At 40.8% G+C, this 435,735-nt stretch carries 398 protein-coding genes, 22 tRNA genes, 3 rRNA genes, 13 pseudogenes, 2 riboswitches and 3 other annotated features (2 of these 441 running past the window's edge); of the genes and pseudogenes, 357 read left to right on the top strand and 79 right to left on the bottom strand.

Annotated features, from left to right (window positions below):
- The 7 genes from thrC to pcp form a co-directional block, all read left to right on the top strand.
- A protein-coding gene (thrC, locus tag D7D53_RS07940) for a threonine synthase (RefSeq protein ID WP_120770645.1) crosses the window boundary here: on the top strand, window positions 1-1,484 show its 3' portion. It extends 1 nt beyond the left edge of the window; 1,484 of the gene's 1,485 nt are visible here — the last part of the coding sequence; the start codon is cut by the window's left edge — 2 of its three bases fall inside, at window positions 1-2; it ends in the stop codon at window positions 1,482-1,484.
- A gap of 60 nt (window positions 1,485-1,544) precedes the next feature.
- Window positions 1,545-2,825 (top strand): MATE family efflux transporter, encoded by a 1,281-nt coding sequence (locus D7D53_RS07935; RefSeq protein ID WP_120770644.1) that lies wholly within the window; start codon window positions 1,545-1,547, stop codon window positions 2,823-2,825.
- Between the two features lie 3 nt (window positions 2,826-2,828).
- Window positions 2,829-3,452, top strand: coding sequence for an HAD family hydrolase (locus D7D53_RS07930; RefSeq protein WP_120770643.1), 624 nt, complete (start codon window positions 2,829-2,831; stop codon window positions 3,450-3,452).
- Between the two features lie 162 nt (window positions 3,453-3,614).
- Window positions 3,615-4,820: a LysM peptidoglycan-binding domain-containing protein gene (locus D7D53_RS07925; protein WP_120770642.1), complete on the top strand. Its 1,206-nt coding sequence runs from the start codon at window positions 3,615-3,617 to the stop codon at window positions 4,818-4,820.
- 306 nt (window positions 4,821-5,126) lie between these two features.
- A complete protein-coding gene (locus D7D53_RS07920; protein WP_162927892.1) occupies window positions 5,127-5,552 on the top strand; it encodes a MarR family winged helix-turn-helix transcriptional regulator in 426 nt (141 codons plus the stop codon).
- Between the two features lie 10 nt (window positions 5,553-5,562).
- A complete protein-coding gene (locus tag D7D53_RS07915) occupies window positions 5,563-5,925 on the top strand; it encodes a DUF1304 domain-containing protein (RefSeq protein ID WP_120770641.1) in 363 nt (120 codons plus the stop codon).
- A gap of 112 nt (window positions 5,926-6,037) precedes the next feature.
- Window positions 6,038-6,682, top strand: a complete 645-nt coding sequence (gene pcp / locus D7D53_RS07910; protein WP_120770640.1) for a pyroglutamyl-peptidase I — start codon at window positions 6,038-6,040, stop codon at window positions 6,680-6,682.
- Between the two features lie 26 nt (window positions 6,683-6,708).
- Here the strand turns inward: pcp and D7D53_RS07905 are convergent, their stop codons facing one another.
- A complete protein-coding gene (locus tag D7D53_RS07905; protein ID WP_120770639.1) occupies window positions 6,709-7,566 on the bottom strand; it encodes a DUF975 family protein in 858 nt (285 codons plus the stop codon).
- Window positions 7,567-7,682: 116 nt separating this feature from the next.
- On the opposite strand from D7D53_RS07905, the gene tgt reads away from it, so the two are divergent.
- The 9 genes from tgt (at window position 7,683) to pepC (ending at window position 20,879) form a co-directional block, all read left to right on the top strand.
- The gene (tgt, locus tag D7D53_RS07900; protein ID WP_001285237.1) at window positions 7,683-8,825 is read left to right on the top strand and encodes a tRNA guanosine(34) transglycosylase Tgt; all 1,143 of its coding nucleotides are present in this window, start codon (window positions 7,683-7,685) and stop codon (window positions 8,823-8,825) included.
- A gap of 100 nt (window positions 8,826-8,925) precedes the next feature.
- Window positions 8,926-10,743, top strand: coding sequence for an acyltransferase family protein (locus tag D7D53_RS07895; RefSeq protein WP_120770638.1), 1,818 nt, complete (start codon window positions 8,926-8,928; stop codon window positions 10,741-10,743).
- 151 nt (window positions 10,744-10,894) lie between these two features.
- Window positions 10,895-12,046 (top strand): N-acetylglucosamine-6-phosphate deacetylase, encoded by a 1,152-nt coding sequence (gene nagA / locus D7D53_RS07890; protein ID WP_120770637.1) that lies wholly within the window; start codon window positions 10,895-10,897, stop codon window positions 12,044-12,046.
- Between the two features lie 330 nt (window positions 12,047-12,376).
- The gene (locus tag D7D53_RS07885; protein ID WP_120770636.1) at window positions 12,377-16,768 is read left to right on the top strand and encodes a PolC-type DNA polymerase III; all 4,392 of its coding nucleotides are present in this window, start codon (window positions 12,377-12,379) and stop codon (window positions 16,766-16,768) included.
- An 18-nt stretch (window positions 16,769-16,786) separates the two neighbouring features.
- Window positions 16,787-16,939 (top strand): hypothetical protein, encoded by a 153-nt coding sequence (locus D7D53_RS07880; RefSeq protein WP_000776626.1) that lies wholly within the window; start codon window positions 16,787-16,789, stop codon window positions 16,937-16,939.
- A 21-nt stretch (window positions 16,940-16,960) separates the two neighbouring features.
- Entirely contained in the window at window positions 16,961-18,202 is a 1,242-nt protein-coding gene (locus D7D53_RS07875) for an aminopeptidase (protein ID WP_033681189.1), read from the top strand.
- 9 nt (window positions 18,203-18,211) lie between these two features.
- The gene (locus tag D7D53_RS07870; RefSeq protein WP_000901572.1) at window positions 18,212-18,442 is read left to right on the top strand and encodes a GlsB/YeaQ/YmgE family stress response membrane protein; all 231 of its coding nucleotides are present in this window, start codon (window positions 18,212-18,214) and stop codon (window positions 18,440-18,442) included.
- Window positions 18,443-18,710: 268 nt separating this feature from the next.
- On the top strand, window positions 18,711-19,433 hold the full coding sequence (locus D7D53_RS07860) for a pseudouridine synthase (RefSeq protein WP_033681192.1): 723 nt from the start codon (window positions 18,711-18,713) through the stop codon (window positions 19,431-19,433).
- A 111-nt stretch (window positions 19,434-19,544) separates the two neighbouring features.
- Window positions 19,545-20,879, top strand: a complete 1,335-nt coding sequence (gene pepC, locus D7D53_RS07850) for an aminopeptidase C (protein WP_120770635.1) — start codon at window positions 19,545-19,547, stop codon at window positions 20,877-20,879.
- Between the two features lie 53 nt (window positions 20,880-20,932).
- Here pepC and D7D53_RS07845 read toward each other — a convergent pair whose 3' ends face one another.
- The 5 genes from D7D53_RS07845 to D7D53_RS07825 all read right to left on the bottom strand — a co-directional run bounded on the left by D7D53_RS07845 (window position 20,933) and on the right by D7D53_RS07825 (window position 26,040).
- Window positions 20,933-21,844: a PTS system mannose/fructose/sorbose family transporter subunit IID gene (locus D7D53_RS07845; protein WP_000136857.1), complete on the bottom strand. Its 912-nt coding sequence runs from the start codon at window positions 21,842-21,844 to the stop codon at window positions 20,933-20,935.
- Window positions 21,845-21,858: 14 nt separating this feature from the next.
- Window positions 21,859-22,671: a PTS mannose/fructose/sorbose transporter subunit IIC gene (locus D7D53_RS07840; RefSeq protein ID WP_033681196.1), complete on the bottom strand. Its 813-nt coding sequence runs from the start codon at window positions 22,669-22,671 to the stop codon at window positions 21,859-21,861.
- Window positions 22,672-22,747: 76 nt separating this feature from the next.
- Window positions 22,748-23,737 carry a PTS sugar transporter subunit IIB gene (locus tag D7D53_RS07835; protein WP_033683014.1) on the bottom strand — a complete coding sequence of 330 codons (990 nt, stop codon included), beginning with the start codon at window positions 23,735-23,737 and terminating at the stop codon, window positions 22,748-22,750.
- 246 nt (window positions 23,738-23,983) lie between these two features.
- Complete coding sequence (gene adhP, locus D7D53_RS07830) at window positions 23,984-25,003, bottom strand: alcohol dehydrogenase AdhP (RefSeq protein WP_020901964.1); 1,020 nt, start codon at window positions 25,001-25,003, stop codon at window positions 23,984-23,986.
- A 224-nt stretch (window positions 25,004-25,227) separates the two neighbouring features.
- The gene (locus tag D7D53_RS07825; RefSeq protein WP_020901965.1) at window positions 25,228-26,040 is read right to left on the bottom strand and encodes a Cof-type HAD-IIB family hydrolase; all 813 of its coding nucleotides are present in this window, start codon (window positions 26,038-26,040) and stop codon (window positions 25,228-25,230) included.
- 189 nt (window positions 26,041-26,229) lie between these two features.
- Here D7D53_RS07825 and D7D53_RS07820 point away from each other — a divergent pair, with 189 nt between their 5' ends.
- From D7D53_RS07820 to folB, 6 genes are all read left to right on the top strand, one after another.
- On the top strand, window positions 26,230-27,648 hold the full coding sequence (locus tag D7D53_RS07820; protein WP_020901966.1) for an NCS2 family permease: 1,419 nt from the start codon (window positions 26,230-26,232) through the stop codon (window positions 27,646-27,648).
- A gap of 52 nt (window positions 27,649-27,700) precedes the next feature.
- Window positions 27,701-28,408 (top strand): CPBP family intramembrane glutamic endopeptidase, encoded by a 708-nt coding sequence (locus tag D7D53_RS07815; protein WP_162496606.1) that lies wholly within the window; start codon window positions 27,701-27,703, stop codon window positions 28,406-28,408.
- Window positions 28,409-28,501: 93 nt separating this feature from the next.
- Complete coding sequence (gene folP, locus D7D53_RS07810; RefSeq protein ID WP_162927891.1) at window positions 28,502-29,476, top strand: dihydropteroate synthase; 975 nt, start codon at window positions 28,502-28,504, stop codon at window positions 29,474-29,476.
- Window position 29,477: 1 nt separating this feature from the next.
- Entirely contained in the window at window positions 29,478-30,800 is a 1,323-nt protein-coding gene (locus D7D53_RS07805) for a bifunctional folylpolyglutamate synthase/dihydrofolate synthase (RefSeq protein WP_120719132.1), read from the top strand.
- Window positions 30,781-31,335: a GTP cyclohydrolase I FolE gene (gene folE / locus D7D53_RS07800; RefSeq protein WP_000380916.1), complete on the top strand. Its 555-nt coding sequence runs from the start codon at window positions 30,781-30,783 to the stop codon at window positions 31,333-31,335. Before D7D53_RS07805 ends, folE begins: the two co-directional genes overlap by 20 nt.
- Before the next feature lie 42 nt (window positions 31,336-31,377).
- Window positions 31,378-32,190, top strand: a complete 813-nt coding sequence (gene folB / locus D7D53_RS07795) for a dihydroneopterin aldolase (protein WP_020901969.1) — start codon at window positions 31,378-31,380, stop codon at window positions 32,188-32,190.
- Window positions 32,191-32,234: 44 nt separating this feature from the next.
- On the opposite strand, the gene D7D53_RS07790 is transcribed toward folB, so the two are convergent.
- Complete coding sequence (locus tag D7D53_RS07790) at window positions 32,235-32,552, bottom strand: DUF960 domain-containing protein (protein ID WP_033681210.1); 318 nt, start codon at window positions 32,550-32,552, stop codon at window positions 32,235-32,237.
- A gap of 238 nt (window positions 32,553-32,790) precedes the next feature.
- Here D7D53_RS07790 and ccpA point away from each other — a divergent pair, with 238 nt between their 5' ends.
- Window positions 32,791-33,801 (top strand): catabolite control protein A, encoded by a 1,011-nt coding sequence (gene ccpA, locus D7D53_RS07785; protein ID WP_020900851.1) that lies wholly within the window; start codon window positions 32,791-32,793, stop codon window positions 33,799-33,801.
- Between the two features lie 53 nt (window positions 33,802-33,854).
- Here the strand turns inward: ccpA and D7D53_RS07780 are convergent, their stop codons facing one another.
- Complete coding sequence (locus tag D7D53_RS07780) at window positions 33,855-34,817, bottom strand: asparaginase (RefSeq protein WP_020901970.1); 963 nt, start codon at window positions 34,815-34,817, stop codon at window positions 33,855-33,857.
- 65 nt (window positions 34,818-34,882) lie between these two features.
- Here D7D53_RS07780 and D7D53_RS07775 point away from each other — a divergent pair, with 65 nt between their 5' ends.
- Window positions 34,883-36,271, top strand: coding sequence for a Cof-type HAD-IIB family hydrolase (locus tag D7D53_RS07775; RefSeq protein ID WP_120770634.1), 1,389 nt, complete (start codon window positions 34,883-34,885; stop codon window positions 36,269-36,271).
- 34 nt (window positions 36,272-36,305) lie between these two features.
- Here the strand turns inward: D7D53_RS07775 and D7D53_RS07770 are convergent, their stop codons facing one another.
- The gene (locus tag D7D53_RS07770; RefSeq protein ID WP_120770633.1) at window positions 36,306-36,758 is read right to left on the bottom strand and encodes a universal stress protein; all 453 of its coding nucleotides are present in this window, start codon (window positions 36,756-36,758) and stop codon (window positions 36,306-36,308) included.
- A 164-nt stretch (window positions 36,759-36,922) separates the two neighbouring features.
- Here D7D53_RS07770 and D7D53_RS07765 point away from each other — a divergent pair, with 164 nt between their 5' ends.
- The 6 genes from D7D53_RS07765 (at window position 36,923) to D7D53_RS07730 (ending at window position 43,480) form a co-directional block, all read left to right on the top strand.
- Window positions 36,923-37,222 (top strand): hypothetical protein, encoded by a 300-nt coding sequence (locus D7D53_RS07765; RefSeq protein WP_120770873.1) that lies wholly within the window; start codon window positions 36,923-36,925, stop codon window positions 37,220-37,222.
- A gap of 156 nt (window positions 37,223-37,378) precedes the next feature.
- On the top strand, window positions 37,379-38,593 hold the full coding sequence (locus D7D53_RS07760; RefSeq protein WP_120770632.1) for a pyridoxal phosphate-dependent aminotransferase: 1,215 nt from the start codon (window positions 37,379-37,381) through the stop codon (window positions 38,591-38,593).
- Window positions 38,594-38,737: 144 nt separating this feature from the next.
- Window positions 38,738-38,872, top strand: a complete 135-nt coding sequence (gene rpmH / locus D7D53_RS07755; protein WP_000831905.1) for a 50S ribosomal protein L34 — start codon at window positions 38,738-38,740, stop codon at window positions 38,870-38,872.
- A 138-nt stretch (window positions 38,873-39,010) separates the two neighbouring features.
- On the top strand, window positions 39,011-40,975 hold the full coding sequence (locus D7D53_RS07750) for a peptide ABC transporter substrate-binding protein (RefSeq protein WP_120770631.1): 1,965 nt from the start codon (window positions 39,011-39,013) through the stop codon (window positions 40,973-40,975).
- Between the two features lie 956 nt (window positions 40,976-41,931).
- Window positions 41,932-42,303, top strand: coding sequence for a hypothetical protein (locus D7D53_RS07735; RefSeq protein WP_120770630.1), 372 nt, complete (start codon window positions 41,932-41,934; stop codon window positions 42,301-42,303).
- Entirely contained in the window at window positions 42,296-43,480 is a 1,185-nt protein-coding gene (locus D7D53_RS07730) for a hypothetical protein (protein WP_120770629.1), read from the top strand. The genes D7D53_RS07735 and D7D53_RS07730 overlap by 8 nt, the downstream gene beginning before the upstream one ends.
- 77 nt (window positions 43,481-43,557) lie before the next feature.
- On the opposite strand, the gene D7D53_RS07725 is transcribed toward D7D53_RS07730, so the two are convergent.
- Window positions 43,558-43,890 carry a helix-turn-helix domain-containing protein gene (locus D7D53_RS07725; RefSeq protein WP_120770628.1) on the bottom strand — a complete coding sequence of 111 codons (333 nt, stop codon included), beginning with the start codon at window positions 43,888-43,890 and terminating at the stop codon, window positions 43,558-43,560.
- Between the two features lie 146 nt (window positions 43,891-44,036).
- Here D7D53_RS07725 and D7D53_RS07720 point away from each other — a divergent pair, with 146 nt between their 5' ends.
- From D7D53_RS07720 to pflA, 21 genes are all read left to right on the top strand, one after another.
- Window positions 44,037-44,432 carry a hypothetical protein gene (locus tag D7D53_RS07720; RefSeq protein ID WP_049509646.1) on the top strand — a complete coding sequence of 132 codons (396 nt, stop codon included), beginning with the start codon at window positions 44,037-44,039 and terminating at the stop codon, window positions 44,430-44,432.
- A 16-nt stretch (window positions 44,433-44,448) separates the two neighbouring features.
- Window positions 44,449-45,177: a hypothetical protein gene (locus D7D53_RS07715; protein WP_000006496.1), complete on the top strand. Its 729-nt coding sequence runs from the start codon at window positions 44,449-44,451 to the stop codon at window positions 45,175-45,177.
- A 3-nt stretch (window positions 45,178-45,180) separates the two neighbouring features.
- Complete coding sequence (locus D7D53_RS07710) at window positions 45,181-45,711, top strand: hypothetical protein (protein ID WP_000096318.1); 531 nt, start codon at window positions 45,181-45,183, stop codon at window positions 45,709-45,711.
- Between the two features lie 257 nt (window positions 45,712-45,968).
- The gene (locus D7D53_RS07705; protein WP_245941791.1) at window positions 45,969-46,400 is read left to right on the top strand and encodes a sigma-70 family RNA polymerase sigma factor; all 432 of its coding nucleotides are present in this window, start codon (window positions 45,969-45,971) and stop codon (window positions 46,398-46,400) included.
- Between the two features lie 120 nt (window positions 46,401-46,520).
- Window positions 46,521-46,886 carry a hypothetical protein gene (locus tag D7D53_RS07700; RefSeq protein ID WP_120770626.1) on the top strand — a complete coding sequence of 122 codons (366 nt, stop codon included), beginning with the start codon at window positions 46,521-46,523 and terminating at the stop codon, window positions 46,884-46,886.
- 11 nt (window positions 46,887-46,897) lie between these two features.
- Window positions 46,898-47,464 (top strand): hypothetical protein, encoded by a 567-nt coding sequence (locus D7D53_RS07695; RefSeq protein WP_120770625.1) that lies wholly within the window; start codon window positions 46,898-46,900, stop codon window positions 47,462-47,464.
- Window positions 47,465-47,692: 228 nt separating this feature from the next.
- The gene (locus D7D53_RS07690) at window positions 47,693-48,544 is read left to right on the top strand and encodes a rolling circle replication-associated protein (RefSeq protein ID WP_120770624.1); all 852 of its coding nucleotides are present in this window, start codon (window positions 47,693-47,695) and stop codon (window positions 48,542-48,544) included.
- 51 nt (window positions 48,545-48,595) lie between these two features.
- On the top strand, window positions 48,596-48,805 hold the full coding sequence (locus D7D53_RS07685; protein ID WP_000526935.1) for a hypothetical protein: 210 nt from the start codon (window positions 48,596-48,598) through the stop codon (window positions 48,803-48,805).
- A 62-nt stretch (window positions 48,806-48,867) separates the two neighbouring features.
- Window positions 48,868-50,007, top strand: a complete 1,140-nt coding sequence (locus D7D53_RS07680) for a tyrosine-type recombinase/integrase (RefSeq protein ID WP_120770623.1) — start codon at window positions 48,868-48,870, stop codon at window positions 50,005-50,007.
- A 133-nt stretch (window positions 50,008-50,140) separates the two neighbouring features.
- Window positions 50,141-50,917: a TatD family hydrolase gene (locus D7D53_RS07675; protein WP_120770622.1), complete on the top strand. Its 777-nt coding sequence runs from the start codon at window positions 50,141-50,143 to the stop codon at window positions 50,915-50,917.
- Entirely contained in the window at window positions 50,917-51,483 is a 567-nt protein-coding gene (gene rnmV / locus D7D53_RS07670; RefSeq protein WP_120770621.1) for a ribonuclease M5, read from the top strand. Before D7D53_RS07675 ends, rnmV begins: the two co-directional genes overlap by 1 nt.
- Before the next feature lie 107 nt (window positions 51,484-51,590).
- Window positions 51,591-51,890, top strand: a complete 300-nt coding sequence (locus D7D53_RS07665; protein ID WP_120770620.1) for a hypothetical protein — start codon at window positions 51,591-51,593, stop codon at window positions 51,888-51,890.
- Window positions 51,891-51,902: 12 nt separating this feature from the next.
- A complete protein-coding gene (gene rsmA, locus D7D53_RS07660) occupies window positions 51,903-52,775 on the top strand; it encodes a 16S rRNA (adenine(1518)-N(6)/adenine(1519)-N(6))-dimethyltransferase RsmA (RefSeq protein WP_120770619.1) in 873 nt (290 codons plus the stop codon).
- Window position 52,776: 1 nt separating this feature from the next.
- Window positions 52,777-53,655 carry a ribosome small subunit-dependent GTPase A gene (rsgA, locus tag D7D53_RS07655; protein ID WP_120770618.1) on the top strand — a complete coding sequence of 293 codons (879 nt, stop codon included), beginning with the start codon at window positions 52,777-52,779 and terminating at the stop codon, window positions 53,653-53,655.
- Window positions 53,656-53,665: 10 nt separating this feature from the next.
- The gene (rpe, locus tag D7D53_RS07650; protein ID WP_023947063.1) at window positions 53,666-54,322 is read left to right on the top strand and encodes a ribulose-phosphate 3-epimerase; all 657 of its coding nucleotides are present in this window, start codon (window positions 53,666-53,668) and stop codon (window positions 54,320-54,322) included.
- Window positions 54,285-54,947, top strand: a complete 663-nt coding sequence (locus D7D53_RS07645) for a thiamine diphosphokinase (RefSeq protein ID WP_031237001.1) — start codon at window positions 54,285-54,287, stop codon at window positions 54,945-54,947. Before rpe ends, D7D53_RS07645 begins: the two co-directional genes overlap by 38 nt.
- Before the next feature lies 1 nt (window position 54,948).
- Entirely contained in the window at window positions 54,949-56,205 is a 1,257-nt protein-coding gene (locus D7D53_RS07640; RefSeq protein ID WP_000444776.1) for a DNA recombination protein RmuC, read from the top strand.
- A complete protein-coding gene (locus D7D53_RS07635; RefSeq protein WP_020903082.1) occupies window positions 56,195-57,136 on the top strand; it encodes a 3'-5' exoribonuclease YhaM family protein in 942 nt (313 codons plus the stop codon). Before D7D53_RS07640 ends, D7D53_RS07635 begins: the two co-directional genes overlap by 11 nt.
- Window positions 57,137-57,241: 105 nt before the next feature.
- Complete coding sequence (gene purR / locus D7D53_RS07630) at window positions 57,242-58,069, top strand: pur operon repressor (protein ID WP_120770617.1); 828 nt, start codon at window positions 57,242-57,244, stop codon at window positions 58,067-58,069.
- Between the two features lie 66 nt (window positions 58,070-58,135).
- A complete protein-coding gene (locus D7D53_RS07625; RefSeq protein ID WP_120770616.1) occupies window positions 58,136-59,386 on the top strand; it encodes a diaminopimelate decarboxylase in 1,251 nt (416 codons plus the stop codon).
- Between the two features lie 125 nt (window positions 59,387-59,511).
- The gene (gene pflA, locus D7D53_RS07620; RefSeq protein ID WP_001288288.1) at window positions 59,512-60,306 is read left to right on the top strand and encodes a pyruvate formate-lyase-activating protein; all 795 of its coding nucleotides are present in this window, start codon (window positions 59,512-59,514) and stop codon (window positions 60,304-60,306) included.
- A 74-nt stretch (window positions 60,307-60,380) separates the two neighbouring features.
- On the opposite strand, the gene yidC is transcribed toward pflA, so the two are convergent.
- Both yidC and D7D53_RS07610 read right to left on the bottom strand, forming a co-directional pair.
- Window positions 60,381-61,307 (bottom strand): membrane protein insertase YidC, encoded by a 927-nt coding sequence (yidC, locus tag D7D53_RS07615; RefSeq protein ID WP_020901995.1) that lies wholly within the window; start codon window positions 61,305-61,307, stop codon window positions 60,381-60,383.
- A gap of 77 nt (window positions 61,308-61,384) precedes the next feature.
- Window positions 61,385-61,663 carry an acylphosphatase gene (locus tag D7D53_RS07610; protein WP_033681252.1) on the bottom strand — a complete coding sequence of 93 codons (279 nt, stop codon included), beginning with the start codon at window positions 61,661-61,663 and terminating at the stop codon, window positions 61,385-61,387.
- Between the two features lie 33 nt (window positions 61,664-61,696).
- On the opposite strand from D7D53_RS07610, the gene D7D53_RS07605 reads away from it, so the two are divergent.
- The 12 genes from D7D53_RS07605 (at window position 61,697) to D7D53_RS07545 (ending at window position 71,713) form a co-directional block, all read left to right on the top strand.
- Window positions 61,697-62,437, top strand: a complete 741-nt coding sequence (locus tag D7D53_RS07605; protein WP_120770615.1) for a TrmH family RNA methyltransferase — start codon at window positions 61,697-61,699, stop codon at window positions 62,435-62,437.
- Window positions 62,438-62,491: 54 nt separating this feature from the next.
- A complete protein-coding gene (locus tag D7D53_RS07600) occupies window positions 62,492-63,175 on the top strand; it encodes a Bax inhibitor-1/YccA family protein (protein WP_120770614.1) in 684 nt (227 codons plus the stop codon).
- 111 nt (window positions 63,176-63,286) lie between these two features.
- Window positions 63,287-64,279, top strand: a complete 993-nt coding sequence (gene asnA / locus D7D53_RS07590; protein WP_049551838.1) for an aspartate--ammonia ligase — start codon at window positions 63,287-63,289, stop codon at window positions 64,277-64,279.
- Between the two features lie 64 nt (window positions 64,280-64,343).
- Window positions 64,344-64,883: a 16S rRNA (guanine(966)-N(2))-methyltransferase RsmD gene (rsmD, locus tag D7D53_RS07585; RefSeq protein ID WP_120770613.1), complete on the top strand. Its 540-nt coding sequence runs from the start codon at window positions 64,344-64,346 to the stop codon at window positions 64,881-64,883.
- On the top strand, window positions 64,873-65,361 hold the full coding sequence (gene coaD / locus D7D53_RS07580; protein WP_120770612.1) for a pantetheine-phosphate adenylyltransferase: 489 nt from the start codon (window positions 64,873-64,875) through the stop codon (window positions 65,359-65,361). Before rsmD ends, coaD begins: the two co-directional genes overlap by 11 nt.
- On the top strand, window positions 65,345-66,382 hold the full coding sequence (locus D7D53_RS07575) for a SepM family pheromone-processing serine protease (protein ID WP_120770611.1): 1,038 nt from the start codon (window positions 65,345-65,347) through the stop codon (window positions 66,380-66,382). The genes coaD and D7D53_RS07575 overlap by 17 nt, the downstream gene beginning before the upstream one ends.
- 57 nt (window positions 66,383-66,439) lie before the next feature.
- Window positions 66,440-66,670: a DUF1146 family protein gene (locus D7D53_RS07570; RefSeq protein ID WP_004260552.1), complete on the top strand. Its 231-nt coding sequence runs from the start codon at window positions 66,440-66,442 to the stop codon at window positions 66,668-66,670.
- A 61-nt stretch (window positions 66,671-66,731) separates the two neighbouring features.
- Complete coding sequence (locus D7D53_RS07565; RefSeq protein WP_004260556.1) at window positions 66,732-67,775, top strand: acyltransferase family protein; 1,044 nt, start codon at window positions 66,732-66,734, stop codon at window positions 67,773-67,775.
- Between the two features lie 11 nt (window positions 67,776-67,786).
- The gene (murA, locus tag D7D53_RS07560; protein ID WP_120770610.1) at window positions 67,787-69,070 is read left to right on the top strand and encodes a UDP-N-acetylglucosamine 1-carboxyvinyltransferase; all 1,284 of its coding nucleotides are present in this window, start codon (window positions 67,787-67,789) and stop codon (window positions 69,068-69,070) included.
- On the top strand, window positions 69,063-69,251 hold the full coding sequence (locus D7D53_RS07555; RefSeq protein WP_004241151.1) for a DNA-directed RNA polymerase subunit beta: 189 nt from the start codon (window positions 69,063-69,065) through the stop codon (window positions 69,249-69,251). The genes murA and D7D53_RS07555 overlap by 8 nt, the downstream gene beginning before the upstream one ends.
- A 38-nt stretch (window positions 69,252-69,289) precedes the next feature.
- On the top strand, window positions 69,290-70,114 hold the full coding sequence (gene endA / locus D7D53_RS07550) for a DNA-entry nuclease EndA (protein WP_120770609.1): 825 nt from the start codon (window positions 69,290-69,292) through the stop codon (window positions 70,112-70,114).
- A gap of 267 nt (window positions 70,115-70,381) precedes the next feature.
- Window positions 70,382-71,713: a hemolysin family protein gene (locus D7D53_RS07545; RefSeq protein ID WP_042750034.1), complete on the top strand. Its 1,332-nt coding sequence runs from the start codon at window positions 70,382-70,384 to the stop codon at window positions 71,711-71,713.
- A 299-nt stretch (window positions 71,714-72,012) separates the two neighbouring features.
- On the opposite strand, the gene D7D53_RS07535 is transcribed toward D7D53_RS07545, so the two are convergent.
- Window positions 72,013-72,083, bottom strand: a tRNA-Cys gene (locus D7D53_RS07535).
- Between the two features lie 161 nt (window positions 72,084-72,244).
- Here D7D53_RS07535 and D7D53_RS07530 point away from each other — a divergent pair.
- From D7D53_RS07530 to D7D53_RS07495, 8 genes are all read left to right on the top strand, one after another.
- Window positions 72,245-74,233, top strand: coding sequence for a peptide ABC transporter substrate-binding protein (locus tag D7D53_RS07530; RefSeq protein ID WP_120770608.1), 1,989 nt, complete (start codon window positions 72,245-72,247; stop codon window positions 74,231-74,233).
- A 66-nt stretch (window positions 74,234-74,299) separates the two neighbouring features.
- A complete protein-coding gene (locus tag D7D53_RS07525; RefSeq protein WP_000759916.1) occupies window positions 74,300-75,796 on the top strand; it encodes an ABC transporter permease in 1,497 nt (498 codons plus the stop codon).
- Window positions 75,796-76,722 carry an oligopeptide ABC transporter permease OppC gene (oppC, locus tag D7D53_RS07520; protein WP_000103691.1) on the top strand — a complete coding sequence of 309 codons (927 nt, stop codon included), beginning with the start codon at window positions 75,796-75,798 and terminating at the stop codon, window positions 76,720-76,722. Before D7D53_RS07525 ends, oppC begins: the two co-directional genes overlap by 1 nt.
- Window positions 76,723-76,730: 8 nt before the next feature.
- Entirely contained in the window at window positions 76,731-77,798 is a 1,068-nt protein-coding gene (locus D7D53_RS07515) for an ABC transporter ATP-binding protein (protein WP_000159550.1), read from the top strand.
- A 10-nt stretch (window positions 77,799-77,808) separates the two neighbouring features.
- Window positions 77,809-78,735 (top strand): ATP-binding cassette domain-containing protein, encoded by a 927-nt coding sequence (locus D7D53_RS07510; RefSeq protein WP_001291285.1) that lies wholly within the window; start codon window positions 77,809-77,811, stop codon window positions 78,733-78,735.
- 452 nt (window positions 78,736-79,187) lie between these two features.
- The gene (locus D7D53_RS07505) at window positions 79,188-80,165 is read left to right on the top strand and encodes an ABC transporter substrate-binding protein (RefSeq protein ID WP_120770607.1); all 978 of its coding nucleotides are present in this window, start codon (window positions 79,188-79,190) and stop codon (window positions 80,163-80,165) included.
- Between the two features lie 11 nt (window positions 80,166-80,176).
- Entirely contained in the window at window positions 80,177-81,070 is an 894-nt protein-coding gene (locus D7D53_RS07500; RefSeq protein ID WP_120770606.1) for an ABC transporter permease, read from the top strand.
- 12 nt (window positions 81,071-81,082) lie between these two features.
- Window positions 81,083-81,886: an ABC transporter ATP-binding protein gene (locus tag D7D53_RS07495; RefSeq protein WP_115259382.1), complete on the top strand. Its 804-nt coding sequence runs from the start codon at window positions 81,083-81,085 to the stop codon at window positions 81,884-81,886.
- A gap of 43 nt (window positions 81,887-81,929) precedes the next feature.
- Here D7D53_RS07495 and D7D53_RS07490 read toward each other — a convergent pair whose 3' ends face one another.
- Window positions 81,930-83,369, bottom strand: a complete 1,440-nt coding sequence (locus tag D7D53_RS07490; RefSeq protein WP_120770605.1) for a TrkH family potassium uptake protein — start codon at window positions 83,367-83,369, stop codon at window positions 81,930-81,932.
- Between the two features lie 3 nt (window positions 83,370-83,372).
- Window positions 83,373-84,722, bottom strand: coding sequence for a Trk system potassium transporter TrkA (trkA, locus tag D7D53_RS07485; protein ID WP_070482190.1), 1,350 nt, complete (start codon window positions 84,720-84,722; stop codon window positions 83,373-83,375).
- Between the two features lie 119 nt (window positions 84,723-84,841).
- Here trkA and D7D53_RS07480 point away from each other — a divergent pair.
- The 13 genes and pseudogenes from D7D53_RS07480 to rpsI form a co-directional block, all read left to right on the top strand.
- Window positions 84,842-85,327: pseudogene (locus tag D7D53_RS07480) on the top strand (energy-coupling factor transporter transmembrane component T family protein); the annotation flags it as partial.
- Window positions 85,328-85,519: 192 nt separating this feature from the next.
- Window positions 85,520-86,023 carry a tRNA (cytidine(34)-2'-O)-methyltransferase gene (locus D7D53_RS07475; protein ID WP_000181388.1) on the top strand — a complete coding sequence of 168 codons (504 nt, stop codon included), beginning with the start codon at window positions 85,520-85,522 and terminating at the stop codon, window positions 86,021-86,023.
- Window positions 86,024-86,082: 59 nt separating this feature from the next.
- A riboswitch (FMN riboswitch) is annotated at window positions 86,083-86,317 on the top strand.
- Window positions 86,318-86,480: 163 nt separating this feature from the next.
- The gene (locus D7D53_RS07470) at window positions 86,481-87,044 is read left to right on the top strand and encodes an ECF transporter S component (RefSeq protein WP_000185823.1); all 564 of its coding nucleotides are present in this window, start codon (window positions 86,481-86,483) and stop codon (window positions 87,042-87,044) included.
- A complete protein-coding gene (locus tag D7D53_RS07465; RefSeq protein WP_120770604.1) occupies window positions 87,034-87,684 on the top strand; it encodes a phosphatase PAP2 family protein in 651 nt (216 codons plus the stop codon). The genes D7D53_RS07470 and D7D53_RS07465 overlap by 11 nt, the downstream gene beginning before the upstream one ends.
- A gap of 27 nt (window positions 87,685-87,711) precedes the next feature.
- A complete protein-coding gene (locus tag D7D53_RS07460; RefSeq protein ID WP_120770603.1) occupies window positions 87,712-88,131 on the top strand; it encodes a chromosome partitioning protein ParB in 420 nt (139 codons plus the stop codon).
- Window positions 88,132-88,135: 4 nt separating this feature from the next.
- Entirely contained in the window at window positions 88,136-88,585 is a 450-nt protein-coding gene (locus D7D53_RS07455; RefSeq protein WP_162927918.1) for a GNAT family N-acetyltransferase, read from the top strand.
- Window positions 88,586-88,855: 270 nt separating this feature from the next.
- Window positions 88,856-89,902 carry a phenylalanine--tRNA ligase subunit alpha gene (pheS, locus tag D7D53_RS07450; protein ID WP_000103743.1) on the top strand — a complete coding sequence of 349 codons (1,047 nt, stop codon included), beginning with the start codon at window positions 88,856-88,858 and terminating at the stop codon, window positions 89,900-89,902.
- Window positions 89,902-90,411: a GNAT family N-acetyltransferase gene (locus tag D7D53_RS07445; protein ID WP_094753033.1), complete on the top strand. Its 510-nt coding sequence runs from the start codon at window positions 89,902-89,904 to the stop codon at window positions 90,409-90,411. The genes pheS and D7D53_RS07445 overlap by 1 nt, the downstream gene beginning before the upstream one ends.
- A gap of 76 nt (window positions 90,412-90,487) precedes the next feature.
- Complete coding sequence (gene pheT / locus D7D53_RS07440; RefSeq protein WP_120770601.1) at window positions 90,488-92,893, top strand: phenylalanine--tRNA ligase subunit beta; 2,406 nt, start codon at window positions 90,488-90,490, stop codon at window positions 92,891-92,893.
- A 235-nt stretch (window positions 92,894-93,128) separates the two neighbouring features.
- Entirely contained in the window at window positions 93,129-94,022 is an 894-nt protein-coding gene (locus D7D53_RS07435) for an ABC transporter ATP-binding protein (RefSeq protein WP_120770600.1), read from the top strand.
- Window positions 94,019-95,218, top strand: a complete 1,200-nt coding sequence (locus tag D7D53_RS07430; protein WP_120770599.1) for an ABC transporter permease — start codon at window positions 94,019-94,021, stop codon at window positions 95,216-95,218. Before D7D53_RS07435 ends, D7D53_RS07430 begins: the two co-directional genes overlap by 4 nt.
- Window positions 95,219-95,433: 215 nt before the next feature.
- Window positions 95,434-95,880 (top strand): 50S ribosomal protein L13, encoded by a 447-nt coding sequence (gene rplM / locus D7D53_RS07425; RefSeq protein WP_001044624.1) that lies wholly within the window; start codon window positions 95,434-95,436, stop codon window positions 95,878-95,880.
- A gap of 18 nt (window positions 95,881-95,898) precedes the next feature.
- Window positions 95,899-96,291 (top strand): 30S ribosomal protein S9, encoded by a 393-nt coding sequence (rpsI, locus tag D7D53_RS07420; protein WP_000075964.1) that lies wholly within the window; start codon window positions 95,899-95,901, stop codon window positions 96,289-96,291.
- Between the two features lie 249 nt (window positions 96,292-96,540).
- Here the strand turns inward: rpsI and D7D53_RS07415 are convergent.
- Window positions 96,541-96,775: pseudogene (locus D7D53_RS07415) on the bottom strand (transposase); the annotation flags it as partial.
- Window positions 96,776-97,098: 323 nt separating this feature from the next.
- On the opposite strand from D7D53_RS07415, the gene D7D53_RS07410 reads away from it, so the two are divergent.
- From D7D53_RS07410 to D7D53_RS07370, 9 genes and pseudogenes are all read left to right on the top strand, one after another.
- The gene (locus D7D53_RS07410) at window positions 97,099-97,440 is read left to right on the top strand and encodes a helix-turn-helix domain-containing protein (RefSeq protein WP_120770598.1); all 342 of its coding nucleotides are present in this window, start codon (window positions 97,099-97,101) and stop codon (window positions 97,438-97,440) included.
- Between the two features lie 156 nt (window positions 97,441-97,596).
- The gene (locus D7D53_RS07405) at window positions 97,597-98,832 is read left to right on the top strand and encodes a hypothetical protein (protein ID WP_120770597.1); all 1,236 of its coding nucleotides are present in this window, start codon (window positions 97,597-97,599) and stop codon (window positions 98,830-98,832) included.
- 93 nt (window positions 98,833-98,925) lie between these two features.
- Window positions 98,926-99,785, top strand: a pseudogene (locus D7D53_RS07400) (ImmA/IrrE family metallo-endopeptidase).
- A 10-nt stretch (window positions 99,786-99,795) separates the two neighbouring features.
- Window positions 99,796-100,482, top strand: coding sequence for an XRE family transcriptional regulator (locus D7D53_RS07395; RefSeq protein ID WP_120770595.1), 687 nt, complete (start codon window positions 99,796-99,798; stop codon window positions 100,480-100,482).
- 1 nt (window position 100,483) lies between these two features.
- Window positions 100,484-100,693 (top strand): hypothetical protein, encoded by a 210-nt coding sequence (locus tag D7D53_RS07390; protein WP_120770594.1) that lies wholly within the window; start codon window positions 100,484-100,486, stop codon window positions 100,691-100,693.
- Window positions 100,694-100,745: 52 nt separating this feature from the next.
- A complete protein-coding gene (locus D7D53_RS10215; protein ID WP_245941814.1) occupies window positions 100,746-100,979 on the top strand; it encodes a DUF5960 family protein in 234 nt (77 codons plus the stop codon).
- Between the two features lie 143 nt (window positions 100,980-101,122).
- A complete protein-coding gene (locus D7D53_RS07380) occupies window positions 101,123-102,187 on the top strand; it encodes a DNA cytosine methyltransferase (RefSeq protein WP_162927889.1) in 1,065 nt (354 codons plus the stop codon).
- Complete coding sequence (locus D7D53_RS07375; protein ID WP_218961674.1) at window positions 102,184-103,275, top strand: DNA cytosine methyltransferase; 1,092 nt, start codon at window positions 102,184-102,186, stop codon at window positions 103,273-103,275. Before D7D53_RS07380 ends, D7D53_RS07375 begins: the two co-directional genes overlap by 4 nt.
- Window positions 103,262-104,722, top strand: coding sequence for a hypothetical protein (locus D7D53_RS07370; protein WP_120770592.1), 1,461 nt, complete (start codon window positions 103,262-103,264; stop codon window positions 104,720-104,722). The genes D7D53_RS07375 and D7D53_RS07370 overlap by 14 nt, the downstream gene beginning before the upstream one ends.
- A gap of 179 nt (window positions 104,723-104,901) precedes the next feature.
- On the opposite strand, the pseudogene D7D53_RS07365 reads toward D7D53_RS07370, so the two are convergent.
- The 4 genes and pseudogenes from D7D53_RS07365 to D7D53_RS10075 form a co-directional block, all read right to left on the bottom strand.
- A pseudogene (locus tag D7D53_RS07365) lies at window positions 104,902-105,368 on the bottom strand (DUF1643 domain-containing protein).
- A gap of 923 nt (window positions 105,369-106,291) precedes the next feature.
- Window positions 106,292-106,960 (bottom strand): beta/alpha barrel domain-containing protein, encoded by a 669-nt coding sequence (locus D7D53_RS07355; protein ID WP_120770591.1) that lies wholly within the window; start codon window positions 106,958-106,960, stop codon window positions 106,292-106,294.
- Window positions 106,961-107,013: 53 nt separating this feature from the next.
- The gene (locus D7D53_RS10080) at window positions 107,014-107,850 is read right to left on the bottom strand and encodes a VanW family protein (RefSeq protein ID WP_042750122.1); all 837 of its coding nucleotides are present in this window, start codon (window positions 107,848-107,850) and stop codon (window positions 107,014-107,016) included.
- Window positions 107,834-108,370 carry a YqeG family HAD IIIA-type phosphatase gene (locus D7D53_RS10075; protein ID WP_235228610.1) on the bottom strand — a complete coding sequence of 179 codons (537 nt, stop codon included), beginning with the start codon at window positions 108,368-108,370 and terminating at the stop codon, window positions 107,834-107,836. Before D7D53_RS10075 ends, D7D53_RS10080 begins: the two co-directional genes overlap by 17 nt.
- Before the next feature lie 249 nt (window positions 108,371-108,619).
- Here D7D53_RS10075 and D7D53_RS07340 point away from each other — a divergent pair, with 249 nt between their 5' ends.
- Genes D7D53_RS07340 through D7D53_RS07325 form a run of 4 tightly spaced genes read left to right on the top strand, consistent with a single transcriptional unit; the run spans window position 108,620 to window position 111,385 of the window.
- A complete protein-coding gene (locus D7D53_RS07340) occupies window positions 108,620-109,306 on the top strand; it encodes an XRE family transcriptional regulator (RefSeq protein ID WP_004269891.1) in 687 nt (228 codons plus the stop codon).
- Window positions 109,307-109,309: 3 nt separating this feature from the next.
- Window positions 109,310-110,725 carry a Y-family DNA polymerase gene (locus tag D7D53_RS07335; RefSeq protein ID WP_120770590.1) on the top strand — a complete coding sequence of 472 codons (1,416 nt, stop codon included), beginning with the start codon at window positions 109,310-109,312 and terminating at the stop codon, window positions 110,723-110,725.
- The gene (locus tag D7D53_RS07330) at window positions 110,722-111,084 is read left to right on the top strand and encodes a hypothetical protein (RefSeq protein WP_115904606.1); all 363 of its coding nucleotides are present in this window, start codon (window positions 110,722-110,724) and stop codon (window positions 111,082-111,084) included. The genes D7D53_RS07335 and D7D53_RS07330 overlap by 4 nt, the downstream gene beginning before the upstream one ends.
- A complete protein-coding gene (locus D7D53_RS07325; protein ID WP_049552606.1) occupies window positions 111,077-111,385 on the top strand; it encodes a DUF5960 family protein in 309 nt (102 codons plus the stop codon). The genes D7D53_RS07330 and D7D53_RS07325 overlap by 8 nt, the downstream gene beginning before the upstream one ends.
- Window positions 111,386-111,678: 293 nt before the next feature.
- On the opposite strand, the gene D7D53_RS07320 is transcribed toward D7D53_RS07325, so the two are convergent.
- From D7D53_RS07320 to D7D53_RS07295, 6 genes are all read right to left on the bottom strand, one after another.
- Window positions 111,679-118,098, bottom strand: coding sequence for an alpha-L-fucosidase (locus tag D7D53_RS07320; protein ID WP_120770589.1), 6,420 nt, complete (start codon window positions 118,096-118,098; stop codon window positions 111,679-111,681).
- A 339-nt stretch (window positions 118,099-118,437) separates the two neighbouring features.
- Window positions 118,438-118,914, bottom strand: a complete 477-nt coding sequence (locus D7D53_RS07315) for a glutathione peroxidase (RefSeq protein ID WP_070482169.1) — start codon at window positions 118,912-118,914, stop codon at window positions 118,438-118,440.
- Window positions 118,911-119,489: a DUF3278 domain-containing protein gene (locus D7D53_RS07310; protein ID WP_120770588.1), complete on the bottom strand. Its 579-nt coding sequence runs from the start codon at window positions 119,487-119,489 to the stop codon at window positions 118,911-118,913. The genes D7D53_RS07315 and D7D53_RS07310 overlap by 4 nt, the downstream gene beginning before the upstream one ends.
- Window positions 119,490-119,515: 26 nt before the next feature.
- Entirely contained in the window at window positions 119,516-119,842 is a 327-nt protein-coding gene (locus tag D7D53_RS10210) for a hypothetical protein (protein WP_120770871.1), read from the bottom strand.
- A 10-nt stretch (window positions 119,843-119,852) separates the two neighbouring features.
- Window positions 119,853-120,395 (bottom strand): DUF3278 domain-containing protein, encoded by a 543-nt coding sequence (locus D7D53_RS07300; protein ID WP_120770587.1) that lies wholly within the window; start codon window positions 120,393-120,395, stop codon window positions 119,853-119,855.
- A 15-nt stretch (window positions 120,396-120,410) separates the two neighbouring features.
- A complete protein-coding gene (locus tag D7D53_RS07295) occupies window positions 120,411-120,605 on the bottom strand; it encodes a helix-turn-helix transcriptional regulator (RefSeq protein WP_001082472.1) in 195 nt (64 codons plus the stop codon).
- A gap of 166 nt (window positions 120,606-120,771) precedes the next feature.
- On the opposite strand from D7D53_RS07295, the gene rsmH reads away from it, so the two are divergent.
- From rsmH to mraY, 4 genes are read left to right on the top strand one after another with little or no spacing between them, the layout of a single operon-like run.
- On the top strand, window positions 120,772-121,722 hold the full coding sequence (gene rsmH / locus D7D53_RS07290) for a 16S rRNA (cytosine(1402)-N(4))-methyltransferase RsmH (protein WP_049500347.1): 951 nt from the start codon (window positions 120,772-120,774) through the stop codon (window positions 121,720-121,722).
- A gap of 9 nt (window positions 121,723-121,731) precedes the next feature.
- A complete protein-coding gene (ftsL, locus tag D7D53_RS07285; RefSeq protein ID WP_120770586.1) occupies window positions 121,732-122,049 on the top strand; it encodes a cell division protein FtsL in 318 nt (105 codons plus the stop codon).
- A gap of 3 nt (window positions 122,050-122,052) precedes the next feature.
- The gene (gene pbp2x / locus D7D53_RS07280) at window positions 122,053-124,305 is read left to right on the top strand and encodes a penicillin-binding protein PBP2X (RefSeq protein WP_120770585.1); all 2,253 of its coding nucleotides are present in this window, start codon (window positions 122,053-122,055) and stop codon (window positions 124,303-124,305) included.
- 1 nt (window position 124,306) lies between these two features.
- Window positions 124,307-125,287: a phospho-N-acetylmuramoyl-pentapeptide-transferase gene (gene mraY / locus D7D53_RS07275; RefSeq protein WP_120770584.1), complete on the top strand. Its 981-nt coding sequence runs from the start codon at window positions 124,307-124,309 to the stop codon at window positions 125,285-125,287.
- 53 nt (window positions 125,288-125,340) lie between these two features.
- Here mraY and D7D53_RS07270 read toward each other — a convergent pair whose 3' ends face one another.
- Complete coding sequence (locus tag D7D53_RS07270; RefSeq protein WP_120770583.1) at window positions 125,341-130,614, bottom strand: SIALI-17 repeat-containing surface protein; 5,274 nt, start codon at window positions 130,612-130,614, stop codon at window positions 125,341-125,343.
- Window positions 130,615-130,917: 303 nt separating this feature from the next.
- Here D7D53_RS07270 and D7D53_RS07265 point away from each other — a divergent pair, with 303 nt between their 5' ends.
- From D7D53_RS07265 to yidD, 10 genes are all read left to right on the top strand, one after another.
- Entirely contained in the window at window positions 130,918-131,166 is a 249-nt protein-coding gene (locus tag D7D53_RS07265) for a YneF family protein (protein WP_000364990.1), read from the top strand.
- A 199-nt stretch (window positions 131,167-131,365) separates the two neighbouring features.
- Window positions 131,366-132,160: a glutamate racemase gene (gene racE / locus D7D53_RS07260; RefSeq protein ID WP_033684754.1), complete on the top strand. Its 795-nt coding sequence runs from the start codon at window positions 131,366-131,368 to the stop codon at window positions 132,158-132,160.
- Window positions 132,157-133,128 (top strand): nucleoside-triphosphate diphosphatase, encoded by a 972-nt coding sequence (locus tag D7D53_RS07255; protein ID WP_120770582.1) that lies wholly within the window; start codon window positions 132,157-132,159, stop codon window positions 133,126-133,128. The genes racE and D7D53_RS07255 overlap by 4 nt, the downstream gene beginning before the upstream one ends.
- A complete protein-coding gene (locus D7D53_RS07250; RefSeq protein ID WP_061864530.1) occupies window positions 133,104-133,625 on the top strand; it encodes a metallophosphoesterase in 522 nt (173 codons plus the stop codon). Before D7D53_RS07255 ends, D7D53_RS07250 begins: the two co-directional genes overlap by 25 nt.
- The gene (cbpB, locus tag D7D53_RS07245) at window positions 133,622-134,083 is read left to right on the top strand and encodes a cyclic-di-AMP-binding protein CbpB (protein WP_120770581.1); all 462 of its coding nucleotides are present in this window, start codon (window positions 133,622-133,624) and stop codon (window positions 134,081-134,083) included. Before D7D53_RS07250 ends, cbpB begins: the two co-directional genes overlap by 4 nt.
- Complete coding sequence (gene xerD, locus D7D53_RS07240; protein WP_281268598.1) at window positions 134,080-134,814, top strand: site-specific tyrosine recombinase XerD; 735 nt, start codon at window positions 134,080-134,082, stop codon at window positions 134,812-134,814. Before cbpB ends, xerD begins: the two co-directional genes overlap by 4 nt.
- A complete protein-coding gene (locus tag D7D53_RS07235; protein WP_049551789.1) occupies window positions 134,814-135,542 on the top strand; it encodes a segregation/condensation protein A in 729 nt (242 codons plus the stop codon). The genes xerD and D7D53_RS07235 overlap by 1 nt, the downstream gene beginning before the upstream one ends.
- 18 nt (window positions 135,543-135,560) lie before the next feature.
- On the top strand, window positions 135,561-136,130 hold the full coding sequence (gene scpB / locus D7D53_RS07230) for an SMC-Scp complex subunit ScpB (RefSeq protein ID WP_120770579.1): 570 nt from the start codon (window positions 135,561-135,563) through the stop codon (window positions 136,128-136,130).
- The gene (locus tag D7D53_RS07225; protein WP_120770578.1) at window positions 136,117-136,839 is read left to right on the top strand and encodes a pseudouridine synthase; all 723 of its coding nucleotides are present in this window, start codon (window positions 136,117-136,119) and stop codon (window positions 136,837-136,839) included. Before scpB ends, D7D53_RS07225 begins: the two co-directional genes overlap by 14 nt.
- Window positions 136,839-137,081, top strand: a complete 243-nt coding sequence (yidD, locus tag D7D53_RS07220; protein ID WP_000821624.1) for a membrane protein insertion efficiency factor YidD — start codon at window positions 136,839-136,841, stop codon at window positions 137,079-137,081. The genes D7D53_RS07225 and yidD overlap by 1 nt, the downstream gene beginning before the upstream one ends.
- 111 nt (window positions 137,082-137,192) lie before the next feature.
- On the opposite strand, the gene D7D53_RS07215 is transcribed toward yidD, so the two are convergent.
- The 4 genes from D7D53_RS07215 to D7D53_RS07200 form a co-directional block, all read right to left on the bottom strand.
- Window positions 137,193-138,164, bottom strand: a complete 972-nt coding sequence (locus D7D53_RS07215) for a siderophore ABC transporter substrate-binding protein (RefSeq protein ID WP_120770577.1) — start codon at window positions 138,162-138,164, stop codon at window positions 137,193-137,195.
- 95 nt (window positions 138,165-138,259) lie between these two features.
- On the bottom strand, window positions 138,260-139,012 hold the full coding sequence (locus D7D53_RS07210) for an iron ABC transporter ATP-binding protein (protein WP_120770576.1): 753 nt from the start codon (window positions 139,010-139,012) through the stop codon (window positions 138,260-138,262).
- Window positions 139,009-139,965: an iron chelate uptake ABC transporter family permease subunit gene (locus D7D53_RS07205; RefSeq protein WP_120770575.1), complete on the bottom strand. Its 957-nt coding sequence runs from the start codon at window positions 139,963-139,965 to the stop codon at window positions 139,009-139,011. Before D7D53_RS07205 ends, D7D53_RS07210 begins: the two co-directional genes overlap by 4 nt.
- On the bottom strand, window positions 139,955-140,914 hold the full coding sequence (locus tag D7D53_RS07200; RefSeq protein WP_162927888.1) for an ABC transporter permease: 960 nt from the start codon (window positions 140,912-140,914) through the stop codon (window positions 139,955-139,957). The genes D7D53_RS07205 and D7D53_RS07200 overlap by 11 nt, the downstream gene beginning before the upstream one ends.
- A gap of 237 nt (window positions 140,915-141,151) precedes the next feature.
- On the opposite strand from D7D53_RS07200, the gene pepA reads away from it, so the two are divergent.
- Both pepA and D7D53_RS07190 read left to right on the top strand, forming a co-directional pair.
- A complete protein-coding gene (pepA, locus tag D7D53_RS07195) occupies window positions 141,152-142,216 on the top strand; it encodes a glutamyl aminopeptidase (RefSeq protein WP_120770573.1) in 1,065 nt (354 codons plus the stop codon).
- A 19-nt stretch (window positions 142,217-142,235) separates the two neighbouring features.
- Window positions 142,236-142,532, top strand: coding sequence for a bacteriocin immunity family protein (locus D7D53_RS07190; protein WP_120770572.1), 297 nt, complete (start codon window positions 142,236-142,238; stop codon window positions 142,530-142,532).
- 97 nt (window positions 142,533-142,629) lie between these two features.
- Here D7D53_RS07190 and D7D53_RS07185 read toward each other — a convergent pair whose 3' ends face one another.
- Window positions 142,630-144,261 (bottom strand): Na/Pi cotransporter family protein, encoded by a 1,632-nt coding sequence (locus D7D53_RS07185; protein WP_120770571.1) that lies wholly within the window; start codon window positions 144,259-144,261, stop codon window positions 142,630-142,632.
- 303 nt (window positions 144,262-144,564) lie between these two features.
- Between D7D53_RS07185 and D7D53_RS07180 the strand changes: the two genes are divergently transcribed.
- From D7D53_RS07180 to dnaJ, 13 genes are all read left to right on the top strand, one after another.
- On the top strand, window positions 144,565-149,916 hold the full coding sequence (locus D7D53_RS07180; RefSeq protein WP_120770570.1) for an endo-beta-N-acetylglucosaminidase: 5,352 nt from the start codon (window positions 144,565-144,567) through the stop codon (window positions 149,914-149,916).
- 89 nt (window positions 149,917-150,005) lie between these two features.
- Window positions 150,006-151,202, top strand: coding sequence for a phosphoglycerate kinase (locus D7D53_RS07175; protein ID WP_120770569.1), 1,197 nt, complete (start codon window positions 150,006-150,008; stop codon window positions 151,200-151,202).
- A gap of 135 nt (window positions 151,203-151,337) precedes the next feature.
- Window positions 151,338-151,865 (top strand): FUSC family protein, encoded by a 528-nt coding sequence (locus tag D7D53_RS07170; RefSeq protein WP_120770568.1) that lies wholly within the window; start codon window positions 151,338-151,340, stop codon window positions 151,863-151,865.
- A gap of 76 nt (window positions 151,866-151,941) precedes the next feature.
- Window positions 151,942-152,298: a transcriptional repressor GlnR gene (glnR, locus tag D7D53_RS07165; RefSeq protein ID WP_000659548.1), complete on the top strand. Its 357-nt coding sequence runs from the start codon at window positions 151,942-151,944 to the stop codon at window positions 152,296-152,298.
- A 36-nt stretch (window positions 152,299-152,334) separates the two neighbouring features.
- Window positions 152,335-153,681 carry a type I glutamate--ammonia ligase gene (glnA, locus tag D7D53_RS07160; protein WP_049515973.1) on the top strand — a complete coding sequence of 449 codons (1,347 nt, stop codon included), beginning with the start codon at window positions 152,335-152,337 and terminating at the stop codon, window positions 153,679-153,681.
- Window positions 153,682-153,796: 115 nt separating this feature from the next.
- Window positions 153,797-154,117 (top strand): PadR family transcriptional regulator, encoded by a 321-nt coding sequence (locus tag D7D53_RS07155; RefSeq protein ID WP_120770567.1) that lies wholly within the window; start codon window positions 153,797-153,799, stop codon window positions 154,115-154,117.
- Complete coding sequence (locus tag D7D53_RS07150; protein ID WP_033684764.1) at window positions 154,117-154,692, top strand: DUF2812 domain-containing protein; 576 nt, start codon at window positions 154,117-154,119, stop codon at window positions 154,690-154,692. Before D7D53_RS07155 ends, D7D53_RS07150 begins: the two co-directional genes overlap by 1 nt.
- 34 nt (window positions 154,693-154,726) lie before the next feature.
- Window positions 154,727-155,239, top strand: coding sequence for a DUF2812 domain-containing protein (locus D7D53_RS07145; protein ID WP_120770870.1), 513 nt, complete (start codon window positions 154,727-154,729; stop codon window positions 155,237-155,239).
- Window positions 155,240-155,399: 160 nt separating this feature from the next.
- Window positions 155,400-156,434 carry a heat-inducible transcriptional repressor HrcA gene (gene hrcA / locus D7D53_RS07140; protein ID WP_004261010.1) on the top strand — a complete coding sequence of 345 codons (1,035 nt, stop codon included), beginning with the start codon at window positions 155,400-155,402 and terminating at the stop codon, window positions 156,432-156,434.
- A gap of 26 nt (window positions 156,435-156,460) precedes the next feature.
- Window positions 156,461-156,985, top strand: coding sequence for a nucleotide exchange factor GrpE (gene grpE / locus D7D53_RS07135; RefSeq protein WP_000046029.1), 525 nt, complete (start codon window positions 156,461-156,463; stop codon window positions 156,983-156,985).
- Between the two features lie 385 nt (window positions 156,986-157,370).
- The gene (gene dnaK, locus D7D53_RS07130) at window positions 157,371-159,194 is read left to right on the top strand and encodes a molecular chaperone DnaK (RefSeq protein WP_000034661.1); all 1,824 of its coding nucleotides are present in this window, start codon (window positions 157,371-157,373) and stop codon (window positions 159,192-159,194) included.
- A gap of 52 nt (window positions 159,195-159,246) precedes the next feature.
- A complete protein-coding gene (locus tag D7D53_RS07125) occupies window positions 159,247-159,561 on the top strand; it encodes a hypothetical protein (protein ID WP_120770566.1) in 315 nt (104 codons plus the stop codon).
- A 324-nt stretch (window positions 159,562-159,885) separates the two neighbouring features.
- Window positions 159,886-161,022, top strand: coding sequence for a molecular chaperone DnaJ (gene dnaJ, locus D7D53_RS07120; RefSeq protein WP_120770565.1), 1,137 nt, complete (start codon window positions 159,886-159,888; stop codon window positions 161,020-161,022).
- Between the two features lie 25 nt (window positions 161,023-161,047).
- Here dnaJ and D7D53_RS07115 read toward each other — a convergent pair whose 3' ends face one another.
- Window positions 161,048-161,335, bottom strand: coding sequence for a hypothetical protein (locus D7D53_RS07115; protein WP_120770564.1), 288 nt, complete (start codon window positions 161,333-161,335; stop codon window positions 161,048-161,050).
- Between the two features lie 9 nt (window positions 161,336-161,344).
- The gene (locus D7D53_RS07110; RefSeq protein WP_120770563.1) at window positions 161,345-161,755 is read right to left on the bottom strand and encodes an HIT family protein; all 411 of its coding nucleotides are present in this window, start codon (window positions 161,753-161,755) and stop codon (window positions 161,345-161,347) included.
- 67 nt (window positions 161,756-161,822) lie between these two features.
- Here D7D53_RS07110 and D7D53_RS07105 point away from each other — a divergent pair, with 67 nt between their 5' ends.
- Both D7D53_RS07105 and D7D53_RS07100 read left to right on the top strand, forming a co-directional pair.
- Window positions 161,823-162,554 carry an ABC transporter ATP-binding protein gene (locus tag D7D53_RS07105; RefSeq protein ID WP_120770562.1) on the top strand — a complete coding sequence of 244 codons (732 nt, stop codon included), beginning with the start codon at window positions 161,823-161,825 and terminating at the stop codon, window positions 162,552-162,554.
- Complete coding sequence (locus tag D7D53_RS07100; RefSeq protein ID WP_120770561.1) at window positions 162,551-163,600, top strand: ABC transporter permease; 1,050 nt, start codon at window positions 162,551-162,553, stop codon at window positions 163,598-163,600. Before D7D53_RS07105 ends, D7D53_RS07100 begins: the two co-directional genes overlap by 4 nt.
- A 62-nt stretch (window positions 163,601-163,662) precedes the next feature.
- Here the strand turns inward: D7D53_RS07100 and D7D53_RS07095 are convergent, their stop codons facing one another.
- A complete protein-coding gene (locus D7D53_RS07095) occupies window positions 163,663-163,992 on the bottom strand; it encodes a hypothetical protein (protein WP_049510125.1) in 330 nt (109 codons plus the stop codon).
- Window positions 163,993-164,268: 276 nt separating this feature from the next.
- Between D7D53_RS07095 and D7D53_RS07090 the strand changes: the two genes are divergently transcribed.
- The 3 genes from D7D53_RS07090 to D7D53_RS07080 are packed head-to-tail and all read left to right on the top strand — an operon-like array spanning window position 164,269 to window position 166,703.
- Window positions 164,269-164,607 (top strand): LytTR family DNA-binding domain-containing protein, encoded by a 339-nt coding sequence (locus tag D7D53_RS07090; RefSeq protein WP_120770560.1) that lies wholly within the window; start codon window positions 164,269-164,271, stop codon window positions 164,605-164,607.
- 4 nt (window positions 164,608-164,611) lie between these two features.
- The gene (locus D7D53_RS07085) at window positions 164,612-165,349 is read left to right on the top strand and encodes a response regulator transcription factor (RefSeq protein WP_120770559.1); all 738 of its coding nucleotides are present in this window, start codon (window positions 164,612-164,614) and stop codon (window positions 165,347-165,349) included.
- Between the two features lie 13 nt (window positions 165,350-165,362).
- A complete protein-coding gene (locus D7D53_RS07080) occupies window positions 165,363-166,703 on the top strand; it encodes a sensor histidine kinase (protein ID WP_120770558.1) in 1,341 nt (446 codons plus the stop codon).
- A gap of 42 nt (window positions 166,704-166,745) precedes the next feature.
- Here D7D53_RS07080 and blpC read toward each other — a convergent pair whose 3' ends face one another.
- From blpC to blpA, 3 genes are read right to left on the bottom strand one after another with little or no spacing between them, the layout of a single operon-like run.
- Complete coding sequence (gene blpC, locus D7D53_RS07075) at window positions 166,746-166,901, bottom strand: quorum-sensing system pheromone BlpC (RefSeq protein WP_050390357.1); 156 nt, start codon at window positions 166,899-166,901, stop codon at window positions 166,746-166,748.
- A 56-nt stretch (window positions 166,902-166,957) separates the two neighbouring features.
- Window positions 166,958-168,319, bottom strand: a complete 1,362-nt coding sequence (gene blpB, locus D7D53_RS07070; RefSeq protein WP_120770557.1) for a peptide export ABC transport accessory protein BlpB — start codon at window positions 168,317-168,319, stop codon at window positions 166,958-166,960.
- Window positions 168,320-168,329: 10 nt separating this feature from the next.
- The gene (gene blpA / locus D7D53_RS07065; RefSeq protein ID WP_120770556.1) at window positions 168,330-170,483 is read right to left on the bottom strand and encodes a peptide cleavage/export ABC transporter BlpA; all 2,154 of its coding nucleotides are present in this window, start codon (window positions 170,481-170,483) and stop codon (window positions 168,330-168,332) included.
- A gap of 283 nt (window positions 170,484-170,766) precedes the next feature.
- On the opposite strand from blpA, the gene D7D53_RS10285 reads away from it, so the two are divergent.
- The 49 genes and pseudogenes from D7D53_RS10285 to D7D53_RS06820 all read left to right on the top strand — a co-directional run bounded on the left by D7D53_RS10285 (window position 170,767) and on the right by D7D53_RS06820 (window position 207,342).
- Window positions 170,767-170,946, top strand: coding sequence for a bacteriocin class II family protein (locus D7D53_RS10285; protein ID WP_281268597.1), 180 nt, complete (start codon window positions 170,767-170,769; stop codon window positions 170,944-170,946).
- Window positions 170,947-170,958: 12 nt separating this feature from the next.
- Complete coding sequence (locus tag D7D53_RS10010) at window positions 170,959-171,126, top strand: hypothetical protein (RefSeq protein WP_162927887.1); 168 nt, start codon at window positions 170,959-170,961, stop codon at window positions 171,124-171,126.
- 33 nt (window positions 171,127-171,159) lie between these two features.
- Window positions 171,160-171,828 (top strand): CPBP family intramembrane glutamic endopeptidase, encoded by a 669-nt coding sequence (locus D7D53_RS07055; RefSeq protein ID WP_120770555.1) that lies wholly within the window; start codon window positions 171,160-171,162, stop codon window positions 171,826-171,828.
- Window positions 171,829-171,888: 60 nt separating this feature from the next.
- Window positions 171,889-171,968, top strand: a pseudogene (locus D7D53_RS10365) (immunity protein); the annotation flags it as partial.
- 215 nt (window positions 171,969-172,183) lie between these two features.
- The gene (locus D7D53_RS07050; protein ID WP_120770554.1) at window positions 172,184-173,221 is read left to right on the top strand and encodes a DUF6568 family protein; all 1,038 of its coding nucleotides are present in this window, start codon (window positions 172,184-172,186) and stop codon (window positions 173,219-173,221) included.
- A gap of 245 nt (window positions 173,222-173,466) precedes the next feature.
- Window positions 173,467-173,715, top strand: coding sequence for a Blp family class II bacteriocin (locus D7D53_RS07045; protein WP_120770553.1), 249 nt, complete (start codon window positions 173,467-173,469; stop codon window positions 173,713-173,715).
- A gap of 15 nt (window positions 173,716-173,730) precedes the next feature.
- Window positions 173,731-173,940 carry a Blp family class II bacteriocin gene (locus D7D53_RS07040; RefSeq protein ID WP_033684778.1) on the top strand — a complete coding sequence of 70 codons (210 nt, stop codon included), beginning with the start codon at window positions 173,731-173,733 and terminating at the stop codon, window positions 173,938-173,940.
- Between the two features lie 596 nt (window positions 173,941-174,536).
- Complete coding sequence (locus tag D7D53_RS07030) at window positions 174,537-174,836, top strand: hypothetical protein (protein ID WP_120770551.1); 300 nt, start codon at window positions 174,537-174,539, stop codon at window positions 174,834-174,836.
- Between the two features lie 480 nt (window positions 174,837-175,316).
- Window positions 175,317-175,508 carry a hypothetical protein gene (locus D7D53_RS10360; RefSeq protein WP_419965911.1) on the top strand — a complete coding sequence of 64 codons (192 nt, stop codon included), beginning with the start codon at window positions 175,317-175,319 and terminating at the stop codon, window positions 175,506-175,508.
- A 288-nt stretch (window positions 175,509-175,796) separates the two neighbouring features.
- A complete protein-coding gene (locus D7D53_RS07020) occupies window positions 175,797-175,916 on the top strand; it encodes a PncF family bacteriocin immunity protein (protein ID WP_004257541.1) in 120 nt (39 codons plus the stop codon).
- A 442-nt stretch (window positions 175,917-176,358) separates the two neighbouring features.
- Window positions 176,359-176,763, top strand: coding sequence for an immunity protein (locus tag D7D53_RS07010; RefSeq protein WP_120770549.1), 405 nt, complete (start codon window positions 176,359-176,361; stop codon window positions 176,761-176,763).
- A gap of 20 nt (window positions 176,764-176,783) precedes the next feature.
- Window positions 176,784-177,010 (top strand): annotated as a pseudogene (locus tag D7D53_RS10280) (Blp family class II bacteriocin).
- A gap of 14 nt (window positions 177,011-177,024) precedes the next feature.
- Window positions 177,025-177,345, top strand: a complete 321-nt coding sequence (locus tag D7D53_RS07000) for a hypothetical protein (RefSeq protein ID WP_000645118.1) — start codon at window positions 177,025-177,027, stop codon at window positions 177,343-177,345.
- 28 nt (window positions 177,346-177,373) lie between these two features.
- The gene (locus tag D7D53_RS06995; protein ID WP_120770547.1) at window positions 177,374-177,778 is read left to right on the top strand and encodes an immunity protein; all 405 of its coding nucleotides are present in this window, start codon (window positions 177,374-177,376) and stop codon (window positions 177,776-177,778) included.
- Between the two features lie 58 nt (window positions 177,779-177,836).
- Entirely contained in the window at window positions 177,837-178,085 is a 249-nt protein-coding gene (gene blpZ, locus D7D53_RS06990) for an immunity protein BlpZ (RefSeq protein WP_024057408.1), read from the top strand.
- Between the two features lie 29 nt (window positions 178,086-178,114).
- Window positions 178,115-178,726 (top strand): CPBP family intramembrane glutamic endopeptidase, encoded by a 612-nt coding sequence (locus D7D53_RS06985; RefSeq protein WP_084949965.1) that lies wholly within the window; start codon window positions 178,115-178,117, stop codon window positions 178,724-178,726.
- Between the two features lie 162 nt (window positions 178,727-178,888).
- Window positions 178,889-179,683 (top strand): cell cycle regulator CcrZ, encoded by a 795-nt coding sequence (gene ccrZ, locus D7D53_RS06980; RefSeq protein ID WP_000363005.1) that lies wholly within the window; start codon window positions 178,889-178,891, stop codon window positions 179,681-179,683.
- The gene (gene trmB / locus D7D53_RS06975) at window positions 179,680-180,315 is read left to right on the top strand and encodes a tRNA (guanosine(46)-N7)-methyltransferase TrmB (protein WP_001266095.1); all 636 of its coding nucleotides are present in this window, start codon (window positions 179,680-179,682) and stop codon (window positions 180,313-180,315) included. The genes ccrZ and trmB overlap by 4 nt, the downstream gene beginning before the upstream one ends.
- A gap of 170 nt (window positions 180,316-180,485) precedes the next feature.
- Window positions 180,486-181,655: a glycoside hydrolase family 3 protein gene (locus tag D7D53_RS06970; RefSeq protein WP_120770546.1), complete on the top strand. Its 1,170-nt coding sequence runs from the start codon at window positions 180,486-180,488 to the stop codon at window positions 181,653-181,655.
- Window positions 181,656-181,782: 127 nt separating this feature from the next.
- A complete protein-coding gene (rimP, locus tag D7D53_RS06965; RefSeq protein ID WP_000338691.1) occupies window positions 181,783-182,262 on the top strand; it encodes a ribosome maturation factor RimP in 480 nt (159 codons plus the stop codon).
- Window positions 182,263-182,305: 43 nt separating this feature from the next.
- The gene (gene nusA / locus D7D53_RS06960; RefSeq protein ID WP_120770545.1) at window positions 182,306-183,442 is read left to right on the top strand and encodes a transcription termination factor NusA; all 1,137 of its coding nucleotides are present in this window, start codon (window positions 182,306-182,308) and stop codon (window positions 183,440-183,442) included.
- A 21-nt stretch (window positions 183,443-183,463) separates the two neighbouring features.
- The gene (gene rnpM, locus D7D53_RS06955) at window positions 183,464-183,757 is read left to right on the top strand and encodes an RNase P modulator RnpM (RefSeq protein WP_120770544.1); all 294 of its coding nucleotides are present in this window, start codon (window positions 183,464-183,466) and stop codon (window positions 183,755-183,757) included.
- Window positions 183,750-184,049: a YlxQ-related RNA-binding protein gene (locus D7D53_RS06950; protein ID WP_001041390.1), complete on the top strand. Its 300-nt coding sequence runs from the start codon at window positions 183,750-183,752 to the stop codon at window positions 184,047-184,049. Before rnpM ends, D7D53_RS06950 begins: the two co-directional genes overlap by 8 nt.
- Before the next feature lie 16 nt (window positions 184,050-184,065).
- Window positions 184,066-186,858, top strand: a complete 2,793-nt coding sequence (infB, locus tag D7D53_RS06945; protein ID WP_120770543.1) for a translation initiation factor IF-2 — start codon at window positions 184,066-184,068, stop codon at window positions 186,856-186,858.
- Between the two features lie 255 nt (window positions 186,859-187,113).
- Entirely contained in the window at window positions 187,114-187,464 is a 351-nt protein-coding gene (rbfA, locus tag D7D53_RS06940; protein WP_001273601.1) for a 30S ribosome-binding factor RbfA, read from the top strand.
- Window positions 187,465-187,638: 174 nt separating this feature from the next.
- On the top strand, window positions 187,639-188,142 hold the full coding sequence (locus tag D7D53_RS06935) for a hypothetical protein (protein WP_120770542.1): 504 nt from the start codon (window positions 187,639-187,641) through the stop codon (window positions 188,140-188,142).
- Window positions 188,143-188,162: 20 nt separating this feature from the next.
- Window positions 188,163-188,720: a C1 domain-containing protein gene (locus D7D53_RS06930; RefSeq protein WP_053090677.1), complete on the top strand. Its 558-nt coding sequence runs from the start codon at window positions 188,163-188,165 to the stop codon at window positions 188,718-188,720.
- A gap of 12 nt (window positions 188,721-188,732) precedes the next feature.
- Window positions 188,733-189,842, top strand: a complete 1,110-nt coding sequence (locus D7D53_RS06925; RefSeq protein WP_120770541.1) for an SPFH domain-containing protein — start codon at window positions 188,733-188,735, stop codon at window positions 189,840-189,842.
- 261 nt (window positions 189,843-190,103) lie between these two features.
- The gene (locus D7D53_RS06920) at window positions 190,104-190,883 is read left to right on the top strand and encodes a hypothetical protein (RefSeq protein ID WP_120770540.1); all 780 of its coding nucleotides are present in this window, start codon (window positions 190,104-190,106) and stop codon (window positions 190,881-190,883) included.
- Between the two features lies 1 nt (window position 190,884).
- On the top strand, window positions 190,885-191,067 hold the full coding sequence (locus tag D7D53_RS06915; RefSeq protein ID WP_120770539.1) for a hypothetical protein: 183 nt from the start codon (window positions 190,885-190,887) through the stop codon (window positions 191,065-191,067).
- A 263-nt stretch (window positions 191,068-191,330) separates the two neighbouring features.
- Window positions 191,331-191,564, top strand: a complete 234-nt coding sequence (locus tag D7D53_RS06910; protein ID WP_000368739.1) for a DUF1858 domain-containing protein — start codon at window positions 191,331-191,333, stop codon at window positions 191,562-191,564.
- Window positions 191,564-192,898, top strand: a complete 1,335-nt coding sequence (locus D7D53_RS06905) for a DUF438 domain-containing protein (RefSeq protein ID WP_120770538.1) — start codon at window positions 191,564-191,566, stop codon at window positions 192,896-192,898. Before D7D53_RS06910 ends, D7D53_RS06905 begins: the two co-directional genes overlap by 1 nt.
- Before the next feature lie 9 nt (window positions 192,899-192,907).
- Entirely contained in the window at window positions 192,908-193,162 is a 255-nt protein-coding gene (locus D7D53_RS06900) for a DUF1912 family protein (RefSeq protein WP_000119707.1), read from the top strand.
- Window positions 193,163-193,257: 95 nt separating this feature from the next.
- A complete protein-coding gene (locus D7D53_RS06895) occupies window positions 193,258-193,653 on the top strand; it encodes a helix-hairpin-helix domain-containing protein (RefSeq protein WP_000038635.1) in 396 nt (131 codons plus the stop codon).
- A 282-nt stretch (window positions 193,654-193,935) separates the two neighbouring features.
- Window positions 193,936-194,514 carry a flavin reductase family protein gene (locus D7D53_RS06890; RefSeq protein WP_120770537.1) on the top strand — a complete coding sequence of 193 codons (579 nt, stop codon included), beginning with the start codon at window positions 193,936-193,938 and terminating at the stop codon, window positions 194,512-194,514.
- Complete coding sequence (locus D7D53_RS06885; RefSeq protein WP_120770536.1) at window positions 194,501-195,061, top strand: GNAT family N-acetyltransferase; 561 nt, start codon at window positions 194,501-194,503, stop codon at window positions 195,059-195,061. The genes D7D53_RS06890 and D7D53_RS06885 overlap by 14 nt, the downstream gene beginning before the upstream one ends.
- A complete protein-coding gene (locus D7D53_RS06880) occupies window positions 195,061-195,639 on the top strand; it encodes an AAA family ATPase (protein WP_120770535.1) in 579 nt (192 codons plus the stop codon). The genes D7D53_RS06885 and D7D53_RS06880 overlap by 1 nt, the downstream gene beginning before the upstream one ends.
- Window positions 195,632-198,283: a valine--tRNA ligase gene (locus D7D53_RS06875; protein ID WP_120770534.1), complete on the top strand. Its 2,652-nt coding sequence runs from the start codon at window positions 195,632-195,634 to the stop codon at window positions 198,281-198,283. The genes D7D53_RS06880 and D7D53_RS06875 overlap by 8 nt, the downstream gene beginning before the upstream one ends.
- A gap of 69 nt (window positions 198,284-198,352) precedes the next feature.
- Complete coding sequence (locus tag D7D53_RS06870) at window positions 198,353-199,108, top strand: protein NO VEIN domain-containing protein (RefSeq protein ID WP_162927886.1); 756 nt, start codon at window positions 198,353-198,355, stop codon at window positions 199,106-199,108.
- 115 nt (window positions 199,109-199,223) lie between these two features.
- Window positions 199,224-199,811, top strand: a complete 588-nt coding sequence (gene rpoE / locus D7D53_RS06865) for a DNA-directed RNA polymerase subunit delta (protein ID WP_033687659.1) — start codon at window positions 199,224-199,226, stop codon at window positions 199,809-199,811.
- A 236-nt stretch (window positions 199,812-200,047) separates the two neighbouring features.
- Window positions 200,048-201,655, top strand: a complete 1,608-nt coding sequence (locus D7D53_RS06860; RefSeq protein WP_120770532.1) for a CTP synthase — start codon at window positions 200,048-200,050, stop codon at window positions 201,653-201,655.
- A 173-nt stretch (window positions 201,656-201,828) separates the two neighbouring features.
- Complete coding sequence (locus D7D53_RS06855) at window positions 201,829-202,128, top strand: DUF4651 domain-containing protein (RefSeq protein ID WP_120770531.1); 300 nt, start codon at window positions 201,829-201,831, stop codon at window positions 202,126-202,128.
- Window positions 202,125-202,442 (top strand): thioredoxin family protein, encoded by a 318-nt coding sequence (locus D7D53_RS06850; protein ID WP_120770530.1) that lies wholly within the window; start codon window positions 202,125-202,127, stop codon window positions 202,440-202,442. Before D7D53_RS06855 ends, D7D53_RS06850 begins: the two co-directional genes overlap by 4 nt.
- A 15-nt stretch (window positions 202,443-202,457) precedes the next feature.
- Window positions 202,458-203,084 (top strand): YtpR family tRNA-binding protein, encoded by a 627-nt coding sequence (ytpR, locus tag D7D53_RS06845; RefSeq protein ID WP_120770529.1) that lies wholly within the window; start codon window positions 202,458-202,460, stop codon window positions 203,082-203,084.
- Window positions 203,085-203,125: 41 nt separating this feature from the next.
- On the top strand, window positions 203,126-203,887 hold the full coding sequence (locus tag D7D53_RS06840) for an SDR family NAD(P)-dependent oxidoreductase (RefSeq protein WP_120770528.1): 762 nt from the start codon (window positions 203,126-203,128) through the stop codon (window positions 203,885-203,887).
- A 77-nt stretch (window positions 203,888-203,964) separates the two neighbouring features.
- Window positions 203,965-204,360: a single-stranded DNA-binding protein gene (locus D7D53_RS06835; protein WP_120770527.1), complete on the top strand. Its 396-nt coding sequence runs from the start codon at window positions 203,965-203,967 to the stop codon at window positions 204,358-204,360.
- Between the two features lie 155 nt (window positions 204,361-204,515).
- Window positions 204,516-204,800, top strand: coding sequence for a co-chaperone GroES (gene groES / locus D7D53_RS06830; RefSeq protein WP_000917328.1), 285 nt, complete (start codon window positions 204,516-204,518; stop codon window positions 204,798-204,800).
- Window positions 204,801-204,815: 15 nt separating this feature from the next.
- Window positions 204,816-206,438: a chaperonin GroEL gene (gene groL, locus D7D53_RS06825; protein ID WP_120770526.1), complete on the top strand. Its 1,623-nt coding sequence runs from the start codon at window positions 204,816-204,818 to the stop codon at window positions 206,436-206,438.
- Between the two features lie 136 nt (window positions 206,439-206,574).
- On the top strand, window positions 206,575-207,342 hold the full coding sequence (locus D7D53_RS06820; RefSeq protein WP_000567567.1) for an epoxyqueuosine reductase QueH: 768 nt from the start codon (window positions 206,575-206,577) through the stop codon (window positions 207,340-207,342).
- Between the two features lie 70 nt (window positions 207,343-207,412).
- On the opposite strand, the gene ntdP is transcribed toward D7D53_RS06820, so the two are convergent.
- Window positions 207,413-207,946: a nucleoside tri-diphosphate phosphatase gene (gene ntdP / locus D7D53_RS06815; RefSeq protein ID WP_120770525.1), complete on the bottom strand. Its 534-nt coding sequence runs from the start codon at window positions 207,944-207,946 to the stop codon at window positions 207,413-207,415.
- Between the two features lie 88 nt (window positions 207,947-208,034).
- A complete protein-coding gene (gene recX, locus D7D53_RS06810) occupies window positions 208,035-208,811 on the bottom strand; it encodes a recombination regulator RecX (protein ID WP_120770524.1) in 777 nt (258 codons plus the stop codon).
- Window positions 208,812-208,848: 37 nt separating this feature from the next.
- Between recX and rlmD the strand changes: the two genes are divergently transcribed.
- The 23 genes from rlmD (at window position 208,849) to D7D53_RS06695 (ending at window position 216,977) form a co-directional block, all read left to right on the top strand.
- Window positions 208,849-210,204 carry a 23S rRNA (uracil(1939)-C(5))-methyltransferase RlmD gene (rlmD, locus tag D7D53_RS06805; protein WP_120770523.1) on the top strand — a complete coding sequence of 452 codons (1,356 nt, stop codon included), beginning with the start codon at window positions 208,849-208,851 and terminating at the stop codon, window positions 210,202-210,204.
- A gap of 61 nt (window positions 210,205-210,265) precedes the next feature.
- A tRNA-Glu gene (locus D7D53_RS06800) sits at window positions 210,266-210,337 on the top strand.
- 241 nt (window positions 210,338-210,578) lie between these two features.
- Window positions 210,579-212,124: ribosomal RNA gene (locus tag D7D53_RS06795) — 16S ribosomal RNA — on the top strand.
- Between the two features lie 51 nt (window positions 212,125-212,175).
- Window positions 212,176-212,248, top strand: a tRNA-Ala gene (locus tag D7D53_RS06790).
- A gap of 126 nt (window positions 212,249-212,374) precedes the next feature.
- Window positions 212,375-215,276 (top strand): 23S ribosomal RNA (locus D7D53_RS06785).
- A 76-nt stretch (window positions 215,277-215,352) separates the two neighbouring features.
- A 5S ribosomal RNA gene (gene rrf / locus D7D53_RS06780) occupies window positions 215,353-215,468 on the top strand.
- Together the 16S, 23S and 5S rRNA genes with 19 tRNA genes alongside form the textbook arrangement of a ribosomal RNA operon.
- 4 nt (window positions 215,469-215,472) lie before the next feature.
- A tRNA-Val gene (locus tag D7D53_RS06775) sits at window positions 215,473-215,545 on the top strand.
- A gap of 2 nt (window positions 215,546-215,547) precedes the next feature.
- Window positions 215,548-215,620: transfer RNA gene (locus tag D7D53_RS06770), tRNA-Asp, on the top strand.
- Window positions 215,621-215,644: 24 nt separating this feature from the next.
- Window positions 215,645-215,717: transfer RNA gene (locus tag D7D53_RS06765), tRNA-Lys, on the top strand.
- A gap of 5 nt (window positions 215,718-215,722) precedes the next feature.
- A tRNA-Leu gene (locus D7D53_RS06760) sits at window positions 215,723-215,804 on the top strand.
- A gap of 18 nt (window positions 215,805-215,822) precedes the next feature.
- Window positions 215,823-215,895, top strand: a tRNA-Thr gene (locus tag D7D53_RS06755).
- Window positions 215,896-215,917: 22 nt separating this feature from the next.
- Window positions 215,918-215,989 (top strand) — tRNA-Gly (locus D7D53_RS06750).
- Between the two features lie 7 nt (window positions 215,990-215,996).
- Window positions 215,997-216,082: transfer RNA gene (locus D7D53_RS06745), tRNA-Leu, on the top strand.
- Between the two features lie 11 nt (window positions 216,083-216,093).
- Window positions 216,094-216,167: transfer RNA gene (locus D7D53_RS06740), tRNA-Arg, on the top strand.
- Between the two features lie 15 nt (window positions 216,168-216,182).
- A tRNA-Pro gene (locus D7D53_RS06735) sits at window positions 216,183-216,256 on the top strand.
- A gap of 5 nt (window positions 216,257-216,261) precedes the next feature.
- A tRNA-Met gene (locus D7D53_RS06730) sits at window positions 216,262-216,335 on the top strand.
- A 13-nt stretch (window positions 216,336-216,348) separates the two neighbouring features.
- Window positions 216,349-216,422, top strand: a tRNA-Ile gene (locus D7D53_RS06725).
- Between the two features lie 12 nt (window positions 216,423-216,434).
- A tRNA-Ser gene (locus D7D53_RS06720) sits at window positions 216,435-216,524 on the top strand.
- Window positions 216,525-216,534: 10 nt separating this feature from the next.
- Window positions 216,535-216,608, top strand: a tRNA-Met gene (locus D7D53_RS06715).
- Between the two features lie 3 nt (window positions 216,609-216,611).
- Window positions 216,612-216,684, top strand: a tRNA-Phe gene (locus D7D53_RS06710).
- 20 nt (window positions 216,685-216,704) lie between these two features.
- Window positions 216,705-216,775 (top strand) — tRNA-Gly (locus D7D53_RS06705).
- Between the two features lie 34 nt (window positions 216,776-216,809).
- A tRNA-Ile gene (locus D7D53_RS06700) sits at window positions 216,810-216,883 on the top strand.
- 6 nt (window positions 216,884-216,889) lie between these two features.
- Window positions 216,890-216,977 (top strand) — tRNA-Ser (locus tag D7D53_RS06695).
- A gap of 185 nt (window positions 216,978-217,162) precedes the next feature.
- Here D7D53_RS06695 and birA read toward each other — a convergent pair.
- Window positions 217,163-218,098 (bottom strand): bifunctional biotin--[acetyl-CoA-carboxylase] ligase/biotin operon repressor BirA, encoded by a 936-nt coding sequence (gene birA / locus D7D53_RS06690; protein WP_120770522.1) that lies wholly within the window; start codon window positions 218,096-218,098, stop codon window positions 217,163-217,165.
- 282 nt (window positions 218,099-218,380) lie between these two features.
- Here birA and D7D53_RS06685 point away from each other — a divergent pair, with 282 nt between their 5' ends.
- From D7D53_RS06685 to pnuC, 10 genes and pseudogenes are all read left to right on the top strand, one after another.
- Complete coding sequence (locus tag D7D53_RS06685) at window positions 218,381-219,574, top strand: O-antigen ligase family protein (protein WP_120770521.1); 1,194 nt, start codon at window positions 218,381-218,383, stop codon at window positions 219,572-219,574.
- A 144-nt stretch (window positions 219,575-219,718) separates the two neighbouring features.
- Window positions 219,719-220,162, top strand: coding sequence for a MarR family winged helix-turn-helix transcriptional regulator (locus tag D7D53_RS06680; protein ID WP_049491343.1), 444 nt, complete (start codon window positions 219,719-219,721; stop codon window positions 220,160-220,162).
- 34 nt (window positions 220,163-220,196) lie between these two features.
- Window positions 220,197-220,388, top strand: a pseudogene (locus D7D53_RS06675) (nuclear transport factor 2 family protein); the annotation flags it as partial.
- 14 nt (window positions 220,389-220,402) lie between these two features.
- The gene (locus tag D7D53_RS06670) at window positions 220,403-221,131 is read left to right on the top strand and encodes an ATP-binding cassette domain-containing protein (protein ID WP_120770520.1); all 729 of its coding nucleotides are present in this window, start codon (window positions 220,403-220,405) and stop codon (window positions 221,129-221,131) included.
- Window positions 221,124-222,644 (top strand): ABC transporter permease/substrate-binding protein, encoded by a 1,521-nt coding sequence (locus tag D7D53_RS06665; RefSeq protein WP_120770519.1) that lies wholly within the window; start codon window positions 221,124-221,126, stop codon window positions 222,642-222,644. Before D7D53_RS06670 ends, D7D53_RS06665 begins: the two co-directional genes overlap by 8 nt.
- A 331-nt stretch (window positions 222,645-222,975) precedes the next feature.
- Window positions 222,976-223,578, top strand: coding sequence for a hypothetical protein (locus tag D7D53_RS06660; RefSeq protein ID WP_033679755.1), 603 nt, complete (start codon window positions 222,976-222,978; stop codon window positions 223,576-223,578).
- A complete protein-coding gene (locus D7D53_RS06655; RefSeq protein WP_174705274.1) occupies window positions 223,578-224,369 on the top strand; it encodes an energy-coupling factor transporter transmembrane component T in 792 nt (263 codons plus the stop codon). The genes D7D53_RS06660 and D7D53_RS06655 overlap by 1 nt, the downstream gene beginning before the upstream one ends.
- Complete coding sequence (locus tag D7D53_RS06650) at window positions 224,345-225,181, top strand: ABC transporter ATP-binding protein (protein WP_120770517.1); 837 nt, start codon at window positions 224,345-224,347, stop codon at window positions 225,179-225,181. The genes D7D53_RS06655 and D7D53_RS06650 overlap by 25 nt, the downstream gene beginning before the upstream one ends.
- The gene (locus D7D53_RS06645; RefSeq protein ID WP_000103848.1) at window positions 225,168-225,968 is read left to right on the top strand and encodes an energy-coupling factor ABC transporter ATP-binding protein; all 801 of its coding nucleotides are present in this window, start codon (window positions 225,168-225,170) and stop codon (window positions 225,966-225,968) included. The genes D7D53_RS06650 and D7D53_RS06645 overlap by 14 nt, the downstream gene beginning before the upstream one ends.
- Before the next feature lie 320 nt (window positions 225,969-226,288).
- Window positions 226,289-226,492: pseudogene (gene pnuC, locus D7D53_RS06635) on the top strand (nicotinamide riboside transporter PnuC); the annotation flags it as partial.
- Window positions 226,493-226,645: 153 nt separating this feature from the next.
- Here pnuC and D7D53_RS06630 read toward each other — a convergent pair.
- On the bottom strand, window positions 226,646-227,182 hold the full coding sequence (locus tag D7D53_RS06630; RefSeq protein WP_120770868.1) for a TetR/AcrR family transcriptional regulator: 537 nt from the start codon (window positions 227,180-227,182) through the stop codon (window positions 226,646-226,648).
- 132 nt (window positions 227,183-227,314) lie between these two features.
- Between D7D53_RS06630 and D7D53_RS06625 the strand changes: the two genes are divergently transcribed.
- Window positions 227,315-228,205, top strand: coding sequence for a cation diffusion facilitator family transporter (locus D7D53_RS06625; protein WP_120770515.1), 891 nt, complete (start codon window positions 227,315-227,317; stop codon window positions 228,203-228,205).
- Between the two features lie 123 nt (window positions 228,206-228,328).
- On the opposite strand, the gene galR is transcribed toward D7D53_RS06625, so the two are convergent.
- Window positions 228,329-229,348, bottom strand: coding sequence for a DNA-binding transcriptional regulator GalR (gene galR, locus D7D53_RS06620; RefSeq protein WP_120770514.1), 1,020 nt, complete (start codon window positions 229,346-229,348; stop codon window positions 228,329-228,331).
- 163 nt (window positions 229,349-229,511) lie between these two features.
- On the opposite strand from galR, the gene D7D53_RS06615 reads away from it, so the two are divergent.
- The 5 genes and pseudogenes from D7D53_RS06615 to D7D53_RS10200 all read left to right on the top strand — a co-directional run bounded on the left by D7D53_RS06615 (window position 229,512) and on the right by D7D53_RS10200 (window position 234,064).
- On the top strand, window positions 229,512-230,690 hold the full coding sequence (locus D7D53_RS06615) for a galactokinase (protein ID WP_120770513.1): 1,179 nt from the start codon (window positions 229,512-229,514) through the stop codon (window positions 230,688-230,690).
- A gap of 18 nt (window positions 230,691-230,708) precedes the next feature.
- Window positions 230,709-232,190 carry a UDP-glucose--hexose-1-phosphate uridylyltransferase gene (locus tag D7D53_RS06610; RefSeq protein ID WP_120770512.1) on the top strand — a complete coding sequence of 494 codons (1,482 nt, stop codon included), beginning with the start codon at window positions 230,709-230,711 and terminating at the stop codon, window positions 232,188-232,190.
- Window positions 232,191-232,259: 69 nt separating this feature from the next.
- Window positions 232,260-232,664, top strand: coding sequence for a PaaI family thioesterase (locus D7D53_RS06605; protein WP_120770511.1), 405 nt, complete (start codon window positions 232,260-232,262; stop codon window positions 232,662-232,664).
- Between the two features lie 179 nt (window positions 232,665-232,843).
- A pseudogene (locus tag D7D53_RS06600) lies at window positions 232,844-233,607 on the top strand (DpnI domain-containing protein).
- A pseudogene (locus tag D7D53_RS10200) lies at window positions 233,604-234,064 on the top strand (DpnD/PcfM family protein). The pseudogenes D7D53_RS06600 and D7D53_RS10200 overlap by 4 nt, the downstream one beginning before the upstream one ends.
- Before the next feature lie 50 nt (window positions 234,065-234,114).
- On the opposite strand, the gene D7D53_RS06585 reads toward D7D53_RS10200, so the two are convergent.
- The 4 genes from D7D53_RS06585 to D7D53_RS06570 all read right to left on the bottom strand — a co-directional run bounded on the left by D7D53_RS06585 (window position 234,115) and on the right by D7D53_RS06570 (window position 237,643).
- Window positions 234,115-235,377, bottom strand: a complete 1,263-nt coding sequence (locus D7D53_RS06585) for a nucleobase:cation symporter-2 family protein (RefSeq protein ID WP_120770508.1) — start codon at window positions 235,375-235,377, stop codon at window positions 234,115-234,117.
- On the bottom strand, window positions 235,377-235,958 hold the full coding sequence (locus tag D7D53_RS06580) for a xanthine phosphoribosyltransferase (RefSeq protein WP_120770507.1): 582 nt from the start codon (window positions 235,956-235,958) through the stop codon (window positions 235,377-235,379). Before D7D53_RS06580 ends, D7D53_RS06585 begins: the two co-directional genes overlap by 1 nt.
- A gap of 130 nt (window positions 235,959-236,088) precedes the next feature.
- A riboswitch (purine riboswitch) is annotated at window positions 236,089-236,184 on the bottom strand.
- A gap of 233 nt (window positions 236,185-236,417) precedes the next feature.
- Window positions 236,418-236,804 (bottom strand): bleomycin resistance protein, encoded by a 387-nt coding sequence (locus D7D53_RS06575; RefSeq protein ID WP_120770506.1) that lies wholly within the window; start codon window positions 236,802-236,804, stop codon window positions 236,418-236,420.
- A gap of 11 nt (window positions 236,805-236,815) precedes the next feature.
- A complete protein-coding gene (locus tag D7D53_RS06570; RefSeq protein ID WP_120770505.1) occupies window positions 236,816-237,643 on the bottom strand; it encodes an exodeoxyribonuclease III in 828 nt (275 codons plus the stop codon).
- A gap of 133 nt (window positions 237,644-237,776) precedes the next feature.
- Between D7D53_RS06570 and D7D53_RS06565 the strand changes: the two genes are divergently transcribed.
- The 14 genes from D7D53_RS06565 to trpA all read left to right on the top strand — a co-directional run bounded on the left by D7D53_RS06565 (window position 237,777) and on the right by trpA (window position 252,671).
- Complete coding sequence (locus tag D7D53_RS06565) at window positions 237,777-238,232, top strand: DUF3290 family protein (RefSeq protein ID WP_120770504.1); 456 nt, start codon at window positions 237,777-237,779, stop codon at window positions 238,230-238,232.
- The gene (locus D7D53_RS06560) at window positions 238,229-238,864 is read left to right on the top strand and encodes a DUF421 domain-containing protein (RefSeq protein WP_120770503.1); all 636 of its coding nucleotides are present in this window, start codon (window positions 238,229-238,231) and stop codon (window positions 238,862-238,864) included. Before D7D53_RS06565 ends, D7D53_RS06560 begins: the two co-directional genes overlap by 4 nt.
- A 160-nt stretch (window positions 238,865-239,024) precedes the next feature.
- A complete protein-coding gene (locus D7D53_RS06555) occupies window positions 239,025-240,770 on the top strand; it encodes an ABC transporter ATP-binding protein (protein WP_120770502.1) in 1,746 nt (581 codons plus the stop codon).
- On the top strand, window positions 240,760-242,502 hold the full coding sequence (locus tag D7D53_RS06550) for an ABC transporter ATP-binding protein (protein WP_120770501.1): 1,743 nt from the start codon (window positions 240,760-240,762) through the stop codon (window positions 242,500-242,502). Before D7D53_RS06555 ends, D7D53_RS06550 begins: the two co-directional genes overlap by 11 nt.
- A 130-nt stretch (window positions 242,503-242,632) precedes the next feature.
- Complete coding sequence (locus D7D53_RS06540) at window positions 242,633-243,325, top strand: sugar transferase (protein ID WP_120770500.1); 693 nt, start codon at window positions 242,633-242,635, stop codon at window positions 243,323-243,325.
- Window positions 243,326-243,367: 42 nt separating this feature from the next.
- Window positions 243,368-244,597 (top strand): DegT/DnrJ/EryC1/StrS family aminotransferase, encoded by a 1,230-nt coding sequence (locus tag D7D53_RS06535; protein WP_120770499.1) that lies wholly within the window; start codon window positions 243,368-243,370, stop codon window positions 244,595-244,597.
- 40 nt (window positions 244,598-244,637) lie between these two features.
- Window positions 244,638-244,861: a binding site (T-box leader), on the top strand.
- Window positions 244,862-244,927: 66 nt separating this feature from the next.
- The gene (gene trpB, locus D7D53_RS06530; protein WP_033676443.1) at window positions 244,928-246,106 is read left to right on the top strand and encodes a tryptophan synthase subunit beta; all 1,179 of its coding nucleotides are present in this window, start codon (window positions 244,928-244,930) and stop codon (window positions 246,104-246,106) included.
- Window positions 246,103-246,328: a binding site (T-box leader), on the top strand. Its footprint overlaps the gene before it by 4 nt.
- A 71-nt stretch (window positions 246,329-246,399) precedes the next feature.
- Entirely contained in the window at window positions 246,400-247,761 is a 1,362-nt protein-coding gene (trpE, locus tag D7D53_RS06525) for an anthranilate synthase component I (RefSeq protein ID WP_120770498.1), read from the top strand.
- Window positions 247,758-248,324 carry an aminodeoxychorismate/anthranilate synthase component II gene (locus tag D7D53_RS06520; protein WP_042900462.1) on the top strand — a complete coding sequence of 189 codons (567 nt, stop codon included), beginning with the start codon at window positions 247,758-247,760 and terminating at the stop codon, window positions 248,322-248,324. Before trpE ends, D7D53_RS06520 begins: the two co-directional genes overlap by 4 nt.
- Before the next feature lie 10 nt (window positions 248,325-248,334).
- Complete coding sequence (trpD, locus tag D7D53_RS06515; RefSeq protein WP_120770497.1) at window positions 248,335-249,339, top strand: anthranilate phosphoribosyltransferase; 1,005 nt, start codon at window positions 248,335-248,337, stop codon at window positions 249,337-249,339.
- Window positions 249,336-250,103 carry an indole-3-glycerol phosphate synthase TrpC gene (gene trpC / locus D7D53_RS06510; RefSeq protein WP_120770496.1) on the top strand — a complete coding sequence of 256 codons (768 nt, stop codon included), beginning with the start codon at window positions 249,336-249,338 and terminating at the stop codon, window positions 250,101-250,103. Before trpD ends, trpC begins: the two co-directional genes overlap by 4 nt.
- Window positions 250,090-250,689 (top strand): phosphoribosylanthranilate isomerase, encoded by a 600-nt coding sequence (locus tag D7D53_RS06505; protein WP_162927885.1) that lies wholly within the window; start codon window positions 250,090-250,092, stop codon window positions 250,687-250,689. The genes trpC and D7D53_RS06505 overlap by 14 nt, the downstream gene beginning before the upstream one ends.
- On the top strand, window positions 250,667-251,890 hold the full coding sequence (gene trpB, locus D7D53_RS06500; protein ID WP_000331265.1) for a tryptophan synthase subunit beta: 1,224 nt from the start codon (window positions 250,667-250,669) through the stop codon (window positions 251,888-251,890). Before D7D53_RS06505 ends, trpB (D7D53_RS06500) begins: the two co-directional genes overlap by 23 nt.
- Window positions 251,883-252,671 (top strand): tryptophan synthase subunit alpha, encoded by a 789-nt coding sequence (trpA, locus tag D7D53_RS06495; RefSeq protein ID WP_120770494.1) that lies wholly within the window; start codon window positions 251,883-251,885, stop codon window positions 252,669-252,671. Before trpB (D7D53_RS06500) ends, trpA begins: the two co-directional genes overlap by 8 nt.
- Here trpA and D7D53_RS06490 read toward each other — a convergent pair.
- Entirely contained in the window at window positions 252,631-253,290 is a 660-nt protein-coding gene (locus D7D53_RS06490) for a prepilin peptidase (RefSeq protein ID WP_120770493.1), read from the bottom strand. The two genes, trpA and D7D53_RS06490, sit on opposite strands and share 41 nt — an antisense overlap.
- A gap of 69 nt (window positions 253,291-253,359) precedes the next feature.
- On the opposite strand from D7D53_RS06490, the gene D7D53_RS06485 reads away from it, so the two are divergent.
- On the top strand, window positions 253,360-253,815 hold the full coding sequence (locus D7D53_RS06485; protein WP_120770492.1) for a GNAT family N-acetyltransferase: 456 nt from the start codon (window positions 253,360-253,362) through the stop codon (window positions 253,813-253,815).
- Between the two features lie 15 nt (window positions 253,816-253,830).
- Window positions 253,831-254,127 (top strand): annotated as a pseudogene (locus D7D53_RS10355) (transposase); the annotation flags it as partial.
- 109 nt (window positions 254,128-254,236) lie between these two features.
- Here D7D53_RS10355 and D7D53_RS06475 read toward each other — a convergent pair.
- From D7D53_RS06475 to D7D53_RS06455, 5 genes are all read right to left on the bottom strand, one after another.
- Window positions 254,237-254,440, bottom strand: coding sequence for a CsbD family protein (locus tag D7D53_RS06475; protein ID WP_000109960.1), 204 nt, complete (start codon window positions 254,438-254,440; stop codon window positions 254,237-254,239).
- Between the two features lie 30 nt (window positions 254,441-254,470).
- Window positions 254,471-255,067 (bottom strand): Asp23/Gls24 family envelope stress response protein, encoded by a 597-nt coding sequence (locus tag D7D53_RS06470; RefSeq protein ID WP_120770491.1) that lies wholly within the window; start codon window positions 255,065-255,067, stop codon window positions 254,471-254,473.
- Between the two features lie 39 nt (window positions 255,068-255,106).
- On the bottom strand, window positions 255,107-255,277 hold the full coding sequence (locus D7D53_RS06465) for a DUF2273 domain-containing protein (protein WP_000455064.1): 171 nt from the start codon (window positions 255,275-255,277) through the stop codon (window positions 255,107-255,109).
- Between the two features lie 11 nt (window positions 255,278-255,288).
- A complete protein-coding gene (amaP, locus tag D7D53_RS06460; protein ID WP_020901648.1) occupies window positions 255,289-255,861 on the bottom strand; it encodes an alkaline shock response membrane anchor protein AmaP in 573 nt (190 codons plus the stop codon).
- Window positions 255,862-255,944: 83 nt separating this feature from the next.
- A complete protein-coding gene (locus D7D53_RS06455) occupies window positions 255,945-256,181 on the bottom strand; it encodes a GlsB/YeaQ/YmgE family stress response membrane protein (RefSeq protein ID WP_120770490.1) in 237 nt (78 codons plus the stop codon).
- Between the two features lie 375 nt (window positions 256,182-256,556).
- Between D7D53_RS06455 and mgaSpn the strand changes: the two genes are divergently transcribed.
- Window positions 256,557-258,035 carry a virulence factor transcriptional regulator MgaSpn gene (gene mgaSpn / locus D7D53_RS06450; protein WP_120770489.1) on the top strand — a complete coding sequence of 493 codons (1,479 nt, stop codon included), beginning with the start codon at window positions 256,557-256,559 and terminating at the stop codon, window positions 258,033-258,035.
- Window positions 258,036-258,549: 514 nt separating this feature from the next.
- Here the strand turns inward: mgaSpn and D7D53_RS06445 are convergent.
- Entirely contained in the window at window positions 258,550-259,695 is a 1,146-nt protein-coding gene (locus D7D53_RS06445) for a low temperature requirement protein A (RefSeq protein ID WP_120770488.1), read from the bottom strand.
- An 802-nt stretch (window positions 259,696-260,497) separates the two neighbouring features.
- Between D7D53_RS06445 and D7D53_RS06435 the strand changes: the two genes are divergently transcribed.
- Both D7D53_RS06435 and D7D53_RS06430 read left to right on the top strand, forming a co-directional pair.
- Window positions 260,498-261,787: a DUF308 domain-containing protein gene (locus tag D7D53_RS06435; protein WP_120770487.1), complete on the top strand. Its 1,290-nt coding sequence runs from the start codon at window positions 260,498-260,500 to the stop codon at window positions 261,785-261,787.
- A 9-nt stretch (window positions 261,788-261,796) separates the two neighbouring features.
- Window positions 261,797-262,885 (top strand): AI-2E family transporter, encoded by a 1,089-nt coding sequence (locus D7D53_RS06430; RefSeq protein WP_042750600.1) that lies wholly within the window; start codon window positions 261,797-261,799, stop codon window positions 262,883-262,885.
- Window positions 262,886-263,025: 140 nt separating this feature from the next.
- On the opposite strand, the gene D7D53_RS06425 is transcribed toward D7D53_RS06430, so the two are convergent.
- From D7D53_RS06425 to D7D53_RS06410, 4 genes are all read right to left on the bottom strand, one after another.
- A tRNA-Lys gene (locus tag D7D53_RS06425) sits at window positions 263,026-263,098 on the bottom strand.
- A 62-nt stretch (window positions 263,099-263,160) separates the two neighbouring features.
- On the bottom strand, window positions 263,161-263,676 hold the full coding sequence (locus tag D7D53_RS06420; RefSeq protein ID WP_033681462.1) for a DUF308 domain-containing protein: 516 nt from the start codon (window positions 263,674-263,676) through the stop codon (window positions 263,161-263,163).
- A 353-nt stretch (window positions 263,677-264,029) separates the two neighbouring features.
- Window positions 264,030-264,102 (bottom strand) — tRNA-Lys (locus D7D53_RS06415).
- 264 nt (window positions 264,103-264,366) lie between these two features.
- Window positions 264,367-265,638 carry a replication-associated recombination protein A gene (locus D7D53_RS06410; protein ID WP_120770486.1) on the bottom strand — a complete coding sequence of 424 codons (1,272 nt, stop codon included), beginning with the start codon at window positions 265,636-265,638 and terminating at the stop codon, window positions 264,367-264,369.
- 115 nt (window positions 265,639-265,753) lie between these two features.
- On the opposite strand from D7D53_RS06410, the gene D7D53_RS06405 reads away from it, so the two are divergent.
- The 9 genes and pseudogenes from D7D53_RS06405 (at window position 265,754) to D7D53_RS06365 (ending at window position 275,945) form a co-directional block, all read left to right on the top strand.
- Window positions 265,754-266,224 (top strand): DUF3013 family protein, encoded by a 471-nt coding sequence (locus tag D7D53_RS06405; protein ID WP_000257122.1) that lies wholly within the window; start codon window positions 265,754-265,756, stop codon window positions 266,222-266,224.
- An 18-nt stretch (window positions 266,225-266,242) separates the two neighbouring features.
- A complete protein-coding gene (locus D7D53_RS06400) occupies window positions 266,243-267,310 on the top strand; it encodes a M50 family metallopeptidase (RefSeq protein WP_162927884.1) in 1,068 nt (355 codons plus the stop codon).
- A 1-nt stretch (window position 267,311) separates the two neighbouring features.
- Complete coding sequence (locus D7D53_RS06395; protein WP_120770484.1) at window positions 267,312-267,740, top strand: NUDIX hydrolase; 429 nt, start codon at window positions 267,312-267,314, stop codon at window positions 267,738-267,740.
- On the top strand, window positions 267,741-268,637 hold the full coding sequence (locus D7D53_RS06390) for a GIY-YIG nuclease family protein (protein WP_001129470.1): 897 nt from the start codon (window positions 267,741-267,743) through the stop codon (window positions 268,635-268,637). It begins immediately after the preceding gene.
- Between the two features lie 14 nt (window positions 268,638-268,651).
- Entirely contained in the window at window positions 268,652-269,602 is a 951-nt protein-coding gene (gene prmA, locus D7D53_RS06385; RefSeq protein WP_120770483.1) for a 50S ribosomal protein L11 methyltransferase, read from the top strand.
- 1 nt (window position 269,603) lies between these two features.
- Window positions 269,604-270,347: a 16S rRNA (uracil(1498)-N(3))-methyltransferase gene (locus D7D53_RS06380; protein ID WP_120770482.1), complete on the top strand. Its 744-nt coding sequence runs from the start codon at window positions 269,604-269,606 to the stop codon at window positions 270,345-270,347.
- Window positions 270,348-270,357: 10 nt separating this feature from the next.
- Window positions 270,358-272,154: an oligoendopeptidase F gene (pepF, locus tag D7D53_RS06375; RefSeq protein WP_120770481.1), complete on the top strand. Its 1,797-nt coding sequence runs from the start codon at window positions 270,358-270,360 to the stop codon at window positions 272,152-272,154.
- Window positions 272,155-274,705: 2,551 nt separating this feature from the next.
- Window positions 274,706-275,056, top strand: a pseudogene (locus tag D7D53_RS10350) (N-acetylmuramoyl-L-alanine amidase family protein); the annotation flags it as partial.
- A gap of 220 nt (window positions 275,057-275,276) precedes the next feature.
- On the top strand, window positions 275,277-275,945 hold the full coding sequence (locus D7D53_RS06365; RefSeq protein ID WP_120770480.1) for an MIP/aquaporin family protein: 669 nt from the start codon (window positions 275,277-275,279) through the stop codon (window positions 275,943-275,945).
- Window positions 275,946-276,108: 163 nt separating this feature from the next.
- On the opposite strand, the gene queF is transcribed toward D7D53_RS06365, so the two are convergent.
- The 7 genes from queF to D7D53_RS06330 all read right to left on the bottom strand — a co-directional run bounded on the left by queF (window position 276,109) and on the right by D7D53_RS06330 (window position 279,657).
- Complete coding sequence (queF, locus tag D7D53_RS06360) at window positions 276,109-276,600, bottom strand: preQ(1) synthase (RefSeq protein WP_000082575.1); 492 nt, start codon at window positions 276,598-276,600, stop codon at window positions 276,109-276,111.
- A gap of 18 nt (window positions 276,601-276,618) precedes the next feature.
- Window positions 276,619-277,335 carry a 7-carboxy-7-deazaguanine synthase QueE gene (gene queE / locus D7D53_RS06355; protein WP_120770479.1) on the bottom strand — a complete coding sequence of 239 codons (717 nt, stop codon included), beginning with the start codon at window positions 277,333-277,335 and terminating at the stop codon, window positions 276,619-276,621.
- Entirely contained in the window at window positions 277,328-277,771 is a 444-nt protein-coding gene (queD, locus tag D7D53_RS06350) for a 6-carboxytetrahydropterin synthase QueD (RefSeq protein ID WP_000464575.1), read from the bottom strand. Before queD ends, queE begins: the two co-directional genes overlap by 8 nt.
- Window positions 277,771-278,424 (bottom strand): 7-cyano-7-deazaguanine synthase QueC, encoded by a 654-nt coding sequence (gene queC / locus D7D53_RS06345; RefSeq protein WP_120770478.1) that lies wholly within the window; start codon window positions 278,422-278,424, stop codon window positions 277,771-277,773. Before queC ends, queD begins: the two co-directional genes overlap by 1 nt.
- A gap of 201 nt (window positions 278,425-278,625) precedes the next feature.
- Entirely contained in the window at window positions 278,626-278,940 is a 315-nt protein-coding gene (trxA, locus tag D7D53_RS06340; RefSeq protein ID WP_001029581.1) for a thioredoxin, read from the bottom strand.
- A gap of 15 nt (window positions 278,941-278,955) precedes the next feature.
- Window positions 278,956-279,177 carry a DUF4649 family protein gene (locus D7D53_RS06335; protein WP_000570256.1) on the bottom strand — a complete coding sequence of 74 codons (222 nt, stop codon included), beginning with the start codon at window positions 279,175-279,177 and terminating at the stop codon, window positions 278,956-278,958.
- A gap of 99 nt (window positions 279,178-279,276) precedes the next feature.
- Window positions 279,277-279,657, bottom strand: coding sequence for a MarR family winged helix-turn-helix transcriptional regulator (locus tag D7D53_RS06330; protein ID WP_120770477.1), 381 nt, complete (start codon window positions 279,655-279,657; stop codon window positions 279,277-279,279).
- Window positions 279,658-279,939: 282 nt separating this feature from the next.
- Here D7D53_RS06330 and D7D53_RS06325 point away from each other — a divergent pair, with 282 nt between their 5' ends.
- Entirely contained in the window at window positions 279,940-280,314 is a 375-nt protein-coding gene (locus D7D53_RS06325) for a CidA/LrgA family protein (protein WP_000781325.1), read from the top strand.
- Window positions 280,311-281,006 (top strand): LrgB family protein, encoded by a 696-nt coding sequence (locus D7D53_RS06320; RefSeq protein WP_120770476.1) that lies wholly within the window; start codon window positions 280,311-280,313, stop codon window positions 281,004-281,006. The genes D7D53_RS06325 and D7D53_RS06320 overlap by 4 nt, the downstream gene beginning before the upstream one ends.
- Window positions 281,007-281,057: 51 nt before the next feature.
- Here D7D53_RS06320 and gggC read toward each other — a convergent pair whose 3' ends face one another.
- From gggC to D7D53_RS06300, 4 genes are all read right to left on the bottom strand, one after another.
- The gene (gene gggC / locus D7D53_RS06315) at window positions 281,058-282,605 is read right to left on the bottom strand and encodes a streptosactin export ABC transporter GggC (RefSeq protein ID WP_120770475.1); all 1,548 of its coding nucleotides are present in this window, start codon (window positions 282,603-282,605) and stop codon (window positions 281,058-281,060) included.
- A gap of 138 nt (window positions 282,606-282,743) precedes the next feature.
- Window positions 282,744-283,511: a hypothetical protein gene (locus tag D7D53_RS06310; RefSeq protein ID WP_120770474.1), complete on the bottom strand. Its 768-nt coding sequence runs from the start codon at window positions 283,509-283,511 to the stop codon at window positions 282,744-282,746.
- A gap of 15 nt (window positions 283,512-283,526) precedes the next feature.
- A complete protein-coding gene (locus D7D53_RS06305) occupies window positions 283,527-284,222 on the bottom strand; it encodes an ABC transporter ATP-binding protein (RefSeq protein ID WP_120770473.1) in 696 nt (231 codons plus the stop codon).
- 4 nt (window positions 284,223-284,226) lie between these two features.
- On the bottom strand, window positions 284,227-284,592 hold the full coding sequence (locus D7D53_RS06300; protein ID WP_020901665.1) for a GntR family transcriptional regulator: 366 nt from the start codon (window positions 284,590-284,592) through the stop codon (window positions 284,227-284,229).
- A gap of 139 nt (window positions 284,593-284,731) precedes the next feature.
- On the opposite strand from D7D53_RS06300, the gene nrdR reads away from it, so the two are divergent.
- The 25 genes from nrdR (at window position 284,732) to D7D53_RS06170 (ending at window position 311,458) form a co-directional block, all read left to right on the top strand.
- The gene (gene nrdR, locus D7D53_RS06295; RefSeq protein WP_001203672.1) at window positions 284,732-285,205 is read left to right on the top strand and encodes a transcriptional regulator NrdR; all 474 of its coding nucleotides are present in this window, start codon (window positions 284,732-284,734) and stop codon (window positions 285,203-285,205) included.
- The gene (locus tag D7D53_RS06290) at window positions 285,206-286,375 is read left to right on the top strand and encodes a DnaD domain protein (RefSeq protein ID WP_120770472.1); all 1,170 of its coding nucleotides are present in this window, start codon (window positions 285,206-285,208) and stop codon (window positions 286,373-286,375) included.
- The gene (gene dnaI / locus D7D53_RS06285; protein WP_120770471.1) at window positions 286,376-287,272 is read left to right on the top strand and encodes a primosomal protein DnaI; all 897 of its coding nucleotides are present in this window, start codon (window positions 286,376-286,378) and stop codon (window positions 287,270-287,272) included. It abuts the gene before it with no gap.
- Window positions 287,269-287,982 carry an NADPH-dependent oxidoreductase gene (locus D7D53_RS06280; RefSeq protein WP_120770470.1) on the top strand — a complete coding sequence of 238 codons (714 nt, stop codon included), beginning with the start codon at window positions 287,269-287,271 and terminating at the stop codon, window positions 287,980-287,982. Before dnaI ends, D7D53_RS06280 begins: the two co-directional genes overlap by 4 nt.
- 13 nt (window positions 287,983-287,995) lie before the next feature.
- The gene (gene der, locus D7D53_RS06275) at window positions 287,996-289,306 is read left to right on the top strand and encodes a ribosome biogenesis GTPase Der (protein ID WP_001207696.1); all 1,311 of its coding nucleotides are present in this window, start codon (window positions 287,996-287,998) and stop codon (window positions 289,304-289,306) included.
- Between the two features lie 83 nt (window positions 289,307-289,389).
- Entirely contained in the window at window positions 289,390-289,725 is a 336-nt protein-coding gene (locus D7D53_RS06270) for a hypothetical protein (RefSeq protein WP_120770469.1), read from the top strand.
- Between the two features lie 33 nt (window positions 289,726-289,758).
- On the top strand, window positions 289,759-290,046 hold the full coding sequence (locus D7D53_RS06265; protein WP_162927883.1) for a hypothetical protein: 288 nt from the start codon (window positions 289,759-289,761) through the stop codon (window positions 290,044-290,046).
- A gap of 145 nt (window positions 290,047-290,191) precedes the next feature.
- Window positions 290,192-292,705 carry a preprotein translocase subunit SecA gene (gene secA / locus D7D53_RS06260; protein WP_120770468.1) on the top strand — a complete coding sequence of 838 codons (2,514 nt, stop codon included), beginning with the start codon at window positions 290,192-290,194 and terminating at the stop codon, window positions 292,703-292,705.
- 80 nt (window positions 292,706-292,785) lie between these two features.
- The gene (locus tag D7D53_RS06255; RefSeq protein ID WP_033684855.1) at window positions 292,786-293,817 is read left to right on the top strand and encodes a 3-deoxy-7-phosphoheptulonate synthase; all 1,032 of its coding nucleotides are present in this window, start codon (window positions 292,786-292,788) and stop codon (window positions 293,815-293,817) included.
- Between the two features lies 1 nt (window position 293,818).
- Window positions 293,819-294,850, top strand: a complete 1,032-nt coding sequence (locus tag D7D53_RS06250; RefSeq protein WP_120770467.1) for a 3-deoxy-7-phosphoheptulonate synthase — start codon at window positions 293,819-293,821, stop codon at window positions 294,848-294,850.
- Window positions 294,851-294,894: 44 nt separating this feature from the next.
- Complete coding sequence (gene acpS, locus D7D53_RS06245) at window positions 294,895-295,257, top strand: holo-ACP synthase (RefSeq protein WP_162927917.1); 363 nt, start codon at window positions 294,895-294,897, stop codon at window positions 295,255-295,257.
- Window positions 295,247-296,350, top strand: coding sequence for an alanine racemase (gene alr, locus D7D53_RS06240; protein WP_120770465.1), 1,104 nt, complete (start codon window positions 295,247-295,249; stop codon window positions 296,348-296,350). Before acpS ends, alr begins: the two co-directional genes overlap by 11 nt.
- 18 nt (window positions 296,351-296,368) lie before the next feature.
- Window positions 296,369-298,384: an ATP-dependent DNA helicase RecG gene (gene recG, locus D7D53_RS06235; protein WP_120770464.1), complete on the top strand. Its 2,016-nt coding sequence runs from the start codon at window positions 296,369-296,371 to the stop codon at window positions 298,382-298,384.
- Between the two features lie 321 nt (window positions 298,385-298,705).
- Window positions 298,706-299,161, top strand: coding sequence for an acetylxylan esterase (locus D7D53_RS06225; protein WP_120770463.1), 456 nt, complete (start codon window positions 298,706-298,708; stop codon window positions 299,159-299,161).
- Window positions 299,162-299,490: 329 nt separating this feature from the next.
- Complete coding sequence (locus D7D53_RS06220) at window positions 299,491-303,012, top strand: SIALI-17 repeat-containing surface protein (RefSeq protein ID WP_120770462.1); 3,522 nt, start codon at window positions 299,491-299,493, stop codon at window positions 303,010-303,012.
- 254 nt (window positions 303,013-303,266) lie between these two features.
- Window positions 303,267-303,965, top strand: a complete 699-nt coding sequence (locus D7D53_RS06215) for an N-acetylmannosamine-6-phosphate 2-epimerase (RefSeq protein WP_004258578.1) — start codon at window positions 303,267-303,269, stop codon at window positions 303,963-303,965.
- Window positions 303,966-304,078: 113 nt separating this feature from the next.
- On the top strand, window positions 304,079-305,407 hold the full coding sequence (locus tag D7D53_RS06210; RefSeq protein ID WP_120770461.1) for an ABC transporter substrate-binding protein: 1,329 nt from the start codon (window positions 304,079-304,081) through the stop codon (window positions 305,405-305,407).
- Between the two features lie 327 nt (window positions 305,408-305,734).
- A complete protein-coding gene (locus tag D7D53_RS06205; protein ID WP_153198773.1) occupies window positions 305,735-306,601 on the top strand; it encodes a carbohydrate ABC transporter permease in 867 nt (288 codons plus the stop codon).
- A 15-nt stretch (window positions 306,602-306,616) separates the two neighbouring features.
- Window positions 306,617-307,456: a carbohydrate ABC transporter permease gene (locus D7D53_RS06200; RefSeq protein WP_020901679.1), complete on the top strand. Its 840-nt coding sequence runs from the start codon at window positions 306,617-306,619 to the stop codon at window positions 307,454-307,456.
- 169 nt (window positions 307,457-307,625) lie between these two features.
- Window positions 307,626-308,078, top strand: a complete 453-nt coding sequence (locus D7D53_RS06195) for a NanQ anomerase/TabA/YiaL family protein (RefSeq protein ID WP_120770460.1) — start codon at window positions 307,626-307,628, stop codon at window positions 308,076-308,078.
- A 19-nt stretch (window positions 308,079-308,097) separates the two neighbouring features.
- Window positions 308,098-308,742 carry a DUF624 domain-containing protein gene (locus D7D53_RS06190; protein WP_120770459.1) on the top strand — a complete coding sequence of 215 codons (645 nt, stop codon included), beginning with the start codon at window positions 308,098-308,100 and terminating at the stop codon, window positions 308,740-308,742.
- Window positions 308,743-308,914: 172 nt separating this feature from the next.
- Window positions 308,915-309,832: a dihydrodipicolinate synthase family protein gene (locus D7D53_RS06185; RefSeq protein ID WP_120770458.1), complete on the top strand. Its 918-nt coding sequence runs from the start codon at window positions 308,915-308,917 to the stop codon at window positions 309,830-309,832.
- A gap of 17 nt (window positions 309,833-309,849) precedes the next feature.
- Entirely contained in the window at window positions 309,850-310,734 is an 885-nt protein-coding gene (locus tag D7D53_RS06180; RefSeq protein ID WP_120770457.1) for an ROK family protein, read from the top strand.
- A 96-nt stretch (window positions 310,735-310,830) separates the two neighbouring features.
- Complete coding sequence (gene relB / locus D7D53_RS06175; protein ID WP_004261834.1) at window positions 310,831-311,118, top strand: type II toxin-antitoxin system RelB/ParD family antitoxin; 288 nt, start codon at window positions 310,831-310,833, stop codon at window positions 311,116-311,118.
- Entirely contained in the window at window positions 311,108-311,458 is a 351-nt protein-coding gene (locus D7D53_RS06170; protein ID WP_120770456.1) for a type II toxin-antitoxin system RelE/ParE family toxin, read from the top strand. Before relB ends, D7D53_RS06170 begins: the two co-directional genes overlap by 11 nt.
- 61 nt (window positions 311,459-311,519) lie before the next feature.
- Here D7D53_RS06170 and D7D53_RS06165 read toward each other — a convergent pair whose 3' ends face one another.
- Window positions 311,520-312,371 carry a MurR/RpiR family transcriptional regulator gene (locus D7D53_RS06165; protein ID WP_004261838.1) on the bottom strand — a complete coding sequence of 284 codons (852 nt, stop codon included), beginning with the start codon at window positions 312,369-312,371 and terminating at the stop codon, window positions 311,520-311,522.
- A gap of 189 nt (window positions 312,372-312,560) precedes the next feature.
- Between D7D53_RS06165 and pbp2b the strand changes: the two genes are divergently transcribed.
- From pbp2b to D7D53_RS06090, 15 genes are all read left to right on the top strand, one after another.
- Entirely contained in the window at window positions 312,561-314,618 is a 2,058-nt protein-coding gene (gene pbp2b / locus D7D53_RS06160) for a penicillin-binding protein PBP2B (RefSeq protein ID WP_120770455.1), read from the top strand.
- Window positions 314,619-314,628: 10 nt separating this feature from the next.
- Complete coding sequence (recR, locus tag D7D53_RS06155; protein ID WP_084888727.1) at window positions 314,629-315,225, top strand: recombination mediator RecR; 597 nt, start codon at window positions 314,629-314,631, stop codon at window positions 315,223-315,225.
- 171 nt (window positions 315,226-315,396) lie between these two features.
- Window positions 315,397-316,440 carry a D-alanine--D-alanine ligase gene (locus D7D53_RS06150; protein WP_120770454.1) on the top strand — a complete coding sequence of 348 codons (1,044 nt, stop codon included), beginning with the start codon at window positions 315,397-315,399 and terminating at the stop codon, window positions 316,438-316,440.
- 84 nt (window positions 316,441-316,524) lie between these two features.
- Window positions 316,525-317,898 (top strand): UDP-N-acetylmuramoyl-tripeptide--D-alanyl-D-alanine ligase, encoded by a 1,374-nt coding sequence (locus D7D53_RS06145; protein WP_120770453.1) that lies wholly within the window; start codon window positions 316,525-316,527, stop codon window positions 317,896-317,898.
- Entirely contained in the window at window positions 317,885-318,496 is a 612-nt protein-coding gene (locus tag D7D53_RS06140) for an NUDIX hydrolase N-terminal domain-containing protein (RefSeq protein WP_120770452.1), read from the top strand. The genes D7D53_RS06145 and D7D53_RS06140 overlap by 14 nt, the downstream gene beginning before the upstream one ends.
- A 90-nt stretch (window positions 318,497-318,586) precedes the next feature.
- Complete coding sequence (locus tag D7D53_RS06135; RefSeq protein WP_120770451.1) at window positions 318,587-319,291, top strand: YwaF family protein; 705 nt, start codon at window positions 318,587-318,589, stop codon at window positions 319,289-319,291.
- 213 nt (window positions 319,292-319,504) lie between these two features.
- Window positions 319,505-320,884: a cell division protein FtsA gene (gene ftsA, locus D7D53_RS06130; protein WP_033688313.1), complete on the top strand. Its 1,380-nt coding sequence runs from the start codon at window positions 319,505-319,507 to the stop codon at window positions 320,882-320,884.
- A gap of 17 nt (window positions 320,885-320,901) precedes the next feature.
- A complete protein-coding gene (gene ftsZ, locus D7D53_RS06125; protein ID WP_120770450.1) occupies window positions 320,902-322,158 on the top strand; it encodes a cell division protein FtsZ in 1,257 nt (418 codons plus the stop codon).
- A gap of 4 nt (window positions 322,159-322,162) precedes the next feature.
- Entirely contained in the window at window positions 322,163-322,834 is a 672-nt protein-coding gene (locus D7D53_RS06120; RefSeq protein WP_120770449.1) for a YggS family pyridoxal phosphate-dependent enzyme, read from the top strand.
- Window positions 322,835-322,843: 9 nt separating this feature from the next.
- Window positions 322,844-323,377 carry a cell division protein SepF gene (locus tag D7D53_RS06115; RefSeq protein ID WP_020901693.1) on the top strand — a complete coding sequence of 178 codons (534 nt, stop codon included), beginning with the start codon at window positions 322,844-322,846 and terminating at the stop codon, window positions 323,375-323,377.
- On the top strand, window positions 323,377-323,640 hold the full coding sequence (locus tag D7D53_RS06110) for a YggT family protein (RefSeq protein WP_004257761.1): 264 nt from the start codon (window positions 323,377-323,379) through the stop codon (window positions 323,638-323,640). Before D7D53_RS06115 ends, D7D53_RS06110 begins: the two co-directional genes overlap by 1 nt.
- Window positions 323,637-324,422 (top strand): YlmH family RNA-binding protein, encoded by a 786-nt coding sequence (locus D7D53_RS06105; protein ID WP_020901695.1) that lies wholly within the window; start codon window positions 323,637-323,639, stop codon window positions 324,420-324,422. Before D7D53_RS06110 ends, D7D53_RS06105 begins: the two co-directional genes overlap by 4 nt.
- An 8-nt stretch (window positions 324,423-324,430) precedes the next feature.
- Window positions 324,431-325,216, top strand: a complete 786-nt coding sequence (locus D7D53_RS06100; protein ID WP_020901696.1) for a DivIVA domain-containing protein — start codon at window positions 324,431-324,433, stop codon at window positions 325,214-325,216.
- Window positions 325,217-325,428 (top strand) — a binding site (T-box leader).
- 45 nt (window positions 325,429-325,473) lie between these two features.
- Window positions 325,474-328,266 (top strand): isoleucine--tRNA ligase, encoded by a 2,793-nt coding sequence (ileS, locus tag D7D53_RS06095; RefSeq protein ID WP_120770448.1) that lies wholly within the window; start codon window positions 325,474-325,476, stop codon window positions 328,264-328,266.
- A 111-nt stretch (window positions 328,267-328,377) separates the two neighbouring features.
- The gene (locus D7D53_RS06090; RefSeq protein ID WP_020901697.1) at window positions 328,378-328,746 is read left to right on the top strand and encodes a hypothetical protein; all 369 of its coding nucleotides are present in this window, start codon (window positions 328,378-328,380) and stop codon (window positions 328,744-328,746) included.
- A 78-nt stretch (window positions 328,747-328,824) separates the two neighbouring features.
- Here D7D53_RS06090 and D7D53_RS06085 read toward each other — a convergent pair.
- Window positions 328,825-329,006 (bottom strand): annotated as a pseudogene (locus D7D53_RS06085) (transposase); the annotation flags it as partial.
- Between the two features lie 15 nt (window positions 329,007-329,021).
- On the opposite strand from D7D53_RS06085, the gene D7D53_RS10270 reads away from it, so the two are divergent.
- From D7D53_RS10270 to D7D53_RS06030, 11 genes are all read left to right on the top strand, one after another.
- Window positions 329,022-329,156 carry a hypothetical protein gene (locus D7D53_RS10270; protein WP_281268565.1) on the top strand — a complete coding sequence of 45 codons (135 nt, stop codon included), beginning with the start codon at window positions 329,022-329,024 and terminating at the stop codon, window positions 329,154-329,156.
- Window positions 329,157-329,538: 382 nt separating this feature from the next.
- Window positions 329,539-335,475, top strand: a complete 5,937-nt coding sequence (locus D7D53_RS06075; RefSeq protein WP_120770447.1) for a ZmpA/ZmpB/ZmpC family metallo-endopeptidase — start codon at window positions 329,539-329,541, stop codon at window positions 335,473-335,475.
- 152 nt (window positions 335,476-335,627) lie between these two features.
- Complete coding sequence (locus D7D53_RS06070; RefSeq protein WP_000240129.1) at window positions 335,628-336,320, top strand: phosphoglycerate mutase; 693 nt, start codon at window positions 335,628-335,630, stop codon at window positions 336,318-336,320.
- Between the two features lie 114 nt (window positions 336,321-336,434).
- Complete coding sequence (locus D7D53_RS06065) at window positions 336,435-337,136, top strand: ABC transporter ATP-binding protein (RefSeq protein ID WP_120770864.1); 702 nt, start codon at window positions 336,435-336,437, stop codon at window positions 337,134-337,136.
- Window positions 337,132-339,840 carry an ABC transporter permease gene (locus D7D53_RS06060; RefSeq protein WP_162927916.1) on the top strand — a complete coding sequence of 903 codons (2,709 nt, stop codon included), beginning with the start codon at window positions 337,132-337,134 and terminating at the stop codon, window positions 339,838-339,840. Before D7D53_RS06065 ends, D7D53_RS06060 begins: the two co-directional genes overlap by 5 nt.
- Window positions 339,841-339,983: 143 nt before the next feature.
- Window positions 339,984-340,253, top strand: a complete 270-nt coding sequence (gene rpsO, locus D7D53_RS06055; protein WP_001018251.1) for a 30S ribosomal protein S15 — start codon at window positions 339,984-339,986, stop codon at window positions 340,251-340,253.
- A 619-nt stretch (window positions 340,254-340,872) separates the two neighbouring features.
- The gene (locus D7D53_RS06050) at window positions 340,873-341,484 is read left to right on the top strand and encodes a CadD family cadmium resistance transporter (RefSeq protein WP_023940457.1); all 612 of its coding nucleotides are present in this window, start codon (window positions 340,873-340,875) and stop codon (window positions 341,482-341,484) included.
- Window positions 341,485-341,718: 234 nt separating this feature from the next.
- Complete coding sequence (locus tag D7D53_RS06045; RefSeq protein WP_120770445.1) at window positions 341,719-342,765, top strand: FecCD family ABC transporter permease; 1,047 nt, start codon at window positions 341,719-341,721, stop codon at window positions 342,763-342,765.
- A 1-nt stretch (window position 342,766) separates the two neighbouring features.
- Window positions 342,767-343,522 carry an ABC transporter ATP-binding protein gene (locus D7D53_RS06040; RefSeq protein ID WP_120770444.1) on the top strand — a complete coding sequence of 252 codons (756 nt, stop codon included), beginning with the start codon at window positions 342,767-342,769 and terminating at the stop codon, window positions 343,520-343,522.
- A 19-nt stretch (window positions 343,523-343,541) separates the two neighbouring features.
- Window positions 343,542-344,552 (top strand): ABC transporter substrate-binding protein, encoded by a 1,011-nt coding sequence (locus tag D7D53_RS06035; RefSeq protein ID WP_120770443.1) that lies wholly within the window; start codon window positions 343,542-343,544, stop codon window positions 344,550-344,552.
- On the top strand, window positions 344,533-345,225 hold the full coding sequence (locus tag D7D53_RS06030; protein ID WP_120770442.1) for an alpha/beta hydrolase-fold protein: 693 nt from the start codon (window positions 344,533-344,535) through the stop codon (window positions 345,223-345,225). Before D7D53_RS06035 ends, D7D53_RS06030 begins: the two co-directional genes overlap by 20 nt.
- Before the next feature lie 43 nt (window positions 345,226-345,268).
- On the opposite strand, the gene D7D53_RS06025 is transcribed toward D7D53_RS06030, so the two are convergent.
- The gene (locus D7D53_RS06025) at window positions 345,269-346,018 is read right to left on the bottom strand and encodes a lysophospholipid acyltransferase family protein (protein ID WP_120770441.1); all 750 of its coding nucleotides are present in this window, start codon (window positions 346,016-346,018) and stop codon (window positions 345,269-345,271) included.
- A gap of 132 nt (window positions 346,019-346,150) precedes the next feature.
- Here D7D53_RS06025 and D7D53_RS06020 point away from each other — a divergent pair, with 132 nt between their 5' ends.
- The 6 genes from D7D53_RS06020 to D7D53_RS05995 all read left to right on the top strand — a co-directional run bounded on the left by D7D53_RS06020 (window position 346,151) and on the right by D7D53_RS05995 (window position 353,259).
- Complete coding sequence (locus D7D53_RS06020) at window positions 346,151-348,487, top strand: cation-translocating P-type ATPase (RefSeq protein ID WP_120770440.1); 2,337 nt, start codon at window positions 346,151-346,153, stop codon at window positions 348,485-348,487.
- Window positions 348,488-348,588: 101 nt separating this feature from the next.
- On the top strand, window positions 348,589-349,266 hold the full coding sequence (locus tag D7D53_RS06015) for a tRNA (adenine(22)-N(1))-methyltransferase (RefSeq protein WP_120770439.1): 678 nt from the start codon (window positions 348,589-348,591) through the stop codon (window positions 349,264-349,266).
- On the top strand, window positions 349,253-350,050 hold the full coding sequence (locus D7D53_RS06010) for a Nif3-like dinuclear metal center hexameric protein (protein WP_120770438.1): 798 nt from the start codon (window positions 349,253-349,255) through the stop codon (window positions 350,048-350,050). The genes D7D53_RS06015 and D7D53_RS06010 overlap by 14 nt, the downstream gene beginning before the upstream one ends.
- 16 nt (window positions 350,051-350,066) lie before the next feature.
- Window positions 350,067-351,170: an NAD(P)/FAD-dependent oxidoreductase gene (locus D7D53_RS06005; protein ID WP_162927881.1), complete on the top strand. Its 1,104-nt coding sequence runs from the start codon at window positions 350,067-350,069 to the stop codon at window positions 351,168-351,170.
- 102 nt (window positions 351,171-351,272) lie between these two features.
- Entirely contained in the window at window positions 351,273-352,292 is a 1,020-nt protein-coding gene (gene galE / locus D7D53_RS06000) for a UDP-glucose 4-epimerase GalE (protein WP_120770436.1), read from the top strand.
- 1 nt (window position 352,293) lies between these two features.
- On the top strand, window positions 352,294-353,259 hold the full coding sequence (locus D7D53_RS05995; RefSeq protein WP_120770863.1) for a glycosyltransferase family 2 protein: 966 nt from the start codon (window positions 352,294-352,296) through the stop codon (window positions 353,257-353,259).
- 57 nt (window positions 353,260-353,316) lie between these two features.
- Here D7D53_RS05995 and D7D53_RS05990 read toward each other — a convergent pair whose 3' ends face one another.
- Complete coding sequence (locus D7D53_RS05990) at window positions 353,317-353,514, bottom strand: ferredoxin (protein WP_162927880.1); 198 nt, start codon at window positions 353,512-353,514, stop codon at window positions 353,317-353,319.
- Window positions 353,515-353,559: 45 nt separating this feature from the next.
- Here D7D53_RS05990 and D7D53_RS05985 point away from each other — a divergent pair, with 45 nt between their 5' ends.
- The 10 genes from D7D53_RS05985 to whiA all read left to right on the top strand — a co-directional run bounded on the left by D7D53_RS05985 (window position 353,560) and on the right by whiA (window position 360,610).
- The gene (locus tag D7D53_RS05985) at window positions 353,560-354,051 is read left to right on the top strand and encodes an SAG1386/EF1546 family surface-associated protein (protein ID WP_042750773.1); all 492 of its coding nucleotides are present in this window, start codon (window positions 353,560-353,562) and stop codon (window positions 354,049-354,051) included.
- Window positions 354,052-354,059: 8 nt separating this feature from the next.
- On the top strand, window positions 354,060-354,734 hold the full coding sequence (gene cmk / locus D7D53_RS05980; protein WP_004262329.1) for a (d)CMP kinase: 675 nt from the start codon (window positions 354,060-354,062) through the stop codon (window positions 354,732-354,734).
- 119 nt (window positions 354,735-354,853) lie between these two features.
- Window positions 354,854-355,360: a dihydrofolate reductase gene (locus D7D53_RS05975; RefSeq protein WP_120770434.1), complete on the top strand. Its 507-nt coding sequence runs from the start codon at window positions 354,854-354,856 to the stop codon at window positions 355,358-355,360.
- Complete coding sequence (locus tag D7D53_RS05970) at window positions 355,360-355,530, top strand: hypothetical protein (protein ID WP_045612102.1); 171 nt, start codon at window positions 355,360-355,362, stop codon at window positions 355,528-355,530. Before D7D53_RS05975 ends, D7D53_RS05970 begins: the two co-directional genes overlap by 1 nt.
- A gap of 36 nt (window positions 355,531-355,566) precedes the next feature.
- Window positions 355,567-356,799, top strand: coding sequence for an ATP-dependent Clp protease ATP-binding subunit ClpX (clpX, locus tag D7D53_RS05965; RefSeq protein ID WP_012972566.1), 1,233 nt, complete (start codon window positions 355,567-355,569; stop codon window positions 356,797-356,799).
- 8 nt (window positions 356,800-356,807) lie between these two features.
- Window positions 356,808-357,395 (top strand): ribosome biogenesis GTP-binding protein YihA/YsxC, encoded by a 588-nt coding sequence (gene yihA / locus D7D53_RS05960; protein WP_000422605.1) that lies wholly within the window; start codon window positions 356,808-356,810, stop codon window positions 357,393-357,395.
- A gap of 10 nt (window positions 357,396-357,405) precedes the next feature.
- On the top strand, window positions 357,406-357,786 hold the full coding sequence (locus tag D7D53_RS05955) for a RidA family protein (RefSeq protein ID WP_001140420.1): 381 nt from the start codon (window positions 357,406-357,408) through the stop codon (window positions 357,784-357,786).
- Between the two features lie 51 nt (window positions 357,787-357,837).
- Window positions 357,838-358,728, top strand: coding sequence for an RNase adapter RapZ (gene rapZ / locus D7D53_RS05950; RefSeq protein ID WP_120770433.1), 891 nt, complete (start codon window positions 357,838-357,840; stop codon window positions 358,726-358,728).
- Entirely contained in the window at window positions 358,725-359,702 is a 978-nt protein-coding gene (locus D7D53_RS05945) for a YvcK family protein (RefSeq protein WP_120770432.1), read from the top strand. The genes rapZ and D7D53_RS05945 overlap by 4 nt, the downstream gene beginning before the upstream one ends.
- Window positions 359,699-360,610, top strand: a complete 912-nt coding sequence (gene whiA / locus D7D53_RS05940) for a DNA-binding protein WhiA (protein WP_120770431.1) — start codon at window positions 359,699-359,701, stop codon at window positions 360,608-360,610. Before D7D53_RS05945 ends, whiA begins: the two co-directional genes overlap by 4 nt.
- 33 nt (window positions 360,611-360,643) lie before the next feature.
- On the opposite strand, the gene D7D53_RS05935 is transcribed toward whiA, so the two are convergent.
- Complete coding sequence (locus tag D7D53_RS05935; protein ID WP_120770430.1) at window positions 360,644-361,612, bottom strand: NAD(P)/FAD-dependent oxidoreductase; 969 nt, start codon at window positions 361,610-361,612, stop codon at window positions 360,644-360,646.
- A gap of 137 nt (window positions 361,613-361,749) precedes the next feature.
- On the opposite strand from D7D53_RS05935, the gene cdaA reads away from it, so the two are divergent.
- The 8 genes from cdaA to D7D53_RS05895 all read left to right on the top strand — a co-directional run bounded on the left by cdaA (window position 361,750) and on the right by D7D53_RS05895 (window position 370,145).
- Complete coding sequence (gene cdaA, locus D7D53_RS05930) at window positions 361,750-362,607, top strand: diadenylate cyclase CdaA (RefSeq protein WP_120770429.1); 858 nt, start codon at window positions 361,750-361,752, stop codon at window positions 362,605-362,607.
- Window positions 362,594-363,373, top strand: coding sequence for a CdaR family protein (locus D7D53_RS05925; RefSeq protein ID WP_120770428.1), 780 nt, complete (start codon window positions 362,594-362,596; stop codon window positions 363,371-363,373). Before cdaA ends, D7D53_RS05925 begins: the two co-directional genes overlap by 14 nt.
- Window positions 363,374-363,397: 24 nt before the next feature.
- Entirely contained in the window at window positions 363,398-364,750 is a 1,353-nt protein-coding gene (glmM, locus tag D7D53_RS05920; protein WP_120770427.1) for a phosphoglucosamine mutase, read from the top strand.
- Window positions 364,751-364,823: 73 nt separating this feature from the next.
- Window positions 364,824-365,198: a DUF1149 family protein gene (locus D7D53_RS05915; RefSeq protein WP_049487011.1), complete on the top strand. Its 375-nt coding sequence runs from the start codon at window positions 364,824-364,826 to the stop codon at window positions 365,196-365,198.
- Window position 365,199: 1 nt separating this feature from the next.
- A complete protein-coding gene (locus tag D7D53_RS05910) occupies window positions 365,200-366,048 on the top strand; it encodes a DegV family protein (RefSeq protein WP_120770426.1) in 849 nt (282 codons plus the stop codon).
- Window positions 366,049-366,313: 265 nt separating this feature from the next.
- Window positions 366,314-367,081 carry a 4-hydroxy-tetrahydrodipicolinate reductase gene (gene dapB, locus D7D53_RS05905; protein WP_120770425.1) on the top strand — a complete coding sequence of 256 codons (768 nt, stop codon included), beginning with the start codon at window positions 366,314-366,316 and terminating at the stop codon, window positions 367,079-367,081.
- Window positions 367,078-368,277 (top strand): CCA tRNA nucleotidyltransferase, encoded by a 1,200-nt coding sequence (locus tag D7D53_RS05900; protein ID WP_120770424.1) that lies wholly within the window; start codon window positions 367,078-367,080, stop codon window positions 368,275-368,277. The genes dapB and D7D53_RS05900 overlap by 4 nt, the downstream gene beginning before the upstream one ends.
- The gene (locus D7D53_RS05895) at window positions 368,274-370,145 is read left to right on the top strand and encodes an ABC-F family ATP-binding cassette domain-containing protein (RefSeq protein ID WP_120770423.1); all 1,872 of its coding nucleotides are present in this window, start codon (window positions 368,274-368,276) and stop codon (window positions 370,143-370,145) included. The genes D7D53_RS05900 and D7D53_RS05895 overlap by 4 nt, the downstream gene beginning before the upstream one ends.
- Window positions 370,146-370,181: 36 nt before the next feature.
- Here D7D53_RS05895 and mntE read toward each other — a convergent pair whose 3' ends face one another.
- On the bottom strand, window positions 370,182-371,366 hold the full coding sequence (gene mntE, locus D7D53_RS05890; protein ID WP_120770422.1) for a CDF family manganese efflux transporter MntE: 1,185 nt from the start codon (window positions 371,364-371,366) through the stop codon (window positions 370,182-370,184).
- Window positions 371,367-371,672: 306 nt separating this feature from the next.
- Between mntE and D7D53_RS05885 the strand changes: the two genes are divergently transcribed.
- The 4 genes from D7D53_RS05885 (at window position 371,673) to yaaA (ending at window position 377,307) form a co-directional block, all read left to right on the top strand.
- Window positions 371,673-374,369 carry a cation-translocating P-type ATPase gene (locus D7D53_RS05885; protein ID WP_120770421.1) on the top strand — a complete coding sequence of 899 codons (2,697 nt, stop codon included), beginning with the start codon at window positions 371,673-371,675 and terminating at the stop codon, window positions 374,367-374,369.
- Between the two features lie 116 nt (window positions 374,370-374,485).
- On the top strand, window positions 374,486-374,896 hold the full coding sequence (locus D7D53_RS05880) for a peptide deformylase (RefSeq protein WP_120770420.1): 411 nt from the start codon (window positions 374,486-374,488) through the stop codon (window positions 374,894-374,896).
- Window positions 374,897-374,907: 11 nt separating this feature from the next.
- Window positions 374,908-376,503, top strand: a complete 1,596-nt coding sequence (locus D7D53_RS05875) for a hypothetical protein (RefSeq protein ID WP_120770419.1) — start codon at window positions 374,908-374,910, stop codon at window positions 376,501-376,503.
- Window positions 376,504-376,578: 75 nt separating this feature from the next.
- Window positions 376,579-377,307 carry a peroxide stress protein YaaA gene (yaaA, locus tag D7D53_RS05870; RefSeq protein WP_120770418.1) on the top strand — a complete coding sequence of 243 codons (729 nt, stop codon included), beginning with the start codon at window positions 376,579-376,581 and terminating at the stop codon, window positions 377,305-377,307.
- A gap of 51 nt (window positions 377,308-377,358) precedes the next feature.
- Here the strand turns inward: yaaA and pclR are convergent, their stop codons facing one another.
- Complete coding sequence (gene pclR, locus D7D53_RS05865; protein ID WP_020902505.1) at window positions 377,359-378,843, bottom strand: virulence transcriptional activator PclR; 1,485 nt, start codon at window positions 378,841-378,843, stop codon at window positions 377,359-377,361.
- Between the two features lie 217 nt (window positions 378,844-379,060).
- Between pclR and D7D53_RS10085 the strand changes: the two genes are divergently transcribed.
- Together D7D53_RS10085 and D7D53_RS05855 are read left to right on the top strand one after the other, a co-directional pair.
- Window positions 379,061-388,960 (top strand): mucin-binding protein, encoded by a 9,900-nt coding sequence (locus D7D53_RS10085; protein WP_120770417.1) that lies wholly within the window; start codon window positions 379,061-379,063, stop codon window positions 388,958-388,960.
- A 149-nt stretch (window positions 388,961-389,109) separates the two neighbouring features.
- Window positions 389,110-392,907: a mucin-binding protein gene (locus D7D53_RS05855; RefSeq protein ID WP_120770416.1), complete on the top strand. Its 3,798-nt coding sequence runs from the start codon at window positions 389,110-389,112 to the stop codon at window positions 392,905-392,907.
- A 122-nt stretch (window positions 392,908-393,029) separates the two neighbouring features.
- Here D7D53_RS05855 and D7D53_RS05850 read toward each other — a convergent pair whose 3' ends face one another.
- The gene (locus D7D53_RS05850; RefSeq protein ID WP_120770415.1) at window positions 393,030-393,578 is read right to left on the bottom strand and encodes an NAD(P)H-dependent oxidoreductase; all 549 of its coding nucleotides are present in this window, start codon (window positions 393,576-393,578) and stop codon (window positions 393,030-393,032) included.
- Between the two features lie 254 nt (window positions 393,579-393,832).
- Here D7D53_RS05850 and D7D53_RS05845 point away from each other — a divergent pair, with 254 nt between their 5' ends.
- From D7D53_RS05845 to D7D53_RS05815, 7 genes are all read left to right on the top strand, one after another.
- A complete protein-coding gene (locus D7D53_RS05845; RefSeq protein WP_162927878.1) occupies window positions 393,833-394,321 on the top strand; it encodes a cell wall elongation regulator TseB-like domain-containing protein in 489 nt (162 codons plus the stop codon).
- Window positions 394,318-395,496, top strand: a complete 1,179-nt coding sequence (locus tag D7D53_RS05840; protein ID WP_045607349.1) for a pyridoxal phosphate-dependent aminotransferase — start codon at window positions 394,318-394,320, stop codon at window positions 395,494-395,496. The genes D7D53_RS05845 and D7D53_RS05840 overlap by 4 nt, the downstream gene beginning before the upstream one ends.
- Before the next feature lie 18 nt (window positions 395,497-395,514).
- On the top strand, window positions 395,515-396,858 hold the full coding sequence (asnS, locus tag D7D53_RS05835; RefSeq protein WP_000167160.1) for an asparagine--tRNA ligase: 1,344 nt from the start codon (window positions 395,515-395,517) through the stop codon (window positions 396,856-396,858).
- 278 nt (window positions 396,859-397,136) lie between these two features.
- Window positions 397,137-403,985 (top strand): mucin-binding protein, encoded by a 6,849-nt coding sequence (locus tag D7D53_RS05830; RefSeq protein WP_120770414.1) that lies wholly within the window; start codon window positions 397,137-397,139, stop codon window positions 403,983-403,985.
- Window positions 403,986-404,142: 157 nt separating this feature from the next.
- Complete coding sequence (locus D7D53_RS05825) at window positions 404,143-405,000, top strand: bifunctional methylenetetrahydrofolate dehydrogenase/methenyltetrahydrofolate cyclohydrolase (RefSeq protein ID WP_342767976.1); 858 nt, start codon at window positions 404,143-404,145, stop codon at window positions 404,998-405,000.
- Window positions 405,001-405,379: 379 nt separating this feature from the next.
- Entirely contained in the window at window positions 405,380-412,591 is a 7,212-nt protein-coding gene (locus tag D7D53_RS05820; protein WP_120770412.1) for an SIALI-17 repeat-containing surface protein, read from the top strand.
- 258 nt (window positions 412,592-412,849) lie between these two features.
- Window positions 412,850-413,701 (top strand): NAD(P)H-hydrate dehydratase, encoded by an 852-nt coding sequence (locus D7D53_RS05815; RefSeq protein WP_120770411.1) that lies wholly within the window; start codon window positions 412,850-412,852, stop codon window positions 413,699-413,701.
- Between the two features lie 23 nt (window positions 413,702-413,724).
- Here the strand turns inward: D7D53_RS05815 and D7D53_RS05810 are convergent, their stop codons facing one another.
- Window positions 413,725-413,910: a hypothetical protein gene (locus tag D7D53_RS05810; protein WP_001068558.1), complete on the bottom strand. Its 186-nt coding sequence runs from the start codon at window positions 413,908-413,910 to the stop codon at window positions 413,725-413,727.
- A gap of 123 nt (window positions 413,911-414,033) precedes the next feature.
- On the opposite strand from D7D53_RS05810, the gene D7D53_RS05805 reads away from it, so the two are divergent.
- The 15 genes from D7D53_RS05805 (at window position 414,034) to D7D53_RS05735 (ending at window position 425,714) form a co-directional block, all read left to right on the top strand.
- Window positions 414,034-416,514: a bifunctional DnaQ family exonuclease/ATP-dependent helicase gene (locus D7D53_RS05805; protein ID WP_162927914.1), complete on the top strand. Its 2,481-nt coding sequence runs from the start codon at window positions 414,034-414,036 to the stop codon at window positions 416,512-416,514.
- Between the two features lie 4 nt (window positions 416,515-416,518).
- On the top strand, window positions 416,519-417,742 hold the full coding sequence (locus D7D53_RS05800; RefSeq protein ID WP_120770409.1) for an FtsW/RodA/SpoVE family cell cycle protein: 1,224 nt from the start codon (window positions 416,519-416,521) through the stop codon (window positions 417,740-417,742).
- Between the two features lie 10 nt (window positions 417,743-417,752).
- On the top strand, window positions 417,753-418,307 hold the full coding sequence (locus D7D53_RS05795; protein WP_120770408.1) for a DJ-1 family glyoxalase III: 555 nt from the start codon (window positions 417,753-417,755) through the stop codon (window positions 418,305-418,307).
- Between the two features lie 220 nt (window positions 418,308-418,527).
- A complete protein-coding gene (gene rpsF, locus D7D53_RS05790; protein WP_001151778.1) occupies window positions 418,528-418,818 on the top strand; it encodes a 30S ribosomal protein S6 in 291 nt (96 codons plus the stop codon).
- Between the two features lie 11 nt (window positions 418,819-418,829).
- Entirely contained in the window at window positions 418,830-419,300 is a 471-nt protein-coding gene (gene ssbA / locus D7D53_RS05785) for a single-stranded DNA-binding protein SsbA (protein ID WP_004269791.1), read from the top strand.
- A 31-nt stretch (window positions 419,301-419,331) separates the two neighbouring features.
- Window positions 419,332-419,571: a 30S ribosomal protein S18 gene (gene rpsR, locus D7D53_RS05780; protein WP_000068664.1), complete on the top strand. Its 240-nt coding sequence runs from the start codon at window positions 419,332-419,334 to the stop codon at window positions 419,569-419,571.
- 172 nt (window positions 419,572-419,743) lie between these two features.
- A complete protein-coding gene (locus tag D7D53_RS05775; RefSeq protein ID WP_120770861.1) occupies window positions 419,744-420,247 on the top strand; it encodes a GNAT family N-acetyltransferase in 504 nt (167 codons plus the stop codon).
- A gap of 79 nt (window positions 420,248-420,326) precedes the next feature.
- Entirely contained in the window at window positions 420,327-421,727 is a 1,401-nt protein-coding gene (locus D7D53_RS05770; protein WP_120770407.1) for a bifunctional Cof-type HAD-IIB family hydrolase/peptidylprolyl isomerase, read from the top strand.
- A gap of 1 nt (window position 421,728) precedes the next feature.
- Entirely contained in the window at window positions 421,729-422,091 is a 363-nt protein-coding gene (locus tag D7D53_RS05765; RefSeq protein ID WP_000689605.1) for a S1 RNA-binding domain-containing protein, read from the top strand.
- A 52-nt stretch (window positions 422,092-422,143) separates the two neighbouring features.
- A complete protein-coding gene (locus D7D53_RS05760; RefSeq protein ID WP_033685376.1) occupies window positions 422,144-422,893 on the top strand; it encodes a tRNA1(Val) (adenine(37)-N6)-methyltransferase in 750 nt (249 codons plus the stop codon).
- A complete protein-coding gene (locus D7D53_RS05755) occupies window positions 422,883-423,170 on the top strand; it encodes a GIY-YIG nuclease family protein (protein ID WP_033689123.1) in 288 nt (95 codons plus the stop codon). The genes D7D53_RS05760 and D7D53_RS05755 overlap by 11 nt, the downstream gene beginning before the upstream one ends.
- Before the next feature lie 82 nt (window positions 423,171-423,252).
- The gene (locus D7D53_RS05750; RefSeq protein WP_049488515.1) at window positions 423,253-424,188 is read left to right on the top strand and encodes a manganese-dependent inorganic pyrophosphatase; all 936 of its coding nucleotides are present in this window, start codon (window positions 423,253-423,255) and stop codon (window positions 424,186-424,188) included.
- Between the two features lie 86 nt (window positions 424,189-424,274).
- Window positions 424,275-424,787 (top strand): YiiX/YebB-like N1pC/P60 family cysteine hydrolase, encoded by a 513-nt coding sequence (locus D7D53_RS05745; protein ID WP_120770406.1) that lies wholly within the window; start codon window positions 424,275-424,277, stop codon window positions 424,785-424,787.
- Window positions 424,771-425,421, top strand: a complete 651-nt coding sequence (locus D7D53_RS05740) for a DUF1803 domain-containing protein (protein WP_120770405.1) — start codon at window positions 424,771-424,773, stop codon at window positions 425,419-425,421. The genes D7D53_RS05745 and D7D53_RS05740 overlap by 17 nt, the downstream gene beginning before the upstream one ends.
- A 101-nt stretch (window positions 425,422-425,522) precedes the next feature.
- A complete protein-coding gene (locus D7D53_RS05735; protein WP_049488510.1) occupies window positions 425,523-425,714 on the top strand; it encodes a CsbD family protein in 192 nt (63 codons plus the stop codon).
- Window positions 425,715-425,760: 46 nt separating this feature from the next.
- On the opposite strand, the gene D7D53_RS05730 is transcribed toward D7D53_RS05735, so the two are convergent.
- Window positions 425,761-427,206 (bottom strand): UDP-N-acetylmuramoyl-L-alanyl-D-glutamate--L-lysine ligase, encoded by a 1,446-nt coding sequence (locus D7D53_RS05730; protein WP_120770404.1) that lies wholly within the window; start codon window positions 427,204-427,206, stop codon window positions 425,761-425,763.
- Between the two features lie 105 nt (window positions 427,207-427,311).
- Between D7D53_RS05730 and D7D53_RS05725 the strand changes: the two genes are divergently transcribed.
- The 5 genes from D7D53_RS05725 to D7D53_RS05705 all read left to right on the top strand — a co-directional run.
- The gene (locus tag D7D53_RS05725; RefSeq protein WP_120770403.1) at window positions 427,312-428,934 is read left to right on the top strand and encodes a putative polysaccharide biosynthesis protein; all 1,623 of its coding nucleotides are present in this window, start codon (window positions 427,312-427,314) and stop codon (window positions 428,932-428,934) included.
- Between the two features lie 204 nt (window positions 428,935-429,138).
- Window positions 429,139-431,097 (top strand): peptide ABC transporter substrate-binding protein, encoded by a 1,959-nt coding sequence (locus D7D53_RS05720; RefSeq protein WP_120770402.1) that lies wholly within the window; start codon window positions 429,139-429,141, stop codon window positions 431,095-431,097.
- A gap of 141 nt (window positions 431,098-431,238) precedes the next feature.
- A complete protein-coding gene (locus D7D53_RS05715) occupies window positions 431,239-432,333 on the top strand; it encodes a cystathionine gamma-synthase (protein WP_120770401.1) in 1,095 nt (364 codons plus the stop codon).
- Between the two features lie 7 nt (window positions 432,334-432,340).
- On the top strand, window positions 432,341-433,507 hold the full coding sequence (locus D7D53_RS05710) for a MalY/PatB family protein (protein ID WP_120770400.1): 1,167 nt from the start codon (window positions 432,341-432,343) through the stop codon (window positions 433,505-433,507).
- A gap of 92 nt (window positions 433,508-433,599) precedes the next feature.
- Window positions 433,600-435,735: the 5' portion of a pilus expression-regulating Snf2 family helicase gene (locus D7D53_RS05705; protein ID WP_120770399.1), read on the top strand. 963 nt of this gene lie beyond the right edge of the window; the window shows 2,136 of its 3,099 coding nt (coding positions 1-2,136); the start codon lies at window positions 433,600-433,602; the stop codon falls past the right edge of the window.

The raw sequence follows: 435,735 nt of genomic DNA, 5'->3' as shown, positions 1-435,735 counted from the left end.
TGACATTAGTTTATCAATCAACGCGTGATGCCAACAATACAGTAACTGCTAGCCAAGCAATTTTGCAAGGTTTGGCAACGGATGGTGGTTTGTTTACACCGCTTACTTATCCAAAGGTAGATTTGGACTTTGACAAATTGAAAGATGCATCTTATCAGGAAGTTGCTAAGATTGTTTTGTCAGCATTTTTAGATGACTTTACAGCTGAAGAGTTGGACTACTGTATCAACAATGCTTACGATAGCAAGTTTGATAATCCAGCTATCGCACCATTAGTGAAATTAGACGGGCAATACAATCTGGAGCTTTTCCATGGTTCAACAATTGCCTTTAAGGATATGGCTTTGTCTATCTTGCCATACTTTATGACAACAGCTGCTAAGAAGCATGGTTTGGAGAACAAGATTGTCATCTTAACAGCGACATCTGGGGATACTGGGAAAGCTGCTATGGCAGGGTTTGCGGATGTTCCTGGTACTGAGATTATCGTCTTTTATCCAAAGGATGGTGTCAGCAAGGTACAAGAGTTGCAAATGACCACTCAGACTGGTGACAATACTCATGTTATCGCTATTGATGGTAACTTTGATGATGCCCAAACAAATGTGAAGCATATGTTTAACGATGTGGCTCTTCGTGAAAGATTATCGTCCAACAAGTTGCAATTTTCATCTGCAAACTCTATGAATATCGGTCGTTTGGTGCCACAGATTGTTTATTATGTTTATGCCTACGCTCAGCTTGTTAAGACTGGTGAGATTGTGGCTGGTGATAAGGTCAACTTCACAGTACCAACAGGAAACTTTGGAAATATCTTGGCTGCCTTTTATGCTAAGCAAATTGGCCTACCAGTTGGCAAATTAATATGTGCTTCAAATGACAACAATGTTTTGACAGACTTTTTCAAGACACGTGTTTACGACAAGAAACGTGAGTTTAAGGTAACAACTAGCCCATCTATGGATATCTTGGTATCTTCAAACTTGGAGCGTCTCATTTTCCACCTTTTGGGTAATAATGCGGTTAAAACAGCTGAGCTCATGAATGCCTTGAATAGCCAAGGTCAATATGAATTGACAGACTTTGATGCAGAGATTCTTAACCTCTTTGCAGCTGAATATGCGACTGAGGAAGAAACAGCGGCAGAAATCAAGCGTGTTTATGAGGCAGATTCTTATATCGAGGATCCACATACGGCGGTTGCCTCGGCAGTTTATAAGAAATACCAAGCGGCTACTGGCGATGTGACTAAGACAGTGATTGCTTCAACAGCGAGTCCATACAAGTTCCCAGTGGTTGCAGTAGAAGCTGTAACTGGAAAATCAGGGCTTGGCGACTTTGAAGCTTTGGCTCAATTACATGATATTTCAGGAGTGGCAGTGCCGCCAGCAGTTGACGGGCTTGAAACAGCTCCTGTTCGTCATAAGACAACTGTTGCAGCAACAGACATGCAAGTAGCGGTTGAGGCTTATCTAGAACTTTAAGACAGAGGGAGTAAACTCGGTTGGGAAACTAACTGAGTTTCTTTTCATAAGGAGGAAGGATTGTTTAAGAAAAATAAAGACATTCTTAATATTGCCTTGCCAGCTATGGGTGAAAACTTTTTGCAGATGCTCATGGGGATGGTGGATAGTTACTTGGTAGCCCACTTGGGCTTGATGGCTATTTCGGGTGTATCAGTAGCTGGCAATATTATCACGATTTACCAGGCGATTTTCATCGCTCTGGGAGCTGCTATTTCTAGTGTTATTTCAAAAAGTTTGGGGCAGAAGGATCAATCTATGCTAGCCTATCATGTGACTGAGTCCTTGAAGATTACCTTACTAGTAAGTTTCCTTTTAGGATTTTTGTCCATCTTCGCTGGAAAAGAGATGATAGGATTTTTGGGGACGGAGAGAGATGTAGCTGAGAGTGGTGGACTCTACCTATCCTTGGTAGGCGGATCGATTGTTCTTTTGGGCTTGATGACCAGTCTGGGTGCCTTGATTCGTGCAACGCATAATCCACGTCTGCCTCTCTATGTTAGTCTTTTATCCAATGCCTTGAATATTCTTTTTTCAAGTCTAGCTATTTTTGTTCTGGATATGGGGATAGCTGGTGTTGCTTGGGGGACAATTCTGTCTCGTTTGGTAGGTCTTGTGATTTTATGGTCGCAATTAAAGTTGCCTTTTGAGAAACCGACTTTTGGTTTAGATAAGGAACTATTGACCTTAGCTTTGCCAGCAGCTGGAGAGCGGCTTATGATGCGGGCTGGAGATGTAGTAATCATTGCCTTGGTTGTGTCTTTCGGGACAGAGGCAGTGGCTGGAAATGCAGTCGGAGAAGTCTTGACCCAGTTTAACTATATGCCTGCCTTTGGCGTCGCTACGGCAACGGTCATGCTGGTGGCTCGAGCAGTTGGGGAGGATAATTGGAAAAAAGTAGCTAATTTGAGCAAGCAAACCTTTTGGCTTTCTCTGCTTCTCATGTTGCCCTTGACGCTTAGTGTCTATGCCTTGGGCATACCACTGACTCATCTCTATACGAATGATTCTCTAGCGGTGGAGGCTAGTGTGCTAGTGACACTTTTTTCACTACTTGGTACTCCTATGACGATAGGAACAGTCATCTATACAGCAGTCTGGCAGGGTTTGGGCAATGCTCGACTTCCCTTTTATGCGACAAGTATAGGAATGTGGTGTATCCGCATTGGAACAGGATATATGATGGGGATTGTGCTTGGTTGGGGCTTGCCCGGTATTTGGGCCGGAACCCTTTTGGATAATGGTTTTCGTTGGTTATTTCTACGTTACCGTTACCAGCGTTATATGAGCTTGAAAGGATAGGAAATGCAAAAAACAGCTTTTATTTGGGATTTAGACGGGACTTTATTGGACTCTTACGAAGCGATTTTGTCAGGGATTGAGGAAACTTTTGCTCAGTTTTCTATTCCTTATGAAAAGGAGCAGGTGAGAGAGTTTATCCTCAAGTTTTCTGTGCAGGATTTACTTGTGCAGGCGGCAGAAGAGAGAAAGCTGGATGTGGAAATGCTAAATCAGGTGCGTGCCCAGAGTTTGGCTGAGAAGAATGCTCAGGTAGTTTTGATGCCAGGTGCGCGTGATGTGCTAGCTTGGGCAGAGGCATCAGGAATTCAGCAGTTTGTTTACACTCATAAGGGAGACAATGCTCTTACCATTCTCAGAGATTTGGGTTTGGAGTCCTATTTTATGGAGATTTTAACTAGTCAGAGTGGCTTTGCGCGTAAACCTAGTTCAGAAGCAGCTACCTATCTGTTAGACAAGTATCAGTTGGATTCTGAGAAGACCTATTATATAGGGGATCGGACGCTGGATGTGGAATTTGCGCAGAATAGTAAGATTCAAAGCATTAATTTTTTAGAGTCGTCTTATGAAGGCAATCACAGGATTCAAGCGTTAGCAGATATTTCCCGTTTTTTTAAGGCTGAGCGATAAAAAGATTGTGTCAGTTTTGTGACAGAGACCTAACAAACTATTTCAAGTAATCGAGTTTGTTACAAGGAATGGACAGTTCTGTTAAATAGGCCCGAGAGGGCTTTTTTTCTGCATTTTTTGTGTTATCATAGACAGGTACTCATTTGAAAGGAATTTGAAAGAATGAAGAAAAGAATATTATTAGCCTCAACAGTAGCCTTGTCGTTTGCCCCAGTATTGGCAACCCAAGCAGAAGAACTTCTTTGGACTGCACGTAGTGTTGAGCAAATCCAAAATGATTTGACTAAAACGGATAACAAAACAAGTTATACCGTTCAGTATGGTGATACCTTGAGCACCATTGCAGAAGCCTTGGGTGTAGATGTCACAGTTCTTGCGAATTTGAATAAAATCACGAATATGGACTTGATTTTCCCAGAAACTGTTTTGACAACGACTGTCAATGAAGCAGAAGAAGTAACGGAAGTTGAAATCCAAACACCTCAAGCAGCTTCTAGTGAAGAAGTGACAACTGCGACAGCAGATTTGACAACCAATCAAGTGACGGTTGATGATCAAACTGTTCAGGTTGCAGACCTTTCTCAACCGATTGCAGAAGCGCCAAAAGCGGTAGAAACTACAAGTACAAAAGAAGTAGCAACAAATTCAGAAGTTGCAGAGACAGTTGCTACTGCAGAAGAAGTGGCACCATCTACAAATACTTCAACGTCAGAGGAGCAAACAGCCGAAACAAGTAGTGCAGTTGCAGAAGCAGCTCCTCAGGCAACGAGTCCAGCTGAGAAGCAGGAAACACAAGCAAGCACTCAAGCTGAATCAGCAGTGGAAGCAACTGCAACACCAGTTGAAGAAAAAGCACCTGAAACAACTACAACAAGTTCAGAAGAAGCAAAAGAAGTAGCATCATCAAGTGAAGCTACAGCAGCAGTTTCTACTTATCAACCAGAAGAGGCGAAAACAGTTTCAACAACTTACGCGGCTCCAGCAGCGCCCGATTATGCTGGACTTGCGGTAGCGAAATCTGAAAATGCAGGCCTTCAACCACAAACAGCTGCCTTTAAAGAAGAAATTGCTAACTTGTTTGGCATCACATCCTTTAGTGGTTACCGTCCAGGAGACAGTGGAGATCACGGAAAAGGTTTGGCTATCGACTTTATGGTACCAGAAAGCTCAGAATTAGGGGATAAGATTGCGGAATATGCTATTCAAAACATGGCTAGTCGTGGAATTAGTTACATTATTTGGAAACAACGTTTCTATGCTCCATTCAATAGTATATATGGACCAGCCAACACTTGGAATCCAATGCCGGACCGTGGTAGCGTGACAGAGAACCACTATGACCACGTTCACGTTTCAATGAATGGATAAACCAGACTTTGTAATATCATTTTGACGAATGAGATCTAGCTTTCATGATTGGAAGTAAGTCTCGTTCGTTTTTCTTTGTCATACTCTTCGAAAGTCTCTTCAAACCACGTCAGTTTCGCCTTGCCGTACTCAAGTATAGCCTGCAGCTAGCTTCCTAGTTTGCTCTTTGATTTTCATTGAGTATCAATATGAATGGAAAATGGAAGTTACCATTTTGTAATGATTTAAGCAACATTCTTGCAATCTATTTTACTTTGTATTATACTTGATTAGTCAACTATTGATAAATCAATATAGGAGAAAGAAATGATAGAGATTCAAGATTTACTTTATCAACTCCGCTTGTCTGAGCAAGCGAGTACGCAATTGTTTGAAAAAAGGCTTGGGATTAGTTTGACACGGTATCAGATTTTATTATTTTTGCTGAAGCATTCTCCTTGTAATCAAATAGCGGTTCAGGAGCGTTTGAAGATTGATCAGGCTGCTTTAACACGACATTTCAAGATTTTAGAAAAGGAAGGTTTGGTGGAGCGTCATCGCAATCCTGAAAATCAGCGAGAAGTGTTGGTAGAGGCTGCGAAGTATGCCAAGGAGCAGTTAGTGGTGAATCCCCCTCTGCAACATATCAAGGTTAAAGAAGCGATGGAAAGTATCTTAACAGAGTCTGAAAGAACAGAACTCAGCCGTTTAGTAAACAAATTGGTTTTGGGTATTGAGAATATAGAAATTTAAGGAGAAATAGATGTCAATTATTACAATCATTTTAGCAACGATTGTTGCTTTGGAGCATTTTTACATTTTTTATTTGGAAACTATCGCAACGCAATCAGATGCGACTAGTCGTGTCTTTAACATGGAAAAGGAAGAACTGTCTCGTCCGTCTGTAAGTTCATTGTTAAAAAATCAAGGGATTTATAATGCTCTGCTAGGAGTCTTTCTCTTGTATGGGATTTATTTCTCACAGAATTTAGAAATTGTGACTATTTTTGTTTTATTTGTGATTGGTGCTGCGGCTTATGGCTCTCTCACAGCAGATAAAAAAATTATTTTAAAGCAAGGCGGACCAGCTATTTTGACCTTGATTAGTATTTTTCTCTTTAAATAAGTTCAAAGGTCAATCTTAGTCTCTCTAGTCATTTTCACTCCAGAATAAGGGAAATATGTTATACTTGTTTTTAAGAAAAAAGTCTCATTGAATTTGTTTTGAGGAGTTAGAAATGAAAGTATTAGTGACAGGTTTTGAGCCCTTTGGAGGGGAAAAGGTCAATCCAGCTTTGGAGGCCGTTAAAGGTTTACCAGCTGAAATCCATGGTGCTGAGGTCCGTTGGTTAGAAGTGCCAACAGTCTTTCACAAATCGGCTCAAGTATTGGAAGAAGAGATGAACCGCTATCAACCTGACTTTGTCCTTTGTATCGGCCAAGCAGGTGGAAGAACCAGCTTGACACCTGAGCGAGTAGCCATTAATCAAGACGATGCACGCATTCCTGATAACGAAGGTAATCAACCGATTGATCTTCCTATTCGTCCAGATGGTGCTCCGGCCTACTTTAGTAGTTTGCCGATTAAAGCGATGGTCCAAGCTATAAAAAAAGAGGGCTTGCCGGCCTCTGTTTCCAATACGGCAGGGACTTTTGTCTGCAATCATTTGATGTATCAGGCTCTCTATTTGGTAGAAAAGAAATTTCCACATGTTAAGGCAGGTTTTATGCACATTCCTTATATGATGGAACAGGTGGTGAATCGACCGACTACTCCAGCTATGAGTTTAGTGGACATTAGGCGAGGGATAGAAGCAGCAATCGGAGCCATGATAGAATATGGAGATCAGGACCTCAAGTTGGTAGGCGGAGAAACTCATTGATAGAAAAAGAGCTTGAGGGAAACCCTTCAAGCTTTTGGACGTTTTCGAGCCAGTACTGCTCGGTAAAAAATCATTTTATTGATTTGAATGTAGGGTAGGAGTGAGAAACTAGCAATTCCAAAGGTAATCCAATTGAGGAAGTACCAAGGAAGGAGTTGTAAGTCTAGGACAAAGCGCTGAAATTTGTAGCCTTTCATCAGGAAACGGCTGGTTTTTAGGATTTGCCCTGGTTTGGCTTGTCCCAAGTCTAGGGTGTCACAGAGGAGAAATTCTACCTGTGAATAGGCATAGTATTGTGGAATATAGAGACTATTTCCGACAATCATCAAGAGGATACTTGCTAGAAAGTAAAGACCAAAGGTCATGAGGAAACGCTCGGTTTCAATTGACGTGAGATCCAGATTGGGAAATTCAGGATGAAGGACAACGAATTTCTTTGCTAGAAAGCTACTGTAAAAAAGAAAGTAAATTCCAAGCAAACTAGGAATACTCCATAAGAAGAGATAGAAACGTTTGAGAAGGAGAGTCAAAAAGGTTTGTGAAAAGTGCTCTTCGTTAAAGAGTGTGAGACTATTTTTGACGGATAGTCCTGTATCAGGATTCTTGATGAGTTTCAGTGTTGTATAGACTGAACTGGTTAGAAGTATTGTTCCGATAAAGGAAACTAATAATGGAAAGAGGTAGGCTTGGAATACATGGCCAAACACGCTTAAAAAGGGTTGTTCTAAAATTGCTTCGTTGATACGCTCTAAGGGATTGAGGAAGCCAGACAAGATGACCAGCATGCTAGGTAAGAGATAGACGAGAAAGAGGCGGGGATTTTCAGCCTGAAATTGTCTGGCTTGCAGACGAACGGTTTTTAAATCAATTTTTGGGTATTTCATTCTCTCATTATACCATAGTTCGTGACAGTTCCAGCTTTTTTTGATAAAATCATACAGTATGCCCTTGGGCACAAAGTATGAACTGGGACTGTCTTTCCTAGCTTCGGAGGTAAAAAATGTCAGATTCACCAATCAAATACCGTTTGATTAAGAAAGAAAAACACACAGGAGCTCGTCTGGGAGAAATCATCACTCCCCACGGTACCTTCCCAACACCTATGTTTATGCCAGTTGGGACACAAGCCACTGTCAAAACTCAGTCGCCTGAAGAATTGAAGGAGATGGGTTCGGGAATTATCCTGTCAAACACCTATCATCTCTGGCTTCGTCCTGGAGATGAACTCATCGCACGCGCAGGTGGTCTCCACAAGTTCATGAATTGGGACCAGCCTATCTTGACAGATAGTGGTGGTTTCCAGGTTTATTCTCTAGCAGATAGCCGTAATATCACAGAAGAAGGGGTAACCTTTAAAAACCATCTCAATGGTTCTAAGATGTTCTTGTCCCCAGAAAAAGCCATCTCTATTCAGAACAATCTGGGTTCAGACATCATGATGTCCTTTGACGAATGTCCTCAGTTTTATCAACCTTACGACTACGTTAAGAAATCAATCGAGCGTACCAGCCGTTGGGCTGAGCGTGGTTTGAAGGCTCATCGTCGTCCGCATGACCAAGGATTATTTGGGATTGTGCAGGGGGCAGGATTTGAAGACCTGCGTCGCCAATCAGCTCATGACCTTGTAAGCATGGACTTTCCAGGTTACTCTATCGGTGGTTTAGCAGTGGGAGAAACCCATGAAGAGATGAATGCTGTCTTGGACTTCACAACTCAACTGCTGCCTGAAAACAAACCTCGCTATTTGATGGGTGTGGGAGCGCCAGATAGCTTGATTGATGGGGTGATTCGTGGGGTGGATATGTTTGACTGTGTCTTGCCGACTCGTATCGCTCGTAACGGAACTTGTATGACCAGTCAAGGTCGTTTGGTTGTCAAAAATGCTCAGTTTGCTGAGGACTTTACGCCACTAGATCCTGAGTGTGATTGCTACACATGTAAGAATTATACACGCGCTTATCTTCGTCACCTGCTCAAGGCTGATGAAACCTTTGGTATCCGCTTGACTAGCTACCACAATCTTTACTTCTTGCTTAACCTGATGAAGCAAGTGCGACAAGCCATCATGGATGACAATCTCTTGGAATTCCGTGAGTATTTTGTTGAAAAATATGGCTATAATAAGTCAGGCCGTAATTTTTAAACTGGAATTGATATAAGCTAAAAATCCTAAGTTTTCTCTTGGGATTTTTCTTCTTTTTTTGATAGAATAAAGTGTATAATGAAAGGGAGAATAAACTCGTATGCGCATTAAATGGTTTTCCTTGATTAGGATTACAGGTTTACTTTTGGTACTCTTGTATCATTTCTTTCAGACGATCTTTCCTGGAGGATTTTTCGGGGTAGATGTCTTTTTTACATTTTCAGGTTTCCTGATTACAGCTCTACTTATCGAAGAATTTTCTAAAAATCATGAAATTGATTTGGTTGGATTTTTTAGGAGACGCTTTTATCGTATCGTACCACCTGTGGTTTTGATGGTCTTGGTAACCATGCCCTTTACCTTTCTAGTTCGCCAAGATTATGTGGCTGGAATTGGGGGTCAAATTGCGGGTGTCTTAGGCTTCATGACCAACTTCTATGAACTTCTAACAGGAGGAAGTTATGAATCTCAGTTCATTCCTCATTTGTTTGTTCATAATTGGAGTCTGGCTGTTGAGGTGCACTACTATATTCTTTGGGGGTTGGCAGTTTGGTTCTTATCTAAGCAGGCTAAATCAAATGGTCAGTTGAAGGGAATGGTCTTTCTCTTATCTGCTGCTGCCTTCTTGATCAGCTTCTTCTCCATGTTTATTGGTAGTTTTCTAGTAACCTCTTATTCCTCTGTTTACTTCTCCAGTTTAACTCATGTCTATCCATTCTTTTTGGGAAGTATCCTAGCAACGATCGTAGGCGTTCGTCAGACGACTTCCCTAATTAAGCAATTGGATAAAATCTGGGATTTACGAAAGACCCTTTTAGTTTTTGGAGGAGGTTTTGGCTTCCTACTCATTTTGACTTTCTTTGTCAAATTTACCTATCTCTTTGCCTATCTTATGGGCTTCTTGCTTGCCAGTCTTGCAGCTCTTGCTATGATTCTGGCGGCGCGTGTCTTACATGAAAAGACTCCTAACATGCAGGAGCCAAAGATTATCAGCTTTTTAGCGGATACTAGCTATGCGGTTTATCTTTTCCATTGGCCTTTCTATATCATTTTTTCACAGTTGACATCAAATCTTCTTGCTGTGTTACTGACTCTGATTTTTTCTTATGGATTTGCCAGTCTGTCATTTTATGTATTGGAACCTTGGATTGCAGGAAAGGACACACCTATTATACAAACCCTCCGTCCCCTGCCTCATATTCACATAATCCTTGCATCAAGTACTGGAATTTTGGCCTTCATTGTCTTCTTAGTAACTCTGTTGGCACCACAAGTGGGAGCTTTTGAGACAGACTTAACTGTCAATGGCTTGAAGCAAGCTGCAACAAATATTAGCCAGACCAAGGTAATGACAGAACGAGCAGAAGCTGATAGTTTAGGAATTGCTGATGGCACTATGTTAATTGGTGATTCGGTAGCACTAAGAGCTAATACAGCTCTGCAGACAGCTCTTCCTGGAGCACAGATTAACGCGCAGGTCAGCAGAACAACCAAGACTGCCAACGAAATCATGCTCAACAATAGCCAGAATAAATTTCTACCAAAGATGGTGGTTATTGCAACTGGGGTAAATAATCCTGAAAATTACAAGGAAGACTGGGATAGTATCGTAAAAAATCTTCCTAAGGGCCACCATATGGTTTTGGTGACTCCTTATGAGGGGGATAAGACAAAAGAGACCTATGCAATCGTTGAGAAAGAGGCTGCCTATATGAGAGAATTGGCAGAGAAGACTCCTTACATCACGATAGCAGATTGGAATCAAGCTGCTAAGGAACATCCAGAAATTTGGACTGGGACAGACCAAGTCCATTTTGGAAGTGACAATAGTAAGATTGAAGCAGGAGCTAAATTGTATGCAGATACCATTGCCACAGCCTTGCAAACAGCTCAAGACAAGCCAGTCAAATCAAAATAACTTGTATTAAAAAGAGAAGAGTTGGAGAAATCCAGCTCTTTTAAAATATCTTTAGAAAATAGGTCTATACCATTTACAAATAAAAAAGAAAGGTTTATAATGTAATTGACATAATAAATTGTAGAATCAATCTTTTAAGGAGGTTAACATTATGCCTAACTATATTAAAGCGGATCAGTTTTTCTACCCACACGGAGTTCGTCGTGGAGGTTACCTGGAACTTGTGGACGGCAAGTTTGGAAAACATGTAGAACAAATTCCTGAAGGCGCTGACGTCATTGACTATACAGGTTATAGCATTGCTCCAGGACTTGTAGATACCCACATTCACGGATTTGGTGGAGTGGATGTTATGGATAATAACATTGAAGGCACTCTTCATACTATGAGTAAAGGACTTCTTAGCATGGGGGTAACAAGCTTCTTACCAACTACTTTGACATCTTCTTATGAGCAACTGCTTGCAGTAACAGAGAATATCGGAGCTCGCTACAAGGAAGCAAGTGGAGCTAAGATTCGTGGAATTTACTTTGAAGGCCCATATTTCACAGAGAAATACAAGGGCGCTCAAAATCCTGCTTATATGAAAGATCCTCGTATGGATGAGTTCCGTGCTTGGCAAAAAGCAGCAAATGGCCTGCTAAATAAAATTGCCCTTGCGCCAGAACGTGAAGGTGTAGAAGACTTTGTTCGCACGGTTACGGGCGAAGGTGTGACGGTTGCTCTTGGGCACTCAAACGCGACTTTTGATGAAGCTAAAAAAGCAGTCGATGCTGGAGCGAGTGTTTGGGTACACGCCTACAATGGAATGCGTGGCTTAACTCACCGCGAACTCGGTATGGTTGGGGCCATGTACCAATTGCCACATACCTATGCAGAGTTGATCTGTGATGGCCATCACGTGGATCCAAAAGCCTGCGAAATTCTTATCAAACAAAAAGGAACTGAAAATATTGCCCTTATCACAGACTGTATGACAGCGGGTGGATTGGAAGACGGCGACTACATGTTGGGAGAATTCCCAGTTGTCGTTGCAAATGGAACTGCTCGTCTCAAATCTACAGGTAACTTGGCGGGTTCTATTCTCAAACTCAAAGACGGTTTGAAGAATGTTGTCGAATGGGGAATTGCGAATCCGCATGAAGCAGTTATGATGGCAAGCTTCAACCCAGCTAAATCCGTTCATATTGACGATGTCTGTGGTCAAATCCGTGAAGGCTATGACGCGGACTTTATCGTACTAGATAAAGATTTGGAATTGGTAGCAACCTACCTAGATGGCGTGAAACGTTATCAAGCATAAGAGAGAAAGCAGGAGTTAAAGACTGATTTCTTTTCAGGTTTTATAAAGAATAAATTGCACCCCAAAAGTTAGATTTTTTCCGCCTAACTTTCGGGGTGTTTTCGTTATGTGTAAAACAGAGCTACATTCTCTGGATAAATGATTCATCTAACTTTTTTGGGAGGGAGTACTGTTTGGAAGATTTTTTAATTTCCCTAGGTAAATATCCTTAAATGAGGAGTAAGGATATACATAAGAAAATTCTTTGTTGTCTTGAAGTGGCTTCCTTTTGTCTTTAGAAAACACCTCTAAGTATGGTAAAATAGTAGGAGAATAATGTGAGGAAAGTGAATGTCAAATAGTTTTGAAATTTTGATGAATCAATTGGGGATACCTACTGAAATGAGACAGGCTCCTGCTTTAGCACAGGCCGATATTGAGCGAGTTGTGGTTCATAAAATTAGTAAGGTATGGGAGTTTCATTTCGTATTTTCTAATATTTTACCGATTGAAATCTTTTTAGAATTAAAGAAAGGTTTGAGGGAAGAATTTTCTAAGACAGGTAATAAAGCTGTTTTCGAAATCAAGGCTCTGTCTCAAGAATTTTCAAATCAACTCTTGCAGTCCTACTATAGAGAGGCTTTTTCTGAAGGGCCATGTGCTAGTCAAGGTTTTAAGTCCCTTTATCAAAATCTGCAAGTTCGTGCGGAGGGGAACCAACTCTTTATTGAGGGCTCTGAGGCGATTGATAAAGAACACTTTAAGAAGAATCATCTTCCTAATTTAGCGAAACAACTTGAAAAGTTTGGCTTTCCAACTTTTAATTGTCAAGTCGAGAAAAATGATGTGCTGACACAAGAGCAGGAAGAGGCCTTTCATGCTGAAAATGAGCAGATTGTTCAAGCTGCCAATGAGGAAGCGCTCCGTGCTATGGAACAACTAGAACAGATGGCACCTCCTCCAGCAGAAGAGAAACCAGCCTTTGATTTTCAAGCCAAAAAAGCTGCAGCTAAACCCAAGCTAGATAAGGCAGAGATTACTCCGATGATCGAAGTCACGACGGAGGAGAATCGTCTGGTCTTTGAAGGGGTTGTGTTTGATGTGGAGCAAAAAGTGACCAGAACAGGGCGTGTTTTGATCAACTTTAAAATGACGGATTACACTTCCAGTTTTTCGATGCAAAAGTGGGTTAAGAATGAGGAAGAGGCTCAGAAGTTTGACCTAATCAAGAAAAATTCTTGGCTCCGAGTTCGTGGGAATGTGGAGATGAATAACTTCACACGCGATTTGACTATGAACGTGCAGGATGTGCAGGAAGTTGTTCACTATGAGCGGAAGGATTTGATGCCAGAAGGTGAGCGTCGGGTTGAGTTTCATGCTCATACTAATATGTCGACCATGGATGCTCTACCCGAGGTCGAAGAAATCGTTGCTACAGCTGCTAAGTGGGGACACAAGGCGGTTGCCATCACGGATCATGGAAATGTCCAGTCCTTCCCACATGGCTATAAGGCGGCTAAGAAAGCGGGAATCCAGCTGATCTATGGTATGGAAGCCAATATCGTGGAGGACCGTGTCCCTATCGTCTATAACGAAGTGGAGATGGACTTGTCCGAAGCAACCTATGTGGTCTTTGATGTGGAAACGACGGGGCTATCAGCCATCTATAATGACTTGATTCAGGTTGCAGCTTCTAAGATGTACAAGGGGAATGTCATTGCTGAATTTGATGAATTTATTAATCCCGGGCATCCATTATCAGCCTTTACTACTGAGTTGACTGGAATTACAGATGACCATGTCAAAAATGCCAAGCCACTGGAACAAGTTTTGCAAGAATTCCAAGAATTCTGTAAGGATACAGTCTTAGTTGCCCATAATGCTACCTTTGACGTTGGCTTTATGAATGCCAATTATGAGCGTCATGGTCTGCCAAAGATTAGTCAGCCAGTTATTGATACGCTGGAGTTTGCTAGAAACCTCTATCCTGAGTATAAACGTCATGGTTTGGGGCCTTTGACCAAGCGTTTTGGTGTGGCTTTGGAACATCACCACATGGCTAACTACGATGCGGAAGCTACAGGTCGCCTGCTCTTTATTTTTATCAAAGAAGTAGCAGAAAAACATGGTGTGACCGATCTAGCTAGACTCAACATTGATTTGATTAGTCCAGATTCTTACAAAAAAGCTCGGATTAAGCATGCAACTATTTATGTCAAGAATCAGGTAGGTCTAAAAAATATCTTTAAGCTGGTTTCATTGTCTAATACCAAGTATTTTGAAGGGGTGCCACGAATTCCGAGAACAGTTCTAGATGCCCATCGGGAAGGTTTGATTTTAGGTTCAGCTTGCTCTGAAGGTGAAGTTTTTGATGCAGTCGTTTCCCAAGGTGTGGATGCGGCGGTTGAGGTGGCCAAGTATTATGACTTTATCGAGGTCATGCCACCAGCTATCTATGCCCCCTTGGTTGCCAAGGAGCAGGTCAAGGATATGGAAGAACTCCAGACCATTATCAAGAGTTTGATAGAGGTGGGAGACCGCCTTGGCAAGCCCGTTCTGGCTACGGGGAATGTCCACTATATCGAACCAGAAGAAGAGATTTACCGTGAAATTATTGTCCGTAGTTTGGGACAGGGGGCTATGATTAACCGAACTATCGGTCATGGGGAACATGCTCAACCAGCTCCTCTGCCAAAAGCCCATTTTAGAACGACTAATGAAATGTTGGATGAATTTGCCTTCTTGGGAGAGGAACTGGCACGTAAATTGGTTATTGAAAACACCAATGCCTTGGCAGAAATCTTTGAACCCGTTGAGGTTGTTAAGGGTGACTTGTACACGCCTTTCATCGACAAGGCTGAAGAAACAGTTGCTGAGTTGACCTATAAGAAAGCTTTTGAGATTTATGGAAATCCGCTGCCAGATATTGTTGATTTGCGGATTGAAAAAGAACTAACCTCTATTCTGGGGAATGGATTTGCTGTGATTTATCTAGCTTCCCAGATGTTGGTGCAACGCTCCAATGAACGGGGCTACTTGGTTGGTTCTCGTGGGTCTGTCGGATCTAGTTTCGTTGCGACCATGATTGGGATTACTGAGGTCAATCCTCTCTCTCCTCACTATGTCTGTGATCAGTGTCAGTACAGTGAGTTTATCACAGATGGTTCTTATGGTTCAGGATTTGATATGCCCAATAAGGACTGTCCTAAATGTGGTCATAAACTCAGCAAAAACGGGCAAGATATTCCTTTCGAGACCTTCCTTGGTTTTGATGGGGACAAGGTTCCCGATATTGACTTGAACTTCTCGGGAGAAGACCAGCCTAGCGCCCACTTGGATGTGCGTGATATCTTTGGTGAAGAATATGCCTTTCGTGCAGGAACGGTTGGTACGGTGGCTGCTAAGACTGCCTATGGATTTGTCAAGGGTTACGAGCGAGATTATGGCAAGTTTTATCGTGATGCAGAGGTAGAACGCCTCGCTCAAGGTGCAGCTGGTGTCAAGCGGACAACAGGTCAACACCCAGGGGGAATCGTTGTTATTCCGAACTACATGGATGTTTACGACTTTACGCCTGTCCAGTATCCAGCGGATGATGTGACGGCTGAATGGCAAACGACTCACTTTAACTTCCATGATATCGACGAGAACGTCCTCAAACTCGATGTGCTGGGACATGATGATCCGACCATGATTCGGAAACTTCAGGATTTGTCTGGTATTGATCCCAATGAAATTCCTATGGATGATGAAGGAGTTATGGCTCTCTTTTCTGGGACGGATGTGCTAGGGGTAACATCTGAGCAAATTGGTACGCCGACGGGAATGTTGGGGATTCCAGAATTTGGAACTAACTTTGTACGTGGGATGGTAGATGAAACCCATCCAACGACTTTTGCGGAGTTACTTCAGCTGTCTGGATTGTCCCACGGTACCGATGTTTGGTTGGGTAATGCTCAAGATCTGATTAAGCAAGGAATAGCAGACCTATCGACTGTTATCGGTTGTCGGGACGACATCATGGTTTACCTCATGCATGCTGGTCTCGAACCTAAGATGGCCTTTACCATCATGGAACGAGTACGTAAGGGCTTGTGGCTAAAGATTTCCGAAGAGGAGCGAAATGGCTATATTGAAGCCATGAAGGCCAATAAGGTGCCAGAGTGGTATATCGAGTCCTGTGGGAAAATTAAGTACATGTTCCCGAAAGCCCATGCGGCAGCCTATGTTATGATGGCCTTGCGTGTAGCTTATTTCAAGGTTCACCATCCAATTTATTATTACTGTGCTTACTTCTCAATCCGCGCTAAGGCTTTTGATATCAAGACCATGGGTGCGGGCTTGGATGCCATCAAGCGTAGAATGGAAGAAATCTCTGAAAAACGTAAGAACAATGAAGCCTCCAATGTGGAAATCGATCTCTATACAACTCTTGAGATTGTCAATGAGATGTGGGAACGTGGGTTCAAATTTGGCAAACTCGATCTCTACCGTAGTCAGGCGACAGAGTTCCTCATCGACGAGGACACCCTTATCCCGCCATTTGTAGCAATGGATGGTCTGGGAGAGAACGTTGCCAAGCAATTGGTGCGAGCGCGTGAAGAGGGAGAATTCCTCTCTAAAACAGAACTACGTAAGCGTGGTGGGCTCTCATCAACCTTGGTTGAAAAGATGGATGAAATGGGGATTCTGGGCAATATGCCAGAAGATAACCAGCTCAGTTTGTTTGATGAGTTGTTTTAAGGTCTTGGAGGGAAATAGATGAAACTAAGAATTTTTGCGGAAGATAAGCCGGCTGAGAAGGTATTTGAATATCAATTGGAACTTGCTGACCAGACAATACTTCTATCGACAGCACTCTTGTCAGGTGCTATTGCTTTAGCAGGATTATTCTCTGCTTTGAAAGAAAAATAAAAATAGAAAAGAGAAAACAGAATGGTTTTACCAAATTTTAAAGAAAATCTAGAGAAATATGCGAAATTGTTGGTTGCGAACGGAATTAACGTTCAGCCTGGTCACACTTTGGCTCTTTCTATCGATGTGGAGCAACGTGAATTGGCGCATTTGATTGTCAAAGAAGCTTATGCTTTGGGTGCGCATGAGGTTATTGTTCAGTGGACAGATGATGTCATTAACCGTGAGAAATTCCTCCATGCGCCGATGGAGCGTCTGGACAATGTGCCAGAATACAAGATTGCTGAGATGAACTATCTTTTGGAGAACAAGGCTAGCCGTCTTGGAGTTCGTTCATCTGATCCAGGTGCCTTGAACGGAGTGGACGCTGATAAGCTTTCAGCTTCTGCTAAGGCTATGGGACTTGCCATGAAGCCAATGAGAATCGCAACTCAATCCAACAAGGTTAGCTGGACTGTAGCAGCCGCTGCTGGACTTGAGTGGGCTAAGAAAGTCTTCCCAAATGCTACGAGCGACGAGGAAGCAGTTGATCTCCTTTGGGACCAAATCTTCAAAACTTGCCGTGTTTACGAAGAAGATCCTGTTAAGGCTTGGGAAGAGCATGCAGCTATCCTTAAGAGTAAAGCTGATATGCTCAATAAAGAACAATTTTCAGCCCTTCACTACACAGCGCCAGGAACAGATTTGACACTCGGCTTGCCGAAAAACCATGTTTGGGAATCAGCTGGTGCTATCAATGCACAGGGCGAAGGATTCTTGCCAAATATGCCGACAGAGGAAGTCTTCACAGCGCCTGACTTCCGTCGTGCAGATGGTTATGTCACTTCTACAAAACCGCTTAGCTATAACGGAAATATCATTGAAGGTATTAAGGTAACCTTTAAGGATGGACAAATTGTGGATATCACTGCAGAAAAAGGCGATCAGGTCATGAAAGACCTTGTCTTTGAAAATGCGGGTGCGCGTGCCTTGGGTGAATGTGCCTTGGTGCCAGATCCAAGCCCAATTTCTCAGTCAGGCATTACCTTCTTTAACACCCTTTTCGATGAGAATGCTTCAAACCACTTGGCTATTGGTGCAGCCTATGCAACTAGTGTTGTTGGTGGAGCGGAGATGAGCGAAGAGGAGCTTGAAGCTGCGGGGCTTAACCGTTCAGATGTTCACGTAGACTTTATGATTGGTTCGAACCAAATGGATATCGATGGTATCCGTGAGGATGGGACACGTGTACCACTCTTCCGTAACGGAGATTGGGCAAATTAAGGAGATAATATGTTAGGAAGTATGTTCGTTGGCCTCCTAGTGGGATTTTTAGCAGGTACTCTGACTAATCGTGGAGAGCGAATGGGATGTTTTGGGAAAATGTTTCTAGGCTGGATTGGTGCCTTTATAGGGCATTTGCTTTTTGGGACTTGGGGACCGATAATAGCAGGAACTGCCATTATTCCGGCAGTACTAGGTTCCATGATTGTCTTAGCGATTTTCTGGAGACGAGGAAGTTAATTTCTTAAATCTGATACTCAATGAAAATCAAAGAGCAAACTAGGAAACTAGCCGCAGGCTGCTCAAAGCACTGTTTTGAGGTTGTAGATAGAACTGACGAAGTCAGCTCAAAACACTGTTTTGAGGTTGCAGATAGAACTGACGAAGTCAGTAACATATATACGGCAAGGCGACGTTGACGCGGTTTGAAGAGATTTTTGAAGAGTATGAAACGAAAAGGAGGTTGGTCATTGAGACAGCCTCCTTTTGAGTGTGATATAATAGTGATATGAGATTAGATAAATTTTTAGTTGCCTGCGCTGTGGGGAGTCGGACTGAGGTCAAAAACATGCTCAAGGCTGGGCGCGTGACGGTAAATAGTAAAAAAGAGAAATCAGCTAAATTGCAGATTGATAAAAAAATAGATGAGATTCGCTTTGATGGGCAAGTGCTGGAGTATGAAGAATTTGTCTACTACATGATGAACAAGCCCAAAGGAGTTATCTCAGCGACTGAGGATCCCAAGCACAGAACGGTGTTGGACTTGCTGGATGATATTGCTCGGAGCAAGGAAGTTTTCCCAGTAGGGCGCTTGGATATCGATACGCATGGTCTTTTGCTCTTGACTAATGACGGCAAGCTTGCCCATGCTCTTCTTTCACCCAAGCGTCATGTGGACAAGACTTATCTGGCACAAGTCAAGGGAATCATGACCCAAGAAGATGTGGAGACATTTGCCAAGGGAATTCCTCTCAAAGACTTTACTTGTCAGCCTGCTAAACTGGAACTTGTGTCCATAGATTCAGAAAAGAATCAAAGCCAAATTCGTGTGACCATTGCAGAAGGGAAGTTTCATCAGGTCAAGCGTATGGTGGGCTACTGTGGCAAGGAAGTAGTAGACTTGCAACGTTTGACTATGGGAACGCTAGTATTGGATGAGAACTTGCAGCGAGGAGAATGGCGTCGCTTGACCAAGGAAGAATTAGAGGTTCTCCTTGCTAGTATCGCTTAGTTTGGTTTATATTCGAAAAAGGTGAGGGAGAATGTCTTTGCCTTTTATGTTTTTCAGTTGCTTCCTTTGTGAAAAGAGTTATAATAGACTGTAGAATAAAAGGAGGAATCTATGAACGCGATTCAAGAATCATTTACTGATAAACTATTTGCCAACTATGAAGCAAATGTCAAATACCAAGCGATTGAAAATGCTGCCAGCCATAATGGAATTTTTGCAGCTCTAGAACGTCGTCAGAGCCATGTAGACAATACACCTGTTTTCTCATTGGATTTGACCAAGGACAAGGTAACCAACCAGAAAGCGTCTGGTCGTTGCTGGATGTTTGCAGCTCTCAACACCTTCCGCCACAAGCTCATCTCACAATACAAACTGGAAAATTTTGAGTTATCACAGGCCCACACCTTCTTCTGGGACAAGTATGAGAAATCAAACTGGTTCTTGGAGCAAGTCATTGCGACTGCAGACCAAGACTTGACGAGCCGTAAGGTTAAATTCCTACTTCAAACTCCACAACAAGATGGCGGTCAATGGGATATGGTCGTTGCCCTCTTTGAGAAATACGGTGTCGTGCCTAAGTCAGTTTACCCTGAGTCTGTTTCATCTAGCAGTAGTCGTGAGCTCAATGCCATTCTCAACAAATTGCTTCGTCAAGATGCTCAAATCTTGCGTGACTTACTCGCTTCTGGCGCAGACCAAGCGACTGTTCAAGCTAAGAAAGAAGACCTCTTGCAAGAAATCTTTAACTTCCTTGCTATGTCATTGGGTCTTCCACCACGTCAGTTTAACTTTGCTTATCGCGATAAGGATAACAACTACCAAAGCGAAAAGGACATTACACCACAAGAGTTTTACAAGAAATATGTCAATCTTCCTCTAGAGGACTATGTTTCTGTTATCAATGCTCCAACTGCTGATAAACCATACGGCAAATCGTACACAGTTGAGATGTTGGGGAATGTGGTTGGTAGCCGTGCAGTTCGTTACATCAACGTGCCGATGGATCGCTTGAAAGAATTGGCAATTGCTCAAATGCAAGCAGGTGAGACTGTTTGGTTTGGTTCTGATGTCGGTCAGCTCAGCAACCGTAAAGCTGGAATCCTTGCGACAGATGTTTATGACTTTGAATCAAGCATGGACATTAAACTTACTCAAGACAAGGCTGGACGTTTGGACTACAGTGAGAGCTTGATGACCCACGCCATGGTCTTGACAGGTGTGGATTTGGACGAAAATGGCAAGTCAACCAAGTGGAAGGTTGAAAACTCATGGGGAGACAAGGTCGGTACTGATGGTTACTTCGTTGCCTCAGACGCTTGGATGGACGAATACACATACCAAATCGTTGTTCGCAAAGAATTGCTGACAGCAGAAGAACAAGCTGCTTATGAGGCAGAACCAATCGTGTTAGCACCTTGGGATCCAATGGGAGCTTTGGCTGAATAAAAGCATAGAAAAAGGAATCAGGTTTAGAACCTGGTTCCTTTTAAGTTGCTTGATTACATGATACCGAAGAAACGAGCTGCGATACCTACTGCAAAGAGTGCAAGGATGATTGAGATTGGTGATACTTTTTTCTTAAGCAACCACATGCAAAGGAAAGTAAGGAGAAGTCCCATCAATCCTGGAATCAATGAGTTCAACTGACCTTGCAGGGTTTGTGGTTGAACGCTATCCAAGCTCAATCCACCAAGTGCTTGACCAAGGATACCTTTCAATTCAGCACCTGATACAGGTCCTTCTGGGAATTTGATGTAGGCACCTTCAGCCAATTGTTTACCAGGAAGGTTAACAGTGAAGTTAATCGATACCCAACGTTGTACAAGAACGGCAAGGATGAACATACCAAGGATAGAAGCACCTTTAGTGATGTCTTTCAAGATACCACCAGACATATCTTTAGTGATTTCAGATCCAGCTTTGTAACCAAACTCTTGTGTGTACCATAGGAAGGCCATACGGATCGCATTCCATCCGAAGAAGAAGAGAAGTGGCCCAACTAAGTTACCAGATGCAGCAAGTGATGCACCAAGAGCTCCAAGGATAGGACGAACTGTAAACCAGAATACTGGGTCACCGATACCAGCAAGAGGTCCCATCATACCGATTTTAACCCCTTGGATAGCAGCGTCATCGATTTCAACACCGTTAGCGCGTTCTTCTTCAAGTGCAAGAGTAACCCCCATGATAGGAGCAGCTACGTATGGGTGAGTATTGAAGAACTCAAGGTGACGCTCAAGAGCAGCAGCTTGGTCTTCTTTAGTAGTGTACAATTTTTTGATAGCTGGGATTAATGAATAAGCCCAACCCAAGTTTTGCATACGTTCGTAGTTCCAAGAACCTTGAAGGAATTGTGAACGCCACCAAACTTTTTTACGATCTGATTTTGATAATTGAAGTTTTTCAGTCATGATTGTTCCCCTTTCTAGTAGTCTTCTAGGATATCACCGATTGGGTCGTTAGAAGTCGCAGCTCCTCCGCCACCGTTACCACCTTGTTTTGAAAGGTTAAGGTAGATGAAGGCAAGGGCAACACCGATTACACCAAGTGCAATCAAAGTCAATTGAGAAATGGCAGCAAAGGCAAAACCGAGTGCGAAGAATGGCCATACTTCACGAGTTGCCATCATGTTGATAACCATAGCGTAACCAACGGCAACGACCATAGCACCACCTACAGCCATACCACCATTCAACCAGTCTGGCATTAATTTAAGAGCATCTTGAACGGCAGAAGCAGGGATAGCGATAAGGAAGGCAGCAGGGATAGCAATACGAAGACCTTGAAGAAGAAGTGCGATAAAGTGAGCACGTTCAACAGCTGCAATATTTCCTTCTTTAGCAGCTGCGTCTGCAGTGTGAACCAAACCAACTGAGATTGTACGAACAATCATTGTCAAGAAAAGTCCAGCTACGGCAAGAGGGATAGCTGTTGCTGTTGCAACGGCGATACCTTCAGTAGTAAAGTTACCACCTTTGATCAAGATGATTGCTGCGGCAACAGATGCAAGAGCAGCGTCAGGAGCTACGGCAGCTCCGATGTTTGCCCAGCCAAGGGCGATCATTTGAAGTGATCCACCAAGCATAACCCCTGCTTCAAGGTTACCTGTTACAAGACCGATAAGGGTACATGCGACGATTGGTTGATGGAATTGGAATTGGTCGAGGATACCTTCAAGACCTGCAAGGAAGGCAACAACTACAACCAAGATAGCAGAAATAATTGAAATATCTGACATGGTTTTATTCCTTTTCTATTTTATGATAATAAAGTGAAAAATTTTCTTTGAATTCTTCGATAGTTATTGATGTCTATTATTGAACGTTGGCTTTGCTGATCAAATCAAACAAATCTTTTTTGGTGTCGTTTGGTACTTTACGTACGTCAAATTCAACACCGAGGTCACGCATTTTTTCAAATGTTGCAACGTCGTCTTTATCCATAGACAAAACGTTGTTGACCATTGTTTTACCTGTTGAGTGAGCCATTGATCCTACGTTAAGGGTCTTGATTGGCACGCCACCTTCGATTGCACGAAGGGCATCTTGAGGTGTTTCAAACAAGATAAGGGCATGTGTTTCTCCAAAGCGTGGGTCTTTTGAAACCTCGATCAATTTTTGAATTGGAACCACATTGGCTCTGACATTATTTGGAGCTGCTTGTTTAATCAATTCTTTACGAAGGTCGTCGTTGGCGACATTGTCTGAAGCAACGATGATACGGTCTGCTTTTGAATCTGGAGTCCAAGCGGTGGCAACCTGACCGTGAAGGAGACGAGTGTCCAGACGGGCAAGGTTAATCTTGAGTTTTCCATCTCCGATAACAGTTCCTTCTGGGATAGCAGCTTGGGCAACTGGAGCAGCTGCAGCACTTGCAACTTCCTCAGCTGGATTTAGCTCTTCTGGAAGAGCTTTGATGCCATCTTTGGCTTCTTTAATAATATTAGCAGCGACTTTTTCTACACCTGCAGCAGCGTCCATCAGGCGCTCTGTATAGGCTTGAATCAACATCGGTAAGTTAAGTCCTGTGATGATAGCAAACTTACGCTCAGGATTTTCTCCCATCACGCGGCTAGCTTGGTTGAATGGAGATCCACTCCAAAGGTCAGCCAAAACTAGAACCTCATCTTCTGCGTCAAATGCAGCAACAGCGTTATTAAACTTAGCGTATAGATCATCAGGACCTTCATTTGGCATAAAGGTTACAACTTGAACCTTTTCTTGTTCACCAAAGATCATAGATCCTGACTGATGAATACCCGCAGCAAATTCGCCGTGGCTCGCAATAATGATTCCGATACTCATTATTGTCATTCCTCCTTTTTGTTGTTTCAGTCTTCATTTAAGAAAACTTTAAGACTAAATAAGTATAAACCGTTTTCATATAAAAAGCAACTATTTGATATAAAATATTCAAGAAAACATTTAAATAGTGTATTTAATGATATTGATATAATAAGGTTTCAAGAAGACATAGTAATTTTTGATATTAAAATTTAATATAAAAAAGTTGGAAGCGCATTCCAACTTTTAAAATAGGTTTTTATTAGATTAGTGGGTGAAGTCGAGTACCATACGTCCTTGGATTTGACCTTTTTCCATTTCGTCGAAAACGGCTACCGCATCTTCTACTGGACGTTTTTGGACAACTGGGACTACCAAACCTTCTGCACCAAATTGGAAGGCTTCTTCCAAGTCTTTACGAGTTCCAACCAGAGAACCGATGACTTGGATTCCATCTAGAACGGTTTTGACGATGCTGAGTTCCATCATTTCAGAAGGAAGACCAACAGCAACGACACGACCACCAGCGCGTACAGAATCAACAGCTTGGTTAAAGGCAACTTTAGATACAGCGGTTACGACAGCTGAATGAGCTCCGCCATCTGTTTTTTCTTTAATAAGTCCTGGTACATCTTCAACTTCTAGACCGTTAATCACAATGTCAGCGCCTACTTCTTTTGCAAGGGCAAGTTTGTCATTGTTGATATCAACTGCGATAACATGAGCGTTGAAAACTTTTTTAGCATATTGAACTGCGAGGTTACCAAGTCCACCAGCACCGTAAAGAACAACCCATTGACCTGGTTCAACTTTGGCTTCTTTAATAGCCTTATAGGTTGTTACACCAGCACATGTGATAGAAGAAGCTTGGGCTGGATCAAGTCCGTCAGGAACTTTAACAGCATAATCTGCAGTTACGATACATTGTTCAGCCATACCACCATCTACTGAGTAACCGGCATTTTTTACTGTACGGCAAAGGGTTTCGCGACCAGTTGTACAGTATTCGCAAGTGCCACATCCTTCAAAGAACCAAGCAACGCTGACGCGGTCACCGACTTTAAGGCTTTTCACATCTGGTGCAATTTCCTTAACGATACCAACACCTTCGTGTCCTAGAACACGTCCTGGTACTTGACCAAAGTCACCATGGGCAACGTGGAGGTCAGTGTGGCAAACACCACAGTATTCAATTTCTACAAGTGCTTCCCCAGTTTCAAGTGGACGGAGTACTTTTTCTTCAACAGCAACACCAGTGCTTTCTGGATTTACAACAACAGCTTTCATAGCTATCCTCCTTGATATTGACCGAGAACAGGGATAACGGGACTGGATTGATTTTGTGTCAACAGAGTCGAGTATGACGAGCTCTCTTGTATTTATATGTGAATTATATCACAAAAGAAAGCCTTTTCCAAGGTTTTGGAGGCAAAAAGTAGAACAATCGATTAACTGGTTGATGAGACTGTGAAAAGAGCACAAAGACCAGCTTGCAAGCTGGTCAGAATGGACTATAAGAATAAATCTTGCAGGGTTTTGGCAACCCCGTCTTGGTCATTTGTCAAGGAAATTTGCTCATCTGCATAGGGGAGTAGCTCAGGATTGGCATTTTTCATGGCATAACCTTTCCCAGCAAAAGCGAGCATTTCGGTATCATTGTGTTCATCTCCAAAGGCAATCAAATCCTTTTTGTCGCGGTTCATTACCTTGAGCAAGTAGTCCAAGGCGAAGGCCTTATTGACTCCTTTTGGGGTACACTCAAGGATATTGAGCGGACCACCCCAAGTATTAATAGAAAGTTGATACTGGTAGAAGGCATTCATTTCTTTTGCCAAGGCATACTTGTCACTAGCTCTGGTCTGCAACAGAATACAGTTAGGATCCTTGGTCACCAATTCAGGATTGAATTGATCTTCAGGCTGGAAAGCTTCTATACCAAATAGTTTAGGATCGGCAATTTCTTCATTGGGATTTGTAATGTAGAATTTTTTACGATATTCTCCAGCGATAAAATCGGCTTGAATATCTTCTGAACGTTGAACCATATCGAGCAGATATTTTTTGTCTACGGTCAAACACTTTTCAAAGTCCCAAGCTTGGTCTGGTAAATGAGTAAGGGAGCCGTTGAAATTAATCATAGGAGTGTCTAAGCCTAATTCACGGTAGAAATCTTTTGACATGCGGTAAGGGCGACCTGTCGTAATAATAACCTGATGCCCTTTTTCAGTAACTTTTTTAATAGTTTCTTTGGTAAAGTCAGAAATCTGACTGTCTGAGTTGAGCAGGGTTCCATCTAGGTCAACTGCAATAATTTTTTTCGTCATATAAACCTTTCTAGTGTCTTTCCAGATAAGATGTCTACTATTATAACAAAAAGCAGACAGAAAAGCAGATTCCAAACAAAAAATGAAATTCCATCAATTTCTTAAATAAATTAAACAAAGATGTTGAAAAAGTGAATGATAAATGATATAATTCTGTTATTGTTCGTAAAAATTAAAAGGAGATTAATAATGGACAAATTATTTAAACTAAAAGAGAACGGTACAGACGTTCGTACAGAGGTTCTCGCTGGTTTAACAACTTTCTTTGCAATGAGTTATATTCTCTTTGTAAACCCACAAATTCTTTCGCAAACAGGGATGCCTGCTCAGGGTGTGTTTCTCGCAACGATTATTGGTGCAGTAGCAGGTACCTTGATGATGGCCTTCTACGCCAACTTACCTTATGCTCAAGCACCAGGTATGGGTCTTAACGCCTTCTTTACATTTACAGTTGTATTCGGGCTTGGTTATTCATGGCAAGAAGCCTTGGCTATGGTCTTCATCTGTGGAATTATCTCATTGATTATTACCTTGACAAATGTTCGTAAAATGATCATTGAATCGATTCCAAATGCTCTTCGTTCAGCTATTTCAGCTGGTATCGGTGTCTTTCTTGCCTACGTGGGAATTAAGAATGCTGGATTTTTGAAATTTACGATTGATCCAGGCAACTATACTGTTGTAGGAGAAGGGGCTGACAAGGCTCAAGCAACGATTGCAGCAAACTCTTCAGCAGTTCCAGGATTGGTCAGCTTTAATAATCCAGCTGTTTTGGTGGCTCTTGCAGGACTTGCCATTACTATCTTCTTTGTTATCAAAGGGATTAAAGGGGGAATTATTCTCTCTATCTTGACAACAACTGTTCTTGCTATTGCAGTTGGTTTGGTAGATTTGTCTAGTATCGATTTTGCTAACAACCATGTTGGTGCAGCCTTTGAAGACTTGAAGAGAGTCTTTGGTGCAGCTCTTGGTTCAGAAGGTTTGGGAGCTTTGATTTCAGATACAGCTCGCTTGCCTGAAACTCTTATGGCTATTCTTGCCTTCTCGTTGACAGATATTTTTGATACAATTGGTACTTTGATCGGTACTGGTGAAAAAGTTGGTATCGTAGCGACAAATGGTGAAAATCATCAATCAGCTAAGTTGGACAAGGCTCTTTACTCTGATTTGATTGGTACTTCAATTGGTGCTATCGCCGGTACTTCAAACGTAACGACTTATGTTGAGTCTGCTGCTGGTATCGGTGCAGGTGGACGTACTGGTTTGACAGCTTTGGTTGTGGCAATCTGTTTTGCAATTTCAAGTTTCTTTAGCCCACTTCTAGCTATCGTACCAACAGCTGCTACAGCTCCAATCTTGATTATCGTTGGGATTATGATGTTGGCTAGCTTGAAAAATATCCATTGGGATGATATGGCTGAAGCGGTTCCTGCCTTCTTCACATCTATCTTTATGGGATTCAGCTACTCTATCACTCAAGGGATTGCAGTTGGTTTCTTGACTTACACCTTGACTAAGCTTGTCAAAGGTCAAGCTAAAGATGTTCATGTAATGATTTGGATTTTGGATGCCTTGTTTATCCTTAACTATATTAGTATGGCCTTATAATAGGATAACCCAGGGGGACTTTCCCCCTTTTTTAATACAAAGGAGATAGGTGATGAAAGAGAAAAGTATCTGGAAAGAATTATTGAATCGTGCAGGTTGGCTGTTAATCTTTCTGCTAGCGACAATTTTATATCAGATTCCTATAGGGGTTACTGCTATTTTAACTTTAAATGCAGTACCATTGTTACAGTCAGGACTGATAGTTGCTGGTATTTCAATTGTAGTTTTAGTACTATTTATTTTTGGAGCTCGTAAAACGCAGCTAGCAAGTTTTAATTTTTCTTTTTTTAGAGCTAAGGATCTAGCACGTTTAGGATTAAGTTATTTAGTCATTATCTGTTCAAATATACTTGGTTCTATCTTGTTGCAACTGTCAAATGAGACGACAACAGGGAATCAGTCTCAGATTAATGATATGGTTCAAAATAGTTCTTTAATTTCCAGTTTCTTCTTGCTGGCCTTGCTTGCTCCGATTTGTGAGGAAATCTTGTGCCGTGGGATTGTTCCTAAAAAGATTTTCCGAGGCAAGGAGAACTTGGGATTTATAGTAGGTACCATTGTATTTGCCTTATTGCACCAACCAAGTAATTTACCTTCTTTATTGATTTATGGAGGTATGTCCACGGTGCTATCTTGGACGGCTTATAAGACCCAACGTCTGGAAATGTCTATTTTGCTTCACATGATTGTGAATGGGGTTGCTTTTTGTTTGTTGGCTCTTGTGGTAATCGTGAGTCGGACATTAGGTATTTCTGTTTAAGATTTTTGACAATTGCTTACTTGTTTCTATTGGGAGAAAGATGAATGCAATCGTGTCCATCTTTTTCTTTTTATGGTAAAATAGAGAAATAATATGGTGAAAAGCCTTGAGGGAGTGACCGATATGTCAAGTAAAGCCAATCATGCAAAGACAGCTATTTGCGGAATTATCAATGTAACCCCAGACTCCTTTTCGGACGGTGGTCAATTTTTTGCTCTTGAGCAGGCACTCCAGCAGGCTCGTAAATTGATAGCAGAAGGAGCCAGCATGCTAGATATCGGTGGAGAATCAACTCGGCCGGGAAGTAGCTATGTTGAGATAGAAGAGGAGATCCAGCGTGTTGTTCCAGTGATTAAAGCGATTCGCAAGGAAAGTGATGTCCTCATTTCTATCGATACTTGGAAGAGTCAGGTGGCAGAGGCTGCTTTGGCTGCTGGAGCCAATATAGTTAATGATATCACTGGTCTTATGGGTGATGAGAAAATGGCCCATGTGGTTGCTAAGGCTGGTGCGAAAGTAGTCATTATGTTTAATCCAGTTATGACTCGACCTCAGCATCCTAGCTCGCTTATATTTCCTCATTTTGGCTTTAATCAAGCTTTTACAGTAGAAGAGTTAGCTGATTTTGAAAAATTGTCAATCGAAGAGTTGATGGAGGCTTTCTTTGAACGAGCACTAGCGAGAGCAGAGGAAGCTGGTATTGCACCAGAAAATATCCTGTTGGATCCAGGAATTGGCTTTGGTCTGACCAAGAAAGAAAATCTGCTTCTTTTACGGGACTTGGATAAACTACATCAGAAAGGCTATCCAATCTTTCTTGGAGTGTCGCGCAAGAGGTTTGTCATCAATATTCTTGAAGAAAATGGTTTTGAAGTCAATCCTGAGACAGAACTTGGTTTCCGCAATCGAGATACGGCTTCGGCTCATGTAACTAGTATCGCTGCGAGACAGGGTGTAGAAGTGGTGCGCGTGCATGATGTAGCTAGTCACAGGATGGCAGTTGAAATTGCCTCCGCCATTCGTCTAGCTGATGATGCGGAAAATCTAGATTTAAAACAATACAAATAAGATGAAAGAAATTGAAAACAATCAGTGGATTGCTAACTACCGGACGGACCAACCGCATTTTGGTTTGGAACGAATGGTGGAACTATTAGCTTTGCGTGGCAATCCCCATCTAAAACTCAAGGTCATCCATATCGGAGGGACCAATGGCAAGGGGTCTACCATTGCTTTTTTGAAAAATATGCTAGAAAAGCTAGGGATGAGAGTTGGTGTTTTCAACTCCCCCTATCTCATTCATTACACAGACCAGATTAGTATCAATGGGGAATCCATTCCCGAGGCTAGACTAGAAGCCCTCATGGCAGACTATGAGTCTTTGCTTGAGGGGGAGAAGGGCCTTGCTTTACAAGGAACAACCGAGTTTGAGATTATCACAGCTCTGGCCTATGACTACTTTGCCACAGAGCAAGTAGATGTGGCCATTATGGAGGTGGGCATGGGTGGACTCTTGGATAGTACCAATGTTTGCCAGCCGGTTTTAACAGGCATCACAACCATTGGACTGGACCATGTAGCCCTACTTGGGGACACCTTGGAAGCCATAGCAGAGCAGAAAGCTGGTATTATCAAACAAGGTATTCCCTTGGTGACAGGTCGCATTTTTCCAGAAGCTTTGGCTGTGATTGACCGCATTGCGGAAGGGAAAGATGCGTCGAGACTTGCCTACGGGGCAAATTATCATGTCAGTCACCAAGAGAGTGTGGTAACGGGTGAAGTATTTGACTATACCAGTGCTGTCAGACAAGGTCGTTTCCAGACTGGCCTGCTTGGTTTGTACCAAATAGAGAATGCTGGGATGGCCATAGCTTTACTTGATACTTTTTGTCAGGAGGATGGCCGAGAACTAGCAAGCAATCACTTGCTTGCTCAAGCTCTGGAAGAAACAAGGTGGCCAGGGCGTTTGGAAATCGTGTCAAGAGACCCCTTGATGATTTTGGATGGGGCTCACAATCCTCATGCCATCAAGGCTTTAGTAGCAACCTTGCAAGAACGCTTTGCGGATTATCATAAGGAAATCCTCTTTACTTGTATCAAAACCAAGGCTTTGGAGGATATGTTGGACTTGCTGGGGACCATGCCAGATACCGAGCTTACCCTGACACATTTTGACGATAGTCGGGCGACGGATGAAAGCGTGCTGAAAGAGGCAGCTAAGTCTAGAAATCTCAGCTTCCAAAGTTGGCAGGATTTTCTAGAGCAGAAATTTACAGATAAAAAAGAAGAGAAAAAAACAGTTAGGATTGTCACGGGTTCCTTGTATTTCTTGAGCCAAGTGAGAGCCTATCTGATGGAGAGGAAGAACGAGAATGGATACACAAAAGATTGAAGCAGCAGTAAAAATGATTATCGAGGCTGTCGGAGAGGACGCTAACCGCGAGGGCTTGCAGGAAACACCTGCTCGTGTGGCTCGTATGTACCAAGAGATTTTTTCAGGTCTTGGTCAAACAGCGGAGGAACATTTGTCAAAATCCTTTGAGATTATTGATGATAATATGGTGGTAGAAAAGGATATCTTTTTCCATACCATGTGTGAACACCACTTCTTGCCATTTTATGGTAGAGCGCATATTGCCTACATTCCAGATGGTCGTGTGGCAGGTTTGTCTAAGCTAGCCCGTACGGTTGAAGTTTATTCGAAAAAGCCGCAAATTCAAGAACGATTGAATATCGAAGTAGCCGATGCCTTGATGGACTACCTAGGTGCTAAAGGAGCCTTTGTTGTCATTGAAGCGGAACATATGTGTATGAGCATGCGTGGTGTCAGAAAGCCGGGAACTGCAACCTTGACGACAGTAGCTCGAGGCTTATTTGAAACAGATAAGGACCTCCGAGACCAGGCTTATCGTTTAATGGGACTATAAAAAGAATCCGCTTGAAGCGGATTTTTCTAGAAAGGAATCATTATGGATCAACTGCAGATTAAGGATTTGGAAATTTTTGCCTATCATGGTCTTTTTCCTAGTGAAAAAGAATTGGGGCAAAAGTTTGTCGTTTCAGCAATCCTATCCTATGATATGACCAAGGCGGCGACAGATTTGGATTTAACAGCCTCTGTCCATTACGGAGAATTGTGCCAGCAGTGGACTGCTTGGTTTCAGGAAACAACTGAGGACTTGATTGAAACGGTAGCCTACAAACTGGTAGAACGTACCTTTGAGGCCTATCCTCTTGTCCAAGAAATGAAGTTGGAACTGAAAAAACCTTGGGCGCCAGTGCATTTGCCACTAGATACTTGCTCAGTAACCATTCATCGCCGTAAGCAACGGGCCTTTATCGCCCTAGGAAGCAATATGGGGGATAAGCAAGCAAACTTGAAACAAGCCATTGAGAAACTGCGATCTCGTGGTATCCATATTCTCAAAGAGTCTAGTGTCTTGACGACGGAGCCTTGGGGTGGCGTGGAGCAGGATAGTTTTGCCAATCAAGTGGTTGAGGTGGAAACCTGGTTGCCCGCCCCAGTTTTATTAGATACCTTGTTAGCCATTGAGTTAGAGATGGGACGGGTGAGAGAAGTACATTGGGGGCCTCGTTTGATTGATTTGGATTTGCTCTTTGTGGAGGACCAGGTCATTTATACAGACGACCTTATCTTGCCTCATCCTTACATAGCAGAACGTCTTTTTGTCCTTGAATCATTACAAGAACTTGCGCCTCATTTTATCCATCCTACCTTAAAGCAACCTATCCGTAACTTGTATAATGCTTTGAAAAAATAGAAAAACTCTAGTTTTCAGTCGTTTGTAACTGAAGGCTAGAGTTTTTAAAATAGGTCATTTTCTTCTGGGAGGAGTATCGTTTCTCTACCGTCCATGTCTAAAACCAGTACCCTTGGCGGATAAAGAGGGTCGAAAGGATGGTTAAAGTCAAAATCAATAGCTGTAGGGAGGTGTTGACTTGAGAAGTGGAAGGTGATTTTTCCATGGTTATTGAGCAATTGAAACTCGAGTTCTTCTTCCAATTCAAAGACATTTTTTAAGAAATGGTCAATAATATACCAAAAAGAGTCAATCACATCATCAGGCAAGCTGGTAACAATGCCAAAACTAGCCGATCGCATGTGGGTATTGGTAAAAGCCATATTTCTGCCCCCTTTCTTTTCCCTTATCATACAGCAAATAGGATTAAAAATCAAGAAAAGGTGTTTTTTTCTTTATAAACATAGTTTTCTATGAAATTTTTTTCAAATAATCTTCAAAAAATACTTGAAAGTGTTTACAAATAGTGATAAAATGGAATAAGTAGAATCATGAAAACGAAATTTTCATACCGTCTCTTTTTTTGGAGTCTCGTGAGGTATGATATAGAAAGGAAATAGAATGAATACAGACGATACAGTAACGATTTATGATGTCGCCCGTGAAGCAGGAGTTTCAATGGCGACGGTTAGCCGTGTAGTCAATGGCAATAAGAATGTAAAAGAGAACACCCGTAAAAAAGTGCTTGAGGTGATTGATCGTTTGGATTACCGTCCAAATGCCGTGGCGCGTGGTCTTGCAAGTAAAAAGACAACCACTGTCGGTGTCGTGATCCCAAATATTACCAATGGCTATTTCTCAACGCTTGCTAAAGGGATTGATGATATCGCTGAAATGTACAAGTACAATATCGTCCTTGCCAATAGTGATGAGGATGATGACAAGGAAGTTTCAGTTGTCAATACACTATTTTCTAAGCAAGTGGATGGTATCATCTTTATGGGGTACCACTTGACTGAAAAAATTCGTTCAGAGTTTTCTCGCTCTCGGACACCAGTTGTTCTTGCAGGGACAGTGGACGTAGAACATCAGCTTCCAAGTGTCAACATTGACTACAAACAAGCTACGATTGATGCAGTGACCTACCTTGCTAAAGAAAATGAGCGCATTGCTTTTGTCAGCGGTCCACTAGTGGATGATATCAATGGTAAGGTTCGTTTGGTTGGCTACAAGGAAGCCTTGAAAAAAGCAGGTATTTCTTATAGCGAAGGACTGGTATTTGAATCTAAATACACTTATGAGGATGGCTATGCCTTGGCAGAACGCTTGATTTCATCAAATGCAACTGCAGCAGTTGTGACAGGTGATGAATTGGCAGCAGGTGTCTTGAATGGTTTGGCTGATCACGGTGTATCTGTGCCAGAAGAGTTTGAAATCATTACTAGTGATGATTCACAAATCTCACGCTTTACCCGTCCAAACTTGACAACTATTGCTCAACCTCTTTATGACCTTGGTGCTATTAGCATGCGTATGTTGACTAAGATTATGCACAAGGAAGAATTGGAAGAACGTGAAGTTCTCTTACCTCATGGTTTGACAGAGCGTCGCTCAACACGAAAACGTAAATAGAAAAAATCAGGGAATCGTGAAGATTTCCTGATTTTGCTTTCTGGAGAAGAGGCTTAGCCTTCCATATAGTCTTTCAAAGCTTGCCCTTTTAGTCCGGCATTGAGAGCGATGAGGAGTTTTAAGCGGGCTTTCTGGGCGTTGAGTTCTTTAACAAAGAAAACACCAGATTTTCTTAACTGCACGCCCCCACCTTGGTAGGCATAAACAGGTTCCGCGATACCGTTAAAGCATCGTGAAACCAGGGCGACTGGGATTCCTTTTTGTAGAAGGCTTTCTAATTTTTGAGCTGTTTCTTTGGGAATATTACCAGCTCCGAAGGCTTGGATAATTAAACCGTCCAATTGTTCCAAATCCAGCATATCAATCAGCTCATCTGTCATACCAGCATAAGCCGAGATGATAGGTACCAATCCTTGTATGTGATCAAGGTTAAAGCGAACACGAGGTTCAGCTGTTTTGAAGTAGAGGATTTCCTGTTTCATGATGAGGCCAAGTGGCCCGTGTGTTGGAGTCTGGAAGGTGCTGACGTTGGTCGTATGTGTTTTGGTGACATACTTGGCAGCGTGGATTTCATCGTTCATAACAACCAAAACTCCTTTGTCAGCAGCCTTGTCATCGCTAGCTACCCGCAAAGCACTCAGATAATTATAAACACCGTCACTACCGAGTTCGTTAGAGCTGCGCATGGCCCCTGTTAGAACGATAGGCATATGGGGAACTTCCATGGTATCAAGGAAATAGGCTGTTTCCTCTAGAGTATCGGTCCCGTGTGTGATCACCACTCCATCGTAGTTAGCAGCTTCCTCTTCAATTTTCTGGTAGAGGGCCAGCATATGCTTGGGTTTGATATGGGGACTTGGCAGATTAAAAAAATCTAAGGCGTGGACTTGGATTCCTTCAAGTGGGTTGGACACATGATTCATGGGATTATCTGAACTCGTCACAACAGCGCCAGAGGCATCGGCCTGCATGGAAATAGTCCCACCTGTATGTAAAACAAGGATTTTCTTAGGCATGATTTACTCACTCTTTCTGAAATGTGGTATAATCATTGTATCACAAAAGGGGAGATTGGGATAGGATGGAAGTCAAAGCTGTTTTTTTTGATATCGATGGAACCTTGGTCAACGATCGCAAGAGTGTTTTGAAATCCACTAAGGACGCGATTAAGATTGTCAAAGAGCAAGGGGTGCTTGTCGGTGTAGCGACAGGGCGAGGACCTTTTTTTGTTAAGGAATTGATGGACGATTTAGATCTAGATTTCGCAGTAACCTATAATGGCCAGTATATCTTTAATAAAGACAGGGTCTTGTTCACGAGTCCTATTTCCAAGTTACATTTGCGCCAGCTAATTACCTATGCTAAAAAAGAGGGCAAGGAGATTGCCCTAGGGACCAAGGATGCCATGTTGGGTTCTAAAATCATGTCCTTTGGTTTGGGTTCTTTTTCTCAACGAATCAGTCGCTTCATTCCCTCTGTTTTAACTCGGACGGTGAGTCATTCCTTTAATCGTATGGTCAGCAAGGTTGTTCCCCAAAAGGAAGAAGACCTGCTTCACCTGATGAATCAGCCTATCTACCAAGTTTTGATGCTGATGACGCCAGAAGAATCTGAGAAGGCGGCAGCTGATTTTGAAGACTTGAAATTAACACGTAGCAATCCATTTGCAGCGGATGTCATCAATCAAGGAATCTCTAAGTTGGAAGGTATTCGCCGAGTTGGGAAAGAATATGGTTTTGATCTCAACCAAGTGATGGCCTTTGGTGACTCAGATAACGACCTAGAAATGCTGGCGGGTGTCGGTATGTCGGTCGCTATGGGAAATGGTAGTAGCAGTGTTAAGGAAGTTGCTAAGCACATTACCACCAGCAATCAGCAAGACGGAATCCACAAGGCCTTGGAACATTTTGGTGTTCTGGCCTCAGAAAAAGTCTTTGTCAGCCGTGACTATCATTTCAATAAGGTCAAGACCTTCCACCACATGATGGATGAGCGAACCCAAGAAGAACCTCGAGCTTGGGATTTAGAAGGTGCAACCCACAGGGCTGGCTTTAAAATAGAAGAATTGGTGGAGTTTGTTCGAGCAGCCAGTCCCTCTGAAGAGGACTTTGATCAGGCTCTATCGCAACTTCATCAGGCTCTTGATAAGGCAGCAGATAAAGTGGCTAAGAAGACGCCTGCTCAGCAAGATTTGATAGGGCAGGTGGATGCCTTGATTGACACACTTTACTTCACTTATGGTAGTTTTGTCTTGATGGGAGTGGACCCAGAACGTATTTTTGATATTGTCCATCAGGCTAATATGGGTAAAATTTTTCCAGATGGCAAGGCTCATTTTGATCCAGTTACCCATAAAATCTTAAAGCCAGATGATTGGGAAGAAAAATATGCTCCAGAACCTGCTATTAAAAAGGAACTGCAGCGCCAACTCAAGGCTTATGAACGTCATAAAGAGAGAAATAAATCGTAAACAAAAAGGAGCTCTGGGCTCCTTTTCTTCGTGACTATAAGGTTTTTTCTTGTTCTCTCACAACCAGCAAATCAACCTTAGCATGGCGGAGGATGTATTCAGATGAAGAACCGACCAAAAGGCGTTCAAAGGCGTTGAGACCAGTGGCACCAACGAGAATGAGGTCCACTTCTTCAGCATCGGGAATGGTACGCGCTAGTAGGGTCTTTGGATTTCCCATTTCAATGACGATGTGAACATCTACCACACCAGCATCTTTAGCACGTTTTTCGTACTCTTTCATCAGACTTTCAGCGTCAACTTGGAGTTCTTCGTAAACTTCAGCATCAAAGGTGGATACGCTTTGGAGAGCGCGTGTGTCAATGACATGTGCGATGGTGAGTTTAGCGTCGTTTCGTAGAGCAGAATGAACTCCCTTGACAAAAGCCAAGTCCGCTTCTTTAGAACCATCGATTGCGACCATGATATTTTGGTAACGTTGTGCCATAATGAAACCTCCTGAAATTTTCTTACTATAATTGTAAACCTTTTCACTATAGAAGTAAAGTAAAAAAAGTATTTTTCAAAAGAATATTAGCGCTTAAAATCTATATAAATATATGATAAAATAAAAGAAAGGATAGCAGGAAAGAAGTGAAGGGAGGGAGAATGATGAATCACTCTTTTCAAGAAGCAAAAAAATCAAATTTCCTTTATTATGAAATCATCCTAGTTTCAGTCTTGCTAGAAGTTATCATGGTCTGGCAATTAGAGAAGCTAATTCCGCTTCTCTATCCAGGTTTTGTTGGCTTTTTAGTCTTTCATTTACTCTATCATTTGGTATTATTCCTAGTCGCTAAACGAAGTGGGCGTTGGGATTACTTGATGATATGGGGACTTTTCCTCATGTTCAATCTTCTTTATGACTCCTTTTTAGGCCTGCTTTTTCTAGGTTTATCTTTTGGTATGTGATGTGACTTTCGCAAAATACCTGCTATCTCCCCTGTCTTGGCCTCGCTCTTAGTGAGGTTTTTCTTCTGTGGGATTTTAATAACACATTTCAGTAAACTTGTCGCAATCCCTTTCTAGTGGTATAATGTTACTATCTCGATGAATTGAGGAAACAAGATGAAAGAATATAACAAATCTAGTAAGTTAGAGCATGTTGCTTATGATATCCGTGGTCCTGTTTTGGAAGAAGCCATGCGGATGCGAGCAAACGGAGAAAAGATTTTACGTCTGAATACAGGAAATCCAGCAGAATTTGGTTTTACAGCGCCAGACGAGGTCATTCATGACTTGATTATGAATGCGCGTGACAGTGAAGGTTACTCTGATTCCAAAGGGATTTTCTCAGCCCGTAAGGCCATCATGCAGTATTGCCAATTGAAGAAATTCCCAAACGTAGATATTGATGATATTTACCTTGGAAATGGTGTTAGTGAACTGATTGTCATGTCCATGCAGGGGCTTTTGGACAACGGGGATGAAGTCTTAGTGCCAATGCCAGATTATCCTCTCTGGACAGCAGCTGTCAGCCTAGCTGGGGGAAATGCCGTTCACTATATCTGTGATGAAGCTGCAGAATGGTATCCAGATATTGACGATATCAAGTCAAAAATCACTTCCAATACCAAGGCAATCGTCCTTATCAATCCAAATAATCCAACTGGAGCCCTTTATCCTAAGGAACTCTTGTTGGAGATTATTGAGATTGCCCGTCAAAACGATTTGATTATCTTTGCGGATGAAATTTACGACCGCATGATAATGGATGGACATGTGCATACGCCTGTGGCGAGCTTGGCACCAGATGTTTTCTGTGTCAGCATGAATGGTCTGTCTAAATCGCATCGTATCGCTGGTTTCCGTGTGGGTTGGATGGTCTTGTCTGGACCTAAGACACATGTTAAAGGCTATATCGAAGGTCTCAATATGCTGTCTAATATGCGCCTTTGCTCTAACGTTTTGGCTCAACAAGTCGTACAAACTTCCTTGGGTGGTCACCAATCAGTCGATGAATTGCTCCTTCCTGGTGGACGAATTTACGAGCAAAGAAACTTCATCTACAATGCCATTCAAGATATCCCAGGTTTGTCTGCGGTTAAACCTAAAGCTGGACTCTATATCTTCCCTAAAATCGACCGCAATATGTACCGTATCGATGATGATGAACAGTTTGTCCTTGATTTCTTGAAGCAGGAAAAGGTTCTCTTGGTTCATGGTCGAGGCTTTAACTGGCAGGAACCGGACCACTTCCGTATTGTTTACCTTCCTCGTGTCGATGAACTGGCCCAAATCCAAGAAAAGATGACTCGATTCTTGAAACAGTATCGTAGATAGGGCTTACATTCGAAAAAGCTGGAAACATTTGCCTTGAGCTATTGACAAAAGTGAAAGAATCAGATAGAATAGTAAAGTATGTTTAGTAACTGATCACTTTATAGCCGGCTAAACGAATACAAAATCTATGAGGAGGTATTCATCGTGAAACGTACTTATCAACCAAGTAAACTTCGTCGTGCGCGCAAACACGGATTCCGTAACCGTATGTCAACTAAAAACGGTCGTCGCGTATTGGCAGCTCGTCGTCGTAAAGGACGCAAAGTTTTGGCTGCATAATCCAAACGAACTATATCAAAAATCAGTAGGAACTCGAGTCTACTGATTTTTATTTTTGTAAAAAAGTTCAAAAAGGCTTTATATTTTTGCTCAAATAGTGTATAATATTTCACATACTGTAAAAAATGGAGAATAATCATGAAGAAATCAAAAGTTATGCTTTTTGGAGCTATGGCTTTGACAGCAGGTCTAGCTCTAGCGGCATGCGGGTCATCCCAATCAAGCAATGCAGACAAGACATACTCTTATATCTTTGTCAGCAACCCTGATACCTTGGATTATATTACCTCTACACGAGATTCTACATCTAGTATCACAACCAACTTGATTGATGGTTTGTTGGAAAATGACCAGTATGGCAATCTCATCCCATCTATGGCTGAGTCATGGACAGTGTCAAAAGATGGCTTGACTTACACTTATAAGATCCGTCAGGGAGCTAAATGGTACACTTCTGAAGGAGAAGAGTATGCGGACGTAACCGCTCATGACTTTGTGACAGGACTTAAGTATGCGGCTGATAAAAAAGCTGAAAACTTGTACTTGGTACAAGACTCTATCAAGGGGCTAGCAGATTATGTTGAAGGGAAATCATCTGATTTTGGAACTGTTGGTGTTAAGGCGGTGGATGATTACACACTACAATACACCCTCAACCAACCTGAGACTTATTGGAACTCTAAAACAACAGCAAGTATCCTTAGTCCTGTAAATGAAGCCTTCTTGAAGTCTCAGGGAGATGACTTTGGAAGTGTGACACCATCAAGTATTTTGTCAAATGGTCCTTACTTGTTTAAATCCTTCACATCAAAATCTTTGATTGAATTTGATAAAAACCCTAATTACTGGGATAAGGATAATGTTAAAATCGAGAAAGTGAAACTCTCTTTCTTTGACGGTTCTGACCAAGACAGCATTGCTAGAGGTTTCTTGGATGGTAACTATACAGATGGTCGTATCTTCCCAACAAGTTCAGTCTTTGCTGAACTCAAGAAGGGGAATGAGGACAAGATTACCTACACACCGCAAAACTCAGTTACTTTCTATTATCTTTTCAACGTGAATCGTCAAAGCTACAAGCAGACTATGAAACAGTCTGATAAGGAAAAGACAGATTCACGCGCAGCTATGCAAAATAAGGATTTCCGTCAGGCTATCAACTTTGCCTTTGACCGTCATGCTTATGCAGCACAGACAAATGGTGAAGATGGAGCAGACCGTATCTTGCGTAATACGATTACACCAAGTAACTTTGTCCAAGTTGGCGATAAGAACTTCGGTGACATTGTCAATGAAAAAATTGTCAACTACGGTAAAGATTGGACAAATATTAACCTAAACGATGGTAAGCAAGCCTTCTTGAACCCTGACAAGGCCAAAGAGAAGTTTGCCAAGGCCAAAGAAAGTCTGCAAGCACAGGGAGTAACCTTCCCAATTCATTTGGATATGCCAGTTGACCAGACTGCTAAATTAGATGTGCAACAGGCCGGATCTTTCAAACAAACAGTGGAAGAAACCCTTGGTAAGGATAATGTGGTTATCGATGTTATCCAACTATCTCCGGATGAAAAAGACCAGGCAACCTACTTTGCAGATACAGCAGAACAAAAAGACTACGATATTGACATCTCAGGATGGGGTGGAGATTACTCAGATCCGAAGACTTACCTAGCCATCCTTGATCCAGAGACAGGTTCTCAGTTGAAAAACATGGGCTTGTCTGAAGGAAAAGACAAGGAAGTCAAGGACAAGATTGGTCTTGCTGACTACAAGAAACTCTTGGATCAGGCTGATGCGGAAATCACAGATACTCAAGCTCGCTATGAAAAATATGCTGAAGCCCAGGCTTGGTTGACAGATAGCGCCCTCTTCCTACCAGTTCAAAGTGGTGGAGCTAACCCAATCTTCCGTAAGACTGTACCGTTTACAGGTCCATTCTCATTCGTTGGTCATAAGGGAAATGCAGACAACTATAAATATGTTGAACTGCAAAAAGAACCAGTAACTGCTAAACAGTACCAAGAGCTTTATGAAAAATGGCTAAAAGAAAAAGCTGAGTCAAATAAAAAAGCTCAGGAAGATTTAGCTAACCATATTCAATAGTATTCCTAGTCATGCTTTTCAGTTAATACTCTTCGAAAATCTCTTCAAACCACGTCAGCGTTGCCTTACCGTAGGTATGTTACTGACTTCGTCAGTTCTATCTGCAACCTCAAAACAGTGTTTTGAGCTGACTTCGTCAGTTTCATCTACAACCTCAAAGCAGTGCTTTGAGCAGCCTGCGGCTAGCTTCCTAGTTTGCTCTTTGATTTTCATTGAGTATAAGCATAGTGGCTGGATTCAGAAAAAGGCCTTACCAGAGCTTCTTGCTTCTGGTAGGGCCTTTTCTTTATTCTTTTAAGTGATAGGAATAGCTAGCGACAACGACGTCTTGGTGCCAACGGAGGGCATATTTGAGTTTGAGACTCATCTGATTGTGTAGAATATGTTGCCAAGCTTTACTAATAATAAACTGGGGATGAGGACTACTTGCTCAGGTCCATTGGCAATAGAAGACAGAGCGTCGCTTGACAAGATGGCAAATGCCTGCATTTTTCCCAGCTGTCTCCTCTCGCATTCAGTTAAGGACTTGAGAGATCAATCGATAAAAGTCTGTTTTAATTTTGTAAACATGGTTATTTCCTTTAATGAGAATTTTAAAAAGAGCTATTATACTGCTTTGGGGAAAATAGCATCAAGAGATGATAATGGGTTTTAGAATATTTTTTTCAGATGAGGAGAGAGGTCAGTTTTTTTGCTATAATAGTAGATAGAAAACGAGGTTAGAAGAGATGATTTTTGATACACATACTTAGAGTGTTTGGAGTACAGTTTAAGGACTCATGACATTATTAAGGCATAAATTAACCATAAAACTAACCAAAGGAAAGTTAAAGTAGCATAACGAAGAGGGAGATAAATCTCTCTTTTTATTTCACTATAATATTTGTAGATACTTGAAAACTTACTTTGCATAGAGTAAAATAATAATAGTTGGTTTTAATTTGAAGGGGAATTATATGTTGAAGTATGGTGAAGATTATCCAGATGCTTGTCCGCCATCTGAAGCAAAAGAGATGGAAGGTTCGTTTTATAGAATATGTAATAGTGAGGTTCCTGAAAAAGATGATTTTAAAACCCACGTAGATTTAGGTTTGAATTTTCCGCCCCCAAAATTATGTGAGGCCAAAGCTTTATCGTTTTTTGCATCAGAGCAAGCAATTGAAAAACTAAAAAAACGTTATCCTAAATTTAAAGATAAAGTTGCTGTGTTGATAAATATTTTACCTAGTCATGGTGTGGGACTGTTAGAAGGAGAACATTTAAATTTGTGGGAGTTTCAGGATGTGAATTTTCTTGATGCTCAGGAAGGAGGTTTAGAAAATGAGTAGTATTTTGGATTTTGAATCAGTAGAATATCTTTATATTTTTGATTACTATGATATTCCATTGTCATTTATTACTAAGAAGATCGATGATAAATATTATTTTGTATATGCAATTGATTTTGATACATTTTTTGTAAAACCTCTTTCTATTAAGAATTTGAAAACTCTATTTTCTGATATTTCTACGAATACACTTCTTCAAGAGTTTTATTTAGAAGATGACTTTTCCATTCTAAAAAGAGAAAATAATAATATCTTTGTTAAATATGGTGTTAAAATTTTCGAATTAGAGAATAACATTAATGCGAGTGAATATTTCCCTGAGGACGATTCAAAATTTGAGCGGGATTTGATTAGTGGAAAAAGTTTTAATATGCTATGTAGTGAATATACCACAACATTTTCAGATATTTTAAATAATAAACAACTGACAATAAAGCTAGTTGATTCTTATAATTCACACTCAGCAGATTTAGATGTCGTTGCTAAAGCGATAAATTTGATGGAAAATTTTATAGAGGGATCAAAAGTATTTTTAAAGGAACATAATATATTTACTAATGGGAAACTTGTACTAACACCATTTACCCCCGGTTCATTCAATATAAATTTTGAAATAGTTCGTCCGGAAGAGGTTACTCTTTTTGAGGATGAATTTGAACTTTATTTTGATGACTTTATTGTTTTTACAGAATCTATAAATTACAAAGAGGCGTCGGATGTCTACTCAGATGTAATTTTTGAGAATAATAAAATAGTAAAATCTTTCGTTGAATTTTATAATGTCATAAAAGAAAACGGCCTTACTGTAACTTTGGAAAAGGACAAGAAAAAGCTATCCACTATTATTGTTAATGAACAAAGTGATAAATTTATTCAAGACTTAAATTCTCTAGTTCAAAAGCAAGATGATGCGGAAGTATTTTCAGAAGAATTCTATTTTGAAGGAATAGTGTCTAGTGCATCCAATGCTCGAAATAATGTCTCTATAAAAACTTTATCTGGCATAGTAAAGGCAAAGTTTTCAAGTGAATTATTTAGGGAAATTAAGAGAATGAATAGAACCATTTCGGTGTCAAGTGAAATACGAGGAAGGTGGATAAAGCAAACTTTTTTGGATAAAAATAGAAATGTAATTTCTGAAAAATATGAAATTTTAAATTTTAATCAGAATAGTTAGTATCTATAAAGTAAAAAACTAATCAAAAGAAGGTTAAAGTAGCATACAAAAAGAGGAATTCATTGAGAGTTCCTCTTTTAATCTATGTTTTTGACAATTTCATTGAACAAAGAAATGATTTTAGATTTTTTTGTGTGTGATAAATCTGAGATGTTATCGATCAATGTAGTTATAGGGACGGAATTATTTGAAAGCGGGAAATTAAAGAAGTCTTCTACGGTCATACCTAAAGCTGTAAGAACCTTTTCAAGTGTGCGTATTTTAAAATCGTATTTCATATTCTCGATGTTTTGTATTGCTTTAACACCTAACCCGGCTTGATTGGATAATTGTTCTTGGCTAAGATTCTGTTCTTTTCTACATTCTCGTATACGCTCTGCTATGTATTTTTGTAATTGATTAGCTTCCATCCGTAATTTCCTCTTTTATACTATTCTACTATCCTTTATATGATTTTTTAAGTACAATTAACTATCCAAAAATAAGATATTGGATAGCAAACTGTACAATTTTGTGTTAAAATAGATAAAAAACAATACAAAAGGAGTGTGGTCTTATGTTAGTATATTCTGCTGCAACTGCAAAATCGTATAGTGTTTACCATAAAACTAAAGTTATGAGTACCAGTCAAAAAGAACAATTATATAGGGCTTTTAAAAAGTATGCTATAGAGGAGTTTAAAAGAACAGAAAAGTTAATGAGTTATAACTATGATGGAAGAACTAAATTTTTCTCTAGAAATGTATTTAATGCTAGTTTTTATAGTTTTTATCAATCTAGATATTTCAGAGATACGCCTTTATATGATAAATTACCTACTTGGCTTTATTTTAATACTGGAAAAGATGTAGAAACAATATGTAAAAGAACTATAACATTAATAAAAGCTGCTGGGTATAAAGCAGAATATAATTATAAAAATGGTGTTACAATGTGGAAAGTTAAAAAGTAGAAAGTAAGTAAATAATATGAGTTTTGCCTTGTTGAATGTTTTTTTACAAACAAATAATGATGAACGTGTAGAAGTTTTATTTCGATATTATAATGGTGTAAGTGGAGGACGAATTACGGAAGAATACTATGGGAGTTCAGATGGTGGTCGAGTATCGGCAATTCTTCAAGGCTATTCAGTAGCAAACACAGATATTAAATATAATCCAGTAAAAAAAGATGACTTACATAAGTTCATATCAGCTTTTCCTAAAGGAACATATGATCAAAATATTACATTTATTGATTGGATGATAGCTAAAGAAAATAAAAATGAAGCTCCTCTAAAGATTCGTAATAAGTATGAGAGAGCTATTATAAAATGGTACTTACGAAATAATATAATTCAAGAATTTGAATTTAAGGATTTTGAATTATTTACGGATTTTCATGGGAGAGTATGTTCGATTACGGTTTGTGAATCTAAATTTATTATCTCGTTCATTCATAATTTTGGAAAAGAGAACGCTGAATTGTCGCAAATTCAAAAATTTTCATTCGAAAATATCCAAAACATAACTATAGATTATGATGAGAAAAGACACCCAACTATCTATATTCGTTTAAAAAAGGATCAATTTACTTATTATGGTGAAAATGGAGTGATTTCTTTATTTTTCCATCATATTAAAGATAGTATTTCAGGAGCATCTATTTATAAAAAAATTGCTAAACCATTCTCGGACTGGGAGTTAGAGTCGAGGTAAATTATGAGTAGTTTAGATGAAAGAGATCTTCGTTTCCCAAAACAATTCGGTGATTTTTCAGAATCTTTGGTAATGTATATTTTAGGATTAAATAATTGGTCAGTTGCTCTTATTGATCACGTCGGTGCTGATGTTGTTGCAGTCAGGAGGAGAGGAGATTCGAAAAGATTAGCTATTTCTGTAAAGGGAAGGAATTTTCCAGACACAGAAAGTAAATCGTTTGATTTTGATAGGAACAACATAAACAAATTGAAAGATACAGCTAACATGCTAGGGATGATCCCAGCAGTTTCATTTGTATTTGTTGATAGTCAAGAGGAAAAAAGAAAAATCAGAATAATCATGGCTGAGTTAAGTACGTTAGAATGTTTAGCAGAGAATTCAGAAACACACTTTGTTAATTATAATAGTAAACATGGAATACAAATTAAATTTACACAGTCACAAAGAACAAATCATTTAAAAATTATTAAACAAACACCTGATGTTTTTTATTCAGAATTAGTGCTCGATAGTGAGAATGTTTTTCAGTGATTGAATATAATATATTCATGTGTAAGTTAACCAGTCAGTGATATGTGAAAGTCCATAAATTGGTGAATGATTATGAATTTTTTATGATATATATAGTGATTAAAATGCATAGCAGTTATACGATTTTGTATAACTGCTATTTTTTTATGCATCTTACTATGTTCTTTTTAAAATCACATAAGGTAAGTTTCCACTGACGAGAGGCTATGGAGCCCCTTTGGGTAGTGTTGGTAAACCCCAGCAGGAGGTACCAACATATGGTAGATTTAACAAAAGTAGAACAACGTAGAGAAGAAGCAATTAAAAAAGCTAAATTATCTGGTGATTGGGATAAGGTAGAAAACTTATTAAATCAGTCTTATGAGAATTTATGTAGAAAAGATAGATCGCACGGTCTGTGTAGTTTAGACAGTAGTTCTATTGATAAAGGTTCTTTATTAGATACGATAGCAGATTATAATGACCCATTGTCTCTCTTAATTAAAAAAGAAGAAATTGCTATTATAAATGATGCTATTGAGAGTTTGTTGAGTGACAAAGACAGAGAAATTCTGTTTGGAGTGGTTGAAGGTAGATCGTACTCGAGTCTTGCAAAAGAAGTTGGACTTAGTGACAAAACTGTCAAAAGACAGTATGAGCGTATTATAGAGAGAATAAAAAAATTCATAATATCCTCCGAATTTTGCTGAAATTTCTCCTTATACTTGAGGAGGTAATTTTAAATGTTGTTATCTGTAATCGTCACAGTGTTTATTTGATTAAAAGTAGACGATTTGCTTTTAAGTCTAGCTAGAAAGAAGGTTTTAATTATGGCACTTAAAAATTTATCACATTTTACAGAGTTCAATGCTTCGTTATTCCTTGCTCAAAAAGAGTTACGCTTTATTTCGGCTACAAGGTGGATAGAAAGAAATGAGACTGGTTCAGAGACTGAAAAAGGAGTAAAAGTGGGAGTACTCATCTATTCTGATGAAAGTGACTATCCAAACGAAAAAAACAACATTGGAGAGCAACTTACTGTAAAAGTGCCGTTTGCATCGATGAAGGATTTTGACTCGTTTCAACCGATGCTCACAGCTATAGAAATTGTAGACATTGAGAAGGCAGTTGTATACGGAGAGTACCGTAATCAGCTTAGTTTGACTGCAAAAGTCATTGAAGTTGTCGAACTTTAAAGGAGGCAAATATGCCATCAATCATCGAAGAAATACCTATGAAGCTTTATAAAGGTATTAAGGAAGTTTATCGTCTTTGTAGTAGAAAACTTCAGGAGTACCAGAGGAAAGTCCAGATAGAAGAAAATCAAAAAAACTGGAATAGATTTCTAGCTTCTACGCAAAATGTATTGTTAGAATTAGTGAAAGAAAATATTCAGGAAAATCAGTTCGCATATACACTAGTTCCAATTTACGAAGATAAGAAAGTTGATCAAGCTGATGGGAGTAAGTCAATACAGAGAGTGCACGTAGCAGATGAAAGAGTTCCTATATGTACAATGGGCAACCATGGGATTCGAGAATTTGGAGCTAGGTGTGTAGTTTTTCGGTTTCAAATTTTTGGAGAGATAGATTCAGACGTTCTATTACGAATAAAGGATACTTGGATCTTTTATTTGCACAAATATGCTCTTCATGGTCTCGCTGATCTATATGTAAAGAATGGGTTGCGCTATCTAGTATTCATCATATGTAATGAATCAGATAAACGAACGATTAAAGGGGCGTTGTTCAAATTGAAACATCCGTGGTCTTAGATGGTTAAATTCTTTATGCCGTGAAAGTTGTTGATAATAGGCTAAGATAGATTAGACTGGTTGGGGCGGTGCGGTCGAACTTTTTTCGCCGCGCCGACACAATCAGCTCAATTGTCTTAGGGAACCTATTATCAATAAATCATGGAATAAATCTGAATTTAATCATCGTAATTTTGACGCTATTAACTTGATAAGCGTCAAACAAAAGCACGATAAGTATAAATATATATGTATAAAATAGATTCAACTAAACTTGTTAAGAGCTACTTGTATGGTGATACGATAGAAATGACAACTGCGAATGGACAACAGGAGCAGACTATCAAGGTAATATCTGGAAAACGTTATGTAAATCTGGAGACGGGAGAAATTCATGACATGGATACTTCCAGTAGTACACGACTCGATAATTTGAAGTCTACTAAACAGACTATGAAAAAACTACGCCGTCTAGTAGCTCATAATTTTACGGGAGGTATCAACCAGTTATGGATAACGTTGACTTATCGAGACCATGTTACCGATCCTGCTATAGTTTACATGGATTTCAAAGCGTTCATTCGACGCATTCGTAATCAGTTTGGAAATGTTGATTATATTACGGTCATTGAACCACAAGCTAGTGGAAGGTGGCATTTGCATGTGTTATTAAAGAACGATTCCGAACTAACAATTCCTAACAATGACCTTGCTAAGATGTGGAGGAAAGGTTTTACAAAGACCAAGAGGTTAAAGAGAGCTGATAAGGTTGGGAATTATTTGATTGCTTATTTATCTAATTTACAGATAGGTGATGAGGGTTCACAAAACAAAGCAATTATAAAAGGTGCGCGCCTATACATGTATCCCAAGGGTATTAGAATTTATCGGACTAGCAGAGGAATTAAAAAGCCTTTGGAAATTACAACAACAAAGGGTGAGCTTATAGAAACTTATAAAATTAACAGCCCTCCTACATTTTCACGGACCACAAAACATGAAACTCCTTATGGTGTGAAAGAATATACTACGGAGTTTTATGACAACTTAAAAAGCCTGTCAGATACTTTTATCGGAGCAACTGACAAGCTAAGTAGGTAATAAAAGAAGTTGTCTTTTATCATCCCTATTATATCAAAATAGGAGAATTTTATGGGAAATATATATAAAAGTAAGAGAGGGATTACGGAATTATTTGATATTCCGCTAAAAACCTTAAATAATGATCTAACAGAGATGAGACGAAATGAAAAATTCCAAGGATACATTTTAAAGCCTTCTCATAAGAGAGTCTATATAGATGTTGAAGGCTATAAGGAATTTTTGCAGTATAAACAAAAGAAATATGAGGAAGCTATGTAGTTATGTTATAATTAAGCTATGCTACATAGCTTTCCTTTGCTTTAAAAGTACAAGGAGAAAAAATGTTTTTTAAAGAATTGGATAATGGGAAATACCGTTATTATGAGAAATTCTATCATGAACGAGAGGAAAAGTGGAAACAAGTCTCTGTGACTCTAAAATCAAAATCTAGAGTTTCTCAAGCAGAAGCAAAACGTCGTTTAGCGCTAAAAATTGAAAAACTTCTAACCGCCCCTACAAAAGAGGAAGTTGAAAAGAAACAACTAGAAGAAATGAATTTCAGTCAACTATTGGAAGAATGGAAAACTATTCGTTCCAGTGAGATAAAATCTTCTAGTTATAGAAGTGAGGTGAAAAGTTTAGAGCTTTTCATGGGAATAGTAGGAAATTTGAGAATATCAGATTACACCACTCAGCTAGTTCAAACATATCTAATGAATTTGAATGTTCAAAATTCAACAAGAAAAAATCGAAAAATTTACTTGAATGGTATCTTTGATTATGCTGTAAAGGTCGGATATATTTCTGACTCACCAGTTAAAGGGGTGGTAATTCCGAAGCAGAAAGCGGACTACGAGAAGTTGCAAAAAGCTAAGGCTAATTTCATTAGTAGAGAGGAACTAGGACAGGTTCTATCGTATTGTGAAAGTCACAATAAAGATAAGCGTTATGCTTTGGCAATGGAATTTATCTTTTTAACTGGTCTTCGTTTCGCAGAGTTTATAGGGGTTCGCTATCAAGATGTAAACTTCAAAGCGAATCTTTTAACAATTGATCATACTATAGATTATGTTGCTCATGGATATGATGAGAGAATATTACAGACAACGAAAACAATAGGTTCTGTAAGGACGATAGTACTAAGTGAACGTTGCTTGGAAATTATCGAGTACTTTCGTAGTAACTGTTTTGATGAGGAGTTCATCTTTGTGACTGAGCAAGGTAACATTATGAGACAACCTTTGTTATATAGATTTATCAAAAATATTTGTGAAGTAGTGTTAGGTGGGCACAGATCCTATAATATTCACATGCTTAGACATTCTCATATTAGTTTGTTGGCTGAACTAGGGATACCCATAAAGGCTATTATGGAGCGAGTTGGACATAGAGATGAATCTATCACTTTAAGGATCTATAGTCATGTAACAAAAAATATACAGGATGAATTGAGAGAGAAACTTAATCAAATTCATCTGTAGATGCTAACCATAGAACTAACCAAGTACTAACCAAAGTGAATAGATACTAGAGGAAATATAGGGAAGTATAGAAGAAAGAAATTCTTTTCTTCTGGTAGTTAAGGAATATTGAGGAAAGAGAAGGAAATATAGTATGGATATTTTTGATACACATACACACTTAAATGTAGAAGAATTTGCAGGTCGTGAGGCAGAAGAGATTGCCTTGGCTGCTGAGATGAGTGTGACACAGATGAATATTGTTGGTTTTGATAAACCGACGATTGAGCGTGCTTTGGAGTTGGTGGATGAGTATGACCAACTTTACGCGACTATTGGTTGGCATCCTACAGAAGCAGGGACTTACACGGAGGAAGTCGAGGTTTACTTGTTGGATAAGTTAAAACATCCCAAGGTTGTGGCTCTAGGTGAAATTGGCTTAGACTACCATTGGATGACAGCGCCAAAAGAGGTGCAGGAGCAGGTTTTTCGTCGTCAAATTCAGCTATCTAAGGACTTAGATTTGCCTTTTGTTGTTCATACCCGTGATGCGCTGGAAGATACTTATGAGATTATCAAGAGCGAGGGGGTTGGTCCACGTGGTGGCATCATGCATTCTTTCTCAGGGACTCTTGAATGGGCAGAGAAGTTTGTCGAGCTGGGCATGACTATTTCCTTTTCTGGAGTGGTGACTTTCAAGAAGGCAACTGATATACAAGAAGCGGCTAAAGAGTTACCTTTGGACAAGATTTTGGTGGAGACGGATGCGCCTTACCTGGCTCCAGTTCCTAAACGGGGTCGTGAAAACAAAACAGCCTACACTCGTTATGTAGTGGACTTTATCGCAGATTTGCGTGGCATGACGGCAGAAGAGCTAGCGGCAGTAACAACTGCAAATGCAGAACGAATTTTTGGATTGGACAGCAAGTAATGAAGGAAAAAATTTCTCAAGTTATCGTGGTAGAAGGCCGCGATGATACGGCCAATCTCAAACGTTACTTCGATGTAGAGACCTATGAAACGCGAGGTTCTGCCATTAATAATCAGGATATAGAGCGTATTCAGCGCTTGCACCAACGCCATGGAGTCATTGTCTTTACAGACCCAGATTTTAATGGGGAGCGGATTCGTCGCATGATTATGACGGCCATTCCAACAGTTCAGCATGCCTTCCTCAAACGAGATGAAGCTGTTCCCAAGTCCAAGACCAAGGGGCGTTCTCTGGGAATCGAACATGCTAGCTATGAAGACCTGAAAACAGCTCTAGCTCAGGTTACAGAACAATTTGAACATGAGAGTCAGTTTGATATCGGTCGTAGCGACTTGATTCGACTTGGTTTTCTAGCAGGGGCAGATAGCCGTAAACGACGAGAATATCTGGGAGAGACTCTCCGAATCGGCTATTCTAACGGAAAGCAACTCCTCAAACGCTTAGAGTTGTTCGGGGTTACCTTGGCAGAAGTAGAAGAAGCCATGAAATCTTATGAGAATAGTTAAGCAGACCCCAAATGTAAGGGGAATGTGTTACAATAGAAGTAAGTAGATTTATGTCAGTGGCTTCACTTTGATAATATTTAAATAGATGTTTACAAGGAAAGAGTGAAATGAAAATACAAGTTGACAGAGATTCGATCTGCATGGGGGATGATGTTTTCTCTCATCAGATGGATCTTGATATCCCGGAGGATATGACAGTTGAGGAGCTTTGTAGTTTTCTTCAAAAGGACAGATATTTGCCTAATTTAGACTGGGCAGAATGGCACCTCCTACATGGTGGAAAAACAGTGGCCACTTATTATACAAAAACAAAAGAATTGACAAATCCAAATATCTATTTAAAAGACCTGATGTACCAGAGTTCAGGAGAGAGTCATTTTGTTTGGATACATTGTCGCATAGATTAGAAAAGAGAATAGATGAGAATTGCAGATTATAGCGTGACCAAGGCAGTGCTGGAGCGTCACGGCTTTACCTTTAAAAAGTCCTTTGGGCAAAATTTCTTGACGGATACCAATATCCTTCAAAAAATCGTGGATACAGCTGAGATTGATGATCAGGTCAATGTCATCGAAATCGGGCCAGGGATTGGTGCCTTGACGGAATTTTTGGCTGAGCGTGCGGCTCAAGTCATGGCTTTTGAGATTGACCATCGTTTGGTACCAATTTTGGCAGATACCCTGCGTGATTTTGACAATGTGACCGTAGTCAACGAGGACATTCTTAAGGTTGATTTGGCGCAACATATCCAGAATTTTAAAAATCCTGACCTGCCAATCAAGGTAGTGGCTAACTTGCCTTATTACATCACGACGCCTATTCTCATGCACTTGATCGAGAGTGGCATTCCTTTTAGTGAGTTTGTGGTCATGATGCAAAAAGAAGTGGCAGACCGTATCTCGGCTCAACCAAATACCAAGGCTTATGGTAGCTTGTCGATTGCGGTTCAGTACTATATGACTGCCAAGGTTGCCTTCATCGTGCCTCGTACGGTCTTTGTGCCAGCGCCAAATGTGGACTCAGCTATTTTGAAAATGGTGCGCCGTCCAGAACCAGCTGTAGCAGTGGAAGACGAGAACTTCTTCTTTAAGGTTTCCAAGGCAAGTTTCACCCATCGCCGCAAGACCTTGTGGAATAACTTGATAGGTTACTTTGGCAAGACTGAAGAGGTCAAGGACAAACTGACCAAGGCTTTGGACCAAGCAGGCTTGTCACCAAGTGTGCGTGGGGAAGCTCTCAGCTTGGCAGAATTTGCCAGTCTAGCAGACGCGCTTAAAGGGCAAGGACTCTAAAATGCAAGGACAAATTATTAAAGCCTTGGCAGGCTTCTACTATGTAGAGAGTGATGGCCAGGTTTATCAGACACGGGCGCGTGGAAATTTTCGTAAAAAAGGGCACACACCCTATGTTGGGGATTGGGTCGATTTTTCTGCCGAGGAAAATTCAGAAGGCTATATCCTCAAGATTCATGAACGGAAAAACAGTCTGGTCCGTCCGCCTATTGTCAATATTGACCAAGCTGTGGTAATCATGTCTGCCAAAGAACCTGATTTTAACAGCAATTTGTTGGATCGTTTCTTAGTTCTTTTGGAGCACAAGGGCATCCATCCTATCGTTTATATTTCCAAAATGGACCTACTGGAAGATAGAGGGGAACTGGATTTTTACCAACAGACCTATGGTGATATCGGCTATGACTTTGTGACCAGTAAAGAGGAACTCCTGCCTTTATTGACAGGCAAGGTTACGGTCTTTATGGGGCAGACAGGTGTTGGGAAGTCAACACTTCTCAATAAAATCGCACCAGACCTCAATCTTGAAACAGGAGAAATTTCAGACAGTCTGGGTCGCGGGCGCCACACTACTCGAGCAGTTAGTTTTTATAATCTCAATGGAGGTAAAATCGCAGACACACCAGGTTTTTCATCATTGGATTATGAAGTATCAACGGCGGAAGACCTCAATCAGGCCTTTCCAGAGATTGCTAGTGTCAGCCGAAACTGCAAATTCCGCACTTGTACCCATACCCATGAGCCGTCCTGTGCAGTGAAGCCGGCAGTAGAAGAGGGTGCCATTGCCACCTTCCGTTTTGACAACTACCTGCAATTCCTCAGTGAGATTGAAAATCGCAGAGAAACCTATAAAAAAGTCAGCAAAAAAATTCCAAAATAAGGAGAAACCTATGTCTCAATACAAGATTGCTCCGTCAATTCTGGCAGCAGATTATGCCAACTTTGAACGTGAAATCAAACGCCTAGAAGCAACTGGGGCAGAATATGCCCATATCGATATCATGGATGGGCACTTTGTGCCACAAATCAGTTTTGGTGCAGGTGTGGTCGAAGCTCTTCGCCCTCATAGCAAGATGGTCTTTGACTGCCACTTGATGGTAGCTAATCCTGAGCATCATTTAGAAGACTTTGCGCGTGCGGGAGCGGATATCATCAGCATCCATGTGGAAGCAACACCCCATATTCATGGTGCCCTCCAAAAAATTCGTTCACTCGGTGTCAAGCCATCAGTTGTCATCAATCCTGGTACGCCTGTTGAAGCTATCAAGCACGTCCTTCATCTAGTTGACCAAGTTTTAGTCATGACGGTTAATCCAGGTTTTGGTGGGCAAGCCTTTCTGCCAGAAACCATGGATAAGGTTCGTGAGTTGGTTGCACTTCGTAAGGAAAAAGGCTTGAACTTTGAAATCGAAGTGGATGGCGGGATTGATGACCAAACTATTGCTCTGGCCAAAGAAGCTGGTGCGACTGTTTTTGTAGCAGGTTCCTATGTCTTTAAGGGAGAAGTCAATGAGCGAGTACAAACTCTCAGAAAACAACTGGACTAGGGTTGCTGTTTTTGCTGGCGGAGACCGCGGTCATTACCGGACGGACTTTGATAGATTTGTCGGTGTGGATCGAGGTTCTCTCTGGGTCTTGGAAGAAGATTTGCCTCTTGCTCTAGCAGTCGGAGATTTTGATTCTGTGACGGAAGAAGAGCGACAGGTGATTCAAAAACGTGCCCAGCATTTTGTCCAAGCCCGACCAGAAAAAGATGATACAGATTTGGAACTGGCTCTCTTAACCATCTTTGAGCAAAATCCTCAGGCTGCGGTCACTATTTTCGGTGCTTTGGGTGGTCGTATTGATCATATGCTAGCTAACGTCTTTCTACCTAGCAATCCTAAGTTGGCTCCCTATATGCGCCAGATAGCGATTGAAGATGGGCAAAATTTGATTGCCTATTGTCCAGAAGGGACCAGTCAGTTAGAACCTCGTTTAGACTATGACTATCTAGCCTTTATGCCAGTTCGGGATAGCCAGCTGACTATTCTCGGTGCTAAGTATGAGTTGACTGAGGAAAATTTTTTCTTTAAAAAAGTGTACGCTTCTAACGAATATATAGATAGGGAAGTGTCGGTGACTTGCCCAGATGGCTATGTAGTCGTGCTGCATAGCAAGGACAGGAGGTAGGATGGAAAGTTTACTTGTTCTATTATTGATTGCCAACCTTGCTGGCCTCTTTCTGATTTGGCAAAGGCAGGATAAGCAGGAGAAACACCTAAGCAAGAGCTTGGAGGATCAGGCAGATCACTTGTCAGACCAGTTGGACTACCGCTTTGAACAAGCCCGACAAGCCAGTCAGTTGGACCAAAAAGATTTGGAAGTGGCTGTCAGTGACCGTTTGCAAGAAGTGCGAATCGAGTTGCACCAAGGCTTAACTCAGGTCCGTCAAGAAATGACGGAGAATCTCCTCCAAACCAGGGATAAGACTGACCAACGTCTCCAAGCCCTGCAGGAATCAAATGAGCAACGTTTGGAACAAATGCGCCAGACAGTCGAGGAAAAACTAGAAAAGACCTTGCAGACACGCTTACAAGCCTCCTTCGAGACAGTTTCCAAACAACTGGAGTCTGTCAATCGTGGTCTTGGAGAAATGCAGACAGTTGCCCGCGATGTCGGAGCCCTCAACAAGGTTCTCTCTGGAACCAAAACGCGAGGGATTCTGGGAGAATTGCAACTGGGGCAAATCATCGAAGACATCATGACACCTGCCCAGTACGAACGAGAATACGCAACGGTTGAAAACTCTAGTGAACGAGTGGAGTATGCCATCAAGTTGCCTGGACAGGGTGACCAGGAATATGTCTACTTACCGATTGACTCCAAGTTTCCACTGGCAGATTATTACCGCTTAGAAGAAGCCTATGAAGCGGGTGACAAGGACGAGATCGAACGCTGTCGTAAGTCGCTCCTAGCCAGCGTCAAACGCTTTGCCAAGGATATCAAGAGCAAGTACATAGCACCGCCTCGGACTACCAATTTTGGAGTTTTGTTTGTTCCGACAGAAGGTCTCTACTCAGAAATCGTCCGCAATCCGGTCTTCTTTGATGACTTGAGACGGGAAGAGCAGATTATTGTCGCAGGTCCAAGTACCCTATCAGCTCTTCTCAATTCCCTATCAGTTGGTTTCAAAACCCTTAATATCCAAAAGAGTGCTGACCATATTAGTAAGACTCTTGCTAGTGTTAAGACCGAGTTTGGCAAGTTTGGTGGCATTCTGGTCAAGGCACAAAAACACCTCCAACATGCCTCTGGCAATATTGATGAACTATTAAACCGTCGTACCACAGCTATCGAGCGGACGCTCCGTCACATTGAGTTGTCAGAAGGTGAGCCTGCGCTTGATCTACTCCATTTCCAAGAAGATGAGGAAGAATATGAAGATTAGTCACATGAAAAAAGATGAGCTATTTGAAGGCTTTTACCTAATCAAGTCAGCTGACCTGAGGCAAACTCGAGCTGGGAAAAATTACCTAGCTTTTACCTTTCAAGATGATAGTGGCGAGATTGAAGGGAAACTCTGGGATGCCCAACCTCATAACGTTGAGGCCTTTACCGCAGGTAAGGTTGTCCACATGAAAGGACGCCGAGAAGTTTATAACAATACCCCTCAAGTCAATCAAATTACCCTCCGCCTGCCTCAGCCTGGTGAACCCAATGATCCAGCTGATTTCAAGGTCAAGTCGCCAGTTGATGTCAAGGAAATCCGTGACTATATGTCGCAAATGATTTTTAAAATAGAAAATCCTGTCTGGCAACGGATTGTCCGAAATCTCTACACCAAGTATGATAAGGAATTTTACTCCTATCCAGCAGCCAAGACCAACCACCATGCCTTTGAAACGGGTTTGGCTTTCCACACTGCAACCATGGTGCGTTTGGCAGATGCTATTAGCGAAGTTTATCCTCAGCTCAATAAGAGCCTGCTCTATGCGGGGATTATGCTGCATGACTTGGCTAAGGTCATTGAGTTGACGGGACCAGACCAGACCGAGTATACAGTGCGAGGCAATCTCCTTGGGCATATTGCTTTGATTGATAGCGAAATTACTAAAACAGTTATGGAACTCGGTATCGATGATACCAAGGAAGAAGTCGTTCTGCTTCGTCACGTCATCCTTAGTCACCACGGCTTGCTTGAGTATGGAAGTCCAGTCCGTCCACGCATTATGGAAGCAGAGATTATCCATATGATTGATAATCTGGATGCAAGCATGATGATGATGTCAACAGCTCTGGCTTTGGTGGATAAAGGAGAGATGACCAATAAAATCTTCGCTATGGACAATCGTTCCTTCTATAAACCAGATTTAGATTAATAATTTAAGAAAAATGAGCATTTTTTAGGATAAGAATGTTCGTTTTTTTATGTGAATATGGTATAATAGATAAAATATCAAAATTAAATGAAGTGGGAAATAGAAATGAAATTAAGAAGAAGTGATCGGATGGTTGTCATTTCCAACTATTTGATTAATAATCCTTATAAACTAACTAGTCTTAATACTTTTGCTGAAAAGTATGAATCTGCTAAATCATCTATCTCAGAAGATATCGTCATTATCAAACGTGCCTTTGAGGAAATCGAAATTGGTCATATCCAGACAGTAACTGGTGCTGGTGGAGGTGTCATCTTCACACCATCAATCTCAAGCCATGATGCCAAGGAAATGGTTGAGGACTTGCGTGACAAGTTGTCAGAAAGTGACCGTATCTTGCCAGGTGGTTACATCTACCTGTCTGATTTGCTTAGCACACCAGCCATCTTGAAAAATATTGGTCGTATTATTGCCAAGAGCTTTATGGACCAAAAAATTGATGCGGTTATGACCGTAGCGACCAAGGGTGTTCCACTTGCAAATGCAGTTGCCAATGTCCTCAATGTTCCTTTTGTCATTGTGCGCCGTGACCTGAAAATTACCGAAGGTTCAACTGTCAGCGTCAACTATGTTTCAGGTTCAAGTGGTGACCGTATTGAGAAAATGTTCCTTTCAAAACGTAGTCTCAAGGCAGGCAGCCGTGTCTTGATTGTGGATGACTTCTTGAAAGGCGGCGGAACTGTCAATGGGATGATTAGTCTTTTGCGCGAGTTCGACTCAGAACTGGCAGGTGTAGCGGTCTTTGCGGACAATGCTCAAGAAGAACGTGAAAAGCAGTTTGACTACAAGTCACTCTTGAAGGTAACCAATATTGATGTCAAGAACCAAGCCATCGATGTTGAGGTTGGTAATATCTTTGACGAAGATAAATAAGAGATAGAACTAAAGGTTGGAACGATTGTCCCAGCCTTTCTTTGCAAATAGAATAGAAAGAAGCTTATGAAAACACCATTTATCAATAGAGAAGAGTTAGAAGCGATTGTTGCCGAGTTCCCGACTCCCTTTCACTTGTATGATGAGAAGGGGATTCGTGAGAAGGCAAGAGCCGTCAACCAAGCATTTTCGTGGAACAAGGGCTTTAAGGAATATTTTGCAGTTAAGGCTACTCCAACCCCAGCTATCTTGAAAATTCTTCAAGAGGAAGGCTGTGGCGTGGATTGCTCTAGTTATGTAGAGCTTTTGATGAGTCATAAACTGAATTTTCCTGGTTCTGAGATTATGTTCTCTTCAAACAACACGCCAGATAAGGAATACGCCTATGCGCGTGAATTGGGTGCGACTATTAACTTGGATGCCTTTGAAGATATTGAACATCTGGAGCGTGCAGCAGGCATTCCAGAAATTATTTCTTGTCGTTACAATCCTGGAGGCGTTTTTGAACTGGGGACAGACATTATGGACAATCCTGGAGAAGCCAAGTTTGGTATGACCAAGGACCAGCTCTTTGAAGCTTTTGCCATCTTGAAGGAAAAAGGAGCCAAGACTTTTGGAATTCACTCCTTCCTAGCGTCTAATACTGTTACCCATCTCTATTATCCAGAGTTGGCTCGTCAGCTTTTTGAATTGGCTGTTGAAATCAAGGAAAAGTTGGGCATTTCGCTAGACTTTATCAATCTTTCTGGCGGTATTGGTGTCAACTATCGTCCAGACCAGGAGCCAAATGATATCGCCTTGATTGGTGAGGGAGTTCGTAAGGTGTATGAAGAGGTTCTTACGCCAGCAGGTCTTGGTCAGGTTAAGATTTTCACCGAATTGGGTCGTTTTATGTTGGCACCTCACGGTGCTTTGGTCACAAGAGTCACTCATAAGAAGAAAACTTACCGTACCTATCTAGGTGTGGATGCATCAGCAGTCAACCTTATGCGTCCAGCCATGTATGGAGCCTATCACCATATTACTAACGTGACCCATCCAGAAGGACCAGCTGAAGTAGTAGATGTGGTTGGTTCACTCTGTGAAAACAATGATAAATTTGCAGTGAATCGCGAACTGCCTCATACAGAAATCGGTGATTTGCTGGTAATTCATGATACAGGTGCCCACGGTTTTTCAATGGGCTACCAGTATAATGCCAAACTTCGTTCTGCGGAAATCCTTTATACTGAAGAAGGTAAAGCCCGCCAAATCCGCCGTGCAGAGCGCCCTGAGGACTATTTTGCAACCTTGTATGGTTTTGATTTTGAAGAGTAAAATGATAAGTAATTGAAAATGAAATTGAAAAACAGATTGCTTTCTAAAAAATAGGCAAAAATCTTGTTTTTCCTTCAAGTCGTGATATAATAAAACTATAAAACGTTTTCAAGGAAGGTAACGATATGTCTGAAGAAACAATTGATTATGGACAAGTGACAGGAATGGTGCATTCGACAGAAAGCTTTGGGTCAGTAGATGGGCCTGGTATTCGCTTTATTGTCTTTTTGCAGGGCTGTCACATGCGTTGCCAGTATTGCCACAACCCGGACACTTGGGCTATGGAGTCCAATAAATCACGTGAACGGACGGTAGATGATGTCTTGACAGAAGCCTTGCGCTACCGCGGTTTCTGGGGAAATAAGGGTGGGATTACAGTCAGTGGAGGAGAAGCACTCTTGCAGATTGATTTCCTGATTGCCCTCTTCACCAAGGCAAAGGAACAAGGAATCCACTGTACCTTGGATACCTGTGCCCTTCCATTCCGTAATAAACCACGTTACCTTGAGAAGTTTGACAAACTCATGGCTGTCACTGATTTGGTTCTCTTGGATATCAAGGAAATTAACGAAGAACAGCACAAGATTGTCACTAGCCAAACTAATAAAAATATCTTGGCCTGTGCCCAGTATCTATCAGATATCGGGAAACCTGTCTGGATTCGCCACGTGCTAGTTCCAGGTTTGACAGACAGAGATGATGACTTGATTGAACTTGGTAAGTTCGTCAAGACTCTCAAAAATGTGGATAAGTTTGAAATTCTACCATATCATACCATGGGTGAGTTCAAATGGCGTGAATTGGGAATTCCTTATTCGCTCGAAGGGGTTAAACCACCAACAGCAGACCGCGTCAAGAACGCTAAAAAACTCATGGATACCGAAAGTTATCAAGACTATATGAAACGTGTACATGGATAAAAAAGAAGCCTGATGGAAACATCGGGCTTTTGACTTGCAAAAAGACTTAGCAAATCAGCTAAGCCTTTTTCTTCTTATCTCGAACGTTGTTTTCCAGCGTTGCGATTTTTATGTTTTTTCTTGCTTGTGATAGCAGTTGGTTGTCCAGGGGTAACGTCTTTTCGTCCACTTGGTGTAGAGAAAGTACTTGCTTTTGGTGGGTTCTTTGCCAGTTCTTCACGGACTTTTTTGCGAAGTTTTGGACGAACGATATAGTTGACGATAAACTGTTGGAGAATCATCATGAAACCACCGACAACCCAGTAAAGTGTGACACTGGCTGGTGAAATGAGGGAGAAGACAACAATCGTGATTGGGCTCACGTAAGCCATTTTCTTGATTTGTTCTCTTTGCGTTTCGTCTTCTACTCCGTGAAGTGAAAGGAGCGATTGAAGATAGTAAAGGACACCTGCGCAGGCAACCAAAATCATACTTGGAGAACCTAGAGGAATGCCTAGGTAGCTTGCTTGAGCAACCCCTTCAGTATGTTGGGCAGCAAAGTAGATAGCTGAGAAGAAAGGCATTTGAAGGAGGATAGGGAAACATCCTACACCACCAAACATGCTGATGCCGTGTTCTTTTTGAGCGGCAAAGAGAGCTTGTTGGGCTTCGAGTTTTTCTTCTTGAGTAGTCGCTTCCTTGAGACGTGTTTGGTGTGGCTCAAGGACGTGCTTGAGGGCGTTCATCTTTTCAGAGTGAAGCGTTGCCTTCCATGATTGGTAGATACCAAGTGGCAAGATAATCAAGCGCACGATAATGGTTACGATGATGATAGCGACACCAAAGCCTAGACCTTGATCAGTAGCGAAGTACTTGATAGCTTCAGCCATAGGCGCTCCAATCGTATTCCAAATAAATCCTATTGGCTTTCCTGTGGCTTTATCGACTCTAACACAGCCAGTCAAGACTAGCAACATAGCCACTCCCATAGCTGAGAGTGCAAAACGTTTAATAGATTTCACTGTTTTTATTCCTTCTTTAAAAATTATACCTTTCTATTCTACTGTTTTTTTACAAAATATACAATAGTTCTAGAGACCTAATTTGCGATTTTAAAGTCAGGGTAAGGAGGAAAGTTACTTAGTTTGACATCTAAGTAGCTGACTTTTGAAAAAGGTGTGGGTCCTTTTCGGATTTCTTGGATAAATTTTGCCATGATAGTAGATGAGTCTGCTTGGGCTAAAATTTCCACTGTGCCGTCGTCATTATTCCAGACTCGACCTGTGATGCCACCAATTTCAAGTGCCAAGCTGTAAACACCCCAACGAAAGCCGACTCCCTGCACCCTACCTTGGGCGATCATTCTAACCTTTTGCATACCAAACCCCTTTGATTGTGTTATAATATTTCTATGACTATTATAACCTCAAAAGCCAATTCTGTGGTAAAAAATGCCAAGAAATTACACAAAAAAAAATACCGCAAGTCTGCCTATTTGATTGAAGGTTGGCACTTGTTTGAAGAAGCTGTTCAAGCTGGAGTGACGATTGAGAAAATCTTTGCCCTAGAAAATTACCGAGATCAGTTAGCCTCGTTTCCGCAAACTGTCTGGGTTTCAGAGGATATTTTGCTAGATTTGGCGGATTCTCAGACTCCACAGGGAATTGTTGCGGTGGTTCAAAAAGAAGAAGTAGGACAAGTTGATTTTAGTCAGGGCAAGTTCTTGTTTTTGGAAGATGTGCAAGATCCTGGTAATGTGGGAACGATCATTCGGACTGCGGATGCAGCAGGTTTTACTGGCGTGATTGTTTCAGATAAATCGGCAGATATCTATAGTCTCAAGACATTGCGTTCCATGCAAGGCAGTCATTTCCATCTGCCCATTTATCGTATGGCTAGTCAAGCACTGCTTGAGGAAGCTAAAGAGGCAGGTATCCCAGTGTTGGCAACAACCCTATCTAAAGATTCTGTTGATTACAGAGAACTGTCCCCTATAGAAAATTTTGTACTAGTCATGGGAAATGAGGGTCAAGGAATTAGTCCCCTCATGGCTGAAAGTGCAGATCAATTGGTCCATATTAGTATGAAGGGGCAGGCGGAGAGTTTGAATGTTGCCGTTGCAGCTGGTATTTTAATTTTCCATTTAAGCTAATTTTAACTTTCTTTGTTATAATCAAGGAAAGAGGTTCATAGAAAAGGAGAAAAGATGAATCACACTATTATTCATGACCGCGCAGGTCTCAATCAATTTTACGCTAAGGTTTATGCCTTTGTTGGTCTGGGGATTGGATTATCCGCTTTAGTATCAGGTCTTATGTTGACGGTCTTTCAATCTCAGTTGGTTTACTTTTTGATGCAGGGACGTCTCTGGTTGACCATTGCTACTTTTGCGGAGTTGGCCTTGGTTTTCGTTGCCAGTAGTATGGCTTCAAGAAATAGTCCAGCAGCTCTTCCAGTATTTTTACTTTACTCAGTATTAAACGGCTTTACCCTCAGTTTTGTGGTGGCCTTCTATACTCCAGGTACAGTTTTATCTGCCTTTGTATCGAGCGCCCTTCTCTTCTTTGTCATGGCGGCAGTTGGTATGTTCACTAAAAAAGATTTGAGTGGACTTGGTCGTGCTATGATGGCTGCCCTTATCGGTTTGCTGATTGCTATGGTAGTCAATATTTTCTTGGCTAGTGGTTTCTTTGATTATATGATTAGCGTAGCCATGGTCTTGGTCTTCTCTGGGCTGATTGCTTGGGACAACCAAAGGATTCGCTATGCCTATGAGCAATCACAAGGTCGTGTAGCGACAGGTTGGGTTGTGTCAATGGCTCTCAGTATCTATCTTGATTTTATCAATCTTTTCCTAAGTATTCTACGTATCTTTGGTCGCAATGACTAGAAGGTCCCTAACATCAGTGTTCGAAGGAGCACTGATTTTTTTATATTTGCTCTTTTCTTTTCTTGGAAATAGGTGTATAATGCTTTTAATTAATTTTTTGAGGAGTAGTTTATGAAGAAAAGTTTTATCCATCAACAAGAAGAAATTTCCTTTGTCAAAAACACTTTTACCCAGTACTTGAAAGATAAACTAGAAGTTGTCGAAGTTCAAGGTCCTATCTTGAGTAGGGTTGGTGACGGGATGCAGGATAATTTATCAGGTGTGGAGAATGCCGTATCGGTCAAAGTTCTCCAAATCCCTGATGCTACTTATGAAGTGGTGCACTCCCTTGCTAAATGGAAACGCCATACCTTGGCTCGTTTTGGTTTCGGTGAAGGTGAAGGTCTTTTTGTCCACATGAAGGCCCTTCGTCCAGACGAAGATTCGTTGGATGCGACCCACTCTGTTTATGTTGACCAGTGGGACTGGGAGAAGGTTATCCCAAATGGTAAACGCAATATCGCTTATCTAAAAGAAACAGTTGAGAAGATTTACAAGGCTATTCGCCTGACTGAGCTAGCAGTAGAAGCCCGCTATGATATCGAGTCTGTCTTGCCAAAACAAATCACTTTCATCCATACGGAAGAGTTGGTAGAACGCTACCCAGACTTGACACCGAAAGAACGTGAAAATGCTATCTGTAAAGAATTTGGTGCCGTCTTTTTGATTGGTATCGGTGGCGAGTTGCCAGATGGTAAACCGCATGATGGACGTGCACCAGACTACGATGACTGGACAAGTGAGTCTGAGAATGGCTACAAGGGTCTGAATGGCGATATTCTTGTCTGGAATGAGTCTTTAGGTGGAGCCTTTGAATTGTCTTCTATGGGAATCCGTGTAGATGAAGAAACGCTTCGCCGTCAGGTTGCCATCACAGGTGATGAAGACCGCTTGGAATTGGAATGGCACAAGGCTTTGTTGAACGGCCTATTCCCATTGACAATCGGTGGAGGAATTGGACAATCTCGAATGGCTATGTTCCTACTTCGCAAGAAACACATCGGAGAGGTGCAAACAAGTGTTTGGCCTCAGGAAGTCCGCGATACTTACGAAAATATTTTGTAGAGAATCGAACCGCAAGGTTCGGTTTTCTTTCTCTTTTCGCTCATAATTTGGTATAATAAACGGTATGAAAATCGTATCAGGAATCTATGGGGGACGTCCCCTCAAGACACTAGAAGGCAAGACGACAAGACCTACTTCGGATAAGGTTAGGGGCGCCATTTTTAACATGATTGGTCCCTACTTTGAAGGGGGACGAGTCTTGGACCTTTATGCAGGTAGTGGTGGTTTATCTATCGAGTCAGTCTCACGTGGCATGTCCAGTGCTGTTTTGGTGGAGCGTGACCGTAAGGCTCAGGCTATCGTGGCTGAAAATATTCAGATGACCAAGGAAGTTGAAAAATTTCAACTCCTCAAGATGGATGCAGAAAGGGCATTGGAACAGGTATCTGGGGAATTTGACCTCATTTTCTTAGACCCTCCTTATGCCAAGGAACAAATCGTAGCAGATATTGAAAAAATGGCTGAGAGAGACCTTTTTTCTGAAGATGTCATGGTCGTGTGTGAGACGGATAAAGCCGTTGAACTTCCAGAAGAAATTGCCTGCCTGGGTATCTGGAAGGAAAAGATTTATGGAATTAGTAAGGTGACAGTCTATGTCAGATAAGATTGGCTTATTCACAGGCTCGTTTGATCCGATGACAAATGGGCATCTGGATATCATTGAACGGGCGAGTAGACTTTTTGACAAGCTCTATGTCGGTATTTTTTTTAATCCCCACAAACAAGGATTTCTCCCTATCGAAAATCGTAAACGGGGTTTAGAAAAGGCTTTGGGACATTTGGAAAATGTTGCAGTCGTGTCTTCTTATGATGAATTGGTAGTTGATGTCGCAAAAAGACTGGGGGCTACCTGTCTAGTGCGGGGGTTGAGAAATGCAACGGATTTGCAATATGAAGCCAGTTTTGATTACTACAACCATCAACTGTCTCCTGATTTAGAGACCATATATTTGCATAGCCGACCGGAACATCTCTATATCAGTTCATCCGGTGTTCGAGAGCTGCTGAAGTTTGGTCAGGATGTTGCCTGCTATGTTCCTGAGAGTATTTTGGAGGAAATAAGAAATGAAAAAAAAGATTAGATGGCCCTTATACGTCATTGCGGCCTTGATAGCGACTTTCTTGGCATTTGTAGTGCCCTTGCCCTACTATATAGAAGTTCCAGGTGGTTCGGAAGATATTCGCCAAGTCCTTAAAGTAAATGACACAGAAGATAAGGAAGCTGGGGCCTATCAATTCGTTACGGTTGGTGTCCAGCACGCTACTTTAGCCCATATGATTTATGCTTGGTTGACGCCTTTTACAGATATTCGTAGTGCCCAAGAGACTACAGGTGGCTCTTCTGATGTTGAATTTATGCGGATCAATCAATTCTACATGCAAACATCGCAAAATATGGCCAAGTATCAAGGGCTAAAAACAGCTGGTAAGGATATTGAACTAAAATATCTTGGGGTTTATGTTTTGACTGTGACGGATAATTCGACCTTTAAAGGGATTCTCAACATCTCTGATACGGTCACAGCAGTCAATGATCAGACATTCGACAGTTCCAAAGACTTGATTGATTACGTCAATTCTCAAAAACTAGGGGACTCCGTCAAGGTGACCTATGAAGAGGATGGGCAAACCAAGTCTGCAGAAGGTAAGATTATTACCTTGGAAAATGGCAAAAATGGAATTGGAATTGGCTTGATTGACCGTACAGAAGTGACCAGTGATGTCCCAATTCGCTTTTCAACAGCCGGTATCGGCGGACCAAGTGCTGGTCTCATGTTTAGTCTGGCCATCTATACCCAGATATCTGACCCTGGCCTTCGAAATGGCCGTATCGTTGCCGGTACAGGAACCATTGACCGCGATGGGAATGTGGGGGACATTGGAGGTATTGATAAGAAAGTTGTAGCTTCGGCTAGAGAAGGTGCTGCTATTTTCTTTGCTCCAGATAACCCTGTTAGCGAAGAAGAACAAAAAGCACATCCTGATGCGAAAAACAACTACCAAACAGCCCTAGAAGCAGCTAAAACAATCAAGACAGATATGAAAATCGTGCCAGTTAAAACCCTACAAGATGCAATTGATTACTTGAAAAACAATCCCTAGTTTTTGAGTGAAGTTTCCAAACTAGCGCACAAACAGAGAAGATGGTATAATAGTCAAATGGTTCAATTATTATTCACTCTAAGCAGTCACATGCTCTTTATTTATGTGAGTTTTTACCTTTTAAAGAATCTTGTTAGATGGGAAAAGGTTTTAAAAGTGACAACTGAGAATACAGGAAAAGTTCGTTTACTAGTAGCCTTTTTCAGCATTGTCATGGGCTATATCATGAGTTCTTTCTTTATCAGCCTATATCAGTTGTGGCAAGAAGCGCTTAGAGGATTATTATAATTTGCGTGTTTAAGAAATTACTTTCAAGATATTATTAAACTTATAGGGAGAAATAGAATTCATGGATATTATAATCTTATTATTGATAACGCTATTAATTTATTTGTTACCTCAAAATAAGGATTATCTAAATGCTAAATCTACATCAGGGCTTAGAGGATTTCTAGCTATAGGAATAATATTTCATCATTTGTCACAATGGGTTACATCTGGTGATGAATTTTCTAATTTTTCCTATATGGGAACTTATATCGTTTCTATTTTCTTCTTTTTATCAGCCTATGGATTGTATTTTCAGAACGAAAATAAGAAAAACTACCTAGATAATTTTTTAGTTAAGAGACTTTCTAAAATTCTAGTTCCATTTTTTTCTATATCTTTGATTTATATGTTTTACAGATTCGTAAACGGTCAATTAATGGATTTAGATTTTTTTGCTAATTTATTTAAAAAAGGAAGTACAATTATTTATAATGGTTGGTTTGTCGATATTATAATTTTAATGTATATATTTTTTTATATATCATTTAAGTTTTTCAAAAATAAGTTTATTTCTATTGTTATCAATACAGTATTCATAATTGGTTATATCTGTTTAGCTATAAAATTAGGTTACGGTTTTTGGTGGTATAATAGTGTTTTTCCCTTCATTATTGGCTTAATATGGGCTAAAAATAAAGAGAAAATTGATGGAGTTTTAGATAGACATTATTTTATCATACTTGTTTTAGTAACTGTGTTACTCTTTATTTCACATCAATACGATATTTTGTTGAGGTATGTGCATTTAGAAGATAGTTATAGTTATGCGTTAGCTGCTAATTTAGATAATATTATTTTTACAATCTACTTTATTATTGTTTTTCTGAAAAAAATAAATTTTTCAAATATGTATTTGATTTTACTAGGTAGTATATCGTTTGAATTATATATGATACATGGATTAGTAATCTCTATTCTAGAAAAAATATTTGTGTCATCCAGAGTAAATGATGTGTTATTTACATTTTTTGTATTGATGATAAGTCTGATTTTGGCTTGGATTATTAACAAATTAGTTAATAGGTTTATTCAAAAAGTAAGTCTATTACAAAATCAAGAGTAAAGGAAATAAGTATGGAAAAAATTGTGGTTCAAGGTGGCGATAATCGTCTGGTAGGAAGTGTTACGATCGAAGGAGCAAAGAATGCAGTCTTGCCTTTGTTGGCAGCGACTATTCTAGCAAGTGAAGGAAAGACCGTCTTGCAGAACGTTCCTATCTTGTCAGATGTTTTCACTATGAATCAGGTGGTTCGTGGTTTGAATGCCAAGGTGGATTTTAATGAAGAAGCCCATCTTATTGAGGTGGATGCAACGGGAGATATCACTGAGGAAGCTCCTTACAAGTATGTCAGCAAGATGCGTGCCTCCATCGTTGTCTTGGGGCCAATTCTTGCCCGTGTGGGTCATGCTAAGGTATCCATGCCAGGTGGTTGTACGATTGGTAGCCGACCTATTGATCTTCATTTGAAAGGTCTAGAAGCTATGGGGGCTAAGATTAGTCAGACAGCTGGTTATATCGAAGCCAAGGCTGATCGCTTACATGGAGCTCATATTTACATGGACTTCCCAAGTGTTGGTGCTACGCAGAACTTGATGATGGCAGCGACTCTAGCTGATGGGGTGACAGTGATTGAAAATGCTGCGCGTGAGCCTGAGATTGTTGACCTAGCCATTCTCCTCAATGAAATGGGAGCTAAGGTTAAGGGTGCTGGTACAGAGACCATTACCATTACCGGTGTTGAGAAACTTCATGGTACGACTCACAATGTAGTCCAAGACCGTATCGAAGCAGGAACCTTTATGGTAGCTGCTGCCATGACTGGTGGTGATGTCTTGATTAAAGACGCTGTCTGGGAGCATAACCGTCCCTTGATTGCCAAGTTGCTTGAAATGGGAGTGGAAGTGACAGAGGAGACTGAAGGGATTCGAGTTCGCTCTCAACTAGAAAATCTAAAAGCTGTTCATGTGAAAACCTTGCCTCACCCAGGATTTCCAACAGATATGCAGGCTCAATTTACAGCCTTGATGACCGTCGCAAAAGGGGAGTCAACTATGGTGGAGACAGTTTTCGAAAATCGTTTCCAACATCTAGAAGAAATGCGTCGCATGGGCTTGCACTCTGAGATTATCCGTGATACAGCTCGTATTGTTGGTGGTCAACCTTTGCAGGGGGCAGAAGTTCTTTCAACTGACCTTCGTGCCAGCGCAGCCTTGATTTTGACAGGTTTGGTAGCACAAGGAGAAACTGTAGTTGGTAAATTGGTTCACTTGGATAGAGGTTACTACCGTTTCCATGAGAAGTTGGCGCAGCTAGGTGCTAAGATTCAACGGATTGAGGCAAGTGATGAAGATGAATAAGAAATCAAGCTATGTAATCAAGCGTTTACTTTTAGTCATTTTGGTGCTGTTTTTAGGTGCTCTAGCCCTAGGAATCGGTTTAATGGTAGGTTATGGAATCTTGGGCAAGGGTCAAGATCCATGGGCTATCCTGTCTCCAGCAAAATGGCAGGAATTGATTCATAAATTTACAGGAAATTAGGCTGGAGAACCAGTCTTTTTCTAGAGATAAGGAGAAAAATGGATAAAAAAACAAGACAGACACTGATCGGCCTGCTAGTGTTATTACTTTTATCTGCGGGAAGCTATTATATCAAGCAGATGCAGTCGACAGCTAATAGTCCTAAAACAAAGGTTAGTCAGAAAAAACAAGCGTCTGAAGCTCCTAGTCAAGCATTGGCAGAGAGTGTCTTAACAGATGCAGTCAAAAGCCAAATAAAAGGGAGTCTTGAGTGGAATGGCTCAGGTGCTTTTATCGTCAATGGTAATAAAACAAATCTAGATGCCAAGGTTTCAAGTAAGCCCTACGCTGATAATAAAACAAAGACAGTGGGCAAGGAAACAGTGCCAACTGTAGCTAATGCCCTCTTGTCTAAGGCTACTCGTCAGTACAAGAATCGTGAAGAAACTGGGAATGGTTCGACTTCTTGGACTCCACCAGGCTGGCATCAGGTTAAGAATCTAAAGGGTTCTTATACCCATGCGGTCGATAGAGGTCACTTGTTAGGCTATGCCTTAATTGGTGGCTTGGATGGTTTTGATGCCTCGACAAGCAATCCTAAAAACATTGCTGTTCAAACAGCTTGGGCAAATCAGGCGCAGGCCGAGGATTCGACTGGTCAAAACTACTATGAAAGCATGGTACGCAAGGCCTTGGATAAAAATAAGCGTGTCCGTTACCGTGTAACCCTTTATTACGCTACAAATGAGGATTTAGTTCCTTCAGCTTCACAGATTGAAGCCAAGTCTTCAGACGGAGAATTGGAATTTAATGTTCTAGTTCCCAATGTTCAAAAGGGGCTTCAACTGGATTACCGAACTGGAGAAGTGACTGTTACTCAGTAAAATACAAAAATAAACTCCTATGTCACTTGTGGATATAGGAGTTCTTTCTTACTAGTTTAAGCCGGGCTACAATAGATACTGTTACTCAATGAAAATTAAAGTGCAAACTAGGAAGCTAGCCGCAGCTTGCTTAAGCACAGCTTTGAGGTTGCAGATGAAGCTGACGTGGTTTAAAGAGATTTTCGAAGAGTATGAGAAAAAATAATATGTACTGGACTATATTTTGTGATATAATAAAGGATAAGATACTATTTTAGGAGAAGAACTATGGAAGACCCAAGTAGTCAGAATTTGTTGCTACAATTTGTTTTATTGTTTATCTTGACGGTGTTAAATGCCTTTTTCTCAGCCACAGAAATGGCCATGGTTTCACTTAACCGTGCGCGGGTTGAACAAAAGGCAGAAGAAGGAGATAGACGCTATATCCGTCTGCTGAAGGTACTAGAAAATCCTAACCACTTTTTATCAACCATTCAAGTAGGGATTACTCTGATTACGATCTTATCAGGGGCGAGTTTGGCAGAAACTCTGGGACGAGAAATTGCATCTTGGCTTGGAAATGGCGAAACAGCTTATGCCGTTGCAAGTTTTCTATCTTTAGCATTTTTGACTTATATTTCCATCGTTTTTGGGGAATTGTATCCTAAGAGAATCGCTCTTAATCTAAAGGATGCCTTGGCGATTCGTACAGCGCCAGTTATCATTGGGCTGGGGAAACTAGTTAGTCCCTTTGTTTGGCTCTTGTCTGCATCTACCAATCTCTTGAGTCGCTTGACTCCTATGACCTTTGACGATGCTGATGAAAAAATGACCCGTGATGAAATTGAATACATGCTGACAAATAGTGAAGAAACACTAGATGCTGACGAAATTGAAATGTTACAAGGAATTTTTTCACTGGACGAATTAATGGCCAGAGAAGTCATGGTTCCTCGAACGGATGCCTTTATGGTCGATATTCAGGATGATAGTCAAACCATCATCCAAAGTATTTTAAAACAAAATTATTCTCGTATCCCTGTCTATGATGGGGATAAGGACAATGTGATTGGAATCATTCACACCAAGAGTCTCCTTAATGCGGGCTTTGTGGACGGTTTTGACAATATTGTTTGGAAGAAAATCTTACAAGATCCACTTTTTGTTCCTGAAACTATTTTTGTGGATGACTTGTTAAAAGAACTGCGCAATACCCAAAGACAAATGGCAATCTTGCTGGATGAATACGGTGGGATGGCTGGTTTGGTGACCCTAGAAGACCTCTTAGAGGAAATCGTTGGCGAAATCGATGACGAAACAGATAAGGCTGAAATCGAAGTTCATAAAATTGGAGAAGATACTTATATTGTTCAAGGTACCATGAATCTCAATGATTTTAATGACTACTTTGATGTTGAACTGGAAAGTGATGACGTTGATACCATCGCTGGTTACTATTTGACAGGAGTTGGGACCATTCCAACGACTGAGAAACTCAGTTATGAATTAGTCAGCCAAAACAAACAGCTTATCCTAACCAATGATAAAGTGAAAAATGGACGTGTTACCAAGGTAAAAGTCCAAATTACCGAAGTCGAAATAGAAGAAGAAACAGAGTAAACTAGAGGCTTTTGTCACCAGGTGTGACGAAGCTTTTTCAGTTGATTTCATACTCTTCGAAAATCAAATTCAAACCGCGTCAACGTCGCCTTGCCGTACGCAAGTACAGCCTGTGGCTAGTTTCCTAGTTTGCTCTTTGATTTTCATTGAGTATCAAAAGATTGTCTCCTAAAAAGAAGTTTGCCCCAAATTCACCCCAAAAGTTTTTGTAAGTTATATGTATTTATCCGAAGAAAATAAAAAAAGCCCTTTAAACTGGGCTTTCTGTTTAAATGAAACTTGAAAAATCAAGTTATAGAAGGCGGTAGACGGATTTGAACCGACGATCAAGCTTTTGCAGAGCCGTGCCTTACCACTTGGCTATACCGCCTTAACGTTTATTATTATACCTTGAAAATGGTTTTCAGTCAATAGCTTTTTTAGTTTTTTTGTGTCAATAAGCCTAAATATTCTGAAAATTCGTTTACTTTTCTTGAAATCTATGATATAATTGATGATAACCTATACTTTATTTATAAGAGGAGTAAATAAATGAAAAAAAGTCAAGTGCTTGCTGTAGCGGGAGCTACCTTATTAGCGTCAGGAGTTCTAGCTGCGTGTTCAAACACTAGTTCAAATAATGCTAAACTAGCAAAAGATTACCAATATGTTTATCAAACAGATCCAGAAACTTTGGATTATATCGTCAGCAATATCGATTCAACATCATTCGTCACAACAAATGCTGTAGATGGTTTGTTGGCTAATGATAAATATGGTAACCTGGTTCCTTCTATTGCTGAATCATGGACAGTTTCAAAAGATGGTTTGACTTATACCTATAAAATCCGTAAGGATGCTAAATGGGTTACAGCAGAGGGAGAAGAATACGCTCCTGTAACTGCTAAAGACTTTGTTACTGGTTTGAAACACGCCGTAGATGGAAAATCAAAAGGACTTTCAATCGTTAGCTCTTCTATTAAGGGATTAGAAGCCTATATCAAGGGTGAAACAAGCGATTTTTCAACCGTTGGAGTAAAAGCGCTTGATGATCAAACACTAGAATATACCTTGAACCAGCCAGAAACTTTCTGGAATGACAAGACCACTAGTGGTGTTTTGATGCCGGTTAATGAAGAATTCTTAACTTCAAAAGGGGAAGGTTTTGGTGCCCCAACAGATGCTAACTCTATTCTTTATAACGGTCCATTTGTCTTAAAATCTGTAACTCCAAAATCGTCTATCGAGATGGCTAAAAATGATGCTTACTGGGACAAAGAAAATGTAAAAATTGAGAACGTTAAGTTCACTTTCTGGGATGGTAAGGACCAAGATGTCATTGCCAAAGGTTTTGCTGATGGTCAATATAGCAAGGCGCGTATCTTCCCTACAAGTTCTACATATGAAAAATATGCAGCTGACTTCAAAGATAACATTTACTTTAATGAACCAGGAGCGGGTGTTGCAACTGTCAGCTTGAACTATGGCCGTACAACCTATAATCACACTGCCAAAACAAGTGATGCCCAAAAGACATCTACTCAGAAAGCATTGCTAAACAAGGAATTCCGTCAAGCCTTGAACTTTGCTGTCGATCGTGCTTCTTATTCAGCTCAAACAAATGGTACTGATGGAGCTGCAGTAGCCATCCGTAATACGTTTGCACCTTATAATCTTCAAGTTGGTAAGAAAACATTTGGTGAGTTGGTACAAGAAAGCTTGGCTAAGACAAATTCTTCTACTTGGTCAAACGTGTCTCTAGCTGATTCTCAAAATGGCCTTTACAATGAAGAAAAAGCGAAGGAGGCCTTTGCTAAAGCTAAATCAAGCCTACAAGCTGAAGGTGTTGAATTTCCAATCCACTTGGATGCCTTGGTTATCCAAGAATCAACAGCGGTTGTAAACCGTGTTCAATCATTGAAACAATCAATTGAAAAAGTATTGGGTTCAGATAATGTTGTTGTAGACTTACAACAAATGACTCAAGCAGAAGCTTTACCAATTTCATTTAGCGCTCCAACAGCTAAAGAACAAGACTGGGATATCCATACCTTGCTAGGATGGAACCCTGACTATCAAGATCCTTCTACTTTCTTGGATCAATTCGTCCTTAAGGGAGGAAGCACTCGTCTCTACCTTGGTATTGACCAAAACACAGATGCATCAGTAGTAAGCAAACTTGGTTTAGCTGACTATGGAAAATTACTTGATGACGCAAACAGCGAAAACCAAGATGTTCAAAAACGTTATGAAAAATACGCGGTGGCACAAGCTTGGTTGACTGATAATGCTTTGACAATTCCAGTAATGGCTTCTCCTAAAGAAACAGCCGTTTCATATGTTTCAAAAGTTCTACCATTTAGCTCTTCATATTCAGTAGCCGGCCTTAAAGGTGAAAATTCAGGATACTTGAAGTACACTGAAGTTGGTGAAAAAGCAATCACCAAAGAAGAGTATGAAAAAGCTCGTGAAAAATGGTTGAAAGAAAAGACTGAGTCAAACGAGAAAGCTCAAAAAGAATTGGCAAGTCATGTGAAGTAAATAATTTTCAATAGAACTTTCTCTCCATGAGGAGAAGGTTCTTTTGGGATTTTTAAAGGAAATGATATGAAAAAATATATTTTTATGCGTGTTTTGCGGTCATTGGTTTCTATCTTCTTAGTAACAACCTTGACTTACACGATTATCTATACAATGGTTCCTCGAAAATTGATTTTCAAACAGGATACCAACTATAACAAGATTGCGACAACTGCTGATAAACGTGATAACTATGAGAATACTGTTTATGAGCGTATGGGTTATATCGAGTACTACGATACCAAAGAGTTGCAAGAGAAAGCTAGTCAGATGGATGCCTCTGTAACTGTTGAAGCAAATGACACCAACAAGGCCATCTATGAAAAATACATTAAACAAATCGGTCATGGTTGGACCTTGGGAGAATTTACTGAAAGTGGCCAATTCTATGCTACTCGTGAAATCCCAATTTTTGAACGTGTTTTCAAATTCTATGCTAACTTGATTGACATTGATCATACAAATAAAATTCAAGACCCTGAAAATCCAGACTTGAAACGTTACCTTCGTTTCGAAAACGATCCAGCTATCGGATGGTCCTTGGTCGGTTCAGGAACAAAACACAAATATCTCTTGTACTTCAACAGTCAGTTCCCATTTGTGCATCAAAACTTTGTGAACATTAATTTAGGTGACTCTTATCCAACCTATGCTAATAGTCCTGTTTTACAGGTTATTACTCAAGGACAAGGGCAAACAAAAACATCTCAAGTTCAGTTCCCAACAGGTAAGAAAACTTCTTCTGTAAATATTTACTCAAGAACCTACAAATCACCTAGTCAGGCTGACTCTCGTGAAGTAGCTAACTATGGGAAAGATGATCCATATACTGCAACTGAAAGCAACTACCAATATCCTTCTATGATTGCCAGCTCTGCTGTCGTTGGATTGATCGGTTTGGTGATTTCTTATGCGATTGCTGTGCCACTTGGTTCAGCTATGGCTCGCTTCAAGAACACATGGATTGATAGTTTCTCAACAGGGGCTTTGACCTTCTTGATGGCTCTTCCAACAATTGCCTTGGTTTATATCGTTCGTTTAGCTGGTTCTTCAATCGGCTTGCCAGATTCATTCCCTATCTTGGGTGCTGGAGATTGGCGTTCGTATGTTTTACCAGCAGTTATCCTTGGTTTGTTGGGTGCTCCTGGTACAGCTATTTGGATTCGTCGTTATATGATTGACTTGCAATCACAAGACTTTGTACGTTTTGCTCGTGCAAAAGGTTTGTCTGAAAAAGAAATTTCAAACAAACACATCTTTAAAAATGCCATGGTTCCGCTGGTTTCAGGGATTCCTGGTGCTGTTATCGGGGTTATCGGTGGTGCAACCCTTACTGAAACAGTCTTCGCCTTCCCAGGTATGGGTAAAATGTTGATTGACTCTGTAAAAGCATCTAATAACTCTATGGTCGTAGGTCTTGTCTTCATCTTTACATGTATTTCTATCTTCTCACTTCTTTTGGGAGATATTTGGATGACGATTATCGACCCACGTATTAAATTGACTGAGAAAGGAGGCAAATAATGTCTACAATCGATAAAGAAAAATTTCAGTTTGTAAAACGTGACGATTTTGCCTCTGAAGCCATTGATGCGCCAGCTTATTCATACTGGGGTTCAGTGTTTAGACAATTTATGAAGAAGAAATCAACGGTAGTCATGTTGGGAATCTTGGTAGCTATCATTTTGATGAGTTTCATCTACCCAATGTTTTCTAAGTTTGATTTCAATGATGTCAGCAAGGTAAATGACTTTAGTGCTCGTTATATCAAACCAAATGCGGAGCATTGGTTCGGTACTGACAGTAACGGTAAATCGCTCTTTGACGGTGTTTGGTTCGGAGCTCGTAACTCTATCCTCATTTCTGTGATTGCGACAGTGATTAACTTGGTTATCGGTGTCTTTGTCGGTGGTATTTGGGGAATTTCAAAATCAGTTGACCGTGTGATGATGGAAGTTTATAACGTCATCTCAAACATTCCATCTCTTTTGATTGTCATTGTCTTGACTTACTCAATCGGAGCTGGATTCTGGAATCTGATTTTCGCCATGAGTGTGACAACATGGATTGGAATTGCCTTCATGATCCGTGTGCAAATCTTGCGTTATCGTGATTTGGAATACAATTTGGCGTCACGTACCTTGGGAACACCAACCTTGAAGATTGTTGCCAAAAACATCATGCCACAATTGGTATCTGTTATTGTGACAACCATGACTCAAATGCTTCCAAGCTTTATCTCATACGAAGCCTTCTTGTCATTCTTCGGTCTTGGATTACCGATTACAGTGCCAAGTTTGGGTCGTTTGATTTCAGATTATTCACAAAACGTAACAACCAATGCTTACTTGTTCTGGATTCCATTGACAACTCTTGTCTTGGTATCCTTATCCCTTTTCGTAGTTGGTCAAAACTTAGCGGATGCTAGTGATCCACGTACACATAGATAGGAGTAGAAATGACAAAAGAAAAAAATGTAATTTTGACTGCTCGCGATATTGTCGTGGAATTTGACGTTCGTGACAAAGTATTGACAGCCATTCGCGGCGTTTCCCTTGAACTAGTTGAAGGAGAAGTATTAGCCTTGGTAGGTGAGTCAGGATCAGGGAAATCTGTTTTGACAAAGACTTTCACAGGTATGCTTGAAGAAAATGGTCGCATTGCCCAAGGAAGTATTGACTACCGTGGTCAAGATTTGACAGCTTTATCTTCTCACAAGGATTGGGAACAAATTCGTGGTGCTAAGATTGCGACTATCTTCCAAGATCCAATGACTAGTTTGGACCCAATTAAAACAATTGGTAGTCAGATTACAGAAGTTATTGTAAAACACCAAGGAAAAACAGCTAAAGAAGCGAAAGAATTGGCCATTGACTACATGAATAAGGTTGGGATTCCAGACGCAGATAGACGTTTTGATGAATACCCATTCCAATATTCTGGAGGGATGCGTCAACGTATCGTTATTGCTATTGCCCTTGCCTGCCGACCTGATGTCTTGATCTGTGATGAGCCAACGACTGCCTTGGATGTAACCATCCAAGCACAGATTATTGATTTGCTAAAATCTTTACAAAACGAGTACCATTTCACAACAATCTTTATCACCCACGACCTTGGTGTGGTGGCAAGTATTGCGGATAAGGTAGCGGTTATGTATGCAGGAGAAATTGTTGAGTATGGAACTGTTGAGGAAGTCTTCTATGACCCTCGCCATCCATATACATGGAGTCTCTTGTCTAGCTTGCCTCAGCTTGCTGATGATAAAGGGGATCTTTACTCAATCCCAGGAACACCTCCGTCACTTTATACTGACTTGAAAGGGGATGCCTTTGCCTTGCGTTCTGACTATGCAATGCAGATTGACTTTGAACAAAAAGCTCCTCAATTCTCAGTATCAGAGACACATTGGGCTAAAACTTGGCTACTTCATGAGGATGCTCCAAAAGTAGAAAAACCAGCTGTGATTGCAAATCTCCATGATAAGATTCGTGAAAAAATGGGATTTGCCCATCTGGCTGACTAGGAGGAAGGAAATGTCTGAAAAATTAGTAGAAATCAAAGATTTAGAAATTTCCTTCGGTGAAGGAAGTAAGAAGTTTGTCGCGGTTAAAAATGCTAACTTCTTTATCAACAAGGGAGAAACATTCTCGCTTGTTGGTGAGTCAGGTAGTGGGAAAACAACTATTGGTCGTGCCATCATCGGTCTAAATGATACAAGTAATGGAGATATCATTTTTGATGGTCAAAAGATTAATGGTAAGAAATCGCGTGAACAAGCTGCGGAATTGATTCGTCGTATCCAGATGATTTTCCAAGACCCTGCCGCAAGTTTGAATGAACGTGCGACTGTTGATTATATTATTTCTGAAGGTCTTTACAATCATCATCTGTTCAAGGATGAAGAAGAACGTAAAGAGAAAGTTCAAAATATTATCCGTGAAGTAGGTCTTCTTGCTGAGCACTTGACTCGTTACCCTCATGAATTCTCAGGTGGTCAACGTCAACGTATCGGTATTGCCCGTGCCTTGGTTATGCAACCAGACTTTGTTATTGCGGATGAGCCCATTTCAGCCTTGGACGTTTCTGTTCGTGCTCAAGTCTTAAACTTGCTCAAAAAATTCCAAAAAGAACTTGGCTTGACCTATCTCTTTATCGCCCATGACTTGTCGGTTGTTCGTTTTATTTCAGATCGTATCGCGGTTATTTACAAGGGTGTTATTGTAGAGGTTGCAGAAACAGAAGAATTGTTTAACAATCCAATTCATCCATATACTCAGGCTTTGCTTTCAGCGGTACCTATCCCAGATCCAATCTTGGAACGCAAGAAGGTCTTGAAAGTATATGATCCAGATCAACATGATTATGAGACAGATAAGCCATCTATGGTAGAAATCCGTCCAGGTCACTATGTTTGGGCTAACCAAGCCGAATTAGCGCGTTATCAACAAGGGTTAAACTAATAATGGTTTTATAATTTCCATGTCAACTTTTATGGAAATTATAAACCTTTTTTTGTTGGATTGATTTGGAAGGCTTTGAAAGTATCCTGAAAGAATTTTCGAAAAATTTTAAAAAATTCTGAAATATTCTTGACAGCTAATGAAAAAGGTGGTAAGATAGGAAACATCAAAAAAGAAAGCAGAAAAAGAAATGAATAAGAGACAAGCTGTAACGATGACTCAAAACTTTTACTTTAGCTACTTTAGATAGTGTTTGTAGACATGTCACCATGGATGCAAACAGTTCAAGCAATTTGTTTGTATCTATGTGGCTAAGATTTTTGATTGTGGTCCATATAGATGAATATCTAAATGGACTAGCTAAGTTGTAACTTGTTAGATTATTTCAGGCATCCGTTTAGGTATTATCTAGGCGGTTTTTTGTTTTATCTTTTCTGAGAAGGAGTTTCATTATGAAAGTTGTTCGAAAATTACTAGCCCCCCTCTTGGTAGTGGGGATTCTCTTGACCTCTCTGATTAGTTTGCATCAGTTGAAGGCAGATAAGAAAAAAGATGTGTTTCGTATCGGTATTTCGCAATTTATTACCCACCAGTCTCTAGATGCTACTAGAGAAGGATTTGTGGATGAGCTGGCTAAACAAGGCTATGTGGAGGGGAAAAATATTCAGATTGATTTGCAAAATGCACAAGGAGAACAGAGAAATCTAAAAACCATTTCCCAGCAACTAGCAGAATCCAGTGATGTCGTTCTAGCCATCGCAACGCCTTCTGCTCAGAGCTTGGCCAATACAACGCAAACGACACCGGTTGTCTTTTCAGCTGTAACAGACCCTATCAGCGCCAAGTTGGTTGAGACACGAGAACATCCTGGGGGCAATGTAACTGGGACAAGCGATCAGTCATCAGATGCCATTTCAACTCAAATTAACTTAATAAAGAAAGTCCTACCAAAGGCTAAAACAATTGGAATTCTCTATACTCAGAGTGAGCCAAATTCGGTTGTCCAAAAGGATGAAGCCAAACGACTTCTGGAAGAAAAAGGATTTACCGTTGTTGAAAAAACAATCTTGGACAGTAACAACGTCAAGGCGGCAGCAGAAAGCTTGATGACAGAGGTGGATATGGTTTTTGTACCAACGGACAATATCATTTCATCAACCATGGAAACAGTCAAGCAGGTTTCTATTAAACACAAGGTTCCAGTATTTGGTGGTTCCACAGAAATGATTGCTGTTGGTGGCTTGTATAACTACGGAACCAATTATGAAGAATTGGGACGGCAGACAGCACGAATGCTGGTTCGTGTTTTAAAAGGTGAGAAGCCAGAAAATATAGCAGTTGAGTTGCCTGGAAAACTGGAATTGCATACCAATCAAGAAATGGCAGAAGCATTGGGAATTGATATTAGTAAGTTAGAAGGCAAGGAATAAGGAGGTTTAAGATGAATTTTGTGTTATCTAGTTTATCAGAAGGTTTGCTATGGTCGATTATGGCTATTGGGGTCTACTTGACTTTCCGTATTTTGGATATTGCGGATATGACTGCTGAAGGAGCCTTTCCACTGGGGGCGGCTGTCGTCGTATCTCAGATACAGGCAGGGACAAATCCTTGGATTGCGACTTTACTTGCTTTGTTTGCAGGTATGGTAGCAGGTCTTGTATCAGGAATGCTTCACACCAAGATGAAAATTCCAGCTCTCTTGACAGGGATTGTGACCTTGACAGGGCTTTATTCCATCAATATTAAAATCATGGGAAGCGTGCCCAATCTTTCCTTGGGAGATTCTTCAACTGTCTTTAAACAGTTGGCGAGCTTGGGACTGACAAATGAAGGAGCTGTTTTCTCATTCAGTTTAGCCTGTCTCTTACTTGTTTGTTTGGTCTTGACCCTTTTGATGAAAACAGAGATTGGCCTTGTCTTGCGTTCGACTGGGGACAATATTCCGATGAGTGAGGCCAATGGGGTCAATGTAGACACCATGAAGATTGTTGGTTACATGATTTCAAACGGTTTGATTGCCCTATGTGGTTCCTTGTTTGCCCAAAATGATGGATTTTCAGATGTGACTTCTGGGACAGGAACCATTGTTGTTGGTTTGAGTGCAGTGATTATTGCGGAAGTCTTGATACACGACTTGACCATTGGAGGCCGCTTGTTATCCATCGGAATTGGTGCTATTGTTTATCGTTTGATTATTTTAAATATCTATGAAATTCCAAATCTAGATCAAAATCTAGTTCGTCTCTTTAATGCAATCTTGCTCGCCTTAGTTTTATTTGCACCAGAATTGCAAAAGAGATTAAAGATTCGTGGTCTGAAATTGAGAAATGAATAGGAGGAGAAAGTTATGGCAAGTTTGTTAACACTTGAAAATATTCATAAAACCTTTGAAGCAGGGACGGTCAATGAGAACCATGTCCTCAAAGGATTAGACTTAGAGGTTGAAGAGGGAGATTTTATCTCTGTGATTGGTGGAAATGGAGCAGGGAAATCCACTTTGATGAATATCTTGGCTGGCAATCTATCGGTGGATGAAGGGGACCTTCTACTGGCAGGGAAATCCATTAAAAATCTGAGTGTAAGAAAGAGAGCCAAGGATATCGCCCGTGTTTTTCAAGATCCTAAGATGGGAACAGCTTCTCGTCTGACGATTGAGGAGAATATGGCTATTGCCTTGAGACGCGGGCAGAAGAGAGGGCTTGGTTGGGGCGTGAAGGAGAAGGATAGAATCCAGTTCCAAGAGGCCTTGAAGGAGTTGAATATTGGCCTTGAAAAACGCTTGAAAGTGGATACTCAATACCTTTCAGGAGGACAAAGGCAGGCCTTGACTCTAGTCATGGCAGCCTTGGTGAAACCTAAGCTCTTGTTGTTGGATGAACACACTGCGGCACTTGATCCGAAAACTAGTCAAATGGTGATGGACTTGACGCAAAAGATTGTGGAACACCATCAGTTGACGACTTTGATGATTACCCACGATATGAACCATGCTATTGAGTACGGCAATCGTCTCATTATGCTCTATCAAGGCAAGATAGTGGTAGATGTCAAAGGAGAGGAGAAAAAGCATCTGACAGTTGAAGACCTTATGCATCTCTTCCAGAAAAATAGTGGCCAAAGTCTAGTTAGTGATGAATTAGTTTTGGGATAAAGAAAAACACCACACTTTGTTAGGTACAAGGTGTGGTTGTATTTTATCTCTTAGACCAAGTTCTCTTCATAAAGAGAAGTAGGATTGGATAAATCTCCAAGCGCCCTGCAATCATTGCAAAGGAGAGGAGAATTTTTGAGATAGGACTAAAGATTGAGAAACTAGAAGTGGTTCCTAGAATAGGCCCGATATTATTAAAACAGCTAAAGACAGCGCTGGTCACAACCAGAAAATCATTGCTATCTAGGCTGACAATAAAGATAAGCGCTAGCAAAATCATAGCATAGATGACAAAGTACTTGAGAATCTTATGCTGGGTATCCTTGTCAATCACCGTTTTATTAACATGGAGGGTCAAAACACGGTGGGGCGATAGGATTGACAAAATTTGATTTTTGGCAATTTTTGAAAGGATAAGGCCTCGAATAACCTTGAGTCCACCTGCGGTTGAACCAGCAGAACCACCGATTCCCATGAGGAAGAGAAGGATAAACTGGGAGAAGAGGGGCCAGTTGGTAATATCTCCGTAACCAAAACCAGTCGTTGTAATGATATTGGAAACCTGGAAGAAGGCCATTTCAAAGCTCTTGGAAAAGCCTGGGTAGAGGTAGAGAGTATTAAGGCTAATCAAGCCTGTAGAAACCAGCACGATGACCAAATAAGCACGAAGTTCTTCATCTCCAAAGAAGGCTTTAACGCGACGGAGTATGAGGTAGTAGTAGAGGTTGAAATTTACCCCAAAAACCAAAACTCCGATACTAACCAGATAGGTAATCAGTGAGCTACCATAGTGAGCAATCCCGTCGTTATAGACGGTAAAGCCTCCTGTACCCGCAGTACCCATAGCGATGACAAAACTATCAAATAGGGGCATACCAGCCAGATAATAGAGGATGACAAAGAGGGAAAAGAGAGCTAGATAAAGGAGATAGAGAATCTGGGCAGTGTTTTTTAGTTTGGATACAACCTTACCAAAGACAGGACCAGGAACCTCAGCCTTCATCACTTCTAGGTGGCTATTTTTGGCATTATCCATAATAGCAAGTGCAAAAACAAGCACTCCCATCCCTCCAATCAAGTGGGTAAAACTTCGCCAGAAGAGGAGGGAACGACTGAGAACCGAAACGTCGTTCAGAATAGTTGCTCCGGTAGTTGTAAAGCCCGAACTGATTTCAAAAAAGGCATCGATAACGCTGGGAATTTGCCCAGCAAAAACAAAGGGGAGACCGCCAAAGAAAGACCAAAGGATCCAACAGAGGGCTACAATCAAGACTCCCTCCTTGGCATAAATTCGTTGATTTTTTGGCTTTTGTAAAATTCCTGAACCGCCTAGTAATACGAGAATCCCAATTGTTGTAAAGAGGGCTGTAAAGACTTGGCTCGATTCATGGTAATAGATAGCAATCGCAACAGGAACCAAAAGGAGAACAGCTTCAATCAAAAGTAACTTTGAAAGGAGATAACGAATCATACTTTTATTCATTTCTTACCTCGCGATCAAGTCATAAATCTTGGTGATGTTTGGCAACAAAGTTGTTACTAGGAGCTTGTCTCCAACTTCCAACATATCCTCTCCAGTAGGGAAAATAGTCTTGCCCTTTCGAATGATAGCTGCTATCAGAACCCCTTTTTTCAGTTTGAGTTGAGAAAGAGGTTTGGCAGTCATCTTATTAGCTTCCTTGATATGGAATTGCAGGGTTTCGATTTGGCCATTTGCTAGATGGTGCATGGCCTGAAGGTCTGAATACTGGGCATTAACCCGACCACGAATAAAGTGCATGATTGTATCTACAGCAATGCTTTTAGGTGTGATGATACTTGAAAAATCAGGCGCATTGATAATCTCGAGGAGACTGGTACGATTGACCTTGGTGATATTTTTTTGTACACCTACCCTGTCAAGGAACATAGAGGTAATCAGATTTTCCTCATCGACCCCTGTTAGAGTCGCAACGGCATCATAGTTTTGAGCACTTTCTTCCAGCAGGATATCTTTTGCGGTACCATCTCCTTGAACGATGTAGAGGTTTGGGAATTTCTCGCTAAAGAAGCTAGCGATTTCAGGATTGATTTCAATAACCTTGGTATCGATACGACTGTCTTTGAGGATACCTAGTAGATAATAGGCAATTCTACCAGCTCCAACAATAAGAAGACTCTTTACGGCACGAGACTTGAAATAATTATGGAAGAGCATCATGTCAACACGGTTACCAGTGACAAAGATTCTATCTTTATCCTGTACAGTCATGTCACCGCTTGGAATGATAATTTGATGATCTCTTTCTATAGCACAGACAATGACATTGCCAAATTTTTTCCGAAAATCAGAAATGGGCATTTGGCAAAGACCACTGGAGGATTTAACAGTGAATTCCATGAGGCTAACGCGTCCACCAAAGAAACGTTCGACAGAGAGGGCGTTGGGAAAGTCAATGATATTTGCGATAGCGCGGGCAGCCAAGAGCTCAGGATTAACGATAAGAGAAAAACCGAGAATATTCTTTTCCTTGAAATAAGAGTTAGAATATTCAGGGTTCCGCACCCGAACGATGGTTTCTTTAGCTCCCATTTTCTTAGCGAGAACGGCTGCAATCATATTCACTTCATCGTATTCGGTCAGGGCGATAAAGATATCACAATCCTGGACACTGGCTTGCTCAAGGATGGTAAAATCGGCCCCGTTACCAAGGATACCCATGATATCAAAGCGATTAACAATATGATTGAGAACAGCTTCGTCTTGCTCAATCAGCAAAACATCATGCTTTTCTGCAACCAAGGAGCGGCAGAGGGCAAAACCAACTTTTCCCCCTCCGACAAGGATAATTTTCATAATAAAACCTACTTCTTCATTATGTAACTATCATACCTTTTTTCAATAAAAAATGCACCTACTAGCTTATAACCAGAGTTTTTAGTAGGAAATTTGCTATAAGGTAAAACTATACCCTATACCTGTTAAATCTGGCCATTAAGTACCTTTGCACTATTCCTCTGGCTATTATCTTTTTGATGACAACCCACCTTAGTCAGTTTGCTTCCAGTTTAAATCAAATTGGTGTGCCTTACAAGATTGCCTATTCAGTCAGCCTGACCTTGCGTTATATTCCAGATTTGCAGGAAGAATTCTTTACCATCAAGATGTCTCAGGAAGCGCGTGGGATGGAATTATCCAAGAAAGCTTCTCTTATGCAACGAATCAAAGGCAATCTGCGCATTATTACTCCCTTGATTTTTAGCTCGTTAGAACGCATTGATACCATCGCGACTGCCATGGAGCTTCGCCGCTTTGGGAAAGAGAAAAAACGCACTTGGTATAGTTATCAGGCTTTGAAAAAAGGAGACTATCTTACCTTGTTCTTGGCAGCCTTGTTTTTAGTAGCTAGTTTACTACTTATCTTGCAGAATCAGGGACGATTTTACAACCCTTGGAAATAGCTTGAAAAAATTGAAAAAATCAAGTCGTTTCTATTGACAATGATTCTGAAAGTGTTATACTAAGAAAGTAGTTTCGCTGATTTACTTCAAACCTGTTGTGAGGTAAGTTAACGATGCCTTAACCACGCTGTTTGCTGAGCTTGACTCCGGGCAGTGTGGCTATTTTTTTGCAATGGTGAAAGGAAGCAAGTCATGACAAATCACATTGTATTATTTGAACCACAAATTCCACAAAATACAGGCAATATCGCGCGTACTTGCGCTGCGACCAATTCTCCCCTCCACATCATCAAGCCAATGGGCTTTCCTATTGATGACCGCAAGATGAAGCGAGCTGGATTGGATTATTGGGATAAACTAGAGATTTATTTTTACGAGAGTTTGGAGGATTTCATGTCTCAGATGAAGGGCAAACTCTATCTGATTTCTAAATTCGCGGAAAAAGTCTATTCTGAGGTGGATTTATCGACTGATGAAGACCATTATTTTCTATTTGGACGTGAAGACAAGGGCTTGCCTGAGGACTTTATGCGCGAACATCCTGAGAAAGCTCTCCGTATTCCTATGAATGATGAACATGTCCGCAGTCTCAATGTGTCTAATACCGTCTGCATGATTGTCTATGAGGCCCTCCGCCAGCAGAACTTTGCAGGTCTTGAGCTCGTCCACACCTATGAAGTGGATAAATTGAAATAAAAAATGAAAATGAAAATGAACAAAATGCTTGCGCTTGCAAGCGTTTTTTGTTATGATAAAAGAGTCTTCAGGGCAGGGTGTGATTCCCGACCGGCGGTGACTTTAACTAGGAAATGATCTTTTCCTTTTATACTTTGTTGACAAGCTTTGCCTAACCAGAAGTTATGCCTACAGCTTGTCGCCTAGTCTAAAAGAAAAATCTCTATTTCCTTCTCTTTAAAGAAGTCCGCGAGCGCAAGCTGATGTGGTGAGATTCCACAACCGACAGTATAGTCTGGATGGGAGAAGACGAAAGAATAGCTTTGTCTGTTCTGATAGATTTATAGCTAAACTGTAACCGCTTGCTTGAATTTCCTTGATAGAGTGAGAGGGAACTTTTGGGATATAAAAAGTGAGAATAGATAGAGGAGTCCTTTCTAACTTCTTCTGATTTTATAGAAAATTGGAGGAACCTGTTATGACAAACACACGTCGACTTTCGACCATTGCGATTTTATCAGCCATCTCATTTGTGCTGATGTACTTTGACTTTCCGCTTTTACCAGCGGCGTCCTTCCTCAAGATCGAATTTAGTATCTTGCCAGTCCTTGTGGGCTTGGTGGTCATGGATTTGCCTGCTGCTCTAGGAATTCTCTTGCTTCGCTCACTCTTGAAATTGCTTCTTAATAGTCAAGGAGTGAATACTTACATTGGTTTGCCGATGAATATCGTAGCTTTGGGAGTTTTTGTCATCGTCTTTGCTTTGATTTGGAAAAAGGAACGGACAACCCTTCGTTTCCTACTAGGCTCTCTAGCTGGAACTATTGGTTTAACCGTGGCTATGTTGGTTCTCAACTATGTTTACGCTGTTCCTTTGTACGCTAAGTTTGCTAACTTTGATATTGGAAAAATTTTGGGACTTTCCAACTACCTAATGACCATGGTATTACCTTTTAACTTGATTGAGGGTGTCATCTTTTCCGTTTCATTCTGGTTGTTGTATGTTCTTTTGAAACCAACCTTAAAACATTATGAAAGATAAACAAACATTTTTAATGAAGGGCAGTTTTGCCCTTTTACTTTTCGTTATTCTTGGCTACATGGTCAAATTTTACCCTGAAACGCTAGTCGGTTTTGACCAACCAATACAGACTGCCGTTCGAGGAGACTTGCCAGATTACTTGACTATTCTGTTCAAGGCCATCACACGTCTGATTGATATTCCAGTGATTATTACTTGGGTTGTCATTACAGCCTTTATCTTTTATTTTAAGAGATGGAAGATAGAAAGTTTCTTCATGCTGGGAAATCTGGCTTTGGCAGCTCTTTTAATCGTTACCTTTAAAAATATCTACCAGCGCCCACGACCAGCTATTTTACACTTGGTTGAGGAGAAGGGATTTTCCTTTCCAAGCGGCCATTCTCTGGCTGTAACCTTGATGGTCGGTTCTCTGATTGTCATTCTCAGTCAACGGATGAAAAATCCAGTCTGGAGAAAAATCGTACAAATCGTCCTTGGCCTCTACCTAGTCAGTGTGTTGGTATCAAGGGTCTATCTGGGAGTTCATTATCCATCAGACGTTCTTGCCAGTCTCTGTGTGGGTTTGGGAGTTTTGTTTATCGAATTTCCCTTCTATGACAAGCTCCGCTTCCAATGGCGATTTAAAGGCAAGCAGAAGTGAATATCAAATTCTCTTGAGGAGAAGGAAATGAAAGTCAACATAAAAGCTCTCAATCCGACTCAACTATACTTATCAGAAAAGAAACTAGCAGGCATCCAGACACTTTATCAGTCGGCAGAAATAATCCATGTTGCTCCAATCAGTATTCTTGCGTTCGGAGATTACTTGTTGATTACAGATGGGCATCACAGGGCTTATCAGGCTTTATTGGCAGGTCGGGATACGATTTCTGCTGAGTGGGATAGAGATGGTGGTGATGAACTATATCATCTCTATGCGCAAGCCTGCGAAGAAAGAAAAATCTACTCTGTTCTGGATTTAAAAAATCATATCTTAGCTCAAGATGAGTATGAAGCAAAATGGTATAACTGGTGTGATGGTTTTAATCAAGCAGCAACTCTTTTGTTGAAAAGGAAAGCAGATGAAACAGACCCTACAAATAGATAATTCACTGCGTCTGGTTCCTTATTATAAGGTCAATCATTGTGATGAAGCTTTTGCTTGGTATCAGAATGTGGACTTAGTTTACCTCGTAGATGGGGTGAAGCTTCCTTATAGTCAAGAAACTTTGGAAGCCATGTATTCCTATTTGGATCAGCATGGTGAGCTTTTTTGGATTGAAGTCAAGGAGAAGGGTGAATGGTTTCCAATTGGGGATGTTACACTATCTCAGGACAATCTCCCCATTGTGATTGGAAATCCCGCTTACCAACATCGAGGACTTGGAAAAAAGATCCTAAGTACTTTGATTGAATTGGCTCGAATAAAAGGATGGAAAGAATTGAGAGTCAAGGAAATCTACACTTACAATCATGTATCTAGGCGCTGTTTCAAGTCGCTTGGATTTGTGGAAAATGGAGCAACAGAAAAAGGAACGAGTTTTGTATTGAAATTAGTCTAATCTAACTTGTTTTTTAACTAAAAATCTGATAAACTAAGTAGTAATTGAATAGAAATCTGCAAGACTAGTAACTCAAGGGAAGTATATCAGGGAGGAGAGCCGTGACTGAAAGCTCTCCATATGAAAGCTGGGCGAATTCACTTGCGCATGGATTTAGAAATGAAGGTCTGACTTGTCAGATAAAAACGGATGGTACCGCGTGTCAACGCTCCGAGTGGAGTTTTTGGCATGTGGTTTTCTTTTTATCTACGAGCGACTGATGGAGGAATTATGTCAACTATTGAAGAACAATTAAAAGCGCTTCGCGAAGAAACGCTGGCTAGCTTGAAGCAGATTACTGCTGAAAATGAAAAAGAGATGCAAGACTTGCGTGTCTCTGTCCTTGGTAAAAAGGGTTCGCTCACTGAAATCCTCAAAGGGATGAAAGATGTTTCTGCTGAGATGCGTCCAATCATCGGGAAACACGTCAATGAAGCTCGTGATGTCTTAACAGCAGCCTTTGAAGAAACAGCTAAGCTTTTGGAAGAAAAGAAAGTTGCAGCTCAATTGGCTAGCGAGAGCATTGATGTGACACTTCCAGGGCGTCCTGTTGCGACTGGTCACCGTCATGTTCTTACACAAACAAGTGAAGAAATCGAAGATATTTTCATTGGAATGGGTTACCAAGTCGTGGATGGTTTTGAAGTGGAGCAAGACTACTATAACTTTGAACGTATGAACCTTCCAAAAGACCACCCAGCTCGTGATATGCAGGATACTTTCTATATTACTGAAGAAATCTTGCTCCGTACCCACACGTCTCCAGTTCAAGCGCGTGCCATGGATGCCCATGATTTTTCTAAAGGTCCTTTGAAGATGATCTCGCCAGGGCGTGTGTTCCGTCGTGACACAGACGATGCGACTCACAGTCACCAGTTCCACCAAATCGAAGGTTTGGTTGTTGGGAAAAATATTTCTATGGCTGACCTTCAAGGAACGCTTCAATTGATCGTTCAAAAAATGTTCGGTGAAGAGCGTCAAATCCGTCTGCGTCCATCTTACTTCCCATTCACAGAGCCATCTGTTGAGGTGGATGTTTCTTGCTTCAAGTGTGGTGGAGAAGGCTGTAACGTATGTAAGAAAACAGGTTGGATCGAAATTATGGGTGCCGGTATGGTTCACCCACGTGTCCTTGAAATGAGTGGTATCGATGCGACTGTTTACTCGGGCTTTGCCTTTGGTCTTGGACAAGAGCGTGTAGCTATGCTCCGTTATGGAATCAACGATATCCGTGGATTCTACCAAGGAGATGTCCGCTTCTCAGAACAGTTTAAATAATGATTAGAAAAGTAGAAATGGCAGATGTTGAGGTGTTGGCTAAAATAGCCAAACAAACCTTTCGTGAAACATTTGCTCATGATAATACGGAAGAGCAGTTACAGGAATACTTTGAAGAGGCTTATAGTCTGAAAACTTTATCAACTGAGTTGGAAAATTCTGACTCCGAAACCTATTTCATTATGCGCGAAGAGGAGATAGCTGGTTTTCTCAAAGTCAACTGGGGAAGTGCTCAGACTGAGAGAGAATTAGAGGATGCTTTTGAAATTCAACGCCTCTATGTGCTACAAAAATTCCAAGGATTTGGACTAGGTAAGCAATTGTTTGAATTCGCTCTTGAACTTGCTACAAAAAATAGTTTTTCTTGGGCTTGGCTAGGTGTTTGGGAGCATAATACAAAAGCTCAAGCATTTTATAATCGATATGGTTTTGAAAAATTTAGCCAACATCATTTTATGGTTGGTCAAAAAGTAGATACGGATTGGTTACTGAGAAAGAAATTAAGGTAAGAAGATGATTCTTCTATTGAAATGATAGGAAAGGAAAAGAACCAGAGTGACAACTGTCATTCTGGAAAACTAAATTATGCTTGTATCTTATAAATGGTTAAAAGAATTGGTGGACATTGATGTGCCATCACAAGAGTTGGCTGAAAAAATGTCAACTACAGGGATCGAGGTAGAAGGTGTGGAATCACCGGCTGCCGGTCTCTCAAAAATTGTCGTCGGTGAGGTCTTGTCTTGCGAAGATGTGCCAGAAACTCACCTTCATGTTTGTCAGGTTAACGTTGGCGAGGAAGAAGCTCGTCAAATCGTTTGTGGTGCACCGAATGTGCGTGCTGGTATCAAGGTTATGGTGGCTCTTCCGGGAGCTCGTATCGCTGACAACTACAAAATCAAAAAAGGAAAAATCCGTGGCTTGGAGTCACTTGGAATGATTTGTTCACTTGGTGAATTGGGTATTTCTGACTCAGTTGTGCCTAAGGAATTCGCAGATGGCATCCAAATCTTGCCAGAAAATGCCGTTCCAGGTGAGGAAGTCTTCTCATATCTAGACTTGGATGATGAAATCATCGAACTGTCTATCACACCAAACCGTGCAGATGCCCTTTCTATGCGTGGAGTGGCTCACGAAGTGGCAGCTATCTATGATAAGGCAGTCAACTTTAAAGAATTTACTCTTTCAGAAACTGACCAAGCTGCAACAGATGCTCTTTCTGTGGGCATTGAGACAGACAAGGCGCCTTACTATGCAGCTCGTATCTTGGACAATGTGACTATCGCACCAAGTCCACAATGGTTGCAAAACCTTCTCATGAACGAAGGAATCCGTCCAATCAATAACGTAGTGGACGTGACCAACTATATTCTGCTCTACTTTGGTCAACCAATGCACGCCTTTGACTTGGATACCTTTGAAGGGAGCGACATCCGTGTACGTGAAGCGCGCGTCGGTGAAAAATTGGTGACCTTGGATGGTGAAGAACGTGACTTGGACGTGAATGACTTAGTTATCACTGTCGCAGACAAGCCAGTTGCTCTTGCAGGTGTTATGGGTGGTCAAGCAACAGAAATCTCTGAAAGATCTAGTCGTGTCGTCCTTGAAGCTGCTGTTTTCAATGGCAAATCTATCCGTAAGACCAGCGGTCGCCTTAACCTTCGTTCAGAATCGTCTTCTCGCTTTGAAAAAGGGATCAATGTGGCAACTGTTAACGAAGCTCTTGATGCGGCAGCTAGCATGATTGCAGAGCTTGCAGGTGCGACTGTGCGTAAAGGCATCGTTTCAGCGGGTGAGCTTGATACCTCTGATGTGGAAGTTTCTTCAACTCTTGCTGATGTTAACCGTGTCCTTGGAACAGAGCTTTCATACGCTGATGTAGAAGACGTCTTCCGTCGTCTTGGCTTTGGTCTTTCTGGAAATGCAGACAGCTTTACAGTCAGCGTCCCACGTCGTCGTTGGGATATCACAATCGAGGCAGACCTCTTTGAAGAAATCGCTCGTATTTATGGTTATGATCGCTTGCCAACCAGCCTTCCAAAAGATGATGGTACAGCTGGTGAATTGACAGCTACACAAAAACTCCGCCGTCAAGTTCGTACGATTGCTGAAGGGGCAGGTTTGACAGAAATCATCACCTACGCTCTAACAACTCCTGAAAAAGCAGTTGAGTTTACAGCTCAACCAAGTAACCTTACAGAACTTATGTGGCCCATGACTGTGGACCGTTCTGTCCTCCGTCAAAATATGATTTCTGGTATCCTAGATACAGTTGCTTACAACGTGGCTCGTAAGAATAAAAACTTGGCTCTTTACGAGATTGGAAAAGTCTTTGAACAAACAGGTAATCCAAAAGAAGAACTTCCAAATGAAATCAACAGCTTTGCCTTTGCCTTGACAGGCTTGGTTGCTGAAAAAGATTTCCAAACAGCAGCAGTTCCAGTTGATTTCTTCTATGCTAAGGGAATCCTTGAATCCCTCTTTGCTCGTTTGGGACTCCAAGTAACTTATACAGCAACATCTGAAATCGCTAGCCTTCATCCAGGTCGTACAGCTATGATTTCACTCGGTGACCAAGTTCTTGGTTTCCTTGGCCAAGTGCATCCAGTCACTGCTAAGGCTTACGATATTCCAGAAACGTATGTAGCTGAGCTCAACCTTTCAGCCATCGAAGCTGCCCTTCAACCAGCTGCTCCATTTGTGGAAATCACCAAATTCCCAGCAGTCAGCCGTGACGTTGCACTCCTTCTCAAGGCAGAAGTGACCCACCAAGAAGTTGTGGACGCTATCCAAGCTGCCGGCGTGAAACGTTTGACAGATATCAAACTCTTTGACGTTTTCTCAGGCGAAAAATTGGGACTTGGTATGAAGTCAATGGCTTATAGCTTGACTTTCCAAAATCCAGAAGATAGCTTAACGGACGAAGAAGTCGCACGCTATATGGAAAAAATCCAAGCGTCTCTTGAAGAAAAAGTCAATGCAGAAGTACGTTAAAGTATCAATCCATCCTTTGGGGTGGATTTTTGCTTTTCAAATAACCATTCAGGATCAAAAATAGACAGTTGAGGAACAGAAGAGATAAATTAGAATTTAGCACTGTATAATGTACTCATAACTCAAAGTACCCTAAGATTTTTTACTAAAATGAGGATGATAAAAATGGACAGAAATCATTGTAAAGGCTATCAAAAAGGAGTATAATGAGTGCAAGACATTTCGGAGGTGAAAGATGCTAGAAGTAAGAAGTCTAGAGAAAAGTTTTGGACCCAAGCAAGTTTTGTTTGGTATTGACTTTCAAGCACGACCAGGTCGTATTTTGGGATTAGTAGGGAAAAACGGTGCTGGGAAAACAACGATTTTCCACAGTATTTTGAAGTTTTTAGAATACCAAGGAGAAATCAGTCTAGATGGTCAGGATATTCGTCAAGAGACCTATGCTCGGATTGGCTATCTGCCTGAAGAACGCAGTCTCATGCCTAAATTGACAGTCCTTGAACAAGTTCGCTATTTGGCGACTCTAAAAGGTATGGATGCTAAGGAAATCAGGGAAAAACTTCCTCAATGGATGAAGAGGTTGGAAGTGAAAGGGAAGCTGACAGATAAAATTAAGAGTCTGTCAAAAGGAAATCAGCAGAAGATTCAGCTCATTATTACTCTGATTCATGAACCAGACTTGATTATCTTGGATGAGCCTTTCAGTGGATTGGACCCAGTTAATACAGAATTGCTCAAACAAGTTATTTTTCAGGAAAAAGAGCGCGGAGCAACCATTATCTTTTCTGACCATGTCATGACCAACGTCGAGGAGCTTTGTGACGATATTCTCATGATTCGAGATGGTCGTGTGGTCTTGCATGGGCCAGTTCAGGATGTCCGCAATCAATACGGGAAAACGCGTCTCTTTGTTTCAAGTGAACGAAGCAAGGAAGAATTGGAAAACCTTCCTCATGTCAAACAGGTGAGCTTGACCAAACAAGGTAGTTGGAAATTGATCTTAGAGGATGAGAGCGCTGGAAGGGAACTCTTCCCAATCTTGACTCAGGGGCAATACATCACAACCTTTGACCAGCAAGCGCCAACAATTGATGAAATCTTTAAACTAGAATCAGGGGTGGAAGTATGAGCAATATGTGGGTTGTAATGAAGGAAACCTATCTTCGACATGTCAAATCGTGGAGTTTCTTCTTTATGGTGATTTCACCATTCTTGTTTATCGGTCTCTCTGGAGGAATTGGCTATCTCCAAGGCTCTTCTATGGCCAAAAATAGTAAGATAGCAGTAGTAACAACTGTGCCATCTGTGGAAGATGGGCTCAAGGGTACTAATGGTATCAACTTTGATTATAAGGATGAAGCCAGTGCCCAAGCTGCTATCAAAGATGAGAAAATCAAGGGTTACCTAACTATTGATCAAGAGGATAGTGTCATCAAAGCCGTTTACCATGGTGAAACTTCTCTTGAAACAGGCATCAAGCTAGCAGTGACCAATAAACTCAATGAGCTTCAAGGTCAACTCAATCGCTCGGCGGCTAATTTGTCTCAAGAACAGGAAAAACGCCTGAGTCAAACCGTTGATTTTACTGAGAAGATTGATGAATCTAAGGAAAACAAAAAAATTGTTCAAACCATTGCGGCCGCAGGGCTTGGTTTCTTCCTTTATATGATTTTGATTACCTATGCTAGTGTCACTGCTCAGGAAGTGGCTAGTGAGAAAGGAACCAAAATTATGGAGGTGGTCTTCTCTAGTATCCGAGCTAGTCATTATTTCTACGCTCGCATGCTGGCTCTGCTTCTTGTGATTTTGACCCATATTGGCATTTACGTCGTGGGTGGACTTGCTGCCATTCTTCTCTTTAAAGACCTACCAATCTTGGCACAATCTGGTATTTTAAACCATATAGGAGAGGCTTTCTCGCTCAACACCTTATTGTTTGTCTTGGTTAGCCTCTTTATGTACGTTGTTTTAGCAGCCTTCCTAGGTTCTATGGTTTCTCGTCCTGAGGATGCAGGAAAAGCCTTGTCGCCTTTGATGATTTTGATTATAGGTGGTTTTTTTGGAGTGACAGCTCTAGGTGCAGCTGGTGACAATCTCATCTTGAAGATTGGTTCATATATTCCCTTTATTTCGACTTTCTTCATGCCGTTTAGAGCTATTAATGGTTATGCAAATGGGTTAGAATCATGGATTTCGCTTGCTATTACGATTGCTTTTGCAGTAACGGCAACAGTCTTTATCGGACGTATGTATGCTAGTCTCGTTCTGCAAACAGATGATTTAGGTCCTTGGAAAACCTTTAAACGTGCCTTATCTTATAAATAGAAGAGCCTCGCGAAAGCGAGGTTTTTTAGAGATAAAAAGAGTGGAATTCAGAAAAATATTTTTCATATCTATTGACTTTTAGGGGTGAAATTTGGTATTATAGTAGGCGGTATTGTTTACCCCATTTGAAAGGCCCCGGAACCTTCCAAATACTTTTCGATGGGAAGGAACACCCATCATCGTAAACAAAAATCGAACTATATATAGGAGAAATCATGAACAAAACAACATTTATGGCTAAACCAGGCCAAGTTGAACGTAAATGGTACGTAGTTGACGCAACTGATGTACCACTTGGACGTCTTTCTGCAGTAGTTGCTAGCGTACTTCGCGGAAAAAACAAACCAACATTTACACCACACACTGATACAGGTGACTTTGTGATTGTTATCAATGCTGAAAAAGTTAAATTGACTGGTAAAAAAGCAACTGATAAAATCTACTACACTCACTCAAACCACCCAGGTGGATTGAAACAAATCTCTGCAGGTGAACTTCGTTCTAAAAATGCAGTACGTTTGATTGAGAAATCAGTTAAAGGTATGCTTCCACACAATACACTTGGACGCGCTCAAGGTATGAAGTTGAAAGTATTTGTTGGAGCTGAGCACACTCACGCTGCACAACAACCAGAAGTTCTTGACATTTCAGGACTTATCTAAGGAAAGGAACAATAAAGTATGTCACAAGCACAATATGCAGGTACTGGACGTCGTAAAAACGCTGTTGCACGCGTTCGCCTTGTTCCAGGAACTGGTAAAATCACTGTTAACAAAAAAGATGTTGAAGAGTACATCCCACACGCTGACCTTCGTCTTGTAATCAACCAACCATTCGCAGTTACTTCAACTGCAGGTTCATACGACGTTTTCGTTAACGTTGTAGGTGGTGGATACGCTGGTCAATCAGGAGCTATCCGTCACGGTATCGCTCGTGCCCTTCTTCAAGTAGACCCAGACTTCCGCGATTCATTGAAACGCGCAGGACTTCTTACACGTGACTCACGTAAAGTTGAACGTAAGAAACCAGGTCTTAAGAAAGCTCGTAAAGCATCACAATTCTCAAAACGTTAATTCGAAAGAATTACTATACTTACAGAGAGCACCTTTCGGGGTGTTCTTTTTTGTATTTTCTTACTAAATTGGTGCAATTGACACAGTTGTTGCGACTTTAGTCGCTTACAAATGTGGCTGCAACCTGACGAAGTCAGTTGCCTCAAAACGTTAATCAATGCTATTATATCAACGTTTCGAAACACTTCATGGTTTACACTATGGGGTGTTTTTTTAAAAGTTTACCTTATTGTTTTAGGGAAATTATAGTCAATTGAAATAAGAACAAGACAAAAGAGCCTTAAAAAAAGTATTGTAACGTGGTAATACCTTTTTGAGGTGCTTTTTGATATGAGCCCATGTTTTCTCAATAGGATTGTACTCAGGTGAGTAGAGATGAAGTGGTAAAAGTTTATGCCCAAATTATTCACATAAGCGCTCTAGCTTACCCCATTCTATGGAATCTTGCATTATTCATAATATAGTTGCTTAGTTTTAAAAAAGTATGTTATAATAAATTTATGGTATATAGTACAGATTTTAAACAAAGTTACCAAATGTTTTATATCTTCACTTCAACCATTTAGGGACTTGACTTTTCTTTCCAAAACAATTACAATGAAGGTACGAAGTTTATGTGTTGTTCTGATGATTAGTCATCTGGTTGTCAGATGCACTTTTTATTTAATTGTCAATGATCTCAATCGATAGGGATTATTATTTTAATTTTGAATATCGCTATCAGCTATAACTAAATTTTATCGCTATAAGCGATATTTTTCAAGAGATTTTTGAAACTTTTTTAAAAAATTTTGAAGAGGAACAACTATGGCGTTTGCAGAACGTTTAAAGGAATTACGAAAACAAGCTAATCTAACTCAAGTCGAACTAGCAAAGCGATTAGGAATAGGACAATCTTCTTATGCAGATTGGGAGAGAGGTAGGAAAAAACCGACCCAAGAAAATCTAGTTAAAATTTCGCAAGTATTGAGTGTTTCAATAGACTATTTAGTTGGAAATTCAGAAGAAAAATCAAATGATTTAGACAATATTGAATTGCTTTTCCGTATGAACTCAAAAGGACTGACCGACGAAGAAAAGGAAATTTTCAAAAAAGAGTTGATTGAGTTTATGAAGGAGCGGAAGAAGGCTTTTAATAAAGGAGAGTAAAATACAACTAATAGGCTTAATGATGGTCAGATAATGTGTTATATAATCAAACAACCAAGATGGTTGAAAATGCTGTTTGATTTTTTATTCACAGTATGATAACATGTATATAAAATTCTTAAAAATTTGTCTATAATAAATGGAAAGAAGGATATTTTGGAATCGTTAATAACAATATTTATTTTAATTGCTGCTTTCTCTATCTATTATACTTTTGCAAAAAACAAATTTAGAAAATACGGTAATTCTCCAGTTAATAAAAAAATTGATCTAATTTACTCAAAGTGGTATAGAACAAGTGCCTATCTATTGAATAGAAAAAGTACAACTATATACGAGATTGATAAATTGTTATATTCATTAAAAGAAGAATTGAAGGATGTTGGTATTTCTGAAAATGACATTAAATCTTATATAGAAATGCTTAAGGCATATAAAGAAAATGTCCAATTTGGTATTAAAGATGTATTAATTGGAATACTAACTTTTGTTACTACAAACTCACTAGTAACCGATTATGTAAAAAATAATCAGGATAGCATTGTCAAGGCGATCAATACATATCTTTCTAACCCTGAAAATGTTAATCAAGCCATAAATGCATTGATAATTTTTATAGCAATAGTAGTCTTGTTTGCTGTTATTTGGGTGATGATAAAAGTGGCTACACTAGATACTATTCATAAAAAAAGTCAAAGACTATTTGTTTTAAATGGTCTTCTCAATATGTGGAATTATAAAGAGAATCAAGTTGTAGAAAAAATATCAGATATTAATGAGCCGGAAGCTGAAACGGTATATGTGAACTTAAAGTTTGGAAAATCAAAAACAGATGAATTTATTGTTACTTCTTTAGGAGAAAACACTGATAAATATTTTTTTGCTATCTATGATAAATTCGTTACTATGCTAGATAATTTAAATGATAAAGTAAAAATAATTCTTCAGTTTATATTAGCGATTTTGCTTCCAAACATACTGGGTTTAGCTTTGTATTCAATCACCTCTCTTCTTATCTTGATTTGGTGTGGCGTTATTAATTTAACTTTTGTTATTGCGGTAATTACATCAGCTTTTTTATTGATTATGATAGTGATTATTTCCATGATGTATTTCGGAATGTTTAAATCAACATTCGAAAAATATAAATCAATGCCTAATACTTCTGTGAACGTTAGAAAGATGTCCAAAGTCAATTATTCTCAAATAATTTTAGCCTGCCTTATCTATGGTTGTGTAGCATACACATTCCATAACATTCATTGGTTCTTATACTTTAGTCTGTTGCCCCCGGCATTTGTTATTTTTATGTCTATACGTTGGTCTCCAGAAATTAATAATAGTCAGGATAATAATTCTGAGGTAAGCCACTCTACAAACGCTAATAGTTAATAAAATGGTAGACAATTGTCTACTTTTTTTATATAATGAACTCAATCAATTTGGTTTATTTTTGTTATTTATACTTAAAGGAGGTACAGTTCTTTGGATGAATTGTATGCAAGAGTAAGTAATGTTATAAAACAGAAACTGTATCAGTACATAAAAGATCAGAATATCTCCCTACTGGATTATCACTTTACGGACTTTTTTCAGTATTGTATTAAAGAAAACAAAATTCAGGTTATGAGTCATCATTTTACAAATCGTAAGATTGAAGGATTGACAATAATTGACCAAGATGGAATAAGCTTTTCCTATGAAAGAGATAATCCAAAAGTTAAGCAGAATTTTACTCTTTGTCATGAACTAGGCCATTTTATTCTTAACCATAGTGGTACGTGCTTTACTGAATCTGTATATAATCAGGAAAATGTATTAGAAAGAGAGGCGAATATCTTTTTAGCTGTTGTATTGATGCCCGATATTGTGCTATTGTCTAAAATTTATTACAGTTGTGAAAGCTTCCAAAAAGTACAAAATAGCCTAGAAGTTTCAAAGCAAGCCTTGTATTTTCGTTTATTGGATCTCTTGCGTGAGTATTTCCCTAATAAAGAAGGTCAAATTAAATCGGCTATTGAAGACTATATCCAGAGAAACAATGCTTCAATTCATAATTTTTTTCATAATATTAAAGAAAAAATAATTGCAGAATTTAATCAATATGGACCTCCTTTGATGAATCAGATTCGAAATCGAATTGATGAAAAGGGATTTGTTTCTAGTCAAGAGGTACCAGAGTTACTTCATCAAGAAAATTGGGCTAATTTAAAAGAAAATATTAAACATTTGAAAATTTGGCTAGTATATAATAAGGGCAAACAAATAGCATATGCTTGGGATAGTTTGAAGTTATCAGATGAACAAGCAAGGAAAAAGCTGAATTACAATTATTATTAATGTGAGGTGAATTTAATGTATCAACCAGAAAAACTTAAAGCTCGTAGAAAAGAGCTTGGCATGACTCAAAAAGAAATTTCAGACCAATTAGGTATAACGTTTCAAGCTTACTCAGCTTGGGAGCGTGGAATAAAAGAACCATCGAAAGAAAAGGTCTCTCAATTAGAAAAGATTCTGAATGTTTCAGTAGGATATTTTACCGAGATTGAAATAGTACAGATATATAATAGTCTTTCAAATAACGGAAAAGAAAAAGTAGTAGCTTATGCTCACGACTTGTTGGAAGAAGAGAAAAGTAAAAAAGTGACATATATTTCAGAAAAACTTTTTGAATATCATGTTTACGAAAGAATGTCTGCAGGTATTGGTGCTTCTGTTTATGGTGACCGTAATTTTGATACAGTCTATTTTAATGAGGAGTTGGCTCATGATTTTGCTTCTTGGGTATCAGGTGATTCAATGGAACCAAAATACCATAATGGATCTGTAGCACTGATTCGAGAGACTGGTTTTGATTATGATGGAGCTGTGTACGCAGTTGTATGGAACAATCAAACCTATATTAAAAGAGTCTATCGCGAAGAAGAAGGGTTACGTTTAGTTTCGATTAATCCTAAATACAAAGATATTTACCTCTCCTATGATGAGGATCCACGGGTTGTAGGAATCATTGTTGGGAATTTTGTACCTATGGAGGGTTAGGTTGTGGGATATTTTGATTACCCAGTTGTATGTTGGCAGACTGACAGGAATATTTGAAGTCAAATCCGACAAGAGAAAAGAGCGATATACAGGGCAAGTGACTGAAATAAGTCCGTCTAAAATCACAATAAAAACAGCTGATAAGTACCAGTTACTACAAGTAGCTGACATTTTGGGCATCAGTTTAATGGAGGAATTGACAGATGAGTAGGAGAGAAATTTATAAGGATAAATTACAGTTTGACTATTTCTCGGATTCCTAAATTAATTTTGAAGAAGACTTCTATAAGTATTCAGCTATGGATGTACGATTGACATTCCTCACTGATGATATACTAAGAGAAATGGTGATGAGCCATAAGAATTATTTCAAACTCAATAAAGAGAACAGTAAAGACGGACGAGATCACTATTTTTACTTTAAAATTGAAATGAGTGATGAAAGCAAGACGGTTCGGAAGTATCAGTATTTGAGGGTGTTTAGTAGTGCACAATGAAAATTGGTTTTACTCTCTCGGACTGAGTCAATTTAGTCCATCTATGATATAATGTATAATACGAAAATATTATCAAAAATATACGTTATGGTATAAAAATCAATTTAAAAGAATAAATACCATGTTAACCAATGAGGAGTTTTATGACTGTTTTAAATGCTGTATCACTATTTTCTAGTATAGGAATTGCGGAATATTATTTAAAAGATATTGGAATAAATGTAGTTCTTGCAAATGAGATAGATAGCAAAAGATCTAAAGCACATTTAGATATTTATCCAAGTACTGAAATTATTTCAGGAGACATTACCGATAAAGATATTAGAAAAGATATTATTTTAAAAGCTGATAAATTAAATGTAGAATTATTGATTGCAACTCCACCTTGTCAAGGAGTATCATTAGCTGGCTTAAATAAGAAATCAGAGGACTACCTAAAAGATGCTAGAAATTTCTTAATATTAGAAGCTATAAAGATTTTTGAAGAATTATTACCTAGCTATTTTTTAATTGAAAATGTTCCGAGATTTAAAAAAATGCTGTTTCCAGTGGATGGTGAGTATATAGACTTAGAAGAATTGTTAATTAAAAAATTTGGTAGCAGTTATAATATTAAAGTTGAGGAATTGAACTCTGCTAACTTTTCAGTACCACAAAGTAGAGCCCGAATAGTTTATCGTATATGGAAAAAAGGGCTAAAATGGGACATCGACAACTCTAAAAAAATTGTCACACTAGAAGAAGCTATTGGAGATTTACCTTCTCTTGAATCAGGTGAAGATTCAGGGTTAAAAAATCACTTTGCGAGACTCCATCCAGAGAACCATATTTTAGCTATGAAACATACTCCGACAGGAAAGAGTGCATTTGATAATTTGGAGTACTATCCGAAAAAGAAAACCGGTGAAAAAATCAAGGGATACAATAATACATATAAACGGATGAATTGGGATAGACCTGCACCAACTGTCACAATGAGGAATGAGATTATTTCATCTCAAGAAAATGTTCATCCTGGTAGAGAACTTCCTGATGGTACATGGAGTGATGCTCGAGTCCTAAGTTTGCGAGAATTACTGATTGTATCGTCATTACCAGCGGAGATGGAAATTCCAAAATCTTTAAGCGAAAGACAATTTAGAACATTAGTTGGTGAGGGAATACCACCGTTGATGATGAAGAGCATATTGGAAGGAGTTGTCGTGTGAGTAAATTTAAAATTTTATCAATGTTTTCTAGTGCTGGTATTTCAGAAACGTACTTTGAGGATATCGGTTTAGAAGTAACAGTAGCAAACGAATTGGTTTCAGAGAGGGCTGACTATTATCGTCGGCTACATCCAGATACAAATATGATTCAGGGTGATATAGTCGACAAAGAAATATATGATAAAGTAATATCCGAATCGAAAAAGTGTGGGGTAAACATGATAATTAGTACCCCACCTTGTCAAGGAATGAGTACTTTAGGAAAAAAACAATATTACAACGATGCTAGAAATGAATTGTTTTGGCATACTTTAAATGCAGTTGAAGATCTTGATCCTGACTTTGTTTTTATTGAAAATGTTCCTAAGTTTTTGAAAATGAAGTTTCAATACTCTAAAATGGATTTAACCTTTGAAGAAATTTTAAATGAAAAGTTTTCAGACAAATATATAGTTGAATCTCAAATTTTAAACGCTAAGGATTATGGAGTACCACAAAGTAGACCAAGAGCAATAATTAAACTCTACAAAAAAAAGTACTTGTGGCCTTGGCCTAAAAAGGAGGACAAAGTAGTTACACTTAGAGATGCAATCTGGGATTTGCCCAGCTTAGAATCTGGAGAAGTGAGTTCTATACAGTGGCATAGAGCGTTGAAAGTCAGCGATATGCACCGTGAGGTAATGTCGCATACCCCTGAAGGGAAAAGTGCTATGACTAATGAAGTGTACTATCCTAAGAAAAAAGACGGAAGCAAAGTTAAAGGTTTTCATAACACTTATAAAAGGATGAAGTGGGATGAACCGTCACCTACTAGGGCTACAAATAACTATATGATAAGCGGACATAATAATGTTCACCCCGGTAGAGAAAGGGAGGATGGAACGTGGTCAGATGCTAGAGCGATGACATTACGTGAAGTTATAATTGTTTCCTCATTACCACTTGATTGGGGTATTCCAGCTACTCTTACAGATAAGGAAGATAAGTTCGTCAGACTTTTAATTGGAGAGTCCATCCCTCCATTATTGAGTAAAAAAATCATTGAGCAAATTTTAATTGCTAATGAGGTGAATTATGAGAAATTATAATCGATCAAGTTTACATGAAAAATGGACATTGATGAAGTATTTCAATGATTTTGAAATGTTGACTCTATATGCAAGTGCTATTCGTTCTAATACATCAATATCTGATTCTGGTATAGAATCTCTAATGACGAAAATGATTGAGGAAGGAAAATATAAACCAAGAGAAAAATTAAGTATTGATACTGGGAAGTTTAAAACCATTCAAGTAGCATGGTACATGTTTGGTTTTTATGAAAAAGGAAGAAAGGCAAACAAAAAGTTTGTTTTTTCACCATTAGGTAATTTATTGTTAGATTTTTTAGGTGATCATGATTCGGTTGCTAAAATATTTACTAGTATGCTTTTTGGAAATCCATTCAGAAATCCTTTTTCACGAATGAGTTCAGAATTTAATATATATCCTTTTCGTCTACTATTTAAGCTACTGCTTGATGATAGATTGAATAGACAACTGTATAATGATGAAATATTTTATTTAGTTATGTTCATGAAAACTTGCACTGACAAAGAATACGATTCACTAATAAATGATATTTTAGAATTACGTGCTTTAAAAACAGATGATAAATTGTTGTTATTTAAAAAAGACGAAAGTGTATTAGCGAATGCTATCCATGAGTGGCGATACACATCAAAATTGCTTGAAGGTGCGAATATCTTAGAGATTACTGAAGGAAATAGGATTGGTAGCCTAATTCAAGGGAATAATACAGGATCCCGTGCTTACCGAACGGATTATGTTAGTTTAAATCCTGCCATTGTTCCATTTGTTGTGGAAATGTTAGACAGTTTTTCATACTCAGAGTTGCCATATACTGAAGAAGAAATACAATCTAAATTTTCGGATGATTATTGGATTTCGTTTTATAACTTCTATCCTAAGCTACTTTTAGATGAACTAGGTATTTCTCATGAAGAAGATAATAAAGAATTACTTGAAATCGTTTCAGGTATTACGACATATTCGATGAATATGAACGACGGAGACCCTGATAGATTTGAAAAAGCATTAGAGTCATCATTCAATTTATTTATTGATGTAGATGCTAAACAAATTGGAGGTCCTAGTAATACTGATGTTGAATGTCTCTATACTTACAATACAGGAATGAAGACTTTTGCTATTGAAGCTAAGTCTACAAGAAATAAGTTAAACTTGGTTAATACTTCACGCTTAAAATCACACAGGATTAAAATTGGTGCAGAGTATACATTATTAGTAACTTCTAACTACACACCTGGAGTAGTATCAGATATACGAAATAATGAAATAGTTTTACTTAAATCATCAATCCTCTCAAACTACTTATATCAGAGTATAAAGTTTAAAGGAAGAGATTTAACATATAAATTTTTAGATGAATTGATAACAAGTAATCTAGGGAAAGATATATCATATGAATTAAAAAATTATATTTTTGATGAGTTTGGTGTAGGTGTGAAATAGATAGCTACTGAAATAAGTAAAAGACGATAGCAAAATGAATTGTTATCGTCTTTGTTATCCATCGCTTTAAGATGGTTCAATAATTTCAGTCTAAGAATTCTCAAAACTCATCAATACATAACCTTTTAACTGGTTGGGTGTCATCAAGACGAGTTCTTCATAAGAAGGGAAAGTTATATTTAGAAATTGAATGGTATTGGTCGAATACCTCTAGGAAGTCTTAGAGGATGATGTGGGGTTCCATTTTTATTTTTTTAAGACAATATAGATTCGGTATAAGTTCCTTAATGATATTTTCCCTATCCATATACATGCCATTATTTCCCCAGCAGGCAACTACTAAATCAGATTGTGCTACACATTCTAAAATATATTTATCATTTTCGTTTCCGATAGGATTATCAGTTAAATATATATCCTTTGGGTAAGTGCTTCTAAAAGCAAATAAGTTAGCCATAAGTAAGGTTCCATATCCCCAATCTTTGACGTAATTTATACATCGTGTGATTGTCGAATCATCGATAGTTTCATCGGCAATTGATGGATTTAAACCAATAAAAAGAATTGTAGGTTTTGTTGAATCTCAGGCACGAGATAGTTTATAGCGATAAATCTGATCGTCTGAAATAGTAGCTTCTTTTTGCATAGTTAACCTCCGTTTTCTTCTATTATATCACTAAATATTTTTCTAAGAAAAATATTTATAAATTATTTAGATTACTTTTGATATAATAGAATCAGAAACATATAGGAGATTATAAATGAGAAATAAACAAATCACATGCCAACAATGTAAATCTTTAATTGAATATGATCCTACATCTATCCATGAAGGTCTCAGGGATTTTGAGGAGATAGTCTGTCCGCGATGTGGCTACGTTATGACACGAGTTTTTACCGATTTAATTCCATCTGTCCGAGTGGTAGATTAGTATAATAGAAGTGGAGATATTACATTTCTACTCATGCTCAGTTATTTACTTTTGGTACAGTTTAAAATTAAATCAAAGATTGTAATTTTTGTTAAAAAGTAAAAGTGATAAATTTGAGAAATTAATCCTAATTGAAATACCCTTATTGTATCAAATTTATTCAATTTTTTTGAAAGAAAAAAGCAGTACAAGTCTGCTAAAGTTTGATGTAAAGCTATTTATAAATTACTTGAAATCAAACCGTTTCAAACCAGGTCTTAAGAAAGCTCGTAAAGCATCACAATTTAGTAAACGTTAATCAATACGATTATATCAACGTTTACAGACATTCAAGAATTTTCTCTTGGATGTCTTTTTTTGTCTGAAAATCAAGAGTTTCCCTGAAAATTTCCACCATTGATTTTTACAGCAGAAACATGAAATATTTTTAATACATATTTTTAAAAATGCTCGATCTTATTTTTAGTATAAAAGTTATAATATCTTTTGCTGAATATTTACTAAAGTGATAGTCAAAATACAAAACTACTCTCAAAAAGTGAGATTAAAAGTCTCATTTTTTGAGAGTAGTTTGTTGATATAAAAGTAAAATTTATTTGATAGAGGAGAGCATGTTAATTTCAAAGTATACTTTACCTTATTTCTCTATATAATTACAAACATTATTAATCTGTTCGTGAATTTCTGTACCAAATTTTTTTTCAAAAAATGCACTTCCGATTGTAAATGCCCAAGGATTTGCCTCAATGACTTCATCTAAACGTTCATAACTATCAACACTGCCAGCCAAACAAACGGGAGCCTCTATAGCTTGAACAAAAGCATTGTTTAGTTTGACAGGATCACCTGTATATCGGTACCCTAGCAAGTCAAATCCGTAAACTCCTTTTGCTAGATATTCCTTTGCCTCAGAAATCATGTCCTCGATAGAACCTTCTAGAATAGATGGGCGATTAGTAATTTGTCCAACAAATGGCATGTATTTCATGTTGTTTTCTTTGCAGAATTGATTGATTGAATCAAAGAAGACAGTTCCCATTAAAATATCACACCCACATTCTTTTGCAATTTTTGCACCGTGAAGTCCACTTTCTTCGTCATATTCAACAACTTCAAGAAAAGTAGTTTTGCCGCAAGATTTCATTCTGGAGAATAGAGACTTCATTTCAGAAATAGGAAGAGGTTTTTCCTTAAATCCCCAATACTGAGCTTTAGAGTTTTTACAGGATTCGAAAATTTCACTAGCATTTTCAACTGTGTGATCATTATGTGTCAGCATAACGATTAATTTAGGTGTGGTGTTCATAATAGTTCCTTTTATCTTGAATTTAAGTCTTTTTTGATAGTAGAATATTTAGATTATTGTTTAATCATTTCAGTAGGAATGAGCTTCGGATCATACATGACTTTTGAATGATTTTTTAAAATCAGTTCTTTTTCTAAAATTTGTTCAGTTATTCTATCTACTTTTTCACGATAAATCATAGAGTTACGATAGTAATGATCCCCTTCTTTTTTGAAATGATGATTTTCTTCGACAATTTGATAAGTGAATGGGAATTGGGATTCACTGCGTAATTCTCCGAAGAGAATATCATTTTCTACCCATGTTCTCAATTGAATAAGTTGGTCAGTATTATTTTTAAAACGATAGTCCTGATGATTATACTGTACAGAAGTTCCATTCGCAAATGGTTTCCGAGTCCCCTTATCAGGGTCTAATGCATCAGAGTGAGAATGAAATTCTGTAATTTTCATAGGACTATGAACAATTAAAAGATGAAGCAAGTTAGCTAAATTACATAGCCCTCCGCCAATATCAGGTTCTACTTTCCCATTAATAATAACTCGCCCTTCCTGGTATCCTTTTTTCTTAGTTGTATTACCAACTAAACTCCAAAAAGAAAATTCTTCTCCTGGATGAATGATAATGTTATTTAGATTTTTACTAGCAATCTGTATGTTAGTAGCTTTTCCTTTTTGAAGAGTAATATCAATGCCAGGACCACGTTTTATCAGTTGGGTAGAATATGATGAAACTAAGTTAGGTAATATCTTTTCTTGACGAATTTTAGAGAATTTTTTTCCTTGTTTAAAGTTCTGTATATGTCGTTTTAGATTTTCTTTTTTTAAAGAGATTTTATATGTTGTAGGACTAATTTCACAAAATAATAGATCCTTATTCCAAAAAACCATGTTGTTTCTCCTTTTTGATCACATCTAAATTTTTATTTTTTTGTCTCAAAAATGGGTAAGTATGAAGTATTAATTTTTCAACCCATCGTTTTTTTCCAATTCCGCCTTCTTTAGGATCATATAAAAAATCAACCAAGATAGTGGAGATATTTGCCCGACTAGCTCCCAGAACATCTGTAAAAAGTTGATCTCCAATCATAACTGTTTCAAATGGTTTTAGCTGCATCATGTCAAGAGCTTTTTTAAAGTTCTTAGGATTTGGTTTTTCCGAAAGTGGGATAAAGGGAACAGATAAATGTTGATTAAATTGTGTGATTCTTTCTTCGTCGTTGTTTGACAAAAGAAAAATTTGGAAACCAATGGCTTTGAGATTTTGAAAAAGTTCAATAACTTGTTCTGTAGCGGGGGCGCCATGCATCACAAGAGTTTGATCGATATCAAAAATTAATCCTTTAAAACCAAGTTGATATAATCTTTGATAGGGGATATCAAAAACAGTTTTTGCTCGTGCTGCTGGCATGAATGGAAACATATTGTGTAAAGCCTTTCATTGAATATATAACAATAATTCTAGCACATATATAGAACAAGGTCAATACCACTATTAAGTGTGTAGCAGAAATAGATATTCCTAGTAGACAACCGTCCACTTTTTTTATATAATAAAATTAAACCTTTTTGGTTGAGTTTTAAAAATATGGATTCAAGTATCGATTAGTCTTTCTAAGGGAGATAATGTCCATTAAATTATCATAATAGGAGGTGAAGTATGTATCAGCCAGAAAAATTAAAGGCTCGGAGGAAAGAGTTAAAACTGACACAGAGGGAAATTGCAGAGAAACTTGGGATTAGTTTCCAGGCTTACTCAGCTTGGGAACGTGGAATCAAAGAACCGTCTAAGGAGAAGGTAGCCCAGTTAGAGAACATTTTAAAAGTATCCAAAGGATATTTTACTCAGATCGAGATTGTCCGTCTCTACCATAGCCTCTCCAAGCAAGGGCAGGAGAAGGTTGTTCTCTATGCTCGCAACCTATCTCAAGAGGAGAAAGCCCAGAAAGTAACAGCGATGCCAGAGCGCCTCTACGAGTACCGTGTTTATGAACGCATGTCAGCAGGGATTGGGGCTTCGGTCTATGATGATCAGAATTTTGATACGGTTTACTTTAATGAGGAACTAGCCCATGATTTTGCGTCCTGGGTGTCTGGGGACTCCATGGAACCTAAATACCAAAATGGTTCAGTGGCTCTGATTCGAGAGACAGGATTTGACTATGATGGGGCGGTTTATGCAGTGGTTTGCAACAATCAGACTTATATCAAGCGGGTTTATCGTGAGGAAGATGGCTTGCGTCTGGTCTCTATCAATCCTAAATACAAAGATATTTTCATCTCCTATGAGGAAGATCCTCGGATTGTGGGGATTATCGTTGGGAACTTTGTGCCGATGGAGGGCTAGACTATGGGCTACTTTGATTATTCCAGAGAGCCCAAAAGTGACATTGCCTTTGTCGATATGAAATCCTTTTATGCTAGTGTTGAGTGCGTGAAAAGGGGATTACATCCGCTGAAAACCTCGCTTTGTGTCATGAGTCGAGCGGATAATTCAACTGGTCTTATCCTAGCCTCCTCTCCCCTGTTTAAGAAGATTTTTGGCAAGTCAAATGTTGGTCGGGCCTATGATTTGCCTTTTGATATCAAAACGCGAAAATTTTCCTATTATAATGCTCGAAAGCAAGGGCTACCTACCGACTCAGACTATGTTCGCTACATCGAAGATTGGGCTCAAGTTACCTTGATTGTCCCTCCTCGAATGGACGAGTACATTGCAGTCAATATGGAAATCCAGCGAATCTTTCAAAACTATGGCAGTCCAGATGATATTTATCCTTACTCTATCGATGAGGGCTTTATTGACCTAACTAGTTCGCTCAACTATTTCATCCCAGCTAAGAGTCTCTCTCGCAAAGACAAGCTGGATCTGCTTTCTGCCCGTATTCAGAGGGATATTTGGAGGCAGACAGGGATTTACTCTACAGTAGGTATGTCCAATGCCAATCCCTTACTAGCCAAGTTGGCTCTGGATAATGAAGCCAAGCACACTCCGACCATGAGGGCCAACTGGTCTTACCAGGATGTGGAAGAGAAGGTCTGGGCAATCCCTAAGATGACGGATTTTTGGGGAATTGGCAGACGGATGGAGAAACGCTTGCATGCTCTGGGGATTTATTCCATCAAGGAATTGGCAACCAGCAATCCAGACCAGTTAAAGAAAGCTCTGGGTCAGGCTGGTCTGCGTTTGTGGTTTCATGCTAACGGGATTGATGAGAGCAATGTTCATAAGCCCTATAAAGCCAAATCCAAGGGCTTGGGGAATTCTCAAATCTTGCCGAGAGACTACGTGAAGCTACGTGATATTGAAATTATTCTCCGGGAAATGGCGGAGCAGGTGGCTATTAGATTGAGAAGGTCTGGCAAGAAAACAACCCTTGTCTCTATCTATGTCGGTTTCTCTAAACAGGAGGTCAGGTCGTCTATTCACACACAAATGAAGGTCGAACCGACCAATAATACAGCTGTCTTAACGGATTATGTTTTGAAGTTATTTCATAACAAATACACTTCAGGAGCAGTCAGAAGTGTTGGAATCAACTATTCAGGATTTGTGGATGAGTCCTTTGGTTTGATATCTCTCTTTGATGATGTTGATAAGTTAGAAAAAGAAGAAAGGCTCCAGACGGCCATTGACTCCATTCGGGAACAATTTGGTTTCACTTCACTCTTAAAAGCCAATGCACTGGAAGAAGCCTCTAGGAGTCTTGCCAGAAGCAAGCTGATTGGGGGACATTCTGCTGGAGGATTAGATGGATTAAAATGATTGATCGTTCTTATTTACCTTTTCAATCCGCGCGAGATTATCAAGATCCAGGGATGCAGAAGTGGATGGGATTTTACCTTTCAGAACACACCAGTTCGCTCAGTGAAGAAAAAAGTCGGGTTGATTTTTCGACGGATTTGACTCCAGATGAGAAGTTACACTTGCTTTCTCAGCTTTATGTTGGCCAACTTAGGGGAAATTTTGTGCTAAAGGAAAAGAAGCAGAAAACCACTATCATCGGTGTGGTGAGAGAGTTATGGCCTCAGACTCTATCTATTAGGACAAGCGAGGGATATAGGTTGATAGAGGTTGCAGATATCCTCGAAATTCGGCTGTGGGAGGAGGGAGTTTATGACTAGAAAAGAGCTGTATGAAAACAAACTGCAGATGGATTACTTTTCAGATAACTATATTCGTTTTGAAGAGGATTTTCAAAAATACTCTGCCATGAACGTACCCTTGACTTTCTTGATTGATGACATCCTACGAACCATGGCGATGAATCAGAAAAACTACTTTGTTTTAAACAAGGAAAATGCCAAGGATGGGCGGGAGCATAGATTTTATTTTAGGGTGGTAACGGAGAAAGAGTGTCCCAGAAATAGGATCTATGTATATGCCGGAGTTAAAATAGTGGCTAGTAGATTTGGTAGGAGATGAGCTCGTTCTCTGGTGTACACTATTGTAGTTATCTGCGGAGAGCTTGCAGCAGATTATTATGGTATTTCTGATTAAATCAGATAAGAGCTCCATCTTTTTGGATGATTGTGTACTTGATATCGTAGTTGAATTCGAAAATACTTATCCCAAATAATCATTCTGTTTTATAGATACTAAGATATCCATAGAAATTTATGGATATTTTTTGATTTATATATAGAAAAAGAGAAGACCGGCTGGCCTTCTCTTTGGGGGAGCTAGAATCATTGAAAAGAATTAAGTAAAGATTTTAATTAGTCTTTGAAATTCTTTTGGAAGATGAGTAGAGACAATACTGAAGTAATAGCAGCCAAGAATAAGAAGGCATTTGCTTCTTGCTCTCCAGTTTCTGGGAGTTGTTTTTCCCTGTCTTGTTTAACTGTAGTAGCAACAGGTGCTTTTTCATCTTTTCTTGGTGAATCTTCTGTTACAACTGCAGGAGCTGGTTTTTCAGTTTCTCTAGGTAGAACATACTCAGGGAGAGTCACAACTGGTGGCGCCTCTGTTCCTATAGAACTTTGTTTAGTTCCAACCTCAATTACTCTATCTAGAGCTGGAGTTGATTCAGTTTGAACTATCTTACGATTGCTACCATCTACTTCGACATACTCGATTATAGCACCATCTTTCCCTTCTGCTAGAACTTTCTCTTTTCCTTTATCTAAGTTTGGATTTTCATGACGGATAGTCTTGAATGGTACTGCCTTCTTGACAATATCCAAACTTGGAAGTTTAAAGACAAGGTCCTTAACTCCTTCTTCAGGACTTGAAGAAGTAATTGGTTTTTCAGGCTCTTTTGGTAGAAGGTACTCAGGGAGAGTCACAACTGGTGGTGCCTCTGTTCCTACAGAACTTTGTTTAGTCCCAACTTCAATCACTCGGTCTAGAGCTGGAGTTGATTCGGTTTGAACTACCTTACGATTGCTGCCATCTACTTCGATATACTCGATTATAGCACCATCTTTCCCTTCTGATAGAACTTGTTCTTTCCCTTTGTCTAATTGTGGATTTTCGCGACGGATAGTCTTGAATGGTACTGCCTTCTTAACAATCTCCAAACTTGGGAGTTGGAAGACAAGCTCTTTAACCCCTTCTTCAGGACTTGAAGAAGTAATTGGTTTTTCAGGTTGTTTCGGTTCAACCGGTTGTTCTGGTTGGCTAGGTTGCAATTGCTTGATTTGTTCAAGAGCCTTATTGAGAGCTTTATTGACATCTTCTTGAGTCTTAGCCTCTTGAATGGCTGCGATTGCTTTATCAGTAATTTCAACTAATTTTTTCTTAGCATCGTTGTTAGCACCAAGCTCAGCCACTTTTTTCTCGATAGCTTCAGTCAGGCTAGCCATAGCCTTATCATAATTGATTTCAGGCTGTTCCGGTTGTTTTGGTTCAACTGGTTGTTCTGGTTGGCTAGGTTGCAATTGCTTGATTTGTTCAAGAGCCTTATTGAGGGCTTTATTGACGTCTTCTTGAGTCTTGGCTTCTTGGATAGCTGCGATTGCTTTATCAGTAATTTCAACTAATTTCTTCTTAGCATCGTTGTTAGTACCAAGTTCAGCCACTTTTTTCTCGATAGCTTCAGTCAGGCTAGCCATAGCCTTATCATAATTGATTTCAGGCTGTTCAGGTTGTTTCGGTTCAACTGGTTTTTCAGGTTGGCTAGGTTGCAATTGCTTGATTTGTTCAAGAGCGTTATTGAGGGCTTTGTTGACGTCTTCTTGAGTCTTCGCTTCTTGGATAGCTGCGATTGCTTTATCAGTAATTTCAACTAATCTCTTCTTAGCATCGTTGTTGGCACCAAGCTCAGCCACTTTTTTCTCGATAGCTTCAGTCAGGCTAGCCATAGCCTTATCATAATTGATTTCCGGCTGTTCCGGTTGTTTAGGTTCAACCGGTTGTTCTGGACTTGTTTCGTCTCCAGGTTTTTGGTAATTTTCGTCTTTGCTAAGAATATCTTGCAAAGTAGTGACTGTTGACATCACATCTTGTACATTTACCGTATCAGAACTTAATTGTGCAGTGAGTTTATCAAGATTAGACTTAAATGCTTGACGTGCAGTTGCTGTATTTTTCAAACCACTTGGATCAAAGTTAGATAAGTCGTCTTTCCATTTAGAGAGAGATTGAAGGATTTGTGTTTTGCTGTAGAGTTCACTTCCTTCACCACGAGTGATGAATTGATCCACCTGGATACCGATGTTTCGAGACAAATCGTTTCGATCAGGATCTAGTTGAAGGGTGACTGCGTGCAAGTTTTCATCAAGACCTTTTAGGCTAACCAGAGTTTGATTGCCTTGGCGTTGAGCAGCGTGACCGCTAAAGTATTTCTTGCCCTCAATAGTCGACGCATTTCCCATGCCATCTTGGTAAGGAACTTCTTTGCCATCTAGGAAGACTTTGTAGATACCATGATTTGGATCAACATAGCCCTTGATATCAAGTCCAGTACCGTAGAAGTAGGCTGTGACAGTTGTCTTTTTCTTTTGTTCATCAGTTAAGCGACCAAAGGAAGCCCAAGACTCCGTTTTTTGGTACTTGTCTGCTGAATTGGTTTCATGGTGCCAGCCAGGACTGTAATCCAACTGACTAGCTTGGTCATCATAACTTGTTTGATCCTTGATCAGCAATTCAGCTTTCATCACTTGGATGGTTGCGTCGGTAGCAAAACCGAGTAAAGCACCATCAGAAACAGAAGTGAGCTTGGCTTTGAAGTCAAAGATAGAGTCGGCTTGTTCGGTAAAGTCAATCGTTGGGATGGTAACAGTCTTTTCTGTTTCTCCATCTTCAAAAGTCACATCTTGAGTTGTATCTTGGTAAACTTTACCGTGAACCCCAGTTCCAGGTTCTGTGATGAAGCGAACAGTAGCAGTTCCCTTGCTTCCACCGACACGTTTAATTTTAACAGTGACTGGTTTTCCTTTTTCGACTTCGTAAGAAGTTGCTTCAAGCTCAAACATACCCTTGCTGTTATTGTTTAGAGTGTAGATTCCTTCTGTAGCAATTGGTTCACCTGTTTTATTAACAAGGGTAATGGTATGTTGGCCAGGTGCTAAATCGTCTGTTTCATATACTTTTTGGCTGCGTTTACGGCTAGTGTTCTTAGTTTGCACATCCGCAACTTTTTGGCCATCAACGTAGACGGACATTTCTCCATGACCTGGGTCAACTGTAGAGACGACATAGGCCTTGGTTCCTGTGAAAGTATAGCTTACTTTGGCATCTTTTTGATTGGTCCACATAGAAGTGCCACGAACACCTTCAGATTCATTGTACCAAGTTGTACCGGCTGTATCCGCTGTTGTATTTGAGTGGTATTCAAGTCCAAGAGGGTAGCCGTCTGTCTTTTCGATACTACTTGGTGTCTTGTAGACTGAGAAGTTGGTTAAGATTGGAGTTGCTTGAGCTCCGGTGATGGTTACACGGATTTTTTGTGCCTCTACAGGCTTGCCTTGAATCAAGCGACGGTAACCAACAGTTGAACCTTCTCCGTAAGTCACCCAGCGACCGTTGATTTCGACTTCAATCTTGAAACCAGAGATACGCTGACCTTTGGCGATGTCTTCCTTGAGTTCGACAACGTCAAAGCGTCTCTTTTGTCCCAAATCGACTGTGAAGCTACCTGTTGTGGCATCATTTGAAAGAGCCCAGCTAGTATCATCTTTACCGTCTGTAAGGTGGCTTTCTTTGTAGAGATGGTTCTGACGAGTCGAGCTTGCTGTTACAGTCGCTCCTTTGGCAAAGTCAGTCGCATACATTTGATCTAGAGTCGCTTTGAATTCTTTCAAGCGAGCCACGTCAGCATCTGCGAATTTACCTTCTTTGTTTGGTGGAATGTTGAGAAGAAGTGGCGTTCCACGACCAACAGACTTGAAGTAGATATCCATCAATTCTTTGAGGGATTTTGGTTGCTGGTTATCGTGGTAGAACCAGCCAGAGCGGATGGAAACATCTGCTTCTCCTACAGAGTACATATCTCCGTCAGGGTCACCGTGGTTAAGGTATTCGTTCTTAACATTTTCGGTGATGTTTGCTTTCTTGACCTTATGCCATACAGGGTCACCGGCGATACCACGCTCATTTCCAATCCAACGGATACTTGTTGGTTCGGCAGAGAAGATAGCGATATCTCCTTCAGCTTCCTTGATGTATTTGAACCACTCATCAAAAGTGTAGGTTACTTTTTGGGCACCGCTACCGCGTGCTCCATCCATCCAAACTTCGATAAATTTACCCTTATTACCGTATTTTGGATTACCAAGGATTTCTTTTAGTTGATTGAGGTAGTATTCGTTGTATTCTTTTTGAGTAGCTACCTTATATTTAGGGCTATTAACATCCCATGGTGATAGGTAAACACCCATGTTCATATCGTATTTAGTAGCCGATTTAGAGATTTCTTCTAAAAGGTCACCCTTTCCATCTTTCCATGGACTTGCAGCTACGGTATGATTTGTATATTTAGATGGGTAAATAACGAAACCATCGTGGTGTTTGACAACCATAATAGTTCGTTTAAAGCCAGTTTCCTTTAGAGTACGGATCCATTGATCTGTATCTAAGTTAGTTGGATTGAAGTTTTTAGGGTCTTCATTTCCATGTCCCCACTCAGAATTAGTATAAGTATTCATACCATAGTGGATGAAGGCGGCTAATTCTTCCTTGTGATAATCAAGTTGAGCCTTGCTTGGAAGGGGACCGTGATTTCCAATTTCTGTTTCCTTATCTTCTGGATGAGCAGCAGGTAAAACAGTTGAAGTCGGATTAGAGCTATCAGAGATTTTTTCGTATTCAAAGACAACATCATTCACACCCTTGTGCTGGATGCTGGCTTCTAAGCGTGGAGTGATTGCGCGGTAGCCTGCGATTTCTTTTGCTTCAAAAGTGTTTACAAATGAAACATCGTATTCTTTTCCGTCATTATTATCAGTAACAACATCTGCTAATTCTTGCTCTGAGCCTTTCAAACGATAATGAATGGCAAATGAACCTTTATTCACTTTATAAACCACCTTGATGACCCGTGTTCCTGGAGCTGTTTTGCTGACGACGTTGTAGGTCCACTCATCTTTGAGTTGTTTGTTGATTTCGACGCCATCAATAGAGACAATCTGGTATTTCTCTTGATTTTTTGTATAGAAGTCAGTCTTAGCGATTTCTTTTTTGAAGTCATAATCAAAAGCTGTTCCAACTTCAGTTTTTTCAACAAAAGTATCATCAGTTTTGATTGGATTACCAGTTTCATCTACGTGTTGAACAACTACACGTCCGTAATCGATTCCTTTAATGAGTGTCGCAACACCATTTTCATCGAAAGAATATTGATTTTCACCAATAACAGCAGTTTTATTTCTGAACATTTCTCCTTCAGGAGTAAAGTAATATCGTTTCCCATTATCACCTTGGTACCAACCTTTGACGCCATATTTTGCGATAATATCTTTTACCCATTTGACTTGCTCAGGTGAGAGGACGATCCCACCACCGAAACGGTCTTTGTCAGGGATGCCGTTTTCAATTGTGCCGTGTTGGTGAACACCGACTACTTTACCATCACTGTTGATAATACCAGCACCTGAAAGGCCTGAAACAGAAGTCATATGATAGGTGATGCCTTTTGAGCCTTTATCATCATAATTATCAACAGATTTCACGACACCATCAGCCTTGTAAAGTTGACCAGCTACAATTGGTTTTTTGAGCTCAGGTGAGCTTGAGTCAGTTGGATACCCAATCGTGCTAACAGGGTCCCCTGGTTGATAGGTTTTGTTTTCTGCCAAAGGAACAAAGGTAGCAGCTTTATTTGGACTAGCGATTTGAAGAGGAACAGGTGCTACAACAGCAGCCAAGTCATTTTGATATCCTTTTCCAAATTCTTTCTTGTTCCAAAAATGAATATCTTCTTCTTTGAAAAGAGTAGTATTACCCGTTACAGGTTGAGAATTGCGAACAGCAGAATTAGAACCGAGGTTATAGTAAAACTTAGCAGAATCTCCGCCTCGAATATGTCCTTCTTTTGTATCACGGTTTGATTCTAAAAAGTTGTGGGCAACAGTCAAGATGACATTTGGTGCCACAAAAATACCAGAACCAGACACGATATAGCGTTGGGAACCACCATTGTAAATAGTGTAAATCATACTAGCAGCAGTAGCAGGTTGTCCTTCATAAGGGACGTGCTTCAAATCTAGACCACCGTTGATAATCGCACGATTACCATTTTCAGCTTCTTTTGGAAGTTCTTCCTTGTTTTTTAGAATGCTTTCTGTCTCAACTTTAGGGCTATCCTTCTTGTCTACGATTGCTGAAGTATCTATGTTTTTCACGGGTGCATCAGGATAAGCTTGATCGTGGATTTCTTCAGGAAGCAAGTCAGTAGTTTTAGTTTCTGCTACAGATTTTTCTTCTACTGGTTTAACAGTTTTTTCTGATTTCTCTGCTTTCTCTGACTCTTGAGGTGTAGAAATTACAGGACTTTCATTTTTGACTTCTGGTTTGGTTTTTTCAGTTTCGGCCAATTTTTCTACATTTGGTTGAGAGCTTGTAGCTTCAATTTTTGCTTCGTCAGCTAGTGCTGTTCCAGATGCAAAAAAAGCGAGTCCGACCATAACCGAAGCAACTCCAACGGTTAATTTTCTGATGCTAAAAGTTTGCCCTTTTTCAAAAAGGTATCGATTCATAATGTACTCCTAGTTTGAATAAAGACAGTCAGCTACTGTCTGAGCCCAAGTATGACTTGGAAACGATTTTTTTTTTTTAGCGATAGTTAAATTTTGTGCAATAGTTTGAGACTAACCCCTCCTTCTATTTAAGCGCTTTCATTTTGAGGTGAAAAAATTTAAATTACCATCTTAATCTTTAAAATGACCTAAAAAGCTTTAATATAACAAATATACTAAATTATTCCAAGAAATGCAATAGAGAAAGTAAACCTAATTTAAAGAAATTCTTTCACTTTTTAAAGAAAAATACATCCTTTCAAGAATTAAACTGAATGAAAGAATGTATTCAAAAAAAAGTCAGAGTAATTTTTGTATCGCCTCTTCAATTTGTTTTGGCTCTGTTTTGGAGGAGAAGCGTTCAAAGACCTGCCCATCACGACCGATGAGAAACTTAGCGAAATTCCATTCGATTCGTTTTCCTAGTGGACCAGATTTTTGTTCTTTCAACCAAACATAGAGAGGATCTGCTTCCTTACCGTTGACCTTGATCTTGGCAAAACGTGGGAAGCTGGTCTGATAATGTAGGCTACAGAAGGCGTTGATTTCCTCTGCACTACCTGGTGCTTGTCCCATAAACTGATTGCAAGGGAAGTCTAAAATCTCAAAACCTTGTTCTTGATAGCGGTCATAGAGTTCTTGGAGACCTTGGTACTGGGGCGTTAAACCACATCCAGTAGCAGTGTTGACAACCAAGAGAATCTTACCACGATAGGTCTCTAGTGGAGTTTCTTGATGGTCTTGGTTCAAGACTGAAAAATCGTATAGTGAAGTCATTGCTTGCTTTTCTCCTTCTGTTTGGTATTTTTAGGAGTTTTCTCCTCCTGTAGTGATAGAAATCCGTAGGTCAGGGTTCCAAAAATGCTACCGATAATCAGGCCATACATCAGGAAAGGACCACTTTTATCGAATTGCATGAGCAACTTTCCAAAATCTGAAAGGGACATCTGCTGAACGAAGACTTTATGAAAGATGAGTAAGGTAAAGAGACCAATCTGAATACCGATAAACACAATCCAACTCCTAAATTTGATTTGGGCTTTGCTGTAGGTTTTGAGAATGATTTCTGATTTGTCATCCTTTTCAAGATGAAGCTCTTGGACGGCTTTTTGAGCTTTTATACTCATGAACAAAATGAGTCCAAAATAGATGTAGGGCATAACATTTCGAACAATTTCTATAAAGCTTCCGAACAAAATATAGAATAGGAAGAGAATGAAGGAAGAGTAAAAGATTTGGATCATGGAACGGGCGCAAGCCTTGTAGATAACCTCTTGACGGCATTCATCAAAAGGCCCTTGGATATGAAAGAAATTTCGAAGTAGGCGAGTTGTTAAGTCTTCTTTTTTCATGGGTGATTTCTCCTAAATGAACGATGCTATTTTGTTTCTTTTACGAATTGATAGAGATAATAAAGATAAGTAATAGAAGAAAGGATAGCGATAGTTAGCAGTATATAATATTTCCAATTGCTTGAAATGAGCGTCAGTTGTGGTAAGGATAGAATCATAAAGAATAGTGCTAAGTTGAGTATGCGCGTTTTTTGGGAGTCAATCTTTAGATAAGTCAATCCTTTGTTGAGTGCTGGAACAAAGACTGGAAGGAGGACTATATCGTAGATTGGCAAGTTCCCTGAAACGATGATGAAGATGAACAGTGAAGCAAACAAAAGATGATAGGTAAGTAAAGTTACTAGTGATTTTATAAGGCACCTCCTAATCCTCATCTTGATCTTTCTTAGCTTTTTCAATGCGACGGGAAATGAGGAACTGTATGCTTGCTCCGAAGAAGATAGAACCGAGAATGCTTGATACACCATTTCTTATAGTGAGAAGAGAATGAAAATAGTCCGGACTTTCACCTATGAGTATATTGAGAAGAGGAGTTATAAAAAACATCCATAGACCAAAGAACAAACCTGCTTTAAGACCTGGGTAGCGAAGTTGCTTACTTTCTTTCTCACTCAGTATATCTGGTTCAATAGTTGTAATCCCTGTTTTTTTCATTTGGTAGGTGACATAGCCAGCAGAGATGAGGGCAATCACTAAAATCAGAGGAGGATAGATTAGAGCCACTTCTTGAGGGTATTTATAGGCCAGAAGGAGTGGAATAAGATTTCCGAAAATCATCAGATAAAAGAGGACGATAAAGACTTGGTTCCCAATACGATTGGCCTCACGCCGTTTGTATTCGTCAAGGGGACCAGAAATACCGTATGTGCGTTTGATCAGTTTTTCAGTGAAGGTTTCTTTTTTCATGAGTTGGCTCCTTTTTTAAAAATCTTCCTCCCAAAAGAGACTATTGAGGTCAGTTTGGAGGCTGCGGGCGAGATTGAGACAGAGTTCCAGGGTTGGATTGTACTTGTCGTTTTCAATCATATTGATGGTTTGTCTCGAGACACCGATATCCTTGGCTAGCTCGAGCTGGGAAATGCCCAGTTCCTTGCGAAATTCTTTCACACGATTCATCTGGACTCCTTTCTGAGTTGTGTCGCATATATTTGACTATATTATATTCTTCTAAGAAATAGATGTCAAGCATATTTGACATATTTCTTAAAGAAATCTTACTTGTTTTTGGTCTATTTGTCTGACTAGTGCAAGCTGGTCGGATTTGTGGTAAAATAGATAGGATATGACAAAAGAATTTCATCATGTAACGGTCTTACTCCACGAAACGATTGATATGCTCGACGTAAAGCCTGACGGTATCTACGTTGATGCGACTTTAGGTGGAGCGGGCCATAGCGAATATTTATTAAGTAAATTAAGTGAAAAAGGCCATCTCTATGCCTTTGACCAGGACCAGAATGCCATTAACAATGCGCAAAAACGTTTGGCACCCTATATCGAAAAAGGGATGGTGACTTTTATAAAGGATAACTTCCGTCATTTACAGGCACGTTTGCGCGAAGCTGGTGTTCAGGAAATTGATGGAATTTGTTATGACTTGGGAGTGTCTAGTCCTCAATTGGACCAGCGTGAACGTGGTTTTTCTTATAAAAAGGATGCGCCACTGGACATGCGGATGAATCAGGAAGCTAGTCTGACAGCCTATGAAGTGGTGAACCACTATGACTATCATGACTTGGTTCGTATTTTCTTCAAGTATGGTGAGGATAAATTCTCTAAACAGATTGCGCGTAAGATTGAACAAGCGCGTGAAGTCAAGCCAATCGAGACAACGACTGAGTTGGCAGAGATTATCAAGTCGGCTAAGCCTGCTAAGGAGCTCAAGAAGAAGGGCCATCCTGCCAAGCAGATTTTCCAGGCTATTCGAATTGAAGTCAATGATGAACTGGGAGCGGCAGATGAATCTATCCAGCAGGCTATGGAGATGTTGGCTCTGGATGGTAGAATTTCAGTGATTACCTTTCATTCCTTGGAAGACCGCTTGACCAAGCAATTGTTCAAGGAAGCTTCAACGGTTGAAGTTCCCAAAGGTTTACCTTTCATCCCAGATGATCTCAAGCCCAAGATGGAATTAGTATCCCGTAAGCCAATCTTGCCAAGTGCAGAAGAATTAGAAGCCAATAACCGCTCGCACTCAGCCAAGTTGCGCGTGGCCAGAAAAATTCACAAGTAAGAGGAAAAAATGCTAGATAAGAAAGAAACAACCAGTCAATTCTTGCAGAATCGTATAAAAAAATTCTCACGTGTGGAGAAGGCTTTTTATCTTTCCATCGCTTTTACGGCTCTCGTTTTAGCAGTGAGCATTATCTTTATGCAGACACGACTCTTGCAAGTGCAAAGTGATTTAACAAAAATCAATGCGCAGATAGAGGAAAAGAAGACAGAGCTGGATGATGCTAAGCAGGAAGTGAATGAATTGATTCGTTCAGAGCGCTTGAAAGAGATTGCAGATAAAAAAGATTTGAAATTGAATAATGAAAATATCCGAACAGCGGAGTAAGATATGAAATGGACAGAAAAAATAACCCGATTTGCGATAAAAAATCGTAAATCTCCAGCAAAAAATCGTAGGATAGTTGGCAAGTACCTCAGCTTTGTAGCTGTTGCCCTTTTCGCCCTCTTTTTGGCCAATTTTGCTTATATTATCGCAAAAGGTAATATATTTGGTACTGACTTGGTAAAAGAAGCTAAAAAGGTTCACCAAACAACCCGAACAGTTCCTGCCAAACGCGGAACTATCTATGATCGAAATGGAGTGCCTATCGCTGAAGATGCGACCTCTTATAACGTCTATGCTGTTATTGATAAAAAATACAAGTCAGCAACGGGTAAAATTCTTTATGTAGAGGATTCGCAGTTTAATAAGGTAGCTGAAGTCTTCCATAAGTATTTGGATATGGATGAAGCTTATGTGAAAGAGCAACTGGCTCAACCAAATCTGACCCAAGTTTCCTTTGGAGCAAAAGGAAATGGGATTACATATGCCAATATGATGGCTATTAAAAAAGACTTGAAAGATGCTAGTGTGGAAGGGATTGACTTTACAACTAGCCCTAACAGAAGCTACCCAAATGGACAATTTGCTTCTAGTTTTATTGGTTTAGCCCAACTCCATGAAAATGAGGACGGCAGTAAGAGTTTATTAGGAACTTCTGGTCTGGAGAGTTCGTTAAATACCATTCTTGCTGGGACAGACGGTATTATTACCTATGAAAAAGACCGTGTAGGAAATATCGTACCAGGTACAGAACAGGTATCGCAACAGACTGTGGATGGCAAGGATGTTTATACAACATTGTCTAGCCCACTCCAATCTTTCATGGAAACTCAGATGGATACCTTTCTAGAAAAAGTAAAAGGTAAGTATATGACCGCGACCTTGGTCAGTGCAAAGACAGGTGAAATCCTCGCTACCACCCAACGACCGACATTTAATGCAGATACTAAAGAAGGAATCACTAAGGATTTTGTTTGGCGTGATATTCTTTATCAAAGTAATTATGAACCAGGATCAACCATGAAGGTCATGACGTTAGCTTCTTCTATTGACAACAATACCTTCCCAAGTGGAGAATATTTCAATAGTAGTGAATTAAAAATAGCGGATGCGACGATTCGAGATTGGGATGTTAATGGTGGTTTGACGACTGGTGGGATGATGACTTTCTTACAAGGTTTCGCTCACTCCAGTAATGTTGGAATGAGTCTACTTGAACAAAAAATGGGAGATGCTACTTGGTTGGATTATCTAAACCGCTTTAAGTTTGGGGTGCCGACGCGTTTTGGTCTGACTGATGAGTATTCAGGTCAATTGCCTGCAGATAATATTGTCGATATTGCCATGAGTGCATTTGGTCAGGGGATTTCTGTAACGCAGACCCAGATGCTACGTGCTTTTACAGCCATTGCCAACGATGGGGTTATGTTGGAGCCAAAATTTATCAGTGCTATTTATGATACTAACAATCAGTCTGTACGAAAGTCTCAAAAAGAGATTGTAGGAAAACCTGTATCTGAAGATGCAGCAAGCTTGACTCGTACTAACATGATATTAGTTGGGACGGACCCTCTATATGGAACTATGTATAATCACTACACAGGAAAGCCAATTATAACAGTTCCTGGACAAAATGTAGCAGTTAAATCCGGTACGGCTCAAATCGCTGATGAGAAAAATGGAGGATACTTGGTTGGTTCTACCAATTATATTTTCTCAGTTGTGACTATGAATCCTGCTGAAAATCCTGATTTTATCTTGTATGTAACGGTTCAACAGCCTGAGCATTATTCAGCTGCCCAGTTGGGAGAGTTTTCCAATCCAATCTTGGAGCGGGCTTCAGCGATGAAAGAATCTCTGAACCTTCAATCTCCAGCTAAGAATTTAGATCAAGTGACGACAGAATCTTCGTATGCAATGCCTAGCATCAAGGATATTTCACCTGGTGATTTGGCGGAAGCCTTACGTCGAAATATTGTGCAACCAATCGTTGTTGGTACTGGAACAAAGATTAAAGAGACTTCTGTAGAAGAAGGAAAAAATCTTGCACCAAACCAACAAGTTCTCCTTTTATCGGATAAGGTAGAAGAAATTCCAGATATGTATGGCTGGAAAAAAGAGATTGCTGAGGCCTTTGCTAAATGGTTGGATATTGAGCTGGAATTTGAAGGTTCAGGTTCTGTTGTTCAGAAGCAAGACGTTCGGACTAATACAGCTATTAAAAACATTAAAAAAATTAAATTAACTTTAGGAGACTAATATGTTTATTTCCATCAGTGCTGGAATTGTGACATTTTTACTAACTTTAGTAGGAATTCCGGCCTTTATCCAATTTTATAGAAAGGCGCAAATTACAGGCCAGCAGATGCATGAGGATGTTAAACAGCACCAGGCAAAAGCTGGGACTCCTACAATGGGAGGGCTTGTTTTCCTCATTGCTGCAGTTGTGGTGAGTTTCCTCGTCGCTCTGTTTTCAAAACAATTGACCAATAATGTTGGTATGATTTTGTTTATTTTGGTCTTGTATGGTTTGGTTGGTTTTTTAGATGACTTTCTCAAGGTCTTCCGTAAAATCAATGAGGGCCTTAATCCCAAACAGAAATTGGCTCTTCAGCTGCTAGGTGGCGTCATTTTCTACCTTTTCTATGAGCGCGGTGGCGATATGCTTTCAGTCTTTGGTTACCAAGTGCATCTAGGGATTTTCTATATTGTCTTCGCCCTTTTCTGGCTAGTTGGTTTTTCAAACGCAGTCAACTTGACAGACGGAATTGATGGTCTGGCTAGTATTTCAGTCGTGATTAGTTTGTCTGCATATGGAGTTATTGCCTATGTGCAAGGTCAGATGGATATTCTTCTGGTGATTCTAGCCATGATTGGTGGTTTGCTCGGCTTCTTCGTCTTTAACCATAAGCCTGCCAAGGTCTTTATGGGGGATGTGGGAAGTTTGGCTCTCGGTGGAATGCTGGCAGCTATCTCTATGGCACTCCACCAAGAATGGACTCTCCTGATTATCGGAATTGTTTATGTTTTTGAAACAACTTCGGTTATGATGCAAGTCGGTTATTTCAAAATGACAGGTGGTAAACGTATTTTCCGTATGACGCCTGTGCATCATCATTTTGAGCTTGGAGGATTGTCTGGTAAGGGAAGTCCTTGGAGCGAGTGGAAGGTCGACTTCTTCTTTTGGGGAGTGGGGCTTCTAGCAAGTCTTTTGACACTAGCCTTTTTATACCTACTGTAAAAAATAAATCAGGATGAAGCTTATCTTCATCCTGGTTTTTGTGTGGTTAAAAGTTAGTTGGATTCATCCTTCTTACTCTTAAGTAGAAAAGTTGCTGTTAGGACTAGACTCAATCCTGACAAGAATAGTAGTGGATTGGATGTTTCACCAGTAGCTGGAAGTTGTTCTTTAGGAGAATGATTTGCCGATTGAACAAGGTCTGGACTAGATGAAACTTGCTCAGAGCTATTGGCTAATGGTTTGATATCTGTTTCACTTGGTTTTTGCTCTGCAGTAGTTGATGCTCCATTAGCTTGATAAACAACTGCATAGGTGCTGAAATGGCTAGTCGTAAATTCTGCCATTCCCTCGCGAATAGTAAAATCGAGTGCTTGTAACTCTTTTGATGGAGTTAGGTAGTAGACATTTTCGACAGCTGAGGAAATAGGCAAGCGGACCAAGACAGTTCCTTTTGGTTGTAAACTATGATCTGTTGAATTTTTAAGGTGAAGATCGTAAGCATCATAGGTCTTACCAAATAGTTCTTGAGCTAATACACGTCTGCTAGAAATGTGAGAAATTTCCTCTAAGTCAGTCGCTCCTCCAATAATTTCAACTTTAGTCTTTTCATCCTTTAAGACACGAAGTTTATATTCAGGAACAGAAACAGTAGGCGGTTGTTCTTGTCCCGCTGTCCCGACAGGTTGAGTGTACTCAGGGATAGACACAGTAGGCGGTTGTTCTAGTCCTGCTGTGCCGATAGGTTTAGTGTACTCAGGAATATTTACTACAGGCGGTTGTTCCTGTCCAGCCGTTCCGATAGGTTGAGTGTATTCAGGGATAGACACAGTAGGCGGTTGTTCCTGTCCAGCCGTTCCGATAGGCTCAGTGTACTCAGGAATAGAAACGGTAGGTGGCTGTTCTTGTCCCGCTGTTCCGATAGGTTTAGTGTACTCAGGAATGTTTACTACAGGCGGTTGTTCCTGTCCGGCTGTACCTATAGGTTTAGTATATTCCGGATTATTTACTACAGGCGGTTGTTCCTGTCCAGCTGTACCGATAGGCTTAGTGTATTCAGGAATTTCTACAATAGGAGCAGGGTCATCTCCCTTGCTTGTAGTTGGCTGCTGATTCTCAACCTTCTTCTCATCCTTTTTGGTAAAGACAGCTACTACAGGACTGCTTGTTGTATTTCCCTGGATAGAATAAGCTTCTATCGCATTTCCAATTTTTCGATTGGTTTCGTCAGGGATAGGGATTTGTACCTGATTATCTTGGATTGATAAGACAGTCTGATCTCCAGTCGTAACTAGATGATTATCGTCTATCCTGCGTAAAACGAGTGGATCTTTGATGCCTGGGAAGGTCACAGCGATGGCTTCCCAATCTCCAGCTGGAAGAGTTAAAGAGATGTTTTTATCCCCTTCCTTAAGTGGTGCGATACTTGGACTATCCAAGCTTACAGCTGGAGCCTTAATCACATCAAATGAATCTAGAGAAATTTTCTTGCGTCCTGCTGGTGAATTTGGATCAACTTTCAAGGTCAAAATATGATTGCCATCGCTCAGATTAGTAAATTCTCCAATTAAGGTTGCCTTTTGGGTAGCGCCAGCAGTGTAGAAGTCTAGACTTGGCATTTCTTTGCCATCTAGTGTCACGAGAGCTTTTCCGAGAGCGGATGTTTTAAGTCCGTAAATTCGAATACCTGTTCCAGTAAATGGAATGGTTGCTTGAGCTTCTGAAGCGGTACTTGGGTCGGCGTTATTGATGTCCGCATATTTTTCTGTGCTCTTATATAATTCAGTATCGCTCCAATCTTTGAATTGAGATCCGTATTGAATGCGAGGGTCACGGTCATCCATTTTTTCAATGGTTGTTCCCTGTCCAGGTAAAACTTTAAAGTAGTCTAAGGAGATTTTGGAACGTTCACTGCCACGGTGTTTATGCTCTTGTTTTACAGTGATAGTCATCATATGAGCACCATCTGACAATCCTGTGAAGCGACCGATAAGGCTACCTTTTTCAGTTGCACCTGCAGTATAGAAGTCCAGTTCACCGACTGATTTACCATCGATTTTGACTTCAGCGATTCCCAATTGAGATGATTTGAGACCATAGATTTCAATGCCAACACCATTGAAAGGAATTGTTGCTGTCGCATCTTTATCTGTATAGTTACCTAGTGAAAGATCGGCAAACTTCTCTGTCCCTCCAAATAATTCTGAGTCTGCCCAGTTTCCAAATGCAGAACCGTATTGGATTCGGCTATCACGGTCATCCATCAACTGGTTATAGGTTTCGATATTGGCCTTTTCGGATACCTGTGTAGAAACATTACCCAGCATAGCCTTAACAGTATAAGTGTAGGCGAGTTGAGGGTCGAGCGAACGGTCGATAAAATGGGTTTGATTGGTTACAAATTCTCTGCTTGCAGAGGTTTGGCCAGATTCGTCTTTCACTTGTCTTTGGATGACATAGTGGGTAGCACCTTCTACCTGATTGAAAGTGAGTTCGGCGGTGACACCATTTTGTCGAACTGCTGTCAGACTGGTTACACGACCAGGGAAATGTTCAAAGGTAATGACATCACCTTTTTGTGTTGCCAGTTGAATGCGGCCATCTTTAAGAACAGTTGCTTTGACAGATTTACCATTAACCTTAACCTGACTGGCTTCGATATTTGGATAATCTACAACTAGGTCTCCACCGACATTTGACAGGAAGGACAAGCTTTGCAGGTTTTTATCTTTCCACTTCATGCTGACTTCAAAGTTACCACGGGCAACCAGACCAGAAACCTGACCGTCTTTCCAAGCATCTGGAAGGGCTGGCAATGGTGCAATGTAGCCAGTGTGTGATTGAAGAAGCATTTCTGCAATTCCACTGGTTGCTCCAAAGTTTCCATCGATTTGGAAAGGTGCGTGCGTATCCCAAAGGTTTTCTAGGGTTGAATATTTGAGCTGTTCAGCGAGCAAGCGATGGGCACGGTTACCGTCTAAGAGACGAGCCCAGAGGTTGATTTTATTGGCCTTAGACCAACCAGTACCACCATCTCCACGGTGGTTGAGGGTAGCACGCGCAGCTTCTAAATATTCAGCCTGGTCCTTGCTAAAGAGCGTACCTGGGAAGAGACCTACCAGATGGGAAACGTGGCGGTGGTTATTTTCAATGCCTTCATTAGTGAATTGTGGACTGTCTTCTTCGTACCATTCCTTGATGCGTCCCTCTTTGTTAATGTGAAGTGGTTTTAGTTTGTCAAATTTAGCCTTGACCTCTGTAACTAAGTCTTTGTCGACATTCAGATGGTTGGCGACTTCCATGTAGTCATGGAATAGCTGCCAGACTAGTGATTGGTCAAAGGTATTTCCAATGGTAATAGTACCGTGTTCTGGTGAGTAAGACGGAGAAGATACCCAACGGTCGCTGGCCTGATCATAGTGCAAGAAGGAATTCCAGAACTTAGCTGTTTCCTTGAGCATTGGATAAATCTTTTCTTTTAGATAACTTTCATCCTTGGTGAATTTATAGTAGTCATAGACATTCTGCATCATCCAGGCATTAGCTGCTGGCGACCAACCCCAATAGTAATTCCAACCAGGAGTAGTCCAGCCAAATGGTGTTGCTTGGGTGTGAACTAACCAACCATTTTCTTGTCCATCTTTTGATTCGATACCAGCGTATTCTTTAGCAGCGATACGGCCATAGTAACGCATATCATCAATGTAATTGATCATTGGCTTGGCTGTTTCAGCTAGATTGCTCATGTAGGCTGGCCAATAGTTCATTTGCAAATTGACATTGAGGTGGTAGTCAGCGTTCCAAGGTGGATTGTCTACGGCATTCCAGACTCCTTGTAGGTTGGCAGGAAGGGCATCTGTCCGATCACGAGATGAACTGATCAATAAATAACGTCCGTATTGGAAGAAGAGTTCTTCCAGTTTTTGCCCTTTGCTAGGGTTGTAGGTCTGAAGGGCCTCTTTTGTCGTTTGAGCAGCATTGCTTCCACCTAGGTTTAGTTTGACGCGGTTAAAGAGGCTTTGATAGTCTTTGATATGGTTCTTTTTAAGTGTCTCATAGTCTTTGCCCCTAGCTGCTTCTACAATGCCTTTAACTGTTTTTTCGAGGTCAATGTCTTTGCGATAGTTTGTTTTTGGATTCTGAGCAAAGTTAGTCTTGGCACTGAGTAAAAGCGTAGCGTAGCTAGCTCCTGTGATTGTTAAACTATCCTCATGGACAGTAACTTTTCCGTCCGTTTTAATTCCTAGATAGGATGCGAACTGGAGGCCATTATCTTTGACTGTACCTTTTAGTAGGATACCATTTGGGTCTGTCGTAACATGGCCACTCTTGTAGTTAGAATATTCCGCTGAGTAGTCTCCGTTAGCAAGCAAGTCTTCTGTCAAGCTATTCCAAACTGTAAAATCAAGTTTTTTGTCCCCTTTTTGGGTCAAGTGAGTCACGGTGACATCATCAGGGTAACTTGAGAAGGTTTCGCGTTTGAAGGTCGTTCCATCTTGGGTGTAAGAAGTTGTAGTAGTGGCTTCTGTGATATCCAAACCACGGTGATAGTCTGTAACTGTATCCAGCCCCTTTTTCTGGTTATTGAAGACCATGAAGATATCACCAAAGGCTAGATAACGTCCATACTGGGCGTTGTTTGGTCCAACTAGATTTTGTTCAGCTAATCGTTTGGCTTTTTGGCGATCTCCGTCTTCAAGAGCCTTACGAATTTCTGCTAAAATTTTATACCGTTCCTGATAGTTTCCTCCATTATAGTCGGTACTGTCGGGACGCGGTCCACCTGACCAAAGAGTTTTTTCGTTGTATTGGATTCTCTCCTCGCCGATGAGACCAAAAACCTTAGCACCCATTTCACCATTCCCAACTGGGAGTGCTTGTTTTTCCCAGCCATCATAGGAAGGAGCTGTTGGTCGATCATAGTTTAGCTGATAGTTGCTTTGTTCTGTCACAGGTAGTTCTTGTTTTTCGGTTTCCTTATTTTCATTAGGTTTTACAATAGCCTCAGTACTGGCTTGATTAGTTGTAGCAGAAGTAACATCAGCCTCAGCGGGTTTACTTTCAGAAGAACTATTATTAGCTAGAACTGGTTTTGTATGATCAATTGGCACGTTTGGCTGTGTATGCTCAGTTGATTCACTTGCTTTCGTTACAGTGTCTAACTTAGAGCTAGTTTTCTCTAGTGTAGGCTCATTTTGCTTTACTTCAATAGTATCAGCAGAGACGGTATGACTAGCTAGAAAAACTGCTCCAAGCAAAACAGAGGCTGTGCCAACTGTTAGCTTCCGAATACTGTAGCGACAGGATTTCTCCCTCCAAATTTTTTCCATAGAAACCTCCTTCATTGATTAAAAGCGCTTTCATTTTTATGAGACGGACTTTTGTTTCTATATTGTATTGTTAATCTGATTTTACCAGCTAATGAAGTGTTGTCAAGGGGATTTAAGGAGGATATATATTTGATATTGTTTTGTATTAAAAAAGTGTATTTTTTATATTCTTTCTAGTTTTGACTAGAACAATAAGCCAACTTTATTACAGCCTACCCATCCCTGAAAGCGTAAAACAAACTAGTCAGGGTGGCTAGTTTATGGTATAATGAAAGAGACTCAAAAAGAAACAGGAGAAATATGATGGATTTACTATTAGCAATTGTATTGATTGTACTGGCTTTTCTAGGAGGAGCTCTTGGAGGAATGTACTTGGTTCGTAAGCAAATTGAAAAAGAATTTGCTGACAACCCACGTTTGAATGCTGAAGCAGTTCGTACTCTTTTGAGTGCAAATGGTCAAAAACCAAGCGAAGCCAAGGTACAACAAGTTTACCACCAAATCATCCGCCAACAAAAGGCAGCCCTTGCTAACAATAAAAAGAAAAAATAAATAAGGAAAAGTCTGGGATGAAAGTTCCAGACTTCTCACTATGTTGGTTATGGTTTAGGGATGAGACTTTTTCCTTGCATTCTATTGATATTTGATTATGATTAAGAGAGATAGTTGTTGATTAGGCTGTCATTCAGTTCATAAGGATCAATAATCATAATGAACTATCAATCAGAAAAAAGACTAGAAAGAAGACTGTATGGATAATCGACCAATTGGTTTTTTGGATTCGGGTGTCGGGGGCTTGACCGTTGTGCGCGAGCTCATGCGCCAGCTTCCCCATGAAGAAATCGTCTATATTGGAGATTCGGCGCGGGCGCCCTATGGTCCCCGTCCTGCTGAGCAAATTCGTGAATATACTTGGCAGTTGGTCAACTTTCTCTTGACCAAGGATGTCAAGATGATTGTCATTGCATGTAACACTGCGACTGCAGTCGTCTGGGAAGAAATCAAGGCTCAACTAGACATTCCTGTTCTAGGTGTGATTTTGCCAGGAGCTTCGGCAGCTATCAAGTCCAGTCAAGGTGGAAAAATCGGAGTCATTGGAACGCCTATGACGGTCCAATCTGACATTTATCGTCAGAAAATTAACGATCTGGATCCGGACTTACAGGTGGAGAGTTTGGCCTGTCCCAAGTTTGCTCCCTTGGTGGAGTCTGGTGCCCTGTCAACCAGTGTTACCAAGAAAGTGGTCTATGAAACCTTGCGTCCCTTGGTTGGAAAGGTGGATAGCCTGATTTTGGGTTGCACCCATTATCCACTCCTCAGACCTATTATTCAAAATGTCATGGGGCCCAAGGTTCAGCTCATCGATAGTGGAGCAGAGTGCGTACGGGATATCTCAGTCTTACTCAATTATTTTGAAATCAATCGTGGTCGCGATGCTGGACCACTCCATCACCGTTTTTACACAACAGCCAGCAGCCAAAGTTTTGCACAAATTGGTGAAGAATGGCTGGAAAAAGAGATTCATGTGGAGCATGTAGAATTATGACAAATAAAATTTATGAATACAAGGATGACCAGGACTGGTATGTCGGCTCATATAGTATTTTTGGTGGCGTCCAGACGTTGACTGATGAAGACTTGGATTTCCCTCTGGTTGGATTGGCCAAAATCTTTCGAGACGAGGAACGAGGTTTCCCGATTTCAGTTACTGTTTTACGCTATGGTTCTCTCTACCGTTTATTGTCTTTTGTGGTAGATATCCTCAACCAAGAAATGGGACGAAATGTGGAAGTTATTCAACGTCAGGGGGCCCTGCTCTTGGTTGAAAATGGGCAACTCCTGCATGTAGAATTGCCTAAAGAAGGGGTCAATGTTCATGATTTCTTTGAGACAAGCAAGGTCAGAGAAACCTTATTGATTGCGACTCGAAACGAAGGCAAGACCAAGGAATTCCGAGCTATCTTTGACAAGCTAGGCTACGATGTGGAAAATCTTAATGACTATCCTGACCTGCCTGAAGTAGCAGAAACAGGCATGACCTTCGAAGAAAATGCCCGTCTCAAGGCAGAAACCATTTCTCAATTAACGGGCAAGATGGTTTTGGCAGATGATTCTGGACTTAAAGTCGATGTCCTTGGTGGCTTGCCAGGTGTCTGGTCAGCTCGTTTCGCAGGTGTGGGAGCTACTGACCGTGAAAACAATGCTAAACTTTTGCACGAGTTGGCCATGGTCTTTGAACTCAAGGACCGCTCGGCTCAATTCCATACAACCCTAGTCGTAGCCAGCCCAAACAAGGAAAGTTTGGTTGTTGAAGCTGACTGGCCTGGCTACATTAACTTTGAACCTAAGGGTGAAAATGGCTTTGGCTATGACCCTCTCTTCCTTGTAGGAGAGACAGGTAAGTCCTCAGCTGAATTAACCCTTGAAGAAAAAAATAGTCAATCTCACCGTGCCTTAGCCGTTAAGAAACTTTTGGAGGTATTTCCATCATGGCAAAGCAAACCATCATTGTAATGAGCGATTCTCATGGCGATAGCTTGATTGTGGAAGAAATCCGTGATCGCTATGTGGGCAAAGTTGATGCCGTTTTTCATAATGGCGATTCTGAACTGCGTCCCGATTCTCCCCTTTGGGAGGGCATCCGCGTTGTCAAAGGGAATATGGACTTCTATGCAGGTTACCCAGAACGTTTGGTGACTGAGCTTGGTTCGACCAAGATTATCCAAACCCATGGTCACTTGTTTGACATCAATTTCAATTTTCAAAAGTTGGACTACTGGGCTCAGGAGGAAGAGGCCGATATCTGCCTCTATGGTCACTTGCATGTGCCAAATGCTTGGATGGAAGGCAAGACCCTCTTTCTAAATCCAGGTTCTATCAGTCAACCACGTGGGACCGTCAGAGAATGTCTCTATGCTCGTGTGGAGATTGATGATAGTTACTTTAAAGTCGACTTTTTGACACGAGACCATGAGGTGTATCCGGGCTTGTCCAAGGAGTTTAGCCGATGATTGCCAAGGAGTTTGAGACTTTCTTGTTGGGGCAAGAGGAAACATTTTTGACTCCTGCTGAAAATCTGGCTGTGTTAATTAATACCCATAATGCAGATCACGCAACCCTCTTGCTTAGTCAGATGACTTATACCCGTGTTCCTGTTGTGACAGATGAAAAACAGTTTGTTGGAACTATTGGGCTCAGAGATATTATGGCTTATCAGATGGAGCATGACCTGAGCCAAGAAATCATGGCGGATACGGATATTGTTCATATGACCAAAAAGGATGTAGCGGTTGTTTCGCCTGATTTTACCATTACGGAGGTCTTGCACAAGTTGGTAGATGAGTCCTTCTTGCCGGTTGTGGATGCGTCAGGGATTTTCCAAGGGATCATCACGCGCAAGTCTATCCTAAAGGCAGTGAATGCTCTCTTGCATGACTTTAGTAAGGAATATGTGATTCGATGCAAATGAGAGATAGGGTTTCAGACTTTTTAGAGGAAAAGCAGGGCTTGTCTGCTAATTCCAAGCAGTCTTATAGGTATGATTTGGAACAATTTTTAGATATTGTCGGCGAGAGGGTTTCTGAAACTAGTCTCAAGATTTACCAAGCCCAGCTAGCCAATCTAAAAATCAGCGCCCAGAAACGAAAACTTTCGGCCTGTAATCAATTTCTCTACTTTCTCTATCAAAAAGGAGAGGTGGACAGCTTTTATCGTTTGGAATTAGCTAAACAAGCTGAGAAGAAGACGGAAAAGCCAGAAATTCTAGACCTAGCCTCTTTTTGGCAGGAAAGCGACTATCCAGAGGGCCGCTTGCTAGCGCTCTTAATCCTAGAAATGGGCCTCTTGCCGAGTGAGGTTTTAGCTCTCAAGGTTGCGGATATCAATCTAGATTTTCAAGTGTTGAGAATCCAGAAGGCTTCCCAACAGAGGATTGTCACCATTCCCACGAGCTTGCTTTCAGAGCTAGAACCCTTGATGGGCCAGACCTATCTTTTTGAAAGGACAGGGAAAGCCTATTCTCGTCAGTGGGCCTTCCGTCAGCTAGAAGCTTTTGTCAAGGAGAAAGGTTTTCCAGCACTATCAGCCCAAGCCTTGCGGGAACAGTTCATTTTAAGACAAATTGAAAACAAGGTCGATTTGTACGAAATTGCAAAAAAATTAGGATTAAAAACAGTTCTGACCTTAGAAAAATATAGATAATGGATATTAAATTAAAAGATTTTGAAGGGCCGCTGGATCTTCTTTTGCACCTGGTTTCCAAGTACCAGATGGATATCTACGATGTGCCCATCACAGAAGTCATCGAACAGTATCTAGCCTATGTCTCAACCCTGCAGGCTATGCGTCTAGAAGTGACGGGTGAGTATATGGTTATGGCCAGTCAGCTTATGCTGATTAAGAGTCGCAAGCTATTGCCAAAGGTAGCAGAAGTGACCGACTTGGAGGACGATCTAGAGCAGGATCTTCTCTCTCAAATCGAAGAATACCGCAAGTTTAAGCTCTTGGGGGAACACCTAGAAGCCAAGCACCAAGAACGAGCTCAGCACTATTCCAAAGCGCCGACAGAGTTGATTTACGAAGATGCGGAGCTTGTTCATGACAAGACGACCATTGACCTCTTTTTGGCTTTTTCAAATATCCTAGCCAAGAAAAAAGAGGAGTTTGCACAGAATCACACGACTATCTTGCGGGATGAGTATAAGATTGAGGACATGATGGTTATCGTGAAAGAGTCCTTGACTGGACGAGACCAGTTGCGCTTGCAGGATTTGTTTAAGGAAGCCCAGAATGTCCAAGAGGTCATCACCCTCTTTTTGGCAACCCTAGAGTTAATCAAAACCCAGGAGCTGATCCTCGTGCAAGAGGAAAGTTTCGGAGATATTTATCTCATGGAAAAGAAGGAAGAAAGTCAAGTGGCCCAAAGCTAGACTTGATAGAGAGGAAAGATGAGTACTTTAGCAAAAATAGAAGCGCTCTTGTTTGTAGCGGGTGAAGATGGGATTAGAGTCCGCCAGTTAGCCGAACTCCTCTCTCTGCCACCGACAGGCATCCAACAGAGTTTAGAAAAATTATCTCAGAAGTATGAAAAGGACCCAGATTCCAGTTTGGATCTGATTGAGACTGGTGGTGCTTATAGATTGGTGACCAAGCCTCAGTTTTCAGAGATCTTGAAGGAATACTCTAAGGCACCTATCAACCAGAGTTTATCTCGGGCTGCCCTTGAGACCTTGTCCATCATTGCCTATAAGCAGCCCATCACACGGATAGAAATTGATGCCATCCGTGGGGTCAACTCGAGTGGGGCCTTGGCAAAGTTGCAGGCCTTTGACTTGATACGAGAAGACGGGAAAAAAGAAGTGTTGGGGCGCCCCAACCTCTATGTGACTACGGATTATTTCCTAGATTACATGGGAATTAACCATTTAGAAGAATTACCAGTGATTGATGAGCTTGAGATTCAAGCCCAAGAAAGCCAATTATTTGGTGAAAGGATAGAAGAAGATGAGAATCAATAAGTATATTGCCCACGCAGGTGTGGCCAGTAGGAGAAAAGCAGAAGAGCTGATTAAGCAAGGTTTGGTGACGGTTAACGGCCAGGTGGTACGTGAACTAGCAACCACTATCAAGTCAGGCGACAAGGTCGAAGTTGAAGGTCAACCTATCTACAACGAAGAAAAGGTCTATTATCTACTTAACAAACCACGCGGTGTCATTTCCAGTGTGACAGATGACAAGGGCCGCAAGACGGTTGTCGACCTCTTGCCCAACGTGAAGGAGCGTATCTACCCTGTAGGTCGTTTGGACTGGGATACATCAGGTGTCTTGATTTTGACAAATGATGGGGATTTTACGGATGAGATGATTCACCCACGTAATGAGATTGACAAGGTCTATGTCGCGCGTGTTAAAGGTATTGCCAATAAGGAAAATCTTCGTCCCTTGACTCGTGGAGTGGAGATTGAGGGCAAGAAAACTAAGCCAGCTGTCTATGAGATTCTCAAAGTGGATCCAGTTAAAAATCGCTCAGTAGTGCAGTTGACTATCCATGAAGGGCGTAACCACCAGGTTAAAAAGATGTTTGAAGCTGTCGGTCTTCAAGTGGACAAGTTGTCACGGACCCGTTTTGGACACCTAGACTTGACAGGACTCCGTCCAGGAGAATCCCGCCGTCTTAACAAAAAAGAAATCAGCAAACTACACACCATGGCTGTAACCAAGAAATAATGAAACGAATTTTAATAGCGCCTGTACGCTTTTACCAACGTTTTATCTCACCAGCCTTTCCACCTTCTTGTCGTTTTGAGCCGACTTGTTCCAACTACATGATTCAGGCTATTGAAAAACATGGCTTCAAGGGTGTCTTGATGGGCTTAGCTCGGATTTTACGTTGCCATCCCTGGTCGAAAACAGGTAAGGACCCCGTCCCAGACCACTTTTCACTCAAACGGAATCAAGAAGAAAAATGAGGCTGGGTAAAAATATTTTAGTGAAATGATAAAAACGCATCCTATCAGGTTTGAGTGAGCTTGACAGGATGCGTTTTATCATGTAAAGATGTTAGTTAAGTTTGAAGCAACTTATTTCAAGGCTTTTTGTGCGTCTTCAATCATGAGTTTGGTTGATTCAAGTCCGCCTCCACTTAGATACCAGAGGTCTGGTGTTAGTTGGATAATCTTACCATTTTTAGCGGCAGGTGTTTCAGCGATAAGGGCATTTTCTAGGACGCCATCGTTGCTTGAGTTGTCACCACCGATGGCAAGGGTACGGTTGATAACAAAGAGGATATCAGGATTGATTTCTTTGACACTTTCAAAGCTGACTTCTTGTCCGTGGCGAGAATCTTCAAATTGAGTATCAGTTGGCTTGAATTTCAAGGTTTGATACAAGAAAGAGAAACGAGATTGGGCACCAAAGGCAGCCATTTTTCCTTCGTTGAGGAGGATAGCAAGGGCTTTTTTGTCAGAGTTTTCATTTTTAGTAGCGACTTCTTGGATGCTCTTGTCTAGCTTGGCCAATTCTTCCTTGGCTTTCTGTGTACCAGTTTCACCAAAGGCGCTTGCTAAGGATTCGATATTAGCCTTGGTAGAAGTCCAGTAGTCGTCCTTGCTTGCTTGGAAGAGAACGGTTGGGGCGATTTCTTTGAATTTATCTACAAATTTTTGGGTACGTGGTGAAGCGATAATCAAATCTGGTTCAAGAGCAGCAATGGCTTCTAGGTCTGGCTCAACCATAGAACCAACATTGTTAACTTTTCCAGCTAGGTCTTTTAGGTAAGTCGGAACAGTTTTTGTAGGCATTCCGACGATATTCTTTTCAAAACCTAAAGCGCGAATAGTATCCGCAGCACCGAGGTCAAAGGTAACAATTTTTTCAGGAACTTTTGAAAGTTTGACTTCGTCCAGTGAGCTTTTAATGGTCACTTCTGTTGGAGTAGAGCTGCTTGTTTCCGACTTACTAGTGTTTAAGTTTGTGTTTGTACTACATGCACCAAGTAGGAGCAAGAAGCTGGCCACTAGGGCAGTGAAATAAAGTTTAAGGGATGTTTTCATGATTTCTCCTTTTTAAAATGTGATAACGATTTAGGGAGTCTCTAGATTTTATTGACTAAGAGACTGAAGGTTCTCTAACTTGAGCTTCTATGTTACTAGCTATAGATACAGATCTTTTTGCCATTGATATCAGCCAGCGTGATGGGAATCTCATAGAGTTGACTGAGGAGGTCAGCCTGCATGATTTGAGTAGTCGTTCCCTTGCTAAAGACTTGACCGTCCTTGAAGGCGACAATTTCATCCGCATACTGGCTGGCCATGTTGATATCGTGGAGGACGATGATAATGGTCTTGCCGAGTTCATCCACCAGTCGCTTGAGAATCTGCATCATGCTGACGCTTTGCTTGATATCGAGATTGTTGAGTGGTTCGTCCAGCAAGATAAAGTCTGTATCCTGGGCCAGTACCATAGCGATAAAGACCCGCTGGAGCTGGCCTCCAGACAGGCTATCGATGTAGCGGTCTTTTAAGTTGGTCAGTTCCAGATAGGTCAGGGTTTCTCGGATTTTTTCCCAATCTTCTGGACTCAGTCGACCTCGGCTGTAGGGAAAACGTCCAAAACTGACCAGTTCTTCAACCGTCAATTTGGCTTGGTAATTGATTTTCTGCTTTAGGATAGTCAGTTCTTGAGCCAGTTCTTGTGAATTCCAACTCTCGATTTCACGGCCTTTGATACTGAGAATTCCCTGATCTTTCTTGGTCAGTCTGCTCATGATGGAGAGGAGAGTCGATTTTCCAGCACCATTTGGACCAATAAAGGATGTCAGTTTCTGAGGACTGACTTCAAGCGAAATGCCTTGCAAAATATCCTGTTTTTGAATGGATTTGTCAATGTTTTCCAGTTTCACTGACGCGCCCTCCTGTATAGTAAGATAAAGAATAAGAGACCCCCTACACTCTCGATGACCATACTGATGCGAATTTCCAGCGCAAAAACTCGTTCAATCAGGGCTTGCCCCAAGGTCAAACTAATAAATCCAACCAGAATGGCTACGATAAAGAGTAACTTGTGCCGATAGTCTTTGACAATCAGGTAGGTGAGGTTGGCCAGCATAAAGCCGAAGAAGGCCATAGGCCCTACCAAGGCAGTGGCCGTTGAAGTTAAAAGCACGATACCCCAGAGGATTTCTTTCTGTTCTTTTTCAACATCGAGTCCCAATATCTGAGCCGTTTCTCTTTGTAGGTGCAAGACATCCAGAATGACTGCTTTTCGAAAGAAAAAGATTGTCAAAGCAAGGATAATCAGAGAACCGATGGCTAGGATGGAAGTGTTGAGATGTTGAAAGGAAGCAAAGAGACTGTTCTGCAGTTTATCGTATTCATTTGGATCCATCAAGACCTGAAGGAAGGTACTGATATTTCTAAAGAGACTTCCGAGGGCTAGACAGATTAGCAGGATGAAGACCAGGTCTTGTTTCATCAGTGTCTTCAAGTAGCCTTGTAAGGCAAGAAAGAAGAGGGATTGAAGCAGCAGCAAAACTAGGAATTCTAAGATAGGAGACTTCTCAAGCTGTAAAAACTTGCTTTCAAAAACCAGTAGCAGAGTTTGCAGTAGGACATAGAAGGATTCGATTCCTAAAATACTAGGTGTCAGGAAGCGATTTTCTGTCAAAGTTTGAAAACTAATGGTCGAAATCCCAGTCGCGATGGCTACCAAGAGATAAACGATGATCTTTTGGGAACGCAACTTCCAAGCAAAGGCAGACAAGTGAGTGATGGGCCAGAAGTAGAGGAGACAAGCTCCGACGGCCAGAATAATGAGAAGCCAGAAGAGCTTGGTATGTTTGCTTTTAGACTGCATCTCTTCGTCCCCCTCTCCAGAGAAGTAGGATAAAGACGAGGCTACCGATGATTCCTAGCAAGAGACTGACAGACAGCTCATAGGGCCGAATCAGAACTCGGGATAGGATATCACAGACCAGAACTAGATTGGCACCTACCAGTGCGACCATGAGTTTGGTTTGTCTTAGATTATCTCCATAGTGCTTGCGAACAAGATTGGGAACGATGACTCCAAGAAATGGTAAGCCGCCCACGGTAATCATGGTGACACTTGTCGTTAGCGCCACCAGAAAGAGAGCTAGTTTTTCAAGTAGGGAGTAGGAAATCCCCAAACTCTCACTGGTTTCTTTTCCTAGATTCATGATGGTAAAGGTTTGGGATAATTTCCAAACGGCTATCAGGATAATAAGGCCTAAGAAGAGCCACTCATACTGATGGGTCTGAATCATGGAGAAGGAGCCCTGGGTCCAAGCTGTCATACTCTGAACCAGATTGAAACGATAGGCGATAACTTCTGTCACAGAACCGATAATTCCACTATAGATGATCCCAATCAGAGGCAACATCCACCTTTCCTTTATAGTAAAAATAGTCATAAAGGCTAGGAAGAAGAGGGTGAATACGATGGATGAAACAAAGGCGAAGAGCATCTTTTGTGTCAGACTAGCCGACGGAAAGACAAAGAGGCTCAATACCATTCCTAGTTTGGCAGCTTCAGTGGTTCCAACTGTACTCGGTGCAGCAAACTGATTTTGAGTGATAGTCTGCATGAGAAGTCCTGCCATACTCATACTAGAGGCCGCGAGGAGAATACTGATGGTTCTTGGAAGACGGGACTCTTGAAAGAGAAGCCAGGTCTGCTGGTCGAAAGCAAAGAGCTTTCCCCATGAAAAATCACTGGTCCCAATGCTAATAGAGAGAAAGACTAGGAGTAGAAGTAAGCCAATTAAATAATGAGAAAGTTTCATACCCCGTCCTTTCATGTGGATTTGGTACCGAAAGATACCTGCGGATATTACTGTAACACGATTTCTTTAATCTGTCAATAAATTTTCTGACAATTTAATGTAAAAAGAAAGAAAAATTCCTGAAAGGACATCGGGCTCTCTTTTTTAGTAGGAAAACTGAGTAAAAAACTATCCACCTTCTCGCTATCCTTCTCCTATAAAAAGTGGTAAAATGGATGAAAGAAAGAAGGAACTGAAATGACAACATTATTTTCAAAAATCAAAGAAGTAACAGAACTTGCTGCTATCTCAGGTCATGAAGCGCCTGTCCGTGCCTATCTTCGTGAAAAGTTGACACCGCATGTGGATGAAGTGGTGACAGATGGCTTGGGTGGTATTTTCGGGATTAAACATTCAGAAGCTGCGAATGCACCGCGTGTCTTGGTCGCTTCTCATATGGATGAAGTTGGTTTTATGGTCAGCGAAATTAAGCCAGATGGTACCTTCCGTGTTGTAGAAATCGGCGGTTGGAACCCAATGGTTGTCAGCAGCCAACGTTTCAAACTTCTGACTCGTGATGGTCGTGAAATTCCTGTGATTTCAGGTTCTGTCCCTCCACATTTGACTCGTGGTAAGGGTGGACCAACCATGCCAGCCATTGCAGATATCGTCTTTGATGGTGGTTTTGCGGATAAGGCTGAGGCAGAAAGCTTTGGCATCCGTCCTGGTGACACCATCGTACCAGATAGTTCTGCAATCTTAACAGCCAATGAAAAAAATATTATCTCAAAAGCTTGGGACAACCGCTACGGTGTTCTTATGGTTAGTGAATTGGCAGAAGCTCTGTCAGGTCAAAAACTCGGAAATGAACTCTATCTTGGCTCTAATGTCCAAGAAGAGGTTGGTCTGCGTGGTGCTCATACTTCCACAACCAAGTTTGACCCAGAAGTCTTCCTCGCAGTTGACTGCTCACCTGCTGGTGATGTTTATGGCGGTCAAGGCAAGATTGGAGATGGAACCTTGATTCGTTTCTACGACCCAGGTCACTTGCTTCTTCCAGGTATGAAGGATTTCCTTTTGACAACGGCTGAAGAAGCTGGTATCAAGTACCAATACTACTGTGGTAAAGGCGGAACAGACGCTGGCGCAGCTCATCTGAAAAATGGTGGTGTCCCATCTACAACAATCGGTGTTTGCGCTCGTTATATCCATTCTCACCAAACCCTCTATGCAATGGATGACTTCCTAGAAGCTCAAGCCTTCTTACAAGCCTTGGTGAAAAAATTGGATCGTTCAACAGTTGACTTGATTAAAAATTATTAAACTTAAGGAGGTGGTAGGGATGGTAGAACCAAACCTAGAAAGCCTTATAAAAGATCTTTACAATCATGCTCGAAATGATTTGAGTGAAGATTTAGTTGCTGCTCTCCTAGAGACTGCTAAAAAACTGCCTACTACAAATGAGCAATTGCTGGCAGTTCGTCTCTCAGGCCTGGTCAATCGTGAATTGCTCCTAAATCCCAAACATCCAGCACCTGAGTTGCTCAACTTGGCTCGCTTTATCAAAAGAGAAGAAGCCAAGTACAGGGGAACTGCAGCTTCTGCGATTATGTATGGGGAGCTCTTTAAAATGCTTTGATTCCATTGTGAATCAAAGCATTTTTCTATATGTTAGAAAAGCAATTCTTGGTTAGGAAAAGAAAAAAGCCATCCTATCTAGGATAGCTTCTTGGATCTTAGATTTGTTCAGCGATGACCTTTTCAGCAAGGTTCATGGCGTGGTCAGATACACGAGTATAGTGGGAAATGATGTCGATAAAGTTGACCCCAGCTTGTGTTGAACACTCGCCCTTGTTGAGGCGTTTGATGTGGGTCTTTCTGAGAACACGTTCCATATTGTTGATTTCTTTATGGCGTTCAATCAGACTTTGAGCTTTTTCGATATCATTGTTTTCTACACTATCAAGGGCATCCTTGATAAAGCCGGTGGTTTTTTGATAGATATCAGCCAGTTCTTGCAAAGCAGCTTCAGAGAACTCAACATTTTTACGTTGAAGATAGTCAGTCAGGTTGAGAAGAGCTTCTGCGTGGTCCCCAATCCGTTCCAAATCGCGGGATGAATCCAGGATGTTGGTCAGCACTTCACTTTCTTTCTGGCTAAGGGCCTCACTTGAAAGAGTAATAAGGTAACGAGTCAATTTTTCATCAATGGTATTGATGGCTTCTTCTGTCTTGTGTCCTTTTTCAGCAACCTTTTCATTAAGGTCAATGATGTAGTTGTATGAAAGGTCAAAGGCTTTAGAAGCATAATTTCCCAAGTGAAGGAGTTCTTTCTTCGCATTTCCGAGAGCGATTGATGGAGCTTGTTTAATCAAATGCTCATCAAGGTAAAGCGGCTCGTACTTGACAACTTCATCTTCACCAGGGATGAGCTTGGTGACAAAGTAGGCCAAGGCTCCGATGAAGGGAAATTGTACAATAGTGTTACTTACGTTAAAGGCACCGTGAGAGAAGGCGATGGTCATCTCAGGTGAGAGGTGAAGGAGTGCCTGGAAGTACTCAATCATAGACGTAAATGGACCTAATAAGATTAAGCAAAGAATAGTTCCCAAAACGTTAAAGGTAACGTGGGTTGCAGCAACGCGTTTTGCAGAGATATTGGCTCCAGCTGCCGCGATGATAACTGTTAGGGTTGTCCCGATATTATCCCCGAAGAGAACCGGTAGCGAACCTTTAAGGTCAAGGAATCCACCTGCATAGAGACCTTGCAAAATCCCGATTGTCGCAGAAGAAGCTTGGATGAGAACGGTAATCACTGCACCGGCAAAAACTCCCAACACAGGATTTTGTCCCAAGGTTACCATGTATTCCTTAAATTGTGGTAAATCTTTAAGAGGGCTCATACCGGCACTGATGAGGTTTAGAGCATAGAAGATTCCTCCTACACCAAACAGGATGCGTCCGATATTGTTTGCTGTTCTATTTTTGGTAAAGAAGAGGAACATGGTTCCAAGGAAAATCAGGGGTAAAGCATATTCGCCAAGCTTGAAACCGATGATAAAGGAAGTAACGGTGGTTCCGATGTTGGCTCCCATGATAATTCCGATAGCCTGTCTAAGAGTGAGAAGACTAGCGCTGACCAGTCCAACCGTGATAACTGTAACCCCTGTACTTGACTGAATCAGGGCAGTCACGACAATTCCTACTAGAACACCTAAAAAGGGATTGCTAGTGTACTTGTCAATGTAAAAACGAAGGCGATCTCCAGCAGCTTGTTGCAAACCGTCTCCCATGGTCTTAATACTATATAAGAATAGTCCTAGACCACCTAAAAAGTGAAATAAAATTTCCTGCCAATTAATGGACATTTCTTTTTCCTCCGAAAAATAATAACGGAATTTCTCCTATTCTATTTTAAAGGATAAAAGTAAATCTAACAAGTGTTAAGCTAAGATTTTAGAAAGAAAATTCGTTAGAATGGACCTTAATTATATTAATTTTACCAATTTCTAACCTAGATATAGGTATTTCCTTTTATATATTGACATTTAAAAGAAATATTTTAAAATGAGGGAGGAATTATCTTGGTCCCTGTGATTGGGATAAAAATTTTATAAAGAAAGTTAAGCGCTTTCTTTTATGCAACAAAATCAATCTTTTAGGAGAAGAAAATGAAGAATCCATTTTTTGAAAGACGTTGTCGTTATAGTATTCGTAAGTTATCAGTAGGAGCCTGCTCGCTAATGATTGGTGCTGTTTTATTTGCTGGTCCAGCCTTGGCTGAAGAAACTGCAGTTCCTGAAAATAGCGGAGCCAATACAGAGCTTGTTTCAGGAGAGAGTGAGCATCCAACTAATGAAGCTGACAAGCAGCATGAAGGAGAACATGCTAGAGAAAATAAGACAGAAAAGGCAGAAGGAGTAGCGACAGCATCTGAAACTGCTTCGCCAGCAAGCAATGAAGCTGCAACTACTGAAACCGCAGAGGCAGCTAGCGCAGCTAAACCAGAGGAAAAAGCAAGTGAGGTGACTGCAGAAACACCATCTGCAGAAGCAAAACCTAAGTCTGAAAAGGAAATAGAAGCAAAGTCTGAAGCAACTAGCCAAGGGGATGAGTCTAAGCCAGCAGCAGAAGCTAATAAGACTGAAAAAGAAGTCCAGCCAGATGTCCCTAAAAATATAGAAAAAACATTAAAACCAAAGGAAATCAAATTTAATTCTTGGGAGGATTTGTTGAAATGGGAACCCGGAGCTCGTGAGGATGATCCCATCAATCGTTCTTCTGTTGAACTTGCTAAGCGCCATAGAGGCCAGTTGGTGAATGAAAAAGCAAGTAGAAGAGCCAAGGTTCAGGCGCTAGCAAATACCAACTCAAAGGCTAAAGACCACGCTTCTGTTGGTGGAGAAGAATTCAAGGCCTACGCCTTTGACTACTGGCAATACTTGGATTCAATGGTCTTCTGGGAAGGTCTAGTTCCAACTCCAGATGTCATTGATGCAGGACATCGTAACGGAGTTCCCGTTTATGGAACACTTTTCTTCAACTGGTCCAACAGTATTGCTGACCAAGAGAAATTTGTTGCTGCTTTGAAACAAGATGAGGATGGAACCTTCCCTATTGCACGAAAACTTGTTGATCTTGCTAAGTATTATGGCTTTGATGGGTATTTTATCAATCAAGAAACAACGGGTGACTTAGTGACGCCTCTTGGTGAAAAAATGCGTCAATTCATGCTCTATACAAAAGAATATGCGGCAAAAGTCAACCATCCAATCAAGTATGCTTGGTACGATGCCATGACCTATAAATATGGTCGTTACCACGAAGATGGTCTAGGTGATTACAACTACCAGTTCATGCAAAAAGAAGGTGACAAGGTCCCTGCGGATCAATTCTTTGCCAATTTCAACTGGAATAAGGAAAAGAATGACCACTCTGTAGAAATGGCAAAATGGCTGGAACGTAGCCAATATGATGTCTTTGCAGGATTGGAATTGCAACAAGGTGGTTCTTATAAGACAAAAGTTAAATGGGATGCCCTCTTAGATGAAAAAGGCAAGTTACGTTTGTCACTTGGACTCTTTGCACCAGATACAATTACCAGTCTAGGAAAAACAGGTGAAGATTACCATAAAAACGAAGATATCTTCTTCACAGGTTACCAAGGAGATCCGACAGCTCAAAAACCAGCGGACAAAGAGTGGTATGGAATTGCTAATTTAGTTGCAGACCGCACACCAGCAGTAGGTCGGACCTTCACTACCTCCTTTAATACAGGCCATGGTAGAAAGTGGTTTGTAGACGGAAAGGTTTCTAAGGATTCTGAGTGGAACTACCGTTCGGTTTCAGGTATCTTGCCAACATGGCGCTGGTGGCAGACTTCAACAGGGGAAAAACTTCGTGCAGAATATGATTTTACGGATGCATACAATGGCGGAAATTCCCTTAAATTCTCAGGTAATGTAGCTGGTAAGACGGACCAGGATGTGAATTTGTATTCTACTAAGTTAGAAGTAACTGAGAAAACCAAACTTCGTGTTGCCCACAAGGGAGGAAAAGGCTCGAAAGTTTTTATGGCCTTTTCTACAACTCCAGACTACAAATTCGATGATGCAGATGCATGGAAAGAGCTAACCCTTTCTGACAACTGGACAAATGAAGAAATTGACCTTAGCTCACTAGCAGGTAAAACCATCTATGCAGTCAAACTCTTCTTCGAACATGAAGGGGCTGTGAAAGATTATCAGTTCAACCTAGGACAGTTAACTATCACGGACAATCACCAAGCGCCACAAGCACCTACAGGTCTCTCTGTGGTGAAACAATCTCTTAAGAATGCCCAAGAAGCTGAAGCAGTTGTTCAATTTTCGGGTAACCAAGATGCGGATTTCTATGAAGTCTACGAAAAAGATGGGGATAACTGGCGTTTGTTGACAGGTTCATCTGCTTCAACGATCTACTTGCCAAGAGTTAGCCGTTCTGCTAATGCGACTGGTACGACGCAAGAATTGAAAGTCGTTGCAGTTGGTAAAAATGGCCTTCGTTCAGAAGCTGCGACGACATCCTTTAACTGGGGCATGACTGTTCTGGATACGACTCTCCCAAGACCTTTGGCTGAAAATATTGTTCCAGGGGCAACAGTTATCGGTAGCACTTTCCCGAATACCGAAGGTGGAGAAGGTATTGAAGGTATGTTGAACGGTACCATTACCAGTCTTTCAGACAAGTGGTCTTCAGGACAATTGAGCGGTAGTGTCGATATTCGTTTGACCCAACCACGTCGTGTTGTCAGATGGGTAATGGATCATGCTGGAGCTGGTGGGGAGTCTGTTAACGATGGTTTGATGAACACCAAGGATTTTGATCTTTACTACAAGGATACAGATGGCGAGTGGAAACTAGCTAAGGAAGTTCGTGGCAATAAAGCCCACGTTACAGATATCACTCTTGACAAACCAATAACCGCCCAAGACTGGCGTTTGCATGTCATTACTTCTGATAACGGAACACCTTGGAAGGCCATTCGTATCTACAACTGGAAGATGTACGAAACCTTGGACACAGAAAGTCAAAATATTCCAATGGCTAAGGTAGCTGCTCGTTCACTTGGAAACCACCAAGTTCAACTGGGCTTCTCTGATGTTCCGGCAGGCGCAACCATCACCGTTTACGACAAGGCTGATTCACAAACACCAATTGCAACCTTGAAGACTGAAACTGGTGGTGACTTGGCAACAGCTCCATTGGGCTTTGATAAGCAACCAACTCTCCTCTACTATCGTACCCAACTATCTGGCAAAGAAATCAGTAACACCTTGGCAGTAGCGATTCCGCAGGATGAAAGAAAAATTGCTGCGGTTAGCCTGGAAAAAGAACCTAAAAAGACGGTTTACAAAGAGGGAGAAAAACTTGACCTTAGAGGCGGAACACTCCGTATTCAATACGAAGGGGGACAAGCCGACGAGCTGATTAATCTTACTCACTCAGGTGTGACGGTATCTGGATACGAGGCTCATCAAAAAGGGGAACAAAACCTAACACTTCAATACCTTGGTTTACCAGTGTCAGGTGATCTGAAAGTCCAAGTGACAGGACAGGATGAAGGAAAACCAAAAGAAGTAGCGGGCTTGTATATTACTAAGAAACCAAAAACAGACTATCTAGTAGGAAATCAACTGGATCTCTCTGAAGGTCGCTTTGGTGTTCTCTATGATGACGAGACAGAAGAGACTCACAGCTTTACTGATGAAGGTGTTGAAATCACGGGCTACGATGCTCAGAAGACTGGACGCCAGACCTTGACCCTGCATTACAAGGGGCACACAGCTGAGTTTGATGTCTTGGTTTCTCCAAAGGCTGCAGTTAATGATGAATACCTTAAACAAGAAATCACTGCTGCCCAAGGCCGTCAGTCAACCCTTGCCTATACCTTCTCAAGTGAGGATAAACAAGCTGTACTAGTAGAGAAACTCAATGCAGCGAAAGCTGTTGCAGAAAACCACAATGCTAGCCAAGAAGAAGTCAACCGGGCTTTGAATGAGTTGAAACAAGCAGGGACAGACTTGGATGGAAATCAACGTTATCAGACAGCTAGAGAAGAATTGGAAGGCTTGCTCGAATCCGTCCGTGAAAAAGATCCTAAAGCTGAGTTGATTGAACAAGCAGAAACTTTGTTGGCTTCAGAGATGCCAACTCCACAAGCTTTTGCGGACATGAAAGAAAAGCTGAATAAGAAACTAGCTCCTGCAGAAGAAAGTCATCATGTTGGTAGCATGGATCCAAGTGAAGTAACCCCAACAGTTGAGGTCCTCCCTGAACTAGTTGTTGAAACTGAAACAATAGCCTATGAACGTCAAGAGCGACCAAGTGCGAACCTTCTTAAAGGTCAACGTCAACTTGTCCAAAAAGGAGAAGAAGGGCAGATTCATCGTCTAGTAGAAGTAGATGCTCAAGGCAATCGTACTCTTCGTTCAACAGAAGTTCTCAAGGAAGCTGTTCCAGAGATTACCGAAGTAGGTACAAAAGTTCTTTCAAGTAATCAACCAGTAGAAGGAGTAAAAGACCTAGTTTTAGAAATTCCGAAACTAGAAATTGAAGAGGATACAGTGGCCTTCAATCGTCAAGAGCGACCAAATGCGAACCTTCTTAAAGGTCAACGTCAACTTGTCCAAACAGGAGTTGAGGGACAAATTCGTCGCTTTGTAGAAGTAGATACCCGAGGCAATCGTACCCTTCGTACAACAGAAGTTCTCAAGGAAGCTGTTCCAGAGATTACCGAAGTAGGTACAAAAGTTCAATCAAGCAATCAACCAGCTGAAGGAGTTAAAGATTTAGTTCTAGAAACGCCTAAACTAGAAGTTGAAGAAGTTGCAGTATCCTTTGAACGTCAAGAACGTCCAAACTCAGAACTTCTTAAAGGTCAACGTCAACTTGTCCAAGCAGGAGTTGAGGGACAAATTCGTCGCTTGGTTGAAGTAGATAGTCAAGGCAATCGTACTCTTCGTTCAACAGAAGTTCTCAAGGAAGCTGTTCCAGAGATTACCGAAGTAGGTACAAAAGTTCTATCAAGCAATCAACCAGCAGAAGGAGTAAAAGACCTGGTTCTAGAAACTTCGAAACTAGAAGTTGAAGAAATTGCAGTATCCTTTGAACGTCAAGAACGTCCAAACTCAGAGCTTCTCAAAGGTCAACGTCAACTTGTCCAAGCAGGAGTTGAGGGACAAATTCGTCGCTTTGTAGAAGTAGATACCCGAGGCAATCGTACCCTTCGTACAACAGAAGTTCTCAAGGAAGCTCTTCCAGAAATTGTTGAAATTGGAACAAAAGTAAAAACTGAACCAGCAGTAGCGCCTACACAAGAAAAACCAGCCCAAAATACAGCAGTCAAATCAGAAGAAGCAAGCAAACAATTGCCAAATACAGGAACTGCTGATGCCAATGAAGCCCTAATAGCAGGATTGGTAAGCCTTGGTCTTGCTAGCTTAGCCTTGACAATGAAACAGAAAAAAGAAGATAAAGATTAAATATCGAAAAATCTTGTGAAATCTTTCCTTATATTTCCAAAGTGTGATATAATAGTTTCGAATAAAATAAATAAAGGGGTTTTTGTAACATGGCAAAACTTACTGTTAAAGACGTTGACTTGAAAGGTAAAAAAGTCCTCGTTCGTGTTGACTTCAACGTACCATTGAAAGATGGCGTAATCACTAACGACAACCGTATCACAGCTGCTCTTCCAACTATTAAGTACATCATCGAACAAGGTGGACGTGCAATTCTTTTCTCTCACCTTGGACGTGTGAAAGAAGAAGCTGATAAAGCTGGTAAATCACTTGCTCCTGTAGCAGCAGACTTGGCTGCTAAATTGGGTCAAGACGTTGTTTTCCCAGGTGTCACTCGTGGTGCTGAATTGGAAGCAGCTATCAACGCTCTTGAAGATGGACAAGTTCTTTTGGTTGAAAACACTCGTTACGAAGATGTTGACGGCAAGAAAGAATCTAAAAACGATCCTGAACTTGGTAAATACTGGGCATCACTTGGAGATGGTATCTTCGTAAACGATGCATTCGGTACAGCTCACCGTGCCCACGCATCTAACGTTGGTATTTCAGCAAACGTTGAAAAAGCAGTTGCTGGTTTCCTTCTTGAAAACGAAATTGCCTACATCCAAGAAGCAGTTGAAACTCCAGAACGTCCATTCGTGGCTATCCTTGGTGGTTCAAAAGTTTCAGACAAGATTGGTGTTATCGAAAACTTGCTTGAAAAGGCTGATAAAGTTCTTATCGGTGGTGGTATGACTTACACATTCTACAAAGCACAAGGTATCGAAATCGGTAACTCACTTGTAGAAGAAGACAAATTGGATGTCGCTAAAGCTCTTCTTGAAAAAGCTAACGGTAAATTGATCTTGCCAGTTGACTCAAAAGAAGCAAATGCATTTGCTGACTACACTGAAGTGAAAGACACTGAAGGTGAAGCAGTAGACCCAGGTTTCCTTGGTTTGGATATCGGTCCAAAATCAATTGCTAAGTTTGATGAAGCTTTGACTGGTGCCAAAACAGTTGTATGGAACGGACCTATGGGTGTGTTTGAAAACCCAGACTTCCAAGCTGGAACAATCGGTGTGATGGACGCTATCGTGAAACAACCAGGCGTTAAATCAATCATTGGTGGTGGTGATTCAGCTGCTGCAGCAATCAACCTTGGTCGTGCAGACAAGTTCTCATGGATCTCTACTGGTGGTGGAGCATCAATGGAACTTCTTGAAGGAAAAGTATTGCCAGGTTTGGCTGCACTTACAGAAAAATAAGATTTCATAAATGAATCAAAGAAGAGAGGAGTGAAAGTTCCTCTTTTCTTTTGCTTAAAATAAAAACGCTTCCTCTCAACTATTACTCATAAAAATCACCGATTTATGATAAAATGGAAATAGAAAGTTGAGATTATGAGTTATTTTAAAAAATATAAATTCGATAAATCCCAGTTTAAACTTGGTATGCGAACCTTTAAAACAGGTATTGCTGTTTTTCTAGTTCTCTTGATTTTTGGCTTTTTTGGCTGGAAAGGTCTTCAAATTGGTGCTTTGACAGCCGTTTTTAGCCTGAGGGAGAGTTTTGATAAGAGTGTCCATTTTGGTACTTCGCGTATTCTAGGAAATAGTATCGGTGGCCTCTATGCCTTGGTTTTCTTCCTAATAAATAGTTTTTTCCACGAAGCCTTTTGGGTAACCTTAGTTGTTGTTCCAATCTGCACCATGTTAACCATTATGACAAATGTAGCCATGAATAACAAAGCAGGGGTTATTGGTGGTGTAGCAGCTATGTTAATCATTACCCTATCGATTCCGAGTGGAGAGACAATTTTGTACGTATTTGCGCGTGTATCAGAAACTTTCATGGGAGTTTTTGTCGCAATTCTCGTAAATTATGATATTGATCGTATTCGGCTCTTTTTTGAGAAAAAAGAAAAATAATGTTACATTTTATAACATTATCAATTGACGTTTGTCTTTTTTTAGACTATAATAGACAGAAAGAAGGAAATTGTAAATGAAGGAAAAAGAATTTCGCCGAAATATGGCTGTTTTTCCTATCGGCAGTGTTATGAAGTTGACCGATTTATCGGCGCGTCAGATTCGTTATTATGAAGATCAAGAGTTAATCAAACCCGATCGAAACGAAGGAAACCGTCGCATGTATTCCTTGAATGACATGGATCGTCTGCTTGAAATCAAAGATTATATCTCTGAAGGTTATAATATCGCTGCCATTAAGAAAAAATATGCTGAACGTGAAGCGAAATCCAAGAAAGCGGTGAGTCAGACTGAGGTGCGTCGTGCACTTCATAATGAACTCCTCCAACAGGGTCGCTTTGCTTCGGTACGATCACCTTTTGGTCGCGGTTAGGCAACCGCAAGTAGTCATACATTAAGGAGAAAACTCATGCCAATCACAGCTGCAGATATTCGTCGTGAAGTCAAGGAAAAAAATGTTACCTTTATCCGTCTCATGTTCTCAGATATTTTGGGAACCATGAAAAACGTCGAAATTCCTGCTACAGATGAACAGTTAGATAAGGTCTTGTCAAACAAGGCTATGTTTGATGGATCTTCAATCGAAGGTTTTGTACGTATCAATGAGTCGGATATGTACTTGTACCCTGACTTGGATACATGGACAGTCTTCCCTTGGGGAGATGAAAATGGAAGTGTTGCAGGTTTGATCTGTGATGTCTATACAACAGAAGGTGAACCATTTGCAGGTGACCCTCGTGGTAATCTCAAACGTGCTCTTCGTCACATGGAAGAAGTGGGATTCAAATCATTCAACCTTGGACCGGAGCCAGAATTCTTCCTATTTAAACTTGATGAAAATGGAGACCCAACACTTGAAGTGAATGACAAGGGTGGCTACTTTGATTTGGCGCCTACTGACCTTGCGGACAATACACGTCGTGAGATTGTCAATGTCTTGACCAAAATGGGATTTGAAGTAGAGGCAAGTCACCACGAGGTTGCGGTTGGACAACATGAGATTGACTTTAAGTACGATGAAGTTCTCCGTGCTTGTGATAAGATTCAAATCTTTAAACTGGTTGTTAAAACTATTGCTCGCAAACATGGTCTTTACGCAACTTTTATGGCCAAACCAAAATTTGGTATTGCTGGATCAGGTATGCACTGTAATATGTCCTTGTTTGATGCAGAAGGGAACAATGCCTTCTTTGATCCAAATGATCCAAAAGGAATGCAGTTATCAGAAACGGCCTACTATTTCCTTGGCGGTTTGATTAAGCATGCCTACAACTATACTGCCATCATGAACCCAACGGTTAACTCATACAAACGTTTGGTTCCAGGTTATGAAGCGCCTGTTTACATTGCTTGGGCTGGTCGTAACCGTTCGCCACTTGTGCGCGTGCCTGCTTCACGTGGTATGGGAACTCGTCTTGAGTTGCGTTCAGTGGATCCAATGGCAAACCCGTATATCGCTATGGCGGTTCTGTTGGAAGTTGGTTTACATGGTATTGAAAATAAAATCGAAGCACCAGCTCCTATCGAAGAAAATATTTACATCATGACAGCAGAAGAGCGCAAGGAAGCTGGTATTACAGACCTTCCATCAACCCTTCACAACGCCTTGAAAGCTTTGACAGAAGATGAGGTTGTCAGAGCAGCTCTTGGAGAACATATCTATACTAGTTTCCTTGAAGCTAAACGAATTGAATGGGCAAGTTATGCAACCTTCGTGTCACAATGGGAAATCGATAACTATTTAGATCTTTACTAATATAGAGGAAAGATTGCCTGAGGGCGGTCTTTTTTTTCTTGCTTTTTATATCTAGGTGTGATATATTTTATATAACGAAGTGCGATATATCGAACTGAATAGGAGGTGGTTATAAATGGAATTGACGGATAAGATTCGTCGAGTTTATCTTCCAATGACGGAAACGGGTTTTTATATCTTATTCTGTCTGCAAAAGGAGCGTCATGGTTATAGTATTACGCAAAAAGTTAAGGAAATGACAGATTCGCAAGTCTTGATTAGTCCTGGAACTATGTATGGAACCTTGTCAAAGATGGAAAAGGATGGCTTGATTTCCTTTGTTCGTGAAGAGGAAAAACGGAAAATTTATCAGATAACAGATTTGGGACAAAAAGTCTTAGATATTGAATTGAATCGTATTGAACGGCTATATAGAAACAGTCGGGAGGAAGTATGATGGAAAAGAAAATTGTTTATCGAATTTTTACAATTGCGGATTATGAGAGGGAGGCTCTATACTTTAGAGAAATGCATGCTAAGGGCTGGAAACTTAGGAAAGTAAGCTATTCTATCTTATTGTTTGCAGTTAAGTATACCTTTGAAAAGTGTCACCCTGAGCAAGTGTCTTATCAGTTGGATTTTTACCCAATGGAAAAATCAGAGAGAGCCTCCTATTTACAACTGTTTAAAGACTATGGCTGGGAGCATATTACAGACTTTAATAGTTTTTCCTATTTTAGAAAAGCACATTCTGAAATTGAATCGAATGCAGAATTTGAAATTTATAACGATGCTACTAACAAGTTAGCTATGGTTAATCGCATTTTAAGACTGCGATTAGTACCTGTTTTACTTTTGCTAGCCATACATATACCATTCTTACTTAAATTGCTCAATAGAAGTAATGCGTATGGTCTATGGGGTTTACTTGCGGTCGGGCTAGATATTTTCTTGTCTTTACTCCTTTTGTTAATAGTTTCTTATATTGGCTGGAAGTTATGGCATAAAAAGAAGGAATTATCAGATTTATGATAGGGTAGGTATGTTTAAAATTGGAGGGGAAGTCATGATAAATAAAAAGCGATTTAGGATCTTCACTATTCTTGATTTGGACAAGAAAGAAGAATATTTACATGAGATGCATTTGAAAGGTTGGAGGTATAGAACGAGTCGTTTTGGTTTGTTCTATTTTGACAAATGTCAACCAGACGATGTCATCTACTGTATCTATGATTCTAGATTTCTTAAAAAATATAAGCATGAACTGCAAGATTTTAGAGATAGAGGTTGGGAATTGATAGGAGCAGGTTCTTGTTCGATTCTTCGTAAATCGTCTTCTAATTTACTTCCAGAAGATCGAGTCTATATGAGTAAGGGGCTCAGATGGGAAGTTATACGATACAGACTTCGTTCCTGTACAGCTACTTTCTTAGGTGGTCTTGTTGTTTGTATGAGTTCGTTTAGAGAAGAACTGTCGCAATCTTTCTTTGTCATTTTTGCTCTATATGCTCTCATGATTTCTTATCTAATCCATGGTTTTTTCAGACTAAAAAGGAAATACCGAGTAGATGGAAGGTAGGGTTCTAGGTCTTCAGACTGATTTTTAGCACTCTTGATAAAAGAGTGCTAATTTTTTGAGTTTTTGTCTTGACATTCTCTTTTAAGGGTGTATAATAGAATCATAAGTTAGCACTTGAGTGTATCGAGTGCTAATCGATCAGACAGAGAGGAGTGATGAGGTGGTTACAGAGCGTCAGCAGGATATTTTAAATCTGATTATTGACATCTTTACCAAAACGCACGAACCTGTCGGATCCAAAGCCTTGCAAGAGTCTATTAACTCTAGCAGTGCAACCATTCGTAATGACATGGCGGCTCTAGAAAAGCAAGGTTTGCTTGAGAAGGCTCATACTTCAAGTGGTCGGATGCCAAGTGTTGCTGGTTTTCAGTACTATGTAAAACACTCACTGGATTTTGACCGACTAGCTGAAAATGAGGTATATGAGATTGTCAAAGCCTTTGACCAGGAATTCTTCAAATTGGAGGATATTCTGCAAGAGGCTGCTAATCTACTGACAGACTTGAGTGGCTGTACGGTAGTAGCACTGGATGTTGAGCCGAGCAGGCAACGTTTGACAGCCTTTGATATCGTTGTTTTGGGGCAACATACAGCCTTGGCGGTATTCACCCTAGACGAGTCTCGAACGGTTACCAGTCAGTTTCTGATTCCAAGGAACTTTTTGCAGGAGGATTTGCTGAAACTGAAGAGCATCATTCAGGAACGTTTCCTCGGCCACACCGTTCTAGATATTCACTACAAGATTCGGACGGAGATTCCGCAGATTATCCAGCGTTACTTTACAACAACGGACAATGTTATCGATCTCTTTGAGCATATCTTTAAGGAAATGTTCAACGAAAACATTGTGGTGGCTGGCAAGGTCAATCTCTTGAATTTTGCCAATCTGGCAGCTTATCAGTTCTTTGACCAACCGCAAAAGGTGGCCTTGGAGATTCGTGAGGGGCTGCATGAGGATCAGATGCAAAATGTCCGTGTTGCAGACAGTCAAGAGTCCTGTCTAGCTGACCTAGCGGTGATTAGTAGCAAGTTCCTCATTCCTTATCGGGGAGTTGGAATTCTAGCGATTATCGGTCCAGTCAATCTGGATTACCAACAGCTAATCAACCAAGTCAATGTGGTCAACCGTGTTTTGACCATGAAGTTGACAGATTTTTACCGCTACCTCAGCAGTAATCATTACGAAGTACATTAAGATTGAAATCATTAAAGGAGGCGAAAATGGCCCAAGATATAAAAAATGAAGAAGTAGAAGAAGTCCAAGAAGAGGAAGTTGTGGAAACAGCTGAAGAAACAACTCCTGAAAAGTCTGAGTTGGACTTGGCAAATGAACGTGCAGATGAGTTCGAAAACAAATACCTTCGCGCTCATGCGGAAATGCAAAATATCCAACGCCGTGCCAATGAAGAGCGTCAAAACTTGCAACGTTATCGTAGCCAGGACTTGGCAAAAGCGATTCTTCCTTCTTTGGATAACCTTGAGCGTGCACTTGCAGTTGAAGGTTTGACAGATGATGTGAAGAAGGGCTTGGAAATGGTGCAAGAAAGCTTGATTCATGCTTTGAAAGAAGAAGGAATCGAAGAAATCGCAGCTGACGGTGAATTTGACCATAACTACCATATGGCCATCCAAACTCTCCCAGCAGACGATGAACACCCAGCAGATACCATCGCCCAAGTTTTCCAAAAAGGCTACAAACTCCATGACCGCATCCTACGCCCAGCAATGGTAGTGGTGTACAACTAAGATACAAAGCCCCGTAAAAAGCTCACAGTAAAAATAGGAGATTGACGAAGTGTTCGATGAACACAAGGAAATCTATCTTTTTTACCCAGAGCTTAGGGCGTGTTCGATTAGGCAATTCTGACGGTTGCAACATATATAATAGAAACCTTGTCCGAAACGACAATAAACTATGAAGAAAGATAAGAGGCAAGCCGGAGGCTTGCAAGGAAGATATTTCCCATCGTGGTGAAAGTTTCAGTAGCTTTTGCTACTGAAACAGGGGATTTTTGAGACAGTAGGCTCAAAAATAAATGATGAAATCCCGTAGGGAGTTGCTCACGTCCCCACCACTTAAGGGAAATATCAAAAAATCAAAATTCGAATTAAAATTTAAGGAGAAAAACACATGTCTAAAATTATCGGTATTGACTTAGGTACAACAAACTCAGCAGTAGCAGTTCTTGAAGGAACTGAATCAAAAATCATCGCAAACCCAGAAGGTAACCGCACAACTCCATCTGTAGTATCATTTAAAAACGGCGAAATCATCGTTGGTGATGCTGCAAAACGTCAAGCAGTTACAAACCCAGATACAGTCATCTCTATCAAATCTAAAATGGGAACTTCTGAAAAAGTTTCTGCTAATGGAAAAGAATACACTCCACAAGAAATCTCAGCTATGATCCTTCAATACTTGAAAGGCTACGCTGAAGACTACCTTGGTGAAAAAGTAACCAAAGCAGTTATCACAGTTCCAGCTTACTTTAACGATGCTCAACGTCAAGCAACAAAAGACGCTGGTAAAATCGCTGGTCTTGAAGTAGAACGTATTGTCAACGAACCAACTGCAGCAGCTCTTGCTTACGGTTTGGACAAGACAGACAAAGAAGAAAAAATCTTGGTATTTGACCTTGGTGGTGGTACATTCGACGTCTCTATCCTTGAATTGGGGGACGGTGTCTTCGATGTATTGTCAACTGCAGGGGACAACAAACTTGGTGGTGACGACTTTGACCAAAAAATTATCGACCACTTGGTAGCAGAATTCAAGAAAGAAAACGGTATTGACTTGTCTACTGACAAGATGGCAATGCAACGTTTGAAAGATGCAGCTGAAAAAGCGAAGAAAGACCTTTCTGGTGTAACTTCAACACAAATCAGCTTGCCATTTATCACTGCAGGTGAAGCTGGACCTCTTCACTTGGAAATGACTTTGACTCGTGCCAAATTTGACGATTTAACTCGTGACCTTGTAGAACGTACAAAAGTTCCAGTTCGTCAAGCCCTTTCTGATGCAGGTTTGAGCTTGTCAGAAATTGACGAAGTTATCCTTGTTGGTGGTTCAACTCGTATCCCAGCCGTTGTAGAAGCTGTTAAGGCTGAAACTGGTAAAGAACCAAACAAATCAGTAAACCCTGACGAAGTAGTTGCTATGGGTGCTGCTATCCAAGGTGGTGTGATTACTGGTGATGTCAAAGACGTTGTCCTTCTTGATGTAACACCATTGTCACTTGGTATCGAAACAATGGGTGGTGTCTTCACAAAACTCATCGACCGTAACACAACTATTCCAACATCTAAATCACAAGTCTTCTCAACAGCAGCAGACAACCAACCAGCCGTTGATATCCACGTTCTTCAAGGTGAACGCCCAATGGCAGCAGATAACAAGACTCTTGGACGTTTCCAATTGACAGATATCCCAGCTGCACCTCGTGGAATTCCTCAAATCGAAGTAACATTTGATATCGACAAGAACGGTATCGTGTCTGTTAAAGCTAAAGACCTTGGAACTCAAAAAGAACAAACTATTGTGATCCAATCTAACTCAGGTTTGACTGACGAAGAAATTGACCGCATGATGAAAGATGCAGAAGCTAACGCTGAAGCAGATAAGAAACGTAAAGAAGAAGTTGACCTTCGTAACGAAGTAGACCAAGCTATCTTTGCGACTGAAAAGACAATCAAGGAAACTGAAGGCAAAGGATTCGACGCAGAACGTGACGCTGCCCAAGCTGCCCTTGATGACCTTAAGAAAGCTCAAGAAGACAACAACTTGGACGACATGAAAGCAAAACTTGAAGCATTGAACGAAAAAGCTCAAGGACTTGCTGTTAAACTCTACGAACAAGCCGCCGCAGCCCAACAAGCTCAAGCAGGAGCAGAAGGCGCACAAGCAACAGGAAACGCAGGCGATGACGTCGTAGACGGAGAGTTTACTGAAAAATAAGATAGTTCGGTGGATATGTTACAACTAACGCTCGTAAATTAAGGAGTATTAAATGAAAGTTATCGACTTAATTGATTTATTACAGGATGGAACTTTAAAGTTTGAGGAAAAGGAAAATGGTAAATACTTTTCTTTGTACTCGCCCACAATAGATACCGGTAGAAAGTTCTTAGAAATTTATAATAAGGACGATGTTACTTGGGTGAAATTTCATGGGGAAGCTACTTTACACTCGGGTTTATTGAGAAAAACAAAATTATCTGGAGATAAGGGACCTATCAATAGAGAAATTAAATTTGAGGATAATCGTAATGATGTAATTGCAGTAGCAGTTGCAAGTTATTATGAAATTCAAAAAGTAATATAAAACTGAATTAATTTAAAGAAGATTTAACATTCTACTATAGAATAATCTAACCACAGAGGTTGCAACCCATCCTCTGTTTTTCGATAAAAAGGGACTAAACCTGATTTATTTGGGTTTTGTCTCATCAATATGAAATATAGGAATTGAACCTGACCTAAATCGAGGTTTGATTCAAAATATCAATAGAAAGGAACAAAGGTGTTCAGGGAATTGAACACGGGCTACGGGCTGTGCCAAAAAGATAGTTTTTTCTAGGACGCAAGCGTCCGTCGTCAAAACTCCTATTTTGGCTGTGTCCGTTTGACGCCCTTTGTATCTTGAATTATGAACAATACTGAATTTTATGATCGTCTGGGGGTGTCAAAAAACGCTTCGGCAGACGAAATCAAAAAGGCTTATCGTAAGCTTTCGAAAAAATATCACCCAGATATCAACAAGGAGCCTGGTGCTGAGGAAAAGTACAAGGAAGTTCAGGAAGCCTATGAGACTTTGAGTGACGACCAAAAACGGGCTGCCTATGACCAATATGGTGCGACTGGAGCCAACGGTGGCTTTGGTGGTGCTGGTGGTTTCGGCGGTTTCGATGGGGCAGGAGGCTTCGGTGGTTTTGAGGACATCTTCTCAAGTTTCTTCGGCGGAGGCGGTGCTTCGCGCAATCCAAACGCTCCTCGCCAAGGGGATGACCTCCAGTATCGTGTAAATTTAACCTTTGAAGAAGCTATTTTTGGAGCTGAAAAAGAGGTTAAGTACAATCGTGAAGCAAGCTGTAGTACATGTAATGGTTCAGGTGCTAAGCCAGGAACAAGTCCAGTCACTTGTGGACGCTGTCATGGCGCTGGTGTCATTAACGTCGATACGCAGACTCCGCTTGGTATGATGCGTCGCCAAGTAACCTGTGATGTCTGTCATGGTCGCGGAAAAGAAATCAAAGATCCATGTACAACTTGTCACGGAACAGGTCATGAAAAACAAGCCCATAGTGTACATGTAAAAATCCCTGCTGGTGTGGAAACCGGTCAACAAATTCGCCTAGCAGGCCAAGGTGAAGCAGGCTTTAACGGTGGACCTTATGGTGACTTGTATGTAGTGGTTTCTGTGGAAGCCAGCGACAAGTTTGAACGTGAAGGAACTACTATTTTCTACAATCTCAATCTCAACTTTGTCCAAGCGGCTCTTGGTGATACAGTAGATATCCCAACTGTTCATGGTGATGTTGAATTGGTTATTCCAGAGGGAACTCAGACTGGTAAGAAATTCCGCCTACGTGGCAAAGGAGCTCCGAGCCTTCGTGGTGGTGCAGTTGGTGACCAATACGTTACCGTTAATGTCGTAACACCGACAGGCTTGAACGAACGCCAAAAAGCAGCCTTGAAAGAATTCGCAGCTGCGGGTGATTTAAAAGTCAATCCAAAGAAAAAAGGCTTTTTTGACCATATTAAAGATGCCTTTGAAGGAGAATAAAGTAAAAAGAGCCATCGGGCTCTTTTTACTTATCTTCAGTTTCCTGTATTTCTTTTATCACAGCTAGTCTAGTCTGGATATCTTTTTCCAAGACCTTAAACTTGTAAGTGAGGTCTTCTTGGTATTCCTTGATGAGTTCTTTTTGTTGGTCGATGATTTGCAGGCTATTTTGGATAATATCCACATCATCCTTGATAGCTTGAACGCGGTCAGTGGTATTCAAAACTTCATCTGTGATGGTTTGGCGATTTTTTGTGACCAGATAACTTCCGGCTGCAGCTCCTGCAAATAGCAGTAGGTTGGATAATTTCATGGCAACTCCTTAGGCATTTTTGATGGTTTCAGCGACTTGAGCAAGTTTGTCAAAGTCTGGTTCGTGGGCGATAAAATCAATCTTGAGGTCATCGTCTGAACTGTAGCGAGGCACGAGGTGAACGTGGGTATGAAAGACGGTTTGACCAGCGACTTCTTCACAGTTGGCAATGATATTCATGCCAGCAGCCTTGGTAGCTTTCATGACTTTTTGAGCCACTTTTGGTACTTGGGCAAAGAGTCGGTTGGCGCTGGTAGCGTCCATTTCCAAAAGATTGCGATAGTGTTCCTTTGGCACGACCAAGGTGTGTCCTGGTGTCACTTGAGAGATATCAAGAAAGGCAAGAACCTGCTCATCTTCATATACTTTTGAAGCAGGAATTTCCCCTGCGATGATTTTACAAAAAATGCAATCTGACATAAAATCTACCTCTACTGTATTGAATTTTGATATAATATAGCTACATTATACCAGATTTGGAGAAAATATGTTAGAAATTAAAAACCTGACAGGTGGCTATGTCCATGTCCCTGTCTTGAAAGATGTGTCCTTTACCGTTGAAAGTGGGCAGTTGGTCGGTTTGATTGGTCTCAATGGTGCTGGAAAATCAACGACAATCAATGAGATTATCGGTCTGTTGACACCTTATAGTGGCTCCATCAATATTAATGGCCTGACCCTGCAAGAAGATGCAACGAACTATCGCAAGCAAATTGGCTACATTCCTGAGACACCTAGTCTGTATGAGGAATTGACCCTCAGAGAGCATATCGAAACGGTTGCCATGGCTTATGGTATTGAGCAGAAAGTGGCTTTTGATCGAGTGGAGCCTTTGCTAAAAATGTTCCGTTTGGACCAGAAATTAGACTGGTTTCCTGTTCATTTTTCAAAAGGGATGAAGCAGAAGGTCATGATTATCTGTGCTTTTGTGGTGGATCCAAGTCTTTTCATCGTGGATGAGCCTTTCCTTGGTCTTGATCCGTTGGCTATTGCAGACTTGATTCAGCTTTTGGAAGTGGAAAAGCAAAAGGGTAAGTCCATTCTCATGAGTACCCACGTGCTGGATTCGGCGGAGAAGATGTGTGATGCCTTTGTCATTCTTCACAAGGGAGAGGTGCGTGCTAAGGGAAATCTCCTGCAACTGCGCGAATCCTTTGACATGCCTGAGGCTAGTTTGAATGATATTTACTTGGCTCTGACCAAAGAGGAGGAGCTATGAAAGACTGGTTTTTAAAGAGAAAGCAGGCTTTTCGTAAGGAGTGTCTTGGTTATCTGCGCTATGTTCTCAATGACCACTTTGTCTTGTTCCTGCTTGTTCTGCTGGGATTTTTAGCCTACCAGTACAGTCAACTCTTGCAACATTTTCCTGAAAATCATTGGCTGATCCTTTTGTTTGTAGGAATTACGTCTGTTTTACTGTTGCTTTGGGGTGGAATTGCCACCTATATGGAGGCTCCAGACAAGCTCTTTCTCTTAGTCGGAGAAGAGGAAATCAAACTCCATCTTAAGCGTCAAACTGGCATTTCCCTAGTCTTTTGGCTCTTTGTCCAGACTCTTTTCTTGCTGTTATTTGCGCCCTTATTTTTAGCCATGGGCTATGGCTTGCCTGTTTTTCTGGTCTATGTGCTTTTATTGGGGGTAGGAAAATATTTCCTCTTTCGTCAAAAGGCTAGTAAATTTTTCACGGAAACTGGTCTCGACTGGGACTATGTTATTTCTCAAGAAAGCAAGCGCAAGCAAGTCTTGCTTCGTTTCTTTGCCCTCTTTACCCAGGTCAAGGGGATTTCAAACAGCGTCAAGCGTCGTGCCTATCTGGACTTTATCCTAAAGGCTGTTCAGAAGGTGCCTGGGAAGATTTGGCAAAATCTCTATCTGCGTTCTTATCTGCGAAATGGAGATCTCTTTGCCCTCAGTCTCCGTCTTCTCTTGCTTTCCATACTGGCGCAGGTCTTTATCGAGCAATCTTGGATTGCGACAGCGGTGGTAGTCTTGTTTAACTATCTCTTGCTCTTCCAGTTGTTGGCTCTCTATCACGCCTTTGACTACCAGTATTTGACCCAACTCTTTCCACTGGACAAGGGGCAAAAGGAAAAAGGCTTGCAGGCAGTGGTCCGAGGATTGACCAGTTTTGTCTTAGTAGTGGAATTAGTTGTTGGGTTGATTACCTTCCAAGAAAAACTAGCCCTTCTAGCCTTGCTGGGTGCAGGTTTGGTTTTACTAGTCTTGTATTTGCCTTATCAGGTCAAACGTCAGATGCAGGACTAACATTGCCTGTATGACACTAAAAAAGAAGTTGAGTTCAGTTTGTCTCAGCTTCTTTTTAGTTACTATAGGATAATGGTTGGTCCGTAGAGACTCAACTTGGTCTTGACTTGGTCAAAGTGAAAGCGGTCATAGGCCCGCCAAGCGGCGCGAGTAGGAGCATCTGGATCAAGAGCACTGAGTCCCATGAGAAGACTGGAAGTCTGGTAAAATTTTTCCAGTTCAATCAAGACTCGATTATCTACTGTTTCAGCCTTGGCTAGAAAACCAAGAATAGAGTTTAGTTGCTCCTGAAAGCGGACGTCGTCAGCGCTTGCCTGTCTGCATGCTTGGTAGGCTTTGTTTAAGTCAGTAATCAAAGTCTGAGCTCTTTTGATAGGGTCTGTATCTGTCATGAGAATTCCTCCTTTAATCTGGGTGCTAGTCTTGATTCTAGCAATTGTGTTTTGATACTGTCAGTTTATCACTTTTATCTCCTTTTTTATCTACAAATCTTTAATTGTTCTTGAAATTTCCTGAATGGTACTGTTAAGATTTTATGATAAAATAGTGGTAAGATTATCATGATGTTGTAGAAAAATAATCCTTTTAGGAGCTTTCAAAGCCTGTTTAGGATTTGGTGGGCTTGTGTTAGATTTTTTCTGTTATTCTTTTCTTAGGAGGAGAATCCAATGAAACATATGATTATTCAGACACAGAAGACAGTCTATAAAGTAAACGTCGACGATATCTACTATATCCAAACACATCCAACTAAAGCCCATACTGTACAGATTGTTACAGAAGAGGCTAGTTTTAATATGGTTCAAAACTTAAGTGATCTTGAGAACCAATATGGGGAAACCTTGATGAGATGTCATCGAAATTGTTTGGTCAATCTTGATAAAGTAAAATCGATTGATTTTCAAGAAAGAATCCTTTTTCTTGGAGAAGAAGGTCAATACGCTGTCAAGTATGCCAGACGTCGCTATAGAGAAATTCGCCAAAAATGGTTGAAACAAGGAGAGTAAGAAGATGAGAATATTTGTTTTAGAAGATGATTTTTCCCAACAGACTAGGATTGAAACGACGATTGAGAAACTCTTGAAAGAACATCATATCACTCCCAGTTCTTTTGAAGTCTTTGGTAAGCCAGACCAGCTACTGGCAGAGGTGCATGAGAAGGGTGCACATCAGCTGTTCTTTTTGGACATTGAGATTCGAAATGAAGAGATGAAGGGGCTGGAAGTAGCTAGAAAAATTCGGGATCGAGATCCTTATGCCCTGATTGTCTTTGTGACGACTCACTCGGAGTTTATGCCCCTGTCCTTTCGTTACCAAGTGTCTGCTTTGGACTACATTGATAAGGCCCTTTCGGCAGAGGAATTTGAATCTCGGATTGAGACAGCCCTCCTTTATGCCAATAGTCAAGACAGTAAAAGTCTGGCGGAAGATTGTTTTTACTTTAAATCAAAATTTGCTCAATTTCAGTATCCTTTTAAAGAGGTTTACTATCTCGAAACGTCGCCCAGAGCCCATCGTGTCATTCTCTATACTAAGACGGATAGGCTGGAGTTTACAGCGAGTCTAGAGGAGGTTCTCAAGCAGGAACCCCGTCTCTTGCAGTGTCACCGCTCTTTTCTCATCAATCCTGCAAATGTGGTGCATTTAGATAAGAAAGAAAAACTGCTTTTCTTTCCCAATGGGAGAAGCTGTCTAATCGCGCGTTACAAGGTCAGGGAAGTGTCTGAAGCTATCAATAACTTACACTGAGCTAGGAGAGTTTATGAACATTGTTTGGATATTATTGCATACACTTGTTACTAATGGACTAAAAATTGTCATATTCTTTAAAGTAGATGGAATTAGTCTCACTTTCGATAGAATTTTTAAGGCCTTTCTTTTAAAATTTCTTCTGGCAGCAATTTTTACAACTTTTAAATTTTTAGTCCTGACTGACTATCTCTCATACTTAATAGAACCTTTGTTCGGTATAGGCTTGTCTTTCTTACTGTTAAGAGGGCTTCCTAAAAAACTCATTTTCTTTTATGGTCTCTTTCCAATGATATTGGTGAATCTCTTTTATAGAGGAGTCTCCTATTTTGTACTTCCATTTTTGGGACAAGAAATTGTAGATAAAGATAGCAATCCTATCTTTTTATTGATGATGATATTCGTTTGCTTCATAGTTTTAGTCTTTTTGAAATGGTTAGACTATGATTTCACTAATTTGAGAAAGGAGTTTCTCGATAAAGGTTTTCAAAAGTCTCTTATTAAGATTAATTGGGCAATGGGGGCTTATTATCTAGTGATGCAAAGTCTATCTTACCTTGAATATGAACAAGGTATTCAATCAACTACTGTTCGCCAACTCATCCTAGTATTTTACCTCCTCTTTTTTATGGGAGTTATCAAGAATTTGGATACTTATTTGAAGGAAAAACTTCAGAAGAAACTGAACCAAGAACAGACCTTGCGCTACAGAGATATGGAACGATATAATCTGCATATAGAGGAACTATACAAGGAAGTTCGGAGTTTTCGCCATGACTACACCAATCTTTTGACCAGCTTACGTCTGGTCATTGAGGAAGAGGATATGGAGCAGATAAAAGAGGTTTACGACTCTGTTTTAAAGGATTCCAGTCAGAAATTGCAGGACAATAAATATGACCTGGGCAGATTGGTAAATATTCGTGATAAAGCCCTCAAAAGTCTTCTAGCAGGGAAATTTCTAAAAGCCAGAGAAAAGGATATTGTCTTTAATGTCGAAGTTCCAGAGGAGATTCAGGTCGAGGGGATGAGCCTACTTGATTTTCTAACCATTGTGTCTATCCTTTGTGATAATGCCATTGAAGCTAGTGCAGAGGCTACTCAACCTCATGTTTCAATTGCCTTTTTAAAAAATGGGACACAGGAAACCTTTATCATAGAGAATTCCATCAAAGAGGAGGTCATCGATCTTTCTGAAATCTTCTCCTTTGGAGCAAGTTCTAAAGGGGAGGAGAGAGGAGTTGGTCTTTATACTGTCATTAAGATTGTTGAAAGTCATCCTAATACCAGTCTAAATACCACCTGTCAAAATCAAGTCTTTCGTCAGGTGCTTACTGTGATACCTACAGAATGATGAAAAATAAGACCGAGAGTTCTTGTTTCTCGGTCTTATTTTTTATAGTTGTATTGGTTGATTAAATCCTTTTGTATTGTTTTGTTCAATTAGATTAAATCTATATAATAAATCTTCCCACCATCCTCCACCTGTAATTTGATTGAGTTCAGTAGTTGTTAGTTCTTGAAATGAAGTTAGGTTTTGATTCTTATCCATGTTATGATTCCCCTTTTTGATAAGATAATAAATAGTTACAGAGTGTTATCTGAAAATTAATCAGAATGTGTTAACATTTTATCTTTAAAATAATCAAAATATGTTTTCTTTGCAGTTACACTAGTGACGCGACCTTGTAAGCCGTATTGGATGAGTTTACTATCCTCATCAGATAGTTTTGCAAGAGCGCTTAGTTTAAAGAGATTTCCTTGCTCTGTTCTGGTAGGAGTTTGATCAATTGTCTGAAGTTGGCCGATGATGGTAATGCCGTGATTTCCAATCTTCTCCAGTTTTAATCTTACAGTTTGTCCTTTATCTAGTAGAGGTAGATAGTCAGAAGAAACGTAGTAAGTGATTAGTACTTCTCTTGTATCTGTGATGATAGGGAATATTTGAGCAATTTCTGTACCAGTTGGAATTCTATTTTTACCTTCAAATTCACTGTTTAAGTGAATGATACCTTTACTTGGAGCGGTTAAGGTATTGTTTTCCAAACGCTGTGTCGCTTGATCTAGTTGTACTTTTAATTCTGTTAATTGATTCTCCACGGTTAGTTGTTGCTGAGAAGCTGTCTGTAAAAACTGAGTGCGGAGTACTTCAATTTTGGTTGCTAAACTATTATCATAAGTTGCTACACTTCCGATACCAGCTTGCTGAATTTTGAGGCTTGCCATAGATGATTCAAGACCTGCAATACTTTGATTAATTTGAGATAAAAATGGCTCCTCTGCAGTTCCTTGTGTTTGTCCTTGTGAGGCTACAAGATAACGATTCAAAATTGACTGGTGTGGATTGCCAGTTGGTAAGCGTGCTCTGTTATTTATGATAGCATCTCTCAGCTCTTGATATTCTCCAATTTGTTGTTGAACTTTTGTAATTTCTTGTTCGATGGCTGATGAACTGCTATTGGCAAGATTAGCTTGATTTGAAACTTCGGTGTTAGTCTTTGTGATACCCAGTTCAATATCATGGGATTGTTTAGTAAAATTCATAAAGGTATTATGGTAGCCAAACTCATCCTCGCCAGAAAAAAGATCAGTCGCTTTTTCTAAGCTTTGTTTCAAAATTCCAAGTCCTTCTTTTTGCTTCTCAAGTCTTTGTACTTGAGTTTCTAAGGCAGTTTTCTGACTTTCTTCCATTGTTTCAGAGTATTTGATGAGTAAATCCCCTTTTTCAACTACTTGATTTGCCACTAAATGATTAGCTAGGATAGGATTATCACTTGTTGACTGAATAGATGCAATGACACTTGTAGGGGCGATTTCTCCTTGGGAAGTGACAGTAATTTCTTTTGTAGCAACAAGGGAGAAAATCAAGATGAAAGTAAATAGTAATGAAAGAGGTATAATTAACACTGTCGCATAGTTATGGTAACGTCTCTGATAAAACTCAACGCTTCTAAAAAGATTAGGATTCATGACATTCTCCTTATTTATTGAATAGATGATGGTAGAAACCTTGCGCCTGCATTAACTCTTGGTGGCTACCAACTTCAATGATTTTCCCCTGGTCAAGAACAATGACACGGTTGGTTCGTTCGGCTATACTGAGACGATGGGCTACAAAGAGAATGGTTTTATCAGTTAGGGACATAAGATTATCTATAACTTTTTTCTCAGTCAAGACATCAAGACCGCTAGTAGCTTCATCTAGTATTAAAACAGGAGATTTAGTTAAAAGAGCACGAGCGAGAGCGATTCGTTGCTTTTGTCCTCCTGATAGACCAGCTCCATCAGAGAGCTGAGTTTGATAACCCATAGGCATTCTTTCAATGTCTTGACGGATTTCAGCTAATTCGCAAGCTTTTAGAATATCTTCTTGGCTAATCATATGATTACCGCCCAAAGTTAAGTTTTCCAAAATAGAGCCATTAAAGATATAGGCTTGTTGGGGAAGGTAATTAATATGACGGCGCAAGACTTTTTTATCAATGTTTTTAATATCCTGATGATTGATGGAAATATGTCCTTTGTAAGGTTCAAAGAAATTGACAATCATTTTGGCTAAAGTTGTTTTACCAGAACCACTAACTCCAACTAGGCTAACCTTATCTCCTTGTTTAATCGTGAGATTAATACCTGTTAAAGTATCTCGTCCAAAACCATACTTATAAGAAAGGTCATCAAATTCAATATCGCCCATCAAAAAATGTGAATGAACAGGGTTTTCTGGGGTTTGGAACTCAGATTCGACTAGATAGACTTCGTTCAAACGGTTATTAGCGACCTTCGCAGATTGGAGTTTGGTTTGGAGGTTGATAATATTTTCCATAGGAGTTGTAAAGTAAGAAAGAAGTGTATTAAAGGTAATCAGCTGACCGATAGAAATTTTACTCGACATGACTAATTGAGCGCCAAACCATAGGATAAGGATATTCAGAACTAATTTTGTTCCCTGTTTTAAACTCGTTTGTAAAATAGAATACTTACTGAGCTTAAAGGATTTTTCCAAATAATCTACAAATTCACTGTCTATATTTTGATAGCGATTTTCTTCACTCGTCAGCGACTTTATAGTTTCAATCCCGTTGATATCTTCGATAATGGCAGAGCTAACCATAGAATTACTTTGCATGACATCATGGTTCATTTTTTCGAAAGGCTTCATAAAAGAAAAGATGATGAACATGTATATAGGAATGGAAATAAGAGAAAGAAGGAAGAGATTAGGGTTTTGTGCCAGTAAGACGCCTCCTACAAGAATCAGAATAGAAACATCCAGAAAAAGAGAAAGAATGGTAGAAGCCAAGGCATCTATAATAGAGTTAGCATCTGTGAACCGTGAAATGATTTCTCCTGTACGACGTGTCGCAAAGAAAGACATAGGAAGTTCAAAAATATGGCGAATATAGGATAAAATCACATCAATACTTAATCTCTGACTCAGAACAGTTAGGAGATAATCTCTGGAGAAGCCCATGACTTGTTGGAGGATATAGGTAATAACCAGACCAACTGAGATGATTCCTAAAGTTGATTTCATCTGATTTGGAATGTATTCATCCAAGATTCCTTGGAGATAATAAGAACCACCGATATTGATAATAGTGACCAATAAGCTTGAGAGAACAATATAAGCAATAAGAGATTTTTGTTTGAAAATCAGAGGAAGGAAGCTTAGTAGACCATTCTTTTTATCTTTATGGGGTTGATAGCTAGGTTTGGGAGCTAGAAAAATAGCTACTCCAGTCCATTCAGAGAAAAAGCGTTCTTTTGACATTTTGGTGATTTTTACAGAAGGGTCGGGATCGCCAATAATCAGATAGTCTTTCTTTGTTTGATAGACAACATAGTAATGTTGGAGTTTTCCTTCTTTGTTAACGTGAACGATAAATGGATAGGGGACATCACTCATGTCAAAGAGAGTTTTATCTGCTTGAACAGGTCTGGTTTCAAATCCCATTTTATTTGCGGCTTTTACAATGCCAAGAGCAGTCGTCCCTTCTTTATTGGTCTTTGCAAGTTCTCTCAAGTGAGCTAGAGAAAAATCTGAACCATAGAATTTAGCAATCGAGGCTAAGGCAGCAACACCGCAGTCTCTAGCATCTATTTGAGGAACAAATGTACGTTTATAAGAAGTCATTGGCAATTCCTTTCATATAGTAGATAGGTATATTATGCCATAAAAATAAGTTCATATTTTATGAAATCTTGAATAGTCATTGAAACTTCCTGAATGGTAAAAAAGTGATTAGAAATTATCTTTTAAAAAAAATTTAGAGGTGGTTTTAAATAAAAAAGCTAATTTAAGACGTTTCGATGACAATTCAAGATTTGGATGAAAAATTTTAAAAAACAATGATATACTAAACTTGTCAAAGTTGCAACAGTACAAAAAATTAAAAATAAAAAAAGGAGTATTTGTCATGAATACAAAAATGATGGAACAATTTGAGATTATGGATACTGATATGCTTACTTGCGTTGAAGGTGGCGATAATTCATACGGATTCTGGTATAGAGTAGGTAGTTTAGTAAGAGATGGATTTGATTTGTATGTTGAAAATCAAAGAAGATTGCATGCGATGTGCCCACTGTGTATCTAAGGAGATAATATCATGAAAAATAAATATTTTGAAACTTTAAGTGCAGAAAAACTAATACAAGTTCAAGGAGGTGGAATGCCTTGGTGGACTTCCTTAATTCCTAATTACGACCAATTTCTTGGATCAATTTGTGGTTTCATAGATGGAATTAGCAAATCTACAAACAGGGGACAATGCTAAAAAATCATCTAGACATTAAAGAAAGGATAAACTATGAAGAACATAAGTTTTATCTTTATAAAAGTGCTTACTTGCTTTTTACTTACTTTTGCTATTCAAGTTGTACCATTATCTGTTGTTAGACGATTTTATGACGGAGTGATAGGAGAAGTATTCGGTGTAGGTGTCTACTTTTTATCTTTCTTTATATGTTTAACAATTATTGTATATCTTGTTAAGAGATGGGGGGATGAGACTACTTTAGATCGCTTACCAATCAAGTGGGTAGAATTGAGATGGATTATTTTTGCTTATCTGGCTAATCTAATTTTAGTAGTTAGTTTTATATTTTTTACTACCGTCCTTGGAAAAGCCCACGATAATACAAGTTCTTTGAGCTTTTTTCAACATTTTGAAACTAGTGGTTTCTTTTATACAGTTCTATTTTGGTTGTCAACTGCTTTTACTCAACCTCTTTTGGAGGAGATGCTCTTTAGAGGAATCATTTTAGGAAGTTTAGAAAAATATTCTCCTATTTTTGCTGTCTTTCTTTCAGCTGTTCTTTTTGGATTTGCTCATGATGGAGAGATTATTTCTCAGCATCTTGTGACAGGACTTGTATTGGGTTGTCTTTATATAAAGCAAAGAAATCTATATTCCTGTGTAGTTGTACATGGCTTGATGAATGCTACTGTCACCTGTCTCTTTTTTCTGGCTACTTAGGTTTTGAACCGGTGAGTTTGTGTAGTTCTTCGTCTGATAGTATATGAAAGGAGCAAAGAAATGAAAGCTTTTCTTGCTAAAAAAGAATCATATTCTTTGTGAGATTGTTCCTGGGTCAGTTGCCTTTGCTTGTCTCTACTTAATCATCATGCTTCTGCTCATTTGGGGCTTGAAGTATTATAAAAAGTAGAGCTTAATGAAGTATAAAAGAAAAGGGTAAGTGTTTTCGCAATACTTACCCTTTTATAATGAAGTTGTTGCAATTCAAGATGTTTCGATGACCATTTAAGATTTATATGAATTTGTAATCTTAAATAAGGTAAGATAAAGATAACAAATGTAAAGGAGTATTCTTATGAAGAAACAAAAGATAAAATCGCTATTACTTGTACCACTTGTATTTGCATCTATTACTACGGGTGTTGTATATGCAGAAGAACAGCCTACTACTTCATCTATCCAGGCGAATGATAGTTCTGTTGTGGCACCAGATTTGCCATCGGCTAAGGAAAAGGTGGAGCATAAACCTTCTGTTGTAACCCCAGAAGAGTATGAGAAGAATGTTGCGGACTTTAAAAAGATAGATATTGAAGCTGTACGTCAATCTTTTACAGAGGACCAATTGGAACATACTATTTATTTTGGTAGAAAAACTTGCTCTCATTGTCGTCAATTTTCTTCTGAATTGAAAGAATTTAATAACTTGATTGAAAAGAAGTTAGAGTATTATGATTTGGATGGTAAGGATTTTGATGGGGAAGCGAGAGAGTTTCTATTTAAAAAAGTCGGTATTCCAGGAACACCAACAATTTTGTATTTAAAAAATGGACATCCGATATCTGGATGGGTTGGTGGCGGAGCAACTGCACAACAGGTGTATGATTATATGTACTCGAGAAACTCACCTAAGCAAACGGAGACAGTGAAATCTTCTGAGGGAACAGTAACTGAAAGTGTCCGTGATGAGAATACTAGAAGTGACAGCATGAATATTAGTGATAAAGTTGTAAGTGACAGCAAAGGTATGGGTGATGAAAAAAGAACCGAAATGAAAATATCCAATGCTAATCCCAATTCTAATAGTGAAAATAGTGGGAATGTGGAGAGTACAAACTCAACTTCTGAAGCTAAAACTACTCAATCTGACAATTTAGCAATGTTAGACAATAAGAATCAATTGGAAACTCCCAAACCTATTTTTGATGTTGCTCAAGAAAATAAAGCTCCTTCAACTGATGTTAAGGGGACTGATTATGTAAGCAAATCTATTACTTCGAATGAAAAATTATTACCGAAAACAGGAGAGGAAGAAAGTTACCAACTGCTTCGACTAGCTGTCGCGTTTTTTATGGCTTCTATAATGATTAAAGTGAAACAAAAAATTCATAAATAAAAATAGATGGTAAACAGGTGCAATGATATTATTTGTCTGTAATAACATATAGCTAGAATTTGCCTATAGACAAGAGTGAAAGGGCAAGTATGTTTTTAATGCTTGCTTTTTAAATTTTTTAACAATTCAAGACGTTTCGATGACAATTCAAGATTTGGATGAAAAAAATTAATAAACGATGATATACTAAACTTGTCAAAGTTGCAACAAGACAAAAATTAAAAATAAAAAAGGAGGTATTCCTCATGGAAACAAAAACAATGACTCAATTTGATGTTTTGGATACTGAAATGCTGGCTAGCATTGAGGGAGGAACTGATTGGGGAACAGTAGGAAAAGGAGCTGTCTATGGAGCAGGTATCGGAGTTGCTATGTGTGGGGTAGGAGGACTCCTTACTGGTGGTGCCACATGGGCTATGACTGCTGCCTGTGCTTGGGCTGGAGCTAAACTTGGTGGTTCTTTTACTGGAATTGCTGATAATATTTGGTCATAGAAGGGAATAGAAATTATGTTTAATTACAAAATAGTAGATAATCAAGAATTAAGTAATATTTCTGGAGGTGGATTGGGAGGAGATGTACTTGTAGGAGCCTTGTCGGGTGCATTTCAGGCAGGACAATCTTGTATTGCTGGAGGCCCCCAAGCTTACTTTATTTGCGCAGCAGGAGGCGCTATAGTAGGTGGCTTTGTAGCTTATGGATTGAGACCACCAAAATAGTTTTAAAAAGGAATGAGTGTTAATATGTTAAATGGAACTATGATTCAGCTTATACTCATTGCAATTTGTTGTGTGTACATTATTTTTAACACCAAGGCTGATAAAAACCAAAAGAGAGGATATCGTACAGCTTTGTACCTTTTCGTTATGGCTGGTATTATATCCTATATTATGAATTATTTGAACTGGTTAGATTTTTTCTTACTGATAACTCCGATAATGTGCCTATTTAAATTTGAAGATCAATGGAGTTAGCAACATTTGACACTTCAATAGGTTATTAACTATCCTTTGGCTCATTGTTAACTGTAGTGAGTTGAAGAAAAGCTAAGATCAAGAAAGGACGAATTTCATCCTTTCTTTTTTAAGTACGACGGGCATGTCGTATATCTGAGGTGTAAGTCCTCGGTGGACACCTGCTACTGGTGAACCCAATAATGATTCCCAGGCCTGACTATCGTGAGGTAGCGAGGAGAGGAAGGCAGAAAACTAACCACTTTTAGAGGGTTAAATAGTAGTTAATGCATAGGTAAAAAAGCATGGTAAATAGTTAGTATTAGCGGAAGTAGAAAAGTTAAAAATGAAAGGAAATTATCATGAGTAAAAATAGTAGAACAGAAAAAGCTAAAGTAACAGAAAGTGCAGATTTTGGAGCATATTTTTTAATCTTAGCAGTTTTAGCCGTCGGGGCGCTTGCTTATTTTTCAGAAGATTTTGGGACAAGGTGGGCAAAAGTTATAGAAATAGTCGGAGCACCGTTTTCTTTAGGTTTAGGTTTTTTTGCTTTTGATAAAGGTTTTGAACTGCTAAACGATTATAAAAAGAATAAAAGAAAAGAAGACGAAGAGGAAGAAAAAACAACACTCAGAACTAAAAAATGTAAAATAAAGGGGTAAAAAATGGCAAGGAAAAAGAAGTTACTTTGAGAAGAGTTTGGGAAGATGGTGTTGTCAAGGACGATAGCGACCTATGAAAAAGCAATCAACGCTGAAAAATAACATTTTCAGCTGAAAAGATGGAGGAGCTAGACAACATACTATCTAATGGAATGGGGTTGCTTGATGGAGTACAAGCAACGGTATTCTAACAGGACGAAAATAAAAAAAGTATTCCTCGTGAATACAAAAACAATGTTTCAATTTTCAGAAGCTAACAGTTAAAGTTTGTCTTTGTCCAGTTTGACTTTTACCATAGTATGTGAGATATATTAAATGAATAAGAAATCCTTTTTTATCATCTGTTCTACGTTGATTATTGCATCGAATCTTCTCATGATTTCCGTGGTGAACAAAGGAGAAGAAACAGGGAGCAACCTGTTTGTGATTGCTATAGCCTGTGTTATGTTACCATCCTTTTTATATGCGGTTGAGAACCGAATGGCTTCTTTAATTAGAACAGGGTCAGTAGCTCTACTCTTATTGACAGTATTGTCTTTAGTCCGTCTTGTCAACAGAATAGAGAGGACACCTGAAATTCTCAACATTATCATTACCCTCTTGGTTTTGGCAAGTGGGACAGCCTGTATCCTTGTTGCAATCATGAGAATCTATCAGAACAGACGGAAGTAAGGCTGAATAGCTTTCGATGTATTTTCACATTGTTAAATTCCCCTAGTGCAAGTATGTTTTTCATGCTTGCTTTTTTTAATTTTTTACAATTCAAGATGTTTTGATGACCATTTATGATTTGGATAGAAAATTTTAAAAAATAGTAGTACACTAACCTTATTAAGGTTGCAATAGGATGAAAATAAAAAGAGGTATTCCTCGTGAATACAAAAACAATATTACAATTGGCTATTATGGGAACTTAAAGGCTTGAGCTTGTAAGTAGAGAAACTGTAATTGGAGGTAATTATGGATTTTAAAAGTTTTATTATTGGTTTAGTAGTTGGTATATTTGGTCCTTATATGGATGATGTAATTAGAAAAATATTTTCAAAATTTTCAAAAAAGAATACGGATAGTACCCCCTAAAAATTTTCTCCCCTGTATTTGATAGCTTAATTTACAGGGGAGTTTCTTTAATATGGTTTCGCCTGTTAAAATGATATGTGATAGCAGGATAAAAAATCTACAAATTAAGTTGGTATCAATACGGTGTAAAGGGCAAGTATGTTTTTCATGCTTGCTTTTTAAATTTTTTACAATTCAAGATGTTTTGATGACCATTTATGATTTGAGTGATTCAAGGTCAAAATAAGTGCTATACTAATAGTGTAAAGGTTCTTGCTCAACAAACATTTAGGAGGAAATTTTATGAAGAAAAAATACTTGTCATTTTCATCTTGTATCTAATCATGTCCATCTTTCTTTATCCGCTTAGGGAAAGTATTTGGTATCAGCTATTTTATACAATAGCCTATATGATTGCGGTTATAATCTATTTTGCTTTAACTAAAAAGAAAGGAGCAAAGAAATGAAAACTTTTCTTGCTAAAAAACGGAACATCTTCCTTACGAGATTGTTCCTAGGTCAGTTGCCCTTGCTTGTCTCTACTTATCTATTTCTATCTCGTCAGTTTTTAACTTTTTCCTTGGTTTTCCAATTTCTTTTAGTGGTTATTAACTTGGCTTCTATTTTGGTCACTGTTTACCTCACTAGAGAAATGAGGATAAGAGAGTTTGAAGATGATGATTTAGTTAGTCCTAGAACCAATCAACTCATGTTCATTGGTTTGACAGTCTTTATGTCTATTATCTGTTTGTATAGAGGGATCACAGCAGGAGAATTCTATCAACAATTGATTGCCTATATTGGTGCTATTCTCTGTTTGATAATCATGCTTCTACTCATTTGGGGCTTGAAGTATTATAAAAAGTAGGGGCTAATGAAGTTTTTGTTATGAATACAAAAACGATGTCACAATTTGAAATGATGGATACTGAGATGCTTGCGAAAGTTGAAGGAGGTTTCGGAGGTTGGGGAGATATGCTTTCTGGTTTATTGGGTGGGCTAGCACCGTCTCCAACTTTGGATCAATTAATGGTAAGTGGTCTATTATACATCTTTCAAAACCATGTAGTCCTTATGGTATAGGGGGAACTCCAAACTCATGTAATGGTATTTAAAAAGGATTGAAGATATGAAGGCAAAATATGGGAATCAAATTGTTGATGTTTGGGAAATTGGTCAAGCAACTCCTAAACCAAGTTGGGTAGAGGAAGCTTTTCAAAAAAATTATATGGTTTGGTTGGATAATCATGTGCGCATTCTAATGGCAGGTCTTAACACTTCTCTTGCAACTAATATCAAGTTTGGTCTAGTTGGAACAGTTGGAGGAGGATTCGCTGGTTATGGGATGTATGTTCTTGGTTATCCAGGTGATTATATAGATATCACCAATCATAGAGTTGTTTCTGCTAAAACATTTCATAAAAGTTATCAAATTTTAGAAAATGATTAGATGTCATTTAATTGTAATGGAGAAAGCAATGAAAAAAATATTTTTTAAAAAACAGACCATTTTCCTTGCGAGATTGTTCTTAGGTCAGTTGCCTTTACTTGTCTCTGCTTATCTATTTCTATCTCGCCAGTTTTTAAATTTTTCCTTGGTTTTCCAATTTCTCTTAGTGGTTATTAACTTAGCTTCCATTTTGCTCACTGTTTACCTCACTAGGGAAATGAGGATAAGAGAATTTGAAGATGATGATTTGGTTAGTCCTAGAACCAATCAACTCATGTATATAGGCTTGACAGGTTTTATGTCTATTATTTGTTTGTATAGAGGTGTCACAGCAGGAGAATCCTATCAACAACTAATTGCCTATATTGGCGCTATTCTCTGCTTGATTATCATGCTTCTGCTCATTTGGGGTTTGAAGTATTATAAAAAGTAGAGGAAGGGTTTTCTTCTTAATCTGGGACTAGTCTAAAGACTGGCAGGAGGAGGTTATCATGTATAAACACTTATTTTTCCTAGATTCAAAAACCTTAGACTGGTTGACACCTTATATTCTGGTCTTGGCTTCTGACACCATTGCCTTTAATGTTTTTGTGCTAACCTTTGTATCTGTGGTGGTCTTTAATTCCCTAAATTCCATGCTGGCTTTAATGGTTATCTTCTTAGGGTGGGGTTATGTGATCGGATTTTGGTTACTAAAATGGTTTGTTTTGGAAAGGCTAGAACTAAAGAATGACGTGTAGGAAGTCTGTTTGGTGAGGAGGATAATTTTATGAAGTTTTTTGATAAATTTCATGCCTTTTGTTTTGGATTTTTAGTACTACTAATCGTCATTACAGTTCCTTATACGATTAACCATGGGGACTTTTTTCAAAATGAATCTGAATTGATTATTGTAAGTCTTCTTGTAACATCGCTGAGTGTTACTTATGCTAGAAAGTTTGAAATGGTTTCTTTTGGGATGTTAAGCAAGAAACAACTTTTGCTTTTCATTGCAATCTTTTTTCTAAGCGTTCTTGAGACGCTAGTTTATATTCATTTCTTCGCTGTTTCTTCTGGCGCAGGAGTTCAACACTTGGCGGAAGTCAGCAGAGGAATTTCCCTGTCTTTGATTTTGACTTCCTCAGTTTTTGGACCCATCCAGGAGGAACTCATTTTCAGAGGACTTCTTCAAGGTGCGGTTTTTGACAATTCTTGGTTAGGGATTGTACTGACTTCCTCTCTCTTTTCTTTTATGCATGGACCTTCTAATGTCCCTTCGTTTATTTTTTATCTACTTGGGGGCTTGTTACTGGGCTTTGCTTATAAAAAGAGCCAAAACCTATGGGTTTCTACTCTAGTTCACATGTTTTACAATGCTTGGCCACTCTTATATTATTTATAAAAATCATGAAAAGGTAAGCAGAAGACGGTGCTTACCTTTTTCAAGTTATAATGATAGCCTGAGCCGATTGAGATGCTTTTCTTTGAGAATCGGGCGTGGAGCGGTTGACGAATAGGCCAAAAACTAGTAGAATAGTAAGGAAACTTTATACGGAGGAAAGAAATGGATTTGGGTGATAATGAGCTAACACTGACTCCCATACCTGGGAAAAGTGGCAAGGCTTATATGGGTAGCTATCCTGATGGGAAGCGCATCTTTGTAAAAATGAACACCTCTCCAATCCTACCTGGTCTAGCTAGAGAACAAATTGCTCCACAATTATTATGGAGTCGCCGTTTGGCAGATGGGCGTGATATGTGTGCTCAAGAATGGTTGACAGGCAAGATATTGACCCCCTATGATATGAATCGTAAACAAATCGTCAATATTTTAACCCGTCTTCATCGCTCACGTCCGTTGATGACACAGTTGAGTCGTTTGGGATATGCCATGGAAACACCTGTAGATTTACTACAGTCTTGGCAAGAAACGGCTCCAGATGCTTTGCGTAAAAATCATTTTATCAGTGAAGTGATGGCTGATTTACGTCAGACTATTCCAGGATTTAGAGAGGACTATGCGACCATTGTCCATGGAGATGTACGACATAGTAATTGGATTGAGACAGACAGTGGCTTGATTTATTTGGTGGATTGGGATTCGGTTCGCTTGACCGACCGCATGTTTGACGTTGCTCACATGCTCTGCCATTATATTCCAGAACATCAGTGGAAGGAATGGTTGACCTACTACGGTTATAAGTACAATCAAACGGTATTAAATAAATTGTATTGGTACGGTCAATTGTCTTATTTGAGCCAGATTTCCAAGTATTATATGAACCAAGATTTAGAAAATGTCAATCGGGAGATTCATGGCTTGCGTCACTTCCGAGACAAGTATGGAAAGAGAAGATGAGAGTTAGAAATCGTAAAGGGGCGACAGAATTACTAGAGGCAAATCCCCAGTATGTGGTCCTCAATCCCTTGGAAGCCAAGGGAAAATGGCGGGACTTGTTTGGTAATGACAATCCCATTCATGTGGAAGTTGGAAGTGGAAAGGGTGCCTTTGTTTCAGGTATGGCTAAGCAAAACCCTGACATCAACTATATCGGGATTGATATTCAAAAGTCTGTTTTGAGTTATGCTTTGGACAAGGTGCTTGAAGTTGGGGTACCTAATATTAAGCTCTTGTGGGTAGATGGTTCTGATTTGACGGACTACTTTGAAGACGGTGAGATTGATCGCTTGTATCTGAACTTTTCAGATCCGTGGCCTAAAAAACGCCATGAAAAGCGTCGTTTGACCTACAAGACCTTCTTGGATACCTTCAAACGTATCTTGCCTGAAAATGGAGAAATTCATTTCAAGACGGATAACCGTGGCTTGTTTGAGTACAGCCTAGTGAGCTTTTCTCAGTATGGCATGAAGCTCAACGGCGTCTGGCTTGATTTACATGCCAGTGATTTTGAAGGCAATGTCATGACAGAATACGAGCAAAAATTCTCCAACAAGGGGCAAGTTATCTACCGAGTTGAGGCTCAGTTTTAATCTAAAGAGATTTCAAAAACTGTTTCGCATTCAAAAAGTAAAACGAGTTATATATTCTAAGGATTTAGTTCTGAATTGCACAGAATTAGGTCCTTTTAGTTTAATTTTCAAACAGGTGCTTTTTACTAAGTGTGTATTTGCGGCTCGATAAGTGGTATAATGGAAAGGTTATGAGAAATAGTATAAACCCTCTTGTATTCTATCTTTTCTTTATCCTTGTCATAGGTTGTTTAATTTTTTCAGATTATCAACAACATAGACAAGTAGAGGTGCAGGCTGAAAAAGAGGTGCAAGTAGAAAAAACTGAGACAACTATTGAAACCAGTGAAGTTGAGGAAAATAAGGTTATCGAAGACAGATTGGCCACGATGACCTTGGAAGAGAAAGTGGGACAATTATTTTGGGCCAGAGTTCCTTCTGATCATCAGATAGAAAATCTCCAATCCTATCATTTGTCTGGTTATATCTTATTTGGCAGAGATTTTGAGGGACGAAGCATAGAGGATATAAAGGCTTTAACAAAGGGTTACCAAGCTGCTGCAAAGATTCCTTTATTGATTGGTTCAGATGAAGAAGGTGGGGCAGTGACTCGTATTAGTTCGATTTTAGAAACTCCTTTCCAATCTCCTATGACACTTTATCATCAAGGAGGAATGGAGGCGGTACTTTCTGATACGAAGCAAAAGGCAGAACTACTAAAATCTGTTGGGATTAATGCTGGACTTTTCCCGGTTGCAGATCTGGCAAGGGATCGATCTGCTTTCATTTATGATCGAACGATTGGACAAGATGCTCAAACAACTGCAAGCTATGTTCAACAGGTTGTAGAAGAACTTAAAAAGAGTAAGGTTGGGTCAACCTTGAAACATTTTCCAGGATATGGCGATAATGGAGACAGTCATACCGCTATTATCCAAGACAACCGTTCTCTGGATGAATTAAGACAAGCAGATTTTCTTCCCTTTCAAGCTGGGATAGATGCAGGGGCGGATAGTGTGTTAGTCTCTCACAATATCCTATCTAAAATTGACACTGTACCATCATCCATCTCGCCGAAAATCACGAACCTTCTCCGTAAGGAACTGCATTTCAAAGGTGTCATTATGACAGATGATTTAGACATGGCAGGATTAGCAGATTTTGTCAGTCAGGAGGAAGCTGCTTTTCAAGTGATTGTAGCTGGAAATGACCTGATTCTAGGGTCTTCCTATCAAACCCAGATCCCTTATCTATTAAAGAAAATTTCCTCTGGAGAGTTGACAGAAGAACGTATTGATGAGTCTGTCAGACGCATTTTAACTTGGAAATACGACTTGGGATTATTAGGAGCGACCCAGTAAGTCTTGTAAGCCCAGACAAAAAGCTTCAAGGTCAAATCCTTGCAGGTTAGCTTGATTTGTGTTATACTTATAGCAAGAATATGAAAAGTGAGGCGGGGAAATATCTTCGCCTCTTGCTTATGAGGAGGTGGACGCAATCGCAACAATCGTAGAATTAGTCAGAGAAGTTGTAGAACCTGTCATCCAAGCACCTTTCGAACTCGTGGATATCGAGTATGGAAAGATTGGCAGTGACATGATTCTCAGTATTTTTGTAGATAAACCTGAAGGAATTACCTTGAACGACACGGCAGACTTGACAGAAATTATCAGTCCTGTCTTAGACACCATCAAGCCAGATCCCTTCCCAGAACAATATTTCCTAGAAATCACCAGTCCAGGCTTGGAACGTCCTTTGAAAACCAAGGATGCTGTCGCTGGAGCGGTTGGGAAATACATTCATGTCGGGCTCTACCAAGCCATCGATAAGCAAAAGGTCTTTGAAGGAACCTTGTTGGCCTTTGAAGAGGACGAGTTGACCATGGAATATATGGACAAGACGCGTAAGAAAACCGTCCAAATTCCATACAGTTTAGTATCAAAAGCACGTTTAGCAGTTAAATTATAGAAAAAGAAAGGATAGCTTTTGAGGATTCAAAAGTGAAGAAAACATGAGTAAAGAAATGCTAGAGGCCTTCCGCATTTTGGAAGAAGACAAGGGAATCAAAAAAGAAGATATCATCGACGCAGTAGTAGAGTCGCTTCGTTCCGCTTATCGCAGACGCTATGGTCAATCAGACAGCGTAGCTATTGACTTTAACGAAAAAACAGGTGACTTTACAGTTTATACTGTCCGTGAAGTGGTTGATGAAGTATTTGATAGCCGTTTGGAAATCAGCTTGAAAGATGCTCTTGCCATTAATTCAGCCTATGAGCTTGGCGACAAAATCAAGTTTGAAGAAGCACCTGCCGAGTTTGGTCGTGTAGCAGCCCAATCTGCCAAACAAACCATCATGGAAAAAATGCGCAAGCAAACACGTGCCATCACTTACAATACTTACAAAGAACATGAGCAAGAAATCATGTCTGGTACAGTAGAACGCTTTGACAACCGCTTTATCTATGTCAACCTTGGCAGCATTGAAGCCCAATTGTCAAAACAAGACCAAATCCCTGGGGAAGTTTTTGCTTCTCATGATCGTATCGAAGTTTATGTTTACAAGGTTGAAGATAACCCTCGTGGTGTCAACGTCTTTGTTAGCCGTAGCCATCCAGAAATGATCAAACGTTTGATGGAGCAAGAAATTCCTGAAGTTTATGATGGAACTGTTGAAATCATGAGCGTGGCTCGTGAAGCAGGTGACCGTACTAAGGTTGCTGTTCGTAGCCATAATCCAAACGTGGACGCTATCGGTACAATCGTTGGACGTGGTGGAGCTAACATCAAGAAAATCACTAGCAAATTCCACCCAGCTCGCTATGATGCTAAGAGCGACCGTATGGTACCAATCGAAGAAAATATCGACGTTATCGAGTGGGTAGCAGATCCAGCTGAATTTATCTACAATGCCATTGCTCCTGCTGAGGTTGACCAAGTTATCTTTGACGAAAACGACAGCAAACGTGCCTTGGTGGTTGTACCAGATAACAAGCTTTCTCTTGCCATCGGTCGTCGTGGACAAAACGTTCGCTTGGCAGCTCACTTGACTGGTTACCGTATCGATATCAAGTCTGCTAGCGAATTTGAAGCCATGGAAGAAGCTGGTTCGGTAGATTTGGAAGCAGAAAACGATTCTGTAGAAGAATAAAAGCTGCTAGAGGAGGGAAAGATGAAAACGAGAAAAATCCCTTTGCGCAAGTCTGTTGTGTCCAATGAAGTGATTGATAAGCGTGATTTGCTCCGCATTGTCAAAAATAAGGAAGGACAAGTCTTTATCGATCCGACAGGCAAGGCCAATGGCCGTGGCGCTTATATCAAGCTAGACAATGCAGAAGCCTTAGAGGCGAAAAAGAAGAAGGTCTTTAACCGCAGCTTTAACATGGAAGTGGAAGAAAGCTTTTATGATGAGTTGGTCGCTTATGTGGATCACAAAGTGAAAAGAAGAGAGTTAGGACTTGAATAAGCAAAAGATAAGTAATCTCTTGGGACTGGCTCAGCGAGCAGGGCGAATCATATCGGGTGAAGAATTGGTCGTCAAGGCCATTCAAGACGGCAAGGCCAAGTTGGTCTTTCTAGCCCATGATGCTGGACCCAATCTGACCAAGAAGATTCAAGATAAAAGTCATTATTATCAAGTAGAAATTGTAACCGTGTTTTCAACACTGGAATTAAGCATAGCAGTCGGGAAATCGAGAAAGGTTTTGGCTGTAACAGATGCTGGATTTACAAAGAAAATGAGGTCTCTTATGGAATAGAAGAGGAGGACATGATTTGTCTAAGAAAAGATTGTACGAAATCGCAAAAGAACTTGGAAAAGAAAGTAAAGAAGTTGTAGCGCGTGCAAAAGAGTTGGGCTTGGATGTGAAAAGCCACTCATCAAGTGTGGAAGAAGCTGTCGCTGCAAAAATCGCTGCCAGCTTTAAGTCCGCAGCTGCTCCGAAAGCAGAAGCAAAACCTGCAGCACCAAAAGCAAGTGCAGAAAAGAAAGCCGAAAAATCTGAGCCAGCTAAACCAGCTGTAGCCAAGGAAGACGCAAAAACGGCTGAGCCAGTTGCTCCGAAGACAGAAAAAGTAGCAGCTAAGCCGCAAAGTCGCAATTTCAAGGCTGAGCGTGAAGCTCGTGCCAAAGAGCAGGCAGAACGACGCAAGCAAAATAAGGGCAATAACCGTGACCAACAACAAAACGGAAACCGTCAGAAAAATGACGGCCGTAATGGTGGTAAACCTGGTCAAGGCAACCGCGACAATCGTCGCTTTAATGACCAAGCTAAGAAACAGCAAGGTCAGCAAAATCGTGGAAATGAGCGCCGTCAACAAGAGGACAAACGTCCAAATCAAGCGGCTCCACGTATTGACTTTAAAGCCCGTGCAGCTGCCCTAAAAGCAGAGCAAAATGCAGAATATGCCCGTTCAAGTGAGGAACGTTTCAAGCAGACTCAGGCTGCCAAAGAAGCCTTGGCCCAAGCTAACAAACGCAAGGAGCCAGAGGAAATCTTTGAAGAAGCTGCTAAGTTAGCTGAACAAGCGCAACAAGTTCAAGCAGTGGTTGAAATAGCTCCTGTGAAAAAAGAAGCTGCAGTGGATACACGTCGTAAGAAGCAAGCCCGACCAGACAAAGAACGCGACGATTACGATCGCGAAGAAGATGGTCCTAGAAAACAACAAAAGAATCGAAGTAGTCAAAATCAAGTGAGAAATCAAAGAAATAGTAACTGGAATAACAATAAGAAGAACAAAAAAGGCAATAACAAGAACAACCGTAATCAGACTCCAAAACCTGTTACAGAACGTAAATTCCATGAATTGCCAACAGAATTTGAATATACAGATGGTATGACCGTTGCGGAAATCGCAAAACGTATCAAACGTGAACCAGCTGAAATCGTTAAGAAACTCTTTATGATGGGTGTCATGGCCACACAAAACCAATCTTTGGATGGGGAAACAATTGAGCTCCTCATGGTGGATTATGGTATCGAAGCCAAACAAAAGGTTGAAGTGGATAATGCCGACATCGAACGTTTCTTTGTTGAAGATGGTTATCTCAATGAAGATGAATTGGTTGAGCGTCCACCAGTTGTAACTATCATGGGACACGTTGACCACGGTAAAACAACACTCCTAGATACCCTTCGTAACTCTCGTGTTGCGACAGGTGAAGCAGGTGGTATCACTCAGCATATCGGTGCCTACCAAATCGTTGAAAATGGCAAGAAGATTACCTTCCTTGATACACCAGGACACGCGGCCTTTACATCTATGCGTGCGCGTGGTGCTTCTGTTACCGATATTACTATCTTGGTCGTAGCGGCAGATGACGGGGTTATGCCTCAGACTATCGAAGCCATTAACCACTCAAAAGCGGCCAACGTTCCAATTATCGTAGCTATCAACAAGATTGATAAACCAGGTGCCAACCCAGAACGCGTTATCGGTGAATTGGCAGAGCATGGAGTTATGTCAACCGCTTGGGGTGGAGATTCTGAATTTGTTGAAATCTCGGCTAAATTCAACCAAAACATCGAAGAATTGTTGGAAACAGTCCTTCTTGTGGCTGAAATCCAAGAACTCAAGGCAGATCCAACAGTGCGTGCGATCGGTACAGTTATCGAAGCTCGCTTGGATAAAGGAAAAGGTGCGGTCGCAACCCTTCTTGTTCAACAAGGTACCTTGAATGTTCAAGACCCAATCGTTGTCGGAAATACCTTCGGTCGTGTTCGTGCTATGACCAATGACCTTGGTCGTCGTGTTAAGGTTGCAGGCCCATCAACACCAGTTTCTATCACAGGTTTGAACGAAGCGCCAATGGCGGGTGATCACTTTGCCGTTTACGAGGATGAAAAATCTGCGCGTGCAGCAGGTGAAGAGCGTGCTAAACGTGCCCTTATGAAACAACGTCAAGCTACCCAACGTGTCAGCCTTGAAAACCTCTTTGATACCCTTAAAGCTGGTGAACTCAAATCAGTTAACGTTATCATCAAGGCCGACGTACAAGGTTCTGTTGAAGCCCTTTCTGCCTCACTTCAGAAAATCGATGTGGAAGGTGTTAAAGTGACCATCGTTCACTCAGCGGTCGGTGCGATCAACGAATCAGACGTGACTCTTGCGGAAGCTTCAAATGCCTTTATCGTTGGTTTCAACGTACGCCCTACACCGCAAGCTCGTCAACAAGCAGAAGCTGACGATGTGGAAATCCGTCTCCACAGCATTATCTACAAGGTTATCGAAGAGATGGAAGAAGCCATGAAAGGGATGCTTGATCCTGAATTCGAAGAAAAAGTTATCGGTGAAGCAGTTATCCGTGAAACCTTCAAGGTGTCTAAAGTGGGAACTATCGGTGGATTCATGGTTATCAACGGTAAGGTTACCCGTGACTCTAAAGTCCGTGTTATCCGTGACGGTGTCGTTATCTATGATGGTGAACTTGCAAGCTTGAAACACTACAAAGACGACGTGAAAGAAGTTACAAACGGTCGTGAAGGTGGATTGATGATTGATGGTTACAATGATATCAAGATGGATGATGTGATTGAGGCCTATGTCATGGAAGAAATCAAACGTTAAGATAAGATTTTTGCTCCTTTCTTAGGTGGTGAGGGACGCAAGCAAACCGATGGTTTCATTGCTTATTTTTGAGCCTAGAGTCTCAAAAATCCCCTATGATGGGACTGATAAATCAGTTCCATCACTTTCACCACGGCGAAAGAAGCAGATCATTTCAAATTGAACTTTGTTTCAATTTGAAATGAAAATCAAAAAGTTTAAAAATAGCTAGGTCTGCTGGCCTAGCTTTTGGTTCAAAGTAGAGAAAGGAATATCATGGCAAATCATTTCCGTACGGATCGTGTGGGCATGGAAATCAAGCGTGAAGTCAATGAGATTTTGCAAAAGAAAGTCCGTGATCCGCGTGTCCAAGGCGTGACCATTACAGATGTTCAGATGCTGGGTGACTTGTCTGTTGCCAAGGTTTACTACACCATTTTGAGTAACCTTGCTTCGGATAACCAAAAAGCCCAAATCGGGCTTGAAAAAGCAACTGGTACCATCAAACGTGAACTTGGTCGTAATTTGAAATTGTACAAAATCCCAGATTTGACCTTCGTCAAAGACGAGTCCATCGAGTATGGGAACAAGATTGACGAAATGCTACGCAATCTGGATAAAAACTAAAGAAGAGGGGTAACCCTCTTTTTTGGTAGGGAAAATAGGTGGAATTTGAAATGGAAAAATATTCTTTTAAAAAAAGTGATTCTGTATTTTTAAAGATTAGCTAATCAGAAAATGCTTTTTTTTTTTTTAGCAAATATGATATGATGATTTCATAAATAAAAGGAGATTCTATCAATGAATAATGTAAAAAAAGTTTGTCGTTTAGCTTTGCTATGTCTTTCCGTCTCTACCCTAGTTGCTTGTAGTTCTCTTTCTGAAAAAACAAGTAGTTCTTCTAGTGAGAATCAAACAGAAGCTTTATCTAGTAGTTCTGAAAAGAAGGGCTTGCTTGCCAAAGCAAAAGAAAAACTCAGTTCAGGCGATTTCAACCCACAAGATGTTAGCGATACGACAATTGAGTCTATAAAAACCTATGAAGATTACTTGATTATGAATGAGAAAATAATCGATAATTACTATACAGAAGCAGATGAAGCCTTTAAAGGGACTGTTTTAGAAGATAGTGCTGCTATCCAAGAACTGAAAGATAGCACTAAAAAAGAGATGAAAGATCTGAAAAAACAATATGGTCCACTCAAGAAAGCACCGATTCAAGGAAAAGAAGAAGTGATTAAGACTCTAAAAGATTATCGTGATAATCTACATGAACAAGTGGAGCAGTGGAAAGCTAGTCTTTAATAGGAAGAGTGGAGTTCAATATGGATTATCAATTATTGCCACATGAATACATGGTTATGAATAGTGACCATGTGAGTTTTGGGAAAAATGGTTTGGCTACAGATGAATTAATTTTAACGAATCTACACTTAATACATATCAAAAAAAGTTTTTGGGGAGGGAAAAAAGACCAGGTTACCATTCCTATTAACCAGATTAAAATTTTTGAAGGGAAACCTCAAGTTTCAGTAACCAAAACCAATGGTATGAAACGGTTGGAAATTTATTATAATGGCGGGCAAGCTATCTTTTCATTTAATAATACTAAGGATACTGACAAGTGGGCTAGAAACATTATTAAATTGATTTCAGGTGATACAAGTAATTTTGAAACCTTGGGAGATAGTAGCTTGTTTGGAGCAGATGTTTTGGCAGAAACATTTAAGGATACATTTGACACTTTTAAAGCAGGGCTTGGGATTAAGGATGCAGAGCCAGAAAAGATTTCAACCAAGTGTAGCTTTTGTGGAGCACCTTTGTCAGGTCAAGTGAAGCAAACAGTGAGATGTGCCTATTGTGATATGGAGCAGAGTTTATAAGGGGGCAATTAAATGGGGTTGATAAAAGCAATCACAGATTCTATTGGTGGAACATTTGCAGATCAGTGGAAAGAAATTATCACAGTTCATGCTTTTGATGAACATACAGCTGTAAGTCCAGGTATTGTTCAAGAAAGTAATAATGGTAGAGGTGTCAATACGAAGGGATCTGTAGGTATTATTTCGAACGGATCCAAGATTTTTATTCCAGAAAATACTGCAGCCTTTATCTTTAGTCAGTCTGGTATCGAGGAAATTATTACAGAACCAGGTGGATATGAATACCAAAATGGCGAAAGCAGTGTTTTTAACGGTGATGGATTGAAAAAGTCACTGTTTGACAATGTTGTTAATCGTGTTGGATTCGGTGGTCAAAGTGATCAGCAAAAACAGATTTGTTTTGTTAATTTGAGAGAAATTCGTGATATTAAATTTGGGACTCGCGGTCCAGTCATGTATAATGATTTGTTTTATGGGACAGATTTAGAAGTACGTGCTTTTGGAACATTTTCTATCCAAATTACAGATGCTAAGCAATTTATCAGAAACTTTCTTCCTGCCAATGTAACTTATTATACCTTTGATAGCGCTCAAGCTAGATCACAAATAGTGACAGAATTTCTTCAATCTTTTATTGTTGCACTTAATTCTTTGTCAACAACTTATCGTATTTCACAATTACCCTCACAAGCTGCAGTTCTTGCGGAACAAGTATCAAATGATGGACAGTATGCAGGGACTTGGAAAGAACGTTTTGGATTTGAGATTGTAAAAGTTGCCATTGCTAATATTGAGTTCTCACCAGAATCTAAGGAACTGGTTAAACAATTTTCATCAAATAAGATGAATTTAAAAGCTTATGATGATGTATCGCAGAAATCTTCTAATATTGCAGCACAACAAAAAATTGCATCAGGAGTGGAGCAACATGGTCTAGGTGATAGTGCTGGAATGATATTTGGAATGAATATGGCTCAAAGTTTAGATGAAAAAGCCATGAAACCAAGTCTATCATTAGATGAGCAAATCGAAGCACTTACAAAACTAAAATCTCTTTTAGATGCAGGTATATTATCTCAGGAAGAATTTGATCGAAAGAAAAAAGAAATTATGGATTTATAAGATGAAGCTCGAAAGTTCATAGTTAGTGTGTATTCAAGGAACATTTTAGGTAAGACAATAATAGACTATCATTCACAGATAGAATATCATGTTGTAAAGGTAGGGGTTGAATATTCGAGCTGTCTCTACAAAGACTATTAAAAATCTTTAACAAATAAGTTGCTAAGGATTTTTTGAAAATTTTTGAGGGGAATTTGAAACATACTTTAAAAGAGTATGCTATCATAGAATATAACTTACAGAAGTAAAAGGAGTTTGTATATGGCTGAACAAGAGTTGGCTATGCAAGTATTGCAACAAGTGGTGAAACTACCTGTTGTTAAGGTTGATCGTTCGAAATTTTTAGTGGATAAGTTTTCCAAAGAATTGGATCCACAGGACATTCCTACCTTATTAGAACAAGGACCAACGTCTCTCTTATCTCAAGAAATATTAGATCGAGTGGCTAATACCTGTATTAGGGATAATGTTTTATTAGCGAGTGGAACTTCTGTTTTGGCAGGATTACCTGGAGGGATTGCTATGGCAATTACCATTCCAGCTGATGTGGCTCAATTTTATGGTTTCTCTCTGAAATTGGCTCAAGAATTAGGTTATATTTATGGTTATGAGGATCTTTGGGCTTCACGCGAGGAATTGGGTGAAGATACTCAAAATACCCTCTTGCTTTATCTTGGCGTCATGTTGGGGGTGAATGGAACCGCTGCCTTGCTACGTGCTGGTGGTATAACAATTGCTAAACAGGTAATGAAAACAGTACCTAATAAAGCTTTAACCAAGACGCTTTGGTACCCTATTTTGAAAAAAGTCTTAAGAATATTTGGTGTGAATCTGACCAAGGGAGGGCTGGCCAAAGGAATGGGGAAATTCATACCTATCTTGGGAGGTATCATTTCAGGTGGTTTAACCTTTGCGACCATGAAGCCGATGGGGGAAAGACTGCAAAAGGAATTATCCAAATTAGTTAATTATAATGAAGGGCAGTATCAAATAGATATTGATACTATCCGAAAAGAAGCTGAAATCATCGAAGGTGAGTAATATGGGACTTATAAAAACTCTAGCTAAAACTTACGGGAATTACTTTTTGACCATGCAAGGTGTAAAAGTCATGAAAACGATAAAGAAAGATGACCATGCTGTTGTCGGTCTGGGTAAACTCTTTATTGCAGACAAGTTAATGGATACGGCTCGGTGGCTCATCAAGCCAGAGGATAGAAAATGAAATTTTTTGGGTCTTCTTGCTATTATTTTTATCGAACCGATTATTGGGATTTTGAAATTCTTTTGGATGATCATCTCTTTTATAGTCCAATTGCTGTTTTATAAGCTATTATTTAAAATATTGGATTGTCTCTTTAAACTTATTTAGATGGTAATCCAAATCGCAGAGAACTAGCAGGAACTCTACTGCTAGTTTTTTAATCTCTTTCCATATGGTATAATATAAGCAGAAAAATCATTTTAGAACATACAATGGAGGTCGTCATGGACAATATCATCGATGTGTCAATTCCTGTTGCAGAAGTGGTGGACAAGCATCCAGAAGTTTTGGAAATTCTAGTTGAGCTGGGTTTTAAACCACTTGCTAATCCCTTGATGCGCAATACAGTTGGTCGTAAAGTATCACTCAAACAGGGTTCTAAGCTTGAAGGAACTCCTATGGACAAGATTGTCCGCACGCTGGAAGCAAATGGCTACGAAGTGATTGGATTAGACTAATGGCAGATGAACGGATTCATGTCCTACGGGATATTTTGTTAGAATTGCATAATGGCGCCTCTCCTGAGTCGGTTCAGGAGCGCTTTGATGCGACCTTTGCGGGTGTCTCAGCCATAGAGATTTCCCTCATGGAGCACGAGCTGATGAACTCAGACTCAGGTGTTACCTTTGAAGATGTCATGGAACTCTGTGATGTCCATGCCAATCTTTTTAAAAATGCTATTAAAGGTGTCGAAGTAGAGGATACCGAGCATCCAGGTCACCCCGTTCGTGTCTTCAAGGATGAAAATCTGGCCCTCCGTGCTGCCTTGATTCGCATTCGGAGATTGTTAGATACCTATGAGTCTATGGAAGACGAGGAAATGCTGGCAGAGATGCGCAAGGGTTTGGTCCGTCAAATGGGACTTGTGGGACAATTTGACATCCACTACCAGCGTAAGGAAGAGCTCTTCTTCCCCATCATGGAGCGCTATGGTCACGATTCACCTCCTAAGGTCATGTGGGGAGTGGATGATCAGATCAGGGAACTCTTTCAAACAGCTTTAGCGACAGCCAAGTCACTACCAGAAGTGTCAATTGGCAGCGTAAAAGAAGCTTTTGAAGCCTTTGCGACAGAGTTTGAAAGTATGATTTTCAAGGAAGAGTCCATCCTTCTCATGATTCTCCTTGAGTCCTTTACTCAGGATGACTGGCTTCAGATTGCGGAGGAGAGTGATGCCTATGGCTATGCTATCATCCGTCCGTCTGAGAAATGGGTGCCAGAACGACAGAGCTTTGTTGAGGAAAAGATTGCAGAAGAGCCTGTACAGCTAGATACGGCAGAGGGTCAAGTTCAACAAGTTATCGATACGCCAGAAGGACAGTTTACCATTACCTTTACCCCTAAGGAAAAGGAAGCAGTGCTGGACCGTCATAGTCAACAGATTTTTGGTAATGGCTATCTCTCGGTCGAGCAGGCCAATCTCATCCTCAATCACCTCCCTATGGAGATTACTTTTGTCAATAAAGACGATATTTTCCAGTATTACAATGACAATACGCCAGCTGATGAGATGATTTTCAAACGGACGCCATCCCAAGTCGGGCGCAATGTTGAACTTTGTCATCCGCCTAAGTACTTGGACAAGGTCAAGACTATCATGAAGGGGCTTCGTGAGGGTACTAAGGATAAGTATGAAATGTGGTTCAAGTCTGAGTCGCGATGTAAATTTGTCCACATCACTTACGCCGCAGTGCACGATGAAGAGGGAGAATTTCAAGGAGTGTTGGAGTACGTTCAGGATATTCAGCCCTACCGTGAGATTGATACGGACTATTTCCGTGGATTAGAATAAGGAGAAAAAATGAGTTACGAACAAGAATTTATGAAGGAATTTGAAGCTTGGGTCAATACCCAGATTATGATCAATGACATGGCGCACAAGGAAAGTCAAAAAGTCTACGAAGAAGACCAGGACGAACGTGCCAAAGATGCCATGATTCGCTACGAAAGCCGCTTGGATGCTTATCAGTTCTTGCTTGGTAAGTTTGAAAACTTCAAAGCAGGCAAGGGATTCCATGATTTGCCAGAAGGCTTGTTTGGTGAGAGAAATTATTAAACGAGATAGATTCTTGATTTTTTACTAAAATCTTGATAGAATATTTATATTAAATCCTTGTCAGAGCAGGGGTTTTTTATTGAAAGGATTTTATCATGTCAAAGAAACTCAATCGTAAAAAACAATTACGAAATAGTCTCCGTCGTGCAGGTGCTTTCTCAAGTACTGTGACGAAGGTTGTAGAAGAGACAAAGAAAGTCGTGAAACGTGCAGAGCAGTCAGCAAGCCAAGCTGGTAAGGCTGTTTCTAAAAAAGTTGAACAAGCAGTAGAAGCTACCAAAGAGCAAGCTCAAAAAGTAGCCAATTCTGTGGAAGATTTTGCAGCAAACTTGGGTGGACTTCCACTTGACCGTGCCAAAACTTTCTATGATGAAGGAATCAAGTCTGCGTCAGATTTCAAAAACTGGACTGAAAAAGAACTCCTTGCCTTGAAAGGAATCGGCCCAGCTACCATCAAGAAATTGAAGGAAAATGGCATTAAGTTCAAGTAATCTTTCTTGTCCCTTGCAATTCCAAGAAAATCTTGCTACAATAGAGCCATTAGAGGTGTTTTGAATCCCACATTTTACAGAAAGTGGCGGAGCTGAGAAGTCCACAAATGTGTCAAAACTAGTTGCTAATGGATGAAAAATTGAAATAAAAGTGTCTTTTTATTTTAAAGACGAGAGTTGCGGGCAACTGCCCGAAATTGGGTGGTACCGCGGATAGCACATTCGTCCCTGTCATATAGATGGCAGGGCTTTTCTTTTGCGTCTTAGTAAAAGGAGGTTGTTATGAAGCAATCTTTTAAAACAAGTAAACTCTATTATGGTTTTCCTATCTTCATTTTAGGGTATCAAGATCAGAATTTTGGACACAATATTACGACCTGTAGCTCCTCTTATAGCTTGGGAGATTGGCTAGTCATCGGTGTCGGAGCTGAGGAAAATGCGGCTGAGCAAATCAAGCATTACCAGAAGTTTACTGTGAATATTCCTGATGAAAATCTCATGCTCGAGATGGAGCAGGCTGGTTTTATCAGTCATCGAGAGAAATTGAAACACCTGCGACTAGACTACGAGATTTCTGAAAGGACTCAGGCACCGATTTTAGAGGCTTGTCCAGTCGTGTTGGACTGTCAGGTAGATCGGATTATCGAGGAAGATGGAATCTGTCATATCTTTGCCAAGATTATCGAGCGACTTGCTGATTCTGAACTCTTGGATGAGAAAGGGCATTTTAAAAATGACCGTTTTTCACCGACTTACTTTATGGGGGATGGTCACCAGCGCGTTTATCGTTATCTAGATGACCGAGTCAATCCCATGGGAAGCTTTATCAAGGAAGCGAGGAAAAAGGATGGCAAGAACTGAACTGCCAGAACGCTTGGAAACAGAACGTCTCGTTTTACGAGTCCGTACTGTGGCGGATGCTGAGGATATCCATGCCTACGCTAGTCTCCCAGAGGTCGCTTATCCAGCAGGCTTTCCTCCAGTCAAGACCTTGGAAGATGAGGTTTACTATCTAGAGTATATCCTTCCCGAACGCAATCAAAAGGAAAATCTCCCAGTTGGCTATGGGATTGTCGTCAAAGAAACCGATAAAGTCATTGGTTCTGTTGATTTCAACCATCGCCATGCGGATGATGTTCTTGAGCTCGGCTATACCTTGCACCCAGACTATTGGGGTCGAGGTTATGTACCAGAAGCAGCGTGTGCCTTGATTGACTTAGCCTTTAAAGATTTGGATCTTCACAAGATTGAACTGACTTGTTTTGGTTATAATGTCCAAAGTAAACGAGTCGCAGAAAAACTTGGATTTACCCTCGAAGCTCGTATTCGAGATCGTAAAGATGTTCAAGGAAACCGCTGTGACAGTCTGATATATGGTTTGCTGAGAAGTGAGTGGGAGGTGATTTGATGCATCTTTTTATCATTGGTGCTCCGGCCTCAGGAAAAATGACGATTGGTCAAGAGTTATCTCGACTGACAGATGCTACCCTCTTTTATAACCATCAAGCCATCGATTTTGCACTAGAAATCTATCAGGATTATACAGAGGAGATGTGGGAATTTGTTCGTGGAATCACCTTTTCTTTCCTTGGGGCAAGTGCAAGAAATCAGCGATCAGTGATTTTAACAGACGTGATTGATTTTTCAAATCAGTACCAGCTGATGTATTTAAAGCAAATTCAGGATTTGTTGAATGACTATCATCAAGAGATTCTTTTTGTTGAATTGGAAACAAGTCTTGAAGAGCGCTTACATCGAAATCGAACGGAGAATCGATTAAAGCACAAACCCTTAAAACGACATATTGAGGCATCTGAAAGAGAAATTTTAGAGACCGCTGAAACACTTCAATTAAATTCCCAACATCAACCGAATGAGTTGCACCACTACCTTAAAATAAATAATACGAATTTGTCTGCAGAAGAAGTTGCTAAGCAAATTCAAAATAAAATGAACAAAATAGAGAAAGGACAAACACATGTCTAAAGAACTTTCACCTAAATACAATCCAGCCGAAGTTGAGGCTGGTCGTTACCAAAAATGGCTTGATGCGGATGTTTTCAAGCCTTCAGGCGATCAAAAGGCTAAGCCTTATTCAATCGTGATTCCACCACCAAACGTAACTGGGAAACTTCACCTTGGTCACGCTTGGGATACGACTTTGCAGGATATCATCATCCGTCAAAAACGCATGCAAGGTTTTGACACGCTTTGGCTTCCGGGTATGGACCACGCGGGGATTGCCACTCAGGCTAAGGTTGAGGAGCGCTTGCGTGGTGAGGGTATTACGCGTTATGACCTAGGTCGTGAAAAATTCCTTGACAAAGTTTGGGAATGGAAAGACGAATATGCCACTACTATCAAGGAACAATGGGGCAAGATGGGGCTCTCTGTAGACTACTCTCGTGAGCGTTTCACTCTTGACGAAGGTTTGTCAAAAGCTGTTCGTAAGGTCTTTGTGGACCTTTACAAGAAAGGCTGGATCTACCGTGGTGAGTTTATCATCAACTGGGACCCAGCAGCTCGCACAGCCCTTTCTGATATTGAGGTGATTCACAAGGATGTCGAAGGTGCCTTCTACCACATGAATTACATGCTGGAAGACGGTTCACGCGCCCTTGAAGTTGCCACAACTCGTCCTGAGACTATGTTTGGGGACGTTGCCGTTGCGGTCAATCCAGAAGACCCACGCTACAAGGACTTGATTGGAAAAAACGTCATCCTTCCAATCGCTAATAAACTAATCCCAATCGTTGCAGACGAACATGCCGATCCCGAGTTTGGTACTGGTGTTGTTAAAATCACGCCTGCCCATGATCCAAACGACTTCTTGGTGGGTCAACGCCATAACTTGCCACAAGTCAATGTTATGAACGACGACGGAACCATGAATGACTTGGCCTTCGAATTTGCAGGTATGGATCGTTTTGAAGCCCGTAAGGCAGTCGTTGCTAAGTTGGAAGAAATCGGTGCCCTCGTCAAAATCGAAAAACGTATCCACAGTGTTGGTCACTCAGAGCGTACAGGTGTAGTGGTTGAGCCACGCTTGTCAACGCAATGGTTCGTCAAGATGGACCAATTGGCCAAAAATGCTATTGCTAACCAAGATACAGAAGACAAGGTAGAATTCTACCCGCCACGTTTCAACGATACCTTCCTCCAATGGATGGAAAATGTCCACGACTGGGTAATCTCTCGTCAGCTTTGGTGGGGTCACCAAATCCCTGCTTGGTACAATGCTGAGGGTGAAATGTACGTCGGTGAAGAAGCGCCAGAAGGTGACGGATGGACTCAGGATGAAGATGTCTTGGATACTTGGTTCAGTTCTGCCCTTTGGCCGTTCTCAACTATGGGCTGGCCTGATGTCGACTCAGAAGACTTCAAACGTTACTTCCCAACTTCAACCTTGGTTACAGGTTACGACATCATCTTCTTCTGGGTGTCTCGTATGATCTTCCAATCTTTGGAATTCACTGGTCGTCAGCCATTCCAAAACGTGCTTATTCACGGTCTCATTCGTGACGAGCAAGGACGCAAGATGTCTAAATCTCTTGGTAACGGGATTGACCCAATGGATGTCATCGAGAAATATGGTGCCGATGCCCTTCGTTGGTTCCTTTCAAACGGTTCTGCGCCAGGACAAGACGTTCGCTTCTCTTACGAGAAAATGGATGCTTCATGGAACTTCATTAACAAGATCTGGAACATCTCTCGCTACATCCTCATGAATAATGAAGGCTTGACCCTTGAGCAAGCAACTGCTAATGTGGAAAAAGTTGCCAACAAGGAAGCTGGCAATGTCACAGACCGTTGGATTCTCCACAACCTCAATGAAACTATCGGAAAAGCTACTGCTAACTTTGATAAGTTTGAGTTTGGTGTGGCTGGACATATCCTCTACAACTTCATCTGGGATGAATTTGCGGACTGGTACGTTGAGTTGACTAAGGAAGTCCTTTATAGCGACAATGAAGAAGAGAAAGTCATCACACGCTCTGTTCTCCTTTACACTCTGGACAAGATCCTTCGTCTCCTCCACCCAATCATGCCATTCGTGACAGAGGAAATCTTTGGACAAATCTCAGAAGGTTCTATCGTGACAGCAGAATACCCAACTGTTAACCCAGCCTTTGAGGACCTTGCTGCCCATACTGGTGTCGAAAGTCTCAAAGACTTGATCCGTGCCGTTCGTAATGCGCGTGCTGAAGTAAACGTAGCACCAAGCAAGCCTATCACCATCCTTGTTAAGACAAGCGATAGCGACTTGGAAGCCTTCTTTAACAGCAATGTCAACTACATCAAACGCTTCACAAATCCAGAACACTTGGAAATCGCATCAAATATTCCTGCGCCTGAACTTGCTATGTCAAGCGTCATCACAGGAGCAGAAATCTACCTGCCACTGGCAGACCTCCTCAATGTCGAAGAAGAACTGGCCCGTCTCGACAAGGAACTTGCTAAATGGCAAAAAGAACTGGACATGGTCGGTAAGAAGCTCTCTAACGAACGCTTCGTAGCCAACGCCAAACCAGAAGTCGTCCAAAAAGAACGCGACAAACAAGCCGACTACCAAGCGAAATACGACGCGACCGTAGCACGTATCGATGAGATGAAGAAACTCGTGAAATAAACACAGAAACACGGCTGAATGCCGTGTTTTTTGGTATAATGAAATCAATATCTATTGGTGGAGAAAGTGATGTCTAAGCACCCGCATTATGAATTGTTAAATTTAATTGGCTACGGTCTTGCCAAGTTTGACAAGCTTTTTATAAAAGAATTTCAATGTTCTAGCAAGTCGGAGTTTTATCGCTATGTGGTTTCTCTGGGAATTGCTGAAACAACTGGAGTTGTAAAAAATAGAATGGATTTATTTGATCCTTATTTTGACAATAGTCGAAAAGGTTGGTGGCAGAAAGCTGATGTTTACCGTTTTCGTAAAGATTTAATTGATATGATGTTTGGAAATGAAGATGTTCATAGTTATGCTGAAATCGTTAAAATGTTACTTGCGAGTGAAGGAAAGCGAACAGGCATTACTACCATTGAAAAACCAATTATTCGAACTAAATTCAAACGTCTACAGGAAACGGGGATGGAGGCAGAGAATTATTTTATCCTTCATTTCGATAAAAAAGAAAAATTTCAAGGTGGACAGTTAACTGATGCCCGTCTTTATGGTGATGGCTATGATTTCCAAGTAGATGTTCATGAGCATTCCTATCTTGCCGAAGTTAAAGGGATTCGAAAATCTAAGGGTCGCATCCGTTTGACTGCCAACGAATTTGAAAAAGCAAAAGAATTTCAATCAGATTTTATTTTATCTCTGGTTACCAACTTAGATGATATTCCAAAGTTAGTGTTAATCGATAATCCTTTAAAACATTTTGAGTTTAAAAAGAATATTATTAAAAATGAAATCATTGAATATAGAAGCTTAGAAGATTTGTATTAGTTCCCCCTTAACCTTTGACTATTCTGCAAAATTATCGTAAAATAAAGAGTAAATGATAAAATGAGGTCAGAGTCTGTTCGCTCTGGCGATAGTAGTATAAATGAGGAGAAACGCTTTGGAATTAGAAGTATTTGCTGGGCAAGAAAAAAGTGAACTATCTATGATTGAGGTAGCGCGTGCTATCTTGGAACTTCGTGGTCGCGACCATGAGATGCATTTTAGCGATCTTGTAAACGAAATTCAAAACTACCTTGGAACATCAAACAGCGATATCCGCGAAGCTTTACCTTTGTTCTACACAGAGTTGAACTTTGACGGTAGCTTCATCTCACTTGGAGATAACAAATGGGGGCTTCGTTCATGGTATGGTGTGGACGAAATCGACGAAGAAATTATCGCTCTTGAAGAAAATGACGACGATGAAGTAGCACCAAAAGCTAAGAAAAAACGTGTTAATGCCTTCATGGATGGTGATTCAGATGCCATTGACTACAATGCGGATGATCCAGAAGACGAGGATGCATACGAAGCAGATCCAGCTCTTTCATACGATGATGAAAATCCAGATGATGAGAAAAACGAAGTGGAAGCTTACGATGCAGAAATCAACGAAATTGCTCCTGATGACTTGGGTGAAGACGTGGATCTCAACGAAGAAGACGATGAGTTTTCTGATGATGACGCTGAAAACAACGAGGAATAAAAGTTAGCTATTGACAATTATTCTATTTTCAGGTATCATATTGTTCGGGCACCTCTTTTAGAGGTCGGGGCTCCCTAGTTCTTAGGGAGCTATTTTTGTTTTTTCAAGAAGTTATCTTCTTGCATTTTAGTTGTGAATCTGGTGCAGTCATCCCAGATTATTCTTATTAGTAGGGTCTTGTTTTCTATGTCCCCTCGTAGTTGACAAGACCTTGAGCATTTTAGAAAGAGGAATCTATGTCTACGAAATATATTTTTGTAACTGGTGGTGTGGTATCGTCTATTGGGAAAGGGATTGTAGCAGCGAGTCTGGGCCGTCTCTTGAAAAATCGTGGTCTCAAAGTAACCATTCAAAAATTTGACCCTTATATCAATATCGATCCGGGAACTATGAGTCCTTATCAGCACGGGGAAGTTTTTGTGACAGATGACGGAGCTGAGACAGATTTGGACTTGGGTCACTATGAACGTTTCATCGATATCAATCTCAACAAATATTCCAACGTGACAACTGGTAAAATTTACAGTGAAGTTCTTCGTAAAGAACGCCGTGGAGAATACCTTGGGGCAACTGTTCAGGTTATTCCTCATATCACGGATGCTTTGAAAGAAAAAATCAAGCGTGCCGCTGTAACGACCGACTCTGATGTCATTATCACAGAGGTAGGTGGAACAGTAGGAGATATCGAGTCCTTGCCATTCCTAGAGGCCCTTCGTCAGATGAAGGCAGATGTGGGGGCGGATAATGTTATGTACATCCATACAACCTTGCTTCCTTACCTCAAGGCTGCTGGTGAAATGAAGACCAAACCAACTCAACACTCTGTAAAAGAATTGCGTGGATTGGGAATTCAGCCAAATATGTTGGTGATTCGTACAGAAGAGCCAGCTGGTCAAGGAATTAAAAACAAACTGGCCCAGTTCTGTGATGTGGCACCAGAGGCTGTTATCGAGTCTTTAGATGTTGAACATCTTTACCAAATTCCGTTGAATTTGCAGGCTCAAGGTATGGACCAGATTGTCTGTGATCATTTGAAATTAGACGCACCAGTAGCAGATATGACAGAATGGTCAGCTATGGTGGACAAGGTCATGAACCTCAAGAAACAAGTTAAGATTTCCCTTGTTGGTAAGTATGTGGAGTTGCAAGATGCCTACATTTCTGTGGTCGAAGCCTTGAAACACTCTGGTTATGCCAACGACGCAGAAGTTAAAATCAATTGGATTAATGCCAATGATGTGACAGCAGAGAATGTGGCAGAAATCTTGTCTGATGCAGATGGAATCATCGTACCAGGAGGTTTTGGCCAACGTGGTACAGAAGGGAAAATCCAAGCTATCCGCTATGCGCGTGAGAATGATGTTCCAATGTTGGGAGTCTGCTTGGGAATGCAGTTGACTTGTATCGAGTTTGCTCGTCACGTTTTGGGTCTTGAAGGTGCCAATTCTGCAGAGCTTGCACCAGAAACAAAATACCCTATCATTGATATCATGCGTGATCAGATTGATGTTGAGGATATGGGAGGAACCCTTCGTTTGGGACTTTATCCGTCTAAGTTGAAACGTGGCTCTAAGGCAGCAGCTGCTTATCACAATCAAGAAGTGGTGCAACGCCGTCACCGTCATCGTTATGAGTTTAACAACGCCTTCCGTGAGCAGTTTGAGGCAGCAGGTTTTGTCTTCTCAGGAGTTTCTCCAGACAATCGTTTGGTCGAAATCGTGGAAATTCCTGAAAATAAATTCTTTGTAGCGTGTCAGTATCACCCTGAACTTTCAAGTCGTCCAAACCGCCCAGAAGAACTCTACACTGCCTTTGTTACTGCAGCAGTTGAGAATAGTAATTAGCCAAATTAGAACCTTTGAGAAGAATCTCAGAGGTTTTTAAATTCATTCAAAAAGATCTTGTTAACTTAGGTGCTTGGCAATAAGAATAAGAAGTCCTTTTCCTGCAAGGAAGAGGCTTTTTACTTGCTTTTCTACTGCTTCCTCATTTGTCCTAAAGCCTTTTTTGTGTTAAAATGAATGGTATGAAAGCTAAAAAAATGTGGATGGCAGGTCTGGCTCTGCTTGGTATTGGGAGCCTTGCCCTTGCTACGAAAAAAGTTGCAGATGACCGCAAGCTCATGAAGACTCAGGAAGAGTTGACAGCGATTGTGCGAGAGCATTTTTCAGATATGGGGGAAATTGCGACCCTTTATGTTCAAGTTTATGAAAGCAGTCTGGAGAGCTTGGTTGGTGGCGTAATCTTTGAGGATGGCCGTCATTATACCTTTGTCTATGAAAATGAAGACCTAGTCTATGAGGAGGAAGTCTTATGATACAACCAGCAAGTTTAGAAGAATTGGCATCTTTAGTAGAAAAAGATGGGAAGAAGGTCTTTCTTTTTGTAGCGGACTGGTGTGGCGATTGTCGTTATATCTATCCTGCCTTGTCAGAAATTGAGGAGACCAATCCAGAGTTCACCTTTATTCGTGTGGACCGAGACCAGTATATGGATTTAGCCAAACTCTGGGATGTTTACGGAATCCCTAGCCTTGTTGTTCTAGAAAAGAACAAGGAAATCGGCCGTTTTGTCAATCGCGACCGTAAAAGCAAGCAACAAATTAATGACTTTTTAGCAGGATTGAAATAGGAGAAAAGAGAAACAATGATTTTTACATATAACAAAGAACATGTCGGTGATGTCCTTATGGTCATCGTTAAAAATAGCGGAGATGCTAAACTGGGTGTGGAACGCAAAGGTAAGGTAGCCCGTGTTTTTCTCAAAGATAATGGGGAAACAGTGGCGTGGAATATTTTCGAAGTTTCAAGTTTCTTTGAAATTGCAGAGCGCGGTCAAGTCTTTTTGACAGATGAGCAAGTCGCTCGTTTGAACCAAGAATTACAAACGGAAGCTTTTGAAGAGGAAATTGTTAATGACAAGGAACCTAAGTTTGTTGTTGGTGAAATTGTCGAGATGGTAGCTCATCCAGATAGTGACCACCTCAACATCTGCCAAGTTGCAGTCGCAAGTGATAAGACTGTACAAATCGTTGCAGGAGCTCCCAATGCGCGTGTCGGTCTGAAAACCATTGTAGCCCTTCCTGGAGCAATGATGCCAAAAGGAAACCTCATTTTCCCAGGTGAACTTCGTGGTGAAAAGAGTTTTGGCATGATGTGTAGCCCTCGTGAATTGCATCTGCCAAATGCTCCGCAAAAACGTGGTATTATTGAATTATCAGAAGACCAAGTTGTTGGAACTCCATTTGATCCAGCTAAACACTGGACTGCTTAAGAAGTTGTTAGTATCTGATAGACCAGCTAGAAGGAAATAAGATGGCAAAAAATATAGTGATTACAGGTGCGACATCAGGAATCGGTGAAGCGATTGCGCGTGCTTATCTGGAGCAGGGTGAGAATGTCGTTCTAACAGGACGACGGACAGATAGACTAGAAGCTCTTAAGTCGGAGTTTGCAGAAGTCTTTCCAAATCAAACCGTCTGGACCTTTCCCCTAGATGTCACGGATATGACTATGGTGAAGACTGTTTGCTCCAGTATTCTAGAAACGATAGGTCAGATTGATATTCTGGTCAACAATGCCGGACTGGCTCTAGGTTTAGCACCTTATCAAGACTATGAAGAGTTGGATATGTTAACTATGTTGGATACCAATGTCAAAGGTTTGATGGCAGTCACTCGCTGTTTCTTGCCAGCAATGGTAAAAGCCAATCAAGGACATATCATCAACATGGGGTCAACCGCAGGAATCTACGCCTATGCGGGTGCCGCTGTTTACTCAGCTACCAAGGTAGCGGTTAAGACCTTTTCGGATGGACTGCGAATTGATACCATCGCAACGGATATCAAGGTTACAACCATTCAGCCTGGGATTGTCGAAACAGATTTTTCGACGGTACGTTTTCACGGTGATAAAGAACGAGCTGCGTCCGTTTACCAAGGAATCGAAGCTTTGCAAGCTCAGGATATTGCAGACACAGTAGTCTATGTGACCAGTCAACCTCGTCGTGTGCAGATTACAGATATGACCATCATGGCCAATCAACAGGCGACAGGTTTCATGATTCATAAAAAATAAAAAATTTTCTCGAAAAGTTACAAATTTCTGTAACTTTTTTTGATTTCCTACGAATAGATAAGTAGGAGGAAGAAAATATGTATAATAAAGTTATCTTGATTGGACGTTTAACGTCTACACCAGAATTGCACAAAACCAGCAATGACAAGTCAGTGGCGCGAGCAACTATCGCTGTGAACCGTCGTTATAAAGATCAAAACGGTGAACGTGAAGCTGACTTTGTCAATATGGTTCTATGGGGCAAACTAGCAGAAAGCTTGGCCAGCTACGCAACTAAAGGTAGTCTTATCTCTGTGGATGGAGAACTTCGTACCCGTCGTTTTGAGAAAAATGGTCAGATGAACTATGTGACTGAAGTTCTTGTGACAGGATTCCAACTCTTGGAAAGTCGTGCTCAACGTGCCATGCGTGAAAATAATGCAGGACAAGATTTGGCGGATTTGGTTTTGGAAGAGGAAGAATTGCCATTTTAAGCATTAAAAAGTCTGAGTTGGTCTCAGGCTTTTTATCTTGAGAAAGTCAGACTTTTTTCTTGACTATTTCTGACCAAGTGATACAATAGAACTATAAATTAGCACTCATATATAAAGAGTGCTAATAATATGTAGTTCATCATGGAGGAAAACAGATGTTGAAACCATTAGGAGACCGTGTGGTCTTGAAAATCGAAGAAAAAGAACAAACTGTTGGAGGTTTTGTCCTTGCAGGTTCAGCTCAAGAAAAAACAAAAACAGCCCAAGTTGTGGCTACTGGACAAGGTGTTCGTACCTTGAACGGTGACTTGGTAGCTCCAAGTGTTAAGCCTGGAGATCGTGTCTTAGTTGAAGCCCACGCAGGTCTTGATGTCAAAGACGGCGATGAAAAGTACATCATCGTTGGCGAAGCTAACATCTTGGCTATCATTGAAGAATAGAAGGAGAAAGTAAGTATGTCAAAAGAAATTAAATTTTCATCAGATGCCCGTTCAGCTATGGTTCGTGGTGTCGATATCCTTGCAGATACTGTTAAAGTAACCTTGGGACCAAAAGGTCGTAATGTAGTTCTTGAAAAATCATTTGGTTCACCCTTGATTACCAATGACGGTGTGACCATTGCCAAAGAAATCGAATTGGAAGACCATTTTGAAAATATGGGTGCCAAATTGGTATCAGAAGTGGCTTCAAAAACCAATGATATCGCAGGTGATGGGACTACAACTGCAACTGTTTTGACCCAAGCAATTGTCCGTGAAGGAATCAAAAATGTCACAGCAGGTGCCAATCCAATCGGAATTCGTCGTGGGATTGAAACAGCAGTTGCTGCAGCAGTTGAAGCCTTGAAAAACAATGCTATTCCTGTTGCCAACAAAGAAGCTATCGCTCAGGTTGCAGCCGTATCTTCTCGTTCTGAAAAAGTTGGTGAGTACATCTCTGAAGCCATGGAAAAAGTTGGCAAAGACGGAGTCATCACTATTGAAGAGTCACGTGGTATGGAAACAGAACTTGAAGTTGTAGAAGGAATGCAGTTCGACCGCGGTTACCTCTCACAGTACATGGTGACAGATAGCGAGAAAATGGTGGCTGACCTTGAAAATCCATACATTTTGATTACTGATAAGAAGATTTCAAATATCCAAGAAATCTTGCCATTACTAGAAAGCATTCTCCAAAGCAATCGTCCACTCTTGATTATTGCGGATGATGTGGATGGCGAAGCTCTTCCAACTCTTGTTTTGAACAAGATTCGTGGAACCTTCAACGTAGTAGCAGTTAAGGCACCTGGTTTTGGTGATCGTCGTAAAGCCATGCTCGAAGATATCGCCATCTTGACAGGCGGAACAGTTATCACAGAAGACCTTGGTCTTGAGTTGAAAGATGCGACAATTGAAGCCCTTGGTCAAGCAGCGAGAGTAACTGTGGACAAAGATAGCACGGTTATCGTAGAAGGTGCAGGAAATCCTGAAGCGATTTCACACCGCGTTGCAGTTATTAAGTCTCAAATCGAAACCACAACTTCTGAATTTGACCGTGAAAAATTGCAAGAACGCTTGGCCAAATTGTCAGGTGGTGTAGCGGTTATTAAGGTCGGAGCCGCAACTGAAACTGAGTTGAAAGAAATGAAACTTCGCATCGAAGATGCTCTCAACGCTACTCGTGCAGCTGTTGAAGAAGGAATCGTTGCAGGTGGTGGAACAGCCCTTGTAAATGTTATCCCAGCCGTGGCTGATTTGGAATTGACAGGAGACGAAGCAACAGGCCGCAATATTGTTCTCCGTGCATTGGAAGAACCAGTCCGTCAAATCGCCCACAATGCTGGATTTGAAGGCTCTATCGTTATCGATCGTTTGAAAAATGCTGAAGTTGGTACAGGCTTCAACGCAGCAACTGGCGAATGGGTTAACATGATTGATCAAGGGATTATCGACCCAGTTAAAGTGAGTCGTTCAGCTCTACAAAATGCAGCATCTGTAGCTAGTTTGATTTTGACAACAGAAGCAGTCGTAGCCAATAAACCAGAACCAGTGTCCCCAGCTCCAGCAATGGATCCAAGCATGATGGGCGGCATGATGTAAGCTTTCTATAGAAAAAACTTATAAAAAACACAAAAGGAGGGAATGCCCACCCCTCCTTTTTATGCTATTCACTTCTAAATAGATTTGAGCTCTCCTAACTTATATGATAAAATAAGATTAGAAAAAGGAGAAAAACATGATCGATGTAGAAGAAATTCTGAGCAAGATGAACCCCAATCAGAAGATTAATTATGACCGTGTCATGCAGAAGATGGTACAAGTATGGGAGAAAAATGAGCAACGTCCAACTATTCTCATGCATGTTTGCTGTGCCCCTTGCAGTACCTATACTCTAGAATATTTGACTAAGTATGCAGACGTGACTATCTATTTTGCCAATTCTAATATCCATCCCAAGGCAGAATACCATAAGCGGGCTTACGTCACCAAGAAATTTGTTAGTGATTTTAATGAGCGGACAGGAAATACGGTTCAGTACCTAGAAGCTCCCTACGAACCAAATGAATATCGTAAGTTAGTCAGAGGACTGGAAGAAGAGCCAGAAGGTGGCGACCGTTGCAAGGTTTGCTTTGACTACCGACTGGATAAGACAGCACAAGTGGCTATGGATTTGGGCTTTGACTACTTTGGCTCAGCCTTGACCATCAGTCCTCATAAGAACTCTCAAACCATTAACAGCATCGGAATCGATGTGCAAAAAATCTACACAACCCACTATCTTCCCAGCGATTTCAAGAAAAATCAAGGCTACAAACGTTCGGTAGAGATGTGTGAAGAGTATGACATTTACCGTCAATGTTATTGTGGATGTGTCTATGCAGCACAAGCCCAGAATATTGACCTGGTTCAGGTTAAGAAAGATGCCACAGCGTTCTTGCTGGATAAGGATGTTGAAAAAGACTATTCCCACATCAAATTTACTGTTACGAAATTAGATATATAGAGACCAACCCAGCTGAAAAGCTGGGTTTCTCAAATAAAAAAACTAGGGCTTTCACCCTAGTTTGACAACTTTACCGATTCTTTAGTTCTACATAGCGCTTGTACCAAATGTTTATATAGGCTTCTGAGAAAGGACCTCGTCCATTGTTAATCCAATCAACAAGAATTTTGACATGTTCTTTTAAAATATAGTCCAAGTCATCAGAATAATTCATTTTGCGTTTGTGACGCTCGTACTCCTCAACATCCAAGAGACGTTTTTCCCCATCTGTAAAAATTTTAACATCCAAATCGTAATCAATATACTTCAGTGCTTCTTCATCCAGATAGTAGGGGCTAGCCATATTGCAATAGTAGGAAATTCCATTATCGCGAATCATGGCAATGATATTAAACCAATATTTCTTGTGAAAGTAAACAATAGCCGGTTCTCGAGTGACCCAACGACGACCATCACTTTCGGTAACCAGTGTATGATCGTTGACACCAATAATGGCGTTTTCTGTTGTTTTTAGTACCATGGTATCCCGCCAAGTTCGGTGGAGACTCCCATCATGCTTATAACTTTGAATTGTAATAAAGTCGCCTTCTTTTGGAAGCTTCATAACTAACCAACTTTCTACAATTTGTAAGTTTATCGTTTACTATTGTACCATAAAATTACCTAAAATCTGTGAATTTTACATGAAAATATTAAAGATATTCTCTGAGAGCGCTTGCTATATCCGAAAAATCGTAGCCCTTTCGTGCTAAAACTTGGGTTAAACGCTGTTTAAGTTCGTATCCTTCATATTTTCGGGCATACTTGGCATATTGCTTATCAAGTTCCCTGAAGATGAGTTCCTGAGTCGTTTCTTGGTCAACTTGACTATCCAACTGGTCAAAGGCACTTTTAGCATCAGAATAGGAAAACCCCTTGTTGGTCAAGTTCTGGATAATCTTATCTTGCAAGGCACGAGCTGGAAGTTTTCCCTCATATTTTTTCAATAGTTTATTAGCTACACGTTGAGCAACTTCAGAAAAATCAAATTCTTTCAGTATCTCTTCTATAGTGGATTTTGAAATCCCTTTTTGTGTTAGTTTCTGAGTCAGTACATAAGGCCCCTTGTCTCCTGAAAGTTGATTGGCATTGATGATAGCATAAGCGTACTGAGCATCATTAATCCACTTATCTTTTTTAAGATTAATAATGACTTGAGAAAGGATGTTTTCATCAATATCGTATTTTTTCAGATATTCTCTGACTTCTTTTTCAGTGCGCGCTTTAAAGGATAAGTGGTAGAGAGCTAGATTCTTACCGTAAGAAAATTGGGCAAAGTCCTGAATATCTTTCAATTCTTCTTCGCTTATCACCTTATCTCTTGATAACATAAAACGAACAATTGTATCTTCAGTAATATAGCATTTGTCGCCATTATCAAGCTCCATCAGATAGAGTCTTTTTTTCTTTTCAAGTTTTGTGATTTTCATAGTTCTATTATAACTCAAAATGTGATAAGATAGGGGTATGAATCTGAAAGTGAAACAAAAAATACCATTAAAAATCAAGCGCATGGGAATTAATGGTGAGGGAATCGGCTTTTATCAAAAAACCTTAGTCTTTGTGCCTGGTGCTCTCAAAGGTGAAGATATCTATTGTCAGATTACTTCTATTAAACGTAACTTTGTAGAGGCAAAATTACTGAAGGTCAACAAGAAGTCTAAATTCCGTGTTGTCCCAGCTTGTACTATTTACAATGAATGCGGAGGCTGCCAAATCATGCATCTGCATTATGATAAGCAGCTGGAGTTCAAGACGGACTTACTTCACCAAGCGCTCAAAAAATTTGCCCCTGCAGGATATGAAAACTATGAAATCCGCCCGACGATTGGAATGCAGGAACCCAAGTACTATCGTGCTAAGTTACAATTTCAGACTCGAAAATTTAAAAATCAGGTCAAGGCAGGTCTGTATGCACAAAACTCTCACTATTTAGTAGAGTTGAAAGACTGCCTGGTACAAGACAAGGAAACCCAAGTGATTGCTAATCGTCTAGCAGAATTACTTACTTATCACCAGATTCCAATCACGGATGAGAGAAAAGTTCTAGGTGTTAGAACGATAATGGTCCGACGAGCAAGAAAGACTGGACAGGTTCAGATTATTATTGTTACAAACCGTCAGCTTAATTTAACCCAACTAGTAAAAGACTTAGTTAAAGATTTTCCAGAAGTTGTGACAGTAGCTGTGAATACAAATACAGCTAAAACCAGTGAGATTTATGGTGAAAAGACAGAGATTATCTGGGGACAAGAGAGTATTCAAGAAGGTGTACTCGATTATGAATTTTCACTATCCCCTCGAGCATTCTATCAACTAAATCCTGAACAAACAGAAGTCCTCTATAGCGAGGCGGTAAAAGCGTTGGATGTTGATAAAGAAGACCATTTGATTGACGCTTATTGTGGAGTTGGAACAATTGGTTTTGCCTTTGCAAAGAAAGTTAAAACACTAAGAGGTATGGATATTATTCCAGAAGCCATTGAAGATGCTACGCGAAATGCTAAAAGAATGGGATTTGACAACACACATTACGAAGCAGGAACAGCGGAAGAGATTATTCCTCGCTGGTATAAGGAAGGCTACCGAGCAGATGCTCTGATCGTAGATCCACCACGTACAGGTCTGGATGACAAGTTATTAGATACAATTCTTACCTATGTACCAGAAAAAATGGTCTATATTTCTTGCAATGTTTCGACCTTGGCTCGTGATTTGGTAAGGTTAGTAGAAGTCTATGATCTCCATTATATCCAGTCGGTCGATATGTTCCCACACACCGCTCGAACTGAAGCAGTGGTAAAATTAATTAAAAAAGTTTAAAAAAGTAGTTGACAAGTTTGAAAAAGTCGGTATAATAGTAAGAGTTGAAAATAACAACTCTGGTCCGTTGGTCAAGGGGTTAAGACACCGCCTTTTCACGGCGGTAACACGGGTTCGAATCCCGTACGGACTATGGTATGTTGCAGATGAAACACTTGATGAAAAAAGTTTAAAAAAGTTTCAAAAAAGTGTTGACAAGCGAAAGCGACTGTGATATACTAATATAGTTGTCACTTGAGAGAAGCAAATGACAAAGACCTTTGAAAACTGAACAAGACGAACCAATGTGCAGGGCACTACAACTAATGTTGTAGTACTGAACAATGAAAAAACAATAAATCTGTCAGTGACAGAAATGAGTGAGAACTCAAACTTTTAATGAGAGTTTGATCCTGGCTCAGGACGAACGCTGGCGGCGTGCCTAATACATGCAAGTAGAACGCTGAAGGAGGAGCTTGCTTCTCCGGATGAGTTGCGAACGGGTGAGTAACGCGTAGGTAACCTGCCTGGTAGCGGGGGATAACTATTGGAAACGATAGCTAATACCGCATAATAGTAGATGTTGCATGACATTTGCTTAAAAGGTGCAATTGCATCACTACCAGATGGACCTGCGTTGTATTAGCTAGTTGGTGGGGTAACGGCTCACCAAGGCGACGATACATAGCCGACCTGAGAGGGTGATCGGCCACACTGGGACTGAGACACGGCCCAGACTCCTACGGGAGGCAGCAGTAGGGAATCTTCGGCAATGGACGGAAGTCTGACCGAGCAACGCCGCGTGAGTGAAGAAGGTTTTCGGATCGTAAAGCTCTGTTGTAAGAGAAGAACGAGTGTGAGAGTGGAAAGTTCACACTGTGACGGTATCTTACCAGAAAGGGACGGCTAACTACGTGCCAGCAGCCGCGGTAATACGTAGGTCCCGAGCGTTGTCCGGATTTATTGGGCGTAAAGCGAGCGCAGGCGGTTAGATAAGTCTGAAGTTAAAGGCTGTGGCTTAACCATAGTACGCTTTGGAAACTGTTTAACTTGAGTGCAAGAGGGGAGAGTGGAATTCCATGTGTAGCGGTGAAATGCGTAGATATATGGAGGAACACCGGTGGCGAAAGCGGCTCTCTGGCTTGTAACTGACGCTGAGGCTCGAAAGCGTGGGGAGCAAACAGGATTAGATACCCTGGTAGTCCACGCCGTAAACGATGAGTGCTAGGTGTTAGACCCTTTCCGGGGTTTAGTGCCGCAGCTAACGCATTAAGCACTCCGCCTGGGGAGTACGACCGCAAGGTTGAAACTCAAAGGAATTGACGGGGGCCCGCACAAGCGGTGGAGCATGTGGTTTAATTCGAAGCAACGCGAAGAACCTTACCAGGTCTTGACATCCCTCTGACCGCTCTAGAGATAGAGCTTTCCTTCGGGACAGAGGTGACAGGTGGTGCATGGTTGTCGTCAGCTCGTGTCGTGAGATGTTGGGTTAAGTCCCGCAACGAGCGCAACCCCTATTGTTAGTTGCCATCATTCAGTTGGGCACTCTAGCGAGACTGCCGGTAATAAACCGGAGGAAGGTGGGGATGACGTCAAATCATCATGCCCCTTATGACCTGGGCTACACACGTGCTACAATGGCTGGTACAACGAGTCGCAAGCCGGTGACGGCAAGCTAATCTCTTAAAGCCAGTCTCAGTTCGGATTGTAGGCTGCAACTCGCCTACATGAAGTCGGAATCGCTAGTAATCGCGGATCAGCACGCCGCGGTGAATACGTTCCCGGGCCTTGTACACACCGCCCGTCACACCACGAGAGTTTGTAACACCCGAAGTCGGTGAGGTAACCGTAAGGAGCCAGCCGCCTAAGGTGGGATAGATGATTGGGGTGAAGTCGTAACAAGGTAGCCGTATCGGAAGGTGCGGCTGGATCACCTCCTTTCTAAGGATAAGGAACTGCGCATTGGTCTTGTTTAGTCTTGAGAGGTCTTGTGGGGCCTTAGCTCAGCTGGGAGAGCGCCTGCTTTGCACGCAGGAGGTCAGCGGTTCGATCCCGCTAGGCTCCATTGGTGAGAGATCACCAAGTAATGCACATTGAAAATTGAATATCTATATCAAATAGTAACAAGAAAATAAACCGAAAACGCTGTAGTATTAATAAGAGTTTATGACTGAAAGGTCAGAAAAAATAAGGTTAAGTTAATAAGGGCGCACGGTGGATGCCTTGGCACTAGGAGCCGAAGAAGGACGTGACAAACGACGATATGCCTTGGGTAGCTGTAAGTAAGCGATGATCCAGGGATTTCCGAATGGGGGAACCCAACAGGTACTACCTGTTACCCACATCTGTTAAGGATGTGAGGAGGAAGACGCAGTGAACTGAAACATCTAAGTAGCTGCAGGAAGAGAAAGCAAAAGCGATTGCCTTAGTAGCGGCGAGCGAAACGGCAGGAGGGCAAACCGAAGAGTTTACTCTTCGGGGTTGTAGGACTGCAATGTGGACTCAAAGATTATAGAAGAATGATTTGGGAAGATCAGCCAAAGAGAGTAATAGCCTCGTATTTAAAATAGTCTTTGTACCTAGCAGTATCCTGAGTACGGCGGGACACGTGAAATCCCGTCGGAATCTGGGAGGACCATCTCCCAACCCTAAATACTCCCTAGTGACCGATAGTGAACCAGTACCGTGAGGGAAAGGTGAAAAGCACCCCGGGAGGGGAGTGAAATAGAACCTGAAACCGTGTGCCTACAACAAGTTCGAGCCCGTTAATGGGTGAGAGCGTGCCTTTTGTAGAATGAACCGGCGAGTTACGTTATGATGCGAGGTTAAGTTGAAGAGACGGAGCCGTAGGGAAACCGAGTCTGAATAGGGCGCCTTAGTATCATGACGTAGACCCGAAACCATGTGACCTACCCATGAGCAGGTTGAAGGTGCGGTAAGACGCACTGGAGGACCGAACCAGGGCACGTTGAAAAGTGCTTGGATGACTTGTGGGTAGCGGAGAAATTCCAAACGAACTTGGAGATAGCTGGTTCTCTCCGAAATAGCTTTAGGGCTAGCGTCGACATTAGAGATTCTTGGAGGTAGAGCACTGTTTGGGTGAGGGGTCCATCCCGGATTACCAATCTCAGATAAACTCCGAATGCCAATGAATTATGGTCGGCAGTCAGACTGCGAGTGCTAAGATCCGTAGTCGAAAGGGAAACAGCCCAGACCACCAGCTAAGGTCCCAAAATAATTGTTAAGTGGAAAAGGATGTGGGGTTGCACAGACAACTAGGATGTTAGCTTAGAAGCAGCTATTCATTCAAAGAGTGCGTAATAGCTCACTAGTCGAGTGACCCTGCGCCGAAAATGTACCGGGGCTAAAACAATTTACCGAAGCTGTGGATACCTTTATAGGTATGGTAGGAGAGCGTTCTATGTGTGATGAAGGTGTACCGTGAGGAGTGCTGGAACGCATAGAAGTGAGAATGCCGGTATGAGTAGCGAAAGACAGGTGAGAATCCTGTCCACCGTAAGACTAAGGTTTCCAGGGGAAGGCTCGTCCGCCCTGGGTTAGTCGGGACCTAAGGAGAGACCGAAAGGTGTATCCGATGGACAACAGGTTGATATTCCTGTACTAGAGTATGTAGTGATGGAGGGACGCAGTAGGCTAACTAAAGCAGACGATTGGAAGTGTCTGTCTAAGCAGTGAGGTGTGAACTGAGTCAAATGCTTAGTTCTATAACATTGAGCTGTGATGGGGAGCGAAGTTTAGTAGCGAAGTTAGTGACGTCACACTGCCAAGAAAAGCTTCTAGCGTTTAAACATACTCTACCCGTACCGCAAACCGACACAGGTAGTCGAGGCGAGTAGCCTCAGGTGAGCGAGAGAACTCTCGTTAAGGAACTCGGCAAAATGACCCCGTAACTTCGGGAGAAGGGGTGCTGACTTTACGTCAGCCGCAGTGAATAGGCCCAAGCAACTGTTTATCAAAAACACAGCTCTCTGCTAAATCGTAAGATGATGTATAGGGGGTGACGCCTGCCCGGTGCTGGAAGGTTAAGAGGAGTGCTTAGCGTAAGCGAAGGTATGAATTGAAGCCCCAGTAAACGGCGGCCGTAACTATAACGGTCCTAAGGTAGCGAAATTCCTTGTCGGGTAAGTTCCGACCCGCACGAAAGGCGTAATGATTTGGGCACTGTCTCAACGAGAGACTCGGTGAAATTTTAGTACCTGTGAAGATGCAGGTTACCCGCGACAGGACGGAAAGACCCCATGGAGCTTTACTGCAGTTTGATATTGAGTGTCTGTACCACATGTACAGGATAGGTAGGAGTCTATGAGATCGGGACGCCAGTTTCGAAGGAGACGTTGTTGGGATACTACCCTTGTGTTATGGCCACTCTAACCCGGATAGGTGATCCCTATCGGAGACAGTGTCTGACGGGCAGTTTGACTGGGGCGGTCGCCTCCTAAAAGGTAACGGAGGCGCCCAAAGGTTCCCTCAGAATGGTTGGAAATCATTCGCAGAGTGTAAAGGTATAAGGGAGCTTGACTGCGAGAGCTACAACTCGAGCAGGGACGAAAGTCGGGCTTAGTGATCCGGTGGTTCCGTATGGAAGGGCCATCGCTCAACGGATAAAAGCTACCCTGGGGATAACAGGCTTATCTCCCCCAAGAGTTCACATCGACGGGGAGGTTTGGCACCTCGATGTCGGCTCGTCGCATCCTGGGGCTGTAGTCGGTCCCAAGGGTTGGGCTGTTCGCCCATTAAAGCGGCACGCGAGCTGGGTTCAGAACGTCGTGAGACAGTTCGGTCCCTATCCGTCGCGGGCGTAGGAAATTTGAGAGGATCTGCTCCTAGTACGAGAGGACCAGAGTGGACTTACCGCTGGTGTACCAGTTGTCTTGCCAAAGGCATCGCTGGGTAGCTATGTAGGGAAGGGATAAACGCTGAAAGCATCTAAGTGTGAAACCCACCTCAAGATGAGATTTCCCATGATTTTATATCAGTAAGAGCCCTGAGAGATGATCAGGTAGATAGGTTAGAAGTGGAAGTGTGGCGACACATGTAGCGGACTAATACTAATAGCTCGAGGACTTATCCAAAGTAACTGAGAATATGAAAGCGAACGGTTTTCTTAGTTTGAATAGATATTCAATTTTGAGTAGGTATTACTCAGAGTTAAGTGACGATAGCCTAGGAGATACACCTGTACCCATGCCGAACACAGAAGTTAAGCCCTAGAACGCCGGAAGTAGTTGGGGGTTGCCCCCTGTGAGATATGGAAGTCGCTTAGCTCTAGGGAGTTTAGCTCAGCTGGGAGAGCATCTGCCTTACAAGCAGAGGGTCAGCGGTTCGATCCCGTTAACTCCCATAGGTCCCGTAGTGTAGCGGTTATCACGTCGCCCTGTCACGGCGAAGATCGCGGGTTCGATTCCCGTCGGGACCGTTTAAGATAACGGAAGTTATTTTAGACTCGTTAGCTCAGTTGGTAGAGCAATTGACTTTTAATCAATGGGTCACTGGTTCGAGCCCAGTACGGGTCATATATGCGGGTTTGGCGGAATTGGCAGACGCACCAGATTTAGGATCTGGCGCTTAACGGCGTGGGGGTTCAAGTCCCTTAACCCGCATTAAGATATAATAAATGAGCCGGCTTAGCTCAGTTGGTAGAGCATCTGATTTGTAATCAGAGGGTCGCGTGTTCAAGTCATGTAGCCGGCATTTTTAGATAGAAGAAAACAGTGCGAACGTAGTTCAGTGGTAGAACACCACCTTGCCAAGGTGGGGGTCGCGGGTTCGAATCCCGTCGTTCGCTTAGAGAGGCCGGGGTGGCGGAACTGGCAGACGCACAGGACTTAAAATCCTGCGATTGGTAACGATCGTACCGGTTCGATTCCGGTCCTCGGCATAATATAATGAGCACCCTTAGCTCAACTGGATAGAGTACCTGACTACGAATCAGGCGGTTAGAGGTTCGACTCCTCTAGGGTGCATTTTTCTATTTAACTCGGGAAGTAGCTCAGCTTGGTAGAGTACTTGGTTTGGGACCAAGGTGTCGCAGGTTCGAATCCTGTCTTCCCGATATATGGCGGTGTAGCTCAGCTGGCTAGAGCGTCCGGTTCATACCCGGGAGGTCGGGGGTTCGATCCCCTTCGCCGCTATAATGATCTTGTTGGACCTTTAGCTCAGCTGGTTAGAGCTCTCGGCTCATAACCGAGTGGTCGTAGGTTCAAGTCCTACAAGGTCCATTTGAATAGTATGGAGGATTACCCAAGTCCGGCTGAAGGGAACGGTCTTGAAAACCGTCAGGCGTGTAAAAGCGTGCGTGGGTTCGAATCCCACATCCTCCTTTTGTATTAACGCGGGATGGAGCAGCTCGGTAGCTCGTCGGGCTCATAACCCGAAGGTCGTAGGTTCAAATCCTGCTCCCGCAATAAGGCTCGGTAGCTCAGTTGGTAGAGCAATGGATTGAAGCTCCATGTGTCGGCGGTTCGATTCCGTCTCGCGCCATTTTTATTTATAGTATTTATGCGGGTGTAGTTTAGTGGTAAAACTACAGCCTTCCAAGCTGTTGTCGCGAGTTCGATTCTCGTCACCCGCTTTGAACTTTGTTCAAATTACCAAGTTTTTAACTTGGGCGCGTAGCTCAGGTGGTTAGAGCGCACGCCTGATAAGCGTGAGGTCGGTGGTTCGAGTCCACTCGTGCCCATTAATAGGAGAATTACTCAAGAGGCTGAAGAGGACGGTTTGCTAAATCGTTAGGTCGGGTAACTGGCGCAAGGGTTCGAATCCCTTATTCTCCGTTTTATTGAGAGTTTATAACTCTTTTTTTGTATTTTTAAGAATAGTAGAATAAAAACTTCAGATTTGTAAAACTTAATTGGATTACTTATCTGAAGTTTTTTTGCGCTCTTTGTCAACTGTATGGGGCTGAAGAAATACTAAAATTTATATATATTGTTGATTTTATGGTTTTGCTTGTTTATTACTACTTCCAACTCTTGAGTGAAATTTCTCCGCTATTGAGCCATATTTCTTTTCCGTTATCACATTGAACTAAAAGTTTGCCATTTTCTGAGATATCTTTAGCAAGTCCTTTGTAGTCTTTTTGATCTAGTGTAAAAGTCACTTCTTTTCCTAGAACGAAGGACTGTTTTTTGTATAGGTATAATAGCTCTTCTGCAGGTGTTTCGAAGAAAGCACGCCAGATCTCTATGATTAATTCATTTCTTGTTATAGGTGCTGGTACTTTAAATAAACTAGCAGCTTTTTCTTTTAATTCTTGAGGGAAGTCTTTAATAGTAAAGTTGATTCCTACTCCAATAATGATATCTGTGACTAAGCCAGTTTCTACAGAGGTCATTGCTTCAGTGAGGATTCCTCCAATTTTATGATTTTTGAGGTAGATATCATTGACCCATTTTATGTCGACATCTATTAAAGTTAGGTTCTTAATGGCTTTGTAGATAGCTCCTGCTACAAGTAGTGTGTAGGATGGTAATTGGTCATATGGGAGATTGGGTTTAAGATGGAGTGTCATATAAATGCCACCTTGGGGTGAGTAGAAAGAACGTTGAAAACGGCCTCGACCAGCTGTTTGATAGGAAGCTAGATAGAGGGTGTTTGCTTCATTTCCTAAATCAATTGCTTCTTTTGCATCGAGTTGTGTTGATCTTGTTTCGGGTTTAAAACTGATTTTAATTGGAAGATTTTGTTCTAGAAGTTCTGGAAGAATAAGGTCTCCATTCACCAGTTTATAGCCTTTGTTTTTGATACTATCAATTTCAATGCCTTCTTGTTCTAAACGCTTGATGGCTTTCCAAATTGATGTTCGAGTCAGTGATAGTTCTTCTGCAATCTTTTCTCCGCTGATATAATCGGTTTCTTTAGCTAGAATTTGGTAGACGGCTTGGTATGATTTCATAGTGTTTCCTTTCTTTAGAAATTGTAAATGATTTAAATATAGTTTGGGTAGTTGGTCAAAATCTTATTATATTACTACTATTTTAACATATACCTAGTCTTTACGGTATGATTTTCTTATAGTAAATCTAGTCATTAAGTTTGAGTTTTGAAATATCAGTATTTTTGCTCCCTTTTTTACCTAGTAAACGTTTCCTTTGTTTTCAAATTGCTAAAAAAGTGGTACAATAAAGGGTAGCTTACTATTATCTGAATCAATTGATTTGGAGAGAAAGGATTCGTTTTGAAATCAATAGGCTTTATTGAAAAGCTGAAAGGGTTGTCTAGTAAAGAGCTGATTTTATTGGGAATTATCCTGAGTATCTTTTTACCCTTTTATCTTTTTGTAGTTGTATTCTGTTTATATATTATTAGTTTGATTTTTACAGGAGACATGAAAAGTATTCTTCAGAAAATGGGGGAGCATCCGATGCTGCTTCTTTTTCTTGGCTATAGTACTGTTATATCCGTTTTTGCACAAAATTGGATGGGAGTTGTGGCTTCAGTAGGAATTTTTCTATTTACTGTTTTCTTTTTGCACTATCAGTCGATTTTATCACATAAATTCTTTCGATTGATTTTGCAGCTCGTCTTGTTTGGTAGCGTCTTGTCAGCTGCTTTTGCGAGTTTAGAACATTTCCAAATTGTGAAGAAATTCAACTATGCTTTTCTTTCACCCAATATGCAGGTGTGGCATCAGAATCGTGCAGAAGTGACCTTCTTTAATCCTAATTATTATGGAATTATTTGTTGTTTCTGTATCATGATTGCTTTCTATCTGTTTACAACGACCAAGTTGAATTGGTTGAAAGTATTCTGTGTGATTGCAGGCTTTGGTAATCTCTTCGGTTTGAACTTTACGCAAAATCGAACTGCCTTTCCTGCTATTATCGCTGGAGCCATTATCTATCTCTTTACGACCATTAAAAACTGGAAGGCCTTTTGGCTTAGTATTGGGGTCTTTGCGATTGGCTTGAGTTTCCTTTTTTCCAGTGATTTAGGAGTTCGGATGGGGACTTTAGACTCTTCTATGGAAGAACGGATTTCTATCTGGGATGCTGGGATGGCCTTATTTAAGCAAAATCCTTTTTGGGGTGAGGGGCCATTAACCTATATGCACTCTTATCCTCGGATACATGCTCCTTATCATGAACATGCTCACAGTCTTTATATCGATACGATTCTGAGTTACGGAATTGTGGGGACCATTTTACTAGTTTTGTCTTCTGTGGCTCCTGTTCGCTTGATGATGGATATGAGTCAGGAGTCGGGGAAACGTCCGATTATTGGTCTTTATCTATCTTTTCTTACAGTGGTTGCTGTACACGGAATCTTTGACTTGGCCCTCTTCTGGATTCAGTCAGGTTTCATTTTCTTGCTAGTTATGTGCAGCATTCCATTGGAACGTCGAACTTTGGTATCGGACATGACGGATTAAGTTTATAAGATTGAAATCTTCTACCTTGAGTAGGAGATTTTTTTATTGGGAAAAATTATTTCTAAATCGAAATAGTTGACAGTTAGAATAATGAGTGTTACAATTACTTTATTCGTTTCGATATCGAAATAAATTGGAGGTGTCATGAAAGATAGTCATTTGCTAGCTCATCATATTCGTTTATTGAATGGGCGGATTTTTCAAAGGTTACTGAGCCAAGACCCTGAAGCTCTTTATCGGAGTGAGCAGGGAAAGATTTTAGCGGTTTTATGGAATAGTGAAACTGGCTGTGCAACTGCGACAGATATTGCTTTGGCGACTGGACTTGCTAATAATACGCTGACGACTATGATAAAAAAGCTAGAGGAACAAAATCTTGTAACTATTAGTCCATGTGGAGAAGATAAGCGTAAGAAGTATTTGGTTTTAACAGAGTTGGGGCAGTCTCAGAAAGAAGTGGGGCATCGTGTCAGTCAGAAATTGGATACGATTTTTTACAAAGGATTTTCAGAGGAAGAAATTCGTCAGTTTGAAGCCTTTCAAGAAAGAATTTTGGCTAATCTGAAAGAGGAGGAAAATGAGGTTTAAAATGGAGCAAATTAGCTGTTTATAAGTAAAGACCACTTTTGACTTTGTTTTTAAACTCTTAGGACAAGGAAACTATGTGGTTAGCTATGGTCAGACTCAGATTGGTGGAGTTGCCTATGTCCAGTATGATATCTTCCGTCTAGAAAACGGGAAAATTGTGGAGCATTGGGACAATAAGGAAGTCATGCCTAAGGTAGAAGACTTGACCAATCGAGGGAAGTTTTAAATTGAGGATACAGAATGATTGAATACAAAAATGTAGCTTTACGCTACACAGAAAAAGATATCTTGAGAGATGTCAATTTACGAATTGAGAATGGCGAGTTTATGGTTTTAGTTGGTCCATCTGGATCAGGTAAGACGACCATGATTAAGATGGTCAACCGCCTCTTGGAACCGACTGATGGAAATATTTATATGGATGGCAAGCGTATCAAAGACTATGATGAGCGTGAACTTCGTCTTTCTACTGGTTATGTTTTACAGGCTATTGCTCTCTTTCCCAATCTAACGGTTGAGGAAAATATTGCCCTGATTCCTGAGATGAAGGGATGGACTAAGGAAGAAATTGCTAAGAAAACTGAGGAGCTTTTGGCTAAGGTTGGCTTACCAGTGGCTGAGTATGGGCATCGTTTGCCTAGTGAATTATCTGGTGGGGAGCAACAGCGGGTTGGTATTGTCCGTGCTATGATTGGTCAGCCTAAGATTCTTCTCATGGATGAACCTTTTTCGGCCTTGGATGCAATTTCGAGAAAACAGTTGCAGGTTTTGACGAAAGAATTGCATAAAGAGTTTGGGATGACAACGATTTTTGTTACCCATGATACGGATGAAGCTCTGAAATTGGCGGACCGTATTGCTGTTTTGCAGGATGGAGAGATTCGTCAGGTGGCGAATCCCGAGACGATTTTAAAAGCTCCTGCAACAGACTTTGTAGCAGACTTGTTTGGAGGTAGTGTTCATGACTAATTTAATTGCAACTTTTCAGGATCGTTTTAGTGATTGGTTGACAGCTCTATCTCAACATTTGCAGTTGTCACTTTTGACCTTGTTGTTGGCTATTTTTATCGCGATTCCCTTGGCTGTTTATCTCCGCTATCATGAGAAGTTGGCCGACTGGGTCTTGCAGATTGCAGGGATTTTCCAGACTATCCCGTCTCTGGCCTTGTTGGGGCTCTTTATCCCCTTGATGGGAATTGGAACCTTGCCGGCTTTAACAGCGCTAGTGATTTATGCGATTTTCCCGATCTTACAAAATACCATCACTGGGTTGAAGGGAATTGATCCAAGTCTGCAAGAGGCTGGGATTGCCTTTGGGATGACTAGGTGGGAGCGCCTCAAGAAGTTTGAAATTCCACTTGCCATGCCTGTCATTATGTCTGGGATTCGCACGGCGGCCGTTTTGATTATCGGTACGGCCACCTTGGCGGCCTTGATTGGTGCAGGGGGACTAGGTTCCTTTATCCTTTTGGGAATTGACCGTAATAATGCCAGTCTGATTTTGATTGGGGCCCTTTCTTCTGCAGTGCTGGCTATTGCCTTTAACTTACTATTAAAAGTGATGGAAAAAGCAAAATTGCGGACGATTTTCTCTGGTTTTGCCTTGGTGACAATATTGCTCGGTCTGTCTTATAGTCCAGCCCTCTTGGCTCAAAAAGAGAAAGAAAATTTGGTGATTGCTGGGAAATTGGGTCCAGAACCAGAAATTTTGGCCAATATGTATAAGTTGCTGATTGAGGAAAATACCAGTATGACTGCGACTATTAAACCGAATTTTGGGAAAACAAGCTTTCTCTATGAAGCTCTGAAAAAAGGCGATATTGACATCTATCCTGAATTTACGGGTACGGTAACTGAAAGTTTGCTTCAACCATCACCAAAAGTGAGTCATGAGCCAGAGCAGGTTTATGATGTAGCGCGTGATGGTATTGCCAAACAGGATCATCTAGCCTATCTCAAACCTATGTCTTATCAAAATACCTACGCTGTAGCTGTTCCGAAAAAGATTGCTCAAGAATATGGTTTGAAGACTATTTCGGACTTGAAAAAAGTGGAAGGACAGTTGAAGGCAGGCTTTACTCTCGAGTTTAATGATCGTGAAGATGGCAATAAGGGCTTGCAATCAATGTATGGTCTCAATCTCAATGTAGCGACCATGGAACCAGCCCTTCGCTATCAGGCGATTCAGTCAGGTGATATTCAAATCACGGATGCCTATTCGACTGATGCGGAGTTGGCGCGTTATGATTTGCAGGTCTTGGAAGATGACAAGCAACTTTTCCCACCTTATCAAGGGGCACCACTCATGAAAGAAGCTCTTCTCAAGAAACATCCTGAGTTGGAAAAAGTTCTCAATAAATTGGCTGGTAAAATTACTGAAAGCCAGATGAGCCAGCTCAACTACCAAGTTGGTGTTGAAGGTAAGTCAGCAGAACAAGTAGCCAAGGAGTTTCTACAAGAACAAGGTTTGTTGAAGAAATAGGTTGAGAAGCTAGACTCAATTTGGTTAAACGACTATATAGAAGAATGCTCAGACAATGTCGTCTGGGCTTTTTTGGTATTAGAGTTACTAAATGTCATTTAAAATGGAAAATAAGAGAAAATTTTCAGGAATTTGCAAATTTAACTGTAAAGACACTTGGCTATTCATAAAATAGGTGTATAATGTGTTGTGAACTACTTAACAAACAAGGATTTTCAGCTCATGTCGACTAAGGCTAGAAATCATGTGTATAGACAGTTCATTATCTAATAGAGCGTTGCGTCCGAAAGTCTATCCAGACACGGCTCTTTAAAAACAAAAGGAGAAGATTATGAAAACAGAACCGATTCATCGTACCAGTATGTGGAAATTTAAGTTAAGTGCTGCCACCATGACTTTGATTCCCGCTGCCGTGGGGATTAACTATGTTGCCAAAGCCTTGGCGGAGGGGTTAAAGTTGCCCGTTTGGCTGGGGTCTTTGGGAACCTTTCTTACCAGCATGTTGGCTGGGCCGGTTGCCGGTGCCATTAGTGGTTTCATCAACAACGTGATCTATGGGCTGACCTTATCGCCAATTTCAACCGTGTATGCGATTACCAGCATCGGAATTGGGATTGCTGTCGGAGTTTTGCACGCCAATGGGTGGTTCTCGTCAGCGCGACGAGTATTTGTTTCTGCTATTATTATTGCCATCGTTTCAGCTGTCATTTCAACGCCACTCAACGTCATCTTTTGGGGTGGTCAGACCGGTATCGCTTGGGGTGACTCATTGTTTGCGGTAATGGTCGCCAATCATGCACCAGTGTGGCTGGCCTCATTTACCGATGAGTTTGTCTTGGATATTTTGGATAAAGTCTGCGTGGCCTACCTGTCATTCTTCATCTATCGTCAGCTGCCGAAGCGGATGGTGCACTTCTTTAGCGATGATAAATGATGACTGATAAAACATTGATTTCTGGAGCGCCACGGGTCAAGCTCAAGTGGTACCAGGTGATCGATCCGATTACTAAGCTCTTGTTCATCTTGGACATGACGTTGTTGAGCTTTGCCAGTATGAATTTATTGCTTCAGGCCGGATTAATTCTTGTCGCAACACTGCTATTGTTATTTTCCAAATTGAGTTCTACCACCTTTAAGGCGCTGGGATTCAGCCTGTTTCTGATTTGCACCATGCTGATCATCCAAGGGTTATTTTACAGTCGGAATCAAACTGTGCTGTTTTCTGTGCTTGGGGTGTCGTTCTACAAAGAAGGCCTGATTTACGCCACCACTCTGGGTTGTCGAGTATTGGTGATTATTTTGACCAGTGGCTTTTTTATGGTGATCACGAGTATTTCAGAAAACGCGGCCTATTTGGAACTGTCCGGATTGTCTTATAAAACCGTCTACGTTCTGATGTCGGTGTGTTATATTTTGCCGGAAATGATGCGCAATATGCGGAAAATCCAGCAGGCACAAAAAGTTCGCGGAACCAATCCGCAAAAAACGTTGATTCAGAAATTAAAGTCAGTCCTGCCGGTTCTAATTCCATTGGTGATTAAGACCTTGGATCAATCGATGACGCGGTCGATTTCTCTCCAACTGAGAGGTTTTGATAATCTTAACCGGACTGTCAGAACCTCCCAGCGCGTGTATCGCCTGTCGCGGACGCTGCACATTGGTCTGACTGGATTGGCAATTTTATTGATTGGGTGGAAGATATGGACGAAGATAAACGGATTGTAATTGAAAATTTGACCACCCGTTATCCGGGTACTGAGCAACCACAACTGCGTCAGATTAACGCGGAGGTTCATACCGGCCAGGTGGTTGGGATTATCGGGAATAGCCACTCCGGCAAATCGACTTTGTGCCGTGTGCTGGCAGGGGTCATTCCCAAAATTGTGTCTGCTGAGATTGAGGGCGATTGGCACATGTTTGGCCAGCGAGTGTCCGACAATTGGCCCGTTTATAATGCCATGAATGGAGTTGTACTGCAAAATCCAGCTGGCCAACTAAGCGGGTTGGCAGACACGGTTGCCGATGAAATCGCTTTTGACTTGATTAATCAGGGAATGGCTGAAGGACTGATTCAAAAACGGGTTGAAGAAGTTGCCACGCAAATGGGGCTGATTGAACAGCTTAATTTGCGTCCCGAGAGCCTTTCCGGTGGTCAGATCCAGCGGTTGGCAATTGCCACGGCGATTGCGGCTAACCCGGCTGTTTTGATTATGGATGATCCGACCAGTCAAATGGATCCCCTTGGCCGCCGACAATTTTTCCAATGGCTGGCCCAAGTCAAAGAGACGACTGTCTTCATTGTCACCAGTGAAATTGACGATTTGTGCGAAGTCGCCGACGTTGTGTGGGTGCTGCATGAGGGTCAAATGGTAGCCCAGGGCAGGCCGGGTGAGGTGTTTAATCATTTGGCAGCTGACTGGCAGATTCCAGCCCCTACAATCCAGCAACTTGCTCAAAAAATGGATTGGCACTTGGCTGATGGCCGGTATCCGGTGAATTACGCTGATCTGAAGGAGGTTCGTTATGTCCACAATTGAACTGAGCCACCTGACGTTCACTTATCCGGAACGGTCCTTTAGCTTGGATGTTGAAGACAAACACTTCGCCGATCCGATGGTGGCGATTGTCGGCCAAAATGGTGCCGGCAAATCAACGCTCTTCAAATTGTTGACGGGCTTGCTGACACCACAAACCGGTGTGATTAAGATCGATGGAGAAAATTTTAATGATCTTAAACCAGTCGAAAAGTTACTGAAGGTTGGGATTACTTTTCAGAATCCTGACGATCAGCTTTTCAACCCGACCGTTCAACGAGAGGTGGAGTGGAATGTCGCGCAGGTCATGGATGACCACGACACGATTACGAGGCGGGCTTTAGCGGCTCTAAAAAGAGTTGGCTTGGATGATAAAACAGCTGAAAGTCCATATGACCTGTCATTGTCGGAACGCAAGCTGTTGAGCGTTGCCACAGTTTTGGCAGTGGATCCGGCGATTTATTTATTTGATGAGCCGATGATGTCGCTTGATTGGGAAAGCCGGCGCAAGTTGACCGCAATTTTCCATCAGTTGGCTGATTCGGGCCACCAAGTTGTGACCATCACCCATGACATGGATTGGGTCGCCGCCGAGTTTGAGTCGGTGTATGTTATGGAACACGGGAAGTTTGGCTTCGCCGGCAGTCCACGGGAATTGTTCAGCAATCACGAACTTGTCCAGCGAGTGGGGTTACTGCCACCGCGGATTATGGACATAGCGGAGTCGCTGGGTGATTCACAGACATATTTATCGGTTAATGATTATTGCCAGAAAAATCGAGATGTATAGAAAAAGTCACCTCTGCGGGTTTTCCAGGTTGAAGGATTAACTTCAGCTTCTGGCAAGAACTCACATGGGTGACTTTTGTGTTTAATAACGTTTCATGATCATCGGGTGCTTCCTCAGATCATTCGGTTTGATTTTACTTTGTTTCATGGTCATAATCATATACCATTTCTTTTGGATTTTTTGTTTGACTAATACAAAATAGGTCTTCATAGGTCTTTGCATTTTTAGCGCCCATTAGGATCATCAGTATAATTTTCTGAATTAGGAGACTGTCCCATCACTATTCGAACTTCGTCTCCCAACTTACGCTGTTCCCATTCAATGGGGTAGGGCAAATCCTCATGACAGCCGTTTACCGTGAACAGTGGATATTCTGGGCAGCTACCAATGTCTTTTCAATCTATCTCTGGTGGGGAGAAAGCCTGCAAATTCAAGGGAAATATCTAATTTATCTCATTAACAGTCTAGTTGGTTGGTACCAGTGGAGCAAGGCAGCTAAGCAGAATACGGATTTACCTAACTAGGAAAAGATGTTTTAGGTTTTGGGATAAAACAGATAGAGTTGATAATAAAGGATTTTATATTATGAAAAAGAGGATTGGCGTATCCTCTTTTCTTGTTGAAAAGATAAAAAACTCAGTAACCTAGAAATAAGGTAACTGAGTTCTACTCTGTATTCAATTTTTAGGAATGAGAAGGTCTAGATAAAATTGGACAACTTCCTGGTCTGTAAAATCTTGTCCTTTTTTGAGCCACCAGGTTAATGTCTCGATAAAGTTGGACACGACCAAGTGTTGGAGATAAGAGGCAGGCAGACTGGGGTGAGCTTCTTTTAAATCATCAGCCATCACGGAATAGATATGGTGTTCTAGCTCTCTCTGGAGTTGACGGAGGAAGTAGTCATTTTTGGAAAATAGCAGACTGGTGATATGGTCTTGGTTTTTCTGAAAATGGAGATAGAGGTGGGCGAGGTAGTCCTCGGTTGAAATGGATTGCTCTCTTTCAAAGAGGTGATGGAAGAGGTAGCGACAAAGTTCGTCCAGAAGTAGTTCCTTGCTCTCATAGTGACAGTAAAAGGTGGAACGTCCCACATCTGCGAGGTCAATGATATCCTGAACTGTAGTGGATTCGTAGCCCTTATCGTTCAAAAGTTGTAGAAAAGCTTGATAGATGGCTTTTTTTGTTTTGCTGATACGGCGGTCAATGGTAGTCATATGGACACTTGGGGCAAATTGTTCAGAACTGAATAAAGCTGACATTTTGCTTCTATCCTTTCTTTGAGTTTTAGTGGATAATGATAATGAACAAGGTGTTCATAAATCTATTATAACAAAGGAATGAGAAAGATGAAGGCAAAATATACTGTTTGGGCAGCTTTTTTCTTAAATTTAAGCTATGCTATTGTTGAGTTTATCGCAGGAGGAATCTTCGGTTCGAGTGCTGTTCTTGCTGATTCTGTCCATGACTTGGGAGATGCTATAGCTATTGGCATATCGGCCTTTTTAGAAACAATCTCAAATAGAGAAGAAGATAGGCAGTACACCTTGGGTTACAAGCGATTTAGTCTTTTAGGGGCCCTAGTGACTGCTGTGATTCTTATCACAGGATCCATCCTAGTGATTTTGGAAAATATAACTAAACTTTTTAATCCACAGCCCGTTAATGATGAAGGTATCCTCTGGCTAGGAATTATTGCAGTCAGTATCAATGTGCTAGCTAGTCTAGTAGTTCGCAAGGGAAAGACAAAGAACGAGTCAATTCTCAGCCTGCACTTTTTTGAAGATACACTTGGTTGGTTGGCTGTCATTCTAATGGCTATTATCCTCCGATTTACAGATTGGTATATCCTTGATCCACTCTTATCTCTTGTCATTTCTATCTTCATTCTAACAAAAGCTATTCCACGTTTTTGGTCTACACTCAAGATTTTCTTGGATGCTGTGCCAGAAGGACTAGAGACAGGTAATTTGGAGAAGGATTTGGAGGCTCTGCCCAATGTCAAAAGTGTCAATCAACTTAGCATTTGGTCCATGGATGGTCTGGAAAATAATGCCATTGTCCATCTCTGTTTAGAAGATTGGGATCAGATGACGGAAACAAAGAGTCAAGTACGTCAGCTCTTAGAAGAAAGAGGTGTGCAGAATATTACCATCGAAGTGGACACCAGTCAAAGCAATCATGCGCAACATAAGCGAAAGGTAACAGCTTTAGAGCAGCCCCACGGGCATCAACATTAGAAAAGAGGTTGGGGGAAAGTCTTTAAAAGTAAAAAGCGCATAGTGTCAGGCATTGAAAATATGATACTATGCGTTTTATTGTGAGGATATTTAATTCATTTTATCTTGAAATTTAGTTTTTGCCTAGATTCTAATATCTGAATCATTCCTTGTACTCTCTCTCAATGTCAGTCTGGTTCCCAGCATGGTCAGGCTAGGGATTTTGCGACCGTGGAGTACTTCCTTATTAAGAATATCCATACCTGCCCGGCCCATTTCCTCGGTATAGACCGTGATGCTAGAAAGGGGTGGATAGACCTGCTTGGTCAGACTAGTGTCGTTAAAGGAAATGAGGCTGACGCGGTCTGGTAGGCTGATTCCAGCTTCTTGGAGGGCACGGAGGGCACCGATGGCTAAACTATCGCTGGCTGCGAAAAAGGCTGGCGGGAGTTGGTCTCCTAAGTTCTGAATGGCCTCCTTCATCAGGTCATAACCAGACTGAGCAGTAAAGCTTCCTTGAAAGACCAGTTCATCATGATAGATTCCTTTTGTTTGACTGTAGTTCTTAAAGTTTTCCAGACGCTTGTCCTGAATGATTTCTTCTTGATCAGTTGTTTCTTCAAGACCTGTTAGAATCCCAATGCGATTCAACCCTTGACTGAGGAAATAATCGACAACCTGTTTCATAGCAGTGTAAAAGTCCGTAATAATGCAGGTATGTCCCAGGGAAAGTGTATCACTGTCTAGAAAGACCAGGGGTTTTTGGTATTCCTCAAAGGCAGAAATCTGAGCTTGGCTAAATTTTCCGATGCAGAGAATCCCAATCACTTCCTCGCTTAGGGTAAAAGGGTGGTCATTAAAATAGCGCAAGATATCGTAGTCCAACTCTTGGGCTCTTTTTTCAATACCCAAGCGAATCTGGTAGTAGTAGAGGTCGTCCAGCTCCCCTTGTTCGCTGACCCATTGGATAATGGCAATCTTTTGCTTGGGCTTGTGGGACTCGCCTGTCTTGAGGTGCTTGGTGTAGCCCAGCTCTTCAGCAACAGTTAAAATACGGTGTCTTGTTTCTTCTGTAACAGATAGGCTCTGGTCGCGGTTGAGGACACGGGAAACGGTCGCGATAGAGACAGAGGCTAGCTGTGCAATGTCTTTTAAAGTAGCCATAAATCCTCCTTGATTAGATTAGTATATCATATTTTTCTGTATTTTACTGATAGTTTAGTAAAAGTTTAGTAAAAAGGATTGACCTTGGGAAATCCCTTGGATACAATAGAAGAAAACGATTACACGTTAAGGTGACTTAACGGACAGTAAAAGGAGAAATCATATGACACAACATCTTACTGCTGAAGCTCTTCGTAAAGACTTTCTTGCTGTTTTTGGTCAAGAAGCAGACCAAACCTTCTTTTCACCAGGCCGTATCAATCTGATTGGTGAACACACGGACTACAACGGTGGGCACGTTTTTCCAGCTGCTATTTCCTTGGGAACTTACGGTGCAGCTCGCAAGCGTGACGACCAAGTCTTACGTTTCTACTCAGCTAACTTTGAGGACAAGGGCATTATCGAAGTGCCTCTCGCTGATCTCAAGTTTGAAAAAGAGCATAACTGGACCAACTATCCAAAAGGAGTTCTTCATTTCTTGCAAGAAGCTGGGCACGTGATTGACAAAGGTTTTGATTTTTATGTTTATGGGAATATCCCAAATGGTGCTGGCTTGTCTTCTTCAGCATCCTTGGAACTTTTGACAGGAGTCGTGGCAGAGCATCTCTTTGATTTAAAATTAGAGCGTCTCGATTTGGTTAAAATTGGAAAACAAACAGAAAATAACTTTATCGGAGTCAACTCTGGTATCATGGACCAATTTGCTATTGGTATGGGGGCTGATCAACGTGCTATTTACCTTGATACCAACAACTTAGAGTATGATTTGGTACCACTTGATTTGAAGGACAATGTCGTTGTTATCATGAACACTAACAAACGCCGTGAATTGGCGGATTCTAAATACAATGAACGTCGTGCTGAGTGTGAAAAAGCAGTGGAAGAATTGCAAGTTGCTTTAGATATTCAGACCTTGGGTGAATTGGATGAGTGGGCCTTTGACCAATACAGCTATCTGATTAAAGATGAAAATCGTTTGAAACGTGCTCGCCATGCTGTGCTTGAAAACCAACGTACCCTCAAAGCTCAAGTAGCCCTTCAAGCAGGAGATTTGGAAACATTTGGTCGTTTGATGAATGCGTCACACGTTTCTCTGGAGCATGACTATGAAGTAACTGGTTTGGAATTGGATACTCTTGTTCACACAGCTTGGACACAAGAAGGTGTTCTCGGTGCTCGTATGACAGGGGCAGGTTTTGGTGGATGTGCCATTGCCTTGGTGCAAAAAGATGCTGTTGATGCCTTTAAGGAAGCTGTTGGCAAACACTACGAGGAAGTAGTTAGCTACGCTCCAAGCTTCTATATCGCTGAAGTTGCAGGTGGCACTCGCGTCCTTGACTAGTCAAAAGGAGGCTCTATAGTGACCTTAGTAGATAAATTTGTAACACATGTCATTTCCGAAAGTTCATTTGAGGAAATGGATCGAATCTACCTGACCAATCGTGTCTTGGCACGAGTGGGAGATGGTGTTTTGGAAGTTGAGACGGATCTGGATAAATTGATTGACCTCAAGGACCAGCTGGTTGAGGAAGCCGTTCGATTAGAGACGATTGAAGATAGTCAGACTGCGCGTGAAATCCTCGGTACTGAACTGATGGATTTGGTAACTCCTTGTCCGAGTCAGGTCAATCGTAACTTCTGGTCAACCTATGCCCACTCTCCTGAGCAAGCGATAGCGGATTTTTACCAACTCAGTCAGAAAAATGACTACATCAAACTCAAGGCTATTGCTAAAAATATTGCTTATCGTGTACCGTCTGACTACGGTGAACTTGAAATTACCATCAATCTCTCTAAGCCTGAAAAAGATCCGAAAGAGATTGCAGCAGCCAAGTTGGTGCAAACTAGCAATTATCCTCAGTGTCAACTTTGTCTAGAGAATGAAGGCTACCATGGTCGGGTCAACCACCCAGCCCGTAGCAATCACCGGATTATCCGTTTTGAAATGGCTGGTCAGGAGTGGGGCTTCCAGTATTCGCCCTATGCTTATTTTAACGAGCACTGTATCTTTTTAGATGGCCAGCATCGTCCCATGGTTATCAGCCGTCAGAGCTTTGAGCGTCTGCTGGCTATCGTAGAGCAGTTTCCAGGATATTTTGTTGGATCTAATGCCGATTTGCCGATTGTTGGGGGCTCTATTCTAACTCATGATCATTATCAGGGAGGCCGTCACGTCTTTCCGATGGAATTGGCTCCCTTGCAAAAGACTTTTCAATTTGCAGGTTTTGAGCAGGTCAAGGCTGGGATTGTCAAGTGGCCAATGTCAGTGTTGCGTTTGACTTCGGATTCCAAAGAGAATTTGATCAATTTAGCTGACAAGATTTTGCAGGAATGGCGCCAGTATTCAGATCCTACAGTGCAGATTTTGGCAGAAAATAATGGAACACCACATCACACCATCACACCCATTGCCCGCAAACGAGATGGTCAGTTTGAGTTGGACTTAGTCTTGCGAGACAATCAGACTTCAGCAGAACATCCTGATGGCATCTATCATCCCCACAAGGATGTCCAACATATCAAGAAGGAAAATATCGGCTTGATTGAGGTCATGGGCTTGGCAATCTTGCCACCACGTCTGAAAGAAGAAGTGGAGCAAGTCGCTAGCTATCTTGTAGGAGAAGCTGTTACAGTTGCCTCTTATCATCAAGAGTGGGCAGATCAACTCAAAGTCCAACATCCAGATCTAACGGATAAAGAAAAAGCCCTTAAAATCGTCCAGGACTCTGTGGGTACTATCTTTGCGCGTGTACTTGAGGATGCAGGGGTTTACAAGCAGACGGAACAAGGGCAGACAGCCTTTATGCGCTTTGTGGAACAGGTCGGAATTTTGCCAGACTAGGTGCTTTCTCCTTGCACAGTCCTATAAAAAGTAGTATCATAGTGTCGTTTGAAATATCAGGAGGAAACGATGAAAGACTTTCATTTTGACGCTATATCTGCCTTTGAAAATTACGAAATTGAACAAATGAGAGATGGTCACGTTGTGGTGACGACAAAAGTAGTGGACTCGTCGCTCAACTACTATGGCAATGCCCATGGTGGCTATCTCTTTACCCTTTGCGACCAGATCAGCGGTTTGGTGGTCATATCTTTGGGGCTTGATGGAGTGACACTCCAATCCTCTATCAACTACCTTAAAGCAGGAAAACTCGACGACGTGTTGACCATTAAAGGAGAATGTGTCCATCAAGGTCGCACAACCTGTGTCGTGGATGTCGATATCACCAATCAAGAAGGCAGAAATGTCTGTAAAGCCACCTTTACCATGTTTATCACAGGCCAGAGGTCAGAAGAAAGACAGGTAAGGATATAAAGAAAGGTGAGTGGGATAAATTTATCTCACTCATTTTTAATTTATGAGATATGTTAGAAGGAAATATAAAAGAGAGTGATGAAATACAAATGTAATAGGTACATATTGTGGTATACTAGTTATAGTAGATTTTAATTGCTTATATCGAGTGAATTCTCATATTAGTGAGGAATTTTTAAATGGAATTACACTTTAATTTAGAATTAGTAGAAACCTATAAAAGTAATAGCCAAAAGGCACGTATCTTAACGGAGGATTGGGTTTATCGTCAGTCTTATTGCCCTAATTGTGGGAACAATCCCTTAAATCATTTTGAAAATAATCGGCCTGTAGCAGATTTTTACTGTAATCATTGTAGTGAGGAGTTTGAACTGAAGAGCAAAAAAGGAAATTTTTCATCAACAATCAATGATGGTGCTTATGCAACCATGATGGAGCGTGTTCAGGCAGATAATAATCCTAATTTCTTTTTTTAACTTATACAAAAAATTTTGAAGTAAATAATTTTCTTGTCCTTCCAAAGCAATTTGTTACACCGAAATCAATTATTCAAAGGAAGCCACTTGCGCCAACTGCTAGACGAGCAGGTTGGATTGGTTGTAACATTGATTTATCACAAGTACCTTCTAAAGGAAGAATATTTCTTGTGAAAAATGGACAAGTTAGAGATCCAGAAAAAGTTACAAAAGAATTTAAGCAAAGTTTATTTTTAAGGAAGAACTCTCTTTCAGTAAGAGGTTGGACAATAGAAATTCTAAATTGTATAGATAAGATAGATGGTTTAGAATTTACCCTTGAAGATATGTACCGTTTTGAAAGTGACTTAAAAAATATCTTTGTTAAGAACAATCATATCAAAGAAAAGATTAGGCAACAGCTTCAAATATTAAGAGACAAAGAAATAATAGAATTTAAAGGTAGAGGAAAGTATCGGAAATTATGAAAACGAAACAACTTGTTGCATCAGAAGAGGTGTATGATTTCTTAAAAGTTATCTGGCCTGATTATGAAACAGAGAGTAATTATGAAAACTTAAGTTTGATGGTTTATACTTTATCAGACCCTGACTGTGTGAAATGGATATCTGCAAATATAGAATTTGGTGATGAGGAACAACTTTCTTTGTTGAATAAAAAATATAGCTGGGAATATGGAGATGAATTGCCAGAGTGGTTGGAAAGTCCCAAACATAGATTATTGTTAATAAGTGAGTTATTGGAGAGAAACTTAAGATGAAAAAGTATACTATAGAAATTACTGAAACTCTAACCCGTTTAGTGAGTATAGAAGCTGAAGATAAGTATGAAGCTGAACGTATTGTAAGAGAAAAGTATAAGAATGGTGAAATAGTTCTTGATGCAGATGATTTTCAGGACTATGATACTAGCATATATGAGTAGATAGATGTTTTTATTTTGTCAAACAAAAAAGAGGCTCACACCTCTTTTTCTTATTTTTTCTTCCTGTTTAGGACGGCATTGAGGACAATGGCCAGTAGGCTAGCTACAACGATTCCGTTTGAGAAGAACATTTGGAAGGCTGTCGGCATGCTGACAAAGAGATTACTGTTATTGAGTCCGACACCTGCAGCGATTGATACTGCTGCGATAAGGAAGTTATGTTCATTGTTAGCAAAGTCAACACGAGCGAGGATTTGCATCCCTTGAATAGACACAAAACCAAACATTACCAGCATGGCACCACCGAGGACAGGGCTTGGAATGATTTGAGCAAGGGCACCAAACTTAGGAAGGAGTCCAAGGAGAACCAGGAAACCAGCTGCGTAGTAGATTGGCAGGCGAGTCTTGATACCTGACAATTTAACCAAACCAACGTTTTGTGAAAATCCTGTGTAAGGGAAGGTGTTAAAGATTCCTCCGAGAAGTACGGCCAAACCTTCTGCGCGGTAACCGTTGCGAAGGCGCGTGCTGTCGATTGGATCTTTTGTGATATCAGACAAGGCCAGATAAACACCAGTAGACTCAACCATAGACACCGTTGCGATGATACACATCATGACAATAGATGAGATTTCAAAGGTTGGCATCCCAAAGTAGAGTGGAGTTGGGACATGGACAAGTGGTGCTGCCGCAACAGGAGAGAAATCAACCAAGCCCATGCTAGCAGCAATGGCAGTTCCAACAACCAGGCCAATCAAAATAGAGATAGACTTGATAAATCCTTTGGTAAAGATGTTAATCAAGAGGATAATCAGAACAGTGATAGCTGCAAGCAAGAGACTTTGACCAGTTGGCTCTGGAACGTTATTTCCCATATTTCCAATAGCGACAGGAATCAAGGTTAATCCAATTGTTGTGATAACAGATCCTGTTACGATAGATGGGAAGAGATTGGCTACTTTTGAGAAGATGCCTGAAACAAGAACAACGTAAATCCCTGATGCGATAAGGGCACCAAACATAGCGCCACTACCATGGCTTTGCCCAATCATAATCAAGGGAGCGACGGATTGGAAGGCCACTCCAAGAACGACTGGTAGTCCAATTCCAAAGTATTTGTTGAGTTGGAGTTGGAGGAAGGTTGCCACCCCACACATAAAGATATCTGTAGAAATCAGGTAGGTCAACTGCTCAGCTGAATAGCCAAGGGCTGTCGCAATCATGATAGGAACCAGGATGGATCCTGAGTACATGGCTAGTAAGTGCTGCAAGCCAAGAACGGCTGCTTGCGAGTGTTTTTCTTGAGTTTGCATTAGAGATCTGCCTCCTTAAAAATAACTTGACCATTTTCAAAACGATCCAAACGAGCGAGTGATAGGACGGGGTAGCCTGCTTTTTCAAGCAAATCACGGCCATCTTGGAAAGATTTTTCAATTACAATACCGATAGCTTCGACTGTTGATCCAGCTTGTTCGATGATTTGAATCAAGCCTTTAGCAGCTTGGCCATTAGCAAGGAAATCGTCGATAATCAAGACATTGTCCTCAGGTGAGAGGAATTTTCCAGCGATAGAAACGGTGCTTGTTACCTGCTTGGTAAAGGAGTAAACTTCAGCAGTTAAGATGCCTTCGTTCATAGTGATGTTCTTAGCTTTTTTGGCGAAAATCATGGGAACGTTTAAGGCTTCAGCTGTAAAAACGGCTGGGGCAATACCCGACGCTTCAATGGTCACGACTTTGGTAATACCAGCAGAAGTGAATTTTTCCGCAAAAACCTTACCAATCTCTCTCATCAAGCTAAAGTCAACTTGGTGGGTTAAAAAGGAATCTACTTTGAGAATGTTGTCACCCAAGATATGTCCATCCTTGAGGATGCGCTCTTCTAATAATTTCATAAGACCTCCTAAAGTCTAAAAGCCAATTCATTTGCTTGTTTCAGATTTTTATCCAGTAAAAACTGATAGAAAAAAGACCTACTTAATCTCTAAGTAAGTCCCCAAAATAGGCATGGCAAAAAAGACCATCCCCTCAAGCTGACTTACTTATTGTTAGGTGTTCCGGCACCTTGTAGAAACGTCGTGCCAATTCACGACATAAACAAGTAAAACGATATTCAATTTTAAATAGGCTTGAGCCAATGTTTTTATTTTACACTAAATAACTTTAGAAATCAAATGTTTTGTTAGTGTTTTGGTTTAAAAAACGAACAAATATAATAAAAATGGGCAAAAATTAACTTATTGGCTAACATTTAGAAGGTTTTTCCATCATAAAAGGGCATATTATTAGGTTTTTAAACACCTGACAATATGCCTCTTTCTAACTTTAAAGACTTTTTCCCAATCTTTATTATTCTACTCGCTAAATCTTAAAAAATAGCCATCTGGATCTAGAACTGCAAATTCATGGGGATATATAAAGCTATCTCCTACTCGAAATTCTCTTTTTGTCAGGGGACGATGGATAGGATAGTCAGCTTCCAGCAGTTTTTGGTGGAGCTGAGGAACATCTGCAATGCCAAAGGAAATATTGACACCGCGCCCGAAAGGATAGGTCAGCTGAGCTAATTCTTCTGCGCTGCCTTCTTCTAGCATAAGTTGGCAGTCTTCAAGCGAGAGGAAGAGAAATTTCTCCTCGGGGCGCTCGTATTCGACAGAGAATCCTAGCAGGTCGCAGTAGAAGTGGCGTGATTTTTCGATGTCAGATACTACAAATTCAGGAATGAGAGCTTGATAGTCCATTCGCTTTCTCCTTAGAGTTCAATCTCCATGACAATGGGTGTGTGGTCTTGGCGAGCTCCTGAGTCAATCATATCAGATTTAGTGACCTTGTCTGCGAGACGGTTACTTGTGAGCCAGTAGTCGATTCTCCAGCCTGTATTGTTGATTTTAGAAGTCTTGCTGCGCTGTGCCCACCAAGTGTAGCGTTCTGGAACATCGCCGTGAATGTGGCGGAAGGTATCAGTAAATCCAGTTGCCAAAAGGTTGGTAAATCCAGCACGCTCCTCGTCGGTAAATCCTGGTGAACGACGGTTGCTGGCAGGATTTGCAAGGTCGATTTCATTGTGGGCTACATTGTAGTCACCGGTCGCCAGGACTGGTTTTTCTTTGTCTAGTTGAGCCAAGTACTCAGCATATTTGACATCCCAGACTTGACGTTCTTCCAAGCGTTTGAGACCATCACCAGCATTTGGTGTGTAAACCTGGGTCACGAAAAATTCATCAAATTCTAGAGTGATGATACGACCTTCCAAGTCCATGGTAGAAGGGGCACCGATTTCTGGGAAAGTGACAGTGGGTGTAAGTTCTTTTTTATAAAGGAACATGGTTCCAGCATAGCCTTTACGGGCAGGTTCTTGGGAAGAGCGCCACGTGTTTGCGTAGCCTGGGAAGAGTTCTTCTAAAATTTCCAAGTGTTTCTTTGTAGGACCCTTGGCAGAAAGCTTGGTTTCTTGGATAGCAATGACATCAGCATTTTCAGCGACCAAGGTTTGTAGGACTTCTTGGGACAATTTTGCACGAGCTGAGTCACTAGTTAGGGCAGCATTGAGGGAATCAATATTCCATGAGATGAGTTTCATAAAGTTACCTTTTTCATTCAGATTATAGATTTTATTATACCAAAAAAAGGTCTATTTCCCCAACGTATGGTTTGAAAAATCCCCCTCTTTCGTTTATAATGAAGAATGATCTTATGAAAGGGAGTGAAAATAAATGAAATTTTACTCATATGACTATGTGCTAAGCCAAATCAGTCAGCAAAATGGCATCATGATTGGCTTTGGGATTGTTCTCCTAGCTATCACAGGTTTTTTTGCTTTTAAGGCTTATCGTGATAAAAAGGGGACTAAGTTTCGGGAATTGGTCATGATTTTGGCCTTGACCTTGGTGGCCATGCTTTTGGTGACAATTTCAAAATACCAGACCAATCAAGCCTCTAACAACCAATTTCAAACCTCCCTTCATTTTATAGAGGTTGTTTCCAAAGACTTGGGAGTAGATAAATCAGAAGTTTACGTCAATACTTCTGCAATCATTGATGGAGCGCTAATCAAGGTAGGTTCAAATGTCTACCGCGCCATGAACGGGAACCAACCAGACAAGTATCTTTTAGAGAAAATAGAATTGCATCAAACAGATGCTATTGAATTGGTGGAGGTAAACAAATGACGCTCAACTATATGGAAATTTTAATCAAACTGGCCTTGGGTCTCTTCTCGCTGGTTTTTGTTATTAATGTGACAGGAAAGGGGAATCTAGCACCTAACTCTGCGACAGACCAAATTCAGAACTATGTTCTTGGTGGTATCATCGGTGGGGTGATTTACAATAGTTCTATCAGTATTCTCCAGTATGCAGTGATTCTGATGATGTGGACGATTTTGGTTTTGACACTCAAATGGCTCAATAACAATGTTCGTTTTGTCAAACGCTTGATTGATGGGAAACCAACTCTTCTTATCAAAAACGGGAAGATTGACCCAGAAGCCTGTCGTTCAGTTGGCTTGTCTGCAGCGGATGTAGCCCTCAAACTTCGTAGCCAAGGGATTTTCCAGATGAAGCAAGTTAAACGAGCTGTGCAGGAGCAAAATGGCCAACTCATCGTGGTCCAAATGGGAGATGAAAATCCTAAGTATCCAGTTGTGACTGACGGTGTGATTCAAGTCGATGTTTTGGAGTCGATTGGTCGTAGCGAAGACTGGTTGCTTGACAATCTCAGTAAGCAAGGGCATGACAATGTAGCTAACATCTTTATCGCTGAGTATGACAAGGGTGCTGTTACAGTCGTAACCTATGAATAAGAAAAGCCTGGGGTCTTGTACTCTTCAAAAATCAAATTCAAACTGCGCCAACGTCGCCTTGCCGTACTCAAGTACAGCCTGCGGCTAGTTTCCTAGTTTGCTCTTTGATTTTCATTGAGTATTGGCCTCAGGTTTCCATTTGCAATCAGAAAGGGATTTTATGTCCATTATTCAAAAACTTTGGTGGTTTTTCAAGTTAGAAAAGCGCCGTTATCTAGTCGGAATTGTGGCTTTGGTCTTGGTTTCCGTACTCAATCTCATTCCACCTATGGTTATGGGGCGGGTTATTGATGCTATCACATCGGGACAATTAACCCAACATGATCTCCTTCTTGACCTATTTTACTTGCTTCTTGCAGCCTTTGGTATGTACTATCTGCGCTATGTTTGGCGTATGTATATCCTCGGGACTTCCTACCGTCTGGGACAGATTATGCGCTCTCGCTTATTTGAGCATTTCACAAAAATGTCTCCAGCCTTTTATCAAACCTATCGGACGGGGGATCTGATGGCACACGCAACCAATGATATCAATGCCTTGACTCGTCTAGCAGGTGGTGGGGTCATGTCTGCGGTTGATGCTTCTATCACGGCTTTGGTGACTTTGCTGACCATGCTCTTTAGCATTTCGTGGCAAATGACCCTAGTTGCCATTTTACCCTTACCTTTCATGGCTTATGCGACCAGTCGTCTAGGTAGAAAGACCCACAAGGCTTTTGGTGAATCGCAGGCTGCCTTTTCTGAACTCAATAACAAGGTGCAGGAGTCTGTATCAGGTATTAAAGTGACCAAGTCTTTCGGGTATCAGGCGGACGAGTTGAAGTCTTTCCAGGCAGTCAATGAATTGACCTTCCAAAAGAACCTCCAAACCATGAAATACGATAGTCTCTTTGACCCCATGGTTCTCTTATTTGTTGGTTCCTCCTATGTTTTAACGCTCTTGGTAGGCTCTTTGATGGTTCAGGAGGGGCAGATTACCGTTGGGAATCTGGTCACCTTTATCAGCTACTTGGATATGTTGGTTTGGCCTCTTATGGCCATCGGCTTCCTCTTTAATATTACTCAGCGAGGGAAGGTTTCTTACCAGCGGATTGAGGAACTTTTGTCTCAGGAATCACCTGTACAAGACCCCGAGTTTCCTCTAGACAGTATTGAAAATGGGCGCTTGCAGTATGCCATTGATAGCTTTGCCTTTGAAAATGAGGAAACACTGACAAATGTTCACTTTAGTTTGGAAAAAGGGCAAACTCTGGGCTTGGTTGGGCAGACAGGTTCTGGGAAAACATCTTTGATCAAGCTCCTCTTGCGTGAATACGATGTGGATAAGGGTGCTATTTACCTAAACGGTCACGATATTCGCGATTATCGTTTGACAGACCTTCGCAGTCTCATGGGCTACGTCCCTCAGGACCAGTTCCTCTTTGCGACTTCTATCTTAGACAATATCCGCTTTGGCAATCCTAACTTGCCCCTTTCAGCGGTCGAGGAAGCGACTAAGCTAGCCCAAGTTTACCAAGACATTGTAGCCATGCCTCAGGGATTTGATACCTTGATTGGTGAAAAGGGAGTCAGTCTTTCTGGTGGTCAAAAGCAACGTCTGGCCATGAGTCGGGCTATGATTTTAGACCCTGATATCTTGGTTTTGGATGATTCTTTGTCAGCCGTGGATGCCAAGACAGAGTATGCGATTATCGACAACCTCAAGGAGACGCGAAAGGACAAGACAACCATTATTACGGCTCATCGCCTGAGTGCAGTTGTCCATGCAGATTTGATTTTAGTCCTGCAAAATGGTCAAATCATCGAACGAGGCAGGCACGAAGACTTGCTAGCTTTGGATGGCTGGTATGCCCAAACCTACCAGTCTCAGCAGCTGGAAATGAAGGGAGAAGAAGATGCAGAATAAGAAAGAACAATGGACTGTATTGAAGCGCTTGATGTCCTATCTCAAGCCTTATGGGGTCCTTACCTTTTTGGCACTCAGTTTTCTACTAGCGACGACGGTCATTAAAAGTGTCATTCCCCTTGTGGCCTCCCACTTTATCGACCAGTATCTCAGCAATCTAAACCAATTCGCTGTGACCGTTTTGCTGGTCTACTATGGTCTTTATATCCTACAAACTCTGGTCCAGTATGTCGGCAATCTTCTCTTTGCGCGCGTGTCTTACAGTATTGTTAGGGATATTCGTCGGGATGCCTTTGCCAATATGGAGAAGCTGGGCATGTCTTATTTTGACAAGACGCCAGCAGGCTCCATTGTCTCTCGTTTGACAAATGACACCGAGACTATCAGTGATATGTTTTCGGGGATTTTATCTAGCTTTATCTCAGCAGTTTTTATCTTTCTGACAACGCTTTATACTATGTTGGTGTTGGATTTTCGTTTAACAGTTTTAGTCTTGCTCTTTCTCCCCTTGATTTTCCTTTTGGTCAATCTCTATCGGAAAAAATCAGTGAAAATCATTGAGAAAACCAGAAGTCTCTTGTCAGATATCAATAGCAAGCTGGCTGAAAACATCGAGGGAATCAGGATTATCCAGGCCTTTAATCAAGAGAAGCGCCTGCAGGCAGAATTTGATGAAATCAACCAAGAACACTTGGTCTATGCCAACCGTTCTGTAGCCTTGGATGCCCTCTTTTTGCGCCCTGCCATGAGTTTGCTGAAACTCCTAGGATATGCAGTTTTAATGGCCTATTTTGGCTATCGTGGCCTTTATCTGGGAATAACAGCAGGGACCATGTATGCCTTTATTCAGTATATCAACCGCCTTTTTGACCCCTTGATTGAAGTGACGCAAAATTTTTCGACCCTTCAAACGTCTATGGTGTCTGCAGGTCGTGTCTTTGCCTTGATTGATGAGAGGACCTATGAGCCTCTTCAAGAAAATGGACAGGCCGAGATCAAAGAAGGCAATATCCGTTTTGAACATGTATGTTTCTCTTATGATGGCAAACATCCGATTCTGGATGACATTTCTTTCTCTGTTAACAGGGGTGAAACCATTGCTTTTGTGGGTCATACAGGTTCAGGGAAATCGTCTATTATCAATGTTCTCATGCGCTTTTATGAATTTCAGTCAGGGCGAGTTCTCTTGGATGATGTGGATATCCGGGACTACAGTCAGGAAGAGCTGAGAAAAAACATCGGTCTAGTCTTGCAGGATCCCTTCCTCTATCATGGGACCATTAAGTCCAATATCGCCATGTACCAAGAAATCAGTGATGAGCAGGTACAGGCTGCAGCTAGCTTCGTGGATGCAGATTCCTTTATTCAAGATCTTCCTCAGGGGTATAACTCCCCTGTGTCTGAGCGTGGTTCGAGCTTCTCTACTGGTCAACGCCAGCTTCTTGCCTTTGCTAGAACAGTCGCCAGTCAGCCTAAAATTCTGATTTTGGATGAAGCGACAGCCAATATTGACTCTGAAACAGAAAGTCTGGTTCAAGCTTCTCTGGCTAAGATGAGACAGGGACGGACAACCATTGCCATCGCCCACCGTCTTTCTACCATCCAAGATGCCAACTGCATCTATGTCTTGGACAAGGGGCGCATTATCGAGAGTGGAACCCATGAGGAACTCTTGGCTCTAGGAGGAACCTATCACAAGATGTATAGCTTGCAAGCAGGGGCCATGGTCTAATACTCGTTGATTTTCATTGAGCATAAGAAGGAAATCCTTCAAATTACAGATTTCTTTCACCGCCTTTTCCATTTTGTGGTATAATGAAAAATGTTGACAAATAGTATAGTAAAAACAAAGGAGAAACAGCATGCTGAAATGGGAAGACTTGCCCGTGGAAATGAAATCAAGCGAGGTTGAGTCTTACTACCAGCTTGTCTCTAAAAGGAAGGGTTCGCTGATTTTTAAGCGTTGCTTGGACTGGGTTCTGGCCTTGGTCTTGCTGGTTCTGACCTCTCCCATCTTTCTCATCTTGAGCATTTGGATCAAGTTGGATAGCAAGGGGCCAGTGATTTACAAGCAAGAGCGCGTGACCCAGTACAACCGTCGGTTCAAGATTTGGAAGTTCCGTACCATGGTGACGGATGCGGATAAAAAAGGAAGTCTGGTGACTTCTGCTAACGATAGCCGTATTACCAAGGTTGGGAATTTTATCCGCCGTGTGCGCTTGGATGAACTGCCTCAGCTGGTCAATGTCCTTAAAGGCGAAATGTCCTTTGTCGGTACACGACCTGAAGTGCCACGCTACACAGAGCAGTATAGCCCTGAAATGATGGCAACCTTGCTTTTGCCAGCAGGGATTACCTCTCCAGCCAGCATCAACTACAAGGATGAGGATACTATCATCAGTCAAATGACCGAAAAAGGCCTGTCAGTTGACCAAGCCTATGTCGAACACGTCCTTCCTGAAAAGATGCGCTATAACCTCGACTATCTCCGAGAGTTTAGTTTCCTTGGAGACATCAAAATCATGTTTCAAACCGTGTTTGAAGTGCTAAAATAAAGTAGTCATGAGAAAATGAGTACAGACAAAAGGAGCAAATCAATGCCAAATTACAATATTCCATTTTCACCACCCGATATTACGGAAGCAGAAATTGCTGAAGTAGCGGATACCCTGCGTTCTGGTTGGATTACAACAGGTCCTAAGACAAAAGAACTGGAGCGTCGCTTGTCTCAATACACACAGACTCCCAAGACTGTCTGTCTTAACTCTGCGACTGCCGCGCTTGAGTTGATTTTGCGCGTCTTGGAAGTTGGACCTGGTGATGAAGTCATCGTTCCAGCCATGACCTATACAGCTTCATGTAGTGTTATCACTCACGTGGGAGCAACTCCTGTCATGGTGGATATCCAAGCAGATACGTTTGAGATGGACTATGACCTGCTTGAGCAAGCTATCACTGAAAAGACCAAGGTGATCATCCCAGTAGAGCTTGCAGGGATTGTTTGCGACTACGACCGTTTGTTCCAAGTTGTGGAGAAGAAACGTGATCTCTTTACCGCTTCAAGCAAGTGGCAAAAAGCCTTTAACCGTATCGTGATTGTTTCTGATAGTGCCCATGCTTTGGGATCTACTTATAAAGGGCAACCAGCTGGTTCTATCGCTGACTTTACTTCCTTCTCATTCCACGCCGTTAAGAACTTTACAACTTCAGAAGGTGGAAGTGCCACTTGGAAAGCCAATCCAGCGATTGACGACGAAGAGATGTACAAGGAATTCCAAATTCTTTCCCTTCACGGGCAAACTAAGGATGCTCTTGCCAAGATGCAACTGGGTTCATGGGAATACGATATCGTCACACCAGCCTACAAGTGTAATATGACCGATATTATGGCTTCCCTTGGTTTGGTACAATTGGACCGCTACCCAAGTTTGCTAGAACGTCGTAAGGAGATCGTGAACCGCTATGATCGTGGTTTTGCAGGTTCTCGCATCCATCCATTGGCACACAAGACTGAAACTGTCGAATCTTCACGCCACCTTTACATCACCCATGTAGAAGGAGCGAGCTTAGAAGAACGCAATCTTATCATCCAAGAATTAGCTAAAGCAGGGATTGCAAGTAATGTACACTACAAACCACTTCCGCTCTTGACAGCCTATAAGAATCTTGGCTTTGATATGACGAACTATCCTAAGGCCTATGCCTTTTTTGAAAATGAAATTACGCTCCCTCTTCATACTAAATTAAGCGATGAAGAAGTGGACTATATCATTGAGACTTTCAAAACAGTTTCTGAAAAAGTACTAGCTTCATCAAAAAAATTGTAAAAAAGTCTTGACAAAGAAAAAACAAAGTATTAAAATAAGTTCAACAAATCAGAAAAGTAACTATATTTGATCTTCAGGGAGCCTGTGGTGATTGTGAACAGGTGGTTGGAAGTAGTGAAAGTGGGCTGATTTTAAAAATGAATTTGAAACAATGAAAATTCGGTGCGCACACCTTACAGTGCAACTTGTTGTTAGACAAGGCAGAGATGTAAAGGGATAGTCCCTTTATAATTGAGGTGGCACCGCGTTACCAACGCCCTCACATGGAAGTATTTTCTGTGTGTGGGCTTTTTTCATATCTTGGAACCAATACAGAAAGAGGAAATTTTTATGACAACTAAAGGTTATTTTGGACAATTTGGTGGTAGTTTTGTACCGGAGCCGATTCAGGCTTTGTTGGATGAGTTGGAAGTGACATTTGAAAAGTACAAGGATGATCCAGAATTTTTGGCAGAATTTCGCCATTACTTGAAGGATTATTCAGGTCGAGAAACACCGCTCTATTTTGCAGAAAGTTTGACAGAGCACTTAGGTGGCGCTAAGATTTATCTCAAGCGCGAAGACCTTAACCATCTTGGTTCTCATAAACTCAACAACGTTTTAGGACAAATTCTTTTGGCCAAACGCATGGGCAAAAAACGAGTAATCGCTGAAACAGGAGCTGGTCAGCACGGTGTTGCGACAGCAGCGGCTGCAGCCAAGTTTGGTATGGCCTGTGATGTCTACATGGGAGCAGAGGATGTGGAACGTCAACGTCTCAATGTTTTCCGTATGGAGATGATGGGAGCAACTGTTCACGCAGTTGAAACAGGGACTCGTACCCTCAAAGATGCGGTTGATGCAGCCTTTGGAGCATGGATGAATGACCTTGAAGCCTTCTATGTTCTGGGATCTGCTGTGGGACCTCACCCATATCCTACAATTGTCCACGAGTTCCAAAAGGTCATCAGTGAAGAATCTCGCCGTCAAATCTTAGAAAAAGAAGGTCGTTTACCAGACTACGTTATTGCCTGTGTAGGTGGTGGTTCTAATGCTATTGGTGCATTTTCTCAGTATGTGGCTGATGAAGAAGTTAAATTGGTTGGGGTTGAAGCTGCTGGTCACGGACTTGACACAGACAAGCACGCAGCTACTATGACAAAAGGTAGTATCGGAATTGTCGATGGCATGAAGACTTATGCAGTCTTTAAGGAAGATGGAGAGCTAGCTCCAGTTTACTCTATCTCAGCTGGATTGGACTATCCAGGGGTTGGCCCAGAACACGCATACTTTAAAGATTCAGGTCGCGTGGAATATGTGGCTGCGACAGACGAAGAAGCTGTTCAGGCTCTCCTCCTTCTTAGCAAGACTGAAGGAATTATCCCAGCGATTGAAAGTTCGCACGCTATCGCAGAAGCAGTTAAACGTGCACCGAAACTAAGTAAAGACGACATTATCATCATCAATGTCTCTGGTCGTGGAGACAAGGACGTAGCTGCAATTGCGGACTACCTAGAAGCTAAAAAATAATAGATGGAAAAATTACAGTCTTTTCTCTCACAGAGAGCTTGTGGTTGCTGGAAACAAGCAGAGAAAGCTGTAAGGTTGGGTCCATCTGAAACGAGAGAAGAAAACATAATTCTCAAGGGAGTGCCCTTTATCGCACAGCCTGTTACAGGAAATATCTGAGACAGGAATGAGAGATAGGAGAAATCCTATAATTGAGGTGGCACCGCGAATTTCGTCCTCACGCAAGTTATTTTGCGTGGGGATTTTTCATACAGTCGCCACGGACTAGAAGTAGAACTGAAAGGGAAATTACAATGGAACGAATCATTCATGGAGATGTCTTATCACCAATCTTGGCTTATATGCGCCTAAAGGGGCAACACAAGGTTATCTTAGAGAGTATTCCGAGAGACAAGGAAACCGCTCGTTTTTCTATCCTAGCCTATAATCCTGTTTTTGAGATTAAGTTTGAAAATGGAGTCCTTTATCAAAATGGTCAAGTGATTGATCGTGATCCCTTGGATTTTCTTTATCAAGTGACTCATAAGAGTCAACACCATTCAGACCTCCCTTTTGGTGGTGGGGCAATTGGTTTTGTTGGTTACGATATGATTTCGCTTTATGAAGAAATTGGTCAAATCCCTCAAGATACGATTGGAACGCCAGACATGCATTTCTTCGTCTATGAGAGTTATATGGTCTTTGACCACAAGAAGGAAAAAATCCATGTCATCGAGGATGCTCTCTATAGTGAGCGTAGCCAAGAAGACTTGGCAGAAGCCTTGAACCAAGTGCTTGAGGAATTACGCATTCCTGCTCCAAATGAATTTGAAGACTTGGATCTATCTCCGTTAGACTTCAAACCGCATATCGCTCCTCAGAAGTTTGAGCAAATGGTGGAAACCGCTCGTGACTTGATTCGTAACGGGGATATGTTCCAATGCGTGCTCAGTCAGCGCTTCTCAGCAGAAGTTACTGGAAATCCATTTGACTTCTACAGAAATCTCCGCGTGACCAATCCATCTAATTACCTTTATTTCTATGACTTTGGTGATTATCAAATCATCGGAGCAAGTCCAGAAAGTTTGGTTTCTGTCAAAAATGGCATCGTGACAACCAATCCGATTGCAGGTACGCGACCAAGAGGAGCTACAGATGAAGAAGACAAGGCTTTGGCGACAGACCTGCTTTCGGATGAGAAGGAAACAGCAGAGCATCGAATGTTAGTAGACTTGGGTCGTAATGATATTGGCCGCATCTCTGAAACGGCCAGTGTCCAAGTCACCAAGTATATGGAAGTGGAGCTCTTCCGTTATGTCATGCATTTGACCAGTGTGGTCAAGGGGCGTTTGCTTCCAGAACTCACTGCCATGGATGCTTTGAAAGCAACACTTCCTGCTGGAACAGTTTCTGGAGCACCAAAGATTCGAGCGATGAGACGCATCTATGAACTGGAAACAGAAAAACGGGGCGTATACGCAGGAGCAATCGGCTACTTGTCTGCGACGGGTGATATGGATTTCGCCATTGCCATCCGAACGATGATTCTCAAAAATCAAACAGCCTATGTGCAGGCTGGGGCAGGGATTGTCTACGACTCCATCGCCCAAAACGAATACCAAGAAACCATTAACAAAGCAAAATCTATGACTAGAATTGGAGAACTAAGACCATGATTTTATTGATTGACAACTATGATTCTTTTACCTATAACTTGGCCCAATACATTGGGAATTTTGCAGAAGTGCAGGTCTTGAGAAATGATGATCCCAAGCTGTATGAAGAAGCTGAAAAAGCAGATGGTCTGGTCTTTTCTCCTGGTCCTGGTTGGCCAGTTGATGCCGGAAAGATGGAAGACATGATTCGTGACTTTGCTGGCAAGAAGCCGATTCTTGGGATCTGTTTGGGTCACCAAGCCATTGCAGAAGTCTTTGGTGGTAAGTTAGGTTTGGCTCCAAAAGTCATGCATGGGAAACAGAGTAATATCAGCTTTGAAGCGCCATCTGTTTTGTATCAAGGTATTGAGGATGGCCGTGCGGTCATGCGTTACCACAGTATTTTGATTGAAGAAATGCCAGAAGAGTTTGAAGTGACAGCTCGTTCGACTGATGACCAAGCCATCATGGGGATTCAACATAAAAACCTACCGATTTATGGCTTCCAGTACCATCCAGAGAGCATTGGAACGCCAGACGGCTTGTCTTCTATTCGGAATTTTATCGAGAAGGTTGTAAAGTGAGGAAACTAGGATGAAAGAGATTATTGAAAAACTAGCAAAATTTGAAAATTTATCAGGTGTGGAAATGACGGATGTCATTGAGCGTATCGTAACTGGACGTGTAACGGAGGCGCAAATTGCTTCTCTCCTCTTAGCTCTTAAGATGAAGGGGGAAACACCTGAAGAACGCACAGCCATTGCCCAAGTCATGAGAGGACATGCCCAATATATTCCAACTGAGATTCATGATGCCATGGACAACTGTGGTACAGGTGGAGACAAGTCTTTCAGTTTTAATATTTCCACAACTGCAGCCTTTGTCTTGGCTGGTGGCGGTGTTCATATGGCAAAACACGGTAACCGCTCGATTTCTTCTAAATCTGGTTCTGCAGATGTTCTAGAAGCCTTGGGCATCAACCTAGACCTTAAACCAGCTGAACTAGGTAAGGTTTTTGATAAAACTGGAATCGTCTTTCTCTTTGCCAAAAATATGCACCCAGCTATGAAATACATCATGCCAGCTCGTTTGGAATTGGGGATTCCAACGATTATGAATTTGACTGGTCCCCTGATTCACCCAATGGCCTTGGAAACACAGCTTCTTGGAATTAGTCGTCCAGAACTTCTGGAAAGTACAGCTCAGGTTTTGAAAAATATGGGTCGCAAACGTGCTATTGTAGTAGCTGGACCAGAAGGACTGGATGAAGCTGGCTTGAATGGAACAACCACGATTGCTCTTCTTGAAAATGGCGAAATCACCTTGTCAAGCTTTACTCCAGAGGATTTAGGGATGGAGTGCTACGCTATCGAAGATATTCGTGGAGGGAATGCTCAGGAAAATGCAGAAATTTTGCTCAGCGTTCTTAAAAATGAACCAAGTCCATTCTTGGAAACTACAGTTTTAAATGCTGGTCTTGGTTTCTATGCTAATGGTAAGGTAGCTAGTATTAAGGAAGGAGTTGCCTTAGCTCGTCAAGTGATTGCTAGTGGCAAGGCCCTTGAAAAACTCAGACTGTTACAGGAGTACCAAAAATGAGTCAGGAATTTTTAGCACGAATTTTGGAGCAGAAGGCGCGTGAGGTTGAGCAGATGGAGCTGGAGGAAATCCAGCCCCTGCGCCAGACCTATCGCTTGGCAGAATTTTTGAAGAATCATCAGGATCGCTTGCAGGTAATCTCTGAAGTCAAGAAAGCTAGCCCTAGTCTGGGAGATATCAATCTAGATGTGGATATTGTGCAACAGGCCCAGACTTATGAAGCGAACGGAGCAGTGATGATTTCCGTTCTGACAGATGAGGTTTTCTTTAAAGGACATTTGGATTATCTACGGGAGATTTCCAGTCAGGTAAACATTCCGACGCTCAACAAGGACTTTATTATCGATGAAAAGCAAATCATTCGAGCTCGCAATGCAGGTGCAACAGTCATCTTGCTCATTGTGGCAGCCTTGTCCGAAGAACGCCTCAAGGAACTTTATGACTATGCGACGGAGCTTGGTCTGGAAGTCTTGGTGGAGACTCATAATCTAGCTGAACTAGAGGTAGCTCACAGACTTGGTGCTGAGATTATCGGGGTCAACAACCGCAACTTGACCACCTTTGAAGTCGACTTGCAGACCAGTGTAGATTTGGCTAAACATTTCAAAGATGATTGCTTGTACATTTCTGAATCTGCTATTTTCACAGGGCAGGATGCGGAACGAGTAGCGCCATACTTTAACGGAATTTTGGTAGGGACAGCTCTCATGCAGGCAGAAGATGTGGCCCAGAGAATCAAGGAGTTGCAGATTGACAAAGGTTAAGATTTGTGGACTATCGACCAAAGAAGCGGTAGAGTCAGCCGTATCAGCAGGGGCAGACTACATCGGTTTTGTCTTTGCACCTAGTAAAAGACAGGTGACCTTGGATCAGGCTTCTGAGCTGGTAATGCTTATTCCTGCGGATGTCAAAAAAGTTGGTGTATTTGTTTCACCAAGTCGGGCAGAACTGCTAGAAGCGATTGACAAAGTTGGCTTGGACTTTGTTCAAGTTCACGGTCAGGTAGGGGATGATTTGTTTGAGGATTTGCCTTGTGCTAGCATTCAGGCTGTGCAGGTGGATGGAGAGGGTAATGTGCCCAATTCTCAGGCAGACTATCTACTCTTTGATGCCCCTGTGGCTGGGAGTGGTCAACCCTTTGATTGGGGTCAACTGGATACGACAGGATTAACTCAGCTCTTCTTTATCGCAGGTGGGCTTAATGAAGACAATGTAGTAAAAGCAATTCAACACTTTACTCCCTATGCAGTAGATGTATCAAGCGGAGTGGAGACAGATGGACAAAAAGATCATGAAAAGATTAGAAGATTTATAGAGAGGGTAAAGAATGGCATATCAAGAACCAAATAAAGATGGATTTTACGGAAAATTCGGTGGACGTTTTGTCCCAGAAACATTGATGACAGCAGTTTTGGAGTTGGAGAAGGCCTACCGTGAAAGTCAGGCAGACCCAAGTTTCCAAGAGGAATTAAACCAACTTTTGCGCCAGTATGTGGGACGTGAAACTCCCCTTTACTACGCAAAAAACTTGACCCAGCATATCGGCGGAGCCAAGATTTATCTTAAACGTGAAGATCTTAACCATACAGGGGCCCACAAGATTAACAATGCCTTGGGACAAGTTCTTCTGGCTAAACGCATGGGTAAAAAGAAAATTATCGCTGAAACAGGTGCTGGTCAGCACGGTGTAGCAACTGCAACAGCTGCGGCCCTCTTTAACATGGAATGTACCATCTATATGGGTGAGGAGGATGTCAAACGCCAAGCCCTCAATGTGTTCCGTATGGAGCTTTTGGGAGCCAAGGTCGAAGCGGTAACAGATGGTTCGCGCGTACTCAAGGATGCGGTCAATGCGGCCCTTCGTTCATGGGTAGCTAATATCGATGATACCCACTATATCCTTGGTTCTGCCTTGGGGCCTCATCCATTCCCAGAAATCGTTCGTGACTTCCAAAGTGTTATTGGTCGAGAAGCTAAACAACAGTACCGTGACTTGACAGGTCAAGATCTGCCAGATGCCCTAGTGGCCTGTGTTGGTGGTGGTTCTAATGCTATCGGGCTCTTCCATCCCTTTGTAGAAGATGAGTCAGTAGCCATGTATGGGGCTGAAGCAGCAGGACTTGGTGTGGATACAGAGCATCACGCAGCGACTTTGACTAAGGGTCGTCCGGGTGTCCTTCACGGTTCCCTCATGGATGTGCTCCAAGATGCTCATGGTCAAATTCTTGAAGCCTTCTCTATCTCAGCAGGTTTGGACTATCCTGGTATCGGTCCAGAACATTCTCACTACCACGATATCAAACGTGCCAGCTATGTCCCTGTGACAGACGAAGAAGCCTTGGAAGGATTTCAACTCTTGTCTCGTGTGGAAGGGATTATCCCAGCCTTGGAATCTAGCCATGCTATCGCTTTTGCGGTGAAATTGGCCAAAGAACTTGGTCCAGACAAGTCCATGATTGTCTGTCTATCAGGTCGTGGGGACAAGGATGTGGTTCAAGTCAAAGACCGCTTGGAAGCAGATGCAGCAAAGAAGGGAGAAGCTCATGCCTAAGACACTAACAGAAAAATTGAACGCTATCAAAGCAGCAGGAAAAGGAATTTTCGTTCCTTATATCATGGCTGGAGACCATGAGAAAGGTTTGGATGGACTCGGAGAAACAATCCACTTTTTAGAAGATTTGGGTGTCTCTGCAATTGAAGTGGGTATTCCCTTTTCAGACCCTGTTGCAGATGGACCTGTTATCGAAGAAGCTGGCTTGCGTAGTTTAGCCCACGGGACTTCGACACAAGCTTTGGTTGAAACCTTGAAAAATATTGAAACAGAGGTTCCGCTGGTCATCATGACCTACTTTAACCCCCTTTTTCAGTACGGTGTGGAGAACTTTGTCAAAGATTTGGAAGATACAGGGGTTAAGGGATTGATTATCCCAGACCTGCCTCATGAGCATGCAAACTTTGTAGAACCATTTTTGGCAGACACAGACATTGCCTTGATTCCTCTAGTTAGTTTGACGACAGGAATTGAACGCCAGAAAGAGTTGATTGATGGGGCAGAAGGATTCGTCTATGCCGTTGCCATCAATGGGGTGACAGGGAAATCAGGCAATTACCGTGCAGACTTGGATAAGCACTTGGCACAACTTCATCAAGTGGCCGATATCCCAGTCTTGACAGGTTTTGGTGTATCTAGTCAAGCCGATGTAGAACGCTTCAATGAGGTGTCAGATGGCGTTATCGTTGGTTCGAAAATTGTAAAAGCCCTCCATCAAGGAGAGCCGATTCAGGACTTTATCAAACAAGCAGTAACTTACCAAAAACAATCACACAAGTAGCGAGTAAGAGGAAAGGCACAAAAGGAAGTCTTTCCTTTTTCTTTTGTAGGAGAAAGGCTAGAATTCCTGTTGCAGAAGCAAACTGAATCAAGATCAGTAATTCGGTCGCACTAAAGACGAGAGCGCAAGAAGCTAAAAAGAGGAAATCCCCTGCGCCCATGCGAATATCAATAAAATGAGCCAAAATTCCAAGAACAAGGAGGAAGATCATGACCAAATTCCAGCCGGAGCAGACTATTAGGAGTAGATGAAAGACAATCCAGACCAGTAAGGGATATTCCTGATGGCGAAAGTCGTAGATGCCCAAGGTCAAACCAGCAGTGATTAGGATGACTTGCCCCAAGGGAAGCAATTCCCAAGAGTAAAGCAGAAATATGAGTCCTAAGCCTAGTTCAAAGAGGGCATACCAGACAGGATAAGGAGCCTTGCAGTAGCGACAGCGAAAGCGATTGAGTACCTGTGAGAGAATCGGAATCAAATCTAAGGGACGTAAAGGAGTCTGACAGGAATCGCAGTGACTGGCTGGGCTGATAATGGATTGCTCTGGGAAACGGTCAATAACCAAACCAAGAAAGGAAGCGAGAATGCTCCCGACAAGAAAAAAATAAATATTAATCATACTTATCTATTCGTAAAAAATAGGAGAAGTAGTATAATGGAGAAACATAGATAAGATGGTGAGGCAAAGATGATAATTCGTTTTGAAGAAAAGGTGAGCACAGAAAATGCTCAGCTCGTATGCCAATGGTCCAACTCCCTTGGCAAAGTTTTTCAAGAACAATGGATGGGAACAATGATTCCTTTTCCCTTGACAATTCAAGTTTTGCAAGATTTTGAAGGAATCTTTTCAATCTTTGAAGGACAAGAGTTTGTCGGGCTTATCCAGAAAATTAGGCTAGAAGACAGCAATCTTCATATTGGAAGATTTTTTATCAACCCCCAGAAACAGGGGCAAGGCTTAGGTAGGCAGGCTTTAAGGAAATTTGTTAGTTTGGTCTTTGAAAATGGAGACATAGACAGTATTTCTCTAAATGTCTTCGAGGCAAATCAAAGAGCTCAGCACCTTTACCAAAAAGAAGGATTTGAAATCGTTCAAATGGTTGAAGCACCCGTACGAAAATACATCATGAAAAAGGGGAGATAGAAGGCAAACAGCCTTGAAATCAATGTTGACTGCGATGATGAACCTGAATCAGCCCCTCAAAAGGGACTGTATATAAATGAACGTTACCAGTGTTTAAAAACTAAAGAATATCAGGCACTTTTATCTTCCAAGGGTAGATAAATTTTCGCTAAACGTAAGATTGATATGAAATCTGTCTTTGGGCAGATAAAGGTTTGTTTGGGTTATAAGAGATGTCATCTGAGAGGTAAGCGTAAAGTGAGAATTGACATGGGATTCGTACTCATGGTCAACAACCTGCTGAAATATAATAAGAGAAAGAGGAAAAATTAAAAAGCTAGAGTTCCGCAATTGGAAATCTCTAGCTTTTTGTTTTCTGAGAATCATCTTGACTCAGACTCTTTTGACTAATGTTACTAAAAAGATAAAGTAACTTTTAGCCTTATTTATTGTCGCCACTCAACATGTTTTTAACACCTTCGATAGCGCCTTCTACAGCGTCTTTGGCATCTTCAGCAACTTCTTTTACTTTAGAAACAACTTTTTCAGCTGTTCCTTCTTTTTCCATTTTTTCATCACCGATGGCTTTACCAACACCTTCTTTAATAGAACCCTTAGCTTGATTTAATTTTTCTTCTACTGACATGATAATTTCTCCTGTTATATTTATTTTATCTTAGTTTACACGAGTTTTTTCGTGAGATACTACACCAGTTGCTGCACCTTTAACAGCTTCTACACCTTCGCTAACTTTTTCTTGAACAGTTGAGAAACCAGATTTAGCTTTTTCGAATTGTTCTGAAGCGAATTCTCCTGTTGATTCAGCAACGTCAGATACGCGATCTTGAAGGCTTACTGAGTCTGCTTCATGTTGTTCTTTAGTTTTGATGTCGACAACGTTTACGTTGATTTCAACAACTTCCAAGTCAGTCATTTTAGCAACTTCTGAAGATACGATTTCTCTGATTTCTGAATATAAAGCTGGAACATTTTTTTGGTACTCAACAATAACGTTTAAGTCAACTGCAACTTGTGTTTTACCAACTTCTACGTTAACACCACTTGTTACATCATCGCTGTTAATGATTTTTTCTTTAAGATTTGAGAAGAAACCACCGTCGATTCCCAAAAGACCTGAAACGTTTTCTAGTGACAGACCAATGATTTTTTGGATAACTTTATCTTCGTAAGTAAGTTCTCCTTTGATTTCGTGAGCTACAGCAGTAGCATCTTTCTTTTCTACGTTAGTGTTAATGTTTTTTTCGTTTGACATATGAAACTCCTTTAATTAAATTAGTAATTTTTATTTTTTTTATTTATCTATATAGTTTTTTTCGATATATAATCCAGCTGCAACTCCCAGTGCTCCTAAAATCAATACAAATATTGTTTTGAAGAAGCCAAAGGAGATAATCAAACAGGCGAGAAATACGCCTATGAGACCAGCGATAATTGGATATCGATATTGTTTAAGCCATTCCATTTTTTACTTCCTTACTTCACACGACTAACAGTCTTTTTGTTTTGAGGTTTTGGTTTAGGCTGGTAGTCTTTTACTAGAACTTCTAGTTTAACCTGACGCTCAATACCAAAAAACTGCTTCAATCCATTAGTTATTTCATTTTGAATTAGTTGGCATCTGTCAGCGATGTTGTCCGAAGGAAGAATTTTACCTTCTACATGAACGAAACATTTATTTTTTCGTAAATTTACATGAACAGTTGGGTTCTTGATCAATCCATGATCACTTACCAAACTTCTAACAAAACCTTCGATTGCAGAATTCTTTAATTTTAATGTATCGTTTTTAGTTTCAAGTTGAATTTCCAAATAACGTTTAGGATAAAACAACACAACTAACATCGATAACAAAACTAAAGTTGATAGAGCCACTATCCCCCAGAATATATATCTAGAGAGATAGAATTCAACGAAATGATTCTGTCTCCAGCTAAATAGCTGAATGCCTAGATCACTAACTTGATGATAATCTATCAAAACAGGAAGGAAAATTGTCAAGATTAAAATACAGAAAATAATGAAACATATTTTCTTTGCTTTTGACATATACAATCCTTTCGATTTAACATTTAAACTATTTTTCTCGTCATTGATTTAAAAATAGTTTGCTAACTTTACTGGCGAAAAGTTTACTTTCTACCTGTAAAGAATGATACTACAGTAACAACAATTGCTGCTCCTGCAATAGATGGGATCAAAGCCATTCCAGCGATGGATGGGCCCCAACTACCTAAAAGGGATTGTCCTACAGATGCCCCGACTAAACCAGCGAATACATTTGCGACGATTCCCATAGAACTACCTTTTTTAGTGATTCTACCTGCTACAAGTCCAATAAGACCTCCAGCAATGATTGACCACAATATTGTTTACCCTCCTTTTTTATTTTAATATCAAAAAATAAATCAATTCCTTTGATTATTGCTATTATATAATTTTGATATAAAATAATCAATTATTTTGATTATTATATAATTTTAATATAAAAAATCAAATTCTTTGATTGTTGCTATTATATAATTTTTAAAATTAAAAGTATAATCTTTCGACTTGAATTTGATTCTGTATTCACGCCCTCAATAGACGGTAAAATAAGAAAATTGTTTATATATTGCCCCCGTAGTGTTATTATACGAAATAAAAGGTTCTTAGTAAAAGTCGTTATATCATGTTATACCTATTCTTTGTGGTATAATTGCAAGAGGTTTAATCCGATAATTTATAAAGAGAGAAAGACATTTATGAGAGATTTATTATCTAAAAAAAGTCATAGGCAATTAGAATTATTAGAATTATTATTTGAACATAAACGTTGGTTTCATCGTTCTGAACTAGCAGAGTTACTAAATTGTACAGAACGTGCAGTCAAAGATGATCTATCCCATGTTAAATCTGCTTTTCCTGACTTGATTTTTCATTCTTCTACTAATGGTATACGCATTATTAATACCGATGATAGTGATATTGAAATGGTTTACCATCATTTCTTTAAGCATTCAACTCATTTTTCGATTTTAGAATTTATCTTCTTTAATGAAGGTTGTCAAGCTGAGAGTATTTGTAAAGAATTTTATATCAGTTCATCTTCGCTCTATCGTATTATTAGCCAAATCAATAAAGTGATTAAAAGGCAATTTCAATTTGAAATCAGTCTGACCCCTGTTCAAATCATTGGAAATGAGAGAGATATTCGTTACTTTTTTGCACAATATTTTTCAGAAAAATATTATTTCCTAGAATGGCCATTTGAAAATTTTTCATCAGAGCCCCTATCTCAATTGTTAGAATTGGTTTATAAGGAAACAAGCTTTCCAATGAATTTGTCAACTCATAGAATGCTAAAGTTGCTCCTAGTTACGAACCTATATAGAATAAAGTTTGGTCATTTCATGGAAGTAGAGAAAGACTCTTTTAACGATCAAAGTTTGGATTTTTTAATGCAGGTAGAAGGAATAGAAGGTGTTGCTCAGAGTTTTGAATCAGAATACAATATCTCTTTAGATGAAGAAGTGGTTTGCCAATTATTTGTGTCTTACTTTCAAAAAATGTTTTTCATAGATGAAAGTCTCTTTATGAAATGTGTAAAAAAGGATAGCTATGTTGAAAAATCTTATCATCTATTGAGTGATTTTATTGATCAGATTTCAGTCAAGTATCAGATTGAGATTGAGAATAAGGATAATCTGATTTGGCATCTGCATAATACCGCACATCTGTATCGTCAAGAGTTGTCCACTGAGTTTATTTTATTTGATCAAAAAGGGAATACAATCAGGAATTTTCAAAATATTTTTCCTAAATTTGTTTCAGATGTAAAAAAAGAGCTTTCTCATTATTTAGAGACTCTTGAGGTTTGTTCTAGTTCAATGATGGTAAATCATCTATCTTATACCTTCATCACTCATACCAAACATTTGGTGCTTAATTTACTACAAAATCAGCCAAAGCTGAAGGTTCTGGTTATGAGCAATTTTGATCAGTATCATGCAAAATCAGTAGCGGAAACACTTTCTTATTATTGCAGCAACAATTTTGAACTTGAGGTTTGGACTGAATTAGAATTATCAAAGGAATCTTTAGAAGAATCGCCTTATGATATCATCATTTCTAATTTTATTATTCCTCCGATTGAAAATAAGAGACTGATCTATTCAAATAATATAAACACGGTCTCACTCATATCTTTGTTGAATGCCATGATGTTTATTCGATTAGATTAGTAACCTAAAATAAAAAATGCTATTTCGCGTTTTGAACTGTACCTCAAAAGTTAGACAGAAAAAATCTAATTTTTGGGGTGTTTTTGTTAAGAAAAGACCTTCAGTCATTTAAGTAAAATGTACATCTAGAGTCATAGTCCTCTAAAACTCTTGCTTTTTTTTTGTAGAAGATACGAAAAAAGCCTTTACTCAAGGCTTTTCCTGTTGTATGTAGATGCCCCCTACATGGATTTGTAAGAACTTTTCATATTGAAAATAAACAAAAATGTTGAAATATAGCTGATTTTAGGGAAATACTTTTAGGTGTTTTCAATGTCAGGATTTAAAAATGGGGCAAAAACGAATGACTCGTATTTGGTTTGAAAACCTATAATACCTAATGATTATGCTATTCTAGATATATAGTTTTGTTATAAATAAATGTCAGTGCGAGTTCAAATCGGAGGATAAAATGGAAAAACAAATTAATGAAAAAAAGCCTTGGTTCCCAAAGCTTTTTAATGTTATAAACTCATTAAAATAACTCCCAGTTAGATTTGGAATATTTTTTATTCTGTGTCATATAAAAATAAATAAAATGAATGGCTATAGCTAGAGCTAAAATGGTTGTTATACTCACTACTATTATAGGATTAGAAGCAAAGATTAAAGAGAGAATAAAGGAAGCCAGATAGAGTGTCGCTTGGACACAGTAGTAACTTTTCGAATAGCGAAGATAGTGTTTGTTATAGGGCCCATTTACTAGGACAGCAGCTTGAAAGAGGCCAAATCCGATATAAGAGAAGCTGGTTGCAAAGAGACGATTAGCTTCAGGATTCTGAAGAAAACTCATCGATACAGTCATCATCATAAGTCCAATGAAAATAGGATAGTGACTGTAAATTAGAAATAGTCCCTTTTGATTAGATTTTTCATCAATAGCATGGTCGAATTGACCAAAATAAAACAAGAACAGAGAAATCATAATAATGAGATAAAGAACCGAATAAATCGAGAAATTCTCGATTGTAAAGAAGTTAGCTAGATTCGTAATCATCTCTCCAAACGTAATAATGACAAGAAGGGAGATGCGCTCGATTAAATGGGGGAGATTTACCTGGTAATGCTTATCTTTATTAAGCAAGATACTTGGCATAATAAAGATAAACAGAATACTAGCAAAGAAGATATAGACTCTAACGTAAATAGGAAGAAGAGCTGCTAGATAGACTCCTAAACTTCCTAGACCTGTTATCCATAGAAAATCTTTGATACTTTCCCGTTCAACATCATCGGTTGATTTTCTAAAAAATTCAACCAAATATTGAAAAAATAAGGTAAGGGTTAATGTACCAATAGCCCAACAGAGATAATGAAAATATTGTTGCCAATCAGGTCCAATCATATTGGCTATAAAGAGTAAAAGTCCCATTTTGATAAACATGATTACCATGTTAAATAAAGAGTTCTTTCCATAGCGATTGGTATAATCGGTTTGAATCATCCAGGAATCGATGAGAACCAAAATAGCAATGAAAAAATCAAGGAAAGAATTCCAAGTCAAAATACCGTTATGAAGATGGTCGATTAAAGTAGTTACTTTTGAAATTGCAAAAACAAAAACTAAGTCATAAAAAAGTTCTGAAAATTCTACACGTTTATGTTTAATAAGAGTTGTCATCTTAAGACCTTTCTATTTTAGAAGTACAATTTATTATAACAGAAAATGGTAATGAGAGAAAAGGAGATGCTTAAATAACTTTATGTGGCGCTAATGAACTGCGCCACAAAAGTTAGGTTTTTTCTGTCCAACTTTTGGGGTCAGTACAGAAGGGCCGCTTTTTCTATCGTTTTTAGTGCTAAGACTACACAAAAAAGCCTTGTAAATCAAGGCTTTTTCCTGTTGATTTAGATGCCCCCTACAGGGATTTGGAAAGGACTTTCATATTGAGAGCAATTAAAAATATTGAAATATAAGTGATTTTAGGTATTTTCAATGTCATGATTTAAAAATGGGACAAAAGTGGGGCAAAAACCATACAGATTCTAAACTGTATGGTTCTTTTTTTATCTAACCAAGAAAGGTTAAAACTTATTAAAACACATGCAATCAACTGTTGAAAACTTTTTAGTCCGTGTAATATAAAAACAAGTAAAAAGTTGAACTATAGGGAATATTGTGTCATAATAGGTAATAGATGAATAATTAATAGATTGGAAATAATGCTTTCTTACCTTAACAAGTTGAATTGGTTATACATTTTTTCGTCGCAATTGTGTCTATCTCTCGAGTTTAGCTAGTTTTTATAAGCTCTGGTTTCTAATCAATATAACAAATTTTAGAAGTGCATAAGACAAGATGGTGACATTACTACAGTCATTTCTAGTCACCATATGTTGCTGGCACAGGCTGTTTGTAGTGTTGGCTATTTACTAGTCAGTTTAATCGGAGTGTTTAATTTTTATTGTTGAAAGGTTTTTATATGGCGAAAATTCTATCTTTAGGTCTGACAGGTAAGAAATTACTTGCTCAGGGGTTCTTGTTTGTTCTGCTAGGTCTCATCTTGATGGTCACGGGGACTTGGTTGCCAGTAAAGGTTATTCGACTGGTTCTGTTTTTAGCTTGGATAGCAACGGTCTTAGATTTAGTATTACGTATTTTCAAAAAAAGTCAGTCAACGGACACCTTGGGAGTTGCACTGGTTAAATTGTTAGTGCTGGGATATTTGCTTGGCTCCAATCTTGCGACGGATGTGCCGATTTATATTTTGGCTCTTGTGATTGGAGTTTATCAGATTTTTCATGCTAGTATTAACCTTGTCACCTATGTTCTCTACCGCAAAAACAAAATTCGACCTCGTTTTCGTCTCTTACTAGATGGACTCGTACTAGTTTTTCTTGGTGGGACTAGTCTTTTGTCCTCTACAGGAAATTCTGTCTTTCAACTCTTTGTATTAGGGGCTTATTTTTTCCTTTATGGTGTGTCCAATATCCGTGATGGTTTCTTGTTTGAGGAGGAAATTGGGAAAAACCATCTCAAACGTCGTGTAAGAATGAGCTTACCTATTGTCCTAGCCGCTCTCATCCCTGCAAGAACTTTAGCAAAAATTAACAAATTTATGCTGGAAAATGCTGATGAGGAAGAAGATATCCATCTTGGAATAGTGAAGTCTGGTAAGACAGCAGAGCTAGAAATTTTTGTTCATACAGCTGAGACCTCTCTGTTTTCGGCAATTGGTCATGTGGATATCTGCTATCAAGGCCGTGTTATTTCTTATGGCAACTATGATCCGTCTTCTGAGACCTTATTTGGCATGGTAGGAGATGGTGTCTTATATTTCTGTGATCGTGACAAGTACATTGACCTATGTAAACGTGAGAGTCAAAAAACGCTTTTTGGTTATGGGATAGATTTGACGCCTGAAATGGAAAAAGCAGTTCAGAAAAAGTTGGCTGAATTGAAACAACTGACGATTCCATGGGAGCCAAGTGCAGATAAAATCATGACAGGTGATGGTAAGGAAGACTACACCTACGCTTATAAAATCAGACATGAGACAGATGGGGAACTTTATAAATTTATCAAATCTAAGTTTAAATCCTACTTTGTCTTATCTACAAACTGTGTGCTCTTGGCTGATACCATAGTCGGTCAGGCTGGCACCGATATCCTCTCACCCAAAGGATTTATCGCTCCAGGAACTTACCAAGCCTACCTTAATCGAGAGTTTGAAAAACCAAATAGTATAGTCGTATCTAAACATGTTTATTAAGGAGAATTTATGAACTTAGTAAAAAAATACACCCCGTTAATACTTTTTATAGGGCTGGTTGCTCTTGTAATTCTGAATGCATCGAGCTTTATATCAGGAGCAATCTCTCTCTTTGATGTAATATCAACCTTGATTTATGGTGCTGTTATTGCTTTTGTGCTTAATGTTCCTATGAAAAAAATTGAACAGTACTTAGTTAAATTGAAGGTAAAGGCAGAGTTGCGTCGTCCGATTGCCATGGTACTTGTTTTCCTAGCTCTTATCTTAATCGTGATTGCTCTTTTGGTTTTGGTGCTGCCAACCCTAGCCCAGACTATTAGTCAGCTGGGAACAGTCCTTTCAACAGTCCTTACTCAACTTGGGAAATTGCTAGGCAGCTCGGAATTTGTAACCAAAGACATGTTGTCAACTATCGTATCAGGCATACAGGGACAATCTAGTTCTATTAGCCAAGCTTTGATAGGTTTTTTATCAGGTCTGACTAGTAATATCGGCAATATTTTTTCAAGTTTGATGAATGCCTTTTTGATTATAGTCTTCACCTTTTTATTTTTATCCAGTAAGGAACATCTGGCAGCGATGACGAGTCGACTTCTAAAAGTTTTTCTTCCAGAGAAGGTGGTGATAAAGTTGACTTACATTGGACAAGTAGCACTAGAGACTTATGACCAATTTTTGATGAGTCAGCTGATTGAAGCAGTTATCATAGGAGTTATGATAGCGGTTGGTTACAGCGTGTTTGGGATACCCTATGGAGTAATGACAGGTATCTTTGCAGGAGTGCTATCGTTCATTCCTTATGTAGGGCCTATGATTGCTTGTGTTGTGGGAGCGATTTTTATCTTCACAGTGAGTCCTACTCAAGCCTTACTTTCTCTTCTTCTATATCAAGTTATACAGCTGATTGAAGGAAACCTTATTTATCCTAGAGTTGTAGGTCAGTCTATTGGTTTGCCAGCCCTTTTCACGCTTGCGGCTGCTAGTATTGGAGGCAATCTCTTTGGCTTACTTGGGATGATATTCTTTACACCGATATTTGCTGTTATCTATCGATTGGTTAAGGAATTTGTCGTTGCAAAGGAAAATCAGCTAGATTAAGAAAAACTAAATTTAATAAGATATACTGAGAAGAGAGTGAGAGATTCTCTTCTCTTTTATTTTTAAATACTTTTCTACAAAAAGCTATTAGACGTTAAAAAAAGCCTTGGTTTCAAGGCTTATTTCTGTTGATTTAGATGTGCCCCCTGCAGGGCTCGAACCTGCGCCCCATAGCTTAAGAGTCTACTGCTCTACCAACTGAGCTAAGGAGGCAACAGAAAAAGCTGAGAATGTAACTTCCCAGCTATTTTAATATGCCCAAAATGGCAGCTAGATTATTTACGAAAGGCATCAAGGATATAGGTGAAACCAACAATTAAAAATGCAAAGGCAACGACATAAACGACAAAGACACTTGTAGCTACTGGATTGAACAAAATCACTAGACCTAGTAAAAATGCAAGCAACGCTATCCACATGATATGGTTGCCAATAATAGGGAAAATCAATCCCAGACGATTGCCTTTAAAGAAAGCTATAATGGCTTCTACAATTAACCAAATTCCTAAAATAGTTGGAATGACAACTGGCAGCGTCACAAAGCCATAGGCAACGAGGTAAAGAGCTAAGAGAAGATTAACAATCCCTTGGAAAAGATGAGCTGGTGAGCGAAGCTCTTTTGGTACAGAGAAATAGCCTAAAATAGCTGCTATAGAAGAAACCAGTAAACCAAATGCAATCCACCAGCTGTAAACAACAAGATTAGCTACTGGGTTTGTAAATAGGAAAAGTCCTAAAAGGACAAAAACAACTCCTGCAAGGAATAGCAGTAAACGATTAGAAAATTTCATTTCAATACCCCCCTATATAGTATAGTATAGTTTGATAATAAAAATATTATACACCTTTTTAGAGGAAATGTCAATAAACAAAATGGAAAATTTGGAAGTTTCAGTCTGATTTATGAAAAGAAAATCAGTTTTTATTATTTTGAAAATAAAAAGAGAAGATAAAATTTGTCTTCTCTACATGAAAATATTGTATGGCATCAAAGCAAAAGTAACTGGCTTTACACTATTTGTAAAGATGTAATTTGATTCAAAAAGAAAAGATAGATTTAAAATGTGGGACAAATGATGGGGTAAATCAGTTATAGACAAGCAAAAAAGCCTTGTAAATCAAGGCTTTTCCTGTTGTATTTAGATGCCCCCTACAGGGATCGAACCTGTGACCCACGGATTAAGAGTCCGCTGCTCTGCCAGCTGAGCTAAGGAGGCAAAGAAAAAAGCTGTATTGGTGCCGAAACTTCACGGTTTGTATTGAACCCGCGCAATTAAGCAGGTGGGCAACTCGCTCTAACTGAAGCTGTTTCCGTGTGAGACGGCCTACATGCTGTTAGAAGACTTTTGTTTCCCTAATAATACAAAAAATAGTCGGTCAACACTTAAGTGTGAAGTCGTACACCACAGCGTTTCTATGTTTATATAATACCACTTTTTCAAAAAAAATCAAGAGGAAAGTGCAATTTTTTGAAAAGGATTTCAGATTTTTCGCAAACGGTCGATAGCTTCCTTTCTTTGAGCCAAAGCCCGTTCATATTTACCAGTATCTTCTGCTTGGAAATAGTGATGATTACGAATTTTTTCTGGTAGATAGTCTTGCTTGACCCAATTTCCAGGATAGTTGTGTGGATAGAGATAGTCTTGGGCATTCCCCAGTTCCTTGCTTCCACTGTAGTGCCCATCACGCAGGTGTCGCGGAATAGGCAAGTGCCCTGATGTTTTGAGGTCGGCAAGCGCCTTATCCATAGCTACATAGGCTGAGTTGGATTTTGGAGAAAGGGCCAAATCAATGACGACATTGGCAATGAGAATGCGGGCTTCTGGGAAACCAATCCTTTGTGCAGCATCCAGAGCAGTCACGGTGTGAATCTGAGCTTCAGGATTGGCCAAACCGATATCTTCATAAGCGATAACAGTCAAGCGACGAGCGAGACTTGGCAAATCACCAGCCTCAATCAAGCGGGCAGCATAGTGAAGACTAGCATCCACATCTGAGCCACGGATAGACTTTTGCAGGGCTGAGAGAACATCATAGTGTCCATCACCATCCTTGTCCATGGTAATGTAGCTCCGCTGCAGGCTATTTTCCATGATGTCTAGGGTGATATGGCGTATGCCCTTGTCATTCTCAGGGGTAGAGAGAACAGCCAAGTCCAGTGAGTTGAAGGCAGAGCGCAGGTCTCCGTTTGTAGAGGTTGCGATGAAATCCAGCGCATCCTCATCTAGTTCTACTGGAAAATCAAAACCACGCTCAGGGCTACTTAGAGCTATCTGAAGGGCCTCTTTGACGTCTTGGTTAGACAGAGGTTCCAACTCAAAAATCTGAACACGGCTACGAATGGCAGGAGTGACAGAAAAGAAAGGATTTTCAGTCGTAGCGCCAATCATGATGACCAGACCACTTTCCAAGAGTGGCAGGAGGAAGTCTTGCTTGGTCTTATCGAGACGATGAATTTCGTCTAGCAATAGGACGAGACCACCAGAAAATTTAGCCTCTTCAGCGATTTCTTGGAGTCTTTTTTTACTATCTACTGTCGCATTGAAAGTTCGAAAGGCATACTTGGTCGTCCCTGCGATGGCAGAGGCAATACTGGTCTTGCCGATTCCCGGAGGTCCATATAGAATTATGGAGGACAGGCGGTTGGCTTCTACCATGCGGCGGATGATTTTTCCAGGTCCGACCAGATGCTCCTGACCGATAACCTGGTCGATGGTTTTAGGGCGCATGCGAAGCGCGAGATTGTCTGGCATAGCAGTCCTTTCTAACGTGGATTTTCTGATGTATATGTGGTAAGATGGTAGTATCTATTTTAGCATATTTCCGAGCAATCGGGGCGATTTAAGAGTCGCATAGAAAGAGGAAAAAATGGCAACATACGGATTTTTAGATGTTTTAGAGGAAGAGTTGGAGAAGAACTTTCCCTTTGATTTTGAGATTAGTTGGGACAAGCGCAACCACGCGGTTGAAGTGAGTTTTCTATTGGAAGCGCAAAATGCTGCAGGTGTGGAGATGGTGGATGAAGATGGAGAGGTTTCATCAGATGACATTCTCTTTGAGGAAGCAGTACTTTTTTACAATCCTGCTAAGTCAACAGTCAATGAGGAAGACTATTTGACTGTTATTCCTTACCTACCTAAAAAAGGATTTTCTCGTGAATTTTTAGCTTATTTTGCGCTTTTCCTTAAAGATACTGCCGAGGTTGGTCTAGATGCCCTTATGGACTTTTTGGAAGATCCAGAAGCAGAAGAATTTGTCATGGAATGGAACCAAGAAGTCTTTGAAGAAGGAAAAGTTGGATTGGAAGAGGGAGAGTTCTATCCTTATCCGAGATACTAGGAGTTGGATGGAGATTTTATGAAGAAAATTGGGATTTATTTGGTTTATGTGCTAGCTGTTGTCTTTATTATGCTGGCTTTTGCTTGTGGAACAATCGCATTTGCAGAGTTGGGGTATTCCGCAGTTTTAGTCTTTACTTTTGGTTATGCCTTCGCTCTTCTAAGTATATATTTAATCTTTATTCTTCATGAGCTGGGACATGCTTTTTGTGGCTACTTGACAGGCTATCGGCTGGTGGCTTTTGGGTTAGGACATTTTATTTTGACCAAAAAGTCAGGCAGGTTTCATCTTAGTAGAACAGCCATTCTGAAAAATGTTGGTGCTCAATACATTGGTTTAAAAGAGGATGAAAGCGATCAAAGAATCATCCTGATGCTTTCAGGAGGCTTGATGGTTCATCTCAGCTTGATATTATTGGCGATAGTGTTTGGATTTTTGACAAGAAGCTGGTATTTTGCAGGGACTTGGATTTTTCTTAATTTGTCTTTCTTCTTAAATAACATTTTGCCAGTCGGCATCACCGATGGAGCAAAAATTTGGGAATTGCTACAACACCCTGCAAATACGAAATGCGCCTACCTGATGTTGAGGCATTCTGCCCAGACCTTGCTAGCTCCTCAAGAATATGATTTAAAAGACTTTATCATGTCTGTTGATGAGGATGTGAGAGGGAGTTTTGCAGAAAGTGTTCAGACTCTTCAGGGATTGGTATTCATATTGGATGATAATATAGAGCTTGCAAAGCAACAGTTTCAGTCTGTGTTAGAGAAAACAGATAATCCAATGTCTAAAACTATTTCTCAAATATACCTTCTTCAAGTTGCTCTGATGGAAGGAGATAATAAGAAAGCGGAAGAATATGCAAGTATTCGAGGTGTCAAATCCTTTTTATCTCTAAAAACAGCAGATATGCAGGTCATTCAAGCTTGGTATCAATTTAAGGTAAAGAAAGATATAGTTCAAACTCACAAGGCTATGAAGATTGCTAGACAGAAAATGAATAGCAGCCGGATGTTACGGGATGAGAAAATCTATTATCAAAACTGGTTAGCCGAGCTGGAAAAGGAATTGACCGAAGGAGTCTAATATGGAAATAGAAATTTCTGATTTCACAGGCTGTAAGATTGCTTTGTTTTGTGTGGATAAGCTCTTGACTATCTTACGCGATGATAAGGCAAGCATTCCCTGGCCCAATATGTGGGAACTGCCAGGTGGGGGACGAGAGGGGGATGAAAGTCCTTTTGAGTGCGTGGCGCGTGAAGTTTATGAAGAACTGGGAATTCATCTGACTGAGGATTGTCTGCTTTGGAGTAAGGTTTATCCAAGTATGCTTTTTACGGATAAACAATCTGTATTTCTAGTTGGCAAGTTGGCTCAGGACCAATTTGACAAGATTGTCTTTGGAGATGAAGGACAGGGCTATCAGTTGATGAATGTCGAGGAATTTCTTAGTTCCAGTCAAGTTGTACCTCAGTTGCAGAATAGAGTGAGAGATTATTTGGAGGAAGTTCGATAAATGGCGAAGCGTAGCAAAAATATCAATATGTTTCTCATGGATGGTGAAGTGACTGGAAAAATCAAATGTACTTTGTCAAATTGGACGGGAGTGATTTACAAAATACCTCGTATTCAGTTGGGAGATTTGAAGTCGCGTGATGAAATGAAACAAAGTGGTATTTATTTCTTATTTGGTCGAGATGAAGATAAACAGAAAGATGTGACCTATATTGGTCAGGCGACAACTCGGAAAAATGGTGAAGGGGTATTGTTGCGAATTCAAGAGCATACCCGCGATACTCATGCAGATTATTTTAATGATGTCATCATTCTAACAACTCAAAATAATTCTTTCGGGCCAACAGAAATTAGCTATTTGGAAAATAAATTTACTCAACTTGCTAAAGAAGCTGGTCGCTATATTGTGAAAAATGGGAATGATCCAAATCCTGGTAATGTGACTGAGGAAAAGGAATCTGAACTGGATGAAATTGTTGAAAATACGCTAATGATTATTGGAACTTTAGGTTATCGTGTTTTTGTTCCAATGACAAAGAAAGTTAGTCAAGATTTACCTGATAATCATTCAACTTATCTTTATTTAAAGCGTAAAACTAAGAAATCTAACAAAGTAATAGAAGCAACTTGTGAACGGACAACTGAAGGTTTTGTTGTTTTAGAAGGAAGTCAAGTAGAAATAAAGGATTCTCCATACCTTCCAGCAAGTTTAAAAGAAATGCGTCAGAATTTAATAGCTTCTCGGGTCATTCAAGATGGAGTGTTAAAAGAAAAACAACTCTTTTCTAGCCCTTCTTATGCAGCGGCTTTTTTACTGGGTATGCAAACGAACGGTCGAACTGATTGGAAGGATCAGGATGGAAGAACTTTAAAAGAATTAGAAGAATTAATAGATTGATAAGGAAAAAATTTATGGAAACATGGCAAGAGTTAAAAGTTACAGTGAAGCGTGAGGGGGAGGAGTTAGTTTCCAATCTCTTGATTGAGCTGGGAGCGCAAGGTGTTGCGATCGAAGATAGTATGGACTATGTGGGAAATGTGGATCGTTTCGGCGAGATTTTCCCAGAGGTCGAGCAACAGGAAGAAATCGTAGTGACAGCCTATTACCCTGATACGGTTGATATAGCAACGGTTGAGGCAGATTTGCAGGCTCGTCTCGCGGAACTAACTGATTTTATGGACTTGGGAGAGGTAAAAATGGGTACGACTGCCTTGACTGAGGAAGACTGGGCAGACAACTGGAAGAAATACTATGAACCTGCTCGCATCACTCATGATTTGACTATCGTGCCATCTTGGACAGACTATGAGGCGACTGCTGGGGAAAAGATTATCAAGCTAGATCCTGGTATGGCCTTCGGGACAGGAACCCACCCAACTACTAAGATGAGCCTCTTTGCCTTGGAGCAGGTTCTTCGTGGTGGGGAAACAGTGCTAGATGTGGGGACTGGTTCAGGGGTTCTCTCTATTGCCAGCTCGCTGCTTGGTGCCAAGGAAATCTTTGCCTACGATCTGGATGATGTAGCAGTTCGAGTTGCTCAGGAAAATATTGAGCTCAACCCTGGAATGGAAAATATCCATGTAGCTGCTGGAGACTTGCTTAAGGGTGTTGAGATTGAGGCAGATGTGATTGTAGCTAATATCTTGGCGGATATCCTCGTTCATCTGACGGATGATGCTTATCGCTTGGTCAAGGATGAAGGCTACCTGATTATGAGTGGAATTATTAAGGATAAGTGGGACATGGTGCGAGAGTCAGCTGAGTCAGCTGGATTTTTCCTTGAAACCCATATGGTTCAAGGGGAATGGAATGCCTGTGTCTTTAAGAAAACCAAGGATATTTCAGGTGTGATTGGAGGCTAGCATGCAACAGTATTTTGTCGAAGGCAGTGCTATCTCTCCTGTTATCATCGAGGACAAGGAAACCAGCAAGCATATGTTTCAGGTTATGCGCTTGAAAGAAGATGATGAGGTTACTTTGGTCTTTGATGATGGAATTAAGCGCTTGGCGCGTGTGCTGGATGTGGAAGCCCGTCAGTTTGAGTTGATCCAAGAATTGGCTGACAATGTGGAACTGCCAGTCCAAGTGACCATTGCATCCGGCTTTCCCAAGGGGGACAAGCTGGAGTTTATCACTCAGAAAGTAACCGAGCTAGGAGCCAGCCAAATCTGGGCCTTCCCTGCCGATTGGTCAGTAGCCAAGTGGGATGGCAAGAAATTGGGTAAAAAGATTGAAAAACTAGAAAAAATCGCCCTTGGAGCAGCCGAGCAAAGCAAGCGAAATCGTGTCCCAAGTATCCAGCTTTTCGAGAAAAAATCAGACTTTCTAGCTCAACTGGACCAGTTTGCCTCTATCATAGTAGCCTATGAAGAGTCGGCTAAAGAAGGAGAAGCCGCTGCGCTTCTACAAGCAGTCTCTGGTCTTGAAAAAGGAGCCAAACTGCTCTTTATCTTTGGTCCAGAAGGTGGTCTGTCACCTGCAGAAATCGAAAGTTTTGAAACTAAGGGAGCGGTTCTTGCAGGACTTGGTCCTCGTATTTTGCGAGCAGAAACAGCACCACTTTACGCCTTATCAGCCCTTAGTGTTTTATTAGAATTAGAGAAATGAGAGGAAGAAAATGGAACAAAAACACCGTTCAGAATTTCCAGAGAAGGAACTTTGGGATTTAACAGCCCTATACCAAGACCGTGAGGATTTCTTGCGTGCAATCGAGAAGGCTCGCGAAGACATCAATCAATTTAGCCGTGATTACAAGGGCAATCTTCATACTTTTGAGGATTTTGAGAAGGCCTTTGCGGAATTGGAACAGATCTACATTCAGATGAGCCATATTGGTAACTATGGCTTTATGCCACAGACGACAGACTATAGCAATGACGAATTTGCCAATATTGCCCAAGCTGGGATGGAATTTGAAACAGATGCCAGCGTAGCCTTGACCTTTTTTGACGATGCCCTAGTGGCAGCAGACGAGGATGTTTTGGACCGTTTAGGTGAATTGCCTCACTTGACGGCAGCCATTCGTCAGGCTAAAATCAAAAAAGCCCACTATCTAGGGGCTGATGTGGAGAAGGCCTTGACCAATCTCGGTGAAGTTTTCTACAGTCCACAGGATATTTATACTAAGATGCGAGCTGGGGATTTTGAAATGGCTGACTTTGAAGCTCATGGCAAGACCTACAAAAATAGCTTTGTTACCTATGAGAATTTCTACCAAAACCATGAGGACGCTGAAGTCCGTGAGAAATCCTTCCGTTCCTTCTCAGAAGGACTTCGTAAGCACCAAAATACAGCTGCAGCAGCCTATTTAGCCCAAGTCAAGTCTGAAAAACTATTGGCAGATATGAAGGGCTACGACTCTGTTTTTGACTATCTTCTAGCTGAACAGGAAGTAGACCGCGCCATGTTTGACCGCCAGATTGACCTCATCATGAAGGACTTTGCACCAGTCGCTCAGAGATACCTCAAGCATGTTGCCAAGGTCAATGGTCTTGAAAAGATGACTTTTGCTGACTGGAAATTGGACTTGGATAGCGCCCTAAATCCTGAAGTGACTATTGAAGATGCCTATGACTTAGTTATGAAGTCGGTAGAACCTTTGGGGAAAGAATATTGTCAGGAAGTTGCTCGTTATCAAGAAGAGCGCTGGGTGGACTTTGCTGCTAACAGTGGCAAGGATTCTGGCGGTTATGCGGCGGACCCATATCGTGTGCACCCTTATGTCCTTATGAGCTGGACAGGCCGTTTGAGTGATGTCTATACCTTGATTCATGAAATCGGGCATTCTGGTCAATTCATCTTTTCGGATAATCATCAGAGTTACTTCAACGCCCACATGTCGACCTACTATGTCGAAGCACCGTCAACCTTCAATGAATTGCTTCTCAGTGATTATTTGGAACACCAGTCTGACGACCCACGTCAAAAACGCTTTGCCCTTGCCCACCGCTTGACAGACACCTACTTCCATAACTTTATCACCCACCTTTTGGAGGCAGCCTTCCAGCGTAAGGTTTACACACTGATTGAAGAAGGAGAAACCTTCGGAGCAAGCAAACTCAACAGCATTATGAAGGAAGTCTTGACGGAGTTCTGGGGAGATGCCATTGAAATTGATGATGATGCAGCTCTGACTTGGATGCGTCAAGCTCACTACTACATGGGTTTATATAGCTACACTTACTCAGCTGGATTAGTCATTTCGACTGCAGGTTACCTTCATCTGAAACATTCAGAAACTGGAGCTGAAGACTGGCTCAATCTCCTCAAATCAGGTGGTAGCAAGACACCGCTTGAGTCAGCCATGATTATCGGAGCCGATATTTCAACAGATAAACCACTCCGTGATACCATCCAATTCTTGTCTGACACAGTTGATCAAATCATCACCTACAGTGCCCAGTTGGGAGAGTAAGGGGAATAGAAAGGTTGTTCTAGAATGATGTTTATGAGTTTGTTAAGCGTCATTCTATTTAGCTTAACTATAGCTATTTTCAAAAATGTCGTTGAAGGTCGTGATGTTAAATTTGAACTTGCTATAGAACTAGTATTGATAGTTAATTACTTCATTTTCTATCAGATTGTATTTAATTGAGAGAGCAAGCTATAAAGAAAATTGAATCTATTTATGGCTAGAGAAGATTATTTGTAAAATATAAATAATATGATTTGTATAGATAAGGTAAATATTTTAAAGAAAGGGTGATTTTATGAAAAAGGAACAAGTGTTGATTGGTTTGGGCGTTGCAACTGCAATGGTAACTGCTTTTAATGGTCATGCACAAGCTGATGAGGTTGTAAATAAACATTCGACTAAGTCAACTGTTAACCAATCAGAAACTAAAAAGGATGCTGACGTTTCAGAATCTGATGTAAAAAATGCGGAAATAAAACTGAATCAAACAATTGAGGAAGAAAAAAATGCTCAGAAGCTTGTTGATAAAATGCAACAAGAGTATACATCTACTGTCACAAATAAGAACAAAGCTGATGATGCTTTGAAACAAACACAAGAATTTGCTAAACAAGCTAGTCCTGAAAAAATTAAAAATGCAGAAAAGGATCTTGTTGCTAAACAGACAACGGTTCGGAAGTCAGAAGAAAGATTGTCAGAAGCAAAAAAAGATGAGAAACAAGCCCAAGCAAGTGTTGAGAAACAAGAAACAGTTGTTAATAAGGCAAAAACTCAAGTTGCTCAGAGAGCAGTTGATGTAAAAAAAGCACAAAATAAAGTAACAGAAGCAGAGAAAACTTTTGATTGGAATACACTACGCGAGATTCAACAAGAAACTGATAAATTGGATGCGAAAGTGAAAGAGAACCAAAATAAAGTAAGTTCTTTAGCGAGTTCAGTATCAAAAACAGAGCAAGAACGAAAAGCGCTTATAGAAAGAGGAAATAAGACACGTTCTACTCTTGAAAAGAATTTAAAATCTGCTGGGGATGAGTTCCATACAGTAACGGTTTCTCATGAGATTAAATCAAATTCTGTTAGTGAAAGTGAGTCTAAAACTCCTCCACTTGATGAAAAAACTTTCGTAGGAAATGATGGTAAGACCAATTATGTTGCTGCGAACGAAGATGTGAATTTTAGTGGTGAAAGAACAGAAACAATTGTTGTAAAATCTAAGGATGATATCCATACTCCTCATGTGGTTGATTATAAGAAAGTTTCTGAATACGTTCGTAACTACTTAATCGAGTTGCGGAGAATAAATGGCATTGATATTCCAGTGCCACCTGTGACTGAAAAGGCTTTGAAATATGGAAAAGCTAGGGCAGATGAAATGGTGGCAAATGATAAACTGTCACATGATACAAAACTAAAAAATCAAGATTTTGGTTTTAAGGATGCAACAGAAAATGCTACAGCTGGGTCAGTTCCAGAAAAGAGTCGATTGAGTGAAAAAGAACTTGCTTATAAAGAGCTTCTATCTTACTTTAATGATTATAGTAATGCATCATTATATGGCGCATCAACTCCGAAAGAAGCAAATACTTTTAACTATGGCCATAGAATTCCCTTGCTTGCTGCATCAGGGACTGGATTTGCTCTTGGAGCATCTTCAAGTAAAAAAACAACTTTTGGAAATTATGGTGTAATGACTTTCATTAGTGAAGCAAAAGGTGTTTATGATACATTACCAACAGTGATTAGCCCATCTGAAAAAAGAAGCTATGTTTATAATGGTAAGACCTATTATTATAATCCAAGCAGTTCATATTTTTTAGCCAGAGCAGAAAATAAAGATGGTGATCCAGACCATAGTGAATTTTATTTTAACGGTAAACGTGTAAAATTTTTACCGAAGACAACTTTCCGTTATGTTTGGAATGAAATCACACATCCTAAAAATCCAGCTTATACAAAAGCTAAAGAGGCTCTGGATAGTTTCAATCGAAAACAAAAAAACGAAGAAACTTTAATGAGGGATAAAATTTCATCACTAAACAAAAATCTTACAATTGCTAAAACAACATTGAATACAGATCAAAAAAATCTGGATAAAACTAAAAAACGTCTTGCAGACTTAACAAAACAAAATCAATCCAAGTTAAACGTTTTAAAATCTGCTAAATCTGAGTTGAGTAAACAACAAACTGCGTTAAATATTGCTAAATCTGAACTTTCGAAGCAAGAATCTCAATTAAATCGATTGAAAGCAATCAAAAATGATAAATCTCATGCTAGTAAGAATGAGGCACAGTCATTAGTCAATGCTAAAAATGATTTGTTGAAGGCGAAACAACATGTCCTTGCTCTCAAAAATGCTCCAAGAAAACTCGAGGAAGCTAAAAAAAGTTTGATGATCGCTAAACAGAAGCTTGAGGAATCTAAAAAAGCACTTGAAAATGCAAATGCTAAACTAAAAAATGCAAAAGTTAAAAAGGAAAATGCTAAGAAAGAATACATCAAAGTATCTGAAGCATTAAAAGTAAGACTTGCTTCCAAAGGAAGTTGGATTCAATCATCTGGTCGTTGGTGGTATAGACATAACAATGGTTCCTATACATCTAATGGATGGGAGCTAATCAATGGAAAATGGTATCATTTTGATCGCTCGGGTTGGATGCAGACTGGATGGGTCAAATCAAGTGGTTCTTGGTACTATCTTAACAATTCAGGCGATATGCAGATTGGATGGGCAAAAGTAGGTAATTCATGGTATTATCTCAATGATTCAGGTGCTATGCAAACTGGATGGTTCAATGTTTCAGGGAAATGGTATTATGCTTACAGTTCTGGTGCTTTAGCAGTCAATACAACTACACCTGATGGATATCATGTCAATTACAATGGGGAATGGATTAAATAGAGAGTTCTGTGCTATTTAAAAAGATTAATACAAACTCCTGTTTTATTCAGTATAGTATAACCATCAAATATAGAGAATTATAACTAATTGCAATACATTAAAAATATACAAATTTTGAAAACAATATTGCAACTGATACGAAATTTCCAAGCAATTTTCTTGAAACACTTTCCCTCTTTTGATAGACTAGTATCTAGTTTTTGAAAAAAGGAGAAAGAAAATGAAAAAATTTGTTGCTGAGTTAATCGGTACGTTCATGCTTGTGTTCATCGGAACAGGAGCTGTTGTTTTTGGAAATGGTCTTGATGGCCTTGGTCACCTTGGAATCGCCTTTGCCTTCGGTTTGGCCATTGTGGTTGCTGCTTACTCAATCGGAACTGTTTCAGGTGCTCACTTGAACCCAGCTGTTTCGATTGCTATGTTTGTAAACAAACGTTTGTCATCAAAAGACCTTGTCAATTACATCCTTGGACAAGTTGTTGGAGCTTTCATCGCTTCTGGCGCTGTCTTCTTCCTCTTGGCGAACTCAGGGATGTCAACTGCTAGTCTTGGTGAAAATGCCTTGTCAAACGGTGTTACTGTCTTTGGTGGTTTCTTGTTTGAAGTCATCGCAACCTTCTTGTTTGTCTTGGTTATCATGACCGTGACTTCAGAAAGCAAGGGTAATGGTGCGATTGCTGGTTTGGTAATCGGTTTGTCATTGATGGCCATGATCCTTGTTGGATTGAATATCACTGGGCTTTCAGTAAATCCAGCCCGTAGCTTGGCTCCTGCTGTCTTGGTAGGTGGCGCAGCCCTTCAACAAGTATGGATTTTCATCCTTGCCCCAATCGTTGGTGGCGTTCTTGCAGCCCTTGTTGCGAAAAACTTCCTTGGAACAGAAGAATAATTGAAACTCAAAAAGCCTTGCTCCTCGTTTTGAGGAACAGGGCTTTTTCTTATCTGTTTATACTCAATGAAAATCAAAGGGCAAACTAGGAAACTAGCCGCAGGCTGTACTTGAGTACGGCAAGGCGACGTTGACGCGGTTTGAATTTGATTTTCGAAGAGTATTAGCGGTTGTCAATTTTCTCTGGATAGAGGTCGTGTTGGAAGAGGCGTTGTTCTGCCAAGCCTTCATACTTAGTTCCTGGCTTACCGTAGTTGTAGTAAGGGTCAATTGAAATGCCCCCACGCGGAGTGAATTTTCCCCAAACCTCTAAATAGCGAGGGTCTAGCAAGTTGACCAAGTCTTTACCGATGGTGTTGATACAGTTTTCGTGAAAATCCCCATGATTTCGGTAACTAAAGAGGTAGAGTTTGAGGGATTTTGACTCGACACAGAGTTTGTCAGGAATGTAGGAAATATAAATGGTCGCAAAGTCTGGTTGAGCAGTGATTGGACACAGTGAGGTAAATTCAGGACAGTTAAATTTGATGAAATAGTCATTTTCCACATGACGATTGTCAAAAGATTCGAGGACATCTGGTTGATAGTCAAAGATGTAGTTGGTTTCTTTGTTGCCCAGTAGGCTGAGGTTTTTCATTTCTTCTTGTTGTGACATGATTTTTTCTTTCTAATCTTAAACACCACGTTGATTATCGTAGAGGAGGGTATGCAGTTGAGGAAGGACGCGGACATTGCCCCAGCTATCGTCGGCAGCGACGCGTTCCCAGAGTTCTTTGAGACGGTCCAGTTGATCTTGGATAATATTTCCTGTAGCCTTGGGTTCAGGATTTCCAGCAGATAAGAAAAGGACATCTGGTTGGTAGCGTTCTTGTATGCCTTTGGCAAAGGCCAAATCTGCATCGTCAAAGACAGGGATTTTAAAGGTGACCTTATCTGGATCCAGTTGGGAAACGATAAAGTCCAAGGTCTCAAAGTTGACTTCCATCTTGGATGAAGGAGGTTTGGGACTGAGAGTGACCTGGTCGATGTCTTTTAACCAATTTTGCCAGCGAGAACCTTGAGTCTCGACAGCAAGGGTGACACCGCGTTCCTTGAGTTTGGTGACCAATTCAGCCATGTTGGCTGCTAGGATAGCAGGATTTCCCCCAGATAGGGTTACATAGTCGTAGCTCCCCAATTTATCCAAGGCAGCAATGACCTCGTCAGCAGTCATACGAGTTGGCTTTTCAGAGCCATCCCAAGTAAAGGCAGAATCGCACCAGTCGCAGTGGTAGTCGCAACCAGCAGTGCGGACAAACATGGTTTTCTGCCCGATAGCACGACCTTCGCCTTGAAAGGTTGGGCCAAAAATTTCTAGAACTGGTAGTTTAAGGACACGTTCCCTAGTCATCTAACCACTCCCGTCTAAACTCCGCAAAGGCAGTCGGAGTCTCATAGAGGCGAACGTATTCCAAACGGAGACCGCGCTCGTCTGGCAACTCTTGACTCATGGTTTGGAAAATCCAGTAAACCATATTTTCAGCAGTCGTGTTCATATAAGGCAAAGTCTCATTGAGATAGCGATGATCCAAGTGGGGTTCTAAGTAGTTCTTGTAGATCGCTTTGATATCTCCGAAATCGTAGGTCATTCCACGTTCATCTAAAAATCCACTGACAGCAATCTGCAGATGATAGGTGTGACCATGAAGGGATTTGCATTTTCCTTCATAGTGAAAGAGATGGTGGGCAGCATCGAAGGTAAATTCTTTTGATACCAAGGTTCTGTGAGGATTGTAGACAAGAGACTCCCCGGTTTCCTGTTTGATTTCTTTGGGTGCAAAAAACATTAGACCTCTCCTTTCTGTGAAAGATAAACATCTAGACCATGTTGCCGTAGGTGGCAGGCTGGGCAATCTCCACAGCCACTTCCGATAATCCCGTTGTAGCAGGTTAAGGTCTTTTCACGAACATAGTCAAAGGCACCGAGTTGGTCGGCTAATTCCCAAGTTTCAGCCTTGTCTAGCCACATGAGAGGCGTTTGGATAACGAAGTCGTAATCCATGGCGAGGTTGAGGGTGACATTGAGGGATTTGACAAAGACATCACGGCAGTCAGGATAGCCTGAGAAGTCTGTCTCGCAGACACCTGTCACGATATCTTTAATGCCCCGTTGCTTAGCAAGAACTGCCGCAAAGGATAGAAAGAGGTGGTTTCGACCGTCAACAAAGGTATTGGGAACCTCTCCTTCTTTTTGCTCAATCTCTAGATCAGAAGTCAAGGCATTTTCAGTGATTTGCCCCAGCAGAGACATATCTAGGATGTGATGACGAACACCTTGTTCCTTAGCGATTTCTCTAGCAACTTGAATTTCGAGATGATGGCGTTGACCGTAGGCAAAGGTGACGGCTTCGACTGTTTCATAGTGTTCTTTAGCCCAAAAGAGGCAGGTTGTGGAATCTTGACCGCCACTAAAGACGACCAAGGCAGATTGACGTTTCATAGTACTCCTTCCAAAATGGGAAATGTTCAGAGCACGCAAAAAGCTCCCTTGAGGGAGCTAAAAAATACCAAGTAGAGGTTTTTTTTAGCGATGGCATGTCCCAAACATCGTAATATTCTACTTACAGTCTAGCATATTTTTTGAAAAATGGCAAAGGGCAAGAAAAAAGAGACCAAAGAAAGTACTTGGTCTCTAGTGTGATTAGCTCAATTCAGCAACGATGGCCTTGATTTGTTCTGCTGTGTGAACACCAGCAACTTGTTTCACCACTTGGCCGTCTTTTTTGAAGAGAAGAGTTGGGATAGACATGATTCCAAAAGCACGAGCTGTGTTTGGATTTTCATCAACGTCCATTTTAACGATTTTCAAGACATCTTCTGAAAGTTCTTCAGACAATTTATCCAAGATTGGACCTTGCATACGACATGGACCACACCAAGTTGCCCAGAAGTCTACCAAGACCAAACCGTCTTTTGTTTCTTGTTCGAATGTTGCATCTGTAATTGCTTTTGCCATTGTATTTCTCCTTTTTTAGTTATATTGGCTTAAATCTTGTTTCATGAGATAGAAGAAGACATCTCCATAAGTCCCATGGTAGTCCAAATCATGACCGTTGTAAGTTAATTTTTGGACGGGGTAGTAGTCTGCGACGCCGATAAGGCAAGCTTGTTGTGAACGATCAAAATCTTCATAAGATTCGAAAGTCACAGTTCTTTCGTTCTTGCTGGCATCTAGATAGGTAATTTCAATCATGTTTAAAACTCCTTTGTTTAATGATGATTTTATTTTACTCCTTGTAAAAGAGAATGTCAAGAAAAATGATTGCGCACGCAACTTTTTTAAAAAATCATCTTAAATTAAGAAATCCAAACCAGTTTCCAAGCTTTCTTCGACAGCTTTTTGTAGAGAGGCCAGTGTCTTTTGCCCATCACTTGTCAGGCAGATAAAGCTAGAGCGTCTATCTTGATCACAACACCTGCGACTAAGCAGACCGCAATTTTTAGCTTCCAAGCGAGCCACCATCCGAGAAACAGCGCTCGGGCTCAGATGAAGCTTATCTGGCAGGTCAATCTGGCGTAGAGATTTTTCTTGAGCCAAGTCCAGATAGTAGAGCAGGTAAAACTCTTTCAAGGTCAGATTTTGCTCGCTCTGCTGGGCAATAGTCTCTTCCAAGAGACTTTCAATTTCTTTCTGACGACGATTGAAGTCAAACCATTTTTCCAAATAGGTCATAGTATCTCCTTTCTTTTTAGAGTTATAAATAGAAGAAGGTCCATTCACGGACAATCTCTGTATCACAAGATGATTGCGCATGCAATAATTATACTACTTTTCAAGAAAGCTGGCAAGAAGGACGCTGGCATCTCTTATCCTAAATCATGCCTGTTTTCACAAGTCAAGAATTGTTTGTATCCCTTTTCCTTTCTAATTTTCATTATCTCTTGTGCATTTCCTTGAAATTTTCTGAAAAAAGAGTAAACTGGTATGCAAGAAGTCTATTTCGTGGAGTTTAGGATGAAATTATATGTTCAATTAATGATTCTCTTTGTGATTTCTCTAATCGGTGAGGGAATCTCCAGTTTCTTTCATTTGCCCATCCCAGGCAGTATTATCGGCTTAATCATTCTCTTTTTAGCCCTGCAATTCAAGTGGCTGAGAACCAGGCATGTCAACATGGTAGGGAATTTCTTGCTGGCCAATATGACCATTCTCTTTTTGCCACCAGCAGTGGGAATCATGGAAAAGTTTGATGTGATTGCTCCCTATCTTTTGCCAATTGTTTTAATTGTCTTTTTTGCAGCAGTCATCAATATTATCCTCATAGCCTTGGTAGTTCAGTTTATCAAGAGACGATTTGAGGGAGATTATGAGAAAGGAGATGCCAAATGACTGAATTTGTTTCCAATCCCCTGTTTGGGCTGGCCCTGTCTATCCTAGCTTATTTAGTAGGAATGCTGATTTACAGACGTTTTCCCCATCCATTGACAACGCCCTTGCTTTTGTCAGCTGTTTTCATTATCATTTTTCTAAAAGTGACGGGTATCTCTTACCAAGATTACTACCAAGGTGGTGTTTATCTGAACAACTTGATTGTTCCATCGACAGTGGCTTTGGGGATTCCGCTTTATAAGAGTTTTCACTTGATGAAGCACCATGCTCGGAGTATTCTCTTTGGTAGTCTGTTAGCAGTAGTTGTCAATACCTCTTTCACAGCCTTTGTAGCCAAAATCTTTGGGATGGACTTTTTCCTAGCCATTTCTCTCTTTCCCAAGTCAGTAACAACCGCTATGGCAGTGGGAATCACAGAAAAATTGCAAGGTTTGACGACCGTGACCTTGGTGGTTGTAGTGGCAACTGGGATTTTAACCAGTGTCATCGGACCAACCCTTTTGAAGTGGTTGAAAATTGACGATCCAGTGGCTGTTGGCCTTTCCCTTGGTGGAACAGGTCACGCAGTTGGAACAGGAACAGCCTTTCGATACGGCTCTGTAGCAGGAGCTATGGGTGGTTTGGCTATCGGTGTCACAGGTATTCTCTATGTCTTTGTCAGCCCTATCGTAGCTAGTTTGATATTGAGTTAAAAAGCAAGGAATTCGGGTTCCTTGCTTTTTCAAATCGTATGTTATAGACTATTACTTTTCTTTGCTTAAGTGAATGACTTGGTCGTAGTGTTTTAAGTCTTCTTCTGTGTAGTGGTGAATGACTTCAATGACTGTTTGAGGTAGGGAGAAGAGCAAGTCGCTAATTTTTCTGCTATTTTCCGAGTCAAGATTGGCCTTAATCTCATCTGCTAAGATGAGTTGGCTATCATGGTAGAGGGCACGAGCGATTTCTAGGCGTTGTTTCTCGCCACCAGATAGACTATCATTTCTGAGCGTTCGATTTTTCAAATGTTCTAATCCTGTTTTTTTGAGGATATGATTTAAAGTATCTGGATTTTTATCCAGTCCCAGAAGGATATTGTCTTCCAGAGAGAGCGTGTCAAAGTAATGGCTATCTTGGAGGATATAGGAACTAAAGCTTGTGATTTCTTGACATGACAGGTTCTGGCCAGCAAAGCGAATCTGTCCACTTGTCGGTGTCTCTTCTCCATGAATGATATTGAGCAGGGTTGTTTTACCAGAGCCACTTTCCCCGATAATAGCAATTTTTTCTCCTTGCTTGATGTGCATGGAAATCGGAGATAAGAGGATATTCCCATCTTTTTCTAGGGAGATGGTGTTAAGCTGGATAGGGAAAATATTTTCTATGCTTCTAGGCGAGATGGAGTCAGACTGACCCAAAAGTTTTTGGTATTTGTTGAGAAGAGTTCGAGTCGCTTTTCGGGTGTTGGTAAAGTAGGCCAACTCTTGGAATTGATAGCCGATATTATGGGAAACTAGATAGATAGCCACAAAACTCGCCGCATCTAAATAATTATAGTAGGTCATAAAGCCACCAATGACGATTGGTGTGACTGAGCAAAAGGCATCGATGCTATTGATAAAGAGACTATTTAAAGTTCGTTGTTTTTCATAGTTGATTTCGGCATCTAGACTGCTTTGTAATTGTTTTTGATAGCGAGTAAAAAAGAAATCTTGCCCCTGATAATGGCGAATTTGTTGGCTACCGCCAATAAAATTTGTCAAGCTTGCTAAGTAGCTCTGGTTAACAGTGGACCGCTTTTCAGAAAGTGAATCCAAACGCTTGGATCCGATAGCACTGCAGAGTACAGGAAAGGAGTAGAAGAGGATGAAAATTAAGCCTAGGTAAAAATTGGTCCACAAGGCATAGAGAATGGACGCAGTGGTGAAACCAAGAGAAGAAATAATGATAACCGTTGGTTCAATATAGCTTTCTTCTAGTTGCTTGACGTCGTTTTCTAGGTCAGACAAAATATCCTTTTCATCAATCTCATAACTGTTTAAAAATCGCTTGAAAATAGCACTCTTGATTCCATATTTGAAGTCAGTAATCAAACGTGCGTAGTAATAGCGTTTCCCAGCTAAGCCTAGTAATAGAATGAGGTTTCCAAGGATTCCTAAAATCAAAACTTTCCAAAGAAGGCCTAGTTCTTGATTGGTAAAACTGGCAACAATATTCTGAACAAGGGCTGGCGTGATAATTGCTTCCAGCCAAGTAATGGCAATAGAAAAGAAGTAAAGTACGAGGTGCTTCTTGGTAACAAATCTTCTCAGCATAAAGAGTTGACCTCCTTATCGATATACATGTAATTAGTTTTAAAGTCATTATACTCCTTTTTATTAAATGCTTCATATAAAAATGTAAATCTTGAGGACGAAAAAAGCCTAGCGAGTTATTGTCGCTAGACTCTGATATTATTGTAAATTAACCTTGTTTTTCAAAATGTGATAAGTTCCTAGATAGTAGATGGCTATAAGAATAACTTCTTCCAGAATAGTCATGATAATACCCATCTGGAACTGATCAGCCCCTCCTGTGGTTGATGGGAAGTAGAAACCAGGGTTAGAACGATAGAAGAGTTCAATAAAGCCAACGACGATTTGGATACCAATGTAGGCTACAATTGACAGTGCGGTACGGTATTCATTGAAAAGCTGTCCAATGGAAATAGCCAAGTAGATGCAGAGGATTCCAGAAATAGTATTTAGTAGGAAGGATACCCCCATAAGAGAGAGTTGAGGAAGATGTGTTTCTATAAATGGAATCAAGTCAGAAGTTGCAAACCAATCTGGAGCCGTTAGGGTCAGAACAATGAAAGCACTGATTGCTAGTACAGTAGTACTGACAATAGACCAGATAAAGGCACCGACTAGTTTGGCTGAGATGATATAATGTTCAGAAACTGGCAATGTCAAAGTCAGATAACCTTGTCGGTCATAGACACTACCTTTGAAGCGTTTAATAATCAAGAAGATAGTTGAAATCACAAGTGTAACCATCAAACCACCAAAGACAGTGGATAGAAAAAATAGCATAGTAGCCTGACTTTCTTGGTAAGGTAGATTTTTAAAGCCTTGTGTCTGTATTCCGATAAAGGCAGAAAGGGCTAGAACGGCAGCGTAGAGGGCTAAATACCACTTGTTAACATTTTTAAATTCGTAGCGAACTAAATTCCAAAACATAATAATCTCCTTTGCTTAGGCCTTAAATTCCTGACGGAAGAGTTGGTCAATGGATTCACCTGACTCATAGCGAATATCATCGACATTTCCTTGACGGACAACTTTTCCGTCTTTGAGGAAGACAATTTCATCCAAGATTGGCTCGATATCAGAAATCAAGTGGGTAGAAATCAAAACGGTAGAAGTTGGGGAGTAGTTATTGATAATGGTATTGAGGATATAATCACGGGCTGCTGGGTCCACCCCGCCAATTGGTTCGTCCAAAACGTAGAGGCGGGCATCACGACTCATAACCAAAATCAGTTGTACCTTTTCCTTGTTTCCTTTTGATAGTTTCTTGAGACGACTATTTTCATCAATTCCTAGGTCTGCAAGTAGATGATGGGCGCGTTCAAGATTGAAATCTTTATAGAAGGTCTTGAAGTAGGTTAGGGCTTCTTTGACCTTCATTTGTTCATTGAGATAGGTCGTATCCGGCAAATAAGCTACGATAGCCTTGGTTGCTGGGCTTGGGTCCATGTCGTTGATCAGGACACGTCCTTGATCTGGTTGTAAGAGGCCATTGATTAGTTTAATCAGGGTTGTTTTTCCTGAGCCATTTGGCCCAAGAAGACCAACAATTTTTCCAGCTGGGATGTCAAGTGAAACATTTTCAAGGGCTGGGGTTTCTCCATAAGATTTGGATACATTTTCAAATGCTAGTAATGACATAGGCTTAAACTCCTTTAATATAATCGCCGACTACGCCTGGTAGTTCTTCTTTTTCATAGCCAAAATGGGTCATGGAGGAAACGAAGTGTTCCAATTCTTCTTCCGATAATTGTTTGCGCGATTGGGTGATCAGTTCCTTATCCTCAGTCACAAATCGTCCAGTTGTTCGCTTGCTGTAGACAAATCCTTCTCGTTCGAGGTCTGACAAGGCTCTTTGGATGGTGTTTGGATTGACACCGGCCTCGCTAGCCAGCTCTCTCACGGTTGGAAGTTGTTGATTGGGTTCCAGTGTATGGGAAACAATCTGAAGCTTGATTTTCTCCATAATCTGTAAATAGATGGGTTTTTTGTTGTCAAATGTCCAGGACATCTTGGTCTCCTTTCTTTTATCCTTTTGTCTTAATTAAATAATACAACAAAACAAAAAACTTGTCAAGCAAAAAGAAGAATTGTTTTGGGAATCGTTTAAAAAATGGTATAATGAAAAGAAAACGATAAGGAGGGAAAGGATGCGTTGTCCAAAATGTGGGGCTACCAAGTCAAGTGTTATCGATAGTCGCCAAGCAGAAGAAGGGAACACTATTCGTAGAAGACGTGAGTGTGACGAATGCCAGCACCGTTTTACAACCTACGAACGGGTAGAAGAAAGAACCTTAGTGGTTGTTAAAAAAGATGGCACACGGGAACAATTCTCCAGAGATAAAATCTTTAATGGGATTATTCGCTCAGCCCAGAAACGTCCTGTGTCAAGTGATGAAATCAACATGGTAGTCAATCGTATCGAACAGAAACTCCGTGGTCGAAATGAAAATGAAATTCAAAGTGAGGACATTGGTTCACTCGTCATGGAGGAGTTGGCTGAACTGGATGAGATTACCTATGTACGTTTTGCCAGTGTATACCGTAGTTTTAAGGATGTGAGTGAGCTAGAGAGCTTGCTCCAACAAATCACCCAGTCCTCTAAAAAGAAAAAGGAAAGATAAATGAAGCCAATTGACCGTTTTTCTTATCTAAAGAATAATCGGGTGTCGCAAGATACCTCATCTCTGGTACAGTGCTACCTCCCGATTATCGGTCAGGAGGCACTGAGCCTTTATCTTTATACAATCAGTTTTTGGGATAATGGCAGAAAGGAATACCTTTTTTCAAGCATTCTTAACCATCTCAACTTTGGGATGGATAGACTGATAAAATCCCTGAAAATCCTATCTGCTTTCAATCTCTTGACCCTCTATCAAAAGGGGGACGTTTATCAGCTAGCCCTCCATGCTCCTCTATCTAGTCAAGACTTCTTGGAGCATCCTGTTTATCGCAGACTTTTGGAGAAAAAGATTGGCGATGTAGCTGTAGAGGATTTGAAAGTTGAGAGTGCTGAGGGAGAAGAAATATCTGTCTCACTCAATCAAATCTTTCCAGATTTGGCAGAACTAGGAAGTCAAGAAGACCTTAGTCTCAAGAAGAAAGTGGCCAACGATTTTGACTTAGACCATTTTCGTCAGCTTATGGCTCGAGATGGGCTTCGCTTTGCGGATGAGCAGTCCGATGTCTTAAACCTCTTTGCCATTGCCGAGGAGAAGAAATGGACTTGGTTTGAAACCTATCAATTGGCTAAGTCAACAGCTGTTTCTCAGGTTATTTCAACCAAACGCATGCGGGAAAAAATTGCTCAAAAACCGGTTTCCTCTGACTTTAGTCCTAAGGAAACAACTATTATCAAAGAAGCTAAAAGTAAGACTGCCCTGCAGTTCTTAGCAGAAATCAAGCAAACACGCAAGGGGACCATTACCCAAACAGAAAGAGAACTCTTGCAACAGATGGCTGGCTTGGGCTTGCTGGACGAAGTCATCAATATCATTCTCTTATTGACCTTTAATAAGGTGGATTCGGCAAATATCAATGAGAAATATGCCATGAAGGTAGCCAATGACTATGCCTATCAAAAAATTCATTCGGCAGAAGAGGCAGTCTTGCGCATTCGTGAGAGAGGGCAGAAGAATCAGGCTCGAAAAAGCAGTAAACCCAGTCCTACCAAGTCCAATGTACCCAAGTGGAGCAATCCAGATTATAAGAATGAAACCAGCGAGGAAACTCGTCTGGAATTAGAACGTAAGAAACAAGAACTATTAGCTCGATTAGAAAAAGGAGGAGATTAGATGGAAAGTGTCGGAGACGTACTCAAACGTCAACCTAGCCGTTTTCATTATCAAGATTTGGTCCAGAAAATCATGAAGGACCCTGATGTTGCGGCCTTTATCCAGCAAGAATCCCTCAGCCCAGAGGAATTGAATCGCAGTATCTCCAAGTTTAATCAGTACATCACCGAGCGTGACAAATTTCTCCGTGGGGATACGGATTATATTGCCAAAGGCTACAAGCCGATTTTGGTTATGAATCATGGCTATGCGGATGTTTCTTACGAAGAAACTCCTGAACTAATTGCGGCTGAAAAAGAAGCGGCTATCAAGAACCGTCTCAAGTTAATCAATCTGCCAGCCAGTCTTAAAAAAGTAAGTTTTGCGGATGTTGATGCAGATGATGAGAAACGTTTCACTGTTTTTCAACGTTTGGTTGAATTTTCAGAAGCCTATCCTCATGTCCGTAAAGGTCTCTATCTCTATGGAGACTTTGGTGTGGGCAAAAGTTTCATGGTGGCTGCCTTAGCCCATGATTTATCAGAAAAACGTGGTGTTTCCTCCACTCTCCTCCACTATCCTAGTTTTGTCATCGATGTCAAAAATGCTATCGGTGATGGCAATGTCAAGACCTTGGTGGATGAGATTAAGCTTTCTGAAGTCCTGATTTTAGATGATATTGGTGCCGAGCAATCAACAGCTTGGGTGCGTGACGAAATCCTGCAGGTCATTCTCCAATATCGGATGCAGGAAGATTTACCGACCTTTTTCACCTCCAACTTCAACTTTGAAGAATTAGAGCTGCATTTCGCTAAAGGGAAACATGGAAATGACGAAACCTGGGAAGCCAAACGAGTCATGGAACGCATCCGATATTTGGCTGAAGAGACTCGTTTAGAAGGAGTGAACCGTCGATGACAGAAACAATTAAACTGATGAAAGCTCATAAGTCTGTTCGAAGATTTAAAGAGCAAACCCTCCCTCAGGAGGACTTGACTGAAATCCTGACAGCAGCCCAGATGGCCTCGTCTTGGAAGAATTTCCAATCCTACTCTGTGATTGTAGTCCGAAGTCAAGAAAAGAAAGATGCTCTGTATGAATTGGTGCCTCAAGAAGCCATTCGCCAGTCAGCTGTTTTCCTTCTCTTTGTCGGAGATTTGAACCGTGCAGAAAAGGGAGCACGACTCCATACGGATACCTTCCAACCTCAAGGTGTAGAAGGTCTCTTGATTAGTTCAGTCGATGCGGCTCTTGCTGGACAAAATGCCCTGTTGGCAGCTGAAAGCTTGGGCTATGGTGGTGTGATTATCGGTTTGGTTCGATACAAGTCAGAAGAAGTGGCAGAGCTTTTTAACCTGCCTGACTACACCTATCCTGTCTTTGGGATGGCACTGGGTGTGCCAAATGAAGAACATGAAGTCAAACCTCGCTTGCCATTGAATCAAGTGGTGTTTGAGGAAGAATATCAGGAACAAACAGTTGATGCGATTGAGGCTTATGACCGTGTACAGGCGGACTATGCTGGAGCGCGTGCGACCACAAGCTGGAGTCAGCGCCTAGCAGAACAGTTTGGTCAAGCTGAACCAAACTCAACTAGAAAAAATCTTGAACAGAAGAAGTTATTGTAGAAAGTGAGAAATTATGGCCCTACCAACTATTGCCATTGTAGGACGTCCCAATGTTGGGAAATCAACCCTATTTAATCGGATCGCTGGTGAGCGAATCTCCATTGTAGAAGATGTCGAAGGAGTGACACGTGACCGTATCTATGCAACGGGTGAGTGGCTCAATCGTTCTTTTAGCATGATTGATACAGGAGGAATCGATGATGTCGATGCTCCTTTCATGGAACAAATCAAGCACCAGGCAGAAATTGCCATGGAAGAAGCTGATGTTATTGTTTTTGTCGTGTCTGGTAAGGAAGGAATTACCGATGCAGACGAATACGTAGCCCGTAAGCTTTATAAGACCCACAAACCAGTTATCCTCGCAGTCAACAAGGTGGACAACCCTGAGATGCGAAATGATATCTATGATTTCTATGCCCTTGGTTTGGGTGAACCATTGCCTATCTCATCTGTCCATGGTATCGGTACAGGGGATGTGCTAGACGCTATCGTAGAAAATCTTCCAAATGAATATGAAGAAGAAAATCCAGATGTTATAAAATTTAGCTTGATTGGTCGTCCAAACGTTGGAAAATCAAGCTTGATCAATGCTATCTTGGGCGAAGATCGTGTTATTGCTAGTCCCGTTGCTGGAACGACTCGTGACGCCATTGATACCCACTTTACAGATACAGATGGTCAAGAGTTTACCATGATTGATACGGCTGGTATGCGTAAGTCTGGTAAGGTTTATGAAAATACTGAGAAATATTCTGTCATGCGTGCCATGCGAGCTATTGACCGTTCAGATGTAGTCTTGATGGTCATCAATGCGGAAGAGGGTATCCGTGAATACGACAAGCGTATCGCAGGATTTGCCCATGAAGCTGGTAAAGGAATGATTATTGTGGTCAACAAGTGGGACACGCTTGAAAAAGACAACCACACCATGAAAAACTGGGAAGAAGATATCCGTGAGCAGTTCCAATACCTGCCTTACGCACCGATTATCTTTGTATCAGCCTTGACCAAGCAACGTCTTCACAAACTTCCTGAGATGATTAAGCAAATCAGTGAAAGTCAAAATACACGTATTCCATCAGCTGTTTTGAACGATGTCATCATGGATGCTATTGCTATCAATCCAACACCGACAGACAAAGGAAAACGCCTCAAGATTTTTTACGCTACCCAAGTGGCAACCAAACCACCGACCTTTGTTATCTTTGTCAACGAAGAAGAACTCATGCACTTTTCTTACCTGCGTTTCTTGGAAAATCAAATTCGCAAGGCCTTTGTTTTTGAAGGAACACCGATTCATCTCATCGCAAGAAAACGTAAATAAAAAAGTAGAATCTGGAATGACATTTCCAGATTTTTTTGATAGAATGAAGTTGAAGAAAACGCTATCAAAGAGAGGTGTTGAAGATGGAACATTTGTTTAAATTCTTACTTTTAGCACCTTACTTTTATTTTGATAACTGGATTGAAAAGGCCAACAGAAATAGTAAATTTTTCCCAATTTTTTACTATTTTTACTGGGTTTACATCCCTCTCTATTCTCTTTTTAGTCTTGCTTGGACAGTTGTTTCAGTTCTGTTTTTCAATATCGTCTTGAGAAATGTGACAGATATCAAGTTTTGGGTCATTTGGTTTCTTTTTATTCTGGTAGCTATTGGTGTGAATTGGTTAACTTATTCCTGTTTCAAAAAAATGTTTCGCTTGAGACGGGAACTAGGGAAGTCTAAGGGTGGAAGGCATTGATTTATATCGGTTTCTATTTATAGGAGGTGGCTTATGGCACATCTAACATCATTTATTACACGCTATTCTAAAGTCTATATTGGTTTAGTTCTGCTGATCTGGCTTGCTTTCTTCTTTCTTCCTTGGGGCAGTCCGGTTCTGGGGATAACGATTGACCTCTTCATCATTCAGAAAGTTTTGCTAGTTTTTGGAATTCTGTCCATTTTGATGGCCTTGATGTCCAAGAAAGTCAGTCTCTTTGTTTTTGGACTTATCTGCTGTCTTTCTCTTTGGATTAATCTATTTATCTTATTTGCTCTTTTGCCAATTTTTGGCAATTAAAGTATCATAAAAGTCAGAGAGGTTAGCTTGGAAACTAGCCTCTTTTTCCTTTTCAAAATGGGGATTCTTCCTTGAAAATAATCAGTAATTGTGCTAAAATTAAAAGAACATTCTAAAATATTCGGAATTTAAAGTAAGGAAAAACATGGCTAATATTTTAAAAACAATTATCGAAAATGATAAAGGAGAAATCCGTCGTCTGGAAAAGATGGCTGACAAGGTTTTCAAATACGAAGACCAAATGGCTGCTTTGACAGATGACCAACTAAAAGCAAAAACAGTTGAATTTAAAGAACGTTATCAAAATGGAGAATCACTGGATTCATTGCTTTATGAAGCATTTGCGGTTGTCCGTGAAGGTGCTAAACGTGTCCTAGGTCTCTTCCCTTATAAGGTTCAGGTTATGGGGGGAATCGTTCTTCATCATGGTGACGTGCCAGAAATGCGTACAGGGGAAGGGAAAACCTTGACTGCGACTATGCCAGTATACCTCAATGCTCTCTCAGGTAAAGGGGTTCACGTAGTTACGGTTAATGAATATCTATCAGAACGTGACGCGACTGAGATGGGTGAATTGTACTCATGGCTTGGTTTGTCAGTAGGGATTAACTTGGCTGCCAAATCTCCAATGGAGAAAAAAGAAGCCTATGAGTGTGATATTACCTACTCAACCAACTCAGAAATCGGATTTGACTACCTTCGTGATAACATGGTCGTTCGCGGTGAAAACATGGTACAACGTCCGCTTAACTATGCCTTGGTCGATGAGGTTGACTCAATCTTGATTGACGAGGCCCGTACACCTTTGATTGTATCAGGTGCTAATGCGGTTGAAACTAGTCAGCTCTACCACATGGCAGACCACTATGTAAAATCTTTGGATAAAGACGACTATATCATTGATGTGCAGTCTAAAACCATTGGTTTGTCTGATTCAGGGATTGACAAAGCTGAAAGTTACTTCAAGCTTGAAAATCTCTATGACATCGAAAACGTAGCTCTGACTCACTTTATCGATAACGCCCTTCGTGCCAACTACATCATGCTTCTCGATATTGATTATGTGGTGAGCGAAGAGCAAGAAATCTTGATCGTCGACCAATTTACAGGTCGTACCATGGAAGGTCGTCGTTATTCTGATGGATTGCACCAAGCCATTGAAGCCAAAGAAGGTGTGCCAATCCAAGATGAAACCAAGACATCTGCCTCAATCACTTACCAAAACCTTTTCCGTATGTACAAGAAATTGTCTGGTATGACGGGTACTGGTAAGACTGAGGAAGAAGAATTCCGTGAAATTTACAACATTCGTGTTATTCCAATCCCAACAAACCGTCCAGTTCAGCGTATTGACCATCCAGACTTGCTTTTTGCTAGCATTGAAGCTAAGTTTAAGGCCGTTGTTAAAGACGTTAAGGCTCGTTACCAAAAAGGTCAGCCTGTCTTGGTTGGTACAGTTGCGGTTGAAACCAGTGACTACATTTCTAAAAAATTGGTCGAAGCTGGTGTTCCTCACGAAGTCTTGAACGCCAAAAACCACTATAAAGAAGCCCAAATCATCATGAATGCTGGTCAGCGTGGTGCTGTTACCATCGCAACTAACATGGCCGGTCGTGGTACCGACATCAAGCTTGGTGAAGGTGTTCGCGAATTGGGTGGACTTTGTGTTATTGGTACAGAACGCCATGAAAGCCGTCGTATCGATAATCAGCTTCGTGGACGTTCAGGTCGTCAGGGAGACCCAGGTGAATCACAATTCTACCTCTCTCTCGAAGATGATTTGATGAAACGTTTTGGTTCTGAACGCTTGAAGGGAATCTTTGAACGTCTCAACATGTCTGAAGAGGCGATTGAGTCTCGTATGTTGACGCGTCAAGTTGAAGCAGCACAAAAACGTGTCGAAGGAAATAACTATGATACCCGTAAACAAGTCCTTCAATACGATGATGTCATGCGTGAACAACGTGAAATTATCTACGCTCAACGTTACGACGTCATCACTGCAGACCGTGACTTGGCACCTGAAATTCACTCAATGATTAAACGCACGATTGGTCGTGTCGTTGATGGTCATGCGCGTGCCAAACAAGATGAAAAACTAGAAGCGATTTTGAACTTTGCTAAGTACAACTTGCTTCCAGAAGATTCTATTACGATGGAAGATTTGTCAGGCTTGTCTGATAAGGCTATCAAGGAAGAACTCTTCCAACGTGCCTTGAAGGTTTACGATAGTCAGGTTTCAAAACTACGAGATGAAGAAGCAGTTAAAGAATTCCAAAAAGTTTTGATTCTACGAGTGGTAGATAATAAGTGGACAGATCATATCGATGCCCTCGATCAATTGCGTAACGCGGTTGGACTTCGTGGCTATGCTCAAAACAACCCTGTTGTTGAGTATCAGGCAGAAGGTTTCCGTATGTTTAATGACATGATTGGTTCGATCGAATTTGATGTGACACGTTTGATGATGAAAGCACAAATTCATGAACAAGAAAGACCACAAGCAGAGCACCATATCAGTACAACGGCGACTCGCAATATCGCTGCCCACCAAGCAAATATGCCTGAAAATCTGGATTTGAGTCAGATTGGACGGAATGAACTTTGCCCATGTGGTTCTGGTAAGAAGTTTAAAAACTGTCACGGTAAAAGACAATAAAATGAGATAGTTTAGAGGCGGATACCTTGTGAAAAGTAAATTTTTACTTGGTATCCGTTTGCTTTATAAGGAGATGAGTTATGGTATTTACAGCAAAAAGTCCTAAAATTAATATTGAAGAAGTTCGTGCCTTATCAAAATTAGAAGGCCAAGCTTTGGAGAGAAAATCACAGCGCGATAAAGAGCTAGAAGCCATTATACGTGGAGAAGACCAGCGGATTCTCTTGGTAATCGGGCCATGCTCATCTGACAATGAAGAAGCTGTCCTTGAATACGCTAAGCGTTTGGCAGCTCTACAAGAAGAAGTTGCAGACCGTATCTTTATGGTTATGCGTGTTTACACTGCCAAACCTCGTACCAACGGAGATGGCTATAAGGGCTTGATTCACCAGCCTAATGCGACGGAAGCGCCAAGTCTCATCAACGGAATTAAAGCCGTGCGCCATCTTCACTATCGTGTCATCACGGAAACAGGTATGACGACAGCTGATGAAATGCTTTATCCTGAAAATCTTCCTCTTGTGGATGATTTGATTTCTTACATGGCGGTTGGTGCTCGTTCAGTTGAAGACCAGCAACACCGCTTTGTGGCAAGTGGGGCAGATTTCGCGACTGGCTTTAAAAATCCAACCTCTGGAAATCTCAATGTTATGTTTAATGGGATTTATGCTGCACAAAACAAACAAAGTTTCCTTTTTCTTGGAAAAGAAGTAGAAACAACTGGGAACCCGCTATCGCACGCCATTCTTCGTGGAGCAATCAATGAGTATGGTAAGAATATTCCCAACTACTACTATGATAATTTGATGGATACCATTGCTCAGTATGAAAAAATGGGCTTGGAAAATCCCTTTATCATCGTCGATACTAATCATGACAACTCTGGTAAGCAATACATGGATCAGATTCGAATTGTCCGCCAGACCTTGATTAACCGTGATTGGAATGAAAAGATCAAGCAGTATGTTCGTGGCTTTATGATTGAGTCTTATCTAGAAGACGGCCGTCAAAACGAACCGGAAGTATTTGGCAAGTCTATCACAGACCCTTGTCTTGGCTGGGATAATACGGAAGCCCTTGTCAGAGAAATCTACCAAACGCTAGGAGAATAAGATGACATTTATTGAAAAAGGTCAAGAAATCGATATTGAAGCAATCAAGGCAGAAACTCAATTGTCTGCGGAAGCCTTGCGACTAAAGGAGCGTCGTGATAGAGAATTGGCAGACATTATTTCAGGTGAAGATGACCGTATCCTTTTGGTGATTGGTCCTTGCTCTTCTGATAATGAAGAGGCTGTCTTGGAATATGCCCGCCGTTTGTCCGCCTTGCAAAAGAAGGTGGCGGACAAGATTTTCATGGTTATGCGTGTTTATACAGCTAAACCACGTACCAACGGAGACGGCTATAAAGGTTTAGTTCACCAGCCAGATACTTCTAAGGCTCCAAGTCTGATTAACGGTTTGCAGGCTGTGCGTCAGTTGCACTACCGTGTGATTACAGAGACTGGTTTGACAACGGCAGATGAGATGCTTTATCCGTCAAATCTGGTCTTGGTAGATGATTTGGTCAGCTACCATGCTGTGGGAGCTCGTTCTGTGGAAGACCAAGAGCACCGCTTTGTGGCCTCAGGGATTGATGCACCAGTCGGGATGAAAAATCCAACTTCTGGAAATCTTGGTGTTATGTTTAATGGCATCTATGCCGCTCAGAACAAACAGACCTTCCTCTTCCATGGTCAAGAAGTTGAGACTTCAGGAAATCCCTTGGCCCACGTCATCCTTCGTGGTGCAGTTAATGAATATGGAAAAAATGAGCCTAACTTTTACTATGAAACTCTGCTAAATGCTATTGAGCGTTATAAAACTATGGGGCTTGAAAATCCCTTTATCCTCATTGACACCAACCATGATAACTCAGGCAAGCAATATATGGAGCAGATTCGAATTGTTCGCCAGACCTTGCAAAATCGTGATTGGAATGAGAAGATTAAAAAGACGGTTCGAGGCTTTATGATTGAATCTTATCTAGCGGATGGTCGTCAAAACCAACCAGAGGTCTTTGGTTGCTCTATTACCGATCCTTGTCTAGGTTGGGAAAACACAGAGGCTTTGGTAGAAGAAATTTATGCTACCTTAACAAAATAAGTGAAAAGGATGGAGTTGGGGGATCTCAACTCCTTTTGATGAGAATGATAGTTGGACACGGAATTGACATCGAAGAATTGGCTTCGATAGAAAGCGCAGTTACACGACATGAGGGCTTTGCTAAGCGCGTGCTGACCGCTAAGGAAATGGAACGGTTTAACAGCCTTAAAGGGCGCAGACAAATCGAATATTTAGCTGGTCGCTGGTCGGCTAAGGAGGCCTTTTCCAAGGCTATGGGAACTGGTATTGGAAAACTGACCTTTCAGGATTTGGAAGTCTTGAACAACGAAAAAGGGGCTCCCTATTTTAGTCAGGCGCCATTTTCAGGAAAAATTTGGCTATCGATCAGCCATACAGATCAGTTTGTGACAGCCAGTGTCATTTTGGAGGAAAATCATGAAAGCTAGTCCACATAGACCGACCAAGGCTCTGATTCATCTGGGAGCTATTCGACAAAATATCCAGCAGATGGGGGCTCATATCCCTGAAGGAACGCTCAAGTGGGCAGTGGTTAAGGCCAATGCCTATGGACATGGTGCTGTAGCTGTTGCGACGGATATTCAAGATGATGTTGATGGTTTTTGCGTTTCCAATATTGATGAGGCTATTGAACTCAGACAGGCTGGACTCAGCAAGCGAATCCTCATTTTAGGAGTTTCTGAAATCGAAGCTGTTGCTCTAGCTAAAGAATACGACATCACCTTGACAGTGGCTGGACCGGAGTGGATTCAAGTATTGTTAGATAAGGAATCAGACCTAACTGGATTGACAGTTCACCTCAAGATTGATTCAGGAATGGGACGAATTGGTTTTCGAGAGGCTTGTGAGGCTGAGCAGGCTCAAGACTTGCTCCAACAACATGGTGCTTGTGTTGAAGGGATTTTTACCCATTTTGCGACTGCAGATGAAGCATCAGATGCCTACTTTAATAAGCAGTTAGAACGGTTTAAAACTATTTTGGCTAGTATGAAGGAAGTTCCAGAGCTGGTACATGCTAGCAACTCGGCAACGACTCTTTGGCATGCAGAGACTATTTTTAATGCCGTTCGTATGGGAGACGCTATGTATGGCCTGAATCCCAGCGGAGAGGTCTTGGACTTACCTTATGACCTGACCCCAGCCTTGACCTTGGAATCTGCTCTGGTTCATGTCAAGACAGTTCCGGCTGGGGCTTGCATGGGCTACGGAGCAACCTATCAGGCAGATAGCGAGCAAGTCATTGCGACGATACCAATCGGCTATGCGGATGGTTGGACACGTGACATGCAGAATTTCTTTGTCTTGGTAGATGGCCAAGCTTGTCCAATCGTCGGCAGGGTTTCGATGGACCAAATCACCATTCGTTTACCTAAGCTTTATCCCTTAGGAACCAAGGTAACCTTGATTGGTTCTAACGGGGGCAAGGAAATCACAGCTACTCAGGTAGCGACCTACCGTGGAACCATTAACTATGAGGTGGTTTGTCTCCTCAGCGACCGCATTCCGAGAGAATATTATTAAAAAAGAAAGGAGTGGAGCATGAATTTACATCAACCCTTGCATGTCTTACCTGGTGTGGGACCAAAGTCAGCAGAAAAATACGCTAAACTAGGAATTGAAAACTTGCAAGACCTCTTGCTCTACTTTCCTTTCCGTTATGAAGATTTCAAGACCAAGCAGGTGATGGAACTAGAAGACGGTGAGAAGGCGGTTCTTTCTGGTCAAGTTGTGACTCCTGCCAGTGTCCAGTATTATGGTTTCAAGCGCAATCGTCTGCGCTTTAGCCTCAAGCAGGGAGAAGTCGTTTTTGCGGTGAATTTCTTTAACCAGCCTTATCTAGCTGATAAGATAGAGTTGGGAGCAACTCTTGCTGTCTTTGGAAAATGGGATCGTGCCAAGGCTAGTTTGACAGGGATGAAGGTCCTGGCTCAGGTGGAAGATGACCTCCAACCTGTCTATCGACTGGCTCAGGGAATTAGTCAGGCCGGTCTGGTCAAGGTCATCAAGACAGCCTTTGATCAGGGGCTGGACCTCTTGATTGAGGAAAATCTTCCCCAGTCTTTGCTGGACAAATACAAACTCATGTCTCGTTGTCAGGCGGTTCGTGCTATGCATTTTCCTAAGGATTTGGCAGAATACAAGCAGGCCCTTCGCCGTATCAAGTTTGAGGAACTCTTTTATTTCCAAATGCAATTGCAGACGCTCAAGTCTGAAAATAGGGTTCAGGGAAGTGGTCTGGTCCTGAATTGGTCTCAGGAAAAGGTGACAGCTGTCAAAGAAAACCTGCCTTTTGCCCTGACTCCAGCTCAAGAAAAGAGTTTGCAGGAAATTTTGACCGACATGAAGTTCGACCATCATATGAATCGTCTCCTGCAAGGAGATGTGGGTAGCGGAAAAACAGTAGTTGCTGGTTTGGCCATGTTTGCGGCAGTGACGGCTGGATACCAAGCAGCCCTCATGGTACCGACAGAAATTTTAGCGGAGCAACACTTTGAAAGTCTACAGAATCTCTTTCCAGACTTGAAATTGGCTCTCTTGACAGGTTCCTTGAAAGCTGCAGAAAAGAGAGAAGTCTTGGAGACCATTGCCAAGGGTGAGGCTGATTTGATTATCGGAACACACGCTCTGATTCAGGATGGGGTGGATTATGCTCGTCTTGGCTTGATTATCATCGATGAGCAGCACCGTTTTGGTGTAGGGCAAAGGCGCATATTACGGGAAAAAGGCGCCAACCCAGATGTCCTCATGATGACAGCGACTCCGATTCCACGGACGCTGGCTATCACAGCATTTGGCGATATGGATGTTTCCATTATCGACCAGATGCCAGCAGGTCGGAAACCCATTGTGACACGCTGGATCAAGCATGAGCAACTACCTCAGGTCTTGACTTGGTTAGAGGGGGAAATCCAAAAAGGTTCTCAAGCCTACGTCATCTCTCCCTTGATTGAAGAATCAGAAGCTCTGGATTTGAAAAATGCCATTGCCTTATCAGAGGAATTGACAGCTCATTTTGCAGGTAAGGCAGAGGTGGCTCTTCTACATGGTAAGATGAAGAGTGATGAAAAAGATCAAATCATGCAGGATTTCAAGGAGAAAAAAACGGATATTCTGGTTTCGACGACGGTTATCGAGGTTGGGGTCAATGTTCCCAATGCGACGGTCATGATTATCATGGATGCGGATCGCTTTGGGCTCAGCCAGCTTCACCAGCTCAGAGGTCGTGTTGGACGGGGGGACAAGCAGTCCTATGCTGTTCTTGTTGCCAATCCCAAAACTGATTCAGGGAAAGATCGCATGCGCATTATGACAGAAACTACTAATGGATTTGTCCTTGCGGAGGAAGATTTGAAAATGCGTGGTTCAGGTGAGATTTTTGGAACCAGACAGTCAGGACTCCCAGAGTTCCAAGTGGCTGATATCATTGAAGATTTTCCGATTTTAGAAGAAGCTAGAAAGGTGGCTAGCTATATCAGTTCTATTGATGGGTGGCAAGAGGATCCAGAATGGCGTATGATTGCCCTTCATTTGGAAAAGAAAGAGTATCTAGATTAAGCTTTCTCTAAGGAAAACTTAAGCTAGCTTTTAGATTTAACCTTTATACTAGAGTCATCAAAAAGAAACGAGGACTCTCACATGACCGTAACGATTAAAGTAAATTACAAAACCACTTTCCAAAAGAAAGAAGCAAAAAATTAAGATTGAGCAGAAGAAGAAAGAGCGAAAATGCTCTTTTTTCATTTCTAAAACTACTTTCAGTCGATAGGTTTGAGGGAGAAAATCTAAAATCTCTTTCTATTTACTCTTCTTTCTTGCAATGCTTTTCTAGATATGCTACAGTTGTGGTAGCGATTACAAAAAATGAAGGAGCATGCTATGAAAAATCCAGCTTTGTTAGAAGACATCAAGACTTATAAAGGACGGGATGAGGTTCCAGAAGACTTTGATGCTTTCTGGGATGAGGAAGTGAAAAAAGTTTCCACTCTTCCAGCCTACCAGTTGGAGGAAAGAGATTTCCATATTTCTCAAGTCAAGTGCTATGAGCTCACTTTTGAAGGAAGCAAGGAAGGCAAGGTCTATGCACGCGTCGTTCTTCCAAAGAGTGATGAGAAGGTTCCGATAATCTTCCATTTCCATGGTTATATGGGGCGTGGCTTGGACGATGATGTTTGCTATCCTATTACCCAGTTTGCGATTTACAACCGTCTGACCTGTGACAAGTCCTATCGTATCATGCCAGAGTATGCTCACGAAGCCATGAATGTATTTGTCAATGATCAAGTTTACAACTGGCTCTGTGGTAGTGAGATTTCTTTTAAGTATATAAAGTGATGAATGAGAGAGCCAGTAGCTCTCTTTTTTGTTATAAATGTTGAAAGTACTTTTAAGAATATTAAAATATTAAAATATTTCTGAAAGTAAAATCTATTCTATGACAAGCTTGAGATAAACCTATGACTTTATTGTATAATAAAGAAAAAGTCTCTAGGAAAGGAGTGAAAGAGCTACTGTTTGGATTACAGCTAGCTAAATTTTGAAAGAGAGAAGGAGAGGAACTCTCGTTTATTAATTACTTTCTTGTGTTTTCCTATGGTCGGGAGTAAAAATTTTAAAACAAAAAGAAAGCGCTTTATTTTTTGGTGATATTGAAAGGTAGAAAGATGAATCAGAAGAATTATGACAGAAAACAAAGATATGGTATTCGTAAATTTGCAGTGGGTGTAGCCTCTGTAACCATTGGTGCTGTGGTGTTTGGAGTAAACCCTGTATTGGCAAATGAACAAGGAAACTCAACTGTAACTGCAGCTGAAAATAACAATCAAGGTTTATCAGAATTACCAAAAGAAGTTTCTTCAGGAAGTCTTGCTCATTTAGATAGTGAATTAGCTGGAAAATTGGCAACAGCAAAAGATAATGGTGTGGAAGTTGACCAGGATAAGTTGAAGAAAAATGAGACTGCTGAAGCAGAGACAACCACTCCAACAAATACACCTGCAGCTGACAATACACCAGCTCCTGCTGATAAACCAGAAACAGATTCTGCAACTACAGAAGCAAGTAACAAGGAGCAAAATAAAGAAGAAGAGGGAGTACTTCCTCGAGATTATTATGCTAGAGACATCGCAAACGCAACTCCAGTAGTAGAAAAAGAAGATGTTGAAACAAATTCGGAAAATGGTCAGCGTGTAGACCTAGCCAGTGAATTAGATACATTGAAGAAACTTCAAAATGCGACCATTCATGTGGAATTCAAGCCAGATGCCAAAGCTCCAGCATTTTATAATCTATTCTCAGTGTCTAGTGATAAGAAAAAAGATGAGTACTTCACAATGGCTGTTCTCAATAATACAGCCTTAATTGAGGGGCGTGATGCAAATGGAGCACAATTTTATGATAAATATACGGATGCTCCATTACAAGTACGTCCTGGCCAGTGGAATTCAGTAACGTTCACAGTTGAAAAACCGACAGAAGAATTACCTCATGGTCGAGTGCGCCTCTACGTGAACGGGGTATTATCTCGAACAAGTCTGAAATCTGGTCATTTCATCAAAGATATGCCAGATGTAACGCATGCTCAAATCGGAGCAACCAAGCGTGCTAGTAATACTGTTTGGGGATCCAATCTACAAGTTCGGAACCTAACTGTCTATGATCGTGCTTTAACACCAGATGAAGTTCAAACACGGAGTCAACTATTTGAAAGAGGTGATTTGGAAAAGAAACTTCCAGAAGGTGCGAAAATCTCAGAGAAAGAAGATGTTTTTGAAGGCGGAATGCATAACCAACCAAATAAAGATGGGATCAAGAGTTATCGTATTCCTGCTCTTCTTAAGACAGATAAAGGCACTCTGATTGCTGGTGCAGATGAACGTCGTCTTCATTCAAGTGACTGGGGTGATATCGGCATGGTCGTTAGACGAAGTGAGGATAAGGGGAAGACATGGAGCGACCGAGTAACGATTACAAATTTACGAGCCAATCCAAAAGCTTCTGATCCATCAATCGGTTCACCAGTGAATATCGATATGGTTTTAGTTCAAGATCCTGAAACAAAACGAATTTTTTCTATCTATGATATGTTCCCAGAAGGGAAAGGAATCTTTGGAATGGCTGATCAAAGAGAAGAAGCCTATAAACAAATCGATGGTAAAACCTACCAAATTCTCTATAAAGAAGGTGAAGACGGCTCCTATACAATACGTGAAAATGGCACAGTTTATACCCCGGATGGGAAACCAACAGATTATCGTGTTGTAGTAGATCCGGTGAAACCATCTTATAGTGATAAGGGTGATTTATATCAAGGGGATCAACTATTAGGAAATATTTATTTCACAAGCAATAAAACGTCTCCATTTAGAGTCGCTAAAGATTCTTATCTATGGATGTCTTACAGTGATGATGATGGTAAGACTTGGTCAGCACCTCAAGATATTACTCCAATGGTCAAAGCTGATTGGATGAAATTCTTGGGTGTGGGTCCTGGAGTGGGGATAACCCTTCGTACCGGTCCAAATAAAGGTCGAATCGTCGTTCCTGTCTATACGACTAACCGTACCAACCACCTCAATGGTTCTCAATCATCTCGAATCATCTACTCAGATGACCATGGTAAGACTTGGCATATGGGGGGAGGTGTCAACGACAATCGTACGCTTTATGATGGTACAGTTGTTGATTCAAGCACCATGAACAATTATTATGCTCAAAATACAGAGGCTTCTGTTGTTCAGTTAAATAATGGTGATCTCAAACTATTTATGCGTGGTTTGACAGGTGATCTACAGGTTGCGACAAGTCATGATGGTGGTCTAACTTGGGACAATAACGTTGATCGCTATGATGTGCCAGATGTTTATGTTCAAATGGCCGCGACTCATACGGTTCAAAATGGTAAAGAGTATATTCTCTTGGCGAATGCGAACGGTCCAGGTCGTAAAAATGGTTATATTCGAGTGGCTCGTGTTGAAGAAGATGGCCAGTTAACTTGGTTGCATCATCATTTGATTCAGGAAGGTGAATATGCTTATAACTCTCTTCAACAAATTGGACCGGATGAATTTGGACTTTTATATGAGCACCATGCTCCAGGGGGGGTTCCATATACACTTTCCTTCAAGAAATTCAACTGGGATTTCTTGACCAAGGAAAGAATTTCTCCTAAAGAAGCAAAAGTAAAATATGCTATTCAAAAATGGCCAGGTATTATTGCGATGGAGTTTGATTCGGAAGTATTGGTAAATAAGGCTCCGACCCTTCAGTTGGCAAATGGCAAGACAGCAACCTTTATGACCCAGTATGATACAAAAACTCTCCTATTCACAATAGATCCAGAGGATATGGGTCAAAGGATTACAGGTCTAGCTGAGGGTGCAATTGAAAGCATGCACAATTTACCAGTTTCTTTAGCTGGATCTAAATTAAGCGATGGCATAAATGGAAGTGAAGCTGCGATAAATGAAGTTCCAGAATTTACAGGTGGAGTTAATGGCGTTGAGGCTGCAGTAACTGAAGAAGCTCCTGAATATACAGGTCCATTGGCAACAGTAGGAGAAGAACCAGCACCAACAGTAGAAAAACCAGAATTTACAGGTGGAGTTAATGGCGTTGAGGCTGCAGTAACTGAAGAAGCTCCTGAATATACAGGTCCATTGGCAACAGTAGGAGAAGAGCCAGCACCAACAGTAGAAAAACCGGAGTTTACAGGTGGAGTGAATGGAGTAGAAGCTCTTGTAACAGAAATTCCTGAATACACTGGTCCCTTAGCAACAGTAGGAGAAGAACCAGCACCAACAGTAGAAAAACCGGAATTCAAAGGGGGTGTAAATTCAGTTCTAGCAGCTTCAAATGAGGTTCCGGAATATAGAGGTGGTGCTAACTTTGTCTTGGCAGCTTCAAATGCTCTTCCTGAGTATAAAGGAGGCGTTAATGGCTCTGAGGCAGCAGTCCATGAAGTGCCAGAGTACAAGGGAGAAACCAAACCAGTCTTAGCAGCTGCAAACGAACATCCAGCTAAGAAGTTATCTCTTGGACAAGATGCTACTTATCAAGCACCAGCGGCTAAACAAAACGAGCTACCAAATACTGGAAGTAAAGAAAATACAACCCTTATTTCTCTAGGATTAGTGACAAGTTTCTTATCTGTCTTGACATTAGGAAAGAAACGAAAAGAAGACTAGACTAGGTCTTGAATAAAATGAATTTAGCTCATCGTTAATGATAAAAGAGATAGCCCATTTTAAAGTTGGCTATCTCTTTTTATCATTTTAGATGCTAAGCGAATTGAGAATAAGACAAAGCTGAAACTACTTTCAGAAACGGCTGTTCTATAAAATACTTTTGAAACTGAAATCTATTCTACCACAAACCATTGAAAGCGCTTTAAAAATAATATATAATGAACCCATAAGAACAAAGAAAAGGAGGAAAGAGGATGCCACAGATTACTAAAGAAGCCTTGATTGCACAAATCAAAGATGGAATCATCGTTTCTTGTCAGGCCCTTCCTCACGAACCGCTCTATACAGAAGCGGGAGGAGTCATTCCCTTGCTGGTCAAAGCAGCTGAGCAAGGTGGAGCAGTCGGTATCCGAGCAAACAGTGTTCGTGATATCAAGGAAATCAAGGAGGTTACAAACCTTCCAATCATTGGGATCATTAAACGAGATTATCCACCGCAAGAACCCTTCATCACTGCTACTATGAAAGAAGTTGATGAATTGGCAGAGCTTGACATCGAGGTAATTGCTCTGGATTGTACCAAGCGTGAACGTTACGATGGTTTGGAGATTCAAGACTTCATTCGTCAGGTTAAGGAAAAATATCCTAACCAGCTCTTGATGGCTGATACAAGTACTTTCGAGGAAGGATTGGCAGCCGTTGAAGCAGGAATTGACTTTGTCGGAACAACATTATCAGGATACACATCTTACAGTCCAAAGGTGGATGGTCCCGATTTTGAATTGATCAAAAAACTCTGTGATGCTGGTGTAGATGTCATTGCAGAAGGAAAAATTCATACACCAGAACAAGCCAAACAAATCCTAGGATATGGAGTGCGAGGCATTGTTGTTGGTGGCGCTATTACTAGACCAAAAGAGATTACAGAACGTTTTGTTGCTGGTCTCAAATAACACAATCTCAAAACAGAGGAGAGTGGTGGATGCGTCGGATAAAATGAAAACGTATACAAATGCAAAGAACTCATTATCCAATATGGATACGCTTATCAATTAGGAGAATACAAATGAAATTTAGAAAACTAGCTTGTACAGTACTTGCGGGTGCTGCGGTTCTTGGCCTTGCTGCTTGTGGAAATTCTGGCGGAAGTAAAGATGCTGCAAAATCTGGTAGCGATAGCGGAAAAACAGAAATTACTTGGTGGGCATTCCCAGTCTTCACTCAAGAAAAAACTGGTGACGGTGTTGGAACATATGAAAAATCAATCATCGAAGCTTTTGAAAAAGCAAATCCAGATGTAAAAGTGAAATTAGAAACCATCGACTTCAAGTCAGGACCTGAAAAAATTACAACAGCTATCGAAGCAGGAACAGCTCCAGACGTACTCTTTGATGCACCAGGACGTATCATCCAATACGGTAAAAACGGTAAATTGGCTGAGTTGAACGACCTCTTCACAGACGAATTCGTCAAAGATGTTAACAACGAAAACATTGTACAAGCAAGTAAAGCTGGAGACAAAGCTTACATGTATCCAATCAGTTCAGCACCATTCTACATGGCTATGAACAAGAAAATGTTGGAAGATGCTGGAGTTGCAAACCTTGTAAAAGAAGGTTGGACTACTGATGATTTTGAAAAAGTTTTGAAAGCACTTAAAGATAAAGGCTACACACCAGGTTCATTGTTCAGTTCTGGTCAAGGGGGAGACCAAGGAACACGTGCCTTCATCTCAAACCTTTATGGAGCTTCTGTAACAGATAAAGATGTAACAAAATATACAACTGATGATCCTAAATTCGTCAAAGGTCTTGAAAAAGCAGCTAGCTGGATTAAAGACGGTTTGTTGAACAATGGTTCACAATTTGACGGTGGAGCAGATATCCAAAACTTTGCCAACGGTCAAACATCTTACACAATCCTTTGGGCACCAGCTCAAAACGGTATCCAAGCTAAACTCTTGGAAGCAAGTAAAGTAGAAGTGGTAGAAGTACCATTCCCATCAGATTCAGGTAAACCAGCTCTTGAATACCTTGTAAATGGATTTGCAGTATTCAACAACAAAGACGACAAGAAAGTTGCAGCATCTAAGAAATTCGTTCAATTTATCGCGGATGACAAAGAATGGGGTCCAAAAGACGTTGTTCGTACAGGTGCCTTCCCAGTTCGTACTTCATTTGGCAAACTTTATGAAGACAAACGTATGGAAACAATCAGTGGTTGGACTAAATACTACTCACCATACTACAATACTATCAATGGTTTTGCTGAAATGAGAACACTTTGGTTCCCAATGTTGCAATCTGTATCAAATGGTGACGAAAAACCAGCGGATGCTTTGAAAGCCTTCACTGAAAAAGCTAACGAAACAATTAAAAAAGCTACAAAACAATAAGCACTAATACTCAATGAAAATCAAAGAGCAAACTAGGAAGCAAGCCGCAGGCTGTACTTAAGTACGGCAAGGCAACGCTGACGTGGTTTGAATTCGATTTTCGAAGAGTATAAATCAGATTGATTCCTCCCTTTTCCCCGTGCATAATCTATGTAAGAAAAGGGAGGATTTTGTTTGAAATGTAAGGAACTGTCACGAAATTAAAATGAAGTTCTTACATAAGCGAATCTTAAAAAATTTCATTTTGATTTTAAAACAGTTCAAGAAAATCCAAAATATTTTATTTGTGAAAGAGAGGTGCCGACTGTGAAAGTCAATAAAATTCGTATGCGGGAAACAGTGATTTCCTACGCTTTCCTAGCACCAGTATTATTCTTCTTTGTCATCTTTGTATTGGCTCCTATGATTATGGGATTCATTACAAGTTTCTTTAACTACTCAATGACTAAATTTGAGTTTGTAGGTTTGGACAACTACGTTCGCATGTTTAAAGACCCTGTCTTTATGAAGTCTTTGATCAATACCGTGATTTTGGTTATTGGATCTGTACCAGTTGTTGTTCTATTCTCACTCTTTGTAGCATCTCAGACCTATCATCAAAATGCCATTGCCAGATCCTTCTACCGTTTCGTCTTCTTCCTTCCTGTTGTAACAGGTAGTGTTGCCGTAACAGTTGTTTGGAAATGGATTTATGACCCACTGTCAGGGATTTTAAACTTTGTCCTTAAGTCAAGCCACATCATCAGCCAGAACATTTCTTGGTTGGGAGATAAAAACTGGGCTTTGATGGCGATTATGATTATCCTTTTGACTACATCTGTTGGTCAGCCGATTATCCTTTATATCGCTGCTATGGGGAATATTGACAATTCATTGGTAGAAGCAGCTAGGGTTGATGGTGCGACTGAATTACAAGTTTTCTGGAAGATTAAATGGCCTAGCCTTCTTCCAACAACTCTTTACATTGCAATCATTACAACAATCAACTCATTCCAGTGTTTTGCCTTGATTCAGCTTTTGACTTCAGGTGGTCCAAACTATTCAACAAGTACACTTATGTACTACCTTTACGAAAAGGCCTTCCAATTGACAGAATACGGCTATGCCAACACTATCGGTGTCTTCTTGGCAGTTATGATCGCTATCGTAAGTTTTGTTCAATTTAAAGTACTTGGAAACGACGTAGAATACTAAAGAAAGGAGACAGCTATGCAATCTACACAAAAGAAACCTTTAACAGCCTTCACTGTTATTTCAACTATTATCTTGCTCTTGTTGACCGTGCTGTTCATCTTTCCATTCTACTGGATTTTGACAGGTGCCTTCAAATCACAACCTGATACCATTATGATTCCGCCACAATGGTTCCCTAAAATGCCAACAATGGAAAATTTCCAACAACTCATGGTGCAAAACCCTGCTATGCAGTGGATGTGGAACTCTGTGTTTATCTCATTGGTAACCATGTTCTTAGTCTGTGCAACCTCTTCTTTAGCAGGTTATGTATTGGCTAAAAAACGTTTCTATGGTCAACGTATTCTCTTTGCCATCTTTATCGCTGCCATGGCGCTTCCAAAACAAGTTGTCCTTGTACCATTGGTACGTATCGTCAACTTCATGGGAATCCATGACACTCTTTGGGCAGTTATCTTGCCTTTGATTGGATGGCCATTTGGGGTCTTCCTCATGAAACAATTCAGTGAAAACATCCCAACAGAGTTGCTTGAATCAGCTAAAATCGACGGTTGTGGTGAGATTCGTACTTTCTGGAGTGTAGCCTTTCCAATTGTGAAACCAGGATTTGCAGCCCTTGCAATCTTTACCTTCATCAATACTTGGAATGACTACTTCATGCAGTTGGTTATGTTGACTTCACGTCAAAACTTGACTATCTCACTTGGGGTTGCGACCATGCAGGCTGAAATGGCAACTAACTATGGTTTGATCATGGCGGGTGCCGCTCTTGCAGCAGTTCCAATCGTAACAGTCTTCCTTGTATTCCAAAAATCCTTCACTCAGGGTATTACTATGGGAGCTGTTAAAGGATAAGAAAAGTAATCTAGTATATCAAGATTTCGGAAGTGGTCTTGACGTGCTATGGAAATACAGAGTTATAAGTGTCTACAAAATGTTGGGTATTTGTCTACCATAAAGATTTTGTTAGACACTTATAAACTTAAGAATGATTTTAGTTAACTATCAGAAACGAAGGAACAGTATGATTTTTGACGATTTGAAAAACATCACTTTTTACAAAGGAATTCATTCTAATTTAGATAAGGCTATCGACTATCTCTACCAACATCGTAAAGATTCGTTCGAATTAGGAAAGTATGAGATTGACGGAGATAAAGTCTTTCTAGTTGTTCAGGAAAATGTCCTCAATCGAGCTGAAAATGATCAATTTGAGCATCATCATAACTATGCAGATTTGCATTTGCTGGTAGAAGGACATGAATATTCGAGTTACGGTTCACGTATCAAAGACGAGGCAGTAGCATTCGACGAAGCGAGTGACATTGGCTTTGTTCATTGTCATGAACACTACTCACTCTTGTTGGGTTATCACAATTTTGCGATTTTCTTCCCAGGAGAACCGCACCAGCCGAATGGCTATGCAGGTATGGAAGAGAAGGTTCGCAAATATCTCTTTAAAATTTTAATTGATTAAAAAATCAGGAGGAGCAAATATGGCACAAAAAGGAGTAAGCCTTATCAAGGCAGCATTTGATACAGATAACTTTCTCATGCGTTTTAGTGAGAAGGTCTTGGATATCGTGACAGCCAATCTTATTTTTGTCATCACTTGTTTGCCCATCGTGACGATTGGAGTAGCTAAAATTAGCCTCTACGAGACTATGTTTGAGATTAAGAAGAGTAGACGTGTACCTGTCTTTAAAATATATCTAAGAGTTTTCAAGCAAAATCTGAAACTAGGTCTTCAGTTAGGTCTGCTTGAGTTGGGCATTGTCTCATTAAGCCTTCTAGATCTCTATCTCTTCTGGGGTCAGACAGCTATGCCTTTCCAAATGGTAAAAGCTATCTGTCTAGGAATTCTGATCTTCCTCACTATCGTGATGTTGGCTAGCTATCCAATCGCTGCACGCTATGATTTGACTTGGAAAGAAGTGCTGCAAAAAGGACTTATCTTGGCAAGTTTTAACTTTCCTTGGTTCTTCCTCATGTTAGCTATTCTCTTTCTCATTGTGATGGTTCTTTATCTGTCCGCCTTCAGTTTACTTTTAGGTGGCTCAGCCTTCCTGCTTTTTGGGTTTGGGCTCTTGGTCTTTATCCAGACTGGATTGATGGAGAAAATTTTCGCAAAATACCAATAGGATGGTTTGTTTCTGAAACTACTTTCAAGCCATAAATATTTCAAAATTCATATCGAAACTAAAATCTAAGTGTACACAAGATATTGAAAGCGTTTTTCACAAGGTGTATACTAAACACGTAAAGAATAAAATCTGCTCTTAGCAGAAAAAAAGAAAATTTAGGAGAAAATCTATGTCAGATTTAAAAAAATACGAAGGTGTCATTCCAGCCTTTTACGCATGTTATGATGATCGAGGAGAAGTGAGTTCAGAGCGTACGCGTGCCTTGGTTCAATACTTCATTGATAAGGGAGTTCAAGGTCTTTATGTCAATGGTTCGTCTGGTGAATGTATCTACCAAAGTGTTGAAGACCGCAAGTTAATTTTGGAAGAAGTCATGGCAGTTGCCAAAGGTAAACTGACCATCATTGCTCACGTTGCTTGCAACAATACCAAAGACAGTATGGAACTTGCTCGCCACGCAGAAAGCTTGGGTGTAGATGCCATTGCGACTATTCCGCCGATTTACTTCCGCTTGCCAGAATACTCGGTTGCTAAATACTGGAACGATATCAGTTCTGCAGCTCCAAATACAGATTACGTGATTTATAACATTCCTCAATTGGCAGGGGTTGCTTTGACTCCAAGCCTTTATACTGAAATGTTGAAAAATCCTCGTGTTATCGGTGTTAAGAACTCTTCTATGCCAGTTCAAGATATCCAAACCTTTGTGAGTCTTGGTGGGGAAGACCATATCGTCTTTAACGGTCCAGATGAACAGTTTCTAGGTGGTCGCCTCATGGGTGCTAAAGCTGGTATCGGTGGTACTTATGGTGCGATGCCAGAACTCTTCTTGAAACTCAACCAATTGATTGCGGATAAAGATTTAGAAACAGCGCGTGAATTGCAGTATGCTATCAACGCTATCATTGGTAAATTGACTGCAGCACATGGAAATATGTATGGTGTTATTAAAGAAGTCTTGAAAATCAATGAAGGTTTGAATATTGGTTCTGTTCGTTCACCATTGACACCAGTGACTGAAGAAGATCGTCCAGTTGTAGAAGCAGCTGCAGCCTTGATTCGTGAAACCAAGGAGCGCTTCCTCTAATCCATAAGGAGGTATTTATGACACACTACGTTGCAATTGATATCGGTGGAACCAACATCAAATATGGTTTGATCGACCAAGAAGGCCAACTTGTTGAATCGCATGAAATGCCAACAGAGGCGCATAAGGGTGGACCTCATATCTTACAAAAGACCAAAGATATCGTAGCCAGCTATTTAGAAAAAGACCCAGTAGCAGGTGTTGCCATTTCTTCTGCAGGAATGGTGGATCCTGACAAGGGTGAGATTTTCTATGCTGGACCTCAAATCCCTAACTACGCAGGAACGCAGTTCAAAAAGGAAATCGAGACTAGCTTTACTATTCCTTGTGAGATTGAAAATGATGTCAACTGTGCAGGTCTTGCTGAGGCAGTATCTGGTTCAGGCAAGGGAGCGAGTGTGACACTTTGCTTGACCATTGGAACCGGTATCGGTGGTTGCTTGATTATGGATGGGAAAGTCTTCCATGGTTTTAGCAATTCAGCCTGTGAAGTCGGTTATATGCATATGCAGGATGGAGCTTTTCAGGATCTCGCTTCTACCACAGCTTTAGTAAAATATGTAGCTGAAGCACATGGAGAAGAAGTTGACCAGTGGAATGGCCGACGCATCTTTAAGGAAGCTACCGAAGGAAACAAAATCTGCATGGCTGGTATTGACCGTATGGTAGACTATCTAGGAAAAGGTCTGGCAAATATTTGCTATGTGGCCAATCCAGAAGTGGTCATTCTCGGTGGGGGTATTATGGGGCAAGAGGCTATCCTCAAACCCAAGATCCGTACAGCCTTGAAAGATGCCTTGGTACCAAGCCTAGCTGAAAAAACACGATTAGAATTTGCCCATCACCAAAATACAGCAGGGATGCTTGGTGCTTATTATCACTTTAAAACAAAACAATCCTAGTTTGGTTCAACCAAACTAGGATTTTCTAATCAAGTTCCCTTGACTTTCTTTATAATTGTGAGATAATAAATAAAATATATAAAGGAGTTATATAAAATGGCTATAGCGAATTCAAGTAAAATTGTGACTTTCCAAGCTAATAGAGAATTGGTAAATGATGCCATGGAAGTGTTAAAAGAACAAAATCTCTCTCTTTCATCGGCACTCAGATTATTTTTAAAGAATGTTGCCGTAACAAATGAAGTAGATTTACTTAATGAAGAGGAATTAGAGAAGGAGTATTTGTTTAGGCAATTACAAGCAGAAGTTCAAGAAAGTTATGCCAAGATTGAGGCTGGAAATTACTTGACAGATGAGGATGTTGTGACACGCTATGAATTATAAAAAATATAGGATTTTGTATTCTCCTAGAGTGATTGATAGTCTGGATAAAATATATCAGTATATAGCAGAGGAAATCGGTTCTGTAGAGGCTGCGAGACGAAAAGTGGCGAGTATTAGAAAAGATATTAATCGGCTAGAAATTTTCCCCCAAGCTGGATTTGATGCCGATGAAAAATTTGGTAAGAAATTAGATCCTCGCTACCAAACGCGAGGATTGACCTTGAGTAAGGATTACATCGTATTATATGCAATTGTTGAAGATACCGTCAGACTTGCTTATTTACTCCCTTCAAAAAGTGATTACATGAAATTATTCAAGACTAAGTCAAGATATGACTAATTCATAATCTTGAAGAGGTATGTTTGGTGATGAATAAAAATCCTAGTTTGGTTAAACCAAACTAGGATTTTCTTACACGTTTTTGTCTACGATAGCCATTGAGTTTTTTATTTTCCCAATAGCTGTTAAAAATTTTCTCCTTGCTTTCACGATTGATTTCCAAAAAGTAGGCATAAATCAAATCGATAAAGAAGAGCATAGGAAGTTGAGCGGATATTCGTTGGATGTAGGATGACTGACTGTGTGTGGCTACAAGAACAGTCTCTGTATAGGTCTGGCTATCTTTATTGGGAACACTTGTAAAGAGTACAGTCTTTGCCCCCATCTCTTTTGCGTCTAATAAACTGTCCAAAATAGAAGGAGTTGAGCCTGAAAGTGAGAAACCCAGTACGAGACAATTCTCATCCATAATACTGGTTGTCCAAGCAAAACCATCTTGGTCAGTCAAGGCCTCGCAGACCACACCTAGACGCATAAAGCGTAATTTCATTTCACGAGCGACAAGGCCAGAACTTCCTGTTCCGAAGAAGTAGACACGATCAGCATCTTCGATTAACTGGGCGATTCGTTCCAGTTGTTCTTCGTCAATCAAGTCCTGTGTTTGTTCCCGCATATTACTATAGCTTCTAAGAACTCGGTTGGTTAAAGGACTATGTTTGTGAGAATGAGTGCCCTGTTTCTTTGCTTGGTGCAGGTATTGGAAAATAAATTCTCGATAGCCCGTAAAACCACATTTTTTAGAAAAGCGGGTCAGAGCAGCTTGAGAGATATGTAATTTTTGAGTGACCTGCTGAGAAGATAAATCATCTGCAATGGTTTCAGCTTGCAAAAAATAGCGAGCGATTTCTTGCTCTAGGTCTGTCATTTCTTCGAAGTGAGAATCAATGAGGGTTGCTATATCTGGTTTGTCCATAGGGAAGGCTCCTTTAAATGAGTCATATTGGAAAAAGACTGAGTCATCGAACTTTTACATTTATTATATCATATAATGTAGGGATGGATAAATAAAATCGTATTTTCCTGTAAAATGGGAAAAGCTCCCTTCTTTTCCAAAATTTCTTCTTAAATTATGGTACAATGAAGAGTAAGATTTTAAATAGAAATGAGACTGATTTGTATGAGGAAATTTAACAGCCATTCGATTCCGATTCGGCTTAATTTATTGTTTTCAATCATCATTTTACTCTTTATGACCATTATTGGTCGCCTGCTTTATATGCAGGTTTTGAACAAGGGTTTTTATGAGACAAAACTAGCATCGGCTAGTAAAACAAAGGTGACTACTAGTTCAGCTCGGGGTGAAATTTATGATGCCAGTGGCAAGCCCTTGGTTGAAAATACTGTGAAACAAGTTGTTTCATTTACTCGTAACAACAAAATGACGGCTGCAGATTTAAAAGAAACAGCCAAGAAGCTGTTAGCCTATGTAGGAGTTACTTCTCCAACATTGACTGACCGACAGTTGGCGGACTATTATCTAGCAGATCAAGATGTCTATAAGAAAGTAGTGGAAAGCTTACCACGTGAGAAACGTCTTGATTCAGATGGCAATCGTCTATCCGAATCAGAACTCTATAACAATGCGGTCGATAGTGTCCAAACGAGTCAATTAAACTATACAGAGGATGATAAGAAAGAAATCTATCTTTTTAGCCAGTTAAATGCTGTTGGAAACTTTGAGACAGGAGCCATTGCGACAGACTCCTTAACAGATACTCAGATTGCCTTGATTGCTTCGGCCTCTAAGAATTTACCTGGTATCAGTATTTCAACTTCGTGGGATCGAAAAGTTCTAGAGACTTCTCTTTCGTCTATAGTAGGAAGTGTATCCAGTGAAAAAGCTGGTCTACCAGCTGAAGAAGCAGATGCTTATATCAAAAAGGGTTATTCTCTAAACGACCGTGTTGGGACTTCTTATCTAGAAAAACAATATGAAGAAACCTTGCAAGGGAAACGCTCGGTGAAAGAAATCCATCTAGATAAGTACGGCAACATGGAAAGTGTCGAAAATATCGAAGATGGTACCAAAGGGAACAATATTAAACTGACCATTGATTTGGCCTTCCAAGATAGCGTGGACAATCTGCTTAAGAGTTATTTTAATTCCGAACTAGGAAATGGAGGAGCCAAGTATTCGGAAGGTGTGTATGCAGTCGCTCTAAATCCAAAAACAGGTGCTGTTTTGTCTATGTCCGGGCTCAAACATGATCTGAAAACGGGAGAGCTAACGCCTGATTCCTTGGGAACGGTGACTAATGTCTTTGTCCCAGGTTCGGTTGTCAAGGCGGCGACCATCAGTTCTGGTTGGGAGAATGGAGTCTTGTCAGGGAACCAGACCTTGACAGACCAACCGATTGTCTTCCAAGGCTCAGCTCCAATTAATTCTTGGTATACTGCCTTTTCTGTGCCAATGCCGATTACGGCAGTCCAAGCTCTGGAGTATTCATCTAATGCCTATATGGTCCAAACAGCTCTAGGTCTTATGGGGCAGACCTACCAACCCAATATGTTTGTCGGCACCAGCAATCTAGAATCTGCTATGGGTAAATTGCGTTCAACCTTTGGTGAATATGGCTTGGGCTCTGCGACCGGAATTGATCTACCAGATGAATCTACTGGATTTGTTCCCAAAGACTATAGCTTTGCTAATTACATTACTAATGCCTTTGGGCAGTTTGATAACTATACGCCCATGCAGTTGGCTCAGTATGTAGCAACTATTGCTAACAATGGTGTTCGTCTAGCTCCACATATTGTCGAGGGAATATATGACAACAATGATAAGGGTGGCCTTGGGGAATTAATCCAAGCAATAGATACCAAGGAAATCAACAAGGTCAATATTTCTGAATCAGATATGGCAATCTTGCACCAAGGATTTTACCAAGTATCGCATGGAACTAGTCCCCTAACGACAGGACGGGCGTTTTCAGATGGCGCCACTGTTTCTATCAGTGGTAAGACCGGTACAGCTGAAAGCTATGTAGCTGGTGGTCAAGAAGCTAATAATACCAATGCCGTGGCCTATGCTCCAACAGAAAATCCTCAAATTGCAGTTGCAGTAGTCTTTCCTCATAATACCAATTTAACCAAAAATGTTGGGCCAGCAATTGCTCGCGACATTATCAATCTATACAACCAACACCATCCAATGAATTAGAAAGGAAGCCATGCTTTATCCAACACCTATTGCTAAGTTGATTGACAGTTATTCTAAACTTCCAGGTATCGGGATTAAGACAGCTACCCGACTGGCCTTTTATACCATTGGGATGTCGGATGACGACGTCAATGAATTTGCAAAAAATCTCCTTTCTGCTAAGAGAGAATTGACCTACTGTTCTATTTGTGGACGTTTGACAGACGACGATCCTTGTTCTATCTGTACCGATCCGACTCGTGACCAGACAACCATTTTAGTTCTCGAGGATAGTCGCGATGTGGCGGCTATGGAGAATATTCAAGAATACCATGGACTTTATCATGTCTTACATGGACTCATATCTCCCATGAATGGTATCAGTCCAGATGATATCAATCTCAAGAGCCTCATGACTCGTCTTATGGAGAGTGAAGTTTCAGAGGTAATCGTAGCAACCAATGCCACAGCAGATGGAGAAGCAACTTCCATGTATCTTTCACGTTTGCTCAAACCAGCTGGTATCAAAGTCACACGTCTGGCACGAGGCCTCGCTGTGGGAGCAGATATCGAGTATGCGGACGAAGTCACCCTCTTACGAGCTATTGAAAATCGGACAGAGTTGTAAGTCTAGACAAATTAACAAATTCAATTTATTTAAAATATCAAGGAGACCGACATTTGTTTTATCGGTCTCTTTTTAGATTTCTTGAAGACTAGTATCAGGTTCAAGTTTCAAAAAAGAAGCAAATATGATATACTAAAGAGCGAGTATTCTATTAGAATTGGAACAAATAATATGAAACAAACGATTATTCTTTTATACGGTGGACGTAGTGCAGAGCGTGAAGTCTCTGTTCTTTCAGCTGAGAGTGTGATGCGTGCGGTCAACTACGATCGTTTCACAGTCAAGACTTTCTTCATCAGCCAGTCAGGTGACTTTATTAAAACGCAAGAATTTAGCCAGACTCCAGGTCAAGAGGACCGTCTCATGACCAATGAAACCATTGATTGGGATAAGAAAGTTGCACCAAGTGCTATCTATGAAGAAGGAGCAGTGGTCTTTCCAGTCCTTCACGGTCCAATGGGAGAAGATGGCTCTGTTCAAGGTTTCCTTGAAGTTTTAAAAATGCCTTACGTTGGTTGCAATATCTTGTCATCTAGTCTTGCCATGGATAAAATCACGACCAAGCGTGTCTTAGAATCTGTTGGTATTGCCCAAGTTCCTTATGTAGCCATCGTCGAAGGTGATGATGTGACTTCTAAAATAGCTGAAGTTGAAGAAAAATTGACTTATCCAGTCTTCACAAAACCATCAAACATGGGTTCAAGTGTCGGTATTTCCAAGTCTGAAAATCAAGAGGAACTCCGTCAAGCTTTGAAACTTGCCTTCCAATATGACAGCCGTGTCTTGGTAGAGCAAGGGGTAAATGCTCGTGAAATCGAGGTTGGTCTCTTGGGCAACTACGATGTCAAGAGTACGCTACCAGGAGAAGTAGTCAAGGATGTTGACTTTTATGACTACGATGCCAAATATATTGACAACAAGATTACCATGGATATCCCAGCTAAAATCAGTGATGATGTGGTAGTTGTCATGCGTCAAAATGCAGAAACGGCCTTTCGTGCCATTGGTGGGTTCGGTCTATCTCGTTGCGATTTCTTCTATACAGATAAGGGAGAGGTTTTCCTCAACGAGCTCAATACCATGCCAGGTTTCACCCAGTGGTCTATGTACCCACTACTTTGGGATAATATGGGAATCAGCTATCCAGAACTAATCGAGCGTTTGGTGGACCTTGCCAAGGAAAGTTTTGACAAGCGCGAAGCGCATTTGCTATAAAAATGAAAGAGAGGGTAGAAGACAGAACCATCACTGCAAGGTGATTTTAGTTCTCGGATTTCAACCCTTTTTAAAGGAGTAGAAATGAAATTAACAATTCATGAAGTGGCTCAAGTTGTAGGAGCTAAAAATGATATCAGCATTTTTGAGGACACCCAGTTAGAAAAGGCAGAGTTTGATAGTCGTTTGATTACTACAGGGGACTTGTTTGTGCCCCTAAAAGGTGCGCGTGATGGTCATGACTTTATCGAAACAGCTTTTGAAAATGGCGCTGCTGCAACCCTGTCTGAGAAAGAAATCGCAAATCATCCCTACATTCTAGTAGATGATGTCTTGACTGCCTTTCAAAGACTAGCTGCCTACTATCTTGAAAAAACAGCAGTTGATGTCTTTGCTGTCACAGGTTCAAATGGCAAAACAACGACCAAGGATATGTTAGCTCACTTGCTATCAACAACCTACAAAACTTACAAAACACAAGGTAACTACAATAATGAGATTGGTCTTCCTTACACAGTTCTCCATATGCCTGAAGAAACAGAAAAGTTGGTCTTAGAGATGGGGCAGGATCACTTGGGAGATATTCATCTCTTGTCTGAATTGGCTCATCCAAAAACAGCCATCGTGACCTTGGTTGGAGAAGCCCATTTGGCCTTTTTCAAAGATCGTTCTGAGATTGCTAAAGGAAAAATGCAAATTGCAGACGGGATGTCTTCGAATTCCTTGCTCTTGGCACCAGCAGATCCGATTGTAGAGGACTACTTGCCAACTGATAAAAAGGTAGTTCGTTTTGGGCAAGGAGCAGAGTTGGAAATTACCGACTTGGTTGAGCGTAAGGATAGCTTGACCTTTAAGGCTAATTTCTTGGAACAAGCCCTCGATTTGCCAGTGACAGGTAAGTACAATGCCACCAATGCTATGATTGCTGCTTATGTGGCTCTACAAGAAGGAGTTTCAGAGGAGCAAATCCGTTTGGCCTTCCAAAATCTTGAATTGACGCGTAACCGTACCGAGTGGAAGAAAGCAGCTAATGGAGCAGATATTCTGTCTGACGTATACAATGCCAATCCCACTGCTATGAAGTTGATTTTGGAGACATTCTCTGCCATCCCAGCCAACGAAGGAGGAAAGAAAATTGCTGTTCTAGCAGACATGAAGGAACTCGGCGACCAGTCTGTCCAATTCCATAATCAGATGATTTTGAGCCTTTCTCCAGATGTGCTTGATACTGTTATTTTCTATGGAGACGACATTGCAGAATTGGCTCAACTGGCCAGTCAAATGTTCCCAATCGGCCACGTTTACTACTTCAAGAAAATAGAAAACCAAGATCAATTTGAAGACCTAGTTAAGCAGGTCAAGGAAAGTCTAGGAGCTAATGATCAAATCTTGCTCAAGGGCTCTAACTCTATGAATCTAGCCAAGTTGGTAGAAAGTTTAGAAAATGAAGCCAAGTGATTTTGTTAAGTATCTGCAAAGAATGATTGCCCTTACAGATACTGGACTAACCTTTACAAAGGATCCTTTTGATCGTGAGCGCTACGAAGACTTGCGAAGTCTGTTATCTGAAATGTTGAATCAGGTATCAGACCTTGATGCAGACGAAGTGGCAGAACTCTTGAAACCGACCTCCGCTTATGCGACTCCTTTAATGGACGTCCGTGCTTGGATAGTTGAGGATGAAAAAATTTGTCTGGTTAGGGGACAAGGAGAGAATGATTGGGCTTTGCCAGGTGGCTTTGGTGAAGTCGGCTATTCTCCAACAGAAAATATTCTCAAGGAAATTGAAGAAGAAACCGGTTTTGAAGCTAAAGTAGAAAGACTACTAGCTGTTTTTGATACAAATCGTTTCCAACTACAGAGCAAGCAATATGCAAAGTTTGTTTTTGAATGTAAGCTTCTTGATGGACAATTCCAAAAAAATCAAGAAATTGCTGACCTTCAATTTTTTGCCATTGACCAACTGCCAGCCTTATCTGAAAAACGCATTACCAAGGAGCAAATAGAGATTCTTTGGCAGGTTTATCAAGGTCAGAGGGAGCAATATCTTGATTAAGAAGATGATTATCGTATTTCTAAATCCATTTTTGACAAATAGCATGGTATAATAAAATGCAGGAAAATTTTGAATCATGAGGAAGACTAGATGAATTTATGGGATATTTTCTTTACGACCCAAGCAACAGAACCACCCAAATTTGACCTTTTTTGGTATGTCAGTATATTTACACTTTTAGCCTTAACATTTTTTACAGCCTATCGATATCGTGAAAAGAAGGCTTACCAACGATTTTTCCAAATCTTACAGGCAGTTCAGTTGATTCTACTTTATGGTTGGTACTGGATCAATCATATGCCGCTGTCAGAAAGTTTACCTTTTTACCATTGTCGTATGGCTATGTTTGTGGTGCTTTTGCTTCCTGGTCAGTCTAAATATAGGCAGTATTTTGCACTACTAGGGACATTTGGGACATTAGCAGCCTTTGTTTATCCAGTGCCAGATGCCTATCCTTTCCCCCATATTGCGATTTTATCCTTTATCTTTGGCCACTTAGCTCTCTTGGGGAACTCTTTAGTTTATCTATTGAGACAGTATAATGCGCGATTGCTGGATGTGAAGGGAATTTTTCTCATGACCTTTGCACTAAATGCCTTGATTTTTGTGGTCAATTTAGTAACAGGTGGAGATTACGGATTCTTGACAAAACCACCATTGGTTGGAGACCATGGCTTAGTAGCTAATTATTTAATCGTTTCTCTAGCCTTGTCTGCTGCAATAACTTTGACTAAGAAAATCTTGGAACTATTTTTAGAACAAGAAGCAGAAAAAATGATTGCAAAGAAAGCTTAAAATCAAGCTTTCTTTTTTCATAAATCTAATTTTTTATAACTTGTTTGGAAAATACAAAAATATGATGAGCGAATGTGAAAAAATGGTAAGTAAATTTAGGAAAAACTAAGCACGATTGGATTTTTTGTGTTATAATATTCTGTGAATAGCTATGCCCTGTTTTAGCTATATTGAATAGAAGTTTGAAACTTGGAAGAGAGAGGATGCGATGTAATGGCTAGAGATGGTTTTTTTACAGGCTTAGATATCGGAACCAATTCGATTAAGGTGTTGGTTGCCGAGCTTAGAAATGGTGAACTAAATGTAATTGGTGTAAGTAATGCCAAGAGTAAGGGTGTAAAGGATGGGATTATCGTTGATATTGAAGCAGCAGCAACTGCTATCAAGTCAGCTATTTCCCAAGCAGAAGAGAAAGCTGGCATTTCAATTAAATCAGTGAATGTTGGTTTGCCTGGAAATCTTTTGCAAGTAGAACCAACTCAAGGAATGATTCCAGTTACATCTGATACAAAAGAAATTACAGATCAAGATGTCGAAAATGTTGTTAAATCAGCCTTGACAAAGAGTATGACACCAGATCGTGAAGTCATCACTTTTATTCCAGAAGAATTTATCGTAGATGGCTTCCAAGGTATTCGTGACCCACGTGGCATGATGGGAGTTCGTCTTGAAATGCGTGGCTTACTTTACACTGGTCCACGTACTATTCTTCACAATTTACGCAAGACAGTTGAGCGCTCAGGTGTTCAAGTTGAAAATATTATTATTTCACCATTGGCTTTGGTTCGTTCAGTCTTGAACGAAGGAGAGCGTGAATTTGGAGCTACTGTGATTGATATGGGAGCAGGTCAAACAACTGTTGCTACAATCCGTAACCAAGAACTTCAGTTTACAAATATTCTTCAAGAAGGTGGAGATTATGTCACAAAAGATATCTCTAAAGTCTTGAAGACTTCACAAAAACTAGCTGAAGGATTGAAATTAAACTATGGTGAAGCCTACCCTTCACTTGCAAGTAATGAAACCTTCCAAGTTGAAGTGATTGGTGAAGTAGAGCCTGTTGAGGTTACAGAAAGCTACCTAGCAGAGATTATTTCAGCTCGCATTAAACACATTTTTGAACAAATCAAACAAGAGTTGGAAAGAAGACATTTGTTGGATCTTCCAGGTGGGATTGTTCTGATTGGTGGAAATGCTATTTTACCAGGTATTGTTGAACTTGCGCAGGAAGTATTTGGCGTTGGTGTTAAACTTTACGTTCCAAATCAAGTTGGAATCCGTAACCCTGCCTTCGCTCATGTGATTAGCTTATCTGAATTTGCTGGTCAATTGACTGAAGTGCATTTGTTAGCACAACGAGCAGTCAAGGGTGAGGATACTTTGCGTCACCAACCAATTAATTTTGGTGGGATGATTCAACGTGTTACGCAGGTAGCACAACCTACCCCTATTCAACCAGTTCAAAATACTGAGGTAGAGCAATCAGCTTCTACGAACGTAGTTGCTCCAAAAGAAGATAAAGTATCTTCTCAAAATAAACCAAAAATCGCAGATCGCTTCCGTGGTTTAATTGGAAGTATGTTTGATGAATAAAAGAGGAAAAATAAACTATGACATTTTCATTTGATACAGCGGCTGCTCAAGGTGCAGTGATTAAAGTAATCGGTGTTGGTGGAGGTGGTGGTAACGCCATTAACCGCATGGTTGACGAAGGTGTTGCAGGCGTAGAATTTATCGCGGCAAACACAGATGTACAAGCTTTGAGTAGTACAAAAGCTGAGACTGTAATTCAGTTAGGCCCTAAATTGACTCGTGGTTTGGGTGCTGGCGGTCGACCTGAAGTTGGTCAAAAGGCTGCTGAAGAAAGCGAAGAAGCCTTGACTCAAGCTATTACTGGAGCAGATATGGTCTTCATTACTGCAGGTATGGGAGGTGGCTCAGGTACGGGTGCAGCTCCTGTTATTGCCCGCATTGCTAAAGATTTAGGTGCTCTTACAGTTGGTGTTGTGACACGTCCTTTCGGTTTTGAAGGAAGCAAACGTGGTCAGTACGCTGTAGAAGGAATCAATCAGCTTCGCGAACATGTAGATACTCTATTGATTATTTCAAACAACAACTTGCTTGAAATTGTTGATAAGAAAACTCCACTTCTTGAAGCTCTTAGCGAAGCAGATAATGTACTTCGCCAAGGTGTTCAAGGAATTACGGACTTGATCACAAATCCTGGTTTGATTAACCTTGACTTTGCCGATGTGAAAACAGTTATGGCAAATAAAGGAAACGCTCTAATGGGTATCGGTATCGGTAGTGGTGAAGAACGTGTGGTAGAAGCAGCTCGTAAGGCAATCTACTCACCACTTCTTGAAACAACTATTGACGGTGCTGAGGATGTTATCGTCAACGTTACTGGTGGTCTTGACTTGACTTTGATTGAAGCAGAAGAAGCTTCAGAAATTGTCAACCAAGCAGCTGGTCAAGGAGTGAACATCTGGCTTGGAACATCTATCGATGAAAACATGAAAGATGAAATCCGTGTTACAGTTGTGGCAACTGGTGTTCGCCAAGATCGTGTTGAAAAAGTTGTGGGCCATGCACCAAGACAAGCTGTTCGTCATGAGCAAGCAAGTCCTAGTCATGCATACAATCATAATCGTCACTTTGATATGGCTGAAACTGCAGAAATTCCAAGTCCAGCACCTCGCCGTACAGAAACTTCTCAAACTTCAGCATTTGGCGATTGGGACTTGCGTCGTGAGACAATTGTTCGACCAACTGATTCAGTGGTATCACCAGTTGAACGTTTTGAAGCGCCATCTTTACACGATGAGGATGAATTAGACACTCCTCCATTTTTCAAAAATCGTTAAGTAAATGAATTTGAAAGAAAATACAGAACGTGTTTTTCAACAAATAAAAGATGCAAGTCAGCAGGCAGGAAGAGAAACCAATTCTGTTTCGATTGTTGCTGTTACAAAATATGTAGACGTACTGACAGCGGAGGCTTTACTTCCGCTAGGTGTGCATCATATTGGTGAAAATCGTGTGGATAAATTTCTTGAGAAATATGAAGCTTTAAAAGATAGAAATATTACCTGGCATTTGATTGGAACCTTGCAAAGACGCAAGGTCAAAGATGTCATTCAGTACGTTGATTATTTTCACGCTTTGGATTCATTAAAGCTAGCAGAGGAAATTCAAAAAAGAAGTGACCGAGTTGTTAAGTGTTTCTTACAAGTAAATATCTCAAAGGAAGAGAGCAAACATGGCTTTTCAAGGGAAGAACTATTAGAGCTCTTGTCAGAATTGGCCACCTTAGATAAAATCGAATATGTCGGCTTGATGACCATGGCTCCTTTTGAAGCTAGTAGTGATGAGTTGAAAGAGATTTTTAAAGCTACGCAGGATTTGCAACTAGAAATTAGAGAAAAACAAATTCCCAATATGCCAATGACGGACTTGAGTATGGGTATGAGTCGTGACTACAAGGAAGCGATTGAATTTGGCTCAACATTTGTCAGAATTGGTTCAGCATTTTTTAAATAGGAAAGAACTATGTCTTTAAAAGATAGATTTGATAAATTTATAGATTACTTTACAGAAGATGGAGAAGATGTTGGTACTCCATATCAGCCTAAAGCTGAAGAGCCGATTGTGACTCCAGTTCCTTCTGTTCAAGAGTTGCCTCAACAAGCTGCTAGTACGCCATCTAAAGATAAAAACATCACTCGTCTTCATGCCCGTCAACAAGAGTTGGCTATGCAAAGTCAACGTTCTACTGATAAGGTGACAATTGATGTTCGTTATCCACGTAAATACGAAGATGCCACAGATATTGTTGATTTATTAGCTGGTAACGAAAGTATTTTGATTGATTTCCAATATATGACAGAAGTTCAAGCACGTCGTTGTTTGGACTATCTGGATGGGGCGCGCCACGTTTTAGCTGGTAATATGAAAAAGGTAGCATCTACTATGTACCTGCTGACACCAGTTGATGTTGTCGTCAATATTGAAGATATCAAAATTCCAGATGAATCACAAAATGGTGAATTTGGCTTTGATATGAAACGTACGAGAGTAAGATAATGATCTTTCTCATTCGTTTTGTTCAAAATGCAGTGGATATCTATTCACTGATTTTAATCGTGTTTGCTCTGATGTCTTGGTTTCCCAATGCATATGAGTCACGTCTTGGACGCTTAATCATTAGTTTAGTGAAACCGATAATAGCTCCCTTGCAACGTTTACCCCTCCAGATTGCAGGTCTTGACTTGTCTGTCTGGATTGCGGTATTACTAGTTCACTTCCTAGGGGAACAGTTGATTCGACTTTTAGTAATCTTTCTATGAACAAGATGATTTATCAACACTTTTCTAAGAATGATTCGTCATTTATTGATAAGGGAGCAGAATGGATAAAAAAGGTAGAAGATTCTTATTCTCCTTTTTTAACACCTTTTGTAAATCCCCATCAAGAAAAGATTTTAAATGTTTTAGCATCAACCAACGGCATCTCCTATATGAGCAGTCGGCAGTTTCTTGATACTGAATATGTACGGGTTCTCCTGTATCCTGATTATTTTGAGCCAGAATTCTCTGATTTTGAATTATCCTTGCAAGAAATTGTCTATCCTAGTAAGTTTGAGCGATTAACACATGCAAAAATATTAGGGACTGTTTTAAACAAGCTGGGAATTGATAGGAAGCTATTTGGTGATATCTTAGTCAATGAAGAGAGGGCGCAGATTATCATTAATCGACAGTTTATGCTCCTTTTTCAAGACGGCATTACGAAAATTGCTCGTTTACCGGTTCGTCTAGAAGAACGGGATTTTACTGAGAAAATTACTACAGTAGAAGATTATCAAGAATTAGATATTTGTATCGCTAGTTCTAGATTAGATGTTTTTTTAGCAGGTGTCTTCAAGTTGTCTAGAAATCAGGCAAGTCAGCTAATTGAAAAGCAGGCAGTCCAAGTGAATTACCATTTAGTTGAAAAATCAGATTATGCAGTCCAAGTTGGTGATTTGATTAGTGTGAGGAAATTTGGTCGATTAAAACTCGTTAGAGATAATGGGCAAACAAAAAAAGATAAAAAGAAATTAACGGTCCAATTGTTATTAAGTAAGTGAGGAAAAATATGCCAATTACATCGTTAGAAATCAAAGATAAAACCTTTGGTACAAGATTTAGAGGTTTTGATCCAGAAGAAGTTGAAGAATTTCTTGAAATTGTTGTTCGTGATTATGAAGATTTAGTTCGAAGCAATCATGATAAAGAGTTGCATATCAAAAGCTTGGAAGAACGTTTGTCTTACTTTGATGAGATGAAAGATTCTTTGAGTCAATCAGTATTGATTGCTCAAGATACGGCAGAGCGTGTGAAACAAGCTGCTCAAGATCGTTCTAATAATATTATCCAACAGGCAGAGCAAGATGCCCAACGTTTGCTTGAAGAAGCAAAATATAAGGCTAATGAGATCTTGCGTCAAGCTACTGATAATGCTAAGAAAGTTGCTGTTGAAACTGAAGAATTGAAGAACAAGAGCCGTGTCTTCCACCAACGTCTCAAATCTACTATTGAGAGCCAGTTAGCAATTGTTGAATCATCAGATTGGGAAGATATTCTGCGCCCAACAGCTACCTACCTTCAGACAAGTGATGAAGCATTTAAAGAAGTTGTTGGTGAAGTTCTTGGTGAGTCAGTATATTCACAACCAGAAGAAGAACCAATCGATATGACTCGTCAATTTACACCTGAAGAAATGGCTGAGTTACAAGCTCGAATTGAGGCTGGTAATAGAGAATTAGCTGAATTTGAAGCTCAACAAGATCATTATGTGGAAGAACATTTAGAGCCAGTTGAAGTCGAAGCCCCTTCATCGAATGAGGAAGATACAAATAAAGAATCTGTCCTTATCTTATAATGAATAGTGATATGTGAGAACAATATCTTATCCTTATATTTTCAGCGAGCAGGAGATGGTGTGAGTCCTGTAATCCCTAATGATAAGATTATCCTCTCAAAAACTCAAGTCTGAAATTAGTAGGATTTGACGTTCCCCACGTTACGGGATAAGAGGGAGAAAGACTAAATCTTTTTCCGAATAAAGGTGGTACCACGATTTTCGTCCTTTTTGGCAGTCGTGGTTTTTAATTTGTTATTTTTTATAAAGGAGATACCATGAAACTCAAAGATACCCTTAACCTTGGGAAAACAGCTTTCCCAATGCGTGCAGGACTTCCTACCAAAGAGCCAGTTTGGCAAAAGGAATGGGAAGATGCAAAACTTTACCAACGTCGTCAAGAATTGAACCAAGGAAAACCTCATTTCACCTTGCATGATGGCCCTCCATACGCGAACGGAAATATCCACGTTGGGCACGCTATGAACAAGATTTCAAAAGATATCATTGTTCGTTCAAAATCTATGTCAGGTTTTTACGCACCATTTATCCCAGGTTGGGATACTCATGGTCTGCCAATCGAGCAAGTTTTGGCAAAACAAGGTATCAAACGTAAAGAAATGGACTTGGTTGAGTACTTGAAACTTTGCCGTGAATACGCTCTTTCTCAAGTAGATAAACAACGTGAAGACTTTAAACGTTTGGGAGTTTCTGGTGACTGGGAAAATCCATATGTGACTTTGACACCTGACTATGAGGCAGCTCAAATCCGTGTATTTGGTGAGATGGCTAATAAAGGTTATATCTACCGTGGTGCCAAGCCAGTTTACTGGTCTTGGTCATCTGAGTCTGCCCTTGCAGAAGCGGAGATTGAATACCATGACTTGGTTTCAACTTCCCTTTACTATGCAAATAAGGTAAAAGATGGCAAAGGTGTTCTAGATACAGATACTTACATCGTTGTCTGGACAACTACTCCATTTACCATCACAGCTTCTCGTGGTTTGACTGTCGGAGCGGATATTGATTACGTCTTGGTTCAACCTGCAGGTGAAGCTCGTAAGTTTGTCGTTGCTGCAGAATTATTGACTAGCTTGTCTGAGAAATTTGGTTGGGCTGATGTTCAAGTTTTGGCAACTTACCGTGGTCAAGAATTGAATCATATCGTAACAAAACACCCATGGGATACAGCTGTAGATGAATTGGTTATCCTTGGTGACCACGTTACGACTGATTCTGGTACGGGTATTGTCCATACAGCCCCTGGTTTTGGTGAGGATGACTATAATGTTGGTATTGCTAATGGTCTTGAAGTCGCAGTGACTGTTGACGAACGTGGTATTATGATGGCCAATGCTGGTGCTGAGTTTGAAGGTCAATTCTATGACAAGGTTGTACCAACTGTTATCGAAAAACTTGGCAACCTCCTTCTTGCGCAAGAAGAAATCTCTCACTCATATCCATTTGACTGGCGTACGAAGAAACCAATCATCTGGCGTGCAGTTCCACAATGGTTTGCCTCAGTTTCTAAATTCCGCCAAGACATCTTGGACGAAATTGAAAAAGTGAAATTCCACTCAGAATGGGGTAAAGTCCGTCTTTACAATATGATCCGTGACCGTGGCGACTGGGTTATCTCTCGTCAACGTGCTTGGGGTGTTCCACTTCCAATCTTCTACGCTGAAGATGGTACAGCAATCATGACTGCTGAAACCATTGAACATGTGGCTCAACTCTTTGAAGTACACGGTTCAAGCATTTGGTGGGAACGTGATGCTAAAGACCTCTTGCCAGAAGGATTTACACATCCAGGTTCACCAAATGGCGAGTTCAAGAAAGAAACAGATATCATGGATGTTTGGTTTGACTCAGGTTCATCATGGAATGGGGTTGTTGTAAATCGTCCGGAGTTGACTTACCCAGCAGACCTTTACCTAGAAGGTTCTGACCAATACCGTGGTTGGTTCAACTCATCACTCATCACATCTGTTGCCAACCATGGCGTAGCACCTTACAAACAAATCTTGTCACAAGGTTTTGCTCTTGATGGTAAAGGTGAGAAGATGTCTAAATCTCTTGGAAATACCATTGCTCCAAGCGATGTTGAAAAACAATTCGGTGCTGAAATCTTGCGTCTTTGGGTAACAAGTGTTGACTCAAGCAACGACGTGCGTATTTCTATGGATATCTTGAGCCAAGTGTCTGAAACTTACCGTAAGATCCGTAACACCCTTCGTTTCTTGATTGCCAATACATCTGACTTTAACCCAGCTCAAGACTCAGTAGCTTACGATGAGCTTCGTTCAGTTGATAAGTACATGACGATTCGCTTTAACCAGCTTGTGAAAACGATTCGTGATGCTTACGCCAACTTTGAATTCTTGACAATCTACAAGGCTTTGGTGAACTTTATCAACGTTGATTTGTCAGCCTTCTACCTTGACTTCGCTAAAGATGTTGTCTACATTGAAGGTGCTAAATCACTCGAACGCCGTCAAATGCAGACTGTTTTCTATGACATTCTTGTCAAAATCACCAAACTCTTGACACCTATCCTTCCTCACACTGCTGAAGAAATCTGGTCATATCTTGAGTTTGAAGCTGAAGACTTCGTCCAATTGTCAGAATTGCCAGAAGCTCAAACTTTTGCTAATCAAGAAGAAATCTTGGATACATGGGCTGCCTTCATGGACTTCCGTGGACAAGCTCAAAAAGCCTTGGAAGAAGCTCGTAATGCAAAAGTAATCGGTAAATCACTTGAAGCTCACTTGACAGTTTATCCAAATGAAGTGGTGAAAACTCTACTCGAAGCAGTAAACAGCAATGTAGCTCAACTTTTGATTGTGTCTGAATTGACCATCGCAGAAGGACAAGCTCCAGAAACTGCCGTTAGCTTCGAAGATGTAGCCTTTACAGTAGAACGCGCTGCAGGTGATGTATGTGACCGTTGCCGTCGTATCGACCCAACGACAGCAGAACGTAGCTACCACGCAGTCATTTGTGACCACTGTGCAAGCATCGTAGAAGAAAACTTTGCAGACGCAGTCGCAGAAGGATTTGAAGAGAAATAATCGAATTATAGATTAAAAAAGTTTTCTGTGTGTGTATTTTAGTTTGATATAAAAGAAAATATTAAACAAAAATAATGTACAATATTAATTTTTAATGAAAAGGAAATATTGATGAAAAAGAAAACACTTGCTCAATTAGATGGTATCATTGGTTTAGTTACAGGAACTATTCTAACCATTTTGCCAATTATTATAATTATGATTGCCTCTATATTTGATGATGAAGAAGTTGTTGGTGTCATCTTAGGAATTATTTTTATTATTTTTAGTTTAGTAAAAATTGGAATTTTAATTCTAGGTATTCTCTCACTAATATACTATAAAGATGATAATAGAATTTCTATTGCACCCTCAGTCTTATTAATTGTTGGCTCTGCACTTGCATTGGTTCCATTATTAGGATGGATAGGGGGAATCGTCATTATTGTTGGTGCTTCATTATTTTTAGGAAGCCTCAAAAAATTTAAAGTTGAACTATAAATAGAGTTTTTGTCAAGTAGAGTAAATGGAGAAACTCTAAAATTGGTTCTTTGTCAGCAGTAGTGGATTAAAGAAAAGCTAAGATAGAGAGAGGACAAATTTCGTCCTTTCTTTTTTGATGTTCAGAGCGATAAAAATCATTTTTTGAAGTTTTCAAAGTTTCGAAAACCAAAGGCATTTCGTTCGATAAGTTTGATGAGATTATTGGTCGCTTCTGATTTGGAGTTAGAATAGGGTAATTGAAGGGCGTTGACGATTTTTCAATGATTTCATGATTGATGAAAGTTACTATTTTAGTTTTAAGAATTGTGGCTATTGTGTATTTCAAGGACGATGAGCGTGTGACTCCTGCACCGTCTGTATTGTTTATCGTAGGTAGTTCTGTTGGATTGATCCCATTCGTGGACTAGATAGGATAAATTATGACAATTATTGGCAATTCCTATACTTTGAAATTTTGAAAAAATTCGAAATTGAAGAATCATATCTTTCGAACTGAGGTGGAATGAATTGAATCTTTGTTAGAAATACTTATTACAGTATGAAGGCGGTCAGCCTTATTTTTTGTTACCAATTGACGAAAAATTTTATAGGATAAATAAGCTATTTCATTCGTAAAATCTAAAGCATTTATTTGAGACAAGGAACTCTTTTTATAGTATAATGATGGTTGTAGATTGAATATATCAAAATATATATCGAAGTATTTTTGTTTCTTGTAAGTTTATCATAGTGAGGAAGCAAAATGCTTCTTCTATTTTGAAATGGACAAAATAATAGAGAGGATATAGAATGAAAAAATTTTTTGGAGAGAAGCAGCATCGTTTTTCCTTACGAAAGTTGGCGATTGGTCTTGTGTCTGCTTCAATTTCGAGCTTATTTTTTGTGTCCATTGCTAGCAGTGGGACCGTATTTGCTCAAGAAAATGTATCTATTCACTACAAATATGTGACAGATACAGAGTTAAGTAAGCAAGAGAAGGACTTGATTGTAAAGGATTTTCCTAATATTGCTGAAGATAGTGAGAGTACCTATTATCTAGTCTACCGTATGGATGAGAAAGCCCAACTAGGTCAGTTGCCTCATACCGGTGAGCACAATAATCTGGTTACCGCCCTTACTGGTGGAGCCCTCGCTTCGATTGGACTCCTCATTTTTGCTGTTTCGAGAAAGAAAGGCAATAAGAAAGCATTGTTGAAGGTTGTTTTGATAACAGGCGTGGGGAGCGGTTTGGTCTCTTCGGTTCAGGCTATTGAAAATCAGCTTTTGCTACAATACAATCAAGAATATCAATTATCCCAAGGAGATAGTCTGCCTCTGCCAAGAGTCCTGTCAGGTTATACCTATCTAGGCTATATTAAGCAAGACAAGAAAATTAATCAGTTAGAAACTGTTGCTAGAGATCAGAAACTAGACGATACGGTTCACTCTCATTTCCAGTCCAATGAAGGTGGGCAAAATGTAAGAGATGAGCGGAAAAATCCGTCTCCAACAAGCCCTGCTGACAAGCCAATCCCTTCTCAAGATTCACCCAATCAAAAGCCGTCTGGTATTGCTAGTGTGGATCCTCATGACGAAGTCTTGGCTGGTCGCGTGAACAAACCAGAGCTCCTATACAAAGATCAAGAGATTGAAACCAAGCTAGACTTTGCTGAAGTGGTTCAGGAAAATCCCGAACTAGCAGAGGGAACCATTCGTGTCAAACAAGAAGGTCATGTTGGGAAGAAGGTTGAGGTTGTTCGTATTTTCACTGTTGAAAACCAAGAAATTACTCGTGAGATCCTCTCGACCAAGGTAGAAAAATCCTTGCCACGTATAGTAGAGAAAGGGACTAAGAAGGCAGTTGCTCCGAGTGAAGCACCTCAGTCTGCAAGAAAAGGAGAGCCTGAGACTCAGGCCTCATTACCAGAATATACAGGCACTCAGTCCAGTGCTATTGTCGAACCAGAGCAAGTAGCTCCAAAACCAGAGTACAAGGGAACTCAAGCTGGAGCCATCGTCGAACCGGAGACTCAGCCTTCCTTGCCAGAATATAAAGGTGAGCAATCGGGAGCTGTTGTAGCCCCTGAGACAAATGAAAAACCAGAATATACTGGCACCCAATCTGGAGCCATCGTCGAACCAGAACAGGTACCATCAAAACCATCTTATACAGGTACCCAATCCGGAGCGATTGTTGAACCCGAACAAGTAGCTCCACAACCAGAGTACAAGGGAACTCAAGCTGGTACCATCGTCGAACCAGAGACTCAGCCTTCCCTGCCAGAATATAAAGGTGAGCAATCTGATGCAATAGTTGCCCCTGAGAAAACTGATAAACCATCCTATACAGGCACTCAGTCTGGAGCAATAGTCGAACCCGAGAAAGTAGCTCCGCTACCTGAATATCAGGGAACTCAAGCTGGTGCTATCGTCGAACCAGAGACCCATGCTTCCTTACCAGAATATAAAGGTGAGCAATCTGGTGCAATAGTTGCCCCTGAGACAAATGAAAAACCAGAATATACAGGAATTCAATCTGGAGCCATCGTCGAACCAGAAACGGCTGATAAGCCATCCTATACAGGTACCCAGTCCGGAGCGGTTGTTGAACCAGAGCAAGTGGCTCCACAACCAGAGTACAAGGGAACTCAAGCTGGTGCCATCGTCGAACCGGAGACTCAGCCTTCCTTGCCAGAATATACTGGCATTCAATCCGGAGCAATAGTCGCACCAGAACAGGTACCATCGAAACCATCTTATACAGGTACCCAATCCGGAGCGATTGTTGAACCCGAACAAATCGCCCCTCTTCCAGAATATACTGGCAATATTGAGCAAGAAAAACCGGAAACTCCATCTGAAAAACCACAAGAAAAAGATCCAGAAAAAACACTTGAATTAAGAAATGTTTCGGATCTGGAGTTGTATAGTCAGACCAATGGTACTTACAAACAACATGTTTCTTTAGACAGTGTTCCAAGTAATCTAGACACTTACTTTGTTAAGGTAAAATCGTCGTCATTCAAAGATGTCTATCTACCTGTCGCTTCAATAACTGCAGAAATAAAAAATGGACAATCCGTTTATAAAATCATAGCCAAAGCTGAGAAACTCCAGCAAGAGCTAGAAAATAAATATGTCGATAATTTCACCTTCTATCTCGCAAAAAAGGCCACAGAAGAAACAACAACCTTCACTTCCTTTAGCAACCTAGTTAAAGCTATCAACAAGAATCTCTCTGGAACCTATCATTTAGCGGCTAGCTTGAATGCCAACGAAGTGGAGTTGGGACCTGATGACAGATCTTACATCAAAGGCACCTTTACTGGTCAGTTGATTGGTGAAAAAGATGGCAAGCATTATGCTATTTACAACTTGAAAAAACCTCTTTTTGAAAGCTTGAGAGGGGCCACAGTAGAAAAGTTGAGCCTAAAAAATGTCTCTATTTCTGGTAAAGATGATATCGGTTCACTGGCCAATGAAGCTACGGATAACACAAAGATTAAGCAAGTTCATGTCGATGGTGTTCTGGCTGGGGAACGTGGTATCGGTGGTTTGTTGGCTAAGGCAGACCAATCAAGCATCACAGAGAGCAGTTTTAAGGGAAGAATTGTTAATACTTACGAAACGACTGCGGCATACAATATTGGTGGTTTGGTCGGTCATTTGACAGGAGGCAGAGCTTCACTGACTAAGTCAAAAGCGACAGTAGGCATTTCATCCAACACGAATAGTTCAGATCAGACTGTTGGTGGGCTAGCAGGTCTAGTAGACCAAGATGCGCATATACAGGATAGCTATGCTGAAGGTGATATCAACAATGTCAAGCACTTTGGTAGAGTTGCGGGTGTGGCTGGATATTTGTGGGATCGAAAGACGAATGAGGAACAGCATGCAGGAAGATTGACCAATGTACTAAGTGATGTCAATGTAACCAACGGGAATGCTATTACCGGTTACCACTATAATGAAATGAAGGTGGCTAATACATTCAGCAACAAAGCTAATAGAGTCTACAATGTCACCTTGGTCAGGGAAGAAGTCGTCAGCAAGGAATCATTTGTAGAAAGAGGAACAATGCTAGATGCTTCTGAAGTGACTAATAAAAAAGCAGAAATCAATCCTCTCACTCCTCCAACAGTGGAGCCTCTTTCAATAAGTGGTAGTAAAGAAAGTGATTTTTCTAAGGTGAAGCATTATCAAGCTCAGCGCGCCTTGGCTTATAAAAATATTGAAAAATTGCTACCTTTCTACAACAAGGCAACCGTCGTCAAATACGGAAACCTGGTCAATGAGAACAGTCTTTTATATAAAAAAGCACTCTTGTCTGCAGTCATGATGAAGGATGACCAAGTCATCACAGATATTGTTTCCAACAAACAGACTGCAAACAAACTCTTGCTCCATTACCAGGATCATTCCTCTGAAACATTCCAGCTCAAGTACCAGACTGATTTTGCTAAGTTAGCAGAATATAGTCTAGGAGATACGGGGCTTCTCTATACGCCAAACCAATTCTTGTATAATCAAGAAACGATTATCCAGCAAGTCTTACCAGAATTGAAGAAGGTAGATTATCACTCAGATGAGATCAGAAACACACTCGGTATCTCACCCAAAGTGAAGCAAACCGAGCTCTATCTAGAAGAGCAGTTTGCTAAAACGAAGGAGCATCTAGAAGACAGTCTGAGAAAACTTTTGTCAGCGGATGCTGGTCTAGTGGAAAACAATCAAGTAATGACAGGTTACATCGTAGATAAAATTAAGCGCAACAAGGAAGCCTTGCTTCTTGGTATGAGTTACTTAGAGCGTTGGTATAACTTTAGCTATGGTCAGGTTAATATTAAAGACTTGGTCTTGTATCACCTTAATTTCTTTGGCAAAGGAAATGCATCTCCGTTAGATACTTTGATTGAGTTAGGGAAATCAGGATTTAATAATTTGCTTGCTAAGAACAACGTTGATACTTATGGTATCAGTCTTGCCAGTCATCATGGAACGACAGATTTGTTTAGCACGCTAGAAAATTACCGAAAAGTCTTTTTACCAAACACTAGCAACAATGACTGGTTTAAAAAACAGACCAAAGCTTTCATCGTCGAAGAAAAATCCACTATTGCAGAGGTCAAAGCCAAGCAAGAGCAAGCAGGGACTAAGTACTCTATCGGTGTTTATGACCGAATTACTAGTAGTACTTGGAAATACCGCAATATGGTCTTGCCTCTCCTTACTTTGCCAGAAAGATCTGTATTTGTCATCTCAACCTTGTCTAGCCTAGGATTTGGAGCTTACGATCGCTACCGCAACAGCGACTATAAGGCTGGAGATGAACTCAATAAGTTTGTTGAAGATAATGCGCGTGAAACAGCCAAGCGTCAGCGAGATCACTATGATTATTGGTATCGTATTTTAGATAATCAGGGACGTGAAAAACTCTATCGTACGATTCTGCTTTATGATGCCTATAAATTTGGTGATGATCATACTGAAGGAAAGGCTTCAACAATCGCAGACTTTGAGAATTCAAATCCTGCAATGCAACATTTCTTTGGACCAGTTGGTAACAAGGTAGTTCATAATCATCACGGTGCATACGCAACAGGAGATGGTGTCTACTATATGTCTTACCGTATGTTGGATAAGGATGGCGCTATAACGTATACCCATGAAATGACCCATGATTCCGATCAGGATATCTATCTTGGTGGTTATGGTCGAAGAAGTGGTCTTGGTCCTGAGTTCTTTGCTAAAGGTTTATTACAAGCTCCAGATCATCCAAATGATGCGACCATTACCATTAACTCAATCTTGAAACATTCAAAATCAGATAGCTTAGAAGGATCCCGTCTACAAGTCTTAGATCCGACGGAACGATTCAAAGATGCATCCGATCTCCAGAAATACGCTCATAATATGTTTGACCTCATCTATCTGTTGGAATATCTTGAAGGGCAATCAATCGTTAAGAAACTGAATGTATCTCAGAAAATGGAAGCTCTTAGAAAAATTGAGAACAAGTATGTGAAAGATCCAGCAGACGGAAATGACGTTTACGCCACTAACGTAGTCAAAGAATTGACAGAAAATGAGGCTAAAAAATTGACCAGCTTTGATAGTTTGATTGACAATAATATTCTTTCGGCTCGTGAGTATCAAGCTGGCACATATGAGAGAAATGGCTATTTTACGATTAAACTCTTTGCACCAATCTTTTCAGCATTGAGCAGTGAGAAAGGAACTCCTGGAGATCTTATGGGGCGCCGGATAGCTTATGAACTCTTAGCTGCTAAAGGATTTAAAGATGGTATGGTCCCATATATTTCCAACCAATATGAAGAAATTGCTAAACAAAATGGTCAGACAATCAACCTCTACGGTAAAAAGCAAGGATTAGTGACAGATAAGCTTGTTTTAGAAAAGCTATTTGGTGGTCAGTATTCATCTTGGGCAGCCTTCAAAAAAGCTATGTATCAAGAGCGCGTTGCTCAGTTTGAACATTTGACTAAAGTTACTTTTAAAGATCCGACGCAATCATGGATGAGCAATGCCACCAAAACCATTCAAAGAGTAAAAGAATTGCAAGAACTCATGGATCAAGCTGTTTTACAGGATGCTATAGGTCCTCGTTGGAGTGACTATAACCCAGAAACTGACAGTGCAGTTCATAAACTTAAGAGAGCAGTCTTTAAAGCCTACCTAGACCAAACAAATGATTTTAGAACCTCTATTTTTGCAAATAAAAAGTAATGAATTATAGAAGTTCCTAATCAGGATGAGAGGACTTTACTTCCTGGCTGTCAGAACTTGTCGATTTTAACTAGCTTTTTTGTGAAAAATTGTGTAAAATAGAATAGATAAACGAGGGGAAACCTCGGAAAATTTAAAGGAGAATCCATCTAATGGTAAAATTGGTTTTTGCTCGCCACGGTGAGTCTGAATGGAACAAAGCTAACCTTTTCACTGGTTGGGCTGATGTTGATTTGTCTGAAAAAGGTACACAACAAGCGATTGACGCTGGTAAATTGATCAAAGAAGCTGGTATCGAATTTGACCAAGCTTACACTTCAGTATTGAAACGTGCTATCAAAACAACTAACTTGGCTCTTGAAGCTTCTGACCAATTGTGGGTTCCAGTTGAAAAATCATGGCGTTTGAACGAACGTCACTACGGTGGTTTGACTGGTAAAAACAAAGCTGAAGCTGCTGAACAATTTGGTGATGAGCAAGTTCACATCTGGCGTCGTTCATACGATGTATTGCCTCCAAACATGGACCGTGATGATGAGCACTCAGCTCACACAGACCGTCGTTACGCTTCACTTGACGACTCAGTTATTCCAGATGCTGAAAACTTGAAAGTGACTTTGGAACGTGCCCTTCCATTCTGGGAAGACAAAATCGCTCCAGCTCTTAAAGATGGTAAAAACGTATTCGTAGGAGCTCACGGTAACTCAATCCGTGCCCTTGTAAAACACATCAAAGGTTTGTCAGATGACGAAATCATGGACGTGGAAATCCCTAACTTCCCACCATTGGTATTCGAATTCGACGAAAAATTGAACGTAGTTTCTGAATACTACCTTGGAAAATAATGTGTAAAAAGAAAGCCTAGGAATACCTAGGCTTTTCTTTTTATTCTAGTATCCAACTCTTCGAAAAAGCGTTATAATGATATTAAGAAGTAGTTAAAGAAAGTGAGGTTGATGATGGCTTATATTGAGATGAAACACTGTTACAAGCGTTATCAGGTTGGGGATACGGAGATTGTGGCTAATCGCGATGTGAATTTTGAGATTGAAAAGGGTGAATTGGTTATCATTCTAGGTGCATCTGGTGCAGGCAAGTCAACGGTTCTTAATCTTCTTGGGGGAATGGATACCAATGACGAGGGGGAAATCTGGATTGATGGTGCCAATATTGCAGATTATAGTTCCCACCAGAGGACCAATTATCGTAGAAATGATGTCGGTTTTGTTTTTCAGTTTTATAATCTAGTTTCCAATCTGACAGCTAAGGAAAATGTGGAGTTGGCATCAGAAATTGTGACAGATGCCTTGAATCCTGAACAGGTCTTGACAGATGTAGGTCTGGCTCATCGTCTCAATAACTTTCCAGCCCAGCTTTCTGGAGGGGAGCAACAGCGAGTCTCCATTGCACGCGCAGTAGCCAAAAATCCTAAAATTCTCCTTTGTGACGAACCGACAGGCGCCTTGGATTATCAGACGGGCAAGCAGGTTTTGAAAATTCTCCAAGACATGTCTCGTCAAAAGGGAGCGACGGTAATCATCGTGACTCACAATAGCTCGCTAGCTCCTATCGCAGATCGGGTGATTCACATGCGTGATGCCACTGTTATGAGAGTAACAATCAATGAGCATCTACAGGCTATCGATACATTGGAGTATTAGCATGAAAAAAACATACCGAAAAGACTTGCTCCAGTCGGTGACTGCTTCCAAGGGACGCTTTTTATCTATCTTGACCTTGATGATGCTGGGGTCTTTAGCTCTAGTAGGTCTCAAAGTGACTAGCCCCAATATGGAACGTACGGCTGAGGATTATCTTCATAAAGCAAATACCTTGGATCTGGCCGTGATAGCTGATTATGGCTTGGATAAAAAGGATCAAGACGAACTAAAGACCCTTCAAGGAGCAAGTGTTGAGTTTGGCTATATGGCAGACCTAACCGTTGAAAATAGTGAAGAAGCGGTTCGACTTTATTCTAAGCCAGAGGGAATTTCAACTTTTCAAGTGACAGAAGGGCGACTGCCAGAAGCTGATGAGGAAATTGCCTTGGCAGATTTCTGGAAAGACCGCTATCAGATTGGGCAGACTATCACCTTTAGCAAGAAAGAAGAAGGGAAGACCGTCATAAAATCCCAATCTTTCACCATTACTGGATTTGTCCATTCGAGTGAGATACTTTCTCAAGAAGACTTGGGAGGGGCTAGTAGTGGAAATGGAAGCTTGGCTGGCTATGGAGTGATTTTACCCAGTCAGTTTGACTCAGATGTTTATAGCATTGCGCGTGTGCGCTATGATGATTTAAAAAATTTGGATGCTTTTTCATCAGACTATAGAAGCAAACGAGATCAACACCAGGAAGACTTACAAAACTTGCTTTCCGATAATGGTCAAAAAAGATTGGCAAGTATCAAAGCAAATGGGCAAAAGAGCTTGGAAGATGGAAAAGAGCAACTCCAAACAGCTGAAGGTAACCTTCAAAAAGGCAAGAGTCAGTTAGAACAGGCTGAAGGTCGATTGAAAACTCAAGAAGAACAAGTGACCGCTTTGCCTGAGCCTCAAAAGAGTCAAGCCAAGGAGCAATTGACAAAAGCTAAGGAAGAATTGGCTACAGAAAAAGAAAAAATGGCTCAGACAGAGAGTAATCTAGCCAAGGAAAAAGAGAAGCTTGAACAACACCAGAAAGAGCTTGATGAACTGGCAGAGCCTACTTACCATGTATACAACCGCCAAACCATGCCAGGCGGTCAAGGCTATCTCATGTACAGTAACGCTTCAGCAAGTATTCGTTCTGTCGGTAATATCTTTCCCGTGGTGCTTTTTATGGTTGCTGCAATGGTAACCTTTACAACTATGACTCGCTTTGTGGATGAAGAGCGCACCAATGCTGGTATTTTCAAGGCTCTAGGTTATAAGAATAAAGATATTGTTGCCAAGTTTGTTCTCTATGGTTTTCTTGCAGGAACTGTAGGAACCGTTTTAGGAACGCTTTTAGGACATTATCTCCTTGCAGGCGTGATTTCGGATGTTATAACAGCTGGAATGGTCGTTGGGAAAAGTCAGGAGTATTTCTACTGGTCTTATAGCCTTCTTGCTCTGGCCTTAAGTTGGGTATCCAGTGTCTTGCCAGCTTATCTAGTAGCACGGAGGGAATTGCACGATGAAGCAGCCCAACTTTTGCTGCCCAAACCTCCCGTTAAAGGATCAAAGATTTTGCTGGAACGCCTGAGCTTTATTTGGAGTCGTTTGAGCTTCACTCATAAGGTTACGGCGCGAAATATTTTCCGCTATAAGCAACGGATGTTGATGACCATTTTTGGAGTTGCGGGTTCGGTTGCTCTCCTATTTGCAGGTCTTGGCATTCAGTCTTCTGTGGGAGGAGTTGTCGAGCGTCAATTTGAACAAATCCAGCAATACCAGATGATTGTAGCGGAAAAGAGCAGTGTAGCGGAGAAAGAAAAAGCGGACCTAGAAAGTGCCTTGCAAGCTGATTCTATCCATGCTTACCAAAAAATCTACTCTAAATCCATTGAAAAAGATTTCAAAGGAAAAGCAGGACTTCAGACTATCACCATAATGGTTACAAGCAGAGAAAATTTCAAACCCTTTATCGCATTAGAGGAAAATGGCCAAGAGGTGGAGATCACTGATGGAGCCGTCGTGAGTCAAAAACTGGCTCAACTAGCAGATGTTACGGTTGGAGACAAGCTGGAGCTTGATGGAAAAGAAATCAAGGTATCGGCTATTTCTGAAAACTATGTTGGACACTTTGTTTATCTCAACCGAGCGACCTACGAACAAGTCTACGGTACCAGTCCCCAAGACAACACCTACCTAGTAAAATTAAAAGAGCCAACACCATCCAATACGGAGAAAGAAGCTGCGGCCTTTATGAAAAAAACTGCTGTTTCTGGGGTGGTCCAAAATGCAACGGCTATCCACCTCTTTGAATCTGTAGCCAATTCTCTCAATAAAACCATGGCAATCCTTATCCTTGTTTCCGTCTTGCTAGCCATTGTCATTCTTTACAATCTCACCAATATCAATGTGGCAGAACGTATCCGTGAACTTTCGACTATCAAGGTTCTCGGTTTCCATAATAAAGAAGTGACCCTCTATATCTATCGCGAGACCATGGTGCTATCCCTTGTGGGAATTATTCTCGGTTTGGTAGCCGGCTACTATTTACATCAATTTTTGATTCAGATGATCTCACCTGCCACCATACTTTTTTATCCACGAGTCAGCTGGGAAGTCTCTGCTCTTCCAATCGTCGCAGTGACCGTGATCTTAGCCTTACTGGGTCTCTTTGTCAATCACCACTTGAGAAAGGTGGATATGCTTGAAGCCCTGAAATCAGTAGAGTAGGTCAATTTTTTAAAAGTAAATCAGTTGACAAAGTCTCTGCTTCTTGGTAGAATAAGAACTGTCGTAAAGACAAATAACTTCTTCTTGGTTACAGGCATGCCAACCTGTCACTCGGATGAAGCCAAATAAAAAGGAGAAACATCATGGCAATCTCAAAAGAGAAAAAAAATGAAATCATCGCACAATATGCACGTCACGAAGGTGATACAGGTTCAGTAGAGGTTCAAGTTGCTGTCCTTACTTGGGAAATCAACCACCTTAACGAACACATCAAACAACACAAAAAAGACCACGCTACTTACCGTGGATTGATGAAAAAAATCGGTCGCCGTCGTAACTTACTTGCATACTTGCGTAAAAACGACGTTAACCGTTACCGTGAGTTAATCAACTCTCTAGGACTTCGTCGCTAATTCAAGATACAAAGGCCGTCAAAAGCACAAAGCAAAAATAGGAAAATTGACGAAGAAACTTCAGTTTCTAGGAGATTTTATCTTTTTTGCCAAGTGCTTAGGCCGTGTTCAATTGAGCATATCTTGATAATGAAGCTACTCTAAATTGGGTAGCTTTTTTGTATGGATTTTATCCCAATCTCAAATCAGCTCTCTGATTTTCAGAGGGCTTTTTTATTGAGATTTTATCGGTCACAATTTTGGAGACTACAAAAACCGGATCCTATGAAGGTGGCTTACTAGAACAATTTTATCGGTCACAATTTTGGAGACTACAAAAACCTCAAATGGTATCAGCTAATTACACCATAAAGGTGCGCAGCTACTCGGCTTGAAAAGCCGAGTAGCTGTCTGCAAGCTCCCTCGGAGAGCCCACACTTTACGAAGTAAAGTATAGTATGTTATACTTTACATGGAAGTAGTCACTGAATTTCAGTTAGAAATTACTTTGTAACTACATTTTGAGGAGGAGTAAAATGCTTTCCTACGTTCGACATTACCCACTAGCGATAGCTAAATTAATGTGTCTGTGTTCTCCTAAAATCTGCTGATTTATTACTGACTAATACAGGAGGTTTTTATGGGACAGACAATCATATCTGCTATTGGTGTTTATATTTCCACCAGTATCGATTATTTAATTATTTTAATTATTTTATTTGCACAGCTATCACAGAATAAACAAAAATGGCATATTTATGCGGGGCAATATCTAGGCACAGGCTTACTTGTAGGGGCGAGTTTAGTTGCTGCTTATGTCGTTAATTTCGTGCCTGAAGAATGGATGGTTGGATTGCTTGGTTTAATTCCTATCTATTTAGGGATTCGCTTTGCAATTGTTGGAGAAGGTGAGGAAGAAGAGGAAGAAATTATTGAAAGGTTAGAACAAAGCAAGGCAAATCAACTGTTTTGGACAGTTACATTGCTGACAATTGCGTCTGGCGGAGATAATTTAGGTATCTATATACCTTATTTCGCTTCGTTAGATTGGTCACAGACCCTCGTGGCGTTGCTTGTGTTTGTAATCGGCATAATTATCTTATGCGAGATTAGTCGGGTGTTATCCTCTATTCCGTTAATATTCGAGACAATTGAAAAATACGAGCGAATCATTGTGCCCTTAGTATTCATTCTACTTGGACTATACATCATGTATGAAAATGGCACGATAGAGACTTTTCTGATCGTGTAGATTTTTTTGTTTCACTAGGATTTTAGCCCGAGCTCAAATCAGCTCTCTGACTTCAGAGGGCTTTTTATGTTGTCACTTTACCTCGATATACTCAAGTATAATCTTTACTTATGCTTCCTAGCACAATAAAACCAACTATATTCATTTGTTCTCATCTTGTTCCATTGCTGAAAATATGGTATACTTTTCATGAGAATTTTCTAAATTTTTAAGATTCTATCAAAGGAGGTTTGCATGCTTTCCAAATTTTCTGGAAGCCGACAAGACCAGCAATTTGTGTTACTTTTAGTTATTTTGCTAGGTATTTTAGGGATTTCTCTCTTTCTAGCAGTTTCTATGGGATCCGTTGCTATTAATCTAGGAGATACCTATCGGATTATTTTGAGCAGGTTGGGATTTCCTCTTGAGATAGGAGAGGTTTCTAAGTCTACTCTTGCCATTGTATGGAACATGAGATTCCCTCGAGTATTGTTAGGTCTGATAGTAGGAGCAGGTCTTTCTATGTGTGGTAGCGTGATGCAGTCTACAGTGAACAACCCCATCGCAGAGCCTTATGTCTTAGGAATATCTGCGGGTGCAACTCTAGGTGCAACCTTGAGCATCATTCTTGGTTTTAAAGTGATGATTAGCCTTGGAGCTTTTCTTGGAGCTATTTTGGCAACCATTGCTGTCCTCATCATTGCTTCTATGCAGGGAAGGATGACGACTTCTAGTCTGATTTTATCAGGAACGGTGGTCAATGCTCTCTTTTTGGCTTTTTCCAACTTTATTATCTCAGTTGGTGCTAATGCTGACAGTGTGATGACTATTAAGTTTTGGACCATGGGCTCGCTTGCTGGGACTACCTGGTCTGACTTAGTTTTGCCAACTATAGTAGTGGGAATGGCCTTTCTATTTTTTTCTACGCAGTATCGTGTTTTTAATGCGATGATGATGGGAGATGAGATTGCTTTAACTTTGGGGATTCCCTTACGCTTTTATTGGTATCTTTATGTGACCATGGTGGCTGTGTTGACAGCAGTCTTAGTGGCAACCTGTGGGATTATTGGATTTGTCGGTCTGATTACTCCACATTTAGCTCGAGGGTTAGTAGGAACGAATTACAAGAGGCTTTTTCCTGTTGCAACCTTGCTAGGTGCCCTCTTTGTCATCTGGGCAGATGTACTCTCTCGTATCATCATTCCAAACGCAGAGCTTCCTATTGGTATTTTTACAGCCTTAGTAGGTGCTCCCTTCTTTATCTACATTGTTGGAGGTAGGCGAAGGGAGGTGAGGGTCTGATATGGACTTGATTTGTCAGGATATCCATTTTGGACTAGGAGAGAAAAAAATCCTCAAGGGAGTTTCTCTTAAGGTTGAAGGGCATCAATTTCACACGATATTAGGACCAAATGGAAGCGGGAAAACCAGTCTACTTAAACTCCTCTATCGTCAGGAAAAGGCGGACAAAGGCTTGATAAGCCTAGATGGAAAGCCTCTGGAACAATGGACGCTCAAAGAAACAGCCAAGCAAATGGCAGTTGTGACCCAGTTTAACCAGCTGCAGTTTGATTGTACAGTTGAAGAAATCGTCTTGCTGGGAAGAACTCCCCACCTCTCTTTTTTACAGAAGGAAAAGGAAAGGGACTATGCGCTCGTTCAAGATGCTCTCGTTAAGGTGGATATGCTTGAGAAGAAAACTCGTCTCTATTCTTCTCTGTCAGGGGGGGAGAAACAACGAGTCTTATTAGCCCGCGCCTTGGCGCAAGAACCGACTCTCTTGCTCCTGGACGAACCAACCAATCACCTGGATATCAAGTATCAGCTAGACTTGTTGGCCATTGTGAAGAATCTCAAGGTCAATGTTCTAGCTGTCCTGCATGATATTCAACTTGCTTGTCGCTATTCGGATTATCTCTATCTGATGAAAGAGGGAGAAATCCTTTACCAAGGGACTCCAAAGGAGACCATCACCCCTGAGTCATTGCAAACTGTATACGGAGTTCAAAGTCAGGTGACTTGGACCGAGGATCAGCAAGCTATGATTCACTATTTATAAGAATGAAAAGGAAAACAAGATGAAAAAAACACTAAGCATTTTACTGGTAACAGTAGCTACTCTAACCATGGCAGCTTGTGGCAATACTACTACAGAAAAAGCTACCACACAATCTAGCACAGAAACAAGTCAAAAGGCGAACACAGAGACGACTTATCCGTTAACGGTCAAAACCTATGACGCGAAAGGGAATGAAGTCGAACAAGTCTTTGACAAGGCACCTGAAAAAGTTATCACAAACAATCTTTCAACCACTGAAATCTTATTGGAGTTGGGGTTGAAGGATAAAATTGTTGGTATGCTCAATCCAGACAATGCTGTGACGGACAAATACAAGGACGCGATTGCATCTATTCCTCAAATTGGGGATAAAAAAACAGTCTCACAAGAGACAGTCCTTTCTTATGAGCCAGACGCTGTGATGGGTCGAAACATGATGTTTTCTGAAAAATCCTTGGGGACAGTTAGCACTTGGAATGAAAACAAAATCCCAGTCTATACGCAAAAAGCTTCTCTCTCAACGATTCAGCAAGATTTGGGGAATATCGTAGAAGATGTCAAAAATCTTGGAATGATTTTTAATGTGCAGTACAAGGCTAATGAATACGCAACCCAATTACAAACTAAAATTGACGCTGTTAAGAAAGCAAATCCAGCAAGTCAAGGTGAAAAGAAAAAGGCTTTGATTATGGTTGCTTATAATGATGAAACCTTCGGTGCCTACAAGTCTGCTTTGCAAGAAAGTTTGCTGAACCAACTTGGTTATACAAACGTTGCTACGGGGACATCAGGCTTGACCTTAGAAAATCTCGTGTCAATGGATCCTGAATTGATTATCTATGTAACCAGTGACCGCAATAAAAAATTGGATGAAAAAGCAGTAGAGTTGATGAAGGCAAATGCTGTTTTGGAAAGCGTTCCTGCTATTAAGAATCAAAAAATCATGACTATCTCTTACGATGAGTTGATGGATTATGGTCCAGCAGTGATTGATTCCCTTGAGAAAATCAATGACTTTATCAATAAATAATGAGTTTGATTGGGAAGGAATTCAAGTCAAAATCAGCCTTCCTTCTAACTACGACCCCAATCGAACCTATCCGGTTATTTTATTGAATGATGGAAACTTGGATTTCCTATCGTCCTTTTCCGAATCTGTGATTTTAGTGGGCTTGACCTCTAAAAATCGCCTAGATGACTACACTCCTTGGAAGGTAGCTGCTCTGAGAGATGGAGCTCCAGATTTTGGCGGTCAGGCCAACGTTTATCATGATCATTTATTTGGAGGTCTTTTAGACAAGTTGCAGTCGCTTTATCGCCTGGACGAAACTTGCCTTGCTTATGGAGGCTACTCACTAGGTGGTTTAGCGGCAGTCTACAGTCTTTTCGGCTTTGACAAGGTTTCCTGTGTCTTCTCCATCTGCGGTTCCTTTTGGTATCCTGATTTTGTGACTTACTGCAAGGAAGAAAATGTGAAAAATCTAGACTGTTTGCTGTATTTACAGAACGGTCAAACAGAAGGAGTCAATCATAGCAATCGCTTAGCTCAAGCACCAGTCTATGCTGAGCAGATTCATACAAGTCTTCAGAAACGCTATCCGAACGGTCAGTTTGTCTTTGATCCTTATGGACACCATGAACAAGTAGCTGAACGATTTCTAGATTTTTCTAGCTGGTTGGCCCAAAAATGGAAAATCGAATAAAAAATTTATCCCTTGGCAAAAGCCAAGGGATTGTTGTATTAATTTAACCAAGTTTTTCTCTTTTCTTATCTGGATTCCAGATGAAGCTTGCGATAAAGCTAAAGACGATGGTTAGGATAGCGAGGATAATGGCAAGGATGAGGGCAGGGATGCGGATAAGCCACCAGAGTGGGTTTGGTTTTTTATTATTGTGCCATTGTTTCGTTTCTTGGTCCAGACGTTGAAATTCTGCTTGGATGCGATTGGCAACTGTTTCAATGCCTTCATCATTCATTTTCTTGATATCTGAGATATCGATTGGATTTCCAAAGTTCATATCGACACGCTCGCGGCTAACCAAGCCTTTCAAGGTCATGGGACCTGTGTAGGTAACCGGCATGATACGGACCTTGGCCATTTTGGCAATCAGAGCTACGCCACCCTTGACATCGTTTGAGTGACGGCTCCCACTTGGAAACATGATAAGAGAGCGATCACTTTTTTTGAGAACATTGATAGGGTATTTGATGGCTGAGGCGTTAGGATTTTCACGGTCGATGGGAAAGGCGCCACACATACGAATCCACCAGCCAAAGATACGGTTGGTAAAGAGTTCTTTTTTTGCCATAAAGATAAACTGTTTTGGCTTGGTCGCAAAAGCCATGTAAACTGGATCCCACCAAGTGCGGTGAGGTGCAACCAGAATATAATTTTCATCTTGATTAGGAATTTTATCAGTATTATGATAGTGGGCATTGCCATTGATGGACCATAGGAGCAATACAACCAATCCACGTAAATAAGTATAAAACATGCGATCTCCTTCGATTATTTTCTTGTTATTATTATACCTTATCAAAGGAGGGCTGGCAAACTTTTCCCTTGACTAGGTGCAGATTTAGGATGAGATTAGAATTCTGTAAAAAAAAATGATATGATAGAATTTATGGATAAAAATAAGATTATGGGATTAACCCAAAGAGAAGTCAAGGAAAGACAGGCTAAGGGCTTGGTCAATGATTTTACTGCTTCGGCCAGTACCAGCACTTGGCAAATCATCAAACGAAATGTCTTTACCCTTTTTAATGCTTTGAACTTTGCCATTGCTTTGGCACTAGCCTTTGTGCAGGCTTGGAGCAATCTGGTCTTCTTTGCCGTTATCTGCTTTAACGCTTTTTCTGGAATTGTGACCGAGCTGCGGGCTAAACACATGGTGGACAAGCTCAATCTCATGACCAAGGAAAAGGTCAAGACTATTCGTGATGGTCAGGAAGTTGCTCTGAATCCTGAAGAATTGGTGCTAGGAGATGTCATTCGTTTATCTGCAGGAGAGCAGATTCCCAGTGATGCCTTGGTTTTGGAAGGCTTTGCGGAAGTCAATGAAGCCATGTTAACGGGGGAAAGTGATTTAGTGCAAAAGGAAGTTGACGCCTTGCTTTTGTCAGGAAGTTTCCTAGCTAGTGGGTCAGTTTTAGCTCAAGTTCACCATGTCGGTGCAGACAACTATGCCGCCAAACTCATGCTGGAAGCCAAGACCGTTAAACCCATCAACTCTCGTATCATGAAATCGCTGGACAAACTAGCAGGTTTTACTGGGAAGATTATCATTCCCTTTGGTCTGGCTCTCTTGCTAGAAGCCTTGCTGTTAAAAGGCCTGCCTCTCAAGTCATCCGTTGTAAATTCATCGACAGCCCTACTGGGAATGTTACCCAAGGGAATCGCCCTTTTGACTATTACTTCGCTCCTGACCGCAGTGATTAAGCTGGGCTTGAAAAAGGTTTTGGTGCAGGAGATGTACTCTGTTGAGACCTTGGCGCGCGTGGATATGCTCTGTCTGGACAAGACGGGTACCATCACCCAAGGAAAGATGCAGGTGGAGGCGGTTCTTCCGCTAACTCAAGATTATGGTGATGAGGCTATTGCCAGCATCCTGACAAGCTATATGGCCCATAGTGAGGATAAAAATCCAACAGCCCAAGCTATTCGCCAGCGTTTCCAAGGTCAGGTAGCCTACCCTATGCTTTCGAATCTTCCTTTCTCAAGCGACCGCAAGTGGGGTGCTATGGAATTGGAAGGTCTAGGAACTGTTTTCCTAGGCGCACCAGAGATGTTGTTGGATGCTGAAGTTCCTGAAGCTAGAGAAGCTCTTGAACGAGGATCTCGTGTCTTGGTCTTAGCCCTCAGTCAGGAAAAACTAGACCATCACAAACCACAGAAACCATCTGATATTCAGGCTCTAGCCTTGCTGGAAATCTTGGACCCGATTCGGGAGGGAGCAGCAGAGACGCTGGACTATCTCCGTTCTCAGGAAGTGGGGCTCAAGATTATCTCTGGTGACAATCCAGTTACGGTATCCAGCATTGCCCAGAAGGCTGGTTTTGCGGACTACCACAGCTATGTCGATTGCTCGAAAATTACGGATGAGGAATTGGTTGCTATGGCGGAGGAGACTGCGATTTTCGGACGTGTTTCCCCTCATCAAAAGAAACTCATCATCCAAACACTGAAAAAAGCGGGTCATACAACAGCTATGACAGGGGATGGAGTTAATGATATTCTGGCTCTTCGTGAGGCGGATTGTTCTATCGTGATGGCTGAGGGAGATCCTGCGACTCGTCAGATTGCCAATCTGGTTCTCTTGAACTCAGACTTTAATGATGTTCCTGAAATTCTCTTTGAAGGTCGTCGGGTGGTCAATAACATTGCCCACATCGCCCCGATTTTCTTGATAAAGACCATCTATTCATTCATATTAGCGGTCATCTGTATCGCCAGTGCCCTTCTAGGAAGGTCAGAGTGGATTTTGATTTTCCCATTCATTCCGATCCAGATTACCATGATCGACCAGTTCGTGGAAGGTTTCCCACCATTCGTTCTGACTTTTGAGCGAAATATCAAACCTGTTGAGCCAAACTTCCTCAGAAGATCTATGCTTCGTGCTCTACCAAGTGCTCTCATGGTCGTCTTCAGCGTTCTTTTTGTGAAAATATTTGGAAGTAGCCAAGGTTGGTCTGAGTTAGAAATCTCAACTCTACTCTATTATCTCTTGGGATCAATTGGTTTCTTATCCGTATTTAGAGCCTGCATGCCATTTACCCTATGGCGTGTCCTCTTGATTGTTTGGTCAGTAGGAGGTTTCCTAGCCACAGCTCTCTTCCCAAGAATTCAAAAACTGCTTGAAATTTCAACCTTAACAGGACAAACACTACCTGTTTATGGTATCATGATGCTGTTCTTTACCGTGATTTTCATTTTGACCAGTCGCTATCAATCCAGAAAATAAAGAAAGGCTGCAATCTGTGGATTGCGGTTTTTTTAGGTGCAAGATTGCTAGCTGAAATGTGGTATAATAAGAAATAATAGAGTTTTGGAAAGTGAGAGAAGATGATTTCAAAGAGATTAGAATTAGTGGCTTCCTTTGTGCCACAGGGAGCCATTTTACTAGATGTGGGGAGTGACCATGCTTATCTGCCTATCGAGTTGGTCGAAAGAGGACAAATTGAAGGTGCCATTGCAGGTGAGGTGGTGGAAGGTCCCTACCAGTCTGCGGTCAAAAATGTTGAGGCTCACGGCCTAAAGGAGAAAATCCAAGTTCGTTTAGCCAATGGCTTGGCAGCTTTTGAAGAGACTGACCAAGTGTCGGTCATCACTATTGCTGGCATGGGTGGTCGTTTGATTGCTAGGATTTTAGAAGAGGGCTTGGACAAGTTAGCTAATGTAGAGCGTTTAATCCTCCAGCCTAATAATCGTGAAGACGACTTGCGTATCTGGCTACAAGAGAACGGATTTCAGATTGTAGCTGAAAGCATCTTAGAAGAAGCTGGCAAGTTTTACGAGATTTTGGTGGTGGAAGCAGGACAAATGAAGCTATCAGCCAGTGACCTTCGCTTTGGACCTTTCTTGTGCAAAGAGGTCAGTCCAGTCTTTGTTCAAAAATGGCAAAAAGAAGCTGTTAAGCTAGAGTTTGCCCTCGGACAAATCCCAGAAAAAAATCTGGAGGAACGTCAAGTTCTAGTAGATAAAATTCAAGCCATCAAGGAGGTTCTCCATGCTAGCAAGTGAAGTAACTAACGAATATGAAGACTTTTGTCCTCAGGAAATTTCCATGGAGGGAGACAGTCGTGGTCTGCAAATTGGCACTTTGGACAAGGATATCCAAAGGGTCATGGTGGCTCTGGATATTCGTGAAGAAACGGTGGCTGAAGCCATTGAAAATGGTGTGGACTTGATTATCGTCAAGCACGCGCCGATTTTCCGTCCCATCAAGGATTTAGTAGCTAGCCGTTCACAAAATCAGATTTACATTGATCTCATCAAGCATGATATCGCAGTTTATGTCAGCCATACCAATATTGACATCGTTGAAAATGGCCTCAATGACTGGTTCTGCCAGATGCTAGGCATTGAGGAAACGACTTATCTTCAGGAGACAGGTCCTGGACGTGGAATTGGACGTATTGGGAATGTTCAGCCTCAGAATTTTGGGGATTTCGCCCGACATGTCAAGCAAGTCTTTGGTCTAGATAGCCTTCGATTGGTGTATTATCAAGAGACTGATTTGCAGAAGCCTATTTCAAGAGTAGCCATCTGTGGTGGGAGCGGGCAGTCTTTCTATAAGGATGCTTTAGCTAAAGGAGCGGATGTCTATATCACTGGTGATATTTACTACCACACTGCCCAGGATATGTTGTCTGATGGCTTGCTAGCATTGGACCCAGGTCACCATATTGAAGTGCTTTTTGTGGAAAAAATTTCTGCACTCCTTACTCAATGGAAGGCTGAAAAAGGCTGGACTATCGATATTGTACCTAGTCAAGCATCGACCAATCCTTTCCACCATATCTAGTTAGAAAGTGAAAACAATGAAAAAAGTTGCCATTATCGGAGCAGGGATTGTAGGTGCAACAGCTGCCTACTACCTCTCTAAAGAAAGTGACCTAGAGGTGACCGTTTTTGACCATGGACAAGGTCAAGCTACCAAGGCCGCAGCAGGAATTATCAGCCCTTGGTTTTCCAAACGCCGCAATAAAGCCTGGTACAAAATGGCGCGCTTGGGGGCTGACTTTTATGTGGATTTATTAGCTGATTTAGAGAAGTCAGGACAAGAAATCGACTTTTACCAGCGTTCGGGAGTCTTTCTCCTGAAAAAGGATGAAACTAAGTTGGAAGAACTCTATCAACTAGCCCTCCAGCGTAGAGAAGAATCTCCTTTGATAGGGCAATTAGCCATTCTGGACCAAGAATCAGCTAACGAATTATTCCCTGGTTTGCAGGGATTTGATCACTTGCTCTATGCTTCTGGTGGAGCGAGAGTAGATGGGCAGCTTTTGGTCACTCGTTTGCTAGAAGCCAGTCAGGTCAAGCTGGTCAAAGAAAAAGTAACTCTGACACCTTTAGCATCAGGCTACCAGATTGGCGAAGAGGTGTTTGATCAAGTTATTTTGGCGACGGGAGCTTGGTTGGGACACCTGTTAGAGCCTTTAGGTTATGAAGTGGATGTCCGTCCCCAAAAGGGGCAACTCCGAGATTATCAACTTGCCCAAGACATGGAAGCTTACCCTGTTGTTATGCCAGAAGGGGAGTGGGATTTGATTCCTTTTGCAGGTGGGAAATTATCCCTAGGCGCTACTCATGAAAATGACATGGGATTTGATTTGACGGTAGATGAAACCTTGCTCAAACAAATGGAGGAGGCAGCCTTGCCCCACTATCCTGTTTTATCGGAAGCGACTTCCAGAAGTGAACGAGTGGGAATCCGTGCCTATACCAGCGATTTCTCTCCTTTCTTTGGGCAGGTTCCAGAATTAGCAGGTGTCTATGCTGCTAGTGGACTAGGTTCATCAGGCCTCACAACTGGTCCTATCATTGGTTACCATCTGGCTCAACTGATCCAAGACAAGGAGATGACCTTGGATCCTCTAAATTACCCAATTGAAAACTATGTCAAACGAGTAAAAAGCGAATAAGAATTTTACTGAAATTTTAGCCTCCCCTCTAGGATGGCAAATGACATTCCCTATCAAAAATGGTAAAATAAGAAAAAATAATCCGAGAATCGAGGAAAGAAGATGCAAGAAAAGATTTTAGTAACGGGTGGGGCAGGTTTTATCGGGACCCACACTGTTATTGAGTTAATCCAAGCAGGTCATCAGGTTGTTGTGGTGGATAACCTTGTCAACAGCAATCGCAAAAGTTTAGAAGTTGTTGAAAGAATCACAGGAGTTGAAGTGCCTTTCTATGAGGCAGATATCCGTGATAACGATACTCTAAGAGATATTTTCAAGCAAGAAGAACCAACAGGGGTCATTCACTTTGCTGGCTTGAAGGCTGTCGGTGAATCTACCCGTATTCCTCTTGCCTACTATGACAACAATATCGCTGGAACTGTTAGTCTTTTGAAGGTCATGGAAGAAAACAACTGTAAAAACATTATTTTCAGTTCTTCTGCGACAGTTTACGGGGATCCGCACACCGTGCCAATCTTGGAAGATTTCCCACTTTCAGTGACCAATCCATACGGTCGTACCAAACTTATGCTAGAGGAAATTTTGACCGATATCTACAAGGCAGACTCAGAATGGAATGTGGTCTTGCTTCGTTACTTCAACCCAATCGGAGCTCATGAGAGTGGTGATTTGGGAGAAAATCCAAACGGTATTCCAAACAACCTCTTGCCATATGTGACTCAAGTAGCAGTTGGGAAATTAGAGCAAGTGCAAGTGTTTGGGGATGATTACGATACGGAAGACGGAACTGGTGTTCGTGACTATATCCACGTTGTCGATTTGGCTAAAGGTCACGTTGCAGCACTGAAAAAAATCCAAAAAGGTTCAGGTCTAAACGTTTATAACCTTGGAACAGGTAAAGGTTATTCTGTTCTTGAAATTATCCAAAACATGGAAAAAGCAGTGGGGCGCCCAATTCCTTACCGTATCGTTGAACGCCGCCCAGGTGATATCGCAGCCTGCTATTCAGATCCTGCAAAAGCCAAAGCAGAACTGGGTTGGGAAGCAGAACTCGACATCACCCAAATGTGTGAAGACGCATGGCGTTGGCAAAGCAAGCATCCAAATGGATTTGAAGACTAAGATGGTGATGTCAATCATTGTCCCCTGTTTAAACGAAGAGGAAGTACTTCCTCTTTTTTATCAGGCTTTGGAAGCTTTACTTCCGGATTTGGGAACAGAAATCGAGTATGTCTTTGTCGATGATGGATCAAGTGATGGGACCTTGGAACTCTTAAAGACCTATCGGGAGCAAAATCCAGCAGTGCATTATATTTCTTTCTCGCGAAATTTTGGCAAAGAAGCAGCTCTCTATGCAGGCTTGCAATATGCGACAGGAGATTTGGTGGTAGTGATGGATGCGGACCTCCAAGATCCTCCTGGTATGTTGCTTGAGATGAAAGCCTTACTAGACCAGAATGCAGATCTGGACTGTGTTGGAACACGGAGAACTAGTCGGGAGGGAGAACCCTTCTTTCGCAGTTTCTGTGCTGATCTCTTTTATGGCTTCATGAAAAAAATTAGCCCAGTAGCCTTGCCGTCAGGTGTCCGTGATTTTCGCATGATGAGAAAATCTGTAGTGGATGCCATTTTAGCTTTGACCGAGTCCAATCGTTTTTCAAAGGGGCTCTTTGCCTGGGTGGGTTTTAAAACCCACTATTTGGACTATCCAAATGTCGAAAGGCAAGCTGGCAAGACCAGTTGGAGTTTTAGGCAACTCTTTTTCTACTCCATTGAAGGGATTGTTAATTTTTCAGATTTTCCCTTGATTATAGCCTTTGTGGCAGGTCTCCTATCTTGTTTTATTTCTCTGCTTATGACCTTTTTTGTTGTGGTGCGGACCCTCATTTTGGGCAATCCGACATCAGGTTGGACCTCTCTGATGGCTGTTATTCTCTTCCTTGGGGGAATCCAACTCTTGACCATTGGGATTCTCGGCAAGTATATCAGTAAGATTTATCTAGAGACCAAAAAAAGACCACTTTATCTCGTCAAAGAAAAAAGTGACCTTCCTGATTTTACAGAAAAAAATAAAGAGAAAAGACTATAATTTTGCATGGAAATATGCTAAACTAGAAGGAGTGGAACGTTCCTGTCGATGTTAGAGTTAATCTTTAATCAAGGCATGTGTCGGACAGTTTCTAACAGCTTCTACGACGTCCTGGCTAGGAGAGATTTCTTTTTCTAGTTGGTCAGGGTCATCGTAAAAACGCACGATTCCATTATCGTGGTAATCAAATAAATCAGAATAAGTTTGGCAAAGCCCACAGGCGATGCAGCGTTCAGGTATAAGTGTGATTTTCATATTTATATTGTAATAAGAAAAGTAAAAAAAAACAAGGAGTAAGGTATGGCAAAAGAACCGTGGCAAGAAGATATTTATGAGAATCAAGAAGAAACAAGATCAGAACGTCGTAAGAGAGAACAAGGTGGAGGAGTGCTGGCTAATCGTATCTTGACCATTTTAGCAAGTATTTTCTTTGTGATTATAGTCGTGATGATTATTGTTCTTATCTATCTTTCATCGGGTGGGAGTAATCGCACAGCAGCCTTGAAAGATTTTCACGATTCAGATACAAAAGTAGAGCAAGTTTCTTCTACTTCTAGTAGTAGTTCAGAGCAGGCATCTTCTAGTTCAGAGGAGAAGGTAGAAGAGTCATCTAGTAGCTCAGAACATCCAACTGATCCAGAAGGAACTACAAAAGTTATGGCTGGAGAAGGAGAAGCAGCCATTGCCGCTCGTGCAGGAATCTCGATTGCTCAGCTAGAGGCCTTGAATCCTGGGCATATGGCTACAGGGTCTTGGTTTGCTAATCCAGGTGATGTTATCAAAATCAAATAGGAGTTGATATGAAAACGATTCAAATTGCTATCGATGGTCCAGCTTCAAGTGGTAAGAGTACAGTCGCAAAGATTATTGCTAAAGATTTTGGGTATACCTATCTAGATACAGGTGCCATGTATCGTGCGGCGACCTATATGGCTCTGAAACACCAGTTAGGAGTGGAAGAGATTGAGGAACTTTTAGCCTTATTGGACCAGCATCCAATCAGCTTTGGGCGTTCAGAAACTGGAGAGCAGCTTGTCTTTGTGGGGGATGTGGATATTACCCATCCTATCCGTGAAAATCAAGTGACCAATCATGTTTCGGCTATTGCGGCAATTCCTGAAGTTCGTGAGAAACTAGTTTCTCTTCAACAAGAGATTGCCCAGCAAGGTGGGATTGTCATGGATGGTCGCGACATTGGAACTGTTGTATTGCCACAAGCAGAACTGAAAATTTTCCTAGTAGCTTCGGTAGATGAAAGAGCAGAGCGCCGTTACAAGGAAAATATTGCCAAGGGAATTGAAACAGACCTTGAAACCCTAAAAGAGGAAATTGCTGCGCGTGACTACAAGGATAGTCATCGTGAGACTTCGCCTCTCAAACAAGCAGAGGACGCTGTCTACCTTGATACAACTGGCTTGAACATTCAAGAAGTAGTCAAAAAAATTGAATCAGAAGCAAAGCAACGTATGTCCTAGGGACCGGAGAAGCAGGCTAAAGCTAGCCTGCTTCTTTTCTGTCAAACTGAACGCATTCCAAACCAGTCTTTTTTTGAGTTTTTTGATAAAATAGTACTATCAGTGAAAAGGATGGAAGCATGACTAAGAAAATTGTAGCTATTTGGGCCCAGGATGAAGAGGGTGTGATTGGTAAGGACAATCGTCTGCCTTGGCATTTGCCAGCAGAATTGCAACACTTTAAAGAAACAACTCTGAATCATGCTATCTTGATGGGGCGCGTGACCTTTGATGGGATGGGGCGTCGCTTGCTTCCAAAACGGGAGACCTTGATTTTGACACGTAACCCGGAAGAAAAGGTAGATGGGGTTGCTACTTTTCAGGACATCCAGTCTGTTCTAGACTGGTATCAGGGTCAAGACAAGAATCTTTATATTATCGGTGGGAAGCAAATTTTTCAGGCTTTTGAACCCTACCTTGACGAAGTGATTGTGACTCAAATTCATGCTCGGGTGGAGGGAGATACCTATTTCCCTGAAGAGTTTGACTTGTCCCTTTTTGAGACAGTTTCAAGCAAATCCTATACCAAAGATGAGAAAAATCCTTATGATTTTACCATTCAATACCGCAAGAGAAAGGAAGTCTAATGGAACGTAGTATATTTGGTTTTTTCACAGCCATGCTGTGTTTGGTCTGCTTGCTTGCAGGAGTACAGGCTTTTCGTAAAAAGCGCTATGGACTTTCTGTCCTGCTCTGGTTAAATGCCTTTACCAATTTGGTCAATAGTATTCATGCTTTTTACATGACCTTATTTTAGATAGAATGACAGTATAGAATAGAACGGAAGGAAATCATGCCTACAAATAGGAATAATGATATGATGGTTTATTGCTCATTTTGTGGCAAAAGCCAAGAAGAAGTACAAAAAATAATCGCTGGGAACAACGCCTTTATCTGTAATGAATGTGTGGAGTTAGCCCAGGAAATCATTCGGGAGGAGTTGGCTGAGGAAGTCTTGGCAGACTTGTCTGAGGTACCAAAACCAATCGAACTCCTCCATATCTTGAACCATTATGTAATCGGTCAAGATCGTGCCAAACGTGCCTTGGCAGTGGCAGTTTACAACCACTACAAACGTATCAATTTCCACGATACGCGTGAAGAGTCAGAAGATGTGGATTTGCAGAAGTCAAACATCTTAATGATTGGCCCAACTGGTTCAGGGAAAACTTTCCTTGCTCAGACCTTGGCTAAGAGCTTGAATGTGCCTTTTGCGATCGCAGATGCCACAGCTCTTACGGAGGCTGGTTATGTAGGTGAGGATGTGGAAAATATCCTCCTTAAACTCTTGCAGGCTGCTGACTTTAACATCGAACGTGCAGAACGTGGGATTATCTACGTGGATGAAATTGACAAGATTGCCAAGAAGAGCGAGAACGTATCGATTACACGTGACGTTTCTGGTGAAGGGGTACAACAAGCCCTTCTCAAGATTATCGAGGGAACTGTTGCTAGTGTGCCACCTCAAGGTGGACGCAAGCATCCACAACAAGAGATGATTCAAGTTGATACTAAAAATATCCTCTTCATCGTGGGTGGTGCCTTTGATGGCATTGAAGAAATCGTCAAACAACGTCTTGGAGAAAAAGTCATCGGATTTGGTCAAAACAATAAAGCGATTGATGAAAACAGCTCATACATGCAAGAAATCATCGCAGAAGATATTCAAAAATTCGGTATTATTCCTGAGCTGATTGGACGCTTACCTGTCTTTGCAGCTCTTGAGCAATTGACTGTTGATGACTTGGTTCGTATTTTGAAAGAGCCAAGAAATGCCTTGGTCAAACAATATCAAACCTTGTTATCTTATGACGATGTTGAGTTGGAATTTGACGACGAAGCCCTTCAAGAAATCGCCAATAAGGCTATCGAACGCAAAACCGGTGCGCGTGGTCTTCGTTCCATCATTGAAGAAACCATGCTAGATGTCATGTTTGAAGTACCGAGTCAGGAAAATGTGAAATTGGTTCGCATCACAAAAGAAGCTGTCGATGGAACGGATAAACCAATCTTGGAAACAGCCTAGAGGTGACTATGGAACTGAATACACATAATGCTGAAATCTTGCTCAGTGCGGCTAATAAGTCCCACTATCCGCAGGATGAACTGCCAGAGATCGCTCTTGCAGGCCGGTCGAATGTAGGCAAGTCTAGCTTTATCAACACCATGCTCAACCGTAAGAATCTGGCTCGTACATCGGGGAAACCTGGTAAAACTCAGCTTCTTAACTTCTTTAACATTGATGACAAGATGCGCTTTGTGGATGTGCCTGGTTATGGCTATGCCCGCGTTTCCAAAAAGGAACGTGAAAAGTGGGGGCGCATGATTGAAGAGTATCTAACAACTCGGGAAAATCTCCGTGCGGTTGTCAGTCTAGTTGACCTTCGTCATGACCCGTCAGCAGATGATGTACAGATGTATGAATTTCTCAAATACTATGAGATTCCGGTTATCATCGTTGCGACTAAGGCAGACAAGATTCCTCGTGGTAAGTGGAACAAGCATGAATCAGCAATTAAAAAGAAATTAAACTTTGACCCAAGTGATGACTTCATCCTCTTTTCTTCTGTCAGCAAGGCAGGGATGGATGAGGCTTGGGATGCAATCTTAGAAAAATTGTGAGGAAAAGAAAATGGCAAAAACAATTCATACAGATAAAGCTCCAAAGGCTATCGGACCATATGTTCAAGGAAAAATCGTTGGCAACCTTTTGTTTGCTAGCGGTCAAGTTCCCCTATCTCCTGAAACTGGGGAAATCGTTGGAGAAACGATTCAAGAACAGACAGAACAAGTCTTAAAAAACATCGGTGCTATTTTGGCAGAAGCTGGAACAGACTTTGACCATGTTGTCAAAACAACTTGCTTCTTGAGTGATATGAACGACTTTGTTCCTTTTAACGAGGTTTACCAAACAGCCTTTAAAGAGGAATTCCCAGCTCGTTCAGCTGTGGAGGTAGCTCGTCTTCCTCGTGATGTAAAAGTCGAAATCGAAGTCATCGCAGAGATTGGATAAGCTAGTTGAAGTTTGGTTCTGCCAAACTTCTTTTGATATAAGGAGAAAAAGATGACAAAGAAACAACTTCACTTGGTGATTGTGACAGGGATGAGTGGGGCAGGAAAAACTGTGGCCATTCAGTCCTTCGAGGATCTAGGTTATTTTACCATTGATAATATGCCGCCGGCCCTCTTGCCTAAATTTTTACAGTTGGTTGAAACCAAGGAAGACGACCATAAGTTAGCTTTGGTAGTGGATATGCGTAGCCGTTCTTTCTTCTCAGAGATTTCAGCTGTTTTGGATGAGTTGGAAAATAAGGAAGAACTGGACTTTAAAATTCTATTTTTGGATGCGGCTGATAAGGAATTGGTGGCACGCTACAAGGAAACCAGACGAAGTCACCCACTAGCAGCAGACGGTCGGATTTTGGATGGAATCAAGCTGGAGCGTGAACTCTTGGCACCACTGAAAAACATGAGCCAAAATGTGGTGGATACAACTGAACTCACTCCACGTGAACTGCGTAAAACCATTGCAGAGCAGTTTTCAGATCAGGAACAAGTCCAGTCTTTCCGTATAGAAGTAATGTCTTTCGGCTTTAAATATGGAATCCCAATTGATGCAGATTTAGTCTTTGATGTGCGCTTTTTGCCAAATCCATATTACCTTCCAGAACTGAGAAACCAAACGGGTGTAGATGAACCAGTTTATGACTATGTCATGAATCACCCTGAGTCAGAAGACTTCTATCAACATTTGTTGGCCTTGATTGAGCCGATTTTGCCAAGTTACCAAAAGGAAGGTAAGTCCGTTTTGACCATTGCCATGGGGTGTACGGGTGGTCAACACCGTAGTGTGGCCTTTGCCAAACGCTTGGCGCAAGACTTATCTAAGAATTGGCCTGTTAATGAAGGGCATCGCGACAAAGACCGAAGAAAGGAAACGGTAAACCGTTCATGAGAAAACCAAAGATAACGGTGATTGGTGGAGGGACTGGGATCCCTGTCATTCTTAAAAGTCTGCGTGAAAAAGATGTGGAAATTGCTGCTATCGTAACGGTAGCAGATGACGGTGGTTCATCAGGTGAACTTCGAAAAAATATGCAACAATTGACACCGCCAGGTGATCTTCGCAATGTCCTGGTGGCCATGTCGGATATGCCTAAGTTTTATGAGAAAGTCTTTCAGTATCGCTTTTCTGAAGATGCAGGAGCCTTTGCTGGTCATCCATTGGGTAATCTCATCATTGCTGGCTTGTCAGAAATGCAGGGTTCGACCTATAATGCCATGCAGTTACTGAGCAAATTTTTCCATACAACAGGGAAGATTTATCCTTCCAGTGATCATCCTTTGACCCTGCACGCAGTTTTCCGGGATGGGACAGAAGTAGCTGGAGAGAGCCATATTGCAGACCATCCAGGCATGATTGACCATGTCTATGTGACCAATACCCTCAACGATGACACACCTCTGGCCAGTCGTCGAGTGGTGCAGACCATTCTTGAAAGTGACATGATTGTCCTCGGACCTGGTTCCCTCTTTACCTCGATTTTACCTAATATCGTGATTAAGGAAATTGGGCAGGCACTTTTGGAAACCAAGGCAGAAATAGCTTATGTCTGCAATATCATGACCCAACGTGGGGAGACAGAACACTTTACAGATAGTGACCACGTGGAAGTCTTGCATGGTCACCTTGGCCGACCTTTTATCGACACTGTCTTGGTGAATATTGAAAAAGTGCCTCAGGAATACATGAATTCCAACCGTTTTGATGAATACTTAGTGCAGGTGGAACATGATTTTGCTGGTCTTTGTAAGCAAGTTCCGCGCGTGATTTCCTCTAACTTCCTTCGTCTGGAAAATGGGGGTGCCTTCCACGATGGAGATTTGATCGTGGATGAGTTGATGCGGATTATACAGGTGAGAAAATGAGTTTCACAGTAGCAGTAAAAGAAGAAATTTTAGGTCAACACCATCTGAGCCGGCATGAATTATCTGCCATTATCAAAATGTCTGGCAGTATCGGTCTCTCGACTTCGGGTTTGACCTTGTCTGTCGTGACAGAAAATGCCAAACTGGCTCGTCACCTCTACGAGTCCTTTCTCCATTTCTACGAAATCAAATCGGAAATTCGCCACCACCAACGGAGCAATCTTCGCAAGAATCGAGTCTATACCGTTTTTACAGATGAAAAGGTGCAGGACTTGTTGAGTGATTTGCACTTGGCCGACTCTTTCTTTGGCCTAGAAACAGGTATTGATGAGGCGATTTTATCGGATGAGGAAGCAGGTCGTGCCTATCTTTGTGGTGCCTTCTTGGCAAATGGGAGCATTCGTGATCCTGAGTCAGGTAAGTACCAGTTGGAAATCAGTTCTGTTTATCTGGACCATGCGCAAGGGATTGCCTCCCTTCTCCAGCAATTTTTACTGGATGCCAAGGTGCTTGAGCGCAAGAAGGGAGCTGTGACCTATCTCCAGCGTGCCGAAGACATTATGGACTTCTTGATAGTAATCGGGGCTATGCAGGCGCGTGATGATTTTGAACGAGTTAAGATTTTGCGCGAAACCCGTAACGACCTTAATCGGGCTAATAATGCTGAAACGGCGAATATTGCTCGAACAGTTTCTGCTAGCATGAAGACCATCAACAATATCAGTAAAATCAAAGATATCATGGGCTTAGAAAATCTGCCAGTGGATTTGCAGGAGGTAGCGCAGTTGCGGATTCAGCACCCAGACTACTCTATCCAGCAGTTGGCAGATAGTCTTAGCGCCCCTCTGACCAAAAGTGGTGTCAATCACAGACTCAGAAAAATAAACAAGATAGCCGATGAACTATAAAACCACGAATCCTATGTGAATCGTGGTTCTTTTTTATAAACTAGTAGAGTGTTTTGGTTGCACTTTTTGCTCAGGGTCGATGTAGTTAATGGCATTGTTAACAGCGGTTGGAGCTTCTCCGAGGCCTGTCGCAATCAGGTCAATTTTTCCGTCATAGTAGCAACAGTCACCGATAGCATAGATACCTGCTTGGCTAGATTCCTGTTTGCTGTTGACTATAATCTTGTGGCGGTTGAGGTCCAGACCCCAGTTTTTGAGGTTCCCGACAGAAGATTTGAAACCATAGTTGACAAAGAGGTGGTCTAGGTCAATAGTGTCTGTTTCATCAGATTTTACTTTTGTGATTTCCAACTTGTCAAGCGTTTTTCCATCTCCAAGTAGTTGGCTAGGGACGAATGGTGTCTTGATCGTTACAGATGATTCTTGCAAGGCTTGGACACTATGCTCTAAGGCACGGAAATTATCTCTGCGATGAACAAGGGTAGTTGGTGCAATTTTTTCAAAAGCCAATGCCCAATCCACAGCCGAGTCTCCTCCACCAAGAATCGTCACTTTCTTACCAGCATATTGCTGGATGTTGGAAACGTGGTAGTGGATATTTTCATAGCCTTCAACGCCTTCCAGTTCCAGAGGACGTGGTTTGAAGGCACCGCCACCCATAGCAATGATAACTGTTTTAGTCAGGTGACTTCCTTTAGAAGTTGTGATGACAAATCCATCTTCTTGTTTTTCAATCTCAAGAACTGTTTCATTGAGATGGATAGGGGTATCAAAGCCGTTTAGCTGTTCAATCAAGCGGTTGGTCAACTCTTCTCCAGTCAAGTTTGGGAAACCTGGTACGTCGAGGATTTCCTTTTCAGGATAGAGAATAGCAGGTTGTCCACCTAGTTGAGGAAGAGAGTCGATGATTTGGACCTTGGCTTGGCGTAGGTGGGCATAGAAAGCTGCAAAAAGACCGACAGGACCACCACCTACAATGGTAATATCATAGAGTTGAGACATGGTTTCTCCTTTGTTTTTTCTAGTCAGTTTATTTTATCATATTTTTCCTTAATTTAAAATGAAGTAGGATAGGGAAAAAAATGCCAGAAAAATGGTATAATAGAAAGGAACGTGTTTGGACAGAGAGGAGACAGCAGATGAACTTTCAACAATTATCCAACCTGCAATATTGGACTAGCTTGTTTTCTAGTCCTTGGAGTATTGCCATCAATGTGTTTGATATTTTGATTGTGGCCTATATTTTATATCGTTTTACAAAAGCGATAGCTGGTACCAAGATTATGATTTTGGTGCGGGGGGTTGTGATCTTTGTATTAGCCCAGGTTGTGGCCAATATCCTTGGTTTAACAACGATTTCTTGGTTGATTAATCAGATTATCACCTATGGAGTTATTGCTGCAGTTGTGATCTTTTCTCCAGAGATTCGGACTGGTTTGGAACGTTTAGGAAGGGCGACAGATTTCTTTTCTACTACTCAAATTAGTGCAGAGGAGCAAATGATTCGTGCCTTTGTCAAATCAGTTGAATATATGAGTCCTCGTAAGATTGGTGCTCTAGTTGCCATCCAACGAGTTCGGACCTTGCAAGAATACATTGCGACAGGGATTCCTTTGGATGCCAATATTTCAGCTGAACTCCTTATTAATATCTTTATCCCCAACACTCCCCTACACGATGGTGCTGTGATTATCAGAGAAAATCGGATTGCAGTCACCTCTGCCTATCTGCCCTTGACAGAAAGCACAGGGATTTCAAAGGAATTTGGGACCAGACACCGGGCGGCTATCGGTTTGTCAGAAGTATCCGATGCCTTGACCTTCATCGTCTCAGAGGAAACAGGTGGCATTTCTATTACCTATAACGGTGTTTTCAAGCACGATTTGACGATTGAAGAATTTGAAGCAGAGCTACGAGCAATTCTTTTGCCAGCCGTTGAGGAAAAAGTCAGTTTCAAGGACCGTTTGTTAGGAGGTTGGAAATATGAGAAAAAATAGTCTATACATCATTTCATCTCTCTTTTTTGCTTGTATCTTATTCATCTATGCAACGTCAACCAACTTTCAAAATAGTAATACCGCAAGGCAGGTTAAATCAGAAACTTACACCAATACGATAACGAACGTTCCTATTGTTATTCACTATGATGATGACCAGTATTTCATTAGCGGATTTGCATCAGAAGTTTCAGTGGTATTAACCGGAGCCAATCGTGTGACCTTGGCCAGCGAAATGCAGGAGAGCACTCGTAAGTTTAAGGTAACTGCTGATTTGACGGATGCCAGTGTTGGAACGATTGAAGTTCCCTTGAATATTGAAAATCTTCCAAGTGGATTGACCGCTGTGGCAACGCCTCAAAAGATTACAGTGAAAGTTGGGAAGAAGGTTAAGCGAGATGGGATGATTGTTGTGCCACAAGTTGACCAAAGCCAGATTGATCCCAAGTTACAAATTGATAGTGTAACTGTGTCAAATGAACGGGTTTCTGTCACAACTGACCAAGAAACATTAGCAAAAATCGATCGCATTATTGCGCTTTTACCAACTAGCGAACGCATAACAGGTAATTATAGTGGTTCAGTACCTTTGCAGGCAATCGACCGCAATGGTGTTGTCTTACCAGCAGTTATCACTCCGTTTGATACAACAATGAAGGTGACTACAAAACCTGTGACACCAAGTTCAAGCACATCAAATTCAACTACAAGCAGTTCGTCGGAGACATCCTCGTCAACGAAAGCAACTAGTTCAAAAACAAATTAAAAATAGGAAAAGGATTTTATAAAAATGGGTAAATATTTTGGGACTGATGGAGTCCGTGGAGAAGCTAACGTAGAACTAACACCAGAATTGGCCTTTAAGTTGGGACGTTTTGGAGGCTATGTTCTTAGTCAACATGAAACGGAAGCACCGAAAGTCTTTGTAGGGCGTGACACACGTATTTCAGGAGAAATGCTAGAATCGGCCTTGGTGGCAGGTCTACTGTCTGTGGGGATTCACGTATATAAACTAGGCGTTTTGGCAACACCAGCAGTAGCTTACTTGGTTAAAACTGAAGGGGCAAGTGCCGGTGTCATGATTTCTGCTAGCCACAACCCAGCTCTTGATAACGGAATTAAGTTCTTTGGCGGTGATGGCTTCAAACTAGACGATGAAAAAGAAGCAGAAATTGAAGCCTTGCTAGACGCTACGGAAGATACTCTTCCTCGTCCAAGTGCAGAAGGCTTGGGAACCTTGGTAGATTATCCAGAAGGCTTGCGTAAGTATGAAGGCTACCTTGTTTCAACTGGAACTCCTCTTGAAGGAATGAAGGTTGCCTTGGACACAGCAAACGGTGCAGCTTCTACAAGTGCCCGTCAAATCTTTGCAGACCTTGGCGCTCAATTGACTGTTATTGGGGAAACACCAGATGGTCTTAATATTAACCTTAATGTTGGTTCAACTCACCCAGAGTCCCTTCAAGAAGTGGTCAAAGAAAGTGGTTCAGCTATCGGTTTGGCCTTTGATGGGGATAGCGACCGCTTGATTGCTGTTGATGAAAATGGTGATATCGTTGATGGTGACAAGATCATGTACATCATCGGGAAATACCTTTCTGAAAAAGGACAATTAGCCCAAAATACAATCGTGACAACTGTTATGTCTAACCTTGGTTTCCACAAGGCCTTGGATCGCGAAGGTATTAACAAGGCAGTTACTGCAGTTGGCGACCGCTATGTTGTGGAAGAAATGCGAAAATCAGGCTACAACCTTGGTGGTGAACAGTCTGGTCACGTTATCTTGATGGATTACAATACTACAGGTGATGGTCAATTATCTGCTGTTCAATTGACTAAAATCATGAAGGAAACAGGTAAGAGCTTGTCAGAGTTGGCAGCAGAAGTAACCATCTATCCACAAAAATTAGTCAATATCCGAGTGGAAAATGCCATGAAGGAAAAAGCCATGGAAGTTCCAGCTATCAAGGCTATCATCGAGAAGATGGAAGCTGAAATGGCCGGGAATGGCCGTATCCTTGTTCGCCCAAGTGGAACAGAGCCCCTCTTGCGTGTTATGGCAGAAGCTCCTACAACAGAAGAAGTGGACTACTATGTTGATACCATCGCAGATGTAGTTCGAGCTGAAATCGGGATTGACTAAATCCTAGAAAACTAGATGAAAATAAAAAATTATGGTACAATAGCTTATAATATTGTAGCCGAGGGAGAAAGACATGAATCTTAAACGTGAACAAGAATTTGTTAGTCAGTATCATTTTGATGCGCGTAATTTTGAATGGGAAAATGAAAATGGAGCTCCTGAAACTAAGGTGGATGTGAACTTCCAATTACTCCAACATGACCAAGAAAATCAAGTGACATCTTTAGTGGTTGTCTTAAGTTTTATGATTGTCTTTGACAAATTTGTTATCAGTGGAACGATTTCCCAAGTTAACCATGTGGAAGGTCGTATTGTAAATGAACCAAGTGAGTTTAATCAAGAGGAAGTTGAAACTTTGGCCCGTCCATGTTTGAACATGCTTAACCGTTTGACTTACGAAGTAACTGAAATTGCATTAGACTTACCAGGAATCAATTTGGAGTTCTAATATGAAATTAGCTGTTATCACAGATTCCTCTGCCTATCTCAGTGCAGATACCTTGCAAAGAGAAGATTTGTATGTCTTGGATATTCCTGTCAATATTGATGGTGAGGAGTATGTTGAAGGCATCAATCTGACTGCTGAGGAATTTTACCAAAAAATGGCTCAGGCTTCTGAATTGCCTAAGACCAGTCAACCAAGTATTGCCAAGTTAGATGAGATTCTAACTTCGCTCAAAGAACAAGGCTATACCCATGCTTTGGGGCTTTTCCTATCTTCTGGAATTTCAGGTTTTTACCAAAATATCCAGTATATGGTCGATGATTATGAGGGCTTAACTATTGCCTTCCCAGACACTTTGATTACAAGTGCTCCTCTGGGTATCATGGTTGAAAGTGTCTTTAACTGGAGAGATCAAGGGGATGACTTTGTTATTATTCAAGATAAGTTAGCTATTCAGATTAGTCACACATCTGCTTTCATCATGGTGGATGACTTAGACCACTTGGTTAAAGGTGGACGCCTTTCAAATGGAGCTGCTATTTTGGGTAATCTGCTAAGCATTAAGCCAATCCTCTATTTCAATGACCAAGGTGTGATTGAAGTGTACGAAAAAGTTCGTACTGAAAAGAAAGCAACCAAACGCTTAATTGAAATTATCAAGGAAGCCACAGCTTCAGGCCAATACCGTATCATTGTCATTCACGGAAATGCACCTGAAAAGGCTGAGGAATTACGTCAGCACTTACTTGAATCTGGAGTAGGTATGGATGTTTCACTTGCTACATTTGGCAGTGTCATTGGGACACACCTAGGAGCAGGAAGCATTGCTCTGGGTTATATTCCAGTGATTTAGTTGGCGTTTCTAGGCTAGTTAAGAAATAGCAATTGAACCGGACTACCTGCCTCTTGAAAAAAGATGCTTGTCTTGGCTTTCATGGAAAGTCAGCGCCATCCCATATTTTTCATGGGCAACTAAGGTCCTTTGTATCTTAGCAATTGAACACGCCTTGAGCACTGTGTGAAAAATATAGTTCTTCCAAGGAGGAGGCACTCCTTGATCAGAACTCCTATTTTCACTTTGTGTTCTTGCAGGCTTTGTATCTTAGACAGGAGTAGAGATGAGTATTCGAGTAATTATTGCTGGTTTTAAGGGAAAGATGGGCCAAGCTGCTTGTCAGATGGTCTTGGCTGATCCAGACTTGGACTTGGTAGCAGTTTTGGATCCTTTTGAGTCTGATTCAGAATGGCAGGGAATTCCTGTTTTCAAGGATAAGGCTGATTTGGTCGATTTTGAAGCGGATGTCTGGGTAGACTTTACTACACCAGCTGTTGCCTATGAAAATACACGCTTTGCTCTTGAAAATGGCTTTGCTCCAGTAGTTGGAACGACTGGTTTCACAAGTGAAGAAATTGCAGAGCTAAAAGCATTTTCTCGTAAACAAAATTTGGGTGGTTTGATCGCTCCAAATTTTGCCTTGGGTGCTGTTTTACTCATGCAATTTGCAAGGCAGGCTGCTAAATATTTCCCAAATGTGGAGATTATCGAGCTCCATCATGATAAGAAAAAGGATGCCCCGAGTGGAACAGCTATTAAAACAGCTGAGTTAATGGCAGAAGTTCGAGAGTCTACCCAGCAAGGTGCGCCTGATGAGGAAGAATTGATTACAGGTGCCCGTGGTGCTGATTTTGATGGCATGCGTATTCACTCAGTTCGTTTGCCAGGTTTGGTAGCCCATCAGGAAGTAATCTTTGGAAATCAAGGAGAAGGATTGACCCTCCGTCATGACTCCTATGATCGTAGCTCCTTCATGACAGGGGTGAATTTGGGAATTAAAGAAGTTGTCAAGCGTCATGAGCTTGTCTATGGATTAGAACACTTATTATGAGATTAACGCAAATGCCTTCTGAATTTCAGAAGGCTTTACCAGTATTAGAAAAAATTAAAGAAGCAGGCTTTGAAGCCTATTTTGTTGGAGGCTCTGTTCGAGATGCCCTTCTCAATCGTCCCATCCACGATGTAGATATTGCGACATCTTCCTATCCAGAAGAGACCAAGCAGATTTTTCCTCGAACAGCCGATATCGGAATCGAGCATGGAACTGTCTTGGTCTTAGATGGGGATGAGGAGTATGAGGTAACCACCTTTCGGACAGAAGATGTTTATGTGGACTATCGCAGACCCAGCGCGGTTTCCTTTGTGCGTTCGCTAGAGGAAGACCTCAAGCGCCGTGATTTTACAGTCAACGCCTTTGCTTTGGACGAGACAGGGGAAATCATTGACTTGTTTCATGGTTTAGAGGATTTGGAAAACCAAGTCTTGCGAGCAGTTGGAGTGGCCAGTGAGCGTTTCAACGAAGATGCTTTGCGGATTATGCGCGGTTTCCGTTTTCAGGCCAGTCTTGGCTTTGAGCTTGAGTCAGAAACATTTAAAGCTATGAAGACTTTGACGCCACTTTTGGAGAAAATTTCTGTAGAGCGTACTTTTGTTGAGTTTGATAAACTCTTGCTGGCTCCATTCTGGAGAAGGGGCTTGGTTTCCATGATTGAGAGTCAAGCTTATGACTATCTCCCTGATATGGTAGCTAGTCAGGACAAGCTCAACAGACTGTTTGAGTTAGAGACCGATTTTACCTTTGAATCTTCTGAACAAGCCTGGGCAGCTCTTTTGTGGGCTTTGGAGATTGAAAATGCGCAGCCATTTTTGAAAGCTTGGAAGACCTCACGCCAGTTTGTTAAGCAAGTTCAGGATTTGCTGACTATTTTGGCTCTGCGTGAAAAGGGAGAATTGAGCAAACGCGATTGTTACCGCTTTGAATTGGATTTGCTTTTACAAGCTGAAAATCTTCGTCAGGCTCAAGGAAAAGAAGTTAATCCACAAGCCGTCACAGAAACCTACCAGAGTTTGACCATTCATGATAAGAAAGAAATTCAGATCAATGGCGGTATTTTAATCAAGGAATATGGCTATCAACCAGGGCCAGACTTGGGAGAGATTTTAACAGAGATTGAATATGCCATTGTCGATGGAGAATTGGAAAATGACCGTCAAGCCATCCATGCTTATCTAAGGGAGAAAAAATGAGTGATTTTATCGTTGAAAAACTAAGTAAATCCGTCGGTGACAAGACCGTTTTTAAGGATATTTCCTTTATCATCCATGACCTAGATAGAATTGGTCTGATTGGTGTCAATGGAACAGGGAAGACCACCCTTTTAGATGTTCTTTCTGGTGTTTCTGGCTTTGATGGGGATGTCAGTCCTTTTTCAGCTAAAAATGATTACCAGATTGGTTACTTGACCCAGGATCCTGATTTTGATGATAGCAAGACGGTCCTGGATACGGTTCTTTCCAGCGACCTTAAGGAAATCCAGTTGATTCGTGAGTATGAACTCCTCATGCTCAACTACAGTGAGGACAAGCAGGCGCGTTTGGAACGGGTCATGGCTGAGATGGACTCTCTCCAAGCTTGGGAAATTGAGAGTCAGGTCAAGACGGTTCTCAGCAAGTTGGGTATTCAGGACTTATCTACTCCTGTTGGGGAATTGTCAGGTGGTCTGAGAAGAAGGGTACAGTTAGCGCAAGTTCTTCTTGGCAACCACGACCTCTTGCTGCTGGATGAGCCGACCAACCATTTAGATATTGCGACTATTGAGTGGCTGACCCTCTTTTTAAAAAATTCCAAGAAGACAGTCCTTTTTATTACCCACGACCGTTATTTCCTAGACGCTTTGTCAACTCGGATTTTCGAATTGGATCGCGCAGGCTTGACCGAATATCAGGGCAATTATCAGGACTATGTTCGCCTAAAGGCAGAACAGGATGAGCGCGACGCGGCTCTTCTTCACAAAAAAGAACAACTCTACAAACAAGAATTGGCCTGGATGCGCAGACAACCGCAGGCGCGTGCGACCAAGCAGCAGGCTCGTATCAATCGTTTTCATGACCTGAAGAAAGAAGTTTCAGGCAGCGTTGCTGAGACAGATTTGACCATGAACTTTGAAACCAGTCGGATTGGGAAAAAAGTTATCGAGTTTCAGAATGTTTCCTTTGCCTATGAAAACAAGCCTATTTTGCAAGATTTTAATCTCTTGGTGCAGGCCAAAGACCGTATCGGAATTGTTGGAGACAACGGTGTTGGAAAATCAACCCTACTCAACCTGATTGCAGGAAGTCTTGAGCCGACAGCAGGGAAAGTTATGATTGGAGAAACCGTTCGCATTGCCTACTTCTCTCAACAAATTGAGGGCTTGGATGAAAGCAAGCGAGTGATCAATTATTTGCAGGAATTGGCAGAAGAGGTCAAGACCAGCGGTGGTTCTACGACTTCGATTGCAGAGTTGCTGGAGCAGTTTCTTTTCCCACGTTCGACGCATGGAACCTTAATTGAGAAATTGTCAGGTGGAGAGAAAAAGCGTCTTTATCTCCTCAAATTGCTTTTGGAAAAACCAAATGTTCTTCTCTTGGACGAACCGACAAATGACCTAGATATTGCAACTTTGACAGTTTTGGAGAATTTTTTGCAAGGCTTTGCAGGTCCTGTCTTGACTGTTAGTCACGACCGCTATTTCTTGGATAAGGTAGCGACCAAGATTCTCGCATTTGAGGATGGTAAAATTCGTCCTTTCTTTGGTCATTATACTGACTACCTTGATGAAAAAGCCTTTGAAACAGATATAGTCAATCAAGTGCAAAAGGCCGAAAAGGAAAAAGTGGTCAAGGTCCGTGAAGACAAGAAACGCATGACCTACCAAGAAAAGCAGGAGTGGGCGAGCATTGAAGGTGATATTGAAGCTTTGGAAAATCGTATCGCTGCTATTGAAGAGGAAATGCAGGCTAACGGCTCTGACTTTGGCAAGCTAGCGACTCTCCAAAAAGAACTGGATGAGAAAAACGAAGCACTCCTTGAAAAATACGAACGTTATGAGTATCTAAGTGAATTTGATAGCTAGAAGAATAGAAAAATCCCGTCTCATGACAGGATTTCTCTATTCTTTTTTGGTTTCTTGATGAAAGATATTTTGCCAAGTTTCGTGACGGCGCCAGATACTGGTATGGACGATACCATCTAACTCATAGCAGATGAGTTTGGTCTTTTGACTGATGGAAGTAATCTGAATATCCTTGATAGCAGAGTTCAATTCTTTTTCAGCCTTATAGGCCTCCTTATTCATCTGCTCTCCATCTTGCCGAATATAGACAAAATCGTCAGCCAAGAGTTCTTCCAGTTGATTTCCTTGGTCAATCAATTGTTCGCGCATCAGCAATTTTTTATAGACATTGTCTAAAATCTCATCCTCAGGTATAGGTGCTGGCTCGATATGGACATCGGTATCAAAGACTCCAAAACGTTCTTCCAGCATAGACTCGACTTGATCCGCAATCTCGTGGCTTTCAAAAACAGACAGGTCAGGGTTCATCTCCAGCGTGATATCCAGGTAAATATTGCTACCGTAGGTGCGACCTCTTTGGGACTTAACCTTGCTAATCTTGGGAATTTCCATGATAGCCTTTTGATAATCCTCAAGCAGACGGTCGTCGAAACCATCTGAAAGGCTAAAGGAAGATTCGATAAAGATATCATAGGCAGTTTTCAAGATAAAGAAAGTGATGATAATGGCAACCAGTTTGTCCACAATCGGATAATTGAAACTGCTAGCTAGGATGGCAATGGTCGTACCAAGTGATGTAACAGCATCAGAAAGATTGTCCTTAGCAGCTGCCTTCAGTGCCTTGGAGTTGGATTTCTTACTGAGGCGAGTATTGTAGAGATAGACCACAAACATAATCGCTGCAGAAATGATTCCCAGAGTTGCGCCCAGAGGATCAATGACCGTTTCTTCCCGGCTGAGAATCTTTTGAATGGTATCCCTCAGCACATCAAAGCCAACATAAAACATAATGATGGAAGTGATTAAGCTTGCCAAATCCTCAATCTTCCAGTGACCAAAACGGTGGTCACGGTCTGCAGGCTGGCGTGCCATCCGAATCCCAATCAATAGAGCCACATTTCCAATGATATCCGAGACGTTGTTAAAACCATCGGCCACCAAACTGGATGAATGAAGAAGATGGCCAGTAGCCAATTTGGCTGCAGACAAGAGCAGGTAGGTCGAAATGCTGATAATGGCACCACGTTCCGCCAACTTGAGATTTGAAATAGATTGCTTCATTCAACTTCCTTTCTAGTCACATAGCATTCTACCATTATACTGGTTTTCAAGGGAAAATTCAAATAAGGCATTTTTTACTCTTTGAAAATTTTTCAAAATTTGGTATAATAGTACTACTCAAGGGAGTAGCTGGCAGAAACCTGTGATAGTGTCGTCATTCCGAATTTTATACTGAAAAGTATGTTTTCCGGCACTATCTTAAATAGCGAGACTTGTTATGATTAACAGGTCTCTTTTTGTTTGTCGTGAAAAGATACGATAAGAAAAAGAGAGCCTGTTTTGCACACAATGTCAAGGAGGAGACACATGTCAAAAGAACAAAAACGCCAAGCGTTTTATACTCAAAGTCCTGAAGAGGTCTTGAAGGCTGTGGATGCGACCGAGCAAGGTTTGTCATCAAGTGAGGCGGAAAAGCGCCTTGCCGAATTTGGCCACAATGAACTCGAAGAGGGTGAGAAACGATCAATCCTGGTCAAATTCATCGAGCAATTTAAGGATTTGATGATTATCATCCTAGTCGCGGCAGCTATCTTGTCAGTCGTGACCTCTGGTGGGGAAGATATTGCAGATGCCATTATTATCCTAGCAGTGGTTATTATCAACGCTGCCTTTGGTGTTTACCAAGAAGGAAAAGCAGAAGAAGCCATCGAAGCCCTCAAATCTATGTCAAGTCCAGCTGCTCGCGTTCTTCGTGATGGCCACATGGCAGAGATTGATTCAAAAGAATTGGTGCCTGGAGATATTGTTGCTCTTGAAGCAGGTGATGTGGTACCAGCGGACCTACGTTTGCTAGAAGCTAATTCTCTTAAAATCGAAGAAGCAGCCTTGACAGGTGAGTCTGTGCCAGTTGAAAAAGACTTGACAGTCGAGCTTGCGACAGATGCTGGTATTGGTGACCGTGTCAATATGGCCTTCCAAAACTCAAATGTGACCTATGGTCGTGGGATGGGTGTTGTTGTCAATACAGGTATGTACACTGAAGTCGGTCACATTGCTGGCATGCTCCAAGATGCGGATGAGACTGATACACCACTCAAACAAAACTTGAACAACCTTTCTAAGGTCTTGACCTATGCTATCTTGGTTATTGCCCTTGTTACTTTTGTAGTGGGTGTCTTCATTCAAGGGAAAAATCCACTTGGTGAGTTGATGACCTCTGTTGCGCTTGCCGTTGCAGCCATCCCAGAAGGACTTCCTGCAATCGTAACCATTGTTCTTGCCCTTGGTACTCAAGTTTTGGCTAAACGAAACTCTATCGTTCGTAAGTTGCCAGCAGTAGAAACACTTGGTTCAACAGAAATCATCGCTTCTGATAAGACTGGTACACTGACCATGAACAAGATGACCGTCGAAAAAGTTTTTTACGATGCGGTTCTACATGACTCAGCTGATGACATTGAACTAGGTCTTGAAATGCCACTACTTCGTTCAGTTGTTTTGGCCAATGATACGAAAATCGATGTGGAAGGCAACCTGATTGGTGACCCAACTGAAACAGCCTTTATCCAGTATGCCTTGGACAAGGGTTATGATGTTAAAGGATTTTTAGAGAAATATCCGCGTGTGGCTGAGTTGCCATTTGACTCTGACCGTAAGCTCATGTCAACAGTTCACCCGTTGCCAGATGGTAAATTTCTTGTAGCGGTCAAGGGTGCGCCAGACCAACTCTTGAAACGTTGTGTCCTTCGTGATAAGGCTGGGGATATTGCTCCGATTGATGACAAGGTTACAAACCTCATTCATACAAACAACTCTGAAATGGCCCACCAAGCCTTGCGTGTCCTTGCAGGTGCCTATAAGATTATCGATAGCATTCCAGAAAACCTGACTTCTGAAGAGCTTGAAAATGATTTAATCTTTACTGGTTTGATTGGGATGATTGACCCTGAACGTCCTGAGGCAGCTGAGGCTGTTCGTGTGGCTAAGGAAGCTGGAATTCGTCCAATTATGATTACAGGTGACCACCAAGACACTGCAGAAGCTATTGCCAAACGTTTGGGAATCATCGATGCAAATGATACAGAAGGCCACGTTTTAACTGGCGCTGAACTCAATGAACTGTCAGATGAAGACTTTGAAAAAGTGGTAGGCCAATACTCTGTTTATGCCCGTGTTTCTCCAGAACACAAGGTTCGTATTGTCAAGGCATGGCAAAAACAAGGTAAGGTCGTTGCCATGACAGGTGATGGTGTCAATGATGCGCCAGCTCTGAAAACAGCGGATATCGGTATCGGTATGGGAATCACTGGTACAGAGGTTTCTAAGGGTGCATCTGACATGATCCTTGCAGATGATAACTTTGCGACTATTATCGTTGCAGTGGAAGAAGGACGTAAGGTCTTCTCAAACATTCAAAAGACTATTCAGTATCTACTTTCTGCTAATACTGCTGAAGTATTAACTATCTTCCTATCAACCCTCTTTGGTTGGGACGTCTTGCAGCCAGTTCATCTTTTGTGGATCAACTTGGTAACCGATACTTTCCCAGCTATCGCTCTAGGTGTTGAACCTGCTGAGCCTGGTGTCATGAACCATAAACCACGTGGACGCAAGGCAAGCTTCTTCTCAGGTGGTGTTTTGAGTTCCATCATCTATCAAGGTGTACTCCAAGCAGCTATTGTTATGAGTGTTTATGGTCTTGCTCTTCTTTACCCAGTTCACGTGGGTGACAATCATGCCATTCATGCGGATGCCCTTACTATGGCCTTTGCAACCCTTGGTTTGATTCAGCTCTTCCATGCCTACAATGTCAAGTCTGTTTACCAATCCATCTTGACAGTTGGTCCATTCAAGTCTAAGACCTTTAACTGGTCCATCTTGGTATCCTTCATCCTTCTTATGGCAACCATCGTCGTAGAACCGCTTGAAGGTATCTTCCACGTAACCAAACTAGACTTGTCTCAATGGGGAATCGTTATGGCTGGAAGCTTCTCAATGATTATCATCGTCGAAATCGTTAAATTTATCCAACGTAAACTTGGTTTTGATAAGAATGCGATTTAAAAAGAAAAAGTCATCTTCGGATGGCTTTTTTTGCATTTGAGGGAAAGGGCTTGCAGTTGCCGTCTTTTGTGCTATAATTGCTATAATATAGTAAAAAGCAAGAGGAGTGAGCAGAAGTGGAAAAGAAAATTGTGAAGGATATTTTGTTTTTATCTCAGGTATCTCAGCCGGCAAGTCAGGATGATCTGTATCTCGCCAGAGATTTGCAGGATACACTCTTAGCAAATCGTGAGACTTGTGTCGGTCTGGCTGCCAATATGATTGGGGTGCAGAAGCGCGTGATTATCTTTAATCTTGGCTTGGTTCCTGTGGTCATGTTTAACCCAGTGCTCCTGTCCTCTGAAGGAACTTATGAGACAGAAGAAGGCTGTTTGTCCTTGACAGGTGTGAGACCGACTAAGCGTTATGAAACCATAAGGGTTGCCTATCGTGACAGCAAGTGGCAGGAACAAACCATTACCTTGACAGGCTTCCCAGCCCAGATTTGCCAGCATGAACTGGATCACTTGGAAGGACGAATCATTTAGGAGGAAAGCAAATGAAACGAATAGTCTTTGAACTGCTTTTTATCGCAACGACCTGGTATATCTTTTTACCACCTCTTAATCTGACCAGCTGGGAATTTCTCTTTTTCCTCTGTGGGCATTTGCTAATTGTGGCTATTTTATTTGGCTTTGGCAAGGGAATAAACCTGGTCAAAACAGTTCATGTGCGCCACGGTAAGGCGGAAGATGCTTTAAATCTAGAGGATTTCAAAATCAATCGGTTAGGGAAAATTCTTTTAGCTTCTATTGGAGGAATTCTTCTCTTGGCGGCTTTGGTTTCCTTGGTGACCTCCAGCATTTTTCAGGCTAAAAATTATGCTAATGTAGTCACAGTTACGGAAAAAGACTTTACTGAATTTCCTAAGAGTGATACCAGCAAGGTTCCTATTCTAGATAGAAGCACTGCTGAAAAAATTGGTGACCGCTACTTGGGTTCCCTAACGGATAAGGTATCGCAATACGTGGCGGCAGACACCTATACCCAACTGACGATTGATGGGAAACCTTATCGGGTTACACCGTTAGAATATGCAGACCCTATCAAATGGTTTAACAATCAAGCCAAGGGAATCGGTGAGTACATCAAGGTGGACATGGTAACTGGAAATGCGAATTTGGTGGACTTGAAGACACCAATCAAGTATTCTGACTCGGAGTATTTTAACCGTGATGTCAAACGCCACCTGCGCTTGAAGTACCCAACTAAAATCTTCAAGACTCCATCTTTTGAGGTGGACGATGAGGGCAATCCTTTCTATGTGGCTACAGTTTACCAAAAGCAATTTGGACTTGCGGTTCCCCGTCCTGTTTCAGTCATTATCTTGGATGCCACAAATGGAGAAACCAAGGAATATAGCTTATCAGATGTTCCAGAGTGGGTGGACAGGGTTTATCCAGCTGAGGAAACTATTGAGCAAATCAACTATAACGGTAAGTACAAGGATGGTTTTTGGAATGCCATGATTTCCAAGAAAAACGTGACCCAGACTACCAAGGGATATAATTATTTGTCTATCGGCAATGACATCTACCTCTACACAGGTGTGACATCAGCCAATGCAGATGAAAGTAATCTTGGTTTCATTCTTGAAAATATGCGAACAGGAGAGATCACGAAGTATAGTTTGGCTTCTGCGACCGAAGAATCAGCCCGTGAATCAGCCGAAGGTGCTGTTCAGGAGAAATCCTACAAGGCAACCTTCCCAATCCTCATCAACCTCAATGACAAGCCTCTATACATCATGGGCTTGAAGGACAATGCTGGCTTGGTCAAAGAGTACGCCCTGGTAGACGCAGTCGAGTACCAAAATGTTATCGTAGCTACGACAGTGGAAGAGCTACTCAGTAAGTACGCTAATAAAAACGACCTTGAGATTGATAATGCAACAATAGAAAGCATCAAGGGTGTGGTAGCAGACCTCAGATCAGCTGTTATCAAGGGTGATACCGTCTACTTCTTTAAAGTTGATGGCAAGATTTACAAGGTCAAGGCCTCTGTATCTGATGACCTCCCTTACCTCGAAAATGGTAAAACCTTCGAAGGTCAAGTAGGTAAAGACAATTATCTCAAGACATTTAAAGTGCAGTAAGAAAAACCTCGGTCAAACCGAGGTTTTTCAGATGAATTTCTTGGTTGTGGCTAAAAAATATGCTACACTATCAATATGAAAATTTTAATCCCAACAGCGAAAGAAATGAACACAGATTTGCCAAGTATCGAAGCTGCTCCTTTAAGACTAGAAAGTCAGGCTGTGCTGGATGCCTTGGCTCTCTATTCTGCTAGTCAATTGGAGAGTTTTTACAAGGTATCAGCAGAGAAGGCGGCGGAAGAATTTCAAAATATCCAAGATTTGAAAAGGCAAGCTGCTCAACACTACCCAGCCTTGAATCTATTTGATGGGCTTATGTACCGCCACATTAAGCGAGACAAACTGAACGATGCAGAACAGGCCTATCTTGAAAATCATGTCTTTATTACTTCGGCTTTGTACGGAGTCGTACCAGCCTTGTCACCCATAGCCCCTCACCGTTTGGACTTTTTGATGAAATTAAAGGTCGCTGGTAAGATTTTGAAGAGCCATTGGAAGCAAGCCTATGATGAGGCTGTGAAGCAGGAAGAAATGATTTTCTCTCTATTGTCATCCGAGTTTGAGACTGTATTTTCTAAGGAAATCAGAGAAAAAATGGTGACCTTCAAATTCATGGAGAATAGAGGTGGTCAGCTGAAGATTCACTCAACCATTTCCAAGAAAGCGCGTGGTGCCTTCCTGACAGCGCTGATAGAAAATCAAGTACAAACGGTGGAAGAAGCTCGTCGCTTAAGCTTTGCAGGATTTAACTACCGAGAAGACCTGTCCCAGCCACAGGAATTGGTTTTTGTTAAGGAAGTATAAAAAATAGATATAAGAAAAAAGTCAGCAGAATCATGCTGACTTTTTTCTAGTTTATAAAGTATTGGATATGTGAATCTCATTTGATAAACAGTTAAGATGATTGACCAAATCCATGATTTGGAGGTGGTTTCGGCAAATAAACTTCTTGGTAATTCCTGGAATATAGAAATTAGACACAATGATATCGTAGTCTGTCTGATTTAAAATCTCAGGGCTTGTTTCCAATTCATCCCAAGTATCAAAGGTGAATCGATTGTTACAATAGTATGTAAGCATATCCTTTAAAGTAAGTGATAGGGCGTGGTCAAAGTTACTGATAATCAAAACCTTGATAGGTGGTCGATTTTCTAACAACTGAGTAGAGAGGTTTTCAGCATGGGTTAAGATGGTGTACATCAAGTGTTCCAACTGTTCAGGATGGTCATGCTGTCCAATCGCTTGACGGTATTGAGTCAGTTCTTGACGCGCACTTCCCATAAATTCTGGGAAGTAAACTTCGAATTTTTTAATCGTCAATGCTTTTTGTTCAAATAAGATTGGGGTAGAAAATATTTCCTGTCTTTCAAAGAAAGCAGTGTTGTGTATATGCCAAATAAGCTCATCGCGATTGGTAAAAGTAATCTTATATTGTTTTGATAGGCGTTCTAATATTTGACTCAGTAATTGGTATGAGTATCTTGCCTCACGGTTTTCTTCTATAGAGTTGAAGAATTCTTGAGGATCTAAGAAAATGTTACTTTGAATAAAGGAAATAAAAATTTGAGCAATGATATCTGGAGTGATTTCAAGTCCCAATTTTTCAGAGAAATGGACAAGTATCTCCTCAAAGTTTGGAATACTCGCTAAAATAGGATAGTATTCTTCGTTAAAATGATTGGGTAAGTCGATGAAATGACCATTTTTGATGCGGTAAATACTGATAGCTAACATCAATTTATACATTCTATAAATTGAAAATCGCATTGGATAATTTGTGATTTTATAGAAGAAATCAGCAAATTCTGTTAAGTCCTCTTCAGGGATATCGGGGAAAGGCCAGTCTAGGAAATAATAACGCTCAGAGAAGTATTGGGCAAAAAAGTAACGAATATCGATCTCATTTCCACGTATCTCGGATGGAGTAAAAGATAATTCAATTTGAAACTGAGATGAAAGAACCTTTGTAATATTTCTGCCCAATCGATAGAGGTTGGCATTACTAGAGTGAAGATTTTCTATTGTTCGATAAATAGGTAGCCCCTCATTGAAGAACATATACTCTAGTAATTGAAAAGATTGAGAATTAGCAAGAAAATATTGATAAACATCTTCTACACTAGTGTTAACTTCTAAATCTATCATGATTCCGTTAACAGAAGATTGGATGTCAATAGATGGAAAGGCAAGACGTAATTCATTTAAATCATTTTTTAGAATTCGTTCTGTACATCCTAAATTGTCGGCAAGTTCATGTAATTTCATCCAATTACGATTCTGGATTAAGATCTCCATTAAACGTAGTTGTCTTTGATTTTTTGTGGATAAAAGGTTGCGCATGTAGGTAATTTCCTCCTTAATTCATTATATCATATTATCGTCTAAAGTGTACAAAAATGTTGTAGTAGAAAAAGTGTCTAGATTAAACAGAAAAATTAGAATAATATAAGTGGCTTTTAGATACAAAAAAAAAATATATTAATTGATTAGAAAATATTGATTTATATATCAAATAGTTGTAGAGTGAGAACTATAAAATACTATCTAGGAGTTCACAATGAAACATTCACATAAAAAATCATTTGACTGGTATAGCTTGCAACAAAGATACTCCATTCGGAAATATCACTTTGGTGCAGCGAGTGTTTTGCTCGGAACAGCCTTGGTCTTAGGAACCGCTGCCAATGCGCAAGCAGTACAAGCAGAGGAACATACCCCAGAAGCTACTAACAGTGTTTCTGTCGATAAGGTAGAAGAAGCTACCAAACCAGCAGAAGTTTCTACAGTTAAGAAAGAAACGACCTACGCAGCTCCAACGGTTGCTAATCCAGTAGAAGTAACTCCAGCTAAATCTGAAGATGCTAAAGCACCAGCAGAAAAAGTTGAAGAAGCTAAAATTCAGAGAGAAGAAGTATCTTCTAAAAATGCTGTTGATAAGTCAAAATTATCAGCGGCCCTTTTGCGCGCAGAAAAATTGGAGATTAAACTGTACACTGAAGAAAGTGTAAAGCGTCTTCAATCTAGTATACAATCTGCTAAAGAATTACTAAATAAAGCAGATGTGACAGAATCAGAATTATCTCAAGCAGAGTCTGAACTTCAGGCTGCAGTTATTGCTTTGGAACTTAGAGGGGCGACTACGACTAAAGTTATTGATAAAACTGAAGTAGTGAGCAAAATTGAATCTGCTGAAAAGAAAAATGCAGAATCAAAAGTAGCTGAACAAACTTCTGAAGTAGACAAAGAGTCAGAAGAAAAAGATAAAATTGCCTTAAAACCTGTAAAGGGGCTTCGAGTTGAAGATGCAAAGGCAAATAAAAAAGGCGGGTGGAATATTCCGTTAGATCAAGAAGCACGCTTAAGATTAAAGAGTGCTATTGAGGCTCATGCCGCACAAGGTAGTTCGCGTCGTCGGAAACGTGCTATCGGAGATTTGGATTATACCTTCAAGAAAGTTATGACCCCAGTTAATCCAGGTTTCTACGCAGATGCCAAGAGTGTTGATGAGTTAACAGTTAACCCAGACTATATAAATGAAACAGTTGTCAACGTTTGGTATAAAGACTTAGGTTATATCAATTTAGTCGACAAAGATGGACATTACATCAATTCAAATGGTGAAGTAGTAGAAAATAAAGAAGCGGCTGTCCGTAGACAATACAAAAATGATTTTAATGACACAACAAGAGCAGATGTAACTGAAATTCCTAATGCACCAGTTGGTTGGAAAATTAGTGACAATCAATCTATTCGTGGATATGATGCAGAAACAAAAACTATTGATCCAAACGACGATAATGATTTAGATGCTGTTGGTAAAGACTCTAATGTAGTCATTGAAAAAGAAAATCAAAAAGCTGTCATCCGTTACGTAAGCACTAACGGTAACCGTGTTCTCACAACAGATGAAGTAACAGGTAAGTCAGGAGAAGCCATTGCCTACAGCACAACAAGTCAAATCAATGAATTCAAGAAACAAGGCTATAACCTTGTTAGCGATGAATTCACAGCGGGTGGTGCTAAGGTTTATGACTACGATACAGCACGTGACCAAGTCTACACTGTAACTCTTTCAGAACGTGTTGAACCAGTTAATCCAGATAACCCAACTCCACAACCAAACACACCAGTTAATCCAGGACAACCAGATAGCCCACGTTGGCCAGGAACCGTTGAAAACTTGGATAACAAGGAAAGTGTTAGCCGTACCATCCATTACGTTTACGAAGATGGAAGTAAGGCTAAGGATGATGTAGTTGAAACACTGAACTTCAAACGTTGGAGTCGTATTAACCTAGTGACTGGTCAAATTTTCTTCCAAGACTGGACAACTAATGATGATACGTTTGATAAAGTAGTCTCTCCAACTATCGCAGGTTACACAGCGGATAAATCAGAAATCCCAGCTGTAAGTGGAGTGAAGGCTAAAGACCAAGACCGCGTTGAAACAGTTACTTACCGTAAGGATGTTCAAAAAGCTGTTATCCGTTATGTAAGTACTAATGGTAACCGTGTTCTCACAACAGATGAAGTGACAGGTAAGTCAGGTGAAGCCATTGCCTACAGCACAACAAGTCAAATCACAGAATTCAAGAAACAAGGCTATAAACTTGTTAGCGATGAATTCACATCAGGTGGTGCGAAGGTTTATGACTACGATACAGCACGTGACCAAGTCTACACTGTAACCCTTTCAGAACGTGTTGAACCAGTTAATCCAGATAACCCAACTCCACAACCAAACACACCAGTTAATCCAGGACAACCAGATAGCCCACGTTGGCCAGGAACCGTTGAAAACTTGGATAACAAGGAAAGTGTTAGCCGTACCATCCATTACGTTTACGAAGATGGAAGTAAGGCTAAGGATGATGTAGTTGAAACACTGAACTTCAAACGTTGGAGTCATATTAACCTAGTGACTGGTCATATTGACTTCCAAGACTGGACAACCAATGATGATACGTTTGATAAAGTGGTCTCTCCAACTATCGCAGGTTACACAGCGGATAAATCAGAAATTCCAGCTGTAAGCGGAGTGAAGGCTAAAGACCAAGACCGTGTTGAAACAGTCACTTACCGTAAGGATGCTCAAAAAGCTGTTATTCGTTACGTAAGCACTAACGGTAACCGTGTTCTCACAACAGATGAAGTGACAGGTAAGTCAGGTGAAGCCATTGCCTACAGCACAATAAGTCAAATCAATGAATTCAAGAAACAAGGCTACAACCTTGTTAGCGATGAATTCACAGCAGGTGGTGCTAAGGTTTATGACTACGATACAGCACGTGACCAAGTCTACACTGTAACCCTTTCAGAACGTGTTGAACCAGTTAACCCAGATAACCCAACTCCACAACCAAACACACCAGTCAATCCAGGACAACCAGATAGCCCACGTTGGCCAGCTAGTGTCCATGATTTGGATAACAAGGAAAGTGTTAGCCGTACCATCCATTATGTTTATGAAGACGGAAGCAAGGCTAAGGATGATGTAGTTGAAACACTGAACTTCAAACGTTGGAGTCGTATTAACCTAGTGACTGGTCAGATTTTCTTCCAAGACTGGACAACCAATGATGATACGTTTGATAAAGTGGTCTCTCCAAATATCGCAGGATACACAGCGGATAAATCAGAAATTCCAGCTGTAAGCGGAGTGAAGGCTAAAGACCAAGACCGTGTTGAAACAGTTACTTACCGTAAGGATGCTCAAAAAGCTGTTATCCGTTACGTAAGCACTAACGGTAACCGTGTTCTCACAACAGATGAAGTAACAGGTAAGTCAGGAGAAGCCATTGCCTACAGCACAACAAGTCAAATCACAGAGTTCAAGAAACAAGGCTATAACCTTGTTAGCGATGAATTCACAGCGGGTGGTGCTAAGGTTTATGACTACGATACAGCACGTGACCAAGTCTACACTGTAACCCTTTCAGAACGTGTTGAACCAGTTAACCCAGATAACCCAACTCCACAACCAAACACACCAGTTAATCCAGGACAACCAGATAGCCCACGTTGGCCAGGAACCGTTGAAAACTTGGATAACAAGGAAAGTGTTAGCCGTACCATCCATTACGTTTACGAAGATGGAAGTAAGGCTAAGGATGATGTAGTTGAAACACTGAACTTCAAACGTTGGAGTCGTATTAACCTAGTGACTGGTCATATTGACTTCCAAGACTGGACAACCAATGATGATACGTTTGATAAAGTGGTCTCTCCAACTATCGCAGGTTACACAGCGGATAAATCAGAAATTCCAGCTGTAAGCGGAGTGAAGGCTAAAGACCAAGACCGTGTTGAAACAGTTACTTACCGTAAGGATGCTCAAAAAGCTGTTATCCGTTACGTAAGCACTAACGGTAACCGTGTTCTTACAACAGATGAAGTGACAGGTAAGTCAGGTGAAGCCATTGCCTACAGCACAACAAGTCAAATCACAGAATTCAAGAAACAAGGCTATAAGCTTGTTAGCGATGAATTCACAGCGGGTGGTGCGAAGGTTTATGACTACGATACAGCACGTGACCAAGTCTACACTGTAACCCTTTCAGAACGTGTTGAACCAGTTAACCCAGATAACCCAACTCCACAACCAAACACACCAGTTAATCCAGGACAACCAGATAGCCCACGTTGGCCAGGAACCGTTGAAAACTTGGATAACAAGGAAAGTGTTAGCCGTACCATCCATTACGTTTACGAAGATGGAAGCAAGGCTAAGGATGATGTAGTTGAAACACTGAACTTCAAACGTTGGAGCAATGTCAACTTGGTAACAGGTCATATTGACTTCCAAGACTGGACAACTAATGATGATACGTTTGATAAAGTGGTCTCTCCAAATATCGCAGGTTACACAGCGGATAAATCAGAAATCCCAGCTGTAAGCGGAGTTCAAGCGAAAGACCAAGACCGTGTTGAAACAGTTACTTACCGTAAGGATGCTCAAAAAGCTATTATCCGTTACGTAAGCACTAACGGTAACCGTGTTCTCACAACAGATGAAGTGACAGGTAAGTCAGGTGAAGCCATTGCCTACAGCACAATAAGTCAAATCAATGAATTCAAGAAACAAGGCTACAACCTTGTTAGCGATGAATTCACAGCAGGTGGTGCTAAGGTTTATGACTACGATACAGCACGTGACCAAGTCTACACTGTAACCCTTTCAGAACGTGTCGAACCAGTTAACCCAGATAACCCAACTCCACAACCAAACACACCAGTCAATCCAGGACAACCAGATAGCCCACGTTGGCCAGCTAGTGTCCATGATTTGGATAACAAGGAAAGTGTTAGCCGTACCATCCATTATGTTTATGAAGACGGAAGCAAGGCTAAGGATGATGTAGTTGAAACACTGAACTTCAAACGTTGGAGTCGTATTAACCTAGTGACTGGTCAGATTTTCTTCCAAGACTGGACAACCAATGATGATACGTTTGATAAAGTGGTCTCTCCAAATATCGCAGGATACACAGCGGATAAATCAGAAATTCCAGCTGTAAGCGGAGTGAAGGCTAAAGACCAAGACCGTGTTGAAACAGTTACTTACCGTAAGGATGCTCAAAAAGCTGTTATCCGTTACGTAAGCACTAACGGTAACCGTGTTCTCACAACAGATGAAGTAACAGGTAAGTCAGGAGAAGCCATTGCCTACAGCACAACAAGTCAAATCACAGAGTTCAAGAAACAAGGCTATAACCTTGTTAGCGATGAATTCACAGCGGGTGGTGCTAAGGTTTATGACTACGATACAGCACGTGACCAAGTCTACACTGTAACCCTTTCAGAACGTGTTGAACCAGTTAACCCAGATAACCCAACTCCACAACCAAACACACCAGTTAATCCAGGACAACCAGATAGCCCACGTTGGCCAGGAACCGTTGAAAACTTGGATAACAAGGAAAGTGTTAGCCGTACCATCCATTACGTTTACGAAGATGGAAGTAAGGCTAAGGATGATGTAGTTGAAACACTGAACTTCAAACGTTGGAGTCGTATTAACCTAGTGACTGGTCATATTGACTTCCAAGACTGGACAACCAATGATGATACGTTTGATAAAGTGGTCTCTCCAACTATCGCAGGTTACACAGCGGATAAATCAGAAATTCCAGCTGTAAGCGGAGTGAAGGCTAAAGACCAAGACCGTGTTGAAACAGTTACTTACCGTAAGGATGCTCAAAAAGCTGTTATCCGTTACGTAAGCACTAACGGTAACCGTGTTCTTACAACAGATGAAGTGACAGGTAAGTCAGGTGAAGCCATTGCCTACAGCACAACAAGTCAAATCACAGAATTCAAGAAACAAGGCTATAAGCTTGTTAGCGATGAATTCACAGCGGGTGGTGCGAAGGTTTATGACTACGATACAGCACGTGACCAAGTCTACACTGTAACCCTTTCAGAACGTGTTGAACCAGTTAACCCAGATAACCCAACTCCACAACCAAACACACCAGTTAATCCAGGACAACCAGATAGCCCACGTTGGCCAGGAACCGTTGAAAACTTGGATAACAAGGAAAGTGTTAGCCGTACCATCCATTACGTTTACGAAGATGGAAGCAAGGCTAAGGATGATGTAGTTGAAACACTGAACTTCAAACGTTGGAGCAATGTCAACTTGGTAACAGGTCATATTGACTTCCAAGACTGGACAACTAATGATGATACGTTTGATAAAGTGGTCTCTCCAACTATCGCAGGTTACACAGCGGATAAATCAGAAATTCCAGCTGTAAGCGGAGTGAAGGCTAAAGACCAAGACCGTGTTGAAACAGTTACTTACCGTAAGGATGCTCAAAAAGCTGTTATCCGTTACGTAAGCACTAACGGTAACCGTGTTCTTACAACAGATGAAGTGACAGGTAAGTCAGGTGAAGCCATTGCCTACAGCACAACAAGTCAAATCACAGAATTCAAGAAACAAGGCTATAAGCTTGTTAGCGATGAATTCACAGCGGGTGGTGCGAAGGTTTATGACTACGATACAGCACGTGACCAAGTCTACACTGTAACCCTTTCAGAACGTGTTGAACCAGTTAACCCAGATAACCCAACTCCACAACCAAACACACCAGTTAATCCAGGACAACCAGATAGCCCACGTTGGCCAGGAACCGTTGAAAACTTGGATAACAAGGAAAGTGTTAGCCGTACCATCCATTACGTTTACGAAGATGGAAGCAAGGCTAAGGATGATGTAGTTGAAACACTGAACTTCAAACGTTGGAGCAATGTCAACTTGGTAACAGGTCATATTGACTTCCAAGACTGGACAACTAATGATGATACGTTTGATAAAGTGGTCTCTCCAACTATCGCAGGTTACACAGCGGATAAATCAGAAATCCCAGCTGTAAGCGGAGTTCAAGCGAAAGACCAAGACCGTGTTGAAACAGTTACTTACCGTAAGGATGCTCAAAAAGCTATTATCCGTTACGTAAGCACTAACGGTAACCGTGTTCTCACAACAGATGAAGTGACAGGTAAGTCAGGTGAAGCCATTGCCTACAGCACAATAAGTCAAATCACAGAATTCAAGAAACAAGGCTACAACCTTGTTAGCGATGAATTCACAGCAGGTGGTGCTAAGGTTTATGACTACGATACAGCACGTGACCAAGTCTACACTGTAACCCTTTCAGAACGTGTCGAACCAGTTAACCCAGATAACCCAACTCCACAACCAAACACACCAGTCAATCCAGGACAACCAGATAGCCCACGTTGGCCAGCTAGTGTCCATGATTTGGATAACAAGGAAAGTGTTAGCCGTACCATCCATTATGTTTATGAAGACGGAAGCAAGGCTAAGGATGATGTAGTTGAAACACTGAACTTCAAACGTTGGAGTCGTATTAACCTAGTGACTGGTCAGATTTTCTTCCAAGACTGGACAACCAATGATGATACGTTTGATAAAGTGGTCTCTCCAAATATCGCAGGATACACAGCGGATAAATCAGAAATTCCAGCTGTAAGCGGAGTGAAGGCTAAAGACCAAGACCGTGTTGAAACAGTTACTTACCGTAAGGATGCTCAAAAAGCTATTATCCGTTACGTAAGCACTAACGGTAACCGTGTTCTCACAACAGATGAAGTGACAGGTAAGTCAGGAGAAGCCATTGCCTACAGCACAATAAGTCAAATCAATGAATTCAAGAAACAAGGCTACAACCTTGTTAGCGATGAATTCACAGCGGGTGGTGCTAAGGTTTATGACTACGATACAGCACGTGACCAAGTCTACACTGTAACCCTTTCAGAACGTGTCGAACGTGTAACACCGAAAGATCCTAAACCACAACCAAACACCCCAGTCAATCCAGGACAACCAAATACACCAAATTGGCCACGTACTGTCGAGAGAATGGAGAAATTGACTCAAACAATAACTCGTCGTATCAACTTCCGTTACCTTAAAAATGGAAAAGCTGCATATGGAACGATTGATCAACATATCAGCTATGAAAGAAATGCTCTTGTGAATTTGGTTTCTGGTGATATCAATTATGAACAATGGAAGATTACTGGTATTAAAAACCAAGATGTTGTAGCTCCAGTAGCATCTCAACCATCAGCTACAACTCCTACAGTAGCAAATAACAGTGTAACAAGAGTTGTAAGATCATCTAGTGTAAGACTAGCTTTATCTCCACAAGTTACTAATTCTCAAGAGTCTCCATTAGGCTTAACTGTGACAGAAAATGGTGAGCGTTCAGTACGTCGTTCATCAAGAGGTAAACGTGCCACTGTAGCAGAGCCAGATAGTTCAACTAATTCAGAAGCTGATTCATCTGTTAATGCAGTGTTCAAAGCAGTACGAACTCCTATTACACCAAAATTCTATGCTACTGTGAATAAAGTAGGAACGATGGAGGTTAACCCAAATTCTCCTCAAGATACAGAAGTTAATGTTGACTTGAAAGAAATGGGACGTATTGTAGCAGTCAATAATAAAGGACAATATATCAATGAACAAGGAGAGGTTGTACAAAACATTGAAGACGCTCTCTATAAGTACTATGATAATGATCCAAACGATGCAACAAAAGCAGCGGAAACAAAAATTCCTGCGGCTCCAAAATTCCATGTATTAAATAATACGCAACCAACTGTTTGGGGATATAATATTGTTGACAAGACAATCGAACCAAATGATGAATCTGATCCTGATCGCATCGGAAAAGATACCTTTGTAACATATAATGAAATTATTGATCCAGTATCTAAGGAAACAAACCAAACGGTAAGCTTTGCTGGTGCAGGTTCTGCAACTCCTAAAGATAATGTGCAAAATGATTTTATCTTCAAGGGATCATATAATGAAGCAACTAAAGAAACGACTTGGGAAAACAAGAACCATACCTATGGAACAGTTAAAGTACCAGTTGTGACAGGGTATTTTGCTGATAAAGCAGAAGCTGGTGGCAAGACAGTTACGCCAGATTTACCAAAAGCAACAGATACAGTTACATATAAAGTTTTGGGTAAAATCATTCCAGTAGATGCTTCTGGAAATGTAATTGCAAATGCTCCTCAACCCCAATACCTGAATGATGCAAATGATCCTCGTAAAGCTGGAGAAACAGCAGTACCTGAAATTGTAGGCTACAAACCAGAGCGTACAAGTGTTACACCTGAAAATCCAGGTGAAGATACAAAGGTAACTTACGTCAAGACAGAACAAGTTGCAGTTGTTCGTTACATAGATGTTGATAACAAGAATGAAGTCGTTCATACAGACAATATTACTGGTAAATCAGGAGAAAAGATTGCCTATACGACAGAAACTGTTTTGAAATCGTTGCTTGAAAAAGGGTACTTATTACAGGAAGATGGTTTCCCTGCAGATGCAACTTTTGATACAGATGAAACAAAAGTTCAAGAATATACAGTTCTATTGAAACATAAAATCACTGTTAAAAAAGACACTCCAAAAGTTGTGGAAAGAACGATTCATTATGTATTTGCAGATGGTACAAAAGCAAGTGAAGATCATCATGAACAAGTAAGCTTTTCACGTATGCTGAGTATCGATAATGTAACAGGTAAGACTACAAGTACATCTTGGGTTTCTGAAGATGGAGTGACAAGTTTTGAAGAAGTGGTGTCTCCAACCATTGCAGGCTACAAACCTGATCTTGCTAAAGTAGATTCGGTTCAAGGAATTACAGCAGAAACGGATAATCAAGTTGTAACTGTAACTTATAGAAATGTTCAACCAATTCCACAAGTTACGCCAACTCCGGTTCCAACGCCAGCTCCAGCTCCAAAAGTGCCGTCAGCAGTTCCAACGCCAACCCCAGCTCCAAAAGATGGAGAAAAAGACCTTCCAAAAACTGCAGGTCACTCTTCTGGTATGGCTCAAGCTCTAGGAGTACTTGGCTTAATTGCTGGATTCAGTTTAGTTGGAAAAGCAAAACGAGATGAATAAAATCAAAACAAAACTCTAGACAACAAAATATTGAAGTGTAGTGTTTTAGGGAGTGAGAATGTATGTCAATACAGCATCAATTCCACTCCCTTTTTTATCATAAAAAGTTAGAGAGAAAATATATGTATTCAAGAGTAAAACGGAATCAAATGAATAAGGTAAACAAGTATTCCATTAGAAAATCAAGTTTTGGTGCAGTATCTGTTGCTGTAGCTGCTTTGATGGTTTTTGGTACTTATTCAAATGTGAGTGCAGATGAACAGAAAGTAGATTCACATCGCACGGAAAAAGAAGAACAAAAAGTCTCTGAAAAACCAGAAGAGACCAAGCAAGAGAAATCTGAGGAAAAAATAGCAGAATTACCTTCAACTCTTCAAGATCCAGTTTTGGAAAAAGAAGAATTAGATATCAATGCTTTTCTTAAGAAGGAAGCAGAATCTAAGGCAGCATCTGAGACAAAAACTTCTGACTCAAAAGAATTCACTTCTAAAGAAGTTAAGTCTAGTGAAGAAAAAACTACCTCATCTACTTCAAGTGAGAAGATAAAAGAAGAATTAGTCGAAAAAACTACCTTGGAACAGGTTGTATCAGAAGCAGAAGTTTTAAATCAAGTTGCTGTTCGTTATGCTCAAGAAGCAGATCGTAAAGCTGAAGAAAAAGCCTTGGTTCAAGAAGCTGTTAAGGCAGTAACAATTCAGATTTCACAATCAAAAGCCTTGTTGAAAGATTCATCTGTTAGTGCAGAAAATCTTAAGACTCAATTAAATCAACTGTATTCAGCTATTGAAACAGTTTATACTGAGTTGCAACGTGCAGGACACGGCAAGAAAATTAGTGCTAGTCTATCGCCAACTCAAACACAGGATGTAGCTATCGATAATGGAAATATTATTGCCAGTGGTACAATTGACATGGCCGACCGTGTAACTTCAACAGGTATTGCTGATTATCGCTTCCAATTAAAATTTAAAAATGGTACCTATCATAAGGGGGATATCTTTACAATTGGTTTGAAGGAATTGCCACAAGATAATAATCTTCCTCAAAAATTGGTTGCTGAAGGTAAAGTTTTTGCAGAACGAGTGAGTTTGGTTCAGAAAAATGATAATGCCAAAGCTGGAAGCCTTTCATATTGGGCTTCACGTGGAGACCGTGACGTTGCTCTGGACACAAAAGAATCATGGGATTTAGTTGACAAAGGAAGTCATATTGAAGCAACTTATCGTTTCACTGATGAAATTGAACGTCTAGATGATGTTACTTTTGAACTTCAATACAGAGGTGGAATTCGTTATCCTCGAGTGAACGTGGATAAGTCTGTAACCGGTGTTATTTCAGTTAATGGTCAAAATGTAGTCACTAAGAATTACACTGTGATTAAAACAGATATAGGAGCACCTAAAGTTTATGATACACCAGCTACAGCTAACTTCACAGGTGATGTTATGTTGGATGATGACGGTAGTATCAAAACATATAACAGCACTCTTCGTATCGGAACATGGAAATCAAACTTTAGTGCAGGGACCCGTTTCACCGTTCGAATCAATGACACAGAATTCAATAAGTTTGCTACAGTAGGTGAATTTATTGAACGTGGTGCCCACAACGTCGAAATGACAAATACTAGCCCTGATACATCAAGAACAAGGGTAAATCGCCATAATGTTATTTTGGAAGCACCTCGTGAAGAACCAGGTCAACATGCAAAATTTAAGATTCTTAAGGCTGCTGATAATGAATTAACCTTTGAACTCGTTTCTGGAAAGATGTTGGCTGGCAGAACCTATGTATTACGTACAAAAGACTTTGGAGTTGACCGTGTTCCAACAGGTCATACAGTTGATTATTTGAATGAAGCTAAAAATGGTTTTAAATCGAATGTACCTGGGACATTGACTGTTGTTGATGCCAAAGGTAAAAATCTTACAGACCAATACGAACAAGCTGCTGATTCTGACTGGAAAATTGCCAACCCAGATATGGTTAAAACAGGTGGGCGCCTTGTCTATGGAGATGTAGCAGTTCGCTTTGTTGATACTCAAGGAAAAATGCTTCTTCCTGCCATTGCAGCGGTGGAAAATGGAGGTATCCTTCAAGATAAATTTACTACTGTAAGACCATCTACCAAAATTGATACTAGCTATGTAGCTACTTTGGAGAGAAATACAACTGAGACAGAAGTTCAAGACAACAAGGGAATTCAAACAACATCTATCACAGCACCTTATCTATTACATTCACCAAATGGTAAATATTATGTCTTCAAAGAGTATGCACAGAATGATCGCTTTTATAGTAATACGAAGACATCTGGTACGATTACACGAGCTCAAGCCAACGTGGTAGCTGTGTACGAAGAAGCTAAATTTGGTAAAGTTGATATTCAATATCGTGATAAAACAAGTCAAGCTATTTTAGAAACATTCAATACACCACATGATAAGAGTACAAAACTCATTAACTTGTTGGGGAATAATTATGATGTGACTGCTAAAGTTCCTGAACGTTTCGAAAAAGATGGTGTAGTATATGTCTTGTCACAAACACCTGCTAATAGTAAGGGACATTTGACACAGGATGATATCCATGTTGTTTATGATTATCTTGCTCAACAAAAGGCGTATGTTAAATACCTTAATCAAACAGAAACAAGTCCTAAAGTTTTAGGAAATGTGGACAGTGTAGTTGGTCTTCCAGGTGAAACAATTGCTTATAATTCAAAAAATCGTATTAATCAATACCTAAAACAAGGATATGAATTAGTACATGATGGTTTTGCAAATGCTAATGACAAACGCTTTGACAGTGAAAAACAAACTGATCAAGTATTCTCAGTTCAATTAATCGAAAAAGTTGTGACTGTCACAGCAGATGATTCTAAACCAATTGCTGGAAATCCATTGGTAGCAGGAGATGCATTGACACCTGTTTGGCCTAAATCGGTTGAAAACTTAGATACACTGAGAAAAATGACCAAGCAGACGATTCACTACAAATATCAAAAAGATGGTAAACAAGCTTTCAAAGATGTAGTTCGATCTGTAGTTTTTGAAAGAGTGGCGAGAGTTAACCTCGTTACTGGTGTAATTATTTATGATAATTGGAAAATCACAAGAATTGATGATAAACCAGTAGCGTCAGTAGATACGACTGTTCATAAACCAAATGTCACTCCACAAGGAGTAACAACTATTGTAGCAACTCCTTCTAGTCTAGGTAATGGAATTTCTATCAAACCAGTTTTGACTGTTCCGAATCCAGTTGTTGCATCATCACCAATTGTTGCAAAACCCGTTGTACCGGTCAAACCAGTAACACCGGTTAAACCAGCAGTGTCAACTCCGGTTAAGCCAGCGCCTGTAGTTCAACCAAAACCAGTGATACCGGTCAAACCAGCAGCACCAGCACCGGTAACACCGGTTAAACCGGCAGTATCTACTCCAGCTACACCAACACCTGTAGTTCAACCAAAACCGGTAGCGACTACTGATTCAAAACCTAGCTTAACTCCAGCTGAAGCCTTGGCTTCAATTAAACCAACAGATTTTTCTTCACAAACATCTGTTAATAAGAAAACAGAGACAAAACCTGTTCCTGGTGGAGCGGCTACGACTACAACTACAACGACAACCACTGTTACCTCAAATGCAGCAACAGCGGGTCCAACAACACCGATTGTCACTATCACAACAAATGAAACCGAAACTCATTCAGAGGTGACAAGTGTCATTCATACAGGAAATACGAGCCATACTCATGTGGTCGGAGTTGTTACAAAACCAAATGTAATTGTTAGTCATCCAAAACCAAGTGTTCAGCCTAAACCGCATTTAACGAGACCTCATCATGGACCAGTACACCACGTTCCTTCACGTCCAGGTAAACAAGTTAAACCAATCAGAACTGGACCAGGAACTCGTGGTCATGCTAGAAGACATCGTTAAATTAAAAAAATGTCAATACTGATTTAACTAATAGGATAGTGTTAGATAGCACAAAAAAATGAGCAACTTTTAATTTAAAGTTGCTCATTTTGATATTAAAGACTTTTTAAACTATCTATTTTTTACTGAATTGCTGCGACCAAGTCTTGAGCTTGTTTCTCAAGTGAGTTTAGGACTGATTCTTCGAGAACCAATTTTCCATCTGCCCAAGCAGAGTCATTGACACGTGCAGCAGTGAAATCACCAACGACTTGTGTACGGATAAATGGCAAGAGGTCTTTGTAGATAGCGAAAAGTTGATCGTGACCTGCATTGGCTACAGATGATACGGTGACAAACTTGTCTTGAAGGGCAGAAGCGCCGCGTGTATCAGACAAGTCAAGGGCACGAGATAGCCAGTCGAGCAAGTTCTTCACTGTTCCAGGTATAGAGAAGTTGTAGACTGGAGAGAAGATCCAGATAGCATCCGCAGCGAGAACCGCTTCACGAGCAGCAGCTACAGCTGGATGAGTTGGTACTTCAAAATCTTGGCTAAAGAGGGGAAGGGCTGAATAATCGAGGTAACTAACTTCTGCTTTACCAGCAAGTGCTTTCTCAGCTTCGAGGGCCATTTGGTGGTTGAAAGAACCTTGGCGTAGTGATCCGACGATAAATAATACTTTTTTAGACATGATATGTCTCCTTTTTCTTAAATTTCCGAGAACTCTCTCGTTGTTATGAAATATATTACAACAATCCAAAACAACTTGCAAGAAATCTGCTCAGACTTTATTTGAAAATTATAAAATTACTGAAACTCTAGTCACTTGCGACTGGAAAAGTAAGAACTGTTTTTTGGATTCTGGTTTGCTTTGAAGGAAGAAATAAAGTGCGATTGTTCTTGCATTCACTTGTAATAAAGCCCAATAGATGGTAAAATAGACGAGTGAAAAAAAGACAAAATAAAGCAAAAAATAATCTACTGTGGCAGTATGGTCTAGGGATGACGATTTTGTTTGTGGTTATCAGTGCTTCCTTTCTGTATCTGGTTTCTCTCGGCATGAAACCCTATCAAACAGCTAAAAGTGAAGGAGAAAAATTAGCTCAGCAGTATGCAGGATTAGAGCAGGTTGATCAGGTTGATTTATACAATGGCTTGGAATCTTACTACAGCGTTCTTGGACGTAATAAACAGCAAGAAACGCTTGCTGTCCTGATTGGGAAAGATGACCATAAGATTTACGTTTATCAGCTAAATCAAGGTGTTTCACAAGAAAAAGCAGAAGCTGTTTCTAAGGAAAAAGGAGCTGGCGAGATTGACAAGATTACCTTTGGCCGTTATCAAGATAAGCCAATCTGGGAAGTCAAGTCAGACTCTGATTTTTATCTAGTAGATTTTGAAACAGGAGCATTGCTCAATAAGGAGGGCCTATGAAACTATCCAACCGTGTTTTAGAAATGGAAGAAAGTGTTACTTTAGCTAGTGATGCGAGAGCAAAAAAATTAAAAGCTCAAGGTAAGGATGTCCTTTTCTTGACCTTGGGACAACCAGATTTTCACACTCCTGAAAATATTCAGGATGCAGCAGTTAAAGCTATTCGAGAAGGACAGGCTTCCTTCTATACAGTAGCTTCAGGCCTACCAGAATTAAAAGCTGCGGTGAATACCTACTTCGAGCGCTACTATGGCTATTCTGTCGCAAGTAACGAGGTTACCTTTGCTACAGGTGCCAAGTTCTCCCTCTATACTTTCTTTATGGCTGTAATCAATCCTTTAGATGAGGTTATTATTCCAACTCCATACTGGGTTAGTTATGGAGATCAGGTCAAGATGGCAGAAGGGATTCCAGTCTTTGTTCAAGCTAAAGAAGACAATGATTTTAAAGTCACGGTGGATCAACTAGAACTAGTTAGGACAGATAAGACAAAGGTTTTGGTTCTCAATTCACCATCTAATCCGACTGGTATGATCTATACTCGTGAAGAATTACTAGCTATCGGAAATTGGGCAGTTGAGCATGACATTCTGATTTTAGCTGATGATATATACGGTCGCCTTGTTTATAATGGAAATGAATTTGTTCCAATCTCAAGTCTATCAGAAGCAATTCGTAAGCAAACCATTGTTATCAACGGTGTATCTAAGGCCTATGCCATGACGGGTTGGCGAGTTGGTTATGCGGTAGGTGATCCTGAAATCATTGCAGCTATGAGTAAATTGACGGGACAAACAACTTCAAATTTGACATCTGTTTCTCAATATGCGGCTATTGAAGCCTTAACAGGACCACAGGATTCTGTCGATATCATGCGTCAAGCTTTTGAGGAGCGTCTCAATACCATTTATCCGCTATTATGTGAGGTCCCTGGTTTTGAAGTCGTTAAGCCACAAGGAGCCTTCTACCTCTTCCCAAATGTTAAAAAAGCCATGGAGATGAAAGGTTATACGGATGTGACTGACTTTACAACAGCTATTCTTGAGGAAGTTGGTTTGGCACTCATAACAGGAGCAGGATTCGGAGCGCCAGAAAATGTGCGCCTCAGCTATGCGACAGATCTAGACACACTTAAAGAAGCAGTTAAACGCTTGAAAGCATTTATGGAAAAATAAAAAAGAAAAGGAAAAATAATGACAAAACGTGTAACGATTATCGATGTAAAAGACTATGTTGGTCAGGAAGTGACGATTGGAGCTTGGGTTGCCAACAAATCAGGAAAAGGGAAAATCGCCTTCTTGCAATTGCGTGATGGAACAGCTTTCTTCCAAGGTGTAGCCTTTAAACCAAACTTTGTAGAGAAATTTGGTGAAGAAGTGGGGCTTGAGAAGTTTGATGTCATCAAACGCTTGAGCCAAGAAACGTCTGTTTATGTGACAGGTATTGTTAAAGAAGACGAACGTTCTAAGTTTGGCTATGAGTTGGACATTACAGACATCGAAGTGATCGGTGAATCTCAAGACTACCCAATTACACCAAAAGAACACGGAACAGATTTCTTGATGGACAACCGTCACTTGTGGCTCCGTTCTCGTAAGCAAGTAGCGGTGATGCAAATTCGTAACGCTATCATCTACGCAACTTATGAGTTCTTCGACAAGAACGGCTTCATGAAGTTTGATAGCCCAATCCTTTCAGGAAATGCGGCTGAAGACTCAACTGAACTTTTTGAAACAGACTACTTCGGAACGCCAGCCTACTTGAGTCAATCAGGTCAACTTTACCTAGAAGCAGGTGCTATGGCTCTTGGCCGTGTCTTTGACTTTGGTCCAGTATTCCGTGCTGAAAAATCAAAAACGCGCCGTCACTTGACTGAGTTCTGGATGATGGATGCAGAGTACTCATACTTGACACACGATGAGTCGCTTGACTTGCAAGAAGCTTATGTGAAAGCTCTTCTACAAGGTGTTCTTGATCGTGCGCCTCAAGCTTTGGAAACATTGGAACGTGATACAGAACTCTTGAAACGCTACATTGCAGAGCCATTCAAACGCATTACCTACGATCAAGCTATTGATCTCTTACAAGAGCATGAAAATGATGAAGACGCTGACTACGAGCATCTTGAGCATGGTGATGATTTTGGTTCACCGCATGAAACTTGGATTTCAAACCACTTTGGTGTGCCAACGTTTGTCATGAACTACCCAGCAGCCATTAAAGCCTTCTACATGAAACCAGTTCCTGGAAATCCAGAGCGCGTGCTTTGTGCAGACTTGCTTGCCCCAGAAGGCTATGGAGAAATCATCGGTGGGTCTATGCGTGAGGAAGACTACGATGCCCTTGTCGCTAAGATGGATGAACTTGGTATGGACCGTACAGAGTATGAATTTTACCTTGACCTTCGTAAATATGGTACGGTACCACACGGAGGATTTGGTATCGGTATCGAACGTATGGTAACCTTCGCAGCAGGAACAAAACACATCCGCGAAGCTATTCCATTCCCACGTATGTTGCACCGTATCAAACCGTAAAATTAAAAAATCAAAGTAAAAGGTCATATCGGCCTTTTATTTTTTGTCATGAAATTACCTAAAATACAGATTAATATATATATATATATATATATATAATTTCACATATTTTGTAGAAAAATGTAGACATTCTAATTGAAATAATGTTATAATGTAAGGTAGGAATTAAGTACCTAAGTGTAGCCATTTAACTTTGTCAATCAGGCTGGGAATGGGGGATTTTTGAAATACTTGGGTGTAATTCCGTAATTAGCATATATTTTAAAAAAGGAGAAACCATGTATTCAAGAATGGAAAAATATCACGGCAGAAGAGCTCAGCGCTTTTCTATTCGTAAGTATAGCTTTGGTGCTGCTAGTGTTCTATTGGGAACTGCTCTCTTATTAGGAGCAAATGCTGTCAAAGCTGATGAGACAAATGTTGCAACGGCAAAAGCAACAGAAGTTACAAATTCTGATAAACAGAAACCTGATTCAGCTATAACAACACCAGTTGTTGAGGAACTTCCAGAATTAAAGCTTGATGCTGTAAAAGCAGATGAAAAACCTGAAGTAAAAGACGACGCTAAAATTGAAGCAACACCTGTAGCAGAAAAAGAAGTTACTGATAAAGCAGAAAAAGAAGTTACTGATAAAGCAGAAAAAGAAAAATCTGATAAAGAGCAAGCTGCCAAAAAAGAAGTAGCTAAAGAAAAAACTGACAAAGAAACGGATGAAAAAGCTGCAACAGAAAAAGCACAAGATGATGTGAAGACAGTTCTTACTCAATTGACTTCAGAAGCAGAGGTTATGACATCTGTAGCTTCAAACTTCTCAGATAAAGAAGTCAAAGATGAAGCAGCTAAACAAAAATTATCAGCTGCAGTTGCTGCAGTGAAGCTTGAAGCAGCGAAGTCTAACGATTTGCTTTCATCTGATGCTTCTAAAGACCAGATGGTAGCTCAAGTGAATCGTCTTTCTGCCGCAATTGAAGCAGTTTATGCTGAAATGAAACGTGCGGGTCATGCAGGTAAAGTTGAAGCAAAATTGGCGGGGGAAGAAAGTAAGCCTCAAACATATACGGGTAAGGGGGTTATCAAAGAAGGTAAAGCTGTTGTAAATGTTCAAAATGCTTATATTACCATGAACGGCGAAAATACTAGACCTTTGTCATGGGGCTTAGAGGTATCATTTGATACTTCTAATGTAAAAGCAGGAGATACAACTACAATTGAGTTAAAGAATTTAGCAGCATTTGGGAATTCTTTTACAAAAGGTACAAAAATTACTGCAGCTGATGGAACTGAAATTGGTGTTGTTGAATCAGTGGCACAAAGCAATTCTACAGGTAATAAAGGTGGAACAAGTCCATATTGGGCACAACGTATGAAAGATGGAATGACCTATGAAGAGCGTTTGGCTGAAAAACCAGCTATTCCAAATGAAGTAGGGACTGTCACTTATAAAATCAAGTGGAATGATAAAGCAAAAAACTATGCAGTTACTACATATTCTGTTGAGTATCTGACAGGAACAGCTTATCAAGCCCCTCAAATTTCTAAAGATACGGATTATGTAGCATCTATCAAAGTTGATGGTCAAGTGGCTGTAGAACATACATATACTAATAAAGCTACTAAACCAAGTACTCAAAAACAATCTACTTCCGTTTCTTTGACACCAAATAGTGGTTTAAGATATAAAGGTTCGACTTTAGAAAAAATTGGGAATACACTTACAATTAATACGGATACAGATGTTCGATACAATAAAGGTAGTAAGTTTACAATAAAACTTCCTAATACGGACTTTAATTACTTCAGTGAAATCCCTGGAAGTAAAAATACTGCATCAACTACTACTAAAACAGATAGCATAACTTACAGACCCTCAGACCGTTTTGCTAATGTAAAAGCTAATGAGAATAATGTTTGGATTCTTAACGACGGGAGAGATACAGATTTCACATTAAAAGCAACTTTAAAATCACCAACAGAGTTAGAATTAGAAGTAATTGATGGGGCTATTCAAGAAGGTTCAACTATTTCTATGGCCCTTGATAAGTTAGGAATTGAAAGAAAGATAACTAATCGAACATTTACAGATGAATTTTCAAAGCTGAAGTATGATGATTTGGGGCGTGTTACAGACGGAAGCACAGTAGGTAATGATAAAACGTCTGGGACTCTTACTGTAACAGGTGGGACTGTACTAGATGGTCAAAAAGAAGATGTTACAACCAAGGTTACAAATGGATGGGTTGTTAATGCTTCTCCAAGTGGTTCAACAACAGTTGAAACCGGAGCTGTTACCCTAACATTGACCGATTTAGAAACTGGTAAAATACTTGGCTATATGCCTACTGAATATGATGGATTTGCTAAACTTAAAGAAGATGGCAGTCATGAAACAAAGAATATTTTAGGTAAAAAATATGATGTTTCAAGTCAAATTCCTGATGTTATTAAACCTGTTAATGGTATTGACTATATTTTAGCTGAAATACCTCCAAAAGGTCCGACAGGAACTATCAATGTTAGTGATAAGAGAATTAGTGAAATTTATACTCCTGAAGAAATTAAAGCGAATGGTTTGAACCCTAGTGCCTATGTTAACAATGTTATTTATTCATATGTTAAGAAGACTAAGGTTGAGGAAGTCAAACGTACAATTAAGTATGTGTATGCAGACGATGCTAAGGATCTTGCAGGGCAACAGGTATTTGAACCATCTAAACAAACAGTAAATTATACAGGTACTGTCAAATTGAATTCTGATGGTAAAGCTGTAGTTGATTCTAATGATAAGCCTGTTTACGTTAATTGGGTAGGGAACGGAGATACAAATCTTCCAGAAGTAACTGTGCCTCAAAAAGAAGGATACATTGCAAGTGTAGAAAAAGTTCCTGTACAGCCAACAACTGCAACAGATGAAGATTACGAATATGTAGTAACTTACTCACCAATCCAAAAAGCTAAAACAACATTTGTTTACCAAGACAAAGATGGTAATGTAAAAGAGGTTGAAGGAAATACACCGGTAACTGAAACAGGTAAAGGTGGAGACAAGCTTACAAAAGCAGATGAAATCGCTGCGAAAATCAAAGAAGCTCAAAATAAAGGATATGAATTAGTATCTAATACATACCCAACAGACGGAGTATTCGATAAAGATGTTAACACTGACCAAGAGTTCACAGTAACATTTAAAGAACGTGTTGTACCAGTTACACCAGATCAACCAAAAACACCAGGAACACCTGTTGATCCAAATAACCCAGACGGACCTAAATACCCAGCTGGCTTGGAAGAAAAAAATCTAAACAAAACAGTAACACGTACAATAACATACGTATACGAAGATGGCACTCCAGTATTAAACGAAGATGGCACTCCAAAAACAGTAACACAAGAAGCTAAATTCACACGTGAAGCGAAAGTTAATTTAGTTACAGGTGAAGTCACATACGGAGATTGGACTCCAGCTCAAGACTTAGCTGAAGTTAAATCACCAGTAGTTAAAGGATACTTAGCTGATAAAGCAAGTGTAGCAGTTGTAAACGTAACAGGTAATTCAGAAGATATCAAGGAAGTTGTAACCTACAAACCAATCGGTTCATGGATTCCAAACATCCCAGGTCAACCAACAGACCCAATCAAGTATCCAAATGATCCAACAGATCCAACAAAACCAGGACAACCAACTGAAGTAGTACCATATGTACCAGGCTACACACCTAAGGATAAAGATGGTAATCCGTTGAAACCAGTTGATCCAAACGATCCAACTAAAGGATATGAAGTACCAAGTCTTCCAACAGATCCAAGTCAAGATACACCAATCAACTACGTAAAAGATACTCAAAAAGCGAAGACGACTTTCGTAGATGAAAAAGGAAACCCAATTCCAGGTGTTGATGCTATTACTGAAGAAGGTGACTCAGATACACCACTTACAAAAGAAGCTGATGTAAAAGCGAAAATCAAAGAACTTGAAAACAAAGGTTATGAATTAGTTTCTAATACATACCCAGAAGGCGGTAAGTTCGATAAAGATAAAGACACTGATCAAGAGTTCAAAGTAACTCTTAAAGAACGTGTTGTACCAGTTACACCAGATCAACCAAAAACACCAGGAACTCCAGTTGATCCAAACAACCCAGATGGACCTAAATACCCAGCTGGTTTGGAAGAAAAAGATCTAAACAAAACTGTCACACGTACAATTACTTATGTCTACGAAGATGGCACTCCAGTATTAAACGAAGATGGCACTCCAAAAACAGTAACACAAGAAGCTAAATTCACACGTGAAGCGAAAGTTAATTTAGTTACAGGTGAAGTCACATACGGAGATTGGACTCCAGCTCAAGACTTAGCTGAAGTTAAATCACCAGTAGTTAAAGGATACTTAGCTGATAAAGCAAGTGTAGCAGTTGTAAACGTAACAGGTAATTCAGAAGATATCAAGGAAGTTGTAACCTACAAACCAATCGGTTCATGGATTCCAAACATCCCAGGTCAACCAACAGACCCAATCAAGTATCCAAATGATCCAACAGATCCAACAAAACCAGGACAACCAACTGAAGTAGTACCATATGTACCAGGCTACACACCTAAGGATAAAGATGGTAATCCGTTGAAACCAGTTGATCCAAACGATCCAACTAAAGGATATGAAGTACCAAGTCTTCCAACAGATCCAAGTCAAGATACACCAATCAACTACGTAAAAGATACTCAAAAAGCGAAGACGACTTTCGTAGATGAAAAAGGAAACCCAATTCCAGGTGTTGATGCTATTACTGAAGAAGGTGACTCAGATACACCACTTACAAAAGAAGCTGAAGTAAAAGCTAAGATCAAAGAACTTGAAAACAAAGGATATGAATTAGTATCTAATACATATCCAGAAGGTGGTAAGTTCGATAAAGATAAAGACACTGATCAAGAGTTCAAAGTAACTCTTAAGGAACGTGTTGTACCAGTTACGCCAGATCAACCAAAAACTCCAGGAACTCCAGTGGATCCAAACAACCCAGACGGACCTAAATACCCAGCTGGCTTGGAAGAAAAAGATCTAAACAAAACAGTAACACGTACAATTACATACGTATACGAAGATGGAACTCCAGTATTAAACGAAGACGGCACTCCAAAAACAGTAACACAAGAAGCTAAATTCACACGTGAAGCTAAGATCAACTTGGTAACAGGTGAAGTTACATACGGAGATTGGACTCCAGCTCAAGACTTAGCTGAAGTTAAATCACCAGTAGTTAAAGGATACTTAGCTGATAAAGCAACTGTACCAACTACAAAAGTAACTGCAGACTCAGAAGATACTACAGAAGTTGTAACATATAAACCATTAGGTTCATGGGTACCAAACATCCCAGGTCAACCAACAGACCCAATCAAGTATCCAAATGATCCAACAGATCCAACAAAACCAGGACAACCAACAGAAGTAGTACCATATGTGCCAGGATACACACCTAAGGATAAAGACGGTAATCCGTTGAAACCGGTAGATCCAAACGATCCAACTAAAGGATATGAAGTACCAAATGTTCCAACTAACCCAGGTGAGGATACACCAATCAACTACGTAGCGAACAAAGCTAACCTAGTAGTTAAATATGTAGATGAAAAAGGCAAAGACCTTCTTCCTGCAGAGACTACCGAAGGTAAAGTAGGTGATGAGTACGCCACAAGCGGAAAAGTTATCAAGGGTTATGTTCTTGTTCGTGTAGATGGAGAAGCGAAAGGTAAGATTGGTAAAGATGGTTCAACAGTAACTTATGTTTACAAACCACTAGGATCATGGGTGCCAAACATCCCAGGTCAACCAACAGACCCAATCAAGTATCCAAATGATCCAACAGATCCAACCAAACCAGGCAAGGATAAACCAGTTCTTCCATACGTTCCAGGCTACACACCTAAGGATAAAGATGGTAATCCGTTGAAACCAGTGGATCCAAACGATCCAACTAAAGGATATGAAGTACCAAATGTTCCAACTAACCCAGGTGAGGACACTCCAATCAATTATGTAGCGAACAAAGCTAACCTAGTAGTTAAATATGTAGATGAAAAAGGCAAAGACCTTCTTCCTGCAGAGACTACCGAAGGTAAAGTAGGCGATGAGTACGCTACAAGTGGAAAAGTTATCAAGGGTTATGTTCTTGTTCGTGTAGATGGGGAAGCGAAAGGTAAGATTGGTAAAGATGGTTCAACAGTAACTTATGTTTACAAACCACTTGGTTCATGGGTACCAAACATCCCAGGTCAACCAACAGACCCAATCAAGTATCCAAACGATCCAACAGATCCAACCAAACCAGGCAAGGATAAACCAGTTCTTCCGTACGTGCCAGGATACACACCTAAGGATAAAGATGGTAATCCGTTGAAACCAGTTGATCCAAACGATCCAACTAAAGGATATGAAGTGCCAAATGTTCCAACTAACCCAGGTGAGGACACTCCAATCAACTATGTAGCGAACAAAGCTAACCTAGTAGTTAAATATGTAGATGAAAAAGGTAAAGACCTTCTTCCAGCAGAGACTACAGAAGGTAAAGTAGGTGATGAGTACGCTACAAGTGGAAAAGTTATCAAGGGTTATGTTCTTGTTCGTGTAGATGGAGAAGCGAAAGGTAAGATTGGTAAAGATGGTTCAACAGTAACTTATGTTTACAAACCACTAGGATCATGGGTGCCAAACATCCCAGGTCAACCAACAGACCCAATCAAGTATCCAAACGATCCAACAGATCCAACAAAACCAGGCAAGGAAAAACCAGTTCTTCCATACGTTCCAGGATACACACCTAAGGATAAAGATGGTAATCCGTTGAAACCAGTGGATCCAAACGATCCAACTAAAGGATATGAAGTACCAAATGTTCCAACTAACCCAGGTGAGGACACTCCAATCAACTATGTTCCAAATCCTAGGGAAGTAGAAAAACCTGCTAAACCAGCTCAACCTTCTAAACAAGAAACACCTAAATATGTTGAAGGTCAAAAAGAGTTGCCTAACACAGGTACAGAAGCTAACGCTAGTCTTGCAGCGCTCGGACTTCTTGGAGCACTAGGTGGATTTGGACTTCTTGCTCGCAAGAAAAAAGAAGATTAAATCTAATTAGATTTTCTAATAAGAATAAGGAGTTGGATGGAATATCCGCTCCTTTTTCTTATAGTTTGAAACTATAAGATAGCCTAGGAAAGAAGTGTTAGAGGGGATTAGCAGTTTTTGGTATAATGGAAGATATTTGAAAGAAAAGAGAAGTGATATGACACAGATTATTGATGGGAAGGTTCTAGCAGCTAAGTTACAAGGACAGCTGGCTGAAAAGACTGAGAAATTAAAGGAAGAAACGGGGCTAGTACCTGGTTTGGTAGTGATTTTGGTAGGGAACAACCCTGCCAGCCAAGTCTACGTTCGTAACAAGGAGAGGTCAGCCCTTGCGGCTGGATTCCGTAGTGAAGTTGTGCGAGTTCCAGATACCATTACCCAAGAGGAATTGTTAGACTTGATTGCCAAATATAATCAAGATTCAGAATGGCACGGGATATTGGTCCAGTTACCTTTACCAAAACATATTGATGAAGAAGCGATTTTGTTGGCCATTGATCCTGAAAAGGACGTAGATGGTTTCCATCCCCTAAACATGGGGCGTCTTTGGTCTGGTCACCCAGTCATGATTCCTTCAACACCTGCAGGAATTATGGAAATGTTTCATGAATATGGAATTGATTTGGAAGGTAAACATGCGGTCGTCATCGGTCGTTCCAATATCGTTGGAAAACCTATGGCCCAGCTTCTTTTGGCAAAGAATGCGACAGTGACTTTGACCCACTCACGGACTCATCATCTTGCTAAGGTGGCTGCTAAAGCAGATATTCTCGTAGTAGCAATCGGCCGCGCCAAGTTTGTGACTGCTGACTTTGTCAAACCAGGTGCGGTAGTCATTGACGTTGGGATGAATCGCGATGAAAACGGAAAGCTCTGTGGGGATGTGGATTATGAGGCAGTTGCCCCACTTGCTAGCCATATTACGCCAGTTCCTGGAGGTGTCGGTCCTATGACCATTACCATGCTAATGGAGCAAACCTATCAGGCAGCACTTAGGACATTGGATATAAAATAGGAAAAAAGAAGGTAGAATAATGTTTTACCTTCTTTTTATGTAGTGTATGTAACTGAATGCAGTCTATAATGATATGAGTCCATAAACTATAAATTTAAAGTCTAAAACTGTTATTAATGCAATTAAATATGTATTGGAAAGTGCCTAGAACCCAAAGCTACTTTCATTGCACCTATTTCTTTTGAATGAACTTATCCTGTATACTATTTTATTAGGTTAAATTTATGGAAAATAATTGCAATTTTAGGTATGTTTTGATATATTTAATATATAAAATATATTATCGAACTTGGTACGTGTTTGTGTATTCAGAAGGAGGTCGTTTTTTAAAATAAAGTAAGCGCTTACTTTGTATCAAGAAAAAGAAATGAGGATTTTAATGAACAAAAGACTTTTTGATAAACGTTGTCATTATAGCATTCGTAAATTTGCAATAGGTGCGGCATCTGTAATGATTGGGGCTAGTATATTTGGCATTTCAGCTGTACAAGCTGAGGAAGTGGCTTTATCCAATACTCAAACAGAAGAAACAACTGTTCATCAACCTCAGCCTTTAGATAAGCTTCCTGATGATGTGGCAGCTGCTATCGCAAAGGCTGATGAGAATGGTGGGCGTGAGTTTGTAAAACCCAAAGCTGAGTCGACAGAAGATAAAGTGACTAAGGATACAGAAACTACTAGACCTGCTAACGATGGTAGTCATGAATTGGCTAGTCCTAAAGTGGAAACTCCAAATAAAGTAGAAGAAGGAACCAAGGCTGAGGACAAACAGAAATCTGAAGAGGCAAATCCAAAGCCTGTTGAATCTGCATCAACATCTGGAACAGAACTGAAAGAGGATTCTAAAAAAACTTCTGAAAAGGACCAAGTGAAAGCAGACACAGAGATCAAACCTTCTTCTGAAAAATCGCAAGCACTATCTGGAGAGTCAAACAAAGCTGAAGTTGAAAAGGAAAAACAACTATTATCGGATCGAAAACAAGATTTTAATAAAGATTGGTATTTTAAACTAAATGCCCAAGGAGATTTTTCAAAAAAAGATGTGGATGTTCATGATTGGTCTAAATTGAATCTTCCACATGATTGGAGCATTTATTTTGATTTCGACCATAAGTCTCCCGCGCGTAATGAAGGTGGCCAGTTAAATGGTGGAACAGCTTGGTATCGTAAGACTTTCACATTAAATGAAGCAGACAAGAATAAGGATGTTCGTATTAATTTTGATGGGGTTTACATGGATTCAAAGGTCTATGTAAATGGTAAATTTGTAGGACATTATCCAAGTGGCTATAATCATTTTTCATATGATATCACAGAATTTTTAAACAAGGATGGTAGTGAAAATTCAATTACTGTTCAAGTGACCAATAAGCAACCAAGTAGTCGTTGGTATTCAGGAAGTGGAATTTATCGTGATGTAACTCTTAGTTATCGTGATAAAGTCCATGTTGCCGAAAATGGTAATCATATCACTACTCCAAAACTTGCTGAGCAAAAAGAAGGGAATGTTGAAACACAGGTTCAAAGTAAGATTAAAAATACGGATAAGAAGGCTGCTAAAGTCTTTGTGGAACAACAAATCTTTACTAAGGAAGGCAAGGTTGTATCAGAATTAGTTCGCTCTGAAACGAAGAATTTAGCAGAAAATGAAGTTGCAGATTTCAGACAAACAATCCTAGTTAATAAACCAACTCTTTGGACGACAAAAAGTTATCATCCTCAACTGTATGTGCTGAAAACAAAGGTTTATAAAGAAGGTCAACTAGTTGATGTAACAGAAGATACATTTGGTTACCGTTATTTCAATTGGACTGCTAAGGATGGTTTCTCTCTGAATGGTGAACGCATGAAATTCCACGGAGTAAGTATTCACCATGATAATGGAGCTTTGGGTGCAGAAGAAAATTATAAGGCTACCTATCGTAAATTAAAACTCCTGAAAGATATGGGGGTTAACTCTATTCGAACAACCCACAATCCAGCTAGTCCTCAGTTGCTTGATGCTGCAGCTAGTTTAGGTCTTTTGGTGCAAGAGGAAGCTTTTGATACCTGGTATGGTGGTAAGAAAACATACGACTATGGACGGTTCTTTGATCAAGATGCAACACACCCAGAGGCTAAAAAGGGTGAGAAGTGGTCTGATTTTGATCTCAGAACAATGGTAGAACGGGATAAGAACAATCCGTCTATCGTAATGTGGTCTCTTGGAAATGAGGTAGAAGAGGCGAATGGTAGTCCTCGTTCTATCGAAACTGCTAAGCGTCTGAAGGCTATTATCAAGGCGATTGATACTGAACGTTATGTCACCATGGGTGAAAATAAATTTAGTCGTGCAGCGACAGGTGATTTCTTAAAAGTTGCAGAAATCATGGATGCTGTGGGTATGAACTATGGTGAACGTTTTTATGATGCGGTTCGTAGTGCGCATCCAGATTGGCTCATTTATGGTTCTGAAACCTCTTCAGCTACTAGAACGCGTGATTCTTATTACAATCCTGCTCAAATACTTGGACATGATAACCGTCCAAATCGTCACTATGAACAATCTGATTATGGTAATGACCGTGTTGGATGGGGAAGAACAGCTACTGAGTCATGGACTTTTGATCGTGATCGTGCTGGCTATGCTGGACAATTTATCTGGACAGGAATTGACTATATCGGTGAACCAACTCCATGGCATAACCAAGATAACACACCTGTGAAGAGCTCTTACTTTGGTATTATCGATACGGCTGGCTTACCGAAGAATGATTTTTACCTTTACCGTAGTGAATGGTATAGTGCTAAAGAAAAGCCAACTGTTCGAATTTTACCGCATTGGAACTGGACTGAAGAGACTCTTAAGGATCGCAAGATGCTGGTCGATGGAAAGGTTCCAGTTCGTACCTTCTCAAATGCTGCAAGTGTCGAATTGTTCTTAAATGGAGAGTCACTTGGTAAAAAGGAATTTACTAAGAAAAGGACAGAAGATGGACGTCCATATCATGAGGGGGCTAAACCAAGTGAATTGTATCTTGAGTGGCTTGTGAAATACCAACCAGGTACACTGACTGCGATTGCTAGAGATGAAAATGGTAACGAAATTGCGCGTGATAGTGTGACAACTGCAGGGGAACCAGCAAGAGTTCGTCTGACTAAAGAAGAGCATGTTATCACTGCAGATGGGAAAGACCTATCCTACATCCATTACGAAATTGTTGATGGCGAAGGGAATGTGGTTCCGACAGCGAATAATCTTGTTCATTTTAATCTTCATGGTCAGGGACAGATCGTTGGTGTGGATAATGGAGAACAAGCCAGTCGTGAACGCTATAAAGCTCAAGCAGATGGAACATGGCAAAGACGTGCTTTCAATGGTAAAGGGGTTGTTATTGTAAAATCGACTGAAAAAGAAGGTAAATTTACGCTTTATGCAGATTCTGCTGGTTTAACTTCTGACAGTGCAACGGTCACAACTGTTTCTGGTAAGAAAGAAAACCGTCACTTTGTATCCTATGCTCCTGTAAAGGCGACAACTGACGTGACTACAAATCCTGAATTGCCTCAAACAGTAACAGCTATTTATAGCGACGGTAGTGTTGAGGAAAAGACTGTAACATGGGATGTGCCAGCTGACTTGCTTACAAGCGCAGGTGAGAAGAAAGTATCTGGGCGTGTAGAAGGTTTGGAAACCAAAGCTGAGGCACTTGTAAAAGTGATTGCTTTAGATAGATGGTTACCAAAAGTTGCTACAGTACCAGTTGGTACAACTGCAGCTGATTTGGATAAAACAGTCACAGCTGTTCTGACAGATGGTAGTTTGATTGATACAGATGTTGTTTCTTGGACCTTGAAAGATCCTGCTGCTTTGACAAAAGAAGGTGGACGTACAGAGGCTACTGGTAAATTGGTAGATGATGGTCATGAAGTTTCGGCAACCTTTATCGCAAGCAGTAAGGAAACAACAAGTAGCATTACAGGACTTACTGTTGGGGATAAAGCTCTTGAGAACTTCGAGACTGGTAAGACTTATTATCGTGTATCTATTCCTTACACTGGAACAATTCCAAGTGTTGGAGCTCAGACTACTGGTTATCAAGTAACTGTTCAGCAAGCTTCTGCTGATAATGGTTATCAGGCTTCTGTCTTCTTGAGTGACCAAAAGGGTGACTTAGTTCAAACTTACTTAATTCAGTTTGTGAAGGAAGCTCCTGCCTTGAAACGTTTGGAAGTAGTTGTGGAAGGAAAAGAAACTGCTACTGAAGATCAGGTCTTAACTTATCGTGTCATTGGTAGCTATGAGGATGGTTCTCAAACAGAATTTTCAGCTTCAGATATTCACCTAGAAGCTAAATCATCTGATGGTGGGCATCTTGAGGTGAATGGACAGAACTTGTTGCTTTATACTAAGGGAAGAATGACTTTGACACCTCGAATCGATAATCAAACAGAGAAAACAGAATCTGTAACTACTGAAGTGGTGATTAAAGAAAATAAAGTCAGCAAGAAGATTGTGAAACTTCATCCTGTATCTATTTCTACAGATATTAATCAGCAACCGAATCTACCTAAAGAAGTTGGGGCAGAATTTGATAAGGGCTTGCCACGCAAAGTATCTGTAACTTGGGACAAGGTAGATGAAAAAGAATTGGGTCGCTATCATAGCTTTACCCTTAAAGGACATGTAGAAGGCACAGACATTGAAGCTCAAGCAACGGTGACAGTTGAAGGCTTACAAGTTGCAGAGGAAGTCAGCCTCACAGTACCTAAGGGTGAGACAGTTCAATTGCCAGCTAATGTTCGTGCTTACCATTCTAACGGAACAACTATCTACAAAGATGTAGTTTGGGATCAGGTTCCAGCCAACTTTAGTCAAACTGAAGGGGTCTATGAAATCAATGGTCATTTAGTGGGTAGTAATCTGACCACTAAAGCTCATGTTCGAGTATCTAGTCAAGTTGTTGCTGGAAATAATATCTCTAAACAATGGACAGGTTCGCAATTGCCAGCTGCCATTGTGTCCAATACAGGAGGAGATGATTCAGCCAATACCTTGAACGACTTGACTGTATCAAGAACGCCAACAGATGCTAAAAATAGATGGACTACTTGGAGAACAAATACTGATAATGACTGGGCTTCTATCTTATTTGGTAATTCAGGAGACTTGACGAAACGTTTTGTCAACAATTTGTCGGTTGATTTCTATACTGATGGAGCAATTGGTCTTCCAAAAGAATATGTAGTTGAATATTATGTAGGTAAAGAAATTCCAGATTTGCCAAGTGATGTCAGTCATGCGCAACGAGATACTAATCATCCATTTAATAATCCAGAAAATTGGAAAGCAGTTGAAAACTTACATGCTCCAAGTCAGCTATCTGCAACTCAAACAAATCACTTCACATTTGACAAGGTAGAAACCTATGCTGTTCGTATACGCATGAAGAAAGCAGATGGAACATCAGGTGTTGGTCTGACAGAGCTAACTGTCCTTGGAAACAAGGTCTTAAGCTCTACAAGTTCAGAGATTTCTATCAAGGTAGATGGCAAGGATCTTGAACACTTTAATCCATCTAAGACTGATTACTATATTCCTCAATCTAGCAAAGAAATCACTGCAACCGCTAGCAATAATGGTTTGGTTACTCTTGTTCCGGCAACAAGTCCAAAAGGTGCAACACGTCTCATCTTAAAAGCAGAAGATGGTACGGTATTGAAAGAATATCGCATCTTCCGTGATGACGAAAAAGAATCAACACAACCAGTAGCTGCAGAAAATAGTGCTAAAATCTTGAATGTTGGAGACAATCTTCAACTTCCTTCAGAGGTAAGTGTTTATTACCCAACTTCAACTACTTGGACTACAGCTAAACTTGCAGTGAAGTGGGATGCTATTCCTGAACATGCGACAGAGCATGAGGGAACATTTGAAATTACTGGTCATGTCATTGGTACAAATCTAACCACTAAAATGCAGGTGACAGTTGTTTCTAAAGGAAATCAAGTCATTTCAGAAAATCCAAGCAACAATGAAATGGATTCTAAAGCCTTTGCTTCGACAACGAACGATACACAAGCAGCTTCACATGATAGAATTTTCTATATCAATGATGGAAAATACAATGAAGATGGACGTTGGACAAACTGGTCTCGTACTCCGAAAAATGAAGAAACTTCTGTCGGACTACTCTTTAAGAAGGACGGTAAAATTGCCTCCCAATCTATTGGAAAAGTAGCCATTCAGTTCTTTAAAGATAGTGGAACAGATGCCCCAGAGAAAATGGTTCTAGAAAGATATATTGGTCCTGCCTTTACAGAACCAAGTACGATTTCTCGTTATGAAGAAAATGCTGATCATCCATTCAACAAGGCAGAAAATTGGGCACCAATTTCTTACAAAGCTTCTGGAGAATTAGTAGCTGGCAAACCAATCGAGTTTAACTTTGATCCGGTTCAAACAACATCTATTCGTGCTCGAATGACTCGTAAGGCTACTACTAATGGTCTAGCACTTGTAGAATTTACAGCCTACTCTGCAGGCAAGGGAGCAGAAGTCGAAACACCATCAGCGACTATTTCGATCGATGGAAAAGCATTGGAAAACTTTGATCCAAATGTGACAGAGTACACCCTAACAACAATGGGAACTAAACCAAAAGTCACTGCGATAACTAGTGGACATGGAGTAGTCACAATAGTGGATCATGGAAATACAAATCTTCCAACACTTGTTCGTCTTGTTTCCAAAGATGGAAATCTGGTGAAAGAATATCGTTTACACTTTAAGTCTACTTTCCAAACAACACCGACAGAAGGCGTTAAGAACTTAGTTGCAGAAGCTCCAAGCTTGGAAATTGAAAAGACTCCACTTCCGTTTAAAGAAGTTATTCGTGAAACCCCTGAGCTTGCTCAAGGTAAACGTCGTGTAGTTTCTGAAGGACAAGCTGGAGAAAAAGTTGACTATATTCAAGTATCAGGAACTAATAGAACTCTTGTTCATTCTGAACAAAGAAAAGCTCAAGATCGTATTATTGAGGTAGGAGTAAAACCATCTATTTCAAATAGTAAGAGTGAGGAACCTGCGCCAGTAAACGAAGTTCCAGAATTCAAAGGCAGTGCTAACTTTGTAGAAGCAGCAGTCAATGAAGTTCCAGAATTCAAAGGTGGTGCTAACTTTGTAGAAGCAGCAGTGAACGATGTTCCAGAATTCAAAGGTGGTGCTAACTTTGTAGAAGCAGCAGTGAACGATGTTCCAGAATACACAGGAATTCTAGCTACAGTAGGAGATCAAGCAGTACCAAGTGTTGAGAAACCTGAATTTAAGGGTGGTGTTAATGCTGTAATGGCTCTAGAACATAAACTTCCAGAGTACCGTGGTATTCTAGCTACAGTAGGTAATCAACCAGCACCGACAGTAGAAAAACCAGAGTTTAAACTAAGTTCGTTAGAAAAAGCTCAGACTCCAGAAGTACCAGTTCAAGTTGCCAAGGAAGACAAGAGATTGCCAGAAACTGGTGAAAAACAGTCAGAAACAGCTATTTTCTTGGCAGGTGTTACCTTGGCCTTATCAGCAGCTTTATTAACTGCAAAACGCAAAGAAGACTAGTCTATGCGCCTAATACCATTCTATTTGTATAGATTGGTAGAAGATAAAAAATGAATCGATAAATGAGTCGAATAGATGGAGAGGACCAATTAGGCCTCTCCGTCTTTACTAGTGAAAATGGAATCGTTTACTTTCGTGTTGGGACGAAAGGAGAGTAGGGGAGCTTTGTCCCCTCTTTTTCTATATGAACGAAGAGATTTATATTTAAGATGCAAGGTGGATAGACTTTATAGTATAATGAATAGAGAGGAAAAAACAATGAAAGTGATTGAGCAAGCATTATTAGAAAAAGTCATTATTGAACGTTCTCGTACCAGTCATAAAGGAGACTATGGCCGTTTGCTGTTGCTTGGTGGGACTTATCCTTATGGTGGTGCTATCATCATGGCTGCTTTGGCAGCTGTTAAAAGTGGAGCTGGTTTGGTGACCGTTGGAACAGATAGGGAAAATATCCCAGCTTTGCACAGTCATTTACCTGAGGCTATGGCCTTTTCTCTTCAAGACCAGCAACTGTTAAAAGAGCAGTTGGAGAAGGCAGAAGTGGTCTTAGTGGGACCTGGTTTACGAGACGATGCTTTTGGAGAAAATCTAGTCAAACAGGTCTTTGCTAATTTAAGCCAAAATCAAATTTTGATTGTAGACGGAGGGGCCTTAACCATCCTTGCTAGGACAAGTTTGTCGTTTCCATCTAACCAGCTTATCCTAACTCCCCACCAAAAAGAATGGGAAAAGCTATCTGGTATTGCTATTGAAAAGCAAAAGGAAGCTGCAACAGCTAGTGCCCTGACTTCCTTTCCTCAAGGAACAATTTTGGTAGAGAAAGGTCCAGCCACTCGTATTTGGCAAGTTGGCCAATCTGATTTTTACCAGTTACAGGTTGGTGGTCCCTATCAGGCTACTGGGGGAACGGGAGATACTCTGGCTGGGATGATCGCAGGATTTGTAGGCCAGTTTAAACAAGCCAGTCTCTACGAACGTGTGGCAGTGGCAACCCATCTTCATTCAGCCATAGCCCAAGAACTATCTCAAGAACATTATGTGGTCTTGCCGACGGGAATCAGCTCTTATCTGCCCAAAATAATGAAAAAAATATCTCAAAAAGGCACCTGATTGTTTCAGGCGCCTTTATAGTTTTAGAAAAATCCTTTAATCTTTCCAACGAGGCCATCTAGACCTTCAGAACCAGAAATCAACTGCTGAGCTTGAGAGAAGTATTCTCCAAGCTGTTCTTGATTTTCTGCAACAAATGTTTTTGCAGCTTCGAAATCTTTTGTTTCGATTAGCTCTTTTACTTGATTAAACAAATCTAATGGGTTCATCTTATGTCTCCATTTCTGTATAATACTATTCAAACATTTTATAAAAATTTTTTCAAGCAAAGAGATTTTTCTATCGAAGTTGAGGGGTGTCAAACAGGGCTTTTTTTGATATAATTTTTAATGATGAATTCGAGAACTAATCGGTATGTGGTTGTTGATTTAGAGGCCACTAGCACCGGAAGCAAGGCAAAAATTATTCAAGTGGGTATTGTGGTGATTGAAAATGGTGAAATCGTCGATCAGTATGGGACTGACATCAATCCTCATGAGCCCTTGGATTCTCATATAAAAGAATTGACAGGTTTGACTGATCAACGGTTGGCAGTTGCTCCAGAGTTTTCACAGGTAGCTGGAAGGATTTTTGAACTGGTCAAGGATGGTGTTTTTGTCGCGCACAATGTACAGTTTGATGCAAATCTTCTAGCAGAGTACCTATTCTTTGAAGGTTATGAATTGAGAACTCCACGAGTGGATACCGTTGAGTTAGCACAGGTTTTGTACCCTCAGTTTGAAAAGTACAATCTCGGCATTCTCTGTCAAGAGTTAGGGATTAAGTTAGACCACGCCCACACCGCTCTCTCTGATGCACAAGCAACAGCAGAGCTTTTGCTTTTTATGCGTCAAAAACTTTTTCAGTTACCAAAAGGACTTTTAGAAACATTGTTAAATCTTGCGGATAACCTCCTTTATGAAACTTATTTAGTGATTGAAGAAGTATATCAGCGCCAGTCTCCCCTTTCTTCTCATGATTTGATGGAACTCCATGGACTCTTTCTTAGAAAGCAAAGTCAGTCTTTAAAGCCACGTAAGCTATCTAAGGATTTTACTAAAAACATTACCTTATTAGACTTGGATGAACGTCCTCAGCAAGTTGAATTTGCAGAAAAAGTTGAGCAGTTATTAAAGGAACAGAAAACCGCGTTTATTCAAGCTCAAACGGGACTTGGAAAGACTTATGGTTACCTACTGCCAGCTTTGAGCATGGAAAGTGAAGGGGGCATCCTTGTTAGTGTTCCTACCAAAATCCTTCAAAATCAAATCATGCAAGAAGAAGGAAGTCGATTAAAAGATACTTTTCATATTGATATTCATAGTCTTAAGGGACCTCAAAATTATTTGAAACTCGATAATTTTTATAAAGTACTTCATAGGCCAGAGTCTAACCGCTTATTCACACGCTTTAAAATGCAAGTCTTGATTTGGTTAACAGAGACAGAAACAGGTGACTTAGATGAAATCGGGCAGCTGTATCGTTATCAACATTTTCTAGCTGAACTTGTACATGATGGAAAACTTTCAAAAAAAAGTTTATTTATTTCTGAGGACTTCTGGCAACGTAGCCAAGATAGGGCTAAATCGAGTCGCCTTTTGTTAACCAATCACGCTTATCTGGTAACACGTTTAGAGGACGATCCAGAGTTTGTCAACAATCGCTTGGTAATCATAGATGAAGCTCAAAAAATGCTGATTGCCCTTGAAAACCTCGCCCAAGAGTCTTATCTCCTCGAGGCTTTAGTAACACAAGTTCAAAAGTCCTTGGAAACAGAAAAAGATCTTATTCAGAGACGGTTGCTTGAGAGTATCGGTTTTGAATGTCGCTATTTGATAGATCAGTTTTACTCAGGGCTTAAGAATGACAAGTGGTTGGATTCTCTTGAAAACTTACGCCAGCATTTTTCTGAGTTAAATCTTCCCGAGTATAGAGATATGACGCGCTTTTTTACATCAGACCGTGAATTTTGGCTGGCAACAGCTGAGAAGTCTAGTAAGGATGTCTTAATCTGCTCAAGTAAAAAAGGCCGCTTTCTACTAGCAGATTTATTGCCAGAAGATTGCAGAGTGCTTGGCGTATCTGCCACTCTTGAAATCAGTAATAGAGTTTCTTTAGCGGATTTATTAGGATTTACGGAAGCTCCACTTATTACAGTTGAATCTTTACAACAGAAGCAACAAGAAATTTTATTAGTAAATGATTTTCCGTTAGTGACTGAACATTCTCCTTTAGATTATGCAGAAGAGGTTACATCAGTTATCCATTCCTTACAAGCCTTTCAAGAGCCGTTACTTGTTTTATTTACGTCTAAAGAATTACTGTTAGCAGTGTCAGATTTACTAGACCATCCTCATTTAGCCCAATATAAAAATGGGGAGCCCAGTCAGTTGAAGAAACGTTTTGAAAAAGGAGAGCGACAAATCTTACTTGGAACAGGAAGTTTCTGGGAGGGAGTGGATTTTTCTACCCATCCTTGCGTTATTCAAGTAATTCCTCGTTTGCCTTTTCAAAATCCCCAAGAACCTTTGACACGAAAATTAAATCATGAGTTGCGTCAGGAAGGGAAGAATCCTTTCTATGATTATCAGTTGCCAATGGCCATTATTCGTCTCAAACAGGCTTTGGGTAGAACAATTAGAAAAGAGGAACAAGCTTCCATTGCTGTGATACTGGATAGTCGAGTTGTTCATAAACGATATGGTAAACAGATTAGACAAGCTCTAGCTAATGAAAGAACTATCAGAGAGGTGAATAGAAAACAGATTACCTCTACTGTTATTGATTTCCTCCAAAACAACAAAAATAAAAAATCTAAGAAAGAGAAAAGGTGAATATATGAAACGTTCTTTCGACTCTAGAGTCGATTATAGTTTGCTCCTGCCAGTATTTTTCCTACTGGTTATCGGTGTGGTGGCTATTTATATAGCCGTTAGTCATGATTATCCAAACAATATTCTACCTATTTTAGGGCAGCAGGTCGCATGGATTGTCCTGGGGCTTGTGATTGGTTTTGTGGTCATGCTCTTCAATACTGAATTTCTTTGGAAGGTGACCCCCTTTCTGTATATTTTAGGCTTGGGACTTATGGTTTTGCCGATTGTCTTTTATAATCCAAGTTTAGTTGCATCAACGGGTGCTAAAAACTGGGTATCGGTAAATGGTGTTACCTTGTTCCAGCCGTCAGAATTTATGAAGATATCATACATCCTCATGCTGGCCCGTGTCATTGTCCAATTTACAAAGAAGCATAAGGAATGGAGACGTACAGTTCCGCTGGACTTCTTGTTGATTTTCTGGATGATTCTCTTTACCATTCCAGTCCTAGTTCTTTTGGCACTTCAAAGTGACTTGGGGACTGCCTTGGTTTTTGTGGCTATTTTCTCAGGAATCGTTTTATTATCAGGAGTTTCTTGGAAAATTATTATTCCAGTATTTGTGACTGCTGTAACAGGAATTGCTGGTTTTCTAGCCATCTTTATCAGTAAGGACGGTCGTGCTTTTCTTCATCAACTGGGAATGCCGACCTATCAAATCAACCGTATTTTGGCTTGGCTTAATCCATTTGACTTTGCCCAAACAACCACTTACCAGCAGGCTCAAGGGCAAATCGCGATTGGGAGTGGTGGCTTATTTGGTCAAGGGTTTAATGCTTCTAATCTGCTTATTCCAGTTCGAGAGTCGGATATGATTTTCACGGTCATTGCAGAAGATTTTGGCTTTATTGGCTCTGTTCTTGTTATTGCTCTTTATCTCATGCTGATTTACCGTATGTTGAAGATTACTCTTAAATCAAATAACCAGTTCTACACCTATATTTCCACAGGTTTGATTATGATGTTGCTCTTCCATATCTTTGAGAATATCGGTGCTGTTACTGGCTTGCTTCCCTTGACTGGGATTCCTTTGCCTTTCATTTCTCAAGGTGGATCGGCTATCATCAGTAACTTGATTGGTATTGGCTTGCTTTTATCGATGAGTTACCAGACCAATCTAGCTGAAGAAGAGAGCGGAAAAGTTCCATTCAAACGGAAAAAAGTTGTATTAAAACGAATCAAATAAGGAGAAAATCATGGTTAAAGTAGCAGTTATATTGGCTCAGGGCTTTGAAGAAATTGAAGCTTTGACAGTTGTAGATGTCTTACGTCGTGCTAATATCACTTGTGATATGGTTGGTTTTGAAGAGCAAGTGACGGGTTCGCATGCTATCCAAGTAAGAGCAGATCGTGTCTTTGATGGTAATTTATCAGACTATGATATGATTGTCCTTCCTGGTGGGATGCCTGGTTCTGCACATTTGCGCGATAATCAGGCCTTGATTCAAGAGTTGCAAAGTTTCGAGCAAGAAGGGAAGAAACTAGCAGCCATTTGTGCGGCACCAATTGCCCTCAATCAAGCAGGGCTATTGAAAAACAAGCAGTACACTTGTTATGACGGCGTTCAAGAGCAAATTCTTGATGGTCACTACGTCAAGGAAACAGTAGTGGTAGATGGTCAATTGACAACCAGTCGAGGCCCTTCAACAGCCCTTGCCTTTGCCTACGAGCTGGTAGAGCAATTAGGAGGAGATGCAGAGAGTCTACGAACAGGAATGCTTTATCGAGATGTATTTGGTAAAAATCAGTAAAACGGATCCATAATTTCTAGAGAGTGGTAAATGTTAAAAATATTATATCTCTAGCTATAGAGTTGTATTTTTGAGAAGATGATTCGTCATCTTCTTTTTATATTTCGGTGTTTTTACTTGCGTAAAAAAATGTTTTCTAGTATAATAGTTTATTGTGAGCGAACCTCACTTACCCCTTGCAAAGTCTTGGGGTCATTAGACCAAAAGGAGGAACATATCAATGGCTAAATACGAAATTCTTTATATCATTCGTCCAAACATTGAAGAAGAAGCTAAAAACGCTTTGGTAGCACGTTTTGACTCTATTTTGACTGACAACGGTGCAACTGTTGTTGAATCAAAATCTTGGGAAAAACGCCGTCTTGCATACGAAATCAAAGATTTCCGTGAAGGACTTTACCACATCGTTAACGTTGAAGCAAACGACGATGCAGCTCTTAAAGAGTTTGACCGTCTTTCAAAAATCAACGCTGACATTCTTCGTCACATGATCGTCAAAACTGACGCGTAAGAAGGTAAACTATGATTAACAATGTTGTACTTGTAGGGCGTATGACACGTGACGCTGAGTTGCGTTATACCCCATCAAATGTAGCAGTTGCGACTTTTACTCTTGCAGTAAACCGTACATTTAAGAGTCAAAATGGCGAACGTGAGACTGATTTTATCAATGTCGTTATGTGGCGCCAACAGGCTGAGAACCTTGCTAATTGGGCTAAAAAAGGCTCACTTATCGGGGTGACAGGTCGTATCCAGACTCGTAGTTACGATAACCAGCAAGGACAACGTGTCTACGTGACAGAGGTCGTGGCTGAGAATTTCCAAATGTTGGAAAGCCGTAGTGTGCGTGAGGGTCACACAGGTGGAGCTTATTCTGCACCGACTGCAAACTATTCAGCACCTACAAATTCAGTACCAGACTTTTCACGTGATGAAAATCCATTTGGAGCAACAAATCCATTGGATATTTCAGATGATGATTTACCATTCTAATGGACAACTAAAATTATAAAGGAGAAAAAACATGGCTCAACAACGTCGTGGCGGATTCAAACGCCGTAAAAAAGTTGATTACATCGCAGCAAACAAAATTGAATATGTTGATTACAAAGATACTGAGCTTCTTAGCCGTTTCGTTTCAGAACGTGGGAAAATCCTTCCTCGTCGTGTAACAGGAACTTCAGCTAAAAACCAACGTAAAGTAACAACAGCTATCAAACGCGCTCGCGTAATGGCTTTGATGCCTTTCGTAAACGAAGATTAAAAAAAGAGGTCCAGTGGACCTCTTTTTCACGACCCTTGAAATGAGAGAGCGAGTTTGGGTCCGGGTGGACCTCTTTTTCAGACCTGGGTGGGTCTTTTTTTCACGAGATAGTTTTTTTTGACCTTGGCGTGTTATAATGGCAATAGAAAGAGTAAAGGTGGGTAAGTCAAAGATGAATTGTACGATTAGAAATATGATTAAGTCTGATATTGAATCCTTATCTCATGGATTTATGAATCAAGGTTGGCCTGCTAGAGAAGAAATCTTAGCAAGCTATTTTTGGGAGCAAGCAAGTGGCGACATAGAAATCTTAGTTGCAGAGATTGATGGTGCTGTAGCGGGCTACGTTACTATTTTGCCCTTAGCTAAACATGGTCCTTTTGCAGAAGTCTATCCAGAATTATCAGATTTTAATGTGTTTGAGCCTTTTCGAAATCAAGGGATTGGGAATCAACTGCTAGAAGAAGCAGAAAAACGAGTCAAGGTTGTTTCGAGTAAGGTCACTCTTGGTGTAGGTTTGCACTTGGGGTATGGTCCTGCCCAGAGATTGTATATCAAACGAGGCTATATTCCAGATGGAACAGGTGTCTGGTATAGAAATAAACCGCTAGAAATGGGTGCAAGTTGTCAAAATGATGATGATTTAGTTTTATACTTATCCAAGGACTTACAATAAAACGGGAAACTTTTTGAAAATAGGGGATTTAGCTACTTTATGGTATAATGGAAAGAGTTAGATTGAAAGAGGTAGTGAGATGGATGCCAAATTAAGATACAAGGCAAAGAAAATCAAGATTGTCTTTTTTGATATTGATGATACATTGAGAAATTCCAAGACAGGTTTTATTCCAGCTTCAATCCCAACTGTTTTTAAGCAATTACGTGAGAAAGGAATCTTGACAGGTATTGCTTCTGGACGAGGGATTTTTGGTGTTGTGCCAGAGATTCGTGAACTCAATCCTGACTTTTTTGTAACCTTAAATGGGGCCTACATCGAAGATAAAAAAGGTCAGGTTATTTACCAACATCAGATCGAGAAGTCAGATGTTGAGGAGTATATCTCTTGGGCCAAGCAAGAGGGAATTGAGTATGGCTTGGTTGGGAGTCATGATGCCAAGTTGTCGACTCGCACCGATATGATTAGTGAAGCGATCAATCCAATTTACCCTGATTTGGATGTAGATCCTAATTTCCATGAAAAAGAAGATATCTATCAGATGTGGACTTTTGAAGATAAAGGTGATGACTTGCACTTGCCTGACAGTCTCTCTGCTAAACTTCGCATGGTTCGTTGGCATCAACATTCGTCTGATATCGTGCCGATTTCAGGCTCCAAAGCGACAGGTGTGGAAAAGGTTGTGGAACACCTTGGCTTGAAACCAGAGAATGTCATGGTCTTTGGAGATGGACTGAATGACTTGGAACTCTTTGATTATGCTGGGATCAGCGTTGCCATGGGAATTTCTCATGATAACATCAAAGAAAAAGCAGATTATATTACAAAAACATTAGAAGAAGATGGCATTTTTGATGCCTTAGAAGGATTTGGTATGGTAGAAAAAGAATTGAATTTCCCACAAGTAGACATTGAAACAGTAGAAGGTCCTATCGCGACTATTAAGACCAATCACGGAAACTTGCGTATTAAGCTCTTCCCTGAACATGCTCCTAAAACAGTGGCTAACTTTGTTGCACTTTCAAAAGATGGCTACTATGATGGTGTCATTTTCCACCGTATTATCAAGGACTTTATGATCCAAGGCGGAGACCCAACTGGAACTGGTATGGGTGGCGAGTCCATCTATGGCGAATCTTTTGAGGATGAGTTCTCAGAAGAACTTTATAACGTCCGTGGTGCCCTTTCTATGGCCAATGCTGGTCCAAATACCAACGGCAGCCAGTTCTTTATCGTGCAAAATCAACATTTGCCTTATTCTAAGAAAGAAATTGCTCGTGGTGGTTGGCCAGAACCGATTGCGGAAATCTATGCCAACCAAGGTGGAACTCCTCATCTAGACCGACGTCACACTGTATTTGGTCAGCTAGCTGATGAAGCTTCTTACGCTGTCTTGGATGCCATTGCTTCTGTTGAGACAGGGGCTATGGACAAGCCAGTTGAAGATATCGTGATTGAAACAATTGAAATCGAGGACTAAGATGAAAATCGGTGATAAGCTAAAGGGCCGTATTACAGGGATTCAGCCCTACGGTGCCTTTGTTGAGCTAGAAACGGGTGATACGGGGCTGATTCACATTTCAGAGATTCGGACAGGCTTTATTGAAAATATCCAAGAAGCTTTGAAAGTCGATGAAGAGGTTCAGGTTCAGGTAGTGGATTTAGATGAATTTACAGGGAAAGCTAGTCTTTCTATCCGCACTTTGGAGGAAGAAAAGCACCAGTTTCCGAGACGGAGACGCTTTTCAAGCGACCGTTTTAACTACGGCTTCGCGCCTCTCAAACGAATGATGCCAATTTGGACCAAGGAAGCTCTCCAACATTTGAAGAATCAGAAGCACTAGTTAGAAACCTCTATCTTTTGTAATGTTAATATGAATTTGCTATAATAGGACCATGGAAGAAGAACAATTATTAAAATCGGGGGAGCGCATTAACCAGCTCTTTTCGACAGATATCAAAATCATTCAAAATAGAGAGGTCTTTAGCTATTCGGTGGATAGTGTTCTCTTGTCACGTTTTCCACGTTTTCCTAAAAAGGGCTTGATAGTGGATTTTTGCGCTGGAAATGGAGCAGTTGGGCTATTTGCTAGCACTCGGACTCAGGCACAGATTTTGGCTGTTGAGATTCAGGAGCGTTTGGCAGATATGGCTGAGCGCTCTGTCCGTTTGAATGGTTTGGAAGAGCAGATGGAGGTCATCTGTGATGATTTGAAAAATATGCCTGCTTACATTCAGGGAAGTAAGGTAGATATGATTTTGTGTAATCCGCCCTATTTCAAGGTGGATCCTCATTCCAATCTGAACGAGAGTGAACATTATCTCTTGGCGCGACATGAAATCACGACTAATTTGCAGGAAATCTGTCGTAGTGCTCAGAGTATTCTCAAATCCAATGGGCGTTTGGCCATGGTTCATCGCCCTGATCGACTTCTGGATATTTTGGATACGTTACAACGACATAATCTAGCGCCTAAGCGTCTGCAATTTGTCTATCCAAAAAGAGAAAAGGAAGCCAATATGCTTTTGATTGAGGCCATCAAGGATGGTTCAACAAGCGGCTTTAAGGTCTTACCACCTCTCATTGTTCACAATGATGATGGCTCTTATACGCCGGAACTCGAAGAGATTTATTATGGATCATAAGGCTTATATGTATGTGCTGGAGTGCCGTGATGGATCCTACTATACAGGCTATACGACTGATGTAAGGAGACGCCTCGCTGTCCACAATAGTGGGAAGGGAGCCAAATATACACGAGCACGCTTGCCAGTCAAACTCATCTATGCTCAAGGTTTTGCCAGTAAGGAAGAAGCCATGTCGGCAGAAGCCCTTCTCAAGCGTAAGAAGAGGCCACAGAAGGAAAGATTTTTATCTGAAAATCAAGATAGAAATTTACTCAGTTATTTTGAAGAATCGTGAGGAGTCCTTTGACTCCTCTTACTTTTGTCAAAAAGCGAAAAAAATGCTACAATAAAGAGAATAAACAAAATGAGGTATAATCATGTCTAAGATTCTAGTATTTGGTCACCAAAATCCAGACTCAGATGCCATCGGGTCATCTGTAGCCTTTGCCTACCTTGCAAAAGAAGCTTATGGTTTGGATACGGAAGCTGTTGCCCTTGGAACTCCAAATGAAGAAACAGCCTTTGTCTTGAACTATTTTGGTGTGGAAGCACCGCGTGTTATCACTTCTGCTAAAGCAGAAGGTGCAGAGCAAGTTATCCTGACTGACCACAATGAATTCCAACAATCTGTATCAGATATCGCTGAAGTAGAAGTTTATGGTGTTGTGGACCACCATCGTGTGGCTAACTTTGAAACTGCAAGCCCACTTTACATGCGTTTGGAGCCAGTTGGATCAGCGTCTTCAATCGTTTACCGTATGTTCAAAGAACATGGTGTAGCTGTGCCTAAAGAGATTGCTGGTTTGATGCTTTCAGGTTTGATTTCAGATACCCTTCTTTTGAAATCACCAACAACACACCCAACAGATACAGTCATTGCTCCTGAATTGGCTGAATTGGCTGGTGTCAACTTGGAAGAATATGGTTTAGCTATGTTGAAAGCTGGTACAAACTTGGCTAGCAAATCTGCTGACGAATTGATTGACATCGATGCTAAAACTTTTGAATTGAACGGAAATAATGTCCGTGTTGCTCAAGTAAACACAGTTGACATCGCTGAAGTATTGGAACGCCAAGCAGAAATTGAAGCTGCAATGCAAGCTGCTAACGCAGCAAACGGCTACTCTGACTTTGTTTTGATGATTACAGATATTGTCAACTCAAACTCAGAAATCTTGGCTCTTGGTGCTAACATGGACAAGGTTGAAGCAGCTTTCAACTTCAAACTTGAAAACAATCATGCCTTCCTTGCTGGTGCTGTTTCACGTAAGAAACAAGTGGTACCTCAATTGACTGAAAGCTTTAATGCTTAAGGTTTTGAGTATTAATTCAAATTAGGAAAGGCTAGTTTGCCTTATATCGAAAGGAGTTTCGGCTCCTTTTTTTCTAGGAGTGAAGTATGTTAGAAAATGGCGATTTGATTTTTGTGAGAGATGAGTCAGATATGGGACAGGCCATCCAGACTTCCACAGGCAACTATAACCATGTTGCCATTTGTTTGGATGGGATGATTTACCACGCTAGTGGAGAATTTGGTGTGGTCTGTCAAGAACCAGCAGAATTCTTTGAGTCCAATCACTTGTACGACCTCTATGTTTACCCAGAAATGGATATCCAGTCTGTGAAGGAAAAAGCTTGCAAACATCTAGGAGCACCCTACAATGCTTCTTTCTATCCAGATGGAGAAGGTTTTTACTGTTCCCAGTACATGGCAGAAATTCTCCCCATTTTTGCAACCATACCTATGAAATTTGGAGATGGGGAGCAGGAGATTAGTGATTTTTGGAGAGAGTATTACAGAGAACTAGGTCTGCCTGTTCCTTTGAACCAGCCGGGGACCAATCCCAGTCAGTTGGCAGCATCGCCTCTGTTAGAATGTAAAGAAAGGAATCTTCATGATTCAGATTTTTAATCCATCTCGTTTGACGAGACAGCCGTTTTTTGGAGAATTGATCCGCTATCTGGACCAGCATGATGATGTAATTCTACGGGAAATTAAGGCTCAATTTCCAGATATAGCAGTTGATAAACTCATGGAAGAGTATATAAAGGCAGGCTTGATTCTACGGGAAAATAAGCGCTATTACCTCAATCTCCCTATGCTTGAGTCACTAGATAATCTAGAACTGGATCAAGAGATTTTTGTTAAAGAAGATAGTCCGGTCTATCAAGCCTTGTTAGAGCAGAGTTTTGAGACGGAATTACGAAATCAAACTAATGCAGCTATTTTAGTTGAAAAGACGGACTTTGCGAGAACAAAAATGACACTGTCCAATTATTTCTACAAGGTCAAACATCAGTATCCTTTGACAGAAAAACAGCAGGTACTCTATGCTATTTTGGGAGATGTCAATCCTGAGTATGCTCTCAAATATATGACGACTTTTTTGCTAAAATTTCTCAAAAAAGATCAACTGATGCAGAAACGACGTGATATCTTTGTGGATAGTTTGGTTGTCCTAGACTATATTGTCCAAAATGAAGAGGGGAAGTATGAGTTGACCGTCGATTTTGACAAGGAGAGATTAACTTTCTACTTAGCTTGAAATTTTGTTTCTGAGCACATTGTTTGACTTTCCTTAGTATTCGGTATAAACTATATGTAACCGGTAACACATATCGGAATAAAACTAAAGGAGACAATCATATGTCACTTGAAAACAAATTGGAACAAGCAACAGGCGCTATCAAAGAAGGATTTGGTAAAGTTACTGGAGATGGTAAGACTGAAGCAGAAGGCGCTGTAGAAAAGACAGTTGCTAAGGCAAAAGAAGTAGTTGAAGATGCTAAAGATGCTGTAGAAGGTGCCGTTGAAGGTTTGAAAAACGCTTTTAAATAAAAATAGAAAAAATCAAGGGTTTCATTTCCCTTGATTTTTTACTATCTTATAAATAATTTTCTGCGACTGCTGCATCTCCTGGATAGGCTTCTTTCTTTCCCTGAACGATTTGGTAGCAATCGGCTCCTTTACCAGCGATAATCACAGCATCTAATTCTTGACTTGTGATAGCCATCGCTGCCTTGATGGCTTCTTGGCGATCCGCAATCTTTTTAACAGGATGATTGATGTAGCTACTAATTTCATCCGCAATGGCCATTGGATCTTCATAGTTGGGGTCATCAGCAGTCAGAAAGACTTGAATCTCAGGGTGTTGGTTCAGGAGGAGGCCAAAGTCCTTACGACGGCTTTCTCCCTTGTTTCCTGTCGAACCAAGAACCAGTGCAATTTTTCCAGTTTGATGAGTTTCTACAACATTGATTAGTTTTTTGAGACTATCACCATTGTGGGCATAGTCGATGAAAACCTTGGCTCCATTTTTCTGAGTGAGGACTTCCATACGACCAGGAACACGGGTTGCAGCGATTCCTTTTTTGATGTCCTTAAGACTAGCTCCGAGACGGAGGCAAGCAAGTCCGGCAGCAACGGCATTTTCTTGGTTGAAGTGTCCAATTAGTTGGATATCATAATCTCCAGCGAGTTTACCCGTAGCTGAAAAACTAAAGGCTTTGGAATTCTCGATTTGGTTTTCAGACTGGCTACCATAGAAATCATGGTCTTGATCTGCCACTTGTTCTTTCAAGACAGAAAAGTGGTCCATGTCACTGTTAATGATAACTGCTCGGCTATTTTCCATCAAGAGACGTTTGTGGTAGAAGTAGTCTTCAAAGCTAGGGTGTTCAATCGGGCCGATATGGTCGGGGCTGATATTGAGGAAAACTCCCACATCAAAGGTTAGACCATAGACACGTTTGACCAGATAGGCCTGACTGGAGACCTCCATGATGAGGTGAGTACGGTCATTTTGCACAGCTTGATTCATCATGTCAAAGAGGTCAATACTCTCAGGGGTTGTCAATGCAGACTTAAAGAAAGTCTTGCCATCTAGAGTTGTATTCATGGTCGAGAGCATAGCAGGTCGATGCCCTTGAGATAAAATGTTATAGGCGAAGTAGGCTGCTGTTGTTTTACCCTTAGTACCAGTAAAGGCAAGGAGTTTGAGTTTTTTCTGTGGATTGCCATAAAATTCCATAGCTACCAAACTCATGGCTTTCTTGATATCACTGACGATGATAGCAGGAATACCAACCTCATAGTCTTTTTCAGCCACATACCAACCGAGGCCTTGAGAGATGGCAGAAATCAGAAATTCCTTCTTAAAGGCAGCACCTTTAACGAAAAAGAGGCTCTTCTCTTTGGCTTTGCGGCTATCATAGCAGATGGTGTCAAATACGACATGGCTGTAGTTGTAGTGATAATGTCCTTGGTCGATAATCTCACGGAAGAGACCATCTTTCTTTAAAATATCTAATACGGTTTCAATCTTAATCATACTTTCTATTGTAAACCGAAAGTCGTAAATTTACAAGTGACAAGGAAAAGTTTATAATGGAAGATGAGGAATTTTTCCTAGTGATTAAAATTAAACGAGGAATCTATGTCTAACGAAAACAATCACCAGCAGGCCCAGATGTTACGGGGGACTGCTTGGCTAACGGCTAGTAACTTTATCAGTCGTCTACTCGGTGCCATTTATATCATCCCTTGGTATATATGGATGGGGTCTTATGCGGCTACAGCAAATGGTCTCTTTACCATGGGCTACAATATCTATGCCTGGTTCTTGCTGGTTTCAACAGCGGGTATTCCAGTTGCGGTGGCCAAGCAAGTGGCCAAGTACAATACCATGCGAGAAGAAGAGCATAGCTTTGCCCTGATTCGGAGCTTTTTAGGATTTATGACAGGACTAGGTCTTGTTTTTGCACTAGTCTTGTATGTCTTTGCTCCTTGGCTAGCAGACTTATCTGGCGTGGGCAAAGACTTAATCCCAATCATGCAGAGCTTGGCTTGGGCGGTCTTGATTTTCCCATCTATGAGTGTGATTCGAGGTTTCTTCCAAGGGATGAATAACCTGAAACCTTATGCCATGAGCCAAATCGCTGAGCAGGTCATTCGTGTTATCTGGATGCTCTTAGCTACCTTTATGATTATGAAAATGGGCTCAGGAGATTATCTAGCAGCGGTTACCCAATCCACCTTTGCTGCCTTTGTCGGCATGGTAGCTAGTTTTGCAGTTTTGATCTATTTCCTTGCTAAAGAAGGATTACTTAAAAGAGTCCTTGAAACAGGAGATAAGATAAACAGCAAGCGTCTTTTGGTCGACACCATTAAGGAAGCCATTCCTTTTATCCTGACAGGGTCTGCTATCCAGCTTTTCCAGATTTTGGACCAGATGACCTTTATCAATAGTATGAGCTGGTTTACCAACTATAGTAATGAAGACTTGGTTGTCATGTTTTCTTATTTCTCTGCCAATCCTAATAAAATCACTATGATTTTGATTTCTGTTGGGGTTTCGATTGGGAGTGTCGGTTTGCCACTTTTGACTGAAAACTATGTGAAAGGTGATTTGAGGTCTGCCTCTAAATTGATTCAAGATAATCTAACGATGCTTCTATTGTTTCTTTTTCCTGCAACTGTGGGAGTGGTCATGGTCGGTGAACCTATTTATACCATATTTTACGGGAAGCCAGATGGTTTGGCATTAGGTTTGTTTATCTTTGCAGTCTTGCAGTCAACCATTTTGGGTGTATATATGGTTTTGTCACCAATGCTTCAGGCTATGTTCCATAATCGTAAAGCAATCCGTTACTTTTTCTATGGTTCGGTTGCTAAGCTAGTCTTGCAATTACCAACAATTTATCTTTTTCACAGTTATGGTCCTTTGATTTCAACATCAATCGCTCTTATCATCCCTATTCTATTCATTTATCGTGAACTATGTAGGGTAACAGGAATGAGAGGTAATGTGGTATTTAGGAGAACGATTTTAATCAGTTTGTTGACTTTTGTTATGTTCATCGGTGTAGGTGCTATCCAGTGGATACTGGGATTTGTCTTCCAACCAAGTGGGCGTTTGTGGAGTTTTCTATATGTAACTCTTGTCGGTGCCATGGGTGGAGGAGTTTATGGAATTATGAGCCTCCGTACCCGTTTATTGGATAAGGTTATTGGAAAAGCTCAAGCAGATCGCTTACGAATCAAATTAAAGTTAACTTAAAAAATATTTATAAATAAAAGGGATAAATTGAACATTTCTATCATAAAATGTTCAATTTATTCTCTTTTTTATTAATTTGTAGAATAATAGCTAAAGTTTGTAGATGGTAATTTAATTTTTCTTAAATTTTACTTAAAAATCTATTGACTAAATAAAACTCAAGTTGTATAATAAGACAAATATTTAAATCAGGAGGTTCTGAAGATGAAAAAGTCTAAAGCCAAGTATGCAACGCTTGCAGGTGTCGTATTAAGTGCAGGTATTTTATTAAGCGCGTGTGGAAATTCCAGCACAGCGTCAAAAACATATAACTATGTTTATGTTAGTGATCCGTCTAGTTTGAATTATCTAGCAGAAAACCGTGCAACAACTAATGATATCGTGGTTAATTTGGTAGATGGGCTCATGGAAAATGACCAGTATGGGAACTATATTCCATCCTTGGCAGAGGATTGGAGTGTTTCTAAGGACGGTTTGACCTATACCTACAAACTGCGTAAAGATGCTAAATGGTATACTGCAGATGGAGATGAATATGCTCCTGTAACTGCCCAAGATTTTGTAACTGGTTTGAAATATGCAGCTGATAAAAAATCAGAAGCCTTGTACTTAGTACAAGAATCCGTCGCTGGTTTGGATGACTATATCACTGGTAAAACAACAGACTTTTCAACTGTCGGAGTCAAGGCTCTTGATGACCAAACGGTTCAATATACCTTGACACGACCAGAATCTTACTGGAACTCAAAAACAACGTCAACTATTCTCTTCCCTGTCAATGCAGATTTCTTGAAATCAAAAGGGGATGATTTTGGGAAGGTAGACCCATCTAGCATTTTGTACAATGGACCTTTCTTGATGAAATCCTTTGTTTCAAAATCTGTCATCGAATTCAAGAAAAATCCTAACTACTGGGATGCTAAAAATGTCTTTGTAGATGATGTGAAATTGGCCTATTATGATGGTAGTGACCAAGATGCACTGGCTCGTAACTTTGTAGAAGGTGCTTATAGCTATGCTCGTCTTTATCCAAATAGTTCAAGTTTTGAAGGAATTAAAGAAAAGAATAAGGACAATATCATCTATAGCTTGCAAGATGCTACTTCTTACTTCTTAAACTTTAACCTAGATAGAAAATCTTATAAATTCACTTCAAAAACAAGTGATGCTGAGAAGAAATCGACTCAAGAAGCGGTTCTTAACAAAAACTTCCGTCAAGCCATCAACTTTGCATATGATCGTACAGCTTACGGGGCTCAATCTCAAGGAGAAGATGGTGCAACTAAGATTTTGCGTAACTTGGTTGTTCCTCCAAACTTTGTAAGTATCAACGGAAAAGACTTTGGTGAAGTAGTAGCCTCTAAGATGGTCAATTATGGTAAGGAATGGCAAGGAATCAACTTTGCGGATGCCCAAGATCCATACTACAATGCTGAAAAAGCCAAAGCCAAATTTGCTGAAGCTAAGAAAGAACTCCAAGCCAAAGGAGTTCAATTCCCTATCCACCTGGACATGACAGTTGACCAAGCTGCTAAAAAGGGTGTCCAAGAGGCAAACTCTATGAAGCAATCTATTGAGGCAGCTTTAGGTGCAGAAAATGTCGTAATTGATATTCAACAACTCACTACTGAAGATTATGATAATACAAGCTATTTGGCTCAGACAGCAGCTCAGAAGGATTATGATCTTTACAACGGTGGTTGGGGTCCTGATTACCAAGATCCTTCAACCTATCTTGATGTCTTTAATGTTAATTCTGGTGGTCTGATGCAAAATCTAGGTTTAGAGCCAGGTGAAGCCAATGACAAGGCCAAGGCTGTTGGACTAGATGTCTACACTCAAATGTTGGAAGAAGCCAATAAGGAACAAGATCTTGCAAAACGCTATGAAAAGTATGCTGATATCCAAGCGTGGTTGGTAGATAGCGCTTTAGCAATTCCAAATGTGTCTAAGGGTGGAACACCAGTATTGAGAAAGACAGTTCCTTTCTCAGAACCATATTCATTAGCTGGTAATAAAGGTATTGAATCATATAAATACCTCAAAGTACAAGATAAGACAGTCACAAAAGAAGAATATGAAAAAGCCAAAGAAAAATGGCTGAAAGAAAAAGAAGAATCCAATAAAAAAGCCCAAGAAGAATTGGCAAAACACGTCAAATAAGGATTTTTCAAGAAAAACGATGGTTTCGAAAGAAGCTGTCGTTTTTTATATAGTTTGAAACTATAACTAGCTCTTGAAAAGAAGAAAATGAGTTGATGAAAATAAGTGGTACAATAGTTACTATAGATTTGGAGGTATTGTATGAGCAAGGAATTACACATTAACACAATTTTGGCCCAGGCGGGTATCAAGTCAGATGAAGCGACAGGAGCTTTGGTGACACCGATTCATTTTTCGACGACTTATCAGCACCCAGAGTTTGGTCAGTCTACTGGATTTGACTATACGCGCACCAAAAACCCAACTCGCAGTAAGGCGGAAGAAGTCTTGGCGGCTATTGAGTCCGCAGACTATGCCCTAGCGACTAGCTCAGGGATGTCAGCTATTGTACTGGCCTTTAGTGTCTTCCCAGTAGGAAGTAAGGTCTTGGCTGTCCGTGACCTTTACGGTGGTTCTTTCCGCTGGTTCAACCAAGTGGAGCAGGAAGGCCGTTTCCATTTTACCTATGCCAATACAGAAGAAGAGTTGATTGCCGAGTTAGAAAAGGACGTGGATGTTCTCTATATCGAAACCCCAACCAATCCCTTGATGTTGGAATTTGATATCGAAAAACTAGCCAAATTGGCTCATGCTAAGGGTGCCAAAGTGGTGGTAGACAATACCTTCTACAGCCCTATCTACCAACGTCCGATTGAAGATGGAGCAGATATCGTTCTCCATTCAGCAACCAAGTATCTAGCAGGTCACAATGATGTCTTGGCTGGAGTGGTTGTGACCAGTAGTTTAGAACTATACGAGAAACTCTTTTACAATCTCAATACGACAGGGGCAGTCTTGTCTCCGTTTGATAGTTATCAATTGATTCGTGGTCTCAAGACCTTGTCTCTTCGTATGGAGCGCTCAACAGCCAATGCCCAAGAAGTGGTTGCCTTTTTGAAGGACTCTCCAGCAGTCAAGGAAGTTCTCTACACTGGGCGTGGAGGTATGATTTCCTTTAAAGTAGCGGATGAAACACGCATTCCGCATATCTTGAACAGCCTAAAAGTCTTCTCCTTTGCGGAAAGTTTAGGTGGGGTGGAAAGTCTCATTACTTATCCAACGACTCAAACCCACGCTGATATTCCAGCAGAAGTACGCCATTCTTATGGTTTGACAGATGACCTCTTGCGCTTGTCAATTGGGATTGAAGATGCTAGAGATTTGATTGCAGATTTGCGCCAAGCATTAGAAGGATAAGACAAAGATGGGAAAATATGATTTTACAAGCCTGCCCAATCGTTTAGGGCACCATACTTATAAATGGAAAGAAGCAGAAATGGATAGTGAAGTCCTACCAGCTTGGATAGCGGATATGGACTTTGTAGTCTTGCCTGAAATCCGCCAAGCTGTGCAAACTTACGCTGATCAACTGGTTTATGGCTATACCTATGCCAGTGAAGAGTTAATTAAGGAAGTTCAAAAGTGGGAAGCCACACAACACGGTTACCACTTTGACAAAGAGGCTCTTGTCTTTATCGAGGGTGTGGTTCCAGCTATCTCAACAGCTATTCAAGCTTTCACAAAAGAAGGCGAAGCGGTTCTGATTAACACACCTGTCTACCCACCTTTTGCTCGCAGTGTCAAGTTGAATAATCGTAGATTGATTACCAATTCTTTAGTGGAAAAGGATGGTCTGTTTGAGATTGACTTTGATCAACTTGAAAAGGATTTGGTGGAAGAAGAGGTCAAACTCTATATTCTTTGCAACCCTCACAATCCTGGTGGACGTGTGTGGGAAAAAGAAGTCTTGGAGAAGATTGGCCAACTCTGCCAGAAACATGGTGTTTTATTAGTTTCGGACGAGATTCACCAAGATTTGGCCCTTTTTGGTCACAGACACCATTCTTTCAATACCATTAATCCTGCCTTCAAAGATTTTGCGATTGTCTTGAGTAGTGCCACTAAAACCTTTAATATTGCAGGAACAAAAAATTCCTATGCAATCATTGAAAATCCTAAGTTGAGACTGGCTTACCAGAAACGCCAGTTGGCCAATAATCAGCATGAAATTTCAGGCTTGGGTTATTTGGCGACAGAAGCTGCCTATAGATATGGGAAGGATTGGCTAGAGGAACTCAAGCAAGTCTTTGAAGACCACATCAATTATGTGGTGGATTTATTTGGTAAAGAGACTAAAATCAAGGTTATGAAACCGCAAGGAACCTACTTGATTTGGCTTGATTTTTCAGCCTATGACCTGACTGATGAAAGATTGCAAGAGCTGTTGAGAAATGAAGCTAAGGTTATCCTTAACCGTGGTTTGGATTTTGGAGAGGAAGGAAGTCTTCATGCCCGCCTCAATGTAGCCATGCCTAAAACTCTGTTGCAAGAAGTTTGTCAGCGGATTGTGGCGACTTTTGCCAAACTTTAATAATCCAGCCTTCTAGGAGAAAAGTCTTCCTAGGAGGCTATTTTCATAGAGGAAAATATGGTATAATAAAAAGATAAGGTAAAGGTAGAAATATGGCTAAATTGATTCCGGGGAAAGTCCGTATCGAAGGCGTTGCCCTTTATGAAACTGGTAAAGTTGACATCATCAAGGAAAAGAACAATCGGCTCTACGCTCGCGTTGCAGAGGAAGAACTGCGCTATAGTTTAGAGGATGATTTGGTTTTTTGTGCCTGCGATTTTTTCCAAAAGAGGGGCTACTGTGTGCACTTGGCGGCGCTGGAGCATTTTCTGAAAAATGATGAGAGTGGTCAGGAAATTTTGCAAAGTCTGGAAGATGGTCATGAAGAAAAAGAGGCCGTTGAAACCAAGGTAACCTTGGGTGGCAAATTTTTGGACCGAATCTTGCCTCCAAAAGCAGAACGTGCCTATGAATTATCGGCTGTGGGGCAAGTGGAAGCAGGAACCAATCATATCTTGTGGACCCTTAGAATCGGGCAAATCAATAGCCAAAAATACTATGTCATTCGGGACATTCCACTCTTTTTAAGGGTTGTCGAGCAGAGAAAACCTTATATGATTGGTAAAACTTATGAGGAGTCTCTGTCTTTGGAAGCCTTTGATGAAACCAGCCAAGAGCTTCTGACTTTCTTGCGGGGACTAGTGGAGGAAGGACTGACTCCAGACCTCTTTTTCCAAAATCAAGGCCGACACCTTTTTTTCCCTCTGACCTTTTTTGAGCAGGGTGTGAATTTACTGATGACTCTGCCCCATTTTCAATTTGACCATCAAGTGGATAGCTACCAAACACTGCTCTTTCAGGATATGAATGCGGATGCCAATCTATTTGCCTTTACAGTAACAGAATACTCTGACTATTTTGAAATGGAAATCAGCGAGAGCCCTAGGGTCAATGTCTTTTATCAGGGAGCTGTGCTATTCCATAAAGGACAGGTTTATTTTCTAACAGACCAGCAGATGCGTCTTCTCAAGGAAATCAAAGCGCTGTCTGTGGATCAACATGGAAAGAAATATCTGCAATTTGATAGCAGTGACCGCGATAAATTGGCTTCTTGTTTAACTCTTTTTAGCCAGATGGGCACTATTTCAGCTCCAGAACGCTTACAAATCAAAACTTTTGCTCCCTATTTTTACTTTGACAGGGAAGAGGATAACCGGATTCGTCTAGAAATTCAGTTTGATTATGGAGACAGCCAGGTCTCTAGCCGACAAGAGCTGGAAGAATTGCCATTTTCGAGTGATGCTAACTTAGAAGAAAAAATTTTCCAAGTTTGTCTGGCTGCGGGCTTTGAAGCAGATTTTCAATCTTGGCGTCAGGCCTTAAAAGCGGAGTCTGTCTATCATTTCTTCCATGAAATCATTCCAATATTTGAAAAACTCGGGCATGTTGACCTATCAGACAAGCTAGAAGAACTTTATAGCCTAGCGAGTCCTCAAGTGCAGATTGCTTCTAAGGGAGGTCTCTTGGAAATCCAGTTTGATTTTCAAGATATTGCCCAAGAGGAAATTGACCAAGCCATGCAGGCCTTGGTTGCCAACCAAGATTTTTACATTGATTCGTCCAATCAAGTCTACTTTTTCGATGACGAAACCAAGAAAATTCGCCAAAATCTACAGGAACTAGGGCAATTTGAATTAAAAGATGGTGCCTTGCAGGCACGAAAATCCATGGCTTATAGTTTAGCTCATCTCTTTGAAGGACGTGACCGTGTTTCTTTTTCACAAGAATTCCAGAATCTGGCCCACGACTTGACACATCCAGAGGACTTCCCTCGACAAACAACTCAAGTTCAGGCTGACTTGCGAGATTATCAGGAAAAGGGAATCGGCTGGTTGCAAATGCTCTATCATTATGGTTTTGGTGGGATTTTGGCTGATGATATGGGACTTGGTAAAACCCTGCAGACTATTGCTTTTTTGACCAGTCAAGTGACAAAAGAAAGTCGGGTTTTGATTTTAGCTCCGTCAGGTTTGATTTACAACTGGGCAGATGAGTTTCAGAAATTTGCTCCACAGTTGGATGTGGCTGTTGTTCATGGATTGAAAGCTAGTCGTGAAGAGATTCTTGCTGAGAGCCATCAAATCTTTGTGACGAGTTATGCCACCTTCCGTCAGGACAGTGATCTTTATCAGGGGATAGCCTTTGACTTCCTTTTCTTAGATGAGGCTCAGGTCATGAAAAACGCCCAG

It is taken from the genome of Streptococcus gwangjuense (assembly GCF_003627155.1).
In the GTDB taxonomy this organism is placed as follows: domain Bacteria; phylum Bacillota; class Bacilli; order Lactobacillales; family Streptococcaceae; genus Streptococcus; species Streptococcus gwangjuensis.
This window is presented reverse-complemented; position numbering and strand designations above follow the sequence as displayed.

Coding starts and splice junctions, on each gene's coding strand:
- D7D53_RS07020 (WP_004257541.1), top strand. CDS start 175,797: ATGGATTTTAAAAGTTTTATTATTGGTTTAGTAGTTGGTATATTTGGT.
- D7D53_RS05735 (WP_049488510.1), top strand. CDS start 425,523: ATGTCACTTGAAAACAAATTGGAACAAGCAACAGGCGCTATCAAAGAA.
- blpC (WP_050390357.1), bottom strand. CDS start 166,901: ATGGATAAGAATCAAAACCTAACTTCATTTCAAGAACTAACAACTACT.
- asnS (WP_000167160.1), top strand. CDS start 395,515: ATGACAAAACGTGTAACGATTATCGATGTAAAAGACTATGTTGGTCAG.
- whiA (WP_120770431.1), top strand. CDS start 359,699: ATGAGTTTCACAGTAGCAGTAAAAGAAGAAATTTTAGGTCAACACCAT.
- D7D53_RS07925 (WP_120770642.1), top strand. CDS start 3,615: ATGAAGAAAAGAATATTATTAGCCTCAACAGTAGCCTTGTCGTTTGCC.
- D7D53_RS05825 (WP_342767976.1), top strand. CDS start 404,143: ATGACACAGATTATTGATGGGAAGGTTCTAGCAGCTAAGTTACAAGGA.
- D7D53_RS06250 (WP_120770467.1), top strand. CDS start 293,819: ATGACATTTATTGAAAAAGGTCAAGAAATCGATATTGAAGCAATCAAG.
- D7D53_RS07410 (WP_120770598.1), top strand. CDS start 97,099: ATGGCGTTTGCAGAACGTTTAAAGGAATTACGAAAACAAGCTAATCTA.
- D7D53_RS06105 (WP_020901695.1), top strand. CDS start 323,637: ATGAACAAGATGATTTATCAACACTTTTCTAAGAATGATTCGTCATTT.
- rbfA (WP_001273601.1), top strand. CDS start 187,114: ATGGCAAATCATTTCCGTACGGATCGTGTGGGCATGGAAATCAAGCGT.
- D7D53_RS07370 (WP_120770592.1), top strand. CDS start 103,262: ATGAGAAATTATAATCGATCAAGTTTACATGAAAAATGGACATTGATG.
- D7D53_RS06915 (WP_120770539.1), top strand. CDS start 190,885: ATGGGACTTATAAAAACTCTAGCTAAAACTTACGGGAATTACTTTTTG.
- trpD (WP_120770497.1), top strand. CDS start 248,335: ATGAAAGAGATTATTGAAAAACTAGCAAAATTTGAAAATTTATCAGGT.
- D7D53_RS10080 (WP_042750122.1), bottom strand. CDS start 107,850: ATGGTTTTTTGGAATAAGGATCTATTATTTTGTGAAATTAGTCCTACA.
- D7D53_RS07770 (WP_120770633.1), bottom strand. CDS start 36,758: ATGGCACAACGTTACCAAAATATCATGGTCGCAATCGATGGTTCTAAA.
- D7D53_RS06070 (WP_000240129.1), top strand. CDS start 335,628: ATGGTAAAATTGGTTTTTGCTCGCCACGGTGAGTCTGAATGGAACAAA.
- D7D53_RS07215 (WP_120770577.1), bottom strand. CDS start 138,164: ATGAAAACATCCCTTAAACTTTATTTCACTGCCCTAGTGGCCAGCTTC.
- trpB (WP_033676443.1), top strand. CDS start 244,928: ATGACAACTAAAGGTTATTTTGGACAATTTGGTGGTAGTTTTGTACCG.
- rlmD (WP_120770523.1), top strand. CDS start 208,849: ATGAATCTGAAAGTGAAACAAAAAATACCATTAAAAATCAAGCGCATG.
- D7D53_RS06880 (WP_120770535.1), top strand. CDS start 195,061: ATGCATCTTTTTATCATTGGTGCTCCGGCCTCAGGAAAAATGACGATT.
- acpS (WP_162927917.1), top strand. CDS start 294,895: ATGATAGTTGGACACGGAATTGACATCGAAGAATTGGCTTCGATAGAA.
- D7D53_RS07825 (WP_020901965.1), bottom strand. CDS start 26,040: ATGACGAAAAAAATTATTGCAGTTGACCTAGATGGAACCCTGCTCAAC.
- rsmD (WP_120770613.1), top strand. CDS start 64,344: ATGAAAATCGTATCAGGAATCTATGGGGGACGTCCCCTCAAGACACTA.
- D7D53_RS06970 (WP_120770546.1), top strand. CDS start 180,486: ATGAGAAATAGTATAAACCCTCTTGTATTCTATCTTTTCTTTATCCTT.
- D7D53_RS06010 (WP_120770438.1), top strand. CDS start 349,253: ATGCTAGCAAGTGAAGTAACTAACGAATATGAAGACTTTTGTCCTCAG.
- pbp2b (WP_120770455.1), top strand. CDS start 312,561: ATGAGACTGATTTGTATGAGGAAATTTAACAGCCATTCGATTCCGATT.
- rsgA (WP_120770618.1), top strand. CDS start 52,777: ATGCAAGGACAAATTATTAAAGCCTTGGCAGGCTTCTACTATGTAGAG.
- D7D53_RS06575 (WP_120770506.1), bottom strand. CDS start 236,804: ATGGACTATCAAGCTCTCATTCCTGAATTTGTAGTATCTGACATCGAA.
- D7D53_RS07325 (WP_049552606.1), top strand. CDS start 111,077: ATGACTAGAAAAGAGCTGTATGAAAACAAACTGCAGATGGATTACTTT.
- D7D53_RS07920 (WP_162927892.1), top strand. CDS start 5,127: ATGATAGAGATTCAAGATTTACTTTATCAACTCCGCTTGTCTGAGCAA.
- D7D53_RS06170 (WP_120770456.1), top strand. CDS start 311,108: ATGAATTATAAAAAATATAGGATTTTGTATTCTCCTAGAGTGATTGAT.
- D7D53_RS07080 (WP_120770558.1), top strand. CDS start 165,363: ATGAACATTGTTTGGATATTATTGCATACACTTGTTACTAATGGACTA.
- D7D53_RS06075 (WP_120770447.1), top strand. CDS start 329,539: ATGAAAAAATTTTTTGGAGAGAAGCAGCATCGTTTTTCCTTACGAAAG.
- D7D53_RS07725 (WP_120770628.1), bottom strand. CDS start 43,890: ATGGAAGCTAATCAATTACAAAAATACATAGCAGAGCGTATACGAGAA.
- D7D53_RS07055 (WP_120770555.1), top strand. CDS start 171,160: ATGAAGAACATAAGTTTTATCTTTATAAAAGTGCTTACTTGCTTTTTA.
- dnaJ (WP_120770565.1), top strand. CDS start 159,886: ATGAACAATACTGAATTTTATGATCGTCTGGGGGTGTCAAAAAACGCT.
- D7D53_RS07860 (WP_033681192.1), top strand. CDS start 18,711: ATGAGATTAGATAAATTTTTAGTTGCCTGCGCTGTGGGGAGTCGGACT.
- D7D53_RS06680 (WP_049491343.1), top strand. CDS start 219,719: ATGAAAGATAGTCATTTGCTAGCTCATCATATTCGTTTATTGAATGGG.
- D7D53_RS07205 (WP_120770575.1), bottom strand. CDS start 139,965: ATGCAGTCTAAAAGCAAACATACCAAGCTCTTCTGGCTTCTCATTATT.
- D7D53_RS06145 (WP_120770453.1), top strand. CDS start 316,525: ATGAAATTAACAATTCATGAAGTGGCTCAAGTTGTAGGAGCTAAAAAT.
- D7D53_RS06110 (WP_004257761.1), top strand. CDS start 323,377: ATGATCTTTCTCATTCGTTTTGTTCAAAATGCAGTGGATATCTATTCA.
- D7D53_RS06875 (WP_120770534.1), top strand. CDS start 195,632: ATGTCTAAAGAACTTTCACCTAAATACAATCCAGCCGAAGTTGAGGCT.
- ileS (WP_120770448.1), top strand. CDS start 325,474: ATGAAACTCAAAGATACCCTTAACCTTGGGAAAACAGCTTTCCCAATG.
- D7D53_RS06225 (WP_120770463.1), top strand. CDS start 298,706: ATGAAAAATCCAGCTTTGTTAGAAGACATCAAGACTTATAAAGGACGG.
- D7D53_RS05800 (WP_120770409.1), top strand. CDS start 416,519: ATGAAACGTTCTTTCGACTCTAGAGTCGATTATAGTTTGCTCCTGCCA.
- D7D53_RS06605 (WP_120770511.1), top strand. CDS start 232,260: ATGAAAGACTTTCATTTTGACGCTATATCTGCCTTTGAAAATTACGAA.
- trmB (WP_001266095.1), top strand. CDS start 179,680: ATGAGAGTTAGAAATCGTAAAGGGGCGACAGAATTACTAGAGGCAAAT.
- D7D53_RS07380 (WP_162927889.1), top strand. CDS start 101,123: ATGACTGTTTTAAATGCTGTATCACTATTTTCTAGTATAGGAATTGCG.
- glnA (WP_049515973.1), top strand. CDS start 152,335: ATGCCAATCACAGCTGCAGATATTCGTCGTGAAGTCAAGGAAAAAAAT.
- D7D53_RS05710 (WP_120770400.1), top strand. CDS start 432,341: ATGGGAAAATATGATTTTACAAGCCTGCCCAATCGTTTAGGGCACCAT.
- adhP (WP_020901964.1), bottom strand. CDS start 25,003: ATGAAAGCTGTTGTTGTAAATCCAGAAAGCACTGGTGTTGCTGTTGAA.
- D7D53_RS06255 (WP_033684855.1), top strand. CDS start 292,786: ATGGTATTTACAGCAAAAAGTCCTAAAATTAATATTGAAGAAGTTCGT.
- D7D53_RS07000 (WP_000645118.1), top strand. CDS start 177,025: ATGAAGGCAAAATATGGGAATCAAATTGTTGATGTTTGGGAAATTGGT.
- D7D53_RS06910 (WP_000368739.1), top strand. CDS start 191,331: ATGGACAATATCATCGATGTGTCAATTCCTGTTGCAGAAGTGGTGGAC.
- scpB (WP_120770579.1), top strand. CDS start 135,561: ATGAGTACTTTAGCAAAAATAGAAGCGCTCTTGTTTGTAGCGGGTGAA.
- pepF (WP_120770481.1), top strand. CDS start 270,358: ATGGAACAAAAACACCGTTCAGAATTTCCAGAGAAGGAACTTTGGGAT.
- pepC (WP_120770635.1), top strand. CDS start 19,545: ATGAACGCGATTCAAGAATCATTTACTGATAAACTATTTGCCAACTAT.
- D7D53_RS05760 (WP_033685376.1), top strand. CDS start 422,144: ATGGAAGAAGAACAATTATTAAAATCGGGGGAGCGCATTAACCAGCTC.
- recR (WP_084888727.1), top strand. CDS start 314,629: ATGCTTTATCCAACACCTATTGCTAAGTTGATTGACAGTTATTCTAAA.
- relB (WP_004261834.1), top strand. CDS start 310,831: ATGGCTATAGCGAATTCAAGTAAAATTGTGACTTTCCAAGCTAATAGA.
- queF (WP_000082575.1), bottom strand. CDS start 276,600: ATGTCACAACAAGAAGAAATGAAAAACCTCAGCCTACTGGGCAACAAA.
- D7D53_RS07690 (WP_120770624.1), top strand. CDS start 47,693: ATGTATAAAATAGATTCAACTAAACTTGTTAAGAGCTACTTGTATGGT.
- blpB (WP_120770557.1), bottom strand. CDS start 168,319: ATGAATCCTAATCTTTTTAGAAGCGTTGAGTTTTATCAGAGACGTTAC.
- D7D53_RS07320 (WP_120770589.1), bottom strand. CDS start 118,098: ATGAATCGATACCTTTTTGAAAAAGGGCAAACTTTTAGCATCAGAAAA.
- pheS (WP_000103743.1), top strand. CDS start 88,856: ATGTCAACTATTGAAGAACAATTAAAAGCGCTTCGCGAAGAAACGCTG.
- D7D53_RS07315 (WP_070482169.1), bottom strand. CDS start 118,914: ATGACTTCACTATACGATTTTTCAGTCTTGAACCAAGACCATCAAGAA.
- D7D53_RS05715 (WP_120770401.1), top strand. CDS start 431,239: ATGAGCAAGGAATTACACATTAACACAATTTTGGCCCAGGCGGGTATC.
- queD (WP_000464575.1), bottom strand. CDS start 277,771: ATGTTTTTTGCACCCAAAGAAATCAAACAGGAAACCGGGGAGTCTCTT.
- D7D53_RS06310 (WP_120770474.1), bottom strand. CDS start 283,511: ATGTTTTGGAATTTAGTTCGCTACGAATTTAAAAATGTTAACAAGTGG.
- D7D53_RS05815 (WP_120770411.1), top strand. CDS start 412,850: ATGAAAGTGATTGAGCAAGCATTATTAGAAAAAGTCATTATTGAACGT.
- D7D53_RS07530 (WP_120770608.1), top strand. CDS start 72,245: ATGAAAAAAAGTCAAGTGCTTGCTGTAGCGGGAGCTACCTTATTAGCG.
- D7D53_RS05995 (WP_120770863.1), top strand. CDS start 352,294: ATGGTGATGTCAATCATTGTCCCCTGTTTAAACGAAGAGGAAGTACTT.
- D7D53_RS06320 (WP_120770476.1), top strand. CDS start 280,311: ATGACTGAATTTGTTTCCAATCCCCTGTTTGGGCTGGCCCTGTCTATC.
- rpsI (WP_000075964.1), top strand. CDS start 95,899: ATGTCACAAGCACAATATGCAGGTACTGGACGTCGTAAAAACGCTGTT.
- racE (WP_033684754.1), top strand. CDS start 131,366: ATGGATAATCGACCAATTGGTTTTTTGGATTCGGGTGTCGGGGGCTTG.
- trpB (WP_000331265.1), top strand. CDS start 250,667: ATGGCATATCAAGAACCAAATAAAGATGGATTTTACGGAAAATTCGGT.
- prmA (WP_120770483.1), top strand. CDS start 268,652: ATGGAAACATGGCAAGAGTTAAAAGTTACAGTGAAGCGTGAGGGGGAG.
- D7D53_RS06365 (WP_120770480.1), top strand. CDS start 275,277: ATGAAAAAATTTGTTGCTGAGTTAATCGGTACGTTCATGCTTGTGTTC.
- trpE (WP_120770498.1), top strand. CDS start 246,400: ATGGAACGAATCATTCATGGAGATGTCTTATCACCAATCTTGGCTTAT.
- D7D53_RS06065 (WP_120770864.1), top strand. CDS start 336,435: ATGGCTTATATTGAGATGAAACACTGTTACAAGCGTTATCAGGTTGGG.
- D7D53_RS07600 (WP_120770614.1), top strand. CDS start 62,492: ATGAATCACACTATTATTCATGACCGCGCAGGTCTCAATCAATTTTAC.
- folP (WP_162927891.1), top strand. CDS start 28,502: ATGGTGAAAAGCCTTGAGGGAGTGACCGATATGTCAAGTAAAGCCAAT.
- D7D53_RS06445 (WP_120770488.1), bottom strand. CDS start 259,695: ATGACAACTCTTATTAAACATAAACGTGTAGAATTTTCAGAACTTTTT.
- pclR (WP_020902505.1), bottom strand. CDS start 378,843: ATGCGCAACCTTTTATCCACAAAAAATCAAAGACAACTACGTTTAATG.
- D7D53_RS07045 (WP_120770553.1), top strand. CDS start 173,467: ATGGAAACAAAAACAATGACTCAATTTGATGTTTTGGATACTGAAATG.
- D7D53_RS07030 (WP_120770551.1), top strand. CDS start 174,537: ATGAGTAAAAATAGTAGAACAGAAAAAGCTAAAGTAACAGAAAGTGCA.
- dapB (WP_120770425.1), top strand. CDS start 366,314: ATGAGTATTCGAGTAATTATTGCTGGTTTTAAGGGAAAGATGGGCCAA.
- D7D53_RS07100 (WP_120770561.1), top strand. CDS start 162,551: ATGAAAGACTGGTTTTTAAAGAGAAAGCAGGCTTTTCGTAAGGAGTGT.
- D7D53_RS05810 (WP_001068558.1), bottom strand. CDS start 413,910: ATGAACCCATTAGATTTGTTTAATCAAGTAAAAGAGCTAATCGAAACA.
- D7D53_RS06190 (WP_120770459.1), top strand. CDS start 308,098: ATGGCACAAAAAGGAGTAAGCCTTATCAAGGCAGCATTTGATACAGAT.
- groL (WP_120770526.1), top strand. CDS start 204,816: ATGTCAAAAGAAATTAAATTTTCATCAGATGCCCGTTCAGCTATGGTT.
- rnmV (WP_120770621.1), top strand. CDS start 50,917: ATGAAGGAAAAAATTTCTCAAGTTATCGTGGTAGAAGGCCGCGATGAT.
- D7D53_RS07845 (WP_000136857.1), bottom strand. CDS start 21,844: ATGACTGAAAAACTTCAATTATCAAAATCAGATCGTAAAAAAGTTTGG.
- D7D53_RS05985 (WP_042750773.1), top strand. CDS start 353,560: ATGGCAAAAGAACCGTGGCAAGAAGATATTTATGAGAATCAAGAAGAA.
- D7D53_RS06430 (WP_042750600.1), top strand. CDS start 261,797: ATGAACTTAGTAAAAAAATACACCCCGTTAATACTTTTTATAGGGCTG.
- D7D53_RS07730 (WP_120770629.1), top strand. CDS start 42,296: ATGAGTAGTATTTTGGATTTTGAATCAGTAGAATATCTTTATATTTTT.
- D7D53_RS07555 (WP_004241151.1), top strand. CDS start 69,063: ATGAATAAGAAATCAAGCTATGTAATCAAGCGTTTACTTTTAGTCATT.
- D7D53_RS06615 (WP_120770513.1), top strand. CDS start 229,512: ATGACACAACATCTTACTGCTGAAGCTCTTCGTAAAGACTTTCTTGCT.
- trpC (WP_120770496.1), top strand. CDS start 249,336: ATGAGTCAGGAATTTTTAGCACGAATTTTGGAGCAGAAGGCGCGTGAG.
- D7D53_RS05955 (WP_001140420.1), top strand. CDS start 357,406: ATGGCAAAAACAATTCATACAGATAAAGCTCCAAAGGCTATCGGACCA.
- D7D53_RS06040 (WP_120770444.1), top strand. CDS start 342,767: ATGGACTTGATTTGTCAGGATATCCATTTTGGACTAGGAGAGAAAAAA.
- D7D53_RS06565 (WP_120770504.1), top strand. CDS start 237,777: ATGAAATTTTACTCATATGACTATGTGCTAAGCCAAATCAGTCAGCAA.
- D7D53_RS06645 (WP_000103848.1), top strand. CDS start 225,168: ATGTCCACAATTGAACTGAGCCACCTGACGTTCACTTATCCGGAACGG.
- D7D53_RS06165 (WP_004261838.1), bottom strand. CDS start 312,371: ATGGACAAACCAGATATAGCAACCCTCATTGATTCTCACTTCGAAGAA.
- ssbA (WP_004269791.1), top strand. CDS start 418,830: ATGATTAACAATGTTGTACTTGTAGGGCGTATGACACGTGACGCTGAG.
- D7D53_RS07605 (WP_120770615.1), top strand. CDS start 61,697: ATGACTATTATAACCTCAAAAGCCAATTCTGTGGTAAAAAATGCCAAG.
- D7D53_RS07175 (WP_120770569.1), top strand. CDS start 150,006: ATGGCAAAACTTACTGTTAAAGACGTTGACTTGAAAGGTAAAAAAGTC.
- coaD (WP_120770612.1), top strand. CDS start 64,873: ATGTCAGATAAGATTGGCTTATTCACAGGCTCGTTTGATCCGATGACA.
- D7D53_RS06120 (WP_120770449.1), top strand. CDS start 322,163: ATGAATTTGAAAGAAAATACAGAACGTGTTTTTCAACAAATAAAAGAT.
- D7D53_RS06900 (WP_000119707.1), top strand. CDS start 192,908: ATGAGTTACGAACAAGAATTTATGAAGGAATTTGAAGCTTGGGTCAAT.
- D7D53_RS05970 (WP_045612102.1), top strand. CDS start 355,360: ATGGAACGTAGTATATTTGGTTTTTTCACAGCCATGCTGTGTTTGGTC.
- D7D53_RS07815 (WP_162496606.1), top strand. CDS start 27,701: ATGAAAGAGAAAAGTATCTGGAAAGAATTATTGAATCGTGCAGGTTGG.
- D7D53_RS07805 (WP_120719132.1), top strand. CDS start 29,478: ATGAAAGAAATTGAAAACAATCAGTGGATTGCTAACTACCGGACGGAC.
- D7D53_RS05945 (WP_120770432.1), top strand. CDS start 358,725: ATGAGAAAACCAAAGATAACGGTGATTGGTGGAGGGACTGGGATCCCT.
- D7D53_RS05915 (WP_049487011.1), top strand. CDS start 364,824: ATGAATCTTAAACGTGAACAAGAATTTGTTAGTCAGTATCATTTTGAT.
- D7D53_RS05900 (WP_120770424.1), top strand. CDS start 367,078: ATGAGATTAACGCAAATGCCTTCTGAATTTCAGAAGGCTTTACCAGTA.
- D7D53_RS06820 (WP_000567567.1), top strand. CDS start 206,575: ATGATCGATGTAGAAGAAATTCTGAGCAAGATGAACCCCAATCAGAAG.
- cmk (WP_004262329.1), top strand. CDS start 354,060: ATGAAAACGATTCAAATTGCTATCGATGGTCCAGCTTCAAGTGGTAAG.
- D7D53_RS07255 (WP_120770582.1), top strand. CDS start 132,157: ATGACAAATAAAATTTATGAATACAAGGATGACCAGGACTGGTATGTC.
- D7D53_RS05740 (WP_120770405.1), top strand. CDS start 424,771: ATGATTCAGATTTTTAATCCATCTCGTTTGACGAGACAGCCGTTTTTT.
- D7D53_RS05795 (WP_120770408.1), top strand. CDS start 417,753: ATGGTTAAAGTAGCAGTTATATTGGCTCAGGGCTTTGAAGAAATTGAA.
- purR (WP_120770617.1), top strand. CDS start 57,242: ATGAAATTAAGAAGAAGTGATCGGATGGTTGTCATTTCCAACTATTTG.
- D7D53_RS10285 (WP_281268597.1), top strand. CDS start 170,767: ATGAATACAAAAATGATGGAACAATTTGAGATTATGGATACTGATATG.
- D7D53_RS05975 (WP_120770434.1), top strand. CDS start 354,854: ATGACTAAGAAAATTGTAGCTATTTGGGCCCAGGATGAAGAGGGTGTG.
- asnA (WP_049551838.1), top strand. CDS start 63,287: ATGAAGAAAAGTTTTATCCATCAACAAGAAGAAATTTCCTTTGTCAAA.
- D7D53_RS07095 (WP_049510125.1), bottom strand. CDS start 163,992: ATGACAGATACAGACCCTATCAAAAGAGCTCAGACTTTGATTACTGAC.
- D7D53_RS07085 (WP_120770559.1), top strand. CDS start 164,612: ATGAGAATATTTGTTTTAGAAGATGATTTTTCCCAACAGACTAGGATT.
- glmM (WP_120770427.1), top strand. CDS start 363,398: ATGGGTAAATATTTTGGGACTGATGGAGTCCGTGGAGAAGCTAACGTA.
- D7D53_RS05765 (WP_000689605.1), top strand. CDS start 421,729: ATGAAAATCGGTGATAAGCTAAAGGGCCGTATTACAGGGATTCAGCCC.
- D7D53_RS05820 (WP_120770412.1), top strand. CDS start 405,380: ATGAACAAAAGACTTTTTGATAAACGTTGTCATTATAGCATTCGTAAA.
- D7D53_RS05750 (WP_049488515.1), top strand. CDS start 423,253: ATGTCTAAGATTCTAGTATTTGGTCACCAAAATCCAGACTCAGATGCC.
- D7D53_RS07575 (WP_120770611.1), top strand. CDS start 65,345: ATGAAAAAAAAGATTAGATGGCCCTTATACGTCATTGCGGCCTTGATA.
- D7D53_RS06475 (WP_000109960.1), bottom strand. CDS start 254,440: ATGTCAGTAGAAGAAAAATTAAATCAAGCTAAGGGTTCTATTAAAGAA.
- pflA (WP_001288288.1), top strand. CDS start 59,512: ATGTCTGAAGAAACAATTGATTATGGACAAGTGACAGGAATGGTGCAT.
- D7D53_RS06025 (WP_120770441.1), bottom strand. CDS start 346,018: ATGTTTTATACTTATTTACGTGGATTGGTTGTATTGCTCCTATGGTCC.
- D7D53_RS07525 (WP_000759916.1), top strand. CDS start 74,300: ATGAAAAAATATATTTTTATGCGTGTTTTGCGGTCATTGGTTTCTATC.
- D7D53_RS07435 (WP_120770600.1), top strand. CDS start 93,129: ATGCTAGAAGTAAGAAGTCTAGAGAAAAGTTTTGGACCCAAGCAAGTT.
- D7D53_RS06380 (WP_120770482.1), top strand. CDS start 269,604: ATGCAACAGTATTTTGTCGAAGGCAGTGCTATCTCTCCTGTTATCATC.
- D7D53_RS05875 (WP_120770419.1), top strand. CDS start 374,908: ATGAAACGAATAGTCTTTGAACTGCTTTTTATCGCAACGACCTGGTAT.
- endA (WP_120770609.1), top strand. CDS start 69,290: ATGGATAAAAAAACAAGACAGACACTGATCGGCCTGCTAGTGTTATTA.
- D7D53_RS07710 (WP_000096318.1), top strand. CDS start 45,181: ATGAGTAGTTTAGATGAAAGAGATCTTCGTTTCCCAAAACAATTCGGT.
- D7D53_RS07225 (WP_120770578.1), top strand. CDS start 136,117: ATGAGAATCAATAAGTATATTGCCCACGCAGGTGTGGCCAGTAGGAGA.
- D7D53_RS07780 (WP_020901970.1), bottom strand. CDS start 34,817: ATGCCTAAGAAAATCCTTGTTTTACATACAGGTGGGACTATTTCCATG.
- dnaI (WP_120770471.1), top strand. CDS start 286,376: ATGGAAAGTGTCGGAGACGTACTCAAACGTCAACCTAGCCGTTTTCAT.
- D7D53_RS06135 (WP_120770451.1), top strand. CDS start 318,587: ATGAATTTATGGGATATTTTCTTTACGACCCAAGCAACAGAACCACCC.
- D7D53_RS05775 (WP_120770861.1), top strand. CDS start 419,744: ATGAATTGTACGATTAGAAATATGATTAAGTCTGATATTGAATCCTTA.
- D7D53_RS07110 (WP_120770563.1), bottom strand. CDS start 161,755: ATGTCAGATTGCATTTTTTGTAAAATCATCGCAGGGGAAATTCCTGCT.
- D7D53_RS05840 (WP_045607349.1), top strand. CDS start 394,318: ATGAAACTATCCAACCGTGTTTTAGAAATGGAAGAAAGTGTTACTTTA.
- ftsA (WP_033688313.1), top strand. CDS start 319,505: ATGGCTAGAGATGGTTTTTTTACAGGCTTAGATATCGGAACCAATTCG.
- D7D53_RS07635 (WP_020903082.1), top strand. CDS start 56,195: ATGAAGATTAGTCACATGAAAAAAGATGAGCTATTTGAAGGCTTTTAC.
- nusA (WP_120770545.1), top strand. CDS start 182,306: ATGAGTAAAGAAATGCTAGAGGCCTTCCGCATTTTGGAAGAAGACAAG.
- galE (WP_120770436.1), top strand. CDS start 351,273: ATGCAAGAAAAGATTTTAGTAACGGGTGGGGCAGGTTTTATCGGGACC.
- clpX (WP_012972566.1), top strand. CDS start 355,567: ATGCCTACAAATAGGAATAATGATATGATGGTTTATTGCTCATTTTGT.
- trkA (WP_070482190.1), bottom strand. CDS start 84,722: ATGAAAATTATCCTTGTCGGAGGGGGAAAAGTTGGTTTTGCCCTCTGC.
- D7D53_RS06555 (WP_120770502.1), top strand. CDS start 239,025: ATGTCCATTATTCAAAAACTTTGGTGGTTTTTCAAGTTAGAAAAGCGC.
- D7D53_RS07190 (WP_120770572.1), top strand. CDS start 142,236: ATGGTAGAACCAAACCTAGAAAGCCTTATAAAAGATCTTTACAATCAT.
- D7D53_RS06540 (WP_120770500.1), top strand. CDS start 242,633: ATGCTGAAATGGGAAGACTTGCCCGTGGAAATGAAATCAAGCGAGGTT.
- D7D53_RS07200 (WP_162927888.1), bottom strand. CDS start 140,914: ATGAAACTTTCTCATTATTTAATTGGCTTACTTCTACTCCTAGTCTTT.
- nrdR (WP_001203672.1), top strand. CDS start 284,732: ATGCGTTGTCCAAAATGTGGGGCTACCAAGTCAAGTGTTATCGATAGT.
- D7D53_RS10085 (WP_120770417.1), top strand. CDS start 379,061: ATGAAACATTCACATAAAAAATCATTTGACTGGTATAGCTTGCAACAA.
- D7D53_RS06195 (WP_120770460.1), top strand. CDS start 307,626: ATGATTTTTGACGATTTGAAAAACATCACTTTTTACAAAGGAATTCAT.
- D7D53_RS06330 (WP_120770477.1), bottom strand. CDS start 279,657: ATGACCTATTTGGAAAAATGGTTTGACTTCAATCGTCGTCAGAAAGAA.
- ftsZ (WP_120770450.1), top strand. CDS start 320,902: ATGACATTTTCATTTGATACAGCGGCTGCTCAAGGTGCAGTGATTAAA.
- D7D53_RS06405 (WP_000257122.1), top strand. CDS start 265,754: ATGGCAACATACGGATTTTTAGATGTTTTAGAGGAAGAGTTGGAGAAG.
- D7D53_RS06855 (WP_120770531.1), top strand. CDS start 201,829: ATGAATGGTATGAAAGCTAAAAAAATGTGGATGGCAGGTCTGGCTCTG.
- D7D53_RS07610 (WP_033681252.1), bottom strand. CDS start 61,663: ATGCAAAAGGTTAGAATGATCGCCCAAGGTAGGGTGCAGGGAGTCGGC.
- trxA (WP_001029581.1), bottom strand. CDS start 278,940: ATGGCAAAAGCAATTACAGATGCAACATTCGAACAAGAAACAAAAGAC.
- D7D53_RS06535 (WP_120770499.1), top strand. CDS start 243,368: ATGCCAAATTACAATATTCCATTTTCACCACCCGATATTACGGAAGCA.
- recX (WP_120770524.1), bottom strand. CDS start 208,811: ATGAAAATCACAAAACTTGAAAAGAAAAAAAGACTCTATCTGATGGAG.
- D7D53_RS06465 (WP_000455064.1), bottom strand. CDS start 255,277: ATGGAATGGCTTAAACAATATCGATATCCAATTATCGCTGGTCTCATA.
- D7D53_RS06035 (WP_120770443.1), top strand. CDS start 343,542: ATGAAAAAAACACTAAGCATTTTACTGGTAACAGTAGCTACTCTAACC.
- queC (WP_120770478.1), bottom strand. CDS start 278,424: ATGAAACGTCAATCTGCCTTGGTCGTCTTTAGTGGCGGTCAAGATTCC.
- D7D53_RS05990 (WP_162927880.1), bottom strand. CDS start 353,514: ATGAAAATCACACTTATACCTGAACGCTGCATCGCCTGTGGGCTTTGC.
- D7D53_RS07010 (WP_120770549.1), top strand. CDS start 176,359: ATGAAAACTTTTCTTGCTAAAAAACGGAACATCTTCCTTACGAGATTG.
- D7D53_RS06930 (WP_053090677.1), top strand. CDS start 188,163: ATGGATTATCAATTATTGCCACATGAATACATGGTTATGAATAGTGAC.
- yidD (WP_000821624.1), top strand. CDS start 136,839: ATGAAACGAATTTTAATAGCGCCTGTACGCTTTTACCAACGTTTTATC.
- D7D53_RS06140 (WP_120770452.1), top strand. CDS start 317,885: ATGAAGCCAAGTGATTTTGTTAAGTATCTGCAAAGAATGATTGCCCTT.
- D7D53_RS07445 (WP_094753033.1), top strand. CDS start 89,902: ATGATTAGAAAAGTAGAAATGGCAGATGTTGAGGTGTTGGCTAAAATA.
- recG (WP_120770464.1), top strand. CDS start 296,369: ATGAATTTACATCAACCCTTGCATGTCTTACCTGGTGTGGGACCAAAG.
- ccrZ (WP_000363005.1), top strand. CDS start 178,889: ATGGATTTGGGTGATAATGAGCTAACACTGACTCCCATACCTGGGAAA.
- D7D53_RS07295 (WP_001082472.1), bottom strand. CDS start 120,605: ATGAATCGTGTGAAAGAATTTCGCAAGGAACTGGGCATTTCCCAGCTC.
- folB (WP_020901969.1), top strand. CDS start 31,378: ATGGATCAACTGCAGATTAAGGATTTGGAAATTTTTGCCTATCATGGT.
- D7D53_RS07715 (WP_000006496.1), top strand. CDS start 44,449: ATGAGTTTTGCCTTGTTGAATGTTTTTTTACAAACAAATAATGATGAA.
- D7D53_RS05745 (WP_120770406.1), top strand. CDS start 424,275: ATGTTAGAAAATGGCGATTTGATTTTTGTGAGAGATGAGTCAGATATG.
- D7D53_RS07265 (WP_000364990.1), top strand. CDS start 130,918: ATGGATTTACTATTAGCAATTGTATTGATTGTACTGGCTTTTCTAGGA.
- rpsF (WP_001151778.1), top strand. CDS start 418,528: ATGGCTAAATACGAAATTCTTTATATCATTCGTCCAAACATTGAAGAA.
- D7D53_RS06200 (WP_020901679.1), top strand. CDS start 306,617: ATGCAATCTACACAAAAGAAACCTTTAACAGCCTTCACTGTTATTTCA.
- D7D53_RS06835 (WP_120770527.1), top strand. CDS start 203,965: ATGTATAATAAAGTTATCTTGATTGGACGTTTAACGTCTACACCAGAA.
- D7D53_RS07115 (WP_120770564.1), bottom strand. CDS start 161,335: ATGAAATTATCCAACCTACTGCTATTTGCAGGAGCTGCAGCCGGAAGT.
- D7D53_RS05895 (WP_120770423.1), top strand. CDS start 368,274: ATGAGTGATTTTATCGTTGAAAAACTAAGTAAATCCGTCGGTGACAAG.
- D7D53_RS07040 (WP_033684778.1), top strand. CDS start 173,731: ATGTTTAATTACAAAATAGTAGATAATCAAGAATTAAGTAATATTTCT.
- D7D53_RS07500 (WP_120770606.1), top strand. CDS start 80,177: ATGAATTTTGTGTTATCTAGTTTATCAGAAGGTTTGCTATGGTCGATT.
- D7D53_RS06435 (WP_120770487.1), top strand. CDS start 260,498: ATGGCGAAAATTCTATCTTTAGGTCTGACAGGTAAGAAATTACTTGCT.
- D7D53_RS06995 (WP_120770547.1), top strand. CDS start 177,374: ATGAAAAAAATATTTTTTAAAAAACAGACCATTTTCCTTGCGAGATTG.
- D7D53_RS06650 (WP_120770517.1), top strand. CDS start 224,345: ATGGACGAAGATAAACGGATTGTAATTGAAAATTTGACCACCCGTTAT.
- D7D53_RS05770 (WP_120770407.1), top strand. CDS start 420,327: ATGGATGCCAAATTAAGATACAAGGCAAAGAAAATCAAGATTGTCTTT.
- D7D53_RS07570 (WP_004260552.1), top strand. CDS start 66,440: ATGGTTCAATTATTATTCACTCTAAGCAGTCACATGCTCTTTATTTAT.
- D7D53_RS06520 (WP_042900462.1), top strand. CDS start 247,758: ATGATTTTATTGATTGACAACTATGATTCTTTTACCTATAACTTGGCC.
- D7D53_RS05855 (WP_120770416.1), top strand. CDS start 389,110: ATGAATAAGGTAAACAAGTATTCCATTAGAAAATCAAGTTTTGGTGCA.
- amaP (WP_020901648.1), bottom strand. CDS start 255,861: ATGTCAAAAGCAAAGAAAATATGTTTCATTATTTTCTGTATTTTAATC.
- pheT (WP_120770601.1), top strand. CDS start 90,488: ATGCTTGTATCTTATAAATGGTTAAAAGAATTGGTGGACATTGATGTG.
- D7D53_RS07750 (WP_120770631.1), top strand. CDS start 39,011: ATGAAGAAATCAAAAGTTATGCTTTTTGGAGCTATGGCTTTGACAGCA.
- D7D53_RS07310 (WP_120770588.1), bottom strand. CDS start 119,489: ATGAAAAAAGAAGACTTAACAACTCGCCTACTTCGAAATTTCTTTCAT.
- cdaA (WP_120770429.1), top strand. CDS start 361,750: ATGAACTTTCAACAATTATCCAACCTGCAATATTGGACTAGCTTGTTT.
- D7D53_RS06580 (WP_120770507.1), bottom strand. CDS start 235,958: ATGAAATTATTAGAAGAGCGCATCCTCAAGGATGGACATATCTTGGGT.
- D7D53_RS05850 (WP_120770415.1), bottom strand. CDS start 393,578: ATGTCTAAAAAAGTATTATTTATCGTCGGATCACTACGCCAAGGTTCT.
- D7D53_RS07545 (WP_042750034.1), top strand. CDS start 70,382: ATGGAAGACCCAAGTAGTCAGAATTTGTTGCTACAATTTGTTTTATTG.
- pepA (WP_120770573.1), top strand. CDS start 141,152: ATGACAACATTATTTTCAAAAATCAAAGAAGTAACAGAACTTGCTGCT.
- D7D53_RS06210 (WP_120770461.1), top strand. CDS start 304,079: ATGAAATTTAGAAAACTAGCTTGTACAGTACTTGCGGGTGCTGCGGTT.
- D7D53_RS06150 (WP_120770454.1), top strand. CDS start 315,397: ATGAAACAAACGATTATTCTTTTATACGGTGGACGTAGTGCAGAGCGT.
- D7D53_RS07465 (WP_120770604.1), top strand. CDS start 87,034: ATGAAAGATAAACAAACATTTTTAATGAAGGGCAGTTTTGCCCTTTTA.
- D7D53_RS06895 (WP_000038635.1), top strand. CDS start 193,258: ATGTCAAAGAAACTCAATCGTAAAAAACAATTACGAAATAGTCTCCGT.
- D7D53_RS06670 (WP_120770520.1), top strand. CDS start 220,403: ATGATTGAATACAAAAATGTAGCTTTACGCTACACAGAAAAAGATATC.
- D7D53_RS06485 (WP_120770492.1), top strand. CDS start 253,360: ATGATAATTCGTTTTGAAGAAAAGGTGAGCACAGAAAATGCTCAGCTC.
- D7D53_RS07880 (WP_000776626.1), top strand. CDS start 16,787: ATGAAACTAAGAATTTTTGCGGAAGATAAGCCGGCTGAGAAGGTATTT.
- D7D53_RS07875 (WP_033681189.1), top strand. CDS start 16,961: ATGGTTTTACCAAATTTTAAAGAAAATCTAGAGAAATATGCGAAATTG.
- pbp2x (WP_120770585.1), top strand. CDS start 122,053: ATGAAATGGACAGAAAAAATAACCCGATTTGCGATAAAAAATCGTAAA.
- D7D53_RS06180 (WP_120770457.1), top strand. CDS start 309,850: ATGACACACTACGTTGCAATTGATATCGGTGGAACCAACATCAAATAT.
- D7D53_RS06400 (WP_162927884.1), top strand. CDS start 266,243: ATGAAGAAAATTGGGATTTATTTGGTTTATGTGCTAGCTGTTGTCTTT.
- D7D53_RS07685 (WP_000526935.1), top strand. CDS start 48,596: ATGGGAAATATATATAAAAGTAAGAGAGGGATTACGGAATTATTTGAT.
- rplM (WP_001044624.1), top strand. CDS start 95,434: ATGAACAAAACAACATTTATGGCTAAACCAGGCCAAGTTGAACGTAAA.
- rsmA (WP_120770619.1), top strand. CDS start 51,903: ATGAGAATTGCAGATTATAGCGTGACCAAGGCAGTGCTGGAGCGTCAC.
- D7D53_RS05925 (WP_120770428.1), top strand. CDS start 362,594: ATGAGAAAAAATAGTCTATACATCATTTCATCTCTCTTTTTTGCTTGT.
- D7D53_RS07335 (WP_120770590.1), top strand. CDS start 109,310: ATGGGCTACTTTGATTATTCCAGAGAGCCCAAAAGTGACATTGCCTTT.
- D7D53_RS07050 (WP_120770554.1), top strand. CDS start 172,184: ATGAAGAAACAAAAGATAAAATCGCTATTACTTGTACCACTTGTATTT.
- D7D53_RS07885 (WP_120770636.1), top strand. CDS start 12,377: ATGTCAAATAGTTTTGAAATTTTGATGAATCAATTGGGGATACCTACT.
- D7D53_RS06300 (WP_020901665.1), bottom strand. CDS start 284,592: ATGTCCTGGACATTTGACAACAAAAAACCCATCTATTTACAGATTATG.
- D7D53_RS06585 (WP_120770508.1), bottom strand. CDS start 235,377: ATGCAAACTCAAGAAAAACACTCGCAAGCAGCCGTTCTTGGCTTGCAG.
- dnaK (WP_000034661.1), top strand. CDS start 157,371: ATGTCTAAAATTATCGGTATTGACTTAGGTACAACAAACTCAGCAGTA.
- ytpR (WP_120770529.1), top strand. CDS start 202,458: ATGATTTTTACATATAACAAAGAACATGTCGGTGATGTCCTTATGGTC.
- blpZ (WP_024057408.1), top strand. CDS start 177,837: ATGTATAAACACTTATTTTTCCTAGATTCAAAAACCTTAGACTGGTTG.
- D7D53_RS06840 (WP_120770528.1), top strand. CDS start 203,126: ATGGCAAAAAATATAGTGATTACAGGTGCGACATCAGGAATCGGTGAA.
- D7D53_RS05910 (WP_120770426.1), top strand. CDS start 365,200: ATGAAATTAGCTGTTATCACAGATTCCTCTGCCTATCTCAGTGCAGAT.
- D7D53_RS05755 (WP_033689123.1), top strand. CDS start 422,883: ATGGATCATAAGGCTTATATGTATGTGCTGGAGTGCCGTGATGGATCC.
- D7D53_RS07105 (WP_120770562.1), top strand. CDS start 161,823: ATGTTAGAAATTAAAAACCTGACAGGTGGCTATGTCCATGTCCCTGTC.
- grpE (WP_000046029.1), top strand. CDS start 156,461: ATGGCCCAAGATATAAAAAATGAAGAAGTAGAAGAAGTCCAAGAAGAG.
- D7D53_RS06925 (WP_120770541.1), top strand. CDS start 188,733: ATGGGGTTGATAAAAGCAATCACAGATTCTATTGGTGGAACATTTGCA.
- D7D53_RS07695 (WP_120770625.1), top strand. CDS start 46,898: ATGCCATCAATCATCGAAGAAATACCTATGAAGCTTTATAAAGGTATT.
- rpsO (WP_001018251.1), top strand. CDS start 339,984: ATGGCAATCTCAAAAGAGAAAAAAAATGAAATCATCGCACAATATGCA.
- D7D53_RS07330 (WP_115904606.1), top strand. CDS start 110,722: ATGATTGATCGTTCTTATTTACCTTTTCAATCCGCGCGAGATTATCAA.
- glnR (WP_000659548.1), top strand. CDS start 151,942: ATGAAGGAAAAAGAATTTCGCCGAAATATGGCTGTTTTTCCTATCGGC.
- alr (WP_120770465.1), top strand. CDS start 295,247: ATGAAAGCTAGTCCACATAGACCGACCAAGGCTCTGATTCATCTGGGA.
- D7D53_RS06015 (WP_120770439.1), top strand. CDS start 348,589: ATGATTTCAAAGAGATTAGAATTAGTGGCTTCCTTTGTGCCACAGGGA.
- tgt (WP_001285237.1), top strand. CDS start 7,683: ATGTCAGATTCACCAATCAAATACCGTTTGATTAAGAAAGAAAAACAC.
- D7D53_RS06850 (WP_120770530.1), top strand. CDS start 202,125: ATGATACAACCAGCAAGTTTAGAAGAATTGGCATCTTTAGTAGAAAAA.
- D7D53_RS05805 (WP_162927914.1), top strand. CDS start 414,034: ATGAATTCGAGAACTAATCGGTATGTGGTTGTTGATTTAGAGGCCACT.
- rapZ (WP_120770433.1), top strand. CDS start 357,838: ATGACAAAGAAACAACTTCACTTGGTGATTGTGACAGGGATGAGTGGG.
- D7D53_RS07180 (WP_120770570.1), top strand. CDS start 144,565: ATGAAGAATCCATTTTTTGAAAGACGTTGTCGTTATAGTATTCGTAAG.
- trpA (WP_120770494.1), top strand. CDS start 251,883: ATGCCTAAGACACTAACAGAAAAATTGAACGCTATCAAAGCAGCAGGA.
- D7D53_RS07895 (WP_120770638.1), top strand. CDS start 8,926: ATGCGCATTAAATGGTTTTCCTTGATTAGGATTACAGGTTTACTTTTG.
- D7D53_RS06660 (WP_033679755.1), top strand. CDS start 222,976: ATGAAAACAGAACCGATTCATCGTACCAGTATGTGGAAATTTAAGTTA.
- D7D53_RS06270 (WP_120770469.1), top strand. CDS start 289,390: ATGGAACATTTGTTTAAATTCTTACTTTTAGCACCTTACTTTTATTTT.
- der (WP_001207696.1), top strand. CDS start 287,996: ATGGCCCTACCAACTATTGCCATTGTAGGACGTCCCAATGTTGGGAAA.
- D7D53_RS06935 (WP_120770542.1), top strand. CDS start 187,639: ATGAATAATGTAAAAAAAGTTTGTCGTTTAGCTTTGCTATGTCTTTCC.
- D7D53_RS06625 (WP_120770515.1), top strand. CDS start 227,315: ATGAAGGCAAAATATACTGTTTGGGCAGCTTTTTTCTTAAATTTAAGC.
- D7D53_RS07250 (WP_061864530.1), top strand. CDS start 133,104: ATGGCAAAGCAAACCATCATTGTAATGAGCGATTCTCATGGCGATAGC.
- D7D53_RS07760 (WP_120770632.1), top strand. CDS start 37,379: ATGAAAGAATATAACAAATCTAGTAAGTTAGAGCATGTTGCTTATGAT.
- D7D53_RS07515 (WP_000159550.1), top strand. CDS start 76,731: ATGACAAAAGAAAAAAATGTAATTTTGACTGCTCGCGATATTGTCGTG.
- D7D53_RS06870 (WP_162927886.1), top strand. CDS start 198,353: ATGTCTAAGCACCCGCATTATGAATTGTTAAATTTAATTGGCTACGGT.
- groES (WP_000917328.1), top strand. CDS start 204,516: ATGTTGAAACCATTAGGAGACCGTGTGGTCTTGAAAATCGAAGAAAAA.
- D7D53_RS07840 (WP_033681196.1), bottom strand. CDS start 22,671: ATGTCAGATATTTCAATTATTTCTGCTATCTTGGTTGTAGTTGTTGCC.
- D7D53_RS06395 (WP_120770484.1), top strand. CDS start 267,312: ATGGAAATAGAAATTTCTGATTTCACAGGCTGTAAGATTGCTTTGTTT.
- D7D53_RS06860 (WP_120770532.1), top strand. CDS start 200,048: ATGTCTACGAAATATATTTTTGTAACTGGTGGTGTGGTATCGTCTATT.
- rpsR (WP_000068664.1), top strand. CDS start 419,332: ATGGCTCAACAACGTCGTGGCGGATTCAAACGCCGTAAAAAAGTTGAT.
- D7D53_RS07510 (WP_001291285.1), top strand. CDS start 77,809: ATGTCTGAAAAATTAGTAGAAATCAAAGATTTAGAAATTTCCTTCGGT.
- D7D53_RS06410 (WP_120770486.1), bottom strand. CDS start 265,638: ATGCCAGACAATCTCGCGCTTCGCATGCGCCCTAAAACCATCGACCAG.
- D7D53_RS06420 (WP_033681462.1), bottom strand. CDS start 263,676: ATGAAATTTTCTAATCGTTTACTGCTATTCCTTGCAGGAGTTGTTTTT.
- D7D53_RS06470 (WP_120770491.1), bottom strand. CDS start 255,067: ATGTCAAACGAAAAAAACATTAACACTAACGTAGAAAAGAAAGATGCT.
- gggC (WP_120770475.1), bottom strand. CDS start 282,605: ATGCTGAGAAGATTTGTTACCAAGAAGCACCTCGTACTTTACTTCTTT.
- D7D53_RS06550 (WP_120770501.1), top strand. CDS start 240,760: ATGCAGAATAAGAAAGAACAATGGACTGTATTGAAGCGCTTGATGTCC.
- D7D53_RS06220 (WP_120770462.1), top strand. CDS start 299,491: ATGAATCAGAAGAATTATGACAGAAAACAAAGATATGGTATTCGTAAA.
- D7D53_RS07155 (WP_120770567.1), top strand. CDS start 153,797: ATGGAATTGACGGATAAGATTCGTCGAGTTTATCTTCCAATGACGGAA.
- D7D53_RS07505 (WP_120770607.1), top strand. CDS start 79,188: ATGAAAGTTGTTCGAAAATTACTAGCCCCCCTCTTGGTAGTGGGGATT.
- D7D53_RS07430 (WP_120770599.1), top strand. CDS start 94,019: ATGAGCAATATGTGGGTTGTAATGAAGGAAACCTATCTTCGACATGTC.
- D7D53_RS07820 (WP_020901966.1), top strand. CDS start 26,230: ATGGACAAATTATTTAAACTAAAAGAGAACGGTACAGACGTTCGTACA.
- D7D53_RS07340 (WP_004269891.1), top strand. CDS start 108,620: ATGTATCAGCCAGAAAAATTAAAGGCTCGGAGGAAAGAGTTAAAACTG.
- D7D53_RS05725 (WP_120770403.1), top strand. CDS start 427,312: ATGTCTAACGAAAACAATCACCAGCAGGCCCAGATGTTACGGGGGACT.
- D7D53_RS06665 (WP_120770519.1), top strand. CDS start 221,124: ATGACTAATTTAATTGCAACTTTTCAGGATCGTTTTAGTGATTGGTTG.
- D7D53_RS07090 (WP_120770560.1), top strand. CDS start 164,269: ATGAAACATATGATTATTCAGACACAGAAGACAGTCTATAAAGTAAAC.
- D7D53_RS07640 (WP_000444776.1), top strand. CDS start 54,949: ATGGAAAGTTTACTTGTTCTATTATTGATTGCCAACCTTGCTGGCCTC.
- D7D53_RS07170 (WP_120770568.1), top strand. CDS start 151,338: ATGAGTTATTTTAAAAAATATAAATTCGATAAATCCCAGTTTAAACTT.
- D7D53_RS07150 (WP_033684764.1), top strand. CDS start 154,117: ATGGAAAAGAAAATTGTTTATCGAATTTTTACAATTGCGGATTATGAG.
- D7D53_RS07680 (WP_120770623.1), top strand. CDS start 48,868: ATGTTTTTTAAAGAATTGGATAATGGGAAATACCGTTATTATGAGAAA.
- blpA (WP_120770556.1), bottom strand. CDS start 170,483: ATGACTTCTTATAAACGTACATTTGTTCCTCAAATAGATGCTAGAGAC.
- D7D53_RS07735 (WP_120770630.1), top strand. CDS start 41,932: ATGTTGAAGTATGGTGAAGATTATCCAGATGCTTGTCCGCCATCTGAA.
- pcp (WP_120770640.1), top strand. CDS start 6,038: ATGAAAGTATTAGTGACAGGTTTTGAGCCCTTTGGAGGGGAAAAGGTC.
- D7D53_RS06290 (WP_120770472.1), top strand. CDS start 285,206: ATGAAGCCAATTGACCGTTTTTCTTATCTAAAGAATAATCGGGTGTCG.
- D7D53_RS06920 (WP_120770540.1), top strand. CDS start 190,104: ATGGCTGAACAAGAGTTGGCTATGCAAGTATTGCAACAAGTGGTGAAA.
- D7D53_RS10010 (WP_162927887.1), top strand. CDS start 170,959: ATGAAAAATAAATATTTTGAAACTTTAAGTGCAGAAAAACTAATACAA.
- D7D53_RS07460 (WP_120770603.1), top strand. CDS start 87,712: ATGAAAGTCAACATAAAAGCTCTCAATCCGACTCAACTATACTTATCA.
- D7D53_RS07835 (WP_033683014.1), bottom strand. CDS start 23,737: ATGAGTATCGGAATCATTATTGCGAGCCACGGCGAATTTGCTGCGGGT.
- D7D53_RS07765 (WP_120770873.1), top strand. CDS start 36,923: ATGAATCACTCTTTTCAAGAAGCAAAAAAATCAAATTTCCTTTATTAT.
- rnpM (WP_120770544.1), top strand. CDS start 183,464: ATGAAAACGAGAAAAATCCCTTTGCGCAAGTCTGTTGTGTCCAATGAA.
- D7D53_RS07490 (WP_120770605.1), bottom strand. CDS start 83,369: ATGAATAAAAGTATGATTCGTTATCTCCTTTCAAAGTTACTTTTGATT.
- D7D53_RS06280 (WP_120770470.1), top strand. CDS start 287,269: ATGACAGAAACAATTAAACTGATGAAAGCTCATAAGTCTGTTCGAAGA.
- D7D53_RS07470 (WP_000185823.1), top strand. CDS start 86,481: ATGACAAACACACGTCGACTTTCGACCATTGCGATTTTATCAGCCATC.
- D7D53_RS06050 (WP_023940457.1), top strand. CDS start 340,873: ATGGGACAGACAATCATATCTGCTATTGGTGTTTATATTTCCACCAGT.
- D7D53_RS07705 (WP_245941791.1), top strand. CDS start 45,969: ATGGTAGATTTAACAAAAGTAGAACAACGTAGAGAAGAAGCAATTAAA.
- D7D53_RS06885 (WP_120770536.1), top strand. CDS start 194,501: ATGGCAAGAACTGAACTGCCAGAACGCTTGGAAACAGAACGTCTCGTT.
- yihA (WP_000422605.1), top strand. CDS start 356,808: ATGGAACTGAATACACATAATGCTGAAATCTTGCTCAGTGCGGCTAAT.
- D7D53_RS05935 (WP_120770430.1), bottom strand. CDS start 361,612: ATGTCTCAACTCTATGATATTACCATTGTAGGTGGTGGTCCTGTCGGT.
- D7D53_RS07720 (WP_049509646.1), top strand. CDS start 44,037: ATGTTAGTATATTCTGCTGCAACTGCAAAATCGTATAGTGTTTACCAT.
- D7D53_RS07495 (WP_115259382.1), top strand. CDS start 81,083: ATGGCAAGTTTGTTAACACTTGAAAATATTCATAAAACCTTTGAAGCA.
- D7D53_RS06570 (WP_120770505.1), bottom strand. CDS start 237,643: ATGAAACTCATCTCATGGAATATTGATTCCCTCAATGCTGCCCTAACT.
- D7D53_RS07125 (WP_120770566.1), top strand. CDS start 159,247: ATGAAAGTTATCGACTTAATTGATTTATTACAGGATGGAACTTTAAAG.
- D7D53_RS07565 (WP_004260556.1), top strand. CDS start 66,732: ATGGATATTATAATCTTATTATTGATAACGCTATTAATTTATTTGTTA.
- D7D53_RS10360 (WP_419965911.1), top strand. CDS start 175,317: ATGGCTTCTTTAATTAGAACAGGGTCAGTAGCTCTACTCTTATTGACA.
- D7D53_RS06090 (WP_020901697.1), top strand. CDS start 328,378: ATGAAAAAGAAAACACTTGCTCAATTAGATGGTATCATTGGTTTAGTT.
- D7D53_RS05830 (WP_120770414.1), top strand. CDS start 397,137: ATGTATTCAAGAATGGAAAAATATCACGGCAGAAGAGCTCAGCGCTTT.
- D7D53_RS06390 (WP_001129470.1), top strand. CDS start 267,741: ATGGCGAAGCGTAGCAAAAATATCAATATGTTTCTCATGGATGGTGAA.
- D7D53_RS06560 (WP_120770503.1), top strand. CDS start 238,229: ATGACGCTCAACTATATGGAAATTTTAATCAAACTGGCCTTGGGTCTC.
- ntdP (WP_120770525.1), bottom strand. CDS start 207,946: ATGAAGCTTCCAAAAGAAGGCGACTTTATTACAATTCAAAGTTATAAG.
- D7D53_RS06020 (WP_120770440.1), top strand. CDS start 346,151: ATGGATAAAAATAAGATTATGGGATTAACCCAAAGAGAAGTCAAGGAA.
- D7D53_RS07355 (WP_120770591.1), bottom strand. CDS start 106,960: ATGAACACCACACCTAAATTAATCGTTATGCTGACACATAATGATCAC.
- birA (WP_120770522.1), bottom strand. CDS start 218,098: ATGAAATCATACCAAGCCGTCTACCAAATTCTAGCTAAAGAAACCGAT.
- D7D53_RS06115 (WP_020901693.1), top strand. CDS start 322,844: ATGTCTTTAAAAGATAGATTTGATAAATTTATAGATTACTTTACAGAA.
- D7D53_RS07395 (WP_120770595.1), top strand. CDS start 99,796: ATGTATCAACCAGAAAAACTTAAAGCTCGTAGAAAAGAGCTTGGCATG.
- D7D53_RS06100 (WP_020901696.1), top strand. CDS start 324,431: ATGCCAATTACATCGTTAGAAATCAAAGATAAAACCTTTGGTACAAGA.
- D7D53_RS06305 (WP_120770473.1), bottom strand. CDS start 284,222: ATGTCATTACTAGCATTTGAAAATGTATCCAAATCTTATGGAGAAACC.
- D7D53_RS07270 (WP_120770583.1), bottom strand. CDS start 130,614: ATGGAAAAAATTTGGAGGGAGAAATCCTGTCGCTACAGTATTCGGAAG.
- yaaA (WP_120770418.1), top strand. CDS start 376,579: ATGAAAATTTTAATCCCAACAGCGAAAGAAATGAACACAGATTTGCCA.
- D7D53_RS06045 (WP_120770445.1), top strand. CDS start 341,719: ATGCTTTCCAAATTTTCTGGAAGCCGACAAGACCAGCAATTTGTGTTA.
- oppC (WP_000103691.1), top strand. CDS start 75,796: ATGTCTACAATCGATAAAGAAAAATTTCAGTTTGTAAAACGTGACGAT.
- xerD (WP_281268598.1), top strand. CDS start 134,080: ATGAGAGATAGGGTTTCAGACTTTTTAGAGGAAAAGCAGGGCTTGTCT.
- D7D53_RS07300 (WP_120770587.1), bottom strand. CDS start 120,395: ATGAAAAAAGAAACCTTCACTGAAAAACTGATCAAACGCACATACGGT.
- D7D53_RS06890 (WP_120770537.1), top strand. CDS start 193,936: ATGAAGCAATCTTTTAAAACAAGTAAACTCTATTATGGTTTTCCTATC.
- ccpA (WP_020900851.1), top strand. CDS start 32,791: ATGAATACAGACGATACAGTAACGATTTATGATGTCGCCCGTGAAGCA.
- D7D53_RS06905 (WP_120770538.1), top strand. CDS start 191,564: ATGGCAGATGAACGGATTCATGTCCTACGGGATATTTTGTTAGAATTG.
- D7D53_RS07645 (WP_031237001.1), top strand. CDS start 54,285: ATGAGCGAGTACAAACTCTCAGAAAACAACTGGACTAGGGTTGCTGTT.
- mraY (WP_120770584.1), top strand. CDS start 124,307: ATGTTTATTTCCATCAGTGCTGGAATTGTGACATTTTTACTAACTTTA.
- secA (WP_120770468.1), top strand. CDS start 290,192: ATGGCTAATATTTTAAAAACAATTATCGAAAATGATAAAGGAGAAATC.
- D7D53_RS10075 (WP_235228610.1), bottom strand. CDS start 108,370: ATGCCAGCAGCACGAGCAAAAACTGTTTTTGATATCCCCTATCAAAGA.
- D7D53_RS07790 (WP_033681210.1), bottom strand. CDS start 32,552: ATGGCTTTTACCAATACCCACATGCGATCGGCTAGTTTTGGCATTGTT.
- D7D53_RS06985 (WP_084949965.1), top strand. CDS start 178,115: ATGAAGTTTTTTGATAAATTTCATGCCTTTTGTTTTGGATTTTTAGTA.
- galR (WP_120770514.1), bottom strand. CDS start 229,348: ATGGCTACTTTAAAAGACATTGCACAGCTAGCCTCTGTCTCTATCGCG.
- murA (WP_120770610.1), top strand. CDS start 67,787: ATGGAAAAAATTGTGGTTCAAGGTGGCGATAATCGTCTGGTAGGAAGT.
- rpe (WP_023947063.1), top strand. CDS start 53,666: ATGTCTCAATACAAGATTGCTCCGTCAATTCTGGCAGCAGATTATGCC.
- cbpB (WP_120770581.1), top strand. CDS start 133,622: ATGATTGCCAAGGAGTTTGAGACTTTCTTGTTGGGGCAAGAGGAAACA.
- queE (WP_120770479.1), bottom strand. CDS start 277,335: ATGACTAGGGAACGTGTCCTTAAACTACCAGTTCTAGAAATTTTTGGC.
- ftsL (WP_120770586.1), top strand. CDS start 121,732: ATGCTAGATAAGAAAGAAACAACCAGTCAATTCTTGCAGAATCGTATA.
- D7D53_RS07675 (WP_120770622.1), top strand. CDS start 50,141: ATGGATATTTTTGATACACATACACACTTAAATGTAGAAGAATTTGCA.
- D7D53_RS07775 (WP_120770634.1), top strand. CDS start 34,883: ATGGAAGTCAAAGCTGTTTTTTTTGATATCGATGGAACCTTGGTCAAC.
- D7D53_RS07475 (WP_000181388.1), top strand. CDS start 85,520: ATGACAAATCACATTGTATTATTTGAACCACAAATTCCACAAAATACA.
- D7D53_RS05885 (WP_120770421.1), top strand. CDS start 371,673: ATGTCAAAAGAACAAAAACGCCAAGCGTTTTATACTCAAAGTCCTGAA.
- mgaSpn (WP_120770489.1), top strand. CDS start 256,557: ATGAGAGATTTATTATCTAAAAAAAGTCATAGGCAATTAGAATTATTA.
- D7D53_RS05720 (WP_120770402.1), top strand. CDS start 429,139: ATGAAAAAGTCTAAAGCCAAGTATGCAACGCTTGCAGGTGTCGTATTA.
- folE (WP_000380916.1), top strand. CDS start 30,781: ATGGATACACAAAAGATTGAAGCAGCAGTAAAAATGATTATCGAGGCT.
- D7D53_RS06335 (WP_000570256.1), bottom strand. CDS start 279,177: ATGATTGAAATTACCTATCTAGATGCCAGCAAGAACGAAAGAACTGTG.
- mntE (WP_120770422.1), bottom strand. CDS start 371,366: ATGAAGCAATCTATTTCAAATCTCAAGTTGGCGGAACGTGGTGCCATT.
- D7D53_RS07185 (WP_120770571.1), bottom strand. CDS start 144,261: ATGTCCATTAATTGGCAGGAAATTTTATTTCACTTTTTAGGTGGTCTA.
- D7D53_RS07145 (WP_120770870.1), top strand. CDS start 154,727: ATGATAAATAAAAAGCGATTTAGGATCTTCACTATTCTTGATTTGGAC.
- D7D53_RS07665 (WP_120770620.1), top strand. CDS start 51,591: ATGAAAATACAAGTTGACAGAGATTCGATCTGCATGGGGGATGATGTT.
- D7D53_RS07870 (WP_000901572.1), top strand. CDS start 18,212: ATGTTAGGAAGTATGTTCGTTGGCCTCCTAGTGGGATTTTTAGCAGGT.
- nagA (WP_120770637.1), top strand. CDS start 10,895: ATGCCTAACTATATTAAAGCGGATCAGTTTTTCTACCCACACGGAGTT.
- D7D53_RS06265 (WP_162927883.1), top strand. CDS start 289,759: ATGGCACATCTAACATCATTTATTACACGCTATTCTAAAGTCTATATT.
- D7D53_RS06205 (WP_153198773.1), top strand. CDS start 305,735: ATGCGGGAAACAGTGATTTCCTACGCTTTCCTAGCACCAGTATTATTC.
- D7D53_RS07700 (WP_120770626.1), top strand. CDS start 46,521: ATGGCACTTAAAAATTTATCACATTTTACAGAGTTCAATGCTTCGTTA.
- D7D53_RS06630 (WP_120770868.1), bottom strand. CDS start 227,182: ATGACTACCATTGACCGCCGTATCAGCAAAACAAAAAAAGCCATCTAT.
- D7D53_RS06215 (WP_004258578.1), top strand. CDS start 303,267: ATGCCACAGATTACTAAAGAAGCCTTGATTGCACAAATCAAAGATGGA.
- D7D53_RS06185 (WP_120770458.1), top strand. CDS start 308,915: ATGTCAGATTTAAAAAAATACGAAGGTGTCATTCCAGCCTTTTACGCA.
- D7D53_RS06655 (WP_174705274.1), top strand. CDS start 223,578: ATGACTGATAAAACATTGATTTCTGGAGCGCCACGGGTCAAGCTCAAG.
- D7D53_RS06030 (WP_120770442.1), top strand. CDS start 344,533: ATGACTTTATCAATAAATAATGAGTTTGATTGGGAAGGAATTCAAGTC.
- D7D53_RS07625 (WP_120770616.1), top strand. CDS start 58,136: ATGAAAACACCATTTATCAATAGAGAAGAGTTAGAAGCGATTGTTGCC.
- rsmH (WP_049500347.1), top strand. CDS start 120,772: ATGACAAAAGAATTTCATCATGTAACGGTCTTACTCCACGAAACGATT.
- D7D53_RS07905 (WP_120770639.1), bottom strand. CDS start 7,566: ATGAAATACCCAAAAATTGATTTAAAAACCGTTCGTCTGCAAGCCAGA.
- D7D53_RS06325 (WP_000781325.1), top strand. CDS start 279,940: ATGAAATTATATGTTCAATTAATGATTCTCTTTGTGATTTCTCTAATC.
- D7D53_RS07235 (WP_049551789.1), top strand. CDS start 134,814: ATGGATATTAAATTAAAAGATTTTGAAGGGCCGCTGGATCTTCTTTTG.
- D7D53_RS06490 (WP_120770493.1), bottom strand. CDS start 253,290: ATGATTAATATTTATTTTTTTCTTGTCGGGAGCATTCTCGCTTCCTTT.
- D7D53_RS07930 (WP_120770643.1), top strand. CDS start 2,829: ATGCAAAAAACAGCTTTTATTTGGGATTTAGACGGGACTTTATTGGAC.
- D7D53_RS05730 (WP_120770404.1), bottom strand. CDS start 427,206: ATGATTAAGATTGAAACCGTATTAGATATTTTAAAGAAAGATGGTCTC.
- D7D53_RS06005 (WP_162927881.1), top strand. CDS start 350,067: ATGAAAAAAGTTGCCATTATCGGAGCAGGGATTGTAGGTGCAACAGCT.
- D7D53_RS07915 (WP_120770641.1), top strand. CDS start 5,563: ATGTCAATTATTACAATCATTTTAGCAACGATTGTTGCTTTGGAGCAT.